The following is a 457,766-nucleotide window of genomic DNA, read 5'->3' as shown; positions in this document are numbered from 1 at the left end:
ATCGGGCCCGCGCTACCGGCCACCGCCTGGCTCGGCGAGCCCTCGCCGGGCGTGAGCTTCGGAGTCCAGGAGAACTTCTCCGCCGGGATGGTGCCGCCCGCGCCGTTGGTGAAGTCGGTCACCGCGCCGGTCAGCGTCCAACCGGTGGAGCCACCGCGGTAGTCCTTGACCGTCACCGTGTTCAGCGCGCCGGTCATGTTCTGTTCGGTGCCGTTCAGGGTCACGTCGGAAAGCTTGATCCCGGCGTTCTCCTGAGTGATCGTCAGGGCGCCGCCGGCGATCGTGCCGGTGACGTCCTGCTTGAGCGAGCCGGTCGGGGGGTTGACCCCGTCGACCGTGAACGGCGCACCGGCGGACAGCGTGCCGGTGGTGTCCTCGGATGCCGCGATCAGCGTGGTGTCCGCCTTGTTGACCTTGACCTTGGCGGTGAACTTGCCGTCGGCACCGGCCTTGGCCATCACCAGGCCGGGAACGTCCGGCTGCTGGGCGGCGTTGGTCGGGACCACGTACACGGAGGCGTCCGGCGTGTAGCCCTCGCCGTTCACCGTGACCTCGGTGCCGACCGGCCCGTGGGTCGGGTTCAGGGTGAGCTTGCGCGGGTTGCTCGGCACATCGGCCTTGACCGCCACGTTCGACGTCTTGGACTTGTCGCCGACGGTGACCTTGAGCTGGTACGAGCCGTCCGCGACGGTCGCGCCGATCGTCGCGGTGCCGGCGAGCGCACCATCGGTGACCGTGAGCGCCCCGGTGACCTTGGTCGCGTCGCAGGCGTTGCCGCTCGCGTCGCACAGTTCGACCGTGGGCGTTCCGGCCGGCCAGTTCGTCCCGGCGACGGTGAGGGCACCGCCGGGCTTGACCTGTCCGGGCGTGGTGGTCAGGGTCGGTTCCTGCGGCGTGCTGTCGGCGACCTTGTAGGACGCGATGACGCCGTTGCCGCCGGTGACTTCACATGTGGCCGTGGTCGTGGGGGCCGGCAGACCGGGCACGTTGACGTCCAGTGCGAACGTCTTGAGCGTGAGATCGATCTGCGTTCCGGGCGCGGCCTGCGGGATGGCCAGGTCGGCCGTGAACTCCGGCGGGTTGATGCCGGTGTTGGGGCCGATGTCCGCCGTGAACTCCGGCGCGACCACGGTCACTTCGCCACCGGTGCTCAGGGTGAAGGTGTACTTTCCGACGAATCCGATGCCGGGGAAATTGTCGTCGGGACGCAGCGGGTTCTCCCCCGCGTCGATCTTGATCTTCACCGTGCCGGGCGCACTGCCGGTGTCCGGCGTCAGGGTGGCGTCGAACGTCTGCTTACCGGTCTTGTTCCAGTTCAGAATCGGCTCGGTGCACACCAGGTCGGGGTTGACCGACCCGGCATATGCCGACGGCGCTCCCGCAACCAGTCCCGCGGTACCCGCGACCATCGCGACGCCGAACGACGCGACGACCTTCTTGCTGGGTTTGAACATTGTGGTGCTGCTCCCTTCAGGGGTTACCACCGGCCGCCGGGAGCGGGGTGGTCGAACACCACACCGGAGCGGGTGCCGAGGAGCGTCGCACTACCGTGGGCCCGGCGCTCCGGTGCCGTACCTGGGGCGGTCGCCTCGCTCGAGTTCCGTTGCACGCGAGCGAGGCGGCCGACTCACTGTCCGTGGATCCCTTGCGGGACACGGATCATGTGCTGAGAATTGAAACCTGTTACAGATTCTGGCGTGCCATTCACGCGCGATCGCGCCGCATAGTCAATAGCCGTCGGTAAGCGCCGCGGTCGGCCTCCCGAGCCGGAAGGCCGACCGTCCGCAGACCTGGGTCAGGCGTTTCGCGAGGACCGCACCCGACGGGTCGCGAGCAGCACCCCGCCGACGCCGAGCAGCCCGACGGTCCCACCGAGCAGGCCCATCGAGAGCGCGTCGTCCAGCGGACCGGTCTTGGGCAGCGTGCCCGAGCCGGTGGTCGAGCCCGCCGTCGTGTCCGAGGTGGTACCGCCCGTGGAGCCCGAGGTCGAGCCCGACGTGGAACCCGAGGTCGAGCCCGAGGTCGAGCCCGAGGTCGAGCCGCCGCTCGTCGAGGCAGCCGGGGTGGTGACCGAGTAGGCCACCGCCGTCGAGGTCATGGTGCAGGGCACCGTGAACTCCAGCGGCGGTTCGATGACCTCGATCTTCAGCTGGAACTTCTTGGGGCTCAGCTCGACCTTGCCCTTGGCATTGCTCGGCAACTGCACGTTGGCGTTGAACTTCGGGACGTCGATCCCGGCCTTCGCCTCCACCGTCATGGTGGTGGTCGCGCCCACCGCCGTCAGCGTCGCGGTCCCACCGTCGGACTTCGCGTCGAAGACGACCGTGGGAGTGATCTTGATGGGGGCCTTGAGCGGGGACGACGCGGGGCTGGGGCCCGGGTCGATGGCGAGTTGGATCGACTTGCCGGGCGTCGAGTCGGCCGGGCCGGTGATCGTGAACGGCTGCGCGCCGGAAACCGACGTCTTGTTGTCCATCGCCTGGATGACCAGGGCGTCGGTGAACTCGCACTTCACCTGCGTGGTGACCGGCGCGGCGGCGGCCTGCGGCGCGAACGCCAGCATGCCGCCCGCCATGACGGCGAACGCCGCCAAGCCGCCCGCGGTTCGCTTATAGGGCCTGACCATACGGTGGTTCTCCCTTCGGGGGGATCTCTTGCTCGTCGAGAAGTCCTGATCGAAACGGCCGGAGCGGCGCGCGCTCAGCAGGGCCGTTCCGGCGTGTCGGCCTGCACCGACCCGGCACGCGCCCCGACGCATCGGGTACACGCGGTCGCCACACCCGACTTCCCCCTTTCGAGGCGCGGACCGGGCGGGAAACCGGACCACGCAAGCACCGGTGGGACACGCCTCGCGTTCCCTGGAGGGGGCTTCCCTTGGCGCATCCGGGAGACATCGAGACTGTTCCAGTACTTGATGTCACGTCAGATCTTCGGGTGACGGTACGACAAGTGGCATGAGCGGACAACAGCGAAAAGCAGAAAATACGCATCCGCCGGACACGGTTCCATATCGCGCGGACCAGCGAAATCACTCTGTCGACAAGGCGGTTGCCAGGTCCCCACAAACTCGACACGTGTCGCGGGCAAGTGCCGCACGAAAAGCCTGCAAACAGTGAAACTCCGGGCGAACCCCAGGAGCCCCGGCGGATACTCCGCGCGGCTGGTCCTGGGGGCGGAACACCGGGGCCGACGAGCCCGGAAGCACCACGGCGGCCCCCCGCCCGGCCGCCGATGCACCGCCGCCCGTCACGGGCGAACCGAAACCCGGGCCCGCCCTCGCGGCGACGCACGACGGGTCCGTCGGAACGGCCGGGGATGCGGGCCCGGGCACACCCGATCACCACGACCGTGACGCTCGGCCGCGTCGACGACGACGCTCCGTACCGGTGCTTCCCGAACCCGTCACAGCCGGCTCGGACCTCTTGACACCACGTCAGGCGAGCGGAATCAATGGGCATTTGGCCCATTTATGGAACACGTTTCAGGCCACCCCGGAGCCGAAAGCGCCGGGGCCGGCCGAAGCCGAGGAACGAAGAACAGGGAAGGGAGCGTCCCACGCATGGTTCCACCCCGCAGGAGGCTGTTCGCGATGCTGGGGGCAGGCGTGCTCGCCGCCGGCGCGGCAGGTCTCACGGCGGTCGCCCCCGGGGCCCAGGCGGCGCCCGTGGAGCACGAGGTGAGTTGCCGACCGCCGCTCGCAGGCGGTCCCGACTTCACCTGGAAGCCCAGGATCGAGCTGTCCGTGTCGGCCCCCAAGCAGGGCACGTACAAGGTCGGCGAGGAGGTGACCGTCACCTGGCATTGGGCCACGCCACCACGCAACCCGTGGACCTGGACCGACGTATTCGCCGACGCCGAGACGCCGAACGCCACGGTCAAGCTCTCCAACGCGCAGGTCGGCGACATCGAGCTCACCGGTCCCGCGAAGCATCCGAGGGTCGGCGGCTCCCAACCGCTCCCGGTCGCGGACATGACCGGCCGGTTCACCATCGCCGCCGAGGGCCGGATCGACCTCGCGCCGGGCGCGTACGTACTCAAACAGACCCTCTTCCGGGACTCGCCCTGCACCCCGGTCCACCCGGACCGGCTGCCGGTGTCGGCGAGCCTCCAGGTCGGCACGACCCAGACCCCGGGCCAGAGCGCGGGCCAGAGCGCGGGCGGCAGCTCGGCCGGTGGTGGCTCGGCGGGCACCGGCAGTACTCCCGGCACGTCCACCACCCCACCTCCCGGCGGCGCCACGACCGATCCGACCGCCGGCTCGGTGGGCGCCGTCGGCGACCCCACACTCGGCGGTGCCGGCGCCACCCCGGGGCCGTCCACCGGGGCCGGCTCGCCCCCGCCGAGCGCCCCGCCCATTCCACCGCCGCCGCCCACCGGTCAGGTGCCGCAGACTCCCGTGGACACCGTGGCCGGACCGTTGTTCATGCGCCAGGACTCGGCCGGCGTGACCATGCCGCAGTTCCAACCCAGCGACGGCACCCAGCAGTTGGAGGGCCGGCTGAACCCGGTGTCCATCCTGGATCGGCGCGGCAGCACGCTCGGCTGGACGCTGACCGCGCAGGCCAGTGACTTCGTCGGCCAGGGCGGCGAGATCGTCCCCGCCCAGCGGCTCACCTGGATCCCCGCCTGCACGACCGTGGAGGGCCCGCCCGCCACCGTCGGCACCGGTGTGCCCGGCACGGTCGGCGGCAGCGCCGAGGTGCTGTGTCGGCAGAACCCGAGCACCGGCGCGGTCACCGGCGGGGCGTTCGAGGCGAACGCCCTGTTGAACCTGTCGCTCCCCGGCGGCTCGCGCTCCGACACCTACACCGGGAATCTGACGCTCAGTCTGAGCTGAGTCACCGTCGGAGACCGGGACGCCCTCCTCGCATCGTGCGAGGAGGGCGTCCTCTCGTTTCCACACCCGAATCCCTTGACTTTGTGATCGCCGTGAAGCGGAATGATCACGCACGATTTCTGCAACACGTTCCACAACACAGGTTCGCACCCGGCGCGGTGACCGCGACGCTGGACGGCGGGGCCGCCGGAATCGCCTCGTCCACGCTCGCCGTGGACGCGTCCGGCAATCCGACCGGCAAGGTCGAGCCGGCCGACACCGTGAGGTCGGCGTGAGCGCACAGGACCAGACGATGACCGGCAAGCTCGACACGGTCACCGCGACCGACCTGCGGGCGGCAACGCCGGGTGGACGCTGACGGGTTCGATCACCGACTTCGCCACGCAGGCCGGCGAGACGACTCCCGCCGACAACTTCCGAGGCATCGGTTCATCGGCACGGGGCGTCCGCCGCATACCCTCACTGTCCGGTGGGCGTCCCTTCGCCCATTCCCACCCGTCGAACGCCCGGCCGCTCCGCATACAAATCGTTGCCGCCGGATCGCGTTCCGCTGTTGACTTCGCAAACGCCCCCAGGCTCAATGGGAGGCGCTGTTTTCTGGAACAGGTTTCAGGAGTGGCATCAGCAGGAACGACCGGGTGACACCGGTGGGGTCGGGTGTCACCCCGCCGACGTCGAATCGGCGCACGGCACCGAATCGACCGTCCCGCGCCGTGCGGGTCACCGACGGCGGCGGACCGGTCCCGGTGTGGTGTTCGACTGCCCGCTCCCCCGGCGGGCCAGGCAGGCATCCCGAGGAGGGACAGCACCACATGCTCAGACCAAGAACCAGGGAAAGCACTGGGTCCAGATTCCGCAACAAGCGCGTGGCCGGCGTGCTCGGTACCGCCCTCGTGGCCGGTGCCCTGGGGGTGGGCGCGGGGGCACAGTCCGCGAGCGCGGCTCCTGTGACGTACAACGTGCACTGTGTGCCGCCGAGCATCGGTGGTGGTCCGTTCGACTTCGACGCCCAGGTCGACCTGACCGTGGATCCGGTCAAGCCGAAGTACAACGTGGGCGACGAGGTCACCGTCACCTGGACCTGGAAGGACGCGGCGAAGAACCCTTCCTCCGTGACCGTCAACGCGGATGCGGTCAAGCCTCGGGGCAAGGTCCTGGTCTCCGGCGCGCAGGGCGGCGAGATCGCCATGGAGGGTCCGCAGAAGAACGCGCAGACCCCCGGCGGCGAGAAGCTGTGGCTGTCGACCATGACGGGCAAGTTGAAGATCGCCAAGCCGGGCGAGCTCAAACTCTCTCCCGGCGGCTACACGAGCACCGCGAACATGTTCGGCAGCTGGGACACGCCGTGCACGCCGAACGGCACGCCGGGCGTGGGCGCGACGCTCGCGGTGGACGGCGCGGTCAAGCCGGCCACCGTGGCATTGAGCTGGAACGTGGTCCGGCCGGGCGCGACCATCGACGTGACCGGGGAGAACTGGCCGATCGGCCCAGGCGGCGTCAACGTCGAACTGTGCGACCTGAACGGCAACGCCTGTGCGGCGGAAGGGGCGTCGGGCTCCACCCTCACCGTCGACGCCTCCGGAAAGCTGCTCGGCCAGGTCAAGGTCGCCGCCGGTCTGTCGGACGGCGTACGCCAGGTCCGGATCACCTCGGGTTCCGCTTCGGTCCTCGTGCCGGTCTCCGTCGTCAAGGACGCGCTGCGGCACTCCGAGCCGGTCAAGTACGGCGTGCGCTACACGCCCGCCTGGGGCAACGGCCCGGACTTCGACTGGCAGCCCGAGGTCGCGCTGTCCGTGAGCCCGGTCAAGCCGTGGTACGAGATCGGCGACGAGGTCACCGTCGGCTGGAAGTGGATCGGCCACCCGCGCAACCCCTCCAGCTGGGTGGTCGCGCTCAAGGACACGGTGACGCCCAGCGGTACCGTGAAGCTCTCCGGCGCGCAGACCGGCGACGTGTCGGTCAGTGGGCCCAAGGGCAACCCGGCCACTCCGGGCGGCGAGGTGCTCAAGGTCGGCGACATGAAGGGCACCTTCAAGATCGCCAAGGCGGGCCGCATCGATCTGGCGCCCGCCGGATACGGCTTGAAGGTCATCACCATCTCGTCGAGCGGCGTACCCGTCGCAACTCCGGTGGTCTCGCACTCGATCTCGGTCGGCCAACCCGCCCAGGCAAATCTGATCGTGGATCAGAATCTGCTCAAGCCGGGTGACGTCATGAAGCTGTCCGGGGCGAACTGGCCGACCGGCCAGGGCAACCCGCAGGTCCAGCTGTGCGCGGAGGACGGTTCGGGCTGCACCGGCTCGGCGTTCGTCGCCGGGTCCGGCTCGGTGGCACAGGGCGGTGCGCTCACCGCGCAGGCCACCCTCGCCGGGCAGGTGAAGCCGGGCAATTACCTGGTCAAGGTCAGCGTCGGAGTCACCTCGCTCACCGCACCGATCACGGTCACCTCCGCGGTCGTCCTGCCGCGCGAGATCACCGCCACCCCGGACCGGGGCCCCTCGGGCACGAAGGCGCATGTGACGGGGAAGAACTTCACCCCCGGCGCGACCGTCGTGCTGGAGACCCTGGACGCCGGCCTCGGCGCGACCGGTGACACGGTGGAGGCCACCGCGGCTGCGGACGGCACGTTCGCCGTCGATCTGACCGTGAGCAAGCCCGGTACCACCCAGATCCGGGCGTCCGAGAAGAACGACCGCAACAAGATGGCACTCGCCGCGTTCACCTTCGAGGGTGGCGGCGGTCCCGGCGAGGAGCCGGGGACGCTGTCGATCGTCCAGGCCGGCAACGGCGTCGTGCTCGCGGACGTCCCGTTCGCGAACCACGACCAGTCGATGACGGGCTCGCTGAACGCGGTCACCGTCACCGACGCCCGCAAGGGCACGCTGGGCTGGCAACTCACCGGTTCCGTCTCGGACTTCAAGGCCGAGGGCGGCAACTCGCTGCCCGCGTCCGCGCTGTCCTGGACACCTCGGTGCGTGGCCGAGCCGAACTCGGCGAGCCAGGTCGTGACCGGCTCGGCGGGCACGGTCAACGGCGGGCTGCTGTGCAGCTCGGCGGCGTCCACGGACCCGGCACACAAGACCGGTGGCGTATTCACCGCGAACGCGGGCCTGTCGCTCGCGATCCCGGCGTACCAGGCGGCCGGCACCTACACGGGAACCCTGACGCTCACCGTCTCCTGACGGCGCATCAGCCCTGCCCCGGGGCGCCCACCGACACCTTCCGAGGTGCCGGTGGGCGCCCCGTTCGCATTTCCGCGACCGGCCCACCCGCGGGACAAGTGGAACTTGTTCCACCAGTTCGAGACGACACGTGTCAGTGCAGGTCAACGCCCCGGCGAAGACACACCCGCCGGTCACATGCGCCGTTCGCGCCTCTTGACTTCGCCGGATGAAAGCGCATCAATGTGACCCGCCCCACTTCTGTAACACGTTCCACTTACCACGCGCGTATCCGCCCCCATGCCGCCGACGCGACGCCAACGCCCGCCGCCGGCAAGGAACGCAGGACAGGGAGCAGCACCCCATGAAGCAACGCACCATGCGCCTGGCCGCCGGACTCGGCGTCGGCACGCTGGCGATCACCGGCTTCCTCGCCGCAGCCCCCGCCGCCCTCGCCGGCACCGCGACGCCGACCGTCACGTGTTCGCTGCCGCTGGGCCAGGGCGAGAAGACCGGTCCGATGTCGGTGACGGTGGACGGGCCGACCACCGCCAAGCCCGGCGAGACGGTCGACCTGAAGATCACCCTCGGCGCGAGCCCGGCCACCAGCCCCGCCGCGCTCAAGGGCATCAAGATGACGCCGTCGATCGACTTCGCCCTGTCCGGCGGAGCCACCGGCTCGGTCACCCTCGCCGGAGCCGAGACCACGATCGACATCCCGGCGAACACGCCGATCCAAAGCCCGCCGTTCACGGTCAAGCTGCAGATCCCGGCGACCGCGACCGGCACGGTCGACCTGACCCCGACCAAGACCACCACCGCCACGGTGACGCCCTACGGCAACTTCACCACGCCGTGCGCGGTCACCGGCGGCTCCGGCGTCGCGCAGAGCATCGCCGTGCAGAGCACGCCGGAGACGGCCACCCTGAGCGCGTCCCCCGGCACCGTGGAGGCCGGCAAGGAGACCGTGCTCGCCGGTACCAACTGGACCAAGGGCGGCACCGCCACGCCCTCCCTGTGCGCCGCGGACGGCACCGCGTGCAACCCGGCGGGCATCTCCGCCAACAGCCTGCGGATCGGCGCCGACGGCGTGCTCTCCGGCGGCGTGACGGTGGCCCCCGGCACCGCGGACGGCGCGTACAGCGTCCAGGTCACCGACGGCAGTCGCACCGCGTCCACGCCGCTGACGGTCAAGAAGGCCGACGTCCCGGTCGTGCAGCGCAAGGTGACGCTGAGCAAGAGCACGGTCCGTCCGTGGACGTTCGTGAAGGTGTCGGGCGAGAACTTCACCCCGAACACCCTGATCGCCCTCGCGGGCGTCGAGGGCGCCAACCCGACCTTCAACTTCGGCCTCGCCTGGACCGACCGCAACGGCAAGTTCAGCTCGTGGATCCTGGTGACCAGCAAGAAGACCACCGGCATCACGGCGGTCGAGATCGACACGAGCTTCAAGTTCGACAAGCTCGGCATGGCCGGCATCACGGTCAAGTAGCCGCTCTCGTCGCACCACACACGTCGGCCCCGGTACCCGGATTCGGGTAACCGGGGCCGACGCGCGTGCATCCCGGGCGCTCACCGGATCGGTAGCCGCTTGGACTGTCGGCGGAACCGGCATGTGGGAAGCGCCCGTTGCGGCGGCCCGAAGGCCGCCGCAACGGGCGCTTGGCCCACCCGATTCCGAGCGCTCCGGCTCCCTGGTCGAGAGCCGGGCGGATCAGAAGGTGAAGTTCGCCGTGCCGGCGTCCTGGCTCCCGGCGCAACGGATGTCGGCCGGCGTGCCCGCGAAGGTCGCCTGGATGCGCACCGAGTAGTTCGTCGCACTCGGCGCGGCGCTGCTGGTGTCGAGCAGACGGACCGAGGTGCCGCTGGGCAGTCGCGAAGCCGCTGGGACCGGGCCGAGCGTGATCGGGTCCATCGCGTTCATCGGCAGGTTGATGGTCCCGGAGAAGTTCCACGCCACCGACGCACTGGTGACCGTACGAATCGTGGTCGTCAGCGAGTTCGCCGGAATCTTGAGCGGAGCCTGGATCGACGAGGTGAGCTTCATCTTCTGCGGGTTCGGCGAACCCGGGTCACTGGAGGCCAGCGTGCCCGCCCCATTGGTGGAGTACGTGATGTTGGTGTTGATGTCGACACACGTCAGATGCACGCCGCGCGACTCCGGCGGAAGCGCGTTGGCGGTGCCCGACATGGCCATCACGGCCGCGAAGGCACCCGCCGTACAGGCGATGCCGACCGTTGCGACTTTGGAACGAGACATGAGGGGTGGTGCTCCTTTCACGGCTTTCCGAATGGTCACGTGCTCGCCCGACTACCTGAAGCAGGCAAGACGCTGGTACTGCCGGCCGGCAACTCGACATCGACGGGAACGCCGACGCAAGCCATACCGCGAAGGGCCCGCATTGCTTCGGCCTCGGGCCTTCCGGCACAGGGAGAGTGAAGCGGGAGCAAGAAAAGAAGTCAATGCCTAATGTCCGTGTATACGAACTCAAGTGATCTTCGAGAAGCTTCCAACCATATCGACCGAGAGCGCTTCTCCAATCCTCATGATCACCAAATACATATATTTGATCATGGTGACACGCGTCACTATACAGGCGCGATTACTTAACGTGAGTATCGAAGGAATTCCCGGAAAAACAAACGTCTCCCCGGGGAGTGGCGGCCTCGGGGAGACGTTTGGAAATCAATCCTCGACGGAAAGCGAAGTCGATGGTTCCGGTGTCCTTTTGATCCTGTGGATCAGAAGGTGAAGTCGTCCGTCCCAGGGGCCTGTGCGCCCGCACAGTAGACGAAGACCGTCACTCCGCCGAGGTGCGACTCGATCTGCACGGACCAGTTCGTGGCACTGGGTGCCGCGCCCGAGGTGTCCACGAGGCGCACCTTGGTGCCGGTGGGCAGTGTGGACGAGGTCGGCACCGGGCCCAACTGAACGGGGTTTCCCACATTCATCGGTACATGGTTCGTTCCCGAGAAGTTCCATGCCGTTCCTGCCGAGGCACCGCTCGTCTGCACCGTACGAATCGTGGTGGCCAGAGAATTGACCGGGATCGACACGGGCGTGCTGATCGGTGTCGACACCTTCATCCGTTGGGGCCCCGAGGTACCCGGAACAGGGGGCGCCGACATCAGTGTGCCTGCGCCGTTCGTCGCCCAGGTGGTTCCCCCGCTGTCCTGGCAGGTAAGGATCATTCCCCGGGACTCCGGGGGCGCCGCCTGGGCCGTGCCGGATAATGCCGCGGAGGCAGCGAACGCGGTGACCCCACACGCGATGCCGGCGGACGCGAACCTGGTTCGAGTCATGAGGAAACTCCTTCTCCATCGGGTTTCGAAGACCTGAACCCCGTACGCCGACTTCGGCCCGCGCGCAAAAAACGCGCCCACCATCACCGGGCGGACGGGTACCGATGACAGGGCCACTCCACCCCACGCTTCGGGGCCCCTCGGCAGGTCCGAGTCAAACCGTCGGGTGGGAAAAAGTCAACGCGGTTTCAATTCCCCGGGGCTCGGGAAGGAATCGAACAGGAAATGCAGGTGCGAGCTTATGGAATTCGATCCGGGTGACACGTGACACCGATATCGGATCGCATCTCGTCCATTGCTCGGATCACCGAAAGGTTTCCGGGCAGACCGAGAGCTCCGCTCGACGGGCCTCCCCGTTCCGCCCATACCGGCTCTCGTGACTCCGCCATCCGGACAGACGTACGCCTGCCCGGGCGGCACGAGGCCGCCCGGGCAGGCGCGAGACGTCATGACGTTCCGGCCCGGATCCCCCCAAGGCGGGGCCCGGCCCGGATCGATCAGAACGAGTAGTCGGCCGAGGCCGGGTCCTGCTTGCCGGCACACCAGATGCTGACCGGGCTGCCGGAGATGCTCGTGGTGATCAGGACCGACCAGTTCGACGCGCTGGGCGCGCCGGCCGAGGTGTCCTTCAGACGCACGGTGGTGCCCGCAGCCAGTCGCGAAGTACCGGCCACCGGACCCAGGTTGATCGGGTTGCCGGTGTTCATCGGCAGGTTGACCGTGCCGGTGAAGTCGCGAACCGTGCCCGCGCCCGCACCGGTCTGGATGGTGCGGATGGTGGTGGTCAGCGAGTTCGCCGGAATGTTCTGCGGCGCGGTCAGCGGCGAGATGAGCTTCATCTTCTGCGCCGCCGTGCCACCCGGGTCACTGGAAGTCAGCGTGCCGGTGCCGCCGGTGGTCCAGGTGGTACCGGTGCTGTCCTTGCAGGTGAGGGTCACACTGCGGGAATCGGGAACCGCGTTCGCGGTCCCGGACAGCGCCATGACGGCGGCGAAGGCCGCGGCCGAACACGCGATACCGGCGCCGGCCAGCTTGGAACGGGACATGGTGGAGCTCCTTTTCATCGCTTCCGAGTACCTGGTGGTGGCGCACGTTCTTCCCGGCCTGCACGCCGCAGGCGAAAACGGTGGAGCAACCGGTGGCATCCCGAACAAGCCGGTCGGCACTGCACAGAGCCGACCGACGCGACCTGGCTATCGGGATCCGGGGCGGGCCCGCTTCTTCCCCACGCTTGGGGCCCTCCGGCACAGCCAAGAGTGAAACTGTGCAAGCGGAAGAAGTCAATACGGTTTTGTAGATGAAGTCACTGGGCAGCGATCGTGAATCGAACAACGCTCCTATTGACTCGGTCAAGCTCAAAAACAGGAGGTCGGAGCAGGTTTATCAAAGTTGATCATGGTGACACGTGACACCAAGATCACCGCGTTTTACGCATTGCTTCCTGTGCCTTTATTCGCTAGATGTTCGGGCGGACCGGCAACGTTCGGAGTTCGCCATCCCGGCCATTTCACCCAGCACTCGGCCAACGCTCCAGACAACCGTCGTCGACGGGCAACGGGCGCAGTGGGCGACGAATGTCGTCCTCCGGGCGTACACGGGAGAAGCGGACTCTCTTGCACCACGAGCCACCAGGCACCTCCCACCCGGCTAGGAGAAACGTGTCCCGAATGCGAAGAATCGCTCCGCGCAGACTGATCGCGGTCGCAGCCGTCGGCGCCGTCGCAAGCACCGGCGCCCTCGTCCTCGCTCCCTCGGCCCAGGCCGCCACCGTCGACTACGCGACGCACTGCACCAACCCGTACTCGACGCCGCCGGACGGCAACGTCAAGATCGACCTGGTGGTCACCCCCGCCAAGAGCACCTACCAGGTGGGCGACGTCGTCTCGGTCGAATGGCAGTGGAAGCTCTACCCCAAGGCCCCGACCTCGATCCCGGTCGTCGGCAAGGTGCCGAAGGACTCGACCTACCCGGTCGGCACGGTGAAGTTGACGGGCGCGCAGACCGGCAACTTCGCCATCCAGGGACCGAAGATCAACCCCGAGGCGCTGCCCGGCCAGGACCTGATCCTGAGCAACCCGGTCGGCAATTTCACCCTGACCCAGGCCGGCCAGGTCAACCTGACCCCGGACATCTACTCGACCTGGACCACGGCGGTCGGGCAGACGGTCGAGACCAAGTGCTCGCCGATCAACCCCATCGCGGTCTCGCGCACCCTCACCGTGGACGGTCCCTCGCAGGGAGCGCCCACCCTCAGCGCGAACCCCGGTGAGTTCAACGCGGGTTCGCAGGTCGCGCTGACCGGCAGCAACTGGGCTGCGGGCACCCCGTCGGTCCAGTTGTGCGACGCCAACGGCGCCGCCTGCGACGCGACCAAGATCGCGGCGAACAGCCTGGTCGTGGCCAATGGCGCGCTGTCCGGCAACATCAACACCGTCGCGACCGTGCCGACCGGCAACTACAAGCTCAAGGTCAAGGTCGGCGCCGGCGAAGCCGTCACCCCGGTCAAGATCAACGCGGTCGCCCGGCAGGCCACGCTCAGCCCGAACCGCGGCCCCGTGGGCACCACGGTCACGGTGAGCGGCAAGAACTTCAACCCGAACCTCACGGTCATCGCCCGCGGTCAGACCGCGACCGGCTACGTGCTGGACGAGACCGCCGCGTACGCCGACTCGGCGGCCGACGGCACGGTCACCATCCCGGACTTCGTGGTGAGCGACCCGAGCATCACCGCGGTCTGGATCACCGAGGGCGTCGACGAGGCCACCGGCTTCGCGCTGCCGTTCACCATCGGCGCGGCCCTGCCGGCCACCCTGTCGGCGTCGCCCGCGGCCACGCACGCCGGTGGTTCCGTCGCGGTCTCCGGCAACAACTGGACCCCGAACGGCTCCGCCACCGCATCCCTGTGCGCGGCCGACGGCTCGGCGTGCAGCACGGCCCGGGTCACCTCCGGCCCGATCACCATCGCCGCCGACGGCACGCTCGCCGGCAACGTGACGATCGCGGGCAACGTGGGCGAGGGCACGTACAAGCTCAAGCTGAGCGACGGCAGCAACAGCGCGCTGGCCTCGGTCACCGTGCAGCGCCGCTGGCTGGAACTGAACAAGACCTCCGGCGCCCCGTGCACGTTCGTCCTGGTCACCGGGCACGGTTACGGGTCTCTCGCATGGGTCAACGTCAACGGTCTGGCGGGCAACTCCAAGACCAGTGACTGGGCCGGCGCCTGGGCGAACGCCAACGGCGACTTCAGCATCTGGATCCTGATCACGAAGTCGAACACCACCGGCATCATCGCCTCGGAGACCTTCCACTCCGACCGCAACGCGTCGACCCCGTTCACCGTGACGGGCTGACGTACCTCCGCACGGCTCGATCGAAGGCCGCCGTCCCCTGGGACGGCGGCCTTCGCCGTGCCCGGCGGCGGCCTTCCCGGTGCCCGGGGACGGCGGCCTCCCCCATGCCGGATGGGCGAACCACGAAACGGAGGGACTGATTCCGTTTCCCTTCCCTTTCTGCGCTTCTCCCCTTGCCGCGCAGCAAGTCGATCATGTTGACACGTGACACCTGGATCGCCGCGAAATAGTCATTGACTTCGTCAGCAATTAGCGGATGAATACGGTGTCGGACCATCTATTGCCGACTGCCATCGCATCCGTCGCATTCCGGCCGGCGGCCCGCCTCGCTCCGAGAGGGCGGAGGTCGCAATGCAATTCCCGGATCGCGCGGTGCCGCTCCACGGCGGTAGGCATATTCCCATCCCCGCGAGGAGAATAGTGTCCCGAATGCGAAGAATCGCTCCACGCAGGCTGCTCGCCTCGACAGCCGTCGTCGCCGTCGCGACCGCCGGCGGTCTCGTGGTCCTCGCACCGTCCGCCCAGGCGGCCCCGGTCGACTACACGACGCACTGTGTCAACAAGTACTCGCCGAACCTGCCCAACGGTCAGGTCCAGATGGACCTCCAGGTCACCCCGGACAAGCCGACCTACGCCGTGGGCGAAGAGGTCACCGTCAAGTGGCACTGGACGGTGTTCCCGAAGGCCCCGCCGACGATCCCGATCATCGGCAAGGTGCCCGCGAACTCGACCTATCTCGACGGCACGGTCAAGCTCTCCGGCGCGCAGAACGGCACCTTCAAGGTGATCGGGCCGCAGGACAACCCCGAGGCCCTGCCCGGGGAGGACCTCAAGGTCAGTGACGGCACGGGCAAGTTCACCCTGACCACGCCCGGCGACGTCAACCTGACTCCGGACATCTACTCGACCTTCACCACGGCCCTGGGCCTGAAGGTGCCGACCGATTGCTCGCCGGTCACCCCGGTCCCGGTCTCGCGCACCATCAAGGTCGAAGGCACCTCGCAGGAGCCGGCCACGCTGAACGCCCCGGCCGAGGCCAACGCCGGCGCGCCGATCGCGCTGACCGGTGCACACTGGCCGGCCGGCAGCCCCGCGGTCGAACTGTGCGACGCCTCCGGCGCGGCTTGCGACGCGGCCAAGATCGCCCCCGGCAACACCCTCGCGGTGGCCGACGGCGCACTCACCGGCAACGTCAGCACGATCGCCACGGTGCCCGCGGGCAACTACAAGATCAAGGTCAAGGTCGGCGCCGCCGAGGCACTCGCCCCGATCAAGATCAACGCCACGGCACGGCAGATCTCCATCGACCCGGCCAGTGGCCCCGTGGGCACCACGGTCAAGGTCACCGGAAAGAACTTCGGGCCGAACCTCACCATCATCGCGCGCGGCCAGACCGCGAACGGCACCGTGATCGACGAGACCGCCGCATACGCGGACTCGGCGGCGGACGGCACGTTCACCATTCCCGACTTCGTCGCGAGCGACCCGTCGATCACCGCGATCTACGTGACCGAGGGTGTTGACGAGACCACCGCCGTCACCATCCCGTTCCGCATCACCGTCCCCGGCAGCGGCCTGGACCAGACGGTGACCGGCAACGTGGTGGCCGGCGGACTGACCATCTCCCAGGAAGCCGGCGCGATCAAGCTGTCGGACATCACGATCAACGGCCAGGCGCAGAACATGACCGGCGCGCTGAACACCGTGACCGTGAAGGACTTCCGCAGCGGCAACACCGGGTGGACCCTCACCGGCTCGGTGACCGACTTCACCAACGGCACCGGCGGCAAGATCGGCGCCGACAAGTTCTCCTGGACGCCCAAGGTCGCCTCCGGCCCGGGTTCGCCCAGCGTCGCGGTGCCCGGTAGCGCAGGCCCGATCGGCACCGGCGCCACGCTGGCGTCCGCTCCGGCCGCCGCCACCACGGGCGGCACCTTCGCCGCCGACGCCGACATCTCACTCGCCGTTCCGGCATACCAAGCGGTCGGCACCTACAACGCCACGCTGACCCTCTCGATCAGCTGACGCAGCTTCACCCGCACTCCGGGCGGCCCTCGCGACGACAGTCGCGGGGGCCGCCCTCTTGGCGTGCCCATATCCGCGAACTCCGTCGATGCACCGCCGGCAACCCCGCCCCGCCCGCACATCGGCGTTCGAATCCGCGTGCGTCCAAGACCACGATCCGAGATCATTGATCCTGCCAAACATCGCGCCGGTGATCACCCGTCGGGTCGCTCACCCGACTGCCGCCGCGAGCTGTTTGTGGCTACCGACTACGAACCCCGGCAAGGAGATTCGTGCGCCGAATCAGGCACATCACTCGTCGCGTCACGGCGGGTTGCGCGACGGCGATCATCGTCGCGACCACCGGCCTCGTGGCCGCGTCCGCCCCGGCCGCGGCGGCGGAGGTGGCGTACTCGGAGCGTTGTCACCTCGTCGGTCATCCCGCCCCGGTGTGGGCAACCGACGAATTCAAGGTCGACCTGACCGTCTTTCCGGAGAAACCCGTCTACAGTGCGGGCGAAACGGTCACCGTCACGTGGCACTGGCGGACCCAGCCGGCGATCCCCGTCCCGCCCGGCATCGCCCGGCTGCGCGCCATCGCCGAAGTACGGGTCGGCGGCTCCCAGCCGACCACGTTCACCGCATACGGCCAACCCCGTCTCCAGCCCGATCGGCCGGAATCGACGGTCGATCTCTGGGATCTCCAGGGCGTACTCCGACTCCCCGCCGGTGGGCCGATCACCCTGACTCCCGGCGCCTACTCGCTGACCGAGGGCTTGTCCCCGGTGCCCCTCGTCACGTGCGCCCCCACCACACCACCGCCGGTCTCGCGCACCCTGGAAATCGGGCCCGGACCGACCTTGAGCATCGCCCCGACCCGGGTCCGCCCGGGCGATCGCATCGAGTTCACCGGCGAGGGCTGGCCGGATGGCGACGCAAGGGTCCAGGTGTGCGGAACACCGACCGACGTCTGCTTCCCGGAGTGGGTGAGTTCCCCCACCGGCACTGCCCGATCCGGGCATCTGACGGGCTCCGTGACGCTCTCCGAGAGGAGCCTCCCGCTGCCGCCACCGGGCCGTCCCCTGTTCCTGCTCGTCTCCGTGGGCAGGTCCGGCGCGAGTCGGGAATTCACGCTGGGCGGACCGGAGTCGCCGCAGACGGGCAGCACGCACATCACCGGCGCGGTCCTGCCCGGCGGCCTGACCCTCCGGCAACAAGCAAGCGCGATAAGGCTCTCCGACATCACCCTCGACGGCACCCCACAGTCGATGACCGGCGCCCTCAACCCGGTCACGGTCACCGACGTGCGCGGCGGCTCGCTCGGCTGGGCACTGACCGCGGACGTCTCCGACTTCACCTCGCCCGAGGGGGGCCGGATTCCGGCCGACCGATTCACCTGGAAGCCCTCGGTGCAGGCCGACCCCGCCTCCCCGAGCACCGCCGTCCCGGGCGCTCCCGGCCGAATCGCCGGCGGCTCGACGCTCGCCTCCGCCCCGCCCGCACCACACACGGGCGGCACCTTCACCACCGGCGCCGCAATCACGGTGGCGGTGCCCGCCTATCAAAAGCCCGGCACCTACAACGCCACGCTGACCCTCTCGATCAGCTGACGCAGTCGCACCAGGCGACACGGCGGGCCCGCACACCGGTAACCGGTGTGCGGGCCCGCCTCGTTCGTGCCGGTCGGCACCCGGTCGATTGCCGCGCCGACTACTCCGCCGCCGTCAGCCGCTTCAGTGCCGCGTCGATGCGGGCCAGCACCCGGTCGCGGCCGAGTACCTGGAGCGACTCGAAGAGCGGCAGGCCGATCGTGCGGCCGGTCACCGCGACCCGCACCGGGGCCTGCGACTTGGAGAGCTTGAGGCCGTGTGCGGCGCCCGCGGCCTCGACCGCGGCCTTGAGCGCGTCCACGTTCCACTCGGCCCCCGCGAGCTCGGTGCGCGCACTGGCCAGCACGTCCGCGGCGCCCGGCTTCATCGCCTTGGCCCAGGCCGCCTCGTCCTCGGCGGGTGCGTCCAGGAACAGGAAGTCCACATACATCGGGACCTCGTCGAGCACCGTGATCCGGGTCTGCACGAGCGGCGCGACCTCGGCGAACACGGCCGGGTCGTACGCCTCCTTCGCCCACGGCGCCTTCGCCCCGAGCACCCACGGCTCGCAGGCCCGCACGAACGCGTCCGCGTCGAGCGCGCGGATGTAGTCGGCGTTGAACGAGGACAGCTTCTTCACGTCGAAGAACGCCGACGACTTGTTCACGTCCCGCAGGTCGAAGAGCTGCTCCAGCTCCACGTAGGGCCGGATCTCGATGTCGTCCTTGGGGCCCCAGCCGAGCAGGAAAAGGTAGTTCACCAGCGCCTCGGGCAGATAGCCCTCGTCCAGGTAGGACTCCAGGGCCACCTTGTCCCGGCGCTTGGACAACTTCTGCCGCTTCTCGTTCACGATCACCGGCAGGTGCGCCCACTGCGGCGGGGTCGCGCCGAGCGCCTCCCACAACAGCTGCTGCTTGGCCGCGTTCGACAGGTGCTCCTCGCCGCGGATCACGATGGTGATCTTCTGGTCCACATCGTCGACCACGTTCGCCAGCAGGAACACCGCCGAGCCGTTGCCCCGGGCCACCACGAAGTCCTCCAGCGAGGAGTTCGGGAACTCGGTGTCGCCGCGGACCAGGTCGGCCACGACCGTGACACCCTCGTCCGGTGTGCGGAAGCGCAGTGCGCGACCCTCGCCCGCGGCCAGGCCGCGATCGCGGCAGAAACCGTCGTAGCCGAGGTGCTTGGAGCCGGTGCGGGCCTCCAGGTCCTCACGGGTGCAGTCGCAGTAGTAGGCCCGGCCTGCGTCGAACAGCCTGACCGCCGACTCGCGGTGCAGCGTCGTGTTCTCCGACTGGAAGTACGGGCCCTCGAAGGCCGGGTCGGACGCATTGATCCCGATCGCCGCGAGCGCGCTGAGGATGCCCTCGGTCCACTCCGGCCGGTTGCGCGCCTCGTCGGTGTCCTCGACCCGCAGCACGAACGTGCCGCCGGCCTTGTGCGCCACGGCCCAGTTGTACAGCGCGGAACGAGCACCACCGACGTGGAACATGCCGGTGGGAGAGGGAGCGAAGCGAACACGAACCGAAGAGGCAGACATGTGCTCCAGGGTATCCGCCGAGCGGGCCGGGTTCGGGCCGGCATCCGGCTCCGCGCACGACCGACCGAACACTCGGCTCGGCGCACGACCGCAGGGAGGCCCGGCTCACCGCACGACCCCCACGACACCCCGCACAACCCCCGCGACACCCGGCTCGGCGCACGGCCCCGAGGCGCCCCGCTCAGCGCATGGTCTCCGGGACGGGCATGTCCACCCACACCGTCTTGCCGTCGCCCTGGTGCACGACCACACCCCAGTCCAGCGTCAACCGCCGGATGATGTGCAGCCCGTGTCCGCCCGGTCGCGTTCCCGAGTGCGGCGCCCGCGCCTGTGGCGCCTCCTCGCTGCGGTCGTCCACCTCGATCCGGAGCAGATCGCTCGTCCGCACGACACGCAGCTCGACGGGACCGCCCGCATGCAGGCACGCGTTGGTGACCAGTTCGACCGCGACGAGCAGGACGTCATCGGACGTCAGCATCACCTGTTCGTCGTCGGAACCCGACCATCCATACGCGTGGAGCGTGTTGCGGATGAACGTCCTGGACCGCGCCACCGCCCCCGTCGCGCCCTCGAACGGCAATCTCCGCACCTGACGAAGCGGTGGGGTGGAGAAACAGGCACCCCCGTCGCCGGGCGCCTGCGATCGCATGGCGCACATCTACTGGCTCACCTCGCTCACGCTGCTACGCGGTGATAGTTGCCCGCATCCCGCTGGAGGACACCAGAAGTCACGGGCTACTCTCCGACCGCCTCTGCCAGGGTCTCGTGGAAAGTGAACCCCTGTACCGCACCGGTGATCTCGAATACCCGCGCAACGGCAGGTTGAACGCCCACGAGGTGGACCTCTCCTCCTGCGGCCTGCGCGCGCAGGCGGGCACCGAGGAACGCGTTCAGTCCGGTCGAATCGCAGAAATCGAGTTCCGAACAGTCGATCACCAGGCGGGTACTGCCCTGCTCGACACACTCGAACAGGCGGTCCCGCACCGCGTCGGCACTGTCCACGTCGATCTCACCGGCGACCGTAACGATCGCAGAGGTGCCATTGGTGCTGACCGACACCGTCAAGCCGCCCTGCATGCCAGCCTCCTGCTGCCCTTTGCCCACCGAGTAATCCGGCCCGGGCACACGATAGACGACCGCCCCTCGATGGTGGGGGTCGGCCGGCACACACAAACTTTTTCATGTGGATCGTGTTTGCCCTTCCCCATCCGGGTTAGGCGCAGGGGGGAGACCTCAAAACGCGTCACGAGGGGGAGGCATGGCAGTACAGCTCGAAGCCGAGATGCAGGTCCGGGGGTCGCAGCGGCCACCGGCAATGGACACCGGGGCAGAAGAGCTGGATCTGTGCGGGCTTCACCACGAGTTCGACGAGGGCGAGATCGGGTCGATGGGCGCCGCGGACGCGCGCTCGCTGTCCCGGACGCTGTTCCAACGGCTGAACCGGCTCGAAGAGGGCACGCACGAGTACCAGTACGTGCGCAACACCCTCATCGAACTCAACCTGCCTTTGGTGCGCTTCGCCGCGGGCCGGTTTCGCACCCGCAGCGAACCGCTGGAAGACATCGTCCAGGTCGGCACGATCGGGCTGATCAAGGCGATCGATCGTTTCGACACCGAGCGCGAGGTCGAGTTCCCCACCTTTGCGATGCCGACCATCCTCGGCGAGATCAAGCGCTTCTTCCGGGACACCACGTGGTCGGTCCGAGTGCCGCGCAGGCTCCAGGAATTGCGACTGCGGTTGGCCAAGGCGAGCGAGGAGTTGGGCGCACAGCTGGATCGGGCGCCCACCGTCGCCGAACTCTCGGCCTTCCTGGACGTCTCGCGCGAGGAGATCGTCGAGGGCATGATCGCCTCGAACGGCTACAGCGCGTCCTCGCTCGACGCGCCCGGCGGCGGTGCCGGCGGTGACGACGCGGCGGTCCCGATGGACCGGCTCGGCGCGGACGACGACGCGATCGAACTGGTGGACAATCGCGAGTCGCTCAAGCCGCTGATCGCCGCGCTCCCGCCGCGCGAGAAGCACATCCTGCTGCTGCGCTTCTTCGGCGGCAAGACCCAGGCCGAGATCGGCGAGCAACTGGGCATCTCCCAGATGCACGTCTCCCGGCTGCTCTCCCGCACGCTCGGCACCCTGCGCGCAGGGTTGCTCACGGAGAGCTGAGCCGGGCCCACATCCGTCCGTAGGACGCAGGCATGCGGAGAGGGGCGGGAGGCGATCGTCGATCGCCTCCCGCCCCTCTCCGCATGCCCGGCCTCGGCCGCGGACCGCACCCGGCGGACCAGTCCGGCTCCGGACCGGTCCGCCGGTGCGCCCTCAGCCCTTGGGGGCCTCGAACTTCTGCGTGCGCTGCATGCCCGCGGCACGGCCCTTGGCCGAGATCACCAGGGCCATCTTGCGCGACGCCTCGTCGATCATCTCGTCACCGAGCATCGCGGCGCCCTTCATCCCACCCTCGGCCGAGGTGCACCAGTCGTACGCGTCGAGGATCATCTCGGCGTGGTCGTAGTCGGCCTGGGTCGGCGAGTACAGCTCGTTCGCGGCGTCGATCTGGCCGGGGTGCAGCACCCACTTGCCGTCGAAGCCCAGCGCGGCCGAGCGGCCGGCCACCCGACGGAACCCGTCCACCTCCTTGATCTGGAGGTACGGGCCGTCGATCGCCTGGAGGTCGTTGGCCCGCGCGGCCATCAGGATGCGCATCAGGATGTAGTGGTACGCGTCGCCGGTGTCGTAGCCGGGCGGCTGCTCGCCGACCACGAGGGACTTCATGTTGATCGACGCCATGAAGTCGGCCGGGCCGAAGATGATCGTCTCCACGCGCGGCGAGGCGGCGGCGATCTCGTCCACGTTCACCAGGCCGCGGGCGTTCTCGATCTGCGCCTCGATGCCGATCCGGCCGACCTCCAGGCCGACCGTCTTCTCGATCTGGGTGAGCAGCAGGTCCAGTGCCTTGACCTGGCCCGCGTCCTGGACCTTCGGCAGCATGATGGCGTCGAGGTTGGCCCCCGCGCCCTCCACGACGGTGACCACGTCGCGGTAGGTCCAGTGCGTGGTCCAGTCGTTGACCCGCACGACGCGGATCCGATTGCCCCAGTCGCCGTTGTTCAGCGCGTCGACGATGGTGTGTCGCGCGCCCTCCTTCGCGAGCGGGGCGCAGGCGTCCTCGAGGTCGAGGAACACCTGGTCGACCGGGAGCCCCTGCGCCTTCTCGATGAAGCGCGGGTTGCTGCCGGGCACAGCCATACAGGAACGGCGGGAACGCAAGCTACGCGATGTGGCGGCCATGTGTCTGGTCCTCCCAGTGCTGCGGATCGTGCGGTCAGGTTACCGACGGGTCACCCCACCCGGGCTATGAGGTGGCGCACGTTCCGCGACCGCGCGTTGTGGGACGCTGTGGCCCATGACGGACACCGACCCACTCCCGGGAGCGAACACGCCGCGCGGGCAGGGCGCGTCGCCCGAAAAAGCGGCGCGGCTCGAAGAGGGTGCGCGACTCGAGGAAGGCGCGCTGCTCGAAGAAGGTGCGCTGCTCGAAGAAGGCGCGAAGAAGTCCGGCCTGCTCTGGCTCACCGTGGGCACCACCCCGCCCCGCCCGGTCTGGCACGTGTGGCTGGACGGTTCGTCGTGGCTGGTGAACGCCCGCGAGGACGGCGCCGTCGAGCAGTTCGTCCCCGGGCTGGCCGAGGCCGGCCGGGTGCTCGTGGACATGCGCAGCAAGGACAAGGGCGGCCGGCTGCCCGGGTGGACCGCCGAGGTCGCCGTGGTCACGCCGGACGACCCGGCGTACGAGCCGGCCGTCCTGGCCCTGCACGCGGCCCGGTTGAACGCGCCGGACGGCGAGGAGCAGCCGGCCCGCTGGGCGCGCGAGTGCGACCTGATCCGGCTCACCCCGACCGGCTCGGCGCGCTCCGTGCCCCAAGACGCGGGCCGCACGGTGCCGATCGGTTCGCCCGCGGTGACCCGCGGAGCCTCGCCGTTCAATCTGTCGATCGGCCGGCTGCGCCGCCGCGGCGGCTGAGCCCGGGAGGCCGCGAACCGGCGACCGCCCGGCCGAGTCCCGACAAGAGTCCTCAGGAGAACAGCAGCGGGTCGCTCCTGAGCCCGGTGGGCACCGGCGGCTTGCTCATCCGGCCGATGTCCGGACGGCGCGTGGTGGAGGTGGAGGGCGTGCCGTTCGGCGGGCGCGTCGAGGTGCCGCCGGGGCCGGACGAGGAACCGTTGCCGCCGGCGCCGCCGGTCGGGCGGCCCTGGGTGGTCAGGCCCTTGTCCACCACGTCCTTGGGATCCGGCGCGTGCACGGTGACCCGCTCGCCGTAGCCGAGGAAGTCGAACGCGCCGGCCTGCTTCGCATCCGGGGCCGACTCCATCCGCAGCAGGTACGGAGCGCCCTCGATGGCCACCCAGATGGTGCCGCCGGTGCCCGGCGTGCGGTTCTCCAGCGCGATCGCCTTGTGCCCGTTGACCTGTTTGACCGGGCCCTTCTCCAGCTTGCCGGGCTTGCCCATCAGCTTGTTGGTCAGCCGCTCGACGTAGGTGTTCTCCACGATGCCGTCGTATTTCTTGTCCCCGGAGGTGGGGACCTGTACGTACTTGTCATGGTTGGCCACCTCGGTGGCGGTGCCCTCGACCTTGGACCAGAACTTCGCGTCGCCCCGGAACCAGACCTGGTTCTGCACCCGGGTGACGTAGGCGGTCGTGGTGTCCTCGACGATCTGGCCCTCGCTGCCGGTGCTGGTGAAGCGCATGTCCACGCTGAACGGCTTGGCCGGCTTGCCGGCCGCGCCCGGGACCGCCAACTCCCCCTTGACGTGCACCGACTTCGCCCCGGCCGTCGCGGCCTGGGCGCGCTGCAGGATCGCCGCCGGATCCAGGTTGTCCACCTGGTTGCCGAGCGGCGCACCCGCCGTCGGTTCGTCCACCGGTGCCTGCCACGAGCGGTGTGCGGGTCGTCCCGCACTACACCCGGCGGCCAGCACCGTGACCGATACAGCCGTAGCCACCACGAAGCCGCGCCGCACGTGATCCACCGTTGGGTTCCCTCGTCGTTCGATGTCTCGTTGGTTCGCTGACCCGAGTCGACGCCCGGGCGCGTCGACGTCCTGCCGGAAACGGTATCCCGGAGCCGGAATCGCCCGCCTCAGTCGGTGCCCGGCACCGGCCCGTCGGGGTTGCCCGAGGGTCTGTCCGACGGCCTGCCCGAGGGTTTGTCGGACGGCTTGTCCGACGGCTTGACCGGGGACTTGTCCGACGGCTCCTTGCCGTCGGTCAGCGTGCCGTAGTCGACCGTATCCTCGGCCTTGGGTAGCACCAGCGGGAAGTCCTGGTCGAATTCGAAGAGTTCGAGCGCTCCGCCGCCGGGCGACGGGATGTACTTGAGCGGGAACGGCGCCCCGTGCAGGGCCACCCGCAGTTCGCCGCCGCGACCTCGGTCCGCGACGAGCTTGAGCGACTCGGCACCGCGCACCTTCTCCCGGCCGTCCTTCTTGAGCTTGCCGTTGAGCCGGATCAGGTCGGTGATCATGTCCTGCATCCGGGTGAATCCGGACAGTCGGGCATAACTGGGATCGGCGGGCGGAACCTTGACGAACTTGTCCCGCAGCGCCTGGGCCGACTGTTCCACATCGGCCCCGCCGCGACCGTCGCGCCCCTGGTAGAGCCGGGCGTCACCGCGCACGAACAGGTCCTCGTTGATCCGCAGCAGTTCGATGGTGCTGTCCGCGGTGACCACGGTGCCCACCCCGCCCTCGCGCTTGAGCCGCAGGTCGATCCGGAACTCCTGGCTCTGGATCTTCCACACGCCCTGCACGTGGACGGCGCCGACCCGCGCGGCCGCCGCCTTGGACTTGCCGGCGATGGAGTCCGCGGACTCCGTACCGAGCCCGGTCTCCTCCTTCGAACACGCCGTGCCGGTGAGGACACAGGCGGCCAGGAGGGCGATCGTGGTCTTCGTCTGAGGCAAGCGCACGGGCGGCACTGTACTGAGCCGGACACCGGGTGTCGTGATCATGCCCACCTTCACCGGTAGCCTGGGCCGTCCGGGGCACCCGCGGCGTGACCGCGCGGATCGGCCAACGCGGACGTACACATCGGCGACGGAGGGACCACGGCATGGGTGCGTCATCCGGGCGAGTGTTCATCTCGCACCTGGCCGGCGTGGCCGTGTTCGACCCCAACGGCGACCACGTCGGCCGGCTGCGCGACGTGGTGGTGATGCTGCGTACCGCCCAGCTCCCCCCGCGCGTGCTCGGCCTGGTGGTCGAGGTGGCCACCCGCCGGCGGATCTTCGTACCGATGACCCGGGTGACCAGCGTGGAGACCGGCGAGGTGATCACCACCGGGCTGGTCAACATGCGCCGCTTCGAGCAGCGGCCGAGCGAGACGCTGGTGCTCGCCGAGATGCTGGACCGCCGGGTGACCCTCGCCGAGAACGACGAGGCGGTGACCGTCCTGGACGTCGCGATGGCGCTCGGGCGCGGTCGCGACTGGTTGATCTCCAAGCTGTTCGTGCAAAAGGGCGGCACCTCCGGGCTGCGCCGGCGGCGCGGCGAGACGATCACCGTCGACTGGAACGCGGTGGTCGGCTTCGAGCGCCCGGAGGACCAGCAGGGCGCGGCCAACCTGCTCGCCACCTTCGAGCAGCTGCGGCCCGCCGACCTGGCGAACGTGCTGCACAACCTGTCCGCCAAGCGCCGCGCCGAGGTGGCCGCGGCGCTGGACGACGACCGCCTCGCGGACGTGCTGGAGGAACTGCCCGAGGACGACCAGGTCGAGATCCTGGGCCAGCTCCAGGAGGAACGCGCGGCCGACGTGCTGGAGGCGATGGACCCGGACGACGCGGCCGACCTGATCTCCGAACTGCCCGAGGACACCGCGGAACGCCTGCTCGGCCTGATGGAGCCCGAGGAGGCGGAGGACGTACGCCGCCTGCTGACCTACGTCGAGGACACCGCCGGCGGCATGATGACCACCGAGCCGATCGTGCTGGAACCGGGCGCCACGATCGCCGAGGCACTCGCGCACGTGCGCAACGCCGACCTGTCGCCGGCCCTGGCGAGCCAGGTCTACGTCTGCCGGCCGCCGACCGAGACGCCTACCGGCAAGTACCTGGGCACGGTGCACTTCCAGCGGCTGCTGCGCGATCCGCCGTTCACCCTGGTCGGCGCGGTCCTGGACACCGACCTGATGCCGCTGCGGCCGGACACCCCGCTCGCCGAGGTGACCAGCTTCCTGGCCGCGTACAACATGGTCGCCGCGCCCGTGGTGGACGAGGACGACCACCTGCTCGGCGCGGTCACCGTCGACGACGTGCTCGACCACCTGCTGCCCGAGGACTGGCGCGAGGGTGCCATACACGGAGACGGGGGTGTCCGCCGTGGCACGTGAGAGCACGAGCACCGACAAGCGCCGCCGCCCGCGCCTGGATCAACCGCGCGACCCGCGGCGGCGTCCGCTGCTGCCCGCGTACGACCCGGAGGCGTTCGGCCGGTTCTCCGAGCGGATCGCCCGGTTCCTGGGCACCGGTCGGTTCCTGGTCTACATGACCGCCACGGTGATCGTGTGGATCGCCTGGAACATCTTCGTGCCGCCGGCGCTGCGCTTCGACGAGTACCCGTTCATCTTCCTCACCCTGGCGCTGTCCCTCCAGGCGTCCTACGCGGCGCCGCTGATCCTGCTCGCACAGAACCGACAGGACGACCGGGACCGGGTCAACCTGGAGCAGGACCGGGCCCGCAACGAGCGCAACATCGCGGACACCGAATACCTGACCCGCGAGGTCGCCGCGCTGCGGATCGCCCTCGGCGAGGTCGCCACCCGGGACTTCCTGCGCTCGGAACTCCAGTCCATGCTCAAGGAGTTGGACGAGCGTCGGGAGACCGACGGGTGGCTGATGGGCCGCAACGTGACCGACGCGCACCTGACCCGGCAGCAGCCCCCGCCGGACCCCGAGCACTCCTGAGCCCACGGCCGGGTCCGATGGCGCCACCGGGTCCGGGGTGCCTTCCCGGCCTCGGGATCTTTTTATACAAGTGTATGAGTCATTTGTATAAGACATTTGTCTAGCGCGGGGTTACGATCACCTCATGGGACATCGCGAAGACCTGCTGGCCGGAGCCAAACGTTGTCTGTACGAGAAGGGCTACATGCGCACCACCGCGCGCGACATCGTCGCCGCGTCGGGAACCAACCTCGGATCGATCGGCTACCACTACGGGTCCAAGGACGCGCTGATGCAGCAGGCGCTGCTGGAGTCGATCGAGGGGTGGGGCGCGGAACTGGCCGACGCGCTGGCCGACGCCGTGGGCAGCCAGACCGCGCCGCTGGAGCGCTTCGAGGCGATCTGGACGCGCGTGATCGACCTGATGGAGACGCACCGGATGATGTGGGCGGCCAATTTCGAGATCCTGGCCCATCTCGACGAGCTGCCGGAGATCCACAAGGTGCTCGCCGCGGCGCAGAACGACGGGCGCTCCGGGCTGGCCTCGATCTTCCTGGGCGTGCCCGAGGAGGGCAACGAGCACCTCACCGGCACGGTCGGGGCGCTGTGTCAGGCGCTCCTGGTGGGCGTGGTCAGCCAGTGGATGTTCGCCCCGGAGAGCGCCCCCACCGGCCGGGATCTCGCCGAGGGCATGCGCGTGCTCATGACCGCGAACCCGGCCGGCTGAACCGGCCGCCGGACAGCACCAGGTGGGCCAGGACACCCGCGATCAGCCCCCAGAACGCGGACCCGATCCCGCCGATGGTGACCCCGGACGCGGTGGCCAGGAAGGTGATCAGCACCGCCTCGCGGTGCTCGTCGTCGGCCATCGCGCCGGTGAGGCCGCTCGCCAGCGCGCCGAACAGCGCCACGCCCGCGACCGCCGCGACCAGTTCCTTGGGCAGGCCCGCGAACAGGGCCACCAGGGTTGACCCGAACATGCCCACGACCAGGTAGAAGACGCCGCACGAGACCCCCGCGACGTAGCGCCTGCGAGGGTCGTGGTGCGCCTCGGGGCCGGTGCAGATCGCGGCGGTGATCGCGGCCAGGTTGATCGCGTGCGACCCGAACGGCGCGAGCAGCGTGGACACCGCCCCGGTCGAGCCGATCAGCACCCGGTCGTTCGGCGCATAGCCGGACGCGGCCAACACCCCCATCCCGGGCGCGTTCTGCGACGCGAGGGTGGCCACCAGGAGCGGCACCGCGATCCCGATCAGGGCCGGCACCGACAGGTGCGGCGTGGTCCACTCCGGACGCGCGATCTCGAACGTGTCGATGTGCACGTGCAGCCGCGAGGTCGCCGCCGCGCAGGCCACCCCGACCACCAACGCGACCAGTACCGCGTAGCGCGGGAGGAACCGCTTCCCGACCAGGTAGGCGAGCAGCACGCCGCCGCCGATCCAGGGCGCGGTCCGGACCGACGTGAACACCCCGGTACCGAACGAGAACAGGATCCCGGCCAGCATGGCGGACACCACCGCGGCCGGAACCCGCCGCATCAACCGGCCGAACACGCCGGTCACCCCGATCACGGTGATCAGCACACCGGTGACCACGAACGCGCCGATGGCCTCGGGATACGAGTACGAGCCCAGGCTGGTCACCAGCAGTGCGGCGCCCGGTGTGGACCACGCGGTGACGATCGGCATCCGGGTGTACAGGCTCAGGCCCAGGCAGGTCAGCCCGCTGCCGATGGACAGCGCCCAGACCCACGAGCCGGTCTGCTCGGCGGTCAGCCCGCCGGCCGACGCCGCGGTCAGCACGATCACCAGCGGCCCCGAGTAGGAGACCAGCACCGCGATCAGACCGGCGAGCACGGCCGAGAAGGACGCGTCCCGCCACAGATTCGGCGCGGTCGCGGACGGCGCCGGCTCGGTGTTCGTCGTGGTCCCCGTACTCACCCGGTGCCTCGCCTCGTGGTCAATCGTGGTCGTAGACGGTGACCTGGACACCGCACGCGCTCAACCGTTCGAGGACGAGCGGCTCCACCCTGCCCCAGTTGCCCCCCGCCAGACCACAGCCAATTCGCGGCATGTGGACCGAAGCCCCAAGCTCGAGCGCCCGCCGGCCGAGTTCGGTCAGCGCCCGATCGATCGCGTCGTAGCGCACCGGCGGCCCCTTGCTGCCGGTGCGCATGCCGTGCTGACCGATCATGTTGGCCACCCACAGGTAGGTGTCCACCCGGACCAGGCGCACCGCGCCGAGCCCGAAATCGTTGTGTGCCCGCTCGCGATGCCACCGTCGGTAGTCCCGCTCCGGCTCGGGCCATCGTCCGGACAGCGCGAGCACGAAGCCCTTGCCCCAGCCGCCCTGGTCGTTGCAGACGTGCGCGATCACCTTGACGCCCTTGCCCAGCGGCGTGGTGGCATCTCCTCAGACATATGCGACGGTCGCCATGCGCGGCACGCCAACCGCCCGCACCGACGCCGCGGCACCGGTTCACGGCCGGCTGAACAGGCGTGCCGCGTTGTCGTGGCAGACCGCGCGCAGCCAGTCGTCGCCCAGGTCGAGCCGGGTCAGCGCGTCGAGCGCGTGCGCGTAGCCGTAGGGGATGTTCGGGAAGTCGCTGCCCCACAGGATCCGGTCCGCCGCGTCCCGCAGTCGAACCCGATCGGCGGGCGGGAACGGGGTGAACTCCTCGACGAAGTCGGTGAAGGCCATCGTGGTGTCCAGGTGCACGCCCTCGTGGCGGTCCGCGAGATCCAGGAACTCGACGTACTCCGGCATCCCCATGTGCGCCACGATCAGCCGCAGCCGCGGGTGTCGGGCCAGCACCCGGGAGACGGGCCCCGGCCCGGTGTGCGCGCCCGGCACCGGCCCCGACCCGCAGTGCGCGACCACCGGCACCCCCGCGTCCGCGAGCGTGCCCCACACGTCCTCCAGGAGCGGATCGGTCGGGTCGTACCCACCGACCTGGACGTGCGCCTTGAACACGACCGCCCCCGACTCGATCGCCTCGCGCACGTACTTCCCCGCGCCCGGTTCCGCGAAGAAGGTCGCCGTGTGCAGGCAGTCCGGGGTACGCGCGGCGAACTCGCGCGCCCACCCGTTCAGCCACGCGGCCATCCCGGGTTTGTGCGGATACAGCATCGAGGTGAACGCCGACACGCCGAATGCGCGCAGCCTGGCGACCCGTTCGTCCTCGTCGAGCCGATAGGTGATCGGCCAGGGGCGGCCGATCAGCGGACCGGCCGCGTCGAAGTAGGCCCACACCTTGTCCAGCACCTGCTTGGGCATGAAGTGCGTGTGCACGTCGATCAGCGACACCAGGCCCAGCTCCCGGCGGAACCGGGCCACTCGCGTCTCCTCGGCCACCGTCGTCACGCGGCCACCACCCCATCCGGCTCGGAGGTCGATGCTCTCGAAGTCTTTTCCCGAGGGCGTCGTAAGCTCACGGTATGGCTTCTGCAACCCTGCCCTCGGCGGACGACGTCCAGGATGCGCTGGCGACCGTCCAGGACCCCGAGATCCACCGGCCCATCACCGAATTGGGCATGGTCAAATCCGTCGAGATCCACGCCGACGGGCGGGTCGAGGTCGGGGTGTTCCTGACCGTCAGCGGCTGCCCGATGCGCGAGACGATCATCAGCCGGGTCGAGACGGCGGTCGGCGCCCTGCCCGGCGTGACCGCGGTCCGGGTCGAGCTCGACGTGATGAGCGACGCACAACGCAAGGAACTCGCGAGCAACCTGCGCGGCGGCCAGGCCGAGCGCGAGGTGCCGTTCGCCCGGCCCGGCTCGCTCACCCGCGTGTACGCCGTGGCATCCGGCAAGGGCGGCGTCGGCAAGTCGTCGGTGACCGTGAACCTGGCCGCCTCGATGGTCGCCCAGGGCCTCAAGGTCGGCATCGTGGACGCGGACATCTACGGCCACTCGGTGCCGCGCATGCTCGGCGTGGAGGGCAAGCCCACCCAGGTCGAGAACATGATCATGCCGCCGTCGGCGCAGGGCGTGAAGGTGATCTCGATCGGCATGTTCACCCCGGGCAACACCCCGGTGGTGTGGCGCGGCCCGATGTTGCACCGCGCGCTCCAGCAGTTCCTCGCCGACGTCTACTGGGGCGACCTGGACGTGCTGCTGCTCGACCTCCCGCCGGGCACCGGCGACATCGCCATCTCGGTCGCGCAGTTGGTCCCCAACGCGGAGATCCTGGTGGTGACCACGCCGCAGCAGGCCGCCGCCGAGGTCGCCGAGCGGGCGGGCACCATCGCGGTGGAAACGCGCCAGACCATCGCCGGCGTGATCGAGAACATGGCCGGGCTGCCCTGCCCGCACTGCGGCGAGATGGTCGACGTGTTCGGCTCCGGCGGCGGTCAGCGAGTCGCCGACGGCCTGTCCGCGGCCACCGGCACCAAGGTCCCGCTGCTCGGTTCGATCCCGATCGACACCCGGCTGCGCGAGGGCGGCGACACCGGCAAGCCGGTCGTGCTGGACGCCCCGGAATCGCTCGCCGCCATCGCGCTGAGCGCGATCGCCGCCAGGCTCGGCGGACGCGAGCGCGGGCTCTCCGGCCTGCAACTCGGCCTGACCCCGCTGCGCAACTTCTAGGTCGGTCCGGGGCGGTTCGGGCCGCCCGGACACCGCCACCGCGCGACTGCGCGGACCGCGCCCGACCACGCCGGCTCCACCGCGATGATCCCGAGGGCACGCGCGCCCGTTCCACCGGTCGCGCCCGTGCCCCCGGGGTCATCGCCGCACGGTCACGAATCCGGCCTCGCGTACGTGCGCAGGTCCACCGCGCGGGACAGGCCCAGGCCGTACGCACTCGCGCCGCGGCCGTACACCCCCAGGTACACGCCCGCGCTCTCGCCCGCCAGCACCCAGCCGTAGGCCGACTCCCGATAGCGGAACCGTGCGGGCACCCCGTCCACCGGGATGGCCAGGTCCGTCCAGCCGGGGCCGGTCAGGTTGTCGGACAGGTCCCACGCGATGTTGGTCTGCTGATCCAGCCACTCCGCCCGGGTCGCCCGGTCCAGCTGCCACGGCCAACTGTCCGCGAGCAAGGCCACCCCTGCGAGTGACGCCGCACTCGCCCGGGAGGTGGCCTCCATCTGTCCCGTACCGTCCCCGGCCGGTCGCTTGGGCCGCCGCGGAACGGTCACCACGGACACGAACCGGCGTGGCGTGGGATCACCGGGGCGCCGGCTGGGCAGGTCGCCGTGGCCGAGGGTGCCGTACTCGATCGTGCGCCGGCCCTTGCACACCGACGCCAACCAACGCCGCCCGTTCCAGCCCTCGTCCAGGCCGTACCAGGGGAAGTCCGCGCCCAGGTATTCCGCCAACAGGTCGGGCTTGCCGGCCTCGTCGGCGGGCAACGCCTCGCCCGCGTGGCTGATTGTGTCCATACTCCGCCTCAGGTCCTCTCGCGCGGCGCGGCGGCGCCGTCGGCTGCCTCGGTCACGCCATGTCCGGAGCCCACCTCCCCCGGCGACTCCCGGTGGACCGACCGTCCGATACATGTATCCGCCGAGTCACCGACCACACACCGCCCGTGTACTCCGGCTCCATAGTGCCCGAATGCGCACGCGGCCCCGCACCGTGCGCGGCGGCCGGCGGGAGGGAATCGGCGGCGGCCCGGAGCGGTCCTCGAACCCGCGTCGGAAAGGACCCCGGACGCGGGAAGCGCCGACGTCAGGTCGCGTCGGCGTCGTACGGCGGGCGTTCGCCGGGCTCGACCCGGGGGGCGGTGGTCTTCTTCTGCAACGACGGCGGGCTGTACGCGGTGTCCGGCACGTCCGGGTCGAAGGGGCTGCCACCGGCCAGCCCCTTGATCTCCTCGAAGTCCTTGCCGAGCGAGTCACGCAGTTCCCGGATGCCCAGGTCGTCGTCGCCGTCACCCATCAGGTTCTTGCGCACGAACGTCTTGGGGTTGAGGTCCTCCAGGTGCATGTCCTGGAACTCCGGGCCCAGTTCCTTCTTCAGATCCGCACGGGCTCCGGAGGAGAACTCGCGAAACTTGCGAATGGTGCGGGCCACGTCGCCGATCATCTTCGGCAGCTTCTCCGGGCCGAAGATCACGATCGCGAGGATGACGAGCGCGACCATCTCGGGTGCACCGACGTCGAACACCTGGACTCCACGAGATTGCGCCGAAGGGGTTCGATCGGGCGACCGAACCCCCTCAGAGTAGTCGGCGACACCTGGAGCGGAAGGCCGCGGCCGGCATCGAACGTTCCGTTTGGTGCCTATCGTCGGAAGATGTGACCGTCCGGACATGTGTACGTCATGTCCGGGTCATCCGGCTTCGAGGGTCATGTCGACCGTGCGCTCGGTCCCGTCCCGTTCGACGGTCAGCTTGACCACCGCACCGGGGGCCTTGGCCCGGATCGCCACGATCAACTCGTTGGCGTCGTGCACCTTGCGGCCGTCGATCGCCTTGATCACATCGCCCGGCTTGAGGCCGGCCCGATCGGCCGGTCCCCCGGCCCGGACCGGCGGCGTGCCCTTGACGTCGGTCGGCGAGATCCGCGCGCCGTCGCCCTGGTAGGCCACGTCCAACGAAACGCCGATCACCGGGTGCGACGCCTTGCCGGTGTCGATCAACTGCTGCGCGACGCGACGCGCCTGGTTGATCGGGATCGCGAAGCCGAGACCGATGCTGCCCGCCTCCTGCTGCGCTCCGAACGGATTGCCCTGCCCACCGCCGGCCGAGCGGATCGCCGAGTTGATCCCGATCACCGAGCCCGCCGCATCGATCAGCGGACCGCCGGAGTTGCCCGGGTTGATCGGCGCGTCGGTCTGCAACGCGCTGATGTAGGACACGTCGCTGCCCGAGCTGCCCGCGCTCACGGCGCGGTCCTTGGCGCTGATGATGCCGGAGGTGACGGTGCCCTCCAGGTTGAACGGCGCACCGATGGCGATCACCGGATCGCCGACCTGGACACTGTCGGAGTTGCCCAGCGGCAGCGGGTGCAGCCCCTGCACGCCCGAGACCCGGATGACCGCGAGGTCGTAACCGGTGTCCCGGCCGACCAGGGTCGCCGGGGTCTGCTGGCCGTCGTTGAAGGTGACCGTGATCGTGCCGCCGGACGAGGCCGCCTCGACCACGTGGTTGTTGGTCAGGATGTCGCCGGCGGTGTCCAGGACGAAGCCGGTGCCGGTGGCCTCGCCGCGGCCGGTCTTGGTGTGGATGTACACGACGCCGGGCAGCGTGCTGCCCGCGAGCCCGGCGATGGTGTCCTTGCCCCGGGCCGGACCGCTGGGCGGCGGGTCGCCGAGCCGGACCTTGGTGTCCTGCCGATCGGCGACCCAGGCTCCGATGCCGCCGCCGAGCAGTCCGGCCACCAACGCGATGGCCGCGGCCCAGACCACCAACCGGCGCCCGTAGCGCCTGCCGAGGTCCTCCGTCGGCCCGCCGGCGCCGGTCATGTCCCCCGGTACCGGATAGCCGTACGGCACGGCCTGATACGGCGTGTAGGCCGCCTGCGGGGCATACGAGGGGTACGGCCCGTACGGCCCGTAGCCGGGCTGCCCCGCGCCGGGGTGCGCGCCGTAGGGGCCCGCCTGTCCGGGCCACGGCTGCGGCCGGGTCGGCGCGGCGGGCGGGGGCGGCTGCGGGGGTGGCGCGAAGGGGTCGTACGCCGGATCGTCCGCGCTCGGCAGCTCGGCGGTGCCGTGCACCACCGGCACCTCGGCGGTGACAGCTTCGCGCACATCCGGAACCGGGGGCCCGAACGCGGCCGGCTCGGTGGCGGGATCGACGGCGTGCTCGGGCGGCACGGGATCGGCGGCGTGCCCGAACCGGGTCGCCCCGTCCCGGGCGCCGGCCTCCTCGGCCACCGCGTCCTGTTCGGCCGCCGCGTCCTGCACCGGGCGGTCGGGCTCGGCCGACGACGGCCGGGCCGGGAACGCGTCGGGTTCGGCGTCGGGGCCGGGCTCGGCCGGGTGTTCGGGCGGGGTCTCGGTCGATGCTCCGACCGGTGTCTCGCGCCCGGCATCGACGGCCGGTGTCGGCTCGGCCGATTCGGCGGATCGACCCGGCTCGGGCTCGTCCTCCCGCCGGGCACCCGCCGCCGAGGGCGGTGCTCCGGGCGGGAAGGCCGCCGGCTCCGCGTCGTGATCGGGTCCCGGCCCGGCCGGCGCGTCGTCGCCTCGCGGCGGCTCCGCTCCCCCGCGGCCGTATGCGTCGCTCATCGTGTGCCTTCCTACCGCTCCCGGTGTGCCGAGCACCTGCTGCTTCCCCGACACGGCCACAGTCTTGCGCGTGCCGATCGGTGCCGTCCCGGCGGCAGTGGATACCCGCCCCACCACGCCGCACGCGCGGTCGGCCGAAAGTGCCCACACGGTCGGCCCGCACACCCGGGCCGACCCGCGACGAACCGTTTCCGCCGATTCCCGCGACGGCCGACACCGGGCGGCGCGAGCAGACCGGCGAAGCCGGACCCGGCCCAGTGCCGGACACGGCCTAGTGCCGGACACGGCCTAGTGCCGGGCGCCCTCCGGCTGGACCGGCACCGTGAGCGATGTCCCGGCCAGCACCTGCGCGGGGCGTCGAGGCGCCGAGCCCGCCGGCAGTGCGGTCGTGGTGGCGGCCTGCTCCACGAGATAGCGCTCCACGGCGGGCGCCGCGGGACGTCCCTCGGTGCCGCCGCTGGTCCCACCCGGCACGAACGCGCTGCTCAGCGCGACGGCCATCATCGAGAACGCGCCCGCGGCGGCGAACGTCAGCCGACGTCGGCTCACCGGCGGGCGCACCCGCTCGGGCATGTTTCCCGGCCGACCGGCCCGCGGACCGGTCGAGCGCGAGCGCGCGCGTGCCGAGGCCGCCGGTCGCCCGGCGGTCGGGAAGGTGAAACGATCCCCCGACGCGGGCGGCGGAGGCGGCTCCTGGGCGGATTCGCCGAGGGCCGACAGCCGTGCCATCAGGTCGTCCGACGGACCGGGCTGCCGCACCCTGCCGAGCAGTTGTTTCACCTGGCGCTGTTCCTCGGCCTCCACGCGACAGTCCGCGCATTCGGCGAGGTGCGCCAGCACCTTCTCCCGGGCCTCATGGCCCAGCTCGCCGTCCACATAGGCGGCGAGTTTGTCGTCGAGGTGGCTCATGTCCCCACCTCGCATGCCCCACGTCGGGTCGCGGCGCGCCCCACCCGTGTGGCACTCACTACCCCCCTGCCCAAGCGGTTGCCGGGCTCACTGGTCACGGTCCCTCATCTCCGCACCGTGGTCCGGACCTCCGCAGCCGTCTCCTGGCCTGCCTTGTTCCGGGGAGCACGATGCCGCAGCGCCGCACGGAGCTGGGACCGGCCGCGGTGAATGCGGCTGCGCACGGTCCCGAGTTTCACTCCGAGCGTGGTGGCGATCTCCTCGTACGACAGGCCCTCGATGTCACACAGCACGACCGCGGCGCGGAACTCCGGGGCGAGGGCATCCAGCGCCTGCTGGACGTCCGCGTCCAGGTGGGCGTCGTCGTATGCCTGCGCGGGTGAGAGCTCACGACCGGCGAGGCGTTCGCCCGCGTCGTCGCCCAGACCCTCGAAGCGGATGCGCTGACGGCGCCGAACCATGTCGAGGAAAAGGTTCGTGGTGATGCGGTGCAGCCAACCCTCGAACGTGCCGGGCGTGTAGCTCGACAACGATCGGAACACTCGGACGAACACCTCTTGGGTGATGTCGTCCGCGTCGTGCGGGTTGCCGCTGAGGCGGTAGGCGAGCCGATAGACCCGAGCGGAGTGGGTGCGGACGATGTCCTCCCACGACGGCGGGACCCATTCGGCCTGGGCTGGGCTGCTGATTGCGTTTGCGGCTTCGGCCACGTGATCCGGCATCGGCGACGCGTCGCGGGTACAGGATTGTTCCCCGCGGTGGTCGACCACTGCCACACCTCCTCTTCCGAGTAGCGCAACCACCATAAGCGCCCTGCCTGTTAAGCCCGGATAAGGGCGCCGAGCCCGGATCCGACCCACCTGCGGTGCCGCGAGACCACGAGCCTCGTGTTCACCTGTCTTCCGAGGGGGCCAACGAACCGCGCCCGGACGGGGTTCCCCGATTCCGGCCCGGTCGCCCGACGGCGGTTGCCGACGGCGCTCGGGCGCACTCGTGCGGCGCTCCCCGGCCGGGCGGATGACCCCTCGGTAATACGCTTGCGCTCAGGTGGCCGACCCGTCGAGACGCGTACGGGCGGCCGGGACAGAGGAGGAAGCCATTTCCGGCAATCGCCAGGCGAGCTGGGCGTTCGCGGAAGAGTACGTCGGCGAGGACGCCGTCCTCGCGGGCGCCCGCGCCCGCGCCCGGGAAGTCGGCGTGGTCCCGATAGGTCCGGGCGGCGGCGCCGCGCTGCGCTTCCTCGCGGCCGCGGTGGAGGCCAAGGCGGTCGCCGAGATCGGAACCGGGACCGGGGTCTCCGGCCTCTACCTGCTGCGCGGCATGCGCTCCGACGGCGTGCTCACCACGGTCGACGCCGACCCGGAGAACCAGCGGCTCGCGAAGGAGACCTTCACCGAGGCGGGCTTCCCCAGCGGTCGCGCCCGCTTCATCCCGGGTCGCGCCCTGGAGGTGCTGCCGCGGCTCGCCGACGGCGGCTACGACCTGGTGTTCTGCGACGGCGACAAACTGGAGTACCTGGACTACCTGGCCGAGGCGCTGCGCCTGCTGCGGCCCGGCGGCGTGGTGTGCTTCGACAACGCGTTCCTGCACGACCGGGTGGCCGATCCGGCGCACCGGGACGCGGAGACCGCGGCCGTGCGCGACGTGCTGCGGGTGATCCGCGAGCACGAGTCGCTCGTGCCGGCCCTGCTCCCGGTCGGCGACGGCCTGCTGTGCGCGGCCCGCCGGGGCTGATCGGCGTCGGTCGCGTGCCGGTCGCCGGGAGTCGCCCGGACATGCCGACGGCCCCGGTCCGGACATGAGTATCCATGTCCGGACCGGGGCCGTCGCATCACGACTTTCGTCGAGGGCGTCGCCCCTGGGGGTCAGCCCACGGCGTTCTTCAGCGCCTCGCTCAGGGCGCCGGCCTCATCGGCCGACAGCTCGACTACGAGCCGTCCACCGCCCTCAAGCGGAACGCGCATGACGATGCCCCGCCCTTCCTTGGTCACCTCGAGCGGGCCGTCGCCCGTCCGCGGCTTCATGGCCGCCATGCTCGTTCCCCTTCCTGCATATCGACGCACCGGTGCTCAAACCGGCCACCGGTCTTCGAGAGCATTGATCAGGGACCATTATCCCGCATCGAACGGTGGGGTGAGCAACATCGGGTCCCGTCGGCCTCTCGAACCTCGTCCGTACGACGACGGAATGAGATGGTCCGTCCCGGCTCGGTCCCGACTCGGGAATGAGCTGACGGTCCGTCAGGGCCGGGCGGGGGCACGGCAGGGCGGTCCGGCATGCTGTGCACATCCCACCTGCGGTGATGTACGTGATGCGGAGGCAGGCCATGGCCGACAAGACCGACAATGTGCGCTACGAAGTCGTCGACGGAGTCGCGACCGTCACGCTGAACCGTCCCGACGCGATGAACTCGCTGGACGAGCCGACCAAGATCGCGTTGCGCGACGCGGTGCTCCGCGCGGCCGAGGACCCCGACGTGCGGGCCGTCCTGCTGACCGGCAGTGGTCGGGCGTTTTGTGCCGGTCAGGATCTCAAGGCGCACATCCGACAGCTGGAGACCGGCCCGGAGGCCACCTTCGCGACCGTGCGTGAGCACTACAACCCGCTGGTGACCGCGCTCGCCACGATGGCCAAGCCGGTGATCGCCGCGGTCAACGGGGTCGCGGCGGGGGCCGGCGCGGCGATCGCGTGGGCCTGCGACTTCCGGATCATGGCCGACTCGGCCGGCTTCAACACCGCGTTCGCGGGAGTCGCGCTGACCGCCGACTCCGGCGCGTCCTGGACGCTGCCGCGCCTGGTCGGTCAGGCCCGGGCGATCGACCTGCTGATGTTGCCGCGCACGGTCAAGGCGGCCGAGGCGCTCGAACTGGGCCTGGCCAACCAGGTGGTGCCGGCCGATCGGGTCCTGGACACGGCCCGCGAACTGGCCCGCCGGCTGGCCGAGGGGCCGACCGTGGCGCTGGCCGCGCTCAAGGAGTCGGTGGCCTACGGCGCGTCCCACTCGCTGATCGAGACCCTGGCCAAGGAGGAGGAGCTGCAACTGCGCGCGGGCGGCTCCGAGGACCACCGGATCGCGGTCGCGGCGTTCGTCGCCAAGGAGAAGCCGGCCTTCGTCGGCCGCTGAGCCCCGGCCCGGGCCCGGGCCGGCGGGTCTCGGCAGCCCCGCCGAGACCCGCCGGACGGTCCCTGCGGGCACCCGGCGCGCGGGTTCCACGCGCCGGCGGTGCCCGATGCTCAGCGGGACACGCAGCCCTTCAGGTGGTCGTTGACCAACCCGCATGCCTGCATCAGCGCATAGGCCGTGGTCGGGCCGACGAACCGGAAACCCTTGCGCTTGAGTTCCTTGGCCAGCGCGGTGGACTCCTCGGTGACCGCCGGTACGTCCGACAGGGCCGCGGGAGCCTTCCGGCGCCCGGAGGGTGCGAACGACCACACGAGCGCGTCCAGACCGCCCTGGAGGGCCTGCGCCGCGTGTGCGTTGGCTATCGCGGCGTCGATCTTGGCCCGATTGCGGATGATGCCCTCGTCGGCGAGCAGCCGCGCCCGGTCCGCGTCGTCGAATTGCGTCACCCGGGCAATCGAGAAGTCCGCGAAGGCGGCCCGGAAGCCGGCCCGTCGGCGCAGGATGGTCAACCAGGACAATCCGGACTGGAACGCCTCCAGGCACAGCCGTTCGTACAGCGCGTCCTCGCCGTGCACGGGGAGGCCCCACTCGGTGTCGTGGTAGGTCCGGTAGTCCTCCGGGCCGGTCGCGCCCCACGGGCAGCGCAGCAGTCCGTCCGGTCCCGCGACCGGACCGCCGACGACGGTCACGGCTTCGAGTCACCCTTCGGCTCGGCGGTCGGCGTGGCGACGTCGGCGTCGGCCGGAGCGGTCGGGACGGTCGGGGCGGTCGGGGCGTCGGCAACGGCATCGGCGGAGGCGGTCGAGACGTCGGCCGAGGCGGTCTCGTCGGTGGAGGCACCCGCGTCGGTCGCGGCATCCGCCGCCTCGGCGGATGCCGGCTCGGCGGATGCCGGCTCGGCGGATGCCGGCTCGGCGGATGCCGGCTCGGCGTTCTGCTTGGCAGTCGACTCGGCGGTCGGCTCGCCCGGCGTCGGCTCACCGGTCGGCTCGGCGGCGGCCGGGGCATCCGTCCCACCCGCGACCGACTCACGCGTGTCGTCCGCACCCTCACCCGCACCCGCGGCCACGCTCACGGGCCGTGTCCCGTCCCGGTCCAACTCGGTCGACTCGGTCGACTCGGCCGGGCCCGGCTTCTCCAGGGACAGCGTGGTGCCGCCCGCGGCGCGCGGCGGCGGGGCGAGCCGGCCGGCGCCGAGCGCGCTCGCCCCGACGCCGGCGGCGCTCGGGACGGACACGGTGATGCCGGCGGGGGTGATGCCGCTGATCTTGTATTCGAGTTCCAGGATGCGCGCGTCGCGCGCCGCGAGTTCGCCGGTGAGGCGGTCCAGGACCACGTCGACCTCGCTCATCCGGTAGCCGCGGAAGACCACCGGGAACCGGATGTCGTCGACGTCCGCGCTCGTGAGCGGGCGGTCGCCGGGCATCCGCAGCTCGGGCTGTTCGCGGTGGGCGTCGGGAAGGGAGCCACCCGCCCCGAGCACGACCGCGGCGATCACGAGGATCACCCCGGTCACCACGACAAGCTGGATCCAGAACACGGACGGCTCCCCTTCGACGGTGGTGCAGGTGCTGGGACGGGTGTCCGCTCCGGCGGCTTCGGGAAGCCCCCGGGTCGTCGCACGGGACGATCGTGCCACGATCAGGGGGTCAGGTGGCACGTGCAGGGTGTGGTTAAGCGGAGGTCGACGGGGTGACGACGCTGAGGCTGGGGCGACGGGAGTTCGATGGCGACGAGTTGGTGATCATGGCGATCATCAACCGCACACCGGACTCGTTTTTCGACAAGGGCGCGACCTTCGACGATCGACCGGCCCTCGACGCGGTCGAACGCGCGGTGGCCGAGGGCGCGGGGATCGTGGACATCGGGGGGGTCAAGGCCGGGCCGGGGGCCGAGGTGGACGTCGCGGAGGAGATCCGCCGCACGGCGTCCTTCGTGGCCGAGGTCCGCCGCCGCCACCCCGACGTGGTGATCAGCGTCGACACCTGGCGGCACGAGGTGGCCGAGGCGGTCTGCGAGGCGGGCGCGGACCTGATGAACGACGCCTGGGGCGGCGTGGACCCCAAGCTCGCCGAGGTGGCCGCCAAGTACGACGTGGGCATCGTGTGCACACACGCCGGTCGCGCGCAGCCGCGCACCCGGCCGCACCGGATCGGCTACGTGGACGTGATGGCCGACATCCTGGACGTCACGGTCGGCCTGGCCGAGCGCGCCGCGCGGCTGGGGGTGCGCCGAGACGCGATCCTGATCGACCCCGGCCACGACTTCGGCAAGAACACCCGGCACTCGCTGGAGGCGACCCGCCGACTCGGCGAGATGGTCGACACCGGCTGGCCGGTCCTGGTGTCGTTGTCCAACAAGGACTTCGTCGGCGAGACGCTGGACAAGCCGGTGAACGAGCGCCTGCTCGGCACCCTCGCCACCACGGCGGTCAGCGCGTGGTTGGGTGCCCGGGTGTACCGCGCGCACCAGGTCGACGAGACCCGGCAGGTGCTGGACATGGTGTCCTCGATCCACGGCACCCGGCAGCCCGCGGTGGCCCGGCGCGCCCTGGCCTGACCGACCCGCGGGGGCCGCCGCGCGGCCCCCGCGGGGAAACGCGCTTCGGCGCCCGCGCCCACCGGGGAGGTGGGCGCGGGCGCCGAGCAGTGCACGCCGACCGCAGCCGGCGAATCAGCGGATCAGCAGCGCTTCCAGGGGCCCTGGATCGCGTACATCGTGCCCGGGGTCTGCATGTTCGCGAACAGCGTGCGGCCGTCCTCGGAGAAGACCGGGCCGGTCATCTCGCTGCCACCGGGCACGTCGTTGCGGGCGATCGGGTAGGTCTTGCCGTCCTCGGTCGCGCCGAGCAGGTGCTGCACACCCTCGCCGTCCTCGGCGATGATCACGCCGCCGTGCGGCGAGACGCTGATGTTGTCCGGGCCGTCGTACGGACCGTCCACGTCCGGCGTGGCGTTGACGCCGAAGCGCAGCTTCAGGGTCAGCCGGCCCCGACGCGGGTCGTAGAACCAGACCTGGCCGTCGTGCGGCGTACCCGGGCTCTCCTTGCGGGCGAAGCTGGTGACGACGTACGCGCCGCCGTCGCCCCACCAGATGCCCTCGATCTTGCGACCGCGGGTGATGTCGGTGTTCTGGAACTGCTTGCGGATGGACACCGTGCGCGCGTCGCGCTCCTGCACCGTCACCCAGTTCACCGCGTAGGTGGTGCCGATCTCGGTCGCCCGGGAGAGGTCGTCCACGTGCTTGCCGCTCGCGTCCACGCAGCGCATCGCCGCGAGGGTGCCCGCGTCGTCGGCGAGCTTGCGCAGCCGACCCCGGCCGCCGTCCCAGTGGCGCGGGGGCTCCCAGCGGTAGAACAGCCCGTTCGGGTTGCTCGCGTCCTCGGTCAGGTACATGTGGCCGCGGCGCGGGTCGACCGCGACGGCCTCGTGGGCGAACCGGCCGAGCGCCTTGATCGGCTTGGGGTCGCGGTTGGCGCGGCGGTCGTAGGGGTCGACCTCGAACACGTAGCCGTGGTCCTTGGTCGCGCTGCCCTGACCGGCCAGCTGCTCGGTCTCCTCACAGGTCAGCCAGGTGTCCCACGGGGTCACCCCGCCCGCGCAGTTGGTCGCGGTGCCGGCCACGCCGACGTACTCGCGGATGCGCCTGCCGTAACGGTTCACCTCGACCACGGTGCAGCCGCCGGCCAGACCCTCGTCGTAGACCAGGCCGGACAGGTGCGGGACCGGGAGCGGGGTGTCCTTGAGCGAACCGCCGAGCTCGTGGTTGTTGACCAGCACCGTGCCGCCGCCGCGCAGCTTGAAGGCGCCGGTGCCGTCGTGGTTGTTCGGGGTGAACTCGCCGGACTCCAGCTTGGTGACACCGGCCTCGGTGACTATCTGGTACGAGAAACCCTTGGGCAGCGCCAGGCGCCCGGCCGGATCGTCGATCAACGCACCGTAACCCGGCTGGGCCGGCGGTCGGCCGTGCCCGTTGTGCCGGGACGAGGCCGAGGCGTTCGGGGCCAGCAGCATGCCGGTGCTGCCGATGAGGGCGACACCGGCACCGGTGGTGGCGGTGCGACCGAGGAAGCCCCTGCGGGACAGCGACATCTGGTTTCTCCAGTGACAGGCAGGAAATATCGGGACGCCCCTACGCTTTCGCCCGCCGGTGTCCACCGAGTGAACGCGGCGGGGCGCCCGAATGCCCGTCAGGTGGCAATTGCTCCGCCACCGGCGCGGCGTTCCGCCTCGGCCTTGTCCGCGCGGGACTCGGCCTCGATCTTCGAGCACTCCAGGTCGGCGTCGCGAATGATCCGCACCGCCTCGTCCACGTCGTCGGTGATCCGGATCAGGTCCAGGTCGGCCGGCGACGCCTTGCCCTGGGCGATCACCACGTCGCGGACCCAGTCGATCAGGCCGGTCCAGTAGTGGTGGCCGATCAGCACCACCGGGAAGTGGGTGACCTTGCCGGTCTGGACCAGGGTCAGCGCCTCGAACAACTCGTCCAGCGTGCCGATCCCGCCGGGCAGCACGATGAACCCCTGCGCGTACTTGACGAACATCGTCTTGCGCGCGAAGAAGTACCGGAAGGTGATGCCCCGGTCCACGTACGGGTTGAGTCCGGACTCGAAGGGGAGCTTGATGCCCACGCCCACGGACTGCCCGCCCGCGTCCCGGGCGCCCTTGTTGGCCGCCTCCATCGCGCCCGGACCGCCGCCGGTGATCACCGCGTAGCCGGCCTCGGCCAGCGCCCGGCCGACCCGCTCGCCGATCCGGTACTCGGCCGACCCCGGTTTGGTCCGGGCGGACCCGAACACGCTCACCGCCCGGCCGAGGTCGGCGAGCATGCCGAACCCGTCCACGAACTCGGTCTGGATCCGCAGCACGCGCCACGCCTCGGTACCGAGGTGCCCCATGCCGGGATGCTGTTCCTCGACCTCACTGGGCGAGGCGAACTCGGGTGGCTCCTCCGGAGCGAATCGCGCATCCATCCGGCCACCCTGTCACGCCGCGGCAACGGTTGATCGCATTTACCCGGGAAGCACCGCGAACGGACCGCCGGCCGCTACCGAAGCCAGCGCAGCAGCCTGCTCTCGCTGTCCCCGATCAGCGCGATCTCCACGTGTTCGTCCCGCTTGTGCGCGAGGTTGGGGTCGCCGGGCCCGTAGTTGACCGCGGGGATGCCCAGCGCGGAGAACCGGGCCACGTCGGTCCAGCCGAACTTGGCCCGCGGCGGGGTCCCGATCGCCGCCACGAACGCCGCCGCCGCGGGTCGGTCCAGACCGGGCAGCGCACCGGCGGCCGCGTCGGTGAGCACCACGTCGAAACCGGCGAACACCTCCCGCACGTGCTCGAGCGCCTGCTCGACGCTGCGGTTGGGGGCGAAGCGGAAGTTGACCGTCACGGCGCAGACGTCGGGGATGACGTTGCCCGCGACACCGCCCTCGATCGCGACCGCGCTGAGCCCCTCGCGGTATTCGAGCCCGTCGATCACGACCCTGGCCGCCTCGTAGCCTTGCAACCGGGTCAGGATCGGCGCCGCCGCGTGGATCGCGTTGTCGCCCAGCCACGAGCGGGCCGAGTGCGCCCGGGTGCCCCGCGTGGTGATCCGCACCCGCAACGTGCCCTGGCAGCCGCCCTCGACCGCGCCGCCGGTCGGCTCCATCAGCACCGCGAAGTCGGCCACGAGCCACTCGGGGTGGGTGTTCGCCAGTCGCAGCAGACCGTTGCGGGACGCCTCGATCTCCTCGCAGTCGTAGAACACGTAGGTGACGTCGCGATTGGGCTCGGTCAGGTGCGCGGCGAGCCGCAGTTGGACCGCGACGCCGCTCTTCATGTCCGAGGTGCCGCACCCGTACATCAGCGGGCCCTCGATCCGCGACGGCAGGTTGTCCGCGATCGGGACGGTGTCCAGGTGACCCGCGATCAGGATCCGCTCGGACCGACCGAGGTCGGTGCGCGCGACCACCGAGTCGCCGTCCCGGTACACGGTCAGGTGCGGATGGGCGCGCAGCGCCTCCTCCACCGCGTCGGCGAGCACTCGCTCGTCGCCGCTGACGGACGGGATGTCGACGAGTTGCGCGGTGAGCGACGCCGCGTCCTGGGACAGATCAAGCCTCACGGTCATACCGGCAGCCTATCCCGGTCCCGGGACGCGTCATCTGACGGCCCGTCAGGTGAATCGGGCCTCGTCACTCGCCAATTCCCCTGCTCAACCGTTCTTGAGGCGCTCCACGCCCGCCGCCACCCGCTCGTCGGTCGCGGTGAACGCGATCCGCACGTGCCGGTTGCCCAGCGGGCCGTAGAAGTCGCCCGGCGCGACCAGGATGCCGCGCTCGGCGAACCAGGCCGCGGTCTCCCAGCAGTCCTCGTCGCGCGTGGTCCACAGGTACAGGCTCGCCTGGGAGTGCTCGATCCGGAAGCCGGCCGACTCCAGCGCGCCGCGCAGCGCGCCGCGTCGGGCCGCGTAGCGGGCCTTTTGCTCCGCGACGTGCTCGTCGTCGGCGAAGGCCACGGCCATCGCCGCCTGCACCGGGCCCGGCACGATGTGTCCCGAGTGCTTGCGCACCGCGAGCAGTTCGCGGATCACCGCGAGGTCGCCGGTGACGAACCCCGCACGGTAGCCGGCCAGGTTGCTGCGCTTGGACAACGAATGCAGGGCCAACAGCCCCTCGTGCGAGCCGCCGCACACGTCCGGATGCAGCACCGAGACCGCCTGGGTGTCCCAGCACAGCTCGATGTAGCACTCGTCGGAGACCACCAGGATGTCGTGCGCGCGGGCCCACTCGACCACCGTGCGCAACTCCTCGACCGAGCGCACCGCGCCGTGCGGGTTGCCCGGCGAGTTCAGCCAGATCATCCGCACGCCGGCGGGATCCGGCAGCGTGCCGTCCACCACCGCGAGCGGGGTGGCCCCGGCCAGCCGCGCACCCACGTCGTAGGTGGGGTAGGCCAGCGCCGGGTGCGCGACCGTGTCGCCGGGGCCGAGCCCGAGCTGGTTGGGCAGCGCCGCGACCAGTTCCTTGGTGCCGATCACCGGCAGCACGGCGTCCGGGTCCGCGCCGGTGATCCCGAGTCGGCGGACCAGCCACGCGGCGATCGACTCGCGCAGTTCGGGCCTGCCGTACACGGTCGGGTATCCGGGCGAGTCGGCGGCAGCGCTCAGCGCGTCCCGGATCAGCTCCGGGGTGGGGTCGACGGGCGTGCCGACCGACAGGTCGACCACGCCGCCCGGGTGGGCCCGCGCCCGTGCGCCGAACGGTTCGAGGCGGTCCCAGGGAAACACGGGGAGCAGATCGGTGACGCGACGCGCCCGCCGACCCCGCGCGGCTGCGGGGTCGGTAGGCGTATCCGCACCGTTGTGCGAAGCGGTCACGTCGCTCTACTCGCCGGTCGCCTGCGGCGGCAGCGCGGCGATGAGCGGGTGGTCCTTGGCGATCAGGCCCATCTTCGAGGCGCCACCCGGGGAGCCGAGGTCGTCGAAGAACTCCACATTCGCCTTGTAGTAGTCCTTCCACTGCTCCGGGGTGTCGTCCTCGTAGAAGATTGCCTCGACCGGGCAGACGGGCTCGCAGGCTCCACAGTCGACGCACTCGTCGGGGTGGATGTACAGCGCACGCTCACCCTCGTAGATGCAGTCGACGGGGCACTCCTCGATGCATGCCTTGTCCTTCAGGTCGACGCAGGGCTGCGCGATGACGTAGGTCACGTCGGGTTCCTCCTCATGCGGGCGGTACAGGGTGCGCGGGAGCGCGGCAACGTCGGTGCCCGCAACTAGTATCGCGGTGGGCCGGGGCCTACTCCTAGCAGGTGGCCCTTACCTGTGGGCCGGGAACATGTCAGCAGACGTGGGCGGACGAGGTCAGCACGGATCGGGGAAGCCGGACAGGTGAAGAGGATCACACCACGGGATGTGGGCAGACGCGTGTCGGTGCGCCGCGAGCTGCCGCCCGAGGACTCCGGAGCGACCTTTACGGACGTCGTGGGCGACCTCGTGGACTGGCGCGACGGTGTGCTGACAATCACCCGCAAGGACGGCAGTATCGCCCGAGTGGCCGAAGCGAGCATCGTGGCCGCCAAGGTGGTCCCGCCGCCCGTGCAACGGCTCACCCCGGCCCGATTGCAGGATGTGGCCAGCCGATCCTGGCCCGCGCCGGAGGTCGCCACGTTCGGCGAGTGGCTGTTGCGCGCGGCCGAGGGCTTCACTCGGCGGGCCAACTCGGTGCTGGTTCTGGGCGAGCCCGGCGTCCCGTTCCCGGAGGCACTCGATCGAGTGAACCGCTGGTACGAGAAGCGCCGGTTGCCGACCCTGTTCCAGGTCGCGCACGACGACCCGTTCGACCGCTTCCTCGACACGGCCGGGTGGCTCAGCGAGGGCAACGCCCTGATGCGCACCGGGCGGCTGGTGCGCGCGGCGGACGTGCTGCACGACGTGGACGCGAGCGCGGTCCGGGTGCAGGACACCCTCACCGACGCGTGGCTCTCCCTCTACCACCACGTCGCGGGCCGCCCGGGCGGCGGCGCCGAACGACACGTGCTCCAGGGCCCGCCGGGCACCCTGTTCGCGACCGTATGCGATCCGGGCTCGGGCGCACCGATCGCGATCGGGCGCGTGTGCGTGCTCGGTCGGTATGCGGGCTTCGCCGCCCTGGAGGTCGACCCGGCCCATCGTCGGCAGGGTCACGCCCGGGCGATCGTCCGGGCGCTGACCGATCGGGCGCTGGCGAACGGCGCGGTCACCGGGTGGCTCCAGGTGGAAGCGGACAACCGGCCGGCCCGCGAGCTCTACGACGCGCTCGGCTTCACCGACCACCACGGCTACCACTACCGCCGAGCACCGGTCACGGGCCCGTGAGCGTTCCCGGGAATCCGCGCGACCGGTTCGCCTCGGTGGTCCGGGCGGACGAGGTGGATCTGGCCGAGGCCGCTCTGCTGATGGGCGTCGAGGTCGATCCGGCCTTCGACCCGGCCACCGGCATCGCCGAGCTGGACCGGCTCGCGGCGGCCGTGCGGGCCGAGGCGGGGTCCGGGTACGACCCGGGGCGGGCCGCCGCGGCGCTCGCGCTCGTGCTCGGCGGCCGGGCCCGCTTCTTCGGACAGCAGTCGGACTACGCCGACCTGCGCTCGTCGCTGCTGCACGAGGTGCTGCGCCGCCGGCGCGGGTTGCCGATCCTGCTGTCGGTGGTGTGGATCGAGGTGGGCCGACGGGCCGGGCTGCCGGTGTACGGCGTCGCGTTGCCGGGACATTTCGTGGTCGGGATCGGCGATCCGGACGGCGCGTTCGAGCTGGCCGACCCGTTCCACGGCGGGGTGCCGCTGTCGGTGTCGCGGGCCCGCCGTCTGGCCGCGGAGGCGGGCGGGCAGGCCGGCGATCCGGCGCTCCTGCAGCCGGCCCGGCCGACCGCGATCCTGCTCCGGGTGCTCAACAACATCCGCGCGTGGGCCGCCCAGCCCGAACGCGGCATCGAGGGCGCCTGGACCCGGCTGTGGGCGGTCGAGCTGTCCCTGCTGCTGCCGCGCCATCCGGCGGCGCTGCGCCACGAGCGCGGTTCGCTGCTCGCCAGGACCGGCCAGTTCGTGGCCGGGGCCCGGCAACTGGAGGAGTACGCCGAACTGGTCGAGCGGATCGACCCGAAGGTCGCCGAGGGTGTGCTGGCCGAGGCCAAGGCGGCCCGGGCCCGGCTGAACTGAGCGCCGGCCGGCGAGGCCGTGCCGCGGTGGGCGACCGCCCTCCCGAGCGCCGAGGCTCAGCCGCCGAGGATGCGCAGGAACGCGTCGGCATCCTGGGCGATCCCGCTGCACGTGGGCTCGGCGCCCGCATCGGCGCCGCCGCCGGTCGGGCACGGCCGGTCCCGCGCGGCGGACCACCAGGCCACCCGGCCCAGGTGCACCGTCCGGGCGAACTCGGCGAACCTGCGCGCGTCGTCGAGGGTGAACACCTCGCCTGCGACGTCGTTGCGGCCGATCATCACCGTCACGGACACCCGCCGCCAGGCCTGCTCCTCGGACAGGTGCGGCCACACCTCGCGGATCTGGCCCTGCACGGCATGCGCGGCGTCGCTCGCGAACTGGCCCATCCGGCCCTGCGGTCGCGGGGCCACCGCCGCACCGTAGTTGAGCGCCTTGACGTTGACGTAGGAGACCTCGACCCGCTGCGCGACCGCGTCCCGCAGCAGCGCCTTGGCCTCGTCGCCCAAGCCCTGGAGCGGGTCCACCGGCAGCGAGTACCCGATGTCCACGACCCCGCCGGCCGCTCGGGCGCCCTCCTGGAGCAGGTGCAGCGCCGCGTTGCGCCGCTGGACCACGTCGGGACGCACCAGTGAGCGGCCCTCGATGTCCAGGTCCATGCCGGTCGCCCCGGTCGCGGTCAGGACCTGCCGGTAGACGGTCGCCAGTTCCTCGGGCGTGCCGCACGACGCGGCCAGGTCGGTGCCGCCCGCGCCGCCGAAGGCGACCCGGATCGTCCCGCCGGCATCGCGCAGCGCGGCGATCCGACCGGTGGTCACCGGGTCGTCGAGTCGGGTCACCCCGCCCCACATCGGCCGACACCCACCGCCGTCCACGACGTAGGCCAGCGTGCGCTCGCGCACCGTGCCGGGCGCGCCGGCCCGGATGGGGTCGAACGGACCGGCGAGCGTCATGTCCAGGTACGGCGCGATGTGTTCGATCGGGCCCGGGCGCGGCGCGGTGCCGCCAGCTCCGCTCGGGCTCGGGGGCGGCGACGTGGTCGTGGGGGCGGCGGCCCGGCCGGTGCCGGTGGCGACGGGCGTGCCGGTGTGCTGGTCGGCGCCGTCGGCCGGGTCGGTCCGCGGGATCGGCCCGGCCGTGGCCGAGCGGTCGCCGGACGCGGTCGGGGCGGGCACGTTGCACGGCTTGTCGTTGATCGTGCAGGCCATCGGGCCGTCGGAGCGGACCGGTTCGCTCGCGGTCGGCACCCCGGCGCCCTCCCGGCGCACCTCGAAGCCGACCACGATGCTCTCGCCCGGGCGCAGCGCCTTGTTCCAATTCTCGTTGCGCACCGTGTACTTGCCCTCGGCCGGTTCCAGCCGGCCGTTCCACACGTTCGCGATCCGGGTGCCCGCCGGCAGGTCGAAGCGCAGCGTCCAGCCCTTGACCGTGTCCGAGCCGAGGTTGCGCAGCACGTACTGGCCGCTGTACCCGGTGGGCCACGAACCGGTGCGGACGTAGTCGGCGCTGAGCACGTGGTCGTGCCCGGGCGAGTCCCCGGACAGGGCCACGACCAACGCGGCGGGCAACGCGGCGAGCGCGGCACTGGCGGCGGCCCAGCGGATCCGCTCCCGGCGGGGACGACCGGCGCCCGGCTCGGGACCGCTTGCCCGGTGCGACCCCATGCCCATTTCCTCCGACATCCTCTCCGGCGGCACTCGGGCCGCCGGGCAGGAGGACTCTACCGGCCTTCGGGCCCGGGTCCCATCGACCCGGTCCGGGCGATCGACGCAAAAGATCCTTCGTCTCGGACCCGGAGATACGGGTATCGAACTCCGGCTACGAGCCGTGAATTCCCGGGCATCGCGCGGCACTCCCCCGGACTCGGCACGAGCGCCGCGCCCGACCGCGCCCCGTCCCGGGCACGGCCTGATCCGGGTCGGGATCGTACCCCGCGCGGCCCGGTGCGAGCCGCCACGCACAACCGGTGGTTCCGCCGCTCACAACCAGCCGTTCTCGTGCGCGATGCGCACCGCGTCCGCCCGGTTGCGGGCGTGCGTCTTGCCGATGCACGAGGACAGGTGGTTGCGCACGGTGCCCTCGGACAGGTGCAGCCGGGAGGCGATCTCGGACACCGTCGAGCCGTCGGCCGCCGCGCGCAACACGTCGCGCTCGCGCTCGGTCAGCGGATCGGCGCCCACCGAGAGCGCGGTCGCCGCGAGCGTGGGATCGATCACCCGCTCCCCGCGCAACACCCGGCGGACCGCGTCGGCCAGCTGCGCCGCGGGCGCGTCCTTGACCAGGAACGCGTCCGCGCCCAGCTCCATCGCCCGGCGCAGATAGCCGGGTCGGCCGAACGTGGTCAGCATGACGATCCGGCACCCGGGTACGGCCCGGCGCAACTCGGCGGCGGCCGCGAGGCCGTCCTGACCGGGCATCTCGATGTCCAACAGCGCCACGTCGGCGTCGCTGGTGCGAACCGCGTCGAGCACCTCGTCCCCGCGTGCGACCTGGGCGACGACGCGAATGTCCTCCTCCAGGCCGAGCAACGCGGCCAGCGCCTCACGCACCATGGCCTGGTCCTCGGCGAGCAGCACATTGATCACGGGCCGAACGTTAGCGGTTCACCTCGTGGGCGATCCGCCCCACGTCGTCCGTACCGGGAAGCACCGGTACCGAAGCGGTCAATCGGAACCCGCGCCCCGCGTCGGGAACACCCACCCGAATGTCGCCGTCGGCCAACGCGAACCGCTCGCGCAGCCCGGTCAGCCCGTTCCCCTCGCACCGCGCCGCACCGCGCCCGTCGTCCGCGACGTCCAGGCTCCACACCGCCCCCGTGCCCAGCGTGACCGTGCAGCGCCGCGCGCCGCTGTGCCGCACCGTGTTGGTGACCGCCTCGCGCAGCGCCCACGCGAGCACCGCCTCCGCCTCCGGATCCGGGCACACCGGCCACTGTTCGGGCACCACGGCCAGTTCGATCCCCACCGCCTTGGCGGCGATCCGGGCGCCCGCCAATTCGACCGCGAAGGTCGGCCGCCGGTAGCCGCCGACCGCCTCGCGCACGTCCACGAGCGCCTGCCGGCTGACCCGCTCGATGTCCGCGACCTGTTCCGCCGCCCGCTCGACGTGCCCGGGCAGGAACCGGCCGGCGAGTTCGCTCTTGAGCGTGATCAGCGACAACGAGTGGCCGAGCACGTCGTGCAGGTCGCGGGCCATCCGCAGGCGCTCCTCGTTCGCGGAGAGCTGGGCCACGATCTCCCGGGCCTCGCGCAACTCGACCAGCGTCTCCAGGAGTCGGCGCATCCCGATCATCAGCCCGCCGGTGAGCACCGTGACGAACGCGAGCACCAGGATGTCGTCCCCGGCCGCGTCCAGCAGCGTGCCCAGGGCCAGCCCGGTCAGCACGCAGCCCAGGATCGCCCACATCGACTGCGGGAAGCGCAGCCCGGCCCCCAGCGACACCGACACGTAGACCATCAGGCCCAGCCACGCGTCGTCGAAGGCCAGGATCAGCCCGACCGAGGTCGCCCACAACACCAGGCAGGTCAGCTCCAGGATGCGATCGGTGTCCAGCACCCGGCGCACGGCGGTCTCCGCCCGCCCGAACAGACCGAACCAGCCGATCCCGCCGAACACCAGCGAGACGTAGCAGACCACCACCACCAGCAGCCCGAACGAACCCAGCGCCAACCGGATCGGGCCGTAGCCCCCGGTCGCCAGGTCGTGCACGATCGGGGTGAGGAAGAACAGCCACAACAACGACCACGACATCCGGATCGCCCGCCCTCGCGCGCTGTCCTGCCGCGTCGGGTCCGACCACTTCATGCCGTGTGCTCCTCCGTGCGAGAGATCCCGTGCCGAGCGATCCGGACTCAGGCCGCGACCTTTTGCTCGTCGCGACGGTAGCGCCACGCCGCCAACGCGGTGAACGCGACCAGATACAGCGCCAGGACCGCGATGTCCGACACCCGGGGATACCGGCCGCCCAGCACCTCCCAGCCGAGTTGGCCGAGCCGGTACGTGGGCATCACGTGCCCGATGTCCTGGAGGAGTTGCGGGAACCCGGTCAACGGGACCCACATCCCGCCGAGCACCGCCATGCCCAGATAGACCAGCATGAACACCGGCTGGGCGGAGTCGGGCGCGACCAGGTAGCCCAGCCCGATCCCCAGCACCGCGAACACGAACGAGCCGAACCACAGCGCGATCACGAGCACGCCCCACTGCCACGGGTCCAGCCGGACCCCGCGCAGGAAGCCGGTGAACAGCACCAGCACGATCGCGGGCAGGCCGACCACCGCCGCCGAGACGAGCTTGGAGATCACGTACTGCCGCCCGGTCAGCGTGGTCAGCCGCAGCTGGCGGGTCCAGCCGCTCTGCCGCTCCGCCGCGATCCGCTGCACACCCGCGCTGAGCGTCGCGCCGACCGCGCCGAACGAGGCCATCGACACCATGATGTAGGCGGCGACGTCGGTGCCCTCGACATCACCCGACTGGCTGCCGAAGATCAGGTACATCGCGACCGGGTAGGCGAGCGTGAAGATCAGGTACCGGCGGTTGCGCAGCATCCGCAGGATCTCCAGCCTCAACAGGGTCCTCATGACGCGATCTCCATGCCTTCCGCCTCGTCCGCCTGCTGGGTGATCGCCAGGAACGCCTGCTCCAGGCCGAGTCCGGCCACCTCCAGGCCGCGCGGCCGAAGGCCGGCGGCGTAGATCGCGGCGACCGTCTCGTCGGCGTCGTCGCTGCGCATGCGCACCGTGTTGCCGCCGAGTTCGAGCTGCACCACGCCGGGCAGCGCGCGCAGGGTGGGCTCGTACCGCTCGACCGTCTCGGCCAGGTCGAAGGCGATCCGGCGCAGTCCCGCGCGGGCCTTGATCTGCGCCGCGCTCGCGTCGGCGAGCAGTTTGCCGCGGTGCAGCACGAGCACCCGGTCGGCGACGTTGTCCGCCTCTTCCAGGTAGTGCGTCGCGAACAGCACGGTGCGGCCCAGCTCGGCCTGCTCGCGCATGCTCCCCCAGAACCGCTGCCGGCTGTCCACGTCCATGCCGGTGGTGGGCTCGTCCAGCACGATCAGGTCCACCTCGCCCGCGATGGCGACCGCGAAGCGCACCCGTTGGGCCTGACCGCCGGAGAGCTTGGCGACGTTCTTGCCGACCAGTTCCTCGATCCCGGCCCGGCGCAGCACCTCCGCCTGCGGCAACGGGCGCGGGTGCAGGTCCCGGGCCAGCTCGACCATCTCGCCGACGGTCACGTCCGGCATCAGGCCGCCGCTCTGCAACATCGCGCCGACCCGGCCCAACCGGATCGCGTCGCGCGGGTCGCCGCCGAACAGCGCGACGGTGCCCTCGGTGGGCCGGCTCAGGCCCAGCAGCAGGTCCAGCGTGGTGGACTTGCCGGCGCCGTTGGGGCCCAGGAGTGCCACCGTCTCGCCCTGGTGCAGTTCCAGATCGAGACCGTCCACGGCGCGCAGGTCGCCGAAGCTCTTGCGCACACCGCTGAGCGCGACGGCCGGCGCGGTCGTCTGTTTTCCAGCCGTGATCGTCATGGATCAACAGTGGCGGCGGGCGCCGACCCGGCGAAGTGGGAAACCTCCTGATCGCGCCATGACAGATGTCATGGGCGCCTACCGTGGGCGCATGGTGCGACTGACCGACTCCCAGACCGGCAAGTCCGAGCCCGTGACCAGCTCGATCGGCAGACGGGTGCGCGTCGCGTATCCGAGCCGCTCGTTGCGCGCGGCGATCCTCGCCGACACCTTCCGCCGCGTCGCCGGCCGGCACCGGCTGACCGTGACGATCCATCAGCTGCCGTACCGCGCCCAGGTGGCGGACGCGGCGGGCTACGGGCGGTACAACATGCCGGTGCCCACCGCCGGGCAGCCGGACGGCGCGATCGACCTGTACATCGGCGAGAGCGGCGATCAGGGCCCGAGGGCCCGGGTGCACGTGCTGCATCCGGCGGCGTTGATCGAGGCGGCGCCGCGCCGCCCGGTCCCGCATCCCGAGGACCCGCTCGCGCTGCGCCTGCTCCTGCTCTCGCTGGCCGCGGACGAGCCGCTGCGCGCGGACCCGAAGGGCTATCTCGGGGCCGCCGAGGCCGAGCGCACCCTCGCCGAGCTGCGCGCCCGGACGGCGCAGTGCGCCGAGTCCCCGTCCCGGGCCCTGCCGAGCGAGGCGGTGGAGCCGATCCACGCCGCGCTCGACGACGACCTGGACACCCGCACCGCGCTTCGGCTGGTGCTCGAACTGGCCCGCGACCAGGGGCTGGCGCCCGGCGCCCGGTTCGAGGCGCTGGCCCACCTGGACCGCTTCCTGGCCCTGGACCTGTCCCGCGACGTGGGCCGCCCCACCGACTGACCGGGCCAGGCCCCGAACGCACGACGCCGGACGGGCGTGGCGCCCGTCCGGCGTCGAGAGGATGCGTGGCGCTAGTCGTCCGAGGCGCGCGCCGGCATCCCGCCCGGCGGTGGTGAGTCCGCCGTGCGTCCCTGGCCCTCGCCCTCCGCGCCGCCGGTGCGATCACAGGTGATCTTGTCCGCCGGGTCGTACTTGGTGTGGAACTTCTCCCGCGCGGTTTCCTTGCCGCCCTGGATGAACACCCGCGTCACGTCGATCTTGAACCCGTCGGAGGCGGCCTGCTCCACGCAGCCGGCCGACTTGTCCACCACCGACTTGGGCTTGACCACGTCGTACTTGCTGCCCGGCTCGGCCTTGATGTCGTCGAACCGGCGCGTGCCGAGCAGGGTCACGGTCACCGTGGAATCCGTGTACGTGGACTCCAGGTAGACGTTCTTCCCGGAGTCGTTCTGGAACTTCAGGTCCAACGAGGGCCAGGCCACGGTGGCCTCGCGACCGGCCGGGTAGCGATCGATCCAGAAGCTGTGCGGACGGTGCATGACGTCCTTGAGCCCGGCGAAGAACACCGCGTTGAAGGTCGTCGTGGCCACCTGCGACACACCACCGCCGAAGTCGGTCTGGAAGCGCCCGTTGTTGATGATCGTGCCCTTGGCGAAGCCGTTCTCCGCGGTGCGCTCGCCGACCGTCTTGTTCAGACTCCAGGTGTCGCCGGGCTTGATCACCGAGCCGGTGATCAGGTCGGCGGCCCGGTGGATGTTGGTCAACCGGTATGGGGCGAACGGGTAGTTCGTCGTGTACGTCGACATCACCTCGGTGATGCCGAGCTTGTTCGCCGCCTCGGTGGTCAGTTCCGGCTCGATCGGGCCGAGGTTGACCTTCGCGGTGCGGGCCGTCCCGGTCTTGGCCAGCACCGTCAGCAGCGCGTCGGCCGCGGTCGCACCGGAGACGCCCTTGCCCGCCACGGACGGTACGACCGACACCTTGGCGCCGGCCGCCAATTTGCCCTCGACCTTGAACGTCGCGTTCTTCGGCTTGTCGCCGACCGAGGAGAAGGTCTGGCCCAGTTCGTCCTGCAGGCCGTTCGCGTCGATCTTGGGCTGGAGCCTGCCGTTGCCGTCCGGAACCATCGTGAGGTACTTCGCGAGCACGGCCGGAGTCAGCTTGATGCTCTTGGTGCCTGCCGTCAGGGTGACCGGTCCGGACATCGCGGGCACCGCGAACTCGCGCATCGCGCGGTCCACTTCGGCCTGGGTGACCTTCGGATCGGCGGTCTTGGTGGGCAGTTCGACCGGAGCGTCGCCGCGCAGGAAGGCGGCCTGGACCAGCTTGACCGCGGCGGCGGTGTCCAACACCTTGCCCTTGGTCGGCGCGACCGCGGTCGCCTGACCACCCGCGAACGTGATGCCACCGTCCAGCTGCGCGCCACCGGCCTCGGCGGCGAGCGCCTCCAGCTGAGCCCCCAGCTTGACCGGGTCCACGACCGTACGCGGCGCCGTCTCCCGGGTCTTGCCGAACATGGCCGGCACCGAGGTGAGCGGGTTCATCCCGCCCTTCGATGCCTCGCTGACCGTCGCACGCGCGTCGAGCAGCAGTCCGGCCACGGCCGGGTCGAGCTGGAGCTGCTTGCCCGCCAGGGTCAGTCGGATCGGCTTGGTGGTGCGGTCGCCGAGCTTTTGTTCGAGCGTACGAACCGCCTCGTCTCGGGACTGGCCGCCGATGTTGACGCCGAGCACGGAGGTGCCGCGCGGCACCCCGCCGCCGGCATAGGCCAGCGAGGCGCCGTACACCCCGCCCAGCACGGCGAGCCCGGCCGCACACGCGATCAGCGCCTTCGGCTTGCGCCGCCGCGGTCGGGCGGGCGCCGGTCGCGGATCGTCGGCGCCGTCCCCGGTGTCGTCGGGGTGCGCCGCACCGGTGTCCGCCGCGTGCGCGTCGGTCGTGCCGTACTGCGGGAACCCGTGGTCGGCGGCGTCCTGCTCCTGCCGCGCCTGGTACTCGTACGGCCCGTCCGCCTCGCCGTCGCGGGTCCAGCGCGGTGGGTCCTGCGAGGGCAGCGGTGCCTGGCCGCGCAGCACCACCGGCGGGATCGGCCGCGACCCGGGGATCTTGATGCTGACCCGGGTCGTCATGGTCTGGTCGCCCGACTCGGCATCCGATTCGGCGTCCGACTCCACAGCCGGCGGAGCCGGCGCCGCATTGGCCTCGGGCGTGCCGAAACCGGCGATCAGCCGGCGCCGACCCACCCGGGTCGGCAGCGCGCCGCTCTCCGGGGGCGCCTCGCCCGGCGCCGCGTCGGTCGGTCCGGTCGGGTGGGCGAACGGCTCGGACCCGGGCGGCGGGCCGTAGCCGGCGTCGTCCAGGCCCGCACCGGGCACACCCGCGCCGCGCTCGCCCGCGTGAGCGGCGGGCGCGCCGGAGTGCGGTTGCCCCTGCGGCGGTTTCCGGTGGAGCGGCGGCTGCCCGGACTGCCCCGGTACGAACGCCGGCGGCGGCGCGTCCGAGAACGGCACCGGACCGGGCGCGCCCGTACCGTCGGCCGTCAGACTCCTGGCTCCCGAGGCGCCGGGAACGCGCTGCGGCAGTCCGTTGGGCCCCAGCGGCGGGGCCTCCTGCCGAGGCGGTTCCGCGACGGGCGGCACATCGTCGTCCGCGCTGGGCCACGACGAGCCACCCGGCGGCCCCGCGACGGGCGCGGGCCGGGGCGGTTCGTCGTCGAACCACGACGCGAACTCGTCGTCGTCCCCGAACGGATCGGGGGATGGATGCGGAGACGACGCGGGCGCGGCGGATCGCTCACGGGCAGCGGGCGCAGCCGGCGACGGGCGGCCGACCCGTCCGAAGAACGGATGCGGATCACCGCCGAGATCGTCGCGGCGCGGCTGCGCGCCCGGGTCGTCGGGCGTGGGGGGCTGGTCGTTACTCACGAAGAACGAGCTCTCCGACAGCTGAAGGTTGCGTGGCGGCGCACGGCCGCCCCCGCCCGGGGTCGGACGGTATCCAGGAAAGTGCGACGGCGGTGCGTTGACACACGCCGTGTGCGGGTCGTGACACCGCCTCCGAGGGTTTTGCTGCTCCCCATCGAAAGCGAGTGGACGAACTCGGCCACCGAGGTTGCCCGGTACGACGGGCTAGAGGAGTCGGCCGCGACGGCCCCATGGACAGGGCATGACACGCACCGCACCTCGGCAACCACAATACTGCGCTCCTGCCACACCGTTACCCCGCACCGTCGCCTGCCTCGAAGCACGCGCCGTCGGCAAGCATGGCGGGGCAAGGAACTCACCTCGTATGCGTCTTCACCGATTCACCCGAAAGAAGGACGGGTTCGATGCCGCCCCAGGGGTAAGTGGCTGCGGCCACACCGAAGATCGTGCCACCGAGCAGGTAGATGTAGGACAGGACCCCGCTGACGAAGATCCAGTCGCCCTCGGGCTTGGTCCAGCTCGCCAACCACAGCGCGGTCAGCATCCAGCCGGCGACCGGTACCGCGGCGCCCGCCTTCGTCTTGAGCAGCGAACCGCCCGCGACGAACAGGCCGCCGCTGCCCGCGAGCGCGACGATCAGCCCGGCGGGTGGGTAGGCCGCCTGGGTGAACGCCCCGATGAAGGCGATCACCACGCCGAGCAGGAACAGCACGACGTATGCCGCGATGCGGCCGGCTTTCTCTGGCACGAGGGCTACCTTACGGGCGCAGTCCGGCGAACAGGTCGTCCTCGCGGCCGTCCGGGCCGGTGGGCCCGAGTTCGCCGCGGACCAGTCGATAGTGCTCGACCGACATGATGCTCTGGCCGATGTTGTTGGACAGCGCGAAGAAGCCCTCCTCCACCGAGACCTGGGTGGGATAGGCCCGCAGCGCATCGAACTTCGCGCCGACGTGGTCGCCCGCGTCCACGGCGGTGGTGACCTGGTCGTCGTCCACCGCGAACGGCAACTCGTCCACCTCGACCACGGTGAACGGCACGTCCTGGCCGGCCTCGATCATCCGCTCGATGCCGGCCTTGAGGATCGACCGGGGCATCACGTTGTAGTAGATCTTCGCGATCGTCCAGGACTCGCCCTCGCCCTCGGCGAAGGTCGGATCGGCGGCCAACTCGGCGGCGCGCAGCGCCACCCGGTGGGCCTGGATGTGGTCCGGGTGGCCGTAGCCGCCGCGCTCGTCGTAGGTGGCCAGCACCTGCGGGCGTACCTCGCGGATCACCGGCACCAGGTGCGTCGCGGCCTCGTCGACGTCGGCCTGCCAGAAGCAGTCGGGCCGGTCGTTGCTCGGCACGCCCATCATCCCGGAGTCGCGGTAACGGCCCGGGCCGCCCAGAAAGCGCTGGTCGGAGATGCCGAGCGCCTTCATCGAGTCGGCGATCTCGGTCATCCGATGCGGACCGAGCGCATCCTCGCGGTCGGCCGCCAGGTGGGCCAGCTCGGGCACCAGGATCTCGCCCTCCTCACCGAGCGTGCAGGTGACGAGCGTGACGTGCACACCCTCGGCCGCGTAGCGCGCCATCGACGCGCCGTTGTTGATCACTTCGTCGTCCGGGTGGGCGTGGACGAGCAACAGGCGCAGCGGGCTCTCGGCAGTGCGTTCGGTCATGCTCGACAGCCTACGCAGCCGAGCCGGGTGCCCGGCGGGCCGGGCCCACGGCCGCGGGCTCAGCCGGTCGGCCGCGCGTGCACGGCCACCACATAGTCGCCGCCGTCAATCCAGGGCTCGCGCGCCCAGCCGGCGTACCGGGTGCGGCGGGTCAGGCCGGCCGCCGCGCACGCGGCCTCGTACCGATCGACGTCGATGGTGGCCCCGACCCCGTCGGGACCGCCGGTGAGGCTGAACCCGGCGACCAGGATCCCGCCCGGCCGCAACATCGTGGCCAGCGTGCGCACGACCTCGGCCTCGCTGCCCGGGGTCAGGAAGATCATCACGTTGCCGGCGGCCACCACCAGGTCGAAGCTGCCGCGCCCGCCGAGCGGCAGCGGGTCCAGGTCGGCGAGGTCGTCGAGCACCCAGGTCAGTCCGGGCGCCGCCGCCTCGGCCTCGGCCAGCATCGAGGCGTCCAGGTCGACGCCGACCACCTCGTGGCCCTGCCGGGCCAGCTCGATCGCCACCCGACCCGTCCCGCACCCCGCGTCCAGCACGCGCGCGGGCTCGGCCAGCAGCGCGTCACAGAACCGCGCCTCGCCGTGCATGTCCCGCCCTTCGGCGGCGAGCCTGCGAAACCGCTCGGCGTACTCGGGCCCGCGGGTGCCACCGGTATTGGCCAGCCATCGATTGGTCATGGCAGACGAGCCTACAAAGCCCGACCCACCACCCGGCCCGGCGAGCCCGCGATCGCACCCGGATCCCGTTCACCGCGACGGCGGTGCATCAGCCCGGAAGCGACCCCCCGGACCCGCGTCGACGGCACCCGCTCGGAAACGAATCCCGGTCAGAAATGGATGCCGTTCACCACTCCCGCGAAGCTCATCCCCGCGTCTCGGATCGAGGGGGCCATCGAGGTCGTCGACAGATAGAAGCCGAGCAGCGTGCAGACGATCGCGTGGACGGGCCTGAGCGCGGACTTTCGGACGAAGAAGACGACGGTGACACCGAGCAGCAGCACGGCGGAAACGGACACCACCACAGTCACGCACCTCCTGTGCGCAGGGGGCTCGCGGCTTGCTCGGGGAAGCCGGCCGGCGGACCCAAAGGGACATGTCTACACACAGACTGTAAGCCGGCGATCACGAACAGCGTTCACTCGTTCAGCGGGCGCGAGGTGGTGTTCGTACGGACGTCCGCACTCTCCCTCGGTCTCCTCTTCCCTCGACGTCACCGCCCCGTACGCTGAGGCGCATGAGCTCGGAGATCACATTTCCCCGGCAATACGCCCGCACGCAGCGCTTCACCCAAGGCGCTCCGCGCAGCTTCGGCATCGCCGACGGCCGGATCACTTTCCTGCGGTCCAAGGCCGCCGACGACCCCACCACGTGCCTGTGGACGCTCGATCCCGAGACCGGCGTCGAGCGCCTGGTGGCCGATCCCGCGGTGCTCCTCGGCGGCGCGGCCGAGGACCTCTCCGCCGAGGAGCGGGCCCGGCGCGAACGCAGTCGCGAGGGGGCGGCCGGCATCGTCGGCTACGCGCTCGACAGCGCCGGCGATCTGGCGGCTTTCACCCTTTCGGGCCGGCTGTTCGCCGTCTCCCTCGCCACCGGGGAGGCCCCGCGCGAGCTGACCGTGCCCGGCCCGGTGATCGATCCGCGTCCCTCCCCGACCGGCACGCACATCGCCTATGCGGCGGGCGGCGCCCTGCGCGTCGTGGCCGTCGACGGCTCCGGGGACACCGCGCTCGCCGAGCCCGACGGCGACGACGTCGTCTGGGGCCTGGCCGAGTTCATCGCCGCCGAGGAGATGTCCCGCTTCCGGGGCTACTGGTGGGCCCCCGACGGCTCCGCGCTGATCGTCGCGCGGGTGGACGACGCGCCGGTAAACCGCTGGTGGATCAGCGACCCGGCCAACCCGGCCGGTGCGCCGACCCGGGTCGCCTATCCCGCGGCCGGCACCCCCAACGCCGATGTCACCGCGTGGCTGATCGGCCTCGACGGCAGCCGTACCGAGCTGACCTGGGATCGCGCGGCATACCCCTACCTGGCGAGCGTGCACTGGTCGGCCGGCGGCGATCCGCTGCTGAGCGTGCAGCCGCGCGACCAGAAACGCCTGCTCACCCTCGCCGTCGACGTCGCCGCCGGGACCACCCGCGAGCTGCACGCCGAGACCGACGACGTGTGGATCGACCTGGTCCCGGGCGTGCCCGCGTGGACGCCGGACGGCCGGCTGGTCCGGCTGGCGGACGCCGACGGCGCACGCCGCGTGGTGGTCGCGGACAAGGAGCTGACCGACCGGCGTCTGTTCGTGCGCTCGATCCTGGACATCGCCGACGAGGACGTGCTGATCACCGCATCGGCCGGCACCGACGCGAGCGATCCCGAGATCGGCGAGATCCACGTGTACCGGGTCGCCGCCGACGGGGTCACCCGGGTGAGCACCGAGCCCGGCGTGCACAACGCGGTGCGCTCCGGCGACACCACGGTGCTGCTGTCCTCCTCGCTCGACCGCTTCGGCGCCCGGGTCACCGTGCACCGCGCGGGCGCCGAGCTCGCCGAGATCACCTCGCACGCGGCCACCCCCGTGCTCACCGCGCGGGTCGAGCTGCTCCGCGCCGGTGCCCGCGACATCCCGTGCGCGCTGCTGCTGCCGACCGGGTTCGACCCCGCCTCCGGCGAGCGGCTGCCGATCCTGCTGGACCCGTACGGCGGCCCGCACGGCCCGCGGGTGCTCGCCGCGCGCAACCCGCACCTGACCTCGCAGTGGTTCGCCGACCAGGGCTTCGCGGTGCTGGTCGCGGACGGCCGGGGCACTCCCGGCCACTCCCCCGAGTGGGAGAAGTCGGTCCACCTCGACCTCGGCCCGGTCACCCTCCAGGACCAGGTGGACGCCCTGGCGGCGGTCGCCGCCGAGCGGCCCTGGCTGGACACCACGCGGGTGGGCATCCGTGGCTGGTCCTACGGCGGCTACCTGGCGGCGCTGGCCGTGCTGCGCCGTCCGGACGTCTTCCACGCGGCGGTCGCCGGCGCGCCGGTCACCGACTGGGAGCTCTACGACACGCACTACACCGAGCGCTACCTCGGCCTGCCGGCCGAACAGCCGGACGCCTACCGGCGGAACTCGTTGGTCACCGCCGGCCGGGCGGGCGAGCAGCCGACGACCCGTCGGCCGCTGATGCTGGTGCACGGTCTCGCCGACGACAACGTGGTCGCCGCGCACACGTTGCGGCTGAGCAGCAGCCTGCTCGCGTCGGGCTACCCGCACGAGGTGCTGCCGCTGTCCGGCGTCACCCACATGACGCCGCAGGAGCAGGTCGCGGAGAACCTCCTGCTCCTTCAGGTCGACTTCCTGCGCCGCGCGCTGGCGCGTCCCGCGATCGACTGATCCCACCGGCGGCCCGACACCCGGCCCGCCGGACGGCGAGTGACACGAGCCGCCACACGACACAGCGCCCGCCGTTCCCGATCGGGAACGGCGGGCGCTGTGGGGTCGGGACGCGGGTCAGGCCGCGCCGACGATGTCCTTCTCCTCGGCGAAGTGGCACGCGCTGTCGTGCGCGCCCAGTCCGGAGAGGCCCTTGCGGATCTCCAGCAACGGCTCCTGCTCGGCGCAGATGTCCTGCGCCTTCCAGCAGCGGGTGCGGAACCGGCAGCCCGAGGGCGGGTTCGCCGGCGACGGCACGTCACCGGTGAGGATGATCCGCTCGCGGTGCTCGCGGCCGTCCGGGTCCGGCACCGGCACCGCGGACAGCAGTGCCTGGGTGTACGGGTGCGTCGGGTGGTCGTAGATCTGCGCATCGGTGCCGATCTCGGCGATCCGCCCGAGGTACATCACCGCGACGCGGTCCGAGATGTGCCGCACCACGGAGAGGTCGTGCGCGATGAACAGGTACGACAGACCCAGTTCGTTCTGCAGCTTCTCCAGCAGGTTGACCACCTGCGCCTGCACCGACACGTCCAGTGCGGAGACCGGCTCGTCCGCGATGATGATCTCCGGGTTGAGCGCGAGGCCCCGGGCGATCCCGATGCGCTGGCGCTGACCGCCGGAGAACTGGTGCGGATACCGGTTGATGTGCTCCGGGTTCAGGCCCACCAGGTCGAGCAGTTCCTGTACCCGCCGCTTGCGGTCGCCCCTGGGCGCGACCTCGGGGTGGATGTCGTACGGCTCGCCGATGATGTCGGCGACCGTCATCCGCGGGTTCAGCGACGTGTACGGGTCCTGGAAGACCATCTGGATGTTGCGACGCACCGCCTTGAGCGCGCGACCGGACAACTTCGCCAGGTCGTCGCCCTTGTACAGCACGCTGCCCGCGGTGATCGACTCCAGGTTCATCAGCAGTCGGGCGACCGTGGACTTGCCACAACCCGACTCGCCGACGAGACCGAGGGTCTCGCCCTTCATCAGGTCGAAGGTGACGCCGTCGACGGCCTTGACGGCGCCGATCTTCTTCTGGAAGAGGATGCCCTGGGTGATCGGGAAGTGCTTGACCAGCCCCCGCACCTGAAGGATCGGCTCGCCCTGCGCCACCGGCTTGACGACCTTGCGCAGGTCGGCGGCGGTCGCGCCGCTCGGGGACTCAGTCACGGACTTCTCCCTCCATCACGGTCTCCCAGAAGTGGCATGCGCTGCCACGCCCGACCGAGATCTCGTGCAGCGGCGGAACCTCGCTGCGACACACGTCCTGCGCATACGGACAGCGCGGGTTGAACGCGCAGCCGGACGGGATGCGCATCAGGTTCGGCGGCAGACCCTTGATCGCGTACAACTCGCGACCCTTGTGGTCCAGCCGCGGGATCGACTCGAGCAGACCCTTGGTGTACGGGTGGGTCGGCTGCCGGTACAGCTCGCGTACCGGCGCCTGCTCGACGATCCGGCCCGCGTACATGACCGCGATCTTGTCCGCGACGTCGGCGACCACGCCGAGGTCGTGGGTGATCAGGATCAGACCCATGTTGCGCTCGCGCTGGAGTTCCGCGAGCAGGTCCATCACCTGCGCCTGCACGGTCACGTCGAGCGCGGTGGTCGGCTCGTCCGCGATGATCAGCTCGGGGTCCAGCGCGAGCGCCATCGCGATCATGATCCGCTGGCGCATACCGCCGGAGAACTGGTGCGGGTAGTCGTTCACCCGGTCCTTGGCGGCCGGGATGCGCACCTGGTCCATCAACTCGATGGACTTGAGCTTGGCGTCCTTCTTGGACATCCCGCGGTGCACGGTGAACATCTCGGCGAGCTGGAAGCCCACCGAATACACCGGGTTGAGCGCGGAGAGCGCGTCCTGGAAGATCATCGAGATCTTCTGGCCGCGGATCTTCCGGCGCTCCTCCTTGGACATCTTGAGCATGTCCTTGCCGTGGAAGCGGATCTCACCGCCGGTGATGTGCCCCGGCGGCATGTCCAGGATGCCCATGATCGTCTGCGCGGTCACCGACTTGCCGGACCCGGACTCGCCGAGCACCGCAAGCGTCTCGCCCGCGCTGACGTCGTACGAGACACCGTTGATCGCCTTGGCCACACCGTCGCGGGTGCGGAACTCGACGTGGAGGTTGTCCACTTCGAGCAGCGGCGCGGCGGCGGCCGAGCCCGAGCCCTCGGGCTTGTTCTTCGTGTCGATCGTCGTCACTTGTCTGTCCCCTCCCTCAGCGGAGCTTCGGGTCGAGGGCGTCGCGCACCGCGTCGCCGAGCAGGATGAAGCTGAACACCGTGACCGAGAGGAAGATCGACGGGAAGATCAGCTGGTACGGCGAGTCGCGCAGCGCGGTGGTCGCGGAGCTGATGTCCGCACCCCACGAGATCTCGGTGGCCGGCAGCCCGATGCCCAGGAAGGACAGCGTCGCCTCGGTGGCGATGAAGGTGCCGAGCGAGATGGTCGCGACCACGATCACCGGGGCGATCGCGTTCGGCAGCACGTGTCGACCCAGGATGCGCGGGGTGCCGGCGCCGAGCGCCCTGGCGGCCACCACGTAGTCGGACTTCTTCACCGTGATCACCGAACCGCGCATGATGCGCGCGATCTGCATCCAGCCGAAGACACCGAGCGCGGCCACCACGGTCCACACGGTGCGGTCCTTGACCGAGCTCATGAACACCAGCGCGGCCAGCAGCAGCGGGATGCCGAAGAAGATGTCCGTGACGCGGGCCAGGATGGTGTCCAGCCAGCCGCCGAAGTAGCCCGACAGCGCACCGATGAGACCGCCGATGACCACGATCAGCGCGGTCGTGGCGACGCCGACGATGATCGAGGCGCGGGCACCGTAGACGGTGCGCGCGTACACGTCGCAGCCCTGCACGTTGGTCCCGAACCAATGGTCGCCGGACGGGTCCTTGTTGGTGTCCAGGATCGGGCAGTGCCGCGGGTCGATGTCGGTGAACACACCCGGGAAGGCCGCCATGAACACCAGGAAGAGCAGCAGCACGCCCGACACGTAGAAGCTCGGGCTGTTGCGCAGCTCGCGCCACGCCTCGGCCCAGGCTCCGCGGGGCTTGTCCTGCGGCCCCTGCACGTCGGGTGCGGAGTACGCGCCGCGCTTCTCCAGCGTCGTGCCCTCTTCGTCCGCGAGCATCAGACCGGGATTCTCGATGGAGCCGAACTGAGGCTGCTCGTCGCTGCTGGTCGGCAGCTGTTCGCGCTGCTGCTTGTTCATGTCAGGCATACCGGATCCTCGGGTCCAGGACGGCGTACAGCAGGTCGACGATCAGGTTCATGACCAGATAGATCATCACCAATGCCGCCACCGCGCCGACCACTGTCGAGCTCTCGTGCTTGGTGACCGCGAGGTAGATCAGGCGGCCGACACCGTCGACGTTGAAGATGCCCTCGGTCACGATCGCGCCGGCCATCAGGGCACCGAGATCCGCACCGAGGAACGTCACCACGGGGATGAGCGAGTTGCGCAGGAGGTGGCGGGTGACCACCCGACGGCGCGGAAGACCCTTGGCGGTCGCCGTGCGGACGTAGTCGGCGCGCATGTTTTCCGCGACGCTGGTCCGGGTGAGTCGGGCGACGAAGGCCAAGGAAAGCGAGCCGAGCACGATGCCCGGCAGCAGGAGCTGACTCCAGGTCGCGTCGCCCACGGTGGCGGTGGCCTCGAAGATGCCCCACTCCGAACCCAGCCAGAACTGGGCGACGGTACCGAGCACGAAGACCGGGATCGAGATGACCACGAGCGTGCCGGCGAGAACGAGCGTGTCGACGAACTTGCCGCGGCGCAGGCCGGACAGCAGGCCCAGACCGACACCGACGACGACCTCGATCGCAAATGCGATCATCGCGAGCCGGATCGACACGGGGAAGGCCCGCTTGAGTTCGTCGGCGACGGGACGGCCGTTGAAGCTCGTCCCGAAATCACCGTGGAGCAGGTCGGTGATGTAGTACCAGTACTGCACGATCAGCGGGTCGTTCAGGTGGAACTCTTCCCGCATCTGGCGCACGAAGACAGGGTCGGCACCCTTGTCGCCGAACATGGCCGCGATGGGGTCGCCACCCAGCTGATACACCATGTAATAGATCAAGAACGTCGTCCCGATGAACACCGGGATCATCTGGAGCAGTCGCCGTACGACATATCGCCCCATTGCCAGCCTCCTGCTGTCGTCGTCGGCCCGAAGCGAGGGATCGGACCAGCGACCGGCGCCGTGGATCGCACGTCGCCGGCCCGGCCCGCCACCGGCAAGGTCCGGCCGCACCCAGGGTGCGGCCGGACCGATGTCAGTGCCGGGTCATGTCCGGATCACTACTTGACGGTGACCTCGGTGAAGACCGGGTTGCCGTACGGGTCGAACTGGACGTTGGAAACCTTGGTCGAGGAGCCGCCCTTGGTCACGTAGTACCACAGCGGGATGGACGGAACGTCCTTCGCCATCTGCTGCTCGGCCTGCTGCCAGAGCTTGACACCCTCGGTCTGGTCCGGGGCGGCCATCGCGCGCTTGGCCAGGTCGTCGAAGGCCGGGCTGGAGTAGCCCGAGTCGTTGGACGCGGCACCGGTCAGGTAGATGTCGGCGAGGAAGTTGTCCGGGAACGGGTAGTCCCCACGCCAGCCGGTGCGGTACGCGCCGGTCATCTTCTTCTCGGTGATGTCCTTGCGCGCCACGCTGAACTCGGGGTACAGCTTCGGCTCACAGGCGCCCGGCTGCTTCAGCGCCTCGTTGATGCTGTTGCAGACCGCGGTGACCCATTCCTTGTGCGGGCCGTCCGCGTTCGTGGCGATCGTGAGCTTGCCACCGGGGATGCCGCCGCCGGCCTGGACGAGCTCGCGAGCCTTCGCGGGGTCGTACTTGGTCAGGTCGCCGGTGATGTCCTTGCTGTAACCCGGGATGTTCGGGGCCAGCCAGTCGGTCGCCGGCTGCTCGGCACCCTTGTAGATCGCCTTGACGATGCTCGCCCGGTCGATCGCCATGGACAGGCCCTGGCGGACCTTCTCCTTGCCCGGCGCGCCCCAGCCGGCGTCGTACAGCGGGAAGCCGATCTTCTGGATCGAGTACTGCGGGGCCTCGATCGCGCGGTCGCCCAGGTCCTTCTTGAAGCTGCCCACGGCCGACGTCGGGATCTGGTCGATCACGTCGAGCTTGTTGTCGCGCAGCGCCGTGTAGGCGGCGTCGTACGTGGTGTACATGTCCAGACGCACACCGTTGGACTTCGGCTTGTCGTCACCGGCGTACTTGTCGTACTTCTTCACGGTGATCGACTTCTTGTGGTTCCAGCCGCCGTTGGCGGTGTCCAGCTGGAACGGACCGTTGCCGATCGGCGCCTCGCCGTACTTCTTGGGGTCCTTGAAGAACTCCTGCGGCAGCGGCGAGTAGACCACGTAACCCAGGCTCGCCTTGAAGGACGAGACGGCCTGCGTGAGCTTGATGGTGAACGTGTTGTCGTCCACCACCTTGAGGCCGGACATCTCCTTGGTCGTCGGCGCACCGTTCTCCGGGTGCACCGCGTCGTAGCCCTCGATCTTGGCGAACCAGCTCGAGTTGATCTGCTTGTTGTCGGAGTTGGCGCCCCAGTTCCACGCGTCGACGAAGGACTTCGCCGTGACCGGCTCGCCGTTGTGGAAGGTCCACCCCGGCTTGAGCTTCACGGTGTAGTTCGTCGAGTCCGGGCTCTCCACCGACTGCGCCATGGCCGGCACGGGCTGGCCGGTCTTGGAGTCGTAGGTGTACAGACCGCGGAACATCAGCTGCAGCGGGTAGAACCCACCGGTCTCGTTCGAGTTCGCCGGCTGAATCAGGTTCTGCGGCTCGGTGCTGCTGGCGGAGTAGTAGCCGGCCGGAAGCCCGCCGCCACTGCCCTTGCTGCCCTTGTCGTCATCGCTGCTGCCACACGCAGTCGCCGCCAGGCCGAGAACGGCCATGCCGACGACCCACTTCACGCGCGTTGTTCCGCGCATGGGTTGCCTCCTCGTGGAATCACTACCGAAGTGAAGTGCAACGGGGCGTCCCGTTCGGGAAGCTTCCGTCACAGCTGCTCGTAGAGTCGGCGCCCCCGAGCGCGTGACCAGGTTCCGAGCACAAGCGGATCTACTATCCGTCACCAAATGGCTTCGACCAATCCCCTACAGGTTTCAGTTTGATCACGTAAATCCGTGATCAATCTCGAAACCCGCACATATGAGACCAGTAATGAAGCCGTATCAAACGGACACCATGTACCGCTGCCCGGAGCATACAGTCCGATGAACGAACACCCATAGCACGCCCCCTACCTCGTCTCGACAGGCGAGAAACGCTACCGAGGGTGACGATGCTCGCCCGGGCCCGGCGGTGCGGACCCGCTGGTCGAACGGGTTCAACGCGCGTAGCTGACCTGCAGGAAAGCACGAAGAACGGGATGCCACCAAATCGGTGGCATCCCGTTCGGGACTGCGCTATAACAACCGGCCGTTACTCCGGGTCGGAACTGATCCCCGCTTCCAGTGCCGCTTCGATCCGCTCCTCGGGCATGGTCTCCTCCGCTTTCGCGGTGGCTTCCAGTGGTCCGGGGAAGTGGCACGCGACGCGATGGCCCGCCAGCAGCGTCTCGATTCCGATCAACGGCGGCTCCTCGTTCGCGCACACGTCCTGCGCCTTGGGGCAGCGGGTGCGGAACCGGCAACCCGACGGCGGGTTGATCGGACTGGGCATGTCCCCGTAGGCGTGCACACGTGTCCGGTTCGCGCTCTTGTCCGGGTCCGCCTCCGGCACCGCGGCGAGCAACGTGTGTGTGTACGGGTGGTGCGGGTTCGAGTACAGCGACGCGCGGTCGGCGATCTCCACGATCTTGCCGAGGTACATCACCGCGACCCGCTGGGAGAAGTGCCGGACCACCGCGAGGTCGTGCGCGATGAACACGAACGCGATGCCCATGTCCCGTTGCAGGCCCTGGAGCAGGTTGATCACCTGGGCCTGGATCGACACGTCGAGCGCGGAGACCGGTTCGTCGGCCACGATCAGCCTCGGTTGCAGTGCCAACGCGCGGGCGATGCCGATCCGCTGCCGCTGGCCGCCGGAGAACTCGTGCGGGAAGCGGTTGTAGTGCTCGGGGTTCAGCCCCACCCGCTCCAACAGCTCCTGCACCCGCTTTTTTCGGCCACCCTTCGGATCGATCCCGTTGACCTCCATCGGCGACGCGATGATCGCGCCCACCGTCTGTCGCGGGTTCAGCGACGAGTACGGGTCCTGGAAGATCATCTGGATCTCGGTGCGGATCGGCGCGATCTGCCGCCGGGTGGCGTGCGTGATGTCCTTGCCGTCGTAGCGGATCGTGCCGCCGGAGGGTTCGAGCAGCCGGCTGATCAGCCGGCCGGTCGTGGACTTGCCGCAGCCGGACTCGCCGACCAGGCCCACGCTCTCCCCCGCCGCGACCGACAGGTCGATCCCGTCCACCGCGCGCACGTGCAGCATCTTGCGGCGGACCAGACCGCCCCCCTTGACGGGGAAGTACTTGACCAGGCCCCGCACGTCGAGCAGCGGCTCGCCGGGCGACTCGGGCGCGGGGTCCGGGGTCGGCGCCGGGGACTCGCTGATCGTCTCGGTCATCGTCGTTACTCCTGCTTTCTACCGTCGTCGGCCGGGCTGGGGCGGTCAGCCGAGCAGCGGACGAACGTCGTCGATGAAGATCCGCTGCTTGTCCTCGGCGCTCAGGTGGCACGCGGCGCCGCGGCCGTCCACCAGGGCGAGCGGCGGGCGCTCGCTCGAACACCGATCGCCGCCCACCGCGTCGACGTAGTCGCACCGCGGGTGGAACGGGCAGCCCGAGGGCGGCGCCAGCAGGCTCGGCGGGGTGCCGCGCACCGGCCGCAGCGGAATGTCGACGTCGCCCGACAGGTTGGGCATCGAGGACAGCAGCCCCCACGTGTACGGATGCCGGGGGTTCTTCAGCACCTCGCGCACGGCGCCCTTCTCCACGCTGCGCCCCGCGTACATCACCAGCACGTCGTGCGCCATCGACGCGATCACGCCGAGGTCGTGCGTGATGAACAGGATCGCGGTGCCGAACTCGTCCTGGAGGTCCCGCAACAGATCCAGGATCTGCGCCTGGACCGTCACGTCGAGCGCGGTCGTCGGCTCGTCCGCGATCAGCAGGTCGGGGTCGCAGACGAGGGACATCGCGATCATCGCGCGCTGGCGCATACCGCCGGAGAAGTGGTGCGGATAGTCGTTCACGCGGGTCTTGGGGTTGGGGATGCCGACCCGGTCCAGCATCTCGATGGCCCGCGCGTGCGCGTCGTGCCGATTGGCGCCCGTGTGCCGGCGGTAGGACTCGGCGATCTGCTCGCCGACCGTGTAGAACGGCGACAGCGCGGTCAGCGGGTCCTGGAAGATCATCGAGATCCGTCGCCCGCGCAGGTCGCGCAGTTTGCGCTCGGGCATCCCGACCAACTCGTGACCGTCGAACCGGATCTCGCCCTCGATCCTGGTCCGCTCGCGGTTGTGCAGCCCCAGGATGGTCAGCGAGGAGACCGACTTGCCCGATCCGGACTCGCCGACGATGCCGAGCGTGCGGCCCTTCTCGACGTCGAAGGACAACCCGTCGACGGCCTTGACCACACCGTCATCGGTGGTGAAGTGGACCTGGAGATCGCGGACCGACAGGAACGCGTCGGGTCGGTCGCCGGATCCACTCGAATCTCGCTGCTCGACCGGAGTCGGGGTGCCGTCGGTGGTGTCGGTGCCGGCGGCCATGTCCTGCTCCCGGGCCTGTTCGTCGGAGACCGTGGCATCCCTGGATGCCGCGGCCGTGGTGGGCTTGGTGGACGCTTCGGAGGGCGCGGGGCTCGTGGCCGCGCTGCGGCGCAGTCTCATCGCGGGCCGCCCCTCATGACAGCCGCACCCGGGGGTCGATGGCCGCGTAGGCCATGTCCACGGCGAGGTTCGCGAGCATCGTGAAGGTGGCCGCGACCATCACCACGCCCATCATCATCGGCAGGTCCGAGTCGACCACCGAGGTCACCGCGAGCATGCCGATGCCGTGCAGGCTGAAGGTGGACTCGGTGATGATCGTGCCGCTCATCAGGACGCCGATGTCGACGCCCAGGACGGTGACGATCGGGCTGAGCGCGCCGCGGAACGCGTGTTTGAGGTAGACGCTGCGGCCGGACAGACCCTTGGCCTTGAGTGTTCGGACGTAGTCCTCGGACAACACGTCGACCATCGTGGATCTGGTCAGGCGGCAGTACATCGCCATATGGATCGTCATCAGACACACCCACGGCAGCAGCAACGCGGATACCCATCCTCCGGGATCACCGAAGAACGATGGGGGGTCCGTCGGTCGGTCGAGCCATCCGAGTTGCTGGACGAAGACGTAGATGAACAGCGGGCCCAGCACGTAGATCGGGGCGGAGCCACTGAGCAGCGCGACACCGGTGGTCACCTTGTCCGTGGCCTTGCCGCGCTTGAGCGCGGCCAACACGCCCATCCCGATGCCGATCCCGATGCTCAGCACGATCGCACCGATCGCGAGCGACAGGGTCACCGGGAAACGGTCGGCGAGCTTGTCGAAGACGTTCTCGTTGTTGGCGAACGAGTAGCCCAGGCACGGCGCGTCACACACCTTGTCGCCGATGGTGCGCCCCGTGAAGATCCCCGAGATGAAGATCCAGAACTGTTCGATGAGGGGTTTGTCCAGGCCGAGGTTCTGCCGGACGACTTCGCGCATCTCCGGGGTGCAGTTGCGACCGCACGAAAGTCGTACGACGTCGTCGGCGCCGGAGGCCGCGAAGAAGAGATAGAAGGTGATGCCGCTGACGACGAGCAGGATCGCCACTACGCCGATCAGCCGACGGACCAGGAATCGAAGCATGAGGCCGGGCTTCCTCCGCGATGTGCCCAGAGGGTGGATCCGTCCCGTCGCGTTCGGTCCGGGACCCCGACCTCGGGGTCCCGGACCGAACGCTTCACCGTCGGATCAACCGGAAGAGGGGCTGACGGCTACTACTTGACGAAGATGTTGTGCAGGTCGATCGCACCGTGGGTGTTCAGTCCGGCCCCACCGATCTGCGGGCCGTAGACGAGACGGTGCCGCTGGTACAGGTACGGGATCGTCGGCACGTCTTCCATGATCTTCTGGTCCAGCTTCATCCACTCGACGGCCTGCTGGTTCACGTCCGCGATCTTGAGGATCCGGTCGATCTCCGCGTTCACGCTCGGGTTGTTGTACTGCGAGTAGTTCTCACCGTCGTCGACGATCTTGCGGCCGTCGAAGACCGGGGTGTAGACGGTGGCGCCGGTCGGCCAGTCCGCGCCCCAGCCGGCCCAGTACAGGTCGCAGGGGGTGTCCAGCTTGCCGATGACGTCGTAGTACTCCTTGTCGGAGATCTCCTTGCGCTCCATCTGGAAGCCCGCCTTGTTCAGCGAGTCGATGATGGGCAGCGCGCGCTCCTGCTGGGTCTTCGAGGTGGTGAAGCAGAAGACGACCTTCTGGCCGACCTTGCCCGCCGCTTCCAGCATCTGCTTGGCCTTGGCCTGGTCACCGTCCGGCGGCAGACCGTCGAACAGGCTCTTGTACGGCGCGAAGCCGAGCTGCGTCACCGACGCGAGCGAGTTCGCGAAGTCGCCGGCGGTCGGGCCGCCCTCGGCCAGTCGGGCCGAGTTGCGCGGGAACGCGGTCAACATCGCCTTGCGGACGTTGACATCGGTGATCCGCTTGTTGTTGATGTCCCAGCGGTTCGTGTACGGACCCACGGCGTCGGTGACCCGGTTCTTCAGCGCCGGGTCGGTCGCGATCTGCTGCGCGAAGTTGGCGTCGGGGCGCTCGTTCAGGGTGAACGCGGCGGCGTCACTGCCGGCCGCGGCGGTCAGCCGCTGGAACTGCTGCGGAGCCGTGACCCCCAGCTCGAACTTGAACTGGTCCACGTACTGGTGCCGGATCGCGTCGGTGGCCGGATCCCAGTTCGTGTTCTTGTCCAGGACCAGAGCCTTGTCCGGCTCGTGCGTGGTGACCTTGTACGGACCGCTCGCGAACGGCTTGCGGTCGTTGTCGTCCTTGGTCTCCTTGGCCTTGGGCATCGGCGAAGAGGTACCCATCGCGACCGCGAACGGGAAGTCGGGGTGCGCCTCGGTCAACTTGAAGATGATCGTCTTGGCGTCCGGCACCTCGATCTTGTCCGGACCCAACTCCTTGCCGTTGAACGGGCCTTCGTAGACCTCGAAGTAGTTCTCACTGCCCGTCAGCCACTGCTGCACCCACTTGGGGCCCTGGTTGTAGGCCTTGTGGAAGGAGCGCTCCACGCCGTACTTGACGTCCGCCGCGACGATCGGCGAACCGTCCTCGTACTTGAGGTTGTCCTTCAGGGTGAACTTCCAGGTCTTGCCACCGTCGGTGGTGGTGCCCGGGTCGGTGGCCAGGTCACCCACGAGCGTGGTCTTGTCGCCCTCCTTCTTGTAGAAGGTCAGGCGCCGGGAGACCAGTTCGGAGATGGTCATCAGGTTGCTGACGTACGCGCGCTGCGGGTCGAGGTGGGAGAAGCCGCTGCGGTTGAGGACGCCGGCGACCCCGCCCTTCTTGGCCCCGGGGATCTCGGGAGCGGGCCCCTTCGAGTCCGCGGCCGTGCCCACGGAGACCGCCGCGGTCTTGGCCTGCGGCTTGCCCTGCTCTTCCTTCTCGTCCCCGCCACCGCTGCTGCACGCGGATGCCGAGGCCGCGAGGGCCCCCACTGCGAGCAACGCGGCGAACCGGTGCTTCCCCGACGTTTTCATGTAATCCCCTCATCAGAAAATCCGGGTTCACCCGGCTGTGCTTTACGACATGCAGGAAGTGCCAGAAGCAGACTTGAAGGCCGCGACGGGATGCGGTTTATGCGCGTCGACCCGGGAGGCGACCGTGCTCGGTCACCGGTTGGCCTTGGGGTCCAGTGCGTCGCGAACCGAGTCGCCGAAGAGGTTGAAGGCGAGCACGAAGATCACCATCGCGGCGGCCGGGAAGGCCATGTAGGTGACGTCGCTCTGCATGTTCTCGAAGCCCTTGTGGATCATCCGGCCCCAGTCGGGGGTCGGCTCCGTCATGCCGACGCCGAGGAAGGAGAGGGCGGCCTCGGTGGTGACGTAGGTCGGCACCTCGATCGTCGCGACGATCAGGATCGGGGTCCACAGGTTGGGCAGGAGTTCGCGGAAGATGATCCGCCTGGAACTCGCGCCGCTGATCTTGGCGGCTTCGATGAACTCGCGTTCACGCATCGACAACACCTGCCCGCGCAGGATGCGGGCGATCCGGGTCCAGCCGAAGAGCGACAGCACGATGATCAGCGCGGTGGCCCGCAGCCAGGTCGGCGTCGTCTCGCGGTCGCTCACGAACAGCGCGAGGGCGATCGGCGTGAAGGCGATGAAGAACAGCTGCGAGGGCATCGCCAGGAGGGTGTCGATGACCCGACTGATCACGTAGTCGGTCCGACCGCCGAGGTAGCCGGCGGTGATCCCCAGGATGGTGCCCGTGATCGTGACGATCAGGACCACGATGATCGCGAGCAGCAGGGACGTCCGGATGCCGTAGACGAGTTGGGTCAGCACGTCCCGACCCAGCGTCGGTTCGATGCCGAACCAGTAGTCCCCGGACATGCCACCGTTGGGCGCGATCGGGAAGCCGCGAGAGTTGAGCAGCCCGGGCTCGGTCTGGCCGTAACGCGTGTAAGGGTCCTTGCCGTACAGCTTGGAGATCAAGGGCGCGGCAAAAGCGATCACGAAAAAGAAAATCACTATGGCCGTCGAGACCATACCGATACGATCCTTGCGAAAGCGCCGCCAGGCCAGTTGGCTCGGCGAGCGCCCCACTATCTCTTTCGGTACGGCGCCGACGCCCGTTTTGTCGAGCATCGCGCCGGGTTCCCCTGAAGCCGGGGGTCCGCCCGCTTCCGGGACCAGCTGGGGTTGCATGGTCATTGCCGCAAATACCCCCGAGGTGAGGTCGGGTTCGACCGAGTGCCGTTTGGTTTGGTGGCCGCACGGACTCTCGCAACCCAATTACCCGGACGTCAAGAGGCAGTCAGAGTAAACCTTGAAACGAAAAGTAATTAACATTTACGTTTCTTTAAAACTTCGAAGTTGATCGATTGTTGATCGATTATTTCGCGCACATAGCCAACATAACGAATATAACCGGGCAAAGATATCGACTTGGTCTCAGCATGCGAAAAGCCGGTGACCTGCGGGTTCGACCGCAGGTCACCGGCTCGTTTCGGGTCGCTCGACGGCGACCGTCAACCGATCAGCGCTTGGCGCGCGAGGCCGAGCGGCCACGCTCCTTCTGATCGAGAACGACCTTGCGGATGCGCACGGTCTCCGGGGTCACCTCGATGCACTCGTCCTCGCGGCAGAACTCCAGCGCCTGCTCCAGCGAGAGCCTGCGCGGCGGGATCAGCTTCTCGGTCTCGTCGGAGGTCGACGAGCGCATGTTGGTGAGCTTCTTCTCCTTGGTGATGTTGACGTCCATGTCGTCGGCGCGCGAGTTCTCGCCCACGATCATGCCCTCGTACACCTCGGTCGTCGGCTCGACGAACATCTGGCCGCGCTCCTGCAGGTTCATCATCGCGAACGGCGTCGCGACACCCGCCCGGTCGGCGACCAGGGAGCCGTTGTTGCGGGTCCGGATCTCGCCGAACCACGGCTCGTAACCCTCGTGCACGCTGTGCGCGATGCCGGTGCCCCGGGTGTCCGTGAGGAACTCGGTGCGGAAACCGATCAGGCCGCGCGCGGGCACCACGAACTCCATCCGGATCCAGCCGGTGCCGTGGTTGGTCATGGTCTCCATGCGGCCCTTGCGGGACGCCAGGAGCTGGGTGATCCCGCCGAGGTACTCCTCGGGCGAGTCGATGGTCAGGCGCTCCACCGGCTCGTGGATCTTGCCGTTGACCTCGCGGGTGACCACCTGCGGCTTGCCGACGGTGAGCTCGAAGCCCTCCCGGCGCATGGTCTCCACCAGGATCGCCAGCGCGAGCTCGCCGCGGCCCTGGACCTCCCACGTGTCGGGACGCTCGGTGGGCAGCACGCGCAGCGACACGTTGCCGACCAGTTCGCGCTCCAAGCGGTCCTTCACCAGGCGGGCGGTGACCTTGTGGCCCTTGCCGCCCTTGCCGACCAGCGGCGAGGTGTTGGTGCCGATGGTCATCGAGATCGCGGGCTCGTCCACCGTGATCAGCGGCAGCGGACGCGGGTCCTCGGGGTCGGCGATGGTGTCGCCGATCATGATGTCCGGGATGCCGGCGATGGCGATGATGTCACCGGGGCCGGCCGACTCGGCGGGCTTGCGCTCGAGCTGGTCGGTCATCAGCAGCTCGGTGATCTTGACCCGCTCGATGGTGCCGTCGTGCCGGCACCACGAGGCCTGCTGGCCCTTGCGGATGGTGCCCTGGTGCACGCGGCACAGCGCGATCCGGCCGAGGAAGTTGGACGCGTCCAGGTTGGTCACGTGCGCCTGGAGCGGCGCGCCCTCCTCGTACTCCGGGGCGGGGATGGAGTCCAGGATGGCCTGGAAGAACGGCTCCAGGCTGTCGCTGTCGGTCGGCACGGAGCCGTCCGCGGGGCGCACGAGGGTGGCCACACCGTCCCGCGCGCACGCGTAGACGATGGGGAACTCGATCTGCTCCTCGGTCGCGTCCAGGTCCATGAACAGCTCGTAGGTCTCGTCGACGACCTCGGAGATGCGCGAGTCGGGACGGTCGACCTTGTTGATGCACAGGATGACCGGCATCTTCGCCGCGAGCGCCTTGCGGAGCACGAAACGGGTCTGCGGAAGCGGGCCTTCCGAAGCGTCGACGAGCAGCACGACACCGTCCACCATCGACAGACCGCGCTCCACCTCTCCGCCGAAGTCGGCGTGGCCGGGCGTGTCGATGATGTTGATGGTGACCGTGGGGCCACCGTCCTTGGGGTGATAGGCGACGGCGGTGTTCTTCGCGAGAATGGTGATGCCCTTCTCGCGCTCCAAGTCGTTGGAGTCCATCACCCGATCGTCCATCTGGTGGTGGGCACTGAACGTGCCCGCCTGCTTCAGCATGGCGTCGACGAGGGTGGTCTTGCCGTGGTCGACGTGGGCGACGATGGCGACGTTGCGGATGTCATGGCGCGTGGGCACGGCTGCGTGTCTCTCGGCTTCAGTCGGGGATGCTACGGACGGGCCGGCGACCGCGAGCCTCCTCAGCCGCGCGATGGGCATCGCGCGAACCGGCCTGCCTCCTCGGCGCCAAGGTCAATCGTACGGGGAGGAGCGTCCTTCGCTCGGTCCCGGAGCCAGCCGGCCGCCGTTCGAGGCCCCCACAGGGCAGAATCCGTAGGTGTGAGCGAGTCTGGCGAATCTTTCAACGAGCGCATCCGCAAACGGTGGTCCAGGCGGGCCGCGGAGCGGCCGGGCGGGACCTTTGGGCCTGTTCCGGCCGATATGGGGGCCGACGCAACGCCTCCACCGTCCGACCAGGGCACCCCGGCGGGGCGAGCCCGACTGCTCTACGAGCGGGCCACCGAGGCCTATCGCGACGGGGATGTCGCAATGGTCGAACAATTGGCCGATCTCATCCCCGAGGGCCCCGAAAGTGAGCCCTATCGCACTTTCGCGCGGGTCCAGGCGCTGGAGGCGCACGCGGACGACGCCGCCGCGGCGGCGGTCGCCCGGGCCTATCTGGACCGCATCGGTCCGAGCCATCCCGCCTGGGACACCGGTCGCGCATTGTTCGGCGAGGTGATGGTGCAGGCGCTGATCATGGGCACGGTGCCGCTCGCGGACAACCTGGCCGCCGCCGAGGAGGCCCTGCGCAAGCCCGACGACTCCTACCGGCACCCGTCGGGCGCGACCATCCGCTTCGAGTCCGAGGACGACGAGCCGCTGCTGATGGTGCTGCACGGAAATGCGACGAAGGCGGTACGAGCCGCCAAACGCCTCGTCGGGACGGAAAAGCGGTCGTCTCGCGCCGGCCACGCCGACGCATTGTGCACGTTCGCCCTGTGTGTCTGCGCCGCGGGCGACATCACCGCCGCCCGCGCGGCGCTCGACGAAGCGGAGGGGATTCTTCCGGGCCGTCCGCGCATCGCCGCGACCCGCGCCCGGGTGGAATCCAGCCCGGCCGCCACATTGCGCTCGGAAGATCGTTAAACCTCGACTTTCCCGAGCCTCGCCGAGACGTTCGAACCCCGTTCGACCTGATCACCGGAATTCGATCTTGTTTATCGAAGATCGAATTCCGGTGATCTTTGTTTCGGTGATCATGTTTTTCCGATCTGTGACCCATCAGATCCACGAAACACTTTCCTTCGATTGATCGTTCGCGCCAGACTGCCGACGTTCCCACCTCGGGAATCAATGGCAAGTCCGCAACACCATCCCCATCCGCCGGCCCCCGACGACGTGGCGCCGGAAAAGCAGGAGGTGAGCGCGATCTTGACGACTCGGGCGCACGAGGACCTGGCCCAGGCCAGGCGCAGGCTCGACGATCTGGCACGCGCGGCGCGCGCGCTGCGCCGCACGCTCGGCGACACATACGGCGTTCGCAGACTCTGCGACGACGTGGAACGGGCCCGAACCAGTCTCGCCTTCCTGGCCGAGACGGTCGCCGAGAGCGAACCGACGGTCGCTCCCGTCCCGACGCCGGCCGAAGTGATGTCCGACCTGCCTTACGACCCGATCCTCTTCGCGGACGCGGACGACGAAGGTGTGGGCGGCATGCGTCCGCCCCGCCGAACAGGAAGGTGACGTCTTGGCTACAGGGACGACGGGACCCGCCGGCAGCACCGGCACCAACGCGCCCGGCCGGGCCCGGATCCAGGCCCGGCATCTGCGCACGGACCGCTGGTGGCTCTCGCCGGCGGTGACGGTGGCCATCCTGTCCGCGTTCATCGTCTACTCGACCTGGCGCGCGTTCGCGAACGACGACTACTTCGCCGAGCCGTACGTGTCGCCGTTCTACTCGCCGTGTCTGGCATCCAAGTGCGACAGCATGCCGATGAGCGCCAACGCGCCGCTGTTCGGCGACTGGTGGGGGTTGTCCCCGGCACTGCTGATCCTGATCTTCCCGCTGGGCTTCCGGCTGACCTGCTACTACTACCGCAAGGCCTACTACCGAGGGTTCTGGGCGTCGCCGTCGGCGTGCGCGGTCCCCGAGCCGCGCGGCAGGTACTCGGGCGAGACCCGGTTCCCGCTGATCATGCAGAACATCCACCGCTACTTCTTCTACTTCGCCGGCGTGGTGGCGGTGATCCTGTCCTGGGACGTGCTGATCGCGTTCCGCGACGAGCACGGCGCCTGGGGGCACATGGGGCTCGGCACCCTGGTGCTGCTCGCGAACGTGCTGCTGATCTGGGCGTACACGCTCTCCTGCCACTCGTGCCGGCACATCGTCGGCGGCAAGCTCAAGCACTTCTCCAAGCACCCGGTGCGCTACCGCCTCTGGGGCTACGTCAGCAGGCTCAACGGCCGACACATGGAACTGGCCTGGGCCTCGCTGTTCAGCGTCGCGCTGGCCGACCTGTACGTGTACCTGGTCGCGAGCAACGTCTTCGACGACCCCCGCTTCTTCTGAGCAACCGGCTCGCCCCGGGCCGCGAACCCTCCGCGCCTGCCCGACCCCGTACACCTGCCCAGCCCAGTACAGGAGTTGCCCTCGTGTCCGAAGTGGAACGTCATTCGTACGACGTGGTCGTGATCGGCGCGGGCGGCGCCGGATTGCGGGCCGCAATCGAGGCCCGCATGCGCGGCATGCGTACCGCCGTCGTCTGCAAGTCGCTGTTCGGCAAGGCCCATACGGTGATGGCCGAGGGCGGCATCGCCGCCTCGATGGGCAACGTGAACTCGCAGGACAGCTGGAAGGTGCACTTCCGCGACACGATGCGTGGCGGCAAGTTCCTCAACCACTGGCGGATGGCCGAACTGCATGCCAAGGAAGCACCCGACCGGGTCTGGGAGTTGGAGTCCTGGGGCGCGCTGTTCGACCGCACCGCGGACGGCCGGATCAGCCAGCGCAACTTCGGCGGCCACGAGTACCCGCGGCTGGCGCACGTCGGCGACCGCACCGGGTTGGAACTGATCCGCACCCTGCAGCAGCAGATCGTCGCCCTGCAACAGCAGGACGAGCGCGAGTTCGGCGACCCCGAGGCGCGGCTGAAGGTCTTTCAGGAGTGCACGATCACCCGCCTGTTGACCGTCCCGGACGCCGGTTCCGACACCGGCAACCGGATCACCGGCGCATTCGGCTACTGGCGCGAGTCGGGCCGCTTCACCGTCTTCGACGCACCGGCCGTCGTGCTCGCCACCGGCGGGATCGGCAAGGGCTTCAAGGTGACCTCGAACTCGTGGGAGTACACCGGCGACGGGCAGGCCCTCGCACTGCTCGCGGGGGCGCCGCTGATCAACATGGAGTTCGTCCAGTTCCACCCGACCGGCATGGTCTGGCCGCCGTCGGTGAAGGGCATCCTGGTCACCGAGTCGGTGCGCGGCGACGGCGGGGTGCTGCTCAACTCCGAGGGCAAGCGGTTCATGTTCGACTACATCCCGGACGTGTTCAAGGAGAAGTACGCCAAGTCCGAGGCCGAGGGCGATCGTTGGTACACCGACCAGGAGAACAACAAGCGCCCGCCCGAGCTGCTGCCCCGGGACGAGGTGGCGCGCGCGATCAACTCCGAGGTCAAGGCGGGCCGCGGCTCGCCGCACGGCGGGGTGTTCCTGACCGTGGTGGGCCGGATGGCGGGCGGCACCGACGAGATCCGCCGCAAACTGCCGTCGATGTACCACCAGTTCAAGGAACTGGCCGACGTGGACATCACCGCCGAGGCGATGGAGGTCGGGCCCACCTGTCACTACGTGATGGGCGGGATCGCGGTGGACCCGGACACCGCGGCGACGCCGGGCGTGCTCGGCCTGTACGCGGCCGGTGAGGTCGCCGGCGGCATGCACGGCAGCAATCGGCTCGGCGGCAACTCGCTGTCCGACCTGCTGGTGTTCGGCCGGCGCGCGGGCGAGCACGCGGCGCGCTACGCCGAGGGGATCGGCGAGGAGCGGCGCGAGGCCGCCCAGGCGCAGATCGACGCGGCCGCCGCCGAGGCACTGGCCCCGTTCGCGGTGGAGAGCGCGGAGAACCCGTACACGGTCCACCAGGAGCTCCAGCAGACCATGAACGACCTGGTCGGCATCATCCGCCGGGAGGGCGAGATGACCGAGGCGCTGACCCGCCTGGAGGAGCTCAAGGCGCGCGCGGCCAAGGCCGGCGTGGAAGGCCATCGGCAGTACAACCCGGGCTGGCACCTGGCCCTGGACCTGCGGAACATGCTGCTGGTCTGCGAGTGCGTGGCGCGTTCGGCGCTGGAACGCCGGGAGAGCCGGGGCGGGCACACCCGCGACGACTTCCCGGCGATGTCGGCCGAGTGGCGTCGGGTGGTGCTCGCGTGCTCGATCGTCGACCCGGACGCGGAACACCTGTCCGTGGCCCTGACCCGGAGTGAGGCCGTGCCGATGCGCGCCGACCTGCTCGAACTCTTCGAGCGCGACGAGCTGAAGAAGTATCTGACCGACGCAGAACTTCCCGGGGAGGACGGCTGATGTCCTACAAGGCGGACTTTCGCATCTGGCGCGGCGACGTCGACGGCGGCGAGCTGCGCGACTTCAAGGTCGAGGTGAACGAGGGCGAGGTCGTCCTCGACATCATCCACCGCCTCCAGGCCACCCAGGCCCCGGATCTCGCGGTGCGCTGGAACTGCAAGGCGGGCAAGTGCGGTTCGTGCAGCGCGGAGATCAACGGCCGACCCCGGCTGCTGTGCATGACCCGGATGAGCACGTTCACGCCGGAGGAGGTGGTCACGGTCACCCCGATGCGCACGTTCCCGGTGATCCGCGACCTGGTCACCGACGTGTCGTTCAACTACGCCAAGGCCCGGCAGGTGCCCTCGTTCACCCCGCCGGCGGACCTGAAGCCGGGCGAGTACCGGATGCAGCAGGTCGACGTCGAACGTTCGCAGGAGTTCCGCAAGTGCATCGAGTGCTTCCTGTGCCAGAACACCTGCCACGTCATCCGTGACTTCGAGGACAACAAGGCGGCCTTCTCCGGCCCGCGCTTCCTGATGCGGATCGCCGAGTTGGACATGCACCCCCTGGACGTCGCGGATCGGCAGAAGGCCGCCCAGGAGGAGCACGGCCTGGGGCTGTGCAACATCACCAAGTGTTGTACGGACGTGTGTCCCGAGAACATCCACATCACCGACAACGCGCTGATTCCGATGAAGGAGCGGGTGGCGGACCGCAAGTACGACCCGCTGGTGTGGCTGGGCAACAAGATCCGGCGGCGGGGGTCGGGGGACTGACGCGCCCTCCGCTCCGGGCCGAGCGTCGTCACCCGGGCCGGCCGGAAACAGCCGGTCGGCCCGGGCCGACGCGCGGCACACGCTCGACACGTCATCGCTTCGCCGGCTCGCCTCGGTCGTGCGAAGGCTCCTCGCCGGCCGGCAACGGCTACTCCGGCAGCGGCAGTTCGAACCAGACCGTCTTGCCGTGGCCGGATTTTCGGCTGCCCCAGCGTTCCGCGAGTTGGTTGACCAGTTGGAGGCCGCGGCCGCCCTCGTCGGTGTCCTCCGCCTCGCGCATCCGTGGCAGCGTGGTGCCCGCGTCGGCGACCTCGCACAGGAGTGCCCGACCGCGCAGCAGGCGGAGTCGGATCGGGCCGGCGCCGTACCGGAGTGCGTTCGTGACCAGTTCGCTGACCAGCAGCTCGGTGATGTCGATCAGGGCGTCCAGGCCCCACTCGGAGAGGGTCTTGCGGCCGAGTTCACGGGCGCGGGAGACCACGGCGGGTTCGGCCGGCAGCCACCAGGACGCCACCGAGTCCTCGGCGAGCGCGTCCAGGCGGGCCACGAGCAGGGCCACGTCGTCGAAGCCGGGCTCCTCGTGCACGTCGGCCAGGATCTTGTCGGCGACCTGCTCCAGCGTGCCCGGCGGCCCCGCCATCGCATCGCACAGCAGGTTGATGCCCACGTCGAGGGAGCGGTCCCGGGTCTCCACCAGGCCGTCGGTGTACAGCACCAGCGTGCTGCCCGACTCGACCGCGAAATCGCCCTGCTCGAAGCCGATGCCGCCCACCCCCAGGACCGTGCCGGGCGGGTTGTCGATCACGCGCGGTCGCCCGCCCGCCGGCACCAGCACCGGCGGCATGTGGCCCGCGCTGGCGAACTCGCAGGTGCGCGCCACCGGGTCGTAGACCACGTAGACACACGTCGCGTAGTGCAACTCGCCGAGCCCCACCACGATGTCGTCCAGGTGCCCGAGCACCTCGGCCGGCGGCAGTTCCAGACCTGCGAGCGTGCGCACGGCGGTGCGCAGCTGGCCCATCACCGCCGCCGCGTGCACACCGTGCCCCATCACGTCGCCGACCACGAGCCCGATCCGCCCGCCCGACAGCGGGATCACGTCGTACCAGTCGCCGCCCACCTCGGTCACCGAGCTGCCCGGCAGGTAACGGTGCGCGACCGAGATGCCCGGCAACTCCGGCAGGTTCTGCGGCAACAGGCTCCGCTGGAGCATCACCGCGGTCTCCCGCTGATGGTGGTACAGCCGTGCGTTGTCCACCGACACGGCCGCTCGCGCGCCCAGTTCGGTGGCGAGCGTGAGGTCGTCCGGGTCGAACGCCGGCCGGCCCTCGCCGCGCCCGAGCAACATCGTGCCGAGCACCACCCCGCGGGCGCTGAGCGGGACCACGATCATCGTGTGCAGGCCCAGCGCGCGGGCGGCCTCGGCCCGGCCCGGGTCGTGGATCAGCTCGTCGTACATGTCGTCCTGCACGTTGCGCATCAGGTACGAGCCGCCCGTGCGCAGGCAGCGGCCGAACGTCGAGTCGGCCGCGTAGATCAGCGTGCTGCCCTGGCGGAGCAGTTCGTCGGTGTACCGCCCCGGGCGCGCGCCGCGCGAGGCGACCCGTTGCAGCCGGGCCTTCTCGGCGTGCGCACCGGGCGGGATCTCCTCGCCCCGGACGATCGCCTCCAGCAGGTCCACGGCGGCCAGATCGGCGAAGCCGGGCACCACCGACGCGGTCAGCTCCTCGGCGATCCGGGGGATGTCCAAGGTGGCGCCGAGCCGGGTGCCGGCCTCGTTCAGCAGCGCCAGGCGCTTGCGCGCGGCGTCCACCTTGACCATCGCGTAGTGCCGCTCGGTCACGTCGATCAGCGAGCAACTGATGCCCAGGATCCGGCCGCCGGGCGCCTCCAGGCGGTTGTACGACATCGACCACACGGTGCGCGGGCTGCCGTCGGTGGGGATCGGGCCGAAGATCCGCGAGTCGACCACGGGCTCGCCGGTCTCCAGGACGCGCTGTTGGATCGTGCGCACCCGCTCGGTGTCCATCCCCGGACGGACCTCTTCGAGCCGGCGCCCGATGTGTTCCTCGGCGGGGATCCGGTTGATCGCGGCGAGCGCGTCGTTGACCGCGACGTAGCGCAGGTCGGCGTCGAAGATGCCCACCCCGATCGGCGACTGGTCGAACAGCGCCTCGCGGATCGCCAGATCGGCCTCGACCTTGCGCACCACCGTCGAATCCATCGAGGTGATCAGGACGTAGCGGTTCCCGGCCAGGTCCTCGGCGAAGGCCGCGCGCGACTCGACCGTGCACAGCGTGCCGTCGCCGCGGCGCATCGTGTACAGGCCGGCGAAGACGTCCGCGCCCGCGACCGCCTGCTGGGTGGCCGCCTCCTGCGCGGCGGTGAACGGCGGATGCACCAGATCGACCGCGCGGGCGCCGAGGATGTCCTCGCGCCGGTAGCCGAACAGCTGCTCGGCGGCGGCACTCCACATCACGATCCGGCCGTCGGCGTCGAGCACCCACGTGGCCGACGGGACGAGGTCGAACAGGGATCCGGGCGCCGAGGATCGCCGGGCAGGGTCCCCCGGATTCCGGTCGGCTTGTCGGCGCTGCTCCATGGACGGCGGATCCCTTTGTCGCTGCTACTCCGGACCGTTTTCCCGGTTGATCACGTTCTCAAGCCCGGCCCCCGGGTGCGGCCGCACCGACCCCGACGGCGCGGTCGGCTCCCGTGCGTCCCGTGCGTCGTGGCCGCCCAACTCGACGGCGACCAGTTCCGCCGCCGGGCGATCCGGGGCCAGCCAGGCCAGGTCGCACACCTCGTCCGGGCCCAGCCAGCGCAGCGCCGAGTGATCCTGGAGCGCCCGGGGCTCGCCCGCGACCAGGTCGGCGAGCCACACGTGCAGTACATACCCCCGGGCGAGCGGCCACGCCCCGGGCAGTCGGCGAACCGGTCGCACGGTCGCGCCGAGTTCCTCGCGGCACTCGCGCACCAGCGCGGCGGACTCGCTCTCGCCCGGTTCGACCTTGCCGCCGGGGAACTCCCAACCACCCGCCAACTCGGCCGGCGCGCTGCGGCACGCGGCCAGTACGCGCCCTCGGTGGAGGATCGCGGCGCCGACGACGATGCGGGTCCCGGTCATGGCGGACAACTCTACGTGCCGAGCGGTCGTCGCATGCGGCAACCTTTGACGGTTCGCGAACGTCTGAGTTCGGGGACATGCTTGCGAATTACACGTGTTTTCCGAAATGCACGGTCCCCGAGAACGCGTGTTTCCCGAAACGAACCGGATCCGGACCCGGATCGCCGAACGAGGTGGGGTGGCTGTGGCGGGATCCCGGTGCGCGGTCCTGCGGGTGGCCCGGATGCTCGCGGTGTTCGCCGCGGTCGCCGCGGTGCTCGCGGTGTTCGCGTTGGCCCGACTGACCGCCCGCCAGGCCGACCCGGCCGGCGCCGGGTCGGCCGCCGCGGACACCGGGTGCGACGGCCGGGACCGACAGGGCTGGGTGAGCGTCCCGGTGTCCTTCTCCGGCGAGACCTACCGGGTCCAGGCGTACGTGCCGCAGAGCTACGACGGCGCGGATCCGCGACCGCTGGTGCTCAACCTGCACGGCAGCAACAGCACCGGCACGGCGCAGATGGCGATCACCGGCATGGGCGCGTCCGCCGAGCGCCACGGCTTCGTGGTCGCGGTCCCGGAGGGCGGCCTGGGCTATCCGGGCTCGACCGGCGGGCGGGCCTGGAACATCCCCGGCGTGCCGCTGTACGGCGGACACCCGGCCGCGGTCGGCGGCCGCGACGAGGTCGGCTTCGTCGGCGCCACGCTGGACGCGCTGGACCGCTCGTTGTGCCTGGACGATCGGCGTGTGTACGCGACCGGGTTCTCCGGCGGCGCCCGGATGACCTCGCTGCTGGGCTGCACGCTCAGTCGGCGGATAGCGGCCATCGCCCCGGTCGCGGGTCTGCGTGCGGACGGCACCGACGGCGCCCGGCCGGCGCCGTGCCGACCGATCCGACCGATCCCGGTGCTGACCCTGCACGGCCTGGCCGACCAGGCCAACCCCTACGAGGGCGGGATCGCATCGCGCTGGACCTACCCGGTGACCGACGCGGTGCGGCGCTGGGCCGCGATCGACGATTGCCCGAGCACGCCGGTGCGTACGCGCGTGTCCCGGCACGTCGAGCGCACCGCGTACACCGGCTGTGCGGGCGGCGCGGCGGTGGTCCTGTACACGCAGTCCGACGCGGGGCACACCTGGCCGGGCGCGGCGGGCACCGAGGTGCGCGGGTTCGGCCGGATCAACCAGGAGGTCTCGGCCAATGAACTGATGTGGGCGTTCTTCTCCAAGTACCGGCTCTGACCTTCGCGCCGACGCACGCACCGCCGCACGCACCGCCGCCGAGTGCGGGCCCGTCGCCGCTCAGGGGGTCGGCCGCAACCGGTCGAAGCCGCGCATGATCGCGCGATGCGCGGGGCGCTCCACCAGCACCGTGAGCAGCCAGCCGAGCAGCACCGCCAGTACACCCAGCGCGAGCAGCTGACCCGTCGCGCCCACGCCGTGGTCCTGGAGCCGGCGCATCACCACGTAGCCGATCGACTGGTGCACCAGATACATCGCGTACGTGATGCCCGCCGTCCACTGCGCGAGCCGGGCCACCCACGCGGGCAGGAACCGGTCCCAGTCCGGGCCCAGCGCCGCGACGCAGATCGCCCCGATGCCCAGCACCAGCCCGACCGTCCAGGACGGGTGCCGGGTCTGGCACAGGTGGACGAACGCGCACGCGCCGAGCAGGAACACCGCGTGCGGGCCGCGGATCCGGCGGCGCGACCACAACTGCACGGCGATGCCGGCCACGAACAGGTGCACGCGGTACAGCCCGAACCCGTCGTAGAGGGTGCGGAACGCCTCCGACTGCAGGTGCAACCGGACCGGTAGCAGGACCAGTTCGAGGCACACCACCAGCCACAGCGTGCGCACCGTCGCGTCGCCGTGCACCCGACGTGCGCGCCACAGCGCGAAGATCGCGGTGAACCACAACAGTTGCAGCGGAATCGTCCAATAGGCCGCGTCCACATAGGTGTACGACTGCGGTTTCCAGTTCCACAACATGGCCAGATTGGCGAGCACGTCGTGCAGGCTCGGCGCGTACCACCCCGGCGGTGCGCACAGCCGCAGGAACAGCGAGGTGCCCAGTACGCCGACGAAGAAGGCGGGCAACATGCGCGCCATCCGGCCCACCCACCAGCGGACCACGTCGCCCCTGCGCAGCGAGACCGCGGCGAAGTAGCCGGAGACCACCAGGAGCAGGCTCGCGCCCAATTGGTACGGAAAGACGAACGGGCGGGCGACCAGTTCGGGGTGCCACTGCCGGGCCAGGTAGGTGCCGTGGAACAGCAGCACCAGCGCCACGAACGCCACCCGCAGGAGGTCCCAGCTGACCCGGCGCCGCTTCGCGGGCTCCGATCGGGGGGAGGTGTCGTTTCCGGGCCGTTCCGCTGAGCTGAAGGGCATCCGACGTCTTCCCGTGGACGGCGTGGGCGGGCCGGGTCCGGTCCGGGACGTCTCGGTGGCCTTGACGGATCGGACCCGGGAGGCGCGACACTTCGCGGGCCGGCTCCGACAAAGGACCCTATTACGTGCGCTATGCCGCGCGATGCCGGGTGGATCACCCGGGAGCGCCCGTACGATGGATCCATGTCGTCAACCAGCCGCGTCCTGCTCGCCGCCCCCCGGGGGTACTGCGCGGGCGTCGACCGAGCCGTCGAGACCGTCGAGAAGGCCCTCGATCTGTACGGTGCGCCGGTGTACGTGCGCAAGCAGATCGTGCACAACAAATACGTCGTCGAGACGCTGGAGAAGCGCGGCGCGATCTTCGTGGACGAGACGGCGGAGGTGCCCGAGGGCGCCACGGTCGTCTTCTCCGCCCACGGTGTGGCTCCCGTGGTGCACGAGGAGGCGGCAGCCCGCTCGCTGCGCACGATCGACGCCACGTGCCCGCTCGTGACCAAGGTGCACAAGGAGGCCGTGCGCTTCGCCGAGGAGGGCTACGACATCCTCCTGATCGGCCACGAGGGCCACGAGGAGGTGATCGGCACCGCCGGTGAGGCGCCCGATCACATCCACCTGGTGGACGGCCCCGAGGGCGTCGCGAACGTCGAGGTGCGCGACCCGTCGAAGGTGGCCTGGCTCTCCCAGACCACGCTGTCCGTGGACGAGACCGTCGCCACGGTCAAGGAGCTGCGCAAGAAGCTCCCGCTGCTGATGGACCCGCCGAGCGACGACATCTGCTACGCGACGCAGAACCGCCAGGTCGCGGTGAAGCAGATCGCCGCCGAGTCCGACCTGGTGATCGTGGTCGGCTCGACCAACTCGTCCAACTCGGTGCGCCTGGTCGAGGTCGCGCTGGAGGCGGGCGCCCGGGCGTCGTACCTGGTCGACTACGCGGAAGAGCTGAAGGACGAGTGGCTGGAGGGGGTCGGCACGGTCGGCGTCACCTCCGGCGCGTCGGTGCCCGAGGTGCTCGTGGACGGCGTGCTCGCGTGGCTGGCCGAGCGCGGCTTCGCCGACGTGCACATCCACCGGTCGGTCGAGGAACGGCTGCAGTTCGCGCTGCCGCAGGAGCTGCGCCGGGATCTGCGCAACGCCTGAGCGGCGGGCGGCCCGGAGTCGGTTCGGCTCCGGAGCCGAAGCCGGAGTCGGGTGGGTCGTCGCGGGATCGTCGCGGGATCGAAGAACCGAAGAGTCGTGCCGCGGGGCCCGTCCGAGCGATCGGACGGGCCCCGCGGCGTCGTGGGCGGGGCGCGCCCGGATCAGAGGCGGTCGGCCGCTCGGCGCTTGACCAGGACGACGACGCCGGCCAGGGCCGTACCGCCCCACAGCAGGCCGGCCTTGAAGGACAGCGCGGTGATCAGGTCCAGGCCCACCCGGGAGAGATAGGTCTCCTGGGTGTCGGCGCCCAGGAACGTGCTCACGAGCACGACGGTCGCGGCGAACGCGATCGGGGGCGTGATGATCGCGGCGATCCAGTCCTGGGGGCGCACCTTCCAGGCCACGAACACCGAGCTGAGCAGGAAGGCGAACCCGAACACGAAGCCGAGTTCGTCGGTCGCCAGGTGATCGACGAGGCCGCCGAGCAGCGTGCCGCCGAAGCCGAACACGGCCGCGCCCGCGGCGGTGAGGCTGCCGCCGGACATCCGCGACCCGCCCGGGGCACCGTTCGCCCGGCGCGGTGGGGCGGGCCGACGCGGTCGGGCCTGTGCTCGGGCCGGGTGGCTCCCGTTCCGGCCCCGGGGCAACTCGCGGCCGGCCGCCGGCGTCGCGGGCGGCGGGGTGGACGGGTCGGGTCGACGGCGCACGGCCTCACCTCGTCCCGGTGCCGGCACGGGAGGCCGTTTCGGTGGGTTCCGGGTCGGTACGGGACGCGCTCCCGCTCGGCTGCGCTGTTCCATCCACACACGGTATTGCCGCATCACGGTCAAACCCGTCCAAGAACACGAAAAACCTCACCCCGCCTGTGTCGAACCGTCCGCCCGGTCGCCGCTCACCTCGTCCTCGACCGATCCGTTCCTGCCCCGATTCCTCGGGGTTCACCAGGGAGGACGCTTGTTCGGGCGGGATTGGTGGCGGTTTCGGGCGAGCAATTCCGGCCGACGGACGCGCGGGGTCACCGGGGTCGGGGCGGGCACGGCGGTCGTGGCGGTTCGGACGGGGCTGGTCCGGGCCGGCGTCCGAGGCCGAGGCCGGGTCGAGGGTCCGGTCCGGCCCTGCGGGCCGGAGGTCACACCTGGGCGCCGCTTTCCACCATCTCCACCGTGCGGACCACCTCGTCGGTGCTCTCGACTTGGACCGCAATGCCGCGGGACGCCGCGTACCAACGCAGGTCCACGGCCAGATAGGGCAACATCCCCTTGTCCAGGAAGTTGATCGTGTGCTGCTTCCGGCCACCGGCGCGCATCCCGCAGCGCACGACCGCGTAGCAGGGCGTGTCCCCGCCGTTGACCTTGAGCTTGACCTCGACCGCGGAGATCTCCTCCCACCGCAGGCCGCGGGTACGGAACAGGCCGTGGAAGACCAGTCCGTTGGGCCCGATCGACAACTTGCGGTACTGGTAGAGCGCGAAGCCGAGGAGGACGAAGAGGGCGAGCCCGCCGTAGAGCGCGAAGGCCACGACGATGGGCAGCCCGAGGCCGGCCACGTCGAACAGGCCGAGCGCGACCGGGACGAACGCGGTGAGCAACAGGATCCGCATCGGCTTGGACTCCCACAGGACGCCGTCCATCAGCTGCCTGCGGTTGTGGCTGGTGTTCGAGGTGCGGCTCATCGATGTCCCCGTCGTTGAGTGGCCGTCGTACGAAACCAGGGATGCTACTGGCCACAGGCCACCACCTACACTTTCCGCAGGCGCTTGTATGTCCGCAGCGCGCCACATCGATCGCCGAGAAGCCAGGGAATCCAGTTGTCGCTCACCATCGGAATCGTCGGCCTGCCCAACGTCGGCAAGTCGACGCTCTTCAACGCCCTGACCAAGAACGACGTGCTCGCGGCGAACTACCCGTTCGCGACCATCGAGCCGAACGTGGGCGTGGTGGGCGTGCCGGACCCGCGTCTGGACACGCTGGCCGAGATCTTCGGATCGGCCAAGAAGGTCCCGGCGACCGTCGACTTCGTGGACATCGCGGGCATCGTGCGTGGCGCCTCCGAGGGTGAGGGCCTGGGCAACAAGTTCCTCGCCAACATCCGCGAGTCGGACGCGATCTGCCAGGTCATCCGGGTCTTCACCGACCCGGACGTGGTGCACGTCGACGGCAAGATCTCGCCGGCCGACGACAAGGAGATCATCGAGACCGAGCTGATCCTGGCCGACCTGCAGACGATCGAGAAGGTCCTGCCGCGACTCCAGAAGGACTCGCGCCTGCAAAAGGACAAGGTCGCGGTGGCCGCCGCCGTGGAGAAGGCCAAGGAGGTGCTGGAGGCGGGCACCACGGTCTTCGCCGCCGGCCTCGACCCGGAGCCGCTGCGCGAGCTGCACCTGCTCACCGCCAAGCCGTTCCTGTACGTCTTCAACGTCGACGAGGACGAACTGGTCAACGAGGAGCTCAAGGACGAACTGCGCGAGCTGGTCGCACCGGCCGAGGCGATCTTCCTGGACGCCAAGATCGAGTCCGAGCTGATCGAGCTGGACGAGGCCGAGGCCCTGGAACTGCTCCAGAGCCTGGGCCAGGAGGAATCCGGCCTGTCGATCCTGGCCCGGGTCGGCTTCGACACCCTGGGCCTGCAGACCTACCTCACAGCCGGCCCCAAGGAGGCCCGCGCCTGGACGGTCGCCAAGGGCGCCACCGCCCCCGAGGCCGCCGGCGTGATCCACACCGACTTCCAGCGCGGCTTCATCAAGGCCGAGGTGATCGGCTTCGACGACCTGGTCGAAACCGGCAGCCGCGCCGAGGCCCGCACCAAGGGCAAGGCCCGCATGGAGGGCAAGGACTACATCATGCAGGACGGCGACGTGGTGGAGTTCCGCTTCAACGTGTGACCGATCTGCCACCAGGCGTTATGCAGGGTGTCAGGCGCGCGGATCGAAAGGGGTCGGGCTCGGACGAGCCCGACCCCTTTCGCGTCCCCGTGTCGAATGGGTGCCGGAATCCGGAGGCGGGGTCGGCGATGATCACGTCCCGTAGACGGTGGAGCGATGTCCGACGTGAACGACCCACACCACGAGTTCCCCGCTGTCGATCGTGTAGACGACGCGATAGTCGCCGACTCGCAGGCGACGACGCTCGGGTTGGGACACGAGTGCGGTGGTGTTGAAACCGAGAGGATCGGTCTCCAGTTCGGTCAGCTTGGTCAGGATGCGCAGTGCCATATCGCGGGGGATCTTCCGGAGTTCGGCCTGCGCCTCGGGTCGAAAGACGGTTCGGTACTCAGTCACCGCGCGCCAGCGTCTCCCTCATGACATCCTCGATCGGAATGCCGCGCACCGGGTTGGCCATGCGCTCGTCGATGATCCGGTTGATCTCCCGCTCTTCCAATTCCTGATACTTCCGCAGGACCTCGATGGACACGACGGCCGCCACCTGCTTGCCGCGGCGCGTGATGACGGTGGGAGTGTCGTCGCGATCCGCCCGCTCCACGACCTCGGCCAGGTGAGCACGCACGTCGCGGATGGACTCTATGGGCATCTGGCTCATGCGCCCGAGTGTACCGGGCGTGCCAGGTGTACACATCTTTTTTCGGGCAAGCTCCGCCCTCTACGGCAACACCTTCCGGCTCTCGCACGAGGGAAAGGTGCTTGCCGGGAGCAACAAGCTGATCGAGGACGCGCCGGCGCGACCCCTTTGAATCGACGGGTCCGCGGCGGGGCGGCCGCGTTGAGGCCGTGCGTGCTCCGGTCAGCGCGCCGGGTGCATGCCCGCTCCGCGGTCCCGGTCGAGCCGCCGCTACGCGCCCGGGATGCACGTCCGCTACGCGCCCGCCACCCCACACCACACGACTAACCGCCCCGCAGCACCCGGCCCCGACCCCGGCCGCGCAGCGGACGCGCGACCCGCCCCGTAGGGGCCACGCAACCCGGCTCGGAGAGACCGGCCCGACCCCGAACCCGTAGGGGACGCGCAACCGGCCCCGGAGGGGCCGAGCAACCCGGTCGGGCCCTGCCAGGGTGCATGCCCGCTCCGCGGTCACGGTCGAGCCGTCCGCTACGCGCCCGGGATGCACGTCCGCTACGCGCCCGCCACCCCACACCGCACGACCAACCGCCCCGCAACGCCCGACCCGACCCCAGCCCGGCCGCGCAGCGGACGCGCAACCGGCCCCGTAGGGGCCACGCAACCCGGCTCGGAGAGACCGGCCCGACCCCGAACCCGAAGGGGACGCGCAACCGCCCGCGCAGCGGACAAGCAACCCGCCCCGCAGAGGGCGGAGTACCCCGGCTCGGAGAGACCGGCCGATCCGTCCGGGGGCCGCGACGGTCGAGGCGCCGGTCCGGGAGCCGGGCCGGTTAGCCTCTGGGGATGGCTCTTACGACTTCTGCGGATGCGCCCCTGCCCGTGGCCGAGATTTCTCGGTTGATCGGGGGGTGGATCGACCGGCTCGGGGATGTGTGGGTCGAGGGTCAGATCACCCAGCTCAGTCGGCGGCCGGGGGCCGGGGTGGTGTTCATGACGCTGCGCGATGCCGAGCAGGACGTGTCGATCTCGGTGACCTGCTATCGGAAGGTGTTCGACGCGGTCGGGGACATCGTGACCGAGGGTTCGCGGGTGGTCGTGCACGCGAAGGCGGATTGGTACCGGGCGCGCGGGACGTTGTCGTTGCGGGCCGCGGAGATTCGGCCGGTGGGGATCGGCGAGTTGTTGGCGCGGTTGGAGCAGCTCAAGCGTGCGCTCACCGCCGAGGGGTTGTTCGATCCGCGGCACAAGCAGCCGCTGCCGTTTCTGCCGCACCGGGTCGGGCTGGTCTGCGGGCGTGCCTCGGCCGCCGAGCGGGACGTGTTGGAGAACGCCAAACGACGGTGGCCGGCCGTGCGGTTCGCGGTGCGCAACGTCGCGGTGCAGGGGGTCAGCGCGGTGTCCCAGGTGGTCGCGGCCATCCGCGAGTTGGACGCCGACCCGGACATCGACCTGATCGTGGTGGCCCGGGGCGGCGGCAGCGTGGAGGATCTGTTGCCCTTCTCCAGCGAGGAGTTGGTGCGGGTCGTCTTCGCGTGTACGACGCCGGTGGTGAGCGCGATCGGGCACGAGCCGGACGCGCCGCTGCTGGACCTGGTGGCCGACTATCGGGCGTCCACACCCACCGACGCCGCGAAGCGGATCGTGCCGGACATCCGCGAGGAGCTGCATCGGGTGCACCAGGTGCGCGATCGCGGACGGCTCGCGCTGGGGGCCCGGCTCGATCGGGAGTACCAGGGCCTGCGGGCCGCCCGTTCGCGGCCGGTACTGGCCGATCCGCAGCGCATGGTGGACCTGCGCGCGGAGGAGGTGGCCGGGCTCGTGGACCGATCCCGGCGCACCCTGCGGCACCTCCTGGACCGCGCCGCGAGCGACCTCGTGCACACTCGCGCGCGGGTCGTCGCGCTCTCCCCCGCGGCCACCCTGGAGCGCGGCTACGCGGTGTTGCAGCGGGCGGACGGACATGCGGTCCGCGACCCCGCGGAGGTGGCGGCCGGCGACCGGCTGACCGCCCGCGTGGCGGCCGGACGCTTCGACGTGGTCGTCCCGAAGGAATGAAGAAATGCAGGACCGCAGGACCGCAGGACCGCAGGACCGCAGCAATGAAGGACACCAGGACCGGCAGGACCGGCCGAAGGCCCGACCGAAGGACCGACCGAAGGATGCCTCCACGCACCGATCGAGGAAAGGATCGGCGCACCCGTCGAAGGATGGATTATTTGACCCGTTCGTATGACAAGCAGTGACGTCTCACCCGATCGGCGGCGAAAACGGCTTAGTTTGCGCGTGTGTTGCGTCATCTGCTCGCCGCGTCCGCGTTGTTGCTCACCGGCGTCGCCACGTCCTCCGTGGCCGCCGCCGACGACTCGCCCGCGCGGTGGAATCCGTCAGCCGCCGACTCCTACGTCAACTACGTCGCACCCCGGGACCCGTTGCCGCCCGACGGGCCGCCGGGCGTCTCGCCCGAGGTGCGTGAGCACGCGCTCGCGGCCGAGCGGCGGGCCCGGCACTACGATCGCAAGTTCGCCGCGGGCAACCCGGCCCCCGCCCGCCGGCTCGCCCGCGCCGAGGCGACCGCGGCCAGGACCGGCACGAGCCCGCGCGCGCAGGACGGCGCGGCGAAGCGGGACGCGCGCCTGCTGACCGTCCTGGTCGAGTTCGACGACAGGGCCGACGACGACTTCTCCGGCTTCCGGCGACCGACCAGTGTCGCCGACCCGACCTGTGTGACCGAGCCGCCCGGCACGGTCAAGAACGGCCCGCGGCACAACCTGCTGCCCGATCCGGCGATCGGCGGGCAGGACAACAACACGCTGTGGGTCAAGGACTTCGACTCGACCCACTACGAGCGCATGCTCTACTCCGAGGAGGGCCTCACCGAGCGGGTCCGGCCCGACCTGACCGGCCCGGACGGCAGGCCCGGCGTTGACCTCGCGGGTCTGACCATGCGCAACATGTACCGGGAGATGTCGCACGGCGCGTACACGATCGGCGGTGAGGCGGCCGGCTGGGTGAGCGTCCCGCACTCCGAGGCCTGGTACGCCGCCGGCCACTGCGGCGCGATCCGCCAGGACAACAGCGGCAGCCCGGACAACCCGCGCGGCGTACGGCAGTTCGTCACCGACGCGGTGGACGCGCTGGCCGCCACCCGACCGGACTTCCCGTGGTCCGACTACGACAAGGAAGACCCGGGCGACGCCGACCACGACGGCAACACCCAGGAGTCCGACGGCGTGGTGGACCACCTGGTCCTGGTGCACGCGGGCAAGGACAAGTCGGCCGGCGGCGGCGCCGAGGGCACCTATGCGATCTGGGCGCACGCGAGCACCGTGCTCTTCGGCCACCAGGTGCCCGGCAGCAACATCAAGATCGCGAACTACATCGTGCAGCCCGAGGACTCCGGAGTGGGCGTGTTCGCCCACGAGTTCGGCCACGACCTGGGCCTGCCCGACCTGTACGACAACTTCAGCGCCGGCGAGACGGACGTCGACTTCTGGGACCTGATGTCCTCCGGCTCGCACGCCGGGCCGCTGTTCCAGACCATGCCCACCCACATGGGCGCGTGGTCGAAGTACGTGCTGGGCTGGATCGATCCGCCGGTGATCCCGGTCGGCGGCAACGCGCGCACCGTACTGCTCGGCGCCGCCGCCGACCCGCGGGCCGGCACCCGGGACGCGGTCCGGGTGAACCTGCCGAACGAGCGGATCCGGATCGGCACCCCGCACAGCGGGACGAGCATGTGGTATTCGGAACGCGACCAGGAATGGTCCGACGGCCGGATCGTCCGGGACATCGCGGTGCCCGCCGGCGGACCCGCGACCTTCTCGATGTGGAACGACTACACCATCGAACAGGACTGGGACTTCGGCTTCGTCGAGGTGTCCACCGACGACGGTGCGACCTGGACCCAGCTCGCCGTGCACGACGACGCGGGCACCCTGGTCAGCACCCCGCCCGACTACCCCGACCCCAACCACAACCTCTCCGAACTGCGCAAGGTCAACGGCCTCACCGGTGGCACCGGAGGATGGCGGCACGACAACGTGGATCTGACCCCGTACGCGGGCCGGACGATCAAGCTGCGGCTGGACCTGAACACCGACGCCGCGTTGATGGAGAAGGGCTGGTTCGCCGACGACTTCACGCTCACCGGCGGCGCCGACGGCGGCACGGTGTGGTCGGACGACGTGGAGAGCGGCGACAACGGCTGGACCGCGGTCAAGGGCACGAGCACGGTGACCCGCGGGGCCGGTTGGGGCCGCACCTCCGGCGAGGTCGAGCGGGAGCAGTACTACCTGATGGAGTGGCGTGCACCGGTCGGCTTCGATCGGGGCCTGAACTTCGCGTACACCGCGGAGCACAGCGACCGGCGCGGCGTGCGGGTGCGCCGGTTGGGCTACGACGTGCCCGGCATGCTGGTGTGGCTGCGCGATGCCGAGTATCAGAACAACGGCGTGAACTTCAATCTGAGCGCGCCGCCCAGCTACGGCGCCAAGGGGCAGACGCTGCTCGTGGACGCGCATCCGGATCCGCGTCGGTGGACCGGCGAGGCCGGTGAGCACTATCGGGTCGAGAGCAACCCCCGGAAGAATTTGGACAGCCGGGCGCAGTCCGCGGACGCCGCGTTCGGCTTCCTGCCCACGCCGGCGTTCGGTGCGTGCCACAGCAATGGCGCGTGGTGCCAGGACTTCGCGGCCCGCGAACCGGTCCGCGCGTTCGGCGACGACCGCGGCTGGGCCCCGGGCGTCGAGTACGTCGACGGCGCACCGGTGGACCGCTTCACCGACGGGTCCACCGTGGTGCCCGCGCGCGGCCCGTACAGCACCAGGGTCGTCACGCCGGACGGGGCGCCCGATCCGGCGCACCACGGCGTGCCGTACAAGGGCTCCGTGCTCGGCACCGGCGATCCCGGCCCCGACCTCGCCTACGGCGCCTCGGCCACCCTGGTCGGGCCGCTGTCGCGGGAGAATCCGGAGCACGGGGCCGCCGTGCGGGTCACCGCGGCCCGGCCGTGATCCGTGCTCGGGTCCGGCCCGGCCCGGTCAGGTTCGGTTCGATTTGATCCGGTTCGGTCAGGTTCGTTTCACTTAGGTCCGGTCCGGTTCGGGGACCCCGGCCGCGCGGGATCCCGGCCACGGGGGACCTAAGCTGGCGGCATGAGCGAGCAGACCGCACCCGCGCCGGACGAGGCACCGGCCTACGAGCAGGCCCGCGACGAGCTGATCGAGGTCGTGCGTCGCCTGGAGACCGGTGGCATCACCCTGGAGGAGTCGTTGGCCCTGTGGGAGCGCGGCGAGCAGCTCGCCGTGGTGTGCGAGCAGTGGCTCGACGGCGCCCGGGCCAGGCTGGACGCGGCGGTCCGCGCCGAGCGGGCCGGTGCCGGGCCGGACGAGCCCGGCGAGGACGACTGATCCGAGCACCGGTTCGGCGAACGACGCGAGGGGCGCTCCCGAGTTCGGGAGCGCCCCTCGTGTTTCACCCGGCCCCCGACCACACCGTCACCGGGTGGTCGGGGGGTGGGGCATCTACTTCTGAGCCGGCAGGATCCAAACAACCGCACCGGAGTTGCCCGGCAGCGGGAGCACCGGCAGCACGGTCACGCCGTAGCCCTTGTCGAAGCCCGGGTTGCCCGTGCCCAGTTCGGAACCGTGGAACAACTTGCCGAAGTTGTCCCGGTCCAGCGAACCGTCCGCCTTGGTGATCTTGGTGGTGTACGGCCCCTTCGCCGGCACCACGGTCGAGCCGTAGCGGTCCTTCGGCAGGACCCGGCCCTTGTAGACCTCGGTACCCGGTGCCCAGCCGAGGGTGTCGGTGAACAGCGTCACCGGCGCCTGCGCCTGGAACGAGGTGCAGTAGGCCGTGCCGGGGATGCAGTCCGTGAACGGCGACGTCTTGACGAAGCCGAACGCCGCGTTCGCGGCCTGCGGCCGGGTCGGCAGGTTGGCGAAGACGTTCCGCTTCTCGATGTTCGACACGTTCGGGTCGGGCTGCGGGAACTGCGCCTTGGCATCGCCGGTGTAGCGCAGCGGGTCCGGGTGCGAGTCGACGATCAACAGCTCGCCCTTGGGGCCCCACGAGGGCCCGTTGTCGATGTTGAAGTTGACGCCGTTGTTCTGGTACTGGTTGTCGCGCAGCCAGACCAGCATGCCCGGGGCGTTGTACGGGACCCGGTTGGTCTTGCCGTTGGGACCGGAGGTGTACGCGTACTTCAGGCCCTCGTCGAAGCCGGACAGGTTGCGCCACTCCAGCAGGTAGTACTGCTCCCGCTCGAAGGTGCCGCTGGTCCGGCCCCAGCCCGCGCCGCTGGTGATCGCGTTGGTGCCCTTGATCGCGGTCCAGCCGTTGTCGCCGCTCTCCACGTCGTCCGACCACACCGTGGTGGTGCCGTTGGTGAGCGAGAAGTCGTCGGCGAACCAACCCTTCTCCATGAACGCGGCGTCGGTGTTCAGGTCCAGCCGCAGCTTGATGTTCTGGCCCGCGTACGGGGTGAGATCGACGTTGTCGTGCCGCCATCCACCGCTGTCACCGGTCAGACCGCTGGTCTTGCGGAACGTGGCCAGGTTCTTCGTCGGGTCCGGGTAGTCCGGCGGCGTGCTGACCAGCTTGCCGGACTCGTCCTTGACCGCGAGCTGCTTCCAGGTGGCACCGTTGTCGGTGGACACCTCGACGAAGCCGAAGTCCCAGTCCTGCTCGATGACGTAGTCGTTCCACATCCAGAACTTCACGTCCGAGCCGGCGGGCACCGCGATGTTGCGCTCGATCCGGATGTCGGACCAGGCCTGGTCCTGGCCGGAGTACCACATGTTCCGGCCGCCGTGCGGCGTACCGACCTGGACCTGCTTGTTCGGCAGGTTCACCCGGATGCCCCGCGAGGTGCCCTTGGGCGTCTTGGCGGCCTGGCCCAGGGTGGCGACCTTGGGTCGGTCACCGACGTTGACCACGTCCGGGGTCAGCCAACCGAGCGCGTACTTGTCCCAGATGCCCATGTGCGCGGGCTGCGACTGGAACAGCGGCCCGGCGTGCGAGCCGGAGGACATCAGGTCCCAGAAGTTCAGGTCCGTCTCGCCGGCGCTGAAGTTGTCGTACAGGTCGGGCAGGCCCAGGTCGTGGCCGAACTCGTGGGCGAACACGCCCACTCCGGAGTCCTCGGGCTGCACGATGTAGTTCGCGATCTTGATGTTGCTGCCGGGCACCTGGTGGCCGAAGAGCACGGTGCTCGCGTGCGCCCAGATCGCATAGGTGCCCTCGGCGCCGCCGCCGGCCGACTTGTCCTTGCCCGCGTGCACCAGGACCAGGTGGTCCACCACGCCGTCGGACTCCTGGGTGTTGCCGTCGTGGTCGGCGTCGCCCGGGTCTTCCTTGTCGTAGTCGGCCCACGGGAAGTTCGGCTGCTGCTTGGCCAGTTCGTCGACCGCGTCGATGGCCAGCTTCTGCGCGCCGAGCGGGTTGTCCGGGCTGCCGCTGTTGTCCTGCCGCGCGTTGCCGCAGGCGCCCGCGCCGTACCAGGCCTCGGAGTGCGGCGCCTTGACCCACGGCGTCGCCTCACCGGAAACCGAGTACTTCCCGGCCGACATCTCCTCGTACATGTTGCGCATGGTCTGGCCCGCGAGGCTGATGCCCGGCTTGCCGTCCGGCCCCGTGAGGTCGGTGCGCATGCGCTCGGTGATGCCCTCCTTGGAGTAGAGCATCTTGTTGAAGTGGGTCTGGTCGAAGTTCGGCACCCACTGCGAGTTGTTGTCGTTCGGGTTCAGCGCCGGGTTCGGGATCCGGTTGTGCAGCGGCCCGTTCTTGATGGTGCCGGGGGGCTCGGTGACACAGGTCGGGTCCGAAACGCTGGTCGGGCGCTTGAAGCCGGAGAAGTCGTCGTTGGCCTGGTCGTTGAACTCGACCAGGACGGTCAGCAACTTCGCGGTCTGCTTGGCGTCGACGGGCTTGCCGCTGCGCTCGGCCTTGATCTCGGCCGGGCTCTTGCCGGTACGTCCGGCCTCGGCCTCCAGTGCCTTGATCTGCGCGGCGGCGCGGGGGTTGCCGTCGGAGTTCTTGCGGTCGGCCGCGGCGTTCTGCGCCTTCAGCGACGCGGCCACGGCCGGGTCGCCGGGCAGCGCACTGGTGTCGATCGCCGCGTCGATGGAGTTGACGTAATGGTCCTCGGGGCCCGGATTCCACACCGCGCGGGTCGTGTCGACGCGCGTAGGCGCGGCCGAGGTCGAGGGGGCGGTCGTGGCGGCAAGTCCGGTGATCGCTAGCGCGGATACGGACAGCAGTGCCACACGGCGTTTCACCCGCCGGACGCCGTTCGCAGGCGTCGGGCCCCTCCCGGGTATCGCTGGACTCAACGTGCTCCCCTTTCCGACCGGGGAACGATCCCCGGACGCAAAGCGACGTCGCGTGGGATCTGATCAAGCGCACACGACGTCGGGCCGACTCGGAAAGCCCGACGGACACGTGGCGGCAACCATCGGGTCACGACGATGCCGACACACGTTCGACCGGGCTTCCGGACCCTAGGGGTGGGAGTAACGCGCGGGGCAGAGGAAGGCATGTGGTCTTTACGGAGTCTTTACGAGCCCCTGTACATCCTGTGCAGCCGGATGTCCGAATCACCCGGATAGGTCCGGCCGATCTGCCGGCTTTCGGCTCAGCCGGCGGCAGTTCGCAGGGATGCGGCGAGAACGGTCAAATCCTCGAAAGTCGCATTGCCGGTGACCATCGTGGTCACGCCGTCGCGGACCCGGACCAGCGAGCGGTACTTGGGGCCGTCGTACGCCTTCCACTGCTCGCCGGCCACGTCCCGGTTGCCGATCGGCTGCCCGCGCTTGCCCTTGTCCCGGACGAGTTCGTCGGTGAAGCCGTTGGTCTGCTCGACCGCGGCGTAGGTGTCGTTCGGGTTGATGAAGCCGATGTGCCACGTGGTCCGGTTGCGGTCGGTCCCCTCGAAGTTCACCGAGGTGGCCCGCCACCGCTCGCTCAGCCCCTGCGGGGCGAGCAGCGGATACGGCGAGACCCGGGCCGCCTGCCGGAAGGAGAGTTCGTAGGGCACCCGCTTCACCGGATCCGCGCCGCTGTGCGGTGCCACCAGAAACAGCGCGCCGACCACCAGGCCGCACGCTCCCAAGGAAAGAACCATGTCCCGAACGGTCTCTCGACCCGACTTCCTCGCCACCCGTACATGGTCGCATTGCGCGCTGTCTCGTTTTGCACGGGCTACCTGCACCGATACCACCGCTCACCGATAACATCGGGGCAATCCCGTTGGAACCAGTCCGGACTCGGGGCCGCGCAATCGCCGTGCCACCCGCAGCGATGACGCACGGCTCCGGGGGATCAGGGCACCCCTCGTGGTTACGGACCGGTTCCCCTACAGGAAGGCCCGCCCGAATGACGGACCAATCTGTACCTCCGCAGCTCGAAGTCGCACCGGAAGCCCCGGACCGCAACCTCGCACTCGAACTCGTCCGGGTCACCGAGGCCGCCGCGATGGCGGCCGGCCGCTGGGTCGGTCGAGGTGACAAGAACGGCGCGGACGGCGCCGCCGTGAAGGCGATGCGCAGCCTGATCCACACCGTGTCGATGAACGGTGTCGTCGTGATCGGCGAGGGCGAGAAGGACGACGCCCCGATGTTGTTCAACGGTGAACGGGTCGGCGACGGCTCCGGACCCGAGTGCGACGTCGCGGTCGACCCGGTGGACGGCACCACGCTGACCGCCAAGGGGATGAACAACGCGGTCGCGGTGATGGCCGTGTCCGAGCGCGGCAGCATGTACGACCCCTCGGCCGTGTTCTACATGGAGAAGCTGGTCACCGGCCCCGAGGCGGCCGACGTGGTGGACCTGACCGCGCCGATCGCGGAGAACATCCGCCGGGTGGCCAAGGCCAAGCACAGTGCCGTCGAGGACGTCACGGTCTGCATCCTGGACCGGCCCCGGCACGACTCGATGGTCAAGGAGATCCGCGAGGCCGGCGCCCGGATCAAGTTCATCACCGACGGCGACGTGGCCGGCGCGATCATGGCGGCCAAGGACGGCACCGGCGTCGACCTGCTGCTCGGCATCGGCGGCACACCTGAGGGCATCATCGCCGCCGCCGCGATCAAGTGCATGGGCGGCGTGATCCAGGGCCGGCTGTGGCCCAAGGACGAGGCCGAGCGGGCGAAGGCGATCGACGCCGGGCACGACCTGTCCCGGGTGCTGCTGACCGACGACCTGGTCCGCGGCGACAACGTCTTCTTCGTCGCGACCGGCATCACCGACGGCGAACTCCTGCGCGGGGTGCGGTATCGCTCCAGCACGGCGCTCACCTCGTCGCTGGTGATGCGTTCCAAGAGCGGCACGATCCGGCAGATCGACAGCCAGCACCGGCTCGCGAAGCTACGGGCGTACAGCGCGATCGACTTCGACCACGCTCGTTGACCAAGCACCTCGGCCGGGCAGGTCGGCCGTGCGGCCGGGGGTGAGCCGACCCGGCCTTCGGCCGAGCCGGCCGTGACCGCCGGCCGGGCCGATCTCGGCTCGGCCGGCGGTCGGTCCCCGGCCACGTGCGGTGCGTGTCCCACTAATAGGCGCGGATTTTGTACCTGTTTGTGGGGACCCTCCTTGAGCATCGATCGAGGAGGCCCACCGGATGACCGTGCGGCACGGCAGACCTGGCAGCAGCCCGGCGAAGACCGAGGCGGCGCCCCGGCTCGGGCTGATCCTGACCGGGCTGATGCTCGGGATGCTGGTGGCCGCGCTCGATCAGACCATCGTCTCCACCGCGCTGCCGACCATCGTCGGCGACCTCGGCGGGCTCAACCACCTGTCCTGGGTGGTCACCGCGTACCTTCTCGCGTCGACCGTGAGCACTCCGCTGTGGGGCAAGCTCGGCGACCTGTTCGGACGCAAGAAGCTCTACCAGGCGTCGATCGTGATCTTCCTGATCGGCTCGGTGCTGTGCGGCATCGCCCAGGGCATGTTCGAGCTGATCGCGTTCCGGGCGATCCAGGGGCTCGGCGGCGGCGGCCTGATGGTGTTGTCCCAGGCGATCATCGGCGACGTGGTGCCGCCGCGGGAGCGCGGGCGCTACCAGGGCCTGTTCGGCGCGGTGTTCGGGGTCACCTCGGTGGCCGGGCCGCTGCTCGGCGGGTTCTTCGTGGACCACCTCAGCTGGCGCTGGGTCTTCTACATCAACCTGCCGATCGGCGTGATCGCACTGGTGGTGATCGCCGCCGCGCTGCACACCAAGGAGATGCACACCCGGCCGAGCATCGACTATCTCGGCATCACGCTGCTGGCCGGCGGCACCACCTGCCTGGTCCTGCTCAGCACCTTCGGCGGCACCACCTACCCGTGGGCCTCCGCACAGATCGTCGGACTGGGCGTCGCCGCGGTGGTGTTGCTCGCCGGGTTCGTCGCGGTCGAGCGGCGCGCGCCGGAGCCGGTGCTGCCGCTGAAGCTGTTCGGCAACCGGATCTTCTCGGTGACCGCCGGCATCGGCTTCATCGTCGGCTTCGCGATGATGGGCGGGCTGAGCTTCCTGCCGCTGTTCATGCAAGTCGTCAACGGCAGCACACCCACCGAATCGGGCCTGCGTCTGCTGCCGATGATGGGCGGCCTGCTGATCACCTCGATCGTCAGCGGGCAACTGATCACCCGGACCGGCAGGTACAAGATCTACCCGATCCTGGGCACCGCCGTGATGGCCGTCGGCATGTTCCTGATGTCGCGGATGGACGAGTTCACCACCACGGCCGCGTCCTCGCTGTACATGCTGGTCTTCGGCATCGGCCTGGGTCTGGTCATGCAGGTGATCGTGCTCGCCGTGCAGAACTCGGTGCCCTACGCGGACCTGGGTGTGGCCACCGCCGGCGCGACCTTCTTCCGGTCCATCGGCGGCTCGTTCGGCGCGGCGATCTTCGGCACGATCTTCAACAACCGGCTCACGGTGCACCTGCGGGAGGCCGCGGCGCGCGGCGAGGGCATGCCGCCCGGCACGACTGCCGGGTCGTCGTCCGCGATCAACCCGGCCGACCTGAACAAGCTGCCGCCCGCGTCCAAGTCCGGCTTCATCCACGCCTACGCCCAGTCGTTGCAGACGGTGTTCCTGGCCGCCTCCTGCATCGTGCTGGTCGCGTTCGTGCTGTCCTTCCTGCTCAAGGAGGTCCCGCTGCGCGAGGCCACCCGCGAGACCGAGCGCACCCCGCTGATGTCGCCGACCGCGCGCAGTTCGGTGGACGAGATCGAGCGCGCGATGTCGCAGATGGTGCGCCGGGAGAACGGCTGGTCCCGCTACGAACGCATGATCCAGCGCTCCGGCGTGGACCTGTCGGTGCCGTGCGCGTACGGGCTCGTGCAGCTCGACCGGTTGAGCCCGATCTCGATCCCCGACCTCGCGGCCCGGCTCCACGAGTCCGAGGACCGGGTCCGCCGCTACGCCGACGAGCTGACCTTCGCCGGCTACATCGAGCGCCTCGGCGAGGGCACGATGCAGCTCACCGCCAAGGGCCACGTGGCGCTGGAGGCGCTGGTCGAGGCCCGTCGGCAGATCCTCACCGAGGTGATGGCGGACTGGTCACCGGAGCAATCCGAGGAACTGACCGCGCTGTTGCGCAAGCTGGCCCGGTTGACCACGGACACCCCGCGCGACCACATCGTCGGCGAGGCCGACCGGCACGCGAGTTGACGCCGGCTCGGTGACCGGCAGGCGATTCGACCCGACTCAGTGGTGGGCGCGGGGGCGACGCACGGCGCCGCGCTCGTTCGGGGTCAGGCCGCCGCGGACGCCGACCGGGGTGGTTTCGGCCAGCGCGCTCGCACGGCATTCGAGCAGGACGGAACAGCGCGCGCAGACGCGCTTGGCGTCCTCCTCACGCGCGAGACGGGCGACGACGGGTTCACCGGGATAACCGAGAAACAACTGCCGATCCGCGGTCGCACACGCGCCGGCCACCGGGGGCGTCCAGGTCGCGGTGCGGGTTCCGCGGACTATGTCGATCGGTTCCGTCACGCTGCTCTCCTCGGGTCGGGTGTGCCAGTCGCCTACCCGGGTCGAACCGACACATGCGCACATCACGACAAGGCGACGACAAGTAACCCCAAGGAAATGTGGTGGACATCCGGCGCACGCCAAGGTCGGCCGTCTGCTCTTCCCCGGCCCACCGGGCCCGTTCCGCGGACGCCCGGGCGTACCCGTTCCGCCGACGCTCGGCGTGCCCGCGTGACCGACACCCGGTCGCACCCGCCGCGCCGACGCTCGGTCGATTTCCGCTCGGGACCGGGATAATCGCCCAATGATCTTCGGCATCCTGGGACCGGTGGACGTTCGACTGCCCGACGGCAGCCAGGTTGCCGTCGGCGGGCCCGGAGCGCGGGCGTTGCTCGCGCTGTTGTCGCTGGACGCGGGCCACGTCGTGCCCACCGAGCGACTGATCGACGGGCTGTACGGCGAGGATCCGCCGGCAGGCGCGGCGAACGCGTTGCAGTCGCACGTGTCCCGGCTGCGCCGCGGACTCCGACCGCATACCGGCGATGTCGATTCGATCGAGTTCCACACGACCGGCTACCGGCTCGCGGTGGATCCGGAGGCGGTGGACGCGCATCGCTTCGAGCGACTGGTCCGGGCCGGTCGGCAGGCGCTCGCGGCGGGCGAACAGGCGGACGGCGCCGCGCTGCTCGGCGAGGCGCTCGCGTTGTGGCGCGGGCCGGCGCTGGCGGACGTGCCGTACGCGCGGGCGCGGGCCACCCGCCTGGAGGAGCTGCGGGTGACCGCGGCCGAGGACCGGATCGAGGCCGAGATCGCGCTCGGCGGACTGCGCGCGGCGATCCCGGAGCTGCGCGTCCTGGTCGACGCGCACCCGCTGCGCGAGCGTGCGCGCGGGCTGTTGATGCGGGCGCTGAGCGGCAGCGGCCGGCAGGCCGAGGCGCTGGAGGTGTACGAGGACCTGCGCCGGGTGCTCGCCGAGGAGCTCGGCGCCGACCCCTCCCCCGAACTGGCCGCCGTGCAGGTCGCGGTGCTGCGCGGCGAACTCGGCGGGCCGCCCGCGCCGGTGCTGCCGACCCCGCGTGCGCCGCTGGCCGAGGCGCCGCTGCCGGTCCCCGAATTCGCCGCGCCGCCCGGCCGGCTCACCGGCTTCGTCGGCCGCGAACACGAACTGGCCCGGCTGACCGCCTCGGCCGGCGCGCGGCTGGTCACGCTGACCGGGCCCGGCGGTACCGGAAAGACCCGGCTCGCCGTGGAGACCGCCGCGCGCACCGTCGAGCAGGTGTGCTTCGTCGACCTCACCCGGGCCGCCGACGACGCGGCGCTGCCGCACGTGGTGGCGGCGGCGCTGGGCATCCGCGAGGCGGGCGGCGTGAGTGCGCGGACCGCGGAGAGCGATCCCGGTGCGCGGATCGTCGCGGTGCTCGCCGAACAGCGACTGCTGCTGATCCTGGACAACTGTGAGCACGTGGTGGAGGGTGCGGCCGTGCTCGCGCACCGGGTCCTGGACGGCTGCCCGGGAGTGCGGATCCTGGCCACGAGCCGCGAACCGTTGGGCATCACCGGCGAGGTGCTGTGCCCGGTGCCGCAACTGGCGCTGCCCGCCGCCGACGCCGACCTGGACATGCTGCGTGCGGCGCCCGCGGTCGAGCTGTTCACCGCGCGTGCCTCGGCGGTGCGGCCCGACTTCGCGGTCACCGCCGACAACGCGCCGGACGTGGCGCGGATCTGCGCCGCGCTCGACGGATTGCCGCTGGCCATCGAACTCGCCGCCGCGCGGCTGCGCACGCTGCCGTTGGCCGAGGTCGCCGCGCGGCTGGACGACCGGTTCCGACTGCTCTCGCGCGGGAGCCGGACCGCGGCCCCTCGGCATCGCACACTGCACGCGGTCGTCGAGTGGAGCTGGGACCTGCTCGATCACGACGAACGCGCGCTCGCCCGCCGGCTCACCGTGTTCGCCGGCGGTGCGACGTTGGCCGCGATCGCCGCGGTGTGCGGTGTCTCCGCGGAGGAGGCCGACGACCTGCTCGCCGGGCTGGCCGAGAAGTCGCTGGTCACCGTGGCGGACGGAGACGGCGGCCGGTTCCGGATGCTGGAGACGATCCGCGCCTTCGGCGTGGCCCGGCTCGCCGAGGCCGGCGAGGAGGAGCGGCTACGGCGCGCGCACGCCGAATACTTCCTGGCCCTGGCCGGCGAGGCGGACGCGGGCCTGCGCGGGCCGAACCAGCTCACCCTGCTGCGCCGGCTCACCGCCGAACACGGCAACACCGACGCCGCGCTGCGCTGGGCCATCGGCGCGGATCCCGAACTCGCCCTGCGCCTGCACGCCGCCCTCACCTGGTCGTGGTGGCTCGGCGGCACCCGCGGCGCCAATTCGGCCCGCTCGGCCGAACTCTTCACGGCGGTGACAGGCGGCAGCGCGGCGGGCGGCGTCGGGGCGGGCGGCAGTGCGGCGGGCGGAGAGTTCGTGGCGGGCGCGGACTTCGCGGCGGCCAGCGAGCTTGCCGAGGAGTACGTGCTGTGCGTGGTGAACGCGGCGGCCGCCCCCGGGGCGGGTGGCCACGTGCCGGATGCGGCGCTGGATCGGGCCGCGGCGATCATGAGCGGCATCCGCCGACCGCTGCGGCATCCCGCGCTGATGGTGCAGTGGGCCCTGGTCGGCGGCCCCGACCGGACCGACGTGCAGACGCACGCCGCGCAGGCCGCCGACGACCCGTGGGCGCGTGCGGTCGGACTGCTCGGGACCGGCTATCTCGCCCTGTTCGCCGGCGACACCGAGGCGGCGGCCGGCCCGCTGTCCACGGCGGCCGACGGGTTCCGGGCACTGGGCGACCGCTGGGGGCTGGCCAACGTGCTCGAACCGCTCGCGCAACTCGCCGACTGGCGCGGCGACTCCGCCGGATCGGCCGAGCTGATCGACGAGGCGATCGCCCTGGCCTCGGAACTCGGCTCGATCGAGGACCTGGTCGACTTCCTCACCTGCCGCGCCGACCTGGACCTGCGGGCCGGTCGAACCGCGCCCGCCCGATTCGGATTCGCCCGGGCCGAGGAACTCGCCCGCCGCACCGGCGCGCCGATGAAGGTCCGCGTGGCGCTGCGCGGCCTGGGCGACGTGGCCCGGCTGACGGGTGACCCGGTGACGGCGAATCGGCTGTACCGCCAGGCGATCCACAGCGACCCGGGGACCGCGATGTGGTACCTGGAGACGCGCGCGCTCGCCTGGGCCGGCCTGGGCCGGATCGCCGCCGCCGAGGGCGACCGCACGACCGCACACGAGCACTACGGCGCGGCCCTGGACGCCGCGCTCACCCCGCCGGTCAGCGCGGTGGGCGCCGCGGCGGCCGTACTGGGCCTGGCCGAGTCGGCCGCACACGCCGGGGACGAACGGCGGGCGGCGCTGCTGCTCGGCGCCGCCGCCGTACTGCGCGGCGGCAACCGGATCGACGCGGACGTCACCGCGACCGAGTCCGCGATCCGGGCCGCGGTGGCCGGACCCGAGTTCACCGAGCACTACCACCGGGGCACGGCACTGACCCGCGACGAGGCAATCCGCGCGGCCCGCGCGAGCCGGTGACGCCCCCGGCGCCGGCCAGGCCGCCATTCGGGCCGCGCCGCGGTCACCGCCGCCGCTCCACCCGCCCTAGAGCAGGTCCACCGGCGGCATGACGAGCCGTGCGACAGCAGTGGCGGCCGCACGCTCGGCGTCGAAGTGCTCCAACCGCTCGGGAGCGACCTGTGCCAACGTCGCGCGCAGTGCCTCCGGGGTTGCGGTGGGCTGCGGTAGCGCTCCGGGATCCGGGCCATGAACCGGGTTCATCGACGTCTCCCTCGGGCTGTTGCATCCCGGACCAATCGGGCACTAGGGCTCACGTACCGGGATCTTGTTGATCTGGAACGTCGGCGTGGTCACGTCGGCGAAGAAGTCCTGGCCCTTGTCGTCGACCACGATGAAGGCCGGGAAGTCCTCGACCTCGATCTTCCAGACCGCCTCCATGCCCAGCTCCGGGTACTCCAGCACCTCGACCTTCTTGATGCAGTCCTGGGCCAGCCGCGCCGCCGGGCCGCCGATCGAGCCGAGGTAGAAGCCGCCGTGCGTCTTGCACGCGTCGGTGACCTGCTTGCTGCGGTTGCCCTTGGCCAGCATCACGAACGAGCCGCCCGCGGCTTGGAACTGCTCGACGTAGGAGTCCATCCTGCCTGCGGTGGTCGGGCCGAACGAGCCGGACGCGTAGCCCTCGGGGGTCTTGGCCGGGCCTGCGTAGTAGACCGCGTGGTCGCGCAGGTATTGCGGCATCGGCTGACCCGCGTCGAGCAGTTCCTTGATCTTCGCGTGCGCGATGTCGCGGGCGACGACGACCGGTCCGGTCAGCGACAGCCGGGTCTTCACCGGGTACTTGGACAGCTCGGCGCGGATCTCGCTCATCGGCCGGTTGAGGTCGATCTGCACGACGGTGTCGTCCAGGTCCTCGTGGGTGGTGTCCGGGAGGTACTTGGCCGGGTCGGTCTCCAGCTCCTCCAGGAACACGCCCTCGGCGGTGATCTTGGCCAGCGCCTGGCGGTCGGCCGAGCAGGACACCGCGATCGCCACCGGGCAGGACGCGCCGTGCCGAGGCAGTCGGATCACCCGCACGTCGTGGCAGAAGTACTTGCCGCCGAACTGCGCGCCGATGCCCATCTGCTGGGTCAGCGCCAGCACCTCGGCCTCGAACTCGACGTCGCGGAAGCCGTGGCCCAGCGGCGAGCCCTGACCGGGCAGCGTGTCGAGGTAACGGGTGGAGGCGTACTTCGCGGTCTTGAGCGCGTGCTCGGCGCTGGTGCCGCCGACCACGATGGCCAGGTGGTACGGCGGACAGGCCGCGGTGCCCAGCGAGCGGATCTTCTCGTCCAGGAAGCGCAGCATGCTCTGCGGGTTCAGGACGGCCTTGGTCTCCTGGTACAGGTACGACTTGTTGGCACTGCCGCCGCCCTTGGCCATGAACAGGAACTTGTACGCCTCGCCGGGGGTCGCGTACAGCTCGATCTGGGCGGGCAGGTTGTTGCCGGTGTTCTTCTCGTCCCACATGGTCAGCGGGGCCATCTGCGAGTAGCGCAGGTTCAGCTCGGTGTACGCGTTGGCGATGCCGCGGGACAGGTGCTCCTCGTCCCGCCCGTCGGTGAGCACGTGCTGGCCGCGCTTGCCCATCACGATCGCGGTGCCGGTGTCCTGGCACATCGGCAGCACGCCGCCGGCCGCGATGTTGGCGTTCTTGAGCAGGTCGAGCGCGACGAAGCGGTCGTTGGCCGAGGCCTCGGGGTCCTCCAGGATCCGCGCCACCTGGGCCAGGTGGCCGGGCCGCAGCAGGTGCGAGATGTCGCGCATCGCGGTCCGCGCGAGCAGCGTCATCGCCTCGGGTTCGACGTTGAGGAACCGGCGCCCGCCCGCCTCGAACGTGGACACGCCATCGGCGGTCAGCAGCCGGTACGGCGTGGTGTCCTCCCCCAGCGGCAGCAGATCCGTGTAGGCGCTGAAGGTGTTCTCAGGGGCGGGCATCGTGATCCTCACTCATGCGGTAACGGGGCCTGGTCCAGGGTAGAGCGGCCCGAACCGATCACCGCGCCGAGGTCGCCGACGGGGTCGGCGCGTAGCGGTTCGTGGGCTACGGGCCCACGGTTGTCGCGGGCTGCGCGGAGATGTCCTCGGCCGACCCCCGCAATCGGTCCGTTCCCGGTACCGCCGCTACCGCCGGGATCGCCGAGCCCGCGGATGCCGCCGGTGCCACCGGCTCCGCCGGGTCCTCCCGCTCGGCCCGCATGCCCAGGACCACGCCCACGCCGACCAGGAGCGCGCCGCCGAACTGCCCCACGGTCGGCGCGCCGGTGCCCAGGACCAGACCGGACAGCGCCGCGGTCACCGGCACCAGGCCCATGAACAGCCCGGCCCGCTCCGGCTCGATCCGGGCCAGCGCCGAGTACCACAGCAGGAACGCCCCGGCGGTGAGCGGCAGCGCCAGGTAGAGCAGCGCGGCGAGCTCCGTCCCGGACGGCATCCGGATCAGCTCGGTGCCGTCGGTGAACGCCCCGACCACCAACATCTGCGGAATCGCCATCGCGGTCGCATACGCGGCGATCCGCCAGGCCCCCAACCGCGGCAGCAGCGGCACCGCGATCAGCGTGAAGCCCATCTCGCACAGCGCCACCCCGCACGCGAAGAGCAATCCGAGCGCCGTACCGCCACCGAGCCCCTGCACCACCGCCGCCCCCGCGACCACCACGAGCGAGGCGAGCAGCACCGACCGGCTCGGCCGCCGCCCGCCCAGCACCGGCGCGGCCAGCACCAGCAGCAACGGCGTGGCACCCAGGATGCTGCCCACCGTGGCCGGATCCGCCCGGTCCAGCGCGGCGAACAGGAACAGGTTGAACAGGGTCTGGCCGCACAGCGCGAGCAACCCCAGCCGGAGCAGTTCCCGCCGGGTCGGCCGCAACAACGGGATCCGGCGCAGTCGCAGCACCCCGAACAGCACGAGCGCGGCCACCGCGTAGCGGAGCATCTGGCCGCCGGTCACCGGATAGTCCGACAACACCGCGGAGACCCCGGCGGCGGCACCGATCAGCCCCTGCGCGGACGCCGCACACACCAGGCCGATCGAGCGGGGAGACATCGAGGAGGACTTCATGTGACGTAACGTTAGGAAGCCGGTGGAGTCCCCGGCAGAGCCACTTCCGGGCCGAAAAACCGGACCAATACCGGATCGCCGACGGGCCACCGAAGGACCGCGGCCGAACCGCCGACGAATCGCCGACGACCCACCCGGCCCCGACGAACCCCGAAGGCAGGCCCCGAGTGCGCGAACTCCTCGTCCACCTCGACCGATCGGCGGGCCGGCTCGGCGCCCAGGTGCAGGCCGGCCTGCGTGCCGCGATCCGCTCCGGCCGACTCCCGGCCGGCTTCCGGATGCCGTCCACCCGGGCGCTCGCGGAAGACCTGGGCGTCTCCCGCGGCATGGTCGTCGAGGCGTACGAGCAACTGGTCGCCGAGGGCTATCTTTCCTCCCGGCACGGCTCCGGCACCCGGGTCACCGCGGCGTACACGGCGCCGCAGCCCGCCGACCCGGCCGGCTGCGATCCGACGATCCCGATCACCCACGACCTCAAGCCCGGCGTGCCCGACCTGTCCGCGTTCCCGCGCGCCGCGTGGTCGACCGCGACCCGGCACGTGCTGCGCACCGCCCCGCACGCCGCGTTCGACTACCCCGGCCCGTCCGGCACGAGCGAACTGCGCGTCGCCCTGACCGACTACCTGGGCCGGGTCCGCGCCGCGCAGGCCCACCCCGAACACATCGTGGTGGTCAACGGCGTGGCCCAGGGCCTGTCCCTGGTCTCCCAGGCGCTGCGCCGACTCGGCCTGGACGTACTCGCGGTGGAGGACCCCTCCAGCGATCGCCAACGCGGCATCTTCGCCACCCACGGCCTCACCGTCGCCTACGCCCCCACCGACGCCGAGGGCATCGACGTCGACGCACTCGCCCGCACCGGCGCCCGCGCCGTGCTGGTCACCCCGGCCCACCAGTACCCCACGGGCGTGGTCCTGTCGCCCCGCCGCCGCGCGGCCCTGGTCGACTGGGCCCGCGCGCACGACGGGCTGATCGTGGAGGACGACTACGACGCCGAGTTCCGCTACGACCGCGACCCGGTCGGCTGCCTCCAGGGCCTGGCCCCGGACCGGGTGGTGCACCTGGGTTCGACCAGCAAGGCGTTGGCACCGGGGATGCGGCTGGGCTGGGCCGTGCTGCCCGCCGAACTGATCGAGCGGATCCACGACCTCAAGACCAACGCCGACCTCGGCTCGGCCACCCTCCCCCAACTGACCCTGGTGCGGATGCTGGCCACCGGGGCGTACGAGCGCCACCTGCGCACGATGCGCGCGCACTACCGGACCCGCCGCGACGCGGTGGCCGAGGCCCTCGCCGAGCACCTGCCGGCGGCCCGCGTGCACGGCATCGCCGCGGGCATCCACCTCTACGTCGAACTCCCGCCCGGCTCCGACGAATCGGCCACCGTGCGACGAGCCCGCGAGCACGGCGTACGGGTCGAGCCGATGGCCGGGATGCGCGCGTTCGCGACCGGGCCGCCCGCGGTGATCATCGGTTACGCCGGACTCTCGCCCGACCGGCTGCGCGAAGCGGTCCGACTGCTCGCCCGGTCCGTACTCCCGGCCGTTGCACCCCCGGGCTAGATTTACCTCGTGGACAACAGCCCAGAGCGTCGAGCCCAGCCGCCCACCCCCGAGCTGCGCGCCTCCGACGCCGACCGCGACCGCTACGTGCACGTGCTGCGGGACGCGCTCGCGGAGGGCAGGCTGACCGCCGACGAACACGCGGAGCGGGTGGACGCGGCGCTGGCCGCGAAGACGCTCCGCCAACTCGAACCGCTGATCGCCGATCTCCCGGCGCCCGGCCCGATCGGCTACGAGCCCGCGGCGGCCAACGCGGTGCCGCCCCGCCCGGCCCGGTCGAACATGTTCGCGTTCTGGAGCAGTTCCGTCCGCAAGGGTCGCTGGCGTGCGGGTTCGAAGCTGAACGCGGTCGCGGTGATGGGCGGCGTGGAAATCGACCTCACCGACGCGGTGTTCGACGAACCCGAGTTGGTGATCAACGTGTTCACGCTCTGGGGCGGCATCGACATCCGGATCCCGGAGGGGGTCACCGTCCGCGATCACGGGTTCGGCTTCATGGGCGGCTTCGAGGTGCACGAGCAGTACACCGACGATCCGCGCGCACCCGTCGTGGTGGTCAAGGGTCTGGCGATCATGGGTGGCGTGCTGGTCAAGGCGAAGCGCCGCAAGGAGCAGCGCCGACGCGAGTTCGACGGCGATCCCCGCTTCCGCTCGGGTGCGGACCGACCGGAGGGTGACCGCTTCCGCAAGGGCCCGGAGCGGCCGGAGTACGACCGCTTCCGCAAGGACTCGGACTGACCCGTACGAGGCGGGTTCCGCACGCGTGCGGCCCGAACCGGCGTCCCGTGCCCGCCCGTTCGCGATGTGCGCCGCGATGACAGGGGCATCCCTGGACTGAACCCGGGACTGAACCCGCCGCACCGCGGCCCCCGCCCGTGCTCGGGGCGGGGGCCGGGTATGCGATCTGCGGATCAGTAGGCGTCGTACGGAATCACCGAGTACGGCAGCGGCACCGAGGCGCCCGCCGTCCACTGCTGCGTGGCCGAGGCGCCGGCCGGCTGCTGGGTGATCGCCCCGTTGCCCGCGGTCGGCGCGGTTGCGACCAGTCCGGAGACCCGGCTGATCAGTCGGCCGTCCGCGCCCACGTCGAAGCGCAGGTTGTTCAGGTACGCGCCGTGCGCGTCGTCACAGCGCCAGATGCCCATGGCGCTGCCCGCCGCCGTGGCCCCGCGGTTGTCGAGGCAGAACGCCGGGTCCTGGAGGCTGTGCACCTGGCCCGTGGCGGCGTTGCGCCACCACTTCTGGTTGTCGTTGCCGGTGCAGTCCCAGGCCAGCACGCCGCGCCCGGAGGTCATCGTGCCGCCGTCCACGTCCAGACACTTGGCGGTGCCCCCGGACTTCAGCTCGGCGAACCGCACCGCCTGCCCGGCCTCCTTCACCCAGCGCTGCGCCGCCGATCCGTCGCATCCGGCCAGCACGAGCCTGGCCCCCAGGGTCGAATCCACCGCCGCCGGCGCGACGCACAGGGACTGCGTGTCGGCCGGTCGCAGCGTGCCCGCGACCTCGACGAAGCGCTGGTTGCCGCCGCCGTTGCAGTTCCACAACACCAGCGGGGTGCCCGAACCGCGCCCGCCACCCTGCGGATCCACACATCGGTCCTGGCTCAGCTCGGTGTGCAGCGACTGGTTCGCGGCGTCGTACCAGAAGCCCTGGTTGCGTCCGCCGTGACAGGGCCACAGGTCCACCGGGGTGTTGTTGCGCGAGGAGAAGCCGTACGCGTCGGCGCACAACCCGGTGCCCTCGTTGCGCAGTTGCCTGAAGTCGGCACTGGGCACGCCGGGGTACAGCGTGACCGCTCCCGTGCTTGCCGAGTCCGCACAACCGGCTTGGTTCCAGCCGGAGTTGTACAGCTGGGTCAGGCAGGACGCGAAGGCCAGGTGACCCCGGGCGTTGGGGTGGAAGCTCTGCCGGGTGGTGTTCGGGTCGAGGATGTCCGGTCCGGCGAACCACAACCCGCGCGCCCAGGTGTGGTCGGTACAGACCTCGTGGCCGTGGAACAGCCGCGAGTTGTCCAGGTAGATCGCGCCGGTGTTCGCCGCGGCCTGCCGCTCGGCCCGCTCGAAGATCGGCACCGCCTCGTTGCGTCCCCACGCCGCGTCGCGCAGGTAGCCGAGACATCCGCCCGCGTACCAGCCGGGGAAGTCGGGGTTGTCCTCGACGTCCGGGGCGATCGGCGACGGGTAGCCCATCACCACGAGCTTGTAGTCACCGCTCCGGTAGCCCGCGTCCGCCATCGTGGTCTTCAGATCGCGAACGGTCTGCTCGACCTTGGGCCGCATCGCGTCCGCGCGCGCCTGCCAGCCGGGCTGGTAGGTGCCGTAACACTCGCCCTGGAAGAACACCCGCCTGGTCACGCAGTCGGTCATGGTCGGGCCGAACTGGATGTCGTCGTTGGCGCCCGCCACCAGCAGGATCAGTTGCACGCGCGTGTTGCGCGCCTTGATCGCCAGGTTGTCCGACTGCACGAGTTCGTCGGCGTACTGCTTGCTGCCGCCGATCCGGATGTTCACGGTGGACGCTCCGGAGCACGCGACGTTGTACGTCACGTCGGTCGGGATCCCGGTCCGGTGGATGGCCGCGTCGGGCGACCGGTGACACCAGTTGTCCGGGCCGTCCGTGCCGGGTTCGTACACGCCGACGCCCTCACCGGCGATCTCGCTGTCGCCGAGCGAGATCAGCGAGGTCTTGCGCTCGGCCAATGGCTTGACCCCGGTGCTCCCGTACAGCGCCTGGGCCTCGCTCTGCCGAATCGCCTCCAATTGCGGGGACAGCGCGGTGGCCGCGGGGCCGGCCGCGGTGGTGCCCGCCGCCCGGCCCGGCAGGCCGCCGGTGAGGCCGATCAGGGTCGCCATCAGCGCCACCGGTAGGACCTTGTTGCGCACACGCTCGAATGTGGACATGCACCCTCGCCTTCATGGCATGGAAGGAACACGCACGAGCCGCCCAAAGGGGACTTGGGCACTGTGAAGCGAAAGAAAGCTACCGGTGGGTAGACGGGAAATGAAGGCATTTACCTGACAACCCTGGCCGCATCGACAGGCCGCGAACGCGCATCCGAACCGATCGAACCGGTTGCCCTATCGTGGAAGAACGGTGGGATGCACCGTCCGCACGCATTCGACAGGTGATGTACATCAGCACTCGCACTCCGACGTTGTCGCAGCTCAGGGCCTTTTCCGCAGTCGCCGACCACCTGCACTTCCGGGACGCCGCCGCCGCGGTGGGCACCAGCCAGCCCGCACTCTCCGGAGCGATCGCCGCGCTGGAGGAGGCGCTGGGCACCCAGCTGGTGGAGCGCACCACACGCCGGGTCCTGCTCACCCCGGCCGGCGAGCGGGTCGCCCGGCACGCGCGCCGCGTGCTCGACGCGCTCGCCGATCTGGTCGACGAGGCGGAATCCGCCCGCCGCCCGTTCACCGGCCCGCTGCACCTGGGGGTGATCCCCACGGTCGCCCCGTACGTGCTGCCGGCGCTGTTGCGGCTGGTCCGCGAGGAGTATCCGGAGCTGCGGCTGTACGTGCACGAGGAGCAGACCGGTTCGCTGCTGGACGGCCTCACCAGCGGTCGGCTGGACCTGCTGCTGCTCGCGCTGCCCTCCGGCATCTCGGGCGTCGAGGAGATCCCGCTCTACGAGGAGGACTTCACCCTGGTCGTGCCCGAGGGACACGAGCTGGCGGACCGCTCCGACGTGCCGCGCTCCGCGCTGCGCGGCCTGGACGTGCTGCTCCTGGACGAGGGCCACTGCCTGCGCGACCAGGCCCTGGACGTGTGCCGCGAGGTGGGTGTGGGCGAGGCCGGGGCAACCCGCGCGGCGAGCCTGCCCACCCTGGTGCAACTGGTCGCGGGCGGCCTGGGCGTCACCCTGCTGCCGCAGACCGCGATCGACGTGGAGACCCGACCGGGCTCACAACTGGCGGTGTCGCGCTTCGCCGCACCCGCCCCGTACCGGCGCATCGGCCTGGTGATGCGCTCCAGCACGGGACGCAGCGAGGAGTTCGCCGACCTGGCGATAGCCCTGCGCCGCGCGGTCGACGCCCTGCCGGTGCGAGTGGTGCACTAGGCCGTATCCGGCGCGGGTCCGCGAACCGTGGAGGTGCGGCACATCCCCCACCCCGTAGCGCGGGATGAAGGGTTGCATCCGAGTTCGAGCGGAGCACAAAGACGCGTCGGGCCCGACCGGGGTCGGGCCCGCGTCCTGCGGAAGCGGCTACGCGATCCGGACGTTGTCCGCCCAGTCGTCCGGGAGTTGCGGCAGCGGCCAGGCCGGGTCCGGGCGCCAGTTCTCCCAGCCCTGGTCGAACGGCGCGCCCCAGGCCCGGATCGCCTCGACCGCGGCCCGCCCCTCGGCCTCGATCGCCGCGACCTGCTCGTCGGTGAGCCGGCCCGCCTCCCGGGAGGCGGCCAGTTCGTCCTGGTCCTTGTACTCCCAGCGCCGGTCCGGGGTGACCCACACGTCCAGCACGTGGTCCTCGGTGTCCACCCCGCCGGACCACCGGGTGCGCGGGCGTTCGAGGTTGACGTACCAACCGGAGAAGCGCCAGTCCGCCTGCCAGAACAGCCAGACCGACCACGGTTCGCCGGGTCGGGCCAGCATCAGCACCCCGGTCCCGGTCCACTCGACGATCGAGGGGATCCGACCGAGCCGGAATCTGCGTTCGATCGGCGCCGTACGGATGTCGGACCCGTCCGGCAACATCGGCTTGACCCGGGACGTGCCCCCGGCCAGCCAGACCGCGAGTTGGTCCGGGTCGTCGCGAACGACGGTCACCGGACGGCAGTCCAGGACCTGGTCGCCGCGCAGATAGCGCCACAACACCTGGTCGCCGGGAGACCAGGCGCCGGGCGCGGAGCGGGGATCCTCGAAGTGCTCGTGCATGCGCAGGATGTTAGACATGACCTTGATTTACCCAGCGCCCGTAACACCTGACCGTGAGTCATGTTACGGGTGGGTCATCATGCGAAGAACATCCCGGGTGTGTGCGTACGCACCCGTCACCATGCGTACGCGCCAACTGCCGTGCACCCGCCCCATTCCACCGCCGTGCACACGCCGCCGTGCGTCCGCCGCCCGCCGGGCAGCGCGCCGCGTCACGGACGGGTCATCCCGAGCACGTCCAGCGCCGCGTCGAGTTCGGCCTCGGTCAGCCGGCCCGCCGACACGTGTCCACGCTCGATCACCACCTGCCGAATCGTCTTGCGCTCGGCCAGCGACTGCTTGGCGATCTTCGCCGCCTCCTCGTAGCCCAGGAAACGGTTCAGCGGGGTGACCACCGAGGGGGACGATTCGGCGTACTCGCGCATGCGTTCCACATCCGCCTCGATGCCGGCCACCGTGCGGTCGGCCAGCACCCGCGTCACGTTGCCGAGCAGCCGGATCGATTCGAGCAGGTTGCGGGCGATCACCGGCAACATCACGTTGAGTTCGAAGTTGCCCGCCGCACCGCCGAAGGCCACCGCCGCGTCGTTGCCGATCACCTGCGCGACCACCTGGCCGACCGCCTCGGGGATCACCGGATTGACCTTGCCCGGCATGATCGAGCTACCCGGCTGCAGATCCGGCAGCCGGATCTCGGCCAGCCCGGTGCGCGGCCCCGATCCCATCCAGCGCAGGTCGTTGACGATCTTGTTCAGGCCGACCGCGATGGTGCGCAACTGGCCGGACAACTCGACCAGTCCGTCCCGCGCGCCCTGCGCCTCGAAGTGGTCGCGCGCCTCGGTGAAGCCCAGCCCGGTGGAGGCCGCGATCTCCGCGATCACCCGCGCCGAGAAGCCCGGCGGGGTATTGATGCCGGTGCCCACCGCGGTGCCGCCCAGCGGCAGTTCGACCACACGCGGCAGGCTCGCCTGCAACCGCTCGACGCCGTAACGCACCTGCGCCGCATAGCCGCCGAACTCCTGACCCAGGGTCACCGGCGTGGCGTCCATCAGGTGCGTGCGCCCGGACTTGACCACGTCGGCGAACTCGACCGCCTTCGATTCCAGGGTGGAGGCGAGGTGGTCGAGCGAGGGGATCAGCCGGTGGGTGACCGCGAGCGCCGCCGCGATGTGGATCGAGGAGGGGAACACGTCGTTGGACGACTGGGACGCGTTGACGTGGTCGTTGGGGTGCACGTCCCGACCCAGGCGCTCGGTGGCCAGGGTGGCGAGCACCTCGTTCATGTTCATGTTCGAGGAGGTGCCCGAGCCGGTCTGGAACACGTCCACCGGGAACTGGTCGGCCCATCGGCCGGTCACGACCTCCATCGCGGCCTGCTCGATCGCCTCCGCGGTGTCCTTGTCCAGCACGCCCAGTTCGGCGTTCACCCGCGCTGCCGCACCCTTGATCCGGGCCAGCGCCTCCACGTGCGCGGGCTCCAGGCGCTGCCCGGAGATCGGGAAGTTCTCGACGGCGCGCTGGGTCTGCGCCCGCCACTTGGCGGCGACGGGCACCCGCACCTCGCCCATCGAGTCGTGCTCGATGCGGAACTCGCCGGTCGAATCTGCGGACGGTGCTGCCTCGGACATCGCTGTCGCCTCCTGGATGAGCGTTCCAAGGCCACAACGGCCTGCCGGCCCGGCCTGTTCCTGGGGGATGCCCCGCACGCTCGGCTACCCGATCAGCAGGACGTGCAACGTGCGCGGCCCGTGTACGCCCTCCACCCGCGCCAATTCGATGTCGCTGGTCGCCGACGGGCCGGAGATCCAGGTCTGCGGGCGGCGCGGATCCAGCCGGGCGACCGCCTCCGGCACGGTGCCCACGATCTGGTCGGCGCGCACCACGCACAGGTGGTAGTCGGGCAGCAGGGTGAGCACCCGACGACCCTGGTCCGGGCCGGTGTCCAGGACGATCGTGCCGGTCTCGGCGATGGCCAGCGCACATCCGGTGGCCACCGCGTCGATCTCGCCGAGCGTGTCGTGGTCCAGCGCGGGCGAGTCCACCACCAGTTCGACGCCGAGCCGGGTCAGCCAGGCGAGCTTCTTCCCGGGCGGCACCACCATGCGGGTCACGCCGGCTTCGCGCAGCAGGTCGCTCGTGGCCGGCAGCAGATCCCGGGTGTCGTTCACCCGCAGCACGGTGGCCTCGTAGTCGGCGACCCGTTCGGCGAACCGGCCGGCCACGTCCAGGCCCGCCGGGCGTTCGCGCCGGTACGCCCGACGCACCGGCGGCGGCTTGGGCCGGTCGTCCAGGGCCGTGCGCAGCCGGTCCAGGATCACCGTACGAGCCTCGCGGTCCGCCTCGTATCGCTCCACCGTCATTCCTCCAGACCGCCGTCGGTGCGCTTGAACCAGGAGCGGAACGACTCGGCCGGCGGCGCGGGCGCGTCCCGGTCGGCGAACCACGCGCCGACCGGACCGGTGAACCGCTTGGGCAGCGGGACCCGGCCGATCACCCCGTGCCGGACGAACCGCGCGCCGACCCCGGCCACGTGCTGCGCGAAGCCGATCCGCCACGGCTTCTCGAAGGTCCACTGCACGGCCTTCATACCGGCTTCCTCGGCCCGGTCGTGCGGTCCCCGCCCGCCGTCCACAACCTGTGCACGAAGGTGGACGAGCACCTCGGGGATGTCGATCCGCACCGGGCACGCGTCGAAGCACGCGCCGCACAGCGAGGACGCGAACGGCAACGACGCGGTCTGCGCGTCCACCCGGTGTGCCGCGATACCGCGCAGCTGCGGGGTGAGGATCGCGCCGATCGGCCCGGGATACACCGACCCGTACGCGTGGCCGCCGGTGCGCTCGTACACCGGACACACGTTCAGGCAGGCCGAGCACCGGATGCAGCGCAGCGCCTGCCGGCCCACCGGGTCGGCCAGCACGTCGGAGCGGCCGTTGTCGAGCAGGATCAGGTGGAACTCCTGCGGGCCGTCGCCGGGGGTGACGCCGGTCCACATCGAGGTGTACGGATTCATCCGCTCGCCGGTCGCACTGCGCGGGAGCAGTTGCAGGAACACCTCCAGGTCCCCCCACGTGGGCAGCAGCTTCTCCACGCCGAGCACGGTGATCAGCGTCTCGGGCAGGGTCAGGCACATCCGCCCGTTGCCCTCGGACTCGACCACGCACACCGTGCCGGTGTCGGCGATCGCGAAGTTGCCGCCGGAGACCGCGACCCTGGCGCGCAGGAACTTCTCCCGCAGATGCCGGCGGGCGGCGGCGGCCAGCGCGGCCGGGTCGTCGCTCAGGTGCTCGGGCGCCGGTCGGCCGACCCGGCCCATCTCGCGGACGAAGATGTCCCGGATCTCGGCCCGGTTGCGGTGGATCGCCGGCACCAGGATGTGCGACGGCAGATCCTCGCCGAGCTGCACGATCAGCTGTGCCAGGTCGGTCTCCCACGCGTGGATGCCCGCCTCGGCCAGCGCGTTGTTCAGCTCGATCTCCTCGGTGACCATCGACTTGACCTTGACCACCTCGTCCACGCCCGCGGCCCGGGCGATCGCGACCACGAGCGCGTTCGCCTCGGCCGCGTCCCGGGCCCAGTGCACGACGCCGCCGGCCGCGCGCACCGCGACCTCCAGGCGCTCGAGGTAGTCGGGCAGTCGGGCCAGCACGTCGTCCTTGATCGCCTCGCCGGCGCGCCGCAGCAGCTCCCAGTCGGGCAGCTCGGCGACCACCTCGTCGCGCCTGGCCCGGATGGTGTGCGTGGCCGCGCGCAGGTTGGCCCGCTGTACGTCGTTCGCCAGCTCCGCGTGCGCGGCCTCCGGGAACGGCGGCATCCCGACGAAGGTGGGTTCCCTGCGTACGGACGCGGTCATCGCGTCACCTCCGGTCCCGGGGTCTGCTCGGCGAGGAACCCGGAGCCGGTGTCCAGGGCAGGCCCGTACGGCGGCACGTCCGGCAGCGCCTCGGTGCAGGCCAGGATGTCCGCGAGGTGCAGCACCCGGATACCCGCGTGTTGTCGCGAGATCAGTCCGCCGATGTGGGTCAGGCACGAGTTGTCGCCCGCGCACAACACCTGTGCGCCCGATTCCAGCGCGGCGCTCACCTTGTCGGTGCCCATCGCCACCGAGGTGTCCACGTTCTTGACCGCGAACGTGCCGCCGAATCCGCAACATTCGTCCGCGCGCGGCAGGTCCACCAGGGTGAGGCCGCGGACCGCGCGCAGCAGCCGGGTCGGCCGATCGCCCACCCGCAGCAGCCGCAGCGAGTGGCAGGTGGGGTGGTAGGCGACGCTGTGCGGGAAGTAGGCGCCCACGTCGGTCACGCCGAGCACGTCGACCAGGAACTCGCCGAACTCGAACACCTTCGGCGCGACCCGGGCGACGCCGGCCGGCAGCGTGCCGCCCGCCTGCCGGGCCACGCTCGCGTGGTACTCGCGCACCATCGCGGTGCACGACCCGGACGGCACGACGACCGCGTCGTAGTCCTCGAAGGCGTCGACGAAGGAGCGCACCAGCGGCACCGCGTCCTTGCGGTAACCGGAGTTGAAGTGCATCTGCCCGCAGCACACCTGGCCGTACGGGAACTCCACCTCGTGTCCGAGGCGCCGCAACACCCGAACCACGGACTTGCCCGTCTCCGGGAAGAGCGTGTCGTTGAAGCACGTGATGAAAAGGGCAAGGCGCACAATTGACCTCCTCGATCGACTGTACGGATGTCCTCCGGCGAGCGCCCGGCCAAACCTGCCGCACGCGCCCGGTCGTGTGACGCACGTCCGCTACGCGCCCGCCACACCACACGACCAACCCGCCCCGCAGCGCCCGGCCCAACCCCGACCCCGGCCCCGGCCCCGGCCGCGCAGCGGACGCGCAACCCGCCCCGTAGGGCCACGCAACCCGGCTCGGAGAGACCGGCCCGACCCCGAACCCGTAGGGGACGCGCAACCGGCCCCGGAGGGGCCGAGCAACCCGGTCGAGCCCTGCCAGGGTGCATGCCCGCTCCGCGGTCACGGTCGAGCCGTCCGCTACGCGCCCGGGATGCACGTCCGCTACGCGCCCGCCACCCCACACCGCACGACCAACCGCCCCGCGCGCCCGGCCCAACCCCGACCCGGCCGCGCAGCGGACGCGCAACCGGCCCCGTAGGGGCCACGCAACCCGGCTCGGAGAGACCGGCCCGACCCGAACCCGAAGGGGACGCGCAACCGGCCCCGGAGGGGCCGAGCAACCCGGTCGAGCCCTGCCAGGGTGCATGCCCGCTCCGCGGTCACGGTCGAGCCGTCCGCTACGCGCCCGGGATGCACGTCCGCTACGCGCCCGCCACCCCACACCACACGACCAACCGCCCCGCAACGCCCGACCCAACCCCGGCCCCGGCCGCGCAGCGGACACGCAACCGGCCCCGTAGGGGCCACGCAACCCGGCTCGGAGAGACCGGCCCGACCCCGAACCCGAAGGGGACGCGCAACCGGCCGCGCAGCGGACAAGCAACCCGCCCCGGAGGGGCCGAGCAACCCGGCTCCGAGAGACCGGCCCGACCGACGTGAGGCTGGCGAGGGGTCGGGCGGGACGGCCCGGCGGGGGCCTGGGCGTGTCTGCGGCTTTGCACCACGTAGGGTCGGCCCATGAGCCTCCGGACGGCACTCGGCCGCCCCTTTGCCGTTGCGCGTTCGCGGTTGACCACGCGTCGATCACGTGTCCTGGCCGGTGTCCTGGCCCTCGTGGTGGTGATCATCGCGGTGCTGGGGATCGGCGCTCTGGTTCGGGACGACCCGGCGGCGCCGGTATCGGCCACCGAGCAGCGCATCGACGTCGCCGCCGGGCCGGGCGATCCGGCCCGGATCGGCATCGACACCACGCTGTTCCTGCCGCCGGGAGTGCACCAGCGGGCGCCCGCCGTACTGCTCGCGCACGGATTCGGCGGCAGCAAGGCCGAGTTGCGTCGGGACGCGGAGGCGTTGGCCCGTTCGGGGTATGTGGTGCTGACCTACTCGGCACGCGGCTTCGGCGGTTCGGCCGGGCAGATCATGCTGGACCAGCCGGACTACGAGGTGGCCGACGCGCGGGCGCTGATCGACTGGCTGGCGACCCGACCCGAGGTGCGGCTGGACGGGCCGGGCGACCCGCGCGTGGGTGTCGCGGGCGCCTCCTACGGCGGTGCGCTCGCGCTGCTGACCGCGGCCTACGACCCGCGGGTGGACACGATCGCGCCGCAGATCACCTGGCACGACCTCGCCGGCGCGCTGCTGCCGAACGCGGCGGGCGGCGGGCCGGCCGACGGGGTGTTCAAGAAGATGTGGGCCGGGTTGTTCTTCTCCTCCGGCACCACTCCGCTGGGCGCGCTCGCCCCGATAGACGCGAACACCGGCTGCGGCCGGTTCGCCGAGCAGGTGTGCACGACCTACCGCGAGGTGGCCGTCGGGGGCAAGTCCACGCCACAGGCGATCGACCTGCTTCGGCGGGCCAGTCCGGCGTCGGTCGCGGACCGGATCGCGGTGCCCACGCTGCTGATCCAGGGCCAGAACGACTCGCTGTTCCCGCTCGACCAGGCCGACCGCAACGCCGCCGCGATCGCGCGAAACGGCGCGCCGGTGGAGGTGGTGTGGACGGCGGGCGGGCACGACGGCGGCCGGCCGCAGAGCGCGATGGTGCGCGATCGGGTCACCGGGTGGTTCGACCGGTGGCTGAAGCCGGTCGAGGCCGCGCCGAAGGCGGGAGCGCCGACCGCCGCCGGAGAGTTTCGGGTGACCCGCTCGGGCGGGGTGGACAGCGCCACGCGTGAGCAGCGGCTGCGGGTCGCCGACACCGCCCGCTATCCCGGCCTCGACGGCACCCGGCAGCGTGCGGTCGCGTTGGCCGGGCCGGAGCAGACGGTGGCCAATCCGCCGGGGGGTGCGCCGACCTCGGTGTCCGGGCTGCCCGGGCTGGGCCTGCTGTCCGGCGCCGGCAGCCTGGGCGCGCTCGCGTCGGGGGCGGGCGATCTGGGCGGGATCGCGTTCGACCTGCCGGGGCAGAGTGCGTTCTTCCAGAGCGAGCGCTTCGACCAGAGCACCTGGATCACCGGCTCGCCGACCGCACGGGTGCGGGTCTCCGGCGCCGACGACGTCGTGCTGTTCGCGAAGTTGTACGACGTCGCACCGGGCGGCGGCACCGTGTTGCCGCACCAGCTCGCGGCGCCGATCCGGGTGACCGGTGCGGCGGCCGGGCGGGATGTGGAGATCCGGTTGCCGGCGATCGACCATCAGGTCGACTCGGGCCACCGGCTGCGGCTCGTGCTCACCGCGACCGACCTGGGCTTCGCGTCGCCGAACGTGCCCGCGAGCTACCGGGTCGCGCTCGCCGGCCCGTTGACCGTGCCGTCGGTGCCGCAGTTGCACGTGGCCTCGACCGGCTACCCGTGGTGGACGTGGGGCCTGCCGTTGATCGCGGTGCTCGTCGCGCTCGCGCTGCTGCTCACCGGACGGCGCCGCGCGGCGGCGGCCGCACCGGATCCGGCCCTGGCCGAGGTGCCGCTGCAGATCCGGAACCTGACCAAGCGCTACAAGGGCGGCAAGCTCGCCGTCGACGACCTGTCCTTCCAGGTGGAGGCGGGCCAGGTGCTCGGCCTGCTCGGCCCCAACGGCGCGGGCAAGACCACGACGCTGCGGATGCTGATGGGGCTGATCCACCCGGACGGCGGCGGGATAAGGATCTTCGGCCGGATGGTCGGGCCCGGTGCGCCGGTGTTGTCCCGGCTCGGCTCGTTCGTCGAGGGTCCCGGCTTCCTGCCGCACCTGTCCGGGCGGGAGAACCTGTCGCTGTACTGGCGCGCCACCGGCCGCCCGCACGCCGACGCGCACTTCGACGAGGCGTTGGAGATCGCCGGGTTGGGCGAGGCGCTGGACCGCAACGTGCGCACCTACTCGCAGGGCATGCGGCAGCGGCTCGCCATCGCGCAGGCGATGCTCGGCCTGCCGGACCTGCTCGTGCTGGACGAGCCGACCAACGGGCTCGACCCGCCGCAGATCCGGGCGATGCGCGATGTGCTGATCCGCTACGCGGCCACCGGCCGCACCGTGGTGGTCTCCAGCCACCTGCTGGCCGAGGTCGAACAGACCTGTACGCACGTCGTGGTGATGCACCGCGGCCGGCTGATCGCCTCCGGCCCGGTCGCCGAGATCGTCGGCAACGGCAACACGCTGGTGATCGGAACTCCCGTGCCGGACCTGGCGATCGCAACCCTGAAGGATCTGCCGGGCGTGGGCTCGGTGGAGCCCGAGGAGGGCGGCGTACTCGTGCACCTCGCGGGTGCGCAAGCCTCCGCCCTGGTGGCCGAACTCGTCGGCGCGGGCGTCGCGGTGGACCGGGTGACCGCGCGCCGCCGCCTGGAAGACGCGTTCCTGACGCTCATCGGGGAGTCCTGATGACCCGCACGCCCATTGGGGAGTTCCGATGACCCGTACGCTCCCCGATCTGCCGACCGACGAGGGTGCGCACCCGATCCCGGGCGCGGCACACGCGCACGGCTATCGGCCCCGGCACACGCTGCCGATTTGGGTCGAGACCGTGCGCCAATTCCGGCGCCGGCGCACCCTGTTCATGATCGGTCTGCTGCTCGCGCTGCCGTGGATCCTGGTCGCCGCATTCAAGATCGGCGGCGATCCGTCGGCGGACGCGGTACCGACACTGGTGGACGTGGCGACCAAGAGCGCGCTGAACTTCACCGCATTCACCCTGTTCGTCTCGACCGGCTTCCTGCTGGTCGTGGCGGTGGCGCTGTTCTGCGGCGACACCGTTGCCAGCGAGGCGAGTTGGTCCTCGCTGCGCTACCTGCTGGCCGCGCCGGTGCCGCGGGCGCGGCTGCTCCGGGTCAAGCTCGTGGTCGCGCTCGGCTACAGCGTCCTGGCCCTGGTGCTGCTGCCGCTGATGGCGATAATCGCGGGCACCATCGCGTTCGGCTGGGGCCCGTTGGACCTGCCGGTGGGGGCGTCGCTGCCCACCGGCGAGGCGCTCGGGCGCATGTCGGTCGTGATCGTCTACGGCGTGGTGGCGCAACTGGTGGTGATGGGCATGGCGTTCTGGCTGTCCACGGTCACCGACGCACCGCTGGGCGCGGTGGGCGGCGCGGTCGGCCTGGTGGTGGTCTCCAACATCGTCGACGCGGTCACGGCGCTCGGTTCGTGGCGGGACTACCTGCCCACCCACTGGCAGTTCGCCTGGGTCGACGTACTCCAGACCGACCCTCAATGGGACGGCATGATCAAGGGCAGCGCAGTCTCGTTCGCCTACGCGGTCGTCTTCCTCGCCCTGGCCTTCCGCCACTTCGGCCGCAAGGACATCGTGTCCTGACGGCTGCTGGGGCACCGGTGATCACGGGCGGCGAACCGGGTCGTTCACACGGTCGGTGCTCGCCGAGCGGCATCCGGCGCTGATCCTGCGGGTCCGGGAGACGTTCCCGTGGCCGCCGGAGCGAGGGCGAGCGCTGCACACGTTGCTCGGCGAGATCACCGGCGGGGTGATCACTCCGCTCCCGGCGGACGCACACGACGCCGGCGGGCCCAGGGGAGCTTCCGGGCTCGAACGGGTGCCGGATGGGCGGTTGCGGTTGCCGATCCCGGAGGCGGGCCGGGGCGAGGGCGAGTCGGCCGGCGCGCCGGCTGTCCGGACGGCCGCCGGCACGTCGACCGCGCTGGTGCGTACGGTCCGCACCGATCGTCCCGCCACGGTTCCTCGGGCCATGAACTCGACCCAGCGGGTGGCGGGTTGGTCGACCGGTGCGGAGATCAACAAGGCCGCCGCGTTCGTCGAGCGCTACCGGAACGCCTGGTGCCGCGCCGGACGCGAGGGCACCCTCATGGCCGTCAACGGTCGCAGCGTCTACCTACGCGCCATGAACGGCGTCGAGTTCACCTGCCGCCTGCCCATGCTCGCCATCGTCCGGCTGCCACCCCCGGGCCTCTACCGCCGCGTCCGCTACGTCGGCAACGACAACACGGGCCGCCGCCCGCCAGGAGGCATCATGGAGCTGTGGGCCGTCTCCGACGGCACCCTCGCCATCGTGCAACCACCCACCGGCCCCGCCTGGTTCGCCCTCCTGGCCGACCTCGAACGCGACCTACCGACCGGGCCGGTCGCCGAGTGGGAAAACCCACCCTTCGACCCGGACCCGGACCAGGAGACGCAGACGCAAACACAGGCGCAGACACAGGCGGACCCAGTACCGGCGGAGTAACCGCGCCGCCGATCACTCCGAGCACCGCCGACTTCCCCCCGCCACCGCAACTTCGTCCACACCACAAAACCGGACGCGGCCGAACGCCCTCCCCGGGTCCTCGGTGCAACCCGCCTCGCGCCCGACACACCGGGGGTCGACCACGAGCCGTAACTGCCGCCGTCACCCACTCGGCTCCAGCACATCCCCGCACGCCACCTCGATCGCCACCGGGCAGGCCCGGTCGCAAGATCATCCCAATGTCCCGATTCGGTGTTCGACGCAACGGCGCGTAGGCTCCTCGTCCGCCTGCCGTTCGCCACACATTCCGCGATCGAACAGGTGAGCGTGGCGCTGAGCTGGGCACATTCCGCCCCCGCCCACTGATAGGTGATCACGATCAATGGTTGAGCCGTTGCTTATTTCATCTATCAATTCCACTGTGGCATCGTGATCAACGTACGTCCGACCGGGATGGTGAACCTGCCTTCCCGGACCCTTCGCGGAGGAGACCCAGTGCTTACTGTCGGTAACCAGTTCCCCGAGTACGACCTCACCGGCGTTGTGTCGCTGGAGGCGGACAAGGCGTTCGAGCAGATCACCAACAAGACCTACGACGGCAAGTGGCGCGTCGTGTTCTTCTGGCCGAAGGACTTCACCTTCGTCTGTCCGACCGAGATCGCCGCCTTCGGCCGGCTCAACGAGGACTTCCAGGACCGTGACGCGCAGCTGCTCGGTGTGTCCGTGGACTCCGAGTTCGTGCACCTGGCCTGGCGCAAGGACCACCCGGACCTGACCGACCTGCCCTTCCCGATGCTGTCCGACCTCAAGCGCGAGCTGTCCTCGGCCGCCGGCGTACTCAACGCCGACGGTGTCGCGGACCGCGCGGTCTTCATCATCGACCCGAACAACGAGATCCAGTTCGTCATGGTCACCGCCGGCTCGGTGGGCCGCAACCCCGACGAGGTCCTGCGGGTCCTCGACGCGCTGCAGACCGACGAACTGTGCCCGTGCAACTGGCAGAAGGGCGGCGAGACCCTCGACGCCGCCAAGCTGATGGACGCCTGATCCATGGGTCTCGACGTCCTGAAGGCCGCACTGCCCGAGTACGCCAAGGACCTCAAGCTCAACCTGGGCTCGGTCGTGGGCAACTCGAAGCTCGCCGAACAAACGCTCTGGGGCACGGTGCTCGCCTGCGCGATCGCCACGCGTAGCCCCAAGGTGCTCGCCGAACTCGAGCCGGAGGCCAAGAGCCGGCTGTCCGACGAGGCGTTCACCGCCGCCAAGGCCGCTGCCGCGATCATGGCGATGAACAACGTCTACTACCGCTCGATGCACCTCATCGGCGACCCGGAATACAGCAACCTCCGGGCCGGGCTGCGGATGAACGTGATGGCCAACCCGGGTGCCCCGAAGGCCGACTTCGAGCTGTGGTCGCTGGCGGTCTCGGCGATCAACGGTTGCGGCCGGTGCCTGGAGTCGCACGAGCAGGTCCTGCGCAAGGAGGGCGTGTCGCGCGAGACGATCCAGGAGGCGATCAAGATCGCCGCCGTGATCCACGCGGTCGGCGTGACGCTGGAGACCGACCAGGGCTGAGCACGCCCTGATCGCCCACCGGCGCACTCCCCGCGACACCCCGCTTCACCCCGCGACACCGCAACACCGCAAGAGCCCGTCCCCACCCCGGGGGCGGGCTCTCGTGCGTTCTCCGAACCGACCACAACCACCGCAACCGCCGTACCCGAAGCCGCAACCGCGTCCGTGACCGCGTCCGCGTCCGCGTCCGTGACCGCGACAGTCACCGTCGCCCGCGCGAGCGAACCACCGGGCGGGAGCGGATCGCCCACCGCGAGCGAGTCACCCACAACGCGCACGTCGCCCACCACAATCGGGTCAGCTCATGCAGCCGGGTCACCCGCCGCAGCCGAACCGACCCCACCCCCGACCCCGGCCGACGTCCGAACGCCGACCCACCCTGCCGCGGCCTCACCGCGCCGCCCCCATCCCGACCAGCGCGACCTCCCGGTACAGCCCCACCGCGTCCCGCACGCCCATCCCGCGATATATCCGACTCCCCGTCGAGATCGCCGTGCGCAACACCCGCTGGGTGAACACCGGGTCCAGGTCCGGGTGGAAGTCGCCGGAGCGGATGCCGCCGGCCAGCGCCCGGGTCCAGGTGTCGGAGACCTTGGCACGCTGCGCGGCCAGCCGGCTCGCCGGGAGTTCGTCGCCACGCACCTCGTTTATCGCCAGGACCGTGGACACCCCGTGGTAGGCGTGCGCCTCCACGGTCCGCCCGATCAAACCGGCCAGCCGTTCCACCGGGGTCGGTTGCGCGGCGGCGTCCTTGTCGAACGCGGTGCGCAGGTCACCGAGGAACTCGCCGAGCAGTTCGGCGAGCAACTGCTCCTTGGAGCCGATGTGATGGGCAAGGCTGCCGACCGGCACACCGGCCAGGTCGGCGATCCGACGCACCGTGGTGCCCGCGTACCCGTCCTGCTCGAAGAGCAGGTTGGAGGCGATCCGAATCCGGGTGCGCGCGTCGGCCTGGCGGGGCACCCGGGCCATCCGCCGCTCCACCTCGACCCTGGCGTCCTCGACCGGGCCGACCCTTCGCAGGGTGGGCATCGCATAGCGGGCGGGCCCGAGCAGGTTGCAGATTCGCTGCGAGGCGTAGCGCCCGGGCCGCACGATGCCGCGCACGAACACGTCCACCAGGCGCCCCGCGGCCGCGTCCGGGTCGTAGCGACCGCTCGGTCGATACCACTGGGCCATCCCCCACACCGCCGATTGCAACATCAGCGACAACAACACGGGGTGCAGGTCGCGGCGCAGGCTGCCGTCCTCGATCCCCCGGCGCAGCACCCGACCCCACAGGGTGGACGCCTCGGCGGTGCGGTCGGACAGCCAGACGAAGCCCTCGGTGCGGGAGAGCCGGCGCGATTCGCCGACCACCACGACCGCCGCGTCGGGGCTGTTGCCGATCACTTCGAGGCTGTCCCGCAACAGGCCGCGCAGCGTGGCGATCGGCTCCTCGCCGCGCTCGACCGTGGCCCGCTGCCGACTCATGATGTCCGCGAAGAAGGTGTCGAGCACTTCGAGCAACATCGCTTCCTTGGACGGGAAGTGGTGGTACAGGCTGCCCGAGAGCATGTCCGCGGATTCGGCGATCTGACGGACCGTCGTGGCGCCGTAGCCCCGCTTGGCGAACAGCGCACAGGCGTGTCTGATGATCTCCGCGCGTCGATCCGCCCGCGGCCTGATGTGACGCTCCGCACCCGCTCGATCGCTCAACACGTGCCCAGCGTAGTACGCCTGGGAATCCCATGCGGAATCTCACGTTCCGGTAGTCCCTACCCGTCACATCAACCCCACCCGAACCACCCGCGAGCGGACCCGGGTCGTAGTGCGAACGAGCACGGAGCACACATGGATGCGGACGACCGCAGAGCACGCGAGGCACGAGGCGAGGCGCCGACCGAAGCGGAACCCGGGACCCGAGACGGCAGACGCAATACGACCCGAGGCGACGACCGCGACAAGACCCCAGACGCCCCGGACCCGGGACGAGAGAGGTGCGACCCCATGACATCATATCCTTGACTTAGTCATACACCTGAGGCAGGGTGAGATCAGGCTGGATCAATGCGTCGCCATCCGTGGCCCGGCCCCGAGGACCGGCCACTCAGGACTCGCTAGGAGCGACCCCATGGGCAACCCCGTCATCGTCGAAGCCGTGCGCACTCCCATCGGCAAGCGCAACGGCCGGCTCGCCGGCCTGCACCCGGTGCAGCTGTTGTCGGCCGTCCAGCGCGGGCTGATCGAGCGGGCCGGGATCGACCCCGAACTGGTGGACCAGGTGATCGGCGGCTGTGTCACCCAGGCCGGCGAGCAGTCAGGCGACATCGTCAAGCACGCATGGTTGTACGCCGGCCTGCCGCATCGCACCGGCGGCACCACAATCGACTGCCAGTGCGGATCCGCCCAGCAATCGGTGCACCTGATCGCCGGACTGATCGCGACCGGGGCCATCGATGCGGGAGTTGCATGCGGCATCGAGTCGATGAGCCGCAACCCGCTCGGGCACACCGCCAAACCCGGCCAGAAGTCCAAGCCGGAGGACTGGGCGATCGACCTGCCCGACCAGTTCACCGCCGCCGAGCGGATCGCCCGCAACCGCGGCATCACCCGCGCCGACGTGGACGCCCTGGGCGTGCGCTCGCAGGCCAACGCCAAACGTGCGTGGGACGAGGGCCGGTTCACCTCGCAGGTGGTCCCGGTCGAGGCCCCCGTACTGGACGCCGAGGGCAAGCCCACCGGCGAGACCGTGCTGGTCGATCGCGACCAGGGCCTGCGCGACACCACGATCGAGAGCCTGACCCGGCTCAAGCCGGTCCTGCCCGACGGCATCCACACCGCCGGCAACTCGTCGCAGATCTCCGACGGTGCCGCGGCACTGCTGATCATGGACGAGGACAAGGCGCGTGCGCTCGGCCTGCGTCCGCGCGCGCGGATCGTCGCGCAGGCGATGGTCGGTGCCAACCCGCACTACCACCTGGACGGCCCGAACGACGCGACCGAGCGGCTGTTCGCCCGCTCCGGGATGTCGATGTCCGACATCGACCTGTTCGAGGTCAACGAGGCGTTCGCGTCCGTCGTGCTCTCCTGGGCCCAGGTGCAGAAGGCCGACCTGGACCGGGTCAACGTCAACGGCGGCGCGATCGCCCTCGGCCACCCGGTCGGCTCCACCGGCGGCCGGCTGCTGACCACCGCGCTCTACGAACTGGAGCGCACCGACAAGCAGTTCGCCCTCGTGACGATGTGCGCGGGTGGCGCCAACGCGTCCGGCACGATCATCGAGCGGATCTGAACCGGGGCGCGAAGCACCGAACACGAAGGCACCGAACACGATCGAGCCCCGTACGCCGGACGGCGTACGGGGCTCGATCGATCAGGTTCGCGGGCGAGTCGCGGAACTCGCCGGTCGACTCAGTACCAGTGGTGGCTCTGCCAGAACGTCCACGCCTGGCACGGGCTGCCGTAACGCTCGTTCATGTAGCTCAGGCCCCACTTGATCTGGGTCGCGGGGTTGGTCCGCCAGTCCGAGCCGGCCGAGGCCATCTTGCTCGCGGGCAGCGCCTGTACCAGACCGTATGCGCCGGAGGAGGCGTTGGTGGCGTTGACCCGCCAGCCGCTCTCCCGCTCGACGATGTTGCTGAAGCACGTGTACTGGGTCGAGCTCATCATCGACTTGGCGATCGCCTGGGCGTCGGCGGCGGACGCCGACACCTTCTCCACCGCGCCGCGGTTGTCGGAGCGCGCCGCGCGTTCCTGGGCCGCCTTGCGGTCGGCGGCCGCCTTCTCCTCGGCGGCCTTGTCCGCTGCGGCCTTGTCGGCCGCGGCCTTCTCCGCGGCGGCCTTCTCGGCCGCGTCGCGCTCGGCCTTGACCCGGGCGGCCTCTTCGGCCTGCACCCGCTGCGCCTCGTCGTAGGCGGCGGTCTGCGCGTCGGCCTGCTGGGTGATCCCGGTGCTCAGTTGCTGCACCTGGGGGGCGGCAGGAACCTCGAGAAGCTTCGTGGTGCTCGCTTCGTCTACCGTCTGGGCGTCGGCGGACGCGGAAACGCCCGTTCCACTGAATCCGACGACGGCGCCAACGGCCGTGACAGCGGTGGCGGATGCCACGGCTATCCCCCGAACCGAGATCCGGCTCACACACGTTCCTTCCGACAGGCGCGCACCGCGGTCGAAGCGGCGTACGAGTCCAACCCCCGGTCTCCCCACGCCCCCCGAGGGAGCGTTTCGGCCCGCGCACCGAACTGGTTCATCGGTGCGTGTGGTGGGCGGCGTACAGCAGGTCAAGTGTCGAGTTGTCGGGCAGCGCTGTACGCGAGGGTCTTACAAGTCCAGCAGCCTGCCTCAGCCAAACATTCGGAAGCAATTTTCGAAGGCGTGGCGAACATCACAACTCCCGGAAACGCAAAGCCTTTTCCCTTTCGGCCCAAGCCCGTTTCCACCCGGAATATGCGGACACGTGCACGGGACGCCACCGGCGCGGAAACGCGCGGGCGCGGGGGGCGGGGGGCGGGCGCGGGCGCCGGGGCAGGGGGGCGCGGTGGCGCCGGCGTGCGGGCGCGGAAGTGCGGGCCGGAAGCCCGAAGGATCGGAGCGCGAAGGCGCGAAGGCGCGAAGGCGCCGGGCCGAGGAGGTGCGGTGTCGCAGGCGCGGAGGCGCGAAGCGAAAACCCGAATGCGCTGGGACACGGAAGCGCCCACGGGAAGGCCCCGCCGGGAACGTCTCGAAGCAGTCGAGGCGTTCGACGGCGGGGCCGGATCGATCGATTTCCCGTAGGCCCCTCACCGGGCATCCGTCAGCCCGGCAGGTCCTCCAACATCTCGGTCACCAGGGCCGCGATCGGCGACCGTTCGGACCGGGTGAGCGTCACGTGCGCGAACAGCGGATGCCCCTTGAGCTTTTCCACCACCGCGACCACGCCGTCGTGTCGACCGACCCGCAGGTTGTCCCGCTGCGCGACGTCGTGGGTGAGCACCACCCGCGAGTTGCTGCCGATCCGCGACAGCACGGTCAGCAGCACATTGCGCTCCAGCGACTGTGCCTCGTCCACGATCACGAACGCGTCGTGCAACGACCGGCCGCGAATGTGGGTGAGCGGCAGGACCTCCAACATCCCGCGCGCGACGACCTCCTCGATCACGTCGGACGTGGTGACCGCGGACAGCGTGTCGAAGACCGCCTGGGCCCAGGGGCTCATCTTCTCGTTCTCGGTGCCGGGCAGGTAGCCGAGCTCCTGACCGCCGACCGCGTAGAGAGGACGGAAGACCATCACCTTGCGGTGCTGGTTGCGCTCCAACACCGCCTCCAGACCCGCGCACATCGCCAGCGCCGACTTGCCGGTGCCCGCCCGGCCGCCCATCGACACGATGCCGATGTCCGGGTCGAGCAGCAGATCCAGCGCTATCCGCTGCTCGGCACTGCGCCCGTGCAGGCCGAACACGTCCCGGTCGCCGCGCACCAGCCGGACCTGCTTGTCCGCGGTGACCCGACCGAGCGCCTTGCCGCGCTCGGAGACCAGTACCAGGCCGGTGTGGCAGGGCAGGTCGGCGGCCTGCTCGATGTGGGTGCGATCGTGCTCGAACAGGGCGTCGATGTCCGCCGAGTCGACGGTGAGTTCGGCCATCCCGGTCCAGCCCGAGCTGTTCACCAGTTCGGCGCGGTACTCCTCCGCGTTCAGCCCCACCGCGGAGGCCTTGACCCGCATCGGCACGTCCTTGGACACCAGCGTCACATCGTGTCCCTCGGCCATGAGGTGCCTGGCCACCGCCAGGATCCGCGAATCGTTGTCCCCCAGCCGGAATCCGGGCGGGAGCACGGTCGCGTCGATGTGATTGAGCTCCACCCGCAGGGTGCCGCCGGAGTCCCCGATCGGCACCGGGGCGTCCAGCCGCCCGTACTGCGTGCGAAGTTCGTCCAGCATCCGCAGCGCGTGTCGGGCGAAGTAGCCCAGTTCCGGGTGGTGCCGTTTGGCCTCCAACTCGGTGATCACGACGACGGGCAGAACCACCTCGTGCTCGTCGAACTTCAAGAGCGCCGACGGATCGGCAAGGAGCACGCTGGTGTCGAGGACATACGTCCGGTGCTGCGGAGCACGGCGTTGGATCGTGGCCACGGAGTGCCTCGCCCCCTCTCAGGGCACGCGCACCGTGCGCCCTGATCGCTCGGAGTCCGGGCCCCGGCCCGAAGGCCGGGTGCCCGGCCCTCCTGTCGCCGTGAACTGTGGAGCATGTAGTGCACGGAAGGGCCTCCCGGGCAGGTGACGGGGTGTCACCCACATATCGCACCGGCCCACATGGATGTGCGCCGGCCCGACGGGGTTATTCCCGTCCGGGGCACGGTCAACACAAAACGGATGATCACATGCCGATGGAAACCCGGCCGTGAGCAGGAGCGGTGACGAGGCGTCAGGCCCCGTAGCGGCGGTGTCGGGCGGAGTAGTCGCGCAGGGCCCGGAGAAAATCGACCTTGCGGAAGTCCGGCCAGAAGGCCTCGCAGAAGTAGAACTCCGAATGTGCGCTCTGCCACAACAGGAAACCGGACAGCCGCTGTTCACCCGACGTTCGGATGACCAGGTCCGGATCGGGCTGGCCGCGGGTGTACAGGTGCTCGGCGATGTGCTCGACGTCCAGCACCTCGGCCAGTTCCTCGATCGAGGTGCCCTTGCCGGCATGCTCCACGAGCAGCGAGCGGACCGCGTCGGCGATCTCGTGCCGGCCGCCATAGCCGACCGCGACGTTGACGAACACGCCGGTCAGGTCCGCGGTCTCGGTCTCGGAGCGCTTGAGCACTTCGCGCGTGTGTTCGGGCAACAGGTCCAGTGCGCCGACCGGGTGCACCCGCCAGCGGCGCGCGGCGGCCAGGTCGGTGACCGCATTCTCGATGATCACCATCAGATCGGCCAGTTCTTCCGGCGGCCGATTGAGGTTGTCGGTGGACAGCAGCCACAGCGTGACCACCTCGACACCGACCTCTTCACACCAGGTGAGCAGCTCGTGGATCTTGTCGGCACCCTTGCGGTGGCCCTCGGCGACCTGTTCGCCGTACGCCTTCGCCCAGCGGCGGTTGCCGTCCAGGATGACGCCGACGTGACGCGGTATCACCGTACGGTCGAGCGACGCCTCGATGCGCTTGCCGTATGCGCCGTATGCGAGGTCCCGCAGGCCCATGTCCACCTGCTCCTCCGTCCGTGATCACCCGCGCCGAAAACCCTACTCCCGTCCGACACCCGCTCGACGTCACGTGGCAAAGGGCAGGCGTGAAGATGCGGTGAAGGTCGGCTCGCGGACGGCGTGTCGCGCGCTCGTCCGAGGGTGGCTTTCCGAACGCCGAGGGCCCGGCGGGAGGGATCCCGCCGGGCCCGGAGCGTACCGGTATTTTGACGTCGAGTCAGCTTCAGCCGTCGAGTCGCGAGACCAGCTTGTTGTACTCGTCCCACAGGCCCTGCGGGGTGTGCGAACCGAACTTCTCCAGGTGCTCGGGGACCAGCGCGGCCTCCTGCTTCCAGATCTCCCGGTCCACGGTCAGGAGCAGATCCAGCTCCGCGTCGGTGAGGTCCAGGCCCTTGAGGTCCAGGGATTCACGCGTCGGCAGTACGCCGATCGGGGAGTCCACGCCGTCGGCGAGCCCTTCCAGGCGCTCGACGATCCACTTGAGCACCCGGCTGTTCTCGCCGAAGCCCGGCCAGACGAACTTGCCGTCCGCGTCCTTGCGGAACCAGTTCACGTAGTAGATCTTCGGCAGCTTGTCCGCCGAGGTGGCCTTGCCGATGTCCAGCCAGTGCGCCATGTAGTCGCCCATGTTGTAACCGCAGAACGGCAGCATGGCGAACGGGTCGCGACGCAGCTCGCCGACCGTGCCCTCGGCGGCGGCGGTCTTCTCCGAGGCGACGTTCGCACCCAGGAAGACACCGTGCTGCCAGTCGAAGGACTCGGTCACCAGCGGCACCGCACTGGCCCGCCGGCCACCGAAGAGGATGGCCGAGATCGGCACACCCTTCGGGTCCTCCCACTCGGGCGCGATCGTCGGGCACTGTGCGGCCGGGACGGTGAAGCGCGCGTTGGGGTGGGCGGCGGGGGTCTCCGACTCGGGAGTCCAGTCGTTGCCCTTCCAGTCGATCAGGTGCGCGGGCTTGTCCTCCGTCATGCCCTCCCACCAGACGTCGTTGTCGTCGGTGAGCGCGACGTTGGTGAAGACCGAGTTGCCCCACATGGTCTTCATCGCGTTGGCGTTGGTGTGCTCGCCGGTGCCCGGCGCGACACCGAAGAAGCCCGCCTCGGGGTTGATCGCGTACAGCCGGCCGTCCTCGCCGAACCGCATCCACGCGATGTCGTCGCCGACGGTCTCCACCTTCCAGCCCGGAATGGTCGGCTGGAGCATCGCGAGGTTGGTCTTGCCACACGCGGAGGGGAAGGCGGCGGCGATGAACTTCGGCTCGGCGCCCGAGGGAGGCGTGAGCTTCAGGATCAGCATGTGCTCGGCCATCCAGCCCTCGTCGCGCGCCATAACCGACGCGATCCGGAGCGCGTAGCACTTCTTGCCGAGCAGGGCGTTGCCGCCGTAGCCCGAACCGTAGGACCAGATCTCCCGGTCCTCGGGGAAGTGCGTGATGTACTTCTCGCTGTTGCACGGCCACGGCACGTCCGCCTCGCCCTCGGCGAGCGGGGCCCCGACGGTGTGCACGGCCTTGACGAACTCGCCGTCGGTGCCCAGGAAGTCCAGCACCGCTTGGCCCATTCGGGTCATCGTGCGCATCGAGACCGCGACGTAGGCGGAGTCGGTGATCTCGACCCCGTAGGCGGCCAGCGACGAGCCGATCGGCCCCATGCAGAACGGCACCACGTACATCGTGCGGCCACGCATCGAGCCGGCGAACAGGCCGCCGAGCTTGGTGCGCATCTCGGCCGGGGCTATCCAGTTGTTGGTCGGACCCGCGTCCTCCTCCTTCTCGGAGCAGATGAAGGTCCGGTCCTCGACGCGCGCGACATCCCGAGGGTCGGAGGTCGCGTAGTAGCTGTTGGGGCGCTTGTTCTCGTCGAGCTTGCGGAAGGTGCCCTTGTCGACGAGGAGGTCGGCGAGGCGCTGGTACTCCTCGTCCGAACCGTCACACCATTCGATCCGGTCGGGCTGAGTCAGCCGGGCGATCTCGCTCACCCAGTCGAGCAGCTGCCTGTGTTTCGTCGGGACCTCGTTGGCCACGATCGCTCCATTTCGCGCCTGGGACGGCGAGTCCCCGGCGTCGGGGTTGAGGGTTGCGGGGATTTTATCCGGTCGGCCGGGCGCGGAACCGCCCGGGACAGGGCCCCACCTGGAAGTTGTGCCCCGTACCGGACCGAAAACCCCAAAGACGTGCGGTTTCGCGCCCCTCCGGGACAAGATCTCCCGTGATGCGTCTCACTTCGTACCTACCAGTAACCTACGTGGGCGTAAGTACACTCGGCGACATGAGTGTGGACGCGCACGCCTTGACGGCGCCCTTGACGCCCATCAAACCGAAGCTGCGCGGATGGATCCACGCGGGGACATTTCCCCTCGCCGTGGCCTCCGGCATCGCCCTGGTCGCCCTGGCCGCGGATACCAAATCCCGCATCGCGTGCGGCGTGTTCGCGCTCACCGCGGCGATGCTCTTCGGCACGTCCGGGGTCTACCACCGAGGCAACTGGGGACCGCGCGGTGAGGCGGTGTTGCGCAGGCTGGATCACGCCAACATCTTCCTGATCATCGCGGGCACCTACACCCCGTTGACCATCCTATTGTTGGGCAAAAGCGACCAAATCCTGCTGTGGGTGGTATGGATCGGGGCACTCGCCGGGATCGGTTTCCGGGTCTTCTGGATCGGCGCACCGCGCTGGCTCTACACCCCGATCTACGTCGCGCTGGGCTGGGCCGCGGTGTTCTACCTGCCCGAGTTCATGCGCGAGGGCGGCGTCGCGGTGGTGGTCCTGGTGATCGTCGGCGGCGTGCTCTACAGCCTCGGCGCGGTGGTCTACGGGATCAAGCGGCCCAACCCCTCACCACAGTGGTTCGGCTTCCACGAGGTCTTCCACGCCTTCACGCTGCTCGCGTTCGCGAGCCACTTCATCGCCGTGGCCCTGGTTGCAGTGGACTGATCACCGCCTCACTCATCGGCCCGAAGGCCCGCCGCTCCGTTCGGAGTTGCGGGCCTTCGGGCTTTTCCGGGTTTTCCCCCGAGCTTGGGCTGCTCTTTGCCGAGTGTTTTGACAGTCGCTTGTTTTTGAGGGCTACTGTCATAAGGTAGAGACAACCAATGGATGGGGACTGTCATGGATGCGACGAAGCAGGAGCCGGACCGGGCGAACGAGGCGGACGGGCCGCCCGACCCGAGGCGGTGGTGGGCGCTGGGCGCGCTGGTGGTCGGGCTCCTGGTGGTCGGCCTGGACACCACGATCGTCAACGTGGCGATGCCGACGATGAGCGAACAACTCGGCGCGAGCACGGGCGATCTCCAGTGGATCGCCGACTCGTACATCGTGGTGTTCGCGGCGCTGATGCTCCCGGCCGGGCTGATCGGCGACCGCTACGGCCGGCGGCTCTTCCTGCTGGTGGGGCTCGCGATATTCGGCGTCGGCTCGGTGCTCGGCGCACTGGTCGGCTCGGTCGAGGGAGTGATCGCGGCGCGCGCGCTGATGGGCGTCGGCGGGGCGTTCATCATGCCGCTGTCGTTGTCCATCCTGCCCTCGCTCTTCCCCGCCGCCGAGCGCGGCAAGGCGATCTCGGTCTGGGCCGCGAGCACGGCCCTGGGCATCCCGCTCGGGCCGATCCTGGGCGGGCTGCTGCTGGAGCACTTCTGGTGGGGTTCGGTGTTCCTGATCAACGTCCCGATGGTCGGGCTGGCCCTGCTCGTGTGCGGGTTCCTGCTCCCGGTGTCGCGCTCGGCCGACGCCCCCAAGGTGGACGTCACGGTCACCGTCCTGGTCGTCGCGGGGCTGACCACGCTGATCTTCGCGCTGATCGAGGCGCCCGAATGGGGCTGGGCCGACGCGCGCGTGCTCGCCTTGTTCGGCGCCGCGGCACTGCTCATCGCGAGCGTGGCGGTGCGCGAGAGCAGGGCCCGGCACCCGATGATCGACTTCGGGCTGTTCCGCGACCGCAACTTCCTGTGGGGCACGGTCGCCGCCCTGGTGCCGTCCTTCGCCATGGCGGGCCTCCTGTTCGTGGTCCCGCAGCGGTTCCAGGGCGTGGACGGACACAACGCGTTCGGAACCGGTCTGCGGCTGCTGCCGCTGCTCGGCGGGTTGTTCGTGACCGCCCTGGCCAGTGACAAGCTCGTGCCCCGGTTGGGCTACAAGGTGGTCATCCCGACCGGCCTGTTCGTGCTCGGTGGCGGGCTGTCGATGGGAGCGAGCGGCTCGGTGCACGACGGGTACGCCTGGACAGCCGCCTGGCTGGCCGTGAGCGGCCTGGGGCTGGGGCTCTCCATGGTGCCCGCGATGGACGCGGTGATGGCCAACCTGACACCGGAGCGCGCCGGCATGGGGTCGGCCCTGGTGCAGACCCTGCGTCAGGTGGCGGGCGCGCTGGGAGTGGCGATCCTGGGCAGCGTGCTCGCGTCCGCGTACCTTGACCGGATCGACACGAGCGGCCGCCCGAACGAGGTCGCCGACACCGCGCGCGACTCGATCGGCGGCGCGGTCAAGGCGGCCGGCCGCAGCGGCGACCCGGCGCTGCTCGACTCGGCCCGGGACGCGTTCGTACACGGCATGGACCTGAGTCTGCTGATCTGCGGCGTCACGTCGTTGGCCGTCGCCGTCGCGGTGGCCGTCTTCCTGCCCCGCCGCACCGCCACCGACCCTCGGCCTGTGCCGCCCCCCACCGGACCGGGAGAATCGGGGCATGACCGCGAAGGAGCCCTCCATCCCTGACCTGCCCGGCTCGCCCGTGGGGCTGCGCGAGCGCAAGAAGATCAAGACCCGCCAGGCGATCCGCCGGGAGGCCTATCGACTCTTTCGCGAGCACGGCTACGACGCGACCACCGTCGACCAGATCGCCGAGGCCGCGGAGATCTCGCCCAGCACGTTCTTCCGCTACTTCCCCAGCAAGGAGGACGTCGTACTCACCGACGAGTACGACCCCATCCTGGTGGAGGTCATCCGGACGGCGCCCAAGGGCATGAGCCTGCTCCGGGTGTTGCGCACCGGTCTGCTGGAGGCGCTGCGCGAGATCATCCGGGTGGACGGCGAGGAGATGGCCACCCGGATGACGCTGGTGCTCAGGGTGCCGGCGCTGCGGCGCCGCACCTACGAGCAACAGATGCAGTCCTGGAGCCTGATCGCCGAGACGTTCGCCGCCCGAAACGGACGCTCGACGGACGACCTGGAACTGCGGGTGGCCGCCGCCGCGATCAACGCGGCGATGGCCGAGGCGATCATGGCCTGGGCGCGGCGCGACTGCACCGAGGACCTGGTCGAACTGGTCGACCGGGCCCTGGGACTGTTGGAGACGGGCCTACGGGACAGGCCGTGACCCGCGCCCGCCCGACCCGTCGCGCGCGCGTGGGGCGACCGGTCGGGCGGGAGCGCACCCTCAGGCTCGGGCCACCGCCTTGGCCAGGACCTGTTCGGCCAGGTCCTCCGGGTCGGTCACCGGCGCATCGCACGTGAAGTGCCGACACACGTACGCCGCCGGTCGGCCGCCCACCAGCGGCCGGTCGCGCAGCAGCGGCAGCGGCGACTCCTCGGCCGGGTCGCCCATCGCGACCACGGCGCCGGGGGCGGTGGACATCAGCGCGGTCAGGTAGAGCGCCCAGGTCGCGTCGTCGTCGCGCGGGCCGACCACGGCGATCTCGCGCGGGCCGTCCAACCACGCCTCGGCGACCGCCAGGCCCCAGCCGATCTGCCGCGGGGCCCGGTCCGCCAGCACCCGGACCAGGCCGAGCGCGCGGCCGGCGGCCTCGCGGTGGTCCTCCGAGCCCAGGTGCGCCGCGTAGCCGAGCAGGGCGCCGGCGGCACCGGTCCAGCCGGACGGGGTGACCCCGTCGGTGGGGTCCTGCGGCCGCCGGAACAGCTCCTCCGCGTCGTCCGCGGTGTCGTACAGCGCGCCGTCCTCGTCCACGAAGTGCCCCAGCACCACGTCCACGAGCACGCCGGCGAAGGTCAGCCACGCATCGTCCGAGGTCACCGCGTACAGCGCGAGGAAGCCCTCGGCCACGTCCGCGTAGTCCTCCAGGACGCCCGCGTTCGGCCCGGGTCGGCCGTCGCGCGAGGTGCGCACCAGCCGGTCGCCGAGTTCGTCGTCCTCGTCGCCGCCCAGGTGCACCGCGAGCAGCAGGTCGGCCGCCGCGAGCGCGGCGTCGAGCAGGTCGGGGCGGGAGAACAGGGTGCCGGCCTCGGCCAGCGCCGCGATGGCCAGCCCGTTCCAGGCGGCCACCACCTTGTCGTCCCGGCCCGGCCGGGCCCGCTCCGCGCGTGCGACCAGCAACTTCGCCCGTACGTCGGTCAGTCGCTCGATGTCCTCGGGGTCGTCGAGCAGTTGCAGTACGGACATGCCGTGCTCGAAGGTGCCCTCCTCGGTCACCGCGAACACGTCGGCCGCCCACGCGCCGTCCTGTTCGCCGAGCACCTCGATCAACTGCGCCCGGGTCCAGGCGTAGAACGCGCCCTCGACCGAGCGGCCCTGCGCGTCCAGGCTGTCCGCGTCCAGCGCGGAGGCGAACGCGCCCTCGGGGGTGCGCAGTTCGCGCACCACGAAGTCGGCCGTCTCCAGCGCGATCCGGCGGGCGAACTCGCTTCCGGTGGCCCGCCACAGGTGGGTGTACACCCGGATCAACTGGGCGTTGTCGTAGAGCATCTTCTCGAAGTGCGGCACCACCCACGCGGCATCCACCGAGTAGCGGGCGAAGCCGCCGCCGAGTTGGTCGTAGATGCCGCCCCGGGCCATCGCCTCGCAGGTCTCCTGGGCGATCTCCAACGCCGCCTCGGACTCGGTCCGGGCGTGGTGGCGCAGCAGGAACTCCAGCACCATCGACGGCGGGAACTTGGGCGCGTCGCCGAACCCCCCGTGCACGCCGTCGTACTCGCGCGCGAGCAGGGTCAACGCCGCGTCCAGATCCTCGGCGGTCGGCGTCTCGCCGCCGGTGTGCAGGTCGCGCGGGGCGGCCAGGGAGGCGGCGACCTGGAGGCCGGTGCGGCGCACCTCGTCGTTGCGGTCGACCCAGGCCTTGTTGATCTCGTACATCACCTGCCGGAACGAGGGCATCCCGCGGCGGGCCTCGCTCGGGTAGTAGGTGCCGCAGTAGAACGGCTCCCCGTCGGGCGTGGCGAACACGGTCATCGGCCAGCCGCCCTGGCCGTGGTTCATCGCGACCGTGGCCTCCATGTAGACCGCGTCCACGTCCGGGCGTTCCTCGCGGTCGACCTTGATCGCGACGAAGTTCGCATTGACGATCGCGGCGGTGGCCTCGTCCTCGAAGGACTCGTGGGCCATCACGTGGCACCAGTGGCACGCGCTGTACCCGACGCTGAGCAGGATCGGGACATCACGGCGGCGGGCCTCCGCGAACGCCTCCTCACCCCACGGCCACCAGTCGACCGGGTTGTCAACGTGTTGGAGGAGGTACGGCGATGTGGACCCAGCGAGACGATTCGGCATGGGGCCATCCTCGCGCGCCGGCTCCGGAAATCCCGGGAGGCCCCTCCCGGGGGTCGATCGGATGCGGCGGGCGGGACCGCCATCCGGCCGGCTCGGCCCAGCGGTGCCGGGCGCGAAGAGGCCAACTCTGGACTTGCCGGTCCAATTTTGGCGACCTACGGTGCCTGCATTCCCAACCAATGCGCCCACACCCAGAGAGGTGTCACCCATGCATGCGATCCGCATCGAGGAGCACGGCGGCCCCGAGGTCATGCGCTGGACCGAGTTGCCGGACCCGTCGCCCGGCCCCGGCGAGGTGCTGGTACGGCTTGGCGCCGCCGGGGTGAACTACATGGACATCGGTGCCCGCAGGGAGGGCGGCCCGGGCTGGGCCGCCCCGGTGATCCTCGGCGCCGAGGGGATGGGCTACGTCGCCGCGGGACGGCCACGGACGCCGCGCGGTCCGTGGCCGGCGAGCTGCTACAGGTATGGCAGCAGCGGCTGACCGCAGGCATCCGGCACATGCAGGACAGCGGCGAGATCGCCCCCGAACGGGATGCCGAGCGCGAGGCCGCGGCCCTGCTGGCCGGCATCCAGGGCGGCGTGCTGATCCTGCTGACCACGGGCCGCATCGCCCACCTGGAGGCCGCGCTCGACCTGGGCATCGCCCACTTGCGCAGCCCCGACCCCCGCAACCGGCGCCCTGAGCCGAGCGGTGACAGCGATCGCACGTCGCCGGCGCGGTGACGCCCGCAGCCCCGCACCCGGAGGTGGGTGGCTGGGCAGCGTTCCGCTCGGGCGACCGGGGCGCCGTCGCCCTCCCGGCGCTTGGCGGCGTCGGAGTCGGTGTCGGCAGTGGCCTTGAACCGTCGCGCCGGCGGGCCGGTCAGGTACCGGGGGTGTCCTCGGCGTCCTTGGGCGCCTCCCGGGCGGCGCGGGAGGGGCGGGGGGTGTCGGTCGGCCAGTTGCTCTGGTTGGCGTCCACCCGCTTGAGCTGCTTGTTCATCGACTTGATCAGGAACCAGGTGGCGACGGCGATCGCGGCGACGACCACGAACCCGAGCAGGCCGGGCGTGACCTTGCTCTCCTCGACCGCGAGCTGGAGCGCGAGCGGTGTCATGACGAACTACCTCCTGGATCGGAACCCTTGTGAACAAGAGTGACATCCGATCGGCGGGACGTACGCACCGAGGGCCCGGAGAGATGTCCTCCGGGCCCTCTTTCGCGTCGTCCCGGGTCGTCCCCGAGGCACCGGCTAGTGCCGCACGCCCACCCGGACGCCCGCGAACAGGTCGTCCTCCGGCAGGTCGGTGTCCACCAACGAGCGAACCAGTTCGTAGTCCTCGGTCGGCCACACCTCGCGCTGCACCGAGATCGGCACCCGGAACCAGAAGCCGTCCGGGTCCACCTGGGTGGCGTGCGCGATCAGCGCCCGGTCGCGGGTCTCGAACCAGTCGGCGCACGGGATGCGCGTGGTGATGTCCCGCTCGTCGCGGTCGCCCCAGCGCTCCAGCCACTCGCCGTACGGCGACTCCAGACCGCGGCTGAGCATGCCCTCGTGCAGAGCCTCGATCCGGGCCCGGGAGATGCCCTGGTTGTAGTACAGCTTCAGCGGCTGCCACGGCTCGCCGGAGTCCGGATACGCATCCGGATCGCCCGCCGCGTCGAAGGCCACCATGGTGATCTTGTGCGTCTGGATGTGATCGGGGTGCGGGTAGCCGCCGTTCTCGTCGTACGTGGTGATCACGTGCGGACGGAACTCGCGGATCAGCCGGACCAGCGGCTCGGCCGCCTTGTCCACGTCGAGCACCGCGAAGCAGCCGTCCGGGAGCGGCGGCAGCGGGTCCCCCTCGGGCAGCCCCGAGTCCTCCCAGCCCAGCCACGCCTGCTGCACGCCCAGGATCTCGCGCGCCGCGTCCATCTCTTTGCGGCGCACCTCGTGGATGTTCGCCTCGATCTCCGGGTCGCCCTGGAGAGCGGGGTTGAGCACCGAGCCGCGTTCGCCGCCGGTACAGGTCGCGACGAGGACCTCGGCCCCCTCGGCGACATAGCGCGCCATGGTGGCCGCGCCCTTGCTCGACTCGTCGTCGGGGTGCGCGTGCACCGCCATCAGCCTCAGCCGATCGTCACTCACCGGAACGTCGCTCCTCATCCGTGCCCCGTGTCCCAGCCGCCGGGTCGTACCGCCGGGACCTGTCGAGGGCCGCTCTTGCACCGGACATATAGTGGCCGATAGATCTCGCTCGGGCGCAAACCCGGGCCCGTCCCGCAGGAGACCCGGTGAGCGCAACGCCCGTCACCCGTTACGGCAAGGGCGCCACCCGAAACGACCGCAAGCTGCGGATCGCCTTCGCGGTCTTCATGGTCGTGCTCGTGGCCGGGACGGTGTGGATCGGCCTCGATGTGGCGAACCCCGGCGTGCGCGGGTCTATTCCGAGCTTCAAGGTCGTCTCGGATTCCTCGGTGGAGGTCCAGGTGGAGATCCGCAAGGACGCCGACAAGGAAGCCGTCTGCGTACTGCGCTCGCGCGACGAGGGCGGCGCCGAGGTGGGCCGCCGCCAACTGCGCTTCGCCAAGGGCGAAAAGCACATCGAGCGCACCGAGACGCTCCAGACGGCGGGTCGACCCAACACCGCCGAGCTGGAGGATTGTCACACCGTCGGCTGACCGACGGTCGGCGCCGATCGCGGATCGGCCTCCCGAGTCGCCCGGGTGTGCGTGACTGCCCGAGACGTCGGGAGATTGTTACTCTCGAAGCTTCGTCCCCTCACGACCCGAGGTGTTCACACCGCGGACGGTGAGGGGGCGCTGGTATATGTGACACCTCTCCGTGCCACCCGGGCCCGCCCGGACGGCCGGTCGGGTCGCGTGTACCTCTTTCGTACGCACCGTGTACGCAACCCCTGTCGCAGACCTACGAGGAGCACCCCGTGACCCAGACCAGCGAAAGCGTCACCTGGCTCACCCAGGAGGCGTACGACCGGCTCAAGGCCGAGCTGGAACACCTGTCGGGTCCCGCCCGTGCCGAAATCGCCGTGAAGATCGAAGAGGCCCGCCAGGAGGGCGACCTCAAGGAGAACGCGGGCTACCACGCGGCCAAGGAGGAGCAGGGCAAGCAGGAGCTGCGCATCCGCCAGCTCATCGGCCTGCTGCAGAACGCCAAGGTGGGCGAGGCCCCCGCGGACGACGGCGTGGTCGAGCCCGGCATGGTCGTCACCGTCATCTTCAACGGCGACCACGACGAGCCCACGACCTTCCTGCTCGGCTCGCGCGAGGACGCCGTGAGCGACGTGGACGTCTACTCGCCGCAGTCGCCGCTGGGCAAGGCGATCAACGGCAAGTCGGTCGGCCACAAGGCCACGTTCGCGCTGCCGAACGGCAAGAGCACCAGTGTCGAGGTCCTGGCGGCCAAGCCCTTCAAGGGCTGAGCAACGACCCGAAGCGGCCCGGGTCCCCCGTGACCGGGGGCCGGGCCGCTTGCGTTTGTTCGTCGCTCGCTCGACGAACCTTGATCAGCCGGTCGCCCGCAGGTACTTGCGGACCGCGAGCGCGCGGAAGATCACGATGATCAGAGCGGACCAGATCAGCGAGGCCCACACCGGGTGCTGCATGGGCCAGGCGTCGGACTGCACGACGCCCGGATTGCCGAACAACACTCGGGCCGCCTGCACCGTCGCGCTGAACGGGTTCCACTCGGCGATGTGCCGCACCCAGGGCGTCATCTGGCTGGAGTCCACGAAGGCGTTCGAAATGAACGTGACCGGGAACAGCCAGATGATCCCGCCCGAGGTGGCCGCCTCCGGGGTGCGTACGGACAGACCGATCAGTGCCCCGATCCAGGTGAACGCGTAACCCAGGAGAAGGAGCAGGCCGAAGCCGGCCATCACCCTTCCGGCAGTGGTCGAGTCGGCGGAACCGGTGCGCCAGCCCACGATCAGCGCGACGATCGCAAGGACGAGCATCGTGATGGCCGTCTGGACGAGGTCGGCAACCGTACGACCGGTCAGCACGGCACCGCGCGCCATGGGAAGCGAGCGGAACCGGTCGATGAGCCCCTTCTGCATGTCGTCCGCGATGCCGGCGGCCGATCCCGCGGTGGCGAACGTGACGGTCTGCGCGAAGATGCCCGCCATCAGGAAGTTCTTGTAGACGTCGGCATCGGTGCTGCCGCCGACCTTCATCGAGCCGCCGAAGACGTACGTGAACAGCACCACGAACATCACCGGCTGAATGACCCCGAAGAGGATCATCTCCGGGATCCTGGTCATCCGAATCAGGTTCCTGCGGGCGATGACCAGGGAATCGTGGATCGACCGCCCCACATCGCCGCGGGCTGTGGGCGTACCCACGGCAGTCTTGGTCAGCACGGCCATCACTGCTTCACCGCCTCGACACGGTCGCGCTGCGGACCGCCTTCGCTCGGGTTCTCGTCATCGTCGTCGCCGCTGTTGTCGCCGTTCCCGGACTCCGTGGCATGGCCGGTGAGCGCGATGAACACGTCGTCCAGGGTGGGCCGGCGCAGCCCGATGTCGTCTATCTCGATGCCCCGCGCGTCGAGTTCGCGGATGATCTCGGCGAGCAGCTTGGCGCCGCCGGTGACCGGGACGGTGATCCGCCGCTGGAGCTTGACCACGCCCAACTCGCCCTTGCCGAACGAGGTGAGCATCTCGCTCGCGTCGGCCAGTCGCGCCTGGTCGTGCACGACCACCTCGACCCGCTCGCCGCCGACCTTGGCCTTGAGCTCGTCGGCGGTGCCGCGCGCGATCACCTTGCCGTGGTCGACCACCGCGATGTCGTGCGCGAGGTGGTCGGCCTCCTCCAGGTATTGCGTGGTCAGCAGCAAGGTGGTGCCGCCCGCGACGAGTTCCTCGATCACCCGCCACAGCGCCATCCGGTTGCGCGGGTCGAGGCCGGTGGTCGGCTCGTCCATGAACATCACCGGGGGGCTCACCACGAGCGCCGCGGCCAGGTCGAGCCGGCGGCGCATGCCGCCCGAATAGGTCTTGGCAGGCCGGTCGCCCGCCTCGGACAGATCGAACTGGGAGAGCAGTTCGTCGGCCCGACGCTTGGCGTCGCGACCGCTGAGCTGGTACAGCTCGCCGACCATCCGCAGGTTCTCCCGGCCGGTCAGGTACTCGTCCACGGCTGCGAACTGGCCGGACAGGCCGATCGAGCGGCGGACCTCGTCGGGATTCTTGAGCACGTCGTGTCCGGCCACCACGGCTCGCCCGGAATCGGGTTTGAGCAGCGTGGTCAGCACACGTACGCATGTGGTCTTGCCTGCGCCGTTCGGTCCGAGCAGGCCCAGGACGGTGCCGGTGGGCACACTCACGTCCACGCCGTCGAGTGCTCGGACCGAGCCGAAGGTCTTGACCAGACCTTCGGCGACGATCGCTTCCTGCATGTCGGTGGATCACTCCTCGTGCGGATGGGGCATGGGGCGGGCCGATCGATTCAGACATCCACCATGCGCCCAACGCACCGAGCATGCGACCGCTTTTCTCCGGAAGCGCAACTCTTCGTGTCCGGTCGGCGGCGCTCCGGGAACCGCCCGTTCGTACGGCGACGGCCCCGGTTGCCTCTCGGCCGCGTCCTCCGTGGGACATGGCTTGGTCGGCCAGCCAAGCACACCGCACCGACAACCGCTCCGGCAGCCGCCCTGCCACCACCTCTCGGCGGCCTGGGCTGCGCTCGGACCGGCCCTAGCTCTTGCCGACCGTGTAACCCGCGTTGTAGAGCGCCTCGACCACCGCCGCGCAGTGGCTGCGGCCCTTGGTCTCCAATTGCAGGTCCACGTCCGCCTCGCCGACCCGCAGCGTCGCGTCGGTGCGCACGTGCGAGACCGCCGCGATGTTGGCGTCGGTCTCCGCCAACCGCACCAGCAGGGTGGCCAGCGCACCCGGGCTGTCGGGAATGCGCACGCGCAGCGACAGGTAGCGCCCGGCCGAGGCCAGACCGTGCCGGAGCACCCGGAGCATCAGCAGCGGGTCCACGTTGCCGCCGGACAGCACCGCCACCACCGGCCCCTCGATCGGCTCGCCGGTCTCCAGCAGCGCCGCCACCGACGCGGCACCGGCGGGCTCGACCACCAGCTTGGCCCGCTCCATGCACAGCAGCAGGGCCTGCGAGAGGGACTCCTCGCCGACCGTGCGGATGCCGTCGGCGTGCTCGCGGATCAGCGCGAACGGGACCTCGCCGGGGCGGCCGACCGCGATTCCGTCGGCCATCGTGCCGAACGAGGGCAGCGACACGGGGGCACCGGCGGCGAGCGAGGGCGGGTACGCGGCGGCGGACGCCGCCTGCACGCCGATCACCTTGACGTCGGGCCGAATCGCCTTGACCGCGACCGCGATTCCGGCCAGCAGGCCACCACCGCCGGTGCCCACCAGGATGGTCTTGACCTCGGGGCACTGCTCCAGGATCTCCAGGCCGACGGTGCCCTGGCCGGCCACCACGTCGCGGTGGTCGAACGGGTGGATGAACACCGCTCCGGTCTCGTCCGCGTACGCGCGCGCGGCGGCGAGCGCGTGCTCGACGTTCTCGCCGCCCAGGATCACCTCGGCGCCGTACGAGCGGGTCGCGGCCACCTTGGGCAGCGGCGCACCGGCCGGCATGAACACCGTGGACGCGACGCCCAGGGTGCGGGCCGCGAGCGCGACCCCCTGGGCGTGGTTGCCGGCGCTGGCCGCGACCACGCCCCGGGCGCGCTCGGCCTCGGACAGACCCGCGATCCGCACGTACGCGCCGCGAATCTTGAAGGACCCGGTGCGCTGGAGGTTCTCGCACTTGAGATGGACCGGCGTGCCGACGCGGTCGGTCAGCGCCCGACACGACCTGATCGGCGTCTCGCGAACGACGCTTTCCAGCATCTTTCGCGCGATCCGGATGTCGTGCAGGGTCACCGTGGCCGGGGCAGGGCTGCTCATACGCCGAGTGTCGCACCAACCGCCCGTGCGGATGTGCCGGGTCTCCTACCGCCCCGGGAATCCCCAGAGTTGCCCCGCCCGCCCCCGGGGGTTCAGGAACCGGCCGGGTTGCGGCTGTGTCGGCGCTCCATCGAAGCGTTGAACCGGGTGAGCAACTCGGTGAACCGCTCGCGGTCGTCCAGGCTCCACCCGGCACAGATCTCCGCCATCAGGCGCTGCCGGGCGTGCCGGACCTGGTGCAGCCGATCCCGGCCCTCGGCGGAGAGTTCGAGCAGCACGGCGCGGCCGTCGTCGGGATTGGGCACCCGATCCACCAGGCCCTGTTCGACCAACGGGGTGACCTGCCGGGTCACCGTGGACGAGTCGATCGTCATCGCCTGCGCGAGTGCCTTGACGCCCATCGGCCCGCCCGTTTCGAGCCGACCGAGCAGCAGGTAGGCCGCACGGTCCATGGAGTTGCGCAGTTCGCCGACGGCACCGAGCCGGGTCTGCTCGGCACGGCGCGCGAACAACGCCACCTCGTGCTGCAGGCGGTCGTAGAGCGGGTCGGCAGAGCCGGTGGGGTCGTCATGGGCCTGGTCCGGTGTCATCGCCGCTCGTTCGTCGATCGGATGTGGTGCTCCGAAGGATATTGCGCGGACCGGGATCGGCGGGCCCGACCGGTCGATTCCACCCCGCTTCGGGGGTCGCGCGTTTTACCGTGACGGCAACGGAGGGTGGTGCCGTGGTGGCCGGTCGGTGCGGGACGCCGGTGGTGACAAGTGGCAAGGGGCGACATGTCGCAATACGCGACTACCCGAACAGGTGTGGGGCAGCAACACAGAGAGCGGCGACGGCAACGGGCCGGCCCCAGGGCATCCGCTCGGCAGACCTGCGGGAGGGACCGTGCACAGGCGCGATGCTCGCGAGTTCGATCTCTTCGTCCACACCGTCGGCACTCAACTCCTGCAGGCCGCCGACCTGCTCACCGGCGACCGACAACGCGCCGAGCGCCGGGTCGAGCGGGCCTTGGCGCAGACGTGTGTGCGCTGGAGCAGGTCGCCCGGCCACGATCCGGTCCGCACCGCGTGGCGTGCGCTGATGACCGGATACCTGGACCCGTGGCGGCCGGGCCCACGCAGCCGGCGGGGCGAACTTCCGGGCGGGGACGAGCCGTTCGCCACCCTGGACCGACTCGGCCGGGTCGAGCGGGCCGCCGTGGTGCTGCGGCTGTACGCCCGCCTGGACGAGTACGACGCGGCCGAGGCGCTGGGGTTGCCGATCGAGACGGTGGCCGGTGCGTGGCGGCGCGGGATGGCCGAGGTGCTGGCCGGCGCCGCGTTGTCGCCCGCGGAGCCGCGGCCGGTCCCGAGCGCGGAACCGGTCCCGATCGCGGGATCGATCCGATGAGCGTGACGGCGCCGACGCCTGGGGCGGCGGAACCGGAGGAGATACCCGAGCCGCCGGAGTTCCCGTATCGGCCACTGCCCGCGAACCTGGCCCGGCGGGTACGCCGGCGGGCGTACCTGCACCGACTGCGGCACGTGCTCGGCTCGGGCCTGCTGGCGGGCACGGTGATCGGCGGGGTGTGGCTGGCCACGCCCGCAACCGGTGGCGGGGGCGGACTGCCACCGGCGCCCCCGGACCCGACACCGCTGTGGCCGATCGAGAACATCGAGCCGCCTCGGCCGCGCACCGACGTCGGGCTCGGCGGTTCGGTGTGGATCGGCTACGCGGGTCCCGAGCACTCCTCGTCGTGGTGTCTGGGCAGCGCGGCCGAGCCGAGCGAGTCGACCGAGCCGAGCGCACCGACCTGCCACTTCCTGCCGGCCCCCGGCCGGCTGGACACCGTGACCCTGGACCCGGGCGTGTACGCGCCGACCGGGCAGCGCCTGGTGGTCGCGATCCTGGTCGGCCAGAGCATGCCGGCCCCGGCGGTGCGCGGCGAACTGCGCGAGGCGACGGGCGCCCGACAGATGCGCCTGAACCGCCCGCCCGGCCTGCCCGGCGTCGCCTACCTGTGGGCCTTCAGCACCGAGACCCCGGTGTCGATCACCGTCTTCGACGAGGCGGGCAATTTGGTGACGGCGTGCTCGCCGTGCACGGGGACGACACGTTAGGTCCGGTCGGTGCCCGGCGGCGCGACCCCACCCGGATCGACCGGACGGGCCCGGGCGAGGCGCCCGCCCCGCTTCCGGCCGGCTCGCGTCGGGCGCCGGACCAGCCGCGCTCGGCCCGGCCGGCGTCCGCGGACACCGGCCGGGCCGGTCCGGCGCCGGCCGCGAGGACCTCAGGCCAGCGCCCGTTCCAGGTCCGCCAGCAGGTCGTCGGCGGACTCGATGCCCACGGACAGTCGGACCAGGTCGCCGGGCACCTCCAGCGGCGAGCCGGCCGCCGACGCGTGGGTCATCCGGCCCGGGTGCTCGATCAGCGACTCGACGCCGCCGAGCGACTCGCCCAGGATGAACAACTCGGTCCGGTTGCACACCTGTACGGCGGCCTCCTCGCCACCGTTCACCCGGAACGACACCATGCCGCCGAACGCCTTCATCTGCTTGACCGCGACGTCGTGCCCCGCGTGCCCGGGCAGCCCGGGATACAGCACCTCGCTCACCCGCGGGTGCCGGGACAGCAGTTCCACGACCCGCTCGGCGTTCGCGCAGTGCCGGTCCATCCGGACCCCGAGGGTCTTCAGACCGCGCAGCGTCAGCCACGCGTCGAACGGCGCGGGCACCGCGCCCATCGCGTTCTGGTGGAACACCAACTCGGCGGCCAGCGCGGCGTCGTCGACCACGAGCGCGCCGCCGATGACGTCGGAGTGCCCGCCCATGTACTTCGTCGTCGAGTGCACGACGATGTCGGCGCCCAGGGTGAGCGGCTGCTGGAGGTAGGGCGAGGCGAAGGTGTTGTCCACCACCAGGAGCGCCCCCGCGTCGTGCGCGACGCTCGCCAGTGCGGCGATGTCCGCGACGCCGAGCAGCGGGTTGCTCGGCGTCTCGCACCACACGAGCCGGGTCACGCCCGGCCGGATCGCGGCACGCACCGCGTCGAGGTCGCCGGCGTGCGCGGGGGTGTACTCGATGCCCCACCGGGAGGCGACCTTCGCGAACAGTCGGAAGGTGCCGCCGTAGGCGTCGTCCGGGATCACCGCGTGGTCGCCGGGTGCGCACAGGGACCGCAGCAGGCAGTCCTCGGCGGCCAGGCCGGACGCGAAGGTCAGTGCCCTGGTGCCGTCCTCCAGGGCCGCGATGCACTCCTCCAGCGCGGTACGGGTCGGGTTGCCGGAGCGGCTGTACTCGTAGCCGCCGCGCAGCCCGCCGACGCCGTCCTGCTTGTACGTGGACACCTGGTAGATCGGCGGAACCACGGCCCCGGTCAGCGGGTCGGGTTCCTGCCCGGCATGGATCGCCAGAGTCTCAAAGCCGTGCGATTGGGTCATGACCGAAACGTTAGTCGCCCGAGCGGGCGGGCGCGCACGCGTCGCCGGGCGGGACGCGCGACGGGGCCGGCCGACCCGCGGCCCGCCGGCCCCGAGCGGGCGGACGGGCCGGACACCACCTCGGACGCGGCTACTTCCGCACCAGCCGGTCCAGCATCAGGCGCGCCGCCTGGGTGGTGCGGTCGCGTACCTCGGACGGGCGAACGGCGTTGGGGGCGCTGAAGTAGGAGGACATCACGACGGTGTCCTTGCGCACCGTCACCACGACGTACGGGTACGGGTCGCCGCCGTCCTTGGGGTACATCAGGCCCTCTTCGGCGAACGCCTCGTCCGCCTCGGCGAAGGCGGGCTGCGCGGCGCCGGGGGTGTCCTTGGCCCGGGTGCCGTCCGGGTAGGTGCGGGTCGGGCAGCGGTCCTTGACCTGGAGCGCGTTCTTCACCTGCTCGTGCGCGCCGCGCACGTCCTTGTGCACGAGCACGGCGGTGCTGCCGCTGGGGAGCGCCGTGGCCTGCGCGGCGGCCGGCAGTTGCACCTGGCGCACCCACTGGCCGACGATGCTCGCCGGCAGCGGCACGGTCTGCTGCGTGCAGTCGGCGGCGTAGTCCGTGAAGGTCTCGCCCGCGAACTCGTACGTGCTCTGCCTGACGAAGCCGGTCCCCCAGTCCTCCGGGGTGAGGGCGAGCGACGCGGCCAGGGCCTGGGCCTGCTCCGGGGTCCGGCTCGGCGGCGCCGAACCGGCGGTCGGGCGGCCGGCCGTGGCGGTCGGGCCGGGGCCCTTGGCCACGGGGGCGGCGCCGGTGGGCGCCGCGTTCGGGTCGATCGCGAACGGATCGTCACCACCGTCGGCACAGCCCGCGAGCAGCAGGATGCCGAGCACCGGACCGATCGCGCGAACCGCCGTTCTGCCTCTGCCGTACATGCCGATGACCCCCCGTGAGCGTGAGGCCCCATGGTAATCAGCGTGGTTGCGCCGGGATCGATCCGGTTGCGCCGGGTCAGCGCAGTTGCGTCCGAGTGCGCACGACCATCTTGGCGAGCGCGTCGATGGCCTGGTCCTTGGCCGACTCGAAGGTCTTGTCGCCCCGGTCCACGACCGCGGCGGTGAGCACCATCTGGCCTTGCCGAGCCGTCACCCACACGTACTGGAACGGCGGCCCGCCGCCCCTGCCGAACCACTGGGCGCGCGCCACGTGCACCTCGTCGATGCCCGGCACGGTCAGGTCGAAGACCTGGATGTTGTTCAACTTCTCGTTTCCGGCGAGCACCTGGTTCGGGCAGCGCCGGCCGTCGGCGATGCCGATCCGCATGTCGGTCTGCGCCGCGGCGGTGCTGGAGTACACGGTCGCGGAGGACGTCGCGAGCGTCTTGCTGAGGTTGTCCGCGCTGGGTTGGCCGTCCGGGATGTACACGTAGCGCGCCAGGGTCGCGAGCGCGCCCGGCACAGTGCCCTGGACCACCTGCTTGCAGTCGGTGCCGGTGATCACCCGATCGAGGGCGCCGTACTCGTAGTTGCGCTCCTGGGGGACGTAGGTCGGGCCCCAGTCCTTGGGCACCAGCGCGACCGCCGAGACCAGCGTCTTTGCCTGCGCGGTGGTGAGCGGGACATCGGCGCGCGTGGTCGTGGTGGGTGGCGGCGCGGCGCTGGTCGCCGGCGGCTCGGGGGTGACCTGGTCCGGCGACGGCGGCGGAGGCGGCTCGGTGGACTGATCCCGGCTCGCGCTCGCGCTGGGCGACTCGGTCGTCCCCAGACCGAACGGGCCGCCCTTGGACGAGCCGCCCTGACACCCGACCACGAGCGTGCCGCTCACGATCAGGGCCGCCCCGGCCGCCACCACTCGCATCATGGAATGCCCCCGATTCCGCACACGTCGCCTCGACCACCATTGAAGCCGGTGCCGCACGCTCACGGGTGCGAACGCGCGTACTGCGGGGCTTGTTTCGGCCCCGGCCGCGCCCTCCGCCCGAGCCCGTTTCCGGCCCTGGCCGGTGTCTACGCGGGTTCCGTGTGAGTTTCATGGGAAGTCCGAACGGCGGGCGACACCTCGGGGTGCCGGCGGACCGCTTTGCGCGATCCGCGCTGTTTGCCATGGCGGTATCGGCAGGCGGTGATCCGAATGCGGCGGTCCGCGATCTTGTGGACGAGGCGGCGCGCGTCGGTCGAGCCCGTCCCCCCGCCGCCTCGATCCGCTTTCCGGAATGACATGATTTGGTCATCTTCGGGAGGTGGGATCTTGTTCGGCGGCTCCAGCGGCTCCAGCCGCTTCGGCGGCTCCGGTGACCCGAGCGCGCCCGGCCGGCGGGCCGAGCCCGTGCAGCGACTGTTGTTCGGCGGCGTATACGGGACGGTGCTGGCCAGTGCGATGGCCGCTGCCCTCGCGCAGGACGGCGAGGCGCCCAATCCCGGCTACGACGCGGTGTGGGTGCTGCTGGCGGCGCTGGCGTCGGCCGCGGCGCACGGCTACGCGCATGCCATCGCGCACCGCACCGCCCACCCGACCACGGTCGCCGCAAGCACCGCACGGTCCGTGCTGACCGAGTGGCCGCTGGTGGCCGCGGTGCTGCCGACGGTGGCGGCCCTGCTCGGCGCGCACGCGAGATGGTGGGGCGAGGAGTCCGCGATCGAGGTGGTGCTGCTCCTGAACACGGCCACCCTGTTCGGCTGGGGCCTGTCGGCGGCCCGAGTGGCCGGCCGAGGCTGGGCCGCGGCCTGCCGGGTCGGCGGCGCGGACATGCTGCTCGGCCTGTTCATCGTGGGCGCCAACACCCTGAGCAAGTAGCCCCGCAGCCCCCACGAGCGAAACCCGACCGAGTGAACCACTCGACTTCCCCCGACGAACGGAACCCGGTTCATGGCATCGGAGTCGGCCCCGGATGTGGGTCGTGATGGTTCCGAGTCTTGTCGTGGGGCGGGTGCTGTGCCATATATGTCTAGACCAATTGCTCTCGGTGGAGAGAGGCATTGTGGCGCGACGGATGGCTTGGATCGGCTTGTCGGGGTTGGCCGTTGCGCTTGTGCTGGCGGGGTGTTCCGAGGACGCGCGGGACACCACGGCACCGGCGGTGCCCGGTGAGGTCAGTGCGCTCGCGTCGAGTTCGGTGTCGGTGCACGTGATGTGGCGTGCCGACCCGGACGTCGCGGTGTTCGAGGTGTATCGCGGGGACGCGAAGGTGCTGGACGTGACCGGCGGGCGGCACATGGTCGACGTCGGCGGCCTGGTCCCGGGGACCGCGTACTCGTTCTCGGTGCGGGCGCGGGACCGGGCCGGGAACGTGTCGCCGGCGAGCGCACCGGTGCCGGCCACGACGTTGTCCGTGGCCCAGGGTGAGCGGGTGCCCCCGACCGCGCCGCGCAACGTGCGCGGGCAGGCCCGGGGGGCCGGCGGCGCGACGCTGGCCTGGGAGGCCGCCACGGACGACGTGGGGGTGAGCGCCTACGACATCTGGCAGGGCGGCGTGCGGGTGCACAGCGTCGCCGGCGGGCTGACCACGGCGGTGGTCGGCAGCCTGCGACCGGGCACCGAGTACAGCTTCACCGTCACCGCCCGCGACGCCGCGGACAACAAGTCGCCGGAGAGCAACGCCGTGACCGTGGTCACCGAGCAGGGCACCGGGGACGGCCGCGACACCGCGCCGACCGACCTGCGGGCGGTGCCACGGATCGCGGTGGACGGCACCTACGTCGACCTGACCTGGACGCCGCCGGACGTCGACGGGACCGTCGCGAGCTACGAGGTGTACCTGGACGGGAAGTTCCTGACCACGGTGATGTGGGGCGTGGCGCCACCGCCCGGGACGGCGCAGTACAGCCTTCCGCTGGGCGATCGGCCGGTGGCCGGGCATGTGCTGAAGATTCGCGGCCAGTTGCCGGACGGCAAATGGGGCGCCTTCTCCGCCGACCTGACCCTGACGGACGCACCCGCGGGTCCGGATCCGGCGACGCCGGCGCCGACCGGACCGGGCGGCCCCTGACGAGGGGGCCCGGGAGCCGGCCCGGCCGCGGGGAGGGCGTCAGCGCGAGCGGGCCGCGCGGGTCGCCCGCGTCGCGCGCGTGGACCTGGTGGAGCCCGTCGGGTTCTCCGGGACGGTCGGCATCGCCGAGCGCGGGGCGCGCGCCGCTCGACCGCTCGGCTTGGCGACCGGGCCGATCTCGCGGGTCAGCCACAGGCAGATGACGTTGACGACGTAGTTGAGCTCGGCCTTGTCCAGCGGCCGGCCCTTGGGGATGGCGTGCAACTCTTCGAGGCAGCCTCGGCAGCACGTGCCGGTGGCGTGCTGGGCGACGAACACCGGATGGCCGCGATACGGGGTCTGCCGGCCTTCCTTGCTGGGCTTCGCCGGGCCCAGGCGACGCGCGACCAGGTCGTAGGCGTACCAGCGCACGCCGGATTCGCCCAGCGTCAGGGCGACCGTGCGCTCCCGCCCGGGCAGGTGGAACTTCGCGCGGGACGGGAGCTTGCCGATCGCGTCCAGGCGGGCGTCGAGCGGCTCGGGCCTGGCGCCCTTGGAGGTCTTGGTTGTCATATCGCCTCCCACGGTAACCCGTCCGGCTCAGCCCAGGTACTTGTGGAAGATCGTGCTGGACCGAAGCACGCCCGACGGGTCCGCGGCATAGGACGGGATGGCGCCCGACTCGATCCAGCCGGCGCTCTTGTACAGATGCTCCGCGCCGCCGCCGGTCGGGGTGTCCAGGGTGAGCAGGCTGCGGCCCGCCGCTGCCGCGAACTGCTCCGCCGTGGACAGGAGTTCGCGGGCGAGTCCGTGTCCTCGGGCGCGCCGGTGGACCATCAGCCCGGACACCGAGGCACGATGCCGGCTGTCCGGCATGCCGGCGAATCGGAGCCGGATCGTCCCGGTGACGCCCTCGTGGTCCGAGGTCGCCCACATCACGGTGCGATTGCTCCGTACCTCGGTCCCCTGGGCCGCCCACCACTCGGCTGCCGCGTCGATCGGCAGCGGCGCGAGAAAGCCGACCCCGGCCCCGTCCTCGACCGCGTCCACGAGCAGCGCGGCCAGACCGGGGGTATACGTGACGAGGTCGATGGCGGAAAGCCGGACGGGCGTTGTCATACAACCATTCTCGCGCGCATCCCCCGATGCCCGAACCGGGTCGGCGGACACGGTCGTGCCTTTCGCGGTCGGCGAGAACCCCGGCGATCACGGCACGCACGGCAACCCCACGGCGATCTCGGTCGGGCCTCCGGGCAAGCAGTTGATCCGGGACGTCCCGTCACGGAGGGCGATCCGCCGACGCGGCCACGCCAGGTCCCCGCCCGCCGGGTGAATCCGAGCAGTTTTCTGTACAGTTCGAATATGGCCATCATGCACTCACCGCAGGAAATATCGGTCACCGATGCGGCTCGCCGAGGAGTGGCCGGACTGGTCGCGGACGCGGAGCAGGGGTCCGAGTTGGTCGTGACCAGGCATCATCGGCCGGTGGCAGCCGTGGTGAGCATCGACCGGCTGACCGAGTTGGAGGCGGCCGAGGCGGATCTTCGCGATCTGGCACTCGTATTGGCTCGCGCCGCAACCGACAGCGGCAAGCGAACCGGCCTCGACGAGGTCCTCGCCGCGTACGGGCACACTCGCGAATCCCTGGCCGCTCTTGCCGACGAGGACGAGTGATCGATGTCCGACATCGTCTTCACCGATGCGGCCATCGACGATCTGCGCCGTATCGGTCCGGAAGCCGCGCCCAAGGTGCTGCGCAAGGTGCTCCTGCTGCTCACCGACCCGAAGGCCGGGTATTCGCTCGGCGGCGAACTCACCGGCTATCGCAAGCTCGTGGTCGGCCGCAACACCTGGCGCATCGTGTACCGAATCACCGAAAGCGGAGCGCTGGAGATCTGCGAGATCTGGGCCATCGGGGCGCGCGCCGACGCCGAGGTCTACACGGAGGCCGCCGCGCGGGTCGCGGCGGCCGGGCCGGAGCGGCCGGAGATGGTGCGCCTGGGCGAGGTCGTGGAACGTCTCGGGCGCCTGGTCGGCGCGGTGTCGATCGACGAGTCGGCGCCGGCCCGTGACCCGGTGCCCGACTGGCTTGCCCAGCGGCTGGTGCACAACGCGGGGATGGCTCGTGAGGCCGTCGCGGCTCTCGACCTTCAGGAAGCGGTCGACCTCTGGACCGAGTTCCGTTCGCGGCCGCCTGCGGGCTGACTCCGCACCGTCGAAACGCCGAGCGGCGCGGCCCCGTGCAGGGGGCCGCGCCGCTCGGTGGTGGGCTCGGGGGTCAGGTCAGGGCCGGTTCGCGGGGGGTCGGGGTGGGGGCGGGCGCTGCGTCCGGCTGGGCGGGCATGTGCTCCCGGGCCCGCTTCGGCAGCAGGAAGCCCAGGGCGAAGGCCACCGCCGTCAACCCGAAGGCCAGCAGCGTCGTGCGCTTGACCGCGTCGACCGAGGAGCGGGTGTGCGTGTCGGCGCCCGCCCGGGCGACCGCCGCGGCGGAGGCCGGGGTGACCGGGATGCTCGCGCAGCTCGCCGGGAGCCGGTCCGGGTCGGTCGCGTTCTCCCGGGCGTCCACGCAGGCCCGCAGCCCGGCCACGATCGCGTCCTGCGTACTCACCGGAACACCCGCCGCGGTCAGCTCCGTGCGCAGCTTCGGTGCCGCGTTCGCGTCGAAGTTGTGCGTGGCCTGGGCGCCGATCACGCCGAAGAACACCGTCCCCAGGATCGCGATGCCCAGCGACGCGCCGAGCTGCTGGAGGGATTCGAGCGCCCCGGACGCCGAGCCGACCTCGTGGTCCTCGACCTCGCCCATGATGATGTCGAAGACCGGTACGAAGATCATCCCCATGCCGAGGCCGAACAGTGCCAGCGGCGCGAGCAGGTCACCGGTGCCGATGCCCACCCCGGCGTCCGCGAAGACCAGGTACATCCAGGCGATGCCCGCCGCCATCACGGTCAGCCCGATGTGCAGGATGCGCCGGCCCAGCTTGCCCATCACCGCGCCGCTGAGGCCGGACCCGACGAACGCGCCGAGCGCCCACGCCCCCATCGTCAGGCTCGCCCGGGTCGGGCTGTAGCCCAGGCCGAGCTGGAGGAACAGGCCGACCGCCATCGAGATCCCGACGATCGCGCCGAAGAACACCATCACGAACCCGACGCCCGAGGCGTACGACCGGCGCCGGAACACGCCGAGCCTGATCAGCGGCACCCGTCCCGCCGCCTCGCGCCGCAGCTGGTACACCGCGAACCCGGCCAGCACCGGCAGCGACGCCGCGCACTCGACCAACGACCAGGTGGGCCAACCCAGTTCGCGTCCCTGGACGAGCGGGTGCACGAGCATGAAGGTACCGACCCCGGCGAGCACCATGCCCAGCACGTCGAGCCGGCCGCCGGCCTCGCTCGGCGGCGCCTGCGGCAACATCCGGCCGCCGATCAGCAGCGCGAACGCGCCCAGCGGAACGTTGATCAGGAAGATCATCCGCCACCCGGTGCCGAAAACGTCACCGTCCACGAGCACACCCGCGACGATCGGCCCCAGCACCGTGGACAACCCGATCGCCGGGCCGAACACCGCGAACGCCTTGCCGATCTCGGCCGGCGGGAACAGGTCCCGGATCAGGCCGAACGTCTGCGGGATCATCAGCGCGCCCAACAACCCCTGGAGCACCCGCGCCACGATCAGCGTCTCCGGCGACCAGGCGACCGCACACGCCACCGAGAGCACCACGAAGCCGACCACGCCGACCATCAGCATGAACTTGCGGCCGTACATGTCGCCCAGCCGCGCGCCGGTGAGCAGGCCCACCGCGAGGGCGAGCGTGTAGCCGGCCGCGATCCACTGGAGACTGGCGTAACCGCCGCCCAGATCCCGACGGATCGCGGGCGCCGCGACGCCCACCACGCTGGAGTCGAGCAGGTTCATCAAGGTGGCGGCCAGCACCGCCAGAAGTCCGAGCCAGCGCTGCTTGGGGCCTACGGAGGACTGGGAGATCGGGGTTGCGAGGGTCTTCTCGCCGCTGTTTTCCACGTCTCCCAAGCTAGGGGTCAATCAGGCAGCATCCGTTCCTGTTTCAGTCGGGAGCCGGCAGACTTCGGCGCATGTTGGAAACCTCCGCGCGACTGTTGCGCATGCTCTCACTCATGCAGACGCGGCCCGACTGGACCGGCCCCGAACTCGCCGAACGACTCGGCGTGAGCGGGCGCACGGTCCGTTACGACATCGAGCGGTTGCGCAGCCTGGGCTATCCGGTGCACGCGCGGCGCGGCGTGGTCGGCGGCTATCGGCTCGGCGCCGGCAAGGCGCTGCCGCCGCTGCTGCTGGACGACGAGGAGGCGGTCAGCATCGTGGTCGGCCTGCGGATCGCCGCCGGCAGCGTGGTGGACGGCATGGACGAGGCGATGCTGCGCGCGCTCACCAAGCTCGACCAGGTGCTTCCGTCCCGACTGCACCGCCGGGTCAAGGCGTTGCAGAAGTACACCGTCCCGGTCCGCCAGACCGGTCCGGCCGTGGACATGGACGTGATGACCGTACTGGCCGGCGCCTGCCGCGACCACGAGCAACTGCGCTTTCGGTACAGCTCGCACGAGGGCAAGGAGACCTCGCGGGTGGTCGAGCCCTATCGGCTGGTGCACCGGATGGGCCGCTGGTACCTGGTCGCGTGGGACATCAAGCGGGAGGACTGGCGCACCTTCCGGATGGACCGGATCACCCCGCGCCCGCCGCACGGCCCCCGCTTCACGCCGCGCGAACTGCCCGCCGACGGGGACGTGGCGGCCTTCGTGAACCAGGGCGTGGAGAGCGCGCGTGGACAGGTCCGGGCCCGGGTGCTGGTGCGGGCGCCGATCGCCTCGGTGGCCGACCGGGTCCCGCCGGCCTTCGGCTCGTTCGCGGTGGTCGACGACGACACCTGCGTGTTCGAGACCGGTGCGTCCAGCATCGAGAACCTGGCCGTCTACATCAGCCTGCTGGACGCCGACTTCGAGGTCGAGGACCCGCCCGAACTGGTCGCCTACATCCGACGGTTGGCCCACCGCTACACCGGCGCGACGCCGAGCGCCGACGCGGTCGAGGCAGCCGACGCAGGGCCTCCCGGGCCCACCGCACCCACCGGGCCGGTCGGCCCCGCCGGGACCGCGGGCGCGGAAGCCGCGACGGCCGCCGCCCTCACGCCCTGACACACGACGGCGCCCCCGACCCCTTCGGCATGAGGGGATCGGGGGCGCCGGTCGAGCGGGAGCGTCAGACCGAGACCGGTTCGCGCTCCGCCGTCTTCTGGAGCGGGACGTGCGGCTTGGCCGGCTCGTCGGGGGCTTCCAGATCACGCGGGTTGTTGTACATCTCCAGGTCCAGCGTCTTCTCCCGAGCGGAGACCAGGATCGGCACCACGACCTGCCCGGCCACGTTCGATACTGGCCATGCAGCATCTATGTTGCTCTGAGTACATCGATCTGTTCGGGGAGCGATCATGGCGAAGCCCAGGCGCGTGGGCATATATGTACGGATCAGCAAGGACCGCAAGGGCCAGGAACTAGGCATCCAACGCCAAGAGAAGGCGTGCCGGGAACTGTGCGAGCGGCGCGGATGGCCTGTCGTGAAGGTGTACCCGGAGAACGACGTTTCCGCGTCGACCACCAGCAAGAGGCGTCGCCCGCAGTACACGCAGATGATGCGGGACGCCGCAGACGGCACGATCGACGCGATCGTCGTCTACTCGATCGACCGCCTCACTCGGCGCATCACCGAACTGACGACCTTCCTGGACCAGCAGAAGGAGCACGGTTTCCACTTCGCCACCACCGAAGGTGAGGACACGTCCAGCGCCAGCGGCCGGATGATCCTCACGATCAAGGGTGCAGTGGCACAGCAGGAAACCGAGCGCATGTCCGAACGGATCAACGATTCCTTGCTTCAACGCCGGGAGAAGGGCAAGCCACACGCCGGCGGACCGAGGGTGTTCGGCTTCGAGCCCGGCTCAGGGTTTCAGCGGTTGGTCCCTGAGGAGGTCGAGTTGATCCAGCAGGGATACGCCATGCTCATGAGTGGCAAGAAGACCCCGGGAGATGTATGCCGCGCGTGGAACGCAGCAGGCGCGCGAAGCTCTGGATCCGGCACGGAGTGGACCATCCAGAAGGTCAAGCGGGTCTATCGCTCGGAACGCGTGGGCGGGATCGTCACGTACAAGGGTGGGGACATCGGGGACAGCACCTACCCTCACCCGCTCACCCGTGAGGAGTGGGAGAACGTCCAGACGATCTTGGACGTCCGCAAGACGCCTATCTCCCACGATTCCGGGAGGCGGAAGCACCTTTACACCGGGTTTCTGCGGTGCGGCTACTGCCATTCGGTCATGCGCATCCAGTGGGTCACGGTGAAGGAGCGTTCATTCCGCAAGGTGTACTGCCATTCCGGACAGGTCAGCGGGACTACGGGCAAGTTGGGGTGCGGCAAGGTCAGCCGCCAATACGCCTGGGTGGCCGATCGCTTGGACGAACTCATGGAGGCCGCGCTACTGAAGCGCCGACCCAAGCACGTAGCGGAAGCCAAGGACGAGGATCTGACCGGAAAGATCTCCGTGCAGGAGCAGCGCATTCGCGTACTGCGCCAGCGCTGGAAGGACGGCGATATGGAGGACGATGACTACTTCGACTCGCTGTCCCATCTGCGGTCCGAGTTGCAGACCCTTCGTCAGCGCGAAGCGGCATCCGTCGTGGCGGAGTCTCGAAACGTCGTGGACGCCCTCACGGTGTGGCGCAACGACGAGCCCGACAACCTCGTTCGCCGCCGGACACTCATCGCCGGCGTCATCGACCACGCCGACCTCTTCTCACTCGGACGGGGACGGCGCAAGCCGCCCGAGTTGGACTCGATGAAGGTCACACCAGTCGGCGACAGCTGCTCGTTCGACCCGTCTCCCGGCGCATGATCGCTTATGTAGCTGTCGACTACCCCTGCTAGCCGCTCGTCGTAGTCAACCGGGGGCGTCCATCGTTCGAGCACTTCGGCGATCCACGCGGGAGTGTGAAGGTGCCGCTCGTCATTTACCAACGCGGCCCCGCAGCACGCTCGCCACGAACGAACGCCCTTTGCCTTGAAAGGTCTTCCGCGATACCGGCCGCTATCTCGGCCTCCCCGGGGGTGTGGCCGTGTCCGGCGAAGCGCCATGTTGCAAGCGTGAGTCGACCCAGGTCATCGGGGCCCGCGTCGCCATCAGAACGTCGGTGGTCGGCGCGGGCTGCCCGCAGTGCCCCGTAGGTGGTGGAGTAGGCGCGGGACTTGGTGAGGCAGTGGCCCCGGAACGCCAGCGTGTGAGTCCAGGCGCGCATGCGCAGGTGTGCCAGCTCCGGAAGTCCGCCCAGGTCCCAGCAGATCCCCAAGAGGGCCCGCACGTGGTCTGTGACGGGTAGTCGGTCGATGGTGGACCGGTGGGTTATCCGGGTGTCCGTGCCGCCGCCGGCGACCACGGACTTCGTGACGTACTTGGCGAGGTAGCCGGCGATCGCATCGTCGGTCAGCTCGCACCCGTTGTTGAAGGCCCGCAGCGGTCGCACGTCGAGTTGTCGGCCCCAGCGCAGGACGTAGGAGCCCAGCGCCTCAGACTCCGGGGCGGACACCCGTACCCCGGCGGCAGCTTCGGGAACAAGCGCGACCAGGACGTCATCCGAGGCCCAGGTCGGTGGACGCGAGTCGGGGCCGTCGGGGCCGTCCAGGCGCACGACCGCGTGCAGGTGGACCGCGCCGCGCGCTTGATACTCGGCCACCTTTGCAAGGGAGACCTTGAGGTGTTCGCGCAGGCGTGACCGGGGGATGCCGGCTACCGAGGCCAGGCGCCGCCGCAGGGCATGCGCAAAGCCGTCCCACAGTTCGCCGACGTGTGCATTCCACAGTACGTGGTGCGGGTAGTCGTAGCAGGCCCGGCACAGCGGCTGCCCAATGACACGATCATCGGGCGAATGTGTACGAGGGCAGCCGCGGTGCCTCCCGTGTTCGCAGCGGCTGCCGGCGCGCCTGGGTCGGCAGGGCCCGTCCGTGGTCCCACGGTGGACAGGCCCGAATGAAGGTGCCGTCAGGGTGACGAACAAGCGCGGGTGGTCGCGTACATCGGGCACGACGCCCTTGCCGCCGACCAAGCCCGAGCGGACGAGGTGGAAGGTGTCGCCCTGGTGCTCGTACGAGCAGGGTGCACAGCGCGAGGCCCGGCGGTTGCGACAGCGCACGGCCAGGCGTCCACCGGGTTCGTCTTCGGTGGAGTAGGCGTGGACCACCGCCCCGGAGGCGTCACGGGTGACAGTGGAGCCGCTCAGGTAGATCGGGTGTTCACACCCGCCCGTCGTGCGGATCTGTTCGACCCAGCGCGGGAATCCGGACAGGTTGGCTATCCGGATGAGGTCTTGTTCGGTGGGGGTGAGTCCGGCGAGCCGTGCCAAGCGGGAGTGCTCGGCACGGTCGCCGTATGCGTGGTGGTGGTGGGTGGGTGTGGTGGTGCTCGGCAAGGGTGGTGCCTCCAGGCAGCCGAAGGGGTCTGGCGGGTGCAAGGCGCCGTGCGGCGCGGAGGTGTGGTCACGGTGATCGGCCTTTCGGGTCGTGCGGGTGGGTCAGCGGATGGTGCCCTTGCCGCGACAGCAGCGGCACTTGCGGTGCCGTCCGGTGCGGGTGCGGGTGTTGCGGTCGCCGTGGCAGATCGGGCAGCGGACGGGGCGCATGGTCAAAAGGAGTGCTCCAGGTCTGTCAGAACAGTGCGAAGACGAGGGAGGCCACCAGGCTGGAGATCGCCGGGGCCAGCGCGGACTGTGCGAGGTAGAACCCGAATAGGCCGACGACGCAGACTTGCCATACGCGCAGTTCGCCGGCGCGGACGAGCATGAAGACGACCAGGCCGAAGACGAAGACCAGCGGGAACGTGGTCTGAGCGGAGTTCACCGCGCCCCCTCACCGCAGCCGGCCAAGGCCGCCGTCAGCGCGGGCAGGTCGGGAGTCATCCCGGCATGGGCTGCGGAAATACCTGCCGCGTCTTTGGGGGTCACCAGAACCGACCGAGCCCGCATCCAATCGCCGCCGACGCCCGTGAGGATGGCAACGCCGGGTTCATCAGGGGAGATGGCTTGTGCGGCATCGACCGCCTCGGGGTTGAGGTCACCGAGGGCCATTTCCGCCGTCCCGGGGTCGGAGACCCGATGGCAGACGCGCCCGGCGAGTTGCGCCCGCAGCGCCGTAGCCCCGGGCCCCAGATCCGAGCCGACACGTTGCCCGGCGACAACCAGGTGAATGCCCAGCGCCGCGCCGAGTTGCGCGAGCCGTACCAGCGCCGTGGCCGCCCGCGCCGCGTCGTCCTTTTCCGCACGCGAGGCAGCGAGGAACAGTTCCGCCACCTCATCCACCACGACGACGATCGGTACGGGCCGCTTGCCGTCCGGCATTTCCCAGACGGAGCGCACCCGGGCAAACCGGCAGGCGGTCATGCGGAGATGTGTCTCTTCCACCAGGGCATCGAGGAGCGCGCCGGCCTCCCGGCGGGACGTGGCCAGCGCCGACAGGCGCGGACCGAACAGGCCGAGTTCCATCCCGCCCTTGAGGTCGACGCCCACCAGGGCGACGGGTTGCGGTGCCAGCCGGGTCACCAGCGCGGCGAGAAGGGTGGACTTGCCCGTGCGCGTGGCCCCGATGATCAGCCAGTGCGGTAGGGCCCGGAAGTCGATCACCCACGGGATGCCGTCCTCACGCTGGCCGACCCGGGCACACATCAGCGGCTCAACCGGAGCCCGCTTGTCCAGCGCGGACGGGTTCCCCAGGGGATCGGTCGCCAAGGCCGTCAGGCGAACCCGCCCGCGCGAAGGCGAGACCACCCGCACGGCGTGGACGCGCCAGGCATGCGCGAGGGCATCCGCCGCAGCGACGAAGGCGTCCGGAGTCTGCCCCGGGTGCATGCGCACCGACACCGCCAAGCCACCCGGGCGCGGCCGGGGGACGCCGATCCGAGGCGGGACCGGTCGCAGCGGTTGCCCGCGCACGATCAGGCCCCCCAGCAGCACGCGGGAGGGACGACGGGTGATGGTCAGGCCCCGCTCGATCGCGACCGGGCGCCACGAGCGCAGCACCCGAACACCGGCCGGCAGGAACCCGACCGCGTACCACCAGCCGACGGGGAAGCGCCGCCGCAGCAGTGGGGCCGCGACGAGCAGCCCCACCACCGCGACGAACAGGACCCAGACCAGTAACTGACGCATCATCAGGCGTCACCCGCCTTGTCCTTGCCGCGCAGCGCGGACACCAGCGGGCCGCCGGCGTCGGCAGCCGCAGGGGTGATCGAGTCGGCCCGGAACGAGGTGCCGTGCCGGCCGTTCTGCTCCCAGGTGAAGGCGACCAGGCCGACGGCGGCCACGCGTACGCCTTCCGTGATGCCGACGGGTTCACCGGACACCGCGATTTCGATCACGGACGCCCGACGTGTGCCCTGTTGCCGCACGGAGACACCGACCGTCCACACGGTCACCCCGTCACGGTCGACCTTCATTTCGCCGGTTTCCCGGCTGACGAGCTTGGGTTCCGGCGCGACAACGCACAGCAGCGTCCCGAGCCGGGTGACGTCCACAGGTATGGACTGCATGAGGTGTGGCCTCCAGCCACTCACGGACGCCCGTCTGTTGTCGGACGTCACTTGTCATGACAAGTGTCAGCCAGAAAGCGCTGTGATGCAAGCGACTTGTCATGACAGGTGACATCAGCACGGGTGACGCCATACAGTCGGAACCAGACGAACCCGTACACGGTGAACAGCAGCCACCGACTAGGAGCCCCCATGGATTTGGTCCGACCCGACGCGTTGTACCGGCAGTTGGCCACCGCGATCCGAGGGGACATCCAGGCCGGCGAGTACCCGCCGGGGGCACTGCTGCCGTCCGAGAGCGCCCTGTCCGAGCGCTACGGGGTGTCCCGCCCCACCGTGCGCCAGGCACTCGCCGCACTGCGGACTGAAGGACTGGTGATCGTGCGGCGCGGGAAGGGGTCGTTCGTGCGCGACGCCGCAACAGGACCCACGGTGACCCTGGACCGGGCCATCGTCCGCAGCGCCGGCCACTACGCCGACCCTCACGGCGAGTGGTCGCAGGTCGAGGACCCCACCGCCTACCGCACCACCACCGACGCCACCACCGGGCCATTGCTCGGCATGGCCGAGGGCGAAGCCGCTTTCGGGTGCGACCGCCTCATCTCCCACGGGCCGACCGGCACACGGGCGATGGTGCGCACGGTGATCCCGTTCGCCACCGCCGACGCCGCCGGACTGGGCAACGACCCCGTCCGCCCGCAGGCCGAGCTCTACGCCGCCCTCGAAGCCGCCGGCCACCGCCTCACGTGGCACGAGAGCGTCACCGCGCGGATGCCCACCCCGGACGACACCACCGCTCTGCAACTACCGGAAGGCACACCCGTGCTGATCATCCGCCGCATCACCGGCGGGAATTCGGGACCACTCATGTTGGAGGAGACCCGGACCGGTGCCGAAGCCGCGCAGGCCGACTACGTGATCACCCCACAGGGCCGACCCGCCGGCCGCAAGCCCCGCGCAGCCGTCAAGAACTGACGAAGCATCAATCCCCGCCTCACCAGGACCGCCACCGAAGGACACACCGTGACCGACCCCATCGGTCCGGATGGGTGTCCGAGACTTTCTCTACTTACTCAAGCCCGGCGCCGCTACGCGCCGCCGGGGGCGGGCCCGCCCGGGGCGCCCGCCCCGGGCGTGCGGCGTGGCCGCCGGTCCCGGGTCGGCACCCCGACCGGGCCCGCCCCGGGCAAGGATCCGTGAGGGGTCCGGCACAGCGGCTGCCCCCGGACACCACCATCCGGCGAGAGCGCGATGTGGGCCGCCGCGGTGCCTCCCTCTCCCCCGGAAGGCACCGACGCGTCCAGGGCCACAACCCCGCTCGGTTGGGGGCCGGCGTCCGCAGTCTTGAGCCACCTCCCAGCACGGGGACCCCGCGTCGGGCAAGGCCGGGGGCCCTCAGTGGGGAATTCGGGTGGGGAGCGGTGCTCCCCACTGAGCCGGCCAGCGTACGGGCCCCCGACCATGCCCGACCCCCGCACAGGCAGGACACCGGCCCAACACTGCGACCACCACCCGCGCGCACCAGGCCGACACGCCGCCCCCGCCGGAGAACGACTACGCCGCACGCCCGGACACCCGCCGCAGCACACCGGACACCACCCGGGCCCCGGCCACCGACAGCCGGACATCCACCGTCGCCGAGCCGTCCGCCAACGACACCGCGACCGCCCGAGCATCCTCCGACGAGGCCAACCCGTGCGCGTCGAAAACGCAATTGAGCATGTCCGCCGCAGCAGCGGCAGCGCGCCATGCAGCCAGGTAGTCCACCCCCGGCAACCACAACGACGCCCCGGGGTCCCAGTCACCCAGGCCCCCGCCGCCGACCAGGTGACCCGCCTCCGCCGCACTCTCATCCAGACCCACCGCGACTCCTCCCTCAACCCCGGCCCACAACAAGGCCCCTGACGGACCGTCACACCAACACGCAGCGCAACGACCCCGGTACCATCGGCACCGGGGTTCCGTCAGGGGCCTCAACCGGACCACCCCTATCCCGCCAAGGTTCCGGGGTGGTCCGGGCTGAACTATGCGGTTGCTACCAGGAGTTTGAAGCGGCGCCCGGGACGGTCATTCCGGGCGCCGCACCCTGCCGGCGTGTTCGCAAGGGGACGTTGTCGACACGCCCTCCCCCACGGCAGAGACCCACGGAGGCAACCAGGGTGGGAGCCCCTCCGTGGCGTTCAAGCGGCACCCGGAGTGCTCGAAGCTCCGAGCGCCGCGCCCTGTCGCAGTTCCGAACGGCGTGGTCGTAGCACGCTTCCGCACGACAGGACTTCCGGAGGAGATCGAGTAACCCTCCGGGTCAATGACGGGGACCACCTCCCGTGTGGTGATCCCCGCCAGCTCAAGTTCGGGTGCTCCCAGCAGGACCTGGCGACCGGGTTCACAGCAGGAAGCGGCACCACACGGACTTGCCGTGGGAATGTCGATGCCACTCCAGCCGATCCGCGAGTGCCCCCACGGTCAGCAACCCGCGATGGCAGTCCAAGAGATCCCCCACGGCGAACGTCGATGCGTCGAGGACTTCTCGCCCCGGCATCTCGGGCAGCCGGGGGTCCTCGTCGATGACCTCGATCACCAACGCCTCGGGCCAGAACCAGAACCGCACCGTGACCCCCGGATCCGCGTCCCGCGACTCGGCGTGAACAACCGCGTTGGTCACCAACTCCGAGACACAGAAACATGCTTCGTCGACCAGCCACGTCAGATCCCAATCGCACAACACCCACCGCGTCCACGCCCGCGCCTCGGCCACCGCACCGGGATGGGACCCCCAGATCCGGTCCCGACCCCGCGCCGACCCCCCACCGGGCACGGGCCCCCGAAGCTGGGACAGCCAGAGCCACGACCCATCCGGGTTCGGGTGCAGCGCAGGCTGCTCCGTGAACGCCCTTGCCTGCTCGGCCGGACCCCGCTCGATCACGTCCCGCGTCGTTCCCTGTCCCGTCTGCGCTCTGCCCATGCAGGGATGTTGGCGACTCGGCGCGGACACCAAAACTGCGAGAAGGGACCACAGGAGGACGTCTTACGCGCTAGAAACGTCCCAAAGACGTCCGAGAGGTGCGCTATGGAGAACGAACGGCTACGGGCCACGATGGCATCACGTGGGATCACCGCGCAGACCCTTGCCACCCGGGCGGAGGTGGACGTCAAGACGGTAGAGCGATGGATCAGCACGGGGCGCGTGCCGTACGTGCGTGCTGCCGTCGCGGCTGCCGAAGCATTGGAGGAAGACCCAGTGTTTCTCTGGCCAAGCCTGCACCGAGGCCGCGCCGCACGAGCCGTATCCCCGGAGGTGGTCGCCGTATACGGCCAACGAGCCGAGGTGTCACCGGTGATGTGGCGATCGTTCTTCGAGCGGGCCACGACCAACATCGACATCCTGGTGTATGCCGCCAATCACCTGCACGAGTCCGTCCCGGGGTTCAACGATCTATTGATCGCGAAGGCCGTCAAGGGATGCGTGATTCGCATTGCCATCGGCGACCCTGATTCGGAGAACGTCGCCGCCAGGGGCAACGAGGAGAAGTACGGCCATGGCATCGAAAGCCGTTGCCGTTTGGCCCTCATGCACTACAAACCACTCGGCGACGTCAGCGGAGTCGAACTCCGGACTCACGGCACCACGCTCTACAACAGCGTGTACCGCGCCGACGACGAGTTGATGGTCAACACCCACATCTGGGGTGTCAACGCATTCGCCGCGCCTGTATGGCATCTCCGCCGCAGCCCTACGGGGGAGATGGTGACCGCCTATAGGCAGTCCTTCGATGCGGTCTGGGAGCAGAGCACGGCAGTAGCGTGAACGCATGGCGCGAACCGACTACTACGACGATCCCGAAGCCCCCACGCCCAACGCGCTCGTCGTCGCAGCATCCGTAGTGATCGCCGACGTGCACGGCCGAGTGCTTGTTCAGCGACGTTCCGACTCGGGCAACTGGGCGCTTCCAGGGGGAGGGATGAATCTCGGCGAATCTCTGACCGAATGCGCCGTCCGAGAGGTCCGAGAAGAGACCGGCCTCAGTGTCGAAGTGACCGGCCTTGTGGGCATCTTCACCGACCCTCGTCACGTCATCGCCTACTCCGACGGCGAGGTTCGCCAGCAGTTCAACGTCTGTTTCGTCGCCCGCGCCATCAGCGGCCAGTTGACGCCGTCCGACGAGTCCACGGCGCTTGGGTTCAAATCGCCCGCTGAATTGCAGGAGCTACCAATGCACCCCACACAGCGGCTACGTCTGCGCCACTACCTCTCAGGGAAGGATCAGCCTTACCTAGGTTGATTCATTGCCGGGTCCTGACCTCGTTGAGGAAGGCCCGCAACCGACAGCGCCCCCGACCCCTTCGGCATGAGGGGATCGGGGGCGCTGGTCGAGCGGGAGCGTCAGACCGAGACCGGTTCGCGCTCCGGCGACTTCTGGAGCGGGATGTGCGGCGCTGCCGGCTCGTCCGCCACGTCCAGGTCACGCGGGTTGTTGTACTTGTCCTTGTCGAGGATGCCCTCCCGAGCAGCCACGATGATAGGTGTTGCAATCTGCCCGGCCACGTTCGTGGCGGTCCTCATCATGTCCAGGATCGGGTCGATCGCCAGGAGCAGTGCGACGCCTGCCAGCGGGAGGTTCACCGTGCTGAGCGTGAGGGTCAGCATGATGATCGCGCCGGTGAGACCGGCGGTGGCCGCCGAACCGATCACCGAGACGAAGGCGATCAGCAGGTATTCCTTGATGCCCAGGTTCACGCCGTAGACCTCGGCCACGAAGATCGCGGCGATCGCCGGGTAGATCGCGGCGCAACCGTCCATCTTCGTGGTGGCGCCGAACGGCACCGCGAACGAGGCGTAGTCCTTCGGGACGCCGAGGCGCTCGGTGACCTTCTGGGTGACCGGCATCGTGCCGACCGAGGAGCGCGAGACGAAGGCAAGCTGGATGGCCGGCCACGCGCCCTTGAAGTAGTTCAGCGGGTTGACCTTGCCGACCAGCGCGAGCAGCAGCGGGTAGACCACGAACATCACCAGCGCGCAACCGATGTAGATGTCGGCGGTGAACGTGCCCAGCGGCTTGATCAGGTCCCAGCCGTAGGTGGCGACCGAGGTGCCGATCAGACCCAGCGTGCCCAGCGGGGACAGCTTGATCACCCACCACAGCGCCTTCTGGATGATCTCCAGGACCAGTTCGGCGCCCTTGACCAGCGGTTCGGCCTTGGCGCCGACCGACAGGATCGCGGAGCCGAGCACGACCGCCAGGAAGACGATCTGCAGGACCTTGACCTCGGAGAACGCGGTGACGATGTTGGTCGGGATGATGCCGGTGAGGAAGTCGAGCCAGTCACCGTTGGTCTTCGGCGCCTTGCCCGGGTCGGCCGGCAGCTTGAAACCGTCGCCCGGGTTGGTGACCAGGCCGATGGTGAGGCCGATCGCGACCGCGATCAGCGACGTGATCAGGAACCACATCAGCGTGCGTGCGGCCAGCCGGGCGGCGTTGTTGACGTTGCGCAGGTTGACGACGCTGACCAGGATCGCGGTGAACACCAGCGGCGGTACGGCCAGCTTGAGCAGCTGGACGAAGATCGTGCCGATCTGGTCGAGCGTCTCGGTCAGCCACGAGACGCTGTACTCCTTGGCGATGAAGCCGAGGACCACGCCGAGCACGAGGCCGGCGGCTATCTGGGCCCAGAAGGGGGTTTTCTTCAGGGACTTGAGTGAATCCACAGCAGACAAGGCAGGGCTCCTGAACGGGCACCGTGGGGACGGGGGTGGCGGTACGGAGCGGCCGCCGACCTGCGCATCAATAGGCACACGAGCGCCCGCAGGAAGGACTACGAGGAAGCGAAACTTCGCGCAGAACGGCCGCAGATGGCCGGCGTGCGGGCGGCCGGGGCGACGAACGTGAAGGCGTCAGCCCGGCAGGGGCACGGCGGCGGTCAGCCGCAACACAGCGCGGTGGCGCAACGGCCCAGGTCGACATGACGACGGGACACGAGCGGGAAACCCACCGCCGCGTGCGTCATCTGCGTGTCACCTGCACCAATCATGGGAGCGAGGATAGCCACACTAAACCGATAAACGCAAAGAATTACGGAACGGACACCGCCGGACACCCAAGGACACCGCCGGCCACACCTCGCTTAAGCGCTCAAGACGCTTCCCCGGCGCCCGACCGGCCGGGCGTTCCCGCGAGATCCGGGAGGTCTTGCGAAGCCCACGAGACGCACGCAGCCGACTCGGCCGACACGGCCGACGAGCCCCCGAAGCTCGAACGGCTCAGGAGGCTTCCTTGGCGATCCGGACCGGCGTCACGGCCTCGTCCTCGGCACGGTTGTCCTCGGCGATCCGCTGCTTCGCCCGCTGCATGCGCTCGTACAGCGCCTCGGACATCGCGTCCCGCTCCGCGTTCAGGAACCGGTAGCTGATCAACGCCGATCCGGCCGCCGCGATGGCGATCGCGATGAACACGTTCCCGCGGCCGTTCAGGTCGAAGAGCCCGAACACGACCATGACCACGGCGAACAAAGCGGCGAAGATGCCGAGCCGATAGAGCGAGTAACGCAGCGCGGGATTCGACATGGTCACCTTCGGTTCCCCTAGCCAGAGCGGTACGAGTGGCGGCGGACGCGAGTCGAGCCGTCCCCTCCAGTCAAGCATCCCGTATTCGGAACGCAGCGCCGGGCCCCGCCTCGCAGCCCGGCCGGCCCGATCCCGGTCGGGCCACCGGCCGCGCCACCGGCCGCGCCACCGGCCGGGTCACGGGCCGAGCCCGTTGATCCCGTCCAGGATCATGTTCTCCCAGTAGCTGCCCGGCTCGGCCCACGCGAGCGGATCCACCGAGGACAGCAGGTCGACCACGATCGACTCCCACACGTCGTGGATGCCGATGCCGAACCGCTCGCCCTGTCGGTGCATCCGTCCGATCACCCACATGGTGAAAGCGAGCGCGGACAGGTCGGTGTTGAGCGTGTCCATCTCCGGCTCGTCGGCACCGGTGTACCAGCGCCGGACCACACCGGTGCGGCCGTCCACGAGCAGGTCGCCGTCCTCGCTGACATAGCCGAGCACGACCAGGTGCTCCGCGTCCGCCGGCGGCTCCGGCTCGTCGTCCCAGTCCGCCCGGCGCTCGGCGATCAACTCGGCCAGGGTCGGCAGCGGCTTGTCGTCGCTGCGCATGTCCAGGTACGCCCACGCGTCGATCAGCCCGACGTCGAGCAGGAAGCGCCGGGTCGGCTCGTGCGTGATCGCGGCGGGCAATTGGCTTTCCTCGTAGCCGGAGAACTGGTTCTCGTAGACCAGATCGAGCATCGCGGGAGTGATCCGCACCGCCAGGCCCTCGCCCGGCACCGCCGCCCGGCGCAGTTGCCACAGCGCGAAGGACGTGTGCCAGAACGAGTTCCGGGGATCCAGTTCGGGTTCGGTCTCGCCGAGCAGATCGATCAGTTCCTCGCCGGTGCGCACCGGGCCGCGGCCGGTGCGGATCGCCTCGACCAGGCCGGCGTTGCGGACCAGGGTGGACACGTCCGTCGAGATCGGCGCGGGGTCGCCGAACGACTCCTCGCCGAAGACCCGACCGGTCGCGCCGTCCAGCAGCACCGCCCGGGCAGGGGTGCGCAGCGAGCCGTATGTGCCGAGCTCGATCAACCCGTCGCGGACGCCGCCCGGATCGAACCGGATCAGCGCGGCCTCGCGTGGCAGGCCCACCTCGGCCAGGAAGCGCCGGGTGGGCTCGTGCCCGATCCCGGGCAGGTCGTACCGGACCACCTCGCCGAACCACTCCTCGGCGTCCTGCGCGGTGATCGCGATCCGCAACGTGTCAGGCATACGGCAGCCCTCCCGCCTCGGCGCCGATCATGTTCGACCGGACCGGGTCGCAGCTTCATCGGCCGCGGCGTGGCGCGCCGGGCCGGACCGGGTCGGAGCTTCATCGGCCGCGGCGTGCGGACCGGGTCAGAGCTTCATCGGCTGCGGCGTGTCGCGCCGGGCCGGGTCCGGGCCCTCGTACTCGCGCAGCGTCTCGTAGCGGGTGTTGCGCTCGACCGGGCGGAAGCCCGCGTCCCGGATGAGGTCGAGCAGATCGTCGCGGGTCATCTTGTTCGGCGTGCCGAAGTCGTCCGCGTCGTGGGTGATCTTGTACTCGACGACCGAGCCGTCCAGGTCGTCCGCGCCGTGGTTGAGCGCGAGTTGCGCGGTGGCCAGGCCGTGCATGACCCAGAAACACTTCACGTGCGGGACGTTGTCGAACATCAGCCGGGAGACCGCGAACACCTTGAGCGCTTCGGCGCCGGTGGCCATGTTGGTCCGGGCCTGGAGCCGGTTGCGGACGATGCCGTCCTTGCTGTCGTGGAAGTCGTGCTGGTAGCGCAGCGGGATGAAGACCTGGAAACCGCCGGTCTCGTCCTGGAGTTCACGCAGTCGGATGACGTGGTCGACCCGGTGCCGGGGCTCCTCGATGTGGCCGTAGAGCATCGTGCACGGGGTCTTGAGGCCCTTGGAGTGCGCGAGCCGGTGGATCCGCGACCAGTCCTCCCAGTGCGTGTCGTGGTCGACGATGTGCTGCCGGACCTCCCAGTCGAAGATCTCCGCGCCGCCACCGGTGAGCGACTCCAGGCCCGCGTCCATCAGCTCGTCGAGGATGTCCGAGGCGGACAGGCCGGAGATCTTCTCGAACCAGTGGATCTCGGTCGCGGTGAACGCCTTGAGCGCGACGTTCGGCAGCACCTCCTTGAGCGCGCTGAGCGACCGGGGGTAGTAGCGCCACGGCAGGGTCGGGTGCAGGCCGTTGACGATGTGCAGTTCGGTGATCCCGTCCGGCTCCATCTCCTTGGCGAGCCGCACGGCCTCCTCGATCCGCATCGTGTACGCGTCCTTCTCGCCCGGCTTGCGCTGGAACGAGCAGTAGGCACAGGACGCGTTGCACACGTTCGTCATGTTGAGGTGGCGGTTGACGTTGAAGTGGACCTTGTCGCCGTTCTTCACCGTCCGCACGTGGTGCGCGAGTCCGCCGAGCCACGCCAGGTCGTCGCTCGCGTAGAGCGCGATGCCGTCTTCACGGCTCAGTCGCTCCCCGGCGAAAACCTTGTCCTCGATCTCCTTGCGCAGGCCCGCGTCCATGTCTCGGCACTCCCTCTAGGTCTTCACGATTGCCGCTGCACGGCTGCTACGAGGTTACGCCCGGGTCACCGGGCGCTCGCTCAGGCCATCACCTCGGCGTACAGCGCCGGGTCGACGTTGCCGCCGCTGACCACGGCGACGTGCTCGCGGCCGGCGGGCAGCGCGTCCTTGCGGAAGAGGTAGGCCGCGGTGGCCACCGCACCGGCGGGCTCGGCGACCAGGCGGGCGCGCCGGGCCAGAAAGCGCATCGCCTCGCGGATCTGTTCCTCGGTCACCGTGACGATGTCGTCCACGTACGCCTGGATGTGGGCGAACGGCAGCACCCCCACCGAGGTGGTGCGCAGGCCGTCGGCGATGGTGCGGTAGGTGTCGGCGGTGGACCAGGTGGTGCGCACGCCGGTACGGAAGGACTCGGCCGCGTCGGCGGCCAGTTCCGGCTCGACGCCGATCACCCTGGTGTGCGGGCTGCTCAGCTTGACCGCGGCGGCGATGCCGGAGATCAGGCCGCCTCCGCTGACCGGGACCAACACGGTGTCCACGGTGGGCAGGTCCTCGACGATCTCCAGGCCGGCGGTGCCCTGGCCGGCGATGATCCGCGCGTCGTCGTAGGGCGGCACGAGCGCGTAGCCGTGCTCGGCGGCCAGTTCGCCGGCCGCGGTGTCGCGCCGGTCCGGCGTGACGATGACCACCTCGGCGCCCAGCGCGCGGGTGGCCTCGATCTTGACCCGCGGGGTGGTGTCCGGCATCACGATCACCGCCTTGGCGCCGAACAGGCGGGCCGCGTAGGCCACCGCCTGCGCGTGGTTGCCACTGGAGTGTGCGGCGACCCCGCGCGAGCGCTCGGCGTCGGTCAGGGCCGCGATCGCGTTGTACGCGCCGCGGATCTTGAACGCGCCGATCGGCTGGAGACTCTCCGGCTTGAGCCACAGCGGGCGGTCGTCGTCACCGTGCAGGGACGGCAGCAGCGGGGTGCGTACCGCCGTGCCCGCGATCCGCTTCCGTGCGGCCTCCAGGTCTTGGAGCGTCACCAGGTTCGTCATGCCTGCCACCTTATGAGGGGCCGTCGGCGGACCGGCAACCCTTTCGGACCCGGCCGGTGCCTACTCGGTGGGCTCGGGCAGTTCGGCCGCGCGGTACTCCCACTTGGTGGAGAGCACCACGGTGGTGCGGGTGCGGGCCACGCCGCGGGTGCCGGACAGGCGCCGGACCACGTTCTCCAGGCCCTCCATGTCCGAGACCCGGACCTTGAGCATGAACGAGTCGTCGCCGGCGATGAACCAGCAGTCCTCGATCTCGTCGAGGTCGCGCAGCCGGCGGCTGACGTCGTCGTGATCGGCCGCGTCGGAGAGCTGGATCCCGATCAGCGCGGTCACCCCGAGGCCGAGCGAGACCGGGTCGACGGAGGCCCGGTAGCCGGTGATCACGCCGGCTTGTTCGAGCCGGTTGATGCGATCGGTGACGCTCGGGCCGGACAGGCCGACGAGTCGGCCCAGCTCGGCGTACGAGGCCCGCCCGTTGCCGCGCAGCGCCTGGATCAGCTTGCGGTCGACGGCATCCATGTCCGTTTCCTCCAGGTAATCGATGGTGTCCACCGGGGGGCCACCGGGGGTCTGTGACATGACGAAGGTGCAAACCCGCGTGGGGCCTGTAATTCATTGGACGATTTTGATTCTAACCCTTAGAATCAAAGGCATCGGGAGCTACAAGCCTCCGATGACGACTCGTGGGGAGACAACACCGTGTACACCCTGGAGATGGCCCGCGCACACATGCAGGAACTGCATGCCATTGCGGAACGCTCACGTGCCACCCAGCCGTCGAACACGCTCAAGCGTGTGAAGCGACTGGTCGGCCGCCGCAAGTCCGGGCGCTGATCGCCCGGCAGATCCGGCAAGACCGCCAAGGCTCCCGTCACCACGGGGGCCTTTTTGGTCTGTCCGAACGGGTGCGGCCGTCCGGGTGGGTGTGGGCGTCCGGGCGAGCGTGACCGTTGTCCGGGCGGTCCCGATCGTCCGGACGGGCGCGCCGACCGGCGGTCTTCGGCCGCGCCTCACCCGCCCGCCTCGCGTCGGGCGCCGCCCAGTTCGCCGTCCCAGCGTCGATACAGGGTGTGTGCGACGCCGAGCACGTCCAGCGCCTTGCCCGCGACGAAGTCGACCAGGCGCTGGACGTCCTGGGCGCCCGCGTAGAAGGCCGGGGACGCCGGCAGGATCACCGCGCCGGCGTCGTCGAGCCGGACCAGGTGGCGCAGCGTGGTGCCGGTCAGCGGGGTCTCGCGCGGCACCAGCACGAGCGGGCGGCGCTCCTTGAGCGTGACGTCCGCGGCGCGCTGGAGCAGATCCTTGGACAGCCCGATCGCGATGCCCGCGACCGACGCCGTGCTGGCCGGGACCACGACCATGCCCTTGGCCGGATACGAACCGCTCGCCGGCCCCGCGCCCAGGTCGCCGGCCGACCAGTAGCGGACCCGGTCCAGCGCGGCTTCGTCGAGCTTGGTCCACGCGGCGAGGTCGTCGCGCCAGTGCGCGTCCCGGAAGGCGATGCCGGTCTCGTCGAGCAGGGTCAACCGGGCGGCCCGGCTGACCACGAGGTCCACCTGCTCGCCCGCGTCCAGCAGCCCGCGCAGCACCGCCGCGGCGTACGGCGTGCCCGATGCCCCCGATACGCCGACTGTCCACGGGCGTCGTCCCGTACTGTCCCGCTCCTGGTCCATGCCTCCTATTGTGGCTTCGTAGCGGTACTGCCTACCGCAGGGGAGGGGTGTGCATGTCCCGCATATCCGTGTCGGGAGTCCGCGACGCGGCCCTGGTGACCGCAGTGCTGATCGGCGCGGTCTGGGCCGTCCAGCTGATCAATTACACGACCGACGACTCGCTGCTCGGCCACGGCGTGACACCTCGGCGGGCGGACGAACTGCCGGACATCCTCAGCGCGCCGTTCCTGCACTTCGGCACTGGACACATCGTCGCCAACACCTTCCCGCTGATGCTGCTCGGCTTCCTGGCCGCGCTGCGCGGGATCACCCGTTTCCTCGCCGTGTTGCTCACGATCACCGTGATCGGCGGTCTCGGCGTGTGGGTGACCGCGCCGGCCGGATCGAACACGGCGGGCGCGAGCATCCTGGTCTTCGGCCTGTTCGGCTACCTGATCGTGCGCGGGTTCGCCGACCGCCGGGTGCTGGACGTGCTGATCGGCTTCGCCGTATTGGGCCTGTACGGCAGCTCGTTCGCGATGGGGGTCATCCCGCTCGCGGAGGGAGTGTCCTGGCAGGGCCACCTGTTCGGGTTGATCGGCGGCGTGTCGGCGGCACTGGCCTTCCGTCGCCGACGCGATGTGTCACACCTCTCGCCCGCGGACCTTCCCATCGGGTAACCCGGTGGACATCGCTGCATACGATGCGGGTAGGTCTTCCTCGCATGCTTCTTCGTTCTTGTTCCTCGACCGGGAGTTTTCCTGTGCGTTCGCTCCGGATATCCGCCGCGGCTCTGACCGTACCGTTGGTTCTGCTCGCCGCCGGTTGCGGCGAGTCCTCTTCGGGAGATCCGTTCAAGCCCGCGGCCGCCGGTGGTGGCGACGCGCTCGACCCCAAGGGCCCTTCGAACGAGGCGCTGACCGTGGAGGCGCTGTCCAAGCAGGCCGAGACCGGCTTCAAGGAACTCTCGAACCTGCGCATCGAGGGCACCGGAAAGGTCTACGACCTCCCGCTCGGCGTGGACATCAAGATCGGCACCGGTGAGCAGGCCGAGGGCAAGATCACCCTCGACAACAAGGCCCTGGACCTGATCGCGGTCGACAAGACCACGTACGTCAAGATCGCGCCGGGCACCGTGCAGACCGTTCTGGACCTGGGCAAGCGGGCCGAGGCCGCGTCGGGCGAGCCGGAGTCGGCCGAGGACAAGGCGCTGGGCGAGCAGTTCACCAAGATGTTCGCCGAGGGCGCCAAGCTCGTCGAGGGCAAGTACATCAAGTTGGGCGGCGGGGAGACCGGCAAGCTCGGCCAGGACCTGCTCAAGGGCGGCACGCCGTCGCTGGACGGGCTGTTCGGCTCGGACTCCGACTCGGACGACTCCGCGGACCCGGACGACAAGCGGCCGATGACCAAGGGCCCGACCACGGAGATCAACGGGACCAAGGTGATCCCGCTGATCTCCAAGGACGAGGACGGCACGACCGTGACGATGTACGTCGCGGCCAACGGCAAGCCCTTCCCGATCCGGGTCACCGCCGACGACAAGAGCGACGGCACCAACGAGGTCACCCTCGACCTCAAGTACTCCAAGCTCACCGGCGGCGTCTCCCCCAAGGCCCCGGCGCCCGGCGACACGGTCGACCTCGAGGGCCTCCTGAAGTCCTTCGGCGGCGGCATGTTCGGCGAGGACAAGACGGCCTGATGTGAACGGGTCCGCCCGGTCCCGGCCCGGTCGTCGAGGCCGGGCCGGCGGGGGTGGAGGAACCGCGGCATGCGCAGCGGGAGTTCGGTCGCGTCCGCGCGAACCCGCCCGGGATGCCTACGGACGCAGCCCCCGCACGCCCAGGTCCAGCAGAGCGCACACGAACAGGGCGATGCCGATGAAGCCGTTCGTGGTGAAGAAGGCGCGGTTGAGTTTGGACAGGTCGTCCGGGGCCAGCAACGAGTGTTCGTAGACGAACGCCGCGGCGACGATCAGCAGGCCCAGCCACCAGAAGAAGCCCGCGCCGGTGAGCGCGCCGAACCAGACGAACAGCAGCGTGGTCACCACGTGGGTGATCTTCGAGGCGTTCAGCGCGGCGGCGATGCCCCACTTGGCCGGCACGCTCTTGACCCCGTGCGCGCGGTCGGCCGCGACGTCCTGGCAGCCGAAGATCAGGTCGAAGCCGCCGATCCAGGTGCCCACCGCCAGGCCCAGCACGACCGCCGGCCACGACCACGAGCCGGTGATCGCCAGCCAGGCGCCGATCGGCCCGATCGCCTGCGCGACCCCCAGGATCGCGTGCGGGATGTCGGTGAACCGCTTCCCGTACGGATAGACCACCATCGGGATCACCGCGACCGGCGCGAGCACCAGGCACAGCGGGTTGAGCAGCGCGGCGGCGACCAGGTAGAAGAACAGCGCGACCAGCGCGCCGATCCACGCGGTGCGCACCGACACCGCGCCGGTGACCAGTTCGCGCGTCGCGGTGCGCGGGTTGCGTGCGTCGATCTCGCGGTCGATGATCCGGTTGCAGGCCATCGCGAAGGTGCGCAGGCCCACCATCGCCACCGTGACCAGGAACAGCTCCCGGTAGTGCAGGCGTTCGTTGGTCTCGTACATCGCGGTGAAGGCCGCGATGTAGGCGAACGGCAACGCGAACACCGAGTGCTCGATCAGCACCAGGCGCAGGAACGCCTTGACCCGGCCCACCTCCGACGGTGCTCCGGGGGCGGGTAGCGCGGCGGACGTCACAGTCCGTATTCCTTCCATCGGCGGGTCACCTTGGCGGCGGTCTCGGGGTCCGACACGACCATCTCCGGCCAGCCGCCGTCGCGCGTGTAGCCCTCCTCGGGCAGCTTGCGGGTCGCGTCGATGCCCGCCTTGCCGCCCCAGAACTGCTGGTACGACGCGTGATCGAGGTGGTCCACGGGACCCTCGGTCAGCAGCAGGTCGCGCGCGTAGTCGGTGTTGCCGAACGCCCGCCACGCCACCTCGTGGTAATCGTGCACGTTGCAGTCGGCGTCCACCACCACGATCAGCTTGGTCAACGACATCATGTGCGCGCCCCAGATCGCGCTCATCACCTTCTGCGCGTGCTTGGGGTACTTCTTGTCGATCGAGACGATCGCGCAGTTGTGGAAGCCGCCCGCCTCGGGCAGGTCGTAGTCCACGATGTCCGGCACGATGATCTTGAGCAGCGGCAGGAAGAACCGCTCGGTCGCCTTGCCCAGCGGCCCGTCCTCGGTGGGCGGTCGGCCGACCACGATCGACTGGAGCAGCGGCTTCTCGCGCATCGTCACGCAGTCGATGGTCAGCGCCGGGAACGGCTCCTGCGGCGTGTAGAAGCCGGTGTGGTCGCCGAACGGGCCCTCGGGCAACATCTCGCCCGGGGTCAACCAGCCTTCGAGCACCACCTCGGCCTCGGCCGGGACCTGGAGCGGCACGCTCACGCAGTCGACCATCTCGATCCGCCGACCCCCGATGAAGCCGGCGAAGAGGTATTCGTCGATGTCCCCGGGCAGCGGCGCGGTGGACGCGTAGGTCACCGCCGGCGGACACCCGAACGCGATCGCCACCGGCAGCCGCTCACCCCGCTTGGCGGCCACCTGGTAGTGGTTGCGGCTGTCCTTGTGGATCTGCCAGTGCATCCCGATCGTGCGCTTGTCGTGCCGTTGGAGCCGGTACAGGCCCAGGTTGCGCACGCCCGTGTCGGGGTCCTTGGTGTGGGTCAGGCCCAGGTTGTAGAACGAGCCGCCGTCCTCGGGCCAGGTGAACAGCGCCGGGATGGTGTCCAGGTCGACGTCGTCGCCCTTGAGCACGACCTGCTGACAGGGCGCGTCCTTGATCTTCTTCGGCGGGACGTGCGCGACCGAACCGAGCTTGCCGAACGCCTCGCGGATCCCGGTGAAGCCCTGCGGCAGTTCCGGCTTGAGCAGGCCGCCGATCTTCTCCGACAACTCGTCGTAGCTGCTCAGCCCGAGCGCCATCAGCATGCGCTCGTCGGTGCCGTAGACGTTCATCGCCAGCGGCATCGAGCTGCCCTTGACGTTCTCGAACAGCAGCGCCGGGCCCTTGGCCTTGTTCACCCGATCGGTGATCTCGCCGACCTCCAGATGCGGATCGACCTCGGCGCGGACGCGCCGCAGTTCACCGCGCTTCTCCAGTGCCTTCAGGAAAGCGCGCAAGGTCCCGTATGCCATGCGTGCCAGTATCCGACACGGACTCGCCCGAGCCGCACGCGCACCCGGTCGGGCGGGCTACGTTGGACCCTCGTGCCGAGCAGGGAGGGGTACATGCTCACGGTCGCTTCGGAATTGCGTTCGGTGGTCGTTCATGCCGTGGGGGCGGTGTGTGTGCGGAATTGCGAGGTGGAACTGCCGGCGGGCTCCCCGGGTCCGGTGCGGGTGCGGGTGAGCGGATTCCCGTTGACCGCTTACGGCGACTGGCTGCGCGCCCGGGTCGTCACCGGCGGGACGGGTGTGCGGGTCACCGACGTCCGGCCCGTGGTCGACGTCGAGGTGGTCCAGGACGCCGACCTGCCGAGCGTGCTGCTCGACCTGGAGGCGGCCGAGTCCCGGGTGCGGGCCCTGCACGAGCGCAGCGCGCGCCTGGCCGCCGAACTGGAGGAGATCACCGGGTTGACGGCGATCATGCCCGGCGTGCGCCGCGGCGACCCGCCGCGCACCGCACCGGTGTCCGCGCTCCTGGATCTGGCCGCGTTCGCCGACGAGCGGGCCGAGGCGCTGTACGAGCGGATCGGCGCGTGCGACGACGAACTGCGCGAGGCGGTCCGGGACACCGAGTTGTACCGGGCCCGGCTCAACGCGGCGTCCGGCGCGGTTCGCACCGAGCGGGCCCAGGTGTCCGGCACCGTGGTGGTCACCCTGGAGCACACCGGCGACGCGGGCCCGATCGGGCTGGACGTGGAGTACCACGTGCCCGGCGCGCGCTGGGCACCGATGTACCAGCTGCGCCTGGACGAGGCGATGACCGGCGGCACGCTGGTCATGCGCGCCTGCGTCGCGCAGCGCACCGGCGAGGACTGGACCGGCGTGCGACTCGGCCTGTCCACCGCGGACCTGGCCCGCGGCACCGACCTGCCCGAGCTCAAGTCGTTGCGCCTGGGCCGCCGGCAGAGCGCGCCCGCGCACGCCGGCTGGCGGGAGCCACCGGCCGGGCTGGCCGAGTTGTTCGCGGGCTACGACGCGGGGGTGGCCAAGCGTCCGCTGTCACGGCCGGCGTACGCGGGGGCCGCGGCCGGCGCGGGCGGGCCCGACGAGCGGCGGGCGGCCTACTCGCCGGTGCCGCCCGCCGGCATGAACGACCCGATGGAGGCCGCTGAGCCGGCCTTCATGCAGGGGCCGGCCGCGCCGGTGACCGCCGCCGCCCCGCCGATGCAGGTCGCCGGCGGCTTCGGCGCACCGCCGCCCGCGCCGCGCCCGGCCGCGGCGATGATGCGCCGGGCCCGGAGCGCCCCGGCCGCCCCGGCCGGGCCCGGCGCCGCGATGGAATTCGCCGGCTACGGCGCGCCGGCCGACGAGGACGCGATCGCGCCCAGCGCGAAACCCGCGCCGCCGGAGCAGCCCGAGCCGGGCGCCGACCTGCTGGACTACGCGGCGCTGGAGCTGCGCGGCGCGGACGACGCCGAGGCCCGGGGCCGGTTGCGCCCGGCGTCGCACGGCCCGGGCGGCAATGCGCTGGAATACCGCCGGCGCGCCGACGAGGTGACCCGGCTCGCGCTGCCCGAGCACGCGCTCGCGCCGCGGGATGCGGCCGGGTCCTACGACTACCGCTTCGACACCGCGGCGCCGGCCGAGGTGGCCGCGGACGGCGTGTGGCACACCATCCCGGTGTGCGAGATCGAGGTCGGCCTCGACCCGGAGTTCGTCTGCGTACCGGCGCTGGACGACGCGGTGTTCGGCACGGTCGTGCTCGCCAACGCGTCGCCGCACGCCCTGCTCGCCGGTCCGGCGGACGTCTCGGTGGCCGGCGAGTTCCTGATGACCGTGCCGCTGCCGACGCTGGCGCCGGGCGCCCGCGAGCGGGTGGGCGTGGGCGTCGTGGAGAGCGTGCAGGTCTCGCGGAACGCGCACATGCGCGAGTCGACGGCGGGGTTGCGCGGCGGTACCGCGGTGCTCGACCACCGGATCGAGATCGAGGCGGTCAACCACCTCGCCCGGCCGATCCGCCTGGACATCCTGGAGCGCGTCCCGGTCACCGACGACAAGGACGTGAAGATCGAGGAGCACGCCGGCGCGCCGCGCTGGGTGGAGGACACCGAACTGCGCGACGGACGGCACGTCCCGGGCGCACGCGTGTGGCATGTCGAACTCGCCCCCGGCGAGCGCAGGAACCTGACCGGTGGCTACGAGATCCGGATCCCGGCAGCGAAGGCCGTGGTCGGCGGCAACAGGAGGATCTGACGGTGACTCAGCCGACGCTGGAACAGAGCACTCCGGCCGAACCCGAGCCGGAGCCGCTGCCGATCACGGCGGTGACGTGTCTGGAGGACCGGGCCCAGGTGACCCGGTCCGGCCGGATCGCATTGAGCCAGGGCGTACAGCGGGTGCTGGTCGGCCCGGTGACCCCGCTCGCGGTGGACCGGTCGTTGCGCGCCGAGGTGGTCGCCGACGACGGCACCGCAACCGCGATCGACGCGCGGGTGGTGCGGGTGTACACGCCCAGGCCCGCGACCGGGCCCGGGCCGGACGCGTCCGAGCTGCGCCGGCTCGTGCACGAGCTGGACGAGCGCGGCACCGCGCTGTCCCGGCGCGAGCGGCGTCTGCGCACCGGATTGGCCCTGGTCGATCAGGCCCGGGCCGAGTTGCGCCGCGACATCGCCGAGCAGACCGGCTTCGGCACGACCGAGCCCGAGCGCTGGGCCGCCGAGTCGGACCGACTCTCCGCCGAGGCCGAACAGCGCCACTCCGAGCTGCACACGCTCGCCGACGAGCAGGCCGCGCTTCGTACCCGGTTGCGCAGCGCACAGATCGCGCTCCAGGTGGCCGAGCAGGAGCCGACCGAGCTGACCGCCGCCGTCGAGGTGGTGATCGAGGCCGAGCGCACCGGTTCGGCCGAGCTGCGGGTGGTGCACCTGGTGCCGTGCGCGCTGTGGCGGCCCGCCTACCGGGCCGTGCTCGCCCCGGATCGCCGGTCGATCGAGCTCGAATGCGACGCGGTGGTGTGGCAGCGCACCGGCGAGGACTGGTCCGGCGTGGCGCTGTCGCTGTCCACCGCGCGCCCGACCCTGGCGGCGCGTCCGCCGAGCCTGGTCGAGGACCGGCTCACCCTGCGCGAGCGCACCCAGGTGGAGAAGAAGCAGGTCGAGGTGGATCTGCGCGAGGAGGACATCGCCACGGTCGGCCGGGTCGCGGGCGGCTCCGCCGAGTTGCCCGGCGTGGACGACGGCGGCGAGGTCCGGGTGCTGGCCGCGCCGACACCGGTCGAGGTGCCCTCCGACGGCCGGCCGCATCGGGTCCGGTTGACCACGTTCACCGCGAAGTGCGAGCCGGAGGCGGCCTGTTCGCCCGAGCTGTCGCAGTACGTGAGCCAGGTCGTGCGGTTCGCCAACGACGCCGGACACGCGTTGCTCGCAGGCCCGGTGGAACTGGTCCGCGGCAGCGGGTACGTCGGGCGCGGGCAGCTCGACTTCGCCGCGCCGGGCGAGGAGGTGCGGTTGCCGTTCGGCAGCGAGGACGACTTCCGGGTGGTGCGCGAGGTGACCGAGTCGCGCAGCACGGCCTCGCTCACCGGGCGCACGGTGGTCACCCGCACGGTGACCGTCTTCCTCTCGCACGTCGCCGCGCCGGGGGCCGAGCCGCCCGGGACGGTGGTGCTGCGCGAACGGGTGCCGGTGTCCGAGGTGTCGGCGGTCGAGGTCAAGGTCCGCCGCGACCTGTCGGAACCGGCGCCGGACGCGGTCGACGACCAGGGAATCGTGCGGTACGACCTGCGCCTGGCCGCGGGTGAACGGCGGCGGATCACGCTGGTGTACGAACTGCACGCATCGGGCAAGGTCACCGGACTGTGAGCGATCCGGTGTTCATGGAGGCGACCGTTTACGCTGGATGGGAGACGCGTCCGAGTACCGAGCGCCGAATAACCGTCTGGGAGACCGCCACATGATCAGGGCCCTGCTGTTCCTGCTGCCCCTGGCCGTCGGGATCTACGCGTTCATCGACTGCCTGACCACCGATGAGCAGAAGGTCCGCAGCCTGCCCAAGATCGCCTGGGTCTTCGTCATCCTGCTCTTCTTCCCCGTCTTCCTCGGTCCGATCGGCTGGTTCGTCGCCGGGCGTCCCAAGCGCGAGTACGCCTCCGGCGGGGCCGGCGGCTTCGGGTTCGGCGGGCGTTCCCAGGGCCGGCAGATGGCCCCGGACGACGACCCCGAGTTCCTCGCCTCGCTGAACAAGGACAACCGCAGGCCGAGCGAACCGAGCGCCGCCGAGGACCAGGCGGAGATGCTCAAGCGCTGGGAAGAGGACCTCAAGCACCGCGAGGACGACCTGCGCGGCCCCGACCGGGACAACCCGGACGGACGGGCGCAGGACAAGGACGCGAAGGACAAGGACTGAGCCGGGTTCTCCGGCCGGGCCTCGGCCGCGCAGCCGGCGGGTCGCGTCCGCGACCCGGCCGGCTGTCGTTGGTGCGGACCGGTGTGTTCGGCGGACCGGTTCCTTTGCTGGGTACCGGCCTTCGTCTGCTCGGCCTTCGTCTGGTCGGCATCCGATCGCTCGGCGTTCGCCGCTCAGGTCGCCGCGGCCACTTCCGCCGCGGCGTCGGCGAGCAGCCGGCCGGTCTTGTCCAGCGTCCGTCCGTCGGTGCGCGGGGCGAAGCCGCGCAGGCTCAGGATCAGCACCAGGTCGCCGTCGCGATCGTGCACGGGTGCGCTGATCGCGCCCACCCGATAGTCCCGGTCCGGTTCCAGCTCGTCGATCTGGCCGCCGTCGGAGCCGCCGATCTCGGCCGCGATCTCCTCCAGGAGCGTGCGCAACCGGGCCGCCGACGCGCCCGCGCCCAGTGTGTCCAACCCCTCCAGGTGCTCGTCCAACTCGCCGAGCGTCTCGCCCAGGCGGGTCTCCACGTCGGTGACCAGCTCGATCGCGAAGCCCCGGCGCCGCGCGTTGTCGATCGCGCGCGCCATCCGGCCGCGGGCGGCGGGATCGTGCGCCTCGTCGAGCCAGCGGCGCACCGTCTGCTCGTCCGCCCAGGGCACGTAGCCGATGCCCAGCGGCGGGGTGATCGGCGCCTGCGCGCCGACCCGTAGCCGGTGCAGCTCGGGCCCCGGCGCGCGGACCACCTCGGCGATCGCCACGTGATGCTCGCCGGGGGTCATCGCGAAGCAGGACAGCCCGGTGTCGTCGCGCAGCCGGGCCATGATCGGGCGCGCGACGTCGAGCACGCCGAGCCCGCGCGCGGCCGCTCGGCCGACCGCCACCAGCGCCGGGCCGAGCCGGTAGGTGCGCCGGGTGGGATGGCGGATCAACCAGCCCAGCGAGGTCAGGCTCGCCAACATCGGATGGCACGTGGCGGGCGTCACCGCGAGATGCCGGGCGATCTCGGACAGGGTCAGCCCCTCGGCCGGCCGTTCGGCGATCGCATCGATCAGGGAGACGAGTCGGTCGGTCTGCGGTGACGGTCGTGGGGCCATGGTCGGCCACCCTACTGGATCTTTTCGCATAGTGCGCATATTGACTCGCACAATGCGCAGCCGTACGGTCTGCCCACGTTACCGGGGAGGCTCATATGTACGACCTCAAGATCATCAACGCCACGATCGTGGACGGCACCGGCGCGGATCGTTTCGTCGGCGACATCGCGGTCCGGGACGGCCTGATCGTCGCGGTGCGCCGGCACGACGGCCCGGACCCGGAGTTGCCGGGCGACGCGGCCGAGACGATCGACGCGACCGGTCGCCTGGTCACGCCGGGCTTCGTGGACATCCACACCCACTACGACGGCCAGGCCACCTGGGACGAGGTGCTCGACCCGTCCACCTCGCACGGCGTGACCACGGTGGTCTCCGGGAACTGCGGGGTCGGCTTCGCGCCGGTCCGGCCCGGCCGCGAGGACTGGCTGATCCGGTTGATGGAGGGCGTCGAGGACATCCCCGGAACGGCCCTGGCCGAGGGCATGACCTGGGGCTGGGAGACCTTCCCGGAGTACCTGGACGTGCTGGAGCGACGCACCTTCGCCGCCGACATCGGCGTCCAGGTCGCACACGGCGCGGTCCGGGCCTACGCGATGGGCGACCGCGGCGCGCGCAACGAACCCGCCACGGCCGAGGACATCGAGGCGATGGCGGTGATCGTCAAGGAGGCGATCGAGGCCGGCGCGCTGGGCTTCTCCACGTCGCGCACCGTCGCGCACAAGGCGATGGGCGGCGAGCCGGTGCCCGGCACGTTCGCCACGGAGGACGAACTCTTCGGCCTGGGCCGGGCGATGGCCGCGGGCGGGCGGGCCGTGTTCGAACTGGCCCCGACCGGCTCGTCCGGCGAGGACATCGTCAAGCCCGCCTCCGAGGTGGCCTGGATGCGCCGACTGGCCGCCGAGATCGGCATGCCGGTGTCCTTCGCGCTGCTCCAGGTGAACGCGGCGCCGGAGTTGTGGCGCGAGCTGATGGCCGAGTCGCAGGCGGCGAACGAGGCGGGCGCGCGGCTGCATCCGCAGATCGCGGGGCGTCCGTTCGGCATGCTGACCGGCTTCGGCACCCGCAACGCGTTCAGCAAACGACCGACGTTCCGGGCGATCGACGACCGGCGCGTGGCGGGCGAGTTGGACGACGCGGCGTTCGCCGCCGAGTTGGCCCGGCCCGAGGTCAAGGCGGCGATCCTGGCCGAGGCGGACCTGCCCAGCGACCCGAACATCCCGGGCGACTCGGTCAACCTGGCGATGCAGTTCATGCTGGACCGGATGTACCCGATGGACCCGGTCCCGGACTACGAGCCGCTGCCGGACCGCACGGTGACCGCCATCGCCCGGGCGCGCGGCGAGGAGCCGCTGTCGACGCTGTACGACCTGCAACTGGCGGACGACGCGCGGACCACGCTGATGGTGCCGATGTTCAACTACTCGGACGGCGACCACGAGGCGATCCGGGAGATGCTCACCCACCCGGCGAGCGTGTTCGGCCTGGCCGACGGCGGCGCGCACTGCTCGATGATCTGCGACGCGTCGCAGCCGACGTTCCTGCTCACCCACTGGGCCCGGGACCGCACCCGCGGCGAGCGCCTGCCGCTGGAGTTCCTGATCCGCAAGCAGACGATGGACACCGCCGCGCTCTACGGCCTGTCCGATCGCGGCGTGGTGGCCGAGGGCAAGCGCGCCGACCTCAACGTGATCGACCTGGACGCCCTTACCCTGCACCGCCCGCGCATGGTCCACGACCTCCCGGCCGGCGGTGGCCGCATGCTCCAGGCGGCAACGGGCTACGTGGCCACGATCGTGGCAGGCCAGGTCACCCGACGGGACGGGATCGACACGGGCGCACGGCCGGGGCGGTTGGTGCGGGGGGCGCGCTGAGGGTTGGCGGGTCGGGACCTCTCGATCCGGGCGGGTCGAGGGGCCGGCATGTGGTGGTGGGCTCCTCGACCCGCCCGACCACGGCTCCCGGCCGCAGGGCGAAGCACCGCCGCATCGAACGAATCGGGTGACGGAGCCGGGTCGGCTCAGGGACCTTCGATCGCGCCGAGGAGTCCCGCCCGAGATCCGGTGCCGATGTGCGCCGGCCGAGGGTGGGCAGCGGATCGCCACATAGGATCTCGGCGGGCCGTGTTGACTCTGGGGGGTTGGTCATCGATGTCGCATGTCGTGTTGACGACGGGAGCGAACGCGCCGCTCGCCGACGACGTCGTCGAGATCGTCGTGTCGTGGGAGGGGCACGCGGGCGTCGATGTCTCGGCGTTGCTCCTCACCGCCGATCATCTGGTGCGCGGTGACGCGGACTTCGTCTTCTGGAACAACCCCGCGACCCCAGACGGTGCGGTTCGACTCGCCGACGGTGGGCGGATGACCGTGGTCACGAGCACGATTGCCGCCGACGTGGCGAGCCTGATCGTGGTGGCCGCGGCCGACGGCCGAACGGGCGCGGACACCCTCGCGGACGTCCGCGGGCTACAGGCCGTCGTGGGCGAAATGGTCTACCGGCCCGACGACTTGACGCGGGGCCAGACCGCCGCCGTGCTGGTCGAGGTGTACCGGCGCGCGGACGCGTGGAAGGTGCGTGCGGTCGGTCAGGGCTACGCGAGCGGTCTCGCGGGCATCGCCACGGACTTCGGGATCGAGGTCGCCGAGGAGCCCGACGACAGCCTGCCGGCACCGGAACCTGCGGTGGGCTTCGCGATCCCCGACGGGGCGGCAGCACCCTCGGGCTTCGCCGACCCCGCCGCACAGCCGGCGCCGATCGCCTTCGCTCCGCCCGCCGCACCACCGCAGCAGCAGGTTCCGGGGCCCGAGTTCGCCGCACCCCCGGCAGCCACCGCTCCGCAGCACACCACCGGCTTCCCGGCACCCGTGCCCGCACCGGCCCCCGTCGGGTTCACCCCGCCGCCGGCCATCGCACCGCCCGCGGCCCCGACACCCACCCCGAAACCCGCCTCCCCGGTGTCGCGGGCACTGGCTCGGCTGCGCCGCCGTCCGGACACCCCCACGCCGCCGGCCCCCGTGCCGACCACCATGCACGTACCCACCCCGTCGTATCCGGCGGCGACTCCGTACGCCCCCGCCCCGGACGTCGCCACTGTCGCCACGCCGTCGAACATGACCAAGTCGCCGCTCGGTGCGATCCGACTGACCAAGAGCCAGAGCGTGGCACTACCGTGGGACGGCGACCCCGGCACGGTGATCACGGCGACGCTCGAATGGAACGGGGGCACCGCGTACGACGACTTCGGGGAGGCGGACCTCGACCTGTATGCGCTGTTCGTGCCGCGCATCGAGGCGGTTCCGCCGAGCGCCCGGCGAATACCGACCAGGGGCGCGGTCTACTACCGCAACTTCGGCTCGACGACCGCCGAGCCGTACATCCACCTGGACGGCGACGCCCGCGGGCCGGGCCGCGAGGTCGTCCGGATCACCCGCCCCGACCTCCAGGGCCACGTGCTGATCTGCGCCTACAGCGCGGTCCTCAACGGCAGCGGCAGCTTCAAGTCCTACGGCGCCAAGGCCGTCGTCGACGACGGCCGGGGCTCGATCGTGACGGTTCCGCTCCTCGACGACAACGACAACGGCTACTGGGTCGCGATCACGCTGATCGACTTCACCCGGCCGGAGGGCCCGACGGTCCGGCACGTCGAGCAGTACTCCGAGGCCGGCGAGGAACGGCCGATGCTCTACGCCGACGGGCGCTTCGCGATGAGCATGGGACCCATGGAGTTCAAGGACGACGAACCCATCCGCGAGTTCGAATGGGAGACGGTCCTGGATCCGAACCACCACCTGAGCATCCGCGAGGGACACAACCTCCACCCCTGACCGGCGACCGGACAAGCACCCCCTCGCAGGGCGCGCCGACTCCCGTACGTCCCTACCGCGTCGCCGGCCCGGCCGCCGGGTGAGGGGCCGAACCGCGAACTCGTGGTCGGGCACGCGGTTGCGACCGACGAAACGGGTCTGCCCCGCCGCCCCGACGAGGGGCGACGGGGCAGACCCGGTCCGCAGCGACCGCGGCTCAGACGCCTGCGTACGAGTGCAGGCCGTTCACGAAGATGTTGACGCCGTAGTAGTTGAACAGGAAGCACGAGAAGGCGACCAGGGAGACCGCTGCGGCCTTGGTGCCCTTCCAGCCGGCCGTGGCGCGGGCGTGCAGGTAGGCCGCGTAGGCGACCCACGTGATGAAGGACCAGACCTCCTTGGGGTCCCAACCCCAGTAGCGGCCCCACGCGTTCTCGGCCCAGATCGCGCCGCACACGATGGCGAAGGTCCACAGCGGGAAGATGATCGCGTTGACCCGGTAGGCGGTCTTGTCCAGCGACGCCGAGCTGGGCAACCGGGCCAGCTTGTCGTCGAAGCGGCCCGGCTTGGTCCTGGTCGGGTCGGCCTGCCGGCGCTCGTAGCCCTGGCGGAACAGGAACAGGATCGAGGCGAGCGCGCCGATGTGGAACGCGCCGAAGGAAACGATCGCGGACGCGACGTGGATCCACAGCCAGTACGAGTCGAGCGCCGGGACCAGTTGCTCGGAGTCGGTGTACAGCACCGTGACCGCGACGCCGAGCGTGGTGAGCACCGGCAGCGTGACGAACAGGCCCAGCCAGCGCACCGGGTACTTCCACAGCAGCGCCAGGAAGGCCAGGACGACCATCAGCGCCACGGAGGTGGAGAACTCGTACATGTTGCCCCACGGCGCCCGCTCCACCGAGATGCCGCGGGTGAGCACGGAACCGGCGTGCAGCAGGAAGGCCAGCACGGTCAGCGAGACCGCGACCCGGCCGATCCGGTCGGCGCGTTCGTTGCCGCCCGCCACGTCGCCCCGGTCGTCCGCGCTGTCGCCGTCGTGTCCGCCCTCGCGCAGCACCACCACCGGCCGCTCGGCCAGGGCGACCCCGCCGGCCGCACCCGCGGCCGCCGGTTCCAGGACCTCGACCGACAGGTCGGCCGAGCGTTTGGCCACGGCACCACTGCTGCCGAAGGTCCATTCCATGCAGTAGGCGAAGAACGCCATCAGGTAGACGGCGATCGCCGAATACATCAGCACATTGCTGAATTGGGCGAGGTTCTCGTTGACGCCCACGCTCACTCCTTGACCTTGGTGCCGGATGAGTTCGCCGGCGCGGCCTCGCGCAACGCGTCCACGAACTCCTGTACCTCATCGCCGAGGCCCCCGCCCTCGGTGCGGGCGAGCCCGCCGACCTCGACGACCGTGTGACCGTCGGGTCCCTCCACCGCGCGCACCCACATGCGGCGGCGGCGAACGAACAGTGACAGCACGAGGCCGACGATGGCGGCCACCACGCTGAAGAGCGCGAGCCCCTTGCCGGGCTCGCTGGCGACCTGGAAGTTGGCCCAGGTCTTGACGCCGTCGAAGGTGATGCTGCCGGCGCCGTTGGGCAGTTCCCGGGTCTCCCCGACCTTGAGTGCCTCACGCCACACGTCGGAGCCGTTCATGAACTTCGACATCTTGTCGGCCTTGAGCGCGTAGATGTTCTGCGGGATGCCCGAGTCCATGCCCAGGTCGCCCTCGTAACCGCTGATCATCAGGCGGGGGTTGAGCAGCGAGGGGAACACCGAGATCGGACCGCGCTTGGGGTCCACCAGCAGGTTGCCCTCCTGGTCCATCGGCGCGCTCGGCAGGAACTGCGCGTCGAAGCCCAACTGCTTGAGCCCGGGGCTGACGTCGGGAACCTTGATCACGCCGGTCGAGGTCCGGTTGCCGTCCTGGGGCAGGAAGATGGTCGGACCCTTGTAGGCGATCTTGCCCTTGGCGTCGCGTACGGTCACCTCCGGCGCGTAGCCGGTGGCGATCATGAACACCTTGGTGTCACCGACCTCGAGCGGGTGGTTGACCTTGATCGTCCCCGACTTGTCCTTGCCGTCGTGCCCGTACCAGGACTCGATGTGCGCGGTGAACGACCTCGGCTCGCCGCGCTTGGCGCCGGTCGGCTGGAAGGTCTGCTCGACCGATTTCAGCCGGAACCCGAACGGCTCCAGGTTGTCCGCGTCCACGAGCGCGCCGAACTGGCGGTCGTCGTACTGGGTGAGCACGTTCGCGAAGCTGCCGCCCTCGACCACGATCTTGCCGCCCTTGACGCTGTACAGACTGCCCAGCGCGAAGGCCACCAGGATGCCGAACAGGGCTATGTGGAACAGCAGGTTGCCGGTCTCCCGGGCGTAGCCCTTCTCCGCCGCGATCGAGTCGGCGGTCGGGTTCAACCGGAAGCGGCGCTTCTTGAGCACGCCGCGCGCGGCTTCCAGCACCGCGTCCGGGTCCGCCGAGGTCTCCCAGCGCGCGTACGCGGGCAGCCGGGCGAAGTTGCGCGGCGCCTGCGGGGGCTTGGCCCGGAGCGTCTTGGCGTGTGCCCAGCAGCGCGGCACGATGCAGCCCGCGAGCGAGACGAACAGCAGGATGTAGATGGAGGCGAACCACCACGACGAGAACACGTCGAAGAGCTGGAACTTGTCCATGATCTTCGCGCGGTCGGGGTGGTCACGGAAGTATTGGCTGACCTTGATCGGGCTGACCGGACGCTGCGGGATCAGCGTCGGCGGCGTGGCCGCGACCGACAGCAGGAACAGCAGGATCAGCGCGACCCGCATCGAGGTCAGTTGCCGCCAGAGCCAGCGCAACCAGCCGAGCACGCCCAGTTGCGGCTGGCGGATCTCCTCGTCGCCGTCGTCGTCCTGCGCGGGAGCGGTGGACATCCCGGCATCGGCCCTGGCCTCGGACTTCGCGATCCGGCCGAGGTCGTCGTCCGGTGCGAGATCGTCGTCCCGTTCGAGGTCTTCGTCGCTTCGGGTCTCGAGACTCATCAGAATCCGATCGTGTATTGCCGGGTCCAGGACTGCATCTCGCGCATCAACTGGTCCCACGCCCCGGTGAGCATGAGCACCCCGAGCAGCACGAGCATGCCGCCGCCCAGGCGCATCACCCAGACGTAGTGCTTCTTGACCCACCCGAAAGCGCCCAGCGCCTTGCGAAACGCGACCGCGGTGAGCAGGAACGGAACGCCCAGCCCGACGCAGTACGCGACCGTGAGCAGCGCACCCCGGTTGGCGCTGGCCTCGCTGGTGGACAGGGTCAGTACGGCCGACAGGGTCGGGCCGATGCACGGCGTCCAGCCCAGGCCGAACACCATGCCCAGGAGCGGCGCCCCGACCAGCCCTATGGCCGGCCGCTTGTGCACCCGGAACTCGCGCTGCAAACCGGGCAGGACGCCCATGAAGGACAGCCCGAGCACGATGGTGATCGCGCCGAAGACCCTGGTGATCGTCGACTGGTGTTCGGCCAGGGTCTGGCCGAAGTAGCCGAACGCGGCGCCGGTGGACACGAAGACCACCGTGAAGCCGAGCACGAACAGCAGTGCGCCGAGGAAGAGCCGACCGCGCCGGGCGTCCTTGAGATCCGCGCCGGAGATGCCGGTGACGTAGCTGAGGTAGCCGGGTACCAGCGGCAGCACACACGGGGAGAAGAACGAGATCAGCCCGGCGAGCAGGGCGATCGGCAGGGCCGCGGCGAGCGACCCGCTGTAGACCGTGTTGTTGATGCCTGCGGCTGCGACCAGCACCTCGATCAGGCCTTCTCGTTCGGCACGGGCTCGTTCAACACGGGGTCGATCATCGAGCGCAGTTCCTCGATGGTGACCGCCCGCAGCACCCGCGCCGCGATCCGACCCTCGCGGTCGATGATCAGCGTGCTGGGGATGGCGTTCGGGTTCAGGCTGCCGGTGAACTTGAGGATCTCGCGCGCGTCCGGGTCCCACAGGCTCGGGTAGGTGATGCCCTTGCTGTCGGTGAACGCGAGCGCGTTGTCCTGGGTGGCGTCGCGGGTGTTGATGCCCAGGAACTGCACACCCTTGTCCGCGGTCTCGGTGTGTGCCTGCTGGAAGTCGGCGGCCTCGGCCCGACACGGCGGGCACCACGAGCCCCAGACGTTGAGGACCACGACCTTGCCCTTGAAGTCGGCGAGGCTGATGTCCTTGCCCTCCAGCGTCTTGCCGGAGACCTTCGGGGCGGCGGTCCGGTCGCCCGTCTTGGCGCGCACGATGCCGCTCTTGTCGCTGTCGACGTAGCCCTTGCCGTCGCCGTTGCTCTTGCCGCCGGCGCTCATCCCACCGCAGCCGGAGAGTACGAGCAGAGCCGCGGCGGTGAGCAGCGCGGCACGACGAGGCAGGCGGCGTGTGAGCATGTGAAAAGTTTCGCATGCCTTCACGACCACTCCACGCGGGGTCCGTCGTGCCGCTGACACTGCTTCAGTTCATCCCGATTCATCCCAAATAAATAGGGCATGATGCCCCGAATTCGTAGCTTTGCGTTCTGCCCCGAAATGCAAGCCGTGTCCGGCCCCGAGGCACCGGCCGGGCGTCACGCGCCGAAGCGGTCGCCCCGGGTCACGCCCCGAAGCTCTTGCCCTGCGCCTTGCCCGCGAGCTTCGCCGGCAGCAGGTCGCGAGCCGGTTCGCTGTAGCCGACGGAGACGATCTTGTCCCCCTCGTAGGTGAACGTGGTGAGCGACGCGAGCGAGCACTGCCGGTTGCGCGGGTCGTGCCACAGCCGCCGCCGCTCGACGAAGGAGCGGGTCACCCAGATCGGCAACTGGTGGCTCACGCACACCGCCTCGTGCCCGCGCGCGGCGTCCCGGGCGGCGCCCAGCGCGCCCATCATCCGCACCACCTGCTCGATGTACGGCTCGCCCCACGAGGGCTTGAACGGATTGGTGAGGTGCTTCCAGTGCGTCGGGTTCTTCAACGAACCGTCGCCGACCCCGAAGGTCTTGCCCTGGAAGATGTTCTCCGCCTCGATCAGCCGATCGTCGGTGGCGATCTCCAGCCCGTGCCGGTCCGCGATCGGCGCGGCGGTCTCCTGGGCACGCTCCAGCGGCGAGGACACCACATGCGTGATGTCGCGCCCGGCGAGGTGGTCGGCGACCCGCTCGGCCATCTTCAGGCCCAGGTCCGACAGGTGGTAGTCGGGCAGGCGGCCGTACAGGATGCCGTGCGGATTGTGCACCTCGCCGTGGCGCATCAGGTGCACGATCGTCACATCGCGATTGGTCTGCGGCTTCTGAGCCATCGTCAGTTCTCCTGGGCACTCGCTGCGGCGCGGGCTGCGGCCGGCAGCGCGTCGAGGATACGGTTCACGGCCGCGTCGTCGTGGGCCGCGGACAGGAACCACGCCTCGAACGCGCTCGGCGGCAGGTACACGCCCGCGTCCAGCATCGCGTGGAAGAACGCGGAGAAACGGAACGCCTCCTGCGTGCGTGCCTGGTCGTAGTCGTGCACCACACCGTCGGTGAAGAAGATCGAGAACATGTTCCCGGCGGTGGACACGGTGTGCGCCACGCCCTCCTTGGCCAGGGCGGCCGAGACCTCGGTACGCAGCGCGAGCGAGACCCGGTCCAGGTGCTTGTACACCGCCTCGGTGCAGTACCGCAGCGTGGTGACGCCGGCGGCGGTGGCGACCGGGTTCCCGGACAGCGTGCCGGCCTGGTAGACCGGGCCGACCGGGGCCAGCCGGGACATCACGTCCGAGCGCCCGCCGAAGGCCGCCGCGGGGAAACCGCCGCCCATCACCTTGCCGAAGGTCATCAGGTCGGGCACCACGCCCTCCAGGCCGAACCAGCCCGCCTTGGACACCCGGAAGCCGGTCATCACCTCGTCGGAGACGAACAACGCGCCGTGCCGCTCGCACAGCGCCTTGAGCCCCGCGTTGAAGCCCGGACGCGGGGTGACCACGCCCATGTTGCCGGGCGCGGCCTCGGTGATCACGCAGGCGATGTCGTCGCCGTTGACGGCGAACGCCGACTCGACGGCGGCCAGGTCGTTGTACGGGAGCACGATCGTGTCGGCGGCCGAGGCGCCGGTCACCCCGGGCGTGTCGGGCAGCGCGAAGGTGGCCAGGCCGGAGCCGGCCGAGGCCAGCAGCGCGTCCACGTGACCGTGGTAACACCCGGCGAACTTGATCACCTTGGCCCGGCCGGTGAAGCCGCGGGCGAGGCGGATCGCGGACATGGTGGCCTCGGTGCCGGAGCTGACCAGGCGGACCTGCTCGACCGGGGCGACCCGGGAGACGATCTCCTCGGCGAGTTCGACCTCGCCGGCGCCGGGCGTGCCGAAGGACGTGCCGCGGGCGACCGCCTCGCGGACGGCCTCCTGTACGGCGGGGTGCGCGTGGCCGAGGATCATCGGGCCCCACGAACACACCAGGTCCACGTATTCGCGGCCGTCCGCGTCGGTCAGGTACGGACCTCGGCCCGAGACCATGAAGCGGGGCGTGCCGCCGACCGCGCGAAAGGCGCGCACCGGCGAGTTGACGCCGCCGGGGGTGACGGCCTGCGCACGCGCGAACAGGGCGGCGGAGGCGGGTGCGGGGTTCTCGTTGACAGAGCTCACCCGGTCATGCTCTCAAACAAATCGGGCACGTTCGTCGTCGCCGGCGGCGCGGCGTCGAAGGCACCGGACGCCGGGTGCCGGGGCGCCCGAGTGGACCAACCACATGGGCGCCGGGGAGGGTGTGCACGGATTCGCGTTGGTTCCCGGGGATCCGGCAACCGAAACCGGGGGCCGGGAGCAGTATGATCGGGCCACCCGGACCCGTGCCCACGGGTGAGGCATGTCCGGCGGGGTGCAGCACGACGATCGGGGTGCGCGCGTGGCGGCGAGAACACGTCGGGGTGGGCGGTCCGGGCGACACCACCGGATAGCCGGCGGTCTCGGACCGGTGCTGGCGACGCTGCTGTTGCTGGCCGGGACGGCCGCATGCAGCGACGAAGACTCGGACGACGGCGGTACGACGGGGCTGCGCGGCGCCCTGGACGCGGTGCGGGACGACGCGTCCACCCGGAGCTGGTTCGAGTACGGCGACACGGCCGCGCTCACCAAGGCCAACGGCGGTACCACCCCCACCGGGCCCTACGGCACGCTGATCGGGACCGGTTCGCCCGATCTGGGCGGACTGCGCGAACAGGTGGCTCCGGCCCTGGGTTTCGACCCGACCAAGGCGCGCGAGGCCTGGTCGGCCGGCCGACCGCCGTTCCAGGGCGGGGTGTTCGTCGGCGGCTTCGACAAGAAGACCGTGCTCGACAAGCTGCAAGCCCTGGGCGCCAAGCCGGATCCGGCCGCGCCGAGTGCACAACGGCTGCGCGGCGACAACGAGTTGGCCCTGGACGACGCGTTGGCCCAGAAACTGCCGCTGGGCAGCAACCACTTCAACGTGATCCGGGTCGCCGACCGGCAGATCGGCTACGGCTCGACGCTCCAGGGCGCCGACCTCACCCGCGGCGGCGGCCGACTCGGCGCGGACCCGACCGTGCGCGCCCTGGCGGACTGCCTGGACAAGCCGCTGGTCGCGGTGCTCACCGATCGGGCCGCCGGCGGCGAGAGTGCGAACGGGCCCAGGATCGCGGTCGGGGTGACCGGCAAGTCCGGCGCGCCGGGAACCGACGTGCTGTGTGTGGCGACCGGGTCGGAACCGGCCGCCCGGGCCGAGGCCGATCGACTGCGCACCCTGTTCTCCGGCGGCGGCAGCACCGCGGCTGGTGTGCCGTGGAACGCGGTCCTGACCGACGTACGCTCGACGGTGGTCGGCACGAACGTGGTGAAGATCACCGCGCGTTCGGCCGGTTCGGTGCGAACGGGCGTATTCGTCAAGGCGTTGAACGACATGTCGCTCGGCCAAACCTTCTCGGGCGGGCCGCCTGGCCGGGAGTCCTGACGCATGCCGGGGCGGGACCGGTTCCGAGTGGTGCACACCTGTTACCCAACCGCGGTACGGAATGCCCGGATGACCTGCGACGATCTTCAACGAGTCCCCTCGATCACCGACCAGACCGAGACAAGCGAGCAGGGAGCGATGGCGTCGGGCGCCACGGGTGTGCGCACGTGTCACGGAGCCGACCTTGGTCGGGAGGTGCACACGTGGGCGTGACATATGAGTACTTCGGCGCACCCGATCGCGCGACCGCGGCGCGGGTGCCTCCGCTGATCGATCCGACCGACACGGTGGAACGTCCCAGCAATTCCTATGTGTCGTTCGTGAAACCGGAGACGGTCAGCGCCATGGTGCTGTCGCTGCTCGGGGACACCCCGCAGGACGCGACGCCGCCGCTGGAGTTGGTCGTGCTGCATCCCGCGCACGCGGTGATGCAGTTGCCGCCGATGTTGATGGACGTGCTGCGCAACGCGACCGAGGAGGAGCTGGGCGCGGCGGCCTTCATCTGGTCGACCTTCCCGGACCGGCGGGTGCCGCGCGACGCGTATCTGCTCTACCGGATGCTGCACGACTGGACCAAGTTCGCCCGCGAACTGCACCACGCCGGGCACCAGTTGTACTGCCTGATGCACTCGTGACGCGGTCGGCCCGGAGCGCCGGCGCCGACCCTTTCTCGATTAACCCACTTGAGTTATTAACCCACGCGGTTTAACGTGCGGTCCATGACAGGGACGCACGGCGCTCCGGCGTCGGACCGCGGTGCCGGCGCACGCCTTCTGATGATCGAGGCCGCGGAACGGCTGTTCGCCGAACGCGGCATCAACGGGGTGTCGCTGCGCGAGATCGGTGCCCAGGCCGGGCAGCGCAACACCGCCGCGGCGCGCTACCACTTCGGGTCCAAGGAGGCCCTGGTGGACGCGGTCTTCCGGCATCGCATGGAGCCGGTGAACGCTCGACGCCTGGCGATGCTGGACGAACTCGACCGGGCCGGGGGCGGAAACGACGCCCGGGGTCTGATCGAGGCGTTCCTCTACCCGCTCGCCGACACGCTGGGCGAGCCCGGCAAACCCGGTTGGTACCTGCGCTTTTGCCTGCACGCCGCCTTCCTGGAGGGCACCGTGGTGCGCGACCTGGCCCGCGAGGAGTGGACGCGCGGGATGTACACCGTGCGCGAGCGCATGCTCGGCCTGCTGGTCGAGTTGCCCGCCCGGATCCGGGACGAGCGCTGGGTGCTGCTGTCGTCCTACCTCACGCACGCACTCGCCGACCGCGAGATGGCGCTGCACCACCCCGGTCGGCGTACCCCGACCGATCGGGACGTCTTCCTGGCGGGCCTGACCGACACCGCCGTCGCCCTCTTCCTGGCCCCGGTCTCCGCTCGGACCGAGGCCGCGATCGAACAATCCCGTTAGGTTCCGCCCGGTGCGGGACCTCGCCTGGCTCTGGAGGTTCGGCAATGACGAGCACCATCGATCAGCCCACCTACGAGGACCCCACCCCCGCCTCGGCCGCCGCGCTGGGCCTGGAGGTCCGGCCGATGGCCGGGCACATCGGCGCGGAGATCTTCGGCGTCGACCTCACCCGACCGCTTCCCGACGACGTGGTCGCCGAGATCCGCGCGATCTGGCTGAAGTGGAAGGTGGTCTTCTTCCGCGACCAGCACCTGACCCAGGAGCAGCACAAGGCGTTCGGCCTGCGGTTCGGCGAACTCGCGCCGGGACACCCGACGTTGCCCGCCGCGTTCCCCGAACACCCGGAGATCCTGCTGCTCGACAACCAGCAGATGGGCACCAGCGGCGGCGGCAGCTTCGTGGAGAGCCGCTGGCACACCGACGTGACCTTCATTCCCGATCCGCCGACCGCGTCCATCCTGCGCGGAGTGATCGTGCCGCCCTACGGCGGCGACACCCAGTGGGCCAACCTGGCGCTGGCCTACGAGCGGCTGTCCGACCCGCTCAAGGACCTGCTCGACGGGCTGCACGCGGTGCACCACAACTCGCTGCCGATCAAGCGCGGCGAACTGCCGGGCAAGCTCGCCAAGCAGTTCCTCGGCGAGGGTCTGCGCGCGGTGCATCCGGTGGTGCGCGTGCACCCGGAGACCGACGAGAAGGTGCTGTTCGTCAACCCGAACTTCACCAGCCACATCCTCGAACTGACCCGGCAGGAGGGTGCGCACATATTGGAAATGCTCTACGCGCACATCGCCGACGCGGAGTTCAGCGTGCGGTTCCGCTGGCAGCCGGGCAGCATCGCGTTCTGGGACAACCGGGCGACGGTGCATCTGGTGCCCACGGACGTCCCGCCGGGCATGCGCCGTTCGATGCAGCGGGTGACCCTGCAGGGCGCCCGTTCGGTCGGCCCGGACGGCGCCGAGTCCTACGTCCTGGAGGCCTGACCACCCCCGGAATCCCCGATCGACCCGGTCCGCCCGGATCCGACGCTCCCGCACCGGAGGGGGCGTCGGATCCGCCGGTCGGACATCGGTGAGGGGGCTTGTCGGGTCGGCCGATTCGACGGGATGCTGTTCTCCGGGTGGCGATTGTGCACCACCCGTTCTGCGTCCTCGCTGGATGCGAGATCGCTGCCGACAGCCTTTGGGGGGCGGCCGATGGGTACACGGGACCCGATGTTCCAGGGGCGCAGGCTCCGGGCACTTCTGCGTCAGACGCGTGAAGCCTGCGGCTTCATCCAACGCGACGTCGCGCAGGAAATGGACTGGTCGCTCTCCAAGTTGATCCGCATCGAGACCGGTCAGGTCAACGTCTCCACCACCGACCTGAAGGCGCTGCTCCAGCACTACGGCGTCGTCGAGCCCAGCCGGGTCGCCGAGTTCATCGACATGGCGAAGGCGTCGAAGCAACGCAGCTGGTGGTACGCGTACCGAAACATGCTCGACACCGAGGCGAAGGTGTTCCTCGGCTACGAGTCCTCGGCCACCGTCATCCGCAACTTCGAACCGCTGCTGATCCCCGGCCTGTTACAGACGGAGGAGTACGCGCACGAGGTGCTTCGGATACTCAACCCTCCCGACTTCCCCGTCGACGAGATGCTCGCGCTGCGCATGGAGCGTCAGGAGCGGCTGATCCGCCCGGACGGACCCACACTGCACTTCATCGTCGACGAGAGCGTGATGCACCGCGCGGTCGCCGGCCCGGCCGTCATGCGCCACCAGATCCGCCGCATGCGCGAGTTGGTGGACTGGCCCACGATCACGCTGCGCGTGGTCCCGTTCTCGGCCGGCCTGTACTCCCGGGCCCGGATCGCCTATCAGCTCATGGAGTTCCCCGACCTGGAGGACGAGGCGGTCCTGTTCATCGAGAACCCCTCGGGCGACATCATCATTCGCGAGGGCAACCCGGAGGACCCGCCGACCGTCTCGCCGCTCTCCTACCTGGAGACGTTCTGGGGCCTGGAACAGCTCGCCTCACGAGACGCGGCGCCGGCCGCCCTGGACGCCGCGCTCGAACGCTTCGCACCCGGCTCGACACCATCGCTCACCACCGTCGTCGAGTGATGCGGAACGATGGGGACACCCGCATCCGTGCCGGCGGCAGGCCGGCCGACCGACTGCACGCGCGCTGCCAGGATGCGAGTTGAATACATCCCAAGAGCCACTTGGCTGATTGCCTCTCCCTGCGCATAATGGCAGTTGAGTACCCGTTGCTCGATGTCGATGAGCAGTACGGTTTCGCGGCGGCCACCGCGGGCCTTTGAGCGAGTTGTTCCGAAGTCGGATTTCACGACTTATCGGGGCAACTCGTTCTTTTTTGTATGTTCCCTCGCGCATGGCGGAGTCGGCCGACTCTGGCGGAAGCGGACATCTCCATGCACAATCACAGTTGAGGGCATTAACGCCGTCCACCCCGCCCCTGCACGGTACACACCGTCGGCATGAAAGGACGCTTGATCAGGGAAAGGAGGTGAACTCGTGCAGGACGACTTCGAGAGGATGCTTCGCGTGATCTTTCTGCTGGTAGCCGTGGCCGCGGTCACCGCAGGAGCGCTTTACTACACGCTTCGCGCCGCCGGACTGCTCACCCTCATCGGGTAACGGATACCGACTCACCCCGGGCCTTCGGCCCATTCCTCAGCGGCCTGCCATCCGGCAGGCCGCCTCGTCCGTCGAAGTGTCGTCGGGCCGGTGGCGGACCGATCCGCTCAATCCGGGATTCGGCCGGTGGCATGGAGGAACGATCCCCATGATCGGGCCCCGAAGGCCAGCCGCGGCGCAGGTGCCTTCGAGTCCCTGACCTGGACCTTGTCGTCCCGCCTGGCCTCGACACAGTTGGTGTTCGCGCTCGCGCTGCTCTTGCGCCACGCACGCCCCAGCGGATCGAACTCCGCCATGACTTGCCTCCGAATAGGGCCGATGGAAATAGGAAAGCCGCCGACCGGATGATTCCGTGCAGGGTCGACACCTCTGCGGGTTGACCGACTTCGAGGGCGTGCGCATATCTTAGCGCCCGATCTCGGCTGCACGTGAAATCCGCCCGCACCCATCCGTATGAAATCGAGAGGTGTCGCCTGGCGAATTGCCAGGTGGCGGATTGCCCTGTCGCTCACTCGTTCGCAGCATTCCCGACCCGCCCGGATATGACCGGCGAACGAGAGAGGCGAAAGCCGTGAATTCGGAACATCAGGGTCCGGATCCGTTCTTTCCCAGTCGATCCCGGAGGCTGTCGACCAATCGGAGGAACGGGTCCGTGGGCGGGGCCTTGGGCGGGTCGATCACCGTCTCCCGGACCACCGCCACCACCGGGCCGTTGCGCACGATGCCGAAGTCCACGTACTGGTCCAGGTCGCCGTTGATCACCCCCTGGGTGCGCCACGCGTCGCCGGACCGGTCCAGCGCCTCGATCCGGGGCCGACCGTCCGCCGCGGGGTTGGGCTGGTTGGTGGGACACGAGCCGGCCATGCCGCCGGTGAAGTCGGTGGCCGCCATCTCGGCCGTGCGCTCGTCCGGGTAGCGGACCAGGACGACCAGTCCGCCACCCTGCCCGGCGTGGTTGAACACACGCTCCTGCGCCTCCACCGCGCCGAGCCCGGAGATGGTCTGCGTCGCACACGGACCCAGGCTCTCGGTCAGCGCCTGCCGGGTCTCCGTCACGCGCCAGTTCTCGTACACCCCGGCCACCACCGGAAACTCCTGCACGCTCGGGTAGAGCGCATCGCTCAGCACCGGGGCGGGGGTGGTGGCCACCGGGCTCACCGGCGGCTGCGACGCGGCGGCCTCCCGGCGCGGCGGCGGACCGTCGTCGGACTCGATACCCACCAGGGTCGCCCCGCCGGCGATCAGCACGAGGGAGGCGGCGCCGATCAGGGCCCGGTTGCGCAGGCGCCGGCGGCGGACCGCCTTGTGGATGCCCGCGACGGGCGGCAGCGGGACTCGTGGGGCCAGATGCACGACGAGTTCACGAAAACGCTCGTCGAGTCGCTCCACGTCGTGGTCGTCGTCTGCGTGCTCAGGGCTGTGCCGCATGTCCGAACTCGCCGTTCCCCACTCGACCGGGCATCTGTGGCCCGGCAGGCCGTTCCGCATTCGACAGGTGTTCAGTTTGACGTATGGGCCGCGCGCGATGGTTCCCGGCCGGTCGGGCGCTCATCCCGTCTTGCGGGTGAGCGTGCCCCGCGACGTCGAGGTCAGCAGGCCGTCGCCCGGCGCGACGTAGGACATGGTGTTCGAGGTCAACGACTTGAGCTCGATGTCGCCGTCCGCGCAGCCCCCATTGCGGGTCAGGTGGCTGGTCAATCGCACGCCGGTGTCCGCCGAGACCGAGAGCAGTTCCAGGTCGGCCTCGCAGTCGGCCTTCTCGCCGAACTGCCCGGTGGAGGTGAGCAGGCTGATGCCGACCTTCTTGTCGCCCACCTTCCCACCCGTCAGCGTCACGGTGACCTGGGAGACACTGCCCAGATCGGAGTGCATGGTCCCGGACCAGGTGCCCCGGTATACCTGCGGCAGGGTGCCCGAGCCGCTCGGCGGCGCGGCGGTGCCCGAACCGCTGCTCGGCCCCTTGCTCGAACCGCTGCTCGGTCCCCCGGATGCCTGCGGGCCCCCATCGGCCGACGGCGACTGGTGGCCCTCGCCGGAAGCCACCCGATCCGGGTCGTGCTCGTCGCCCTCCCACGGCCGCAGCAGCGCGAGCACGACGGCGCCCGCGATCAGCACGGCGGCGAGCGGATACGGCCACCTGCGCCGCCACCACGGGCGGTGCGTCGGGGCCGGCGGCGACACGTACGTCTCGGGTGCAGCGCCCGCGGGCGCTGCGGCGACGGCCGCGGGGATCGGGGACTGCGCGGGCGCGGCGCCCGGCGCGACCTCCGAGGGGTGGGGCTGCGGGGTCGCGGGGCCGGGCGAAGCCTCCGTCGGGTGAGGCTGCGGGGTCGTGAGACCGGGCGGGGCCTCCGTCGGGTGGGGCGGGGCGGTCGTGGGGTCGGGCGGGGCCTCGGTCGGGTGGGGCGGGGCGGTCGCCTCGGGCGAGCGGTCGTCCCACGTGGGCGCGCCGGTGCCCGCGGACACGAACGAGCCCGCGTCCGGCGCGCCGTCGTCGTCGAGTTCGAGCAGTTCGATCGCGCGCCGCGACAGCGCGGTGGTCAGGTCCGGCGGCAGCCAGTTGCCCGCCACCAGGTCGCTCGTACCGTCCGGCGCCAGCGCGGCGAGCAGCTCGGCCGGGGTGGGCCGGGCGGCCGCGTGCTTGGTCATGCACGCGCCGACGATCTCGCGCAGGGCGGCCGGCAGCTCGTCCAGGCGCGGCTCCTGCGCGACGATCCGGTACATCAACGCCTGTCCGCTGCCCTCGCCGAACGGTCCCGTCCCGGTCGCGGCGAACACCAGTACCGAGCCGAGCGAGAACACGTCGCTGGGCGGCCCGATGTCGCGCCCGTCGACCTGCTCGGGTGACATGAACCCGGGCGAGCCGACGGTGTGCCCGGTCCGGGTGAGCACCGAGGCGTCCATCGCGCGCGAGATGCCGAAGTCGATCACGCGCGGCCCGTCCAGGGACAGAAGCACGTTCGACGGTTTGATGTCGCGGTGCACCAGGCCGGCCTCGTGCACCGCGATCAGCGCCTCGGCCAGGCCCGCGCCGAGGGTTCGCACGGTCTCCTGGGGCAGCGGTCCGCGCCCGGCCACCGCCTCGTAGACGCTGGGTCCGGCGACGTAACCGGTGACCACCCACGGCGTGCGGGCCTCGGTGTCGGCGTCCAGCACCGGCGCGGTCCAGGCACCGCCGACCCGCCGCGCGGCGTCCACCTCACGGCGGAACCGCTCGCGGAAGCCGGGGTCGTCGGCCCACTCGGCGCGGACCACCTTGATCGCGACGATCCGACCACCCCGGTTGCGCCCGAGGTAGACCCGACCCATGCCGCCCGCCCCCAGCACGCGGAGCACCCGGTAGCCGCCGATGTGCCGCGGGTCCTCGGGCTCCAGCGGTTTCACAGGACATCCCCCTCGTCATCCGGCAGTTGGCCAGAGAATACGCGGCTGTCCGCATTTGGGGGGTCCCGGACGGCCGGTCCGGACCGGATCCGAGGTGCTTCCCTCGGACCGGGTCCGGGCCGGCGGGCGGAGGGTGATCGGTCGGGGGGTCGCTAGCTCGGGTGGCGAGTCGAGCGGGCGGCCGGGCCGGCGGCTCAGAACTCGACGGGCAGCGCGATCAGGCCGCGGATGAAGGACGACGGGCCGTGTGCCAACTCGGCGTCGGGGGCCAGGCGCAGGTCGGGCAGCCGGCGCAGCAGTTCCTCGAAGGCGACCCGGATCTCCAGGCGGGCCAACGAGGAGCCGAGGCAGAAGTGCGGCCCGGTACCGAACGCGATGTGCGGGTTGGGGGTGCGGAAGGCGTCGAAGCGCTCCGGCTCGGCGAACACCTCGGCGTCGCGATTGGCCGCCCCGTAGAGCATCATCACGGTCGAGTCGGCCGGGATCACGGTGCCGTGCAGTTCCACGTCACGTGTCGTGTGCCGGGCCATGTTGACCACCGGCGACACCCACCGCAGCGATTCCTCGACGGCCGACGGGATCAGCGTCGGGTCCGCGCGCAGCCGGGCGAGTTGGTCCGGGGCGGCCAGGAGCGCGGCGATCCCGCCGGAGATCACGTTGCGCGTGGTCTCGTTGCCGCCCACGAGCAGCAGCAGGGATTCGCCGATCAGCTCGTCGAAGGACAACTTCTCGCCGTCGATCTCGGCGCCGACCAGGATTCCGATCAGGTCGTCGGAGGGGGTCTTGCGGCGGTCCTCGATCACCTGTGTGGTGTAGGCGACGTATGCGGCGAACGCCTCGCCCGCCTTGTGGCTGAGCTCGCCGCCGTCGGAGAGCATCACCATCACGTCGGCCCAGTGCTGGAGCTGGTCGCGGTGCTCGGCGCCGACCCCGAGCAGCTCGCCGATCAGCGTCATCGGCAGCGGCGCGGAGAACTGCCGGACCAGGTCGGCGCTGCGGCCGCCCGCGATCATCGCGTCGATCAGCGCGGTGACGATGTCCCGGACGTGCTCCTCCATCGCGGCGATCTGCCGGGGGGTGAAGCCCTTGGAGACCAGCTTGCGGCGGCGGTAGTGGGTCGGGTCGTCGGAGTCGATCATCGAGGGCTGCGGGTAGCCGATCGGACGCGAGCCCTTGGCCGAGGAGAACAGTTCGGGATTGCGCTCGGCCCAGGCCAGGTCGGCGTGCCGGCTCAGACCCCACACGCCGGCGCGCTCGCTGTAGTACACGGGTGCGTGCTCGCGCAGCCAGGCGTAGTCGGCGAAGGGGTCACCGGCGTACCAGTCCCGGTCGAGCAGGTGGATGTCGCGGGTCGTGGGAGCCGTCATGGCAAGCCTCCGGGATGATCAGGTGTCGAGCGGGACGAAGAGTCGGACGGCGGTACGCATCAGGTCCTGCACCTCGTCGAGCGCGCGGCCCCGCGCGGTGAGGCTGACCAGGCCGGAGAGCAGGACGTGGCCGAGCACCGTCTCGATGTCGCGCCGCCGGTCGGCCTCGGCGCCCTCCCCGCCATCGGGCGTTTCGCCGAAGGCCAGGCCGGTGATCCGGTGGATGCTCTGGTGGAACGTCTCCTGCGACTGGCCGGCGGACGGGTCCGGCGCGGTCGCGGCCTGCACCACGGCCTCGGTCAGCAGCCGGTTCTCCGCGCTGACCTCGACGATCCGGCACAGCAGCGCGGCCAGTCGCCCGGCCGGGTCCGCAGGCAGCGGCCGGGCGGCGAGCTCGTCGGCGAGTTCGCCGATCCACAGCGCGGACACCTCGCTCAGCAGGTGGTTCTTCGAGGTGAAGTATCGGTACACGGTGGCCCGGGCCACCCCCGCGCGGTCCGCGACGTCGTGCATCGTCACGGCCGCGTAGCCGCCCTCCAGGGCGAGGTCGCACGCGGCGCGCACCAGCCGCTCGCGCCGGGCCTGTTGGTCGCGGGTGAGCGATCTGGTGAGGGTGATCGTCGAACTCGTGCGGGGTTCGGCCACGGGAGAGAGCCTGTCCTCTGGGTCGCGCTTCGGGCTGGGTGCCGTGGGCTTGATGCGGGGCCGGTGCGGGGTCGGGTGCTCGGGACGCCGCGGTCCCGGGCGGTGCGCCGACTCGTTCCGCGGTGATCTTGCCTACGGATGAGACGGAAGTCTAGTCTGACGTCTCGTCAGATCTAGTGAGAACGTGTTTCAGTAATTTCGGGGCCCGATCGATCGCCGGAGACGCCGTGACCGCCAGAAAAGGACCCCTCGCAGGCATTCGCGTGGTGGAGTTCGTCGGCCTCGGGCCCGGCCCGTTCTGCGGGATGCTGCTCGCCGACCTGGGCGCGGAGGTGCTGCGCGTGGACCGCGCGGACGAGGCCCGCAAGGGCTTCGCGAAGCCGCCGCGCAACCCGATGAACCGGGGCAAGCACTCGATCGCGGTCGACCTCAAGCACCCGGACGGGGTCGAGCTCGCACTGCGCCTGCTCGCCGACGCCGACGCGCTCATCGAGCCGTTCCGGCCCGGCGTGATGGAACGCCTGGGCCTGGGTCCCGACGTGGTCGCCGAGCGCAACCCGCGACTGGTGTACGGCCGGCTCACCGGCTGGGGGCAGACCGGGCCGCTCGCGTCGGCCGCCGGACACGACATCGACTACATCGCGCTGGCCGGGATGCTGGAGCCGATCGGCCGGGCCGGCCAACCGCCGAGCATTCCGCTCAACCTGATCGGCGACTTCGGCGGCGGCGGCCTGCTGCTCGCCTTCGGCCTGGTCGCGGCGCTGCTGGAGGCGGGCCGCTCGGGGCAGGGCCAGGTGGTGGACGCGGCGATGATCGACGGCGCCGCCACGCTGGGCGCGACCTGGTTCACCATGGGCGCCGCCGGGATGCTCGGCCCGCGCGGGACCAACATGCTCGACGGCGGGGCGCCGTTCTACGACGTGTACGAGACCGAGGACGGCAAATACGTCGCGGTCGGCGCGATCGAGCCGAGGTTCTGGGCCGAGCTGATCCACCGGCTCGGGCTGGCCGGGGAGCCGGAGTTCGCCGACTTCGCCAAGCAGCACGACCCGGCGCACTGGCCCGCGATGAAGGCCCGGCTCGCCGAGGTGTTCGCGGGCCGCACCCGGGATGCGTGGTGTGCGCTCCTGGAAGGCACCGAGACCTGCTTCGCGCCGGTGCTCTCCCCCGGCGAGGCACCGGCCCATCCGCACCACGTCGAGCGGGGCACCTTCCTGCACGCCGACGGCCTGCCCGAACCGGCCCCCGCACCGCGCTTCTCCCGTACGCCCGCCCCCGTGCCGGCCCGGCCGGTGCACCCGGGCCCGGCCGCGAAGGGTGGCGACACCGACGCGGCGCTGGCCGGATGGGGCCTGGACGCGGCCGAGATCGAGGGCCTGCGGGACGCGGGCGCGATCGTCTGACCCCGCATCACCACCGGCACGAACGCCAGGCATCAGGCATCAGGCATCAGGCATCAGGCATCAGGCATCAGGCATCAGGCATCAGGCATCAGGCATCAGGCATCAGGCATCAGGCATCAGGCATCAGGCATCAGGCAGGGGATCGTATGGAACTTCACGAAGCGCTGTACACCACGCGCGCAATGCGCCGGGTGGGGCCGGATCCGATCCCGCACGACGTGCAGGCCCGGATCATGGACGCGGCGGTACGCGCGCCCAGCGGCGGCAACTTCCAGGGCTGGCGCTTCCTGCTGGTGGACGACCCGGGCATCAAGGGCCGACTCGGCCCGCTGTACCGGGACGCGATGGACAACCTGTGGAAGACCGTGTACGCGTCGCGCGTGGCCGCCGCCGAGGCGGATCCGGACAGTGCGGAGAGCCGGTCCTTCGTCCGGGTGCGGCGCTCGTCGCAGTGGCTCGCGGACAACTTCGAGCAGGTGCCGCTGTTCATGTTCGGCTTCACCCGACACGATCCGACCGGCGGCTCGATCTTCCCGGCGGTGTGGAGCGCGATGCTGGCCGCGCGCGCCGAGGGAGTGGGCACCGCGTTGACCGCCGTGCTGGGCATCTCGCATCGGGACGCGGTCCTGGAGGTACTCGGGGTGCCGGCCGGCGAAGGTTGGCACATGGCGTGCTGCGTGTCGTTCGGCTACCCGACCGGCACGTGGGGCGTGGCGCCCAGGACGCCGGTGCACGAGGTGGCGTATCGCAACACCTGGGGCGCGCCGCTCGGGTTCGAGGTGCCGGCGCCGTTGTGGCCTGCCGACGGTGCGGCGTACGTGCCCACCACGTTCGAAGGAGATGCCCGGTGACACGTGCCGACCTGCCGCTGCGGGACACGGTGGCCCTGGTGACCGGAGGAGGCAGCGGAATCGGGCTGGGTTGCGCCCGGCGATTCGCCGCGGACGGCGCGCACGTGCTGATCGCGGGGCGCAGTGCGGACCGACTGCGCGGCGCGGTGGCCGAGTTGGAGAAGGACGCGGCGAACGGCGTGCGCATCGCGTACGCGGTGACCGACGTGACCGACGAGGACCAGGTCCGGGCGGCGGTGGCGAGTGCGGCCGAACTCGGGCCGCTGCGTGCGGTGGTCGCCTCGGCGGGCGGCAACTCCACGATGGGACCGCTGACTTCGATCGACACCGCCAAGTGGCGCGAGACGGTCGAGCTGAACCTGACCGGCACGATGCTCGTGCTCAAGCACACGGCCCGGCTGATGGCGGCGGCCGGCGGCGGCTCGTTCGTGGCGATCTCCTCGATCGCCTCCTCGACGACGCATCGCTGGTTCGGCGCGTACGGCGTGAGCAAGGCCGGCATCGACCACCTGGTCCGACTCGCCGCCGACGAACTCGGCGCGAGCGGTGTCCGGGTGAACAGCATCCTGCCCGGCCTGGTGGCCACCGAGATGGTCGACGCGGTCACCCGAGGCGGCCCGGTCCTGGACGACTACCTGGAGTGCACGCCGCTCGGGCGGGTCGGCCGGGCCGACGACATCGCCGCGCTCGCGGCCTTCCTGGTCGGCCCCGAGTCGACCTGGATCACCGGCCAGAACATCAACGTGGACGGCGGACACCATCTGCGCCGGGGTCCGGACTTCCGGGCCTTTCTGGAGCCGGTCTTCGGCGCCGACGGCCTGCGCGGCATCGTCGCGGAAGGGAACTGACAATGACCCAGCGGGTATTCAACCTCGCGGACCTGTTCGAGGTCGTGGTGGACGCCTGTCCGGATCGGCTCGCGCTGGTCGCGGGCGAGGTGCGGCTGACCTACCGCGAGCTGGACGAACGGGCCAACCGGGTCGCGCACGCGTTCGTCTCGGCGGGGCTGGCGACCGGCGACCACGTGGGCATCTACTCGCGCAACCGGGCCGAGTGGCTGGAGGCGATGATCGGCGCGTTCAAGGCGCGGATGGTGCCGATCAACATCAACTACCGGTACGTCGAGGACGAGCTGCGCTACATCGTCGACAACGCGGACCTGGCCGGGCTGGTCGTCGAGAGCGGTTACCTGCCCAAGGTCGCGGCGGTGCGTCCCGGCGCGCCGGCGCTCGCGCACGTGTTCGTGCTCGCGGACGAGTTCGACGAGAAGCTCGACGGGAGCATCGACTACGAAGCGGCGCTCGCAGCCGAGAGCAGTGCTCGCGACTTCGAGCAGCGCTCTCCCGAGGACCGGTACATGGTCTACACCGGCGGGACCACCGGCTTCCCCAAGGGCGTCGAGTGGCGCTCGCACGACATCTTCTGCTCGGCGATGGGCGGCGGGAACTTCGGCGGCGAGCCGATCGCGGATCCCGAACTGCTCGCCGCCAAGGCCGAGGGCGCCCCGCTGGTCCAGATGTTGACCACGCCGCTGATGCACGGCAACGGCCAGTGGGTGACCTGGATCACCCTGTTCAGCGCGGGCACCGCGGTGATGTGGACCGGCCTGCGCTACGACCCGGCCGAGATCCTGCGCATCGTCGAACGTGAGGGCTGCGTGACGATGATGCTGGTCGGCGACGCGATGGCCCGTCCGATCGCGGACGCGTTGGAGAGCGGCGAGCACCGCGTGGAAACGCTCAAGGTGATCGGTTCCGGCGGCGCGCTGCTCTCCCCGTCGGTCAAGGCCCAGCTCACCCGGCTGATCCCCGGCCTGTACATCGCGGACAGCTTCGGCGCCTCGGAGTTCGGCGCGGGCAGCTCGCAGACCCCCGGCGGCCGTTTCCCGCTCAAGCCCAAGACCGCGGTGCTCGGCGAGGACCTGCGCCCGGTGGGCGTGGGCGAGAGCGGCCGGATCGCCCGGACCGGATACATCCCGATCGGCTACTACAAGGACCCGGTCAAGACCGCGGAGACCTTCCACATCGACCCGGACGGTGTGCGCTGGGTCATCCCCGGCGACTTCGCCCGGGTCGAGGACGACGGCGACGTGACCCTGCTCGGCCGCGGCTCGGTGTGCATCAACACCGGCGGCGAGAAGGTCTTCCCGGAAGAGGTCGAGGGCGTACTCAAGGCGCATCCGGCGGTGTACGACGCGGTCGTGGTCGGCATCCCGGACCCCCGCTTCGGCGAGCGGGTGGCCGCGGTCGTCTCGCTGCGCCCGGGCCACACGCTCACCACGGAGGACGTGGCCGAGCATGCCCGGGAGCAACTGGCCGGATACAAGATCCCGCGTGACCTGGTCACGGTCGCGGAGGTACCCCGAACACCGGCGGGGAAGCCCGATTACCGATGGGCGAAGGAGACGGCGGTGGGGGCGTCGGTCGCGGGCGGGAAGTGAGGGGTGGGGCCGCGGACGGGAAGTGAGGGGCGGGCCGGGTCGAGGGCGCCGACGCGGCGGGGGTGACTGCGGGGGTGGCGCCGGGTCGGGCGTGCCGACGCGCTCGGGGGCGGCGGGGTGCTCGGGCGTGCCGACGCGCTCGGGGGCGGCGGGGTGCTCGGGCGTGCCGACGCGCTCGGGGGCGGGCGGGGCGTGGGGGTGGGGTCGCTTATCGTGGGCGTATGACCGTGCCTCATCAGCGAATCGGGCTGCTTGCCACCGGGATCCGTTGGCATGAGGGGCGGCCGCATCTGGTGTCGATCGATGCGGCGGATGAGGAGTCGCTCCAGGTGCTCGCTCCCGGTACCACCGCGGGATGGCGGCTGTCCGGGCCGCGTACGTGTGTCGGGATTCGGCGCAAGGGCGGGCGGCGGGTGCCGTGTCCCGTGCTTGCGCCGCTGCCGGCGACGGCTCCGCGGGCACAGTGCGATGCGTGTGCGCTGGCCGATCCGGGGCGCAAGCTCGCACGTGATCAGGCGATGGACGATCCGCGACCGTTCTCGCTCTACCTCGCGTGGTTCGGGCCCGGGCTGGTCAAGGTCGGCCTCACCGCCACCGAGCGCCGCGCGGCCCGACTCGCCGATCAGGGTGCGCCGATGTTCACCTGGCTCGCGCACGGCCCACTGGTGCCCATCCGCAGCACCGAGCGCGCGTGCTCGGCCACCGGCACGGTCCGGGAGCGCATACCGCACAAGGCCAAGGCGGCGGCCTGGTGGCGAACCCGGGTACCCGGGCCGCCGGCCGAACTCGCCGACGCGCACGCGCGGTTGACCCCGCTCCTGCCCGACACGCTGACCCCGGCGCCGTGCGAAATCCAGGATCTGACCCGGTTCTACGGCCTGACCGACCCGCCGCCGCCGACCCGGGACCAGGTCGCCGGGCTCGCCCAGGACGCGCTGCTGCACGGCGAGTTCACGTGCGTCGCGGGGCACGACGCACTGATCACCACGGACACCGGGCCACTGTTCGTGGACCTGCGGCTGCTCACGGGTTGGCAGTTGACCCCGGCCCGGGGCAGCACCCGAGGCATCACCGTCAAGCCCTTGGAAACGGGCCGGGCGCCGGACGGATCGGTGCAGGAAGGGCTGTTCTGAGGCTGTCCGGCGGATGGAAGGTGCATCCCCGGCCTGTTCGAGGCGTCAGATGCGGGATACGACCGGGCAGGTGCCCGGCGCGGCTCCCTCGTCGATGGGCCTACTGCGGTTGTACGGGTCCACCGTTGCCGGGGCGCCGGTGGGCGCGGCGGTGGTGGGCGGACCGGTGGATATGCGGTCCGCCGGGAACTGTGGACGCACGAAGCCGTCCATCCGGGTGCACGAACTGTTCGAGATCGCGTAGTCGAACCTCGCCATGGCGATCCGACCACGCGCGGTCGACCGGTAGCGAGGCCCCCGGTAGACCTTGGTGTCCACTACCCGGCGAACCACCGAGCGGGTGACGCTCGCACCGGCTCCGCTGCCGGTCTTGGCCACCGGGTAGACGAACGAGTAGTCGGTGTGCACCGTCAGCATGCCCTCGCGGTCGGTGTCGTAGCTCGTGATCCCGTTGACCTTGACCACCGAGCCGACCGGCTCGACGTCCTTGGGGTCGAACCTGGTCATCCACGCCTTCGGGTTGTCCCCGTCCGCATCCCACCGGGTCGCGGTCACCGAATTCTCGATCCGGGCGACGAGCTCGTCGGACGGATCCAGCAGGGCGAGCACGCCGGCCGGGCGGGCACCGGTGAGCACGTCGCGGTCCAGGTTGCCCGCGATCAGCAACCGGCGGGTCAGGTCCAGGGCCTCGGCGACCTCGGCGACGGAATACCCGGGCACGGCCTTGGCCTCGGGCATGGACAGACCCGCTTCGTTGTCCGCGTAGTCGATCGCCGGCGACCCGGCGAACGGGTTCTCCCGGGTCGGCATCTCCGCGTCCACGCCCCGCCGTTCCGCCGCCACCGACGGCACGGAGGTGGCGACCCCGGCCACCGGCGGCTGCACCATCGGGTCGTCCGCGGTGGCCGTGTTCGATGCGGTGAACCAGCCGAACACCCGGTCCGGAGCGGCTGCGAAGGCCACCAGGGCGAGCACCGCAACGGTCACCACGGCCGCCTTGAGCCGAGGCCGGCGCCTGCGCACCCTGGGCCCATCGGACCGCCAAGGCTGCTGCTGCGGCGGCTCGTTCGCCCACTGGCGGGCCAACATCCGTGCTCGCGCGGAGCCTTCCGTCCGGGTCGCGCCCTTGACGAAATCCTCGTCGAACACGTACCCGGCGAACGGGTCGTTCGCATCGTCCCCACCCGACGGATCACCCGACGGACCACCCGACTGTTCATCCACCCGGTCGCGGCCATCGCCTGCGTCCCGGTCCCCCCGATTCTTGGACACGCGGGAAGGGTATCCACCCCAACCGACAGTCCGGTCGCCGCCGGCAACACATCACGTTCCCGGGCGCAACGCGTCGGCTCGACGGCACGATCCGTTTCCGTCTCATGGGATTGGTCGTCCCCCGGCGAAAGGCGGGTGTTGCCTGCGGGAGAGGCGCCGGCAACGGCGCGGAGGGGTGGGCGGCCCGGTGAGGTTCGCCGGGGACCTTCCCGAGTGGGCCGGGGTGTTTTTGGCATGCGGCGCGTCTCGGTCGGGTCGGGTCCGGGTGGCTCTGTGCTAACCGGTCGGCGTGGACCGGCGGAGGTCAGCCCGGTGCCAGGGTCACCGGCGGTCAGGAGCCCTGGGTCCCCCGGCGAGACACGGGCGTTGCTCGCCGGAAAGGCGCTGGCAACGGCGGAGCGGGAGAGCGGCCCGGTCAGGTCCGCCGGGGAACCTTCCCGAGTGGGTCGGGCCATTTCGGCGTGCGGTGCGCCTTGGCCGGGTCGGGCGCGGGTGGCTTTGTGCTCACCGGTCGGCGTGGACCGGCGGAGATCAGCCCGGTCCCACGGTCACCGGCGGTCAGGAGCCCTGGGCTCCCCGGCGACACACGGGTGTCGCCTGCGGAGAAAAGCGCTGGCAACGGCGGAGCGGGTGGGTGCTTTCGTCAGGTCCGCCGGGGGGCCTTCCCGGGTGGGTCGGGTGTTCTCGGCCGGCGGTCGCGCTTGGGTGGGCAGCGGGTGGCTTTGTGCTCACCGGTCGGCGTGGACCGGCGGAGGTCAGCCCGGTGCCAGGGTCACCGGCGGTCAGGAGCCCTGGGTTTCCCGGCGAGAGGCGGGTGTTGCCTGCGGGAAAGGCGCTGGCAACGGCGGAGCGGGTGGGTGCTTTCGTCAGGTCCGCCGGGGGGCCTTCCCGAGTGGGTCGGGCGTTCTCGGCCGGCGGTCGCGCTTGGGTGGGCAGCGGGTGGCTTTGTGCTCACCGGTCGGCGTGGACCGGCGGAGATCAGCCCGGTCCCACGGTCACCGGCGGTCAGGAGCCCTGGATCCCCCGGCGAGACACATGCCTCGCCTGCGGAGAAAAGCGCTGGCAACGGCGGAGCGGGAGGGCGGCCCGACAAGGCTCGCCGGGGGACCTTCCCGAGTGGGCCGGGTGTTCTCGGCCGGCGGTCGCGCTTGGGTGGGCAGCGGGTGGCTTTGTGCTCACCGGTCGGCGTGGACCGGCGGAGATCGGCCCGGTGCCAGGGTCACCGGCGGTCAGGAGCCCTGGGTTTCCCGGCGAGAGGCGGGTGTTGCCTGCGGAGAAAAGCGCTGGCAACGGCGCGGAGGGTGGGTGGCCCGGTCAGGTCCGCCGGGGGACCTTCCTGAGTGGGTTGGGTGTTTTCGGCGGGCGGAGGTGTTGTGTGGCGAAGGGACAAGCGGGGCCGCGCGCGTGGGCGGTTTTGGTCGCCGGAGTGCGAAACCCGGCCCGCGACAGGCGCTTTCGCCGTCCTGTCGCGCAAAACCGCAGGTCGGAGAGAATCGGTGCGCCAGGAGCGGTTCCGCGATCCGGATCGAGACCCTCCCGGTCCCCTGGGAGCGTCTCCACCCGGCGGATCTTCCGAAGGGTTCGCCGGGGGACGTTCCCGGGTGGGTCGGGCCGTTTCGGTGGGCGTTTCGGGTCGGGTCGGCCGGGAGGAAACCCCTCCGGGGGCTTCGCGGGTCTCCATCCGGATCCCGAGACGCATTCGAGCCCGCGACCTTTCGCCGACCTGCGGTTTTGTATCACCGGCCGGTGAAAGCGCATGCCGCGGGCGGGATTTCGCACTCCGGCGACCGAAACCGCCCACTCCCCGCCCCACTTCCCCACGCCCTCGCCACCGAACGCCCACCGCACGCCGAAAACACCCGGCCCACTCGGGAAGGCTCCCCGGCGGACCTGACGGCAGTGCCCTCCCGCTCCGCCGTTGCCAGCGCTTTTCTCCGCAGGCGAGGCATGTGTCTCGCCGGGGGATCCAGGGCTCCTGACCGCCGGTGACCGTGGGACCGGGCTGATCTCCGCCGGTCCACGCCGACCGGTGAGCACAAAGCCACCCGCGCCCGACCCGACCAAGACGCACCGCACGCCGAAACGGCCCGGCCCACTCGGGAAGGTTCCCCGGCGGACCTGACCGGGCCGCTCTCCCGCTCCGCCGTTGCCAGCGCCTTTCCGGCGAGCAACGCCCGTGTCTCGCCGGGGGACCCAGGGCTCCTGACCGCCGGTGACCCTGGCACCGGGCTGACCTCCGCCGGTCCACGCCGACCGGTGAGCACAAAGCCACCCGCTGCCCACCCAAGCGCGACCGCCGGCCGAGAACGCCCGACCCACTCGGGAAGGCCCCCCGGCGGACCTGACGAAAGCACCCACCCGCTCCGCCGTTGCCAGCGCTTTTCTCCGCAGGCAACACCCGCCTCTCGCCGGGAAACCCAGGGCTCCTGACCGCCGGTGACCCTGGCACCGGGCCGATCTCCGCCGGTCCACGCCGACCGGTGAGCACAAAGCCACCCGCTGCCCACCCAAGCGCGACCGCCGGCCGAGAACACCCGGCCCACTCGGGAAGGTCCCCCGGCGAACCTCACCGGGCCGCCCACCCCTCCTCGCCGTTGCCGGCGCCTTTCCGGCAAGCAACGCCCGCGTGTCGCCGGGGAGCCCAGGGCTCCTGACCGCCGGTGACCGTGGGACCGGGCTGATCTCCACCAGACCACGCCGACCGGTTAGCACAAAGCCACCCGCACCCAAGCCCACCAAACCCGCACGCAGCCGGAAACGCGAACGCACCCCGACTCGAGACGCACCGCACACCGCACACCGCGCACCGCGCATCGCACATCGCGCACCGCGCACCGCGCACCGCGCACCGCGGCCGTCGAGGTTGGCGTCCTTGACTTCGAGTTCACTCCAACTCGTAGGGTCCCGATCATGAACAACGCGCCCGACACCGCCACCATCGCCCAGGACAACCGCTACGAGCGCGGTCTCGCCGTGCTGCGGCAGGTCGCCGGCACCGATCGGCCCGCCGTGCTCGAAAGCCTCGCCGACATCGCTCCCGATCTGGCGCGGTACACCGTCGAGTTCGGCTATGGCGACATCTACTCGCGCCCCGGACTCACGCTTCGCCAGCGGCAGTTGGCCAACGTCGCGGCCCTGGCCGCGATCGGGCACGCAGCGCCGCAGCTGCGTTTCCACCTGGCCGGCGCGCTCAACGTCGGCTGTACTCGGCGCGAGATCGTGGAGACCCTGATCCACGTCTGCCTGTATGCCGGTTTCCCTGCCGCGCTCAACGGCCTGACTGTGGCGCGCGACGTCTTCGAGGCCCATCCGGCGGCGGCCGAGGCCACGCCGGACGAGGTTCCCGCGCCGGCACCGGCGGAGACCACTGCCGAGCGTTACCGCCGCGGCCTGGCCGCGCTCACCGAGATCGACGGCCACGCCGGCGAACAGGTCATCGCATCGCTTCGGGACATCGCCCCGGACCTGGGCCGCTACGTGCTCGAGTTCGCCTTCGGCGACGTGTACTCGCGCACCGGCCTGGACCTGAAGACCAGCGAACTCGCCACGGTCGCGCTGTGCACCGCGCTCGGCACGGTCGCGCCGCAGCTCGCGGTGCACATCCACGCCCTGCTCAACGTCGGCGGCACCGAGGAGGAGGTGGTCGAGACGATCACCCAGATGGTCGGCTACGCGGGCTTCCCCGCCGCGCTGAACGGCATCACCGTCGCCCGCGCGGTGTTCGCCGAGCGGGCGACGGCCGACTCGGCGGCCTAGTTCGTGTCCGCCGCGCCGTCCTGCGGCAGCATGTACACGTCGCGGCCCTCCCGGTCCACGAACGCGTCGCTTGCCCGGAAACCGACCCGGCGGGCCAGGGTCAGGGACGGCACGTTGGCCGCGTCGATCACCGCGACGATCGGCATCGTCGGGAGCGTCCGGCGGGCCAGGTCGAGGGTGGCGTCCACCGCCTCGCGGGCCAGGCCCCGGCCCCACGCGATCGGCGCGAAACGGTAGTAGAGGTTGAACACCGGTATGCCGTCCGGTCGCAGCCGCCGGGTCAGCTGCGTCCCGGCGAAGCCGAACACCCCGGCCGGATCCGCACGCGGTGCGACCGCGCAGTAGCCGATCCCGTCCCGTTCCCAGTCCTCGATCATCGAGTCGAGGAACGCGACCCCCTCCTCGGCCGACCGCATCGGTCCGTGCGGGTTGTACCGGTTGGTCTCCGGATCCCCGTGCACCGCGAACACCGCCGCCGCGTCCTCGGGGTGGGGCCTGGTCAGAACCAGTCGTGCGGTCTCGACGACCGTGATACGAGGTGCCACGCGCATACCGTTCGGATCGGTTGGGTTTGGTTGTGATTGGTTCGGGTTCGATCTGCTTCGTAGATGTCGATCACCGAGCTCGCCGAGCCTACTGAACGCCCGGACACGGCCGCCCCGGGGCGGCCGGCCGGTGGGCGGCCGGTGGCCGGCCGTGCCGCTACGCATGAAGCTCGACCCGCCAGTCGTTCCAGACGATGGGGTTGCCCGCCGGGTATTCGAAGTCGCAGCGCCCGAGCAGGGTGAATCCGGCCTTTCGGCAGACGGCATTCGAGGCCGGGTGATCGACTTTGGGGTATGCGTGCAGGCAGCGGTGCCGTCGCTCGGCCCGCGCCGCCTCGATCACCGCACGCGCGGCGGTGACCGCGAACCCGCGGCCCTGCTGTTCCAGCACGATGCCCCACCCGGTCTCGTACACCGTCTCGCCGTGCCACCGCGTCTCCCAGAAGCCGAGGCCGCCGACGGGCGACTCGCCGAGGGACGGCAACACGCGGTACATCCGCCCGGTACCGCGAGCATGATCAGCGTCGCGTGCGCGGCCAGGAAGGCCGGATACAGGCGGGCCACCAGGTAGGCGCCGGCGGCGACCATGGTGGCCGCGTGGATCGGCGCGGACACCGGCAGGGTCGGGCCAGCCATCACCCGACACCGACATGTGCCTCCCGCCCCGTTCAGACCTGGTAGCGGTTCGGGGCGAAGGAGTCGGGGTTGGCCTCGATCCAGGCGGAGGTGCGGCGCAGGCCCTCGGAGAGGTCGACGCGGGGCCTCCAGCCGGCGAGTTCGCGGGCCTTGGTGTTGTCGGAGAGCAGGCGTTCGACCTCGCTGCCGGTCGGGCGCAGGCGGGTGGGATCGACCACGATCTCCGCGTCCCGGCCGGAGGCCACGATCAGTGCCCGGGCCAGTTCGCCGATCGAGACCTCGGTGCCGGTGCCCAGGTTGATCACCTCGCCCAGCGTGGCGTCGGCGAGCGCGACCGCCAGGAAACCCTCGGCGGTGTCGGTCGCGTAGGTGAAGTCCCGGGTCGGGGTGAGCGAGCCGAGCCGGACTTCGCGAGCGCCCGCGTGCAACTGGGCCAGGATGGTCGGGATCACCGCGCGCGCCGACTGGCGCGGGCCGTAGGTGTTGAACGGCCGTACCACCGACACCGGCAGGTCGAACGCGTGCCGGTAGGAGAGCGCCATCATGTCCGCGCCGATCTTCGAGGCGGAGTAGGGCGATTGCGGCTGGAGCGGGTGGCTCTCGGTGATGGGTGCGGTGATCGCGGTGCCGTACACCTCGCTCGTGGAGGTGTGCACGAGCCGGGCGCCGTGCCGCACGCAGGCCGCGGCCACGTTCTGCGTGCCGACCACGTTGGTCTGCACGTACGCCTCCGGCGCCTGATAGCTGTACGGGATCCCGATCAGCGCGGCCAGGTGGAAGACCGTGTCGCAGCCCGCGACCGCGTCCAGCACCCGGTGTGCGTCGCGGACGTCGCCGGCGAGCATCTCGACCCGGTCGTCGGCGAGATGCTCGGCGAGATGGCCGCGTTCGGCGTACGGCTTGTAGTGCACCAGCGCGCGCACCCGGGCGCCGCGTTCGATCAGCAGGTCGACGAGCGTGCTGCCGATGAAGCCCTCCGCGCCGGTGACCAGCACGGTACGGCCGGTCCAGTCGGCCGGGGTACTGCCCGAGGTGTTCGGGGCGGGGGTGGTGGTCATGGTGGTCATGCGATCCTCCGGGATGCGTCGGTGGGTTCGGCGACCGCACGCGCGGTGCGGCCGATCGTGCGCAGCACCTTGGTGGCGAGCCGGTCCGCGGCGTGCGTGTGTGCGCCCGGCTCGCTCGCCCGGGCCATCGCGGCGAGCCGCAACGGGTCGGCGAGCAGCGGTTCGAGCAGGGTGGCCAGGTGGTCGCCGGTGCAGGCGGCATCCGGTACGAGCAGCCCCGCGCCGGTGTCGGAGAGCACCCGGGCGTTGTGCGTCTGGTGGTCGTGCGGGGCGTGCGGGTAGGGCACCAGTACTGCGGGCAGCCCGATCGTGGCCAGTTCCGCGACGGTGGCCGAACCCGCCCTGCAGACCACCAGGTCGGCGGCGGCGTAGGCGAGGTCCATCCGGTCCAGGTAGGCGACCGCCTCAGCCACCGGGCTGCCCGCCAGCTCGGCCCTGACGGCCTCGAACGCGGCCGGACCGGTCTTGATCAGCAGCCGGACGTCGTTGCGCCCGCGCCAGCGGCCGGCCAGCGCGACCGCGGCCTCGGTCAGCCGGGTCGCACCCAGGCTGCCGCCGTTGACCAGGACCAGCCGTGCCCCGCGCGGCACCCCGAGCCGGGCCCGCGCCTGCGGGCGCAGCGCGGTCCGGTCCAGCCCGGCCAACGCGCCGACCAGCGGCATGCCGACGGTCTCGGCCCGCACGCCGGCCGGCAGGTGCTCGCGGGTGCGGTCGAAGGCGAGGGCGACGTGCGGGGTCAGCCGGGCGGCGAACCGGTTGGCCCGCCCCGGCACCGCATTGGACTCGTGCACCACGCTCGGCAGACCGGCGAGACGGGCGCCGACGATCGCCGGCGCGCTGGGATAGCCGCCCATCCCGACCGCAATCTGCGCACCCTGTGCCCGCAGGATCTCCCGGCACCGCACCCCGGACCGCAGCAGCGCCGCCGGCAGCAGATAGCGGCGCGCACCCAGCGCGGCGTCGAAGGGGATCATGTCCACGGTGTGCAGCCGGTATCCCGCCGCCGGGATCAGCCGGGTCTCCAGACCGCGATCGGTGCCCACGAACGAGATCACCGCTCTCGGATCGGCGCGCCGCAACGCGTCCGCCAGGGCCAGCCCCGGATAGATGTGACCGCCGGTGCCGCCGGCCCCGATCAGCACCGAGAGCGGCCGGTCGCCGAGCACGTCGTCGAGGTGTTCCGCATGTCCTGAGCGCATGACACCGAAGCCTCGGGGCCCGGGATAAGAGAGTTCTAAGCGTCCCTTTTGAGAACCTTGGCCGCATGAGCAACGGGCCGAAGGTGCTGGTCGTGGACGACGACCCGGAAGTGCGTGCCGCCGTCGAGGACGGCCTCGCCGTCGAGGGGTACCGCGTGCGCGGCGCCGCCGACGGCCCGACGGCCCTGAGCGAGGTGGCCGGCTGGCAGCCCGACGCGATCGTGCTCGACATCCTGATGCCGGTCCTGGACGGCCTCGCGGTATGCCGTCGGTTGCGTGCGCTCGGCGACCGCACGCCGATCCTGGTGCTCACCGCGCGCGATTCGGTCAGCGACCGGGTGGACGGGCTGGACGCGGGCGCCGACGACTACCTGGTCAAGCCGTTCGCGCTGGACGAGCTGACCGCCCGGCTGCGTGCGCTGCTGCGCCGAGCCGCCCCCGAACCCGCCGAGGACCGCACCTACACCTATGGCGACCTGACCGTGGACCCGCTCACCCGCACCGGCCGCCGGGGCGGTCGTGCGCTGGAGTTCTCCCGTACCGAGTTCGCGCTTTTGGAACTGCTGCTCCGGCACCGGGGCCAAGTGCTCCCGCGCGAGGTGATCATGGACCGGGTGTGGGGTGCGGACTTCGGCCCCGACTCCAACTCGCTCGCGGTCTACATCGGTTACCTGCGCCGCAAGCTCGACGCGGGCGGCGAACCGCGGCTGGTGCACACCGTGCACGGTGTCGGCTACCGACTCGACCGCGATCCGGACCGGGCATGAGGGCGCACGCGCGGTGGCGCCGGCGCCGCCCGCTGCGCACCCGCCTCGCGCTCGCCTGCACCGGCGCGGTGGCCCTGGTCGCCCTCGGGGTGTGCGCGGCGGCGTACACGATCATCCGGTACGAACTGGTCCACCAGCTCGAACTGAACCTGACCCAGCAGGCCACCCAGGTGCAGCTCCGGAATCGAAGCGACCCGCCGGGGGTGCTCCAGGGCGAATGCGCCTACCTGTCCGCACCGCCGTGCACCCAGATCGTGCCGGCCGACCCCGGGGCGGACCCCGCGACGCCGTACCTGCTGCCGGTGGAGCCGGCCACGCGCGAGGTGGCGGCGCGCGAGCGCCGGGCGTTCTATACCAAGATCACCGTCGGCGGCCGACCGGCCCGGATGTTGACCACCCAGGGCGGCCCGGGCCGGGCGGTCCAGGTGGCGCTGCGCTCGGACGTCGTGGACAAGGGCGTCCGACAGGCGGGTGAGCTGATGGCGGCGGTCGCGGCGGCGGGCGTGCTGCTCGCGGCCGGGCTGGGCTACGCGGTGGCCCGGTCCGGCCTGGCCCCGGTCGCCCGGCTGACCACGACCGCGAAGCAGATCGCGGCGACCCGGGACGCGAGCCTGCGGATCGACGTGCCGCCGGGCCGCCGGGAGGACGAACTGACCAGTCTGGCCGGGAGTTTCAACGCGATGCTCGGCGAGCTGGAGGAGTCGGTGAGCGCCCGGCGCCGACTGGTCGCGGACGCCTCGCACGAGCTGCGCACCCCGCTGACCGCACTCCGCACCAATGCCGAACTGCTCGGCCGTGCCGACCGGTTGACCACGGAGCAGCGCGACCGCGCGAGCGCCGGACTGCAACGGCAGCTGCGCGAGGTGACCGGCCTGGTGAACGACCTGATCGAACTGGCCCGGGACGAGGAGCCGCAGCCGCTGGTCGAGCAGGTTCGCCCCGGCGCCCTGGTCGGGCACTGCGTCGCGGCGGCGCGGGGCCATTGGCCCGCGGTGGCCTTCGAGTTCGCCGACCTCGCGGGCGAACGGACCGTCCCGGGGGTGCCCGCCCGGCTGGCCCGCCTGGTGTCGAACCTGCTCGACAACGCGGCCAAGTTCAGCCCACCCGGCGGCCCGGTCGAGGTGCGGCTCGCCGCCGACCTCGAACTCACCGTGCGCGACCACGGCCCCGGCATCGCGGCCGAGGATCTGCCGTACGTCTTCGACCGCTTCTACCGTGCCTCCGCGGCGCGTTCGCTGCCCGGCTCCGGGCTCGGGCTGGCGATGGCCCGGCAGATCGCCAAGGCACACGGCGCCACGCTCACCGCGGAGCAGGCGCCCGGCGGCGGCGCCCTGTTCCGGCTGCGGTTCGCCGCCGCACCCTTGGGTGCGAGGTCGCCGAACTCCGGATAGCCGCCGCACGCCGCACGCGTGGGACCGGACCATGCGTGCGCGGCCCGGCTCACCGAGCGCGAGGCGGACGCCCGGCGGGGCCCACCCGAGCACTCAGACGCGGTCCGCGATCAGGTGCCGCGAGCCGTCGATGCCCACGCCCTCGCGCCGCAGCGCGCGGGCGCGGTGTTCGCGCGGGCTCATTCCCCGGACCCGCTTGAAGGCCGTGCTGAGCGCGAACGCGTCGCCGTAGCCCACCTTCTCCGCGACCTTGCCGACCGTGGCATTCGGGTCGCACAGCAGGTCCGCGGCCAGTGCGAGGCGCCAGCCGGTGAGGAAGGCCATCGGCGGTTCGCCGATCAACTCGGCGAACCGGCGGGCCAGCGAGGCCCGGGAGACCCCCGCCTCGGCGGCCAGCGACGCGACCGTCCACGGTTGTTCGGGGTTGTTGTAGATCAGGCTCAGCACGTGTCCGACCACGGGATCGCGGTAACCGCGGTACCAGCCCGGCGCATCCGTGCCCGATCGGGCGAACCACGTGCGCAGCATGGCGATCAGCAGCAGGTCCAACAGCCGGTCCAGGACCGCGTCCTGCCCGGGCCCGTCCTTGACGATCTCGTCGGCCAGCAGCGGGATCACCGGGAAGTCCCCCTCGCTGTGGCGCACCACCGCGAGCGTGGGCAGCGCCTCCAGCAGCGAGCGGCTGACCTCGCCGGCCATCTGGTACGTCCCGGTCAACATGATCGTCTCGGCGTTCGCGCTGTTGCCCCAGGTCCGCACGCCCAGCGCCATCTCCTTGGCCAGGTCCCGCCCGTCCGGGGTCGAGCAGCGCTGGCCCGGATGGATGATGATCTGCGGCTGTGAACCCGGGTCGTCGGAGATCCGGTAGTGGTCGGGACCGCGCACGATCGCCACGTCGCCGGCGGTCAGGCGTAGGGCCTCGCCCCGATCCAACGCGATCCACGCATGGCCGCGCACCATCGACACGATCGTCAGCGGCGCCTCGTCGTGGATGCGCATGGACCACGGCGGACTCAGCATCGAACGGAGCAGGAAGGCGCCTTGCGCCCGAGGTCCGTTGAGCAGACTCGCGAGAGCATCCATGCCGGAACCTTAGACGATCAAACATGTAATTGGGCGTTTGAGCGATGTTCAGTCTCACTGCGGGGACATTGAATAGAGCCATGACAACGAACGAGCAGAACCCCGCGAACACCACCGGCAACACCGACACCACCACGCTGGTCCTGGGCGGGAACGGGAAGACCGGCCGGCGGATCGCCGAGAAGCTCACCGGGCTGGGCCGTGCGGTTCGGCTCGGCTCCCGGTCGGCGTCCATCCCGTTCGACTGGGCGGACCGCACCACCTGGGCCCCGGCGCTGCGCGGCATCGACAGCGTGTACGTCTCCTTCCAGCCCGACATCGCCGCGCCCGGCGGTGCGGACACGGTCGGCGCGTTCGCCGACCTCGCCGTCGAGAGCGGGGTGCGACACCTGGTCCTGCTGTCCGGCCGCGGCGAGCCCGAGGCGCAGGACGCCGAGGCCCGGGTGCGCGCCTCCGGCGCCGAGTGGACGATCGTCCGGGCCTCCTTCTTCGCGCAGAACTTCGACGAGGGCGAGTTCCTCGGCCCGATCCTGGACGGCGAGGTCGCTCTTCCGGTCGGCGACGTGGGCGAACCCTTCATCGACGTGGACGACATCGCCGACGTCGCGGTCGCCGCGCTCACCGAGGACGGGCACTTCGGCCAGGTATACGAGGTGACCGGTCCGCGGCTGCTCACCTTCGCCGACGCGATCGCCGAGATCGCCCGTGCGTCGGGCCGGAAAATCACGTTCGTGCAGGTCCCGTTGGAGGCATACTCGGCGGTTCTGGCCGATCACGGGGTGCCCGCCGAGGTCATCGACCTGCTGGCCTTCCTGTTCGGCGAGGTCCTCGACGGGCGCAACGCACACGTCTGCGACGGTGTGCAGCGCGCGCTCGGCCGGGCACCCCGCGACTTCTCCGACTATGCACGCGACGCCGCCGCCCGCGGCGTCTGGAAGGTGTGACCATGAGCGGCCCCCTGTTCGTCCTGACGCTTGTTGCGGCCCTGGGCTGCGCATCCATGGGCGGAGTCTTCTTCGGCTTCTCCTCCTTCGTCATGGCAGGCCTCGGTCGGCTGCCGGCGGCTCAGGGGGCCGCGGCCATGCGTTCGATAAACGTCACGGCCGTGACCGCCCCCTTCATGGCCGGCCTGTTCGGTACCGCCCTGCTGTGCGTGGGCCTGGGCATCGCGGCGGTCGTCTCCTGGGGCGAGGCGTACGCGGTGTACCTGCTCGTCGGCGCCGTGCTCTACCTGGTCGGCACGATCATGCTCACCGGTGGCTACCACGTGCCCCGCAACAACGCGCTCGCCGCGGTCGAGCCGAATTCCGCCGCGGAGGAACGCCTCTGGGCCGGCTACCTCGCCGACTGGACCAGGGCGAACCACGTCCGCGCACTCTCCGGCATCGCGGCGGCGGCCTGCCTCGTCATGGCCCTGACCCGCTGACGACGCGCCACCACCGCCACCCGAGCACCCGACACTCCGCACCCGGCAACCGGCACCCAGTCACTCGAAAACGGGGATCCAGGCATGACCGAGCAGTCCACCATTTCGCACCCCACACCACGTCCCACCCGCACCGCCGCCGTACTGCTCGGCGCCACCCTGCTCACCACGGGCCTGGTCGCCGGGGTCTACTTCTGCTTCGCCGTCGCGATCATGCCCGGCCTGGCGGACGTCGACGACCGCACCTTCATCGACTTCCTCCAGCACGTCAACAAGCGGATCGAGAACCCGATCTTCTTCGCGTGCTTCTTCGGCGCCCCGATCCTCGGCGTGATCTCGATCGTCCGAACCCGCAAGCTCGGCCACACCGAGGCGAACCGCTGGATCATCGCCGGCGTGGCCCTCGCCTTCCTCGGCATGCTGATCACCATGGGCGGCAACATCCCGCTGAACAACAAGATCGAGGACGCCGGCAACCCCGCCGAGATCGCCGACCCCGCCAAGCTCCGCGACGACGTCGAAAACGCCTGGATCGCCTGGAACATCGCCCGCACCCTCGCCGCCACCGCCGCCCTGGCCACCCTCACCCGAGCCGTCCACATCCTCGCCCGCACCACACGCACCACCCGCACCTCCTGAAGAACCACTCCGGCGAACCCTCGGAAACACCGAAGTCCCGCCCTCCGACGAGCAGTTGCTCGCGGAGGGCGGGACTTCGACCGATCCGGCGCCGAACCTCAGCCCTTGACGCAGATCACCTGGCGCAGTTCGGCGACGACCTCGACCAGGTCCTGCTGCTGACGCATGACCTGCTCGATCTTCTTGTAGGCGCCCGGGATCTCGTCCACGACGCCCGAGTCCTTGCGGCACTCCACGCCCTCGGTCTGCTTGGCGAGATCCTCGACGGTGAACCGCTTCTTGGCGGCGTTCCGGCTCATCTTGCGGCCCGCACCGTGCGAGGCGGAGTTGAACGCGGCCTCGTTGCCCAGGCCCCGGACGATGTACGACCGCGTGCCCATCGAGCCCGGGATGATGCCGAGGTCGCCACGGCCCGCCCGAATCGCGCCCTTGCGGGTCACGAGCAGGTCCACATCGTCGTAGGTCTCCTCCGAGACGTAGTTGTGGTGACAGCTGATCGGCTCCTCGAAGCCCACCCGGGCCTTGCGGAACTCGCGCCGGATCACTTCCTGGAACAGGGCCATCATGATCGCCCGGTTCTTCGCCGCGTACTCCTGCGCCCAGTACAGGTCGGAGCGGTACGCGTCCATCTGCGGAGTGCCGCTGATGAAGACCGCGAGGTCCCGGTCGACGATGCCCCGGTTGTGCGGCAGCGACTGGGCCACCGACATGTGGTGGTCCGCCAGTTCCTTGCCGATGTTGCGCGAGCCCGAGTGCAGCATGAGCCACACCGAATCCGACGTATCTACGCAAAGTTCGACAAAATGATTCCCGGATCCGAGCGACCCCAGCTGCTTCATCGCCCGCTCGCGCCGGAACTTCACCGCGGCCGCGACGTCGTCGAAGCGCGACCAGAACTCCGCCCACCCGGCCGTCGAGAGCCCGTACAGCTTGCTCGGGTCGACCGCCTCGCCGTGCATGCCCATCCCGACCGGGATCGCCTGCTCGATCTTGGACCGCACCCGGGACAGGTCGTCGGGCAGGTCGGCCGCGGTGAGCGTGGTCTTGACCGCGCTCATCCCACAACCGATGTCCACGCCCACCGCCGCCGGGCAGACCGCGTCGCGCATGGCGATGACGGAGCCGACCGTGGCGCCGCGGCCGAAGTGCACGTCGGGCATCACGGCGAGGCCGTGCAGCCACGGGAGGGTGGTGATGTTGCGGAGCTGCTGCATGGCCTGACCCTCGACCGCGGCGGGGTCGGTCCACATGCGAATCGGGACCCGGGCGCCCGGGACCTCGGTGTACGACATATCTGGTCACTCTCCTGAGTGGGTACGACGAAACATGAGCACATCGGCTCGAAGTCTTGGTGGGCCGTCCCGGCGCACTCCGGGTGGTGAATCCGGGTGCGGCACGGGGCGGCCGGTGGCGGGCCGCAGGGTTTGGCGACTGCGGGTCCCGCGGAGCGGAAGCGAAGCAGGGGTTACACGCGGCGGGCCGAGGCACCCTTGACGGGGTATCGGCTGTTGTCACGGAACCGCACCGGCTCGCTCCTCTCCCTACAAGGACAGGTCACACGGAAGGACCCGTCTCGGCTCGGCCTCCATCAAGCCACGGCAACCGCCCACCCTGCAAAGGGTTTTCCGGGCGGCGCGGGCAAGGCCGGCGCACGCCCCGGCGTGCACCCCGCGCGCCGCGGTGACAGCCAACCGGGTCGGGCGTAATTTCCGAGGCATGTTCGTCGTCGGGGTAGCCGCCTGGATCACCGCCGTGGCCTGTGTCGTGTTCGGCCGCGATCGGCATCGCCCCCGGGTGCGACCCGTGGTCCGCGACTTCGACGGGGACGGTCCTCGGGAGCGCACCGAATTCCCGCGCGCCGCCCGGGCCGGCCGGCTCGCCGGGGCGGCCGCGGCCCTGGTCGGCGTGGCGGCGTTCGTGCTGAGCGTCCGGTGAAGTCTCCTCGGGCATGCCGGGCCGGCGCCGGTCGTGCGCTCGGCTGAAGCGGACGGTGCGGGTCCCGAGCAGCACGCGCCGGTCGTGCGCTCAGGTGAAGACGACCGTGCGGGTCCCGTTGAGCAGCACGCGCCGCTCGGAGTGCCACTTGACCGCGCGCGAGAGCGCCTGGCACTCGACGTCGCGCCCGACCGCGACCAGGCCCGCGGGGGTGACCGCGTGGTCCACCCGCTCGACCTCCTGCTCGATGATCGGGCCCTCGTCCAGGTCGCCCGTGACGTAGTGGGCGGTCGCACCGATCAGCTTGACCCCGCGCGCGTGCGCCTGGTGGTAGGGCTTGGCGCCCTTGAAGCTCGGCAGGAACGAGTGGTGGATGTTGATCGCGCGGCCTTCGAGCTGCTTGCACAGGTCGTTCGACAGGACCTGCATGTACCGGGCCAACACCACCAGTTCCACGTCGTTCTCGCGCACCAGGGCGAGCAGTCGCGCCTCGGCCTCCGGCTTGGTCTCCCGGGTGACCGGGATGTGGTGGAACGGCACGCCGTACGAGCGGGACAACTCCTCGAAGTCGCGGTGGTTGGACACCACACCCACGATCTCGATCGGCAGCGCGCCGATGCTGCTGCGAAAGAGCAGGTCGTTCAGGCAGTGGCCGAACTTGCTGACCATCACGAACACGCGCATCCGCGCGTCGCCGTCGTGGATCTGCCAGTCCATGTGGAAGGACGCACCGACCGCGGTGAAGCCGGCCCGCAGCGCGTCCAGCTCGACGCCCTGCTCGGCGGTGAAGTGCACGCGCATGAAGAACAGGCCGGTGTCGCGGTCGCCGAACTGCTGGCTGTCCACGATGTTGCAGCCGGTCATCATCAGGAAGCTGGCGACCGCGTGCACGATGCCGCGCTTGTCCGGGCAGGACAGCGTCAGGACGTACTGGCCGCCGGTCGCCCCGGCACCGGTGCCGTCGACAGGCTGGGTCTGCTCGGTCATGGACGCGCCCTTCTTCTCCAACTGCGGCATTCGTACGGCCTTCCGGATGTCCGGTCCGCCGGCTTGGCTGCGGGCCCGATCCGCCTGCCTGCCGAGCGGGCCCGCCCGCCGGTCGTACAGGATCCCACGTCCCGCGCGGGCTCAGCGCCCGCCGGTGCGGATGCGCAACACGTCGAGCGAGTCGGGCGGCGCGTCCGGGTCGTCCTCGTCCGTCTTCGCCAGCGCGACGTGTGCGGCGCGTGAGGTGGCGACGACCTGCGGCCAGCGCGGGTGGGTGAGGTAGGCGGGCGCGGGCGCGTCCTCGCCGATGTCGTGCAGGACGGCGAGGATCTCCAGCACCGCGGCGTCCACCAGTGCGGCCTCGTCCGCGTCCGCGACCAGGCAGCCGACGTAGGTGCTCGCGGACCAGCGGTCCAGCCACGAGTCGCCGACGAGGCGATAGACGGCATCGGTGATCGAGCCGTACTCCGGGCGGCCGGCCAGCCAGGACTCGCGCTGGAACGTCGGGTCGCCGAACATGTGCAGCGCGGAACGGACCTGGGCCCGCCAACGCCACCATGGAACGGTGCTCTGGCGCATACGTGCCATCGTGGCGCCTCCTCCCCTGTCTCCGCTTCCGTTTCGCCGATCCGATCCCGTCCCGTTCCCGATCGGTTTCGGGCGGGATGCTTTCGATCACCTCTGATTCCCACCGATCATGCCGCAGACCGGACCGATCCCGGCAACCGGGCGGTCCGCGGTGCGGGCGACGGTCGGCCGGCCGATCGGCCCGGTCCACTCGGTCGGCTGAGTCGGCTCGGTCGAGTCAGTCGAGTCGACTCAGTCGACCACCTTGATCGTGATCAGTCCGCGTTCGACGTCGTATACGCGCAGCGCGGCCACCTCGAAGCCCGGGTGGTCGCGGATCCAGTTCTGCGCCTCGCGCAGGACCCGGGCCGCGGTGTTGAACGCCTGCGCGGCCTCGGTCGTGTAGTCCCCCGGCAGGTGCGAGGACAGATCGGTGTCGATCGCCACCTCGTACTTGCCCTTGTGGTCCAGGGTGAGCCGCACCTGCTGCAGCCGGGTCCCCTCCGCGGTGGTGTGCAGCGCGGCCAGCATCGCGGCGCCGTAGTCGTCCGCGGCCGGCTTGCGGTCGTCCCGCTCGGCGCCGAGCCGGAAGTCGATCGCGTCGCGGTCCGAGTCGAGGATCTCGATCCCGCCGACCCACAGCGCCGGGTGGTCCTCGGCCCACTGCGCGGTCTCGGTGAGCAGCTTGCCCGCCCGGTCGCGGACGATCTCCTCGGCCCGCACGTTCGAGCCGTCGCCGCGCACCAGGTCGGTTTCGAGCGTGACCTTGTAGACCTTGTACGAGCTGACCACCCGCACCCTGGTCACGTGTCCCCCGTGCGGGGTGGTCCGCAGGTGGGTCAGCAACTCGCTGCCGTAGGCCCCCGATTCGGCGGTGTCACCGGCGGCGGCGGGCGGAACCACCGGCGGCACGCTGCCGCTCGGGCGGTCCGCCGGAGCCGGCTTGGAGCCGGTGGAGGACAGTCGCGCCGAACTCGGCCCGGCGCTGGCCACCGTCTCGGCGATCCGGCCGGTGTCGGAGGATCCGGAGCACGCGGCGGCACCGGCCATGGTCGTGGCGAACAGCACGACCGCCGACAGTCGTGTGCGTTTCCGTATGCGTATCAAGGTTCGTGTTCACCCCCTGTCACCCAGCCATGGTGCGGGTTGGCCCTCGGCTCCTACCAGGCGGGGGGTGGCGGGCGCTGGAAATATACCGCTTCGCTCGCGGCGCCGCGGCCGGCGGCTCACGGGTCCACGGCCAGCCGGTATCCGCGTTTGGTGACCGTGCGGACCAGGCCGGCGTACGGTCCCAGCGCCGTGCGCAGCCGGGCCACCGCCGCCTCCACGGCGTGTTCGTCGGTGCGCGTGTCGGCCCACACCCGACGCAGCAGTTCGGCTCGGCTCAGCACCCAGCCCGGCTTCTCGGCGAGCGCGCGCAACACCGCGCCCGGTACCGGCGGCAGCCAGATGGTCCGGCCGTCGACCAGCAGCGCGTTGCCCTGCAGGACCAGGCGCTCGGTATCGGTGTGCAGCTCGCGGCGGGCCCGGGCGGGCAGCGCCTCGGTGATCGTGCGCACCAGCGAGCCGAGCCGGCCGCGCTCGGGCCACACCGACTCGACGCCCTGCTCGGCCAGCGGCCGGGCGCACACCGGCCCGATGCACACCGGCAACACGTCGGCACGCAGCGCGGCCAACACGTCGGCCCGGCGGCCCTGTTCCTCGGCGGCCTCCAGGAACGCGCCGATCGCGGGCGCACTGGTGAAGGTGAGCGCGTGCAGCTCGCGGCGCACGGTCTGCTCCACCAGGCGGCGGACCGCACCCGGATCCTCCGGCGGACCCCAGCGGTAGACCGGGATCCGAAGCACGTCGGCGCCGCGTGCCCGCAGCGCGTCGACGAAGCCCTCCGGCGGTGCGCCGTGTTCCTGCACCGCGATCCGCCGCCCGCGCAGGTCGCGTGCGAGCAGCCAGGCCAGCACCTCGTCGCCGGCGTCGGAGCCGGCCGAGTACACCTCGCGCAGGCCGCACGCCCGCACCGCGGTGCCGGCCTTGGGCCCGCGGCAGACCAGTACGGCGGCCCGGCACGCCGCGGTCAATCGGGCGGCGCGCCCCCAACTCTCGGCGGCGGCGAACCAGCCGCGCCAGCCCACCCCGGTGGTGGCCACGACGTAGTCGAGTCGGTGGTCCAGGGCGCGGTCGGTGGCCCGACGCAGGATCGGGTCGTCGGCCGGCGACACGATCCGCACGGTGGGCGCGTCGACCACCTTGGCGCCCAGATCCCGGAGCTGCGTGACGAGTTCCTCGCGGCGCCGGGCCGCGGTGACGCCGATGGTGAACCCGATCAGCGGTTCGGCCCTCGTGCCTGTCTCCATGGGGTGAGACTCGCCGACGTGTGTTACGGCGCTGTTGCCGGACGGTCACGCGGGAGTTAGCGCATGGGTCGAAAAAGGCGTCCGCCCGGCGGCGGTCGGGCGGGGCACGCGGGTCAGAACTCGCCGGCGGTGCGCTTCTTGAGGTTGTAGGTCGTCGCGATCGGGTTCCACAGCCCGACGACCTTGTTCTTCGCGGTGGTGGCCCGGCCGCTCGCGCGGTCGGCGGCGCGCTTGTGGTCGGTGTTCTCCGCGTGGTGGCCCTTGCAGCCGCCGTGGGCCATCTCGGTTCCCCAGGCCGCGAGTTCGCGGTCCGACTCGGCGGAGGCGGCCCACGCGTCACGCAGGCCCGCGACCAGTTCGGCGCCGCCGCTGAGCTTGTCGGTGGTCAGCTTGCCCAGGCCGGCGATCTGCTGGTCGCGCTGTCGGGCGGCCTCGGTCAACGCTTGCGCGCCGGCCGCGGGGTCCTCGCACTTTTGGATCTGTTGCACGGCCCGGGACACGGTCTGCCGGGATCCGGCGCCGTCCTGGAGCAGTCGGTCGACGGCGGTCGCCTGCCCGGCGGCGCCGTCGTCGGCCTTGGCGGGCGGTGCGGTGGTCCCGGGCGTGGCGCCGCCCGAGGCGCTCGGCTTGGCGGGCGCGCCGGTCGTGGCGGCCGCGGCGCCCTTGTCCGCGGTGTCGCTCTTCTCATCGTCGCCGAACGCACCACTGGCGAACACGCCGATCGCGGCGACCACCACGAGCGCCCCGACACCGGCGGCGATCAGCGGGGTCCGCGAGCGGCCGGCCGGCCCCGGGCCGGCGTGGTCGCCGGGCCCGGGGCCGTGCGGCGGGCCGGTCGGCGGCGCGTAGTGCGGGGTGTGGGGCTGCGGCGCGGCATACCCGGCGGACGGCGACGCGTGACCGGGCGGCGCGTAGGGCGCGGGCGTCGGCTGCCCGGGTGCGTCCACCGCTCCCGTTCCGGCCGGCGGCCCGGCGGCCTCGTCCCGGAACAGGTTGGCCGGGAACACCTGGGTGGCGTCGGCCGGTCCGGCGGCGGGCGACGGGCTCGGCCGGAACAGGTCGGGCCCGGCCGGCGGGGCTCCCATCGGTGCGGCGGCGGGCGCCCCCGGCGGCGCGTGCTCCGGGCGCGGCGGCACCTGGCCCGGTCCGGCCGGCGGCGCGAACGCGGGCTGCGGGCCGAGCCGGGTCGCGCCGGGCTGCTCGGCCGGGGCGCCCGGCGGGCTCGGGTGGGCCGGGTTCGGCCGGTACGCACTGTCGGCGTCGTAGGGCGATTGCGGTGCGCCGTAGGGCTGTTGCTGCGCGGGGTACGGCTGCTGTCCGGGGTATTGCTGCGGCGCGCCGTAGCCCTGCGGGGGTCCCTGGTCCGCGTAGTCCTCGAACCTCGGCAGCACCTCGGTCTCGTCGCGCGGGAGTTCGAGCGGGCCGAAGGGCGAGGGCCCCGGCTGCTCGCCATTGGGGCCCCGTCCGCCCGATCCAGCCGATCCCATGCCATCCACCCGTTCGTCGCCCGAGGCCGTCGTGTCCGGCGGTCGTGCGACCGTCCGGGCCGCCCGGCGGCCGGTAATCCGTCCGCCCGACGGTAACTCAGACGTTCGAGTGACGAACAGCGGCGCACCTCGCTGCGGCGCCGTCCGGCCCTCGGCGGCGGGCCGCGGCGCCCGCCGCGCCGCAGGTCGGCGGCCCGGGGCGGGGCTCAGACCGGCACGGCGTGCACGGCTTCGGCGAATTCCCGGACCACGTGCTCGTCCCGGTACGGTTCGAGCCGGCGCTGGAAGTCCTTGAGGTATTCCAGGCCGCGCGCCGAGTGCAGCCGTCCCACCAGGTCCAGTGCCTCGGCGCCGACCGCGCACGCCTCGTCGAGCCGGTTCTGCTGCAGGTGTGCGGTGGCGAGCAGGAGGGTGTCGACCGCGCGCCGGCGCACCCGCGTGTCGGCGTGCCCGTCCAGGGCCGCCCGGGCCGCCGCCTCGGCCTGTCGGGGCCGGTCCAGGTCGCGGTAACAGTGCGCGAACTCGTCGGAGAGGTACGCCTGGGAGAAGTGCCCTATCCAGGACGGATCCTCGTCCGGTACGGCGACGTCCATCGCGGACTGGGCGCGCGCCAGCGAGGCCTCGCAGGCGCGCGCGTCGCCGAGCAGCGCGTGCCCGCGCGCCTCGGCGGCGTGGAACATCGCCTGGGTGGTCGGCGTGGCCTCCTGCTTGGCGCCCTCCTGTGCGGCGCGGGCGAGTTGGGTGATCTCGCGCGGGTTGCCCAGGCTGCCCGCGAGGTGGCTCATCCCGGCCGCCAGCACATAGCCGCCGTAGGCGCGGTCGCCCGCGGCCTGGGTCAGCCGCAGGGCCTGGATGTAGTAGCGCTGGGCGAGACCCGGCTGGCCGGTGTCCACGGCCATGTAACCGGCCAGCTCGGTGAGTCGGGCCACGGCGGCGAACAGCGCTCGGCCCGTCTCGTCGGAATAGGTCCCGTTGAGCAGCTGGGTGACCACGCTGCCCAGGTAGTGCACCACGACCGGACGGATGTGCCCGGCGCCGAACCGGTGGTCCAGCGCGGACAACATGTCCGTGGTCGCACACACCGCCTCGATGTCGGAGGCCCCCACCCGCGGCCCGCCGATCCTGGCCACCTGCGCGTCCGGCTCGGTGATCAGCCAGTCCCGACTGGGTGCGACCAGCGCGGCCACCGCCACCGAGGAGTTGAGCAGGAAGTCGCGCCGGTTCACGTCGCTGCGCCACAGCTCGGTGACCACCTCGACGGTGGCCGCGGGGGTGGCGGCGAACTGGAGGCCGACGTTGGTCGCCAGCGAGCGGCCGTCGGCCATGCCGATCTCCTCGACCGTGACCGGTCGGCCGAGCTTGCGGCCGATCGCCTCGGCGATCAGGTTCGGCACCGCGCCGCGCGGCTGCTGACCGCGCAGCCAACGGGCCACCGAGGTCTTGTCGTAGCGCAGATCCATGCCGTGCTCGGCCCCGCACATGTTGACCCGTCGAGCGAGCCCGGCATTCGAGCAGCCGGCCTCCTGGATCAGTGCCGTCAGCCTCTCGTTGGGCTGCCTCGTCGCCTGCGTTCGCGCGGCCATCGGCGTTCCCTCCCCGACCGTTGGTGCGGGATTGCGACATGCGGGATCGGCGCGACGGGGATCGTGCGGTCCCGTCGTGTCCGTGCCCTGATGCCTGATGAGTCCGTGATGCGTGTCCAGCGGATGTCATCCACATGCCGAGAGATCCGGATCGGCCGGAATTGCCGATGTCGCCCGGCAGTCGTATGAAATGTCATCCGCCGTATGAAATGTCATCCGCGTACGGAGCGTAGTGACCCGTATAGAGCAGCGGATAGGGCACCCTTCATTGCGCCCCCGGTTCTGCACCCATGCGCCCCCCTTGCGCCGGATGGCGACCGATGATCTCATCGCCCCTGATCATCCGGTTTCACCTGCCCGGAGTGCGACCGCGGGGCGCGCGACCCGGCGCCGTTCGGAGGGCACCGTACGGGTGGCCGCGAGCGGGGCGCCGCCCGGCCGTAACCATCGCGGGGCCGGGCAGTTGTGCAGCACGTGGAAGACACCCTGGGGGCCCGGCAACTCGCCCGTGAGACGCTTGTAGAGACCGCAGTCCGCTACGCCGAGAACCGGCACTGGGACGTGGTCCCCGGCGCCTCGGTGGTCGAGAACAGTGCGGGGCGTCGTTGCAGTTGCGGTCATCCCGCGTGTGCCACCCCCGGCGCGCACCCGATCCTGCGCGACTGGGCGGTCCAGGCGGCCAGCTCGCCGGCGCTGGTCCGGCGCTGGTGGAACGAGCATCCGGACGCGGCGATCCTGCTGCCCACCGGTCGCGGCTTCGACGTGATCGACGTCCCGGAGCAAGCAGGCTGCCTCGCGCTGGCCCGGCTCGAACGCATGGGCCTGCCGCTCGGCCCGGTGATCGCGACGCCGACCCGCCGGCTCCAGTTCCTCGTGCTGCCCGGCGCCCGGGACAAGATGGGCGAGATGTTGCGCCGCATCGGCTGGGGCACCAGCGCGATCGACCTGATCCCCAAGGGCGAGGGCGACTGGGTGGTCGCCCCGCCGTCCCGGATGGGCAGCTCCGGCAGCGCCTCGTGGGCCCGCGAACCCACCGAACTCAACCGCTGGCTCCCCGAGGCCCGCGAACTGGTCAGCCCGATCGCCTACGCCTGCGGCCGAGCCATGGCCGAGGCCAGGTAGCTCCCACCCCACCCCCAGCCGCCCCCGGCCCCGCAACCCACAGCACTCCCCATCCGCCCCACCCCCGGGCCCCGGCGCCGCAGCCCCCAGCCACCCCACCGCACGGCACGGCACGGCACGGCACCGCACCGCACCCACCACTGCTACAAGCCCCAGCCATCCCGCGCCCGACCACCGGCGCCGCAACCCCCACGCCCCACCGCACCCACCAGTGCCCCAGCCATCCCGTACGACCACCGGCGCCGCAACCCCCAGCCGCCCCACGCACCCACCACTGCCACAAGCCCCAGCCATCCCGCACCGGGCCGCCGGGCGCCATCGGCCCGCCCGTTGCCGGTGAAACCGCAGCCATCCCACCGGACGGCACGGGTGGGCCGGGTGGGAGCACCCCCCGAGCCACCCGGAACGCAACGGGCCCTCGAAGCCGACCAACCGGCGACGAGGGCCCGAAAATCCCGCGCGTATACCCGCAACTACCGCGCGGCCACGAACACGTGCGACGCGACCTCCGGCGACAGCTCCGCGGCTTCGCCGCCGCTGCCCGCCATCACGCCACCCGCGGACTCGTGCACACTCACGACCGCCCCGGGACGAATCCCGGCCCGGCGCAACGTGTACATCAGTTGGGCGTCGGTCTGCAGCGGCTCACCGAGCCGCCGCACCACGACGTTCTTGCCTTCCGGCCCCGCCGACTCGAGCAGCGTGACCAGCCCGCCTTCCTTGAAGGAGTCGGCGTGCAGTTCCTGGTCCAGCTCCTCCAGGCCCGGGATCGGGTTGCCGTACGGCGATTCCTTCGGGTAGCGCAGCAGTTCGAGCAGGCGACGTTCCACCTGCTCGCTGATCACGTGCTCCCAACGGCACGCCTCGGCGTGCACCTGTTCCCAGGGCAATCCGATGACGTCCACGAGCAGGCACTCGGCGAGTCGGTGCTTGCGCATGACCCGAGTCGCGATTCCCCGCCCTTCGGTCGTCAGTTCCAGATGACGGTCGCCCTCGACCGTCAACAACCCGTCCCGCTCCATACGTGCCACGGTCTGGCTCACGGTCGGCCCGCTCTGCTCGAGCCGTTCCGCGATCCGCGCCCGCAGCGGGACCACGCCCTCCTCCTCCAGCTCGAAAATCGTCCGGAGGTACATCTCCGTGGTGTCGATGAGTCCACTCACGACCAGCGGCTCCGTTCTTGGGTGGTCCTGCCGTGCAATTCTGACGCACCTGGACCCCCGATGCGGACGTCCGGCCGATCGGGTCCCCGCGGTTTGCCCCGTCCGCGCCGTCCGGCACGTGCCACCGCGTCATCCGTACGTGTGCCCTGCCCGTGTGGGCCCACGTTGTCGAGTGCGTACGGTCATAACGTTCCGGTATGCCATTGCCATCCCGGAAGGGCTCCGGCTCGTCCGGATCCCTCGATCGTGTACACGTGCTCTGGTTCCGGCGGGACCTGCGGCTGTTTGACCATCCGGCGCTGCACGCCGCGGCCGGCACCGGCTTCCCGGGCACCGGGGACGGCGAGCCCGCCCGGGTGCTGCCGCTGTTCGTGTTCGACCCGGTGTTGTGGGACGCCTCGGGGCCCGCGCGCCGCGCGCACCTGGTCGACTCGCTCCGCGCCCTGGACGCGGACCTGCGCGAACTCGGCGGGCACCTGGTGCTCCGCGCGGGTGACCCGGCCCGCGAGGTGCCCGCGCTCGTGCGCGAGGTCGGCGCCGCCGAGGTGCACGTCTCCGCCGACTTCGGGCCCTACGGGCGCACCCGCGACGCGGCCGTGGCGGCGGCGCTCGACGTGCCGTTCCGGGCCACCGGGTCGCCGTACGCGGTGGCTCCGGGGCGGGTGGTCAAGGCCGACGGGACGCCGTACCGGGTGTTCACGCCGTTCCTGCGCGCGTGGCTCGAACACGGCCGGCGCGACCCGCTGCCACTGCCCACCGACCTCGCGTGGGCGCACGCCGACGCGGTCGAGCCACCCGCCGCGCCCGCGCCCGCCGGGGTACGGCTGCCCGAGGCGGGCGAGCGCGTCGCCCGCGCCACCTGGGAGGCGTTCCGCGCGCACGGCCTGGATCGGTACCGCGAGTTGCGCGACCGGGCCGACCTGGCCGGCACCTCGCGGCTGTCGGTGCACTTGAAGTTCGGCGAGATCCACCCGCGCACGCTGCTCACCGGCCGCGTCGACGAGACCTTCCGCGCCGAACTGGCCTGGCGCGAGTTCTACGCCGACGTGTTGTGGCACCATCCGGAGACCGCGCGGGAGTACCTGAACCGGGACATGGCCGAGATGCGCTACGACAGCGGCCCGGACGCCGACGCGCTGTTCGACGCGTGGCGCGAGGGCCGGACCGGCTTCCCGTTCGTGGACGCCGGAATGCGGCAACTGCTCGCCGAGGGCTGGATGCACAACCGGGTACGGATGGTGGTCGCGTCCTTCCTGGTCAAGGACCTGCACCAGGAGTGGACCCGCGGCGCGGCACACTTCATGCGGCACCTGGTGGACGGCGACCCGGCCTCCAACAGCCACGGCTGGCAGTGGACGGCGGGCTGCGGCACCGACGCCTCGCCGTGGTTCCGGATCTTCAATCCGATCACCCAGGGCCGCCGGTTCGACCCCGACGGCGACTACGTTCGGCGCTACGTGCCCGAGCTGCGTGCGATCGCGGGCAAGGCGGTGCACGAGCCGTGGAGGATCGGCGTCCCGGGCTACCCCGATCCGATCGTCGAGCACGCCGAGGAAAGACGCGTCGCACTCGACCGCTACGAGGCGATCCGGCGGTAAGGTGCCGGATCCGCGTACGCACGGCGGATCCGAACACGAAGCTCCGAACGCACCGAAGAAACGGGAGGACCGGGCATGGTCGAGCTGGGTGCGCGCTACCTCGACGCGGCGATCGGACTGCTGGAACGGCTGCGGGACGAAGAACTGCCCACCATCGACCGGGCCGCGGACCGCATCGCCGAGTCGCTGGCCGCCGGTGGCCGGCTCTTCGTGTTCGGCGGCGGCCACTCCGCGCTCGCCGCGCAGGACGTGGTCTACCGCGCGGGCGGCCTGATCCTGGCCAACCCGCTGATCGCCCCCGGCAACGAACTCTCCGTGCGCCCGATCACCGTCAGCACCGCGGTGGAGAAGCTCGCCGAGCTGGCCGGCCCGGTGCTGGACGGCGCGGGCCTGCGCAAGGGCGACGTGCTCGTGGTGATCTCGCTGTCCGGACGCAACGGGCTGCCCGTGGAGATGGCCCGGCGGGCGCGCGAGCGCGGCGCGCTCGTGGTCGGCGTCACGTCGGTCGTGGCCAGCGAGGCCGAATCGCCCAGGCATCCGTCGGGTACCCGGGTCCTCGACAACTGCGACGTCGTGCTGGACACCGCCATCCCGCCGGGCGACGCCGCCCTCGAGGCGGATGGCGTACCGCAGCGGATCGGTCCGACCTCGGGTGTGGTGTGCTCGGCGGTGCTCCAGGCGCTCATGGTCGGCGTGATCGGCCACCTGGTCTCCCGGGGGATCGAACCCCCGGTGTTCATGTCCGCGAACGTCGAGGGCGGAGCCGCGTGGAACGAGCGGCTGCTGACCGAACACGCGGACCGGATCTTCTATCTGAGGTGAACCCGGCAGTGCATCCCAACGCACGGTCCCAATCTTCGGACCGGCAGGCCGCGGATCGGCGGACCCCGGACCGGCAGTCGCCGGCCGATGGGTCGTCCACGCCGACCGGGGCCGAGCAGGCGTCCGATCAGGCAGCCGACCCGGTGTCGGCCGAGTCGGTCGGCGTGCCCGACCCGCGCGCGGCCACGATCGTGGTCCCGGGCCGGTTCAACGGGCCGCCGGGCATCGGCAACGGCGGCTACCTGGCCGGTCTGCTGGCCGGCCGCGCGAGCGGCGGGACGGCCTCCGGGGTGACCGTGACGCTGCGCCGCGCGGTGCCGCTGGACCGGCCGCTGGCGCTCGCGCACGACGCCGGCACGGGTGTGCTGACGCTGCATCAGGACGACGGACCGATCGCCGAGGCGGTACCGGTCGACGCCGCGCTGCCGTTGCCCGCGCCGATCGACCCGGTGACCCCCGCCGAGGCGGTCGAGGCGAGCCGGTCCTTCCCCGGGTTCGCGCCGTGGAACCCCTACACCGAGTGCTTCGTGTGCGGCACCGGACGGGCCGAGGGCGACGGCCTGCGGTTGTTCCCGGGCATGCTCACGGACCGCCCGGACACCAACGCATGCGTGTGGACCCCGCACACCTCGCTGGTCGCGCCCGGCAGCGAGCAGGTCGGCCCCGAGTTCGTCTGGGCCGCGCTCGACTGCCCCGGCGGCTGGACCGGGATGGACCGGGACACCGCGCTGCTGCTCGGCCGGATGACCGCGCACGTGTACGCGCTGCCCTACCCGGACGAGCCGTGCGTCGTCCTCGGCCGCCGACTCGGCCGGGAGGGCCGCAAGGTGCGTACCGCGACGACGCTCTACGACGCCGACGGCCGGGTGGCCGCACACGCCGAACAGGTGTGGATCGCACCGCGCACCTGAGCCGCATGCCGCGCCGATCGACCGGGTGGAGCCGCGCCGACCGGGTCGGCGCGGCCCGCTCGGCGCGGCCGGGTCGGGCCGGCGCGGCCGGGTCGGGCCGGCCCGTTCCTCGACCCGAGCCGACTACGGCTGCGGGTGGCGGGCGTCGTAGCGCCAGAAGCCGCGCCGGCGCAGCGACAGCGCGATCACCAGGATCACGCAGGCCAGTCCACCGCTGACCACGGAGATCCGCTCGGTGCTCAGCGCGGCCACCGACCCGGCCTCGAAGTCGCCGAGCCGAGGCCCGCCGGCGACCACCACGATGAACACGCCGGCCAGCCGCCCCCGCATCTCGTCCGGGGTCGCCACCTGCATGATCGTGTTCCGGAAGACCATGCTGATGGTGTCCGCGCAGCCGGCGAGGGCCAGCAGGATCAGGCCCAGCCACAGCGGGCCGCCCAGCCCGAACACCGCGATGCACGTGCCCCACGCGATCACCGCGAGCACGACCGCGCGCCCCTGCCGCTGCACCCGGCCCAGCCAACCGGAGAACAACCCGCCCGCGAGCGAGCCCACCGCCGGCGCGGCGACCAGCAGGCCGACCGTGGTCGCCCCGCCGCCGTACAGCGTCGCGGCCATCGCCGGGAACAGCGCCCGCGGCATGCCGAACACCATCGCGACGATGTCGGTCAGGAACGTCATCCGAATGTTGGGCCTGCTCCGCAGAAAGCGCAGTCCCTCCAGCACCGAGGCCCGCCTGGGCCCGCCCTCGGTCCGGGTCGGCGGCATCGACGGCAGCCGCCACATCGCGTACAGCGCCGCGGAGAAGGCGATCGCGTCGATCAGATAGGCGACCTGGAAGCTCCACAGGCCGATCACCAGGCCGCCGAGCATCGGCCCGATCGTCATCGCGAGCGCCATGGCTATCGAGTTCAGCGCGTTCGCGGCGGGCAGCCGCTCCGCGGGCAGCAGCTTGGGGAGCATCGAGGTCCGCGCGGGGTTGTTCACCGCGAAGAACGCCGACTGCACCGCCACCGCCGCGTACAGCAGCCACACCTGGCCGAGATCGAGGAACGCCTGCGCGGCCAGCACGATCGACACCGCGGAGAGCCCGCTCGCGGTCACCAGGCCGACCAGTCGGCGATCCAGGCTGTCCGCGATCGCACCGCCGAGCAGCCCGAACACGATCAGCGGCACCACCGAGCACAGCCCCACCAGACCGACGGCGAAGTTGGAGCCGGTCAGCGCGTACACCTGGATCGCCACGGCGACCGCGGTCATCTGCTGACCCAGCGAGGAGACCGAGTGGCCGAACCACAGACGACGGAAGTCGGGGAACTCGCGGAGCGGGGTCACGTCCGCGAGGACGGCCCGGGCGAGGCGCTTCGAGGCAGGGGGCACCCGCGCTATCCAATCCCAATGTGCCCTGCATCTATTCCTGATTTCGATGTGGGATCGGGCACCCCGAAAATGCGTTGCACCCGCCCTCGGGCCGATCTAACCTCACTGGCACACGGGAGAGGAGGTGGTCTGAAGTTGCATAGCATTCGGACGCGTGAGGTGGCTGCCCGCTAGCCGCCACTCCGGTTTACCGGCTCGGCAGGCCCCGTCGTGAGTGCACCGCGACGGACGCAGGCAGGCGGCCGGCAACACCAGGCAGACACCCGACCCGCAGGTCGCCGGGATCGTCCCCCGGCCTTCGTTCCACCTCACCGAGGTGGACGGAGAAGCGACCTGCGGGTCGCTGCTTTGTTGGGCGCCTTCGGCGCCGGCTCGCGAGGGGCCGCCTTGTTGGGCGCCTTCGGCGCCGGCTCGCGAGGCACCACTTTTTTCTCTCCCCCGCTTCGCTCCTCCGAGAAAAAGCGGCCCCTCGCTCGTGACCTCGTGTCCCTCCGCTTCGCTCCGGGCCACGAGGTCTTGGTTTGCGGCTCCGCCGCTCTCCGCGCTTCGCGCGTCGATCGCGTGGGCGGCGCGGGTCGGGGGCGCTGACGCGCCGGGGGTGGGGCGAGGGAGCGGGCATCCGGCTCCGATCACGCTGCGCGCCCTACCCGCACGCCGAACCGGTCGCACGTGGACGCGGTGGGGGTGTGGCGAGGAGCGGGCATTGGCTCCGGCGCGCGCCGAGCACGCCGGCGTCCACCCGCACGCTGAACCGGTCGCAGGTGATCACGGACTCAGTCGTTCGAACCGCCACTTGGCGCCCTCGCGCAGGTAGCGGAGCCGGTCGTGCATCCGGTTCTCCCGCCCCTGCCAGAACTCCACCGCATCCGGGCGGACCCGATAGCCGCCCCAGAAGTCCGGCACCGGGATGTCGTCGATGTCCGCGAACCCCGCCGCGGCCTCCGCGTAGCGCTTCTCCAACTGGTCCCGCCCGGACACCACGCTGGACTGGCGACTGGCCCAGGCCCCGATCCGCGAGCCGCGCGGCCGGGAGCGGAAGTACTCGGCGGTGGTCTCGCGCGACACCCGTTCGGCGGATCCGCTCACGATCACCTGGCGGGCGAGCGCGTGCCACGGGAAGAGCAGGCTCACCGCCGGGTTCGCGGCCAGTTCGGTGCCCTTGCGCGAACCGTAGTTCGTATAGAAGACGAAGCCCTGCTCGTCGAACTCCTTGAGCAGCACCGTGCGCATGCTCGGCCGGCCGTCCGGCGTCGCGGTCGCGACCACCATCGCGTTCGGCTCGGGCAACTCGGCAGCGGCCACCTCGGCCAGCCACGCGGTGAACAACGGGAAGGGGGTCGGCGGCAGTGCGCAGACGTCGATGCCTTCGCCTCGGTACTGCCGGCGCATGGCGGCAAGCTCGGTGAACTCCACGGACAACGAGTACCACTCGGCGCCCGCCGCCGGCACGGTCACCCCCTACCGGATGATGCCGGGACGACCGAACCCGGCCGGTTTGTGCCGGACCTCACTCGCCCGAGCGTGTTCCGGCGTAGGTCGTCTCGATATCAAGAGATATCCTGACCGACGGACTTCGATCGGCCCATACCTTCAGGCGAGGCACCATCCCGGCCTCGCCCGGACCGAGCGGAACACCTCCCCGAACCACCGGCGGACCCCAGGTGCAGAGCATGATCGGCACCATGCGCCCCGGCCTCCTTCGGGGGAAGACACGGTGTGGTAGTGCGGGGTATGAAGGACCCGGCCACAAGTCAGTCGAGATCGCATGAGGAGCCGCCTGATGTCCGAGTTCGTACCCGGGCTCGAAGGAGTCATAGCGTTCGAGACGGAGATCGCCGAACCCGACAAGGAGGGTGGCGCGCTCCGGTACCGGGGTGTGGACATCGAGGACCTCGTCGGCCACGTCTCGTTCGGCAACGTCTGGGGCCTGCTGGTGGATGGGGCGTTCAACCCCGGCCTGCCACCGGCCGAACCGTTTCCGATCCCGATCCATTCGGGCGATGTCCGCGTGGACGTGCAGAGCGCGCTGGCCATGCTCGCTCCGGTGTGGGGTCTGAAACCGCTGCACGACATCGACGACGCCCAGGCGCGGGACGATCTCGCCCGGGCCGCCGTGATGGCGCTGTCGTACGTCGCCCAGTCGGCCCGCGGCCTGGAGAAGCCGATGGTGCCGCAGAGCGAGATCGACAAGGCGCAGACCATCGTCGAGCGCTTCATGATCCGCTGGCGCGGTGAGCCGGACCCGCAGCACGTCAAGGCGGTCGACGCCTACTGGACGTCGGCGGCCGAGCACGGCATGAACGCCTCGACGTTCACCGCGCGCGTGATCGCGGGCACCGGCGCCGACGTCGCGGCATGTCTGTCCGGCGCGGTCGGCGCGATGTCCGGCCCGCTGCACGGCGGTGCGCCCTCGCGCGTGCTGCACATGATCGAGGAGATCGAGCGCACCGGCGACGCCACGGCGTACGTCAAGGGCGTCCTCGACCGCGGCGAGCGCCTGATGGGCTTCGGCCACCGGGTCTACCGTGCCGAGGACCCCCGCGCGCGTGTGCTGCGGCGCACGGCCAAGGAGCTCGGGGCGCCGCGCTACGAGGTGGCCGCGGCGCTGGAGAAGGCGGCGTTGGAGGAGCTCCAGGCTCGGCGTCCCGACCGGATCCTGGCCACCAACGTGGAGTTCTGGGCCGCGGTGATGCTGGACTTCGCCGAGGTGCCGGCCCACATGTTCACCTCGATGTTCACCTGCGCCCGGACCGCCGGGTGGAGTGCGCACATCCTGGAGCACAAGCGCACCTCGCGCCTGGTGCGCCCGGCCGCCCTGTATGTCGGTCCGGGCACCCGCCCGATCACCGAGGTTCCGGGCTACGACGACACGGTCCGCAACCTGAAGCACTGAGTTCTCGACGCTCGTCCGGAGCCCCGTTCCCCACAAGGGTGCGGGGTTCCGTCATGCCCGGCGCACGGCCGTCGGGTCCCGCTGCCGCGGGGTTGCTCAGGCGCGGCCTTCCAGGATGGCCGCCTGCCGCTCGTCGTCGGCACGGGGGCAGGTGCCGCACAGGGCGTTCGGGTCGATGGTGTACCACAGGCAGCACACGCTCTGGGTGCGGTTGCGGTGGGTGCGGCCCTCGGTGCCGCGCAGGGTACGAAAGTCCGCTGCGCGCTTGAAGCGGCCGGTGTTTCCGGGGAGCAGTTCGCCCAGGTCGCGGACCGCGCGTTCGCCCTCGGCCGGGCCGAGCATGCGGCCGAGATACCAGACGGCGCTCACCAGCTCGTCCGCCACCATCCCCCACAACACCCGCTCGCCTCGGCGCACGTGTGACCGGAACGCGCCGAGCAGCGGCTCCAGGTGCTCGGACACCGCGCGCAGCAGTTCGGCCCGCAGGGCGGCCTCGTCGGCCACCACGCGCGCGCCGGTCGCGCCCGCGTCCGGGTCGTCGGGCAGGCAGGCGAAGGTGCCGGCGGTGACCGTGAAGGACCGGCCCGAGCGGTCGGACTCGACGTCGATCCACACGTCGGCCAGGCCCACCAACGGCACGCGGCGGTTCAGGAACCAGGGCCCGGCGAGCATCAGGCACGCGTACCAGGCATAGCCGTGCAGGGCCCACATCGCGATCGCGTCGGCGCGCGGTTCGACGTCGAGCGCCGCGGTGATCCGCCGGCGCTCGGCGGCCAGCAGGCCGGCGATCACGTCGGGGTCGCTCGCCAGCCGCGCGGCGTGCAGCCGGTCCGCTCCCGGGCGTCCGGGCTCGACCGCGATCAGCGGGCACGCGGCACCGAGCGCACGGAAGGTCTCCGCCAACGCGGGGCACGGTACCGGCTGCCGAAGATCGAGCAACGTCATGATCCGAAGGTAAGGCTTGCCTAACCCACTGTCCAGATGGCGCACCGGAGAAGGCGATCACACGCCCCGACCCCACTCCTGTGGGCGACGCGCGACGGGGCGCGCGGCGTGGCCGCGCGCCCCGTACGGACTCGGACTCGGGTTCGGGGATGTTGCGACATGCCCCGGGCGCGGCCCGGGAGCCGGTTCAGGACCGGACCGACACCGGGGCGTCGAGCACGTCGTCGTCGGGCCGTTCGCCGGCGTCCTCCAGGATGATGCGGCCCATCAGTTCGTAGCGTTCCGGGCTCCTGGCCTTCATGTACAGGGCCAGGGCGATGCCGCCGACGAAGACTCCGCCGACGATGTAGGGCGTGAGCTTGAAGAGCAGCGATCCGGACGCGGCGCCGGCGGCGGTCTCCATGTTCTGCAGCAGCAGGACCACCACCGCGATCATCGCGATGCCGCCCAGGAGCGGGGCCAGGAAGGTACGGAACCAGTGCGCCGTCTCCGGATGGTTCCTGCCCACGTGGAAGTAGCCGATGACGGCGAACGAGCACAGGGTCTGCACGATCAGGATCGCCATCGTGCCCAGGATCGCGAGCAGCGTGTAGAGGTGGATGTAGGGGTCCTGATCGGTGACCAGGAAGAGCAGCACGATGCCGGTGGCGATCACGCTCTGCACGAACGAGGCGAAGTACGGCGAGCCGTGCACCGGGTGGGTGTTGCCGAGCCTGCGCGAGATGAAGCCCTCGCGGCCGATCGCGTAGAGGTAGCGCGAGGCGCACTGGTGGAAGGCCATGCCGCACGCGAACGAGCCGGTGATCAGCAACCACTGGAACCAGTCGACCGCCCAGCCGCCGATGAACTCGCCGGTGGGGCCGAAGAAGACGTCCAGCGGGGTCGAACCGCTCGCGATCTCCTTCGACTTCTCCAGTCCGCTGCCGTCGATGGCCATCCAGGACACGAACACGTAGAACAGACCGACGCCGATCACCGAGATCAGCGTGGCGCGCGGGATGACCTTCTTCGGATTGCGCGACTCCTCGCCGTACATGGCGGTGGACTCGAAGCCGACCCAGGACCAGAAGGCGAAGAACAGGCCGAGACCGGCAGCCCCCTCGAAAGCGTTGGCCGGGTTGATCGGCGCGGTGGACAGCCCGTCCGGGCCGCCGCCCTGGACCAGGACCGCGATCGCCATCGCGGCCAGCACCGCGATCTCGGCGACCAGCAGCACGCCGAGCAGCCGTGAGGTGAGGTGGATGTCGAAGTACGACAGCAGCGCGGTCACCGCGAGCATGCCCAGCGCGTAGATCGCCCAGTTGAGGTCCACGCCGAATTGGGCGTTGACGGTGGTGTCCGCGAAGTAGGCGAAGATGCCGACGATGGAGGCCTCGAAGACCACGTACGCCAGCACCGCGAGCAGCCCGGAGGCCATCCCCACGACCCGGCCCAGGCCGTGCGAGATGTAACCGTAGAAGGCGCCGGCCGAGGTGATGTGCTTGGCCATCGCGACGTAGCCGATGGAGAACACGCTCAGTACCAGGGTGGCGAAGAGGTAGCCGGCGGGTGCGCCGATGCCGTTGCCGAAGCCGACCGCGATCGGCAGGTTGCCGGTCATCGCGGTGATCGGCGCGGCGGTCGCGATCGCCATGAAGACGACCCCGACGAGCCCGACCGAATTCGCCTTCAGGCGCTGTACTTGGGGCTGGGCCTGGGGTTGGGCCTGCGATGTGGCCGTGGGGGTCTGCCCGTCACCGGAGTGGCTGGACATCCCACCTCCCTACCGTTCGTCGGGAAAGAACTGATGGCGAGTCAGCTTCGACCCACGGGCGACGCCCCCACAATTGACAGGCTGTCATGGATCGGGCCGATTCGAGCCTTGCGCTGTCGGGACGGTGACGGGCGGTGCGGGACCATTCCCGCATCGCAACATGCACGGCCCGGGTGCGCCGCACGCGGGCCCGTGCCGAGCACGTCGTGCCGGGCCTCCCGCGCGCCGAACGCGCGGTCTGCGAGTGGCGGGCGGCGGACAACCCATAGGGTCGGGCGTCATGGATACCGCCACACCCGAGCTGACCTACGGCGACATCAGGAACGCCGCCGAACGCATCGTGGGCCAGACCCAGCCGGTCACCATGATGCCGATCCACCCGTCACCGCACGTGTGGCTCGCGTTGGAGTACATCCAGCACACCGGGTCGTTCAAGGCACGCGGTGCCGCGAACTTCACCACCGCGCACATCGAGGCCGGCACCATGCCCGAGGCCGGCGTGGTGATCGCCTCCGGCGGCAACGCGGGCCTCGCCTGCGCCTGGGCGGCGCGCAGCGCGGGGGTGCGCTCGACGGTGTTCCTGCCGGAGACCGCGCCGCGGATCAAGGTGGAGCGGCTGCGCACGTACGGCGCGGACGTGCTGCTCGTGGGCCGCGAGTACGCCGACGCCCTGGAGGCGTCGCAGCGCTTCGCCCGGGAGACCGGCGCGCTGCTGTCGCACGCGTACGACAACCCGCTGATCGCGGCGGGTGCGGGCACGCTGGTGCCGGAGCTGCTCGCGGGTGTGCCCGGGAAACTGGACACGATCATCGTCTCGGTCGGCGGCGGCGGCCTGTTCGCGGGCGTGGCGACCGCCGCCGAGGAGCACGGGATCCGCACGGTCGCGGTCGAACCGGAACACTGCCGGGCCCTGAACGCCGCGTTGGAGGCGGGCGAGGTCGTGGACGTACCGACCGACTCCGTCGCCGCCGATTCCCTGGGCGCGCGCCGGGTCTCCGCGACGGCCCTGGCCACGGCCCGACGCACCGGTGCCTTCTCGGTCCTGGTCTCCGACAAGGCCATCATCGAATCCCGCCAGGCGCTGTGGGACAACTTCCGCATCGTCGTCGAACACGCCGCCGCCACCGCCCTGGCCGCCCTCTCCACCGGCGCCTACACGCCCGAGGCCGGAGAAAAGGTCGCGGTCATACTGTGCGGCGCCAACACCGACCCGGGCGACCTGGTCTGACCGGGGAGGATCAAGCCAGGCGCCCCACGCCCCACCCGAGCCACCCATGACGGGGCGTCCGCCGCCGCCCCCGCCGGCCCCGATACGCCGATCCCGATTGTCAGGGGCTCGCGGTTCCTTTGCCGTTCTTGCGGTGGAGCCAACCCGAGATGTGCCAGCCGAGTTCGAGGAGGGCGGCGGCGACGAGCGCGATGCCGACCGCGGTGCCGTTGTTGCCCTGGTGTTGGGGGTACAGGGCGAAGAAGTCGGCTACCGGGGGGACGTAGAGGGCGATCAGGAAGGCTGCCGCCATCGCCGCGATCAGGGCGATCTTCCACCACGTGTGGGGGCGGGCGACGATCGCCAGGATCCAGATCGCGACCAGGAAGAGGGTGATCACGGCGGTGGTGCGGTCCTGGTCCAGGTTCGAGCCGTGGTTGAGGTGGGCCAACCAGTAGGACAGGAATGTGGCCAGTGCGGCGACCACGCCGCCGGGGATCGCGAAGCGCAGCACGCGCGGGACGAAGCCGGGCCGGGCGCGTTCGGCATTCGGGGCGAGGGCCAGGAAGAAGGCCGGCACACCGATGGTGAGCGAGCCGATCAGAGTGAGATGGCGGGGCAGGAACGGGAAGACCACGCCCGCGACGCCGGTGAGCAGCGACAGCAGCAGCGCGTACACGGTCTTGACCAGGAACAGGTTCGCGACCCGTTCGATGTTGCCGATCACCCTGCGACCCTCGGCCACCACCGAGGGCAGCGTCGCGAAGCTGTTGTCCAGGAGCACGATCTGCGCGACCGCACGGCTCGCGCCGCTGCCCGCGCCCATCGCGACGCCGATGTCGGCGTCCTTGAGCGCGAGCACGTCGTTGACGCCGTCGCCGGTCATCGCGACCGTGTGACCGCGGGCCTGGAGGGCCGCGACCATCGCGCGCTTCTGCTGCGGGGTGACCCGACCGAAGACGGTGTTGTCCTCCAGCGCCTGGCCGAGTCCGGCCCGGTCCTCGGGCAACCGACGTGCGTCCACCGCGTGTTCGGCACCCGCGAGGCCCAGCTTGGCGGCCACCGCGCCGACCGAGAGCGCGTTGTCGCCGGAGATCACCTTGGTCGCCACGTCCTGACTCGCGAAGTAGCGCAGCGTCGCCGCGGCGTCCGGACGCAGCCGCTGTTGCAGCACCACCAGCGCGGCGGGGTGGGCCCGGCCGCCCGCCTCGTCGGTCAGCCCGTCGGCGGTCGCCAGCAGGAGCACCCGCAGGCCCCGGCCGCCGAGTTCGTCCACTCGGGCGAGTACCGGGTGGCCCTCGGGCAGCAGCACGTCGGGCGCGCCGAGCAGCCACGTCCCGTGCCCGGCGAAGCTCGCGCCGCTCCACTTGCGGGCCGAGGAGAACGCGGCGACGTCGGTGACCGGCCAATCCGGCGGCGCGGGGTAGGCGTCCACGATCGCCTGGAGGCTCGCATTCGGCCGCGGGTCGGAGGTACCCAGTGCGCCCAGGGCCGCGTCGATCGGCAGGGTGTCGTCGAGCGGGCGCACCTCGGCCACGTCCATGCCGCCCTCGGTGAGTGTGCCGGTCTTGTCCAGGCAGACCACGTCGACCCGGGCCAGGCCCTCGATCGCGGGCAGTTCCTGGACCAGGCACTGCTTGCGGCCCAGCCGCACCACACCGACCGCGAACGCGACCGAGGTGAGCAACATCAGGCCCTCGGGCACCATGGTGACCAGGCCCGCGACCATGCCGCGCAGGGCGTTCGGCAGGCCGTCGTGGGTGCGGAGCTGACTGATGATCAGCAGGATTCCCACCGGGATCATCAACCAGGTCACGTAGGTGAGGATCCGGTCCAGGCCCCGGCGCAGTTCCGAGTCGACCAGGGTGAATCGACCGGCCTCCTCGGCGAGTCGGGCGGCGTACGCGTCGCGGCCGACCTTGCCCGCGCGGAAGGCGCCGTTGCCGGCGGCCACGAAGCTGCCGGACATCACCTGGTCGCCGACCTTCTTGTGGACCGGATCGGTCTCGCCGGTGAGCAGCGACTCGTCGAGTTCGAGTGCGTCCGCCTCCATCACCACGCCGTCCACCAGGACCTGTTCGCCCGCGCCGAGTTCGCACACGTCGTCCAGGACCAGGTCGCGCGCGGACAACTCGGCGGTGTGCCCGTCCCGGCGCACCCGCGGCTTGGCCTCGCCGACCACCGCCAGGGCGTCCAGGGTGCGCTTGGCGCGCAGTTCCTGGATGATGCCGATCGCCGTGTTGGCGACGATGACCAGGCCGAACAGGCCGTCCTGGATCGGGCCGACGATCAGGATCACCACGAACAGGGTGCCGATGATCGCGTTGAACCTGGTGAAGACGTTGCCCCGGACGATCGCCGAGGTGCTGCGGCTGGACCGGGCCGGCACGTCGTTGACGCGACCGTCCGCGACGCGTTCGGCGACCTCGGCGGTGGTCAGCCCGGGGATGGTGGCGGGGGCTTCGATCATGCCCTGAAGCTACGTCAGCGAATGTCGGATTTTGTGGCTATTTGCCATCAGTCGCGAGGATTGCTCGCACCGAGTGGCCGCCGCCCGGCTCAGTCCTCGTCGTCGCTTTGCAGTCGGCGGCAGTACCAGAGCCCGAACAGCCCGAGGCCCGACCCGGCCAGCGCACACCACGGCCACCAGCCCCGGTCGTCGTCCGCGAGCGTGTCGCGCATGAACCACGCGAGCACGAACAGCGCGAACCAGATCAGGCTGCCGACGGCGACGAGCCTGATGATGTTGCCCTCGTGCGGAGGCGGCGCGGGGCGCATGCCGGTGTCCGCGTCGCGGGTCTCGGCGGGTCGCCGCTCGGTGGATCGGCTCTCGGCGGACCGGCGCTCGGCGGGTCGATGCTCGGCGGGTCGATGCTCGGCGGCTTCGGCCGGCTCGTCGACGACGGCGGCGAATTCGGCGGTCCCACCCATGAGCGCCGGATCGGTGGCCGGGTCGTAGGCACTCGCGCCGTAGCCCGTCGCGGGAGGCGGCTCGGACGGGTATGACTCGACCCCGCCGGGCACCGGATGGGCCGCGTAGCCGCCGGACTCGAACTCGGCGGGCTCGTACCGGGCCGGCTCGTATGCCTCCTGCGAGTACTGCGTCGGCTCGTGGTCCGCCTGCGCGTAGTCGGTCTGCGCGTGGTCCCCCTGCGCATGGTCGGTCTGCGTGTAGTCGGTCTGCGGATACGGCTCCGCTCCGTACGCCGCGTATTCACCACTGCCGTACGGGCTCGCGTCGTACTCGCCGCTGCCCGGGGAGCCCGCGTCGTACGCGTCCTCGACGTGCCCCGACGCCGGGTCCGCGGCCGCGTCCGGGTGCGGTGCGCCCGTGTCGTCCGGATCCGGCGAGGTGCGCCGTCGTTTCCCGCTCCCGTGCCTGCTCACGAAACCTAGGCTACTTGGCCGTCCGCACCGGCCCCGCGTGCGCCCCGACGAACGAACACAGGGACCGGTTCCCGTTTTCGGTGTGGTGTCTGGCACCCTTTTCAGGGTCTCCCGGTACTTCGTCCCATCGTGCCGTGTGCGTGTCTCGACCACCCGTTCCCGCGCCTCGAGGATTCCGCATGTCCCCCCAGGCCGCCGCCGCGACCACCCCCGAGGTCCCCACCCCGGCGAGGAGCGGCCTCGACCGCTTCTTCAAGATCTCCGAGCGCGGTTCGTCGCCGCTGCGCGAGATACGCGGTGGACTCGCCACGTTTTTCGCGATGGCCTACATCATCGTGCTGAACCCGATCATCCTCGGGTCGGCGCACGACAAGTTCGGCAACCAGCTCTCCCAGCCGCAGCTGGTCACCGCCACCGTGCTGGTCGCCGCGGTGATGACCATCCTGATGGGCCTGATCGGCAACATGCCGCTCGCACTGGCCGCCGGACTGGGCATCAATGCGATGGTCGCGTTCCAGATCGCGCCGCAGACCACGTGGGACGAGGCGATGGGCCTGGTCGTGCTGGAGGGCGTCGGCCTGTTGATCCTGGCCGCCACCGGGCTGCGCGAGGCGATCATGAACGCCATCCCGCTGGTGCTCAAGCAGGCGATCGGGGTCGGCATCGGCCTGTTCGTGACCCTGGTCGGCCTGGTCAGCGCGGGTGTGGTGACCCGGGTGCCGGACAAGGTGAACTCCACCGTGCCGGTCGCGCTCGGCAGTGGCGGCACGCTCCAGGGCTGGCCGGCCGTGGTCTTCTGCTTCGGCCTGGTGCTCACGTTCGTCCTGGTCGTCCGCAAGGTGCCGGGCGCGATCCTGATCGGCATGGTCGCCTCGACCGTGCTCGCGGTGATCGTGCACCAGGCGGCCGGCCTGGACAAGGCGACCTGGGGCCTGACCGCGCCCGAGGCGAACGGTGTCGTGGACACACCCGACTTCGCACTGATCGGCAACGTGGACCTGTTCGGCGCGTTCGGCCGGGTCGGCTTCATCACCGCGTCGCTGCTGATCTTCACGCTGCTGCTGTCGAACTTCTTCGACGGCATGGGCACCATCATCGGGGTCAGCCGCGAGGCCGGACTGCTCGACGAGCAGGGCAAGGTGCCCAACCTGGGCCGCATCCTCACCGTCGAGTCGGTCGGCGCGATCGCCGGCGGCGGCGCCTCGGCGTCCTCCAACACGGTCTTCGTCGAATCCACGGCGGGCGTCGGCGAAGGCGCCCGGACCGGGCTCGCCAACCTGGTCACCGGCGGCCTGTTCGCACTCGCGCTGCTGTTCACGCCACTGGCGAAGCTGGTACCGGCGCAGGCCGCCACGCCCGCGCTGGTCGTGGTCGGCGCGTTGATGATGACGCAGGTCAAGCACATCGAGTGGGACGACATGACGGTCGCCGCGCCGGCGTTCGTGACGATCGCGCTGATGCCCTTCACGTACAGCATCACCACCGGGATCGGCGCGGGCTTCATCCTGTACGTGGTGCTGCGTACGGCGGTCGGCAAGGCTCGGGAGATCCCGGTGTTGTTGTGGATCGTGTCCGCGCTGTTCGTGGTGCACTTCGCGATCGACCCGATCGAGCAGCTGCTGGGCGTCAAGTAGCGCCGGGAGCGTCGGGCACCGGGTCGCGGTCGGGGGTGCGGAGCACCATCGGGCCCAGGATGCGGAAGTCGCCGGCCCGATGGTGGCCCAGCGGTGGGCCCGGGAATATCCCCCGCGGGCAAACCATTGGAAGTTAGCGAGAGTAAAGAGTTAAGCTAAACAACGTGTCCCCGTCCGAACCCGACCGTGCCACGGTGGCTGCCCTCCGTGCCTCGGTGCTGAAGCTCTCCCGTCGCCTGCGCAACCAGCGGGCCGACGAGACGCTGAGCCCCACCCAGCTCTCGGTGCTGACCGTGCTCGTCGTGCGCGGCGCCATGACTCCGGGCGAACTCGCCCGGCAGGAAAAGGTGCAGCCGCCGTCGATGACGCGCGTGATCGCCGGCCTGGAGGAGCGCGGCCTGGTGCGGCGCGAGCCGCACCCCGACGACCGCAGGCAGGTCGTGGTCTCCGCGACCGAGCCCGCCGCCGCCGTGGTGGAGGAGAACCGCAGGCTGGGCAACGCCTGGCTGGCGGAACACCTGTCCCGGCTCACGCCCGAGGAGAACGAGGCGTTGCGCGCGGCCCTGCCGGTGCTGGAGAAGCTGGCGCAGGCCTAGGCCGGCGCGAGAGCCCGCGTCGCGGTTCGGTTCGGGGACGGATGTTCATCCGGCCTCGGCCGACCGTACGACGAAAGGGGAGCCCGTGGCGGCGACAGCCGGCACCTTCTCATCACTACGAAACCGCAACTTTCGGCTGTTCGCCGCCGGGCAGACGGTGTCGAACACCGGCACCTGGATGCAACGCATCGCCCAGGACTGGCTCGTGCTCAAGCTCACCGGCAGCGCGACCGCGCTCGGGGTGACCACCGGTCTGCAATTTTTGCCCATGCTGCTGTTCGGCCTGTGGGGCGGCGTGATCGCCGACCGCTACCGCAAGCGCCTGCTGTTGATCGGTACGCAGACCGTGATGGGTCTGCTCGCCGCCGTGATGGCGGTCCTGGTGTTGAGCGACGCCGTCCAGGTGTGGCACGTATGGCTGCTGGCGTTCGGCCTGGGCATGGCCACCGCGGTGGACAACCCCGCACGGCAGGCCTTCGTGATCGAGATGGTCGGCCGCAAGGACCTGGCCAACGCGGTCAGCCTGAACTCGGCCAACTTCCAGCTCGCCCGGATCGTCGGCCCCGCGGTCGGCGGCCTGCTGATCACCGCGATCGGCACCGGGTGGGTGTTCGCGGTCAACGCGGTCTCCTACATCGCGGTGCTGCTCGGCCTGCTGGCCATGCGCGAGTCCGAACTGCGCACGATGCCGGTGGTGGCACGCGAGAAGGGCCAACTGCGCGAGGGGCTGCGCTATGTGCGCGGCCGTCCCGACCTGCTCGTGGCGATCGCCCTGGTCGGCTTCATCGGCACCTTCGGCTACAACTTCGCGGTCACCCTCGCGACCTTCTCCAACGACGTCTTCCACGCCGGACCCGGCTCGTTCGGGCTGCTCAACACGGTGTTCGCGGTCGGCTCGCTGGCGGGTGCCCTGTTCGCGGCCAAGCGCGGCCGGACCCGGCTGCGGGTGCTGGTCGGCGCCGCGATCGTGTTCGGGCTGCTGGAGACGATCGCCGCGCTGATGCCCGGCTACTGGAGCTTCGCGCTGCTGCTCGTGCCGATCGGGATCGCCGGGCTGACCTTCAACACCGCGGCCAACTCGACCGTGCAGCTCGGGAGCGACCCGGCGATGCGCGGTCGGGTGATGGGCATCTACATGCTCGTGTTCATGGGCGGCACCCCGCTGGGCGGCCCGCTGACGGGGTGGCTGGCGGAGAGCTTCGGGCCGCGTACCGGCCTGCTCGTGGGCGGCCTGATCTCGTTGGCAGCGGCGCTCGTGGTCGGTGTGCTGCTCGCCCGGCACGCCGGGATCCGGCTGCGGCCGGGTTCGGTGGTGCGCGCGATGCGGCCGGCGACGCCCGCCGTCTCGGCGACACGCTCGGAGTTCGGTAATCCCGTGGTCAAGATCTGACACAGCGTCAGTACAGGTGTGCGATGCACCCTTTCTTGACGCGGGATTCACGCCCTGGGGTGACGCAGACCATCGACACGTCACCCGAAACGCTGGAATCCTCGACGAATGGACTACGTGCGGTTCCAGCACCTGTTCCAGGCGGAGGGTCTCCGCTTGGGCCAGGCGGCCGTCACGGACATGGACGCGCCGGTACCGTCCTGTCCCGGTTGGACGGTCGCCGACGTCGTACGACATTCCGTGCTCATGTACACCGGCGCCGCCGGGCAACTGCGCCCCGAGCAGCGACCGGGCGCGCACAACGCGCGCCCGGTCGCAGGCAGTGCGCACCCGGTCACGAACAGCACAGCCAAGGGGGATCTGCTCGACACCTACAACCGGGCGCACGCGGCGCTCGTGACCGAAATGGCCCGGCGGGACCCGCTCGACCCGATCGAGGGCGAGGCCCTCGACCCCGGCGTCGCGGACGGCGTGGACGGCGACGGGCCCGACCCGGGCACCGCCGGCTTCCTGGTCCGTCGGATGGCGCGCGAGGCCGCGGTACACCGCGCCGACATCGAGATGGCCGTCGGCACCCCGGGACCGCTGGACGCCCAGCAGGCTCTGGACGGCATCGACGAGGTGCTGGGCGTACTGCTGCCCGCGCACTACGACGGTGGCGTGCGCGACGGCGCGAGCGGGCGCACCATCGGCGTGCACAGCAACCGGCACCACTGGCGGCTGACCATGCAGCGCTCCGGCGTGACGATGTCCCGCGACCGGGGGTTCGCCGACGCGGCGGTCAGCGGCGAGCCCGCCGACGTGCTGCTCTACCTGTGGGGCCGACGCCCCGGCACGGTCGTCTCGCAGACCGGCGACCGCAGCGTGCTCGCCGCCTTCCGCCGCCGCCTGGCGGCCTCGATGGTGTGACCCGCGAGGGCGGGCGCCCGGCCGGGATTCGGCCGCGCGCCCGCGCCGCGTAGGCTCTGGGGCGTGAATCCCCGCACCAGAACCCGCGTCGTCACGGCCACCCTGGCCCTCCTGCTCATCGCCGTGATCATCGGCGCCTTGATGCGTTAGGACCGGCGCGGCACCCGGACCGGCACGCACGATCGCGCACTCCCGGCACCCGGGATCGGCAGGGCGCGGATTCGCGCGCGGACGCCGTGGTGCGGTCAGTGCGGATTGCCCGCCGAGCGGGCCGCGAGAGCTCGGTCCTTGGCGATCCGCACCAGCGTCGCGTTGCCCGGGACCCGGCGGCCCTCCGGGTCCAGCAGGGTGTCCTCCAGGCCGATCCGGGTGTCCAGACCGGCCGCGATGGCCGCGTCCAGGACCGGCCACGCGGACTCGTTCGCGCCGTGCAGCAGGCGCGGCACCGCGATGTCGTGCCGGTCGAGCACGGCCAGGATGCGGCCCGCCTCGTCCAGCGCCTCCCCCACATCGGCGCGTTCGACCTCGATCAGGATCCGGGTGCACACCGCGGCCAGGTCCCGTTCGACCAGCAGTTCCGCGTCCGCCTCGGTCCACACCCCCGCCTCGACGCCCACACCCAGGTGCGCGAGCACGTACGCGAGGTCGACCGAGCCCTCCTCGGACAGGTTGACCGACGCCAGGTCGGGCAGCACCGTCCAGGCGCGCACCGCGGCCAGCCGGGCCGCGGCGTCGGGCTCGATCCAGGCGCCCGTGCTCACCCCGATCGGCACCCCCGGCGCCGCCCCGCGAATCGCCCGGACCACCGGCGCGATCACGTCCGGCGCCAGGCTCTCCCGGCCGCCGCGACCGCGCGGGTGCACGTGCACGATCGACGCCCCCGCGGCCACCGCGGCGCGGCTGTCCGCGGCGATCTGCGCCGGTGTCAGCGGGAGCGCCGGGTGCTCCTCGGGGCGCCGTGTGCCGTTCAGACATGCCTTGATCAGTGTCATGGAAGACTCCGAATGCCGACGCCCACGAACTCCCATCCCATCCCCGATGCACGGCAAACCGCAATGCATTCGGCCGACCTGTCGCAAAGTGGTCCCCGACTCGGCGGCGATCGGGGTCGGGCCGGCAGGGTGGACCCATGACAGGACGGGACGGGTGAAGCGGGTGGGACGGGGTCGGATGCGCGGCTTCGGCGCCCTGACGGCGGCAGTGGCCCTGGTGGTGGCGGTACCGGCGTCGGCGGTGGCCGATGCGGACGTGTTGTTCACCATCAAGGACGAGCGGATCACCGAGTCCAGCGGCCTGGTGGCCAGCGCGCTGCACCCGGACGTCTACTGGACGCACAACGACAGCTCGGACGCGCCCAAGGTCTACGCGATCGGCAAGGACGGCAGCACGAAGGCGACCATCACGCTGGCCGGCGTGGACGCCCGGGACTGGGAAGCGATCACGATCGGCAAGGACGACGCGGGCAAACCGGCGGTCTTCGTCGGCGACATCGGCGACAACCTGCACGGCAAGTGGCCCGAGGTGTGGATCTACCGCTTCGCCGAACCCGCGACGCTCGCCGACGCGACGGTCAAGGCGACCAAGTTCCGGGTGAAGTACGACAACGGTCCGCGCGACGCCGAGGCGCTGCTGATGGACCCGCGCACGAACAGGCTCTACATCGCGAGCAAGGAGGGCGAGGGCGGCCTGTACGAGCAGCCCGAACAGCTCTCCCCGACCGGGATCAACACGTTCAAGCGGATCGCCGCCGGCGGCCCGACGGTGACCGACGGCGCGTTCGCGCCGGACGGCTCCCGGTTCGTGCTGCGCGGCTACTTCTCCGCCACCGTGTTCGCCGCGCCCGGCAAGGAGTTGGCCGGGGTCGGCGTGCCGATCCAGCGCCAGGGCGAGTCGGTCGCGTGGAGCCGGGACGGCAAGGAGTTGTTGTTCGGCAGCGAGGGCAAGGGCAGCCAGGTCCGCCGGGTCGAACTCAACGGCGACAACCGCCCGGACCTGGTGCGCAACGCGCCCGGCGGCGGTACGTCCGGACCCGGGTCGGACGGCGGCGGTTCCACGGGCCCGACCACATCCGCCGGTGACGACGGCGACGGCAAGTCCACGACGGACAAGGCCAAGACCTACGGCCCGGGGCTGCTGGCCGTGGCCGGCCTGGTGGTGCTGTTCCTCGCGTATCGCCGGCTGGGCGGCCGAAACCGGAACTGACCGACGACGGGGCCGCGGACGACCCCGCAACGGGTGACGAAGGGCCGCCTTCCCCGCGCCGGTTCGCTGCACGCGTGCCGAAGGGCCGCCGTCCCGAGGCCACTTCGCTGCACCCTCCCCGAAGGGCCGCCGTCCCCAGACCGGTTCGGTCCGGAGCGGCGGCCCGTCAGGCGTTGCGGACGCGGGTCAGAGCTGCTCGATCACGTAGTCGACGCACGCGGTCAGCGCCTCGACGTCGGCCGGCTCGACGGCCGGGAACATCGCCACCCGGAGCTGGTTGCGGCCCAGCTTGCGGTAGGGCTCGGTGTCCACGACGCCGTTCGCGCGCAGCACCTTGGCCACCGCGGACGCGTCCACCGAGTCGGCGAAGTCGATCGTGCCGACCACCTGCGAGCGGGCCGCCGGGTCGGCCACGAACGGGCTCGCGTAGGCGGACTTCTCGGCCCAGCCATACAGCCGGCTCGACGAGTCGGCGGTGCGCGCGACGGCCCAGTCCAGGCCGCCCTGCCCGTTGATCCAGTCGAGCTGGTCGGCGAGCAGGAACAGCGTGCTCAGCGCCGGCGTGTTGTACGTCTGGTCCTTGACCGAGTTGTCGATCGCGGTGGCCAGGTCGAAGAACGGCGGGATGTAGCGGTCCGACGCGGCGATCCGCTGCGCCCGCTCCAACGCGGCGGGCGAGAACGCGGCGAGCCACAGACCGCCGTCGGCGGCGAAGTTCTTCTGCGGCGCGAAGTAGTACACGTCGGTCTCGGCCGCGTCCACCGGCAGCCCGCCCGCCGCGGAGGTCGCGTCGACCAGCACCAGCGAACCCGCGTCGCCGCCGGCCGGGCGGGCGATCGGCATCGCGACACCGGTCGAGGTCTCGTTGTGGGTCAGGGCGTACACGTCCACGCCCGCCTCGGCCTGCGGCAGCGGGTGCGTGCCGGGCTCCGACTTGATCACCGTCGGCTCGTCCAGCCACGGCGCGGCCTTGACCGACGTGGCGAACTTGGAGGAGAACTCGCCGAACGACAGGTGCTGGGACTTGCGCTCGACCAGGCCGAACGCGGCGATGTCCCAGAAGGCGGTGGCACCGCCGTTGCCCAGGACCACCTCGTAGCCCTCGGGCAGGGAGAACAGGCTGCCGACACCTTCGCGAACCCGGCGCACCAGGTTCTTCACCGGCGCCTGCCGGTGGGAGGTGCCCAGGAGAGAGGTACCGGTCGCCGCGAGGGCGGCGAGCGCCTCGGGACGTACCTTGGACGGACCCGAACCGAACCGGCCGTCGGCGGGCATGAGCGCTGCGGGAATCTGGATCTCGGCCACGCGGAGAGCGTAGTCGTGTCCGTTTCGTGGGTGATGTGTATTCCGCACAATGAGACGATCGTGGCCGGCATGTGGCGGAAGGCGTCTCGGCGGGTGGACGGAACGTGACCGGGCCGGTGCTTCGTGCTCGGCCCGGCGGACGGTACGGGGCGGGTCCGGAGCCCGGCGAGCGGGCGTGTTCGGTTCGGCCGGCGGGGCACGACGGTGAGGATGACGTGGTGACGGCACAGCTCGGGGACCTGGAAGGCGCGCTGCGGGCGCGGGTGCGCGGCGAGGTCCGGTTCGACCCACAGGCCCGCGCGCTGTACTCGATGGACGCCTCCAACCACCGTCGGGTGCCGCCCGGGGTGGTCGCGCCGCTGGACGCCGAGGACGTGCTCGCGGCGCTCGCGGTGTGCCACGAGCTGGGCGCGCCGGTGACCGTGCGCGGCGGCGGCACCAGCATCGCCGGGCAGGCCACCGGCAACGGCGTGGTGCTCGACCTGGCCCGGCACCTGAACCGGATCCACCACGTGGACCCGGCGACCCGGATCGCGCACGTCGAGCCCGGCGTGGTGCTCGACGACCTGCGCCGGGAGGCCGGCCGGCACGGACTCACCTTCGGCCCGGACCCGTCCACGCACAGCCGCTGCACACTCGGCGGCATGATCGGCAACGACGCGTGCGGGTCGCACTCGGTCGCGTGGGGACGGACGAGCGCCAACGTCGAATGGCTCGACATCGCGACCGTCGACGGCACCCGGATGCGGGTCGGCCGCGATCAGCCGGTGCCCACGACGGGCCGCGCCGCCGAGATCCACGCCGCGCTCGCCGACCTCGCGGACGCCAACCTGGCGCTGATCCGGCGGGGCTTTCCCGCCCTGCCGCGCCGGGTCTCCGGCTACGCCCTGGACCGGCTGCTGCCCGAGCACGGGCGCGACCTGGCCCGGGCCCTGGTCGGCAGCGAGGGCACGTGCGTCGTGGTGCTCGGGGCCGGCCTGCGCCTGGTCGAGGCGCCCAGGGCCCGCGTCCTGGCCGTGCTGGGCTTTTCGGACGACTTCGCCGCGGCGGATGCGGCGCCGGGTCTGCTGCCGCACGGTCCGCTGACCGTGGAGAGCCTGAGCGCGGGCCTGGTCGCGTTGGCCGCGTCCGCACGCGACGTCGAACTGCCGCCCGGCGCAGCCTGGTTGTTCGTCGAGGTCGGCGGGGACTCGGTCGCCGAGGCGGCGGCGCGGGCACACGCGCTGGCCGGCTCCGGACCGGCGCGGGTGGTCACCGACCCGGCGGGGCAGCGGGCGCTGTGGCGGATCCGCGAGGAGGCGTCCGGCACCGCGACCCGGATGGCGGACGGCTCGGAGGCGTGGCCGGGCTGGGAGGACACCGCCGTGCCGCCCGAGCGGCTCGGCGCGTACCTGCGCGCGTTGGCCGAGCTGATGGCGCGGCACGAGCTGCGCGGGCTGCCGTACGGCCACTTCGGCGAGGGCTGTGTACACATCCGGATCGACTTCGACCTGCTCACCGCCCGCGGCGTCGCGGCGTTTCGGGCCTTCTCGTCCGACCTGGCGGATCTGGTGGTCGCGCACGGCGGCTCGCTGTCCGGGGAACACGGCGACGGGCAGGCCCGGGCCGAGTTCCTGCCCCGGATGTACGGACCGGAGATCGTCGAACTGTTCGGCGCCTTCAAGGCGATCTGGGATCCGGCCGGGTTGCTGAACCCGGGCATCCTGGTTCGTCCACACCCTGTGGACGACAATCTGCGTTTCACCGGGATGCGCACGCCCGTGCCGGTGGAGTTCGGTTATCCGGCCGACGGCGGCGACTTCGCCGCCGCGGTGCGGCGCTGCGTGGGAGTGGGCAAGTGCCGCGAGTCCGCGGACACCTCCTCGGGCGGCGTGATGTGCCCGTCGTACCGGGTCACCGGCGAGGAGGCGCACTCGACGCGCGGACGGGCCCGGCTGTTGCACGAGATGCTGATCGGCGAGGTGATCACCGACGGCTGGCGCTCCACCGAGGTCCGCGACGCGCTCGACCTGTGCCTGTCCTGCAAGGGTTGCCGCAGCGACTGTCCGGTGGACGTGGACATGGCCACCTACAAGGCCGAGTTCCTGCACCACCACTATCGGGGTCGGCTGCGCCCCGCGGCGCACTACGCGCTGGGCAACCTGCCGCTGTGGGCCCGTGCGGTGGGCGCCGTGCCGGGCCTGGCGGGGCTGGCCAAGGCGGCGGCGGGGGTGCCGGCGCTGCGGCGTGCCGCGCTCGGCCTGGCCGGGCTCGATCGCACCCGGGAGATCCCGCCGTTCGCCGCCGAGCCGTTCACCCGCTGGTGGCGCGATCGGCCGCGTGTGGAGGGGGGTTCGCGCCGTCGGGTGGTGCTGTGGCCGGACACCTTCACCAACCGGTTCCGGCCCGAGGTCGGTCGGGCGGCGGTCGAGGTGCTGGAGGCCGCCGGGCTGGAGGTGGTGGTGCCGCCCGGGTCGGTGTGTTGCGGCCTGACCTGGGTCTCGACCGGGCAACTGGGCATCGCGCGCCGGGTGATGACCCGCACCGTGCGCACCCTGCGGCCGGCGATCGAGGCCGGGCTGCCGATCGTGGGCCTGGAACCGTCCTGCGCGGCGGCGCTGCGCACCGACGTGCCCGAGTTGCTCGGCCGGGCGGCGGACGGCCTCGCGGACTCGGTCAGGACGTTCGCCCAGGCCCTGGAGGAGTACGCGCCGCACTGGTCGCCGCCGGTGCTCGATCGTGAGGTGACCGGCCAACTGCACTGCCACCAGCATGCGGTCCTGGGCGACGCGGCCGACCGCCGGTTGCGCACCCGGGCCGGGCTGACCGGCGAACTCGCGGGCGGCTGCTGCGGGTTGGCCGGCAACTTCGGCTACGAGGCGGCGCACGGCGAGTTGTCGCGCGCGGTCGCCGCGGACCGGCTGCTGCCGGCGCTGGAGGCCGCCGGGCCGGACGCGGTGACGCTGGCCGACGGTTTCAGCTGCCGCACCCAGATCACCCACGTGAGCGATCACCGCCCGGTCCACCTGGCCGAACTCCTGGCCGCCGAATTGCCCGGGCGGCCCGGTCACCCGGGTGCGCGCGGCGGGGAATAGCGGGCGGGCGATCGGGGATTGGCTCCGGATATGACCGACACACCGTTCAACCCGCACACGCTGCTCGCGAAGAGCCGGCTCGGCGTCCTGGCCACGATCAAGTCGGACGGCCGCCCCCAGCTTTCCCCCGTGATGCCGTACTACGACCCCGAGGCGGGTGTCCTGTACGTCTCGATGACCCAGGGCCGCGCCAAGACGGCGAACCTGCGCCGCGACCCCCGCGCCGCGCTGGAGGTGACCGGCCCCGACGGCCGCTCCTGGGCCACCGCCGAGGGCACGGTGACCCTGACCGGTCCGGGCACCGACCCCGACGGCCCGGAGGTCGAGGCGTTGGTCGCCTACTACCGGCGCGCCGCCGGGGAGCACCCGGACTGGGCCGAATACCGCGCGGCGATGGTGAGCGATCGCCGGGTGCTGATGACGATGACGGTCGACCACGTGTACGGCGCCGACCTGCGCTGAGGACGCGACGGGCGGACCCGGTGCCGCGGCCCGCTCGTGCTCGTCGCACCTGCGCGTCCCCGGCGTGGGACCGGAGGCCGGCGAGCCGCCCGAGTCCGCCTCGGACCGGGCGGCTCGCCGGTCTCACACCCCGTCGAAGTCGCGTTCCGTCGCGAAGTGGTCCGCGTTCTCCGGGTGGGTGAGGAGTTGTTCCACCTCGAAGCGGCGGTGCCACTCGCCTGCCGCCCAGGCCAGGCCGCGGGCGACGCCCTCGAACGTGGTGGCGTGCACCTGGCCGTCGATGTAGCGCCAGTCCGCGTCGAGTTCGGTCCCGTTCGGACCGGAGACGATCAGCTCCTCGTGCTCGAAGTACTCCTTCGGCGCGTCCGGCATCGCGGCCAGCACGTCGGCCGGCACCTCGTGCGGCGTGCCCTCGGAGAGCACCTTGCCCGGGATCGTCTCGGACAGCAGCGGTACATCGAGCAGGTCGGCCAGCGCCTCCGCGCGGTCCGGGCGCACCGGCAACACCACGTGCGCCGCGTCGTCGGCGACCAGCGCCGCCAGGTCCGGCGCGTCGCCCACCAGCGCGTCCGCCACGTCGGCCACGGTCATCCGGCCGCCCGAAACGCCGCGCAGTTCGGTCGGCGCGGACAACCGCTCCGGTGCGACGTCGGCAAGCGCGGTGTACAGCGCCCGCAGCTGGTCGCGCGTCACGGGCCGCTCCGGGTCCGCCAGGCGCTCCAGGAGTTCGTCCGGGCCGTCCGGGTCGGCCAGCAGCGCCGGGAGCGTCGTACGCACGCCCAGGGCGGTCAGGAAGACCGGGTCCAGGCTCGCCCGCACCTCGTCGTAGAGCCCGTGCAGCAGCCGGTCCCCGTCGGCGGCGAGCAGACCCGCCGGCCGCCGGCCGTCCAGCACCGGGTGCCCGCGCAGCCACCAGGCCGTGTACGAGGGCACCCGGGCGGTGCCGCCGTCCGGGAGCAGGGCGTGCGCCGGCTCGATCACCGCGGTGCGCAGCGGCGGCGTGGCGATCACCTCCAGTGCCTCGTCCCACGCGTCGTCCGCGACCAGGTCCAGGTCGCGCACCGCGACGAAGGTCGCCAGCACCGGCGGCACGCCCTGGTCGGGCATGTGGTCGAGCACGTCGTCCAGCCAGTCGTCCTCGGCGTCCAGATCGTGGTCGCAGCCGTCGTGGTCCAGGACCACGTCGTCCTCCTGGACCAGGCCGAAGGTGCCGAGCACGCCGACCGCCTCCAGCACATCCTCGCCCCAGCGCTCGACCAGGTCCGGGTAGACGATGCCGAGCGCGTCCGGCTCGACCACCGCGGCGATCCGGCTGCCGGGCAGCATCAGTTCGCCGGCCGGGACCGCGTCGCCGTCCACGTCCGGCAGCAGCAGCGCGGACAGCCAGGGCTCGTCACCGGGGCCGATCCGGGCGGCCCGGACCAGTTCCAGGATCGCCTCGGCGATGTCGTCGCCGTCCTCGCTCTCGGCGACCGCCGCCCGCACCGCCGGGTCCGCGAGCACCGCGCGCGGGGTGGCCCGGACCGCGCCCAGCCGTTCCAGGAGCGGGTGGGTCGCCTCCGGGTGGGCCACCCGCAGCCGGAGCACGTCGAGCGCGGCCAGGTCGGGGCTGTCCGGACAGGGCAGCAGGATCCCGCGCGGCCCGCGCACGATCCGGCCGTCCGCCAGCGGCACCGGCAGGGCGCCCAGCGCGTCCCGGGCCGCCGGGTCGAACGCGTCGTACAGGGCCCGCCACCAGGCCGGGTCCCGGTCCATGCCGGCCAACTGGTCGACCACCTCGGCCAGCGGCAGCCGGCGCACCCCCAGCACCCGCAGCGCCGCACTGCGGTCCAGCCCGGCGGGCAGCAGGCCGGCCACCACCGGCGCGAGCGCGTCGACCAGGCCCGGGCTCGCGGTCTCGATCAGCACCGCGTCGCGCGGGCGCAGCAGGTCGCGGTCGCGCGCGGCGGTGCCGCGGTCGAGCAGCAGCGCGTCCGGGTCGTCCGGCTCGGCCTCGGACGCGGGCGCGGCGGCGGGCAGGAACGCGGTGTCGGCGAGCCGGCTCAGCACCCGGTGTCGCAACAGCCCGTCCAGTTCGCCCTCGGCGGTCGGTCCGGGCACCAGGCTCAGGATGCCGGTGGTCGTGGTCGGCCAGGTGCCCAGCAGCGTGGCGTAGGTCTCCGCGGCGCGCTCGATCAGGAAGTCGCGCAGCGGGCCGGGCGCGGTGTGCCGGCGGGTCGGGTCGAGCGGGAAGGAGGCGACGAGCAGCGCGGGCAGCCCGAGCGGCTCGTCCGTGGGTGTGGGGGCGTGCACCACGGCCCGTACGCTCGGCCGGTGCGGCTGGTCGGCGGCGTCCAGCGGGACCGCCCACAACACCGACCACGCGGCCCGGCGGCGCTCCTCGATGGGCCGGTCGGCGAGCAGCTCGGGCTCCAGCGCGCCGCCGTCCTCGCCGACCCGCCAGCGGGTCTCCACGCCGTTGTCGGCCACCACGAGGGCACCGCCGTCGGCCCGGCAGGTCAGCGTGCGCACGCCGTCCGGGGTCTCGATCACGATCTCGGCGATCCGGCGCAGGGTGAGCAGCAGCGCGTCGTCGATCTCGGCGAGCAGCCGGCCGGCCAGGTCCGCCGCGGCGCCGTCGCGCAGCGGCAGCACGACGCAGGTGTCGTAGTCCTCCGGCGGGGTGCCCTCGGCCGGCATCGGCAGCCGCAGCACCGGCACACCGCCGTCGCGCCGGGCCAGTTCGTCGGTCAGCCCGGCGTTGGCGTGGGCCGCGTCGGCGACCAGGTCGCGGGCCTCCTGGAGGGACCAGCGCACCCCGCCGGTGCGCGAGAGCACGCAGGGCTCGTCGGTGACCGCGAGCACCGCGGCGAAGCCGACCCCGAACCGGCCGACCGCCTCGGGCCCGTCGTCGCGCTTGGCGGAGGCCCGCAGCGTGGACAGCGCCTCGACGCCCTGCGCGTGCAGCGGGTCGCCGGTGTTCGCCGCGACCAGGACGCCGTCGCGCAGGGTCAGCCGCAGCCGGCCCGGCACGCCCGCCCGGGCCGCCGCGTCGGCGGCGTTCTGCGCGAGTTCGACCACCAGGCGGTCGCGGTAGCCGCCGAGGGCGAGTTCCTCCTCGGCGTTCGCGTCCTCCCGGAAACGCGCGGGCGACGCGGCCCACGCGTCCAGTACGGCTCGCCGAAGCGAAGCGGTGCCAAAGCGGTCCTCGATGCCCATGCCGTGCGCCGTCCCTCGTTCGCGGATGTGGCCGGAACCCTATTGCGTTTCCGGGCACACGGCTTCCCGGTGATCCCACCGTGTGGACGGCGGTGGATCAACTCACGCGAAACCCACACCAACAACTACCCCCGATTCCCTGGCGAGACCCGAGGACGCGGGAGCGGACACACGGCTGGGGAAACCCCGCCCGGCTACGGAAGGGGAGACGACGTGGCTACCTCTCGCACGCAGATCCGGTGGGGCGGCGCGGACGCCGCCTGGCACGACGACGCGGACCCGGCGATCGTCGTGCACAGTCGCAACGCCGTGATCGCGGACAAGGCGCGCCCGGCGACGGGCGCCCAGCGGCACGGCCCGCTGACGCGAACCCGAAACGACCCGAAGCCGCCACCGGATCGGTGGCGGCTTCGGCATGTCGGTCGGGTAGGGGTCGAGGACGTCGGGCGTGTCGCGCGAGGTCGCGCACACGTGCTCGGGATCGATCAGGAGTGGCCCAGTTGGTCCTCGCCGGGCTCCATGCCGTCCTCGTCCACCGGGCTCTCGACCGGGCGGATCCGCACGGTCTCGATCCGGTACTCGTCCAGGGACAGCTCGGCGGCGGGCGTCGCGGCGGGCATGACCGCCGCTTCCGAGTGGCCACCGCAGCCGTAGGCGAGCGAGACCATCCGGCCGTCGGCGGGCGAGTACTCGTTGGCGCACACTCCGAACGCCTGCCCGAGCGGGCCGCCGACCTTGACCAGGAATCCACAACTCGTGCAGTGCGCCGGGGCGGCCTGGGCCATGGGTGTGGCCCGGCCGAACTGCTCGTCCCAGCGATCTGCGGCCAGATCGCGGCCGACCGGCGACAGGACGCGCGCGCGCCCCTGCCCCAGTTCGTACGCGACCGCCTTGGGACCGAACGCGATCGGTTCGGTCAGTTCCTCCTCTGTCTCGTCCGCTCCGGTGTAACCGAATTCGAGACGGGGGTCGTCGGCGTCGGTGGGCAACAGGTCGCCCACGCCGAGGTCGCCGGGACGAAGGCGCTCGTTCCATGGCACCCAGGCAGGCGCGAGCAGCGCCTCGGGTCCCGGGACGAGGACGGTTTCGTCCACGGTCACCAGCTTGGCGCGGGGCGCGCGGGCAACGGTCACCGCCCACCGCCAGCCGTGGTAGGCGGACTCGCGGCACGCGAACAGGTGGGTGACCAGGCGATCACCATCCACCTGAACACCCAGATGCTCGCCGACGGAGTCCTGACCTGCGGCTTCCTCGGCGGCAGCGAAGGCAAGATCAACCGCCTCGGCGCAGAGGCGGTCCGGGGTTCGACTACGGGTCGCGGCACTCACGAGAGTGATTCTCTCTCACGCGTCGAAGGTCTCCACCGCCGATACCCTCAAAACGCGTCCGATTCCCGAACGGGCGCGCGGAGCGAGCCCTTCCTGGCGTGTCGCGACCGCATCAACCAAGGGAGCGAGGGCAGGATCCCGGCGTGGCAGCCTCCAAGACCACCACCGCATCACGGCGCACCATTCGTGCGCCGGGCTCGACCCGTGGGTCGTACGCCAAGAACCGGGGTCCGGCGCGTCGCGCGCTGGGCTGGTTCGGCGGACTGTTCACCGGCGGCTTCGGCAAACTACGCGGCGCGGCCCGGGCCAAGGGGGCCGGAGAAAGCGGCCTCGCCAAACTGATCGAGCTGCATCTGATCAACAACGCGGGCGACGCGCTGGTGACCATGGCCCTGGCCACGACCGTGTTCTTCTCGGTGCCCACCGGCGAGGCGCGCGACCGGGTCGCGATGTACCTGTTGATCACGCTCGCGCCGTTCGCACTGCTCGCCCCGGTGATGGGTCCGATCCTGGACCGGATGCGCCGCGGTCGCCGCTACGCGATGGCGGTGGCGATGCTGGTCCGGGTCGGGCTGTGTTGGCTGATGGCCGGCTCGGTGAACAACGGCGGGCTGGAGCTGTATCCGGCGGCCTTCGGCGTCCTGGTCTCCTCCAAGGTGTACGGGGTCAGCCGCAGCGCGGTGGTGCCCCGGCTCCAGCCGCGCTCGGTCTCGCTGGTCAAGGCGAACTCGCGGATCACCCTGTTCGGCCTGATCGGCACGATGGGCGCGGCACCGGTCGCGGGTGGTCTGAAGTACGCGTTCGGCACGCCCGGGATCCTGTACGGCGCGTGTGTCGTGTTCACCTTGGGCGCGATCCTGGCCCTCACGCTGCCCGCCAAGGTCGACTCGGCCGAGGGCGAGGACCTGGCCTCCTTCACCGCCGAGGCGCCCGGCGTCGAACACAAGCGCAAGGTGTCGCTGACCAAGCTGCGGCCCGGCCGGGACGGGGACACGACCGAGACACTGCCCGAGCCGAGGGCCGAGGAGACGGTCGCGGGCAGGGCCGGCGTGCCCGAGCCCGGTCGCAGGCCGCCCCGAGTCAAGACCTCGCGGCGGCTGCGCAGCGTGGGCCCGTCCGTGGTCCAGGCACTGTGGGCGAACGCGGCGATGCGCGGCTTCTCCGGCTTCCTGATCATGTTCCTCGGCTTCCTGATGCGACAACACCCGGTGGCCGACCTGTCCGCGACCCAGGCCACCATCGCGGTGGTGGTCGCCGCCGCGGTCGGCAACGCGGTCGGCACCGGGCTCGGGGCCTGGCTCAAGTCCCGTGCGCCGGAGGCGATCATCGTCGGCGTGCTGCTGGTGTCCGCGTCCTGCGCGGCCTGGGCGGCGGTGATGTACAGCCTGGTCACCGTGCTCGCGGTGGCCGCGGTCGCCGGTCTCGCCCAGGCGCTGGGCAAGTTGTCCCTGGACGCGATGATCCAGCGGGACATCCCCGAGGAGGTGCGCACCTCCGCGTTCGCCCGCACCGAGACCGCACTCCAGGTGGCATGGGTGATCGGCGGCGGCATCGGCATCGCCCTGCCGCTGAACGGCACGCTGGGGATGAGCGTGGCGGCCGGCGTGCTCACGCTGGCGCTGGTGGTCGTCGGTCGCAAGCTGACGACTCGCCGAGCGCGTCGCAAGCGGTCCCCCGGCATCCGGCTGCGGGCCGCCCGGTAATCTTCCGATCATGAAGACTCGCCGCCCTGCCGCGCTCGCCGGCGCCGCCGTCCTGGGCGCGCTCGCCCTGACGGGTTGCAACATCGACAAGCCCACCCCCTTGGTGACCCTGGTCACCGGGAGTACGTCGGTCCACTCCGAGGCCGAGTGCTACAAGGACGACGGCGCGATCGACGACGCGAAGGTGTCGGACTGCCTGAACAAGACGAAGCTCAAGACCATCTCGGTCGACGAGGGCGGCAGCTTCTCGGTCGGCGTGGACAAGAAGATCGCCGACGCCGGTTGGCTGCTCCTGTTCGACGGCAAGCCGCAGACCCAGTCCATGATCAAGACCACGTACTACTCCGACATTCGGCTGAAGTACGGGGCGGGGCAGAAGGACGACGAGCCGATCCTGGTCCAGGTCGTGCAGCCGACCGGCGAGCAGGGCTACCGGGGCATCTGGGCGTTCAAGGTCAAGAAGAAGTAGCTCTTGCCCATCCTGGTGATCACCGCCGTGGCCGCCGAACGCGATGCCGTGCTCGGCGGTGCGCGTTCGTGGCGGACTCCCGGCCCGGACGTGCTCGCGGTCGGCGCGGGGCCGGCCGCGGCCGCCGCCGGAACCGCTGCGGCGCTCGCCCGGAGTGCCTACGATTTGGTGATCAACGCCGGTATCGGCGGCGGCTTTCCGGGCTCGGCGCCGGTCGGCTCGACGGTGCTGGCCACCCGCGTGGTGGCCGCCGACCTGGGTGCGCAGACCGCCGACGGGTTCGTGCCGATCGAGGAACTGGGCTTCGGGACGAGCGCGTTCGACGCCGACCCGCAACTGGTCGCCCGGGTGGGTGACGCCCTGCGGGCGGCGGGCCTTGCACTCGCCACCGGTCCGGCGCTCACCGTCTCCACCGTGACCGGCACCGCCGCGCGCGCCGCCGAGTTGGCCGGGTGGCACCCGGGTGCCGCGGTCGAGGGCATGGAGGGCTTCGGAGTGGCCACCGCCGCCGCCGCGTTCGGCGTGCCGATGCTCGAACTGCGCACCATCTCCAACGCCGTGGGCCCGCGCGACCGCGCGGCGTGGCGCATCCCCGACGCGCTGCGAGCACTCGCCTCGGCCTTCGCCGCGCTCGAAGGGAGCCCGACCCGATGACCCTGTCGCTGGCCTACTCGCCGTGCCCGAACGACACGTTCGTCTTCCACGCGTGGACGCACGGCCTGCTCGCGGACGCGCCGCCCGTACAGGTGCGCTACGCCGACATCGACATCACCAACGGCCTGGCCGAGCGCGGCGAACTGGACCTGCTGAAGGTCTCCTACGCGGCGCTGCCGTGGGTTCTGGACGAGTACGCGCTGCTGCCCTGCGGCGGCGCGCTCGGCCGCGGCTGCGGCCCGCTCGTGCTGAGCCTGGGCGCGAGCACGCCCGCGGCGCTGGCCGGCAAGGTGGTCGCGGTGCCCGGCGAACGCTCCACCGCCTACCTGCTGTTCCGGCTGTGGGCGGCGCGCAACGTGCCCGGCGGCGTGGGCGAGATCCGGGTGTTGCCGTTCGACGAGATCATGCCCGCGGTGCGCGACGGCGTCGTGGACGCGGGCCTGGTGATCCACGAGGCCCGCTTCACCTACCAGCGCTACGGACTGACCTGCCTGGCCGACATGGGCGACTGGTGGGAGTCGGACACCGGCCTGCCGATCCCGCTCGGCGCGATCATCGCCAAACGATCGCTGGACCTGCCCGCCCTGGCCGCGGCGGCACGCGCGTCCGTCGAGCACGCCTGGGCGAACCCGGCCGCGTCGCGCGCCTACGTCCTCGAACACGCCCAGGAGATGGACCCGGCCGTCGCCGACCGGCACATCGCCCTGTACGTCAACGAGTTCACCCGCGACCTGGGCGAGGCAGGCCACGCGGCAGTGACCCACCTGCTCACCCGAGCCGCCACCGAGGGCCTGGTCCCGCCAATCCCCCCCGGCGCCCTGCAACTCCCCTAGCGCCGGACGGGTGAAGCACCAACATCGGAAGACCACCAAGGTCCACCGAAATCAGCCCGTCCGGCGCTTGAGAACAAACTCAGCCGTCCGGCGCCTGAGGACAAACTCAGCCCGTCCGGTACTTGAGGACAAACTCAGCCCGTCCGGCGCTTGAGGACAAAATCAGCCCGTCCGGCGTTTGAGGACACCGCGCAGGCCGCCAGGCCAAGCGCACCGACGCCACGCGAACGAGTGCGTCACGTGTCCAGTTCGTCGGCGACCGCGCGCAGGAGCTCGGCGACCTTCGTGGTCGCGCGCTTGTCGGGGTAGCGGCCGCGTTCGAGCGTCTTGTCGACGCCTTCGAGGACCTTGAGCAGGTCCTGGATGATCGAACTCATCTCGTCGGGCTTCTTGCGGCTCGCGGCGACGACGGAGGGACGCGGGTCCATGACCCGGAGCGAGAGGGCCTGTTCGCCCCGTCGCCCCTCGACGATGCCGAACTCGACCCGGGTGCCCGGCTTGAGCGTGTCCAGGCCCTGCGGCAGTGCCGACGCGTGTACGAACACGTCGCCTCCGTCGTCCCGGGACAAAAACCCGAAGCCCTTCTCGGTGTCGAACCACTTGACCTTGCCGGTGGGCACGGGAGACCTCGATCGTGTCGGGACGGCTTCGTCGGGACTTTTACGAGCATTTACCAGGCTGGGCGGGGCGCACACATCGAATCCGAACAGGAACGCGTAGTGACCCCGTTCACTCGTCCAGGCTAATGGTCGCGTTCTCGGCCGGACATGGGGATCCCGCCCCGGGCGCATCGGGGCCGGATCGGGGCATCTACCCTGGGCGTGTGTACAACGCATCCGCAGGCCCCGGCGATCGGCTCGTCCGCATCGGCGCGGTGCTCTTCGCCCTCGGAACCATCGCCACACTCGCCACCGTCACACCGCTGCTGATCGGCGCCGACGCGCTGCCGACGGCGGTCTATCTGGTCAGTGCGCTGATGCCGGTCGGCTTCGCGGTGGCCGCCGCCGGCCTGGTCAAATCGGCCCGCAGCAGGCGTCGCCCGGTGCCGAAGACCATCTGACGCCGCGTCCGCTCCCACGCCGAGCACCACGACGCGGGATCGAGGACAGGCCCCAGCCCTAGCGGTACGGCTCCGGGTCGGCCAGGAGTTCGTTCATCGCGCCCTCGCGGTAGCCGAGCGGGTCCACCTCGACGCTTTCGAAGCCGGCCTCGCGGACCGCCGCCAGGGCCGCCGCGTGGCCGTCCACCGCGGCGCTGAGCGCGGCGTCCACCTCGATGCGCGCGGACTGCCCCAGGTCGCGCACGCGCAGGTTGCGGACCGGGATCCCGTCCCGGGCCAGGACCGCACGCAACGCGGTCTCGGCCCGCTCCACCCGGGCCAGTCGGGCCGGCGTGATCGCCACCCCGAAGGCGACCCGGCTGGACAGGCACGCCGCGGCCGGCTTGTCCCAGGTCGGCAGCCCCCAGGTTCGGCTGATCGCCCGCACCTGAGCCTTGGTCAGACCCGCGTCCAACAGCGGGGTGACCGCCCCCGCCTCGGCCGCCGCGGCGATCCCCGGCCGAAAGCCCACCCGTGCGTCGTCCGCGTTGGTGCCGGTGGCCAGATGGGTCATCCCCGCCGCGCGCGCCACCGGCCCGAGCACGGCCATCAACTCCGTCTTGCAGAACCGGCACCGATCGCCGTTGTTCGCGCGATACCCCTCGCGAGCCATCTCGTCGCTGGGCACCAGTTCGTGACGCACGCCCAGGTCCGCCGCGAAGGCCCGCGCGGCGTCGCGTTCGGCGGCCGGCAGGCTCGGCGACTCGGTGGTCAGCGCGAGCACGTCGGCCGCACCCAGCGTGCGTACCGCCGCGGCCAGCAGGAAGGCCGAGTCCGCACCGCCGGAGAAGGCGACCGCGACGCTGCCCAGGCCGCGCAGCCGCTCGCGCAGGTCCGCCAGCCGCAGATCGGCGACGTGCGCGTCCAACCACGCGGGAAATTCGGTCAGATCGGCGAGTACGACGTCGGCGCCGGCCGCGCGCAGGTCCTCGGCCGAGATCGGACCGGTGGCCACCCCGACCGCGATCGCGCCCGCCGCGCGGGCCCCGATCAGGTCGCCGAGATGGTCGCCGACATACACGCTCGCCCCCGCCGCGCGCAGCGCCGCGCCCTTCTGCTCGCCCCACAGGTCGCCGACCAGGTGGTCCACGGCCAGGTCCAGATGGTCCAGGTGCAGGCGCGCGTTGGGCTCGTGCTTGCCGGTCACCACCATCGTGCGCCCACCGTGTCGATGCACCGCGGCGAGCGCCTCGCGGGCACCGGGCAGCACGTCCGTGCCGAGCACGGCATGCTCCGGATACAGCTCGCGATAGCGCGCCGCCACGGCGGTGATGTCGGTGGCCGGGAACCAGTTCGCGACCTCGGTCTCCAGCGGCGGCCCCAGTCGGGAGACGACCAGGGCGATGTCGATCGGGACGCCGGTCTCCTCGGCGAGCACGGCCCAGGCCGCCCCGATGCCGGGACGGGAATCGACAAGCGTCATATCCAGGTCGAAACCAACCATGAGGGCATTCACCCGTTCAGCCTACGACGCGGTGCGTTGCGGGCCGATGTCCGCATGCGGGCAATGCCGTGAACTGCGAACTCCTTGATCCTTTCGGCGTATTCGTGTCAAGGGCGCATCGGAAGCAGATCTCCCCGTCGAGAAACCCACGGCCCCGCGCGATGTCGATCCGGACCGGATCCGGACCGGACGGCTCCGCCGGCCCACCAACCGGGCGGACCGGACCGCCCCCGACCCACCGGGTCGGTCGCGCGGTCGACCCCCGAGGGGCGGTCATCCGCGAGAGGTACCGCAACGGGCGCCCTGGTGCTGACGCGCCCGTTATGTCGGTCCGCATAGCGTCGAGGACATGAGCACGATGACGCATCTCCCCGCCCCCCGATCGCTGCGGATGCCGACGCTGCGCGGCTCCTCCTCCGCCGCCGGGGTCCCCGCCGGGACCGCCCCCGGGATCCCCTTCACCGACCTGGTCCGCGCCCGGCTGCGCCGGCCCGCGCACATCACCGCGACGGTCGCGCGCGGCACATGGGTGTTCACCAGTACGGCCGTTCGGGTCACCCTGCTCGGTCGGCACGCCGTGCCGTGACCCCGCATGGTCCGGCCGCGCGCGGGCAGACGCCCGCCCAGGCAGCCGAACCGACAGTCGGGAGTGGACACGGTGGATGCGCTCGGCACCGGGGACGCGCGGCGCACGGCTGCCGCCGACCCCACGGAGCACCCCCGGCCCACCCGCTCGCGCGGTGCCCGCGTGTTGCGCGCCGTCGCGATCGGGCTCGGGGTACTGGCCCTGGTCGCCTTCGCCCTGGTGCTGGCCCGGGTGACGTTCACCCCACAGCCCGATTCGCAGGACCTGGTCACCGACAACACCGACCCGGGCGACTCGATCCGGTCCTACCTGGACCGCCCCGAAGTCCGGGACGCGGTCCGGCAGATCGGCGGCAACCTGGTGTTGTGCACACCGCTGGGCGTGTTGCTCCCGGTGGTCTCCGCCCGGCTGCGCGGCCCGCTCCGGATCCTGCTCACCGTCGGCGTGCTGATGCTCGTGGTCGAGGCCGTGCAGGGCCTGTTCGTCGTCGGCCGCGCGTTCGACATCGACGACGTGATCCTGAACGCGACCGGCGCGTTCCTGGCCTACATATTCCTCGGCCGACACCTGGCCGCCCGGGTCCACCCCCGCCGCACCCCGTGGTGGCGGCGGGAGCGGACCACGAAGACGGTCGAGCAGCGCCCGACCGAGTGACCGAACGCCCCGGTTCCGGGCTACCTCTGCTTGTCCAGGTCGTCGGAGTCGACGATCCGGTACGCGTATCCCTGCTCCGCGAGGAACCGTTGCCGATGTGCGGCGAAGTCCTGGTCGATGGTGTCGCGGGCGACCACCGAGTAGAAGCGCGCGCCCCGGCCGTCGGCCTTGGGCCGAAGCACCCGCCCGAGCCGCTGGGCCTCCTCCTGTCGCGAGCCGAACGAGCCGGACACCTGGATGGCCACCGTCGCGTCCGGCAGGTCGATCGAGAAGTTCGCCACCTTGCTGACCACGAGCGCCTGCACCGCGCCGGTACGGAACGCGTCGAACAGCCGCTCGCGCTCCTTGTTGGTGGTCTCGCCCTTGATCACCGGCGCGTTCAACACCTCGCCCAACTCGTCGAGTTGGTCGATGTACTGCCCGATGATCAGGGTCTGTTCGCCGCGGTGCTGCTCGACCAGCTCCTTGACCACGCGGGTCTTGCTCGCGGTGGTCGCGCAGAAGCGGTACCGCTCCTCGGGTTCGGCGGTCGCGTAGGCCAGCCGCTCGGTCTCGGTCAAGGTCACCCGCACCTCGACGCAGTCGGCCGGCGCGATGTATCCCTGGTTCTCGATCTCCTTCCACGGCGCGTCGTAGCGCTTGGGACCGATCAGCGAGAACACGTCCCCTTCGCGGCCGTCCTCGCGCACCAGCGTCGCGGTCAGGCCGAGCCGGCGCCTGGCCTGCAGGTCGGCGGTGAACCGGAAGATGGGGGCGGGCAGCAGGTGAACCTCGTCGTACACGATCAGGCCCCAGTCCCGGGAGTCGAACAGCTCCAGGTGCGGGTAGACGCCCTTCCGGCGCGTGGTCACCACCTGATAGGTGGCGATGGTGACCGGCCGGATCTCCTTGCGGGTACCGCTGTACTCGCCGATCTCGTCCTCGGTCAGGGAGGTGCGCTTGACCAGTTCGGACTTCCACTGCCGGGCCGAGACCGTGTTCGTGACCAGGATCAGCGTGGTCGCCTTCGCGGTGGCCATCGCCGCCGCGCCGACCAGCGTCTTGCCCGCGCCGCACGGGAGCACGACCACGCCCGAGCCGCCGTGCCAGAAGCCCTCGACCGCCTCCTGCTGGTACGGCCGCAGTCCCCAGCCGTCCTCGGCCAGCTCGATCGGGTGCGCCTCGCCGTCCACGTAGCCCGCGAAGTCCTCCGCGGGCCAGCCGAGCTTGAGCAGCACCTGCTTGATCTGGCCGCGCTCGGAGGGGTGCACCACCACGGTGTCCGGGTCCACCCGCGCGCCCACCAGCGGAATCATCTTCTTGCTGCGCAGCACCTCCTCCAACACCGCACGGTCGGTGCTGGTCAGCACCAGGCCGTGGGTGGGGTGCTTGGACAGCTGGAGCCGGCCGTAGCGGCCCATCGTCTCGGCGACGTCCACGAGCAGCGCGTTGGGCACCGGGTAGCGCGAGTAGCGCAGCAGTACGTCCACGACCTGCTCGGCGTCGTGGCCCGCGGCACGCGCGTTCCACAGGCCCAGCGGGGTCAGCCGGTAGGTGTGCACGTGCTCCGGGGCGCGTTCGAGCTCGGCGAACGGAGCGATCGCCCGACGGCAGTCGGCGGAGGTCTCGTGCCCCACCTCGAGGAGCAGGGTTTTGTCGGACTGGACGATCAGCGGGCCATCGGGCACGGGCCAACCTTTCCGCATGGTGGAGGGGACGGGACCAACAAGTCTCAACCATCCGCGCGGCGGCCGTGTTCCGAAAACCGTTTGTCATCGGCGGGAGCAGGCTTCAGGGGCAGTACTGCCCAGGGAGGAGCGCCAGACCCATCCTTACGGAGGAACACACAAACCGGCCCGTCTACCTACCCTGGATACTTGATGGCGCAACAAACGTCGTCGGCCTCCGACGATCGGGTTCCCCGTCCCGATCGCACCGCCGCCGAGACCCCCGAGCACGCCGGCGAACCGACTGGTCCCGCCGTGTCCACACGCGCCCTGACCCGGGACTACGGCGGTGGCACCGGGATCTTCGGCATCGACCTGACGGTGCCGCGCGGCTGCGTATACGGCCTGGTGGGACCGAACGGCGCGGGCAAGACCACGCTGTTGTCGATCATGGGCGGCACCCGCCGGGCGGATTCCGGCGAGGTGCTCTTCGGGGTCGAACGGCGTCGCGTCGCGGTGTCCACGGATGTGCCCGAATTCGAACCGTGGCTGACCGCGTCCGAGGTGGTCGAACTGGCCGGAAACCTCGTCGACGGACGGCTGCCCCGGGAGAAGATCAAGGTCGCGCTGCACCGCACCGGACTGTCCGGGTGCGCCGATCGCAAGGCCGGCTCGCTCTCCCGCGGCATGACGCTGCGCCTGGGCCTGGCCGCCGCCTTGGTGGCCGACCCCGAACTGCTCATCCTGGACGAACCCACCTCCGCGCTGGACCCGCGTGGTCGGGCCGACGTGCTCGACCTGGTGGCGAGCCTGCGCGAACACACCACGGTGGTCTTCTCCAGCCACATCCTGGCCGACGTACAGCGGGTCTGCGATCAGGTGGGCGTGATGCGCGCGGGCCGGCTGCTCTACCAGGGGTCGACCGCCGAATTGGTGGACACGCACATGCGGCCGAGCTGGCTGGTGCGGGTGCGCGGCGGCGGCACCGATCTGTTGCGCGCGTTCGCGGCGGAGAACTGGGTCGCGCGCGTATCGTCGCTGCGACCCGGCCTGTTCCGGGTCGAGGCCCGGTCGCTGGAGGCCGGCGAGCGGCACCTCGCCGAGGTGCTCAGCCGCAGCTCGGCCCGGGTGGTCTCGGTCGCGCCGGAGGAGTCGGACCTGGAGGCGGCATTCCTGTCCATCACCGGCGGTCCGCGATGACGCGATCCGGCGCGGTGCAGGCGCCCGCATCGACCCAACCGGCCGTGCCCGCGGTGGTGGCCGGCGTCGATCGGGTCCCGCGCGGGCCGCGTCGGCTGGGCCTGTGGCGCCTGGAGTGGCTGCGGCTGGTGCGTACCCGGCGGTGGCTGCTGCTCTTGGTGGCCTATCCGGGCGTGGGCCTGATCGGCCCGGTGTTCGCCAGGCACCGCGACCGGATCGTCGAGGCGCTGCACATCGACGCGGTGGCACCGACGGGCGGGTTGCGGGCGGACAGCGGGATGGCGGTGTACACCTACGCCGCCGGCCAGATCGGCGTCCTGGTCGGGCTCGCGCTGATGGCGAGTGCGCTGGCGGTCGACCATCGGCCCGGCCTGGCCGCGTTCCACCGCACCCGGATGCGCAGGCCGCGCGACCTCGTGTTGCCCCGGTACACGGTGACCACGGCGGCGGTCTCGCTGGCCTATCTGCTGGGCAGCCTGATCGCCTGGGCCCAGGTGCACTGGATGTTCGGCCCGCTGCCGGCCAGAGCCGTCTTCTACGGGTCGTTCTACGGGATCGTGGGCGTGGTGCTCGAACTCAGCGTGGTCGCCGCGATGGCCGCGTTCCTGCGCCGACCGGTGGCGATCTTCGGCGCGACTTTGGTCAGCTTCGTGCTGATGCCGCTCGCGGCGCTGTGGCGGCCGGTGCAGACCTGGCTGCCGTCCCAGTTGTTCAACTCCCAGGTCGACCTGCTGCGCGGGCACGACCCCGGGGAGTACGGCGACAACCTCGCACTGTCCCTGGTCCTGTCCGCCCTGTGCGTATGGCTCGCGGTGTGGCGGATCGGGCGTCGGGAGATGTAGAGGGGGCGCCGACGCGCCCGGGGTGGGGCCGGGCCGTGTCCGGCCTAGTTCGTTTCGGCGACGCCGGTGATGCGGTGCAGTGGGTAGGTGTGGATCTCGCCGGTGCCCTGTTCGTGGGCGGTGACGTAGCCGCCCTCCAGGCGCAGCGGGATCACGATGTGCTGGGTGGCCCGGCCCTCGCGGGTGACGTGTCCGATCCACACCGCCCGCCGGTCGGCGTGCGCGGCCTGGAGCGCGAGCAGCGTCTCGGCGGCCGAGGTGCGCGGCAGTTCGACCGGCTCGCCGTCGCGTTCCGCGCCGTCGTCGACCCGGCCGGTGGCGGCCGCGTCGCCCGCGCGGATCGCGGTGACGGCCGCGCCGAGCAGCGCCTCGCTCGGCGCCGGCGGTTCGCCGGCCACCCGAGGCGGTGCCGAGCGCGGCGGGGTGCGTCTGGTGTCCGGTCGGGTCAGCACCAGGTCGCCGGTGGCGGACTCGGCGACCGGCGCGAAGCCCAGCGCGCGCAGCTTCTCCAGCACCGTGTCCGGCGCGGATTCCGCCGCCAGCACGGTAGGGGCCAGCCGGCGCAGCCGCAGTCCGGCGGCGCGGCGGTCGGCGAGCAGTTCGCCCAGCAGCGCGTCGTCGTCGCAACGCAGGAAGGCCGCCGCGGTGCCGACCCGGATCCGGCCGTGTCGGCGGGCGACGTCGTCCACGAGATAGCCGAGCGGTTGCGGCACCGGCGTGCGCGAGTGGGTCGCGAGCAGGTGGTGCAGGTCGGCCGCGGTGCGGCCGGCGTCCAGTGCGCGGCGCACCGACGACTCGCTGAAGCGGTACACGGTGGCGCCGCCGGTGGACTCCACGTCGGCGGCCAAGTGCAGTTCGTGCGCGAGGTCCAGGACCAGCGGGCCCGGGGCCACGGCGGTGAGGTCGGCCTGGAGGAAGACGTGGTCCAGCGGCTCCGGGAGCAGCGGGGTCAGCGCGTCGCCCGCCTCGTAGACCCGGCCCTCGGCCAGCGTGCGGGCGTATCCGGCGAGCGCGCCCCGCCCGGTGATGCCGAGCAGTTCGGCCTCGACCAGCATCGCCCGGAACAACGCCTCGGGCAGCCGCGCGGCCCGGATCGGCTGATGCCAGGTCAGGTGCGCGAGCAGCGAGTCGGCGTCGGTGGCCGAGCCCGGCGGCAGTGCGGCCAGCGTGGCCAGGATCCGGCGGCGCACCTCGGGCGCGGCGGTGCGGTCCACCTGCAGGCCCAGTGCGCCGATCGGCCGGTCCTTGTCGTCGCGCGAGCCGACCAGCGCGGGCACCCGGGTGGTCTCCAGCCAGGTGCCGGCGAGCGCGGCCCAGCGGGTGCCCACCGGGGTGCGCCGCCAGGTGTCGTAGGCGGGGGTGGGCAACCACTGCTCGTCCGGTTCGCCGTCGCCCGCGACCAGGCCCATCGCGTAGGCCAACTCCAGCCACAGCGCGACCTCGGCCTCGGGCGCGTCCAACTGCACCGCGGCGCGCTTGAACTCGCGCATGCCCAGGCCGCCGGCCCGCAGCACGGCCGGCCCGCCCGCGCTCCACGCCTCCAGCAGGTCCTCGACCCGACGCACGGCGGTGAACGCGGAACCGGCCGCCAGGCTGTCCACAGCCTGTGGATCGTGTGCGCGCGTCGGCAGCTCGGGAGGCGCGGGCTCCAGGGTCCGGTGCACCCGGCCGCCGCGCAGGTGCAGCGCCACCTCGCGCGGCAACACCACCGCGTCCGGGCCGGCCGGCACCAGCAGCGCCCGGGCCAGCAGCCACTCCACCGGGGTCCGCGCCGCGTCGGCGCGCACCGGCCGGTCCGCGCCGCGCACGCTGCCCGTGGGCGGGCCCCAGACCAGCTTGTCCAGCACCTCGCACGCCGCCTGGGGAGCCTGTCCGAGCAGTGCGTCCAGGCGGGCCGGGTCGGTGAACAGTGCGGTGATCGCCGCGATCGCGGAGACCGCGTCGTGGGTGGAGCCCAGACCGAGATCGGCGAGCACCTCCTGGAGCCGGGACGGCGCGGTCGCGGCCGACGCGCCGGCCAGCGTCGGGCCGAGCCCGGCCGGACTCGCGCCGACCAGGTCGCGCACCGTGCGCACCACCCGCAGCGCGTCGTCCGGGCCCCACAGCAGGGCCTGCTCGCGCAAATTGGCCACGGCCCGGGCGAGCGCCTCGGGAGCCGCGCCGACCAGGGGGTGCAGCCGGGCCGCCGCGAATCCGTCGGGCAGCACCACCGCGGCGTCCACCACCTGGAGGGTGAACCGGTCCAGCCGCTCCAGGGCCCGGGCGATCGAGGCCCGCGTGGTGGCCCGGGTGGCCAGCTGGGTCAGGTCCACCGGGACCGGGGTGGTCAGGTCCGGCCGGGCCCGCAACAACGCGGCGAGGGCCGCGTCGGTGCGCCCGCGCAGATCCTCGGCGAGCGTCCGGGGGCCGGACTCGGCGGGCCGATCCGCCTCGGCACGGGTGGGCGACGCAGCTGTGGTCATCCCATCAACGTTAGACGGTCCGCCCGCCGACGATCACCGCTCCCGAGATCCCGGTGCCCTTCGGCGACCGAATATCGGCCGTCGACACCGCCTCGGGCGGTCCGTGCGATCACCATTTCGGTCAACCCCTCGCTCCGCTTCGCCCGGGCCCCTACGCTGAGTTGTCGCTTTACCGATGCAAGCGTCGTGCCGATGCGACGATCCTTCGGCGGGGGTGGGGTGGGGGCGTGAACTTCGAGAGCGATCATCTGGTTCTGCAGTACCTGGGCGAGGTCGGCGACGCCGCCCAGCGCAGACTGCGCCCCGCCGACCGGGCCCGACTGGTGGAGCGGTTGCGCAGCCAGATCAACAGCGAGCGCGAGCGGCTGAACGCACACACCCCCGGCACCGTGCAGGTCGTCCTGGATCGGCTCGGCAGCCCCGAGGCCGTGGTCGGCCACGAGTTGTACCGGCTCGGCGACCTGCGCACCGCCGGGGCCGACGACGGCGTCGGCGCGATGTCGATGCGCGGCTCGCGTTACGCCACGGTGGCGCGCCAGATGGGCTTTCGCGCGGACGCGACGCCGATTCCGGCCGTGCCGGATCCGTCCCGCCCGCAGCAGGCCGCGCCGCCGCCCCGGGTCTCCCCCGAGGCGGCCCCGGCGGCCGGTCCGCCCACGCTCGCCGAGACCGCGGCCGGCGGCGCCGCGCCCAAGCCGGTCCCGCTCGCGGATCCCGAGGAGGAGCCGCTGTGGTGGCGGACGCCGCCGGAGGGCGGGACGCCGGAGCGACCCGTCCTCGACGTGTACGGCGACGGCTCGCTGCACGCACCGGCATATCCGATCGGCGTGGTCTCGGACACGTCGGCGACCTGGGACGACGAGGAATCGCTGACCGAACCCACGCCGGCCCTGGGCATGTTCGGTCCGGGCGCGCTGCGCACGCAGGTACGCGAGGTGTTCGCGATCGCGATGATGGCGATCGGTGCGATCGTGGCGTCGACCGTGGTGGTGCTGCTCGGCTACCTGGTGGTCTTCACGGCGGGCGCGTGGTCGCTCAAGGAACGGCGGTTCGCCGCGTTCTACGTCCCCGGCGCGACCGCCCTGGCTTTCGCGATCGGCATGTGGATGCGCGCCACCGGGCACCTGGGCGCGGATCTGACCCGGGACGAGGCGTGGGACCGCTTCGGCGAGCTGCTGCCCGGGATGATCCGGATCGCCGCGATCGCCGCGTCCCTGTATCTGCTGTGGCGACTGAATCGTCGTCAGATCACCGCGTAGGCACGGGAACACCACCCGTACTCGGACTTGTCCGGGTGTGACGCACTCCGCTGCCGGGGCGCCGCATCCGCTCTTTACGATCCCATTAATTAGGTTAGCCTTACCTCCTCTGCATCGGACGGCGCCCGGACCTACCGCTAATAGGTCCGGGCGCCGCACTGTGCACACTGCCAGATGGAGGAGCCAAGGATGACGAACGGAGCGCGGCCCCGGCCCGCGAACCGCTTGATCCGCTTCGGGGCGATGGGCGCAACCGCCGCGCTGGCGCTGGCCGGCGTGAGCCTGGCCTCGCCCGCGCAGGCCGCCACGACCCCGTCCGTGAGTGTGTCGCCCGCCGTCGACGTCGACCCGGCCGGCGCCACGATCACCGTCACCGGCACGGGTTTCGACAAGGTGCGCAACTCGGGCAACGGGGTCTACGTCCTGTTCGGACCCAAGATCGACGACTACTACAGCAACGCGGGTGCCTACAGCGCCCAGGCGTGGGTCGCGGGCAGCAAGATGAGCGCCGACGGCGCCTTCACCACGACGCTCGACGTCAAGGCGAAGTACACCGACGGAAACGGCAAGGAGGTGGACTGCCTGAAGCAGGAGTGCCGGGTCGTCACCTTCGCCGCGCACGGCGCGAGCATGACCGACCGCAGCCAGGACACCTTCACACCGGTCGCGTTCAAGAACGGCACGCCGCCCGTGCAGACGCCCAGGCTCGCGGTGACCCCGGCCGCCGGCGCCGATCCGGCCGGCCAGACGTTCACCGTCACCGGCACCGGCTTCGACCCGGTCCGCGACGGCGGCAACGGCATCTACGTCGCGTTCGGCCCCAAGAACGCCGACTGGAACACCAACCCGGCGCCGTACCAGGCGACCAAGTGGGTGCGCACCAACCCGGCCGCCTCGCCGGGCCAGGCCAAGCTGAACGCCGACGGCAGCTTCACGCTGACCCTGGACGGCATGAAGGCCAAGTACAAGAACAAGGACGGCGTCGAGTTCGACTGCGCCGTGACGACGTGCCACGTGGTCACCTTCGCCGCGCACGGCTCGCCCGACCGCAGCCAGGACACCTTCCTGCCGGTCGCGTTCAAGGCCCCGACGGTCCCGCCGGGCCCCGGCACCGGCTACCAGGTGATCACCACCGACGTGCAGGGCGGCCCGCTGACACTGGGCGTCGGCGGCACCGACGTCGCGCTCCCGGGCGTCACCCTGAACGGCAAGGACGCCTTCACCGGCGGCGCGCTCAACCCGCTCACCGTCTCCGACGCGCGCGGCACCAACGCGGGCTGGACGCTGACCGGCCAGGCCAGCGACCTGACCGCGGCCGGCGGCCGGATCGTCGGCGACAACCTCGGCTGGACGCCCACCGCGAAGTCGGTCACCGGCACGCTGCCCACCGGCGGCGCCACCCCGCAGGTCACCGCGGGCGCCAAGGCCGAACCCGGCACCGGCCTGGGCCGACCGCGCACCCTGTGCTCGTCCGCCGCCGGCGCGAGCGCCGGTTCGTTCGAATGCGCGGGCGCCCTGAAACTCGGCGTCCCCGGCATCACCGTGCCCGGCACCTACACCGGCACATTGACCCTGACCCTCATCTGACCCCTCCCCCACCCACCCCATCCCCCGACCCGCCGCCGACGACCATCCCCGCCACCACCCCGTCGGGGGATCCCCCCACCGCACCACCCCACACCCTCCCCGCCCCCACCCCGAACGCCCACCCCCGGCGCCCACCCCCAGGCGCGTCAGCGCCCCCGACACGCGCCGCCCCCGGTGATCGACGCGCGAAGCGCGGAGAGCGGCGGAGCCGCAAAACCAAGACTTCGTGCCCCGGAGCGAAGCGGAGGGACACGAAGTCACGAGCGAGGGGCCACTTTTTTCTCGGAGGAGCGAAGCGGGGGAGAGAAAAAAGTGGTGCCTCGCGAGCCGGCGCCGAAGGCGCCCAACAAAGCGTGCCTCGCGAGCCGGCGCCGAAGGCGCCCAACAAAGCGTGCCTCGCGAGCCGGCGCCGAAGGCGCCCAACAAAGGAGCCACCCCCCCATGCGCACCGCCGCCCGCCTGTTGTGCGCCCTGTTCGCCACCGTCCTGCCCCTCACCGCACTCGTCGCACTCGTCGCACTCGCAGCGCCCGCCCGGGCCGCCGACGAGTTCACCTGGGGCGTGCAACCGGCGGGCGGGCGCGACCACTTCGTGTTGACCGCCGCGCCGGGACAGACCCTGGTCGACGTGGTCGGCGTGTCCAACTTCGGGGACAAGCCGCTGACGCTGCGCGTGTACGCCACCGACGCCGTGCTCGCCGCCGACGGCGGGATGACCCTGTTGACCGCCGCCGAGCAGCCGAAGGACGTCGCTGCGTGGATCGGCTTCGACGCCGAGTCGTACACGGTGGCGCCGGGCAAACGCGCGGACATCCCGTTCCGGTTGACCGTCCCGGCGGACGCGAGCCCCGGCGACCACACCGGCGCCGTCGTCGCCTCGATCAAGGCCGAGGCGACCGGCCCGGGACAACAACGATTCGACGTCGACCGGCGCGTCGGCGCCCGGATCTACCTGCGCGTGGACGGCCCCGCCGTACCGCGCCTGGCGATCGAGGAGCTGCGGCTGTCCTACGACAACCCGATCGCGATGTTCGGCGGCGCCGAGGCGGTCGTGCGCTACCGGGTGCGCAACACCGGCAACGTACGCACCACGGCGGGCGTCGAGACCACCGTCTCCGGGCCCGGCGGTTGGCGACTGGGCGGCCCCGCCCGAGCCGCCCTGCCCGAGCTGCTGCCGGGGGCGACGCACGAGGTGGTACAGCGCTTCGACGGCGTCTTCCCGGCCGGTCGACTCACCGCGAACGTCGAGGTCACCGGCAACCCGGCGACGGTGACCACGAAGTCGACGAGCGTGTGGGCGCTGCCGTGGCTGCTGCTGGGCGCGATCACGCTGCTGCTCGGCGCGCTGATCGCCTATGGCGTGGCGACGCTCCGCCGACGCCGCGCCGCTGCTGCTGCCTCCTCCGCAGCAGCAGCCGCCGCCGCGAAGGACACCGACACCGCGCCGGACGCCGCCGCCTCCCGCACCGAAGTCACCGCCGACCCGACCGGCTGAGCATCCGCCGTCGCGTCGCCGCCCCGACCCCACCAGGAGCCGACATGTACACCTCCCCCCGTGTCCGTCGCGCCGCAGGCTCGGCCGCCGCGCTCGGCCTGGCCGCCGCCGGCGTGCTGAGCGCCGCCGCGGTTGCCTCGGCCGCACCCGCCGACACCCGTGCCGAGAGCCCGGCCGGGCCCACCGCGACCGTGTCGCGCAGCACCGCGCTGGCCCCGGCCGGCGACGAGATCACCGTCGTGGGCCGCGGGTTCGCCCCCGGTGCCCGGGTCACCGTCGCGCTGTACGGCGGCGGCACCGCCGACCGGGCGGGCAGCCGCACGCTCGCCGCCGACGGGCAGGGCGTCGTCGCGACGCCGCTGCGGGTGGGCACCGGATTCGCTCCGGACGCGCCCGCGTTCGAGGTCCGGGTCGGCGTCGAGGGCGGACCGACCGCCGAGGTCGCGCTGACCTTCGCCGCGCCGGCGCCCGGCGGTGCCCCCCGATCGCTGCGCGCCGCCGCACCGGCGGCACCGGCGCAACTCGCTCAGGCCGCACCGCAGGCGGCGGCCGGCGGCGCGAGGCTGACCGTCACGCCGAGCACCGGCCTGGACCCGGCGGGCGCGTCGATCACGGTCGAGGGCTCCGGCTACGCGGCCGGCAGCGGCAACGGGATCTACGTGGTGTTCGGGCCCAAGGAGGCCGACTGGACCACCAACGCGGGCAACTACGGCGCCTCGAAGTGGCTCAAGGCGTACGGCCCGGACGGGATCAACCCGGACGGCACGTTCTCGGCCACCCTCACCGACGTCAAGGCGAGCTACAAGAACGGTGCGGGCAAGGACGTCGACTGCCTCCAGACCGAGTGTTACGTGCTCACCATGGCCGCCCACGGCTCGCCCGACCGCAGCCAGGACGCGTTCGTGAAGGTCTCCTTCAAGGGCGGCTCGGCCACGGCCGGATCCGGCACGACGGGCGGGGCCGGCACCACGACCGGCGGCGGCACCTCGGGCCCGAATGGCGCCACCACCACCGGCGGCGGCTCGACCGGCGGCACCGCCGCGGGCACGAGCGGCACGAGCGGCGGCGCGGGCAAGTCCGGCGGCGGCAGCCTGCCGCTGACCGGACCGGCCGGCCTGGTCGGCGCGGGTGTCACCGGCGTCGCCCTGATCGGCGCCGGCGCCGTGGCCGTGCTGACCACGCGCCGCCGCCGCGCCGGCCCGCCCACGGCGGCCTGAGCCCGACCGCCCGCGCCCGCCGGTCGAACCGGCGGGCGCGGGCGGGTGTCGGCAGGCGCGGGCGGCGGCCCGCAGTGCCTACTTGCCGAGCGCGTCCAACTGCTCCAGGAACCACTGCTGCGGGTTCAGCGCGACCGCGGCGGCGGCCAGCCGCTTGGTGCGCCGCAGCCGCTCGGTGGGGTCCATCGTGAGCGCCGCGTGCAGCGCCTCGGTGGTCTGCGAGACGTCGAACGGGTTGACCACGATCGAGTCCTCGCCGAGTTCCTCGCACGCTCCCGCCTCGCGCGAGAGCACCAGCGCACACCCTCCGTGCGCCTCGTCCAGGAGCGAGACGACCGGAACCTCCTTGGCGACCAGGTTCATCCCGTCCCGGATCGGGTTCACCAGCGCGACGTCGGCCAATCGGTACGCCGCGAGCGAGCGCGGGAAGTCGTCGTTGACGTGCAGGATCAGCGGCTGCCAGTCGCCGGTGCCGAACTCGTCGTCGATCTCCTTGGCCACCCGCTGCACCGCCGCGGTGTACTCGCGGTACTCCGGCAGGTCGTGCCGGGAGGGGTAGGCGAACGCGACGTGCACCACCCGACCGAGCCATTCCGGTCGGGTGCGCAGCAGCTCGCGATAGGCGAGCAGGCCCCGGACGATGTTCTTGGACAGTTCGGTGCGGTCCACCCGGACGATCACCCGGCGATCACCCACCGCCTCGCGCAGTCCGGCGAGCCGGGTGTCCACGTCGGCACGCGACGCCCGCTCGCGCAGGAACTCGCCGTCCGCGCCCAGGCCGTGCACGCCGATCTCGGTCACGTGGCCCGCATGCGTGACGGTCATCGCGTCCCGGTCCACCGTCGCGCCGAGCACGTCCGCGCAGCAGTCCAGGAAGGCGAGCGCCCAGCGCCGGGTCAAGAAGCCCGCGTGGTCGGCGCCGAGCACGCCCTCCAGGACGAACCGCGCGATGTCGTCGGGCAGCAGCCGGAAGTAGTCCGGCGGCGACCACGGGGTGTGCGAGAAGTGCCCGATCCGCAGATCCGGACGCAGCCGGCGCAGCAGCACCGGCACCAGGGTCAGGTGGTAGTCCTGCACGACCACCTTGGCGCCCTCGGCGGCCTCCTCGGCCAGCGCCTCCGCGAAGGCCTGGTTGTACGCCTCGTAGGAGGCCCACTCCTTGCGGAAGCGCGCGTCGAAGACCGGCTTGGACGGGGTGTCGTAGAGCAGGTGGTGGACGAACCACAGGGTCGAATTCGCTATGGCGTTGTACGCCCGGGCGAAGGTGCCGGGGTCGATGTCGAGCATCCGCACCGCCAGGCCGCCGGTGTCGTGACCGGCGAGATCCAGCCGGCCCGAGGGAGCGGCCCGGGTCGCGGTGCGATCGGCCTCGCCGAGCGCCGAGCAGACCCATACGGCGCCGGTTCCCTGCCCTGCTGTGGACAGTCCGGACACGAGTCCGCCGCCGCCGCGGCTCACCGAAAGCGTGCCGTCGTCCTCCAGGGAGAAGGACACGGGACCGCGATTGGACGCGACCAGGACACCGGCGGGAGGGGGAGCACTCATGCCCCGACCCTAGCCACGCATCCCGGTGCGCAAACCCGACCCGATCGCGCCCGCCGACTCGAACGGTGTGGCGAGAATCACGTATGCATGTCATTACCGGGAGTAGCGAAGGTGTGTTTTCTCTTGACTCGTCGGGCCGATCTCGCTCGGATGCGACCGGGTGACTCGGCCCGCCGACTCGATCGACGGATCGGACCCGGGCCCGGAAATCGGGCCTGCGGGCCACGGGGCAAGGGGGAATCGGGTATGCGCAGCAATCGTGGGCTCGGTGCGGGTGCGGTGGCCGCCGCGCTGGTCCTCGCGGCCGGTGCGGCACCGGCGGTCGCCGAGGGAGACGGCGCGTGCAACGACGGGGACGCGTGTCTGTACTACAACTCGAACACCAAGGGTGCGCGCTTCGATCACCGGTACAACGTGGCCAACTACGCCGGTTACACCTTCATGCGGTCCCCGGACGGCAGCAGCGGCACGGGGGTGCCGGTGAAGAACAACGCCGCGTCGGTGTGGAACAACGATCCGACGCACATCCTGCGGATCTACTACGGCAGCAACTACCAGGGTCCGGTCCAGGAGATCGGCCCGAAGTCGACGGCCAACCTCGACCCGGCGTTGAAGAACAACAACGCGTCCGGCAGTTGGACCGCGCAGTAGGGCGCCCGCGTCGCGGGTCGGCCGCGATCGCGGTGTTGTGCCTCGCATTGGCCGGGTGCACCGGAGCCGGCGACCGCGGCGACCGCCCGCCCGCGGCCGACCGCGCGTCCGGCGCCCCGCCGCCGGCGGCGACTCCGGTGAGCGGCGACGTGACCGGGCTCGACCTGCCGATCGCGGCCTACCTGCCGACCCGGGAACAGCGCGCCCGGCGGGCCTCGGCCGAGTCGGTGCTGATCCGGGACTGCCTGGCCCGGCTGGGCCTGACCTACCCGACGCCGCCCGTCGCGGACGGCGGGCCGGTGTTGAAGTCGCGCACCGAGCGCCGCTACGGCGTGGGCGACCCGGTCGAGGTGGCCACGTGGGGCTTTCGGCCGCCGGGCGCCGTCGCCGGCGGCACCGCCAAGCCGAGCGCGCCGGCGCCGAGCCGGGAGCTGGCGGTGGCGCTGTACGGCGCGGCCGGGGCGGACGGCGAGCCGCCGGCGCCGACCGAGGGCACCGATCGGCCGGGGCCGGGCTGCCTGGGCCAGGCGCGGTTCGCGTTGGGCGTGGATCCGGCGCTGGAGCGCGCGGCGCTGCCGAGTCGGCTGGACGTGGAGTCGTTCGAGCGGTCGCGGGCCGACCCTCGGGTGCTTCGGGTGCTGGCGCAGTGGTCGACCTGCATGCGCGCGAAGGGGTTCGACTACCCCGACCCGTTGGCGGCCGGCGGCGATCCGGCGTGGAACACGCCCGCGCCGAGCGCGCGCGAGATCGCCGCGGCGAGCGCGACGGTGGCCTGCAGGACGGAGCACAACGTGGCGGGCACCTGGTACGCGGTCGACGTGGCCTACCAGCGCCAGGCGATCGAACGCGAGGCGGCGGCGCTGGCACGGGTGCGGGCGAACGAGGACGAATCCGCCCGTCGGGTCGCCGCGGTCCTGGGCGGCTGAGCGGGCGCGCCCACACCGGGTGCGCGTCGCCCGCGGGATGGCGCGAAACAGCCGTCCGGCGCTCGACCGGGACGAGCGTTCAGCGCCCGACCAGGCGGGTCCGCGCGCGGTACTCGGGCACCGTCGCCATCGGCGGCCGTTCCCGGGCCGCGACGTCGTGCGTGCGCAGCCGGAAGCCGTCCACGTCCCGCTCGAACTGGGTCAGCGCGGTGCTGAGCTCGACCGGGTGCGCGCCCGTGGGGCCGCGGCGCAGTCGGCGCTCCACGGCCTGGAGTATCTCCGCCGCCATCCGGCCGAGGCCGGCCTCGTCCTGGTGGCTGTGCCGGCGCACGCCCACGTCCACCTGGGCCATCGCGTCCAGACCGGCCAGGCGCAGGGTGTCCACGAGCATCGCGGTCTCGACGCCGTAGCCGCACGGGAAGGGCAACTGTTCCAGGAGCGAGCGCCGGGCCGCGTACTCGCCGCCCAGCGGCTGGACGAAACCGGCCAGTTCCGGCCAGTGCAGGTTGAGCAGGGGGCGGGCGACCAACTCGGTGACCCGGCCGCCGCCCGCGGGCACGATCGTGTCGCCGATCTCCAGCGGCCGGTCGTACATGGCCTTGACCAGTCGGACCGTGGGGTCGGTCAGCAGCGGGCCCAGGATCCCGGTGACGAAATCCGCCGAGAAGTCCTTCAGGTCGGCGTCCACGAAGGCCACGATGTCGCCGTCGGTGACCAGGAGGGAGCGCCACAACACCTCGCCCTTGCCGCGCACGGCCGCCAGCGCGGGCAGGATGTCGTCGCGGTGCACGACCCGCGCGCCCGCGTCGGCGGCGACCCCGGCGGTGTCGTCGGTGGATCCGGAGTCGACCACCACGAGCTCGTCCACCAGCGGCACACGCTCGATCAGCTCGGTCCGGATCACCTTGACGATGTCCCCGACGGTCGCCGCCTCGTTCAACGCGGGCAGGACGACGCTGACCCGGGTGTCGCGTTTGGCGTCAAGAAGCTTGTCGACGGGCCAGTCCGCGGCGACGGAGGACCGTCGTCGAAGCCAGGCGCTCACCTCGGGCTGCACGTTCGAAATCCCCTGTCGTCGCCGCTGTTCCGGCCTCGGTCGCGGCCACCCTTTATCGTCTCGCGAGGTGGACCGGATGATCGACGCGGCACCGGTTCGGTTACAGTCGTCGTCACCGGTTACGACGATCGCACGTCGAGCCGGACAAACGCGGACCGGCCACCCGGCGACGGGTGTGTCCACCGCCATAGCAGCTCATCCAGAGGGGCAGAGGGAACGGCCCGTTGAAGCCCCGGCAACCATCCGATCGTCATTCCTCGTGACGCGCTTTCGGCGCGAGCGAGCACCGGCGGATCGGACAGGTGCCAAGTCCGGCCCGTGGGACCCCACGGGTAAAGATGAGGACAGAAAGGCCCTCGCCATGGCGACACCCACCGCCACCCGCTCCACCAGCGCCACCTCCACCTCCTTCGGTCCCGCCGTTGCGCTGTCGTGTCGCGAGTGCGGCGAACGCACCGAACTCGGCCCGAAGTACGCCTGCGAGTCCTGTTTCGGCCCGCTCGAGGTCGCCTACGACTTCGGCACCGTCACGCGGGAGCAGATCGAGGCCGGCCCGCAGAACATCTGGCGCTATGCACCGCTCCTGCCGGTCGCCGCGGACGTCGCGTCCCGGCCCAACCTGAACCCCGGTTTCACCAAGCTCGTCCGGGCCGAGAACCTGGGCCGCGAGCTGGGCATCGCGAACTTGCACGTCAAGGACGACTCCGGCAACCCGACGCACTCCTTCAAGGACCGCGTGGTCGCGATCGCCGTCGAGGCCGCACGCACCTTCGGCTTCACCACCCTCTCCTGCTCCTCCACCGGCAACCTGGCCGGCGCGGTGGGCGCCGCCGCCGCTCGGGCGGGCCTGCGCAGCTGCGTGTTCATCCCGGCCGACCTGGAGGCCGGCAAGGTCGTCACAGCGGCCGTCTACGGTGGCGAGCTGGTCGCCATCGAGGGCACCTACGACGAGGTCAACCGGTTCTGCTCGGAGCTGATCGGCGACCCGGCCGGCGAGGACTGGGGCTTCGTCAACGTGAACCTGCGGCCGTACTACGGCGAGGGTTCCAAGACGCTGGCCTACGAGATCGCCGAACAGCTCGGCTGGCGGCTGCCCGAGCAGATCGTCATCCCGATCGCGTCCGGTTCGCAGCTGACCAAGATCGACAAGGGCTTCCGCGAGCTGATCGCCCTCGGCCTGGTCGAGGACACGCCGTACAAGATCTTCGGCGCGCAGGCCACCGGGTGCTCCCCGGTGGCCGCGGCGTGGAAGGCCGGCCAGGATGTGATCCGCCCGGTGCGGCCGGACACGATCGCCAAGTCGCTCGCGATCGGCAACCCGGCCGACGGCCCGTACGTGCTGGACGTGTGCAAGCGCACCGGCGGCGCGGTGGAGGACGTGACCGACGCCGAGGTGGTCGAGGCGATGAAGCTGCTGGCCCGCACCGAGGGCATCTTCGGCGAGACCGCCGGCGGCGTGACCGTCGGCTGCCTGCGCAAACTGCTCGCGTCCGGCGCACTGGACCCGGACGCCGAGACGGTCGTGCTCAACACGGGTGACGGCCTCAAGACGTTGGACGCGGTCACGCCGACCACCGGCGCCACCGCGACCATTCGACCCACTCTGGATTCCTTCCGAAAGGCCGGCCTGGCATGAGCGTCTCCGTTCGCATCCCGACGATCCTGCGCACCTACACGGGCGGGGCGGCCGAGGTGTCCGTCGAGGGGACGACCCTCGCCGAGGTCCTGGATGCCTTGGAAAAGGATCACACCGGAATTCGCGCGCGCATCCTCGACGACGAGGGCAAGCTGCGTCGCTTTGTGAATCTGTACGTGGACGACGAGGACGTGCGCTTCGCGGACGGTCTCGCCACGGCCACCCCCGACAAGGGCACCGTTTCGATCATCCCGGCGGTCGCCGGCGGTTGCTGACGCGATAGGCCGACGGTCCCGATCTTCATCGACTCGGGCACGAAACGGAACCGAGAAATCCGCCGCCCGGAGCACCGGGCGGCGGATTTCTTCGTCACCCGGAGAGGGTGATCGTTACACGTGTTTAACCGGGTCCATTTCCCGGCTTTGGCGGCGACGCGTCGGTAAACCCGTGGTCGGGATCACACCCGTTATGTACGGAAGGTCGCTTTCCTGACGAATTGAAATACGGCTTTCCTGGCGACTCGCGAAGAATGCGGTCTTTATTCACTCGGGAATTCTCGTCCGATTGACCTGTTGCTCCGGGCATCCGTCCGGATACATTCAGCCGCGGTCGTAGCGGAAGGCCGGGTCCTTCTGGATACGAACCCGGAGCTGCGGCGTGCAGTATCCGTGAAAGGGCCAGTAACAGGGGAGTTAGGAATGGCTCAGGGCGCCGTCAAGTGGTTCAACGCGGAGAAGGGGTACGGCTTCATCGCGGTCGACGGTGGTGCGGACGTTTTCGTCCACTACAGCGCGATCCAGATGGACGGGTACCGGACGCTCGAGGAGGGGCAGCGAGTCGAGTTCGAGATCTCGCAGGGGCAGAAGGGGCCGCAGGCCGACATGGTCCGCGTCACCGCCTGAACCAGGGAGCAATCCGCTCCTCTGCTTGAAACGGTCCACACCACGGACTGCACGACACACCGCAGCACACATCTTGTCCGATCCTCCGATTCCCACCGATCCCTTGCCGGATCGTCGAATCGGGCCGATCGGTGACCGGGGCCCGGCCTTCCCGCCATGCGGGGGCCGGGCCCCGGTCGTTGTGCGCGCGGCCGCGGCGCGGGCGATCCCGCGAGGCCCGGCCGCGACGGCCCTCGCCTCGTGCGACACGCGCAGGTGCGCGCACGGACGGGTCGGGACCCGCCGTTGCGCTTGCACTCGGCATGGTCGAGTGCTAATCATTGGCGTTAGCACTCTGGATGTGAGAGTGACAGAAACGGACCGGGCCGGTGAGGCTCGGCACCCGTGAGGGAGGGATCCTCGCGGTGGTCGGGTCGTCCGTCGCGGGCGCCAGTGCGGTCCGGCACTCACCCCCGTTCTGGGAGGACTTCACCACATGGCCAAGATCATCGCGTTCAACGAGGAAGCGCGCCGCGGCCTCGAGCGCGGGATGAACCAGCTCGCCGACGCCGTCAAGGTCACGCTGGGCCCCAAGGGCCGCAACGTCGTGCTCGAGAAGAAGTGGGGTGCGCCCACCATCACCAACGATGGTGTGAGCATCGCCAAGGAGATCGAGCTCGAGGACCCGTACGAGAAGATCGGTGCCGAGCTGGTCAAGGAGGTCGCGAAGAAGACGGACGACGTCGCCGGTGACGGTACGACGACCGCGACCGTCCTCGCCCAGGCGCTCGTCCGCGAGGGCCTGCGCAACGTGGCCGCCGGCGCGAACCCGATGGCTCTCAAGCGTGGCATCGAGAAGGCCGTCGAGGCCGTCTCCGAGCAGCTGCTCGCGCTCGCCAAGGACGTCGAGACGAAGGAGCAGATCGCCTCCACCGCCTCGATCTCCGCTGCTGACCCCCTGATCGGCGAGATGATCGCCGAGGCCATGGACAAGGTCGGCAAGGAAGGCGTCATCACCGTCGAGGAGAGCAACACCTTCGGTCTCGAGCTCGAGCTCACCGAGGGCATGCGCTTCGACAAGGGCTACATCTCGCCGTACTTCGCGACCGACATGGAGCGCATGGAGGCCGTCCTCGAAGACGCCTACGTGCTCATCGTCAACTCGAAGATCACCTCGGTGAAGGACCTCCTCCCGCTGCTGGAGAAGGTCATGCAGTCGGGCAAGCCGCTCATGATCATCTCCGAGGACGTCGAGGGCGAGGCCCTGGCCACGCTCGTCGTCAACAAGATCCGCGGCACCTTCAAGTCCGTCGCCGTCAAGGCCCCGGGCTTCGGCGACCGTCGCAAGGCCATGCTCGGCGACATCGCCATCCTCACCGGTGGCCAGGTCATCTCCGAGGAGGTCGGCCTCAAGCTCGACACCGCGGGTCTCGAACTCCTCGGCCGCGCCCGCAAGGTCGTCGTCACCAAGGACGAGACCACCATCGTCGACGGCGCCGGTGACTCGGACCAGGTCGCGGGTCGGGTCAACCAGATCCGCGCCGAGATCGAGAACTCGGACTCGGACTACGACCGCGAGAAGCTCCAGGAGCGCCTCGCGAAGCTGGCCGGCGGCGTGGCCGTGATCAAGGCCGGTGCCGCGACCGAGGTCGAGCTCAAGGAGCGCAAGCACCGCATCGAGGACGCGGTGCGCAACGCGAAGGCCGCCGTCGAGGAGGGCATCGTCGCCGGTGGTGGCGTGGCCCTGCTCCAGGCGTCCACCATCGCGTTCGACAAGCTCGAGCTGGACGGCGACGAGGCCACCGGCGCGAACATCGTGCGCCTGGCCGTCGAGGCCCCGCTCAAGCAGATCGCGGTCAACGCCGGCCTCGAGGGCGGCGTGGTTGTGGAGAAGGTGCGCAACCTGACCCCGGGTCACGGCCTCAACGCCGCGACCGGCGAGTACGTGGACCTCATCGCCGAGGGCATCATCGACCCGGCGAAGGTCACCCGTTCCGCGCTGCAGAACGCCGCGTCGATCGCCGCGCTGTTCCTGACCACCGAGGCCGTCATCGCCGACAAGCCGGAGAAGAACGCCGCTCCGGCCGGCGGCGGCGCCCCGGACATGGGCGGCATGGACTTCTGATCCACTGAGGATCGGCAGACCCGCACGGTCTTGACGCGAGAGGCGGTCCCCTTCGGGGGCCGCCTCTTTCGCGTTTCCGCGTGTTCGAGCCTTGTTCGCTCGTTCGAGTGGCGATGGCGACTTACCCTGAAACGGTCTCCGGGCGGCCGTAGCGTCGTTCTCGTACGACATGGATCGAGGTGGGCGAGGTGGACGAGTTGACCGCACCCGTGATCGAAGTGAGCACCGCCTGGCGCGACATCGTGACCATGTGGAAGGAATTGGAGGCGCCCGAAGGCTGGCGCGCCGAGTTCGACGGAGAGAACATCACGATATCGCCGCCTCCGGGACACAGGCACGAATTGATCGCGGACGACCTCCATTGGCAGCTGGCCGGGCCGCCCCCGAAGGATGCGGTGCCTTTCAGCATCTCGGCGTGGAGATCATGTCGGTCGGCCGGCTGTGTATTCCCGACCTGGTGGTGGTGGCACGGGAAGACGTCGCCACGCCGACTCCGGCGGATCGGGTTCTTCTCGTCGCCGAGATCACCTCCCCGAGCAACGCGGGCACCGATCGTGTCGACAAGCTGCGGGCATACGCACACGGGCCGATTCCGCTCTACCTGCTCGTCGATCGCTGGGACAAGGACGGCCCGGCGGCGACGTTGTACTCCGAGCCGGACGGCAAGGTCTACCAGCGCATCCAGCGCGTCGATTTCGGCGGATCGGTCGCCATCCCCGGGCCCTTCGGTATCGAACTGGACACCTCGGACTTTCCCCCGAGGTAATAATCGCCGGCATCGGCGGCCGCTCGCTCGTAGGCTCGTGGTGCGACTTCGGGAACTACGTGTTCCTTCTGTCTTGGCGTACAAGCGCTTTTGGGTGCTTGGGGTTCGAATCCCTATCCGGGACCCGTGACCTGCCCGAAGTCGCGTGCCATTGCACCCGGGGAACTGCGCGTTCGTACAGAACCGTTTCCCAAAGGGTTGGAAGCGGTCCCGGCGGAGGGGTCTTCGGACCCCGGTGAAACTCGGACCACACCGGACCCGCGACCTGCCCCGGGTGCCCACGGGGGAGCCTTCCGATGACCGAGATCACCCGCGCCCTGAGCGCCGACAATCCGGCCCGCGCCGAGGCCGCCGCCACCGTCGTCCGCTTCCTGGACGTCGCCGTGGCCGCGACCGGACGGGCCTCCTTCTACAACACCCGCGCCGAGCAGCTCACCCTCGAAGAGGACGCGCACCGCGCGATGGCCGCGCTGGACCGACGGCTGTACGCAGGTCTCGTGTGCTCCCCCGGAGCCACCGACCGCAGCCGGCAGCTGGGCGTGCTGCACCTGCTGGACACACCCGCGCAGCAGGACGACGGCACCGCCGTGTACGACGCGGTCGCCGCGCTGACCGTGCCGCGTCGGCTCAAGCTGTTCGGCCTGCTGGCCGAGCGGCGGGTGAACAACGCGCGGGTGCGCCGGCTGATCCTGCGCTCCGTGCTCGGCTCCGCTTCGCTGGAGTTGTGGTCGGTGCGCTACCGGGACAAGCTCGCCGCCGCGCTGCGGCACGCGTGGGGTCTGCGGCTGAGCGGCATCCTGCGCTCGATCCTGACCAAGCGGCTCGCCGGTGCGGAGCTGAATCCGAAGGAACACCGCATCGTGGCCCGCGAGATCGACCGCTGGGCGGCCGATCCGGCCGTCGCGCGCGAGTGCGTCGCGTTCGTGCTCGGCGCCGACGGCCCGTACACGCTGCCGCTCCCGGCCGCGTATCGAGCCGCCCGCACCGACCTGGACGCGGGCGCGGCGCTGCCGCTGGAGACGCTCGAAGGGCTGCGCGGCCGATTCCACCCGGACGAGAAGCCCGCGCGCGTCCTGGAGCTGACCGCCGATCGGCTGACCGTCGGCCAGCGGCTCGCCGGGCAGCGGCAGGCCGAGCGCGCGGGCGTCGAGGTCGAGGTCGACCTCGACCGCTACGACGCGGTCCGGCTGTACCTCTACGCGTTCGCGACCGGGATGACCGACGAGGTCGCCGCGGCGCTGGATCGGCGGGCCGCGGCCGGTGCCGCCGGGCTCGACCTGGCCGGCCGCCGGATCGCCCTGGTGCTGGACGGGTCCGCCTCGATGCGCGGCGGCACCGATCAGCCGCTGCGGCCGATCGCGACCGTGCTCGCGCTGCGCGACGCGTTGCGGGCGGCGGCGGGCGAGTGCCACGACGTGTGGATCGGCGGCGTCCCGGACGGCCGACTGGTCCGGCCAGCCGGGGCCACCGCGGCAGCCGAGGCCCTGGTCGCCGCGCTGCGCACCGGCGCCGAGCTGATCGTGGTGATCGGCGACGGCTACGAGAACGCACCCGCCGGGCGCTTCGCGCAGGTGCTCGACGCGGCCCGCACGCTGGGCATCGCGGTGCCCGCGGTCCAGCTCTCGCCCGTGCTCGCGGCCGAGGCGGCCGGACTGCGCGGCTACGCGCCGGACCTGCCGCTCGCTCCCGTCCACCGTCCCGAGGCTCTCGAACTCGCCTGGTGCCGGCTGATGTTGACCATCGATCCGGCCACCGCCGTACCCGCCCTGCTGCGCCTGGCCCACCTGGAGGTGACCGGATGAACACCATCGCCCCTGCCCCGCTGCCGATCGGCGAGCTGCTGGCCGGCTGCACCCTCGGCCGGGTGCAGAGCGTCGGCCGGATGCAGGTGCTGCCGCTGCTCGGCGACGCGTGCGACGCACCCGCCGTCGCACTCCCGACCGACCTGTGGATCGGTACGAGCGGCTACGGCACACTCACCTTCGTCAACCACACGCCGCACGTCGCGCTGGTCCCGTGTCACCTCGCGGTGATCGTCGAGCACAGCGCGCAGGACCACGCGATGCCGCGGGCCGCCCTGGTCGAGCCCTCGGACCGGCTCGCCTTCGACGCGGCGATGTGCGTCCAGCAGACCCAGGCCGGGCTGATCGCCGAGGCCGCACAGCCGCTCGCCGTGTTGCCGCTCGCGCTGCGTGCCGCCGCCTCGGCGAGTGCGGACGCGGACGGGTACAGCCGGTTGTGGTCGGCCGTCCAGCGGTTCAACGCGTCCTCCGGCCTCGCCGAGACCGGCAACCTGGTGCTGTTCCTGAAGCATTTCGCCTTGGAGCTCGAACGTTTCGTCGCCGAGTTCGAGTGCGTCGAGGACCAGGTGGGCGCGGTGGTGCTGCTCGACGGCGAGATCGCCGGGATCGAGCGGGCGCCCTCGCGGGCGTACTGGTCGGCGATGTGGGAGCCGCTGATCAGGTTCTGCTACGGCGCGGAGGCGGTCCGCTACGGTCTGCACGACCCGGGCGATCCGCCGCCGAGCCGCACGGTGCTGAACCTGCCCGGCGGCGACGGCGCGGCGGCCGGCGATCCGTACGACGTGCTCGCCGCGGCGCTGCGGGCCGCCGACGCCGAGGAGCAGCGGCGCGCCGAGCGCACGCTGGACGACGCCGGCGCCCACCCGGTGGCGCTGGCCCCGGAGCACTCGCACGCCGGTGTCACGGTGGGTCGGGCCGAGAGCGAGCGGTTGGTCGGCGCCTATGCGACGGGTGGCGACCGGCCGATCTACGCGTCGTTGACCGCACGTTCGTTCGGCGGCTGAGTCGGGGCGAGGCCGCCGAGCGGGGCGATCACCTCGGCGTCGCGTTCGCAGACCCAGTGCGGGTCCTCGCCGAGTTCGGGTTCGAGGTAGAGCGGGTGGTCGTCGTGCCGCGGGCACGGCGGCCACACCGTGCCCTGTTCGGTCAGCGCCTCCTGGACGTCCTGCCCGATCAGTCCGGGGACGTACGCGGCGCCGTCGGGCCACTGCTCGACCCACCACTTGCGCTCGACCAGGGCGTGCTCGACCACGGTCACGGTCTCGGGGGTCTCGACGCCGTGCGTGCGCAGGTCGGCCAGGACCAGGGCGCGGGCGGTCAACAGGGCGGCGTCGGTCGGATCCTTGCTCATGGTCCACAAGTGTGCGTGATCGCGACGTATACGAGAATCGAGCGTGTGGCTCTCCTCATCGATCCCCCGGCCTGGCCCGGACGCGGGCGACTGTGGTCGCACCTCGTCAGCGACGTCTCGCATGCCGAGCTGCACGCGTTCGCCCGCGCGCTCGGCGCGCCGGAACGTGCGTTCGACCGGGATCACTACGACGTCCCGGCCGACCTGTACGCGCGGGCACTGGCCCAGGGGGCTGAGCCGGTCTCCAGCCGGGAACTGGTGGTCCGGCTGACCGCGGCGGGCCTGCGCCGGCGCAAGCGGTATCGACCGCGCTGACGGTCGGCGGCGGGTCGGTCAGGACTGCTGGCGCGGGATGGTGCCCTCCAGCCGCTCCAGCTCGGCGCGCATGTTGTAGCGGGCCGCCTCCTCGTACCGGGCCGCGCCCAGTCGGGTGTGGAACAGCCGGGGCAGCGACATCAGGTCGCGCAGCACCGCGGCGCGGGCGGCCCGGAACGCCTCGTCCGGGACGAACGCGTACTCCTCGCGGACCGCCGCCGTGTACGCCTCGTAGCGCTCGCGGTCGGCGGCCAGGATGGCCAGGTCCGCATCGCACAACACGTGCGCGTTGTGGTCGGACTCGCCGGGCGCGTGCTCGGCGGTCACCCGGACCAGGCGCACCGTCTCGGCGACCAGGGCCGGCGCCACGCCCGCCTCGCGCAGGCCGCGTTCGGCCAGCCGCGCGCTGCGCTCCTCGTTGTCGGCCCGGGCCGGGTCGTAGACCGCGTCGTGGAACCACGCGGCGAGCATGACCGCGTCGGCGTCGTCGGCCTCGTAGGCCAGCTCGCCGATCAGGTCGAGCACGGTGCGCAGATGGTCGGTGTCGTGATAGCGGCGGTGCGGCTCGGCATAGCGCGCCAGCAGGCTCTCGACGACGGCGCCGGCCTCGGCGTGCTCACCGACGAGCCGGGCCCACTGGTCCCGCAAAGTCACGGTCGCGGACTCCTGGATGCGTTCCACCCGGCCAGCATGGCAGAACGAGCGAGCGAAGCCGACCACCAACCGTTCCGACACACGCGGTTCACTCGTATTGGATGCCGATCGCTTGCCTGTTGGGCGACTTCGTCGCCGGCTCACGAGGACGCTTTTGGGCGACTTCGTCGCCGGCTCGCGAGGACGCTTTTGGGCGACTTCGTCGCCGGCTCGCGAGGACGCTTTTGGGCGACTTCGTCGCCGGCTCGCGAGGCACCACTTTTTTCTCTCCCCCGCTTCGCTCCTCCGAGAAAAAAGCGGCCCCTCGCTCGGGACGGTGTGTCCCTCCGCTTCGCTCCGGGCCACACCGTCCACACTTTGCGGCTCCGCCGCTCTCCGCGCTTCGCGCGTCGATCACTGGGGTGGGCCCGGGTCGGGGGCGCTGACGCGCCGGGTCGGGGGCAGGGGCAGGTCAGGGGGCCGTCAGCGGCTCCGGGAGCGGGCGGGCGTGCAGCACGACCAGCCCGGAGACCGCGCGGGTGAGCACCACATAGAGCCGACGCAGTCCCTGGGTCTCGGCGTCGACGATCTCGGCCGGTTCGGCGACCGCGACGTGGTCGAACTCCAGACCCTTGGCCAGCGACGCGGGCACCACGCTGATCCGGGCCTGTTCGCCGTCGCCGTCCGCGCCCAGGACCCGGTGCGCGACGGCGCCCGCGCGCAGTGCGGCGGCCACCTCGGCCACCCGCGCGTCGGCGCAGATCAGGCCGATCGAGCCCTCGTGGTCGAGCAGTTCGACGGCCGCCTCGGCGGATCGCGCGGCCAGTTCGTCGGCCGCGACCGGACGCAGTTCCAGCGCACCCGCCGCCTGGCGGACCGAGGACGCGGGCACCAGGCCCGGTGCGATCAGCGGCAACAACCGACTGGCGAACTCCAGGATCTGCCGCGGCACCCGGAAACCCCGGGTCAGCTCCTCGATCCTGGCCCCCTCGTGTCCCAGGTGCCGCAATGTTTGTTGCCAGCCGGGGGTGGCCCACGGCGTGGTGCCCTGCGCGATGTCGCCGAGCACCGTGGCCGAGCCGGTGGAGCAGCGCCGACCCACCGCACGCAACTGCATCGGGGACAGGTCCTGCGCCTCGTCGATCACCACGTGCCCGTAGCCGCCGGTGCGGTGGAGCAGGTCGGCGGTCTCGTCCACGAGCACCGCGTCGGCCACGGTCCAGCGGGCGGATCCCACCCCGCGCGGCGGCGTGGCCCAGCCGATCGCGGCCTGTTCCTCGGCGCTCAGCACGCCGTCCGCGCACGCGGCCCGGAAGTCGGCGTCGCCCAGCAGCCGGAACACCAGCTTGAGCGGGTCCACCGCCGGCCAGATCGCGTCCACCGCCGCCTTGACCGGCCGGCTGCGCGCGACCGCGTCCTGGACCCGGTCGTCCGGGGACTCGCCGCGCTCCTCCATCTTGGTCAGCAGCGCGTGTGCGATGCGCTGCCGGAGCATGTCGCGGGCCGCGCCGTAGCGCACGTCGCGCGTGCGCAGCGCGGCGACCAGTTCCTCGACCTCGTACACCGCGAGCCGCCAGGTGCGCGAGTCGCGGACCACGGCCACCGACTCGGTGGGCGCGCGCAGTCCCGACCACACCGCGCGGCGCAGCACCTCGGCCATCCGCGCGTCGCCCTTGATCGTGCCGGACACCGCCTCGTCCAGCGCCCGGACCTTGATCTTGGAGGTGCGGGTGACCAGGTCCTCGACGGTGGTCTGGCCGACCTCGATCTCGCCGAGCGCGGGCAGCACCTGCTGGATGTAGTCGAGGAAGGACCGGTTCGGGCCGACCACCAGGGTGCCGGTGCGGGCGAGGCGGTCGCGGTAGGCGTACAGCAGCCAGGCCACGCGGTGCAGGCCGACGGCGGTCTTGCCGGTGCCGGGCGCGCCCTGCACGCACAGCGTGTGGCCCAGGTCCGAGCGCACGATCTCGTCCTGCTCGGGCTGGATGGTCGCCACGATGTCGCGCATCGGGCCCACGCGCGGGCGTTCGATCTCCGCCGCGAGGATGCCGCCGACCGTGTCGGTCTCGTTCGGGTCGGTCAGGTGCTCGTCCTCGAACGCGGTCAGCTCGCCGGCCGTCCAGCCGAAGCGGCGGCGCAGTTCGACGCCGAGCGGCTCGTCCCGGTTGGCCCGGTAGAACGCGCGGGACAGCGGCGCGCGCCAGTCCACCACCATCGGGTCGCCGAGTTCGTCGTGCACGTGCCGGCGGCCGATCCAGAAGGATTCGACGGGCTTGCTCGGGTCGGCGCTCACCTCGACCGGTTCGGCGCCCTCGACGCCGTCGGCGAACCGGCCGTCGACCCGGCCGAAGAACAGCGGTGAGCCGGCGTGGTCGGCCAGTGCGGCGATGCGCTTGGCGATCAGGTGCTGGGCGGTCTCGTTGGCGACGGCGGTGGCACCGACGTCGCGCAGGTCGAGTGCCTCGGTCTCCTCGCGCATCCGGCGCAGGGCGGCGCGGGAGGCGTCCAGGTAGGCGCGTTCGACGGCGAGCGCGTCGGAAGCGGGCAGGGCGGGGCCGGTGGTGGCGGGCGCGGACATGTTTCTCCGGTTCGTGGCGGCGACAAATCGGAGCCCGGCCGTGTGCGATGCCACGTCCTGGTGCGCCCCTGCGGAGGGCACGGGCCGGTTGCCCGAAGGCGGCGGCCCGCGCGGCCCACCGGTGCCGGGCGCCGAAGACGGTTCCCGATCACTGCACTGGGTGGGACAGCGGAATCAGCGAGCCTAGGCGAGTCCGGCTCTGCCATCAACTCCCTTTGCCGGGCCATGCTCGGTTGCCGGCGGGCCGGCCGGACGGGCGCGAACGGCCCGACGGGTCGGCCATCGTGGTGCGGCGGTCACGGCCCACGATGCGGCGGTCGTGGCGAACAAGGGGACGGTGGTTCGAGGATGAGGGTGTGGGCGACGCGAACGGTGCTCGCGATGGCGCTGGTGGCCGGAGTCGCGCTCGCGCCGGCCCCGGCGGGTGGTGGGCGCGGCGGGCGGGTCTCGACCGGGTTCGAGCGGCGCGGCGGCACGGTCTGGACGACCGTGGCCGAGGAGCGGGACTACCTGCGCGACCTGGTCTCGGCGGCGCCGGGCCCGGAGCGGGCCGGGTGGGGAGCCGCGCGGGTCACCGTGACCCGGGTCGGCACGAGCGCGCGCGGCCGGGCCGTGGACCTGATCACCGTGGCCGGCGCGCGGTCGGTGCCCGAGCCGGTCCGGGTGTTGTTCGTCTGTGGCCAGCACGGCGACGAGCCGGCCGGTCGGGAGGCGTGCCTGAAGCTGGTCCGGGATCTGGCCGCGGACCGCTCGCCGGCGGGACGCCGACTGCTGGAGCGGGTCACCGTGCTGGTGCTGGCCACGCCGAACCCGGACGGATCGGCGGCGGGCACGCGCGCGACGGCCGAGGGAGTGGACCTCAACCGGGACCATGTGGCGGTGAGTTCGCCCGAGGCGCGGGCGATCCGCCGGGTGCTGCGCGAGGCGCGCCCGCACATCGTGCACGACCTGCACGAGTTCACCGTGCCGGCGGACACCGCTGCCCCGCCGGCCCTGTACCTGTGGCCGCGCAATCTCAATGTGGCTCCCGAACTGCGCTCCCTGGCCGTCGAGTTGGCGCGCGATCGGATCGGCGCGGCGCTGCCCGCGGCGGGCTGGGCGGCGGGCGTGTACGGGGAGGACACCACGGCTCGGCAACTCGGCGGCGACGGGGACGAACGGCTGCTGCGCAACGCGGCCGCACTGGATCACGCGGTGGCGGTGCTGGTCGAGGTCGGTACCCGACCCGTCTCGGCGCTCGAACGCGCGGACCCGGGTCTGCTGGGCCGGCGCCGGGTGGCCGCGCATCTGGTGGCCGCGCAGGCCACGCTGCGGATGGCCGCCGAGCGTGGGGACGCGATCACGGCGGCGGTGCGCACGTCCCGGGAGCGGGCCGCGAACGGTGGCGAAGTGGTGTACTTCGACGGGGCCGACAACGTCCCGGCGGGCCGCGGCGCGGTCGCGCCGATGCCGTGTGCCTATCGGCTGACGCCGGACCTGTACGCAAGCGCCCGGGCCGCGCTGGCCGAGCACGGTGTCCGGGTGGAGCCCGACCTGCGGGTGCCGACGGCGCAACCGGCGGGTGCGATGGCCGCGTTGCTGCTGGACCCGCGGGCACGCTTCGCGGTCGCGACGGCGACCACCGAGCCGTGTGCGGGCACTTCGGCGCCGCATGCCGACGCGTTGTGAGCGGGCGTACGGGCCCACCGATTCGAGTGCAGGGTGGCTGCCCGTCGGGACGAACGGGGGCTACCGGGCCGGTTCGACGTGGTCGGCGAGGGCGGTGAGCAGGTCGGCGATGCCGTCCGGGCCGGCGACGACCAGGTCGGCGCGTTCGGCGAGGGCGTGCACCTCGGCCGAACCGCTGCACACGGTGACGCCGGCGGTGCCCTGGTCGCGCAGTCCCTCGACGGCTTCGAACGCGGCGAGGTCGCCGAGGTCGTCGCCGGCGAACAGGACCGAGCCGGCCTGCTTCTCGGCCAGGAAGCCGGTCAGCGCACGGCCCTTGTCCATCCCGCGCGGGCGCAGTTCGAGCACGTAGCGGCCGGGCTCGACGGCCAGGTCGTGCCGCGCCGCGAGGTCGTCGAGCGGGTCGCGCAGCAGCGCGAAGGCGGCGTCCGGGTCCGGTGCGCGGCGGGTGTGCACGGCGAGCGCGCTGCCCTTGTCCTCGATCCAGGTGGTGTTCCACAGGTCGAGCTTTTGGAGCAGGCCGGGCAGGGCGAGGCGCACCTCGTGCACCCCGCGCGGCGGCTCGGGCGCGCTGATCCGGTCGGTCGCCGCGTCCCAGCGCTCCAGGCCGTAGTGGCCGAGCACGACGAGGTGTTCGAGCCCGGGCACGCCGCGAAAGCGGCCGTACTCGACGGCGACCGCCGCCGGGCGGCCGGTCACGATCACCACCGCCGCCAGGTGCGGGGTCAGTCGGGACAGTGCGGCCACCGCGCGCAGGTCCGCGCGCGCCTGGTCCGGGCGGTCGACGATGGGGGCGAGGGTGCCGTCGAAGTCGAGCGCGACGACGGCTCGGGCCGGCTCACCAAGCAACGCGGCGAGGCCCGTTCTGCCGGCCGGCGTGGTGGGTGCGGGCAGGGTGGACCGGTTCGTGGACATGCCGTCCAACCTACCCAGTGGTCAGCGAACCGAGCAGACGATCCGCCAGCGGGACCACCTGGTCGTCGACCACGATCACGGTGAGCCGGTGCCGCGGAATGCCGGCGAAGGTCGGCTTGATCCGGCCGATCCCGGGCAGCGCGGCGGCCAGCGCACGGGCCTGCTTCTCCTGCCCGACGGGGTGGTAGACGGTGGTGGCCGGAACCGAGCCGCGGAACACGTCGGTTCCGGTGACCTCCCAGCCCGCCGCCTCCAGCCGCCGGGCCATGCGCTCGGCGAGCGCGGGCACCTTGCTCTGATCGAGCAGCACCACCTTGCCGTGCGCTCCCCGAGGCACCGCGGGCGCCCGGGCGGGCGGCACCGGGCGGGCGGAGTCGGCCGGTGCCGCGGCCGGCGCCGGCCCGGACGGGTGCCGGGCCCGGTCCGCGGCCACCCGGGAAGCGGGCTCGTCCCGGCCGATGGCGAGCACGCCGGCCACGACGCAGATCGCCAGCAGCGCGGCCACCGGGATCAGGCCGCGCCGCGGGCGGGCCCGCGCGGGTGCCGCGTCGGCGCGCAGGCCGGCGATCAGGTCACGCTCGGGCGCCGCCGAGTCCGGCTCCGGGTCGGCCTCGTCGGCCCACGCATCCTCGTTGGTCCAGATCAGGCCGTACCGACCGAAGCCGGGGAACACGTCGTACTCGTCCCTGCGGCGCGAGAACACCGGGGCCGCCGCTCAGTGCCCGGAACGGCGCACGGTGGACCGGGCCTGCTGCCGGGCCTCGCGCAGCCGCCGCAGCCGCTGGACCAGCATCGGATCGTGCTCCAGGGCCTCCGGTCGGTCGAGCAGGGTGTTCAGCACCTGGAAGTAACGGGTCGCGGAGAAGCCGAAACGATCGCGCACGGCGCGTTCCTTCGCGCCGGCGTGCTTCCACCACTGGCGCTCGAATTCGAGGATGTCCCGATCCCGGTCGGAGAGCCCGCTCGCGGGCACCGCTTCCGGCGAGGTCGGCGCGCCGCCCTGCCCGGGAATCACGGGCGGCTCGGGCCGCGCGTCGTGTTGCTCGCCCATCGGTCACCCCTTCGGTACCTCGCCGGGCCCGTCGACCCGCTTTCGGCATTGTGCCCGCCCGTGCCGACGGACCACCGCACCGGCACGATGATTCGCCGGAAAAGCCCATGAATCACCCGAGGGAGGGGGTCGCCGAAGAGACCTATATGCTCCGCCGCATGTCTACTTTTGCCGTCCATATCCCCGCCGCCGAGCTCGAAGCCGACCCGCTCGACCCGGCGCAGATCGTCTCCGGCACGCCCGAGGTCTCGGGCAAGGTCCTGTGGGAGTCCGAGGACGGCAAGCAGATCCGCGGCATCTGGCAGATCACCCCGGGCGTGGTGACCGACACCGAGGCCAACGAGCTGTTCGTGGTCGTCTCCGGCCGGGCCACGATCGAGATCCGCGGCGGCGCGACGATCGAGGTCGGCCCGGGTGACGCGTGCGTGCTCCAGGAGGGCGACGAGACGGTGTGGACGGTGCACGAGACGCTGCGCAAGGCGTACCACATCACCCTGCCGTAGCACCGCGCCCGGCGACGAGGCAGGCTCGCCCGGCGCCGCACCGGCCGCCGGATCCGGACGCGGCGAAGCCCACAGGCCCCGAGACCTGTGGGCTTCGTGCTTCCCGGAGTCGGTCGGACCTACTTGACCGATCCGGCGGTCAGGCCCGACACGACGTGCTTCTCGATGTAGGCGAACAGGATCACCACGGGCACGATCGCCACCACGGATCCCGCGAACAGGTACTGCCATTCGACCCGGTAGGCGCCGAGGAAGCTGTTGATGCCGACCGTGAGCGGTTGCTTGTCCGGTGTGGTCACCAGCACCAGCGCGACGGTGAACTCGTTCCACGCGGCGATGAAGGTGAAGATCACCGCCGTGACGATGCCGGGCATCGCCAGCGGCAGGGTGACCCGACGCAGTGCCCCGAGACGGGAGGCACCGTCGATCATCGCGGCCTCCTCCAGCTCGACCGGGATCGCGCTGAAGTAGGCGGTCAGGATCCACACCGAGAAGGCCAGGTTGAACGCGCCGTTGACGAGCACGAGCGCCCAGTACGAGTCGAGCAGGTCCAGGATGTAGAACTCCCGGTACAGCCCGACCAGCAGCGACGTCGGCTGGAACATCTGGGTGACCAGCACGAGCAGCAGGAACACGCCCCGGCCGCGGAAGCGTTTGCGGGCGGTGTAGTAGGCCGCGGGCAGCGAGACCACCAGCACGAGCAGCGTGGACATGCCGGCGACCAGCAGCGAGACCTTGAGGTTGTCGCCGAGCGTGGACTTGTCCCACACGTCGACGAAGTTGGCCCACTCGAACTTCGACGGCACATAGCCGTCGCTGGTCAGTTCGTCCTTGGGGCGCAGGGCGGTGATCGCCATCTCGATGTACGGCAGGACGAAGACGATCGCGATCACCCAGGCGAGGGCGCCGAACCACAGCTGCTTCTGGCTGTACTTCGAGCCCCCGAGCACGGACTTCCCGCGTCCGGGACGATTCCCGCCGCCCGGGGCGCCCGCGGGCTGCTTCGCGGCGCCGGTGCCCGGCTTGCGGCCGGCGGCGGTGCTCGTGCTCATCGGTCGGTCTCCTTGTTACGGCTGACAACGAGGAAGAACGCGACCAGGATGATGATCATCGCGAAGTTGGCCACCGACATCGCGGCGCTCTCCCCGATGTCGGACGCCTTGAGCTGGTACATGAACACCGTGGTCGTCGCGGTCTCGTAGCCCGGGCCGCCGTTGGTCATCGCCCAGATGATCGGGAACGAGTTGAAGACGTTGATCAGGTTGATCACCACCGCGACCAGGATCGCGGGCTTGAGCAGCGGCAGCGTGATCGACAGGTAGGTGCGCCATGTGGACGCGCCGTCGATCTTGGCCGCCTCGTACACCTCGCCGGGAACCGTCTGGAGTCCGGCGAGCAGCGTGTACGTGGTGAACGGGAGCGAGACGAAGACCGCGACCGCCATCATCCACGGCATCGCCGTGGAGGGCCTGCCGAGCCAGTCCTTGCCCGCGTCCATCAGGTGCAGGTCGACCATGAGCGTGTTGATCGCACCGTGGGTCTCGTGCAGCATCCACTTGAAGACGACGGCGGTCATGAAGACCGAGGCCGCCCACGGCACGATCATCGCCCAGCGGGCGAACCGCCGGCCGGGGAAGTGCTGGTTGAACAGTTGCGCCAGGAACAGCGACAACACGAGCGTGATGGCGACGACCACCAGCACCCACACCACGGTGTTCCACAGCACGGCCACGAAGTCCGGCTCGTCGAACAGCTTTTTGTAGTTGTCGGTGCCGTTGGATCCCACCACGATGCCGGTGCGGCGGATGCGCTGGAACGAACTCCAGACCATCACGACCACGGGCCACAGGACCACGACACCGATGAGGAGGACGGCCGGGCCGATCCACGGCAGCGGGGCCAGCGCCTTCTTGACTCTGGTGACGACGGTAGGCGCTCTGCGTACGGCGGTTTCGGCCACGGGGCCGTCCTCCTCCTTCGGTGCTCGGACGTATCTGTGGTGCGTCAGCTCTTCTGCTGCGCGACCGCCGCTTCGGCTTCCTTCTGGAGCTGGTCCAGCACGTCCTTGGGCGACTTGCCGGAGACCGCGCTGCCGAGTTGCTCCTTGATCTTGGGCGAGAGCACGTCCCACGCGACGTCGTTCAGCGGGTAGAACTTCGCCTTGGGCAGCAGGTCGATGTACGGCTTGAGACCGGCGTTGGCCGGGTTGGCCGTCATCTTGGCCATCACCGACTTGGTCACCGGCGGGAAGCTGTACTGCTCCTGGAACTTGATCTGCTGGTCGGTGCTGAACGCGTGGTCCAGGAACGCCCTGATCTGGTCCTTCTTGCCGTTCTTCTTGAACGCCATCATCCAGTCGCAGACCCCCAGGGTCTCGTTCAGCGGACCCGCCTTGCCCGGGATCGGCGCGGTCGCGTACTTGAGGTTCGGGTAGTCCTTCTTCAGCGTGGCGATCATGGTGGGGTTGCTGTTCACCATGCCCACGCTGCCGCCGTAGAAGTCCGTGTAGACGTCCTTGCGGTTCTTCGTGCCGGGGTTCGACTCGGTCAGACCGGCCTTGACCAGGTTGTCGTTGACCCAGTTCAGCGCCTCGACGTTCTGCGGGCTGTTGACCGTGTACTTGCCGTTGGTCTGGTACCCGCCGCCGTTGCCCAGCGCCCAGTTCATGAACTCGCCCTGGGCCTCCTCCTTGCCCAGCGGCAGGCCGAAGGGCGTGGGCACGCCCGCGGCCTTGAGCTTGGTCGCGGCGGCCTTGAGTTCGTCCCAGGTCTTTGGCGGGTCGGTGATCCCGGCCTTGGCGAACAGATCGGTGTTGTAGATCAATTGCCGGGTGCTGGAGGTGAAGGGAATGCCGTACTGCTTCCCCTTGACCGTCGCGGCGGGCGTGAAGGAATCCACGAAATCGGCCTTGGTGGCGGGCGACATGACCTCGTCGACCGGGTACAGCAGGTCGTCGACGACCTTGTCGGCATAACCGCCGGTCTGCAGAAGATCGGGCATGTCGTTGTTCTGGATCATGGTCGCGACCTGCTTGTCGATGTCGTCCCAGTTGACGACCTGCAGGTTGACCTTGATGCCGGGGTTCTTCTCGTTGAAGCTCGAGATCACCCCGTTCCAGTACTTCTGCATGCTGCCGTCGCCACTGCCGTAGTCGGCCACGACCAGCTTGATCGTGCCGTCCTTGGGCGCACCCGCCGCGCCCGAGGCGCCCGGGACCGCCTTGTCGTCGTCCTTCTTGTCGTCCGAGCCACCACACGCCGACAGAAGCAGTGCGGCCGACAGTCCTGTCGCCGCCAATGCCATCTGGTGCCGCTTCATCGCAGTACCGCCTTCATGCCTTCGGGAAAACAGGACCGTTGGTGAGGGTTTGGTCGCACTAAACCCATGCACGTGCTTGCGCAAAACTGTTCGCAACGCGGATTTGAAGAAAACTCTTGAGCAGCATCGAGCATTTTGCGGACTCGCCGTGTCGGCAGTCAACACCTCGCCGGAACAAAGGTCTACACCAATCTCGAGATTCGGAGGAGGGGTCGAGGAAGTTTGCAGAGCAATTCGTTACCCATGTGGGCGCGCATGCAGAAGAACCGGCACAGAGGGTGCCGGTTCGATCCCGCGAATGGTCCATCGGGTTGGTCGATCAACGGGCGCGGGACCGACCCGGACGCGCGAACGCGCCCGCCGGGAGGGCGGGCGCGCGGGGGTCCGGGCGGGTCGGGCGGAACGACCGGGTTCAGACCCGGATGACCCGTACGCCCGCGTCGACGAAGGCCGCCGCGGCCTCCTCCGTCGCCGAGGTGTCGGTGACCAGGACGCCGATCCGGTCCAACGGGCAGATCCGGGCGAACGCGCGGCGGCCGAGCTTGGAGGAGTCCGCGGCCACCACCACCCGGCCCGCGCCGGCGGCCATCAACTGGTTGATGCTCGCCTCGCCCTCGTGGTGGGCGCTCGCGCCGTGCTCGACGTCGATCGCGTCGACGCCCAGGATCGCCACGTCCAGGGCCACCTCGCGCAGGATGCCGGTGGCCAACGGACCGATCAGTTCGTAGGACTGGGTGCGGGCCACGCCGCCGGTGACGACGATCTTCACGTGCCGGCGCACGGCGAGCTCGCCCGCGATGTTGAGCGCGTTGGTGACGATCGTGAACGCCTGGGCGTTCGAGTCGCCCTCGGTGTGCAGGTCGGCCCGGGCGACCAGGGCACGGGCCACCTCGGTCATCGTGGTGCCGCCGTTGAGCCCGATCGTCTCGCCCGGCTTGACCAGTGCCGCGGCGGCCTGTGCGATGCGCTGCTTCTCGGACGCGTGCCGGGCGGTCTTGTAGCGCAGCGGCAGGTCGTAGGAGACCGCGTGCGCGACCGCGCCGCCCCGGGTGCGGGTCAACATCTGCTGCTGGGCCAACTGATCCAGGTCGCGGCGGATCGTCGCGGGCGAGACGTCCAGCTCCGAGGCCACGTCCTCGACCTCCAGGCGACCGTGCTTGGCCAGCAGCTCCAGGAGCGCACCCCACCGCTCGTAACGGCTCACCCGTGACCTCCCGCCCTGTCCGACAGCCCTGGCCGACTTGCGTCGGATCGTGTGGGACATCCTGGCGGGCGTCCCACACGTGTCGAGCATCGGGGTTTCCGTGAACCTCCGCTCACTCAACGATGCTGTTGCATGTTCATGTTTTCAACTGCTATCCAGTGAGCACAAACGCGCATTCTCGGATCCACCCGCCCTCGGGCTCACAATCCGCCCCGCCTACCAGACTTGAGACGCCGATGCCGCACGTGAACACCCCGCCGTCCGATCTGTCCGGCGCGGACTGCGTCGTTGCCCTCGATGTCGGCGGCACCGACATCAAGGGCGGTGTGGTCGACGCGGGCGGCAACCTCGTCTACAGCGAGCGCCGGCCCACCGGCCGGACCGCGGGCCCCAACGCGGTGGTGTCGGGCATCGTCGACTTCGCCGCCGCGCTGCGCGAGCGGGCGGTCGAGCTGGGTGGCGTGCCGCGGGCGGCGGGCGTCGTGGTGCCGGGGATCGTGGACGATCCGGCGGGGGTCGCGGTGTGGTCGGCCAGCATCCAGTGGCGCGAGGTGCCGCTGCGCTCGCTGATCGCGGATCGGCTCGGCCTACCGGCGGCTTTGAGCCACGACGTACGCACCGGTGCGCTGGCCGAGGGCCGGCTCGGCGCGGGACGCGACTGCGACAACTTCCTGTTCGTGGCGATCGGCACCGGGCTCGCCTCGGTGCTCGTGCTGAACGGCCGCCCCTACCCGGGCGCACACGGACAGGCGGGCGAGATCGGCCACATCACGGTGCGGCCGGGCAGCGGCAGATGTACGTGCGGGGCGGTCGGCTGCCTGGAGGCGCACTTCTCCGGACCCGCCATCGCGCACGCGTTCGCGGAGGCCGCACCGGGCGACGACCCGCCGTTGAGCGCGGCCCAGGTGGTCGCCCGGGTGGCGGCCGGCGACACGGTCGCGGCGGCCGTGTGGGGCCAGGGTCTGTCCGCGTTCGCGGACGGCCTGCTCACCGGTCTCGCGCTGTACGACCCGAAGTTGCTGGTGATCGGCGGTGGGCTCTCGCTCGCCGGGGAACAACTGTTCAACCCCTTGCGGACGTTGCTCGCCGAGCGCGCCGTGGTTCAACACGTGCCGCCGCTGGTGACCGCGGCGCTCGGGGACGAGGCCGGCTGCCGAGGCGCCGGCCTGATCGCGTGGGACACCTTGGAGGTGCGCGGGTGACGGTGCTCGGCAATGCGCGAGTGGTGCTGCCCTCCGGGGTGGTCGAGGGCGCCTCGGTGGGCGTGGTCGGTGATCGGATCGCCTTCGCCGGCCCGGGTCTGCCGGCGGGTCCCGAACCGGTGGTCGATGTCGCCGGCGGCTGGATCGTGCCCGGTTTCGTGGACATGCACGTACATGGCGGCGGCGGCGGTTCGTACACCTCCGGCGATCCCGACGAGGCGCTGCGGGTGGCCGAATTCCATCGCTCGCACGGCACCACGACCACGGTCGCGAGTCTGGTCACCGCCTCCCCGGCGGACCTGCTCGCCATCGTGTCCGCGCTCTCCCCGCTCGTGCACGACGGCCGGCTGGCCGGACTGCACCTGGAGGGCCCGTACCTGAGCGCGGCCCGCTGTGGCGCGCACGATCCGACCCAGTTGCGCGCACCCGACCGGGACGAGGTCGGCACGCTGTTGAAGGCGGCCGGCGGCGCGATCCGGATGGTCACGCTGGCCCCCGAACTGCCCGGCGGCGTCGAGTTGGTGCGCCGACTGGCCGACGAGGGGGTGATCGCCGCGGTGGGGCACACCGACGGCACCCACCGCGAGACGCGCGCGGCGCTGGCCGCGGGCGCGAGCGTGGCCACCCACCTGTTCAACGCGATGCGCAGCGTGCACCACCGCGAGCCGGGACCGGTCACCGCACTGCTCCAGGACAGCGACGCGGTGGTCGAGTTGATCAACGACGGCGTGCACCTGCACTCCAGCGTGGTCAACCTGGCGTACGCGAGCGCGGGTCCGGACCGGGTCGCGTTCATCACCGATGCGATGGGCGCGGCGGGCATGCCGGACGGCGTGTATCCGCTGGGCGTGATGACCGTGGACGTGGTCGACGGCGTGGCCCGGCTGGCCGACGGCGACTCGATCGCGGGCAGCACGCTGACGCTGGACCGGGCGCTGCGCAACGGCGTCGCGGGCGGCCTGCCGATCGCCGACGTGGTCCGCTCGTTGTCCGCGACACCCGCGCGGGCGTTGGGCATCGCCGATCGGGTCGGCACCCTGGAACCGGGCAAGCAGGCCGACCTGGTGGTGCTCGACGACGCACTGCGGGTGCGCGCGGTGATGGCGGCGGGTCGCTGGGTGGACGACCGCAGGCCGTAGCGGGTGTGCTCGCCCCCGTCGGGACGCGGGCCGGTGTACTCGCCCTCGTCGTGACCCGGGCTGGTGTACTCGCCCCCGTCTTGATGCGAGGCCGGAGTCGCAGACACCGGCCCGAGACCCCTCGCGGACACGGGCGCGCACGCAGGCACGGAGACGGCCCGGGGGCGAAGGGGCGACATCCCCCGCCCCGGCCCCGAGCCCGTTCCCGTTTGCGCCTCGACGTCAGGTCGGTGGGTAGCGCTTGGCCCAGGAGGTCTCGCCGGCCTCGGGGCCGTGCAGCGTGGTGCCCTGCGTCATCTCCATCGCGAAGTCGTCGGCCAACTCCAGGATGGCGCCGCGGCCCTCCAGCTCGGCGACCAGGTCGGCGGGCAGCACGGTGTCGCCGTGCATCGCGCCCAGCAGGTTGCCGCAGATCGACCCGGTCGAGTCGCTGTCGCCGCCGTGATTGACCGCGAGCAGCAGCCCGGTGCGCATGTCCGGCGCCACCAGCGCGCAGTACAGCCCGATCGACAGCGCCTCCTCGGCCGTCCAGCCCTGGCCCAGGGCCTCCACCCGCTCGGCCGACGGCACGCCGGCGCGCACCGCGGCCAGCGCCGCCTCGATGGCGGTCGCCGTCTCGGTGTGCTCGGGGCGGGCCTTGACCAGATCCAGCGCCACCCGCACGCCCTCCTCCAGCGGCGCGCCCTGCATGACCGCGTGCACGATCACCGCGAACGCGCCCGCCGAGAGATAGCCGGTGGGGTGACCGTGCGTCAACACCGCGCATTCCACCGCGAGTTGGAAGACCAGCTCGGGGCGCCAGCCGACCAGCAGGCCGAACGGCGCCGAGCGCATCACCGCCCCGCAGCCCTTGGAATCGGGGTTCTTGGGCCGCTCCAGCGTGCCCATCACACTCTCGTCCTCCAGGCCGCGCAGACACGCGGATCCGGGCGCACGCGAGCTGTACAGCCACTCCTCGCGGACCAGCCAGCCCTCGTCCTTGCGCTCGTCCGGCCCCCACTCGCTCTGCGTCGCCTTCCAGCGCAGATACGCGCCGTGCAGATCGGTCGGCGGATGCCAGGCGCCGGTGTCGCGCCGTACGTGCGCGCGGATCAGGCCCTCCACCGTGAACAACGTCATCTGCGTGTCGTCGGTGATCGCGCCGTGCCGGTGATACGCCGTCACGTACCCGACGACGCCGTCGGGTCCGTGCTGTTCGCGGATCTCCGCGAGACTGAGGAACTCGATGCCCGCGCCGAGCGCGTCACCGATCGCGCCGCCGACGAGGCACCCTCGTACCCGTGCCCGAAAGTCCTGCAGCCGGTCTCTGGACCAGAGTGCGGCCATGTGTGTACTCCCCTCCCCCGACACCCCCACCGCAGCGTACCGGCGGCGGGTCACCGAGGGGTCGTACACGCGTCCGACATCGCCGGGTCGGGACAGCTGCCGAGCAGGCGCAGCGCGGCCTCCGACCCGGAGCGGCGACGTGCAGCGCGAGCCGCTGATCCGGTCTGCGGTAAGCCCGGTGACCTCCTGTCGGAGCGTCAGCGGACCGACCAGCGGATGATGGTAGTCACGCACCCCGCTGTGGCAGTCGGCCACCGGGTGGCCCGCCCAGCAGGAGGCGAACTCCGGAAGAGGTCTGATCCGGCCGTCCCGGCAGGAGTGATCCGCTCCTGCCAAAACGATCGCAGGGCGGGATAGGCTGCCGTCCCGAGGTGCAGGGACCTCGACGAACGCGGCGACCGCTTCCCGGTCCGGTTGGTCTCGGCGGCCCGGCTTGCCTCGCGCTCGAGCCAGCCGCTCCGGGAATCGACACACGCTCCCGGGCTCATCGACGGGACCGCTTGGTGGACGTAATGTCGGATCATTCGGCGCGCGACGCGGCGCATCCGCCGGTGCCTGCAGGTGGATCCGTCCCCACGATGGCCGGCCGGTCCGGTCGCCGGGCACGGTCGATCATCGCCGAACTGTGCTGCGCGGCGGTGGTGGCGATCGCGACCAGTCTCCCGATCCAGTTCCTGGTCACCCATGCCGGGCTGCCCAGGCCGCGGATCATGGTCGCGCCGGACAAGTCGGAGACCCTCGCCAAGTCGCTGATCCCGCTGGAGTTCGCCAGCCTCGGCGCCGCCGTGCTGCTGGGTCTGATCGCGTTCCTGGTGCTGCGCGGCGGGAACCGGCGTTTCCTGCGCACCGTGCTGACCTGGGTCCTGCTCACCGCGCTGCCCACGCTCGTGCTCGCGCTGCCGCTGTACGCAACGAAGTGGTACTACGGCGGGCTCGTGGGCGACAACTCGTTCCGCAGCCAGTACCTGACCCGGATGACCGACTCCCCTCGGCTGTCCGACATGAACTACGAGAACACGCCGCCGATGTACCCCACCGGCTGGTTCTGGCTCGGCGGTCGCTTCGCGAACCTCTTCGGTCTGGCCGGCTGGGAAGCGTACAAACCCTTCACCATCCTGACCGCGGGCGTCACGGTTGCGCTCGCGTTCACGCTGTGGAGCGCGATCGTGTCACGCCCGATGGCCGCGGCGCTGAGCACCGCGACCACGCTGGTAGGACTCTCCGGGATGTCGCCGGCGGTCAACGAGGGCTACGCCTGGGCCGTCACGGGACTAGCCCCGCCGATCGTGGTCGCCATCGCACACGTGCTGGCCCGAGGCCGCCGGGACCTCGGTCGCCGGCCGAAGAACCTCGGCGTGCTGCTCGGGATCGGGGTCTTTCTCGGGATCTCCGCGCTGTTCTACACCCTGATCACCGGCTTCCTCACGCTGGTGATCGTCGGGTCGGCCGTCGTGGGGCTGCTCATCGCCCGGAACCGCGCGACCCGGGTCCCGAACCCGCGCGGCGCGCCCCCGTCCGGCTACACCCTCGGCACGGTGCTCGGCCGGTTGCTCCTGATCGCGGGGGCGGCGGCGGTGCTCATCCTCCCGGTGTGGCTGCCATACCTGCTCAAGTCGTTCGAACTGGGGATGCCCAAGAACGCGGCACAGCACTTCCTCTTCCCCGAGGGCGCGACCTTCGCCATGCCGATGCTGGAGTTCACCCCGCTCGGCGCGCTGTGCCTGCTCGGCCTGGTCTGGCTGCTGTGGGCGGTCGGGTCGGGGGACATCATCGCGCGCGGGCTGGCGATCGGCGTCGTCGGTTGCTACGTGTGGTCGATCCTCTCGTTCGCGGCGGGCGTCGCCGACACCACGCTGCTGACCTTCCGGGTGACCCCGATCCTCGAACTGTGCCTCGCGAGCGGAGGTGTGTTCGGGCTCGCGGCCGGCCTGCGCGCGATCCGCGCCCGGACGACCGAACCGAGGATCGCGCGTACCGTGCTCGCCGTCGTCACCGTGCTCGCCGTGGCGTCGGGCGTGGTGGTGGCCCAGCAGTTCGCCCGCGCCGATGGGGGCTCGTTGGACCGGGCCCTCAGCGAGCCCTACCCGGACGGCAACGAGCCCCGGATCCGGGACGAACCGCCCACCGGTGCCACGCTCGCAGCCCTGGAACTGGACCGGATGCTGTACCGCGCCATCTCCGCGGGCACCAAGAACAAGGCACCGAACAAGACGATCCTGCTCACCGACAACTACCGGCTGCTCGCGCTCAAGCCCTACTGGGGCTTCCTGGCCTACGTCCCGCAGTACTCGAACCCGATAGGCGAGATGACCGCGCGCCAGCAGGAGGTCGCCCGCTGGGCTGCCGCCGACTCGGCGCAGGATCTGGTCAAGCGGATGAAGGCCAGTCCGTGGCGGGCCCCGGACGCGATGCTGCTGCATCCCGAGGCCGACGGATACCACGCGCGGACGATAGTCGACGCGTTCCCGATGTCGCCGGAGCATCAACAGCGCGACGTGGTCTTCCGCAAGGAGCTCCTGGACCCTGCGGTGTTCACCCTTAAGAGCGTCGGTCCGTTCGTCGTCGTGACGCTGCGCTGACCGCTCGCCCGCACACGACCGCGCCCGCCGAGCCCTCCCGAGGGGTTCGGCGGGCGCGGTCGTTCATGCGGTCAGCCCAGGATCGGAAGCATGATCTTCTCGACCTCTTCGTCGTGCCGGCGGGCAACCGCCTGGCGCTCCGCACTGACCTCGCCGTACGTGGTGGTGCGTTGCCGGGCGCGCCGGCCGAGCGAGGCGGCCATCGCCTCCAGTTCGGCGATCGACTTCTTGGAGCCGTTGTCGGCGCCCGCCATCCGGGAGATGGTCTCCTCCATGAGCGTGCCGCCCATGTCGTTCGCGCCGCCCTGGAGCATCAGGTTGGTGCCCTCGACGCCGAGTTTGACCCAGCTGGTCTGGATGTTGTCGATCTTGCCGTGCAGCAGGATCCGGGCCATCGCGTGCACGGCCCGGTTGTCCCGCAGGGTCGGGCCCGGGCGGGCGATGCCGGCCAGGTAGACCGGCGCGTTGGTGTGCACGAACGGGAGCGTGACGAACTCGGTGAAGCCACCCGTCTCGTCCTGGATCCGGCCGAGCAGCCGCAGGTGGCCCAGCCAGTGCGAGGGCGTGTCCACGTGGCCGTACATCATCGTCGAGGAGCTGCGGATGCCCAGCTCGTGCGCGGTGGTGACCACCTCGACCCAGGTCGCGGCGGGCAGTTTGCCCTTGGTCAGGATCCAGCGCACGTCGTCGTCGAGGATCTCGGCGGCCGTCCCGGGGATGGTGTCCAGGCCCGCCTCCTTGGCGGCGATCAGCCAGTCGCGAATGGACATCCCGGTCCGGGTCGCGCCGTTGGCCACCTCCATCGGCGAGAACGCGTGCACATGCATGTCCGGCACGCGCTTCTTGACCTCGCGCGCGATGTCGAAGTACGCGCTGCCGGGCAGGTCCGGGTGGATGCCGCCCTGCATGCACACCTCGGTCGCGCCGACCGCCCAGGCCTGTTCGGCCCGCTCGCCCACCTGGTCCAGGGAGAGCGTGTACGCATCCGCGTCGGTGCGCCGCTGGGCGAACGCGCAGAAGCGGCAGCCGGTGTAGCAGACGTTGGTGAAGTTGATGTTGCGGTTGACGATGTAGGTGATCTCGTCGCCGTTCACCGTGCGGCGCAAGTCGTCGGCGATCCGGGCGAGTTCGTCCATCGCGACGCCGTCACAGTGGAACAGCGCGAGGGCTTGGTCGTCGGTCAGCCGGGTCGGGTCGGCAGCCGCCTGCCCGAGCGCCGCCTTGACCTCCGAGTCGAGTCGGACCACCGATCCCGTGGCGCTGTCGGCGACCTGCTCGCGCAACGACTCCCAGTCGCCGTACACGTTGTCGAAGTCGTCCCGGCGGTCGGTGGTGCGGCCGGTGGTGTCGATGCTCACGTGCAGGTCGGTGCGGCCGGTCGCGGCGGCGAAGATGTCCTCGGGCTCCTGCCAGGGCAGTCCTTCCGGGCACTTGCCCTCGATCGCGAGCCCGGTCTCCGGGTCGGACAGCGCACGCACGTGCGGCAACACCCGCGGGTCCACCCACGGCTCGCCGCGCTGGATCACCTCGGGGTAGACGTTGAGCCGCTCGCGCAGCGTGAAGCCCGCCTCGGCGGTCCGTTCGGCGAGGAACTCGATCTGCGGCCAGGCGAGTTCGGGGTTGACGTGATCGGGAGTGAGCGGCGAGACGCCGCCCCAGTCGTCGATGCCGGCCGCGATCATCAGCGCGTACTCCTCGCCGATCAGGTTCGGCGGGGCCTGCACCCGGATCTTCGGGCCGAGCACGATCCGCGAGACGGCGATCGCGGCGGCCAACTCGACCAGGTCGGCGTCCGGCGTCGAACGCATCGCGGTGTCCGGCTTGGCCCGGAAGTTCTGCAGGATGACTTCCTGGATCGAGCCGTACTGCCGGGCGACCTTGCGCATCGCGAAGATCGACTCGGCCCGCTCGGTCATGTTCTCGCCGATGCCGATCAACAGGCCCGTGGTGAACGGGACGTTCGAGCGCCCGGCGTCCTCCAACACCCGCAGCCGCACGGCCGGTTCCTTGTCCGGCGAGCCGTGGTGCGGGCCGCCGGGCTCGGACCACAGCCGGGTCGCGGTGGTCTCCAGCATCATCCCCATCGACGCGCTGACCGGCTTGAGCCGCTGGAAGTCGGTCCAGGAGAGCACGCCGGGGTTGAGGTGCGGCAGCAGACCGGTCTCCTCCAGGACCCGGATCGACATCGCCCGCACGTAGGCGAGCGTGTCGTCGTACCCGTGCGCGTCCAGCCACTCGCGCGCCTCGGGCCAGCGGTCCTCGGGCCGGTCACCGAGCGTGAACAGGGCTTCCTTGCAGCCGAGCGCGGCGCCGTCGCGGGCGATCTTCAGCACCTCGTCCGGGCTGAGGAACATCCCGTGGCCCTCGCGCCTGAGCTTGCCGGGGACGGTGACGAAGGTGCAGTAGTTGCAGCGGTCCCGACACAGTCTGGTCAGCGGGATGAACACTTTTCGGCTGTAGGTGATCACCCCGGCGCGACCGACCGCTTCCAACCCGGCATCGCGTACGCGCGCGGCCGACCGGCTCAGGTCCACCAGGTCCGCGTCGCGCGCGTGCAGGAGCACGGCCGCTTCCGAGACGTCGAGCATGACCCCGTCTCGGGCTCGTCGCAGCGCACGCCGCATCGAACTCTCGGTGGGACGTCCCTCGTTGGGGGTCGGGGTCATGCGACACCTCGCTGTCGTCGCTGTTGCTCGGGTTGGATCGGCGGGCCGACCGCACCTCGTACGCTCCGCCCAACCGACGAACGGGAGCCGACACGACGTCGCCCCCCGAACAGACCAAGGGTAGGCGCGCTCGATCGAGGCCATTGCGACTCGTGTCGCACGTCACGTGGGTCGTGAGGGCCGCGACGAAAACCGTCGTCGATCTCGACGCTGTGCCATTCGGGTGACCTCCGACCGACTCGGTCGTTGGAATGTTCGGACCAGACAAGGACCGTGCCGGTGGTCGTGGAGAGTGTCACAATCGGGGCAGGTCGGGGCGACACGAAGGCGGTGCTACGAATGGCGGCTCTCCCCGCGCAGTCGCACGTCCAGCCCTGGACTGTGGACGAATGGATCGCTCTCAACGAGGCATCACCGGACGGCAGCCGATACGAGCTCGTCGACGGGAGCGTGCTGATGAGCCCGCCGCCATCCATGCAGCACCAGTTCGCGGGTGACCAACTCCGGATGTTCCTGCACGCAGCGGCACCACCCGACTTCATCGCGGTCACCGCGTCCGGCATCCCGATGGGGAACCAGACCGGCCTGATCCCGGACGTGCTCGTCGTCGATCGTTCCGCTCTCGCCGGCGGGGTCAAGATGCCCGATCCATCGCAGGTCCACCTGGTCGTCGAAATCGTCTCGCCGTCGACAACCACGACCGACCGCACCCTCAAGCCCGCCAAGTACGCCGCTGCCGGCATCTTGCACTTCTGGCGCTTGGAGACGGCACGGTTTCGCGGACTCGGACTCGATCGACTGCCGGTGCTGTTCACCTACACGCTCGATGCCGAGGGCGAGTATCAACTGACCCGCCGCCTTGCGGCGGGCACCACCACTCGGATCGAGGAACCCTTCTCCGTCGAACTCGATCCCGCCGACCTCGTCGCGTAGACCGCCCTCGCACGATCCGCCTGCATCGGACATGGAGCGGCGGCGTACGGGAGGACCCCCGCACGCCGCCGAGTTTCCGGTGGGCGGTCAGACCGAGACGGTGACCGTGTCCTTGCCGGAGCGCAGCAGCGTGCCGTTGGCGGCGCCGGTGGTCTCGCCGTCGCGGACCGTCTCCACGCCGTTGACCCGGACGCTGACCACGCCGGTGGACTCGCTGGTCAGGCGGGGGCTGTCGCCGGGCAGGTCGTGCATCAGGCGGGCCGGGCCGGAGCCGACGGTGGCCGGGTCGAACAGCACCAGGTCGGCGTGGAAGCCCTCGGCGATCCGGCCGCGGTCCTTGAGGCCGAACAGTTCGGCCGGCTCGGTGGTGAGCATCTGCACCGCGCGCTCCAGCGAGACCAGCTTGCGGCCGCGCAGCATGTCGCCCAGGAAGCGGGTGGTGTAGGTGGCCCCGCACATCCGGTCCAGGTGCGCGCCGGCGTCCGATCCGCCCAGGATCACGTGCTCGTTGTCCCACACCTGCTGCCGCAGGTCCCACGACGCCTGGTCGTTGTCGGTGGGCATCGGCCACAACACCGTGCGCAGGTCGTCGTTGATGCAGATCTCCACGAGCGTCCGGAAGTCGTCCTGGCCGCGCTCCTTGGCGATGTCCGCGACCACCCGGCCGGACAGGCCCTCGTTCGCCGCGGAGTAGGTGTCGCCGATCACGTAGCGGCCGAAGTCGGCGAGCCGGCGGAAGACGCCCGCCTCGGGGCTGTCCGCGTTGCGCAGCATCTCCGCGCGCACCTCGGGATCGCGCAGCTTGGCGATCCGCTCGGGCACCGGCAGGGACAGGATCGGGCCCCAGCCCGGGATCAGGTTGAGCGCGCAGTAGGTCAGGAAGGACATGTTCATCGGGACCAGGACCGGCATGGTCAGGATGACAATCCGCCCGCCGGTCTCCTTGGCCTTCTCCGACGCGTAGATCTGGCGTGGCGCGCGGTCGGGCGCGGCGGCGTCGACGGTGAGCACGTTCCAGTTCATCGGCCGGCCTGCCGTGGTGGTCATCTTGACCAGCAGGTCGATTTCCTCGTCGGAGAACTTGTCCAGACAGCCGGCAACGATGACCTCCAGCTGGGTGCCCTCGTGCTTGCCGACCTCCTCGCACAGCGCCAGGATCTCGGCCGGCGTCGCGGCCCGCGACGGCACCGGGTTGCCGTCCCCGTCGGTGTGGTTGGACTGGCCGGTGGAGAAGCCGAGCGCGCCGGCCTCCATGGCCTTGCCCAGCTCGGCCACCATCGCCGCGACCTGTTCGGGCGTGGCCTCCTTGCCGACCGAGTCGGCGCCCATCACGTAGCGACGGATCGCGCAGTGTCCGGCCATGAAGCCGGCGTTCACCGCGATCCGGCCCTCCAGCTTGTCCAGGTACTGGGCGAAGGTCTCCCAGCTCCAGTCCACGCCGTTCTCCAGCGCGGGCAGCGCCATGCCCTCGACCTTGGCCATCATCCGTCGGGTGTAGTCGGCGTCCTCGGCCCGGAGCGGCGCGAGCGTGAAGCCGCAGTTGCCGCCGATGATCGTGGTCACGCCGTGGTTGACCGAGGGCGTGGCGTACGGGTCCCAGTGCAGCTGGGCGTCGTAGTGGGTGTGCGGGTCGACGAACCCGGGAGCCAGGATCAGGCCCTCGGCGTTCTCGGTGCTCGCGGCCTCTTCGGTTATGCCGCCGGCGGGGGTGACCGCGACGATCCGTCCGTCCTTGATGCCCACGTCACCCAGGAAGGACGGCGCGCCCGTCCCGTCGACGACGGTGGCTCCGGTGATGACGTGGTCCAGCATGGCGAAGCTCCTTCTGCCCTCGGTGTTGCCCGCGAACGCGGCCGACCGCACGCCTGCGCATGCCCGGCCCCGCCCACCCACGAAACTGATGGTACGTCAGATGCGCGGGCCCGCCAGGGGTCCGCGCGGGATGAGACGGGGCTCACCCGAGTCATGCCACAGCGGCATATCTCGACCGCGGATCGAAACTCAGAAAAGCTTCACGCCCGCCATCCAGCCACCGTCCACGACGATGTGGGTGCCCGTCATGTACGAACTGTCGGCACTCGTCAGGAACAGCGCCGCGGTGGCGATCTCGTCCGGCTCGCCGATCCGGGCCAGAGGTATGCCGCCGAACACCTCACTCACCGGGTCCGGCTCACCCGGGGCCGGGGTCGGTGTGGTCAGGCCGTCGATGTCACCCGGGTTGGTCATCGGCGTGCGGACGCCGCCCGGACAGATCGCGTTGACCCGGATCCCCGGTCCGGCCTCCAGCGCGGCCACCCGGGTCATCGCGAGCACCGCGCCCTTGGTGGACGCGTACGCCACCAGGCCCTCCATGCCGGCCAGGCCCGCGTAGGACGCGATGTTCACGATCGTGCCCGGGCCGCCCGCCGCGCGGATCGCGGGCAGTGCGGTCTTCATGCCCAGGAACGTGCCGAGCTGGTTGACCTCGACGATCCGCAGGTATGCCGCCCGGGACATCTCCTCGATCGGGTCGAAGGCCAGGATCCCGGCATTGTTGACCAGCCCGTCGAGCCTGCCGAAGGCGTCGACGGCGGTGCGCACCGCCTGCTGCCAGTCGTCCTCGTCCGACACGTCCAGGTGTACGTAGCGGGCCGCGTCGCCGATCTCCTTCGCCGCCGCCTCGCCCGCCTCGTCGAGGATGTCGGCGAGTACGACCCTCGCCCCCTCGGCCGCGAACAGGCGGGCCTCCACGACCCCCTGGCCACGTGCCGCGCCGGTGATCAGGACCACCCTGCCGTCCAGCTTGCCCATGCGAACTTCCCTTCCGAGAACGGAGACTGATGGAGCATCAGAGCATCGTGCGGGGTGTGCGCGTTGCGCGCATGGCGCGCATCGTGCGCGTGGTGCGCGTGGTGCGCGTGGTGCCGTGGTGCGCCGCGTGGTGCTGCGGTCCCTGGTGCGCCGCGTGGTGCCGTGGTGCGCGTGGTGCGTTGGGCGGGAGGGGTACGAGGCGAGAGGAGTACGAGGAGGCGGCTCCGAGTGCCCGGAACGCCGCGATCAGGACAGGTTCGGCGCGACCTCGGCGGCGAACAGCGCGATCTGGTCGAGCAGTTCGGCCAGGTCGCGGCTACGGAAGCGGACCTGGATCTGGTTCGCGCCCTGCTCTCCGTACCAGCGCAGCGACTCGGCGAGCTTGTCCGGGCTGCCGGTGAGGGTGTTCGCGCCGACGTCCCAACCGGCCTCGCCGACGTAGAGGATCTCGGTGATCGCACCGATGTCCAGGCGTTCGTCGGCGCGGCCGACCTGCTCCTGGTAGCGCTTCAGTTCGGCCAGCTGATCGGGGTAGGTCGCCCGCGGGCTGCCCTGCGGCAACCAGCCGTCGCCGTACTTTGCCACCCGCTTCAGCGCCGCGCCCGCCGAGCCGCCGATCCAGATCGGCGGACGGGGGGTCTGCACCGGACGCGGCCGCGCGCCCATGTCGCCGACCTGCCAGCGCTCGCCGGCGAAGGTCACGTACTCGTCCCGCAGCGCGAGATCGAGCAGTTCCAATGCCTCGTTGAGCGCCTTGCCCCGGGTCTTGAAGTCCACCCCGAGCATCTCGAACTCGGCCTCGACGTGTCCCGCACCCGCACCGACGATCGCCCGGCCCTTGGAGATCCGGTCCAGCGTCGCGAACGCCTTGGCCGACATCATCGGGTGCCGGTAGGCGAGCACCGACACGTGACTGATCAGCCGGATCCGCTCGGTGACGGCCGCGAGCCAGCCGAGCGTGGTCATCGTGTCCCACCACTCGGTACCCATCGCGCCGGCGTGGCTGCGCGGGATCGCGGTGTGGTCGCAGACCGCGATGTACGCGAAGCCGGCCCGGTCGCAGGCCTGCGCGATCGCCGCCAGCTCGTCCGGTCCCGAGGTCTCCTCCCATGCCTCCGCGTACAGCTTGCTCTGCGACTGGATGGGCAGCTGCATGCCGACGTGCAGGGTGCCCGGGGGCAGGATCGCGGCCATGGAAGTGCCTCCGAGGGATCAAGGGAGATCGTTGGACTGTGGCGAACGCGTGTCACATACTCCGATCTAACGGGTCGTCAGACAAGGCCGAAGCACCGCTCCTGGAGGAACCGGACCGTGATCAACACCACCGACCCAAGCATCGACGAGGCCGAGGTGCGGATGCGGCTGGAGGTCGAGGAGGCCACCGGCATCGCGGTGCTGACGCTGTGTCGACCGGACAAGCTGAACGCGTGGAGCTGGGAGGCCACCCGGCAGTTGGGGATCATGGCCGACCGGATCCGGTTCGACGAGCGGGTCCGGGTGGTGCTGCTGCGGGCCGAGGGGCGGGCGTTCTGCGCGGGCATCGACGTCACCGCACCCGGCGGCGCGATCACCGGCCGCTCCGGCGCCGAGCGCACCCGCAACTACTACGAGGGCCTGCGCTGGGTGCACGAGCGCTTTCGCACCTTCGCCCGGCTGCCGCAGCCCGTGGTCGCCGCCGTCCAGGGCTACTGCCTGGGGTTCGGCTTCGAACTCGCGCTGATGGCGGACATCCGGATCGCGGCCGACGATGCCAGGTTCGCGCTGCCCGAGGCGCAGATCGGCGTCGCGGTGGACGCGGGCGGCGACATCCGGATCGCCCGGGAGGCGGGCGCGGGCTGGGCCAAGCTGCTGTCCCTGACCGGCCGCCGGATCGACGCGGCCCTGGCCGAGCGCCTGAACCTGGTCCAGGAGGTGGTGCCCGTGGCCGACCTGGACCGCACCGCCCGCACCCTGGCCGAGGAAATCGCCGCCAACGCCCCCCTGGCCGTCCAGGGCATCAAACGCAGCATCGACACCTTCGCCGACGCCAACCTCGACACGGCCCTGGGCCTGACCGCAATGTCCGCAGCCCTGACCCTGGTCTCCGAAGACTCGGCAACAGGCTACGCAGCCAAAGCAGCCCGCAAATCAGCAAAATTCGAGGGCAAGTAACCCCCGCCCGACCCCGACAACCTCAAACGCCGGCCAGAACCCACACCTCGACCGGCGCTTGAGGCCACTCAGCGGGGCTGGCGCATGAGGCCAAGCAGCCCCGCCGGCGCATGAGGCGAACCCAGCCGGGCCGGCGCTTGAGGCCAAGTAGCCCGGCCGGCGTTTGAGGCCACTCAGCCCCGCCGGCGCTTGAGGCGAACCAGCCCGGCCGGCGCTTGAGGCCAAGTAGCCCGGCCGGCGCATGAGGCCACTCAGCGCCGCCGGCGCTTGAGGCGGACCAGCCCGCCCCGGGTCACCGCCGCGCCGCTTCCTCCGCAGCCCGCGCCCGGAGCTCGAACTTGAGCACCTTCCCGCCCGGGTTCCGCGGCAACTCGGTGACGAACTCGACCGCCCGCGGCACCTTGTAGTTCGCCATCTCCTGCCGGCAGAACGCGATGACCTCCTCGGCCGTCACCTCCGCCCCGGGCCGCAGCAGCAGGTACGCCTTGCCCACCTCGCCCATCCGCGCGTCCGGAACACCGACCACCGCGGCCTCCGAGATCGCCGGGTGCCCCGCCAACACGGACTCGATCTCCGCCGGGTAGGCGTTGAAGCCGCCGACGATGAACATGTCCTTGATCCGGTCGGTGATCCGCAGGTTGCCCTGCTCGTCCAGCACACCCACGTCGCCCGTGTGCAGCCAGCCGTCGGCGTCGATCGACCCGGCGGTCTCCTCCGGGTCCTCGAAGTAGCCCTTCATCACGTTGTAACCACGCACCCACACCTCGCCGGACTCGCCGACCGGGGTCGGCTTGCCGTCCGCGTCCACGGTGACCACCTCCACGCCGGGAATGGCCCGCCCCGAGGTGGACGAGATGACCTCGGCCGAGTCGCCCTGCCGGCACATGGTGGCCGTACCGCACGACTCGGTCAGCCCGTACGCGGTGAGCACCGAGTCGAAGCCCAGTTCCTCCGCCATCCGGGTCACCAGGGACAACGGCACCGCCGCCGCGCCGGTGACCGCGAGCCGCAGCGAGGACAGGTCGTACTTGCCCGCCCCCTCGCGCGCCACCGCGTCCAGGAGCGAGGTGTAGATCGTCGGCGCGCCCGGCAGCACGGTGACCCGCTCCTGCTGGATCACCGCCATCGTGGCGTCCAGGTCGAAGACCGCCTGCGGAATCATCGTGGCGCCCTTGATCAGGCTCGCGACGATCCCCGCCTTGTACCCGAAGGTGTGGAAGAACGGGCTGACGATCAGATACCTGTCGCCCTCGACGAGGCCGACCAGCGATGCCCACGTGTCGAACACGCGCAACGTCTGCGCCTGGGTGGTCATCACGCCCTTGGGCCGGCCGGTGGTGCCGGAGGTGAAGATGACGTCGCCGATGTCGTCCGCGCTGACGCTCGCCTTGCGGGCGTCCACCTCGGCGGCGGTGATCCGGTCGCCGGCGGCCAGGAAGTCCGACCACGCGACGCAGTCGTCCGGCGCGGTGTCGGCCAGCACGACCACCCGTTCCAACTCGGGCAGGTCCGCGAACGCCCGGCCCTCCGCCGCCCCGCCGGCCGCCTGGCGGAGCATGCCGACGTAGGACGAGCCGAGGAACGTGCCCGAGACGAACAGCAGCTTGGCGTGTGTCTTGGCCAGCACGTACTTGGCCTCCGCGCCCTTGTACCGGGTGTTCATCGGCACCACGACCGCGCCCGCGGTCAACGCGCCGAGCGCGGACACGATCCAGTCCAGCGAGTTCGGCGCCCAGATGCCGACCCGGTCGCCCTTGTGCACGCCCGCCGCGATGGCGGCGCCGGCGGCACGCCGGACACGGTCCCGCAGTTCGGCGTAGCCGACCCGTACATTGCCGTCCACCACGGCCTCACGGTCACCGAAGCGGTCCGCCGCGCTGTCGACGAGGGCAGGGATGCTCCCCCACTCAAGGTCCCCTTGCATGATCGCTCCCGGAGAGGCCAGAGGTTGATAGAACCTGACGGTACGTCAGATCATGGTGGCGTGGGAAGCGGCATCACGGCGATCGAGACGCAGACCACCGAGACGTGGTGGTCACCGAAGATTGAGGGCTGAGGCATGCGCAAGTTCGAGACGCTGGGCTACGAGCAGGAGAACGGCGTCGCGTGGGTGACGCTGAACCGCCCGAACCGGCACAACGCGTTCGACATCACCATGATCGACGAGCTGCACTCGCTGTGGCGTGAGCTGCGGCACGACGACGACGTGCGGTGCGTGGTGCTCACCGGCGCGGGCGACAAGGCGTTCTGTACCGGCATCGACCGGGGTGTGGACATCCCCCAGCCGTCGTCGCCGTACATGATGGACGACCCGATGCTCAAGGTGGGACCGAAGTTCTCCGACCTGTGGAAGCCGGTCATCGTCGCGGTGAACGGCATGGCCTGCGGCGGCGCGTTCTACCTGCTCGGCGAATGCGAGTTCGTGATCGCGGCGGAGGAGGCGACCTTCTTCGACCCGCACACCACGTACGGCATGGTGTCCGGCTTCGAGTCGATGCACCTCGCGCAGCGCATGCCGCTCGGCGAGGTCATGCGGCTCACCCTGCTGGGCAACGCCGAGCGGATGAGCGCCAAGCGCGCCTACGAGACGGGACTGGTGTCCCAGGTGGTGCCGGCGGCCGAGTTGCTCGACACCGCCCGGTGGGCCGCCGAAACCATCGCCTCGTACCCGCCGCACGGCGTCCAGGGGTCCGTGCGCTCGATCTGGGCGGCCCGTGACCTCACCCGCGCCCAGGCCCTGAGCATGGCCCCTCACATGATCGAACTGGGCAACCTCGACTGGTCCGAGCAGGCGAGCCTGTTCCAGGGCCGCGGCAAGGACTTCCGGGTGCGCTGACACGCGCCGAGGGCCCCGACCCACCGAGGTGGGTCGGGGCTCGGTCGGACGACGGCCGCCTCTTGCGTCGCCCGGGCTTCGGGTGTCAGTACGAGGGCGTGGTGGGCGCCGGTGCGGCGCCGAGCAGGTCGGTGGCGATCCGGTCGCGGTGTTCACCCGGGTCGCCCCACGCGGCGCCCAGTGCCCAGGCGCGCTTCATGAACAGTTGCAGGTCGTGCTCCTCGGTGTAGCCGATCGCGCCGTGCACTTGGAGGCAGTTGCGGGCGGCCAGGTCGGCCGCCTCGCCCGCGTAGATCTTCGCCATCGACACGTCGCGGTCCGCCGAGGGCAGGTCGCGGGCGAGCGAGTAGGCCGCACGCAGCACCACCGGGCGGGCGAACTCCAGCTTGATCAGCACGTTGGCCAGGTGGTGCTGGACCGACTGGTGGGTGCCGATCCGCACGCCGCGCTGGACCCGCTGCTTGGCGTAGTCCACCGTCATGTCGAGCATCCGCCGGGTCAGGCCCAGAAGCTGTGCCGCCGCGCCGAGCGCGCCGCGGTTCGCCGCCCGGGCCAGCGCCCGCTGTGCGCCGGAGGCCACCAGGGTCTCCGGGGTCGGTTGGAAGCCGACCGTGTAGAGCTTGCGACTGCGGTCGACGGAACGTCGTGCGGTGAGTTCGCAGTCGCCCGGGTCGGTCACGTGCAGGTCGCCGTTGGCCAGCCCGATCACCAGCACGTCGGCGGCGGCGGCCTCGACGGCGAGTCGCCGACCGGGCAGCAGTACCGAGGCGGTGGCCCGACCGGCCGCGATCTCGGCAAGCCATCCGGCGTCGGCGGCGAACTCGGCGAGCAGGCCGGCCGCGACCGCCGATTCGAGCAGCGGTTCGGGCAGCGCGGCGTAGCCGGCCTCCACCAGCACGGCGGCCAGTTCCTCGTCGCCCATGCCCAGGCCGTCGTGCTCCTCGGGGACCACGATGCCGGTCACGCCGACCTTGGCGAGTTCGGCCCAGCGTGCGGAGATCGCGCTGTCGGCGGCCCAGGCGGCGCGTACGTCCGTGCCGGTGCACCGGTCGGCGAGGAAGTCGCGGACGGTGTCGCGGAACAGTTCCTGGTCTTCGGTGTATGCGAGGCGCATCGTCGGAATCCTTCTACTTCGCTCGGGGCAGGCCGAGGATGCGTTCGGCGATCGTGTTCCGCTGGATCTCGTTGGTACCGGCGTAGATCGGCCCGCCGAGCGCGAACAGGAACCCGTCCAGCCAGCCGCCGTCGCCGTCGTCCAGCTCGCCCGCCTCGCCGAGCAGGCGCAGCGCGGTCGCTTGCAGCTCGACGTCCATCTCGGACCAGAAGACCTTGTTGATCGAGGAGTCCGCGCCGATCGCACCGCCCGCCTGGAGCTTGGTGACGGTGCCGAAGGTGAACAGCCGGTACGCCTCGGCGTCCATCCACGCGCGCACCACCGCGTCCCGCTCGGCCGGGCGCGGGTCCTGCTTGTACAGCTCGATCAGCCTGTTCGCGGGTGCCACGAAGCGGCCGGGGCTGCGCAGGTTGAGCCCGCGCTCGCTGCCGGTGGTGGCGATCATGATCTTCCAGCCCTCGTTCACCCCGCCGAGCACGTCGGCGTCCGGTACGAAGACGTCGTCCAGGAAAACCTCGGCAAAGCCCGGCTCGCCGTCCAGCTGCGGGATCGGCCGTACGGTCACGCCTGGGGCGGCGAGGTCGACCATGAAATAGGTCAGCCCGCGGTGCCGCTGTGCCTCAGGGTCGGTGCGGAACAGGCCGAACAGGCGGTGTCCGTACGTGCCGCGCGAGCTCCAGATCTTCTGCCCGTTCAGCAGCCACCCGCCGCGCTCGTCGTCGCGGTCGGCCCGCGAGCGCACGTTGGCCAGGTCGGAGCCGGCCTCCGGCTCGGACCAGCCCTGGACCCAGATCTCCTCGCCGGAGGCCATTTTCGGCAGGTAGCGGTCCTGCTGCTCCTTGCTGCCGAATTCGAAGACGGTCGGCGCGAACAGGAAGATGCCGTTCTGGCTGACCCGGCCCGGGGCGCCCGCGCGGTAGTACTCCTCCTCGAAGATCAGCCATTCGGTGAGGCCGGCCTCGCGCCCGCCATACTCCCGCGGCCAGGACACCACCGCCCAGCGCGCGTCGAAGAGCTTGCGCTCCCACGCCTGGTGGGCCAGGAAGCCCTCCCGCGTGTCCATCGACGGCAGTGGCTCGGCGGGCACGTTGGCGGCCAGCCAAGCGCGCACCTCCCGGCGGAACTCCTGCTCCTGCTCGGTGAATTCGAGATCCACTGGGCGACTCCCTCGACGGGTGTGAGACCGAGGACACACAGGTCGAAACCCGGTCGGACACGGGTAGCATAACTGACGGGTCGTCAGGTTAACCGTTCCGTGCGGTGTGGCGACACCGTGGACGGCGTGCGATCGGACACGCGGGCGAGCGAAATCGTCGGTCGAACGTCGCCGGTCGTACGTCATCGGTCGTACGTCACCGGTCGAGCAATCGTCGGTCGAACACTCGTGAGTCGAACACTCGAGGATCAAAGGGGGCCCCAGTGGCCGAGGCATACATCGTCGACGCGGTTCGCACACCGGTCGGCCGCAAGAAGGGCAGCCTGGCCGGGGTGCACCCGGCCGACCTGGGCGCCCACGCGATCAAGGCCCTGGTCGAGCGCAGCGGGATCGACCCGGACGTGGTCGAGGACGTGGTGTTCGGCTGCGTGGACACGATCGGCCCGCAGGCCGGCGACATCGCCCGCACCGCGTGGCTCGCCGCGGGCTACAGCGAGGCGGTGCCCGGGGTCACCATCGACCGGCAGTGCGGCTCCTCACAGCAGGCGATCCACTTCGCGGCGCAGGGCGTGATGTCCGGCACCCAGGACGTGGTCGTGGCCGGCGGCGTGCAGAACATGAACCAGATCCCGATCGGGTCGGCGATGACCTCGGCCGTGCCGCTCGGCTTCAGCGACCCGTTCTCCGGCTCCAAGGGCTGGGTGGCGCGCTACGGCGACGAGCCGGTCGACCAGTTCCACGGCGCCGAGCTGATCGCCAAGCGCTGGGACATCTCCCGCGAGGAGATGGAGCGCTTCGCGCTCGCGTCGCACGAGCGCGCCCTGCACGCGATCGACAACGGGTGGTTCGAGAAGGAGATCGCACCGATCGACGTGGACGGCACCGTGGTCTCGGTCGACGAGCCGCCGCGCCGGGGCACCACGTTGGAGAAAATGGCGGAGTTGAAGGTGCTGATGGAGGGCGGCCGGATGACCGCCGCCGTCGCATCGCAGATCTCCGACGGGGCGGCGGCGCTGCTGATCGTCTCCGAGCGTGCCCTGAAGCAGTACGGCCTCACCCCGCGCGCCCGGATCCACCACATGAGCGTGCGCGGCGCGTCCCCGATCGAGATGCTCTCCGCGCCGATCCCGGCGACGGAGTACGCCTTCGCCAAGTCCGGCCTGGGCATCGACGACATCGACGCGGTCGAGATCAACGAGGCGTTCGCGCCGGTGGTGCTGTCCTGGATGAAGGACATCAAGGCCCCGCACGAGAAGGTCAACCCCAACGGCGGCGCGATCGCCCTGGGCCACCCGCTCGGCGCCACCGGCGCCCGCCTGATGACCACGCTGCTCCACCACCTGGAGCGCACGGGAGGCCGCTACGGCCTCCAGACCATGTGCGAGGGCGGCGGCCAGGCCAACGCCATCATCATCGAACGCCTGGGCTGACCCGGCGTCGGATCTCGCGACACGACCCCGAAGGGCGCGGCCACCGGCTCCGGTGGTCGCGCCCTTCGGGCTCGCGGGTGGAAGTGGGTCCCGAGGGTCAGAGTTGGCGCTGGTAGATGTGCGGCTCGTAGTCGGTCGTGGGGTGCTGCGGGGCCGCGTGTTGCGGGGCGTGGATGCGGGGGATGCGGCTGGGCCACCAGTTGGCCCTGCCCAGGAGCGTCATCAGCGAGGGCAGGATCACGATGCGGACCACGATCGCGTCGATCAGGACCGCGGCGGCCAAGCCGATGCCCATCTGCTTCATGTCCAGCATGCTCAGCGTGCCGAAGACCACGAACACCGAGACCATCACGAGGGCCGCGCTGGTGATCACGCCGGCCGAGCCGGTGATGCCCTTCTCGACCGCGGCCTTGGTGGACATCCCCTGCATGGCCGCCTCGCGGATCCGGCTGACCACGAAGACGTGGTAGTCCATCGAGAGGCCGAACAGGACCACGAACAGGAACAGCGGCAGCCAGGAGATGATCGCGCCGCTGGAGTGGAAGTCCAGGATCCCCTCGGCCCAGGTGTGCTGGAAGACCACGACCAGGAAGCCGAAGGAGGCCAGCGCGGAGAGCAGGTTGATCGCGATCGCGGTGAGCGCGACGACCACCGAGCGGAAGGTCACCGACATCATCACGAAGGTCAGCAGCAGGACGAAGGCGATCACCAGGGGCAGCTTGTCCTGCACGTGGTCGGCGAAGTCCTTGTTCTCGGCCGTCTCACCGGAGACCGCGAACTCCGCGCCCGCCACCTTGCCGACGGTGTTCGGCAGCACGCTCTCGCGCAGTTGCTTCAGCGCCGCCTTGGCCTCGGTCGAGCTGGAGATGTGCGGCGTGATGACGTCGGCCTTGAACGCACGCCCATCCTTCGAGACCAGCACCTCGACCGGGTCCTGGGCGAACAGCGGGTTGTTCCGGGTCTGCGCGACGGCCTTGTCCAGAGCGGCACGGGTCTCCTTCTCCTTGCCGACCGGGGCCAGCGCGACCAGGTTGTACGGGCTGTGCTTGCTCGGGTAGGCGGCGGTCATCCGGTCGTAGGTCTGCATCGTGGCCATCGAGCGCGGGAAGTCGTCGCTGGAGGTGTTCTGCAGCTTCATTCCGAAGGCCGGCAGAGCCAGCGCGACCAGGGCGGCCACCGACACCGCGAGGGTGATCCCGGGGTGGTTCAACGCGGGGCGCAGCAGCGCCTTCCACACGCGCGGCTCGCGGTCCTCGCGGGCGGTCAGCCGCCACAGGAGCGGGATCCGCGGCCGGTCGATCCGGTTGCCCAGCTTGGCCAGCAGCGCCGGCAGCACGGTGAGCGAGCCGATCATGGCGACCGCGACCACGATGATGCCGCCGGTGGCCAGGCTGGAGAAGACCGCGTCGTCGGCGATGTACATACCGGCCATCGAGACGGCCACCGCGATCGCGGAGACCACCACGGCGTGCCCGGAGGTGGCGGCGGCGATCTCGATCGCGTCGATCCGGCCGCGGCCCTTGGCCCGCTCCTCCCGCTCGCGCTTGACGTAGAAGAGCGAGTAGTCGACGCCGACCGCCATGCCCATCATGGTGATCACGCTGGAGACGGTGCCCGAGTCCGGGAAGACGGCGGAGGCGAGTCCGTACAGACCGATCGAGGCACCGACGGCGGAGATGGCCAGCAGCACGGGCACGGCGGCGGCGATCATCGCGCCGAACGCGACCATCAGGATGATCAACGTGACCGGCAGGCTGAACAGTTCGGCCTGGCCCAGGTCCTTGCCGATCTGGTCCTGGATGCCCTTGCCGATCGATGCGTCACCGATCTCGTCGACCCGCAGGTCGGGGTGCGCCTTCTGGACGCTCGCCGTCGCCTTCAGCAACGGGTCGATGTGGTCCTGGGCCTTGTCGGCCGATCCCTTCATGGTGAGCGGGACCAGCAGCGCCCGGCCGTTCGTGGCCGGGATCGGCGCGGCGACGTCGGCCACCTCGGGCAGCGCCCGCAGCTTCGCGGTGACCTCGGCGGCGACCCGGTCCGCCGCGGCCCGGTCCAGCGTGCCGTTCTTCGCGGTGATCAGCACGTTCTCGCTCGCCGCGCCGTCGAGACCGTACTGCCTGGAGATCTCGTCGGCCCGGCCGGACTGGCCGTTGCCCATGTCCGCTGCGGTGGTCTTCTCGGTGCCCGCCATTCCCCCGACGACCAGGCAGATGGCGACGAAGGCGATCCACATGACGATCGCCCGCCACGGGTGGGTGGCACTCCATCGTGCGACGCGAACGGTCGCCGGCTGCTTGGCCATTGTCAGGTCCCCTCGTGTTCCGCTGTGTCCCGCTGACAGTTCGAGTCTGTCGGCGCGGCGGTCGCGGAACACTGCGTCGAACCCCCGATCCGGGGTGGGTCCAGACCCACCCCCCCGGGTGGGCGCGGACGCCGCGCAGCGGCAGCGCGGAAGCAGCGCGGACCCCATGCGAAGGCGGCCCAGCGGCAGTGCGGACGCAACGCCGGCACCGCCCGCAAGGGGCGATGCCGGCGTTCGCATGCGGTGCGGAGCGGTCAGACCCGGGCGGACTCCAGGTCGTGGAGGATCGCGCTCGCCTGCTCGGTGATCCGGGTGATCAGCTCGGCGCACGAGGGCAGGTCCTCGATCACGCCGACCACCTGGCCCGAGGCCATCACGCCCAGGTCCGGACGCCCGTCCACCATCGCGGCCTTGAGCAACATCGGGGTGTTCGCCGCCATCAGCACCTGCGGCCAGCTCAGTCCCTGTGACTTCTTCATCGCCAGGCCCTCGCGCACCATGTCGGTGAGCCTGGTACCGCTGAGCTTTTGGAACTTCACCGCGTTGGCGATCGAGCGCGGATAGCGGGCGAGCACCGAGCGCTGTTCGAGCCGCTTGACGAAATCGGTGGCCAGCACCCGGTGCGGGACGCCGTCGACCTCTTTGGACACGATCGTGCCGTTGACGTCGGCGGCCAGGTAGACGTCCTTGACCGCCTGACCCACCGGGCTGTCCGAGGTGAGCAGGAAGCGGGTGCCCATCGCGATCGCGTCCGCGCCGTACGCCAGCGCGGCGACCAGGCCGCGCCCGTCGAAGAAGCCGCCGGCCGCGATCACCGTGACGTCGCTGCCCCGCAGGACGTCGGTCACCTGCGGCAGCAGCAGCGTGGTCGGGATCGAGCCGGTGTGCCCGCCGCCCTCGCCGCCCTGCACGATGACACCGTCGACGCCCCACTCGGCGACCTTCTGCGCGTGCCGCTTGGCGCCGATCGAGGGCACCACCAGCATGCCCAGGTCGTGCGCGCGCTTGATCAGGTCCTTCTTCGGTGCCTGCGCGAACGAGGCGACCCTGATGCCCTCGCGGCCCATCAGGTCGATCCGCTCGGCCGCGTCCGGCGCGTCCGCGCGCAGGTTGACCGCGAACGCCTTGGTGGTGCTCTTCTTCACCGCCGCGATCGCCGCGACCAGTTCGTCGTAGGTCATCGTCGCCGAGGCCAGGATGCCCAGACCGCCGGCTTCGGCGGTGGCCGCGACCAGCCGGGGGTAGGACACGTAGCCCATCCCGGTCTGCACGATCGGGTACCGCACGCCGAACTTCTCGGTGAACCCGTTGCGCAGCGCCGGGTGCAGCCCGCCCGCGCTCACGCCGGCACCTCGCGCAACCGCATGCCGCGCGGGTCGAGCACGTCCCGCACGATCCGCAGTTCCTCGTCCGAGGGCACCCGCGACGTGGGTACCTCGGCCGGGATCACCAGCTCGAAGCCGGTCGCCTCGACGACCTCCTCGACGGTGACGCCCGGGTGCACCGAGCGCAGCCGCATGACCTTCGCCTCGGTCTCGAAGTCGAGCACGCACAGGTTGGTGACGACCCGTCGGACCTCGTGGAAGCGCCCGGCCGAGCCCACCGCGGCGGCCCGGTCGTAGCCGACGCAGGAGACCATGTCCACCTTCGGCGTGAGCACGCGCGCCGAGTGCTTGGGGATCCAGTAGCTGGTGGTGTGGTTGATCGTGTTGCCCGGACCGCCGCGCGAGCCGAGCACCTGGCGCTTGGGCCTGGCCCAGTCGCCGATCGCGGAGATGTTGGCGTTGCCGTGCGCGTCGATCTGCACCGGGCCCATCATCACGTGCCGCCGCCCCGAGGCGAGCACGTCCAGCACCTGGCGGTAGGGAATCCAGCCGACCACGGCGAACTCGTCGGGCTTGGCGCCCAGTCGGGCGTCGCCCTCGAAGAAGTACGACTCGCCGTTGGAGAGCATCAGGTCCGGCTCGAACGTCGCGCGGGCCAGCCGGGCGCCGATCGTGGGCACGGCGCCCATCGGGCTGCCGATGATCTCGCCGTCGCCGCGGAAGCAGTCCGCGACGGCGGCGACGCACACGTCGGCGCGGGTGGCCTCGGTCAGGGTCTCGGTGCTCACTTGGCCGTCTCCTTCTTGAACTCCTCGACGGCGGCCTGGTACGCCGCCTCGCTCTCGACCGCGAGGAAGCGCTGCTCGAACGCGGCCCACGCCTCGGGGTCGGCGGCGGCGGTGACGTACGCCTTCTGGAACGCCTCGTCCCGGCCGTACTCCGGCGGGCACTCGGTGAAGTGCGCGCCGTTCGGGGCCTCGACCACGCCGTGCGTCATGTAGCGGTGCACGGTCAGCGTGTGCACGCAGCCGGCCGCCTTGAGCAGTTCCTCGCTCGGCACGATGCGCTCGGCCGAGACGTACGCCTTCTCGGCCGCGAGGCAGAACAGGTCGTCCATGAACTGGTCCGGGCCGGTCAGTGCGGCGTTGCCGCGCTCGTCGGCGACGTTCGCGTGGATCAGCGCGACGTCCAGGTTCAGCGCCGGCATCGCGACCAACGTCTCGTCGCCGTACGGGGATTCGATCGTCTTCAGGTGCGGCGAGACCTTGAGGATGTCCGAGCCCAGACCCGCGCGGGTGGGCAGGAACGGCAGTCGCTGGGCGGCGGCGCGCAGGCCGGTGAGGAACATGCCCTCGTCGTACTCGACCGCCTCGACCAGGCCGTTCTCCCGCACGTACCGGAAGTTGGGCTCCAGCGGGATCGAGTCGAGCGAGACGAACGCGTAGACGAGCTTGCTCGCCTTGCCGGCCCGGGCCAGCAGCCCGACGTCGGGGCCGCCGTAGGACACGACGGTCAGATCCTTGAGGTCGGATCGCAGGATGGCCCGGACCAGGGCCATCGGCTTGCGCCGCGAACCCCACCCGCCGATGCCGACGGTCATCCCGTCGGAGAGCTGTGCGACGACCTGATCGGCCGTCATGCGCTTGTCAGCCATGGATGGTTGCTCCGTCTCTACTTCGAGGTGTCCGCTTCGCGACCCTCGGTACTGTGCCCGCCCGGGGGACAACCCCCGGACCCCCGGCAAGGGGCGGTGCCGCTCACTTGGAGGTGTCCGCTTCGCGTCCCTCAGTAAAGGCGTCGCGCAGTTCGTCCGAGACGCCGGTCAGGTTCAGTTCGAACGTGAAGCCCTGCTCGTAGCGGTACGAGCGCTTGACGTCGACCGGGTCGATGCCGTTCAGCGACGCCTTCGCGGCGCGGATGACGGTCGGGCTCTTCGCGGCGATGGCGCGAGCCACCTCGAACGCGGTCTCGACCAGCTTGTCCCGGTCCACCAGCTTGTAGATCGAGCCGTACGCGTGGAGTTCCGCCGCGGGGGCGTTCTCCGACGTGTAGACCATCTGTCGCATCCGGTGCTGCGGGACCAGTCGGGCCAGGTGGGTGGCCGCGCCGAGGGCGCCGCGGTCGACCTCGGGCAGGCCGAAGAACGCGTCGTGCGACGCGACGATGATGTCCGCGTTGCCGACCAGCCCGATCCCGCCGCCGACGCAGAAGCCGTGCACCGCCGCGATGACCGGCACCTCGCAGTCGTACACCGCGGCGAACGCGTCGAAGCAGCCCTTGTTGGCCGCGACCAGTGCGTCGAAGCCCTCGGTGTTCGACATTTCCTTGATGTCCACGCCGGCGTTGAAGCCGCGGCCCTCGGCCCGGAGCACCACGGCCCGGACCTGCGGGTCACGGCTCGCGTCGCGGAGTCGGTCCGCGAGCTCGAACCAGCCGGCGACGGTGAGCGCGTTGACGGGGGGTGCGTCCAGCACCACCTCGGCGATGCCCTCACGCACCTCGTAACGGATAGCCATGGCAACCAGATCCATTCGGCCGCGTGCGTCGGATCGGTCGGTGACGTCCCATGTACCGGCGGGTGCGGCCGACGCGGCCGTCCGGTCGTGAGAGGCACATCACCACCCGATCTGACTGATCGTCAGATTTCTGCCACCATAGTTGACCCCGAGCGACCCACGCCAGACGAAGCGAGCGTGGCGCCCACGACACCGCAGCCCGTCAGGAGCAGGCCATGACGTCCTCCCCCAACCCGCTCGACATGAGTGGACGCGTCGTTCTCGTCACCGGTGGCGGCAAGGGGATCGGACGGGGCATCAGCGAGCGCTTCCTGGCGGCCGGCGCCGACGTCGTGGTGTGTTCGCGCCGCGAGCCCGAGACGCTGCCCGCCGCAGGCGGGCGCACCGCGGTGTACACCCCCGCGGACGTGCGCGACCCCGACACCGCCTTCACCGCCGTGGAGTTCGTCGAGGAACGCTTCGGTCGACTGGACGTGCTGGTCAACAACGCGGGCGGCGCGCCGCAGACCGACGCGGCCACCGCGTCACCCCGGTTCTCCAAGGCGATCATCGAGCTGAACCTGCTCGGCCCGCTGTATTTCGCGCAGGCCGCCCACCGCTTGATGCACCGTCAGGAAACCGGTGGGGTGATCGTGAACATCTCCAGCGTGAGCGGCGTGCGTCCCTCGCCGGGCACCGCGGCCTATGGCGCGGCCAAGGCCGGGATGAACTCGCTCACGCGCTCGCTGGCCGTCGAGTGGGCACCGAAGATCCGACTCAACTCCGTGATCGTGGGCCTGGTCCGGACCGAACAGGCGCACCTGCACTACGGGGACGAGGCGGGCGTGCAGCGTGTGGCGGACACGATTCCGCTCGGCCGGCTCGCGGACCCCTCCGACGTCGCGGACGTGTGCCTGTTCCTCGCCTCGCCGATGTCACGGTACGTCAGCGGAGCGGAACTACTCATGCACGGCGGCGGGGAAATGCCCGCTTTCCTCCGTGCGGCGGACAGCGAGACCGATCATGCGCCCGTAAACTGACGGCATGACAGGACAAGTTCGCACCGTCGACGGCCGCGTCGCCGGGCGACGCGGACAGGCGACGCGGCAAAAGCTGCTCGACTGCCTCCGCGAGATGCTCGACACGTCTCCGTACCGGGACGTCAAGGTCATCGACGTCGCCCGTATGGCAGGCACCTCTCCCGCCACCTTCTACCAGTACTTTCAGGACGTCGAGAGTGCGATCCTCGAGATCGCGAACGACATGGCCAAGGACGGCCAGCGTCTGAAGACTCTCGCCGAGGACCAGAACTGGGCCGGCAAGGGCGGCTTCGCCGCCGCCGAGGCCCTGGCCGACGGCTTCCTCGAATTCTGGCGGGACTACGAGCCGATCCTGCGCGTCGTCGATCTGGCCTCGGCCGAGGGCGACAAGCGCTTCTACAAGGTGCGCCAGAAGATCCTGACGGCGGTCACCGGTTCGCTCACCGAGGCCATCGAGAACATGCAGGCCAAGGGCAAGGTCGGCGACGACGTGCAGCCGAACGCGATGGCGGGCACCCTCGTCGCGATGCTGGCGGCGGTGGCCGGGCACCAGAAGGGCTTCGAATCCTGGAACATCAAGATGAAGGACGTCCGCCCGGCGCTGTCCACGCTGGTCTTCATGGGCGTCACGGGGAAGAAGCCCCCGACGCGTTAGCCCTGTCGGCGAGTCGGAAGCGCCGAACCGGCGGCCCCGTGCCGTGCGCCGTCCTCGAACGCCGGACGAGTTGATGTCAGCCCGTCCGGCGTTCGAGGTCGAGCCTTGCTAGATCCCGGCCAGCTCCGCGATGCGCTCGCGCTGTGCGCCCCGGTCACCGAACAGGTGCGCGGACGTGATGGCCCGCTTCAGGTACAGGTGGCAGTCGTACTCCCAGGTGAAGCCGACTCCGCCGTGCAGTTGGATCATCTCCTCGGCGACATGCCGGTACGCGGCGGTCGCCGTCGTCATCGCCAGCGGTGCCATCACCGCCAGTTCGCCGGGCGTCGCGAGTCCCGCCGCCTCCGCCTCGGTGGCCGCCCACGCCGCGTAGTACAGCGCCGAACGGGCCGTCTCGACCTCGACGTACAGGTCCGCGCAGCGGTGCTTGATCGCCTGGAACGAGCCGATCGGCCGGCCGAACTGCACCCGCCCCCTGGTGTACTCCACGGTCGCCTCCAGGCAGCGCGCCGCCCCGCCGACCGCCTCCGCGGCCACCGCGATCTCGGCGAGCGCCAGGACCCGTTCCAGCGCCGCGTCCGCGCCGGGAGCGCCCAGCAGCCTGGCGGGGGTGTCCGCGAAGGTCAGCCGGGCCTGCTTGCGGGTCTGGTCCAGGGTCGGCAGCGCCGTGCGGGTCAGCCCGGCGGCGTCCTTGTCCACGGTGAACAGCGCGAGGTCGCCGCCCACCCGTCGCCCACCACCGCCCTTGTGCGGAGTCGCTTCGCTCCCGCCCTCGACTCGCGCCACCACCACGATCAGATCCGCGATCAGGCCGTCGATCACGTGCGTCTTGACGCCGTCCAGGCGCCACCCGTCGCCGTCGGCGCGCGCGGTCGTCTCCACCACGCGCACATCCCGGCGGCCCGGCTCGGCCAGCGCGAGCGCACCGAGCGTCTCACCCGCCGCGATGCCCGGCAGGTACTCGGCCCGCGCGCCCTCGTCGCCCGCGTGCACCAGCGCATACGCCGTCAGCACCGACGACGCCAGGAACGGTGAGGGGAAGAGCGACCGGCCCATCTCCTCTAGGGCCACGACCAACTCGGTGAAGCCGAAACCGACCCCGCCGTACTCCTCCGGAATCGCGAGACCGGGCAGCCCGGTCTGTTCGCACACGCGTCGCCACACCTTGGCGTCGTAGCCCGTCTCGGTGGCCATCACGGCCCGGACGGCGGGCGAGTCGCTGTGCTTGTCGAACACGTCCCGGAGTGCTCTGCGGATCTCCTGCTGCTCATCGCTGAACTCGACGTCCACGTACCGCAACTCCTTGGCACTCATGTCGTGCGGGTCGGGACGGTTGCCCGGCCCGAGTTCCGGTCGGCTCCATTGACGATCCGGCAGCCCGCGAGCACCAGTATCTGACACACCGTCATACCCTTGGAACATTGCTTTCGTCACACCTCCGAAACGTCGCGTTACCCCGGGCGTGTCGTGTTGTGTGGCATACACCACCCCCACGCCGATACTTCGCGCGCAGGCCGAAGGGACCCGTTGTGACCGTTCTCGCCCAGGTGCTTCGTGAGGCCGCCCGACGCTTTCCCGAGCGTCGGGCCCTCGTGCACGGCGGAAGCGGGTTCACCTACGGCGGGCTGGACGCGGTGACCGACCAGGTCGCCGCCGGGCTGGCCGGGCGCGGTGTCCGGCCTGGTCATCTGGTCGCACTCGTGCTCCCGTCCGGGCTCGAGTACGTGGTCGCCTACACCGCCCTGGCCCGACTCGGCGCGATCACCACCGGCGTGGGACCGCGCTACACCCCCGCCGAGCGGGCCGCGATCCTGGACCGGGCCGCGCCGGATCTGGTGCTGGCCACCGAGGAACTGGCCGAGGGCATCCCGGCCGGCCCCGAACACATCCGCTGCGTACCGGCCGCCGGCGCGCACGAGGTCTGGGCCGAACTGCGGCGCGACGAGATCCCGCCCGCGCCACCGGTCACCGGCGAGCAGGATCCGAGCCTGCCCGAGACGGTCGTGTTCACCTCGGGCACCACGGGCACCCCCAAGGGCGCCCTGTTCACGTCCCGGCAGATCGCCGCGATCACCGCGATGGACACCGGCGACCGCTGGGGCGAGGGCGGTCCGCAACTGATCGCCACCGGCCTGCCGCACGTCGGTTTCATGACCAAATTGGCCGGCTACCTCAAGATGGGCGCGACCCTGCACGTGCTCGGCCGCTGGCGGGCCCAGGACGCACTTCGCCTGGTCGCCCGCGAGAAGATCCCCTACCTCGGCGGCGTGGCCGCGCAGGTCTCCCTCCTGCTCGGCCGACCCGAGTTCGACCGCTACGACCTCACCCACGTACGCGGACTGATCGTCGGCGGCGGGCCGTCCCCCGCCCCGCTCGTGCACGAGGCCCGGACCCGATTCGGGGCGGGCTACTCGATTCGCTACTCGTCCACCGAGTCCGGGGGGCTGGGCACGCTCACCGCCTTCGACGCCCCCGACTCGGAGGCGCTGCACACGGTCGGCCGGCCCCGGCCGGGCACCGAACTGGAGATCCGCGACCCGCGGACCGGCGCCGTCCTGCCGGTCGGCGAGGAGGGGCAGATCTGCCTGCGCTCGCCCGCCGTGATGGCGGGCTACTGGCGCGACCCCGAAGCCGGCGCCGCCGCCCTCGACGGCGACGGCCGGCTGCACACCGGCGACCTCGGTCGGATCGACGAGGCCGGCTGCCTGCGGATCACCGGGCGGATGACGGAGATGTACATCCGCGGCGGATACAACGTGTATCCGCAGGAGGTGGAAGCGGTGCTGCTCGACCATCCCGACGTGGCCTCGGTGGCGGTGGTCCCGCGACCCAGCCGGGTGATGGGCGAGATCGGCGTCGCGGTCGTGGTGTCACGTGCAGCATCCGAGCCGTCACTCGCCGCATTGCGCGAATTCGCGGCGTCGCGGCTGTCCGCACACAAGCTCCCCGAGGCGATCCGGATCGTGCCGGAGTTGCCGCTCACCGGGATGGACAAAGTGGACCGCAGATCCTTGACCGAACGTGAGAAGTCCTTCGGGGACGTTTAGTAACCGCGCGATGACCAGCAGATATCGACAATATGTTTGACCAAGTCAGCAAATGTCCAGGTGATCGGACAGATGCGTCGGGACCGGGCCGGTGAGACAGTGGACAGCCCTGACGTCCCATCAGCAAGCTAACTGACTAACCGTCAGCTCGATTCCAGTGTCGATCGGATCTGGCGGCGACGAAAGATCGAAAAAGGGACGGGCGCGATGATGCTTCACGACAGCAGAGGACACCACTTCCCGGGGCACACTCGAACCAGCGTCACCGTGAACGCGGATCCGTCGGCCGAACTCGACGTGACCGGCCGACCACTCGCGCTCCGCCCCGCCGACCTGGACCGCTTCTTCCGACCTCGCACGGTCGCCGTGATCGGCGCCTCGGACACCGAGGGCCGACCCGGCGCCCGAATCACCGCGCAACTGATCGCGTGGGCCGATCGGGTGGGCGCGCGGTTGTTCCCGGTCAACCCCAAGCACGAGCGCATCGCCGGCCGGCCATGCCACGCGGACATCTCGGCGGTCCCCGAGCCGGTCGACCTCGCCGTCGTCCTGGTCGGCGATCCGGCCGAGGTACTGGAGCAACTCGCGGGCGCCGGCGTGGGTTTCGCGGTCGTGTTCGCGTCCGGCTTCGCCGAGGCGGGCGCCGCCGGGGCCGAGGCGCAGGCCCGGCTCGCCCAGCTCACCTCGGGCGGCTCGCTGCGCCTGCTCGGGCCGAACACCAACCTCAACGCCTTCGAGGAGTTCCGCACCGACCTCGAAGGCCCCGCGATCGCGTTGATCACCCAGAGCGGACACCAGGGCCGCCCGGTCTTCGCCGCCCAGGAGATCGGCATCCGGGTGTCCCACTGGGCCCCGGTCGGCAACGAGGCGGACCTGGAAATCGCGGACTTCGTCCGGCACTTCTCCGATCAGGAGGAGGTCGGCGTGATCGCCGCGTACGTCGAGGGGTTCAAGGACGGCCGCACCTTCGCCCTGGCGGCCGACCACGCGGCCCGGCAGGGCGTACCGGTGGTCGTGGTCAAGGTCGGGCGGACCGAGACCGGGGCGCGGATGGCCCAGTCGCACACCGGCAAGCTGACCGGCGGCGACCGCACCGCGTCGGCGGTGTTCCGCCAGTACGGGGTCACCCGGGTCGACGGCCTCGACGAACTGATCGACACGTCCCAGCTGTTCGCGCGCACCCGGACCCCGCTCGCCCAGGGGGTCTGCGTGTACTCGATCTCCGGCGGCACCGGCGCGCACATGGCCGACCTCGCCGCCGCCGAGGGCCTGTCGGTGCCTCGGCTGGACCGGGCCACGCAGGAGAAGCTGCACGCGTGGATACCGCCCTACCTGACCGTGTCCAACCCCGTGGACAACGGCGGCCACCCGGCCGGCGACGAGCGTGGCCGCAAGATCATCGACACGATCCTGGCCGACCCCGAGATCGGCGTGCTGGTGTGTCCGATCACCGGCGCGTTCCCGCCGATGAGCGACCGGCTCGCGCAGGACCTGGTGGACGCGGCGGAGGCGACCGACAAGGTGGTCTGCGTGGTCTGGGGTTCGCCGGTGGGCGACGAGAGCGCCTACCGCGAGATCCTGCTCAAGTCGAACCGGGTGGTGGTCTTCCGCACGTTCGGGAACTGTGTGCGGGCGCTGCGGGCGTACTTCGACTACCACCGCTTCCGCACCCAGTACTCGTCGCCGTTCGAGGACGTCCCGCGCACCGCGTCGCCGGCCGCGGCCAAGGCCAAGCGGCTGTTGTCCTCGGGCAAGCCGCTGTCCGAGCACTCGGCGAAGCAACTGCTGCGCACGTACGGGATCCGGGTGCCGCGCGAGCAACTGGTCACCTCGGCCGCCGCCGCGGTGCGCGCGGCCGGGCTGATCGGCTATCCCGTGGTGATGAAGGCGTGCGGTCCGCAACTGCCGCACAAGAGCGACCTGGGTCTGGTCAAGCTGGGCCTGCGCTCGGCGAGCCAGGTACGGGACGCGTACCGCGAGATCACCGACGCGGCCAAGGAGGCGGGCGCGGGTCGGCTCGAAGGCGTCCTGGTGTGCCAGCAGGTCGATCGCGGCGTCGAGATGGTGGTCGGGATCTCGCACGACGACCTGTTCGGGCCGACCGTCTCGGTCGGCCTGGGCGGCATCTTCGTCGAGGTCTTCGACGACATCGCGATCGGGGTGCCGCCGTTCGGCGCCTACGAGGTCAAGCGCATGCTCGGCGAACTCCGCGGCCTCAAGTGTCTCCAGGGCATGCGCGGCCAGCCGCCCGCCGACCTGGACGCGCTCGTCGACGTGGTCATGCGGGTGCAGCGCATGGCGCTCGAACTGGGCGACGAACTCGCCGAGTTGGACATCAACCCACTGATGGTGATGCCCCGCGGCGGCGGCACGGTAGCCCTGGACGCCCTCGCGGTGGCCCGCTAGGACCTGCGGCCGGGCACGCGGGTTCGACCCCGGCCGCCCGGCACAGGCGTCCTCGAACGCCGGACGGGCTGCAAAGCCTGTCCGGCGTTCGAGGCCACCCTTCAGCCCGGCCAAGCAACCCCACAGCCCGGCCGGCGACCGAAGCCACCCTTCAGCCCGACCAAGCAACCCACAGCCGGGCCGGCGCTCGAGGCCACCTTTCAGCCCGGCCGGCGTTTGAGGCCAACCCAACCTGACCAACGCTCAACGCCGGACGAAAACCATCCAGCCCGGCCGGCGTTTGAGGCCATCCTTCAGCCCGGCCGCCGGCGCTTGAGGCCAAAAAAAGCCCGTCCGTGCCTGAGGACGGCCAACCACATCAAGGAGCCAAAGCTCACATGACCGCCAACACCGACCAGGACCTCCTCCACAACGTGAGCAACGGTGTGCTCTGGCTCACCCTGAACCGCCCCGCCGCCAGCAACTCCCTCACTTGGGCCCAACGCGAACTGCTGATCGACCTGCTCGCCGAGGCATCCGCAACCGAGTCGGTCCGCGCCGTCGTCCTCACCGCCGCAGGCCAAAAGCACTTCTGTACCGGCATGGACCTCCGCAGCTCCCCCGGCACCAAGTCGCTGCTGGCCGCAGCCGCCGAAGAAGCCACCGACGACGACGCAGCACCCAAGCCCCCGGCCCGACCCACCGGCTACGCCACCCGGATGATGAAGACCGGCGTACAGCGCCTGACCAACGCCGTCCTGGACTGCGAGAAGCCGGTGATCGCGGCGATCAACGGCACCACCGCCGGCTACGGAATGAGCCTCGCGCTCGCGTGCGACCTGGTGATCGCCGCCGACAGCGCCCGGTTCATCCAGATCTTCACCCGTCGCGGCCTGGTGCCGGACGGCGGCAGCGCGTACCTGCTGCCGCGCCTGGTCGGCCCGCAGAAGGCCAAGGAGCTGATGTTCTTCGGCGACGACCTGCCCGCCGCCGAGGCGCTGCGGATCGGCGTCGTGAACAAGGTGGTCGCCGCCGACGAGCTGGAGGCGGTGACCAGGGAGTGGGCCGAGCGCCTGGCGAGCGGGCCGACCCGGGCGTACGCGTTCACCAAGCAGCTGGTCAACCGCTCGCTGGAGAGCGACCGGGTGGCGGCCTTCGACGAGGAGGCCCAGATCGTCGAGCTGAACATGACCTCGCGGGACGCGAACGAGGGTGTCGCGTCGCTGATGGAGCGCCGCAAGCCGGAGTACTACGGCTGGTAGCCGCACCGGGCCGGGCGGTGCGGCGCAACGACCCGCCGCTCGGTCCTTGTTCGCGCGTTGTGCCTTACGCCACAAGGCAACTGACGAGTCGTCAGGTGTGACGAAGGACCCCCTCCCCTTTGATTGACGCAAGGAAAACGGGTGACGTAGCGTCACAGACCCGACGCCCCAAGACACCTGCGAGGAAGTCCATCATGGGCCAGATCGACGCAGCGAGCACGAAGCCCGCGGATCCCGCGGCCATCGCCCTGCCGGAGGGTGAAGGCATCGTCGAGGCAGACACGTTCCGGCACGTCCTCGGCCACTTCGCCAGCGGCGTCACGGTGATCACCGCGCTCGACGGCGACACCCCGGTGGGCTTCGCCTGCCAGTCGTTCGCGTCGCTCTCGCTGGACCCGCCGCTGGTGACCTTCTTCGTGGCCAAGACGTCCACCACGTGGCCGCGAATCCGCCCGGGCGGCCGGTTCTGCGTCAACGTGCTCGCCGAGGACCAGGAACTGCTCTGCCGCGGCTTCGCGGTCAGCGGCGCGGACAAGTTCGCCGGCGTCGCCCACAGCCCGGCACCGACCGGTTCGCCGAAGCTGGAGAATGTCCTCGCGTGGATCGACTGCACGCTGGAGAGCGTCGTCGACGGCGGCGACCACGAGATCGTGATCGGCCGGGTCCAGGCTCTGGACGCACCGCGGATGGAATGTGCCCCGCTGCTGTTCTACAAGGGCCGGTTCGGCCACCCCAGCAACAACGCGTGACGCCGATTCGGACCCGGGCCGAGGCCGCGGGTCCGAATCGGTGCCTGCCGCGCCCGCTCAGTGCGCGCCGGCTCCGGTCAGTGCCCTGACCTCCAACTCGGCGAACTTGCGGTCGTCGTCGTCGGTCCGGCGACGCCGGGCGGACATCGCGCCGATCGCGGCACACGCGAAGCCGACCGGGATCGAGATGATCCCCGGGTTCTCCAGCGGAATGGGGGCCGGCGTCGTACAGCTGAACAGCGCCGTCGCGTTGCCCACGTCCTTGCGGTCCTTCGACACGTTGCAGTCGTCCGCCTGTTTGGCGTTGAGCTGCTTGATCGCCGGTTTGGTGTCGGTGGCCCCGCCCCAGCAGATCGGGGACAGCGCGACCACCAGGACCGAGGTGACCAGGCCGCCGTAGATGCCGAACACCGCACCGCGTGTGTTGAAGTTCTTCCAGAACAGCGAGAACACGATGGCCGGCAGGTTGGCCGAGGCCGCGATGGCGAACGCGAGCGCGACCAGGAACGCCACGTTCAACTCGCGGGCGAACACGGACAGGACGATCGCCGCCGTGCCGATCACCAGCGCCGCGATCCGCGCGACCTTGACCTCCTCGGCGTCCGTGGTGCGGCCCTTGCGGAACACGTTCGCGTACAGGTCGTGCGCGAACGACGAGGACGAGGCCAACGTCAGGCCGGCCACCACGGCCAGGATGGTCGCGAAGGCCACGGCGGCGATGAAGGCGAGCATCAGCGCGCCGCCGGTGGTGCCCGCCCCGCCGCCCAGGTGTTCGGCGAGCCGGGTCGCGGCCGTGTTGCCGGTCGGGTCGGCCTTCTTGATCTCCTTGCTGCCGATCAGCGCCGCCGCGCCGAAGCCGAGGATCAGCGTCATCAGGTAGAACACGCCGATGATGCCGATCGCCCAGGTCACCGACCTGCGCGCGACGCGGGCGTTGGGCACGGTGTAGAAGCGCACCAGGATGTGCGGGAGGCCCGCCGTACCCAGCACCAGCGCGAGCCCCAGCGAGATCAGGTCGATCTTCGACCAGCCGTCCGTGGCCCCGTACTTGAGGCCCGGCTGGAGGAACGACTCGCCCGAACCGGACTTGCTCGCCGCGGTGCCGAGCAGGTCGGCGACGTTGAAGTCGAACTTCGCCAACACCCACACGCACATCACGAACGCGCCGACCATCAACAGCCCGGCCTTGACGATCTGCACCCAGGAGGTGCCCTTCATGCCGCCGACGGTGACGTACACGATCATCAGCGCGCCCACCGCGGCAATGACCGAGATCTGCGCGGTGTCGCTCTTGACGTCGAGCAGGAGCGAGACGACCGAGGCTGCGCCGACCATCTGGGCCAGCAGATAGAAGATCGACACGACGATCGTGGACACGCTCGCGGCCATCCGTACCGGGCGTTCCCGCATCCGGTTCGCGAGTACGTCGGCCATCGTGTACCGGCCGGAGTTGCGCATCGGCTCGGCGATCAGCAGCAGGGCCACCAGCCAGGCGACCAGGAAGCCGATGGAGTACAGGAATCCGTCGTAACCGGACAGCGCCAGGATGCCCGCGATGCCCAGGAAGGACGCGGCCGACATGTAGTCGCCGCCGATCGCCATGCCGTTCTGGAGGGCGGAGAACGAACGGCCACCGGCGTAGAAGTCCGACGCCGTCCGGTTCTTGCGACTGGCCCAGAAGGTGATGCCGAGGGTCACCACGACCAGCACGGCGAACATCGCGAAGGTCCAGCCTCGGTTGCTGGACTTCGCGGCGAGTTCGAGAGAAAGGTTCACGCTTCGAGTTCCTCTCGCAGTTCGGTGGCGACGGCGTCGAGTCGGGTGCGTGCGAATCGCGAATAGGCCCAGGCGATCACGAACGTCGAGACGAACTGGAGAAGGCCGAACACCAGCGCGACGTTGATGTGGTTCATCAGCTCCTTCGCCATGAAGTCACGCGCGTAGGCGGACATCACCACGTACAGCAGGAACCACGCGAGGAATGCGGCGGTGACCGGGAAGATGAAGGACCGCTGGCGCTTCTTGAGCCCTCCGAATCTCGGGTCCTGTTCCATTTCCAGGTAGCCGGTGCGGTCGTCGACGTACGGGGCGCGCTGCGCCGGGACGGAGGGATTCTCGCTTGCCGACGTGGGGCGGAGTTCGGATTCGGACGCGGACTCGGGTTCGGGCTCGGGAGGACGATCGTGCGGGTCAACGTGCGGAGTCGGCATGGGGCGGTAGGGCTCCTCTCCAGCGGACACCCCGCGCGTGGCCCGAGGCGCCGATCGGGTACCTGACCGCGGTCCGTGGGACCTGGGGCCGCAGCGGAGCGAGTTTAGAGGTGCCGCCAGGACGCGCGGAACCTATCCGATCAACTGAAAGCGGGACTGACGGGTTACGCGGATAACTCACGATTTCCCATGGCTCACGGAATTGATCAAAACTGCCCATGAGTTCAACGAACCCGACCGAACCACCGTCGAAATAGCCCGTACACGTCCGCTACGACCAATTCTCACCACACTCGAAACAACTCGATCAGCAACGCTTCGGGCCGGGCTTGCGCCTGATGTCGAACCCGCGCTCAAGATCGAAATGCCGTCGTTTCACGCTCGAACACGGCGAGTTCGGCTGACACCGCTCCGATCGACCTACACCCGCTCCGTGGCCCTTCCATGCCCCGACTCACCAACTCCCCCAGCATCGACCGGCCTTCGGTGCACAGCAGCCGACCCGCCCGGCTCGCCGCCGAAGTGCCCATCAGCCGGCGAGCCTCAATCCCACCACCACGGACTTGCCGTACTCGTGGCGAGGCACCACCGCCCAGGTGGCGGTCAGCGCGCTCACCAGGAGAAGTCCTCGCCCTCCGCATGCCTGCGGACCGGGCGAGGCAAGTGCGGGGAGCGCGGCGCCGGGGTCGGAAACGGCGAGCCAGCAGTAGCCGTCGGCGGGCCAGAGTACGAGTTCGATCGGGCAGCCGTCGGCCGGGCAAGTGCCGTACAGCAGCGCGTTGGTGACGAGCTCGGAGGTCACCAACACGAGCTCGTCGGCGAGTTCGGGTCGGCAGCCGCGCGGAAGGGCACTCGCCACGGCACACCGAGCGCGCCCCACGGAGGCGGGCTCAGCGGGAAAGCCCCAGTGGGACGGGATGACAGGGATCGTGGGAACGGTAGGCATGGCCGGTGTCGGCTCGCCGGCAGGACAGAGGAATCCGGGCATGGGCAACTCCTGGGCAGCGCGGGCTCGATGAGGGTGGACGCGGTGAACGCGTCGCGCGACGGAGCCGGTGGCCTACCTCCCCGAGCGCGGGCACACCCGTCCCGAAACAGGCGGGCATGCTCGCGCGGTGCACTTCCGGCATCGCTTTACGTAGCTTGTGCGGTACCTAGCGTAGAACATCGCGGGGTAAATTTGCCACGCAATCGAGACTATTGAGCCGCCTCTTGGTGTGCGTGCGCCTTCGGGCGGCAGACTGATCCCGACGACATGTGAAAGGAGCCATATGGCCCCGAGGACGGTGCTTACCGAACGGCAGAAGCGCCTGGGAAGCGAGTTGCGGCGGATCCGAACCTCGGCCGGCCTGTCCGCCGAGTACGCGGCAGGGCTGCTGGGCGTGGATCGGGGCAAGATCTCCAACATGGAGTCGGGTTCGCGTTCGATCAGTGCCGACCGACTGCGCACATTGGCCTGTAACTGCGACTGCACCGACGAGCGATACGTCGAGGCCTTGATCGAGATGGCGCAGCAAGACGTCAAGGGCTGGTGGGACCGCTACCGGGGGACACTGCCCCAAGGGCTCCTGGACATCGCCGAGTTGGAGGCCTCCGCGCTGGGGATGCGAGTGGCGAACACCGTGCACATTCCCGGGCTGCTCCAGACGCCCGACCACGCGCTCGCGGTCTTCCGAGTAGCCGTACCCACGCTCCCGGACCACGAAGTCGGGCTCCGACTCGCCCACCGCGCGGAACGGCAACAGGTCCTCGTCCAAGGTAATCCACCCACGTATCGAGCCATCATCCACGAAGCGGCGCTTCGGATGCGGTTCGGCGGCACCACGATCGCGCGGGCCCAACTGGAACACCTGATCAGCATGTCCGAACGACCGAACGTCACGCTGCTGGTCGTCCCCTTCGAAGTCGGAGCATTCCCCGGTGCGGGCCAAAGCGTCCTCTACGCCGAGGGCCCGGTGCCCCTACTCGACACCGTCCAGGTCGACAGCTCGCATGGACCCGCTTTCATGTGGGCCGAGAACCAGCTGGCGAAGTACCGAGCACAACTGAACTGGCTGGAGAACCTGGCCCTGTCCACCGACCAGTCCCGCGATTTCATCCACGAGATCGCACATCACTTGTGAGGAGAACTCCTGTGCCTGCCATCGTTTGGGAAGACCCCTTCTGCGCCGAAGGCAACTCGTGCTTCCGCTTCGGCACCGACACGGACGGCAACGGTTACGTCGCCGTCGTCGGGCACGAAGACGAGTACGTCACCGACACCATTGACGCCCTCCGCACCCTCATCCGCGACATCAAGGCCGGCCGGGCCGACCATCTGCTCTAGGCCGTGATTCGGCAGTGGGTCCCCTGTCTCGCCTCGTGACGTGATGATCTCGGTGTGCGGTGAGGGGATCCTTCGGCTGGCCGGTGGATTGGCTTGTGGCCGGTTGTTGTCGGTCGTGGTGCCGGGTCGGCCGTCGTTGTGTCGGCGGAAGCCGGTCGACCGAAGCCATCGGCGGGCACGAACCGGCGCCCCGTGGCCGGGACTTCCCCCGGAAGGACGGCCCGTGGGCTCTTCCGGCGCGAGCGCCGGCGACGTGTCGGCGCGTGGAAGGCCGCATCGACGGGCCCACGGGCACGGGCCCCACCGCTCGTGCGGTGGGGCCCGTGCCCGTGGCCTTGCCCAAGGTCTTCCAACGCGTGTGGGTCAGCCGCCCTGGCCGGCGCTGCCGATCGGGCCGACCTTGACCGGGGAGCCGGCGCCGTCCGTGACGGGCAGCGTGGCGGCGCCCGGCCAGCGCACGGTGATCGACTTGGTCTCTCCGGGCGGCGTCACCAGCAGGCCGGTGATCCGGACGCCGGAGCCGCCGGTGTCGTTGCTCGGGTAGGTAATGCCGAAGGACACCGACGTGTCGCTCTTGAGCGTGAACGGGTCCGCCGGCCCGCCGGTGCGCTTCGCGGACAACGGCCCCTGATTGGTCTCCAGGTCAACGCCGGCGAATCCGGACATCGTGCAGTTGTGGCCGATGTTCTTCAACGTCACCGCGACGGTGCGTTCGTTGTCACCGCTGATGGTGGCGTCCTGCGCGGTGGCCCTGAGGTCGTCGGTGCGGCACTTGCCGATCGAGCCGTTGTCGCCGGCGCCTGTTCCGCCGCTCGTGCCCTGCCCGCCGGAACTCTTCCCGGCGGGAGGCTGCGCGGCGGGAGGCTGTGCGACGGGAGGCTGTGCGACGGGAGGCTGTGCGACGGGGGCCGTCCCGCCACCCTGATTACCGCCCGCGGTCGCGGACCCGGGCGCGGCGGGGGCGTTGGCGGCCGGAGCGGCGGGCGAAGTGCCCTGACCTGCCTTCGAGTTCGAGTCCGACTCCTGGCACGCCGTCGTCAGCATGGCGCCGCCGACGATGGCTGCGGAGACGAGGAGGGCGGTGCGACGGTTGCCGAACATGAAGGACCCCTTGGTATCAGGTGATTGGAGCCGAAGTGGTCCCGGCTCGTCGGTGCCTGCCTGATCACTATGAAGGGGCTGCCGGCCGAGGCGATACGGGAGTCGATGCTCCACGACGCCGCTGTCGCAGTTCGGTGACATGGTCACGAGAAGGAACGCGGGTGAGTCATGCACGCCCCGTTCGACGCCCGGCAACGCCACGTTTGCCCTGGTCACAGCCTCCACGGCCGCGCTCGGCGGACAGTGTTACAGGAGTCTCGCCGTCCCACGGTGCAGCCGCCATAACCACCCCACCGTCGGCACGGTGTCACGCAGCCCCCATCGCCCGCGTTTCCCCGCAACCGCCGGTCCGACCACCACCAAGCTGCCGTACGGGACCAACACCTCGACGCATAACAGCCATTCACTGATCGGACGATCCGAAGGAAGCCACCCGCGGCACTTATCGGACGGGCTGCCGGAAGCCTGAGCCATGTGCGCGAAGATCGGCGCAACTCGGTGGCGTTCGGCGTGGAGATCGGGAAGGCTCACGCGCATGGTCTCGGTATTGCAGAACGTGGCGATCGACTGTGCGGATGCCTACGAGTTGGCTCGGTTCTGGAGCGGTGTGACGGGTCGTCCGCTGCATCCGGAGGACGGACCGGGTGACCGGGAAACGCAGGTGATGCTTGCGGAGGGCCCGGTGCTGTACTTCAACCAGGTGCCCGAGCCCAAGACGATCAAGAACCGGATCCACCTGTGTTTGCGCCCCGAGACATCGCGCGATCAGGAGGTGGACCGCCTGCTGGGGCTCGGCGCCACCTTTGTCGCCGATCACCGCAACCCCGACGGTTCGGGCTGGGCAATCCTTGCCGATCCCGAAGGCAACGAATTCTGCGTTCTGCGCAGCGAGTCCGACCGAGCGACCATGGACTCCTGACGCCCCCACCGGCCCGGTCGGTATCGCATGGCAGCTTGTCACGGCCCGCCTCCGCGGGCGTAAATACCCGGCCTAGTCGCCGTCCGGCCACATCCGCGGGGGTGCGACCTTGGCCAGGTACGCCTGGGTCTCGGCGCGGTCCAGGAGCGCTTCGAGGGTGAGGTCGCCGGTGATGTGCGGGTAGAAGCGGCCCGCGTTCCAGGTCCGTTCGTACGTCGGCGGGTCCAGCACGAGCGCTCGCCGTCCACGATCGGAATGTCCGCGGGGGTTCGGCCTGGGTGGCGTGCTCTTCGACGGTGTGGTCGACGATCGAGCAGAAACCGCGATCGGCCTTTGCCGCAGCCCGGAAGTGGCTTGTGGGCGGCCTGAGTTGAAGGCTTCGACACCCCGCGCCAGAGCGCGCCCCTCGGCGTGAGGGGCGCGCTTCGACCGGAAGGTGGTCCTATGAACGATGCCGCGTCAGAAGACGAAGACGCCTCGCGCGATCTTGCCCGCCTCCGCGTCCTCGACCGCGTGCTGGAAGTCGTCCAACGCGTAGGTCCGGGTGACCAGTTCGTCGAGCTTGAGGCCGCCGGTCCGGTACAGGTCGGCGTAGCGCGCGATGTCGTACTGCGGGCGGGAGGAGCCGTAGCGGCAGCCCATGATCGACTTGTCCAGGAACATCGAGGACACGTGGAAGGACGCCTCGGCGTCCGACGGCGCGACACCCAGGATGATCGCCTGCCCGGCCCGCCCCAGCATGTCGATCGCGTTGCGGATCACCGCGACGTGCCCGACGCACTCGAACGCGTGGTCCACGCCGCCCGGCACCAGGGCCTGAACCGCCTTGACCGAGTCCTCGACCGCCCGCGCGTCGACGAAGTCGGTCGCGCCGAACTCGCGCGCCACCTCCTCCTTCGCCGGGTTCGCGTCCACGGCCACGATTCGCACCGCACCCGCGAGCTTCGCGCCCTGGATCACGTTGAGGCCGATGCCCCCGGTGCCGATCACCGCGACGGTGTCGCCGGGCTGTACCTTCGCCCGGTTCAGCACCGCACCCACGCCGGTCAGCACCCCGCACCCGATCAGCGCGGCGGACGCGAGCGGGATGTCCTTGGGGATCTTGACCGCCTGGACGCCCTTGACCACGATCTTCTCCGCGAACACCGACAGGCCCGCGAAGTTGTAGACCGGCTTGCCGCCACGCGTGAACGGCTGGTTGAGCTGGCCGAAGCTCTTGGCACACATGGTCGGCCGGCCACGGTCGCACTCGCGGCACGCACCGCACGAGGCCAGCGTGGACAGGGCCACGTGGTCGCCGGGCTTGACGTGCGACACCAGCTCGCCGACGGCCTCCACGACGCCCGCGCCCTCGTGTCCGAGCACGACCGGAGGCGGGAAGGGGATGGTGCCGTTGATCACCGAGATGTCGCTGTGGCACAGGCCGGCCGCGCCGATCTTCACCAGGACCTCGTTGGCCCCGGGTGCACGCACCTCGAGGTCATCGACGATCGAGGCTTCCTTGCCGTCGAAAAGAACGCCCTTCACCGGTTCCTCCTCCATCGGAAATGGGCTGACGAGCCGGGGCGCTCGACGGCTTACCGGCCGGACCGGCTCCGGAGCTCAAGCGCGCACGCGTACCCGCGCGGCACTCTAGCCCGGAACTGATGAGCAGTCAGCCGGTTGTGACAGTCCTCTCGTCACCCCCCGAAACCGCCTCTGAGCAGCCCGTCGATCACACACGTGTCGCATCGACGCACGGTTCACCACCCGTGCCGGCGGGGCCACTTCACACCCCACGCGGCACGCCGGCGACATCCAGGATCCAGTGCATCACCTCGACCGGCAGCGCCGGATTGCGCGCGGCGTACGGCCCGAGTTCGGGATCGTCCAGCAACACAAGCAACCGATCCACCGGCACACCCACCGCCGGATGCCGCGCGAGCGCCGTCCGCACGCATCGCTCCGGATCCCCAAGCAGTCCGAGCACCACCTCCGCCGACGCATCCGGGTCACGCAGCACGAGCTCCCGCATGCCGGGATCGGGATCACCCGCGAATCGCGCGAGCCCGTGCGTCGGGAAGCCGGGGCGATACGTCAGCCGATTCCGGTGGCGACCGTGAAAGTCCCGATACGCCCGCAGCAGCAACTCCGGTGCGACACCCACCTGGTGACGACAGGTCAGCACCCGCACCCCGAGGTCCGAATCCACCGCCAGGGCATCGCGCAGCTCGTCGGCAAGTGCACCCGAGTCCGTCCGGGCACGCCCTTGCCCACCCGAGCACGCCGCGGCGACGCTCTCGGCCGACCTACCACCTCGGCTCCGAACAGTTCAGGCAGCGTGCGGTGTGAAGACGACGGCAGATGCGTCCCCGTCCAAGGCGATGTTCAAGGAGGCATCGAGCGCCTTCGCCAGCCTGGCCAACAGGGGAAGGGTGGGCACGGTTCCGCCGAGTTCGAGCTTGGAGATTTGCGGCTGCGTCATACTCGCTCGCTTGGCAAGCTCGGTTTGCGAGATACCCAGCTCGGTACGCCGGTCGTATACCGCCTGCCCAAGATCGAAGGCCATCCGGATCTCCATGCGCATGGCCTCGACCTCGGGCGATTCGGCATCGCCGGCCACGAGCTTCCGCTCGCGGGCAAGCTTCCATCGCGCGTGGCTCATGGCGATGCTCCCTTCGTGATGTCCCGAGTGAACTCCTCATGCGCGGCCTCATGCTCGGCCTCACATGTCTTCCGCGCCATTCTCGCCCGATCAACCTCGCCCTCTTCGCGCATCCGTGTCTTGCGAAAGACGGTCAACAGGACCATGCGGCGGTCGGGCGCAAGCCAATACGTCGCACGGAACCCGGAGCCCGACGGAGCCGATCGACCGTCGGTGACGCACCGTCAGGACTCGGTGGGACGAAAGTCGCATTCGCGACGCCGCGGCGAATGCACAGACGAATCGTGATCCGGGCAACGAAATCGATGTCCGCAGGATATTGACGCCTCGTCCGACACTGATCACCCTGAGTGTGGCGGTCGTTCGCGAGGGGACGACGAGGCGCCCGGGAAGTGCCCCGGGTTTCCTCGACGAAGTGGGACCGTCATCGTTCCGGGCCTCGTCGCGGTGCCCGGAGCGCACGCGGGCCCCGGGACAGGACGATCCTGTCCGGGGCCCGCATGCCGTGCGGTCTACGCGTGTTCGAGGGCCGCGCCCGGCCAGGGCCGGATGCCGACCCGCCGCACGCCGCCTCTTCCCGGGGCTACTTGATCGCCACCGGGTTCACCGGGGTGCCGACGCCGCCGACGAAGGGCTCCGGCGAGGCCTCCAGGAAGAACTCGTACACGCCGTCCGCGGCGCAGTCCTCGGACAGCTCCTCCAGGTTCCAGTTCTGCCCCTGGAGCATGCCCATCTCCACCAGGTGCAGCGCGTGCACGGCCATGAAGCAGTCCTCGATCTCCGGCGGGAAGACCTCGAACGTCACGGTGTCGTTGGCCACCGCCGCGACATCGCGCGCGTGGAACCACTCGGGCGTGCGCACCGACAGGCCCGGGCCGTAGAAGTACATGTCCTTCTCGCCCGCGAAGTACTGCCGGATCTGCCCGGTACGCACCAGCACGATGTCGCCCGCGCGCACCTTCACGTTGCCGAACTCCTCGGCCGCCTCCAGGTCCGCGGGGGTCACCGCGTACTCCGGCGGCAGGATGTCCACGCCCTTGGCCCGGGCCACGTCCAGCAGCACACCGCGCGAGACCAGCGTCTTCACGTTGTGGATGCCGAGCCGGCGCGCACCCTCCTCCGCGGTGACCGTCTCCTTCGCCGAGTGGCCGTTGTACAGCCGGTCGTCGTAGGTCGCGTGGGTCAGCCCGTCCCAGTGCGTGCCCGCCTGGATGCCCATCACCACCGAGTCGTCGCTGGTGGCCACCGTGCCGGGGCCGAACACCTCGTGGTTGACCAGGAACGTGGTGCGCTTGGGGTTGTCCCGGCCCGGGATCATCCCGTTCTGGATGCCGTCCTCGCGCAGCTCCACGGCCAGCGAGAAGCGCTTGCCGGTACGCACGCAGCCCGCCGCGGCCTTGACCACGTCGGCCGTGATCAGGTTCACCGTCCCGATCTCGTCCTCCTGGCCCCACCGGCCCCAGTTGTTCACGCGTGCGGCCAGTTCATGGAACTCGGGGGGCAACGACATTGGGGAGCCTCCTCCAGGCGGTGGTGACACGTGCCGATGAGCACGAATACCGACAGGCGCACTCTCGGAATCCGACGACCGCGCTGTCAAGTGTTGTCAAGAACTGTGCATGGTGCTGTGTGCTGCGGCACTCTACCCAGGAAAACTAACGGATCGTCAGATAATGTCGAGAGGGCGTTCTCACAGGCCGCGCACCTTGCGTCCGCAAGGCGGCAAGGCCGCGACGCTGCACACGCCTGCCCGGGTACCGCCCGCGCAGGCGCGCGAAGCAGGCGGTCGAAGCGGCCCGGGTCGCACCGACCGCTGAGCGCGCCACGACCGACCCGACCTGGGCCTCGGCCCTCGATTTCCGGGGCCTACCGACGAGGCCACCGACAAGGAGCGGACAACACATGGGTGACTTCCTCACGGGCAAGGTAATCGCGGTCACCGGCGCCGGCCGGGGCATCGGCCGCGCCGTCGCCCTCGCCGCCGCCGCGCACGGCGCCAAGGTGGTCGTGAACGACTACGGCGTCGCGATGGACGGCAGCGCGCCGACCAGCGAGGTCGCCGACGCCGTGGTGAAGGAGATCGAGGCGCTCGGCGGCGAGGCCGTCGCCGTCGCCGACTCCGTGGCCACGATGGAGGGCGGCGCCCGCATCGTGCAGGCCGGCGTCGAGAAGTGGGGCCGGATCGACGGTGTCGTCACCGTCGCGGGCAACCTGCGCGAGCGCATGCTCTTCAACATGACCGAGGACGAGTGGGACAGCGTCATCGCGACCCACCTCAAGGGCACCTTCACCGTCGTGCAGGCCGCGTCCAAGGTGATGAAGACCCAGGGCTTCGGCTCGATCGTCGGCTTCACCTCCGGCGTGTACGCACTCGGCTCGGTCGCCCAGGCCAACTACGCCGCGGCCAAGGGCGGCATCGTCTCGTTCGTGCGCTCCGCGGCGCTGGGCCTGAACAAGTACGGCGTGAACGCCAACTGCGTCGCGCCGGTGGCCCGGACCCGGATGTCCGAGGGCGTCCCGCAGACGCTCAAGGAGATCGGCGACCCCGAGGACGTCGCCGAGCTGGTGGTCTTCCTGCTCTCCGACCACGCCAAGAACATCACCGGTCAGGTGTACACGACCGCGGGCCCCAAGATCGCGCTGTGGGACCAGCCGCACGAGATCAAGACGATGTACGCGGCCGACCGCTGGACGGCCGAGGAGATCGCCGAGAAGCTGCCCACCCAGATCGGCCAGGACCCGATGCCGGTGCTCGCCCAGCTCAAGGAGTACGCGGCCGCCGCGGCGAAGAAGAAGGCCGCCGAGGCCGCTGCCGCCGCCGGCAACTGACCCAGCCCTCGGCAGGCGGCACCCGCGCGGGGTCCGGTGTCCCCGGACCCCGCGCGTGGCCGCCGACCCTCGGACGACGAGATTGGACACGCTGTGGATTTCCGGTACAGCGCCGAGGACGAGGAGTTCCGGGCCGAGGTCCGCGAGTGGCTCCGGGAGAACCTCTCCGGTGAGTTCGCCGCGGCCGTCGGTACCGGCGGTCCCGGCAGCGAGCACGAGCACTTCGAGATCCGTCGGGCCTGGGAACTGCGCCTGGGCGAGGGCGGCTGGATCGGCCTGGACTGGCCCAGGCAGTACGGGGGCCGCGAGGCGTCCCTGATGCAGCAGGTGATCTTCGGCGAGGAGTACGCCCGCGCCCAGGCGCCCGGCCGGGTCAACCACATGGGCGAGAACCTGCTCGGCCCGACCGTGCTCGCGTTCGGCACCGACGAGCAGAAGGCCCGCTTCCTGCCCGCCATCGCGCGCGGCGAGGAACTGTGGTGCCAGGGCTACTCGGAGCCGGGCGCCGGCTCCGACCTGGCCAACCTGCGCACCACCGCGACCGTCGACCCGGAGACCGGCGACTGGCTGATCACCGGCCAGAAGGTGTGGACCTCGCTCGCGCACGAGGCGAACTGGTGCTTCGTGCTGGCCCGCACCGATCCCGCCTCGCAGCGGGACAAGGGCATCACCTTCCTGCTCGCGCCGATGGACCAGCCCGGCATCGAGATCCGCCCGATCGTCCAGCTCACCGGCACCAGCGAGTTCAACGAGGTGTTCTTCGACAACGCCCGGGCCCACGCCGAGCACGTGGTCGGCGAGGTCGGTGCGGGCTGGGGCGTGGCGATGGGCCTGCTCGCGTTCGAGCGCGGGGTGTCCACGCTGGCCCAGCAGATCGGCTTCGAGATCGAGTTGGACCGGGTGGTCGCCGAGGCCAAGGCCAACGGCGCGATCGAGGACCCGGTACTGCGCGATCGGCTGTTGCAGAGCTGGATCGACCTGAAGGTGCTGCGCTGCAACGCGCTGCGCACGCTCGGCTCGCCCGACCCCGGCGCCGCGTCGGTGGCCAAGCTGGTGTGGGCCGGCTGGCATCAGCGCCTGGGCACGCTCGCGATGGACGTGGCCGGCGTCGAGGCCACCCTGGCCGCCGAGGCCCCGTACGAACTGTCCGCCGCACAGCGCCTGTTCCTGTTCACCAAGTCCGACACCATCTACGGCGGGTCGAACGAGGTGCAGCGCAACATCATCGCCGAGCGCGTCCTCGGCATGCCCCGTGAACCGCGAGGAGACGCCAAGTGAGCCCCACCCCCGCCCCCGCCTACGTCGAGGGCCACGGCCTGCTGGCCGGCAAGACCGTGCTGATCACCGCCGCAGCGGGCACCGGGATCGGCTTCGCGGCGGCCAAGCGCGCCGCCGAGGAGGGCGCCGTGATCGCGATCAGCGACAAGCACGAGCGCCGACTCGGCGAGGCCGCCGACGAACTCGCCAAGCTGATCGGGTCCCGGCCGCTCGCCGTCCCGTGCGACGTCACGGTCGAGGAGGACGTGCAGAACCTGATCGACACGGCCGCGCGCGAACTCGGCGGCATCGACGTGCTGATCAACAACGCCGGGCTCGGCGGCGAGGCCAACCTCGTCGACATGACCGACGCGCAGTGGGACCTGGTCATGAACGTGACCCTGAACGGCACGTTCCGCTGCACCCGGGCGGCGCTGCGGCACATGCAGCCGCGCGGCAAGGGTGTGATCGTCAACAACGCCTCCGTGCTGGGTTGGCGGGCGCAGAAGGGCCAGGCGCACTACGCCGCGGCCAAGGCCGGCGTGATGGCGCTGACCCGCTGCTCCGCTGTGGAGGCGGCCGAGTTCGGGGTACGGGTCAACGCGGTCGCGCCGAGCATCGCGATGCACGCGTTCCTGGCCAGGGCTTCGTCCGAGGAGTTGCTCGAAGAGCTGTCCTCGCGCGAGGCGTTCGGCCGCGCGGCCGAGCCGTGGGAGGTCGCGAACGTGATGGTCTTCCTCGCCTCCGACTACTCCTCGTACATGACCGGCGAGGTCGTCTCGGTCAGCTCACAACGCGCCTGACGGCCCGACGGGCCCGACCATCGCACGCGCTCGCCTGACGGCCCGTCACCTCACCGACACCGAACGCCACAACGCATCCTGACGACACGTCACCTCGCGCAGCGACCCATCGCACCGCGCGCGGCCTCGCTGACGCATCGTCAATAGCGGCGCCTGGGCCCGGGTATCAGTCCCCGCAGGGACCGGCCCGGGCTTTCGCGTGCGCCGGCCCGATCCGGCCCGCGGCTGCCGCGGGCAAGGAAATCGAGGATGTCGGGCAGCAGTTCGCCGACCCGATACGGCGGCCCCCCGGCCTCGCCGTCGACCGACTCCGGGCGGTCCGCGTCATCCGGCCCGTAGGCCGACCACTCGACCTCGCACCATGGATGTTCCCGACCACATTGCGGGCAAGCATTTCCGCTCATGTCCACCCACGATAGGTGGTCGATCGCGGACGCGCCGTAACTTTTCCGGACTTGTCCAGAACCGGTCCGTCGGTCGCGCCCGGATCACGCCCGGCGCGCACGCGGGAGCGGGCCGCGAGCGAGACGGGGCCCACACATCTATTGCCGACCGCCACTCGAAATGAACCCTGGCCGGTGTTACTTTGATCTGACTATCCGTCAGGTTCTGTGCCGGCTGCCTCACCTGCACGTACACAGGTGAGGCTGCCGGCATGGGCGCGCCCCGAAAGGCGACCCGTGGACTTCGACTTCTCCCCCGACCAGACCGCGTTCAGCGAGACGGTCGAGCGGTTTCTCGACGCCAATCCCGACCCTGAAGTGTTCGATGTCACCCGGGAGAACATGGCCCAGGTCGTCGACACCCCCGCCCGCCGCGCCTACATGCGCAAGATGGCCGACCAAGGCTGGCTCGGCATCACCTGGCCCGAGGAGTGGGGCGGCCAGGACGGCGACGGGGTCTACGAATACCTGCTCAACGAAGCCCTCGCCGGACGCGGTGGACCGCAGATCGGCAAGGGCGTCGGCATCATCGGCAAGACCCTGCTCGCGCACGGCAGCGACAAGCTCAAGGCCGAGTTCCTGCCCAAGATCCTCAAAAACGAGGTCGAGTTCGCGGTCGGCTACAGCGAGCCGGAAGCCGGTTCCGACGCCGCCTCGATGAAGCTGCGCGCGGTCCGCGACGGCGAGGGCTGGCGGCTCAACGGCCAGAAGACCTGGACCACCTCCGCGCACTTCGCCGAGTGGTACTGGGTCGGCGCGCGCACCGACCCCGACGCGCCCAAGCACCACGGCATCACGCTGTTCCTGGTGCCGATGGACCACCCGGGCATCACCGTCCGGGGCATCTGGACGATGGGCGACGAGCGCACCAACGACGTCTTCTTCGACGACGTGTGGGTCTCCGACGAATACGTGGTCGGCGAGCTGAACAAGGGCTTCCAGTACATCTCCCAGGCACTGGACCTGGAACGCTTCACGATGTTCTCGTTCGCCCCGATCCAGCAGCGGCTGAACGTGCTCACCGAGTACGTCAAGGAGGCCACCCGCGACGACGAGCCGCTGCGCGAGGACCCGATCGTGCGCAAGCAGCTCGCCACGCTGGTCACCGAGGCCGCCGTCGCCCGCCTGCTCGGCCTGCGCGTGGTGGCCGCCGCGGCCGGTGGCGGAAAACCGCCCACGGTCGAGGCGTCCGGCTACAAGCTGTACGCCACCGAGCTGTCCAAGCGGCTCGCGAACGCGTCGATGGACATCGCCTCGCCGGGCACCCAACTGCGGGTGGGCACCGAGGACGCGCCGATGACCGGTCGCGCCGACTCGACCTACCGCTACACCGTGCTCGACACCATCGGCGGCGGCACCTCCGAGGTGCAGAAGAACATCATCGCCCGCCGCGGTCTCGGCCTTCCCAAGAACTTCTGACGGGGCCGCGGTCATGTCCGGAGAGTTCCTGGAAGGCGTCACGGTGTTGGACCTCGCGAGCGTGGGCCCCGCCGCCCGCGCCTCGCGCTGGTTGGCGGACTACGGGGCCGAGGTGATCAAGGTCGGCCCGGTCCCGGCCAAGAGCGGCGTGCAGATCGCGCCGCCCTACTACTCGTACAGCGCGCATCGGCGGATGAAGCGCGTGCTGGTCGACATGAAGGCGCCCGAGGGCCGCGAGGCGTTCCTGACCCTGGTCGAGGGCGCCGACGTGGTGATCGAGAGCTTCCGCCCGGGTGTGGTGGACCGGCTGGGCATCGGTCCGGAGGCGGTCGCGGCGCGCAATCCGTCCATCGTCTACTGCTCGACGTCCGGCTTCGGTCAGGACGGCCCGCACGCCCAGCAGGCCGGGCACGACCTGAACTACCTGGGCGTGGGCGGCTTCCTGCACATGTCCGGCCCCGGTGCGGACGGCGGTCCGCCGATCCCGGGCGCGACCGTGGCGGACAGCGCGGGCGGCGGGATGCACGCGGTGATCGCGATCATGGGCGCGCTGTTCCGCCGGCAGCGCACCGGCGAGGGCGCCCGCCTGGACGTCTCGGTGGCCGACGGCATGCTCGCGCTGATGGCGCTGGGCGTGGACGAATACCTGGCCACCGGCGTCGAACCGGAGCCCCGGCACGGCATCCTGACCGGCCGCTACGCGTGCTACGACACCTACCGCGCACGGGACGGCAAGTGGCTGGCGGTGGCCGCGATCGAGGGCCGCTTCTGGGCGAACCTGTGCCGGTTGACCGGGTTGGACAAGTGGGCCCCGCGCCAGCTCGACGACGACGCCCAGGACGCGATCCGGGCCGATCTGGCGGCGGCCTTCGCCACCCGCGACCGGGACGACTGGGTGGCCGAGCTGGCCCCCGCCGACACCTGCGTGTCGGCGGTGCTGTCCGTACCGGAACTGCTGGCGGACCCGCAGTACCTGGCCCGCGGCGCGTTCGCCACCGCCGAGCACCCGGTCCAGGGCGAGTTCCGCCAGGTCGGGCCGGTGCTGGCCGGTCAGCAGGCGCCCACGGACCCGTACCCGGTGCGGGATTCCGGGATCACCGACACCGACGAGCTGCTCGCCGCGGCCGGGCTGGGCCCGCACCGCATCGCCGAGCTTCGCGCTTCAGGAGTGGTCGCATGACGGCACAAGACACCGCGCTGCCCGAGGACGTGGCGGCGCTCATCGGCAAGGTCCAGTACGAGAAGCGGGGTGACTTCCCCGCCGAGCGCGGCTACATCTGGACCTCGTGCGCATCGGTGCAGAACGGCAACCCGCTGTTCTGGGACGAGGCGGTCGCCGAGGAACTGACCGGCGGCCCGATCGCCCCGCTGAGCCTGCTGTCCGCATGGGCCCGGCCGCACTACTGGGCGCCCGGCGCGGAGGGCGAGCAACTCTCCCTCCAGGTGCACTTCGACCTCAAGATCCGCTTCGATCTGCCCGAGGCGATCATGACCGACAACACCAACGTGTTCTACGAACCGGTGCGCCTGGGCGACATCGTGACGTCGCGTCAGGTACTCCGGTCGGTGAGTCCGGAAAAGCGCACCAAGCTCGGGATCGGCCGCTTCTGGGTGATCGACGTCGAGTACCACAACCAGGACGGCGCCCTGTTGGGCACCGAGTCCTACACGGGCTACGGCTACCGGCGGGAGGCCACCGGATGAGCGACCTGACCCTCGATCAGCTGGCCAAGGGCGACGCGCTGCCCACGTTCGGCGTGGACGTCACCGCGACCACGGTCATCCTGGGCGCACTGGCCAGCCGCGACTGGCGGCCGATGCACCACGACCACAAGTTCGCGGTCGAGCGCCAGGGCGTGCAGGACATCTTCCTGAACACCCCGAACCAGGCCGCCTGGTTCGAGCGCTACCTCAACGACTGGACCGGCCCGAAGGGCCGGATCGGCCGAATGGTGTTCCGGATGACCAAGCCGGTCTTCCCGGGCGACCACATGCTGCTCACCGGCACGGTGGACGACGTCTCGGTGGACGAGGCCGGTTGCGGCTGGGTCCGCGCCGAGATCTCGCTGACCGTGGACGGCGCGGCCCGCACCACGGCCACCGCGCGAATCGCGTTGCCCACCACCCCCGACGACAACCCGTGGGACCGGCGCGGCGAGCGCTGGAAGCCCTAGAGGAGACGCGCGATGGACCTCGATTTCACCCAGGAACAGGACATCCTCCGGGAGACCGTGCGCGGCCTGACGGCCCGACACGCCGACCTCGGTGTCGTTCGCGAGTTGGAGAACGACCCGGTCGGGTACCCCGCGGACTTCTGGAAGAAGCTCGGCGAGTCCGGCCTGACCGGCCTGACGCTGCCCGAGAAGTGGGGCGGGTCGGAGATGACCACGCTCGACGCGGCCGTCGTCTACCAGGAGTTCGGGCGCTCGCTCGCGCCGACTCCACACTTCGTCAGCTCGGTCCTGGTCGGCGGCGTCCTCGCCGCGGCCGGATCCGACGACCAACGGCAGAAGTACCTGCCCGGCATCGCGGCCGGCACCACCATCGCGAGCGTGGCGTGGCTGGAGCCGGACCGCGGCTACGGCGGCAAGGGCGTCGCCCTGGCCGCCCGCCCGGACGGTGACGCATACCTGCTGTCCGGCACCAAGCGGCACGTCGCATACGCGTCCGCGGCCGACGTGCTGCTCGTACTCGCCCGTACCGGCACCGCGGGCACCCCGGGCGACCCGGCCCAGGGCATCTCGCTGTTCCTGGTCGACCCGAAGGCGCCGGGGGTGACCCTCACCCAGCAGCAGACAATCGCCTCGGACACCCAGTACCGAGTCGACCTGGCGGACGTACCCGGCGAGTTGGTCGGCTCGGCCGGAGCCGGCTGGCCGACCTGGTCGGACGTGCTGCACGACGGCCTGATCCTGCTCGCGGCCCAGGCCGTGGGCGGCGCCAAGCGCGCCCTGGAGATCACCGTCGAATACGCCAAACACCGCAAGCAGTTCGACAAGCCGCTCGGCGCCTTCCAGGCGATCGCACACAACCTGGCCGACGCCTCGACCGCCGTGGACGGCGCCGAAACCCTGGTCTGGGAGGCCGCCTGGTCCCGGGACAAGGGCCGCGACACCGCGCGCCTGGCCCCGATGGCCAAGCTCTTCGCCGCCCGCACCTACCGCGAGGTCACCGACCTGGCGGTGCACGTACACGGCGGCATGGGCTTCACCCTGGAGTGCGACGTACAGCTGTACTTCCGCCGGGCAAAGTCACTCCAGCTCAACTGGTGGGACGACCGCTACCTGGAGGAACTGATCGCAGCCGACGTCCTCGACAAGGGCTGAACCCCGACGCCGGGGCCACCGCAACGCCACGACACCCCGGCAACACAGCACCACCCGAAGGCGGCCCCCGACCCGAACCGGAGGCCGCCTTCGGGTGGGGACGCTGCGACACACCCCCGCGCGCAAGCAACAAACCGCCGCCCCAAGTCGGAACACCCCTGCCGAGCCGTGCACGGCACCACCACCCCGGCCCCCATCCCCCGCCGCACACCCACCCCGCCTCGCCCCGGCCGCGTAGCGGCCGAGCACCCCGACGCGCAGCAAACGGACCCACCCCGGCCACGAAGTGGACGAGCAGCCCAGACACCACCCACCCCCACGCAACACCCCGCCCCACCCCACCGGCCGCGTAGCGGCCGAGCACCCCGGCGCGCAGCGAACGGACCCACCCCGGCCGCGGAGCGGCCGAGCAGCCCAGAAACCACCCACCCCCACGCAACACCCCGCCCCACCCCACCGGCCGCGTAGCGGCCGAGCACCCCGGCGCGCAGCGAACGGACCCACCCCGGCCGCGGAGCGGACGAGCAGCCCAAACACGACCCACCCCCACGCAACCCCGCCCCACCCCACCGGCCGCGTAGCGGCCGAGCACCCCCGCGCGCAGCGAACGGACCCACCCCGGCCGCGGAGCGGACGAGCAGCCCAGACCACGGATCACTCAAAAGTGGGGTTTCAAAGCATTCGCCCGAGCGTGTCGCCCGCCATCGTCACCCTGATGCCATGGGCAACCCTCGGCGTTCGGCTCAACATGCGGCTCGACATGCAGCTCGGTGTCTACTGGTGGCGTGTGTCGGCCTGCCAACCCTGACCGGCTGCGCCGAAGCCTTCGCCGACGAACGCATCACGGTAACCGTGGAAACCGGCCCCGGACCCAGCCCCGGCCCCAACCCCGACCCCGGCCCCGGCCCCGGCCCCGCCAAACCCGCAGGCCCACGTACAGAGGTGCACACCGGCCGGGTGCACGTGGTGTACCACCCCGGGGTGGTGACCTCCGTCCGGCTCGGCAACGACGTCGCGGTAACCGTGCGTCCCGGCTGCCGATGCCCGACCGAACCGCCACCGCCCACCGCCACCCGACCGCCCCCACCGCCCCCGCCACCACCACGCCCCCGGCCGTCCGCCCCCACACCGGCGGTAACCAAGGCAACAGAACGAGCCCCCATCGCCCCGCCCCCCACCCGGCCGCCGCCGGCCGCGCCTGCCCGCCCGCACATCCCCGTCGTCCCGGTCGTCCCCGTAGTCCCCGTCGTCCCGCTCCCCCAGCCATCGAGTCCCCCCGCATCGAGTCCCCCCGCATCCGTCGCCGAACGGCCGCCCACGCCAAGGCCGGTGCGCATCGCCGCCGCCCCGCCGGACGACGATCCGTCACCCCCCGGCTTCGCGGACGGGATCGGACCGGCCCTGATCGTGTCGATCCTCCCCGCCGCACTCGCGGCACTGCTGCCCCATTCCGGCAGACGAGGAGTGCGCTCGTGATCACCTGGATTCTCGGCGCCCTGCTCGGCGCCGGCATCGCAGCGGGAGCCCTCGTGCTCCTGAGCCGCAGCGAGCACGCCAAGGCGGGCGGGTTCGACGGTCAACTGCTGTCCTTCTGCGGCGGAGCCGTGCTGTCCTCCTTCGTATTGCTGACGAGCTTTCAGATCGTCGGGGCGTGGGAACTCCAGTCCACGGTCCGCCAACACGCGAGCGACGAGGCCCGCGTACTGACCAAGACCTACGCGGCGGCGGGCAGACTTCCGGCGCCGGACCGCGATGCGGTGCGCACCGGGCTGCGCGACTACACCCGCACGGTGATCGACAAGGAATGGCCGGCGATGGCCGACAAGCACGACAGCCCACTCGCGTGGCGACAACTCGACGTGATCGCGGCCCGCGTCGCCGCCGCCTCCGCCACGGCGCACGACACGGCCGCCGACACCGAGGCGGCCGTGGCCGACCTGTACGTCAAACGCCATGTACGGCTCGCCGATCCGGCCGCCGTCACACCGATCGTGCTACCGGTCGCCATGATCGTCGCCGGCGTGTTCGCGATCGTCTTCCCGGCCCTGGTCGGCCCGACCACGGATCGCCGCCACGTCGTCGCACTCGCCTTCGTCGGCGCGATCGTCGCCTTCGGCATCCTGTTCGTCCTACAACTGCGCAGCCCGTACACCGACCCACTCGCCGTACACCCGAGCGCCTTCCGCGCCGCCCTGACCCGCTACACCCAACTGGGCTGACCCACGACGCACACCGGGCCCGCCGCCGCCCACCCCGGACCGGACCGGACCGCCCCCCGCCGGGCCTATCGCCGCGCCACGTAGTGCAAAAGCACGACCCCGTTACCGAAGCCCCGGGTCTGCGCGAGCCGCAGATCGGTCGTCCCATCCATCGGCCGGAACATCGGCATACCGCGTCCGATCAACACCGGATGCACGTAGACCCGGTACTCGTCGATCAGGTCGAGCCTCCTGAAGGTGGCGGCCAGGTCGGCGCCGCCGAGCACCAGATCCCCGCCCGGCTCGGCCTGCAAAGCCCTGATCTCCTCGACCACCACGTCCCGCTTGATCGTGGTGTTCCAGTCCGCGCGCTCCAGGGTCCGCGAGAACACGATCTTCGGCATGTCCCGCCAGATCCCGGCGAACTCGACCATGGCCGCCGTACTCGCCGGATCGGCGTCCGCCGTCGGCCAGAAGTCCGCCATGAGCTGATGGGTGACCCGCCCACTGAGAAACGCACCCATCGTGCCGAGCCACTCGTTGAAGTGCAGATGCAGCTCCTCGTCGACGCGATGCCAGCCGATGTCGTGGTTCGGCCCCTCCATGAAGCCGTCCAGGGACACCGACATGGAGTAGACGATCTTCCGCATCACACGCACCTCATCGAACTCGTCCGAGACCGGGCGGCCTCCCCCGAGCGACTCCCCACGGCCCGCACCGCTTATGCCGACCGCGGTCGCAGTTGACCCGCAGTCGCACGCGACCTGCGGTGGCGCCCATCCACCCGACCGAACCGGGCACAGAATGTCGGGTCCGACGGGCGTGCCCCTTCCTAACGTGGTGCTCGCAAGCGAAGGAAGGAGTCCGTGGTGCTGGAACAGCTGAACCGGGCACTGGATCACCTCGAGGCGCACCTCCACGAACAGCTCGACATCGGCGAGGCGGCCCGGATCGCGGCGACGTCGGAGTACCACTTCCGCCGACTGTTCTCCGCCCTGGCCGGAATGCCACTGTCGGAGTACGTGCGACGCAGGCGGCTCACGCTGGCGGGCGCCGAGGTACTCGCCGACGAGCGGACCCTGCTGGAGATCGCGGTGCGCTACGGCTACACCTCGGGCGAGGCGTTCGCCCGGGCGTTCCGCACGGTGCACGGCGTGGGTCCCGGCGAGGCCCGGCAGACCGGTGCGGCGCTGTACTCCCAGCCACGGATGTCCTTCCGCCTCATCGTGGAAGGAAGCAGCAGCATGCAATATCGGATCGTACGCAAGGACGCGTTCCACGTGGTCGGCAAGAAGGCCCGTGTCCCGCTCGTCCACGAGGGCGTGAACCCAGCGATCGCCGAGTTTGTCCAGGGCATCGCCCGTGAGACGACCGACCGCATCAAGTCCCTGTCCGACCAGGACCCGGACGGGATCGTGGCGGTCACCGACGACATCGACCCCAGCCGCGCCGAGGGCACCGAACTCGACTACTACCACGGGGTTGTGACGAGCACTCAGGTCCCCGTACCCGACGACCTCGACACACTGACCGTCCCGGCCGGCACCTGGGCGGTGTTCGAGAACTCCGGACCCTATCCGCAGGCACTCCAATACCTGTGGCGCGACATCTACACCCAGTGGTTCCCGTCCAACCCGTACCAGAGCCGCCCGGGCCCGGAGATCCTCCGGGTCCGCCCGTCGGCTGACGGCAGCACGGCGGACGCGGCGCTGTGGGTCCCGGTGGAACCGACCGCGCCCTGACCCGAGTTCGGGAATCCAAACCCAAGGGCGATGCCAAGGTCCGGACCGCGGCACTCCCCACACTCGATGTCACCTGCCTCGGACACCGCATCCCCGGGATACCGGTCGCCGCCACGCTCCGGCCGGCCCGAGTCCCTCCACGTCGATCACACCGTCGACGTGGAGGGGCTCGTCGTGATGCGTGACCGTCTCGGGCATGTCGAAAGCCGAGCCTCGAGGCGGCCGATGATGCGCCGGATGTCGGTCGGGGTCCAGGGCCGGGGCAACCGCTCGTCGCGACGTTCGCCAACGCGTATGCCATGCACTTCCGATCACCCGTCGCCGCGCGGAAAACGTGTGGCCGACGCGGCGTGTTACCGGACCGTAGGTGGGACGGCGACTGCGCCGCAGGACCGCGAGGCGGTTGTAACACCGTCCCTCGGGTCGCGTCGTCGCGGCTGTGACCAGGGCAAACGTGCTGTTGCCGGGGCGCCGGGCGGGGTTGGCCCGGGTGGTTCTCGTTCCTTCTCGTGACCATGTCACCGGTCTGCGACAGCGGTGTCGTGGTGCGACGACTCGGGTACCGCCGGGGCCGGCGGCTCGGCCAAGGTGGTCGAGCAGGCACCGAGGGGCCGAGAGGGTTTCGGCTCCAACCACCGGATACCAAGGGGTCGTTCATGTTCCGCAACCGTCGCACCGCCCTCCTCGTCTCCGCGGCCGTTCTCGGCGGCGCGATGTTGACGACGGCGTGCCAGGACACGGACTCGAACGCGAACTCGGGGGCCGCGCAGGGCTCCTCGCCCGTCGCCCCGCCGGCCGCCCCGCCCGGGGCGTCGACCACCGGCGGCAACGGAGGCGGCAACCCGGGAGGCAGCGGGGGCGGTGGCGGGACCGAACCCGCCGGGAAGGTCTCCTCCGGGAAGGACTCCGCCGGGAAGAGTTCCGGCGGACAGGGCACGACCACCGGCGGCGGGGGCGGCGGCGACAACAGCTCGATCGGCAAGTGCCGCACCGACGACCTCAGGGCCACCGCGCAGGACGCCACCATCGGCGGCGACAACGAACTCACCGTCGCCGTGACATTCAAGAACATCGGCCACAACTGCACGATGTCCGGATTCGCGGGCGTCGACCTCCAGACCGCCAAGGGACCCCTGTCCGCGAAGCGCGTCGGCGCCCCGGCCGACCCGTTCGTCCTCAAGAGCGACACGTCGGTGTCCTTCGGCATCACCTACCCCAGCGGCGCCACCGGCGACTACGGGGTCAAGATCACGGGCCTGGAGGTCACCCCGCCCGGAGAGACCAAGACCATCACCCTGCGCTGGCCCGGCACCCCCACCCTGCCGGTCATCGACGGCGCCGGCTCCCCGGTCAACGTCGGCCCCATCGGCAGCGCCGGCCAGGGCGGCTGACCCTCACGACTCGACGGACCGATGAAGACCTCGGGCGCGGCCCCACCACGTAAGCGGTGGGGCCGCGCCCGCACGCCTCCGGTGTGGTTACCCTGCCCTGATGAAGCCGGATCGGGTCGCCTGGAGCAACGCGCTGACCGCAGCCGGGGCCGTGTTCGCCGCGACTGCGGCGTGGGCGACGTTGAGGACTCTGCGATATCAGCGGCAACAGCTCGACGAGCAGCGGTCGTTCGTCGCCGAGCAAACCCGCGTCCTACAGCTCCGACAAAACCAACTGCCGGCGGATGCCAGAGACCGAACCGATCAGGCCCGCAGCATCACGGTCGACAGCAAGTTCGCCGACGTGCCCGGTGATCCCGCTGCCGACGGCAAGGGGTCCCGCACCGTCACGGTCACCAACCCGACCGACTATCCGATACGCAGCGTTCGCGTGGACTTCGGTGGCACTGGCAGTCCGGAGTGGGCGACCATTCAGCTCGAAGGACAGTACGGAGCCACGCGATCGACATATCCGATCGACGTCCTGGCCCCGAGAAGTGTGGCCGTCTTCTACAGCGGCGTATGGCCCGCCAACGACATCTTCCACAACCCGCCTCAGGTTACGTTCACCGATTCCCTGGGGCAGCAGTGGAAGGTGAACGAAAACGGGCAGCGGTGGCTCGTCACGAGTTGACGCCGCAGCGCAGCACGTGGCCATGGCCCCGAGCGATGCCGGACGTTCTACGCATGCGCTTTCTACACGACAGGACGATGCATCACCGCTTCAGCGCCTCCGGCAGCGACGTCCAAGCCGGAGCATCGAAGAGGCACATCGGACCGCTGCGCGCATTCGAGTCTCGACCGAAGGCGTAGCCCCCTGGCTCGGAGGCAGAGCCGACGACGTGACGTGATCCCACGTCGTCGGCGCCTCCGACCTGGCATTCACAGCGCAAGACGACTGGTCGGCCGCCGGCAGGGCGTCACGCTACTTCCACGCACCCAAGAAGGCTTCCCACGCGCTTCCGATGAATGTGAAGACGGGACCGTCAACGACCTTCGAGTCGCGGGCGGCAATGTGGCATCCTGCCGGAGCGACCTCTACGCAGGCATGGTCGGCGTTGGAGTAGGAAGCTTTCCGGAAAGCGCCTATAAATTCCGCTTCTTGCTCGGCGTTCATTTGTTCTCCAGCTCCCCGGCATACTTTTCAACGAACGTCAAGGTGTCTCGAGTTGAGAGAGCGGCTCGCTTCAGACGTTTGACATGGCGGTCGATTTCACGGAGATCGCGCGGCTCTTCACTGATGGATCGCCGGCCGACAACCCCATCCTGCACCAAGATCTTCGGAGCATTGATGGTGTTGAACTGGTATCTGGCTTGTTACTCGCAGCGAGTCTTCGGACTCCCATGGTGATCATTTCCGCACCGCAGTTCGGCAGCCCCGCACCTTGCCGCCGGCAGCGATGAACCAGCGACCAGTGCTCCTGTCCGCCGGGTTGAGGCGCCGACGGTCGACTCACGCCCTGCGAGAAACCTGCATCCCACGATCCCGGCGTCACATGGGAGTCGCCATGCAACAGGCCACCCTCAAACAGGGCTTTCCGCTGACCGAGACCTCCGTGAGGCTCACACGCGACTGCGCGCGGCGGTTCTGCGTGGATCGACAGATCCCCGCTCCTGCCGCCGACTCGGCCGCGCCGATAACCACCGAGCCGGCGACCAACGCCGTCCGGCACACGCAACGAGGGGCCATGCGTGCCGAGTTCACCCTCGTTCTGACCCTCTGCGGCTGGAAGCTCGACATCGCGGTGTGGGACTACCCGCCCTCGCCGTGCCCCCGACTCCAGGCCCTCGCGAATATTCCGCTCGACGCCCGAAGCGGCCGTGGACTCGCCTTGGTCCAGAGCAACGCGGCCGGATTCACCTGGTCGCGCAGGCCGAGCGGCAAGCTCGTCTCCGCGTGGATCGAGGTCGAGACCGACCAGCCGGCACATGCCCCGGCCGGTGCACAGGCCCCGCTCTTCTGACCGCACACCTCTGACCGCACAACATCCGACCACCGGGTACCACGCCACCCGCGCTCGCGGCGGGACCGAGCTCACTCCCACCGACCACGGGAGAAGAGCAGTCCCATCACAGCAACCCCCGGCACTGCGGCGGGAGTTCAGCCACGCACCACCTGCTGAAGCCCACCCGGGTGGAAGCCGACGGACCGACGACCCGCAACCCTTACGCGCCTACCTCGTCGCCGCCGGCGAGACCTTCGACGTCATCGAGGTCGACGAGCCCCTCGGCCGCGCCACCCTCGCCGTCCTACGAGCACACGGCCTCGATCCCGGTCCGGTCATCTTCGGCCGCCGCCATCGCCGAATCGGATTCCTCGTCCCACCCGACGCCACCCACACCCTGCCCACCCGCGAACGACGAACCGGCCCCCGCCACCACGGTCGCGGCTCCTGGATCACCATCCCCCGCCCCAACGCCCTTCCCGGCGACCCCATCGTCTGGCTCGTGGAACCACCCGACGACGACACCCGCACCCCCTGCACCCTTCGCTGCGTCCGCCGAGCAATCCAACAAGCAGCCCAAACCCTCTGACCCGACCTCGACTCCCCGACCGCCGACCGCCGACCGGAGCCCCGGATGAAGTGGCCGCGGGCGGACCGTCAGACTTCGCCGCGGGCCGTCCGCAGGTCCGCGCCGCGCAAGCCGACGCAGTCGAACTCCCAAAAGGTCTCGGAGTAGACGAACGTGCCCGTCATCCACGGCTCGTACGCGGACAGCCGGACAACCTGGAAAGCCCCGTCCGGATAGCGCAACGACGGTGCCCGGAAGCCCGCCGCTTCGGCGGCCCGGAAGCCGCGCTTCCCGTAGTAGCTCGGCGCTCCCTCCAGAAAGACCAGGGGAACACCCAGACCGTCGGCTTCCGCAAGGGCATGTCGGATGAGCCGGGTGCCGATGCCATGGTCCTGGAACGCCGGAAGTACGCCCAGCGGCGACAGGGACAGCACGTCCACGATCCGGCGCGGAGCATCCAGCCGACCCGCGCTCAGCATGACGTGCCCGACGACCCGGTCGTCGAGAGTGGCGACGTAGGACATCGGCACCAACGCGGCCTTGGCAACGCGAAGTGCCGCCACGAGCCCGGGAGCCCGCTCGCCGTCCCCGAAGGCGCGCGCGTGGACCTTGTACACATCCGCGTGATCGCCCTCCGTCTCCTGCCGAATCGTCAACTCGGCACCATCGAGGCTGATTCGAGGGCCCTCCGGCCCCGGGGCGGGAGATGTCATGACCGCGACGGTAGCCCGTGCAACGGCACGCTCGCGAGGCGATTGCGCACCACGTCGTAGGAGGTCGTCCCGTGTGACTCCGAAGGAACCGGAGCCAGGACCCGTGGGTCGGAAATTCAGGGACCGGGCGTGCCGTCGACGGGCGGGGCGGGGCGGTACAGCCGCCAGATCACGTCGATCCCGCGGCCCGAGGGGGCTGTGGGCGGCGTCCCCTGTTCACGTCGGACTTCGGTGAAGCCCAACCGGCGCGGTATCGCGGCGCTGGAGGTGTTGGCCAGGTCGTGCGAGATTTCCAGGTACTCCACATCCGGCAGGGTGAACATCTCGGCGACCAACGCCGCCGTCGCCCTCGTGGCGAGGCCCCGGCCGGTCGCGGCAGGGTGCAGCCAGTAGCCGATGCGCCGGCCCTGAGGCTCGGCCCCGCGGGAGGACTGGCACATGCCGACGGGAGTGCCGTCCTTGGTGATGGCGTAGTTGTACACCTCGCCGGTGTCCCAGCGCGCCTCGAACTTCGCGAGCAGGCCCAGGGTGTTCTCCTCGCTGTGACCGGCAACCCACAGCTCCCAAGGGCGCAGGTGGTCCACGGACTCCTCGATCAACGCGAATGCCGGAGCGAAGTCTTGCTGCCCCTCCCAGCGTCGCAGGACGAAGTCTCCGCATTCGATGAGCCGCCTCGGTTGCGCCATGACGGCCATGATCGTTCGCAGCACGGCTCTCCGCAACGGGCCTCGCAACCTCGGGGACACACGGCTCGATTCAGGCGGTCCCCACCCCGCCATCCGCGCGGCACCGACACCGGCAGGACACGTCCGCTCCCTCAGGGCAGATACGTCCGGAAGATCTCGCCGAGTGCACCGTCCTGGTGGTCCGGGACGCGGTAGAACGTGCGAATGACGACCGAGCCGTCCTCCTCGAAGCGGTAGGTCTCGATACTGGGGACCATGCCGGCCACGCCGTTCTCGGTGAAGTGGTTCTCCATCAGCCACGCGACCTCGTTGCCGCATACGAACAGCGTGCCCGGCCGGATGCGGAACTTCACCGTCGGCTGAAACAGGTCCCACGAGTCCAGACAGCAGTGTTCGAAGCCGAACTTCTCCGGCGTCCCCACCGGGTCCAGCATCCGGAAGTCGCCCGGCCCGACGGCGCGCCAGTTCGCGGTCCAGGCCTCCTTGTCGCCGGCGTTCCACAGGGCCACATACTGCTCGGCCCAGTGCAGCAGTTGCCTGGTGTCGGGGATTGCCATGGGGCTCCTCGGTATGTTGTCGGGCTGTCGGGTGTGGTCCGGCCGGGCGAAGGCGGGTCGTCAGACGCCGTAGCCGCCGTCCACATCCAGCTTCTGGCCGCTGATGAAGCCCGCCCGGTCGGAGGCCAGGAAGCAGACCGCCTCGGCGATGTCCGCCGCCCGGCCGAATCGCCGGAGCGGGATGTTGCGCCGCGCGACGTCCAGCGCGCGCTCGTCCAGGTCGCCGCTGTCGATCAGCCGTGCCGCCATGCCGTCGGTGAGCATGCCCGGCCCGACACTGTTCGCACGGACCCCGAATCGGCCCTCCTCGGCCGCGATGCCGCGCACGATCGCCTCGACCGCGCCCTTCGTACAGGACGACAGGCCGTCCCGGACCGGAAACCGGCTCGTCGCGGCCGTTGTGACCGCGACCAGACTGCCGTTGCCCGCCGCCCGCAGGTGCGGCAGCGACGGGTGCACCAGGTTGAAGAACGCGGCGGCGTCGCCGTCGAGTTGCTCGCGGTACTGGGCCGGCGTGACCCGACTCAGGTGCAACATCGGTACGTGCGGCCCGGACGCGTAGACAACCGTGTGCACGCCGCCGAACTCCGCCGCCGCCGCATCCACGAAGGTCGCCACGGCGTCCGCGTCGGTGAGATCGACCTGCCATGCGCGGGCCCGCCGGCCGTGCTCGGACCGGGCCTGCTCGGCAACCGCCTCGGTCGCGGCGGCTCCCTTGCGATAGGTGACCGCCAGGTCCGCACCGCGCTCGGCGAACATCCGACAGATCGCGGCACCGATCCCGCCCCCGGCCCCGACGACCACGACCGCCCCGGCCCGACTCTCGAAGTCGCGCTCCATGACTGGCTCCCTGCTGCTGCCGAGCTGATCTGACGACCAGTCAGGAATATCCCCAGTCCGGAGAACTGTCAATGGACAACCACCCTGATCAGCATAAACACCAAAACTGGTTGACCTACATCACGCAACTCGCCGCCCCGCGAAGCCGGCACGCCCACAACCCACCCGAGGAGACGATCGGGCCTGACCGAACCGAGACATGAACCGACTGGGATGCTGAACCGCCGCCCGTCACCTGCGGCCGGTCACCCCATTCCGGGCCCGTGCCCGTGCCCGTCCCGCCCCGTCCCGCTCCCGTTGCCGCTCCCAGCAGAGGTCCCCGCCTTGGCACGTCCCCGCATCCGCCCCTCGCTCGGCCTGCTCGCGGCCGCATTGCTCGCCGCCACAACCGCATGCTCGGAGGCCGCCGAGGTGAGCACGGCCGGCCCCGCACCGGCCCCGCCCACCACAACCACCACCACCGCCGACTCCGCAACGAAGCCCACCCCCACCGCACCGGCGTCGCCCCGCACCGCGCCCTACCTGTCGAGCGACGAACTGAAACGGGCACTGCTCCCGAGGATGGACATGCCCGAGAGCTGGACCACGTACGTGGACACGGATCCGGTACCGGAGGGCAAAGACGCCGCCGGCGACTGTGCGCGGCTCACGGCCATGCTGAATCCCTCCTCCGGCGTGTTCCCGGTCAAGGGCGCGGCGTCGATCACGGCCAGGGATCCGGCGCCCGGTGGCAAGTCATACGCGATCTTCGGCGTGACGTTGACCTCCCTCACCCCCGGCGACGCGGAGGGCCTCATCCCCAAGGCCCGGGAACTCGTGCCCCGTTGCCCGACCGAGCGATTCAACCAAGAGGGACTCACGGGCCGACTGACCACCCGCGAGATCGCAGACCCCAAGCTCGGCGACGCGAGCATGACCGCCGAGGTCGTGACGCGGTTGGACAACGGCCAGGGATGGGCGCACTCCATCGTCCTGATCCGCGTGGGCACCACCCTCATCCGGGTAACCCACGTCAACCTCACCGAGCCGACACCCCACCACCCCGACGAGAGCCTGGTACGCAAGCAACTCGACCAGGTCACGGCGGCAATGCGCGGCGGCGGCACCGGCTGACACGCGGCCCACAGCCCACATCCCACGCCGCGGCGGCCTCGGCCCCGGACCGAATCCGGACCGAGGCCGAGGCCGCCACAACACGACATGACACGAACACACGAGACGTCGAGACCCGGATACGTCAAGCGTCGAAACGCCGGAGACTCCACGCCCGCCCGCGGTCCGTCCGTCGAGGCCATGCAGACAAGAGGCCCCAGCCGGGCGCCGACCCGTCACTCCTCCGGCGCGCGACCCAACGCCTCGCCGAACTCGGCGAGCAGGTCGGCGAGTCGGTCGACCTTCTCGGCCGGCCAGTCGGCGAGGACCTCACTCATCAGGCCGGCCCATTGGGCACGGATCCCGTCGGCCAGACGCCGTCCACGCCGAGTCGCCCGAAGCAGGTGCGCGCGACCGTCCGTCGGGTCTACCGATCGCTCGACGAATCCGCCCCGGACGAGTACGTCCACCTGACGGCTCGTCGTGGACCGGTCGCTGTCCAGGAGTTCGGCCAGAGCCGAGGCCCGCACCGGGCCGAACTTCACCACCCGCGTAAGCGTCTGGGCCTCGCCGCGAGTGAGTTCCCCGCCCGCCCGGCGAGCAAGCTCGCGATGCCGACGCCCGCTCCGCGCCCCGGCCATGACCACTTCGAGGCCGGCCTGCAACCGCCCGAATGCCTGCCCCCGCGCGACCGCGTCATCCTCATCCCGAGTCACGCCCCGCGCCACCTTCCCCCACCCCAGCCGGCACCCACAGCGTGCGTCCGCCCAGCGTACTGAGCCGCCCGCCCACCCCCTGGCACGAACCGCCCCCGATGCCCGCCCGTCCGCGGGCATCCGGCCCACCTCCGTCGAAGCCCGAGCGGGACTGATTCGCATCGGCGACGCCGGGAACGACCCGACCCGGCGCGATGCCTCGGGACACGATCCCGCACCCGCGCGGCCAAGCCGGGCCGAGTCCGCTCCTCAGCGGACAAGCTTCCCGACACGGGCCGCCGGGTCTTCCGAGCCGGTCGTCCCACCCCACGGCACCGTCCCGACCGCCCGCCGCTCGATCAGACCCCGCCTGGGTCGCGGCATGGCCCGTCGCCCACGCCTGGTCCGGGTCCGCACACTCCTCGCCCTCGGCGTCCTGATCGACACCTTCCCGGACCGCTCGACCCTCGTCCCAGCCACGGCCCTCGACACCGGCAAAGCCTTCTGGCGGCCCACCCAGCCTCGCGCTTGAGCCACCCAGCCCGGCCTGCGTTCGAGGCCAACCCAAGGCAACCAAGGCAACCCAAGCCCAACGTCGGACCAAACCCCCCAGCCCGGCCCGCGCTTGAGACCAACCTCGGAAGCCATTGCGGCCAGAGCGCCCGGCCAGAGCGCCCCGCTAGAGCGTCCCCGCCAACGCCTCTTCGTTCTCCTCCGCCCCGCCGAACTGCGTCGAGTGCACCCAAGCCCGCTTCAGATACAGATGCACATCCACCTCCCAGGTGAACCCCATCCCCCCGTGCACCTGCGTGGCGTCCTTGCCGTTGCGCGTCGCCGCGTCGTCGCCCATGACCTTCGCCGTGAGCACCGCGACCTCCGGATCGCCCACCGCCGGGTCGTCCAGCGTCACGGCCGCCGCGTACACCGCCGCCCGCGCCAGCTCGGTCCGCACCAGCATGTCCGCGCACAGGTGCTTGACCGCCTGGAAGCCGCCGATCACCCGCCCGAACTGCTCCCGCTCCTTGGCGTACTGCGTGGCCAACTCGGTGAGCCGACCCGCGATGCCCAGCTGAAGCGCCCCCGTGAGCACCGCTCCGATTCGGCGCCACTGCTCCGCAACGAGAGCATCGGCCACCAACTCACCCACCGGCAGCTCGTCCACCGACGTCACCGGCGTGAACGGATCCACCGGATGCGCCACCCGCACCCCCCGCACGGCGGCCGGGTCCACCCGCCGAATGCCCTCACCCGTCAGCACCAACAAACAATCCAACGCGTCCAGGTGCTCCACGAGCAGCGGCCACGAGTCGCCCTCGATCAGCCCCACCACCGCGTCACCCGCAGCCGCCTTTGCCCCCAGCTCCCCGGGCAGCGACGCCGCCAGGTGCGTGGCCACCAGCGGCCCGGGCAGCAGCACCCGACCCGCCTCCTCGTACACCAGCGCCGCCTCGGCCACCCCGAGCCCGACGCCGCCCGCCTCCTCGGCGATCCGCAGCGAGAAGAAGCCGGTGTCGGCCAGTTCGCGCCACAACCCGCGGTCCACCATCCCGGGCACCGGCGCGGTGTCCACCAGGGCTCGCATGCGATCCCGACCGAACCGCCCCTCGCAGAACTCCCGTACCCCGGACCGCAGATCGCGCTGGTCCTCGCTCAGCTGGAAATCCATGCCCGATCACCGTTCCTTCGGCAGGCCGAGAATGCGCTCGCCCACGATGTTGCGCTGGATCTGCGACGTGCCCGCCGCGATCGTGTACGACAGCGACGACAGCCGTTCGTCCATCAACGAGCCACTGGGCAGCCCCGCGACGTCGTCCACGGCCAGGGCGGCCCGACCGAGCAGCCGATGTGCCAGGTCGTACACCTTCTGCTTCGTCTCGGAGAACCGCAGCTTGAACACCGAACCGCCCACGCCCGGCACCCCGGAGCGCTGCGCCTCGGACACGTTCCACTTGGTCAACGCCCACAACGCCTCGAACTCGGCGGTCAGGTGCCCGAGTTCGCGCCGCAGCGCCAAGTCGTCCCAGGCACTCGCCTGACGTCGCGTCACCTTCTTGGCCAGCGCGGCGAGTTCGCGCAGCAGTCGCTGGCAGGCGACCACTTCGCTGACGAACGCCGTACCGCGCTCGAACGACAGCGTGACCATGGTGACCCGCCAGCCGTCGTTCTCCTCGCCGACCCGGTTGGTCACCGGCACCCGCACGTCGTCGAAGAACACCTCGGCGAACTCCGAGGTGCCCATCACCGTCTCCAGCGGACGAATGGTGATGCCCGGCGTGTCCATCGGCACGATCAGCCAGGTGATCCCCTTGTGCTTCGGGGCGTCCGGGTCGGTGCGTACCAACATCTCGCAGTAGTCCGCGACTTCCGCGTGCGAGGTCCAGATCTTCGAGCCGTTGACGACATAGTCGTCACCGTCCCGGACCGCCCGGGTCCGCAGCGAGGCGAGGTCGCTGCCGGCACCCGGCTCGGAGAAGCCCTGGCACCACACGTCGTCGCCGCGCAGGATGCCCGGCAGGTACCGGCGCCGCTGCTCGTCGGTACCTGCCGCGTCGATGGTCGGTCCAGCGTGCAGCAGGCCGACGAAGTTCGCACCCACGTACGGCGCGCCGGCCCGCTCGGTCTCCTCCAGGAAGATCAGATGCTCGGTCGGCGTGGCCCCCTTGCCGCCCGCCTCGACCGACCAGTGCAGGCCCGCATAGCCGGCCTCGAACAACAACCGCTGCCAGGCCGTGTCATAGGCCCGCCGACCCGGCCAGTCGTTGCGGTCGGGCTTGGCCGGCAACAACGGAATGGCCCGGTCGAGCCACGCGCGCAGTTCCGCGCGAAAGCTCTCCTCGGCCTCGGTATACCGGAGGTCCATGGTTCTCGACTCCCTGTCGAACGAAAGGTCGAATGCTCGGGCAACCGAACGGCCTACCGACCGGAAGGCCCCCGGACCGGACGACCCGTGGCAACCCACCGAGCCGAAGCCCGAAGAACAAGCGCAAATCACGCAACCCGAAGGACGAAGCACGAAGGGCCAAGCACGGAGCCCAGCGCCCAGCGCCCCGCGCCCAAAGGACCGAGCCCAGAGCACGAAGCACGAGGCACCAAACACCCAGCACCCAGCACCCAGCACCCAGCACCAGGCACCAGGCCGAAGTGCTCCGCCCGAAGAACGAAGACCGAACTCAGGCCCCGTACACCGGCGTCGGCGCAGGCGCCTCGTCCAGCAGCTTCGCCACCACCGGACCGAGCTCGGCCGGCTCCCAGCGACGACCCGCGCGCGCCTCCGGACCGTGCTGCCAGCCCGTCGCCACCGAGACCTTGTCGCCCTCGACCTCGAACACCCGCCCGGTGACGTCGCGCGACTCGGCCGAGCCGAGCCAGACCACCAGCGGCGAGATGTTCGCCGGGTCGTAGAAGTCGAAGCTGCCGTCCTCGGGCTTGCGCACCATGTCGGGCATCGCCTCCTCGGTCATCCGGGTCCGCGCGGCGGGCGCGATCGCGTTGGCGGTCACGCCGTACCGACCCATCTCCACCGCGGCGATCTGGGTCAGGCACGTGATGCCGGCCTTGGCCGCGGCGTAGTTGCCCTGCCCGACCGAGCCCATCAGCCCCGCGCCGGACGTGGTGTTGATCAGCCGCGCGTCGATCGGGTTGCCCGCCTTGGCCTGCGCGCGCCAGTACACACCGGCGTGGCGCATCACCGCGAAGTGCCCCTTGAGGTGCACCCGGATCACCGCGTCGAACTCGTCCTCGCCGAGCGAGACCAACATCCGGTCGCGCAGGAAGCCCGCGTTGTTGACCACCACGTCCAACCGGCCGAACGCGTCGATGGCGGTCTGTACCAGCCGCTCCGCGCCCGCCCAGTCGGCCACGTCGTCCGCGTTGACGACGGCCTTGCCGCCCAGCGCCTCGATGTCGGCCACGACCTGCTGGGCCGGCCCGAGCGAACGCCCGTCGCCCTGGCGCGAGGCGCCGATGTCGTTGACCACCACGTGCGCGCCCTCACGCGCGAACGCCAGCGCGTGCTCGCGCCCGATGCCGCCGCCGGCACCGGTGACGATGACGACGCGCCCCTCGCAGATCCCACTCATTCCAGGCCCCTCCGGTGTGCTGACGACGTGTGCCGACGCGAGTCGGAATACCTCGGAAGCGGCCCGCCGGGAACCCGACGAGCCGCCCCTTGCCGCTGAACCAATGAACCGAAGCCCCGCAACCTCGGAGCCCCACAACCCGAACCCCGAAACCCCCGGCCCCGACCACGCCGAACCCGACGAGCCAACGAACCCGCCGACCCCGCCGACCCCGCCGACCCCGGCGACCCCGCCGCCGAGAATCCGACGAGGCCGCCGGGTCAGACCGCGACCGCGGCCACCCGGTCCTTGTCGAAGTCGAGGTCGAGCATCCGGATCGCATTGCCCCGGATGATCTTGTAGACCGTCTCCTCACCCAGTCCGGCGAGGTGCTCCTCGGCGATCTTCTTGGTGTGCGGCCACGTGGAGTCGACGTGCGGGTAGTCGGTCTCGAACGTGACGTTGTCCTCGCCGATCACGTCGAGCGAGTTCACCCCGTGCCGGTCCCGGAAGAAGCAGGCGAACATGTTCCGCCGGAAGTAGTACGACGGCGCCTCGGGCAGCACCTCGCCGGTGACCGCCCAGGCGCGGTGCTCCAGCCAGACGTCGTCCATGCGCTCCAGGGCGTACGGGATCCAGCCCATCTGACCCTCGGAGTAGGCCAGCTTGATCTTCGGGAACCTCGCCGGGACGCCCGCGAAGATGAAGTCGGCCATCGAGGCCATCGCGTTGTTGAAGCTGAGCGACGCCTGGACCGCCGCGGGGGCGTCCGGCGAGGCGGCCGGCATCGTCGAGGACGAGCCGATGTGCATGTTGATCGTCACACCGAGGTCCGCACAGACCTCGAAGAACGGGTCCCAGTAGCCGGTGTGGATGCTGGGCAGACCCAGAAACGCGGGAATCTCGCTGAAGCACACGGCGGTGACGCCCCGCGCGCGATTGCGCTTGATCTCCTCGACCGCGAGCTGCACGTCCCACAGCGGGATGATGATCAGCGGGATCAGCCGACCCCCGGAGTCGCCGCACCACTCCTCGACCATCCAGTCGTTGTAGGCGCGCACGCACGCGAGCGCGACCTCCTTGTCCGCGGCCTCCGAGAAGGTCTGACCGCAGAACCGCGGGAAGGTCGGGAAGCACAGCGAGGCCTCGACATGGTTGACGTCCATGTCCTTGAGCCGCTCCACCGGGTCGTACAGCCCGGGGCGCATCTCGCCGCGTGTGATGCCCTCGAGGGTCATCTCGTCGCGACTGAAGCCGACGGCGGCGATGTTGCGCTTGTACGGGAAGCGCAGGTCCTCGTAGAACCACCAGTCGGCGGGCGGACCGTCCGGGTCGGTGGTGATCTTGTAGCTCGCGCCGGTGTACTCGAGCGTGCCGATGCCGGTGGTCACCGGCTTGGGTCCACGCTCGTGGTACTTCTTCGGCAACCAGCGCTCGAACAGGTGTGCCGGCTCGATGACATGGTCATCGACGCTGATGATCTTCGGCAGTTCACCGAAGGAGTTTCCGGACTGCGTGGCAGCCTGTCCGGGCTGGTTGGTGCTCATCGGCCCCTCCCGCTCACTGAAATCTGATGGACCGTCAGATTTAGCGTAATCTCTGGGCCGAGGGAACCACAAGCTGACTCAACGTCAGGAGAATCACGGATGGCCCTGCGTCTCGAAGAACTGATCGCCCCCGCACACACCGCGTTGGTCACCCAGGAATGCCAGAACGGGGTGATCGGCACCCAGGCGGTATTCCCCGCACTGACCGAGCACACCCGAGAGCTGATTCCGGCCGTCGACCGACTCGCCAAGGCCGCCCGCCGGGCCCAACTACCGGTCGTGCACTGCCTCGCGGTGCGCCGGCCGGACGGTCTGGGCGCGAACGCCAACGCCCGGATGTTCGGCGCCGCGGCCAAGTCGCCGATCCTCCTGGAGCCGGACTCACCCGCCGCGGCGGTGGCCGACGGAATCACCGTCGAGCCCTCCGACCTGGTGCTTTCCCGCTATCACGGGCTCGGCCCGATGGCCGACACCGGACTGGCCGCCATCCTGCGGAACCTGGGCGTGCGCACCGTCGTGGGCGTCGGCGTCTCCCTCAACGTCGGCATGCTCAACTTCGCGATGGACGCGGTCAACGCCGGATTCCAGTTCGTCGTTCCCCGCGAGGCGGTGGCCGGATTCCCGCCCGAATACGCCGAGGCGGTGCTCGCGAACACCTTCAACGCGATCGCCACAATCACCACGGTGGACGCCGTACTGGCCGCCTGGAGCTGAAACCTGATGCCCCGTCACGGCATAGCTGACGGGGCATCAACGCAGCTTCGACCGGGCTCCGGCCGCAGCCGAATTCCCGCGATCCCGCGATCCCGCGAACCGGCGAACCCGCGAACCCAGAACCCGCGAACCCCGAATCGGCGACCCGGCGGACCGTTGGACCGGCAAACAGGTGACCCCGCGGACCGGCCGGCGGCGCAGCGGAAATCGCCACGGGCTCCGTCGACCGACCGTCAGTCAGCGAGCGGGCGTCCAGGGCTTCTTGTCGTATTCCTCGCGCAGCTTGAACTTCAGCACCTTGCGCAGCGTCTCGTTCCGAGGCAGCGCGTCGACCAGTTCCAACTGCTCCGGAATCTTCTGCGTCATCAGACCGGACTCGCGCAGATACCCGACCATCTCGGCGAATTCCAGGTCGGCCTCACCGGGTTGCCGCTCGACCACGGCGCAGACCCGCTCGCCGCGCTCGCGGTCGATCAGGCCGATCACCGCCGCGTCGGCGACCTTCGGGTGGGCGAAGAGCAGGTCCTCGATCTCGCGCGCCGAGATGTTTTCACCCTTTCGGATGATCACGTCCTTGAGCCGACCGGTGAGCGAGAGGTGCCCGTCGGTCCGCAGCCGGCCCAGGTCACCCGTACGGAAGAAGCCGTCCTCGTCGAACGCGTCGGCGGTGAGCGCCGGGTCGGTGTACCCCTTGAACACCATCGGCCCGCGCAGCCGGACCTCACCCTCCTCGCCGGCGTCCGCGACCGTCCCGTCGGCCCGGACGATGCGCACCTCGATGCCGCTGACCGGCTTGCCCTCGGTGTACGAGCGCTGGTCCTCGGAATCGTGCGGGCCGCCCTGGGCGATCATCGGGACCTCGGTCATCCCGTACCCGTGGCACAGGATCGCCTGCATCTCGTCGCGCACCTCGGCGACCAACTCGGGCGGCTTGGGCGCTCCGCCGCCGGAGACGATCCGCAGGGTCGGAATGATCTTCTCGCCCGGCTGCTTGCGCTGCTCGTTCAGGAACGCCACATAGAACGCGGTCGAGCCGCCGACCATGGTCACGCCGAGCCGCTTGTACACGGGCACCACGCCCGCCGGGTCGAAGTTCTCCACGATCACGGCCGGGAAGCCGGAGGCGAGCACCGTGACGATGTAGTCCGGGCCCGCGATGTGCGCGTACGGGAAGGCGATCGAGCCGACGTCGGTCTGCGACATGTCGAGCGCGACGGCCAGGCCCTTGCCGCCCGCGAGCAGCGTCGAGTCGCTGTGCTGGACGCCCTTGGGGTCGGACGTGGTCCCGGACGTGTAGTAGAGCCAGCGCACCTCGTCGCCGTCGGTCGGCGCGGGCGGCAGGTCCGCCGGGTCGCCCTCGGGCAGTTCGTCGTACGCCACGAGCACCAGCGGCGGCTTCGCCAGGTCCTTCGCGAGCGCCTCGCCCATCGCGAGGAACTCGAAGCCCTTCCAGCTGTGCGGGCACAGGAAGAACTCGGCATCGGTCTGCCGCAGACAGAAGCCGACCTCCTTCTCCCGGTAGAACGGGATGATCGGATTCTGCACCGCGCCGAGCCGGGCCAGCGCGAACGAGACCACGATGGACTCGATCCGCGTGGTCAACTGCCACGTCACACGGGTGCCGGCGGAGACGCCGAGCGCGTGATAGCCCGCGGCCACGCGCTCCGCCCACGCCTTGAACTCACCGAAGGTGACCGTACGGTCCTCCGGGTCGAGCAACATGGGCACATCGGGAGTCGCCGCCGCGCGGCGCTCCACCAGCTCCCAGAGAGTGGTGGCGTCGTAGATCGGGTCAGACACGTGTCCTCCGCGCGGGAAGCCGGGGCCGGGGGTGCGGCGCCGGGGCATGGCGAAGCCAGAGCCCAGGCGCTGACCTGACGGTACGTCAGAAGCTTTGCGGGAAGAAAGACTTCGCGTGGTCACGCGCATCACAAACGGGTCGTTCGCGACCTCGAACGGCGCTGGCCAAGCAAGGCAGGACTGCCTAACCTGGGTCGGTACCACCAACCCCGGGGGCCACATGTCGCCATTTCGCCGGGAGCGCCCACCGGTGTGCCTGGGCCCGCTCGCGAGCTTCCCCGAGGACGTCCCGAAGCGGATCGGCAACAGCCCGCCGCTCGCAATCCTGCGCCACGGCGACACGGTCCACGTCTTCGAGGACCGCTGCCCACACGCCGGCGCCATCCTCTCCCGAGGCACCCTGACCGGCGAACACCTGACCTGCCCGGCGCACGCAGCCACCTTCGAGATCGCCACGGGCCGCTCCCTCGGCCCCCTCGACTGCCGCCCGCTGCGCACCTACACCGCCTGGCTCGAAGACGGCCTCCTCTACCGCTCCCCCACCCCCCGCCCCACCCGCAAGGCCCACCGCACCCCCTGCCCGACCCCCCAGCAAACCCCGGACCCCGGCTAGGCCGCACCACCGGAGCCCCTCGTCGATCGGCTCTTGGTGACGCACGAGACCGAATCGGCCCGACCTGCATTCGAGGCCCACTCGGTCCGGCCCGGCGTATGAGGCCACGTAGCCCGGCCGGCGCACGAGGCCGCCCCAGCCGACCCACCCGCTAGACGTCCGCGGAACGCACGCCGGCCCGCCAGCGCCGTGTGCGGCCAATCGACGGCTCAACCCGAAGCCCGCTCCGCCGAAAAGGCCGCGCAGCCCTGGGCCCATGCCCCCGACAGATCCGCCTCCGGCGGAAACCGCCCGGCCAACTCCAGCGTGACCATGCCGTGCGCAAACCCCCAGACGGCCCGCGCAGCGTCCGTATCCCCACCCACAGCCCGCACGAGCGGCCCCGCAGCCCGGTCCTCCAGACCCGCCGGCAGCGCCGCGCGATCCAACGGCTGCCCACTCATCAGCCGGTACAGATGCGGATGCGCCAGCGCGTAGGCCCGATACGCCCCCGCCAAGGCCACAATCGCCCCCTCTCCCCGCACCACATCGGCCACGCCGCCCACGCCCGGCGCAACCCTCGCGCTCGGCGCAACGCCTGCCTCGACCGCCTCCAGCGCCTCGGCCAGTTCGGCCATCCCCTGCGCGATCAGCGCGTTCTCCACCGCGGACTTGTCCGGAAAGTGCTTGTACAGCGACGGCGCCTTGATGCCGATCCGCTCCGCGATCCTCCGCATCGACACCGCTTCCGGACCCTCCGCCTCCAGCAGATCCCGCGCGGCACCGACGATTTCACGGGCCCTGGCGCTGATCGGAGGTGACGACACGTCAGTCATGCTTGCGGAATCCTTCCGGAGTGCGCAGTCCGTACCCGGCGGCACGGTCCATCGCGATGTGGGTGAGCCAGCCGAGGCCGGCGGTGAACAGGGGCGGCCACACGATCGGCGTGACGGTGTACCCGACCAGGAGGATCAGCGGGACCCAGGCCCGGTGCAGTGCGTTGTAGAACGGCACCGCCCGCGGCTGAAGCCGACCCGGCTCGTGCGTACCGTCCCGCGCCGCGTCCTTGGCCCCGATGAACATGGTCAGGTCGGGCAGCACGAAGAAGAGCAACGCCGCCGCCGAGGTCGCGAATCCGTACTTGACGCTCTCGAACACCGCGAAAGCCGCCAGGAACAACGTCAGTACGATCCACGCCCCGCGTCGCATCGACCGAACCACGGCCGAGCCGCCGATTCCCGTGTACTCGATGGTGCTCATGCCGCCGCCTCCGCCCGCCTGTGGCTAACAATGTTAGCCGCTTCGAGCTCCATCATTCGGCTAACACCGTTAGCCGTCAAGCCCGACAACGCACCCGAACCCACGGACACCGCCCACCGCCCACCGCCCGTCGAAGCGCCCACCCGGCACCGACTCCCGCTCAGACCCGCCACATCCTGCCCAGCACGGCCGATCCGGCACCACCGAACACCCGGTCGTCAACATCGGCTCGACCGCAAAGGGTCGCTTCCAGCGCCTCGTAGTTCTCCCATGAGCGGGCCGAATAGAGGATTTCCGTCTTCGTCGGCGAGCACAGCCAGATCCGACCCGCGTCCGTCAGTCGATCCCATTCGTGCTCGACCGCGGGCAACGCCGAACGAAGGCACTCTTGTCGGCCAGGAAGTTCAATCCCATACTCGCTTCTCGAACTCGGGATCCAGCATCTCCGCGAAGGCGCCTGCCTGCGACATCTCCTTGAGACGTCGCCGCGCGGCCTTGGCTCCCATCTGCCGCAACGCCTCGTTGACCGTGTCCTTCTTGCTCGTCGTACCGAGTTCCTCCGCAGCAAGCCGAAGCAGGCGCTCGTCGATATCGACTACGGTCCGTGTCACGCAGTCAAAGCCTCTCCCATGCGGCGTCCCGCCTCCCCGAACCGTCACCCGATCCCACCACCCAGCACCTCGCGAAGTCGCCTCGCGAACGCGCGCGGGTGGGTCAGGTTGCCGTTGTGGCCGCCGGGGAATTCCGCCGCGTCGACCCCTACGAGCGCCTCCAGCGCCACGGCGCAGCGGCGGGTGAACACGCGATGCAACGTGGTGGCACCTCGGCCGGGGACGATGCGGGTCGTCGTGGAGCGCAGCGCCGTGAGCGGCAGTGTGTCGTCGACCACCGCGGGGAACTCCCGGCCGATGAAGAAGTCGAAGTTGGCCATCCGCCGCTCGTTCATCGGCTGCGGGGTCAGGTCCGGCTCGCGCTCCTCGATCCCCGGCTCGATGCCCAGGTGAGCCGTGATCGCGGGAAACGCGGCGCCCAACCCGTCCCGCTCGTGAATCTCCCGAATCGCCGTCAACTCGCCGCGGTGCGCGTCGCGTTCGGAAGCGGAGAGCAGCCAGGGCGCGACCGGTTCGTGCGCGATCAACGTATGCAGCGCGTCCGAGTGGGTCGCGGCCACGCGCAGCCCGATCAACGCGCCCATGCTCAGCCCCAGCATCATCGCGGGCCGATCGGTGAGTTCGGCCAGCAGCCGTGCCGCGTCGTCGGCGTGGTCCTCGACGGTCACCGGCGCTGCCGGATCGACCAACGTGCTGCGGGAGAGCCCGCGCCGGTCGTACGTCACCACGGTGTAGTCCGCGACCAACCGATCGACCATGTCCACGCTGCGCCCGGCATCGCCCTCGCCGCTCTCCCCGATCAGCAACAGCGGCCCGGAGCCGCGCACTTCGTAGTACAACTCGGCGCCCGGCACGGACAGCGTGGCACCGACAGTGAGTTTCGCGGCCATGAGATTTCCCCCGAGAGGTCGTGCGGAGTCGTTCCGAGCCATTCCGACGCGTTCGAGCCATGCCGACTCTTCGAGTCGCCCCGAATCACCCCGAGCCTGCCAAGCCGGTGCGGCGCGGACCCGGGTCGGGCCGACGACCACCATAATCCATCGAATTCGATACATCAATAGCGATGTATCTATCTCGATGTATCATCAGGCATGACCTCACCCACGCCGCCCGCGACCACCCCCATGACCCCCGTCGAGCTCTTCCTCCTCGGCCGCACCCTCATGAAGATCGGCGAGGACGCGCTCCCCACCCCCCAGGCCCGCGCAGACGGCACCGACCGCCACCCCGGGGGCGTGCGCTCCGTGCTGATCACCCTGAGCGACATCGTCGCCCACCCCGACAGCGCCATCGGCGAGATCGCCCGCCGTACCGGCCTGCCGCAGAGTCAGGTCTCCACCGCCGTCGCCCGCCTCAAGGAGGCCGGCTCGGTCGAAACCGCCCAGGACCCCACCGACCGCCGCCGCCTCCTGGTCCGCGCGGCCGACACCCCGTCCCCCAGGGTCACCGAGGCCCGAGCCGCGGGTATCGAGGAAGCATTGGCACGCGCGCTGGCCACAACCGACGAGCAAGTGGTCACCCAAGTCACCGAAGCGCTGGCTTTGCTCGCCCGATACCTACCGCCCACAGTCGTAGTCCGGCCAGGGTCCTGACGCCCGATCAGCGAGCAGTGATCTCCGGTTCGATCGTGAAACCCTTGAGCGGCCCCACGTGAATGGAAACGGGCGTTCCCTGTGCAACCCGCATCTCGGACGTGTAGTCGCCCCTGTCGGGCTCGGGATCCGCGAGCACGGTCACCGTCCCCGAGCCGTCGAAGTCGTCAACGATGACGTACACCGCGATTCCGGCACTCGCGTATGCGCGGCGCTTGCGTCGACGATCACGGTCACCGGCCTCACTTCCCGGCGAAACGACTTCGGCAACCAGCACCACACCGGCAATATCCACGCCCAGACCGTCCGCGTCGGGCGCCTCGTCCGGATCGTCGGGAGCAACGAAGACGTCCGGGATGTAGACCTTGCGACCGTCCACGACGTTCCCGTCTTGGAAGGCCGACATCTCGTCGGCTTCAAGGTATCGATCCAAGGCTCGTCGTAGTCGGTTCGCGACCACAGCGTGTCGACGGGAGCCCGTGGGAGACACCTCGATGGCTCCTTCGATGATCTCGGCACGGAACCCGTCGGGCGGAGTCATCGCCTTCCAGGTCTGCCACAGATACTCATCGAGATCGCCGGGCGGTGAAGTAGTCACCATCGGCTCATGCGTCGCAATCGTCATCGGGAAACCCCCCCACCCCAGTGTGGGTCACGGTCGCCGGTAACGGACAGGTTCCCGACGACGGTATGCGGCGCCTCGGTCGACGAGCTCCGACTTTGCCGGCCACCACCCGAACGAGTGATCCACTACCGCAACTTCCGCGCCACCTCGGTCGCCCAGTACGTCAGAATCGACGACGCCCCCGCGCGCTTGATCGAGGTGAGCGTCTCCAGCATCACCCGGTCCCGGTCGATCCAGCCGTTCGCCGCCGCCGCCTCGACCATCGCGTACTCGCCGCTGACCTGGTAGGCCGCCACCGGCACGTGCACCTCGTCGGCGATCCGCCGGACGATGTCCAGGTACGACATCGCGGGCTTGACCATCACCAGGTCCGCGCCCTCGGCCACGTCCAACAGGACCTCACGCACGGACTCCTCGGCGTTGGCCGGGTCCTGCTGATAGGTCATCCGGTCGCCCTGGAGCGAGGATTCGACCGCCTCGCGGAACGGACCGAAGAAGCCCGACGCGTACTTCGCGCTGTACGCCAGGATCGACACGTCCAGGTACCCCGCGTCGTCCAACGCCCTCCGGATCACCCCGACCTGACCGTCCATCATGCCGCTGGGCCCGACCATGTGCACGCCCGCGTCGGCCTGTACGACGGCCATCCGCGCATACGCGTCCAACGTCGCGTCGTTGTCGACCGAGCCGTCCGCGGCCAGCACGCCGCAGTGCCCGTGGTCGGTGAACTCGTCCAGGCACAGGTCGGACATCACCACCGCGTCGGCGCCCACCTCGGCCACCACGTCGCGGATGGCGACCTGGAGCACACCCTCGGGGTCGAAGCCCGCCGAGCCGAGTGCGTCCTTGACCGTCGGGATGCCGAACAGCATCAGCCCGCCGACCCCCGCCGCGACCGCGTCGTGCGCGGCCTTGCGCAGCGAGTCGCGGGTGTGCTGGACGACGCCCGGCATCGAGGAGATCGGCACCGGCTCACGCGCGCCCTCGCGCACGAACAGCGGCAGGATCAGGTCGGCGGGATGCAGTCGGGTCTCCGCGACCAGGCGGCGCACCGCCGGGGACGTGCGCAACCGCCGGGGGCGGTGCGCGGGAAACCCTGACGATGCGTCAGCCTGGTACGACATCGGAACTCCACGGCCCTTCTCGCCGGAAACATCCCGCGTCCCGGAACAACCGAGACCCGGAGCCATCCCGAGCCTCGACTACTTCCCGGGGCCCGGAGCCATCCCGAGCCTCGACTACTTCCCGGGGCCCGGAGCCATCCCGAGCCTCGACAACTCCCGGGGCCCGAAGACATCCCGAGCCCGGAAACTCCCGAGCCCGAAGACATCCCGAGCCCGGAAACTCCCGGAACCCGGCAACACCTGAGACCTACTTGGCCTTCCTTCGCGACCCCGGCCGCCGCTCGCTCGGGCGGGTGACCGGGTCACCTGCCTCGACCATAGCCGCGCGCCGCGCCGTACCGAACTCCGCGAGCGCCTCGGCCAGCGCCGACACCGACGGCTCGGGAGCCATCACGTCCACGCGTAGACCGTGTTCCTCGGCGGTCTTCGCGGTCGCCGAGCCGATACACGCGATCACCGTCACCGCGTGCGGCTTGCCCGCGATGCCGACCAGGTTGCGCACCGTCGAGGACGACGTGAACAGGACCGCGTCGAAGCCGCCGCCCTTGATCGCCTCGCGGGTGTCCGCCGGCGGCGGCGCCGCGCGCACCGTGCGGTACGCGGTGACGTCGTCCACCTCCCAGCCCAGCTCGACCAGCCCGGCCACCAGCGTCTCGGTGGCGATGTCCGCGCGCGGCAGGAACACCCGGTCGATCGGGTCGAAGACCGGGTCGTAGGGCGGCCAGTCCTCCAGCAACCCGGCGGCGGACTGCTCGCCCGACGGCACCAGGTCCGGCTTGACGCCGAACTCGACCAGTGCCCGCGCGGTCGCCTCGCCGACGGCCGCGACCTTGATGCCCGCGAAGGCCCGCGCGTCCAGGCCGTAGTCCTCGAACCGCTCGCGCACCGCACGCACGGCGTTGACCGACGTGAACGCGATCCACTCGTAGCGGCCGGTGACCAGGCCCTTGATCGCCCGCTCCATCTGCTGCGGCGTGCGCGGGGGCTCGACCGCGATGGTCGGCACCTCGTGCGGCACCGCGCCGTACGAACGCAGCTGCTCGGAGAGCGTGACCGCCTGCTCCTTGGTGCGCGGAACCAACACCTTCCAGCCGAACAGCGGCTTGGTCTCGAACCACGACAGGGTGTCGCGCTGGGCGACCACCTCGCCGACGACCACCACGGCCGGCAGCGTGATCTTCGCGGACCGCACGTCGGAGGCCACCTGGGCGAGCGTGCTCACCAGGGTGCGCTGCTCGGTGGTGGTGCCGTTGACGGTGACCGCGACCGGCGTGGCCGGCTTGCGACCCCCGGCGACCAGTTCCTGGGCGATCTCGGCGATCGAGTCGAGCGCACCGCGCAGCACGAGCGTGCCGTCGACGGAGCCGACCGTGGCCCAGTCGATCGAGGCCTCGGCCATGTCGAGGACGCGCACGCCACCACTGCCCTTGGCCGCGTGCAGCGGGATGCCCGCGTACGTGGGAACGGCCGTGCTGACCGGGACGCCCGGGACGACCTCGAAGACGATCTTCGCCTTCGCCACGGCCGTGACCTCGTCCGTGACCGACTGGTCCACGCACGGGTCACCCGCCACGGCCCGGACGACCTGCTTGCCCGATCGCGCGGCGGCCACGACGACCTTGGCCCGGGCAACGGCCGACAGGAGTTCCCCGTCGTCACCGGTCACCGGGTCGAGGACCTCGACGCCGCTCTTGCAGTGGAACAGGACCTGGCGCAGCGTCGCCTCGTCGGCGACCACCACATCGGCCTCGGCCAGCACCTCGATGGCCCGCAGTGTGAGCAGTCGTGGATCGCCGGGACCGGCACCCACAAAGGTCACGATGCCGCTGGGCTTCTTCTTCGCTCTGGGGCTCAAGGGACGCGCTCCCCCATCAAACCGGAGGCCCCTCGGGCGAGCAGTTCGGTCGCGAGTTCGCGACCGATCTTCTGCGCCTCGTCGAGGGTTCCGGTGGCGGACAACCGTACGCTGTCGGTGCCGTCGACATTTGCGACTACGGCCCGCAGGTACAGCTCGGTGACCTGCTCGCCCTCGGCGACCTCACAGAGGGCGCCGACCGGAGCCGAACATCCGGCTTCCAACACGGCGAGCAGCGTGCGCTCGGCCAGTACGGCGGCTCGGGTGTCCGAGTCGTCCAAACCGGTGAGCAGTTCGACGAGGGCGGCATCGTGTGCCGCACACTCGACGGCCAATGCCCCTTGACCGGGGGCAGGCAACATGTGGAGCGGATCGAAGGTCTCGGTGACCTCCTCCGCACGGCCCAGGCGGCCGAGGCCGGCCTTGGCCAGGACGACGGCGTCGAGTTCGCCGGACGTCACGAAGCCGATCCGGGTGTCGACGTTGCCGCGGATCGGCACGATCTCGTGGCCGAGCCCGAGCAGCAACAACTGCGCGGCGCGGCGCGGCGAGCCGGTCCCGATCCGGGATCCGGCCGGCAACTCGGCGAGCGCGAGCCCGTCCCGGGCCACCAGCGCGTCGCGCGGATCGTGCCGCGGCGGGATCGCCACCAGGGTGATCCCCTCGGGCTCGCCGGTCGGCAGGTCCTTGAGCGAATGCACGACGAAGTCGACCTCGCCGGCCAGCAGCGCGTCGCGCAGGGCGTTGACGAAGACGCCGGTGCCGCCGATCTGCGTGAGCTGCTCGCGCGAGGTGTCGCCCTGCGTGGTGATCTCCACGAGTTCGACGGCCCGGCCGGTCAGCTGTGTGACGGCCTCGGCGACGTGCCCCGACTGGGCCATCGCCAGCTTGCTGCGCCGGGTGCCCAGTCGCAACGGTGCTTCGGTCACGCCACACCTTCCACTGCGTCGGGGGCGTCCGCCCGGCGGACCACCTCGGGGGTGCCGGGGTCGAGATCGAACAACATCCGCAGCGCGTCGGCGTACGACGAGCCGCCGGGCTCGCCGGCCAACTGCTTGACCCGCACCGTCGGCGCGTGCAGCAGCTTGTCCACCACGCGCCGGACGGTCTGCTCGACCTCGGCGCGCACCCGGTCGTCCATCTCCGGAACCCGACCGCTGAGCCGGTCCAGCTCGGCCCGGACCACGTCCGAACCCATGCTGCGCAGCGCCACCACGGTCGGCGCGACCTGCTGGGCCTGCTGGGCGGTCGCGAACGCCGCGACCTCCTCGCAGACGATCTTGCGCACCAGGTCCACGTCGGCCTCGCCGGCCGAACCGGCGGAGACCTCGGCGAGCCGTTCCAGGTCGATCAGCACGACGCCGTCGAGGTCGCGCACGCGCGGGTCGATGTCGCGCGGCAGCGCCAGGTCGATCAGCACGAGCGGCTGTTCGACCCCGCGCTCGCGGCGAGCCGCGAGCACCGCCTCGATCTCGTCCCGGCCGATCACCAGACCGGCCGCACCCGTGCAGGAGACCACCAGGTCGACCGAGGCCAGCGCGTCCGGCAGGGCGGACATCGGCACGGCCCGACCGGCCACCGACTCGGCCAGGTGTTCGGCCCGCTCGTAGGTGCGGTTCGCCACCACGATGTGCCCGACGCCCTCGCGGTGCAGCGTCTTGGCGGCCAGCGCGCTCATCGAACCCGCGCCCACCACGAGCGCCCGGCACCCCTCGACCGGGCCCATCGACTGCTCCGCCTGGGCCAGCCCCACCGTCATCAGCGAGCGGCCGGCCTGGTCGATGCCGGTCTCGGTGTGCGCCCGCTTGCCCACCCGCAGCGCCTGCTGGGTGAGTTCGTTGAGCACCCGACCGGCGGTGCCGTGGGTCTGCGCGAGCGCCAGCGCGGCCTTTATCTGGCCGAGGATCTGTCCTTCGCCGACGACCATCGAGTCGAGTCCGCAGGCGACCGAGAACAGGTGCTGGACGGCGCGGTCCTCGTAGTGCACGTACAGGCACGGGGTCAGCTCGGACACCGGCACGCCGGTGTGCCGCGACAGCAGGTTGCCCAGCTCGGTGACCCCGCCGTGGAAGCGGTCCACGTCCGCGTAGACCTCGACCCGGTTGCAGGTCGACAGCAGCACGGCCTCGCCCACCGGTTCGGCCGCGATCAGGTCGTGCAGCAGCGCCTCCTGGGCCGTCCCGGTGATCGAGACCCGCTCCAGGAGAGCGACCTCGGCCGTGCGGTGACTCAGACCGACCGCCAGGACACTCATGGTGTCTTCCTACCGTTGTTCGCCGTGTTCGCAGGCGCGACACCCACGCGACAGCCGGTCACGCGGGCATCACCTCGGGAAGGTCGCCGCGTTCCCCCGGCTTCGAGGGTCGCGCCGGAACCGGTCCCGCGACGGGATCGAGACCGGATTTGCGCTGTTCGTGGAAGGCCAGGATCTGCAGTTCGATGGACAGATCCACCTTGCGCACGTCCACGCCCTCGGGAACCGAGAGCACGGTCGGCGCGAAGTTCAGGATGCTGGTGATCCCGGCGGCGACCAGCCGGTCGCACACCTCCTGCGCGGCCGGCGCGGGCGTGGTGATCACGCCGATCGACACGTGGTCCTCGCGCACGATCTGCTCGAGGTCGTCCATGTGCCGCACCGCCATGCCCGCGATCCGCTGACCGGTGACCGCCCGATCGGCGTCCAGGAGCGCCGCGACGCGGAACCCGCGCGAGGCGAACCCGCCGTAGTTGGCCAGGGCGTGACCCAGATTTCCTATGCCGATGATGGCGACCGGCCAGTCTTGGGTGAGCCCGAGTTCACGCGAGATTTGGTACACGAGATACTCGACGTCGTAACCGACACCACGGGTGCCGTAGGAGCCGAGATACGACAGGTCCTTGCGCAGCTTCGCCGAATTCACCCCGGCGGCAGCGGCGAGTTCCTCGGACGAGACCGTGGGAACACCCCGCTCCGACAGCGCGCTGAGCGCCCGGAGGTACAGCGGAAGCCGCGCCACCGTCGCCTCGGGGATGCCACGTCCCCGCTGCGCCGGTCGCTCGGTACGCCCTGTAGCCACGCTGCTCCTGTGGGTGGGACCTGGGATTTCGATTGCCAGGTTAGGCTTTTGTGAACGTACGCACAAAGTAGGTGTCCGATTTGAGCGCCTGTCGTGATGCTCATCACGCCTTGGTTCCGATTCGGAGCGTGAACTCGGTCACACGAGGTGACGTTCGGGTGGTCCATGCGTAGTCGTGATGTCCGACCGCGCACGACCCCTTACCGTACGTGTCGCCGAGATTCCCTCCGCCGGCCCCCCGCCCCGCGCTCGGCCGCGGCCGAGGAGCGCGACCCGTTCAGCCGCCCAGGGCTCGGCGCAGCCGCCGCTCGTCCACCCGCCAGAAATCGTGTTGTTTCCCGTCCACCAGGGTCACCGGGATCTGTTCCCAGTATTTGTGCTGGAGCTCGGTGTCCTGGGTGATGTCGACCTCCGTCCAGGTCGCGCCCAGTTCGCCGGTCACCCGTTCGATGACGACACGGGCGTCGTCACACAGGTGACAACCGGGCTTGCTGAGCAGCGTCACGGTGCGGGTCGCGGCGTCGGGGCGGCGGCGGAAGAGATTCACGTCCTCGATTGTCACCCGTCGGGGCGCCGGCCAGAAGGCCGCTTCCGGTCCGGGTCGATCCGGCCGCGGCACCGCGCCGAGCGCATCGCGCTTCACCGACACGGCGCGGCACCGCAAGACAGCCGCCACACACCTGCAATACGCGCCGACTACGCTCGGCCACATGGTTCTCTTGCGCCGGCGATCGACGACCAAGAACACCAACGACCGTGCCGTGCGGGCGGGCGAGGCCGCGGCCGCGGCCGCCCACGCGAGCGCCCCGCCACGCGCCCCCGGCGAGGACGGCCTGCCCCCGCGGATCGGCGCCGCGTTCTTCGACCTGGACAACACCGTGATGCGCGGCGCGTCGATCTTCCACCTGGCCCGCGGCCTGTACGCCCGCCGGTTCTTCGGCGCCCGCGACATCGCCCGGTTCGGCTGGCAGCAGGCCCGGTTCCGGCTCGGCGGCGAGCACATGGGGCACGTGGGCGACGCCCAGGAGGCCGCGCTGTCGTTCGCGCGGGGCCACACGGTCGAGGAGATCCGGGTGATCGGCGAGGAGATCTTCGACGAGTGCATGTCGGACAAGATCTGGCCGGGCACCCGAGGATTGGCCCAGATGCACCTCGACGCGGGCCGTCAGGTGTGGCTGGTCACCGCCGCACCGATCGAGATCGCCACCACGATCGCCGGCCGACTGGGCCTGACCGGCGCACTGGGCACCGTCTCGGAGACCCGGGACGGGGTGTACACCGGCCGCCTGGTCGGCGAACTGCTGCACGGCGAGGCCAAGGCGGAGGCCGTGCGCGCCCTCGCGGAGCGTGAGGGCCTGGATCTGACCGCCTGTTCGGCCTACAGCGACTCGGCCAACGACATCCCGATGTTGACCCTGGTGGGCGATCCGTGCGCGGTCAATCCGGACGCCCGGCTGCGCCGCCACGCCCGGGCGTACGGGTGGCGCGTGAAGGACTACCGCACCGGTCGCAAGGCCGCCCGGATCGGTCTGCCGGCCGCCGCCGGGGTGGGTGCGGTCGCGGGTGCGCTGGTGGCCGGCACCGCGGTGCGCCGCCGGGTGCCCGGCCGGATCTGAGCGGACCGGCAAAATCCCCGCACACCCCCTGCGACCTGCGACGAGGGGGTCGTTTCGGGCTGCCCGGGGCGCCCGGACGACGGCAAGTTGTCCGCATATAGCACACCTGACCCGGGACAACCCGGCAAACACGCAAAGAGCACACAACAGCGGTCCATCCCGGTAGCTTCACAACGCCGATGGGCACACTTGGTATCCCTTCCTTTACTAAGCGTTACTCTCGATCGGCGCACAGCGGTATCCAAGTTCCCTACTATGGGTGATCGATTCCGCACCGAACGTAATTACCGCTGAAGCAACAGGGAGTCCCGTGCACCGAATCGTCCGGGTTGACGTGTCCGGGCTGGCGACACTGCGTGCGGCGGTGTGCGCGAGCTTTGCCCCCCCGTCCGTAGGCTTCGCCGCCACCGCCGGTTACGGAGCCGGGGTCTGTTACGCGACCCCGGCCCAGCCCGTGGGCTTCGCCCTCGCGTCGCGCGCCGGCACCACCGAACCGACCCGTCCGACCCGAGGCTCCGGATACACCCGGGGACCGGGTCCGGACGGCGAGGCCCGCCGCATCATGGCCCTCGTCGAACTCGCCCAGGACGGCGACGGCGACGCGTTCGCCCAGCTGTACGACAACTACTTCGACACCGTCTACCGGTACATCTACTACCGGGTCGGCGGCCGTGCCGTCGCCGAGGACCTGACCAGCGAGACCTTCCTGCGCGCGCTGCGCCGGATCGGCACCTTCACCTGGCAGGGCCGCGACTTCGGCGCGTGGCTGGTGACCATCGCCCGCAATCTGGTCGCCGACCACTTCAAGTCCAGCCGGTTCCGCCTCGAAGTCACCACCGGGGAGATGCTCGACGCCAACGAGGTCGAGTCCAGCCCGGAGGACTGCGTGCTGGAATCGCTGTCCAACGCGGCCCTCCTGGACGCCGTGCACAAGCTCAACCCCCAGCAGCAGGAGTGCGTGACCCTGCGCTTCCTACAGGGACTCTCGGTCGCGGAGACCGCACAGATCATGGGTAAGAACGAGGGGGCGATCAAGACGTTGCAATACCGCGCCGTACGGACGCTCGCAAGGCTCCTGCCCGAGGACGTGCGGTGAATCACACTTCCGTAACCTTCGGGGTCTGCGGCTCGTTCTCCCGGATAGCGACCCCCTTCGGGGATCGTTGCGGCGGGGAGCCGCCCTGTGGCCCCCGACCCGGAGACTTCCCTGGACGGACATCCGGGGAGAGGAGGTGCGGCCTGTGAGCATTGCGGCCCTGGATCGGCGACCCGCGAACGCCTTCGCGCGAGCCCTCGACGAGAACGACCGCAACAACCGATCGGCAGAGCCTCTGCCCGCGCTGGTCCCGCTGTTGCGGACCGCCGAGCTGCTGCGCGATCGGTCCGAGTCGGCACCGGTACCGAGCACGGACTTTCGAGCCGCGCTACGGCAACGACTGCTGGACGAGGCCGCGGCGCTGCCCGCGACCGAGGGTGCGGCCACCGTGCCCGCTCCCCGGGGCGCGCATCGCCGCAAGGAGCTCGCCGCCCCGCCGCGCACGGTGCGCTGGCGTCGGCGCGCGGCCATCGCGGGCGCGTTCGTGGTGGCCGGCGGCGGCGGCCTCGGCGGGGTGGCCTATGCCAGCTCCGACGCGTTGCCCGGCGACATGACGTACGGCGTCAAGCGCACGGTCGAAGACTTCAAGATCTCGCTCGCGGACAACGACCACGAGCGCGGCGAACGCTATCTACAGCAGGCCGAGACCCGGATGGGCGAGGCCGAACAACTGCTCCGGCGCGCCGGACGCACGCCCACCGACAAGGCGACGGTGCGGCACCTGCGGCAGGTGCTCGACGACTGGCGCGACGAGGCCGACAAGGGTCGTGAGCTGCTCACCGACCACTTCCGCAAGAGCGGCAGCGACGGCTCGATGCGCAATCTGGCCGACTTCGCCCGCGCCGGCCACGAGCGCATGGACCGGATCGGCGACCGGCTGCCGCCGGAGCTCTCCTCCGAACGCGACCGGGTCCGCACCCTGCTCACCGCGATCAACGAGCAGGTCGCCCCGATCGCGGGCACCGCCCCCGGCAAAACCTCGTCCGTGCCCGCCGACGGTGGACGCACCGGCGGCTCGCCGGCCGCTCCCGGCACCCACCCGGGCGGCGACGCACCCGGCGCCGAATCGCAACCGGTCGCCCCGCAACCCCCGGCGGGCCCGGGCGGCACCGCGGCGAACGGCGCACCGCAGCCGAACGGCTCGGCGGCGCCGGGGGGTTCCGCACCGCGGCAACAACCGCAACAAAACGGCGGCCTGCTCCCGGGGCTGAACATCCCACTCCTCGGCGGCACACCCGCGGAGAGTCCCGCCGCCCGATCCGGCGGCGCGGACACCACCCCGACCCCGGCGAAGACGCCCAAGGGTCAGATCCTCCCGCCGCTGCTGCCCGGTCTGCCGGGCATCGGGCTCAACCTGCTCGGCCCCGCCGAGGAGGATCCGCCCGGCTGAGCCGGCACCCCGGCTCGACCACCGGCGACGACGCGAGCGGCTCGTGGACACCCGTCCACGAGCCGCTCGCGTCGTCCTGCGCCGGAAGCGTCGCTCCCGGCCCGCAACGCCCCAGGTCCTAGAAGAAGACCGACCGACGCTGCATCAACAGCCGGTAGATGGTGTGCTGGATGGTCTCGCGCACCTCGTCGGTGAGGTTGAAGACCACCATCGGGTCGTCCGCCGCCTCCTGCGCGTACGTGTCGGTGCGGATCGGCGCGCCGAACTCGATCCGCCACCGGGTCGGCAGCGGCACCAGGCCGAGCGGGCCCAGCAGCGGGAAGGTCGGGGTGATCGGGAAGTAGGGCAGGTTCAGCAACCGGGCGAGCGTTCGCACGTTGCCCACCATCGGGAAGATCTCCTCGGCGCCCACGATCGAGCACGGCACGATCGGCACCCCGGTGCGCAGCGCCGCCGAGACGAAACCGCCCCGCCCGAAGCGCTGCAACTTGTACCGCTCGCTGAACGGCTTGCCCAGGCCCTTGTAGCCCTCGGGCCATACGCCGACCAATTCGCCCTTCGCGAGCAGGCGTTCGGCATCGGCGTGGCAGGCCAGGGTGTGCCCGCTCTTGCGCGCCACCGACCCCACCAGGGGCAGCTGGAAGACCAGGTCGGCGGCGAGCAGCCGCAGATTGCGCCGGCCGGGGTGGTGGTCGTGCACCGCGACCTGGGTCATCAGCGCGTCCACGGGCAGCGTGCCGGAGTGGTTCGCGACGATCAGCGCGCCGCCCTCGGCCGGGATGTTCTCCAGGCCGCTGACCTCGATCCGGAAGTACTGCTCGTAGACCACCCGCAGCGCGGCCATCAGCTTGTCGTTGAGCTCGGGGTCGAAGCCGAACTCGTCCACCTCGTAGTCGCCGGCGATCCGCCGGCGAAGGAAGGCGAGCCCGTCCGCGGCCTTGTCCTCCCAGCCCGGTCCGGCCACGCCGTCCAGCAGCCCGGCGGCGGCACCGCCCACGACCCCGCCGACCGCACCCGCGAGCGACCCGAGCAGCGAACGACCGCTCCCCGGCGCCCGCCTGGGCCCCGGGCCCGCGCCTTCCGCACGCTCGCGGACCGGCCGCTCCCCGGTCGGGTGCTCGTCGGCCGCACGCTCCCCGGTCGGGCGCCCCTCGATCGAGCGCACCGGCACCTCGCCCTCGACCGGCTCGGGCACCCGGACCGCCCGCGCGGGTCGGGTGGGCCGTCGCCCCGACCGGGGCGCGGGCGTCCGCGCCCCGGAAGCGGCACCGTCGAAGGGAATGATCCGGGCGTCACCCATCGGGGCTCCTCCTGGTGAGCAGCAACGTGGCGAGTCGATCGGGCACCTGGGCCAGGCGCCTCGGGTCGAACAAGCCGGCCGAATGTCGACCCCAGGCATAGTCGGCGAGCGTCTCGGCCGTGTTCCTGGCCGCGACGAAGCCCAGTTTCTCCCGGGCACGCGTGGGGTCGACCACACGCCCGTGGGTGAGCAGCCGCACCTGCTCGGCGGACAGGTGCACCGAACCCGCGCGGCGCAAACCCTGATTGACCAGTCCGATCGCGGCGGCAGGGAAGGGCATCACCGGTCGGCCCAGCCGACGGGCGGCCTGGGACAGGAACAGCACGCCCTCGGCGGCGATGTTGTAGGTGCCCGGCCGATCGGCCAGCACGGCGATCCGCAGCGCCTCCAGCAGGTCGTCCTCGTGCACGAACTGCAGGCGCGGGTCGTAGCCGAGCACGGTCGGCAACACCGGGAGACCGAAGTAGGAGCCCATCGGCGAATCGGTGCGCGGCCCGAGCTGCGGCGCGAACCGCAGCACCGTGACCGCGACATCCGGCCGACGCCGGGCGAAGCCGCGCACGTAGCCCTCGATCTCGACGGCGTCCTTGGCCCAGCCCGCGGAGGGCTGCACGCGCGGTTCGGTGTCCTCCGCGAACAGTGCGGGGTCGCGCGGCGAACCGCCGTAGACGGCGGTGGTCGAGCGCACCACGAGGCGGCGGATCGACGGCGCCTTCTGGCAGGCGGCGAGCAGCTGCATGGTGCCGATGACGTTGGTCTCCTTGACCGAGACCGCGCCGCCCTGGGTCGGCGGCGCCTCGCTGGGGCTCAGGTGCACCACGGTGTCCACCGCCGCCGACGCGACCACCTTGGCGATCATCGGGTTGCGGATGTCGGCGAGCACGAAGTCCACGCCGTCGGGTTTGCTCGCGGGCTCGACCATGTCGACCCCGATCACCCGATCGACGCCCGGCTCGTCGCGGATCATCCGCACGAAATCGGCCCCCGGGTCGCCGGCTACACCGGTGACCATGACGACACGTCCCATGCTGTGCCTGCCCCCGCCCATGTTTGCTCGCAGGTGATCGCCATGCAGCCGAGTGGTTACGGAACGCATACGCGAGATGACAAGTTCCAACGTATCCGTCCCGACTACCCACCGGGCGCGCGTTTACGAGGCGTTCACACCGACTCCGTCCATCCGGGTGCCGGGACATCCGCTCGCCACGCCCCGAAACGCACGACGACCGCCCGACGCGTCCCCCGAAGGGAAACACGACGGGCGGTCGCCCAAGGCTTCAGCGGCATACGCCGGTGGGATGCCTACTTCTTGTTGCGACGCTGCACACGCGTCTTCTTGAGAAGCTTGCGGTGCTTCTTCTTCGCCATGCGCTTGCGACGCTTCTTGATGACAGAGCCCACCGACAACCCTCGCTCACGTGACGTTCCTACCGCGCGGAGCCGGATCAGCCCGCACAACTGGGGGCCAGCCTACTCGCCGCCCCGGCCCACCTCTAAACGAGGCGGTCCGTAATGCCCCTCCTACGCTGTTTCCACGTAGGAGTCTCGCAGGTAGTCGTGGACGGCCTGCTCCGGAACTCGGAAGGACCGACCAACCCTGATGGCCGGCATCTCGCCACTGTGGACCAGGCGATACACCGTCATCTTGGACACCCGCATCACCGCGGCCACCTCGGCCACGGTCAAGAAGTTGACCTCGTTGAGAGGCCTCTCTCCAGAAGCCATGACGCACCGAACCATTCAGCACGCGTCGGGCGCCGGCTTCCCCTCCGGCGACTGCCACACGCACGTGCGTCCCTCCAGAGTAGTGGCGTGTGGTACCAGTGGGGAAGAGGAGTAGTTATCCCACCTGAATCGCCCATCAGGCCGTTTTATGGATTGATTCCGGACAGTCCGGACCGGTCGAGCAGGTAGGCCATCAGCGGTTCGTACAGGTGCGGCGCGACGTTGTCGTCGAGCGGGACGACCACCTCGACCCGACCCTCCTCCGCCGCCACGAACAACGCGGGATCGTTGCAATCCGCCAACCCGATCGTGGAAACACCCGCCTGACCTGCGCCTCCGGCCCAACCGTGGTCACCGATCAGCAGATCCGGGAGCGGCTCGCGCGCAGCCGCCAACTCGGCCAGCATCGCCCGGATGCCGCGCGCGGAGTGGGTGTGCCGGAAGTCTCCCTCGTCGTCGACGACCATCGCCACATCACCCCGGTAGCGGATCGTGCGCCCCTGCCCGCCCTCGGCGGTGGGCGTGCGATAGGCCCACCCGGCGGCGGGGCGCAGGAGCGTACACCCGGCGCCGCGCAGTACCCGCGCCAGTGTGCGGTACCACTCCTGTAGCCCTTTCGGGTGACCCGTGGCCACGATCACCCGCTCGCGGCGCTCGGCGGCCAGCGCCACCCGGTCCGCATACGCGTCCAGGGCGGCGATGGTCAGATCCGGGTCGATGGTGTCCTGGCCGTTGCGGTGCGCCGGGTCGGCGACCACTCCGCAACGACGCGCCATCAGGGCCAGCACGTCGTCCGCGTTCCACCGACCGTCCGGTTCGAGGCCGAACAGGTGCCCGGGGTGCCGCTCGCTCATCAGTCGGTAGTGCCGGAGGTTGTTCTCCCTCGTGGTCGCCACGTCGCCGGCGATCCGGCCGCGCACGAGGTGGGAGCGAAGCTCCGCGGGGGTGGGAACCGCAACGGTCACGCACAGCTCCTTGGGTCACGGGTCGAGGTCACGGCAGGTGTCGGGGGCACCGGATCACAGGTCGAACATCGGGTCGAGACCGTGCGCCGGGAAGACCGCCCGCCGAGTGGCCAGAATTGATTGGTCGGTCCGGTCCGCCGGGTCGTAGCCCGTAGAAAACGGCCGAAAATCGCCGGTCCCGCCGTCGGTCATCCGCTGTGGTCCCGACTCGCGGGTCAACATCCGGACCTCCTCGCGCCAGTCGAGCGGCACGTCCCGGGCGGGATCGATGGGGTGTCCGGCCGCCTCGGCCACCAGGTGGGTCCAGGTGCGCGGGACCACGTCCACCGCCGCGTAGCCCCCGCCGCCGGTGGCGATCCAGCGCCCGCCGGCGTGTGCGTGCGCGAGTGCGTGCAGCGCGGCGTGCGCCGTGCGCTGCGCGTCCACGCTCAGCGCGAGGTGGGCGAGCGGGTCCTCCACGTGGGTGTCCGCGCCGTGCTGGCTGACCAACACGTCCGGGCGAAAGGCGGCGAGCAGCGGCGGCACCACGGCGTCGAACGTGCGCAGCCAGGCCGCGTCGGCGATCCCGGGCGGGAGCGCGACGTTGACCGCGAAGCCCTCGGCGTCCGGCCCGCCGATCTCGTCCGGGAAGCCGGTGCCCGGGAACAGGAAGCGCGGGCTCTCGTGCAGGCTGATGGTGAGCACGCGCGGGTCGTCCCAGAACGCCCGCTGCACGCCGTCGCCGTGGTGCACGTCGATGTCCACGTAGGCGACCCGTTCGGCGCCGAGTTCGAGCAGGCGTGCGATCGCCAGCGCGGGGTCGTTGTAGACACAGAATCCGGCCGCGGCGGCGGGCATCGCGTGGTGCAGACCGCCCGCGAAGTTGATCGCGTGGTCGGCGCCGTCCGGGTGCTCGGGTCCCAGCCACACCGCGTCGGCCGCGGCGATCGAGGCGCCGGCGATCAGCGCGGACACGTCGTGCATGTCCGCGAACGCGGGGGTGTCCTCGGTGCCGATCCCGAACGCCGGGTCGGCGTTTCGGGGGTCGAGCGAGGCGGCGCGCACGGCGGCGACGTAGGCGTCGGTGTGCACCATGGTCAGTTGCTCGTCGGTGGCGATGTGTGGCGTGCGCACCCGCAGTTCCGGCAGGTTGTGCAGGCCGAACGCGCGGATCAGGTCGATGGTCAGGCGCAGGCGTACCGGCTTCATCGGGTGCCACGAGCCGAAGTCGTAACCGGTCATCCGGTCGTCCCACATCACCTGCACGGCTCGACTCATGCGGTCACGCTACCGCCCGGGCCGGCCCGCGATCATCGGTCGTGAGCGGGTTCACCGTGCGGGGCGAAGGCGCGGGCCAGCGGCACCACGGCGAGCACCAGGAACAGCGGCACCAGCATCGCGACGCGGAACGAGGCGAGGTCGGCGATCCCGCCCACGAGCGGGGTGCCGACCAGGAAGCCGACGTAGTTGAAGATGTTGAGTCGGGCCACCGCCTCGTCCGCGTCCTGCGGCGACTGTCGCCCGCCCGCGGCGAACGTCTGCGGGACCAGGACGCACAGGCCCACGCCCAGGATCACGAAGCCGAGCAGACCCACCGCGGCGTGCGGGGCGGCCAGGACCACCGCGAAGCCGGCGGCGGCGACCACGGCTCCGCCGCGGACCACGTTGACCATGCCCCAGCGACGTACACCCAGGTCGCCCACGCTGCGGCCGATCAGTGTGGTGATCATGTACGCGATGTAGGGGACCACCGCGAACGCCTCGGAGCTGTCCAGCACCTTCTCCAGGTAGACCGCGCTCCAGTTGGCCACCGTCGAGTCGCCGATGTAGGCGAACGTCATCACCAGGCACAGCGGGATCAGCGGGCGCCAGGGCAGCCTGCGGGCGGAGCGATCCGGGTCGGCGACCGGCGTCGCGGTGTCGGTGCCCAGGTAGCCGGGGCCGACCACGAGCAGGGCCGGCACGGTGACCACGACGGCTCCCGCGTACATCCACACCAGCGGGACGTCACCCCACGCACACAGCCCGGCGGCGCCGGCGCCGGCCAGGCCGCCGAGGCTGTACGAGGCGTGGAAGCCGAGCATGATGCTGCGCCCGGCCCGGGCCTGGATCGCCACGCCCTGCATGTTCATCGTGGCGTCCACCGCACCGAGGGAGAGCCCGAACACGAAGAGCACGATGGCCAGTTGCCACAGCCGATCGCCCGCACCGACGCCGATCAGGACCGCGCAGACGATCGGCTGGGACACCCTGAGCACCATCCGACTGCCGAAGCGCTTGGCCAGCGCGCCGGCGATCACGCTGCCCACGCCCGCGACGATCGGCACCACCGACAGGACCGCGGTCAGCGTGCCGTCGCCCATGTCGTAGCGGCGCTGGATCGCCGGGATCCGGGTCACCAGGAGGGCGAAGGACGCGCCCTGGATCAGGAAGCACGCGAGCAGACTGAACCGCGCGCGGCGCAACATCTCGTCCTTGGACGGCCCGGCCGTCGGTTCGGTCACCTGCATGGGCGTGCACGCTACCGACGGGTCACTTCGACGGACAGGGGCCGGGAAGATCTTTTGATGAATCGTCAGATTCCGCGGCCCGGCGAACCGGGTGAAATCGGCCCGATTCCCAGCAGCTCCGGCAGGTCGGCCATGTCCTTGAACAACGCGTCGGCGTCCGCCAGCCGCTCCGGCGGGGTCATCGCGGCATAGCCGTGGACGGTCATCCCCGCCGCCCGCGCGGCCTCGACCCCCAGCGGGCTGTCCTCGATCACCACGCAGCGCGCCGGATCGACGCCCATCGTGGCCGCCGCATGCAGGAACAGATCGGGCGCGGGCTTGCCCTGCGCGACGTCCTGGCTGCTGAACCGCACCGCATCGGGAAAGTGCCCGATCAAGTCGGTCCGGGTCAGCGCGAGCCGGATCCGCTCGTGCGTGCCGGACGAGGCCAGGCAGTACGGGACACCCGCGAGGTCGAGTGCGGCGAGCACGTCGGCGACCCCGGCCACGGCCCGCAGTTCGGCCCGAAACCCGGCGAACACCCGCTCGTGGTAGACGTGATCGAAGTCGTCGGGCAGCGTGACGCCGTCCCGCTCGCGCACGATGGTGTGCACGCGGGCCATGGTGCCGCCGAGGTAGTCGCGCAGCGAGTCCTCGTAGCTGGTGGGCACGCCCAGCTCGGTGAGCAGGTCGGCAAGCGCGCGATTGGCGATGGGCTCGCTGTCCACCAGCACCCCGTCGTTGTCGAAGAGCACCAGCTCGGGCTTCACTTGAGGCCCTCGGCGATCTCCTGCGACCGGTTGCTCGCGGCCTCCAGCGCGGCCAGCAGCGCGGCCCGCACGCCGTGGTTCTCCAACTCGCGGATCGCGGCGATCGTGGTGCCGGCCGGGGAGGTCACCGCCTCGCGCAGCAGCGTGGGGTGCTCGCCCGAGTCGCGCAGCATCACCGACGCGCCGATCGCGGCCTGCACGATCAGGTCGTGTGCGGCGGCACGCGGCAGCCCGAGCAGGATGCCGGCGTCGGTCATCGCCTCGACCAGGAAGTAGAAGTAGGCCGGGCCGGAGCCGGACAGCGCGGTGACCGCGTCCTGCTGCTTCTCCGGGACGCGGATGGTCTTGCCGACCGAACCGAAGATCTCCTCGACCCGCGCCAGGTGCTCCTCGGTGGCGTGCGCACCGCCGGAGATCGCGCTCATCCCCTCGTCCACCAGTACGGGGGTGTTCGACATGACCCGCACCACCGGGGTGCCGGCGGCCAGGCGTGCCTCCAGGAAGGAGGTGGTGATGCCCGCCGCGCCGCTGACGACCAGCCGGTCGGCGGGCACGTGCGGGGCCAGCTCGTCCATCAGCGCGGCCATGTCCTGCGGCTTGACCGTCAGGATCAGGATGTCAGCCGCCTTGGCGGCCTCGGCGTTGCCGACCGCCTCCACGCCGTAGCGGCGGCGCAGATCCTCGGCACGCTCGGCCCGGCGGGTGGTGACCAGGAGGTCGCCCGGGCTCTTGCCCGCCCGGATCATCCCGGACAACAGCGCTTCACCGATTTTCCCGGTGCCGACGACGGCGACCCGCTGAGCCATGGCCCCACACTTTCTCGCGTCCGTTGCTCCACCGGAGGCACGCCGGGTGCCTCCAGTGGCCACCGTACGGTACGTACACGTGTCCTATGGGGTGCGCCGGCGCAGGGTCAGCGCACCGAGCCCGAGAGCCGCGAGCGCGCAGCCGGCGACCACCGCGACATCGCGAAGCAGCAGGCCGGAGACCTCGTTCTCGGTGGTCAGCCGGAGCATCGCGTCCACCGCGTAGGACAGCGGGAGTACGTCGGAGACGGCTTCGAGCGCCGGCTGCATCTGCTCCCGCGGCACGAACAGCCCGCACAGCAGGAACTGCGGCAGGATCACCGCGGGCAGGAACTGCACGGCCTGGAACTCGGTGTGGGCGAAGGCGCTCACCAGCAGCCCGAGGGCGAGTCCGAGCAGTGCGTCCAGCACCGCGACGCACAGGATCAGCCAGGTCGGCCCGGCCACGTCCAAGCCCAGCAGCCCGATCGCGAGACCGGTGGCCACGGCCGCCTGGACCACCGCGACCAGACCGAAGGCGAGCGCGTAGCCGCCGATCAGTTGCAGCTTGCCGATCGGCATGGTGAGCAGCCGCTCCAGCGTGCCGGTGGACCGCTCGCGCAGCGTGGCCACCGAGGTGACCAGGAACATCACCACGAACGGGAAGATCCCCAGCAGCGGTCCGCCGATGTGGTCGAACTTTCGCGGGTCGGCGTCGTAGAGCCAGTACAGCAGCGTGAGCAGCACGCAGGGCACGAGCAGCATGAGCGCGATGGTGCGCGGATCGTGCCGCAACTGGGCGAGCACGCGGCGCGCGGTGGCGGTGGTGGCGGTGCCGGTCATGACGCGCTCCCGGAGGCCGAGGCGGAGGACTCTGCCGAGGACTCGGGCGAGGACGAAGGCGAGGGGGTGGTGGAGGTCGAGCCCGGCCCGGCGGCCGCGTCGACCAGTGCGAGGAAGGCCGACTCCGCGTCCCGCGTCCCGGTGCGCGTCAGCAGCGCGGCCGGGGTGTCGTCGGCGAGCAGCGCACCGTCGCGCAGCAGCAACAGCCGCTCGCAGCGCTCGGCCTCGTCCATCACGTGGCTGGACACCAGCAGCGTGACGCCGGTGTCGGCGAGCCGGTGGAACAGGCCCCACAGGTCGCGCCGCAGCACCGGGTCGAGGCCGACCGTGGGCTCGTCCAGGACCAGTAGCTCCGGTGCCCCCAGCAGCGCGGCGGCCAGCGAGACCCGGGCCCGTTGCCCGCCGGACAGCCGGGCCACCGCCGCGTCCTGGCGGTCGACCAGGTCCACCTCGCCGAGCACCCGGTCCACCTCGCTCGCCGCGGCGCCCAGGATCGAGCCGAAGTAGCGCAGGTTCTCCCGCACGGTCAGGTCCGCGTAGACCGACGGCGCCTGGGTCACATAGCCGATCGCGCTGCGCAGCCTGCGGTGTCCGGCGGGCCGGCCCAACACCTCCAGCCGCCCGCTCACCTGCGCCTGCACGCCGACGATCGCGCGCATGAGCGTGCTCTTGCCGCAACCGCTCGGCCCGAGCAGCCCGGTGACGCTCCCGCGCGGCACCACGAACGAGACGTCGTCGAGCACCACGCGCCCACCACGTACGACCCGCAGCCCCTCGGCCCGGATCGCGTCGCCTCCGGCATAATTCATCATGTGTTGAATATGAGCCTGTCGCCGCACGCCGTCAAGCGATCGGGGAATTCCCGTGCACCGGGTCGGCCCGATGAGCCCGAACGCCGAAAGGGGCGTCCCGGCCGCAGCCGGGACGCCCCTTCCGAAAGCGTCGTGGGTCAGTCGAACATCGACACGTCGCGCACCGCACCCCGGTCCGCGCTGGTGGCCATCGCCGCGTACGCCTTCAACGCGGTGCTGACCACCCGGTCGCGGTCGACCGGGCGGTACTTGCCCAGGTCGTGCAGCAGCCGCTCGCGACGCTCGGCCAGCTCCTCGAAGGAGACCTCCAGCTCGATCCGCCGGTTCGGGATGTCGATGGTGATGATGTCGCCGTCCTTGACCAGCGCGATCGTGCCGCCGGCCGCCGCCTCCGGCGAGACGTGCCCGATGGACAGACCCGAGGTGCCGCCGGAGAAGCGCCCGTCGGTGATCAGCGCACACTTCGCGCCGAGCCCGCGACCCTTGAGGAAGGACGTCGGGTAGAGCATCTCCTGCATGCCCGGACCGCCCTTGGGGCCCTCGTAGCGCACGACCACGACGTCGCCCTCCTTGACCCGCTTGGTCAGGATCGCGTCGACGGCCGCCTCCTGCGACTCGACCACCACGGCCGGCCCGGAGAAGGTCCAGATCGACTCGTCCACACCCGCGGTCTTGACCACGCAGCCCGCCTCGGCGAGGTTGCCGTACAGGATGCCCAGGCCGCCGTCCTTGCTGTACGCGTGCTCGACGTCGCGGATGCAGCCCGCGGCCACGTCCAGGTCGAGCGAGTCCCAGCGCTCGGACTGGCTGAACGCGGTGGCCGAACGCACGCAGCCGGGCGCCGCGTGGAACAGCTCGACCGCCTCGGCGGAGGGCGAGCCGCCGCGCACGTCCCAGGTCTTGAGCCACTCGGCGAGCGAATCGGTGTGCACCGAACGCACGTCCTCGTGCAGCAGCCCGGCGCGGTACAGCTCGCCGAGCAGCGCGGGCACGCCGCCCGCGCGGTGCACGTCCTCCACGTGGTACGGCGCGTTGTTCGGCGCCACCTTGGCCAGACACGGCACGCGCCGCGAGAGCGCGTCGATGTCGGCCATGGTGAAGTCCATCTCGGCCTCCTGCGCGGCCGCGAGCAGGTGCAGGATGGTGTTGGTCGAGCCGCCCATGGCGATGTCCATCGCCATCGCGTTCTCGAACGCCTGCCGGGTCGCCACGTTGCGCGGCAGCACGCTCTCGTCGTCCTGCTCGTAGTAGCGCTTGGTGATCTCCACCACCGTGCTGCCCGCGTTCTCGTACAGCGCCCTGCGCGCGGTGTGCGTCGCGAGCACCGAGCCGTTGCCCGGCAGCGCCAAGCCCATCGCCTCGACCAGGAAGTTCATCGAGTTGGCGGTGAACATGCCCGCACACGAACCGCACGTGGGACACGCGGCGTCCTCGATCCGCTCCAGGTCCTCGTCGGAGACCCGGTCGGACGCGGAGTCGGAGATCGCGGTGATCAGGTCCAGGTGCGGACGCACCCGGCCGTCCACCATGACCGCCGTACCGGCCTCCATCGGACCGCCGGAGACGAACACGGCCGGGATGTTCAGCCGCAGCGCGGCCATCAGCATGCCGGGGGTGATCTTGTCGCAGTTCGACACGCACACCATGGCGTCGGCCTGGTGCGCGTTGACCATGTACTCCACGGCGTCGGCGATCAGCTCGCGCGAGGGCAGCGAATAGAGCATGCCCGAGTGGCCCATCGCGATGCCGTCGTCGACGGCGATCGTGTTGAACTCGCGCGGGATGCCACCCGCGGCGGAGATCGCCTCGGACACGATCCGGCCGACCGGCTGGAGGTGGGTGTGCCCCGGTACGAACTCGGTGAAGCTGTTGGCGACCGCGATGATCGGCTTGCCGAAGTCTTCACGCTTGACGCCCGCGGCCATGAGGAGCGCACGGGCGCCCGCCATTTCGCGACCGTGGGTGACCGTCCGAGACCTGAGTTGCGGCACTGCACACACCCTCTCAGCAATTGGTCCGGTGGATCCGGGGTGCTTTCGAGCTTACGTCCGCGAACGGGAACAACGGGGCGGACGTCCACCATGCGACCCGCCGCGGGCCGGTCCCGGGTGGGCGTTCGCCCCACCCGGTCGGCGCTCAGCCGGTCAGATGGCGCTGCAGGATCGGCGCGAGCCGGTCGGCGACGTGTGCCGCCGGCGTCGAGGCGATCGGCTCCAGCCGCAGCACGTAGCGGGTGAGCGCGACCCCCAGGAGCTGGCTCACGCACAGGTTCGCCCGCAGCGCCCCGTCCTCGCCGCCGATCCCCTCGGCCAGGCGCGCGATCAGTTCGGCGCCGACGAACTCGCGAAACGCCGGGTTGCCGTCGTCGGACACCGCCGTGCGCAGGATGGCCAGCAACCGGGGTCCGGTGTCCGGGTGCTCCCACAACGTCACGAACGCCTCGGCCAGGCGCTCGCCGGCGTGCTCGACGCCCGCCGCGAACACCCGGGCGACCAGCGCCTCGGGCTGCAGCGGCAGGTCCATCGCGGCGATGAACACCCGGTCCTTGGGGCCGAAGTAGTGGTGTACGAGCGCCGGATCCACCCCCGCACCGCGGGCGATCGCGCGCACCGAGGCACCGGCGTAGCCGCGCGCGGCGAACTCGGCGCGGGCCGCCTCCAGGATGCCTTCGCGCGTCGCCGAGGCGTCGCCGCGCCGGCCGGGCGGTCGGCCCGGACCGCGCCGCGCGCCGGCCGCGGTTCGCGCCTCAGCCATAGCGCCGCTCCGCCTCCGCCTCGGCCTCGGCCGCCAGGTGCAGCCGGGTGTACGCCAGCGCCTCGGCCAGATCCCCCTCGCGTTCGGCGCGCGAGCCGGCTCGGCGGGTGTTGACCTCCAGCACGATCGCCCCGGCGAACGAGGTGCGGGCGAGGTGTTCGAGCAGTTCCGCGCACGGTTGGGTGCCGCGCCCGGGCACCAGGTGCTCGTCCTTGAGCGAGCCGCTCCCGTCGGCCAGGTGCACATGCCCCAGCCGGTCGCCCATCCGGGCCAACATGTCCAGCGCGTCCGAGCGCGAGGTCGCGGTGTGCGACAGGTCGAGCGTGAAGTGCCGGTAGTCCTCGTCGGAGGGGTCCCAGTCCGGCGCGTACGCGGCGACCTCCTTGTCCCGGTAGCGCAGCGGGAACATGTTCTCCACCGCGAACAGCACGTCGGTCTCGCCCGCCATGCGGTCGATGCCGCGCACGAAGTCGCGGGCATAGCTGCGCTGCCAGCGAAACGGCGGATGCACCACGACGGTCTTCGCGCCCAGTCGCTCGGCCGCGTCCCGCGCGCGCACCAGCTTGGTCCACGGGTCCGTCCCCCACACCCGCTGGGTGATCAGTAGGCAGGGCGCGTGCACGGACACGATCGGCACGCCGTGGTGGTCGGACAACCGGCGCAGCGCCTCGACGTCCTGGCTGACCGGGTCGGTCGAGACCATGACCTCGACCCCGTCGTAGCCCAGCCGGGCCGCGATCTCGAAACCGTCGGCGGTGGACTCGGGATAGACGGAGGCGGTGGACAGGGCGATCTTCGCGTCGGGGACGCGCAGAACCGCGTCCGGCACCCGCGCCTCGGACGTGTCGGCCCCCGTACCGTGGAGTATGTCGTGGTCGGCCACGTCGCCCAGAGTAGAACCATCCGCCGCCGACCCGGCCATATCCCACACATCGGTACGGGCGATCCGCGCGGCGGCCACGCCATCCGGGTGACCGGCCGGCCTCAGTCCATCCAGTCCAACCGCCGCAGGATTATCCCCTCGCGCAGCGCCCACGGACACACCTCCACGGCGTTCACGTCGAACAGGTCCAACGCCGCGTCGGCCACTATCGCGCCGGCGACCAGTTGCGGGGCCCGGCCCACGGACACCCCCGGTAGGGCGGCCCGCTCGCCGGCGGCCATCGCCGCGAGCCGGGGCAACCATTCGGCCAGGCCGGCCCGGCTGAGCGAGCGCTTGACGTAGGGGCCCTCACCCGACGACGCCGCGCCGGCTATCCGGGCCAGTTGCTTGAACGTCTTGGACGTGGCCACCACGTGGTCGGGCCGGCCGAGCCGGCTGAACTCGGCGACCGTGCGGGCGATCTCCGCGCGTACGTGCTTGCGCAGTACCCGCATCTCGTCCGGCGAGGGCGGGTCGGTGTGCAGCCAGGCCCGGGTGAGCCGGCCCGCGCCCAGCGGCAACGAGGCCGCCGCGTCCGGCTCCTCGTCCACGCCGGCCGCGATCTCCAGCGACCCGCCGCCGATGTCGAGCACGAGCAACCGCCCGGAGGACCAGCCGAACCAGCGGCGCACCGCCAGGAACGTCAGCCGGGCCTCGTCGGCGCCGGTGAGCACCTGGAGGTCCACGCCGGTCTCGCGGCGCACCCGATCGAGCACCGCCTCGGAGTTGGCCGCCTCGCGCACCGCGGACGTGGCGAACGGCAGCAGGTCCTCGACGCCCTTGTCCTCGGCGATCTCCAGGGCGGCGGCCATCGTCCGGACCAGCAGATCGACCCCATGCGGGGCGATGCTCCCGTCCGGCTCCAGGAGCTCCGCCAGGCGCAGTTCGCGCTTGTGCGAGTAGGCGGGAAGGGGTCGAGCACCCTGATGGGCGTCGACCACGAGCAGGTGGACCGTATTGGAGCCCACGTCGAGAACACCGAGTCGCATGGTCATGAAGGTAATCCGTCGCCCCCCGCGCGCGAGCGGGGGCGTTCCCTCGGTTGCCACACCTTTGCCCGACGGAGCACCCGGGCGCGAACCGTAGGCTTGTCCCGTGCCTGAGGTAGACCTGGATTTTCCGCGCGCTTGGTTCGAATTCCCCGACCCCGAGGACGCCGATCAGCTCTTTCGCTGCGACCTGACCTGGCTGACCTCGCGTTGGCAGTGCATCTTCGGCTCCGGCTGCCACGGGGTGGTGGCCGGGCGGGCGCCCGACGGGTGCTGCTCGCTGGGCGCGCACTGGTCGGACGAGGACGACGAGACACGGGTGCTGACGTGGGCCGAACGGCTCACGCCGCAGACCTGGCAGTTCCACGACCTGGCCATGGAGCAGGGCGTCAGCGAGTTCGAGGACGGCGACAAGCGCACGCGCCTGGTCGACGGGGCGTGCGTCTTCCTGAACCGGCCCGGGTTCGCCGGCGGCACGGGCTGCTCGCTGCACGCCCTCGCGCTGCGGGAGGGCGTGCACCCGCTGGAGACCAAGCCGGATGTCTGCTGGCAGCTGCCGGTGCGCCGGACCTACGACTGGATCGACCGGCCGGACGAGACCCGCGTGCTGATGGTGACCATCGGCGAGTACGACCGCCGGGGCTGGGGACCGGGCGGCCACGACCTGCACTGGTGGTGCACCGGAAGCACCGAGGCGCACGGCGCGGGCGAGCCGGTGTACGAGTCGTACGGCCCGGAGCTGCGCGAGTTGATGGGCGAGGCGGCATACGCGGTGCTGGTCGCGGCATGTGAGGCCAGGCTGGCGGCCGGCCGGCCGTTCGCCCCGCACCCGGCGGATCCGATCGACTGAGCACGGCCGGGTCGGGCTCGGCTCAGCCGGTCGGCGCGGGGCTGCGTGGTGGCGGCGTGCTCGCGGGGGGTGTGCTCGGCGGCGGGGTGGAGGGGGTCGGCTCACCGGTGCTGCCCTCGATGGTGATCACGGTGCCGCCCGGATCCACCACCATCCTGGCCGTCCACGCGCCCCGCGGGGCCCGCTTGGGATCGACCGAGACGGTGACGGTGTCCTGCTGCCCCGGGGCGAGCGTGCCGTTTGCGGGGCTCGGGCGCAGCCAGGTCGCCGTCGTGCGGGCCTGCCAGTCGACCGGGACCGAGCCGGTGTTGCGCAGCGTGACGACCGTGCGATCACCGGTGTGGGTGGCGCTGACCAGTGGCGGCACGGGAGCGGGCGGCGCGGGCGGCGGGAGGACGGCGACACCGGGCGCGACCACCTCGGCGGCGGGCGAGGCGGGCGCCGGCGCGGAGGAGGTCGGGGCGAAGCCGGGTCCGCGCGGCGCACTCGGGGCGGCGGGGCTCCCCGTCGTCGCCGGCGATCTCGCCGGCCCGATCGGCGGCGAGGCCGTGCCGGGGCCGCCCGGGCTCTCCACCCGTGCGGAGGCGATGGTGACCGCCTTGGCGCCGGACTCGCCGGCGGACCCGCCGGACGCCTGCCACAGGGCCAGCGCGGGCGCGGCGACCACCGCGGCCACCACGACCGCCGCGATCACCGTGGCCCGGCGGCGGTTGCCGCGCTCGACCACGCCGGCCCGAAAGACCGGGAAGCCGGCCCGGTCGAACTCGGCGACCCGCCTGGCGATCTCCGGCGGCCGCTGGGCCGAGCGCCCCTTGCCGACCTCGCCCAGCACCTCGATCCGCAGCGCCGCCGGCGGGGCGATCAGAGCGAGTGCCACCGGCGCCGCCGCCGCACCCGTGGTCGGCGCCAGGTGGGTCGCGGCGCGGCGCACGTGCGGTCCGCACCGCCGACACGTCTCGACGTGCGCGATCAGCCGCTCGCGCAGCGCGCAGGTGAGCCGCCCGGTGGCCAGCTCCCGGCCCTCGGGGCACCCGGATGAGGCTTCGACGCCGGCGATCGCCGCCCGGGTCCGGTCCACCTCCCGACCGGCCGCCAACAGCAGGCTGCGGGCGTGCTGTTCGTCGCAGCCGAGCACGGCGGCCAGACCGCGCGGGTCGAGCCCGTGTCGCACGGACAGTTCGAGCGCCTCGCGCTGCTCCGGCACCAGGCCCACCGCGTCCGGCCAGGCCAGTTCGTCCAGGTCGCCGCGCCGGGCGCAGGGGCGGCCCGCCTCGGTGCCGGGGAACAGATCGGCGGGCTCGTCGGCGCCTGCGGCCAGCGGCGGCAGGCTGCGCTCGTGTGCCCACACCACCCGCACGTCCTCGGGGCGCGCGGTCCCGGTGCCCACCCGCACGTGGGCGTCCAGGCGGACCAGGCACTCGTACCGGGCGAGCGCGTACAACCACGGTTTGAGCAGGTCCAGGTCGGGGAGCCGGCCGATGTGACGATCGGCCAGCACGAACGTGCTGCGCAGCGACTCCGCCGCCGCGTGGTGATCTCGGAGCACCGAGAGGCAGTAGGTGTAGAGCCCTTCGGCGTAGGCGTCGTAGGCGGCGCGTCCCCACGAGAGCACCGCGGCGGGGGGAGCGGAGCAGGCAGCTCCGCCAGGAGCGGCTCCCGGGCCGGTTACCGAATCCGTCACGCTCGTGAACGTAGGTGTCCGAGAGCCGTCGACTCAGGCGATTTGCACTTTCATACGCCTTTCGAGGTCGACAATCATACTTTCGAGTGAATATTCGTCACCTTTGGCCGAATTCTCTCATCGAACATCCACGCGACGAACCCCACCGGTGACCTCCAGCGAAGCGCCCGTCGGAATCGCCGAAAGGATCACCTTCCACCCGGCGGCCGGAGCCCTGTCCGAATTCGCCGAGATCGTGATCGATATCGACTGACCATTGGCCAGCGTCCCGGAATTCGGACTCACCGTGAGCCAATCATTTTCCGCCATGGCCACCGACCAGGTGACCGGCCCGCCGGTCGCGGTGAGCCGGACGGTCTGCGCGGCGCCGTCCGCGCCGAGGTCCACCGCCGTGCGCGACCACGCGAGCGTGCCCCGCGGCGCCGGGTTGCCCGTCGTCTCCAGCGCTCGCGGCCGATTCACCGGCACCCCGCCCACCGACGCGGGGCCGGCCGTCGAAGGCTTGGCGCTCCTGCTGGTGCGGGCGGTCGGCTTCGCGCTGTCGGCGCGCGTACTCGGCACCGCGGTCGGCGCACTCGACCCGGGCGACCTCGACGGGGCGACACTCGACGCGGGCGCGGGCGCGGACACCGTGGGCGGCCGGCCGACCACCGGCTGATCCGGCGCCTCGGACGAACCCAGTGCGACCGGCGAGCCCGCGTCCCCGTCGCCCGGCCGCACCAGCACGGCCAGGCCGAGCACCAGCGCCACGGCCACCGCCCCCGTCACCACGACCGGAACTCGCGAGCGGGGCCTGCCCATCCCCTTCGGGAAACCGCTCCGGTCGACCGGCCCGCCGCCGTCCCACCCGCCCGCGCCCGTCGCCCCGGCCGCGAGCAGCCCGGTCCGGATCGAATACGGCGCCGCGGGCGGTACGGCGGCGGCCAACACCGCCCGCGCGTCCACCTTCCCCGGCCGCAACACCACACAGTCGGGGCACGAGTCGACGTGCAGGTAGAGCGGTTGGCGCAGCGACGCCTCCACCGCCGCGCCCGCGTCCGGCAGCAGCAGCGCGAGTTCGGGGCAGTCCCGCCGCGCGTGCGTGGCCACCGCGTACACCGCGAGCGCGTGCTCGAACTGCTCCCGGGCGCGGATCGACGCCCGCTCCACCCGCCGCTCGGAGAGCGCCAGCACATCGGCCAGTTCCCGCTCGTGCAGGCCATGCCGTACGGACAGGTCCAGCACGATCCGCTCGACCTCGTCCACCGCCCACAACGCGTACGGGACCAGGGGCACCAGGCGCTGTCGATCGGGCACGCTCCAGGCCGCCCCGCCCGCGGCCAACACCTGCTCGACCACCCCGGGCCCACGTCGGTCGGCCGCCGTCAGGGCACACTCGGCCCGGGCCAGCCCGTACAGCAGCGCCCGGGCCCGGCCCGGCTCGCGCAGCGCGCGGATCCGCTCGGGCGCCGCCGCCAGCGTCGCGCGCACCGCCTGTACCGCGACCCCCGGCTCGTATCCCAGCGCCACGCAGAACCCGAACAGGGCGTCGCCATGGGCGTCGTACAGCGCGACGGCATCGGGCGCCGCGCCGCTCACGTCCGTCGTACCCGATCCCTGCCCCGCAACGTCCCCACCCGCCATGCCGCCTCACGGTAGGGAGAACGTCCCATGGTCACCATCGCTTTGCCGGCTCGGTGACAGGATCAAGACATTCCGACCATGATCGATCGGCGGCCGGCGATCGATGTCGGCGCGGGCCGTTAACGTTCCTGGCATGGCCAGGACCACCACGAAGGATCGCCCGTCGTACCGCTGCACCGAATGCGGCTGGACCGGGCCGAAATGGCTGGGCCGCTGCAACGAGTGCCACGCCTGGGGCACGGTCGAGGAGTTCGGCGCGCCCAAGGCCCGTTCGATCGTCGCCGGACCCGTCACCACCGCCGCGCTGCCGATCGGCCGGATCGACGTCCAGGCGGCCAAGTTCCGCTCGACCGGCGTGGAGGAGCTGGACCGCGTGCTGGGCGGCGGCCTGGTCCCGGGCGCGGTCGTGCTGCTCGCGGGCGAGCCCGGCGTCGGCAAATCCACCCTGCTGCTGGACGTGGCCAGCAAATCCGCCTCGCCGGCCGCGCGCACGCTCTACATCACCGGCGAGGAGTCCGCCGCCCAGGTCCGGCTGCGCGCGGGCCGGATCGGCGCGCTGAACGAGGAGCTCTACCTCGCCGCCGAGACCGACCTCGCCGCGCTGATCAGCCACGTGGACGCGGTCAAGCCCGCGCTGCTCGTGGTCGACTCGGTGCAGACCATCGCCTCGCCCGCGATCGACGGCGCGCCCGGCGGCGTGTCCCAGATCCGCGAGGTCACCGGCGCGCTGATCCGCATCGCCAAGGAACGCAACATCGCCACCGTCCTGGTCGGCCACGTCACCAAGGACGGCTCGATCGCCGGCCCCCGCGTGCTGGAGCACCTGGTCGACGTGGTGTTGCACTTCGAGGGCGACCGGCATGCCCGGCTGCGCCTGGTCCGCGCGATCAAGAACCGCTACGGCACGGCGGACGAGGTCGGCTGCTTCGAGCTGCACGACGAGGGCATCACCGGCCTGACCGACCCCAGCGGCCTGTTCCTGACCCAGCGCCAGGAGCCGGTCTCCGGCACGTGCGTCACGGTCACCCTGGAGGGCAAGCGCCCGCTCGTGGTCGAGGTGCAGGCGTTGGTGGCGCCGTCCCAGATCCCCACCCCGCGCCGGGCCACCTCGGGGCTCGACTCGGCCCGGATGGGCATGGTGCTCGCGGTCCTGGAGCGACGCGGCGGGGTGCGGCTGGAGAAGACCGAGATCTACACCGCCACCGTCGGCGGCGTGAAGCTCACCGAACCGGCCGCCGACCTGGCCGCGGCCCTCGCGCTCGCGGGCGCCGCCGCCGACCACCCGCTGCCGTCCAAGCTGGTCGCGGTCGGCGAGGTCGGCCTCGCCGGCGAGATCCGCCGGGCCACCGGCGTGCAGCGCCGGCTCGCCGAGGCATTCCGGCTCGGCTTCACCCACGCGCTGGTGCCGCCCGACCCGGGCAAGATCCCCAAGGGCATGAAGGTGATCGAGGTGGCCGACATCCGCGAGGCGCTGCGCGCGTTCAACCTGGTCTCGCATCGCGAGCGCAAGGCCGACCGCGAGTGAGCGGGCCCCCGCGGGCCGGCCCGGACACGACACGGGCGGTACCGCGCCAGGCCGGCTGGCAACTTTCCGGTGCCCCGAGGAGTGACCACGTGTCGCCTCGGAGATACTCGACAAGCGGAACGGCATGCGCGACCTGTGCCGAAACACGGCTTCGGGCCGGATAAGGCGACCGGTCGGCGGCCGGGAGGCACTAGACTTTTCCACCGATCTTCCGACGTAGCGGCCGACCTGTGTCGACCGCAGGTCCTGAGGCGCTCCCGGCCGTGCATACCGGAGCAAATGCCCGGGTGACGGCCGATGGCCGGCCGAGGATGGCAACGACCACGGGGAGTTCTGTGGCTACGAATGACCGGACCGACAAGGGCACGAGCGCCGATGCGGCCCTCGTGAGGGCCGCGCTGCAGTCCGTGGCCCCGGGCACCGCCCTGCGCGACGGCCTGGAGCGCATTCTCCGGGGCAACACGGGCGGCCTGATCGTGCTTGGTTTCGACAAGACGGTGGAGGCGCTGTCCACGGGCGGCTTCGTGCTCGACGTCGAGTTCTCCGCGACCCGGCTGCGCGAGCTGTGCAAGCTCGACGGCGGGGTCGTGGTCGACCGCGAGTGCACGAAGATCGTCCGGGCGGGCGTCCAGCTCGTCCCGGACCCGGCGATTCCGACGGAGGAGACCGGCACCCGACACCGCACCGCCGAGCGGGTCAACAAGCAGACCGGCTACCCGGTGGTCTCGGTGAGCCAGTCCATGCGGCTGATCGCGCTCTACGTCAACGGCAAGCGGCACGTGTTGGAGGACTCGGCGGCGATCCTGTCCCGGGCCAACCAGGCGCTGGCCACCCTGGAGCGGTACAAGCTCCGGCTCGACGAGGTGTCCGGCACGTTGTCCGCGCTGGAGATCGAGGACCTGGTCACCGTGCGGGACGTGTGCGCGGTGTCCCAGCGGCTGGAGATGGTGCGCCTGATCGCCCGCGAGATCGACGGCTACGTCACCGAGTTGGGCGTCGACGGGCGACTGCTCTCGCTGCAACTCGAAGAGCTGATCGCGGGGGTCGAGGACGACCGCAAGCTGGTCGCCCGCGACTACGTGCCCGAGCGGGCGATCAAGCGCGGCCGGACCGAGGCCGACGTGCTCGCCGAACTCGACGGTCTCGCCCATGCGGATCTGCTCGATCTGCAGACGGTGGCCCGGGCGCTCGGCTTCACGTCGGGCCACGAGGTGCTCGACTCCGCGGTCAGCCCGCGCGGCTACCGACTCCTCGCCAAGGTCCCCCGGCTCCCACCCGTGGTGATCGAGCGGCTCGTGGAGCACTTCGGCGGCCTGCAGAAGCTGCTCGCGGCCAGCGTCGACGACCTCCAGGCCGTGGACGGCGTCGGCGAGGCCAGGGCGCGCAGCGTGCGCGAGGGCCTGTCCCGACTCGCCGAGTCCTCGATCCTGGAGCGCTACGTGTAGCCGCGGTCGTACGCGGGACACAAGAAGGGCCCCGGCGCGTGCGCCGGGGCCCTTCTCGTGCTCGAATGCGGCCGTCCCGCTACTTGCCCACCGTCGCGGTGAACACGAACTCGCCGGACGGCTCCAGGCCCGCCAGCGTGCCCTTGGCCCGGTAGGCGGCCTTGTCCGCGGGAGCCGCCTTGGTCTGGCCGCCGTTGGTGGCGCACTGTCCGGCGTTGGAACGGGTCCAGGCCCAGTCCCGGGTGATCGACACGGCCTGGGCGGCGCCCTGCTGCAACTGCCGCACGTCGGTGGGGGCACCGGCGGCACAGTCGGCCGAGCTCCACAGCCGCTCGTTGCCCGAGAGCACTTCGATGTAGGCGCGGCTCGGCGCGAGATCGACGTAGCAGGTCGGGCCGGACTCGTTGGTGACGATCAGCTTGAGCGCCACGTTCTGCGAGGCGTTGTACGCGCTCTTGCCCGACTCCACCGGCTGGATCTGCACCCGGATCATGCTCGGCGTGCACCAGTTGCCGCCGGCGGGGGGCGCCGCCTTGCCACCGCCGGGCGCGCCGCCACCGGGTGTGGTGCCGCCGCTGCCGGCGCTGCCCGCGGACTGCCCGGCGCTCTGGCCCGATTGCCCTGCGGACTGGCCCGCCGTACCCGCCGACGCGCCGGCGCTGCCCGCACCGGGCGTGCCGGTACCGCCGCCCGGGATCGGGGGATTGGCACCATTGGTCGGGTTGGGCCCCGGCGTGATGGCGCTCGGACCGGGCGAGCCCGATCCGGACGCCATCGGCTTCTTGTCCGAGGCGTTCTTCTTGTCGTCGGAGTCCCCACCGGCAGTACATGCCCAGGCCACCAGCGCGATCAACAGCGCGAGGGCGAGCAGCACGACGACCCGCCGTCGCCAATACACGGTTGACGGCAGGTGACCCACGGGACGGCGCATCGAGTCCACGCGCAAACTCTAGGGGAGATCGTTACGCCGTCCGGTGTAGCCACACCGTCGAAAGCGTTGGAATTTCGCGTCGTGTCGCGGCCGAAGAAGCCCTGGTCGCAGGCCTATTCCGGCATTTGCGGGCAGAAGCCACCGTCACCCGCCCGAGTGACCTCGCGTAACGTGCGAGGATCGGGGAGAGATGTCACACGCACTGCACGAGCCGATCCTCGACTGGTATTCGGCCAATCAACGCGATCTGCCCTGGCGCACCCCCGACGCATCCGCGTGGGCGGTCGTGGTCAGCGAGTTCATGCTGCAACAGACCCCCGTGTCACGGGTGTTGCCGGTCTACGACGCCTGGCTGACCCGCTGGCCCACGCCGGCCGCGCTGGCCGCCGACGAGCCGGGCGAGGCGGTACGGATGTGGGGCCGACTCGGCTACCCGCGCCGCGCGTTGCGGCTGCACGGCGCGGCCGTCGCGATGGTCGAGCGCCACGACGGCGAAGTCCCCTCCGCACACGCGGATCTGCTGGCGCTGCCGGGCGTCGGCGAATACACCGCCGCGGCGATCGCCTCGTTCGCGTTCCGGCAGCGGCACATCGTGCTGGACACCAACGTGCGCCGGGTGATCGGCCGGGCGATCGACGGCGTGGAGTACCCACCGCAGGCCACCACGCCGGCCGAGCGGCGCACCGCGACCACACTGTTGCCCGCCGCCGCGGAACGTGCCGCGACCTGGGCGGTGGCGATCATGGAACTGGGCGCGTTGGTGTGCACCGCGAAGTCGCCCAAGTGCGTGGGCTGCCCGATCGCCGCCCTGTGCGCATGGCGACTGGCGGGCAAACCCGCGTACGAGGGCCCGCCCCGGCGCGGCCAGACCTACGCGGGCACCGACCGCCAGGTTCGCGGTCGGCTGCTCGCGGTGCTGCGGGAGAGCGCCGGACCGGTCTCCCAGGCCGCGCTGGACGCGGTGTGGGACGAGCCCGTCCAACGCGCACGGGCGCTGGACGGGCTGGTCGCGGACGGACTGGTCGAGCCGCTCGCGGCGGGCGTGTACCGGCTGCCCGCCGGTCCGCTCAGTGGCAGTACCGCTTCTCCGCATCGATCGGATTCGTCGGAATCCGCATCGAGTTCCGTTTCGGCGACCCGATGAGGTTCTTCCAGAATCGCGATACCGACATGGGTTCCCGGGTCGCTTCCCGGAGTTCGCGAATACCGCCGCAGTTCAATGCCCGCCGAGCCGCCTCGACCTTGGCCGGATCGACATTGCGCAGGTCCAGTCCGGTACCCGGCTCGGTGAAGTCGGCCAGAATCCATTCGATGTAGGTCAGCTTGTCGTGCCCGGACCGGGTGCGATAGTCGAGGTCCAGGTGCGCGCCGAGCGGATTCGCCAGGCCGAAGATGTCGATCGCCAGTCCCGAGGTGGGCACCAGCACTGCGGGCTGCCCGAGCGCGCCGTAGACCACCGAGTCGGTGACCGGGACGTGGTACTTGAGCGGCGCCGAGCGGAAGTCGAAGTTCAACATCCAGAACTTGTCGGGCTCGTGGTAGTAGGTCAGGTAGACGAACTGCGCGCCGGGCGTCGCGGTGTCCTTGCGCCACTCGGTGCCGACGCCTTCGAGCCGCTTCACGAAGGCGTCGCGGTAGGCCTTCGAGGTGACCGGGTTCCGCTCGCCGGTCCAGGTCACGTACCACGAGCGGGTGTCCTCGATGTTCTTCGGACCGAAGCCCTGGTACGGCACCCGCATCGAGGCCGCGCAGATCACCGACCACACGGCCAGCCCCGCCGCGGTGCTCGCGTACAGCCGCTGCAACGGCAGCACCAGGACCGGCAGCAGGAACGCGAACGTGCCGGGCAACAGCAGTCGGGCGTGCATGAAGTCGCCGCCCACCACGATCACGTAGCCGAGCAGCACCGCGCCCACCACCAGCGCGGTCGCGGTCAGCACCCGGATCCGGTAGCGCTCGAAGTCGCCGATCGAGCGGCCCACACCGACCAGCAGACCGACCGCCACCACGGTCAGCAGCAGCGGCGCCCAGATGTTGTACGGGCTCGCGTAGTCCTCGAAGTAGGTCCAGCCGCGACCGACATCGGTCTTGGTTCCCTCCTTGGCTATCGCCGTGTTGGGCAGCAGGACGCCGTAGTAGCCCATCCGGAAGATCTGGTAGAGCACCGGGAGCAGGCCGCCGCACAGCGCGAGCAGGGCCAACCGCTTGCGGGAGGGCCGCAGCAGCAACCACGCGGCCACCGCGAAGACGATCGTGCCCAGCGCGAGGTCGGGCCGCACCAGCACACCCATCCCCAGCGCGAACGAGGTCCACGCCTGGCGCGCGAGGGAGCTGTCCCGGTCCAGCCGGCCCAGCAGCAACCAACTCGTGCCCAGCCAGACGAAGATCAGCCCCATCTCCAGGCCGGACGTGGCGAAGTCCCAGAACGGCGGCAGCGCGGCGATCACCAGCGCCCCGGCAGGCAGCGGCCATCCACCACCCGGAAGGTCGCGGTACAGCCGCCGCGTGCCCATCGTGGCGATCGCCAGACCGGCGACCGCGCACACCAGTGAGCCGTACACAGCGACGGCGACCAGGTCGATCCCGGTCACCCCGCCGACCAGCGCCAGCAGCCACGGCCACAGCGTGGACGTGGCCGCCTCGGCGCGCTCGCCCACGTTGAAGTTGGGCCCGTTCCCGTCCAGGATCTGCTGCGAGACGCGGACGAAGATCAGCCCGTCGTCGCCGATCCAGCGTCGCCGGAAGGCGGCCAGTCCGAGCAGCAGGGCCGGGACCAGCACGACGGCCAGGGCCCATCCGGTCCGCGCGTCCGGCCGATACCACGGCCTTTTTCGCGACATTTCCGGATCGGCATTCTCCGTGCCCTCGGTCGCATTCTTTTCGACCAAGGCGTTTTCTACGCCCATCGCCTTGCTCCCGAGCTCTTGTCGTCCCGCACACCGATCGGCGGCATAATATCATCGTGGAAATAGCCGGCGGAAATTGACCCTCATCGATGTTCGGCAATTCGATCGAAAACTGTATCGACGATCCGAGCGGCGCGCGCCATTTCGGCGATCATTATTTTCCAACGCAACGGAACAACCGGGCAAACGGATTGCAATGCGCATGCCGACGGACCGGCCCGGGTGCCGCAGCCCCCGCGCCGCGGCCGAGCCCCGCCGGCCCGCCGACCCGACCCGCCGGCCCACCGCACTCCGGCCGCGACCGACCCGGAAACCTTTGTGTCCCGAATCCCGGCGCCCGGTGCGGGGCCCGCGAATACTGGGTGTGCACACGCCCATCACGGAACGCGATACGGCTCGATCGTGGGCGCACACCGATGGAAGGGGGACGCGGTGACGGAGGAAGCCGGACGCGACGAGTCCGCGGCGGGCGACGCGATCCGCTGCATGGGGTGCCAGGGCACCGGCCTGGACACCTCCGGCCGGGTGTACCGCAGCCGGCATCGCGAGGTCTCTACGATCTGGGCCGGCACCCGCTGTCCGCACTGCCGAGGCACCGGCTGGCTGCGCAACGGCCCCACAGACCCCCCTGAGGGCTCCCTCGGCGGCCCCTGGCGCACCGGCAGGTGACGGCCCACCCGGACGCCGGACCGTGGCCGCCGGACACGGCCTAATCGGGCACGGCGGACCGCAGGTATCGGCGGAAGCCCTGAGCCGTGGTCCCGAAGCCACAGGCCCGGTAGAACTCGTGCGCCTCGGGGGTGTCCGCGGCCAGGAGTTGCAGCTTGTAACACCCCGCATCGGCGGCGAGCGTGCCGGCGGCGGCCAACAACCGGCGCCCGGTCCCCTGTCTGCGGCACGTAGCCGCCACCACGACGTTCTCCACGAACATGATCGAGTGCCCGCCCCGGGTGAGGTTGGGCAACACCACGCAGTCGGCGGTGCCGACGATGTCCCCGTCCCGATCCGCGACCAGCACCGTACGACCGCGCTGCGTGGCGATGTCCGCCCAGATCAGATGGGCGTCCTCGATCGGCAGCGGCACGTCGTCGGGATGGAATTCGGCGTACAGCGCGAGCAACCCGGGCAGATCCCGAGCCGTCGCAGGGCGGATGGTCATGGTCATACCGAAAGCCTACAAATCTCGACCCGCTCACCCCGGGTGCGCGCCGACCCGGCCGTCGCGCAGCCGGCCATCGGCCATCGGACATCCGTCATCGGTCGTCGGTCATCGGGAACCGACACGCCCGCCCGGCTCTCGCCCCACTCCCTCCCAAAGCGTCCCGAGCAGCGCGGATCCTCCTCTCGGTAACCGCTCCAGCCCGACTGGTCACTCACCCATTCGGGTGAACCCCGCCGGGCCCGCTTGTCGGCCGGCACGGGTTGCATTCCCGCTGATGACAGCGCCGCGACGGGCACTCGGCCGGCACCGCCCCGACCGCCTCCGGTTGTCGCTTCGGCCGAATCGCCGTCTGCTGGTGATCGGAGCTCCCACACGACGACCGCCATGTCGCGACACCCCTGCCGCGACGCCGGGAACAGGAGCGTTGGCTCGTGAAGACGAATGTCACCCCGCAGGAACTCATCGGCCGCAAGGTCGTCGATTCCGAAGGCAACAAGATCGGGACCATCGGTCAGGTGTACCTGGACGACCGCACCGGCGAGCCGGAATGGGTCACCGTCAAGACCGGCATGTTCGGCGGACGCGAGAGCTTCGTGCCGCTGGGCCCGGCCGACATGCAGGGCGACGACCTGCGTGTGCCGTTCGACAAGGAACTCGTCAAGGAGGCGCCGAGCCTGGGCACCGACGAGCACCTCTCGCCGGAGGAAGAGGCCCGCCTCTATCGCCATTACAGCGTCACGCCGTCCAGCGGCATGACCCGCACCGAGACCTCCCAGGGCACCGGCACCGGCACCGCCGGTACGGCCGCCGGAACCGCCGGAGCGGCCGGTGCGGCCGGCACCCAACGGCGGGCGGACATGTCCAAGTCCCAGCTCGCGGGTTCGGACGACGGTTACGAGGAGCTGACCGGCAAGCACGATCCGTCGGTGCGCACCAACGACCCGCCGACCGGCCGCGACCGGACCGCGTCCACCACGGCCACCGGGCTCACCGGCACCACGACCGGCCGGCACGCCCGGTCGGGGATGGACCCGGATGCCAAGGCAGGCATGGCGTCCTCGACCACGGCCCGCCCGACCGGGTCCGGCACGGGCACCGCCCGGGCCGCGTCGATGTCCGGCAAGGCCGGAGCCGACGACGCGATGACCCGCTCCGAGGAGCGGCTGGACGTGCACGTCGAGATGGTCGAGACCGGGCGCGTTGCACTGCGCAAGGTGATCGAGACCCAGCAGGTGGAAAAGGTCGTGCCGGTGATGCACGAGGAGTGGGAGATCGTCCACGAGCCGATCGACAGCTCCAACCGCGGCGCCGCGCTCGACGGCCCGGACATGCGCGAGAGCACGCGCGAGATCGTGCTGCACGCCGAGCGGGTCGTCGTCCGCAAGGAGGTCGTCCCGATGGAGCGCATCCGGCTGGTCGCCAAGCAGGTGCAGGGCGAGCAGCGGGTGACCGAGGAGGTCCGGCGCGAACGCATCGAGTTGCACGACGGGGACAAGGTGCAGGTCCTCGACGGCAAGGGCGAGCGACTGGACAAGAACGAGCGCATGGACAAGAACAAGAACATGTAGGCCCGTTCCGCTCCGCCTCCCGCGAAGCCCCCGATCGCCCCGCCCCCGGCACGTCCGCGACGGCGGCCGGGGGCTTCGGCCGTGTCCGGGGGCGACTGGCACGACCGGGGGAAATCAGCGGGAAATCACCTCTTCCACCCGGCGTTACTCGCCAGTAGGGTCCGAGACATGGACCTCACGGTGTTCGCCATTCCGGCTTTCACCCTCCTCCTGGTCGTCGAGTGGGTGTCGTATCGCTTCGCCCCCGACGACGACGAGCGCGGGTACGCGGTGAAGGACACCGCGACGAGCCTGACCATGGGCCTCGGCAGCATCGCGGCCGGGCTCGGCTGGGGGTTGTTGACCGTCCTGACCTGGGACGGGCTGCACGAGCTCACCCCGCTGCGGCTGGGGCACACGTGGTGGGCGTGGGTGCTCGTGATCGTCGGCGTGGACTTCTTCTACTACTGGGAACATCGCGCCGGACACGAGATCCGGCTGCTGTGGGCCAGCCACGTCGTGCACCACTCCAGCCGGCACTACAACCTCTCCACCGCGTTGCGACAGACCTGGACCGGGGCGCACCACATCGTGTTCATCGGGCCGATGTTGCTGCTCGGGTTCCCGTTGGCGATGGTGGTCACGTCCTTCTCGATCAACCTGCTCTACCAGTTCTGGATCCACACCGAGCGGATCGACAAGCTCTGGAAGCCGATCGAGTACGTCTTCAACACCCCCTCCCACCACCGCGTGCACCACGGTTCGAACCGGCAGTACCTGGACCGCAACTACGGCGGCATCCTGATCCTGTGGGACCGGCTGTTCCGCAGCTTCGAGCCCGAGGGCGAGCCGGTGAACTACGGGCTCACCAAGAACATCGAGACGTACAACCCACTGCGGGTGGCCTTCCACGAGTACGCGGCCATCGCGCGCGACGTCCGGGCCGCGGGCACCTGGCGGGTGCGGTTCGGCCGGGTGCTGCGCGGACCCGGCTGGCAGCCCGCGACCGAGGCGGTCGAGGCGTCGGCCGTCGCCCGGGCCGGCGCGTGAGGGCGCGTGCGCTGCTCGCCACGTACCTGACTCTGGGCGTCGCCGACACGGTGCTCGCCGCGAGCGGTGTGGACGGGCCCCGCTGGGTGACCAAGACGTTGCTGATGCCGGTGCTGATCGCCTTCGTGTGGGTGGCCGCACGCCCCGGTGCGCGGCCCGACCTGCGGCTGCCGATCGGCGCCCTGGCGGGTGGGTTCGTCGGCGACGTCGGGCTGCTCGTGGACCACGACGCGACCTTCATGATCGGAATGGCCGGGTTCGCGGTCGGCCACGTCTGCTACCTCCTGGCCTTTCGGCGCATGGGCGGCACGCTCTCCCCACGCCGGGCCGTCGGGTACCTGCTCGCATGGGGCGCGACGATGGCGCTGGTGTGGCGCAGCCTGGACGACCTCCTGGTGCCGGTGCTCGGCTACAGCCTGCTGCTCACCGCGATGGCGGCGTACGCGGCGGGGGTCGGCCGGCGCACCGGTCTCGGCGGCGCGTTGTTCCTGCTCTCGGATGCGGTGATCGCACTGGGCATCGCCGACGTGGACCTGGTGCCCGGTCAGGACGCGGTGGTGATGCCCACCTACGTGGCGGCCCAGTTGCTCCTCGCCCTCACGTGGGCGACGTGGCCGTTCGCCCGCCCACACGCCGACGAGGCGGTGGACCGTCGGTCCACCGCCTCGTCGGGCTGATTCGGCCTCAGTCGGCGTACTTCGCCGCTGCCGCCGTGTACTGCGGCTCCGGGTTCATCGCCGCGGCGAGCCGCAGGAACGGTGCGGCCTCCGCACCGCGGCCGGCCCGCTCCAGGGTCCGGCCCAGTGCGTGCGTGGCCCACGCGTCACACGGGTCCAGCTCGACCACCCGCCGCAGCGTCGCCTCGGCCCGGCGCAGTTGGAGCGAGAGGAAGTACGCCCGGCCGGCCAGTTGCTGCACGGCCACGTTGTCGCGCTCGTCCTCCAGCACCGGCTCCAGGATGCGCAGCGCGCCCAGCGGGTCGCGTCGCTCGACCAGTTCCTCGGCAACTCGGTAGTTCTCCAGGGTCAGCGTCACGGTGGCTCCCTTCGCAATGCTCGTGACGGCGTCGGACACCAGGCAGAACCGAGTACCCCGGCCGGGTATTCCGCGGGTGACCGGGCACCCGGGTCAGGCCCCCGGGACGAGCACGGCGCGGCCGTTGATCCGGCCGTGGTGCAGCCGGTCGTACACGTCCGGAGCCTGGTCGAGCGGGAACTTCTCCACATGCGCGCTCACCGCACCGTGCCGGGCCAGCTCGATCAGTTCGATCAGTTCGGCGCGGGTACCCCAGTAGGGCGTGCTGACCGAGCACTCGAACGGGATCAGGCCGAAGCCGACCGGGAGGGTGCCGCCGCCGATGCCGACGATGGTCAGGTCGCTCTCCGTGCCGGCGCACTTCGCGGCCAGGTCGACGGTGGGCTGGACACCCGCGAAGTCCAGCACGAGCTGCGCACCGACGCCGTCGGTGGCCTCGCGGACGATGTCGGCGGCCTTGTCGTCGGACCTGATCGCCAGATGTGCGCCCGAGGCACGGGCCAGTTCCAACTTGTCCTCGCTCACGTCCAGGGCGATCACCCGGGTGGCGGACAACGCGCGCAGCAGCTGCACACCGATGTGGCCGAGGCCGCCGACGCCCAGGACCACGGCGGTGCTGCCCGGGTAAAGCTTGTCCAGCGAGCGCTTGATCGCGTGGTACGGGGTCAGCCCGGCGTCGGTGAGCGGAACGGTCTGCACCGGGTCCAGGTCACCGATCGGAACCAGGTGCCGGACGTCGTCGATCAGCACGTAGTCGGCGAGCGCACCGGGAGCACCCAGCCCGGGCGGCCGGATGCCCAGCTCGGCGGCGCGCGTGCAGTAGTTCTCCTTGCCCTGTGCGCAGGCGTGGCAGGCACCGCAGCCCCAGGGTCCGTAGACCACGACCGCGTCGCCGACGGCGAAGCCGGTGACCCCCTCGCCCAGGGCGGCCACGGTGCCGGCGCCTTCGTGGCCGAGGGTGAGCGGGGCGTTCGGGCCGAAGGTCCCCGGCGGTTGACTCATCACGAAGATGTCGGAGTGGCAGACACCGCCGGCGGTGACCTCGAGCAGCACCTGCCCGGGACCCGGTTCCGGCGCGGGGATCTCCCGCACCTCGACCGGCTTGCCGAACTCGACGTATTGGACGGCCTTCATGGGTTTCTCCCTTTCCGGCGTACCGGCCCCCACGTGGGTACCCGGGTGGTGCTCGGGTGGCACGGTGGGCCGGCGACGTCAATGGTCGGGCTATTGCTCGCCAACCGAATGGATTACCGAGGCGGGGTATCCGCACGCCCGCCCTTACGGCGCGGTGTAGCCGCCGTCCACCAGGTGATAGCTGCCGGTGACGAAGGAGGCCCGATCGGAGAGCAGGAAGGCGACCGGTTCGGTCACCTCGTCGGCCGTGCCGAGCCGGCCCATCGGATGCAGCCTGGCCAGTGCGGCGTGCGCCTCGGCGTCGGATTCCTTCAGCAGCGGGGTCTCGATGAAGCCCGGGCCGATCGCGTTGACCCGGATCCCGCGCTGCGCGTACTCGATCGCGGCGGTCTTGGTCAGGCCCAGCACGCCGTGCTTGGCCGCCACGTAGCCGACCGCGTTCGGGAAACCGACCGAGGACAGGATCGACGCCATGTTGACGATCGCGCCGCCCCCGGAATCCAGCATCGCCGGGATCTGGTGGCGCATCCCGTAGAAGACGCCGCTCAGATTGATGTCGATCACCTTGCGCCACCCGTCCGTCGGGTACTCGCCGGTGTGCGCGTGCGGGCCGGTGATGCCCGCGTTGTTCACCGCGAGGTGCAGTCCGCCGAACGCCTCCACCGCCGCCCGCACGAGCGCCGCGCAGGACTCCGGCTCGGCCACGTCCACCCGCATCCCCCGGGCGGTTCCGCCGGCCTCGGTGATCTCGGCGGCGACCCGGGCCGCGCCGGCGTCGTCGAGATCGGCGACCACGACGTTTGCGCCGTCGGCGGCGAGCCGGCGGGCGATCGCGGCACCGATGCCCGAGGCGGCACCGGTGACGATGGCGGTCTTGGTTGCGAAGTCTGCGCTCATGCCTTCGATCCTGCGATCGGGCGACCGCCGGCGCCCGTCGGACGGGACCTAATGGGGGACGGCGGCAACCGGCCTCACAGGCCGTTCAGGGCCACGTCGATGCCGCGCCGGACGATGTCCGCCTTGGTCTCGTCCGGAAGATGGGCCAGCTCCGTGTCCAGCAGCAGCACGCTCAGGCCGTGCACGGCGGACCACATCACCACGTCCGAGTACTTGCGCCGCTCGGCGGGGAGACGTCCGAGCGCGACCAGTTCGTCCAGCGCCTGGGACATCAGCGAGTAGGACTCCTCCGACTCGTCCGGCGTACCCCGCAGATGGCCCTCGTCGTCGCCCGCGGCCCGAGCCGCCTGCCGGCGCCCGATCATCGGCTCGCCCTCGGTGACCCCGTGGAAGATGGTCCGGAACAGGCCCGGCTCGGCGAACGCGAAGCGCACGTAGCCCAGCCCCGCCGCACGCAGCCGACGCAGCGCCTCGTCCCCCGGATCCGGACACGGCTCACCCTCGGCCAACTCGGCCCGCATCGTCGCCGCGAGCATCGCCAGACCGCGATCCTTGACCGCCACGACCAACTCGTGATGGTTGGCGAAGTGCCGGTAGGCGGCGGTGGAGGACACGCCCGTCGCGCGCGCGGCCTCGCGCAGCACGATCGCCTGCGGACCACCCGCCCGGGCCCGTTCCACCGCGGCCTCGGTGAGTGCGTTCCGCAGGTCGCCGTGGTGATATCCGCGACGACCCGAGGTGCCGGCCACGTGTTCGCTTGCCATGGTTCTCCGTTCGATCCAGCCCCATGTTGACACTGCGCACATTCGGTGCCAAGTTATCGATGCAAACATTGTTATCGGCGTCAACATTGCTGCTCCGGCTCTGGCACGCCGTCCCCACGGACCGCATGGAAGGTCGATGATCATGCTCGAACGACTGGGGGATCTCGTATTCCGCCGGGCCCGCGCGGTGCTCGTGGTCGGCGCGTTGTTGTTGCTCGTCTCGGCCGGGGTGGGCTTCGGCGCCTTCGGCAAGCTCCAGGCGGGCGGATTCGACGCGCCGAACTCGGCCTCCACCCGAGCCCAGGACGAGATCAAGCACACCTTCGGCGGCCGGCCCAACCTGGTGGTCGAGGTCCGGGCCAAGGACGGCTCGAACGTCGACGCACCGGCCGTCGCGGAGGCCGGCCGCCGCCTCACCGCGTCCCTCGCCGCCGTACCGGGCTTCGACCAGGTGGCCTCCTATTGGACCACCAACGCGCCCGGGCTCAAGGCCGACGGGGGCCGCGGCGCGCTGCTCGTCGCCCACTCGGTCGAGGACGACGTCAGCGAGTTGCCCAAGGCCGCCCAGCTGCCCCCGGACAGCCCGCTCAAGGTCCGGGTCGGCGGCGACGCCTCGATCGGGCCGGCCGTCAACGGCCAGGTCGGCAAGAGCCTGGCGATCGCCGAGTCGATCGCGATACCGCTGACCCTGCTGCTGCTCGTGCTCGCCTTCGGCAGCCTGATCGCGGCCCTGGTCCCGCTCGTGATCGGCTTCATCGCGATCATGGGTACCTTCGCCGAGTTGTTCGTCCTCGGCAGCCTGACCGACGTGTCGATCTTCTCGATCAACCTCACCACGGCCCTGGGCCTGGGTCTGGCGATCGACTACGCGCTGTTGATCGTGGCGCGACACCGCGAACTGCTGCACGCGGGGCACGACCTGCACGACGCGGTGGTGGGCACGCTGCGCACCGCCGGGCGGACCATCGTGTTCTCCGCCGCGACGGTGGCCGCCGCGCTCGCCGTGCTGCTGGTCTTCCCGCAGTACTTCCTGCGCTCGTTCGCGTACGCGGGCATCGGCGTGGTGATCGTCTCCGCGCTCGCCGCGCTGATCGTCGCCCCGGCCCTGCTGACCGTGCTCGGCCCGCGCGTGGAGTCGATGCGGATCAAGGGCGTCCGAGGCGTCCAGGGGGCGGAGGCGCCGATGTGGTCGCGGCTCGCCGGCTTCGTCACCCGCCGACCCGCGCTCACCGCGCTGCCGGTGCTGGCGGTGCTGCTGCTGGCCGCGTCGCCGCTGCTCGGAGTCACGTTCGGCACGCCCGACGAACGGGTCCTGCCGACCGACACCCAGGCGCGCCAGGTCGGCGACACGCTGCGCGCGGACTACAGCCTCGACGACACCCGCACGCTGGACGTGGTGCTGCTCGGCTCCGGCGCGCAGGCCCCGGTGGACGCCTACGCGGCCCGGCTCGCCACGCTGCCGGGAGTGACCCGGGTGGACAGCGCGGGCCCGGACCGGATCCGGCCGAACGCGCGCCTGCTGTCGGTGGTCACCACGCTGCCCGCCAAATCGGACGCCGCCCAGGACCTGGTCCACGACGTCCGGACGATCCCCGCACCGGACCGCACCGAGGCCCTGGTCGGCGGCACGGACGCCCGCCTGGTCGACACCAAGACCTCGATCGGCGACCGGCTGCCGCTCGCCTTCGGGTTGATCGTGCTCAGCACGTTCGTGCTGCTGTTCCTGTTCACCGGGAGCATCCTGCAACCGCTGCGGGCGTTGCTCCTGAACGGGATCAGCATCACGGCCGCGGTCGGCATCACCGTCTGGGTCTTCCAGGACGGACATCTCTCCGGCCTGCTCGGCTTCACCCCGCTGCCCATGGACACCTCGATGACGGTGCTGCTGTTCTGCATCGCGTTCGCGCTGTCGATGGACTACGAGGTGTTCGTGACCAGCCGGATCAAGGAATTGCACGACGCCGGCGCGTCCGACGAGGACGCGGTCCGGCAGGGTCTGGGCCGCACCGGACGGATCGTCACCACCGCCGCGGCGCTGCTCGCGGTGACCTTCGTGGCGTTCCTGACCAGCAGCGTGAGCTTCCTCCAGCTGTTCGGCTTCGGTGCGGCGCTGGCGATCCTGCTGGACGCGACCCTGGTCCGGGGCATCCTGGTGCCGGCCGCGATGCGCTTGCTGGGCCGGCACGCGTGGTACGCCCCGCGGTTCCTGCGCCGGGTGCACGACCGGGTGGGCCTGCACGAGTCGGCCGAGCCGGCGGTGCCGCCGGCCCGATCGGCTGCCGCGAGCGAGACCGGCGAACGCGTACCCGACGCCATGCACTGACCCGGCGCGGCCGATCGGCCCTGCCCGGTTCGCCGCCGGCTCGGTCGGCTAAAAAGGGGCCGCCTCCGGGAAGTGATTCCCGGAGGCGGCCCCTCCGTCGTTGCCGTGCGCGGTTTCCCGCGGGCCCGACTACTCCTTGGTCAGGTTCGGACCCGAGCCGGTCGCCTCGATGGGCGGTGCGTCCGGCAGCGGGGCCTTGTCCATGCCCTCGAAGGTGAACTTCTCGTCCTTGCCCTCACCCTCGGTGTCGACCACGATGATCGACCCCGAGCGCAGCTCGCCGTAGAGGATCTTCTCGGAGAGGTTGTCCTCGATCTGGCGCTGGATCGTCCGCCGGAGCGGACGGGCACCCAGCAGCGGGTCGTAGCCCCGCTTGGCGAGCAGTGCCTTGGCGGCGGGACGGAGCTCGATGCCCATGTCCCGGTCGCGCAGCCGCTCGTCCACCTTGGCGATCATCAGGTCGACGATCTGGATGATGTCTTCCTCGGAAAGCTGGTGGAAGACGATCGTGTCGTCGACACGGTTGAGGAACTCGGGACGGAAGTGCTGCTTCAGCTCTTCGTTGACCTTCGCCTTCATCCGGTCGTAACCGGTCTTGACGTCGGACGATCCGGAGAAACCGAGGCCGAAGCCCTTCGAGATGTCCCGCGTACCGAGGTTGGTCGTCATGATGATGACGGTGTTCTTGAAGTCGACCACCCGACCCTGGGAATCGGTCAGTCGACCGTCCTCCAGAATCTGCAGCAGCGAGTTGAAGATGTCCGGGTGGGCCTTCTCGACCTCGTCGAACAGAACCACCGAGAAAGGCTTGCGACGGACCTTCTCGGTGAGCTGGCCACCCTCTTCGTAACCCACATATCCGGGCGGCGAACCGAACAGCCGGGAGACCGTGTGCTTCTCGGAGAACTCGCTCATGTCCAGCTGGATGAGCGCGTCCTCGTCGCCGAAGAGGAACTCGGCGAGCGTCTTGGACAGCTCGGTCTTACCGACGCCGGACGGGCCGGCGAAGATGAACGAACCACCGGGACGCTTCGGGTCCTTGAGCCCGGCACGGGTGCGCCGGATGGCCTGGGAGAGCGCCTTGATGGCGTCCTTCTGGCCGATGACCCGCTTGTGCAGCTCGTCCTCCATGCGGAGCAGACGGGCCGACTCCTCCTCGGTCAGCTTGAAGACCGGGATGCCGGTGGCGGTCGAGAGGACCTCTGCGATCAGTTCCTCGTCGACCTCGGCCACGACGTCCATGTCGCCGGCCTTCCACTCCTTCTCCCGCTTCGCCTTGTCGGCGAGCAACTTCTTCTCGCTGTCGCGCAGGGACGCGGCCTTCTCGAAGTCCTGCGCGTCGATCGCGGACTCCTTGTCCCGACGCACGTTGGCGATCTTCTCGTCGAACTCGCGCAGGTCCGGCGGCGCGGTCATGCGCCGGATGCGCATCCGCGAGCCGGCCTCGTCGATCAGGTCGATCGCCTTGTCCGGCAGGAACCGGTCGGAGATGTACCGGTCCGCGAGCGTCGCCGCGGCCACCAGGGCCTGGTCGGTGATCGACACGCGGTGGTGCGCCTCGTAGCGGTCGCGCAGACCCTTGAGGATCTCGATCGTGTGCGGCAGAGACGGTTCCGCGACCTGGATCGGCTGGAACCGGCGCTCCAGCGCCGCGTCCTTCTCCAGGTGCTTGCGGTACTCGTCGAGCGTGGTCGCACCGATCGTCTGCAGCTCGCCGCGCGCCAGCATCGGCTTGAGGATGCTCGCCGCGTCGATCGCGCCCTCGGCGGCGCCCGCACCGACGAGCGTGTGCAGCTCGTCGATGAACAGGATGATGTCGCCTCGGGTGCGGATCTCCTTGAGCACCTTCTTCAGCCGCTCCTCGAAGTCACCACGGTAGCGGGAGCCCGCCACCAGCGCGCCGAGGTCCAGCGTGTAGAGCTGCTTGTCCTTGAGCGTCTCGGGCACCTCGCCCTTGACGATCGCCTGGGCCAGGCCCTCGACGACGGCGGTCTTGCCGACGCCGGGCTCGCCGATCAGGACGGGGTTGTTCTTGGTGCGGCGGGACAGCACCTGCATGACCCGCTCGATTTCCTTCTCGCGCCCGATGACCGGGTCGAGCTTGCCTTCGCGCGCCGCCTGGGTCAGGTTGCGCCCGAACTGGTCGAGCACGAGGGACGTCGAAGGCGTCCCCTCCTGGCCGCTTCCGCCCGGCGCGGTGGATTCCTTGCCGGTGGAGTAGCCGGAGAGCAGCTGGATGACCTGCTGGCGGACCCGGTTCAGGTCGGCGCCGAGCTTCACGAGGACCTGGGCGGCGACGCCCTCGCCCTCGCGGATCAGGCCCAGCAGGATGTGCTCCGTGCCGATGTAGTTGTGGCCGAGCTGGAGCGCCTCGCGAAGCGACAGCTCGAGGACCTTCTTCGCACGGGGCGTGAAGGGGATGTGACCGGACGGGGCCTGCTGACCCTGACCGATGATCTCCTCAACCTGCTGACGCACTGCCTCAAGCGAGATGCCGAGGCTCTCCAGGGCCTTCGCAGCGACGCCCTCACCCTCGTGGATGAGGCCGAGGAGGATGTGCTCAGTACCGATGTAGTTGTGGTTGAGCATCCGGGCCTCCTCCTGAGCCAGGACGACAACCCGCCGCGCGCGGTCGGTGAACCTCTCGAACATCGTTATCGCTCCTCAGAGCGGTCGTGCAGATCGGGGACGGTCCCCTCCCTGTCCTTCCGCATGCTAGTCCTGCACGCAGGACCGCTCGATTCGTCCGTGAAGACGTGCGACCCACGTGTTGCGGACCGCGTTGGACAACTAGTCAAACCCGATGGTGCGTGTCGGTGTTCCCGCCGGCCACGTCCTGAGGCCGATTCCGAGTACGCCAGAAGCGAACGCGGCTTTTTCCGGCACTCACTCGCCCCGGCACCGACGCCGATTCCGCCTCCCCGACTCCCCACCATGTCCGGGTCATACCCAGGACGACACCCGCTGTATACCGGCAGGTCACGACCGCCGTGCAGGCAATCGTGCGGGCGCTCGGCGAGATTCGGCGCGGCCGTGCCGCGCGTCGTATCACTCATCGCGGTTGCCATATCACCTTTCGTAACCTCGCTGTCGTCCCGGAGTTGAACACGTTATGGCAGCCACCCTTGTTTTCGCGTCCCGTTCGGCGCCCGTCGTGCCCGGTCCGTTGGACGAGGCCCTCTGGTACGCGCGGGCCCTCGGCTGGCCGGCGGCCCCGGGATCGCCCGACGCGGCGGGCGGGCTCGCGGTGGCGACCACCGATCCGCAGGCGCTCTCCCGGTACTGGGCGGCCGCCCCGGCGGCCTCGGTCCGACTGGCCGCCGGGGTGCGCTTCGACGTCCTGGATGTTCCCGGGGCGGCCGGCGTCCGGGCCCTGGACCGGGCCGAGCGGCTCGGGCTCCCGGTCGGGCCGGTCGCCGCGACCGGCACGGGTCGGATCCAGTTCTTCGTGGCCCCCGGGGTCGCGGGCGACCTGCCCGCCCTGCTGGACTGGCTGGATTGGGCCGACCTGGACCTGGACCTGCGCGCGTACGGCGAGGGCGACACGGTGGCCGCGCCGTCGCCGTGGCCGGCCACGTGGCGGGCGCCGTGGCCGCGCTCGTGGGAGCACGCGCGCTGGTTGCGCCCGCCGGTCGATCCGGGCCCCGTGCGCCCCGTCGGGGACCTCGGGGCCCGCGGCGCGGTGCTGCACGTGGACGTGCGCTTCCCGGACGTCACCCGGCTGCTGAGCACGTTGGCGCACGCGTGCCAGCACGTGCGGCTGTTCCCGCGACCGCGGGCCACCGAGCCGAGGCCGCTGACCCACCACCGTCCGGTACCGGCCTGAGGCACGACCGGCCACCGGCCCCGGCGCCGACCCGGCCCCGGGAAAAACGACATGAGCGGTGCCCTCCCCCGGTTCGTTCGGGGGAGGGCACCGCTCGATGATGGCGTCGACGATCAGGCGTGGGCCTTCTCGTAGGCGTCGCGAATGTTGCCCGGCACGCGACCGCGCTCGCTCACGTCGTAGCCGTTCTCCTTGGCCCAGGCGCGAATCTTGGCGGTGTCGCCGGAGGCGGCACCACCCTTGGCCACCTGGCGAACGCCGCGGCGAGCCGCGACCCGGCCACCGGTCTTACGGCCGGCCTCGACGTAGGTCGTCAGGGCCGCGCGGAGCTGCTCTGCGTGCGTGGCGCTCAGGTCGATCTCGTAGGAGACACCGTCGAGCGCGAACGTCACCGTCTCATCGGCCTTGCCGCCGTCGAGGTCGTCAACGAGAAGAATCTGGACCTTCTGTGCCACCAGGATTCCCTTTCATCGGGAGGGTTCAACCAACTCAAGAAAAGGAAACCGCTTTCTGCGGGAAAATACAAACCCACCCGCGCGGAACCCGTCGAGTCGGCAATACGTTACCGGGTTTGTGGTTGCGACTTCACCGCACACCACACCGTCATGGGCAAGAAGCGTCAAGGGGTTCGCCGCCGTGGGGCACGCGATCTCCACCACACTCGCGCGGTCTACGCGGATCGAGATCACTGCCAGAGATGGAGCAGCATCCGCGTGTTGCCAAGGGTGTTGGGTTTGACGCGTTCCAGATCCAAAAACTCGGCGACGCCCTCGTCGTACGAACGCATCAGTTCACTGTAGACATCGCCGTCGATCGGGGTCTCCTCGATCTCGACGAAGCCGTGCTTCGCGAAGAAGTCGACCTCGAAGGTCAAGCAGAATATCCGTCGAACACCGAGCCAACGCGCGGTCTCCAGGAGTTTGCTGAGCAAGAGATGGCCCAGTCCGTGCCCGCGACACGCCGGATCCACCGCGAGCGTGCGCACCTCGGCGAGGTCTTCCCACATCACGTGCAGCGCACCGCACGCGACCACCTCACTGTCCGCGTCCCGCTCGGCAACCCAAAACTCCTGCACGTCTTCGAAGAGGGTGACCGTGGGTTTGTCCAGAAGGATACGCAGCCCCACGTACCCATCCACAAGGCGTCGAATGGCCCGCACATCGGACGTTCTGGCACGTCGGATCGTCACTTCCATGGGCTGACGCTATCGCGATCACGATAGCCGTCGCCGCTCCGCCCTGTTTACCACCGATCTGCCCCGGTGGAAGCGGAAACACCCGGACCGACGACGGAGGTCCGGGCGGGGTTTCGCACCGCCCGGACCTCGCGTTCTTCATACATCCGGCACCGATACCCACAGCCCGCCGCCACCGTCGTGGAGTGATCGGGTCGGATATGGACCGATTCCCCCGGTGATTACCGGGTCTTGGAATCGGCCACCCGCGTGCTCGCGCAAGCCGCCTCGGTGTCGTCGCTACACGCGTTGCGGATGACCGGCTTGGCACCCGGCGCGCTGACGAAACTCGATCGCGCGGTCATCTCGGATCCGGCCACGCCTTGCGGCACCTTGAACACGAGAATCAGGGTGACCTCCGAGCCGCCCTTGATCCCGCCGGTCTTCCACACTCCGGTCGCCGCGTCGAATTCCCCCTGCGAGACCTTGGATTTCGTCGGTTTCACACCCGCCGGCAACGCGTTGCGCACGACCGCGGACTTCGCCTCGTCGCCGCCGGAGTTTCGTACGGTCACCGTGTGGGTGACGGTATCGCCCGGCCTGGCCTGCACGGGGTCGGCCGTGCGGCGCAATTCCAGCTTCGCCGTCGAGGCCGGGTCCACCGTCCGGGCGGGCGGCTGGCCCGGCAGCGTCACCGAGGTCGTGTCCACGCCGAGGTCGGCCGCGTTCGGCACATCCGGCAGCGTCACGCCCGGCGGCAGCGACGTGCCCAGCGTGCTCATCAGGCCCCCGAGCGTGTCCTGGAGCCGCTGCCCGAGCGTCGCCCGCAGCTGATCGAGTTGACCGCGCAGGTCGGCCATCGCGTCGTCCAGCGCGGTCATGTCGGATTGCGCGGGCGATGGCACGCGCGAGGTGGACCACCGGGACCACCCGTGCGACGTGGTCCACCCGTTCGCCGTGGTCCATTCGTACGACGTCGTGACGGGGTCCGGCTGCTGCCGGGGTGCCGCTGCCGCCTGGCTGACCGTCGCCGGAAGGGCGCCCAGCACCGCGCTCACCGCGACGCCGGCCACCACGAGGGCGCGTCCCGTCCGGGTTTTCACTCGCATCATGTCGGTCCACTTTCCGTTCCGCCGTGCAGAAGTCGCATTTCTTACGTAGATCATTAATACGATTACGCAGAGTTGCACTCCGAAGCGGCACGAGCTGCGCCGAACGAATTGGCAACGCCCCCGAACAGCCCAGGGCCGCACCGAACGGGCCGTCGATTCGGCTCAGGGCAGGGCGACCCGCAAGGCGTCGCGCAACGCCTGGATCTGTTCCGGCGTCATGCCCTCGACGAAGTGCACGAGAGCGCCGGCGCGACTGTCGCCCGCCGCCCAGTCCGCGCGCATCAACTCGGCCGTATACGCGTCCCGCGAGCGCACGGCTTCGTAGCGAAAGGCCCGCCCGTGCAGCCGGCGGCGCAGCAGACCCTTGCGAAAGAGTTTGTCGAGCACGGTCATCACCGTCGTATAGGCGAGCTCGCGTTCCGGCAGCAGTGCCTCCTGCACCTCGCGCACCGACGACGGGCGATTGAGCCGCCAGATGCAAAGCATCACCCGGGCCTCGAGTTCGCCGAGACGCTGCATGCCGACCCCTTCCCGAAACCTCGTCGCATCGTGAGCTGCATCACGCATCTCACGCGATCTCCTACGCGGCATCGTAGACACGGCTTTGTCATGAATTGTCGCATTCGGCGCGCATGCGGCTCTGGTGCGGCGGTTCGAGGCGCAGGCCATGCCTGGAGCACGGAACGGACTACTACGCAGCCGCGTAGTGTCCGCTCCGTCACGACTTGGTCGATGTGCGGTGGATTGTTACCACTGATCCCGGCCCAGTCGTCGATCTCCCGAGGTGTTCGTGCCGCACTCCCCCGAAGCTCCGCCCACGTCCGTGTCCACGCCCACGTCCACGTCCACGCCCACCGATCGGCTTTCGCGGCTGAAGGCGCTGCGTCCGAGTCGTCCGGTCACCGTGGTCGCCGGCCTCGCGCTGCTGGCCATGGCCGTCACCACCGGGGTGCAGGTGTCGGGGTCGGACGCGGGCGCGAAGCCGACGGCCGGCTCGCCGAGCGCCGATCCGGAAATCGCACAGCGGCTCGCCGGCCGCGGCGCGGACGTCGCGGCCCGCTCCCAGGAGCGCCCGGCGTTGGACGCCGCGCAGGAGGCCGAGCGACAGGCCGCCGCGGACGCGTCCGCGCGGGCGGAGGCGGAGCAGGCTCGGGAGGCCGAGCGAGCCGAGCAGGCGGAAGCCGAGCAGGCCGAGGCCGAGCGGGTTCGAGAGGCCGAGCGGCAGGCCGAGGCCGAGCGGGCCGCCGAGGCCGAGCGGGTCGCGGCCGAGCGGGCCGCCTCGGGATGGGTCGTGCCGACGTCCGGCTACACGCTGACCGGCCGCTTCGGCAACAGCGGCGCGCGGTGGGCACACACGCACACCGGCCTGGACTTCGCGGCGCGCTCGGGCACGCCGATCAAGGCCGCCGCCGCCGGGAAGATCGCCTCCGCGGGCACCGCCGGCGCGTTCGGCAACCGGATCGTGATCACCCACCCCGACGGCACCCAGACCTGGTACTGCCACCAGTCGCGGTTCGCCAAGACCTCCGGCTCGGTGGCGGCGGGCGAGGTGATCGGCTACGTCGGTACGACCGGCAACTCCACCGGTCCGCACCTGCACTTCGAGGTGCATCCCAAGGGCGGCGCGGCCGTGGACCCGAACAAGTGGCTGACCGGCAAGGGCGTCGCGCCCTGATCCCCTGCCCTGATCGCTGTGCCCCCGGCGCCCGCATCGAGCGGGCGCCGTGCGCGCTTCGGCCGACCCGTCAGCTCCCGACCGCGAGCGAGTCCAGCCAGTCCCACCAGCCGCCCACGGCGATCAGCGCGGCGAGCTTGGCGTAGCCGGCCGAGTCGCAGTGCGCCCCGTCGCCGTACGCCTCGATGCTCGCCCACCACTCGGGATCCTCGCGCAGGGTGCGCTGGAGGGGCACGAAGGTGATGCCGCGCGCGGCGCACGTCTTCGCGTACGCGTCCTCCAGAGCCAGCGCGTCCTCGCCGCCGTTCACCTCGCCGGGGACCGGCGGCGCGCCGACGACCAGGCAGGTCCAGCGGGCGCCGGTGGCGGTGTCCAGTATCGCGTCGAGATTGGCGACGCTGTCCTCGTGCCCGACCCGGCGCCGGCCGCGCTCGATCCTGACGTCGTTGACGCCGAACGCGAAGACCATGCCGGTGCCGTCGGCGTGCCGCATCCGCGGGACCGCCTCGCCGTACCAGCGCTCCGCGACGTCGGCCGAGGTCTCCAGCCGCACGCCGAGGTTGTACGCGGTCAACTGCCGGCCCCGGCGACGGGACTCGGCCGCGAGGCGGCCGACCCATCCGCCGCCGGCGAGATCGCCGACGCCTTGGACGAACGAATCGCCGGCGACGCAGATCCGGAGATCGGGGGCTGCTTCCATGCGGCCGACCTTATGCGTACGAACGGGTGACGCGCCCGGAAATACGACAGGAGCCCCCTCGGGGGCGACGATCCGTCACCGAAGGGGCTCTCCTGCGCCGGGGGGCGGACCCGACCCGGGATGGATCAGTCGGTGGTCGGCTTCACCAGCGGGAACAGGATCGTCTCGCGGATGCCGCGGCCGGTGAAGGCCATGATCATCCGGTCGATGCCCAGGCCCAGACCGCCGCTCGGCGGCATCGCGTATTCGAGCGCGCGCAGGAAGTCCTCGTCGATCCGCATGGCCTCGACGTCGCCACCCGCGGCGAGCAGCGACTGCTCGGTGAGCCGGCGACGCTGCTCGACCGGGTCGACCAACTCGGAGTAGGCGGTGCCCAGTTCCATGCCGAAGCCGATCAGGTCCCACTTCTCCGCGACGCCCGGCGTACTGCGGTGCTGGCGGGTCAGCGGCGACGTCTCGATCGGGAAGTCGCGAACGAAGGTCGGCTCGGCGAGGGTGTGTTCGACCAGCGCCTCGTAGATCTCCTGAACCAGCTTGCCCTGGCCCCACGCCTTGTCGTACTCGATCTCGCGCGCGTCGGCGAGCTTGCGCACCGTCTCGATCGGTGTCTCGGGGGTGACCTCCTCGCCGACCGCCTCGGAGACCGAGCCGTAGACGGTGATCTCGCGCCACTCGCCGGAGATGTCCACCTCGCGGTCGCCGTAGCGGAAGGTGTGGGTCCCGAACACGGCCTGGGCGACGTGCTGGTACACCTCACGGGTGAGCGTGGCCATCGTGTTGTAGTCGCCGTACGCCTCGTACGCCTCGAGCATGGTGAACTCGGGGTTGTGCGTCGAGTCCGCGCCCTCGTTGCGGAAGTTGCGGTTGATCTCGAAGACCTTCTCGGCGCCGCCGACCACCAGGCGCTTGAGGTACAACTCCGGCGCGATGCGCAGGTAGAGGTCCATGTCGTACGCGTTGATGTGGGTGACGAACGGGCGCGCGGTGGCGCCGCCGTGCACCGGCTGCAACATCGGGGTCTCGACCTCCAGGAAGTCCCTGGTGTCGAACCACTCGCGGATCGAGCGCACGATCCGGCTGCGGGTGCGCAGCATCGCGCGCGACTCGTCGTTGACGATCAGGTCTACGTAGCGTTGGCGAACCCGGGCCTCGGGGTCGGTCAGGCCCTTGTGCTTGTCCGGCAGCGGGCGCAGGCACTTGGACGTGATCGCCCAGGTGTCGACCATGATCGACAGCTCGCCGCGGCGGGAGGTGATGACCTGGCCCTCGACGCCGACGTGGTCGCCCAGGTCGACATCGCTCTTCCAGGCCGCCAGCGACTCGGCGCCGACGCCGTCGAGCGAGACCATCACCTGGATGTCGCCGTCACCGTCGCGCAGGGTCGCGAAGCACAGCTTGCCGCCGGTGCGGTACAGCACGACCCGGCCGGTGAGGCCGACCCGGCGTCCGGTCTCCACGTCGGCTTCGAGACCGTCGAACTCCGCGCGCAGGGCGGCCACCGTCGTGCTGCGGGGGAATCCGACCGGGTACGGGTCGGTCCCCTCGGCCCGAAGTCGATCGAGCTTGTCGCGGCGGACCCGCATCTGCTCGGGAAGGTCGTCGATCTGCGGCTGCGCTGCGCTCTGCTCGGTCACGGGACAAGGCTACCCATGGCCAACCGGCTCCCCGAACCGATATCCGCCGGACCGGACAGGGCCCAGCCGTGGAACAGCCCCGGCGGCGGGCTCCCGGGGCGGGGGCGGCGACGGAGGATCGCGTGGAGGGCGGCGCCGACTCGGACGGTCGGGGTCGGCGATGAAGCCGTCCCGGCTTTCGTACGGCGGATCCGGGTGGGAGGGATCGCCGAACGGGGGCTTCGGCTCGACGCCGCGCCCGGAATTCGGTGTCGCAGCGTCAACCGGTGCCGGTGTGCAGGATTTCCGGCGACGGGAGCTGGCCGAGGGGGCGGCCCTGACGGCGGTGCGGGATGACCGGGGAGAGGGTTTCCCGGGTGGGGGCGGGTTCGGTGGGGGGCGGGGTGGCATCGGGTTCGGGTTCGGCCGCGTGGGGTTCGGCCGTCTGGGCTTCGGCGGGGTCGGGTTCGGGCTCGGCACACTCGGCTTCTGCGCGCTCGGGCTCGGCACACTCGGCTTCTGCGCGCTCGGGGTCGGCGCGCTCGGCTTCGGCAGGCTCGGGGGCGAGAGTCGCGCGCTCCGGGGCGCCGTCGTCCGGGGTCTCCTGGGCTGCCGATTCGGGTCCGCAGGCTTCGCGTTCGGCCGGCTCGGGTGGGCAGGATCCGGCTTCGGCGGGCTCGGGTTCGGGGGCTTGGGGTTCGACCTCCTGAGGTTCGACCCCTTCGAGTTCGACCCCTCGGGGTTCGCTCGCTGCCGATTCGGCTGCCTCGGGTTCGGCCGGTTCGCAATATTCGGCCGTCTCGGATTCGGCCGTCCGAGATGCGGCCGTCTCGGGTGCCGCCGTCGCCGATCGGGCCGGTTCGACGGCCGGGTCGCCGTGGGTGGTCGGTGTGGGGGCGGCCTCCCGGGGTGGGGGTGCCGCGAAGGGGGTTGCCGGCGGCGGGGTGGCCTCGGCGGAGGGGGCCCGGAGTCGGGGTTGCGCCGTCGGGCGGGGGCGGGTGGGGATCAGGATGTCCAACGGGTCGGTGCGGGTGGCCCGGTCGGCCTCGGCGGCGGCGCGGCGGTGGGCCCGGGCGGCGAGGCGCTGTTCGAGGTCGGCCTCGGCCAACCGGGTGCAGCGGCGCAACAG

Annotated in this window: 403 protein-coding genes, 4 pseudogenes and 1 riboswitch (2 of these 408 running past the window's edge); of the genes and pseudogenes, 173 read left to right on the top strand and 234 right to left on the bottom strand. The window is 70.9% G+C overall.

The annotated features are described in order from the left end of the window. Positions 1 to 1,454, bottom strand: partial view of a hypothetical protein gene (locus ACZOOI_RS18215; protein WP_465276865.1) — the 5' portion only. The gene continues 148 nt to the left of window position 1, outside the view; the window shows 1,454 of its 1,602 coding nt (coding positions 1–1,454); it begins with the start codon at positions 1,452 to 1,454; the stop codon falls past the left edge of the window. Between the two features lie 341 nt (positions 1,455 to 1,795). Further along, complete coding sequence (locus tag ACZOOI_RS18210) at positions 1,796 to 2,626, bottom strand: hypothetical protein (protein WP_465276864.1); 831 nt, start codon at positions 2,624 to 2,626, stop codon at positions 1,796 to 1,798. Between the two features lie 933 nt (positions 2,627 to 3,559). On the opposite strand from ACZOOI_RS18210, the gene ACZOOI_RS18205 reads away from it, so the two are divergent. The 3 genes from ACZOOI_RS18205 to ACZOOI_RS18195 all read left to right on the top strand — a co-directional run bounded on the left by ACZOOI_RS18205 (position 3,560) and on the right by ACZOOI_RS18195 (position 9,490). After that, positions 3,560 to 4,837, top strand: a complete 1,278-nt coding sequence (locus ACZOOI_RS18205) for a WxL domain-containing protein (RefSeq protein ID WP_465276863.1) — start codon at positions 3,560 to 3,562, stop codon at positions 4,835 to 4,837. A gap of 812 nt (positions 4,838 to 5,649) precedes the next feature. Then, positions 5,650 to 8,019: a hypothetical protein gene (locus ACZOOI_RS18200; protein ID WP_465276862.1), complete on the top strand. Its 2,370-nt coding sequence runs from the start codon at positions 5,650 to 5,652 to the stop codon at positions 8,017 to 8,019. Between the two features lie 343 nt (positions 8,020 to 8,362). After that, positions 8,363 to 9,490, top strand: coding sequence for a hypothetical protein (locus ACZOOI_RS18195; RefSeq protein ID WP_465276861.1), 1,128 nt, complete (start codon positions 8,363 to 8,365; stop codon positions 9,488 to 9,490). Between the two features lie 222 nt (positions 9,491 to 9,712). Here ACZOOI_RS18195 and ACZOOI_RS18190 read toward each other — a convergent pair whose 3' ends face one another. Beyond that, entirely contained in the window at positions 9,713 to 10,258 is a 546-nt protein-coding gene (locus ACZOOI_RS18190) for a hypothetical protein (RefSeq protein ID WP_465276860.1), read from the bottom strand. Positions 10,259 to 10,740: 482 nt separating this feature from the next. Next, positions 10,741 to 10,950 carry a hypothetical protein gene (locus ACZOOI_RS18185; protein WP_465276859.1) on the bottom strand — a complete coding sequence of 70 codons (210 nt, stop codon included), beginning with the start codon at positions 10,948 to 10,950 and terminating at the stop codon, positions 10,741 to 10,743. An 88-nt stretch (positions 10,951 to 11,038) separates the two neighbouring features. Here ACZOOI_RS18185 and ACZOOI_RS18180 point away from each other — a divergent pair, with 88 nt between their 5' ends. After that, positions 11,039 to 11,338, top strand: coding sequence for a hypothetical protein (locus tag ACZOOI_RS18180; protein WP_465276858.1), 300 nt, complete (start codon positions 11,039 to 11,041; stop codon positions 11,336 to 11,338). A gap of 460 nt (positions 11,339 to 11,798) precedes the next feature. On the opposite strand, the gene ACZOOI_RS18175 is transcribed toward ACZOOI_RS18180, so the two are convergent. Beyond that, complete coding sequence (locus ACZOOI_RS18175; protein ID WP_465276857.1) at positions 11,799 to 12,347, bottom strand: hypothetical protein; 549 nt, start codon at positions 12,345 to 12,347, stop codon at positions 11,799 to 11,801. Between the two features lie 621 nt (positions 12,348 to 12,968). Between ACZOOI_RS18175 and ACZOOI_RS18170 the strand changes: the two genes are divergently transcribed. The 3 genes from ACZOOI_RS18170 to ACZOOI_RS18160 all read left to right on the top strand — a co-directional run bounded on the left by ACZOOI_RS18170 (position 12,969) and on the right by ACZOOI_RS18160 (position 18,265). Then, positions 12,969 to 14,651: a hypothetical protein gene (locus ACZOOI_RS18170; RefSeq protein ID WP_465276856.1), complete on the top strand. Its 1,683-nt coding sequence runs from the start codon at positions 12,969 to 12,971 to the stop codon at positions 14,649 to 14,651. 429 nt (positions 14,652 to 15,080) lie between these two features. Beyond that, positions 15,081 to 16,676 (top strand): WxL domain-containing protein, encoded by a 1,596-nt coding sequence (locus tag ACZOOI_RS18165; RefSeq protein WP_465276855.1) that lies wholly within the window; start codon positions 15,081 to 15,083, stop codon positions 16,674 to 16,676. Between the two features lie 272 nt (positions 16,677 to 16,948). Next, a complete protein-coding gene (locus ACZOOI_RS18160) occupies positions 16,949 to 18,265 on the top strand; it encodes a hypothetical protein (RefSeq protein WP_465276854.1) in 1,317 nt (438 codons plus the stop codon). A gap of 100 nt (positions 18,266 to 18,365) precedes the next feature. Here the strand turns inward: ACZOOI_RS18160 and gltX are convergent, their stop codons facing one another. From gltX to ACZOOI_RS18145, 3 genes are all read right to left on the bottom strand, one after another. Beyond that, positions 18,366 to 19,736, bottom strand: a complete 1,371-nt coding sequence (gltX, locus tag ACZOOI_RS18155) for a glutamate--tRNA ligase (RefSeq protein WP_465281230.1) — start codon at positions 19,734 to 19,736, stop codon at positions 18,366 to 18,368. A gap of 229 nt (positions 19,737 to 19,965) precedes the next feature. Next, positions 19,966 to 20,433, bottom strand: coding sequence for an ATP-binding protein (locus ACZOOI_RS18150; protein ID WP_465276853.1), 468 nt, complete (start codon positions 20,431 to 20,433; stop codon positions 19,966 to 19,968). A gap of 86 nt (positions 20,434 to 20,519) precedes the next feature. Beyond that, a complete protein-coding gene (locus tag ACZOOI_RS18145; protein WP_391586796.1) occupies positions 20,520 to 20,888 on the bottom strand; it encodes an STAS domain-containing protein in 369 nt (122 codons plus the stop codon). Between the two features lie 154 nt (positions 20,889 to 21,042). Here ACZOOI_RS18145 and ACZOOI_RS18140 point away from each other — a divergent pair, with 154 nt between their 5' ends. Then, a complete protein-coding gene (locus ACZOOI_RS18140; protein ID WP_465276852.1) occupies positions 21,043 to 21,945 on the top strand; it encodes an RNA polymerase sigma factor SigF in 903 nt (300 codons plus the stop codon). Between the two features lie 153 nt (positions 21,946 to 22,098). Here the strand turns inward: ACZOOI_RS18140 and ACZOOI_RS18135 are convergent, their stop codons facing one another. Next, positions 22,099 to 23,067 carry an HpcH/HpaI aldolase/citrate lyase family protein gene (locus ACZOOI_RS18135; RefSeq protein ID WP_391586794.1) on the bottom strand — a complete coding sequence of 323 codons (969 nt, stop codon included), beginning with the start codon at positions 23,065 to 23,067 and terminating at the stop codon, positions 22,099 to 22,101. Between the two features lie 115 nt (positions 23,068 to 23,182). On the opposite strand from ACZOOI_RS18135, the gene ACZOOI_RS18130 reads away from it, so the two are divergent. Continuing rightward, on the top strand, positions 23,183 to 23,800 hold the full coding sequence (locus tag ACZOOI_RS18130) for a hypothetical protein (protein ID WP_465276851.1): 618 nt from the start codon (positions 23,183 to 23,185) through the stop codon (positions 23,798 to 23,800). Between the two features lie 52 nt (positions 23,801 to 23,852). Here ACZOOI_RS18130 and ACZOOI_RS18125 read toward each other — a convergent pair whose 3' ends face one another. Together ACZOOI_RS18125 and ACZOOI_RS18120 are read right to left on the bottom strand one after the other, a co-directional pair. Beyond that, positions 23,853 to 24,809 carry a hypothetical protein gene (locus ACZOOI_RS18125; RefSeq protein ID WP_465276850.1) on the bottom strand — a complete coding sequence of 319 codons (957 nt, stop codon included), beginning with the start codon at positions 24,807 to 24,809 and terminating at the stop codon, positions 23,853 to 23,855. Between the two features lie 110 nt (positions 24,810 to 24,919). Further along, positions 24,920 to 25,747, bottom strand: a complete 828-nt coding sequence (locus tag ACZOOI_RS18120) for a hypothetical protein (RefSeq protein ID WP_465276849.1) — start codon at positions 25,745 to 25,747, stop codon at positions 24,920 to 24,922. A gap of 143 nt (positions 25,748 to 25,890) precedes the next feature. On the opposite strand from ACZOOI_RS18120, the gene ACZOOI_RS18115 reads away from it, so the two are divergent. The 3 genes from ACZOOI_RS18115 (at position 25,891) to ACZOOI_RS18105 (ending at position 28,445) form a co-directional block, all read left to right on the top strand. Next, entirely contained in the window at positions 25,891 to 27,165 is a 1,275-nt protein-coding gene (locus ACZOOI_RS18115; protein WP_465276848.1) for a magnesium transporter MgtE N-terminal domain-containing protein, read from the top strand. Beyond that, complete coding sequence (locus tag ACZOOI_RS18110) at positions 27,155 to 27,739, top strand: DUF1003 domain-containing protein (RefSeq protein ID WP_396010886.1); 585 nt, start codon at positions 27,155 to 27,157, stop codon at positions 27,737 to 27,739. The genes ACZOOI_RS18115 and ACZOOI_RS18110 overlap by 11 nt, the downstream gene beginning before the upstream one ends. A gap of 124 nt (positions 27,740 to 27,863) precedes the next feature. Then, positions 27,864 to 28,445: a TetR/AcrR family transcriptional regulator gene (locus tag ACZOOI_RS18105; protein WP_465276847.1), complete on the top strand. Its 582-nt coding sequence runs from the start codon at positions 27,864 to 27,866 to the stop codon at positions 28,443 to 28,445. On the opposite strand, the gene ACZOOI_RS18100 is transcribed toward ACZOOI_RS18105, so the two are convergent. The 3 genes from ACZOOI_RS18100 to ACZOOI_RS18090 form a co-directional block, all read right to left on the bottom strand. Continuing rightward, positions 28,420 to 29,658, bottom strand: a complete 1,239-nt coding sequence (locus tag ACZOOI_RS18100; RefSeq protein WP_465276846.1) for a benzoate/H(+) symporter BenE family transporter — start codon at positions 29,656 to 29,658, stop codon at positions 28,420 to 28,422. The two genes, ACZOOI_RS18105 and ACZOOI_RS18100, sit on opposite strands and share 26 nt — an antisense overlap. 19 nt (positions 29,659 to 29,677) lie before the next feature. Then, positions 29,678 to 30,112 (bottom strand): macro domain-containing protein, encoded by a 435-nt coding sequence (locus tag ACZOOI_RS18095; RefSeq protein WP_465281229.1) that lies wholly within the window; start codon positions 30,110 to 30,112, stop codon positions 29,678 to 29,680. Between the two features lie 84 nt (positions 30,113 to 30,196). Further along, a complete protein-coding gene (locus tag ACZOOI_RS18090; RefSeq protein ID WP_465276845.1) occupies positions 30,197 to 31,081 on the bottom strand; it encodes an amidohydrolase family protein in 885 nt (294 codons plus the stop codon). A gap of 74 nt (positions 31,082 to 31,155) precedes the next feature. Between ACZOOI_RS18090 and ACZOOI_RS18085 the strand changes: the two genes are divergently transcribed. Beyond that, complete coding sequence (locus tag ACZOOI_RS18085) at positions 31,156 to 32,304, top strand: Mrp/NBP35 family ATP-binding protein (protein WP_396010893.1); 1,149 nt, start codon at positions 31,156 to 31,158, stop codon at positions 32,302 to 32,304. 152 nt (positions 32,305 to 32,456) lie between these two features. Here ACZOOI_RS18085 and ACZOOI_RS18080 read toward each other — a convergent pair whose 3' ends face one another. From ACZOOI_RS18080 to sigE, 5 genes are all read right to left on the bottom strand, one after another. Further along, complete coding sequence (locus ACZOOI_RS18080; RefSeq protein WP_465276844.1) at positions 32,457 to 33,101, bottom strand: hypothetical protein; 645 nt, start codon at positions 33,099 to 33,101, stop codon at positions 32,457 to 32,459. 286 nt (positions 33,102 to 33,387) lie between these two features. Then, on the bottom strand, positions 33,388 to 33,825 hold the full coding sequence (locus ACZOOI_RS18075) for a sec-independent translocase (RefSeq protein ID WP_465276843.1): 438 nt from the start codon (positions 33,823 to 33,825) through the stop codon (positions 33,388 to 33,390). Positions 33,826 to 33,990: 165 nt separating this feature from the next. Beyond that, a complete protein-coding gene (locus tag ACZOOI_RS18070) occupies positions 33,991 to 35,889 on the bottom strand; it encodes a S1C family serine protease (RefSeq protein ID WP_465276842.1) in 1,899 nt (632 codons plus the stop codon). A gap of 288 nt (positions 35,890 to 36,177) precedes the next feature. After that, positions 36,178 to 36,798, bottom strand: a complete 621-nt coding sequence (locus ACZOOI_RS18065) for an anti-sigma factor family protein (RefSeq protein WP_465276841.1) — start codon at positions 36,796 to 36,798, stop codon at positions 36,178 to 36,180. Positions 36,799 to 36,902: 104 nt separating this feature from the next. Then, positions 36,903 to 37,520 carry an RNA polymerase sigma factor SigE gene (gene sigE, locus ACZOOI_RS18060; RefSeq protein ID WP_052174094.1) on the bottom strand — a complete coding sequence of 206 codons (618 nt, stop codon included), beginning with the start codon at positions 37,518 to 37,520 and terminating at the stop codon, positions 36,903 to 36,905. A 325-nt stretch (positions 37,521 to 37,845) separates the two neighbouring features. Here sigE and ACZOOI_RS18055 point away from each other — a divergent pair, with 325 nt between their 5' ends. Continuing rightward, positions 37,846 to 38,532 (top strand): O-methyltransferase, encoded by a 687-nt coding sequence (locus ACZOOI_RS18055; RefSeq protein ID WP_391586779.1) that lies wholly within the window; start codon positions 37,846 to 37,848, stop codon positions 38,530 to 38,532. 131 nt (positions 38,533 to 38,663) lie between these two features. Here ACZOOI_RS18055 and ACZOOI_RS18050 read toward each other — a convergent pair whose 3' ends face one another. Then, positions 38,664 to 38,831 carry a DUF3117 domain-containing protein gene (locus ACZOOI_RS18050; protein ID WP_078976897.1) on the bottom strand — a complete coding sequence of 56 codons (168 nt, stop codon included), beginning with the start codon at positions 38,829 to 38,831 and terminating at the stop codon, positions 38,664 to 38,666. 293 nt (positions 38,832 to 39,124) lie between these two features. Between ACZOOI_RS18050 and ACZOOI_RS18045 the strand changes: the two genes are divergently transcribed. After that, on the top strand, positions 39,125 to 39,922 hold the full coding sequence (locus ACZOOI_RS18045; RefSeq protein WP_465276840.1) for an enoyl-CoA hydratase/isomerase family protein: 798 nt from the start codon (positions 39,125 to 39,127) through the stop codon (positions 39,920 to 39,922). A gap of 110 nt (positions 39,923 to 40,032) precedes the next feature. Here the strand turns inward: ACZOOI_RS18045 and ACZOOI_RS18040 are convergent, their stop codons facing one another. Together ACZOOI_RS18040 and ACZOOI_RS18035 are read right to left on the bottom strand one after the other, a co-directional pair. After that, positions 40,033 to 40,611, bottom strand: a complete 579-nt coding sequence (locus tag ACZOOI_RS18040; RefSeq protein WP_465276839.1) for a DNA-3-methyladenine glycosylase I — start codon at positions 40,609 to 40,611, stop codon at positions 40,033 to 40,035. Continuing rightward, positions 40,608 to 41,462, bottom strand: a complete 855-nt coding sequence (locus tag ACZOOI_RS18035; RefSeq protein WP_465276838.1) for a DivIVA domain-containing protein — start codon at positions 41,460 to 41,462, stop codon at positions 40,608 to 40,610. Before ACZOOI_RS18035 ends, ACZOOI_RS18040 begins: the two co-directional genes overlap by 4 nt. A gap of 206 nt (positions 41,463 to 41,668) precedes the next feature. On the opposite strand from ACZOOI_RS18035, the gene folP reads away from it, so the two are divergent. Next, positions 41,669 to 42,481: a dihydropteroate synthase gene (gene folP, locus ACZOOI_RS18030; protein ID WP_465281228.1), complete on the top strand. Its 813-nt coding sequence runs from the start codon at positions 41,669 to 41,671 to the stop codon at positions 42,479 to 42,481. Positions 42,482 to 42,603: 122 nt separating this feature from the next. On the opposite strand, the gene ACZOOI_RS18025 is transcribed toward folP, so the two are convergent. The 5 genes from ACZOOI_RS18025 to fdxA all read right to left on the bottom strand — a co-directional run bounded on the left by ACZOOI_RS18025 (position 42,604) and on the right by fdxA (position 47,611). Further along, a complete protein-coding gene (locus ACZOOI_RS18025) occupies positions 42,604 to 44,013 on the bottom strand; it encodes an alkaline phosphatase PhoX (protein WP_465276837.1) in 1,410 nt (469 codons plus the stop codon). Positions 44,014 to 44,111: 98 nt separating this feature from the next. After that, a complete protein-coding gene (locus ACZOOI_RS18020) occupies positions 44,112 to 44,894 on the bottom strand; it encodes an LOG family protein (protein ID WP_465276836.1) in 783 nt (260 codons plus the stop codon). 74 nt (positions 44,895 to 44,968) lie between these two features. After that, positions 44,969 to 46,030 carry a succinyl-diaminopimelate desuccinylase gene (gene dapE, locus ACZOOI_RS18015; protein WP_465276835.1) on the bottom strand — a complete coding sequence of 354 codons (1,062 nt, stop codon included), beginning with the start codon at positions 46,028 to 46,030 and terminating at the stop codon, positions 44,969 to 44,971. Between the two features lie 84 nt (positions 46,031 to 46,114). Next, positions 46,115 to 47,197: a succinyldiaminopimelate transaminase gene (gene dapC / locus ACZOOI_RS18010; protein ID WP_465281227.1), complete on the bottom strand. Its 1,083-nt coding sequence runs from the start codon at positions 47,195 to 47,197 to the stop codon at positions 46,115 to 46,117. A gap of 87 nt (positions 47,198 to 47,284) precedes the next feature. Continuing rightward, positions 47,285 to 47,611 (bottom strand): ferredoxin, encoded by a 327-nt coding sequence (gene fdxA, locus ACZOOI_RS18005; protein WP_020556628.1) that lies wholly within the window; start codon positions 47,609 to 47,611, stop codon positions 47,285 to 47,287. 204 nt (positions 47,612 to 47,815) lie between these two features. Here fdxA and ACZOOI_RS18000 point away from each other — a divergent pair, with 204 nt between their 5' ends. Both ACZOOI_RS18000 and ACZOOI_RS17995 read left to right on the top strand, forming a co-directional pair. Continuing rightward, positions 47,816 to 48,757 (top strand): GNAT family N-acetyltransferase, encoded by a 942-nt coding sequence (locus tag ACZOOI_RS18000; protein ID WP_465276834.1) that lies wholly within the window; start codon positions 47,816 to 47,818, stop codon positions 48,755 to 48,757. Then, complete coding sequence (locus tag ACZOOI_RS17995) at positions 48,754 to 49,593, top strand: SirB1 family protein (protein ID WP_465276833.1); 840 nt, start codon at positions 48,754 to 48,756, stop codon at positions 49,591 to 49,593. Before ACZOOI_RS18000 ends, ACZOOI_RS17995 begins: the two co-directional genes overlap by 4 nt. A 56-nt stretch (positions 49,594 to 49,649) precedes the next feature. On the opposite strand, the gene ACZOOI_RS17990 is transcribed toward ACZOOI_RS17995, so the two are convergent. From ACZOOI_RS17990 to ACZOOI_RS17970, 5 genes are all read right to left on the bottom strand, one after another. After that, positions 49,650 to 51,254, bottom strand: a complete 1,605-nt coding sequence (locus ACZOOI_RS17990; RefSeq protein WP_465276832.1) for a glycoside hydrolase family 18 protein — start codon at positions 51,252 to 51,254, stop codon at positions 49,650 to 49,652. A 315-nt stretch (positions 51,255 to 51,569) separates the two neighbouring features. Then, positions 51,570 to 52,175, bottom strand: a complete 606-nt coding sequence (locus tag ACZOOI_RS17985; RefSeq protein ID WP_465276831.1) for a response regulator transcription factor — start codon at positions 52,173 to 52,175, stop codon at positions 51,570 to 51,572. Between the two features lie 10 nt (positions 52,176 to 52,185). Beyond that, on the bottom strand, positions 52,186 to 53,394 hold the full coding sequence (locus ACZOOI_RS17980) for a sensor histidine kinase (RefSeq protein ID WP_465276830.1): 1,209 nt from the start codon (positions 53,392 to 53,394) through the stop codon (positions 52,186 to 52,188). A gap of 47 nt (positions 53,395 to 53,441) precedes the next feature. After that, positions 53,442 to 54,170: an ABC transporter permease gene (locus ACZOOI_RS17975; RefSeq protein ID WP_465276829.1), complete on the bottom strand. Its 729-nt coding sequence runs from the start codon at positions 54,168 to 54,170 to the stop codon at positions 53,442 to 53,444. Beyond that, on the bottom strand, positions 54,167 to 55,117 hold the full coding sequence (locus ACZOOI_RS17970; RefSeq protein ID WP_465276828.1) for an ABC transporter ATP-binding protein: 951 nt from the start codon (positions 55,115 to 55,117) through the stop codon (positions 54,167 to 54,169). Before ACZOOI_RS17970 ends, ACZOOI_RS17975 begins: the two co-directional genes overlap by 4 nt. Before the next feature lie 91 nt (positions 55,118 to 55,208). Here ACZOOI_RS17970 and ACZOOI_RS17965 point away from each other — a divergent pair, with 91 nt between their 5' ends. Further along, a complete protein-coding gene (locus ACZOOI_RS17965; protein WP_465276827.1) occupies positions 55,209 to 55,928 on the top strand; it encodes a hypothetical protein in 720 nt (239 codons plus the stop codon). A gap of 71 nt (positions 55,929 to 55,999) precedes the next feature. On the opposite strand, the gene ACZOOI_RS17960 is transcribed toward ACZOOI_RS17965, so the two are convergent. The 5 genes from ACZOOI_RS17960 to ACZOOI_RS17940 form a co-directional block, all read right to left on the bottom strand. Further along, entirely contained in the window at positions 56,000 to 58,852 is a 2,853-nt protein-coding gene (locus ACZOOI_RS17960; RefSeq protein WP_465276826.1) for a VanW family protein, read from the bottom strand. Positions 58,853 to 59,207: 355 nt separating this feature from the next. Further along, positions 59,208 to 59,600 carry a DUF6113 family protein gene (locus tag ACZOOI_RS17955; RefSeq protein ID WP_465276825.1) on the bottom strand — a complete coding sequence of 131 codons (393 nt, stop codon included), beginning with the start codon at positions 59,598 to 59,600 and terminating at the stop codon, positions 59,208 to 59,210. Positions 59,601 to 59,610: 10 nt separating this feature from the next. Continuing rightward, complete coding sequence (gene mshB, locus ACZOOI_RS17950; RefSeq protein WP_465276824.1) at positions 59,611 to 60,513, bottom strand: N-acetyl-1-D-myo-inositol-2-amino-2-deoxy-alpha-D-glucopyranoside deacetylase; 903 nt, start codon at positions 60,511 to 60,513, stop codon at positions 59,611 to 59,613. Positions 60,514 to 60,572: 59 nt separating this feature from the next. After that, entirely contained in the window at positions 60,573 to 61,193 is a 621-nt protein-coding gene (locus tag ACZOOI_RS17945; RefSeq protein WP_391586760.1) for a class I SAM-dependent methyltransferase, read from the bottom strand. Between the two features lie 149 nt (positions 61,194 to 61,342). After that, entirely contained in the window at positions 61,343 to 61,543 is a 201-nt protein-coding gene (locus ACZOOI_RS17940) for a DUF2304 domain-containing protein (protein WP_465276823.1), read from the bottom strand. A 206-nt stretch (positions 61,544 to 61,749) separates the two neighbouring features. Between ACZOOI_RS17940 and ACZOOI_RS17935 the strand changes: the two genes are divergently transcribed. Then, positions 61,750 to 63,882, top strand: a complete 2,133-nt coding sequence (locus ACZOOI_RS17935; protein ID WP_465276822.1) for a prolyl oligopeptidase family serine peptidase — start codon at positions 61,750 to 61,752, stop codon at positions 63,880 to 63,882. A gap of 117 nt (positions 63,883 to 63,999) precedes the next feature. Here the strand turns inward: ACZOOI_RS17935 and ACZOOI_RS17930 are convergent, their stop codons facing one another. From ACZOOI_RS17930 to typA, 11 genes are all read right to left on the bottom strand, one after another. Further along, a complete protein-coding gene (locus ACZOOI_RS17930) occupies positions 64,000 to 65,082 on the bottom strand; it encodes an ABC transporter ATP-binding protein (RefSeq protein WP_465276821.1) in 1,083 nt (360 codons plus the stop codon). Then, positions 65,075 to 66,118, bottom strand: a complete 1,044-nt coding sequence (locus ACZOOI_RS17925; RefSeq protein WP_465276820.1) for an ABC transporter ATP-binding protein — start codon at positions 66,116 to 66,118, stop codon at positions 65,075 to 65,077. The genes ACZOOI_RS17930 and ACZOOI_RS17925 overlap by 8 nt, the downstream gene beginning before the upstream one ends. A gap of 16 nt (positions 66,119 to 66,134) precedes the next feature. Continuing rightward, a complete protein-coding gene (locus tag ACZOOI_RS17920; RefSeq protein WP_465276819.1) occupies positions 66,135 to 67,148 on the bottom strand; it encodes an ABC transporter permease in 1,014 nt (337 codons plus the stop codon). Continuing rightward, positions 67,141 to 68,070, bottom strand: a complete 930-nt coding sequence (locus ACZOOI_RS17915) for an ABC transporter permease (RefSeq protein ID WP_391586754.1) — start codon at positions 68,068 to 68,070, stop codon at positions 67,141 to 67,143. Before ACZOOI_RS17915 ends, ACZOOI_RS17920 begins: the two co-directional genes overlap by 8 nt. A 158-nt stretch (positions 68,071 to 68,228) precedes the next feature. Then, complete coding sequence (locus ACZOOI_RS17910; RefSeq protein ID WP_465276818.1) at positions 68,229 to 69,875, bottom strand: peptide ABC transporter substrate-binding protein; 1,647 nt, start codon at positions 69,873 to 69,875, stop codon at positions 68,229 to 68,231. A gap of 493 nt (positions 69,876 to 70,368) precedes the next feature. Beyond that, a complete protein-coding gene (locus ACZOOI_RS17905; protein WP_465276817.1) occupies positions 70,369 to 71,502 on the bottom strand; it encodes an ABC transporter ATP-binding protein in 1,134 nt (377 codons plus the stop codon). 45 nt (positions 71,503 to 71,547) lie between these two features. Next, a complete protein-coding gene (locus ACZOOI_RS17900; RefSeq protein ID WP_465281226.1) occupies positions 71,548 to 72,648 on the bottom strand; it encodes an ABC transporter ATP-binding protein in 1,101 nt (366 codons plus the stop codon). A gap of 133 nt (positions 72,649 to 72,781) precedes the next feature. Next, on the bottom strand, positions 72,782 to 73,768 hold the full coding sequence (locus ACZOOI_RS17895) for an ABC transporter permease (protein WP_391586750.1): 987 nt from the start codon (positions 73,766 to 73,768) through the stop codon (positions 72,782 to 72,784). Between the two features lie 131 nt (positions 73,769 to 73,899). Beyond that, positions 73,900 to 75,663: an ABC transporter substrate-binding protein gene (locus tag ACZOOI_RS17890; protein ID WP_465276816.1), complete on the bottom strand. Its 1,764-nt coding sequence runs from the start codon at positions 75,661 to 75,663 to the stop codon at positions 73,900 to 73,902. 132 nt (positions 75,664 to 75,795) lie between these two features. Further along, positions 75,796 to 76,839, bottom strand: a complete 1,044-nt coding sequence (locus ACZOOI_RS17885; RefSeq protein WP_391586748.1) for an ABC transporter permease — start codon at positions 76,837 to 76,839, stop codon at positions 75,796 to 75,798. A 325-nt stretch (positions 76,840 to 77,164) separates the two neighbouring features. Then, positions 77,165 to 79,030 carry a translational GTPase TypA gene (gene typA / locus ACZOOI_RS17880; protein ID WP_465276815.1) on the bottom strand — a complete coding sequence of 622 codons (1,866 nt, stop codon included), beginning with the start codon at positions 79,028 to 79,030 and terminating at the stop codon, positions 77,165 to 77,167. Between the two features lie 201 nt (positions 79,031 to 79,231). Here typA and ACZOOI_RS17875 point away from each other — a divergent pair, with 201 nt between their 5' ends. From ACZOOI_RS17875 to ACZOOI_RS17855, 5 genes are all read left to right on the top strand, one after another. After that, the gene (locus tag ACZOOI_RS17875) at positions 79,232 to 80,041 is read left to right on the top strand and encodes a hypothetical protein (protein WP_465276814.1); all 810 of its coding nucleotides are present in this window, start codon (positions 79,232 to 79,234) and stop codon (positions 80,039 to 80,041) included. Positions 80,042 to 80,314: 273 nt separating this feature from the next. Beyond that, a complete protein-coding gene (locus ACZOOI_RS17870; protein WP_465276813.1) occupies positions 80,315 to 80,638 on the top strand; it encodes a hypothetical protein in 324 nt (107 codons plus the stop codon). A gap of 4 nt (positions 80,639 to 80,642) precedes the next feature. Continuing rightward, positions 80,643 to 81,464, top strand: coding sequence for a hypothetical protein (locus tag ACZOOI_RS17865; RefSeq protein ID WP_465276812.1), 822 nt, complete (start codon positions 80,643 to 80,645; stop codon positions 81,462 to 81,464). A gap of 83 nt (positions 81,465 to 81,547) precedes the next feature. Further along, positions 81,548 to 83,476: a fumarate reductase/succinate dehydrogenase flavoprotein subunit gene (locus tag ACZOOI_RS17860; RefSeq protein ID WP_465276811.1), complete on the top strand. Its 1,929-nt coding sequence runs from the start codon at positions 81,548 to 81,550 to the stop codon at positions 83,474 to 83,476. Further along, positions 83,476 to 84,234, top strand: a complete 759-nt coding sequence (locus tag ACZOOI_RS17855) for a succinate dehydrogenase/fumarate reductase iron-sulfur subunit (RefSeq protein ID WP_391586742.1) — start codon at positions 83,476 to 83,478, stop codon at positions 84,232 to 84,234. Before ACZOOI_RS17860 ends, ACZOOI_RS17855 begins: the two co-directional genes overlap by 1 nt. A 148-nt stretch (positions 84,235 to 84,382) precedes the next feature. On the opposite strand, the gene ACZOOI_RS17850 is transcribed toward ACZOOI_RS17855, so the two are convergent. Both ACZOOI_RS17850 and ACZOOI_RS17845 read right to left on the bottom strand, forming a co-directional pair. Then, positions 84,383 to 86,836 (bottom strand): SpoIIE family protein phosphatase, encoded by a 2,454-nt coding sequence (locus ACZOOI_RS17850; RefSeq protein ID WP_465276810.1) that lies wholly within the window; start codon positions 86,834 to 86,836, stop codon positions 84,383 to 84,385. A 24-nt stretch (positions 86,837 to 86,860) separates the two neighbouring features. Further along, positions 86,861 to 87,361, bottom strand: coding sequence for a (deoxy)nucleoside triphosphate pyrophosphohydrolase (locus ACZOOI_RS17845; protein ID WP_465276809.1), 501 nt, complete (start codon positions 87,359 to 87,361; stop codon positions 86,861 to 86,863). Between the two features lie 184 nt (positions 87,362 to 87,545). Between ACZOOI_RS17845 and ACZOOI_RS17840 the strand changes: the two genes are divergently transcribed. Then, the gene (locus ACZOOI_RS17840; RefSeq protein WP_465276808.1) at positions 87,546 to 88,580 is read left to right on the top strand and encodes a CE1 family esterase; all 1,035 of its coding nucleotides are present in this window, start codon (positions 87,546 to 87,548) and stop codon (positions 88,578 to 88,580) included. Positions 88,581 to 88,640: 60 nt separating this feature from the next. On the opposite strand, the gene ACZOOI_RS17835 is transcribed toward ACZOOI_RS17840, so the two are convergent. Further along, a complete protein-coding gene (locus tag ACZOOI_RS17835) occupies positions 88,641 to 89,732 on the bottom strand; it encodes an acyltransferase family protein (RefSeq protein ID WP_465276807.1) in 1,092 nt (363 codons plus the stop codon). Between the two features lie 183 nt (positions 89,733 to 89,915). On the opposite strand from ACZOOI_RS17835, the gene ACZOOI_RS17830 reads away from it, so the two are divergent. Next, positions 89,916 to 90,869: a 4-hydroxy-3-methylbut-2-enyl diphosphate reductase gene (locus ACZOOI_RS17830; RefSeq protein ID WP_465276806.1), complete on the top strand. Its 954-nt coding sequence runs from the start codon at positions 89,916 to 89,918 to the stop codon at positions 90,867 to 90,869. A 161-nt stretch (positions 90,870 to 91,030) separates the two neighbouring features. Here ACZOOI_RS17830 and ACZOOI_RS17825 read toward each other — a convergent pair whose 3' ends face one another. Further along, a complete protein-coding gene (locus ACZOOI_RS17825) occupies positions 91,031 to 91,414 on the bottom strand; it encodes a DUF6542 domain-containing protein (RefSeq protein ID WP_465276805.1) in 384 nt (127 codons plus the stop codon). A 584-nt stretch (positions 91,415 to 91,998) separates the two neighbouring features. Continuing rightward, complete coding sequence (locus ACZOOI_RS17820) at positions 91,999 to 92,541, bottom strand: hypothetical protein (protein ID WP_465276804.1); 543 nt, start codon at positions 92,539 to 92,541, stop codon at positions 91,999 to 92,001. A 135-nt stretch (positions 92,542 to 92,676) separates the two neighbouring features. Between ACZOOI_RS17820 and ychF the strand changes: the two genes are divergently transcribed. Then, positions 92,677 to 93,750: a redox-regulated ATPase YchF gene (gene ychF / locus ACZOOI_RS17815; RefSeq protein WP_465276803.1), complete on the top strand. Its 1,074-nt coding sequence runs from the start codon at positions 92,677 to 92,679 to the stop codon at positions 93,748 to 93,750. 132 nt (positions 93,751 to 93,882) lie between these two features. Here the strand turns inward: ychF and ACZOOI_RS17810 are convergent, their stop codons facing one another. Together ACZOOI_RS17810 and ACZOOI_RS17805 are read right to left on the bottom strand one after the other, a co-directional pair. After that, complete coding sequence (locus ACZOOI_RS17810; RefSeq protein WP_396010943.1) at positions 93,883 to 94,146, bottom strand: type II toxin-antitoxin system RelE/ParE family toxin; 264 nt, start codon at positions 94,144 to 94,146, stop codon at positions 93,883 to 93,885. After that, positions 94,139 to 94,405: a type II toxin-antitoxin system Phd/YefM family antitoxin gene (locus tag ACZOOI_RS17805; RefSeq protein ID WP_465276802.1), complete on the bottom strand. Its 267-nt coding sequence runs from the start codon at positions 94,403 to 94,405 to the stop codon at positions 94,139 to 94,141. The genes ACZOOI_RS17810 and ACZOOI_RS17805 overlap by 8 nt, the downstream gene beginning before the upstream one ends. An 822-nt stretch (positions 94,406 to 95,227) precedes the next feature. On the opposite strand from ACZOOI_RS17805, the gene xseA reads away from it, so the two are divergent. From xseA to ACZOOI_RS17790, 3 genes are all read left to right on the top strand, one after another. Then, positions 95,228 to 96,439: an exodeoxyribonuclease VII large subunit gene (xseA, locus tag ACZOOI_RS17800; RefSeq protein ID WP_465276801.1), complete on the top strand. Its 1,212-nt coding sequence runs from the start codon at positions 95,228 to 95,230 to the stop codon at positions 96,437 to 96,439. Positions 96,440 to 96,669: 230 nt separating this feature from the next. Next, positions 96,670 to 99,396: an immune inhibitor A domain-containing protein gene (locus ACZOOI_RS17795; protein ID WP_465276800.1), complete on the top strand. Its 2,727-nt coding sequence runs from the start codon at positions 96,670 to 96,672 to the stop codon at positions 99,394 to 99,396. A 141-nt stretch (positions 99,397 to 99,537) separates the two neighbouring features. Further along, positions 99,538 to 99,792 (top strand): exodeoxyribonuclease VII small subunit, encoded by a 255-nt coding sequence (locus tag ACZOOI_RS17790; protein ID WP_465276799.1) that lies wholly within the window; start codon positions 99,538 to 99,540, stop codon positions 99,790 to 99,792. A 114-nt stretch (positions 99,793 to 99,906) separates the two neighbouring features. On the opposite strand, the gene ACZOOI_RS17785 is transcribed toward ACZOOI_RS17790, so the two are convergent. Beyond that, the gene (locus ACZOOI_RS17785) at positions 99,907 to 102,663 is read right to left on the bottom strand and encodes an immune inhibitor A domain-containing protein (protein WP_465276798.1); all 2,757 of its coding nucleotides are present in this window, start codon (positions 102,661 to 102,663) and stop codon (positions 99,907 to 99,909) included. A 356-nt stretch (positions 102,664 to 103,019) separates the two neighbouring features. Then, entirely contained in the window at positions 103,020 to 103,544 is a 525-nt protein-coding gene (locus tag ACZOOI_RS17780) for a DUF4245 domain-containing protein (RefSeq protein WP_465276797.1), read from the bottom strand. Positions 103,545 to 103,759: 215 nt separating this feature from the next. Between ACZOOI_RS17780 and glpX the strand changes: the two genes are divergently transcribed. Beyond that, on the top strand, positions 103,760 to 104,791 hold the full coding sequence (gene glpX, locus ACZOOI_RS17775; protein ID WP_020556582.1) for a class II fructose-bisphosphatase: 1,032 nt from the start codon (positions 103,760 to 103,762) through the stop codon (positions 104,789 to 104,791). 211 nt (positions 104,792 to 105,002) lie between these two features. Continuing rightward, the gene (locus tag ACZOOI_RS17770; protein ID WP_465276796.1) at positions 105,003 to 107,039 is read left to right on the top strand and encodes an MFS transporter; all 2,037 of its coding nucleotides are present in this window, start codon (positions 105,003 to 105,005) and stop codon (positions 107,037 to 107,039) included. A 36-nt stretch (positions 107,040 to 107,075) separates the two neighbouring features. Here the strand turns inward: ACZOOI_RS17770 and ACZOOI_RS17765 are convergent, their stop codons facing one another. Continuing rightward, a complete protein-coding gene (locus tag ACZOOI_RS17765; RefSeq protein ID WP_465276795.1) occupies positions 107,076 to 107,363 on the bottom strand; it encodes a WhiB family transcriptional regulator in 288 nt (95 codons plus the stop codon). Positions 107,364 to 107,646: 283 nt separating this feature from the next. Between ACZOOI_RS17765 and ACZOOI_RS17760 the strand changes: the two genes are divergently transcribed. Then, positions 107,647 to 110,910, top strand: coding sequence for an AfsR/SARP family transcriptional regulator (locus tag ACZOOI_RS17760; protein ID WP_465276794.1), 3,264 nt, complete (start codon positions 107,647 to 107,649; stop codon positions 110,908 to 110,910). A gap of 66 nt (positions 110,911 to 110,976) precedes the next feature. Here the strand turns inward: ACZOOI_RS17760 and ACZOOI_RS17755 are convergent, their stop codons facing one another. The 3 genes from ACZOOI_RS17755 to ACZOOI_RS17745 all read right to left on the bottom strand — a co-directional run bounded on the left by ACZOOI_RS17755 (position 110,977) and on the right by ACZOOI_RS17745 (position 113,989). Beyond that, positions 110,977 to 111,153 (bottom strand): hypothetical protein, encoded by a 177-nt coding sequence (locus tag ACZOOI_RS17755; RefSeq protein ID WP_465276793.1) that lies wholly within the window; start codon positions 111,151 to 111,153, stop codon positions 110,977 to 110,979. A 42-nt stretch (positions 111,154 to 111,195) separates the two neighbouring features. Then, positions 111,196 to 112,866: a fumarate hydratase gene (locus ACZOOI_RS17750; protein WP_465276792.1), complete on the bottom strand. Its 1,671-nt coding sequence runs from the start codon at positions 112,864 to 112,866 to the stop codon at positions 111,196 to 111,198. A 106-nt stretch (positions 112,867 to 112,972) separates the two neighbouring features. Then, complete coding sequence (locus ACZOOI_RS17745; RefSeq protein ID WP_465276791.1) at positions 112,973 to 113,989, bottom strand: EamA family transporter; 1,017 nt, start codon at positions 113,987 to 113,989, stop codon at positions 112,973 to 112,975. Between the two features lie 167 nt (positions 113,990 to 114,156). Here ACZOOI_RS17745 and pdxR point away from each other — a divergent pair, with 167 nt between their 5' ends. Both pdxR and ACZOOI_RS17735 read left to right on the top strand, forming a co-directional pair. Then, positions 114,157 to 115,548: a MocR-like pyridoxine biosynthesis transcription factor PdxR gene (pdxR, locus tag ACZOOI_RS17740; protein WP_465276790.1), complete on the top strand. Its 1,392-nt coding sequence runs from the start codon at positions 114,157 to 114,159 to the stop codon at positions 115,546 to 115,548. A gap of 9 nt (positions 115,549 to 115,557) precedes the next feature. After that, a complete protein-coding gene (locus ACZOOI_RS17735) occupies positions 115,558 to 116,286 on the top strand; it encodes a DUF1707 SHOCT-like domain-containing protein (protein ID WP_465276789.1) in 729 nt (242 codons plus the stop codon). A gap of 173 nt (positions 116,287 to 116,459) precedes the next feature. On the opposite strand, the gene ACZOOI_RS17730 is transcribed toward ACZOOI_RS17735, so the two are convergent. After that, complete coding sequence (locus ACZOOI_RS17730) at positions 116,460 to 118,448, bottom strand: ricin-type beta-trefoil lectin domain protein (protein WP_465276788.1); 1,989 nt, start codon at positions 118,446 to 118,448, stop codon at positions 116,460 to 116,462. Between the two features lie 227 nt (positions 118,449 to 118,675). Between ACZOOI_RS17730 and ACZOOI_RS17725 the strand changes: the two genes are divergently transcribed. After that, positions 118,676 to 119,608: a hydrogen peroxide-inducible genes activator gene (locus ACZOOI_RS17725; RefSeq protein WP_465276787.1), complete on the top strand. Its 933-nt coding sequence runs from the start codon at positions 118,676 to 118,678 to the stop codon at positions 119,606 to 119,608. A gap of 147 nt (positions 119,609 to 119,755) precedes the next feature. Here the strand turns inward: ACZOOI_RS17725 and ACZOOI_RS17720 are convergent, their stop codons facing one another. The 5 genes from ACZOOI_RS17720 to ACZOOI_RS17700 all read right to left on the bottom strand — a co-directional run bounded on the left by ACZOOI_RS17720 (position 119,756) and on the right by ACZOOI_RS17700 (position 125,089). Then, positions 119,756 to 120,442, bottom strand: a complete 687-nt coding sequence (locus ACZOOI_RS17720; RefSeq protein ID WP_465276786.1) for a ribonuclease FAU-1 family protein — start codon at positions 120,440 to 120,442, stop codon at positions 119,756 to 119,758. Between the two features lie 194 nt (positions 120,443 to 120,636). Beyond that, complete coding sequence (locus ACZOOI_RS17715; protein WP_465276785.1) at positions 120,637 to 122,052, bottom strand: class II fumarate hydratase; 1,416 nt, start codon at positions 122,050 to 122,052, stop codon at positions 120,637 to 120,639. Between the two features lie 84 nt (positions 122,053 to 122,136). After that, the gene (locus tag ACZOOI_RS17710; protein WP_465276784.1) at positions 122,137 to 122,784 is read right to left on the bottom strand and encodes a LutC/YkgG family protein; all 648 of its coding nucleotides are present in this window, start codon (positions 122,782 to 122,784) and stop codon (positions 122,137 to 122,139) included. Further along, complete coding sequence (locus tag ACZOOI_RS17705) at positions 122,781 to 124,277, bottom strand: lactate utilization protein B (RefSeq protein ID WP_465276783.1); 1,497 nt, start codon at positions 124,275 to 124,277, stop codon at positions 122,781 to 122,783. The genes ACZOOI_RS17710 and ACZOOI_RS17705 overlap by 4 nt, the downstream gene beginning before the upstream one ends. Beyond that, positions 124,274 to 125,089, bottom strand: coding sequence for a (Fe-S)-binding protein (locus tag ACZOOI_RS17700; protein WP_465276782.1), 816 nt, complete (start codon positions 125,087 to 125,089; stop codon positions 124,274 to 124,276). Before ACZOOI_RS17700 ends, ACZOOI_RS17705 begins: the two co-directional genes overlap by 4 nt. Positions 125,090 to 126,025: 936 nt before the next feature. On the opposite strand from ACZOOI_RS17700, the gene ACZOOI_RS17695 reads away from it, so the two are divergent. The 5 genes from ACZOOI_RS17695 to ahpD all read left to right on the top strand — a co-directional run bounded on the left by ACZOOI_RS17695 (position 126,026) and on the right by ahpD (position 132,186). Next, complete coding sequence (locus ACZOOI_RS17695; RefSeq protein WP_465276781.1) at positions 126,026 to 128,803, top strand: alpha/beta fold hydrolase; 2,778 nt, start codon at positions 126,026 to 126,028, stop codon at positions 128,801 to 128,803. A gap of 28 nt (positions 128,804 to 128,831) precedes the next feature. Beyond that, positions 128,832 to 129,728 (top strand): ABC transporter permease, encoded by an 897-nt coding sequence (locus tag ACZOOI_RS17690; protein ID WP_465276780.1) that lies wholly within the window; start codon positions 128,832 to 128,834, stop codon positions 129,726 to 129,728. Positions 129,729 to 129,783: 55 nt separating this feature from the next. Further along, positions 129,784 to 130,611, top strand: coding sequence for a hypothetical protein (locus tag ACZOOI_RS17685; RefSeq protein ID WP_465276779.1), 828 nt, complete (start codon positions 129,784 to 129,786; stop codon positions 130,609 to 130,611). Between the two features lie 495 nt (positions 130,612 to 131,106). Beyond that, positions 131,107 to 131,658, top strand: coding sequence for a peroxiredoxin (locus ACZOOI_RS17680; protein WP_465276778.1), 552 nt, complete (start codon positions 131,107 to 131,109; stop codon positions 131,656 to 131,658). A gap of 3 nt (positions 131,659 to 131,661) precedes the next feature. Further along, a complete protein-coding gene (ahpD, locus tag ACZOOI_RS17675) occupies positions 131,662 to 132,186 on the top strand; it encodes an alkylhydroperoxidase, AhpD family (RefSeq protein ID WP_391586709.1) in 525 nt (174 codons plus the stop codon). 390 nt (positions 132,187 to 132,576) lie between these two features. On the opposite strand, the gene ACZOOI_RS17670 is transcribed toward ahpD, so the two are convergent. Then, the gene (locus ACZOOI_RS17670; protein WP_465276777.1) at positions 132,577 to 133,887 is read right to left on the bottom strand and encodes a TetR/AcrR family transcriptional regulator; all 1,311 of its coding nucleotides are present in this window, start codon (positions 133,885 to 133,887) and stop codon (positions 132,577 to 132,579) included. A gap of 412 nt (positions 133,888 to 134,299) precedes the next feature. Between ACZOOI_RS17670 and ACZOOI_RS17665 the strand changes: the two genes are divergently transcribed. After that, positions 134,300 to 135,460, top strand: coding sequence for a steroid 3-ketoacyl-CoA thiolase (locus tag ACZOOI_RS17665; RefSeq protein ID WP_465276776.1), 1,161 nt, complete (start codon positions 134,300 to 134,302; stop codon positions 135,458 to 135,460). Between the two features lie 119 nt (positions 135,461 to 135,579). On the opposite strand, the gene ACZOOI_RS17660 is transcribed toward ACZOOI_RS17665, so the two are convergent. The 4 genes from ACZOOI_RS17660 to ACZOOI_RS17645 form a co-directional block, all read right to left on the bottom strand. After that, a complete protein-coding gene (locus ACZOOI_RS17660; protein ID WP_465276775.1) occupies positions 135,580 to 136,134 on the bottom strand; it encodes an aggregation-promoting factor C-terminal-like domain-containing protein in 555 nt (184 codons plus the stop codon). Positions 136,135 to 136,957: 823 nt separating this feature from the next. Further along, positions 136,958 to 138,274 carry a PhoH family protein gene (locus tag ACZOOI_RS17655; RefSeq protein ID WP_465276774.1) on the bottom strand — a complete coding sequence of 439 codons (1,317 nt, stop codon included), beginning with the start codon at positions 138,272 to 138,274 and terminating at the stop codon, positions 136,958 to 136,960. Between the two features lie 292 nt (positions 138,275 to 138,566). Next, positions 138,567 to 139,328: an isoprenyl transferase gene (locus ACZOOI_RS17650; RefSeq protein ID WP_360311901.1), complete on the bottom strand. Its 762-nt coding sequence runs from the start codon at positions 139,326 to 139,328 to the stop codon at positions 138,567 to 138,569. 226 nt (positions 139,329 to 139,554) lie between these two features. After that, entirely contained in the window at positions 139,555 to 141,357 is a 1,803-nt protein-coding gene (locus ACZOOI_RS17645; protein ID WP_465276773.1) for a phosphoenolpyruvate carboxykinase (GTP), read from the bottom strand. 245 nt (positions 141,358 to 141,602) lie between these two features. On the opposite strand from ACZOOI_RS17645, the gene trhA reads away from it, so the two are divergent. From trhA to ACZOOI_RS17630, 3 genes are all read left to right on the top strand, one after another. Beyond that, positions 141,603 to 142,268: a PAQR family membrane homeostasis protein TrhA gene (gene trhA / locus ACZOOI_RS17640; RefSeq protein WP_465276772.1), complete on the top strand. Its 666-nt coding sequence runs from the start codon at positions 141,603 to 141,605 to the stop codon at positions 142,266 to 142,268. 174 nt (positions 142,269 to 142,442) lie between these two features. Next, positions 142,443 to 144,041, top strand: a complete 1,599-nt coding sequence (locus ACZOOI_RS17635; RefSeq protein ID WP_465276771.1) for an MFS transporter — start codon at positions 142,443 to 142,445, stop codon at positions 144,039 to 144,041. Further along, positions 144,013 to 144,642, top strand: coding sequence for an acyl-CoA-like ligand-binding transcription factor (locus tag ACZOOI_RS17630; protein ID WP_465276770.1), 630 nt, complete (start codon positions 144,013 to 144,015; stop codon positions 144,640 to 144,642). Before ACZOOI_RS17635 ends, ACZOOI_RS17630 begins: the two co-directional genes overlap by 29 nt. Before the next feature lie 60 nt (positions 144,643 to 144,702). Here the strand turns inward: ACZOOI_RS17630 and ACZOOI_RS17625 are convergent, their stop codons facing one another. Beyond that, entirely contained in the window at positions 144,703 to 146,766 is a 2,064-nt protein-coding gene (locus ACZOOI_RS17625; RefSeq protein WP_465276769.1) for a thioredoxin domain-containing protein, read from the bottom strand. A 208-nt stretch (positions 146,767 to 146,974) separates the two neighbouring features. Between ACZOOI_RS17625 and ACZOOI_RS17620 the strand changes: the two genes are divergently transcribed. Both ACZOOI_RS17620 and ACZOOI_RS17615 read left to right on the top strand, forming a co-directional pair. Then, positions 146,975 to 147,250 carry an alcohol dehydrogenase catalytic domain-containing protein gene (locus ACZOOI_RS17620; protein ID WP_465276768.1) on the top strand — a complete coding sequence of 92 codons (276 nt, stop codon included), beginning with the start codon at positions 146,975 to 146,977 and terminating at the stop codon, positions 147,248 to 147,250. Continuing rightward, a complete protein-coding gene (locus ACZOOI_RS17615) occupies positions 147,211 to 147,492 on the top strand; it encodes a TetR family transcriptional regulator C-terminal domain-containing protein (RefSeq protein WP_465276767.1) in 282 nt (93 codons plus the stop codon). Before ACZOOI_RS17620 ends, ACZOOI_RS17615 begins: the two co-directional genes overlap by 40 nt. A gap of 139 nt (positions 147,493 to 147,631) precedes the next feature. On the opposite strand, the gene ACZOOI_RS17610 is transcribed toward ACZOOI_RS17615, so the two are convergent. Both ACZOOI_RS17610 and mca read right to left on the bottom strand, forming a co-directional pair. After that, complete coding sequence (locus tag ACZOOI_RS17610; protein ID WP_465276766.1) at positions 147,632 to 147,865, bottom strand: hypothetical protein; 234 nt, start codon at positions 147,863 to 147,865, stop codon at positions 147,632 to 147,634. A 135-nt stretch (positions 147,866 to 148,000) separates the two neighbouring features. Continuing rightward, positions 148,001 to 148,855 (bottom strand): mycothiol conjugate amidase Mca, encoded by an 855-nt coding sequence (gene mca, locus ACZOOI_RS17605; protein WP_465281225.1) that lies wholly within the window; start codon positions 148,853 to 148,855, stop codon positions 148,001 to 148,003. Between the two features lie 170 nt (positions 148,856 to 149,025). Between mca and ACZOOI_RS17600 the strand changes: the two genes are divergently transcribed. Both ACZOOI_RS17600 and greA read left to right on the top strand, forming a co-directional pair. Further along, the gene (locus ACZOOI_RS17600) at positions 149,026 to 149,412 is read left to right on the top strand and encodes a DUF4307 domain-containing protein (protein ID WP_465276765.1); all 387 of its coding nucleotides are present in this window, start codon (positions 149,026 to 149,028) and stop codon (positions 149,410 to 149,412) included. Between the two features lie 263 nt (positions 149,413 to 149,675). Then, the gene (gene greA, locus ACZOOI_RS17595) at positions 149,676 to 150,173 is read left to right on the top strand and encodes a transcription elongation factor GreA (RefSeq protein WP_465276764.1); all 498 of its coding nucleotides are present in this window, start codon (positions 149,676 to 149,678) and stop codon (positions 150,171 to 150,173) included. 84 nt (positions 150,174 to 150,257) lie between these two features. Here the strand turns inward: greA and ACZOOI_RS17590 are convergent, their stop codons facing one another. The 4 genes from ACZOOI_RS17590 to ACZOOI_RS17575 form a co-directional block, all read right to left on the bottom strand. Then, positions 150,258 to 151,118: an ABC transporter permease gene (locus tag ACZOOI_RS17590; RefSeq protein ID WP_465276763.1), complete on the bottom strand. Its 861-nt coding sequence runs from the start codon at positions 151,116 to 151,118 to the stop codon at positions 150,258 to 150,260. Next, complete coding sequence (locus ACZOOI_RS17585) at positions 151,118 to 152,149, bottom strand: ATP-binding cassette domain-containing protein (protein ID WP_465276762.1); 1,032 nt, start codon at positions 152,147 to 152,149, stop codon at positions 151,118 to 151,120. The genes ACZOOI_RS17590 and ACZOOI_RS17585 overlap by 1 nt, the downstream gene beginning before the upstream one ends. Positions 152,150 to 152,447: 298 nt before the next feature. Then, complete coding sequence (ilvA, locus tag ACZOOI_RS17580; RefSeq protein WP_465276761.1) at positions 152,448 to 153,671, bottom strand: threonine ammonia-lyase; 1,224 nt, start codon at positions 153,669 to 153,671, stop codon at positions 152,448 to 152,450. 92 nt (positions 153,672 to 153,763) lie between these two features. Then, entirely contained in the window at positions 153,764 to 154,261 is a 498-nt protein-coding gene (locus ACZOOI_RS17575) for a MarR family winged helix-turn-helix transcriptional regulator (RefSeq protein WP_465276760.1), read from the bottom strand. A 295-nt stretch (positions 154,262 to 154,556) separates the two neighbouring features. Here ACZOOI_RS17575 and ACZOOI_RS17570 point away from each other — a divergent pair, with 295 nt between their 5' ends. Next, complete coding sequence (locus ACZOOI_RS17570) at positions 154,557 to 155,060, top strand: SigE family RNA polymerase sigma factor (RefSeq protein ID WP_465276759.1); 504 nt, start codon at positions 154,557 to 154,559, stop codon at positions 155,058 to 155,060. Then, complete coding sequence (locus tag ACZOOI_RS17565) at positions 155,057 to 155,770, top strand: hypothetical protein (protein ID WP_465276758.1); 714 nt, start codon at positions 155,057 to 155,059, stop codon at positions 155,768 to 155,770. Before ACZOOI_RS17570 ends, ACZOOI_RS17565 begins: the two co-directional genes overlap by 4 nt. A 170-nt stretch (positions 155,771 to 155,940) precedes the next feature. Here the strand turns inward: ACZOOI_RS17565 and ACZOOI_RS17560 are convergent, their stop codons facing one another. The 3 genes from ACZOOI_RS17560 to ACZOOI_RS17550 all read right to left on the bottom strand — a co-directional run bounded on the left by ACZOOI_RS17560 (position 155,941) and on the right by ACZOOI_RS17550 (position 158,933). Further along, complete coding sequence (locus tag ACZOOI_RS17560) at positions 155,941 to 157,089, bottom strand: cystathionine gamma-synthase (protein ID WP_465276757.1); 1,149 nt, start codon at positions 157,087 to 157,089, stop codon at positions 155,941 to 155,943. 130 nt (positions 157,090 to 157,219) lie between these two features. Next, positions 157,220 to 158,008, bottom strand: coding sequence for a hypothetical protein (locus ACZOOI_RS17555; protein WP_465276756.1), 789 nt, complete (start codon positions 158,006 to 158,008; stop codon positions 157,220 to 157,222). Positions 158,009 to 158,084: 76 nt separating this feature from the next. Next, positions 158,085 to 158,933: a hypothetical protein gene (locus tag ACZOOI_RS17550; RefSeq protein WP_465276755.1), complete on the bottom strand. Its 849-nt coding sequence runs from the start codon at positions 158,931 to 158,933 to the stop codon at positions 158,085 to 158,087. 465 nt (positions 158,934 to 159,398) lie between these two features. Between ACZOOI_RS17550 and ACZOOI_RS17545 the strand changes: the two genes are divergently transcribed. Continuing rightward, positions 159,399 to 159,866: a hypothetical protein gene (locus tag ACZOOI_RS17545; protein ID WP_465281224.1), complete on the top strand. Its 468-nt coding sequence runs from the start codon at positions 159,399 to 159,401 to the stop codon at positions 159,864 to 159,866. A 196-nt stretch (positions 159,867 to 160,062) separates the two neighbouring features. Beyond that, the gene (locus ACZOOI_RS17540) at positions 160,063 to 161,058 is read left to right on the top strand and encodes a fibronectin type III domain-containing protein (protein ID WP_465276754.1); all 996 of its coding nucleotides are present in this window, start codon (positions 160,063 to 160,065) and stop codon (positions 161,056 to 161,058) included. A gap of 39 nt (positions 161,059 to 161,097) precedes the next feature. Here ACZOOI_RS17540 and ACZOOI_RS17535 read toward each other — a convergent pair whose 3' ends face one another. After that, positions 161,098 to 161,610 (bottom strand): DUF4186 domain-containing protein, encoded by a 513-nt coding sequence (locus tag ACZOOI_RS17535; protein ID WP_391586684.1) that lies wholly within the window; start codon positions 161,608 to 161,610, stop codon positions 161,098 to 161,100. Between the two features lie 27 nt (positions 161,611 to 161,637). Continuing rightward, positions 161,638 to 162,156 carry a GNAT family N-acetyltransferase gene (locus ACZOOI_RS17530; RefSeq protein WP_465276753.1) on the bottom strand — a complete coding sequence of 173 codons (519 nt, stop codon included), beginning with the start codon at positions 162,154 to 162,156 and terminating at the stop codon, positions 161,638 to 161,640. Between the two features lie 243 nt (positions 162,157 to 162,399). On the opposite strand from ACZOOI_RS17530, the gene ACZOOI_RS17525 reads away from it, so the two are divergent. Both ACZOOI_RS17525 and ACZOOI_RS17520 read left to right on the top strand, forming a co-directional pair. Further along, entirely contained in the window at positions 162,400 to 162,711 is a 312-nt protein-coding gene (locus ACZOOI_RS17525; protein WP_465276752.1) for a type II toxin-antitoxin system Phd/YefM family antitoxin, read from the top strand. A 3-nt stretch (positions 162,712 to 162,714) separates the two neighbouring features. Continuing rightward, positions 162,715 to 163,242 carry a type II toxin-antitoxin system RelE family toxin gene (locus ACZOOI_RS17520; protein ID WP_465276751.1) on the top strand — a complete coding sequence of 176 codons (528 nt, stop codon included), beginning with the start codon at positions 162,715 to 162,717 and terminating at the stop codon, positions 163,240 to 163,242. Between the two features lie 73 nt (positions 163,243 to 163,315). On the opposite strand, the gene ACZOOI_RS17515 is transcribed toward ACZOOI_RS17520, so the two are convergent. Next, positions 163,316 to 165,055 carry an MFS transporter gene (locus tag ACZOOI_RS17515; RefSeq protein WP_465276750.1) on the bottom strand — a complete coding sequence of 580 codons (1,740 nt, stop codon included), beginning with the start codon at positions 165,053 to 165,055 and terminating at the stop codon, positions 163,316 to 163,318. A 71-nt stretch (positions 165,056 to 165,126) separates the two neighbouring features. On the opposite strand from ACZOOI_RS17515, the gene ACZOOI_RS17510 reads away from it, so the two are divergent. After that, positions 165,127 to 166,203, top strand: a complete 1,077-nt coding sequence (locus ACZOOI_RS17510; RefSeq protein WP_465276749.1) for a helix-turn-helix transcriptional regulator — start codon at positions 165,127 to 165,129, stop codon at positions 166,201 to 166,203. 64 nt (positions 166,204 to 166,267) lie between these two features. On the opposite strand, the gene ACZOOI_RS17505 is transcribed toward ACZOOI_RS17510, so the two are convergent. Continuing rightward, positions 166,268 to 166,429, bottom strand: a complete 162-nt coding sequence (locus tag ACZOOI_RS17505; RefSeq protein WP_465276748.1) for a hypothetical protein — start codon at positions 166,427 to 166,429, stop codon at positions 166,268 to 166,270. Positions 166,430 to 166,493: 64 nt separating this feature from the next. Between ACZOOI_RS17505 and ACZOOI_RS17500 the strand changes: the two genes are divergently transcribed. Beyond that, positions 166,494 to 167,951, top strand: coding sequence for a recombinase family protein (locus tag ACZOOI_RS17500; RefSeq protein ID WP_465276747.1), 1,458 nt, complete (start codon positions 166,494 to 166,496; stop codon positions 167,949 to 167,951). A gap of 115 nt (positions 167,952 to 168,066) precedes the next feature. On the opposite strand, the gene ACZOOI_RS17495 is transcribed toward ACZOOI_RS17500, so the two are convergent. From ACZOOI_RS17495 to ACZOOI_RS17480, 4 genes are all read right to left on the bottom strand, one after another. Beyond that, positions 168,067 to 169,518: a replication initiator gene (locus ACZOOI_RS17495; protein ID WP_465276746.1), complete on the bottom strand. Its 1,452-nt coding sequence runs from the start codon at positions 169,516 to 169,518 to the stop codon at positions 168,067 to 168,069. A gap of 235 nt (positions 169,519 to 169,753) precedes the next feature. Further along, positions 169,754 to 169,945 (bottom strand): hypothetical protein, encoded by a 192-nt coding sequence (locus ACZOOI_RS17490; protein ID WP_465276745.1) that lies wholly within the window; start codon positions 169,943 to 169,945, stop codon positions 169,754 to 169,756. Next, the gene (locus ACZOOI_RS17485) at positions 169,942 to 171,249 is read right to left on the bottom strand and encodes an FtsK/SpoIIIE domain-containing protein (RefSeq protein WP_465276744.1); all 1,308 of its coding nucleotides are present in this window, start codon (positions 171,247 to 171,249) and stop codon (positions 169,942 to 169,944) included. Before ACZOOI_RS17485 ends, ACZOOI_RS17490 begins: the two co-directional genes overlap by 4 nt. A 2-nt stretch (positions 171,250 to 171,251) precedes the next feature. Continuing rightward, the gene (locus ACZOOI_RS17480; RefSeq protein WP_465276743.1) at positions 171,252 to 171,629 is read right to left on the bottom strand and encodes an SCO3933 family regulatory protein; all 378 of its coding nucleotides are present in this window, start codon (positions 171,627 to 171,629) and stop codon (positions 171,252 to 171,254) included. Between the two features lie 192 nt (positions 171,630 to 171,821). On the opposite strand from ACZOOI_RS17480, the gene ACZOOI_RS17475 reads away from it, so the two are divergent. Continuing rightward, entirely contained in the window at positions 171,822 to 172,604 is a 783-nt protein-coding gene (locus ACZOOI_RS17475; protein WP_465276742.1) for a GntR family transcriptional regulator, read from the top strand. Between the two features lie 579 nt (positions 172,605 to 173,183). On the opposite strand, the gene ACZOOI_RS17470 is transcribed toward ACZOOI_RS17475, so the two are convergent. After that, positions 173,184 to 173,492 (bottom strand): hypothetical protein, encoded by a 309-nt coding sequence (locus ACZOOI_RS17470; RefSeq protein WP_465276741.1) that lies wholly within the window; start codon positions 173,490 to 173,492, stop codon positions 173,184 to 173,186. A 520-nt stretch (positions 173,493 to 174,012) separates the two neighbouring features. After that, positions 174,013 to 174,591, bottom strand: coding sequence for an ATP-binding protein (locus tag ACZOOI_RS17465; protein WP_465276740.1), 579 nt, complete (start codon positions 174,589 to 174,591; stop codon positions 174,013 to 174,015). Positions 174,592 to 174,696: 105 nt separating this feature from the next. Here ACZOOI_RS17465 and ACZOOI_RS17460 point away from each other — a divergent pair, with 105 nt between their 5' ends. Together ACZOOI_RS17460 and ACZOOI_RS17455 are read left to right on the top strand one after the other, a co-directional pair. Then, positions 174,697 to 175,434: an XRE family transcriptional regulator gene (locus ACZOOI_RS17460; RefSeq protein ID WP_465276739.1), complete on the top strand. Its 738-nt coding sequence runs from the start codon at positions 174,697 to 174,699 to the stop codon at positions 175,432 to 175,434. Positions 175,435 to 175,438: 4 nt separating this feature from the next. Next, positions 175,439 to 175,909, top strand: coding sequence for an NUDIX domain-containing protein (locus tag ACZOOI_RS17455; protein ID WP_465276738.1), 471 nt, complete (start codon positions 175,439 to 175,441; stop codon positions 175,907 to 175,909). A gap of 101 nt (positions 175,910 to 176,010) precedes the next feature. On the opposite strand, the gene ACZOOI_RS17450 is transcribed toward ACZOOI_RS17455, so the two are convergent. The 6 genes from ACZOOI_RS17450 to ACZOOI_RS17425 all read right to left on the bottom strand — a co-directional run bounded on the left by ACZOOI_RS17450 (position 176,011) and on the right by ACZOOI_RS17425 (position 182,282). Then, the gene (locus tag ACZOOI_RS17450) at positions 176,011 to 177,333 is read right to left on the bottom strand and encodes a dicarboxylate/amino acid:cation symporter (RefSeq protein WP_465281223.1); all 1,323 of its coding nucleotides are present in this window, start codon (positions 177,331 to 177,333) and stop codon (positions 176,011 to 176,013) included. 552 nt (positions 177,334 to 177,885) lie between these two features. Next, positions 177,886 to 178,188, bottom strand: a complete 303-nt coding sequence (locus ACZOOI_RS17445) for a DUF4229 domain-containing protein (protein ID WP_396011006.1) — start codon at positions 178,186 to 178,188, stop codon at positions 177,886 to 177,888. Positions 178,189 to 178,365: 177 nt separating this feature from the next. Further along, entirely contained in the window at positions 178,366 to 179,433 is a 1,068-nt protein-coding gene (locus ACZOOI_RS17440) for an SUKH-4 family immunity protein (protein WP_465276737.1), read from the bottom strand. A 126-nt stretch (positions 179,434 to 179,559) separates the two neighbouring features. After that, the gene (mqnE, locus tag ACZOOI_RS17435; protein ID WP_465276736.1) at positions 179,560 to 180,723 is read right to left on the bottom strand and encodes an aminofutalosine synthase MqnE; all 1,164 of its coding nucleotides are present in this window, start codon (positions 180,721 to 180,723) and stop codon (positions 179,560 to 179,562) included. Positions 180,724 to 180,803: 80 nt separating this feature from the next. Continuing rightward, a complete protein-coding gene (locus ACZOOI_RS17430; RefSeq protein ID WP_465276735.1) occupies positions 180,804 to 181,763 on the bottom strand; it encodes a threonine ammonia-lyase in 960 nt (319 codons plus the stop codon). Between the two features lie 60 nt (positions 181,764 to 181,823). Further along, on the bottom strand, positions 181,824 to 182,282 hold the full coding sequence (locus ACZOOI_RS17425; RefSeq protein ID WP_026219445.1) for an Lrp/AsnC family transcriptional regulator: 459 nt from the start codon (positions 182,280 to 182,282) through the stop codon (positions 181,824 to 181,826). 180 nt (positions 182,283 to 182,462) lie between these two features. On the opposite strand from ACZOOI_RS17425, the gene ACZOOI_RS17420 reads away from it, so the two are divergent. Further along, entirely contained in the window at positions 182,463 to 182,597 is a 135-nt protein-coding gene (locus ACZOOI_RS17420; RefSeq protein ID WP_020556503.1) for a hypothetical protein, read from the top strand. 176 nt (positions 182,598 to 182,773) lie between these two features. Here the strand turns inward: ACZOOI_RS17420 and ACZOOI_RS17415 are convergent, their stop codons facing one another. Next, complete coding sequence (locus ACZOOI_RS17415) at positions 182,774 to 183,436, bottom strand: UbiX family flavin prenyltransferase (protein ID WP_465276734.1); 663 nt, start codon at positions 183,434 to 183,436, stop codon at positions 182,774 to 182,776. A gap of 53 nt (positions 183,437 to 183,489) precedes the next feature. Between ACZOOI_RS17415 and ACZOOI_RS17410 the strand changes: the two genes are divergently transcribed. Both ACZOOI_RS17410 and ACZOOI_RS17405 read left to right on the top strand, forming a co-directional pair. After that, positions 183,490 to 184,095, top strand: a complete 606-nt coding sequence (locus tag ACZOOI_RS17410; protein WP_465276733.1) for a rhomboid family intramembrane serine protease — start codon at positions 183,490 to 183,492, stop codon at positions 184,093 to 184,095. An 83-nt stretch (positions 184,096 to 184,178) separates the two neighbouring features. Further along, on the top strand, positions 184,179 to 185,114 hold the full coding sequence (locus ACZOOI_RS17405) for a hypothetical protein (protein ID WP_465276732.1): 936 nt from the start codon (positions 184,179 to 184,181) through the stop codon (positions 185,112 to 185,114). 117 nt (positions 185,115 to 185,231) lie between these two features. Here the strand turns inward: ACZOOI_RS17405 and mqnP are convergent, their stop codons facing one another. Continuing rightward, positions 185,232 to 186,164 (bottom strand): menaquinone biosynthesis prenyltransferase MqnP, encoded by a 933-nt coding sequence (gene mqnP / locus ACZOOI_RS17400; protein ID WP_465276731.1) that lies wholly within the window; start codon positions 186,162 to 186,164, stop codon positions 185,232 to 185,234. Beyond that, complete coding sequence (locus ACZOOI_RS17395) at positions 186,143 to 187,594, bottom strand: menaquinone biosynthesis decarboxylase (protein ID WP_465276730.1); 1,452 nt, start codon at positions 187,592 to 187,594, stop codon at positions 186,143 to 186,145. The genes mqnP and ACZOOI_RS17395 overlap by 22 nt, the downstream gene beginning before the upstream one ends. A gap of 93 nt (positions 187,595 to 187,687) precedes the next feature. Between ACZOOI_RS17395 and ACZOOI_RS17390 the strand changes: the two genes are divergently transcribed. The 3 genes from ACZOOI_RS17390 (at position 187,688) to ACZOOI_RS17380 (ending at position 191,968) form a co-directional block, all read left to right on the top strand. Beyond that, positions 187,688 to 189,817 (top strand): DUF4139 domain-containing protein, encoded by a 2,130-nt coding sequence (locus ACZOOI_RS17390; RefSeq protein WP_465276729.1) that lies wholly within the window; start codon positions 187,688 to 187,690, stop codon positions 189,815 to 189,817. A 2-nt stretch (positions 189,818 to 189,819) separates the two neighbouring features. Then, the gene (locus ACZOOI_RS17385; protein ID WP_465276728.1) at positions 189,820 to 191,424 is read left to right on the top strand and encodes a DUF4139 domain-containing protein; all 1,605 of its coding nucleotides are present in this window, start codon (positions 189,820 to 189,822) and stop codon (positions 191,422 to 191,424) included. A 91-nt stretch (positions 191,425 to 191,515) separates the two neighbouring features. After that, positions 191,516 to 191,968, top strand: coding sequence for a PLD nuclease N-terminal domain-containing protein (locus ACZOOI_RS17380; protein ID WP_465276727.1), 453 nt, complete (start codon positions 191,516 to 191,518; stop codon positions 191,966 to 191,968). Positions 191,969 to 192,141: 173 nt separating this feature from the next. Here the strand turns inward: ACZOOI_RS17380 and ACZOOI_RS17375 are convergent, their stop codons facing one another. Further along, complete coding sequence (locus ACZOOI_RS17375) at positions 192,142 to 193,044, bottom strand: IclR family transcriptional regulator (RefSeq protein ID WP_465276726.1); 903 nt, start codon at positions 193,042 to 193,044, stop codon at positions 192,142 to 192,144. A gap of 95 nt (positions 193,045 to 193,139) precedes the next feature. Here ACZOOI_RS17375 and ACZOOI_RS17370 point away from each other — a divergent pair, with 95 nt between their 5' ends. Then, positions 193,140 to 194,915, top strand: coding sequence for an N-acyl-D-amino-acid deacylase family protein (locus ACZOOI_RS17370; RefSeq protein ID WP_465276725.1), 1,776 nt, complete (start codon positions 193,140 to 193,142; stop codon positions 194,913 to 194,915). A 276-nt stretch (positions 194,916 to 195,191) separates the two neighbouring features. Continuing rightward, positions 195,192 to 196,865: a TerD family protein gene (locus ACZOOI_RS17365; RefSeq protein ID WP_465276724.1), complete on the top strand. Its 1,674-nt coding sequence runs from the start codon at positions 195,192 to 195,194 to the stop codon at positions 196,863 to 196,865. A gap of 196 nt (positions 196,866 to 197,061) precedes the next feature. On the opposite strand, the gene ccsB is transcribed toward ACZOOI_RS17365, so the two are convergent. The 6 genes from ccsB to hemL all read right to left on the bottom strand — a co-directional run bounded on the left by ccsB (position 197,062) and on the right by hemL (position 203,433). Beyond that, positions 197,062 to 198,078, bottom strand: coding sequence for a c-type cytochrome biogenesis protein CcsB (ccsB, locus tag ACZOOI_RS17360; protein ID WP_465281222.1), 1,017 nt, complete (start codon positions 198,076 to 198,078; stop codon positions 197,062 to 197,064). 44 nt (positions 198,079 to 198,122) lie between these two features. Then, entirely contained in the window at positions 198,123 to 199,856 is a 1,734-nt protein-coding gene (gene resB / locus ACZOOI_RS17355) for a cytochrome c biogenesis protein ResB (protein ID WP_465276723.1), read from the bottom strand. Beyond that, positions 199,856 to 200,611 (bottom strand): cytochrome c biogenesis CcdA family protein, encoded by a 756-nt coding sequence (locus tag ACZOOI_RS17350; RefSeq protein WP_465276722.1) that lies wholly within the window; start codon positions 200,609 to 200,611, stop codon positions 199,856 to 199,858. Before ACZOOI_RS17350 ends, resB begins: the two co-directional genes overlap by 1 nt. A 5-nt stretch (positions 200,612 to 200,616) precedes the next feature. Then, a complete protein-coding gene (locus ACZOOI_RS17345; RefSeq protein ID WP_465276721.1) occupies positions 200,617 to 201,231 on the bottom strand; it encodes a TlpA family protein disulfide reductase in 615 nt (204 codons plus the stop codon). A 202-nt stretch (positions 201,232 to 201,433) separates the two neighbouring features. Beyond that, a complete protein-coding gene (locus ACZOOI_RS17340; protein WP_391586663.1) occupies positions 201,434 to 202,114 on the bottom strand; it encodes a histidine phosphatase family protein in 681 nt (226 codons plus the stop codon). A 2-nt stretch (positions 202,115 to 202,116) separates the two neighbouring features. Continuing rightward, entirely contained in the window at positions 202,117 to 203,433 is a 1,317-nt protein-coding gene (gene hemL, locus ACZOOI_RS17335; RefSeq protein WP_465276720.1) for a glutamate-1-semialdehyde 2,1-aminomutase, read from the bottom strand. 328 nt (positions 203,434 to 203,761) lie between these two features. On the opposite strand from hemL, the gene ACZOOI_RS17330 reads away from it, so the two are divergent. The 5 genes from ACZOOI_RS17330 (at position 203,762) to ACZOOI_RS17310 (ending at position 208,265) form a co-directional block, all read left to right on the top strand. Next, the gene (locus ACZOOI_RS17330) at positions 203,762 to 204,754 is read left to right on the top strand and encodes a hypothetical protein (RefSeq protein ID WP_465276719.1); all 993 of its coding nucleotides are present in this window, start codon (positions 203,762 to 203,764) and stop codon (positions 204,752 to 204,754) included. A 203-nt stretch (positions 204,755 to 204,957) separates the two neighbouring features. Then, on the top strand, positions 204,958 to 205,389 hold the full coding sequence (locus ACZOOI_RS17325) for a hypothetical protein (protein ID WP_020556484.1): 432 nt from the start codon (positions 204,958 to 204,960) through the stop codon (positions 205,387 to 205,389). Between the two features lie 84 nt (positions 205,390 to 205,473). Continuing rightward, a complete protein-coding gene (locus ACZOOI_RS17320; RefSeq protein ID WP_465276718.1) occupies positions 205,474 to 206,163 on the top strand; it encodes a TetR/AcrR family transcriptional regulator in 690 nt (229 codons plus the stop codon). A 44-nt stretch (positions 206,164 to 206,207) separates the two neighbouring features. Continuing rightward, positions 206,208 to 207,146: a TauD/TfdA dioxygenase family protein gene (locus ACZOOI_RS17315; protein WP_465276717.1), complete on the top strand. Its 939-nt coding sequence runs from the start codon at positions 206,208 to 206,210 to the stop codon at positions 207,144 to 207,146. Positions 207,147 to 207,359: 213 nt separating this feature from the next. Then, a complete protein-coding gene (locus ACZOOI_RS17310; RefSeq protein ID WP_465276716.1) occupies positions 207,360 to 208,265 on the top strand; it encodes a helix-turn-helix domain-containing protein in 906 nt (301 codons plus the stop codon). A 644-nt stretch (positions 208,266 to 208,909) separates the two neighbouring features. On the opposite strand, the gene ACZOOI_RS17305 is transcribed toward ACZOOI_RS17310, so the two are convergent. From ACZOOI_RS17305 to ACZOOI_RS17285, 5 genes are all read right to left on the bottom strand, one after another. After that, the gene (locus tag ACZOOI_RS17305) at positions 208,910 to 209,098 is read right to left on the bottom strand and encodes a DUF397 domain-containing protein (protein WP_391586657.1); all 189 of its coding nucleotides are present in this window, start codon (positions 209,096 to 209,098) and stop codon (positions 208,910 to 208,912) included. 289 nt (positions 209,099 to 209,387) lie between these two features. After that, positions 209,388 to 210,230, bottom strand: coding sequence for a hypothetical protein (locus ACZOOI_RS17300; RefSeq protein ID WP_465276715.1), 843 nt, complete (start codon positions 210,228 to 210,230; stop codon positions 209,388 to 209,390). Positions 210,231 to 210,350: 120 nt separating this feature from the next. Then, positions 210,351 to 212,186, bottom strand: a complete 1,836-nt coding sequence (locus ACZOOI_RS17295) for a serine/threonine protein kinase (protein WP_465276714.1) — start codon at positions 212,184 to 212,186, stop codon at positions 210,351 to 210,353. A gap of 194 nt (positions 212,187 to 212,380) precedes the next feature. Then, complete coding sequence (locus ACZOOI_RS17290; RefSeq protein ID WP_465276713.1) at positions 212,381 to 213,553, bottom strand: cytochrome P450; 1,173 nt, start codon at positions 213,551 to 213,553, stop codon at positions 212,381 to 212,383. Positions 213,554 to 213,571: 18 nt separating this feature from the next. Next, positions 213,572 to 214,198, bottom strand: a complete 627-nt coding sequence (locus ACZOOI_RS17285) for a TetR/AcrR family transcriptional regulator (protein ID WP_391586653.1) — start codon at positions 214,196 to 214,198, stop codon at positions 213,572 to 213,574. A gap of 227 nt (positions 214,199 to 214,425) precedes the next feature. Between ACZOOI_RS17285 and ACZOOI_RS17280 the strand changes: the two genes are divergently transcribed. The 5 genes from ACZOOI_RS17280 (at position 214,426) to ACZOOI_RS17260 (ending at position 220,025) form a co-directional block, all read left to right on the top strand. Further along, a complete protein-coding gene (locus tag ACZOOI_RS17280) occupies positions 214,426 to 215,601 on the top strand; it encodes a CaiB/BaiF CoA transferase family protein (RefSeq protein ID WP_465276712.1) in 1,176 nt (391 codons plus the stop codon). A gap of 146 nt (positions 215,602 to 215,747) precedes the next feature. Continuing rightward, complete coding sequence (locus tag ACZOOI_RS17275; RefSeq protein WP_465276711.1) at positions 215,748 to 216,452, top strand: nitroreductase family protein; 705 nt, start codon at positions 215,748 to 215,750, stop codon at positions 216,450 to 216,452. Further along, on the top strand, positions 216,449 to 217,300 hold the full coding sequence (locus tag ACZOOI_RS17270; RefSeq protein WP_465276710.1) for an SDR family oxidoreductase: 852 nt from the start codon (positions 216,449 to 216,451) through the stop codon (positions 217,298 to 217,300). The genes ACZOOI_RS17275 and ACZOOI_RS17270 overlap by 4 nt, the downstream gene beginning before the upstream one ends. Before the next feature lie 2 nt (positions 217,301 to 217,302). Then, entirely contained in the window at positions 217,303 to 218,892 is a 1,590-nt protein-coding gene (locus ACZOOI_RS17265) for an acyl-CoA synthetase (protein WP_465276709.1), read from the top strand. 221 nt (positions 218,893 to 219,113) lie between these two features. Continuing rightward, on the top strand, positions 219,114 to 220,025 hold the full coding sequence (locus ACZOOI_RS17260; RefSeq protein ID WP_465276708.1) for a DUF2797 domain-containing protein: 912 nt from the start codon (positions 219,114 to 219,116) through the stop codon (positions 220,023 to 220,025). 45 nt (positions 220,026 to 220,070) lie between these two features. On the opposite strand, the gene ACZOOI_RS17255 is transcribed toward ACZOOI_RS17260, so the two are convergent. Further along, a complete protein-coding gene (locus ACZOOI_RS17255) occupies positions 220,071 to 221,297 on the bottom strand; it encodes an SCO2583/SCO2584 N-terminal domain-containing protein (RefSeq protein WP_465276707.1) in 1,227 nt (408 codons plus the stop codon). A gap of 2,910 nt (positions 221,298 to 224,207) precedes the next feature. Between ACZOOI_RS17255 and ACZOOI_RS17250 the strand changes: the two genes are divergently transcribed. Continuing rightward, positions 224,208 to 225,053 (top strand): carboxymuconolactone decarboxylase family protein, encoded by an 846-nt coding sequence (locus ACZOOI_RS17250; RefSeq protein WP_465276706.1) that lies wholly within the window; start codon positions 224,208 to 224,210, stop codon positions 225,051 to 225,053. Here ACZOOI_RS17250 and ACZOOI_RS17245 read toward each other — a convergent pair. From ACZOOI_RS17245 to ACZOOI_RS17230, 4 genes are all read right to left on the bottom strand, one after another. Next, positions 225,050 to 225,598 (bottom strand): GNAT family N-acetyltransferase, encoded by a 549-nt coding sequence (locus ACZOOI_RS17245; protein ID WP_465276705.1) that lies wholly within the window; start codon positions 225,596 to 225,598, stop codon positions 225,050 to 225,052. The genes ACZOOI_RS17250 and ACZOOI_RS17245 overlap by 4 nt on opposite strands. A 157-nt stretch (positions 225,599 to 225,755) precedes the next feature. Further along, positions 225,756 to 226,085 (bottom strand): GNAT family N-acetyltransferase, encoded by a 330-nt coding sequence (locus ACZOOI_RS17240; RefSeq protein WP_465276704.1) that lies wholly within the window; start codon positions 226,083 to 226,085, stop codon positions 225,756 to 225,758. Between the two features lie 181 nt (positions 226,086 to 226,266). Further along, the gene (locus tag ACZOOI_RS17235; protein ID WP_465281221.1) at positions 226,267 to 227,292 is read right to left on the bottom strand and encodes an SDR family NAD(P)-dependent oxidoreductase; all 1,026 of its coding nucleotides are present in this window, start codon (positions 227,290 to 227,292) and stop codon (positions 226,267 to 226,269) included. A gap of 5 nt (positions 227,293 to 227,297) precedes the next feature. Further along, on the bottom strand, positions 227,298 to 228,500 hold the full coding sequence (locus ACZOOI_RS17230; RefSeq protein ID WP_465276703.1) for a UDP-N-acetylglucosamine--N-acetylmuramyl-(pentapeptide) pyrophosphoryl-undecaprenol N-acetylglucosamine transferase: 1,203 nt from the start codon (positions 228,498 to 228,500) through the stop codon (positions 227,298 to 227,300). Positions 228,501 to 228,565: 65 nt separating this feature from the next. Here ACZOOI_RS17230 and ACZOOI_RS17225 point away from each other — a divergent pair, with 65 nt between their 5' ends. Both ACZOOI_RS17225 and ACZOOI_RS17220 read left to right on the top strand, forming a co-directional pair. Then, complete coding sequence (locus tag ACZOOI_RS17225; protein WP_465276702.1) at positions 228,566 to 229,267, top strand: response regulator transcription factor; 702 nt, start codon at positions 228,566 to 228,568, stop codon at positions 229,265 to 229,267. After that, positions 229,264 to 230,658 carry a HAMP domain-containing sensor histidine kinase gene (locus tag ACZOOI_RS17220; RefSeq protein WP_465276701.1) on the top strand — a complete coding sequence of 465 codons (1,395 nt, stop codon included), beginning with the start codon at positions 229,264 to 229,266 and terminating at the stop codon, positions 230,656 to 230,658. The genes ACZOOI_RS17225 and ACZOOI_RS17220 overlap by 4 nt, the downstream gene beginning before the upstream one ends. Before the next feature lie 93 nt (positions 230,659 to 230,751). On the opposite strand, the gene ACZOOI_RS17215 is transcribed toward ACZOOI_RS17220, so the two are convergent. Continuing rightward, complete coding sequence (locus ACZOOI_RS17215; protein WP_465276700.1) at positions 230,752 to 231,741, bottom strand: AraC family transcriptional regulator; 990 nt, start codon at positions 231,739 to 231,741, stop codon at positions 230,752 to 230,754. 80 nt (positions 231,742 to 231,821) lie between these two features. Between ACZOOI_RS17215 and ACZOOI_RS17210 the strand changes: the two genes are divergently transcribed. The 3 genes from ACZOOI_RS17210 to ACZOOI_RS17200 all read left to right on the top strand — a co-directional run bounded on the left by ACZOOI_RS17210 (position 231,822) and on the right by ACZOOI_RS17200 (position 233,806). Beyond that, positions 231,822 to 232,685 carry an NAD(P)H-binding protein gene (locus ACZOOI_RS17210; protein WP_465276699.1) on the top strand — a complete coding sequence of 288 codons (864 nt, stop codon included), beginning with the start codon at positions 231,822 to 231,824 and terminating at the stop codon, positions 232,683 to 232,685. A 2-nt stretch (positions 232,686 to 232,687) separates the two neighbouring features. After that, on the top strand, positions 232,688 to 233,167 hold the full coding sequence (locus ACZOOI_RS17205) for an anthrone oxygenase family protein (RefSeq protein WP_465276698.1): 480 nt from the start codon (positions 232,688 to 232,690) through the stop codon (positions 233,165 to 233,167). An 84-nt stretch (positions 233,168 to 233,251) separates the two neighbouring features. Next, positions 233,252 to 233,806, top strand: coding sequence for an anthrone oxygenase family protein (locus ACZOOI_RS17200; protein WP_465276697.1), 555 nt, complete (start codon positions 233,252 to 233,254; stop codon positions 233,804 to 233,806). Between the two features lie 98 nt (positions 233,807 to 233,904). On the opposite strand, the gene ACZOOI_RS17195 is transcribed toward ACZOOI_RS17200, so the two are convergent. Further along, a complete protein-coding gene (locus ACZOOI_RS17195; protein ID WP_465276696.1) occupies positions 233,905 to 235,098 on the bottom strand; it encodes an RtcB family protein in 1,194 nt (397 codons plus the stop codon). A gap of 424 nt (positions 235,099 to 235,522) precedes the next feature. Here ACZOOI_RS17195 and ACZOOI_RS17190 point away from each other — a divergent pair, with 424 nt between their 5' ends. Next, positions 235,523 to 235,741, top strand: coding sequence for a hypothetical protein (locus ACZOOI_RS17190; protein ID WP_465276695.1), 219 nt, complete (start codon positions 235,523 to 235,525; stop codon positions 235,739 to 235,741). A gap of 90 nt (positions 235,742 to 235,831) precedes the next feature. On the opposite strand, the gene purU is transcribed toward ACZOOI_RS17190, so the two are convergent. From purU to ACZOOI_RS17160, 6 genes are all read right to left on the bottom strand, one after another. Continuing rightward, positions 235,832 to 236,728, bottom strand: a complete 897-nt coding sequence (gene purU / locus ACZOOI_RS17185) for a formyltetrahydrofolate deformylase (RefSeq protein ID WP_396011874.1) — start codon at positions 236,726 to 236,728, stop codon at positions 235,832 to 235,834. A 141-nt stretch (positions 236,729 to 236,869) separates the two neighbouring features. Further along, positions 236,870 to 237,307, bottom strand: coding sequence for an SCO4402 family protein (locus ACZOOI_RS17180; RefSeq protein ID WP_391586868.1), 438 nt, complete (start codon positions 237,305 to 237,307; stop codon positions 236,870 to 236,872). 240 nt (positions 237,308 to 237,547) lie between these two features. After that, positions 237,548 to 238,363 carry a hypothetical protein gene (locus ACZOOI_RS17175; RefSeq protein ID WP_465276694.1) on the bottom strand — a complete coding sequence of 272 codons (816 nt, stop codon included), beginning with the start codon at positions 238,361 to 238,363 and terminating at the stop codon, positions 237,548 to 237,550. Between the two features lie 158 nt (positions 238,364 to 238,521). After that, positions 238,522 to 239,646 carry a uroporphyrinogen-III synthase gene (locus tag ACZOOI_RS17170; RefSeq protein WP_465276693.1) on the bottom strand — a complete coding sequence of 375 codons (1,125 nt, stop codon included), beginning with the start codon at positions 239,644 to 239,646 and terminating at the stop codon, positions 238,522 to 238,524. A 113-nt stretch (positions 239,647 to 239,759) separates the two neighbouring features. Further along, positions 239,760 to 241,133 (bottom strand): hypothetical protein, encoded by a 1,374-nt coding sequence (locus tag ACZOOI_RS17165; protein WP_465276692.1) that lies wholly within the window; start codon positions 241,131 to 241,133, stop codon positions 239,760 to 239,762. Between the two features lie 206 nt (positions 241,134 to 241,339). Then, positions 241,340 to 242,716, bottom strand: a complete 1,377-nt coding sequence (locus tag ACZOOI_RS17160) for a transcriptional regulator (RefSeq protein ID WP_465276691.1) — start codon at positions 242,714 to 242,716, stop codon at positions 241,340 to 241,342. A 465-nt stretch (positions 242,717 to 243,181) separates the two neighbouring features. Between ACZOOI_RS17160 and ACZOOI_RS17155 the strand changes: the two genes are divergently transcribed. Then, complete coding sequence (locus ACZOOI_RS17155) at positions 243,182 to 243,838, top strand: bifunctional DNA primase/polymerase (RefSeq protein WP_465276690.1); 657 nt, start codon at positions 243,182 to 243,184, stop codon at positions 243,836 to 243,838. Positions 243,839 to 244,311: 473 nt separating this feature from the next. On the opposite strand, the gene ACZOOI_RS17150 is transcribed toward ACZOOI_RS17155, so the two are convergent. Then, complete coding sequence (locus tag ACZOOI_RS17150) at positions 244,312 to 245,001, bottom strand: metal-dependent transcriptional regulator (RefSeq protein WP_391586629.1); 690 nt, start codon at positions 244,999 to 245,001, stop codon at positions 244,312 to 244,314. Positions 245,002 to 245,255: 254 nt separating this feature from the next. On the opposite strand from ACZOOI_RS17150, the gene ACZOOI_RS17145 reads away from it, so the two are divergent. The 3 genes from ACZOOI_RS17145 to ACZOOI_RS17135 all read left to right on the top strand — a co-directional run bounded on the left by ACZOOI_RS17145 (position 245,256) and on the right by ACZOOI_RS17135 (position 248,332). Continuing rightward, a complete protein-coding gene (locus ACZOOI_RS17145; protein WP_465276689.1) occupies positions 245,256 to 246,599 on the top strand; it encodes a cryptochrome/photolyase family protein in 1,344 nt (447 codons plus the stop codon). A 75-nt stretch (positions 246,600 to 246,674) separates the two neighbouring features. Further along, positions 246,675 to 247,421, top strand: coding sequence for a sugar isomerase domain-containing protein (locus tag ACZOOI_RS17140; protein ID WP_391586627.1), 747 nt, complete (start codon positions 246,675 to 246,677; stop codon positions 247,419 to 247,421). Positions 247,422 to 247,429: 8 nt separating this feature from the next. Next, positions 247,430 to 248,332, top strand: coding sequence for a hypothetical protein (locus ACZOOI_RS17135; protein ID WP_465276688.1), 903 nt, complete (start codon positions 247,430 to 247,432; stop codon positions 248,330 to 248,332). A gap of 123 nt (positions 248,333 to 248,455) precedes the next feature. Here ACZOOI_RS17135 and ACZOOI_RS17130 read toward each other — a convergent pair whose 3' ends face one another. Beyond that, positions 248,456 to 249,712 (bottom strand): MFS transporter, encoded by a 1,257-nt coding sequence (locus ACZOOI_RS17130; protein WP_465276687.1) that lies wholly within the window; start codon positions 249,710 to 249,712, stop codon positions 248,456 to 248,458. 765 nt (positions 249,713 to 250,477) lie between these two features. Continuing rightward, entirely contained in the window at positions 250,478 to 251,161 is a 684-nt protein-coding gene (gene pdxH / locus ACZOOI_RS17125; RefSeq protein ID WP_465281220.1) for a pyridoxamine 5'-phosphate oxidase, read from the bottom strand. 331 nt (positions 251,162 to 251,492) lie between these two features. Here pdxH and ACZOOI_RS17120 point away from each other — a divergent pair, with 331 nt between their 5' ends. Next, complete coding sequence (locus tag ACZOOI_RS17120) at positions 251,493 to 252,605, top strand: citrate synthase 2 (RefSeq protein ID WP_391586624.1); 1,113 nt, start codon at positions 251,493 to 251,495, stop codon at positions 252,603 to 252,605. Between the two features lie 96 nt (positions 252,606 to 252,701). Here ACZOOI_RS17120 and ACZOOI_RS17115 read toward each other — a convergent pair whose 3' ends face one another. Further along, entirely contained in the window at positions 252,702 to 253,550 is an 849-nt protein-coding gene (locus ACZOOI_RS17115) for a (2Fe-2S)-binding protein (protein WP_465276686.1), read from the bottom strand. A 187-nt stretch (positions 253,551 to 253,737) separates the two neighbouring features. Next, the gene (locus ACZOOI_RS17110) at positions 253,738 to 255,303 is read right to left on the bottom strand and encodes an APC family permease (RefSeq protein WP_465276685.1); all 1,566 of its coding nucleotides are present in this window, start codon (positions 255,301 to 255,303) and stop codon (positions 253,738 to 253,740) included. A gap of 280 nt (positions 255,304 to 255,583) precedes the next feature. On the opposite strand from ACZOOI_RS17110, the gene ACZOOI_RS17105 reads away from it, so the two are divergent. Beyond that, positions 255,584 to 256,531 (top strand): threonine/serine dehydratase, encoded by a 948-nt coding sequence (locus ACZOOI_RS17105; protein WP_465276684.1) that lies wholly within the window; start codon positions 255,584 to 255,586, stop codon positions 256,529 to 256,531. Positions 256,532 to 256,631: 100 nt separating this feature from the next. On the opposite strand, the gene ACZOOI_RS17100 is transcribed toward ACZOOI_RS17105, so the two are convergent. Both ACZOOI_RS17100 and ACZOOI_RS17095 read right to left on the bottom strand, forming a co-directional pair. Beyond that, positions 256,632 to 258,980 carry an HAD-IC family P-type ATPase gene (locus tag ACZOOI_RS17100; protein ID WP_465276683.1) on the bottom strand — a complete coding sequence of 783 codons (2,349 nt, stop codon included), beginning with the start codon at positions 258,978 to 258,980 and terminating at the stop codon, positions 256,632 to 256,634. Positions 258,981 to 259,069: 89 nt separating this feature from the next. Further along, positions 259,070 to 259,897 carry a hypothetical protein gene (locus ACZOOI_RS17095; protein ID WP_465276682.1) on the bottom strand — a complete coding sequence of 276 codons (828 nt, stop codon included), beginning with the start codon at positions 259,895 to 259,897 and terminating at the stop codon, positions 259,070 to 259,072. Positions 259,898 to 260,076: 179 nt separating this feature from the next. Between ACZOOI_RS17095 and ACZOOI_RS17090 the strand changes: the two genes are divergently transcribed. From ACZOOI_RS17090 to ACZOOI_RS17075, 4 genes are all read left to right on the top strand, one after another. Continuing rightward, positions 260,077 to 261,531, top strand: a complete 1,455-nt coding sequence (locus ACZOOI_RS17090) for an NCS2 family permease (RefSeq protein WP_465276681.1) — start codon at positions 260,077 to 260,079, stop codon at positions 261,529 to 261,531. Between the two features lie 194 nt (positions 261,532 to 261,725). Further along, entirely contained in the window at positions 261,726 to 262,127 is a 402-nt protein-coding gene (locus tag ACZOOI_RS17085; protein ID WP_465276680.1) for a MarR family winged helix-turn-helix transcriptional regulator, read from the top strand. Positions 262,128 to 262,212: 85 nt separating this feature from the next. After that, positions 262,213 to 263,517, top strand: a complete 1,305-nt coding sequence (locus ACZOOI_RS17080) for an MFS transporter (RefSeq protein WP_465276679.1) — start codon at positions 262,213 to 262,215, stop codon at positions 263,515 to 263,517. Between the two features lie 108 nt (positions 263,518 to 263,625). Beyond that, complete coding sequence (locus ACZOOI_RS17075; protein ID WP_465276678.1) at positions 263,626 to 264,426, top strand: maleylpyruvate isomerase family mycothiol-dependent enzyme; 801 nt, start codon at positions 263,626 to 263,628, stop codon at positions 264,424 to 264,426. Between the two features lie 245 nt (positions 264,427 to 264,671). On the opposite strand, the gene ACZOOI_RS17070 is transcribed toward ACZOOI_RS17075, so the two are convergent. Continuing rightward, positions 264,672 to 265,418 (bottom strand): 3-keto-5-aminohexanoate cleavage protein, encoded by a 747-nt coding sequence (locus ACZOOI_RS17070; RefSeq protein ID WP_465276677.1) that lies wholly within the window; start codon positions 265,416 to 265,418, stop codon positions 264,672 to 264,674. A gap of 154 nt (positions 265,419 to 265,572) precedes the next feature. Between ACZOOI_RS17070 and ACZOOI_RS17065 the strand changes: the two genes are divergently transcribed. Continuing rightward, positions 265,573 to 266,628 (top strand): hypothetical protein, encoded by a 1,056-nt coding sequence (locus ACZOOI_RS17065; protein WP_465276676.1) that lies wholly within the window; start codon positions 265,573 to 265,575, stop codon positions 266,626 to 266,628. 186 nt (positions 266,629 to 266,814) lie between these two features. On the opposite strand, the gene serC is transcribed toward ACZOOI_RS17065, so the two are convergent. Further along, positions 266,815 to 267,933: a phosphoserine transaminase gene (gene serC / locus ACZOOI_RS17060; protein ID WP_465276675.1), complete on the bottom strand. Its 1,119-nt coding sequence runs from the start codon at positions 267,931 to 267,933 to the stop codon at positions 266,815 to 266,817. A gap of 215 nt (positions 267,934 to 268,148) precedes the next feature. Between serC and ACZOOI_RS17055 the strand changes: the two genes are divergently transcribed. Both ACZOOI_RS17055 and ACZOOI_RS17050 read left to right on the top strand, forming a co-directional pair. Next, positions 268,149 to 271,007, top strand: coding sequence for an FAD-binding and (Fe-S)-binding domain-containing protein (locus ACZOOI_RS17055; protein WP_465276674.1), 2,859 nt, complete (start codon positions 268,149 to 268,151; stop codon positions 271,005 to 271,007). A gap of 30 nt (positions 271,008 to 271,037) precedes the next feature. Next, a complete protein-coding gene (locus ACZOOI_RS17050) occupies positions 271,038 to 271,469 on the top strand; it encodes a PPOX class F420-dependent oxidoreductase (protein WP_465276673.1) in 432 nt (143 codons plus the stop codon). 123 nt (positions 271,470 to 271,592) lie between these two features. Here ACZOOI_RS17050 and ACZOOI_RS17045 read toward each other — a convergent pair whose 3' ends face one another. Continuing rightward, positions 271,593 to 274,667: a sacsin N-terminal ATP-binding-like domain-containing protein gene (locus ACZOOI_RS17045; RefSeq protein ID WP_465276672.1), complete on the bottom strand. Its 3,075-nt coding sequence runs from the start codon at positions 274,665 to 274,667 to the stop codon at positions 271,593 to 271,595. A gap of 3 nt (positions 274,668 to 274,670) precedes the next feature. On the opposite strand from ACZOOI_RS17045, the pseudogene ACZOOI_RS17040 reads away from it, so the two are divergent. Continuing rightward, positions 274,671 to 274,979, top strand: a pseudogene (locus ACZOOI_RS17040) (hypothetical protein); the annotation flags it as partial. Between the two features lie 173 nt (positions 274,980 to 275,152). Here ACZOOI_RS17040 and ACZOOI_RS17035 read toward each other — a convergent pair. Continuing rightward, positions 275,153 to 276,004, bottom strand: a complete 852-nt coding sequence (locus ACZOOI_RS17035; RefSeq protein ID WP_465281219.1) for a DUF3027 domain-containing protein — start codon at positions 276,002 to 276,004, stop codon at positions 275,153 to 275,155. A 134-nt stretch (positions 276,005 to 276,138) separates the two neighbouring features. On the opposite strand from ACZOOI_RS17035, the gene ACZOOI_RS17030 reads away from it, so the two are divergent. Genes ACZOOI_RS17030 through ACZOOI_RS17015 form a run of 4 tightly spaced genes read left to right on the top strand, consistent with a single transcriptional unit; the run spans position 276,139 to position 279,654 of the window. Next, positions 276,139 to 277,698 (top strand): MFS transporter, encoded by a 1,560-nt coding sequence (locus ACZOOI_RS17030; protein WP_465276671.1) that lies wholly within the window; start codon positions 276,139 to 276,141, stop codon positions 277,696 to 277,698. A gap of 10 nt (positions 277,699 to 277,708) precedes the next feature. Beyond that, positions 277,709 to 278,167, top strand: coding sequence for a DUF2771 domain-containing protein (locus ACZOOI_RS17025; RefSeq protein ID WP_465276670.1), 459 nt, complete (start codon positions 277,709 to 277,711; stop codon positions 278,165 to 278,167). Positions 278,168 to 278,170: 3 nt separating this feature from the next. Then, positions 278,171 to 278,821 carry a futalosine hydrolase gene (locus ACZOOI_RS17020; RefSeq protein WP_465276669.1) on the top strand — a complete coding sequence of 217 codons (651 nt, stop codon included), beginning with the start codon at positions 278,171 to 278,173 and terminating at the stop codon, positions 278,819 to 278,821. Continuing rightward, positions 278,818 to 279,654 carry a 1,4-dihydroxy-6-naphthoate synthase gene (locus ACZOOI_RS17015; protein WP_465276668.1) on the top strand — a complete coding sequence of 279 codons (837 nt, stop codon included), beginning with the start codon at positions 278,818 to 278,820 and terminating at the stop codon, positions 279,652 to 279,654. Before ACZOOI_RS17020 ends, ACZOOI_RS17015 begins: the two co-directional genes overlap by 4 nt. A gap of 236 nt (positions 279,655 to 279,890) precedes the next feature. Here the strand turns inward: ACZOOI_RS17015 and ACZOOI_RS17010 are convergent, their stop codons facing one another. After that, complete coding sequence (locus ACZOOI_RS17010; RefSeq protein ID WP_391586603.1) at positions 279,891 to 280,274, bottom strand: cold-shock protein; 384 nt, start codon at positions 280,272 to 280,274, stop codon at positions 279,891 to 279,893. Positions 280,275 to 280,477: 203 nt separating this feature from the next. On the opposite strand from ACZOOI_RS17010, the gene ACZOOI_RS17005 reads away from it, so the two are divergent. Next, positions 280,478 to 280,714 carry a hypothetical protein gene (locus tag ACZOOI_RS17005; RefSeq protein WP_465276667.1) on the top strand — a complete coding sequence of 79 codons (237 nt, stop codon included), beginning with the start codon at positions 280,478 to 280,480 and terminating at the stop codon, positions 280,712 to 280,714. A 58-nt stretch (positions 280,715 to 280,772) separates the two neighbouring features. Here the strand turns inward: ACZOOI_RS17005 and larE are convergent. Further along, a pseudogene (gene larE, locus ACZOOI_RS17000) lies at positions 280,773 to 281,549 on the bottom strand (ATP-dependent sacrificial sulfur transferase LarE); the annotation flags it as partial. 60 nt (positions 281,550 to 281,609) lie between these two features. After that, a pseudogene (locus ACZOOI_RS16995) lies at positions 281,610 to 282,197 on the bottom strand (HAD family hydrolase); the annotation flags it as partial. 349 nt (positions 282,198 to 282,546) lie between these two features. Between ACZOOI_RS16995 and ACZOOI_RS16990 the strand changes: the two are divergent. Further along, positions 282,547 to 282,783, top strand: coding sequence for a hypothetical protein (locus ACZOOI_RS16990; RefSeq protein ID WP_465276666.1), 237 nt, complete (start codon positions 282,547 to 282,549; stop codon positions 282,781 to 282,783). Positions 282,784 to 282,846: 63 nt separating this feature from the next. Beyond that, positions 282,847 to 283,437 (top strand): VanZ family protein, encoded by a 591-nt coding sequence (locus ACZOOI_RS16985; protein WP_465276665.1) that lies wholly within the window; start codon positions 282,847 to 282,849, stop codon positions 283,435 to 283,437. A 20-nt stretch (positions 283,438 to 283,457) separates the two neighbouring features. Here ACZOOI_RS16985 and ACZOOI_RS16980 read toward each other — a convergent pair whose 3' ends face one another. Then, entirely contained in the window at positions 283,458 to 285,122 is a 1,665-nt protein-coding gene (locus tag ACZOOI_RS16980) for a DNA repair helicase XPB (protein ID WP_465276664.1), read from the bottom strand. 276 nt (positions 285,123 to 285,398) lie between these two features. Between ACZOOI_RS16980 and ACZOOI_RS16975 the strand changes: the two genes are divergently transcribed. Next, entirely contained in the window at positions 285,399 to 286,283 is an 885-nt protein-coding gene (locus tag ACZOOI_RS16975) for an ABC transporter ATP-binding protein (protein WP_465276663.1), read from the top strand. Then, entirely contained in the window at positions 286,280 to 287,125 is an 846-nt protein-coding gene (locus ACZOOI_RS16970) for a hypothetical protein (RefSeq protein ID WP_465276662.1), read from the top strand. The genes ACZOOI_RS16975 and ACZOOI_RS16970 overlap by 4 nt, the downstream gene beginning before the upstream one ends. Before the next feature lie 44 nt (positions 287,126 to 287,169). Here the strand turns inward: ACZOOI_RS16970 and ACZOOI_RS16965 are convergent, their stop codons facing one another. Further along, positions 287,170 to 289,587, bottom strand: coding sequence for a helicase-associated domain-containing protein (locus ACZOOI_RS16965; protein WP_465276661.1), 2,418 nt, complete (start codon positions 289,585 to 289,587; stop codon positions 287,170 to 287,172). Positions 289,588 to 289,814: 227 nt separating this feature from the next. Here ACZOOI_RS16965 and ACZOOI_RS16960 point away from each other — a divergent pair, with 227 nt between their 5' ends. From ACZOOI_RS16960 to ACZOOI_RS16945, 4 genes are all read left to right on the top strand, one after another. Beyond that, on the top strand, positions 289,815 to 290,846 hold the full coding sequence (locus ACZOOI_RS16960) for a hypothetical protein (protein ID WP_465276660.1): 1,032 nt from the start codon (positions 289,815 to 289,817) through the stop codon (positions 290,844 to 290,846). A gap of 189 nt (positions 290,847 to 291,035) precedes the next feature. Beyond that, positions 291,036 to 292,433 carry a WxL domain-containing protein gene (locus ACZOOI_RS16955; protein ID WP_465276659.1) on the top strand — a complete coding sequence of 466 codons (1,398 nt, stop codon included), beginning with the start codon at positions 291,036 to 291,038 and terminating at the stop codon, positions 292,431 to 292,433. A gap of 441 nt (positions 292,434 to 292,874) precedes the next feature. Next, positions 292,875 to 293,927, top strand: coding sequence for a DUF916 domain-containing protein (locus ACZOOI_RS16950; RefSeq protein WP_465276658.1), 1,053 nt, complete (start codon positions 292,875 to 292,877; stop codon positions 293,925 to 293,927). Between the two features lie 44 nt (positions 293,928 to 293,971). Next, the gene (locus tag ACZOOI_RS16945; RefSeq protein ID WP_465276657.1) at positions 293,972 to 295,144 is read left to right on the top strand and encodes a hypothetical protein; all 1,173 of its coding nucleotides are present in this window, start codon (positions 293,972 to 293,974) and stop codon (positions 295,142 to 295,144) included. 78 nt (positions 295,145 to 295,222) lie between these two features. Here ACZOOI_RS16945 and ACZOOI_RS16940 read toward each other — a convergent pair whose 3' ends face one another. Further along, the gene (locus ACZOOI_RS16940; protein WP_465276656.1) at positions 295,223 to 296,689 is read right to left on the bottom strand and encodes an alpha,alpha-trehalose-phosphate synthase (UDP-forming); all 1,467 of its coding nucleotides are present in this window, start codon (positions 296,687 to 296,689) and stop codon (positions 295,223 to 295,225) included. Positions 296,690 to 296,935: 246 nt separating this feature from the next. Between ACZOOI_RS16940 and ACZOOI_RS16935 the strand changes: the two genes are divergently transcribed. Beyond that, entirely contained in the window at positions 296,936 to 297,340 is a 405-nt protein-coding gene (locus tag ACZOOI_RS16935) for a peptidase inhibitor family I36 protein (RefSeq protein WP_465276655.1), read from the top strand. Positions 297,341 to 297,477: 137 nt separating this feature from the next. Beyond that, complete coding sequence (locus tag ACZOOI_RS16930; protein ID WP_465276654.1) at positions 297,478 to 298,266, top strand: hypothetical protein; 789 nt, start codon at positions 297,478 to 297,480, stop codon at positions 298,264 to 298,266. Between the two features lie 79 nt (positions 298,267 to 298,345). Here ACZOOI_RS16930 and ACZOOI_RS16925 read toward each other — a convergent pair whose 3' ends face one another. Then, the gene (locus tag ACZOOI_RS16925; protein WP_465276653.1) at positions 298,346 to 299,323 is read right to left on the bottom strand and encodes a glucosyl-3-phosphoglycerate synthase; all 978 of its coding nucleotides are present in this window, start codon (positions 299,321 to 299,323) and stop codon (positions 298,346 to 298,348) included. Positions 299,324 to 299,515: 192 nt separating this feature from the next. Beyond that, positions 299,516 to 299,668, top strand: a riboswitch (SAM riboswitch). 16 nt (positions 299,669 to 299,684) lie between these two features. Between ACZOOI_RS16925 and thrC the strand changes: the two genes are divergently transcribed. From thrC to ACZOOI_RS16890, 7 genes are all read left to right on the top strand, one after another. Further along, positions 299,685 to 300,959 carry a threonine synthase gene (thrC, locus tag ACZOOI_RS16920; protein ID WP_465276652.1) on the top strand — a complete coding sequence of 425 codons (1,275 nt, stop codon included), beginning with the start codon at positions 299,685 to 299,687 and terminating at the stop codon, positions 300,957 to 300,959. After that, positions 300,956 to 301,234 (top strand): MoaD/ThiS family protein, encoded by a 279-nt coding sequence (locus ACZOOI_RS16915; protein ID WP_391586586.1) that lies wholly within the window; start codon positions 300,956 to 300,958, stop codon positions 301,232 to 301,234. Before thrC ends, ACZOOI_RS16915 begins: the two co-directional genes overlap by 4 nt. Positions 301,235 to 301,657: 423 nt before the next feature. Next, positions 301,658 to 301,861, top strand: coding sequence for a cold-shock protein (locus ACZOOI_RS16910; protein WP_020557826.1), 204 nt, complete (start codon positions 301,658 to 301,660; stop codon positions 301,859 to 301,861). Between the two features lie 475 nt (positions 301,862 to 302,336). After that, positions 302,337 to 303,965 carry a chaperonin GroEL gene (gene groL / locus ACZOOI_RS16905; RefSeq protein WP_391586585.1) on the top strand — a complete coding sequence of 543 codons (1,629 nt, stop codon included), beginning with the start codon at positions 302,337 to 302,339 and terminating at the stop codon, positions 303,963 to 303,965. A gap of 169 nt (positions 303,966 to 304,134) precedes the next feature. Then, on the top strand, positions 304,135 to 304,731 hold the full coding sequence (locus ACZOOI_RS16900; protein WP_465276651.1) for a Uma2 family endonuclease: 597 nt from the start codon (positions 304,135 to 304,137) through the stop codon (positions 304,729 to 304,731). A 296-nt stretch (positions 304,732 to 305,027) separates the two neighbouring features. Beyond that, positions 305,028 to 306,533, top strand: coding sequence for a hypothetical protein (locus tag ACZOOI_RS16895; protein WP_465276650.1), 1,506 nt, complete (start codon positions 305,028 to 305,030; stop codon positions 306,531 to 306,533). Continuing rightward, positions 306,530 to 307,537, top strand: coding sequence for an ARPP-1 family domain-containing protein (locus ACZOOI_RS16890; protein WP_465276649.1), 1,008 nt, complete (start codon positions 306,530 to 306,532; stop codon positions 307,535 to 307,537). Before ACZOOI_RS16895 ends, ACZOOI_RS16890 begins: the two co-directional genes overlap by 4 nt. Here ACZOOI_RS16890 and ACZOOI_RS16885 read toward each other — a convergent pair. Further along, positions 307,501 to 307,884, bottom strand: a complete 384-nt coding sequence (locus ACZOOI_RS16885) for a hypothetical protein (RefSeq protein ID WP_391586583.1) — start codon at positions 307,882 to 307,884, stop codon at positions 307,501 to 307,503. The genes ACZOOI_RS16890 and ACZOOI_RS16885 overlap by 37 nt on opposite strands. Before the next feature lie 45 nt (positions 307,885 to 307,929). Between ACZOOI_RS16885 and ACZOOI_RS16880 the strand changes: the two genes are divergently transcribed. Then, entirely contained in the window at positions 307,930 to 308,199 is a 270-nt protein-coding gene (locus tag ACZOOI_RS16880; RefSeq protein ID WP_465276648.1) for a DUF4031 domain-containing protein, read from the top strand. 18 nt (positions 308,200 to 308,217) lie between these two features. On the opposite strand, the gene ACZOOI_RS16875 is transcribed toward ACZOOI_RS16880, so the two are convergent. Together ACZOOI_RS16875 and ACZOOI_RS16870 are read right to left on the bottom strand one after the other, a co-directional pair. Further along, positions 308,218 to 308,847, bottom strand: coding sequence for an HD domain-containing protein (locus ACZOOI_RS16875; RefSeq protein WP_465281218.1), 630 nt, complete (start codon positions 308,845 to 308,847; stop codon positions 308,218 to 308,220). Positions 308,848 to 309,304: 457 nt separating this feature from the next. Beyond that, a complete protein-coding gene (locus ACZOOI_RS16870; protein ID WP_465276647.1) occupies positions 309,305 to 311,410 on the bottom strand; it encodes a HelD family protein in 2,106 nt (701 codons plus the stop codon). A gap of 354 nt (positions 311,411 to 311,764) precedes the next feature. On the opposite strand from ACZOOI_RS16870, the gene ACZOOI_RS16865 reads away from it, so the two are divergent. Then, positions 311,765 to 313,078, top strand: a complete 1,314-nt coding sequence (locus ACZOOI_RS16865) for a M14 family zinc carboxypeptidase (protein ID WP_465276646.1) — start codon at positions 311,765 to 311,767, stop codon at positions 313,076 to 313,078. 60 nt (positions 313,079 to 313,138) lie between these two features. On the opposite strand, the gene otsB is transcribed toward ACZOOI_RS16865, so the two are convergent. The 3 genes from otsB to ACZOOI_RS16850 are packed head-to-tail and all read right to left on the bottom strand — an operon-like array spanning position 313,139 to position 315,044. Continuing rightward, positions 313,139 to 313,993 carry a trehalose-phosphatase gene (gene otsB / locus ACZOOI_RS16860; RefSeq protein ID WP_465276645.1) on the bottom strand — a complete coding sequence of 285 codons (855 nt, stop codon included), beginning with the start codon at positions 313,991 to 313,993 and terminating at the stop codon, positions 313,139 to 313,141. Positions 313,994 to 314,003: 10 nt separating this feature from the next. Next, positions 314,004 to 314,696, bottom strand: coding sequence for a LytR C-terminal domain-containing protein (locus ACZOOI_RS16855; RefSeq protein WP_465276644.1), 693 nt, complete (start codon positions 314,694 to 314,696; stop codon positions 314,004 to 314,006). A 12-nt stretch (positions 314,697 to 314,708) separates the two neighbouring features. Then, complete coding sequence (locus tag ACZOOI_RS16850; protein WP_465276643.1) at positions 314,709 to 315,044, bottom strand: DUF3263 domain-containing protein; 336 nt, start codon at positions 315,042 to 315,044, stop codon at positions 314,709 to 314,711. Positions 315,045 to 315,202: 158 nt separating this feature from the next. On the opposite strand from ACZOOI_RS16850, the gene ACZOOI_RS16845 reads away from it, so the two are divergent. Continuing rightward, positions 315,203 to 315,547, top strand: coding sequence for a cupin domain-containing protein (locus ACZOOI_RS16845; RefSeq protein WP_391586575.1), 345 nt, complete (start codon positions 315,203 to 315,205; stop codon positions 315,545 to 315,547). A gap of 119 nt (positions 315,548 to 315,666) precedes the next feature. Here ACZOOI_RS16845 and ACZOOI_RS16840 read toward each other — a convergent pair whose 3' ends face one another. The 4 genes from ACZOOI_RS16840 to ACZOOI_RS16825 all read right to left on the bottom strand — a co-directional run bounded on the left by ACZOOI_RS16840 (position 315,667) and on the right by ACZOOI_RS16825 (position 320,069). Beyond that, positions 315,667 to 316,599, bottom strand: a complete 933-nt coding sequence (locus tag ACZOOI_RS16840) for a carbohydrate ABC transporter permease (protein WP_465276642.1) — start codon at positions 316,597 to 316,599, stop codon at positions 315,667 to 315,669. Next, the gene (locus ACZOOI_RS16835) at positions 316,596 to 317,507 is read right to left on the bottom strand and encodes a carbohydrate ABC transporter permease (protein WP_020557696.1); all 912 of its coding nucleotides are present in this window, start codon (positions 317,505 to 317,507) and stop codon (positions 316,596 to 316,598) included. Before ACZOOI_RS16835 ends, ACZOOI_RS16840 begins: the two co-directional genes overlap by 4 nt. 44 nt (positions 317,508 to 317,551) lie before the next feature. Beyond that, positions 317,552 to 318,865, bottom strand: a complete 1,314-nt coding sequence (locus tag ACZOOI_RS16830) for an extracellular solute-binding protein (RefSeq protein WP_465276641.1) — start codon at positions 318,863 to 318,865, stop codon at positions 317,552 to 317,554. Positions 318,866 to 319,277: 412 nt separating this feature from the next. Next, positions 319,278 to 320,069 (bottom strand): DeoR/GlpR family DNA-binding transcription regulator, encoded by a 792-nt coding sequence (locus ACZOOI_RS16825; protein ID WP_391586559.1) that lies wholly within the window; start codon positions 320,067 to 320,069, stop codon positions 319,278 to 319,280. A 245-nt stretch (positions 320,070 to 320,314) separates the two neighbouring features. Here ACZOOI_RS16825 and ACZOOI_RS16820 point away from each other — a divergent pair, with 245 nt between their 5' ends. Both ACZOOI_RS16820 and nagA read left to right on the top strand, forming a co-directional pair. Then, entirely contained in the window at positions 320,315 to 321,271 is a 957-nt protein-coding gene (locus ACZOOI_RS16820; RefSeq protein WP_465276640.1) for an ROK family protein, read from the top strand. Then, a complete protein-coding gene (gene nagA / locus ACZOOI_RS16815) occupies positions 321,268 to 322,410 on the top strand; it encodes an N-acetylglucosamine-6-phosphate deacetylase (protein WP_465276639.1) in 1,143 nt (380 codons plus the stop codon). Before ACZOOI_RS16820 ends, nagA begins: the two co-directional genes overlap by 4 nt. A gap of 222 nt (positions 322,411 to 322,632) precedes the next feature. On the opposite strand, the gene ACZOOI_RS16810 is transcribed toward nagA, so the two are convergent. Together ACZOOI_RS16810 and ACZOOI_RS16805 are read right to left on the bottom strand one after the other, a co-directional pair. After that, entirely contained in the window at positions 322,633 to 323,736 is a 1,104-nt protein-coding gene (locus tag ACZOOI_RS16810; RefSeq protein WP_465281217.1) for an ADP-ribosylglycohydrolase family protein, read from the bottom strand. A 174-nt stretch (positions 323,737 to 323,910) separates the two neighbouring features. Next, a pseudogene (locus ACZOOI_RS16805) lies at positions 323,911 to 324,210 on the bottom strand (MmyB family transcriptional regulator); the annotation flags it as partial. A gap of 104 nt (positions 324,211 to 324,314) precedes the next feature. Between ACZOOI_RS16805 and ACZOOI_RS16800 the strand changes: the two are divergent. Continuing rightward, complete coding sequence (locus ACZOOI_RS16800) at positions 324,315 to 326,315, top strand: arabinofuranosyltransferase (RefSeq protein WP_465276638.1); 2,001 nt, start codon at positions 324,315 to 324,317, stop codon at positions 326,313 to 326,315. Positions 326,316 to 326,386: 71 nt separating this feature from the next. Here the strand turns inward: ACZOOI_RS16800 and ACZOOI_RS16795 are convergent, their stop codons facing one another. Further along, entirely contained in the window at positions 326,387 to 328,981 is a 2,595-nt protein-coding gene (locus tag ACZOOI_RS16795) for a bifunctional FO biosynthesis protein CofGH (protein WP_465276637.1), read from the bottom strand. A 339-nt stretch (positions 328,982 to 329,320) separates the two neighbouring features. Between ACZOOI_RS16795 and ACZOOI_RS16790 the strand changes: the two genes are divergently transcribed. Beyond that, on the top strand, positions 329,321 to 329,914 hold the full coding sequence (locus ACZOOI_RS16790; protein ID WP_465276636.1) for a Uma2 family endonuclease: 594 nt from the start codon (positions 329,321 to 329,323) through the stop codon (positions 329,912 to 329,914). An 87-nt stretch (positions 329,915 to 330,001) separates the two neighbouring features. On the opposite strand, the gene ACZOOI_RS16785 is transcribed toward ACZOOI_RS16790, so the two are convergent. The 3 genes from ACZOOI_RS16785 to ACZOOI_RS16775 form a co-directional block, all read right to left on the bottom strand. Continuing rightward, complete coding sequence (locus ACZOOI_RS16785; RefSeq protein WP_465281216.1) at positions 330,002 to 331,777, bottom strand: N-acyl-D-amino-acid deacylase family protein; 1,776 nt, start codon at positions 331,775 to 331,777, stop codon at positions 330,002 to 330,004. Between the two features lie 138 nt (positions 331,778 to 331,915). After that, positions 331,916 to 332,704: a glucose 1-dehydrogenase gene (locus ACZOOI_RS16780; protein WP_465276635.1), complete on the bottom strand. Its 789-nt coding sequence runs from the start codon at positions 332,702 to 332,704 to the stop codon at positions 331,916 to 331,918. Between the two features lie 246 nt (positions 332,705 to 332,950). Continuing rightward, complete coding sequence (locus tag ACZOOI_RS16775; RefSeq protein ID WP_465276634.1) at positions 332,951 to 333,898, bottom strand: TIGR03619 family F420-dependent LLM class oxidoreductase; 948 nt, start codon at positions 333,896 to 333,898, stop codon at positions 332,951 to 332,953. Positions 333,899 to 334,015: 117 nt separating this feature from the next. Between ACZOOI_RS16775 and ACZOOI_RS16770 the strand changes: the two genes are divergently transcribed. Beyond that, positions 334,016 to 334,855, top strand: a complete 840-nt coding sequence (locus ACZOOI_RS16770) for an enoyl-CoA hydratase/isomerase family protein (protein ID WP_465276633.1) — start codon at positions 334,016 to 334,018, stop codon at positions 334,853 to 334,855. 292 nt (positions 334,856 to 335,147) lie between these two features. Here ACZOOI_RS16770 and ACZOOI_RS16765 read toward each other — a convergent pair whose 3' ends face one another. Further along, positions 335,148 to 336,779 carry a FadD3 family acyl-CoA ligase gene (locus ACZOOI_RS16765; RefSeq protein WP_465276632.1) on the bottom strand — a complete coding sequence of 544 codons (1,632 nt, stop codon included), beginning with the start codon at positions 336,777 to 336,779 and terminating at the stop codon, positions 335,148 to 335,150. A 135-nt stretch (positions 336,780 to 336,914) separates the two neighbouring features. On the opposite strand from ACZOOI_RS16765, the gene ACZOOI_RS16760 reads away from it, so the two are divergent. After that, a complete protein-coding gene (locus ACZOOI_RS16760) occupies positions 336,915 to 337,691 on the top strand; it encodes an enoyl-CoA hydratase/isomerase family protein (protein WP_465276631.1) in 777 nt (258 codons plus the stop codon). An 85-nt stretch (positions 337,692 to 337,776) separates the two neighbouring features. Here the strand turns inward: ACZOOI_RS16760 and ACZOOI_RS16755 are convergent, their stop codons facing one another. Next, entirely contained in the window at positions 337,777 to 338,805 is a 1,029-nt protein-coding gene (locus tag ACZOOI_RS16755; RefSeq protein ID WP_465276630.1) for an acyl-CoA dehydrogenase family protein, read from the bottom strand. 13 nt (positions 338,806 to 338,818) lie between these two features. Next, on the bottom strand, positions 338,819 to 339,961 hold the full coding sequence (locus tag ACZOOI_RS16750; protein ID WP_465276629.1) for an acyl-CoA dehydrogenase family protein: 1,143 nt from the start codon (positions 339,959 to 339,961) through the stop codon (positions 338,819 to 338,821). Positions 339,962 to 340,224: 263 nt separating this feature from the next. Between ACZOOI_RS16750 and ACZOOI_RS16745 the strand changes: the two genes are divergently transcribed. After that, a complete protein-coding gene (locus tag ACZOOI_RS16745) occupies positions 340,225 to 341,391 on the top strand; it encodes an acetyl-CoA C-acetyltransferase (protein ID WP_465276628.1) in 1,167 nt (388 codons plus the stop codon). A 97-nt stretch (positions 341,392 to 341,488) separates the two neighbouring features. On the opposite strand, the gene ACZOOI_RS16740 is transcribed toward ACZOOI_RS16745, so the two are convergent. The 5 genes from ACZOOI_RS16740 to ACZOOI_RS16720 all read right to left on the bottom strand — a co-directional run bounded on the left by ACZOOI_RS16740 (position 341,489) and on the right by ACZOOI_RS16720 (position 347,534). Next, the gene (locus ACZOOI_RS16740; RefSeq protein ID WP_465276627.1) at positions 341,489 to 343,693 is read right to left on the bottom strand and encodes an MMPL family transporter; all 2,205 of its coding nucleotides are present in this window, start codon (positions 343,691 to 343,693) and stop codon (positions 341,489 to 341,491) included. A gap of 254 nt (positions 343,694 to 343,947) precedes the next feature. Beyond that, positions 343,948 to 345,036, bottom strand: a complete 1,089-nt coding sequence (locus ACZOOI_RS16735; RefSeq protein ID WP_465276626.1) for an NAD(P)H-dependent flavin oxidoreductase — start codon at positions 345,034 to 345,036, stop codon at positions 343,948 to 343,950. Next, complete coding sequence (locus ACZOOI_RS16730; protein ID WP_465276625.1) at positions 345,033 to 345,806, bottom strand: CoA-transferase subunit beta; 774 nt, start codon at positions 345,804 to 345,806, stop codon at positions 345,033 to 345,035. Before ACZOOI_RS16730 ends, ACZOOI_RS16735 begins: the two co-directional genes overlap by 4 nt. After that, the gene (locus ACZOOI_RS16725) at positions 345,803 to 346,672 is read right to left on the bottom strand and encodes a CoA transferase subunit A (protein ID WP_465276624.1); all 870 of its coding nucleotides are present in this window, start codon (positions 346,670 to 346,672) and stop codon (positions 345,803 to 345,805) included. Before ACZOOI_RS16725 ends, ACZOOI_RS16730 begins: the two co-directional genes overlap by 4 nt. A 103-nt stretch (positions 346,673 to 346,775) precedes the next feature. After that, positions 346,776 to 347,534 carry an enoyl-CoA hydratase family protein gene (locus tag ACZOOI_RS16720; RefSeq protein ID WP_355533169.1) on the bottom strand — a complete coding sequence of 253 codons (759 nt, stop codon included), beginning with the start codon at positions 347,532 to 347,534 and terminating at the stop codon, positions 346,776 to 346,778. 215 nt (positions 347,535 to 347,749) lie between these two features. Here ACZOOI_RS16720 and ACZOOI_RS16715 point away from each other — a divergent pair, with 215 nt between their 5' ends. Together ACZOOI_RS16715 and ACZOOI_RS16710 are read left to right on the top strand one after the other, a co-directional pair. Next, entirely contained in the window at positions 347,750 to 348,553 is an 804-nt protein-coding gene (locus ACZOOI_RS16715) for an SDR family oxidoreductase (RefSeq protein ID WP_465276623.1), read from the top strand. 4 nt (positions 348,554 to 348,557) lie between these two features. Continuing rightward, on the top strand, positions 348,558 to 349,208 hold the full coding sequence (locus ACZOOI_RS16710) for a TetR/AcrR family transcriptional regulator (RefSeq protein WP_391586536.1): 651 nt from the start codon (positions 348,558 to 348,560) through the stop codon (positions 349,206 to 349,208). A gap of 108 nt (positions 349,209 to 349,316) precedes the next feature. Here ACZOOI_RS16710 and ACZOOI_RS16705 read toward each other — a convergent pair whose 3' ends face one another. Then, positions 349,317 to 350,522 (bottom strand): acyl-CoA dehydrogenase family protein, encoded by a 1,206-nt coding sequence (locus ACZOOI_RS16705; protein ID WP_465276622.1) that lies wholly within the window; start codon positions 350,520 to 350,522, stop codon positions 349,317 to 349,319. A 215-nt stretch (positions 350,523 to 350,737) separates the two neighbouring features. Between ACZOOI_RS16705 and ACZOOI_RS16700 the strand changes: the two genes are divergently transcribed. The 4 genes from ACZOOI_RS16700 to ACZOOI_RS16685 all read left to right on the top strand — a co-directional run bounded on the left by ACZOOI_RS16700 (position 350,738) and on the right by ACZOOI_RS16685 (position 356,651). Beyond that, positions 350,738 to 352,255 (top strand): class I adenylate-forming enzyme family protein, encoded by a 1,518-nt coding sequence (locus ACZOOI_RS16700; RefSeq protein WP_465276621.1) that lies wholly within the window; start codon positions 350,738 to 350,740, stop codon positions 352,253 to 352,255. Positions 352,256 to 352,465: 210 nt separating this feature from the next. Continuing rightward, positions 352,466 to 354,661, top strand: coding sequence for an acetate--CoA ligase family protein (locus ACZOOI_RS16695; protein WP_465281215.1), 2,196 nt, complete (start codon positions 352,466 to 352,468; stop codon positions 354,659 to 354,661). Between the two features lie 377 nt (positions 354,662 to 355,038). Then, on the top strand, positions 355,039 to 355,902 hold the full coding sequence (locus ACZOOI_RS16690) for an enoyl-CoA hydratase/isomerase family protein (RefSeq protein WP_465276620.1): 864 nt from the start codon (positions 355,039 to 355,041) through the stop codon (positions 355,900 to 355,902). 194 nt (positions 355,903 to 356,096) lie between these two features. After that, positions 356,097 to 356,651 carry a flavin reductase family protein gene (locus ACZOOI_RS16685; protein WP_465276619.1) on the top strand — a complete coding sequence of 185 codons (555 nt, stop codon included), beginning with the start codon at positions 356,097 to 356,099 and terminating at the stop codon, positions 356,649 to 356,651. A gap of 57 nt (positions 356,652 to 356,708) precedes the next feature. Here ACZOOI_RS16685 and ACZOOI_RS16680 read toward each other — a convergent pair whose 3' ends face one another. The 3 genes from ACZOOI_RS16680 to ACZOOI_RS16670 all read right to left on the bottom strand — a co-directional run bounded on the left by ACZOOI_RS16680 (position 356,709) and on the right by ACZOOI_RS16670 (position 359,807). Then, complete coding sequence (locus tag ACZOOI_RS16680; RefSeq protein ID WP_465281214.1) at positions 356,709 to 358,370, bottom strand: solute symporter family protein; 1,662 nt, start codon at positions 358,368 to 358,370, stop codon at positions 356,709 to 356,711. A gap of 53 nt (positions 358,371 to 358,423) precedes the next feature. Continuing rightward, a complete protein-coding gene (locus ACZOOI_RS16675) occupies positions 358,424 to 358,861 on the bottom strand; it encodes a DUF485 domain-containing protein (RefSeq protein ID WP_465276618.1) in 438 nt (145 codons plus the stop codon). A gap of 529 nt (positions 358,862 to 359,390) precedes the next feature. After that, positions 359,391 to 359,807: an ATP-binding protein gene (locus ACZOOI_RS16670; RefSeq protein WP_465276617.1), complete on the bottom strand. Its 417-nt coding sequence runs from the start codon at positions 359,805 to 359,807 to the stop codon at positions 359,391 to 359,393. A 325-nt stretch (positions 359,808 to 360,132) separates the two neighbouring features. Here ACZOOI_RS16670 and ACZOOI_RS16665 point away from each other — a divergent pair, with 325 nt between their 5' ends. Together ACZOOI_RS16665 and ACZOOI_RS16660 are read left to right on the top strand one after the other, a co-directional pair. Further along, on the top strand, positions 360,133 to 360,984 hold the full coding sequence (locus tag ACZOOI_RS16665; protein ID WP_465276616.1) for a helix-turn-helix domain-containing protein: 852 nt from the start codon (positions 360,133 to 360,135) through the stop codon (positions 360,982 to 360,984). An 11-nt stretch (positions 360,985 to 360,995) separates the two neighbouring features. Beyond that, entirely contained in the window at positions 360,996 to 361,187 is a 192-nt protein-coding gene (locus ACZOOI_RS16660; protein WP_465276615.1) for a hypothetical protein, read from the top strand. A 363-nt stretch (positions 361,188 to 361,550) separates the two neighbouring features. Here the strand turns inward: ACZOOI_RS16660 and ACZOOI_RS16655 are convergent, their stop codons facing one another. Beyond that, positions 361,551 to 362,288 (bottom strand): DUF4232 domain-containing protein, encoded by a 738-nt coding sequence (locus ACZOOI_RS16655; RefSeq protein WP_465276614.1) that lies wholly within the window; start codon positions 362,286 to 362,288, stop codon positions 361,551 to 361,553. Positions 362,289 to 362,823: 535 nt separating this feature from the next. Between ACZOOI_RS16655 and ACZOOI_RS16650 the strand changes: the two genes are divergently transcribed. Beyond that, on the top strand, positions 362,824 to 363,207 hold the full coding sequence (locus ACZOOI_RS16650; protein ID WP_465276613.1) for a VOC family protein: 384 nt from the start codon (positions 362,824 to 362,826) through the stop codon (positions 363,205 to 363,207). A gap of 72 nt (positions 363,208 to 363,279) precedes the next feature. Here the strand turns inward: ACZOOI_RS16650 and ACZOOI_RS16645 are convergent, their stop codons facing one another. From ACZOOI_RS16645 to ACZOOI_RS16625, 5 genes are all read right to left on the bottom strand, one after another. Continuing rightward, positions 363,280 to 363,438, bottom strand: a complete 159-nt coding sequence (locus ACZOOI_RS16645) for a hypothetical protein (RefSeq protein ID WP_465276612.1) — start codon at positions 363,436 to 363,438, stop codon at positions 363,280 to 363,282. Between the two features lie 228 nt (positions 363,439 to 363,666). Further along, on the bottom strand, positions 363,667 to 364,734 hold the full coding sequence (locus tag ACZOOI_RS16640) for a Zn-dependent alcohol dehydrogenase (RefSeq protein WP_465276611.1): 1,068 nt from the start codon (positions 364,732 to 364,734) through the stop codon (positions 363,667 to 363,669). A gap of 241 nt (positions 364,735 to 364,975) precedes the next feature. Then, positions 364,976 to 365,353: a hypothetical protein gene (locus ACZOOI_RS16635; RefSeq protein WP_465276610.1), complete on the bottom strand. Its 378-nt coding sequence runs from the start codon at positions 365,351 to 365,353 to the stop codon at positions 364,976 to 364,978. A gap of 165 nt (positions 365,354 to 365,518) precedes the next feature. After that, a complete protein-coding gene (locus tag ACZOOI_RS16630) occupies positions 365,519 to 365,851 on the bottom strand; it encodes a helix-turn-helix transcriptional regulator (protein WP_465276609.1) in 333 nt (110 codons plus the stop codon). Between the two features lie 583 nt (positions 365,852 to 366,434). Continuing rightward, positions 366,435 to 367,361: a cyclase family protein gene (locus ACZOOI_RS16625; RefSeq protein WP_465276608.1), complete on the bottom strand. Its 927-nt coding sequence runs from the start codon at positions 367,359 to 367,361 to the stop codon at positions 366,435 to 366,437. 392 nt (positions 367,362 to 367,753) lie between these two features. Here ACZOOI_RS16625 and ACZOOI_RS16620 point away from each other — a divergent pair, with 392 nt between their 5' ends. The 9 genes from ACZOOI_RS16620 (at position 367,754) to ACZOOI_RS16580 (ending at position 378,147) form a co-directional block, all read left to right on the top strand. Next, entirely contained in the window at positions 367,754 to 368,680 is a 927-nt protein-coding gene (locus ACZOOI_RS16620) for an SDR family oxidoreductase (protein ID WP_078976656.1), read from the top strand. Between the two features lie 93 nt (positions 368,681 to 368,773). Then, a complete protein-coding gene (locus tag ACZOOI_RS16615; RefSeq protein ID WP_465276607.1) occupies positions 368,774 to 369,958 on the top strand; it encodes an acyl-CoA dehydrogenase family protein in 1,185 nt (394 codons plus the stop codon). Beyond that, on the top strand, positions 369,955 to 370,740 hold the full coding sequence (locus ACZOOI_RS16610; RefSeq protein ID WP_020549690.1) for an SDR family oxidoreductase: 786 nt from the start codon (positions 369,955 to 369,957) through the stop codon (positions 370,738 to 370,740). The genes ACZOOI_RS16615 and ACZOOI_RS16610 overlap by 4 nt, the downstream gene beginning before the upstream one ends. Positions 370,741 to 371,420: 680 nt before the next feature. Beyond that, positions 371,421 to 372,602 (top strand): acyl-CoA dehydrogenase family protein, encoded by a 1,182-nt coding sequence (locus tag ACZOOI_RS16605; RefSeq protein WP_391586510.1) that lies wholly within the window; start codon positions 371,421 to 371,423, stop codon positions 372,600 to 372,602. 13 nt (positions 372,603 to 372,615) lie between these two features. Then, positions 372,616 to 373,782, top strand: a complete 1,167-nt coding sequence (locus tag ACZOOI_RS16600) for a CaiB/BaiF CoA transferase family protein (RefSeq protein ID WP_465276606.1) — start codon at positions 372,616 to 372,618, stop codon at positions 373,780 to 373,782. Next, positions 373,779 to 374,306: an FAS1-like dehydratase domain-containing protein gene (locus ACZOOI_RS16595; protein WP_465276605.1), complete on the top strand. Its 528-nt coding sequence runs from the start codon at positions 373,779 to 373,781 to the stop codon at positions 374,304 to 374,306. Before ACZOOI_RS16600 ends, ACZOOI_RS16595 begins: the two co-directional genes overlap by 4 nt. Continuing rightward, positions 374,303 to 374,776 carry a hotdog family protein gene (locus tag ACZOOI_RS16590; protein ID WP_465276604.1) on the top strand — a complete coding sequence of 158 codons (474 nt, stop codon included), beginning with the start codon at positions 374,303 to 374,305 and terminating at the stop codon, positions 374,774 to 374,776. The genes ACZOOI_RS16595 and ACZOOI_RS16590 overlap by 4 nt, the downstream gene beginning before the upstream one ends. Before the next feature lie 12 nt (positions 374,777 to 374,788). Continuing rightward, positions 374,789 to 375,928 (top strand): acyl-CoA dehydrogenase family protein, encoded by a 1,140-nt coding sequence (locus ACZOOI_RS16585; protein WP_465276603.1) that lies wholly within the window; start codon positions 374,789 to 374,791, stop codon positions 375,926 to 375,928. Between the two features lie 1,472 nt (positions 375,929 to 377,400). Continuing rightward, positions 377,401 to 378,147 carry a bestrophin-like domain gene (locus ACZOOI_RS16580; RefSeq protein WP_465276602.1) on the top strand — a complete coding sequence of 249 codons (747 nt, stop codon included), beginning with the start codon at positions 377,401 to 377,403 and terminating at the stop codon, positions 378,145 to 378,147. 65 nt (positions 378,148 to 378,212) lie between these two features. Here the strand turns inward: ACZOOI_RS16580 and ACZOOI_RS16575 are convergent, their stop codons facing one another. Continuing rightward, a complete protein-coding gene (locus tag ACZOOI_RS16575; RefSeq protein WP_465276601.1) occupies positions 378,213 to 378,776 on the bottom strand; it encodes a dihydrofolate reductase family protein in 564 nt (187 codons plus the stop codon). Between the two features lie 219 nt (positions 378,777 to 378,995). On the opposite strand from ACZOOI_RS16575, the gene ACZOOI_RS16570 reads away from it, so the two are divergent. The 3 genes from ACZOOI_RS16570 (at position 378,996) to ACZOOI_RS16560 (ending at position 381,932) form a co-directional block, all read left to right on the top strand. Next, complete coding sequence (locus tag ACZOOI_RS16570; RefSeq protein ID WP_465276600.1) at positions 378,996 to 379,868, top strand: AraC family transcriptional regulator; 873 nt, start codon at positions 378,996 to 378,998, stop codon at positions 379,866 to 379,868. Between the two features lie 656 nt (positions 379,869 to 380,524). Next, complete coding sequence (locus ACZOOI_RS16565) at positions 380,525 to 381,259, top strand: DUF4232 domain-containing protein (RefSeq protein ID WP_465276599.1); 735 nt, start codon at positions 380,525 to 380,527, stop codon at positions 381,257 to 381,259. 100 nt (positions 381,260 to 381,359) lie between these two features. Then, on the top strand, positions 381,360 to 381,932 hold the full coding sequence (locus tag ACZOOI_RS16560) for a hypothetical protein (protein ID WP_465276598.1): 573 nt from the start codon (positions 381,360 to 381,362) through the stop codon (positions 381,930 to 381,932). Positions 381,933 to 382,223: 291 nt separating this feature from the next. On the opposite strand, the gene ACZOOI_RS16555 is transcribed toward ACZOOI_RS16560, so the two are convergent. Further along, positions 382,224 to 382,415, bottom strand: a complete 192-nt coding sequence (locus ACZOOI_RS16555) for a DUF397 domain-containing protein (RefSeq protein ID WP_465276597.1) — start codon at positions 382,413 to 382,415, stop codon at positions 382,224 to 382,226. Positions 382,416 to 382,806: 391 nt separating this feature from the next. On the opposite strand from ACZOOI_RS16555, the gene ACZOOI_RS16550 reads away from it, so the two are divergent. Further along, positions 382,807 to 383,262, top strand: coding sequence for an ATP-binding protein (locus ACZOOI_RS16550; RefSeq protein ID WP_465276596.1), 456 nt, complete (start codon positions 382,807 to 382,809; stop codon positions 383,260 to 383,262). Positions 383,263 to 383,901: 639 nt separating this feature from the next. On the opposite strand, the gene ACZOOI_RS16545 is transcribed toward ACZOOI_RS16550, so the two are convergent. The 4 genes from ACZOOI_RS16545 to ACZOOI_RS16530 all read right to left on the bottom strand — a co-directional run bounded on the left by ACZOOI_RS16545 (position 383,902) and on the right by ACZOOI_RS16530 (position 386,608). Then, positions 383,902 to 384,525: a GNAT family N-acetyltransferase gene (locus ACZOOI_RS16545; protein ID WP_465276595.1), complete on the bottom strand. Its 624-nt coding sequence runs from the start codon at positions 384,523 to 384,525 to the stop codon at positions 383,902 to 383,904. A gap of 116 nt (positions 384,526 to 384,641) precedes the next feature. Beyond that, positions 384,642 to 385,211, bottom strand: coding sequence for a GNAT family N-acetyltransferase (locus tag ACZOOI_RS16540; RefSeq protein WP_465276594.1), 570 nt, complete (start codon positions 385,209 to 385,211; stop codon positions 384,642 to 384,644). Positions 385,212 to 385,342: 131 nt separating this feature from the next. Next, entirely contained in the window at positions 385,343 to 385,768 is a 426-nt protein-coding gene (locus ACZOOI_RS16535) for a nuclear transport factor 2 family protein (protein ID WP_465276593.1), read from the bottom strand. Between the two features lie 60 nt (positions 385,769 to 385,828). After that, positions 385,829 to 386,608, bottom strand: a complete 780-nt coding sequence (locus tag ACZOOI_RS16530) for an SDR family NAD(P)-dependent oxidoreductase (protein WP_020549670.1) — start codon at positions 386,606 to 386,608, stop codon at positions 385,829 to 385,831. A gap of 324 nt (positions 386,609 to 386,932) precedes the next feature. On the opposite strand from ACZOOI_RS16530, the gene ACZOOI_RS16525 reads away from it, so the two are divergent. Next, positions 386,933 to 387,721 carry a hypothetical protein gene (locus tag ACZOOI_RS16525; protein ID WP_465276592.1) on the top strand — a complete coding sequence of 263 codons (789 nt, stop codon included), beginning with the start codon at positions 386,933 to 386,935 and terminating at the stop codon, positions 387,719 to 387,721. A 215-nt stretch (positions 387,722 to 387,936) separates the two neighbouring features. On the opposite strand, the gene ACZOOI_RS16520 is transcribed toward ACZOOI_RS16525, so the two are convergent. Then, a complete protein-coding gene (locus ACZOOI_RS16520) occupies positions 387,937 to 388,416 on the bottom strand; it encodes a MarR family winged helix-turn-helix transcriptional regulator (RefSeq protein WP_465276591.1) in 480 nt (159 codons plus the stop codon). A gap of 361 nt (positions 388,417 to 388,777) precedes the next feature. Between ACZOOI_RS16520 and ACZOOI_RS16515 the strand changes: the two genes are divergently transcribed. After that, positions 388,778 to 388,927, top strand: a complete 150-nt coding sequence (locus ACZOOI_RS16515) for a hypothetical protein (RefSeq protein ID WP_465276590.1) — start codon at positions 388,778 to 388,780, stop codon at positions 388,925 to 388,927. 147 nt (positions 388,928 to 389,074) lie between these two features. Here ACZOOI_RS16515 and ACZOOI_RS16510 read toward each other — a convergent pair whose 3' ends face one another. The 4 genes from ACZOOI_RS16510 to ACZOOI_RS16495 form a co-directional block, all read right to left on the bottom strand. Then, the gene (locus tag ACZOOI_RS16510; RefSeq protein ID WP_465276589.1) at positions 389,075 to 390,061 is read right to left on the bottom strand and encodes an acyl-CoA dehydrogenase family protein; all 987 of its coding nucleotides are present in this window, start codon (positions 390,059 to 390,061) and stop codon (positions 389,075 to 389,077) included. Between the two features lie 6 nt (positions 390,062 to 390,067). Next, positions 390,068 to 391,255: an acyl-CoA dehydrogenase gene (locus tag ACZOOI_RS16505; RefSeq protein WP_465276588.1), complete on the bottom strand. Its 1,188-nt coding sequence runs from the start codon at positions 391,253 to 391,255 to the stop codon at positions 390,068 to 390,070. A gap of 310 nt (positions 391,256 to 391,565) precedes the next feature. Then, a complete protein-coding gene (locus ACZOOI_RS16500; RefSeq protein WP_465276587.1) occupies positions 391,566 to 392,474 on the bottom strand; it encodes an SDR family oxidoreductase in 909 nt (302 codons plus the stop codon). 260 nt (positions 392,475 to 392,734) lie between these two features. Further along, the gene (locus ACZOOI_RS16495; RefSeq protein WP_465276586.1) at positions 392,735 to 394,000 is read right to left on the bottom strand and encodes an amidohydrolase family protein; all 1,266 of its coding nucleotides are present in this window, start codon (positions 393,998 to 394,000) and stop codon (positions 392,735 to 392,737) included. Between the two features lie 99 nt (positions 394,001 to 394,099). On the opposite strand from ACZOOI_RS16495, the gene ACZOOI_RS16490 reads away from it, so the two are divergent. Next, positions 394,100 to 394,714: an isochorismatase family protein gene (locus ACZOOI_RS16490; protein ID WP_465276585.1), complete on the top strand. Its 615-nt coding sequence runs from the start codon at positions 394,100 to 394,102 to the stop codon at positions 394,712 to 394,714. Between the two features lie 237 nt (positions 394,715 to 394,951). Here the strand turns inward: ACZOOI_RS16490 and ACZOOI_RS16485 are convergent, their stop codons facing one another. Further along, a complete protein-coding gene (locus ACZOOI_RS16485; RefSeq protein ID WP_465276584.1) occupies positions 394,952 to 396,514 on the bottom strand; it encodes a class I adenylate-forming enzyme family protein in 1,563 nt (520 codons plus the stop codon). Positions 396,515 to 396,734: 220 nt separating this feature from the next. Here ACZOOI_RS16485 and ACZOOI_RS16480 point away from each other — a divergent pair, with 220 nt between their 5' ends. Further along, the gene (locus ACZOOI_RS16480; protein WP_465276583.1) at positions 396,735 to 397,127 is read left to right on the top strand and encodes a Rieske (2Fe-2S) protein; all 393 of its coding nucleotides are present in this window, start codon (positions 396,735 to 396,737) and stop codon (positions 397,125 to 397,127) included. Between the two features lie 209 nt (positions 397,128 to 397,336). Here the strand turns inward: ACZOOI_RS16480 and ACZOOI_RS16475 are convergent, their stop codons facing one another. From ACZOOI_RS16475 to ACZOOI_RS16455, 5 genes are all read right to left on the bottom strand, one after another. After that, positions 397,337 to 397,942, bottom strand: a complete 606-nt coding sequence (locus ACZOOI_RS16475; protein WP_465276582.1) for a TetR/AcrR family transcriptional regulator — start codon at positions 397,940 to 397,942, stop codon at positions 397,337 to 397,339. Then, positions 397,935 to 398,366, bottom strand: a complete 432-nt coding sequence (locus ACZOOI_RS16470) for a DUF4260 family protein (protein WP_465276581.1) — start codon at positions 398,364 to 398,366, stop codon at positions 397,935 to 397,937. Before ACZOOI_RS16470 ends, ACZOOI_RS16475 begins: the two co-directional genes overlap by 8 nt. A 160-nt stretch (positions 398,367 to 398,526) precedes the next feature. Continuing rightward, on the bottom strand, positions 398,527 to 398,736 hold the full coding sequence (locus ACZOOI_RS16465) for a PIN domain-containing protein (RefSeq protein WP_465276580.1): 210 nt from the start codon (positions 398,734 to 398,736) through the stop codon (positions 398,527 to 398,529). 34 nt (positions 398,737 to 398,770) lie between these two features. After that, on the bottom strand, positions 398,771 to 398,977 hold the full coding sequence (locus tag ACZOOI_RS16460) for a type II toxin-antitoxin system VapB family antitoxin (protein WP_465276579.1): 207 nt from the start codon (positions 398,975 to 398,977) through the stop codon (positions 398,771 to 398,773). A 44-nt stretch (positions 398,978 to 399,021) separates the two neighbouring features. Then, positions 399,022 to 399,867 carry an alpha/beta fold hydrolase gene (locus ACZOOI_RS16455; RefSeq protein WP_465276578.1) on the bottom strand — a complete coding sequence of 282 codons (846 nt, stop codon included), beginning with the start codon at positions 399,865 to 399,867 and terminating at the stop codon, positions 399,022 to 399,024. 201 nt (positions 399,868 to 400,068) lie between these two features. Between ACZOOI_RS16455 and ACZOOI_RS16450 the strand changes: the two genes are divergently transcribed. Continuing rightward, on the top strand, positions 400,069 to 400,569 hold the full coding sequence (locus tag ACZOOI_RS16450; RefSeq protein ID WP_465276577.1) for a MarR family transcriptional regulator: 501 nt from the start codon (positions 400,069 to 400,071) through the stop codon (positions 400,567 to 400,569). Positions 400,570 to 400,576: 7 nt separating this feature from the next. Here the strand turns inward: ACZOOI_RS16450 and ACZOOI_RS16445 are convergent, their stop codons facing one another. From ACZOOI_RS16445 to ACZOOI_RS16415, 7 genes are all read right to left on the bottom strand, one after another. Continuing rightward, a complete protein-coding gene (locus ACZOOI_RS16445; protein WP_465276576.1) occupies positions 400,577 to 401,194 on the bottom strand; it encodes a Uma2 family endonuclease in 618 nt (205 codons plus the stop codon). A 125-nt stretch (positions 401,195 to 401,319) separates the two neighbouring features. Beyond that, positions 401,320 to 402,318, bottom strand: a complete 999-nt coding sequence (gene hemB, locus ACZOOI_RS16440) for a porphobilinogen synthase (protein ID WP_391586485.1) — start codon at positions 402,316 to 402,318, stop codon at positions 401,320 to 401,322. A gap of 247 nt (positions 402,319 to 402,565) precedes the next feature. Then, positions 402,566 to 404,173: a bifunctional uroporphyrinogen-III C-methyltransferase/uroporphyrinogen-III synthase gene (locus ACZOOI_RS16435; RefSeq protein ID WP_465276575.1), complete on the bottom strand. Its 1,608-nt coding sequence runs from the start codon at positions 404,171 to 404,173 to the stop codon at positions 402,566 to 402,568. After that, positions 404,170 to 405,102 (bottom strand): hydroxymethylbilane synthase, encoded by a 933-nt coding sequence (gene hemC, locus ACZOOI_RS16430; protein WP_465276574.1) that lies wholly within the window; start codon positions 405,100 to 405,102, stop codon positions 404,170 to 404,172. The genes ACZOOI_RS16435 and hemC overlap by 4 nt, the downstream gene beginning before the upstream one ends. Then, positions 405,099 to 406,427: a glutamyl-tRNA reductase gene (locus tag ACZOOI_RS16425; protein WP_465276573.1), complete on the bottom strand. Its 1,329-nt coding sequence runs from the start codon at positions 406,425 to 406,427 to the stop codon at positions 405,099 to 405,101. The genes hemC and ACZOOI_RS16425 overlap by 4 nt, the downstream gene beginning before the upstream one ends. Before the next feature lie 58 nt (positions 406,428 to 406,485). Further along, positions 406,486 to 407,229, bottom strand: coding sequence for a redox-sensing transcriptional repressor Rex (locus tag ACZOOI_RS16420; RefSeq protein WP_355534206.1), 744 nt, complete (start codon positions 407,227 to 407,229; stop codon positions 406,486 to 406,488). A 277-nt stretch (positions 407,230 to 407,506) separates the two neighbouring features. Next, on the bottom strand, positions 407,507 to 407,776 hold the full coding sequence (locus tag ACZOOI_RS16415) for a glutaredoxin family protein (protein WP_465276572.1): 270 nt from the start codon (positions 407,774 to 407,776) through the stop codon (positions 407,507 to 407,509). 163 nt (positions 407,777 to 407,939) lie between these two features. On the opposite strand from ACZOOI_RS16415, the gene ACZOOI_RS16410 reads away from it, so the two are divergent. The 3 genes from ACZOOI_RS16410 (at position 407,940) to ACZOOI_RS16400 (ending at position 411,331) form a co-directional block, all read left to right on the top strand. Beyond that, complete coding sequence (locus ACZOOI_RS16410) at positions 407,940 to 408,845, top strand: HAD family hydrolase (protein ID WP_465276571.1); 906 nt, start codon at positions 407,940 to 407,942, stop codon at positions 408,843 to 408,845. A gap of 310 nt (positions 408,846 to 409,155) precedes the next feature. Next, positions 409,156 to 409,941: an ECF subfamily RNA polymerase sigma factor, BldN family gene (locus ACZOOI_RS16405; RefSeq protein ID WP_391586478.1), complete on the top strand. Its 786-nt coding sequence runs from the start codon at positions 409,156 to 409,158 to the stop codon at positions 409,939 to 409,941. Positions 409,942 to 410,086: 145 nt separating this feature from the next. After that, on the top strand, positions 410,087 to 411,331 hold the full coding sequence (locus ACZOOI_RS16400) for a DUF5667 domain-containing protein (protein ID WP_465276570.1): 1,245 nt from the start codon (positions 410,087 to 410,089) through the stop codon (positions 411,329 to 411,331). 118 nt (positions 411,332 to 411,449) lie between these two features. Here the strand turns inward: ACZOOI_RS16400 and ACZOOI_RS16395 are convergent, their stop codons facing one another. From ACZOOI_RS16395 to ACZOOI_RS16325, 15 genes are all read right to left on the bottom strand, one after another. After that, a complete protein-coding gene (locus tag ACZOOI_RS16395; protein ID WP_465276569.1) occupies positions 411,450 to 412,631 on the bottom strand; it encodes a lysophospholipid acyltransferase family protein in 1,182 nt (393 codons plus the stop codon). Continuing rightward, positions 412,624 to 413,658, bottom strand: a complete 1,035-nt coding sequence (locus ACZOOI_RS16390; RefSeq protein ID WP_465276568.1) for an NAD-dependent epimerase/dehydratase family protein — start codon at positions 413,656 to 413,658, stop codon at positions 412,624 to 412,626. Before ACZOOI_RS16390 ends, ACZOOI_RS16395 begins: the two co-directional genes overlap by 8 nt. A gap of 275 nt (positions 413,659 to 413,933) precedes the next feature. Then, entirely contained in the window at positions 413,934 to 414,032 is a 99-nt protein-coding gene (locus ACZOOI_RS16385) for a 30S ribosomal protein bS22 (RefSeq protein WP_012854759.1), read from the bottom strand. Positions 414,033 to 414,152: 120 nt separating this feature from the next. Then, entirely contained in the window at positions 414,153 to 414,356 is a 204-nt protein-coding gene (locus ACZOOI_RS16380; RefSeq protein WP_020549639.1) for a helix-turn-helix domain-containing protein, read from the bottom strand. A 146-nt stretch (positions 414,357 to 414,502) separates the two neighbouring features. After that, positions 414,503 to 415,321, bottom strand: coding sequence for a phosphatase (locus ACZOOI_RS16375; protein WP_465276567.1), 819 nt, complete (start codon positions 415,319 to 415,321; stop codon positions 414,503 to 414,505). Positions 415,322 to 415,375: 54 nt separating this feature from the next. Beyond that, on the bottom strand, positions 415,376 to 416,578 hold the full coding sequence (locus ACZOOI_RS16370) for an acetoin utilization protein AcuC (protein ID WP_465276566.1): 1,203 nt from the start codon (positions 416,576 to 416,578) through the stop codon (positions 415,376 to 415,378). A gap of 32 nt (positions 416,579 to 416,610) precedes the next feature. Further along, on the bottom strand, positions 416,611 to 417,810 hold the full coding sequence (locus ACZOOI_RS16365; RefSeq protein WP_465276565.1) for an MFS transporter: 1,200 nt from the start codon (positions 417,808 to 417,810) through the stop codon (positions 416,611 to 416,613). Positions 417,811 to 417,875: 65 nt separating this feature from the next. Then, positions 417,876 to 418,559: an HAD family hydrolase gene (locus tag ACZOOI_RS16360; protein WP_465276564.1), complete on the bottom strand. Its 684-nt coding sequence runs from the start codon at positions 418,557 to 418,559 to the stop codon at positions 417,876 to 417,878. After that, a complete protein-coding gene (gene proC / locus ACZOOI_RS16355; protein WP_391586470.1) occupies positions 418,556 to 419,365 on the bottom strand; it encodes a pyrroline-5-carboxylate reductase in 810 nt (269 codons plus the stop codon). Before proC ends, ACZOOI_RS16360 begins: the two co-directional genes overlap by 4 nt. An 84-nt stretch (positions 419,366 to 419,449) precedes the next feature. After that, positions 419,450 to 420,187, bottom strand: a complete 738-nt coding sequence (locus tag ACZOOI_RS16350; protein WP_465276563.1) for an ABC transporter permease — start codon at positions 420,185 to 420,187, stop codon at positions 419,450 to 419,452. After that, complete coding sequence (locus ACZOOI_RS16345; protein WP_465276562.1) at positions 420,184 to 420,999, bottom strand: ABC transporter ATP-binding protein; 816 nt, start codon at positions 420,997 to 420,999, stop codon at positions 420,184 to 420,186. Before ACZOOI_RS16345 ends, ACZOOI_RS16350 begins: the two co-directional genes overlap by 4 nt. Positions 421,000 to 421,136: 137 nt before the next feature. Continuing rightward, positions 421,137 to 422,990, bottom strand: a complete 1,854-nt coding sequence (ilvD, locus tag ACZOOI_RS16340) for a dihydroxy-acid dehydratase (RefSeq protein WP_391586467.1) — start codon at positions 422,988 to 422,990, stop codon at positions 421,137 to 421,139. 145 nt (positions 422,991 to 423,135) lie between these two features. Further along, entirely contained in the window at positions 423,136 to 423,753 is a 618-nt protein-coding gene (locus ACZOOI_RS16335) for a TetR/AcrR family transcriptional regulator (protein WP_465276561.1), read from the bottom strand. Then, positions 423,746 to 424,714, bottom strand: coding sequence for a sugar phosphate isomerase/epimerase family protein (locus ACZOOI_RS16330; RefSeq protein ID WP_465276560.1), 969 nt, complete (start codon positions 424,712 to 424,714; stop codon positions 423,746 to 423,748). Before ACZOOI_RS16330 ends, ACZOOI_RS16335 begins: the two co-directional genes overlap by 8 nt. Before the next feature lie 23 nt (positions 424,715 to 424,737). After that, on the bottom strand, positions 424,738 to 425,664 hold the full coding sequence (locus tag ACZOOI_RS16325) for a Ppx/GppA family phosphatase (RefSeq protein ID WP_465281213.1): 927 nt from the start codon (positions 425,662 to 425,664) through the stop codon (positions 424,738 to 424,740). A gap of 106 nt (positions 425,665 to 425,770) precedes the next feature. On the opposite strand from ACZOOI_RS16325, the gene ACZOOI_RS16320 reads away from it, so the two are divergent. Beyond that, positions 425,771 to 426,514 (top strand): DUF3109 family protein, encoded by a 744-nt coding sequence (locus tag ACZOOI_RS16320; protein ID WP_465276559.1) that lies wholly within the window; start codon positions 425,771 to 425,773, stop codon positions 426,512 to 426,514. A 22-nt stretch (positions 426,515 to 426,536) separates the two neighbouring features. Here ACZOOI_RS16320 and ACZOOI_RS16315 read toward each other — a convergent pair whose 3' ends face one another. Together ACZOOI_RS16315 and ACZOOI_RS16310 are read right to left on the bottom strand one after the other, a co-directional pair. After that, positions 426,537 to 428,195 carry a BACON domain-containing protein gene (locus tag ACZOOI_RS16315; RefSeq protein ID WP_465276558.1) on the bottom strand — a complete coding sequence of 553 codons (1,659 nt, stop codon included), beginning with the start codon at positions 428,193 to 428,195 and terminating at the stop codon, positions 426,537 to 426,539. A gap of 117 nt (positions 428,196 to 428,312) precedes the next feature. Then, a complete protein-coding gene (locus ACZOOI_RS16310) occupies positions 428,313 to 429,818 on the bottom strand; it encodes a BACON domain-containing protein (RefSeq protein WP_465276557.1) in 1,506 nt (501 codons plus the stop codon). A 133-nt stretch (positions 429,819 to 429,951) separates the two neighbouring features. On the opposite strand from ACZOOI_RS16310, the gene radA reads away from it, so the two are divergent. Together radA and disA are read left to right on the top strand one after the other, a co-directional pair. Beyond that, complete coding sequence (radA, locus tag ACZOOI_RS16305) at positions 429,952 to 431,343, top strand: DNA repair protein RadA (protein WP_391586462.1); 1,392 nt, start codon at positions 429,952 to 429,954, stop codon at positions 431,341 to 431,343. Between the two features lie 335 nt (positions 431,344 to 431,678). Beyond that, the gene (disA, locus tag ACZOOI_RS16300) at positions 431,679 to 432,788 is read left to right on the top strand and encodes a DNA integrity scanning diadenylate cyclase DisA (protein ID WP_465276556.1); all 1,110 of its coding nucleotides are present in this window, start codon (positions 431,679 to 431,681) and stop codon (positions 432,786 to 432,788) included. 79 nt (positions 432,789 to 432,867) lie between these two features. Here the strand turns inward: disA and ACZOOI_RS16295 are convergent, their stop codons facing one another. Then, entirely contained in the window at positions 432,868 to 433,728 is an 861-nt protein-coding gene (locus tag ACZOOI_RS16295) for a hypothetical protein (RefSeq protein WP_465276555.1), read from the bottom strand. A gap of 181 nt (positions 433,729 to 433,909) precedes the next feature. Here ACZOOI_RS16295 and ACZOOI_RS16290 point away from each other — a divergent pair, with 181 nt between their 5' ends. After that, positions 433,910 to 434,863: an HhH-GPD family protein gene (locus ACZOOI_RS16290; RefSeq protein ID WP_465276554.1), complete on the top strand. Its 954-nt coding sequence runs from the start codon at positions 433,910 to 433,912 to the stop codon at positions 434,861 to 434,863. On the opposite strand, the gene ACZOOI_RS16285 is transcribed toward ACZOOI_RS16290, so the two are convergent. Further along, a complete protein-coding gene (locus ACZOOI_RS16285) occupies positions 434,787 to 436,559 on the bottom strand; it encodes an arabinofuranosyltransferase AftB family protein (protein WP_465276553.1) in 1,773 nt (590 codons plus the stop codon). The genes ACZOOI_RS16290 and ACZOOI_RS16285 overlap by 77 nt on opposite strands. Before the next feature lie 498 nt (positions 436,560 to 437,057). On the opposite strand from ACZOOI_RS16285, the gene ACZOOI_RS16280 reads away from it, so the two are divergent. Further along, a complete protein-coding gene (locus tag ACZOOI_RS16280) occupies positions 437,058 to 437,294 on the top strand; it encodes a hypothetical protein (protein WP_465276552.1) in 237 nt (78 codons plus the stop codon). 40 nt (positions 437,295 to 437,334) lie between these two features. Here ACZOOI_RS16280 and ACZOOI_RS16275 read toward each other — a convergent pair whose 3' ends face one another. Next, a complete protein-coding gene (locus tag ACZOOI_RS16275) occupies positions 437,335 to 437,790 on the bottom strand; it encodes a GNAT family N-acetyltransferase (protein ID WP_465276551.1) in 456 nt (151 codons plus the stop codon). A 428-nt stretch (positions 437,791 to 438,218) separates the two neighbouring features. Here ACZOOI_RS16275 and ACZOOI_RS16270 point away from each other — a divergent pair, with 428 nt between their 5' ends. From ACZOOI_RS16270 to ACZOOI_RS16260, 3 genes are all read left to right on the top strand, one after another. Beyond that, positions 438,219 to 439,355, top strand: coding sequence for a DUF2382 domain-containing protein (locus ACZOOI_RS16270; protein ID WP_465276550.1), 1,137 nt, complete (start codon positions 438,219 to 438,221; stop codon positions 439,353 to 439,355). Positions 439,356 to 439,523: 168 nt separating this feature from the next. Then, positions 439,524 to 440,384, top strand: coding sequence for a sterol desaturase family protein (locus tag ACZOOI_RS16265; RefSeq protein ID WP_465276549.1), 861 nt, complete (start codon positions 439,524 to 439,526; stop codon positions 440,382 to 440,384). Further along, positions 440,381 to 441,061: a lysoplasmalogenase gene (locus tag ACZOOI_RS16260; protein ID WP_465276548.1), complete on the top strand. Its 681-nt coding sequence runs from the start codon at positions 440,381 to 440,383 to the stop codon at positions 441,059 to 441,061. The genes ACZOOI_RS16265 and ACZOOI_RS16260 overlap by 4 nt, the downstream gene beginning before the upstream one ends. A 7-nt stretch (positions 441,062 to 441,068) precedes the next feature. Here ACZOOI_RS16260 and ACZOOI_RS16255 read toward each other — a convergent pair whose 3' ends face one another. From ACZOOI_RS16255 to ACZOOI_RS16240, 4 genes are all read right to left on the bottom strand, one after another. After that, positions 441,069 to 441,419: a tetratricopeptide repeat protein gene (locus ACZOOI_RS16255; protein WP_391586449.1), complete on the bottom strand. Its 351-nt coding sequence runs from the start codon at positions 441,417 to 441,419 to the stop codon at positions 441,069 to 441,071. 93 nt (positions 441,420 to 441,512) lie between these two features. After that, positions 441,513 to 442,553, bottom strand: a complete 1,041-nt coding sequence (locus ACZOOI_RS16250; RefSeq protein ID WP_465276547.1) for an NAD(P)-dependent alcohol dehydrogenase — start codon at positions 442,551 to 442,553, stop codon at positions 441,513 to 441,515. Between the two features lie 144 nt (positions 442,554 to 442,697). Further along, positions 442,698 to 443,450 carry an SDR family NAD(P)-dependent oxidoreductase gene (locus tag ACZOOI_RS16245; RefSeq protein ID WP_465276546.1) on the bottom strand — a complete coding sequence of 251 codons (753 nt, stop codon included), beginning with the start codon at positions 443,448 to 443,450 and terminating at the stop codon, positions 442,698 to 442,700. 74 nt (positions 443,451 to 443,524) lie between these two features. Further along, positions 443,525 to 444,214: a TetR/AcrR family transcriptional regulator gene (locus tag ACZOOI_RS16240; RefSeq protein WP_465276545.1), complete on the bottom strand. Its 690-nt coding sequence runs from the start codon at positions 444,212 to 444,214 to the stop codon at positions 443,525 to 443,527. Between the two features lie 136 nt (positions 444,215 to 444,350). On the opposite strand from ACZOOI_RS16240, the gene ACZOOI_RS16235 reads away from it, so the two are divergent. Beyond that, positions 444,351 to 446,537, top strand: coding sequence for an MMPL family transporter (locus ACZOOI_RS16235; RefSeq protein ID WP_465276544.1), 2,187 nt, complete (start codon positions 444,351 to 444,353; stop codon positions 446,535 to 446,537). A 129-nt stretch (positions 446,538 to 446,666) separates the two neighbouring features. On the opposite strand, the gene ACZOOI_RS16230 is transcribed toward ACZOOI_RS16235, so the two are convergent. Further along, a complete protein-coding gene (locus tag ACZOOI_RS16230) occupies positions 446,667 to 449,189 on the bottom strand; it encodes an ATP-dependent Clp protease ATP-binding subunit (protein ID WP_465276543.1) in 2,523 nt (840 codons plus the stop codon). Between the two features lie 460 nt (positions 449,190 to 449,649). Here ACZOOI_RS16230 and ACZOOI_RS16225 point away from each other — a divergent pair, with 460 nt between their 5' ends. After that, positions 449,650 to 450,363 carry an SCO3374 family protein gene (locus ACZOOI_RS16225; protein ID WP_465276542.1) on the top strand — a complete coding sequence of 238 codons (714 nt, stop codon included), beginning with the start codon at positions 449,650 to 449,652 and terminating at the stop codon, positions 450,361 to 450,363. A gap of 113 nt (positions 450,364 to 450,476) precedes the next feature. Here ACZOOI_RS16225 and ACZOOI_RS16220 read toward each other — a convergent pair whose 3' ends face one another. The 4 genes from ACZOOI_RS16220 to ACZOOI_RS16205 form a co-directional block, all read right to left on the bottom strand. Then, positions 450,477 to 450,818: a histone-like nucleoid-structuring protein Lsr2 gene (locus ACZOOI_RS16220; RefSeq protein WP_391586443.1), complete on the bottom strand. Its 342-nt coding sequence runs from the start codon at positions 450,816 to 450,818 to the stop codon at positions 450,477 to 450,479. Positions 450,819 to 451,048: 230 nt separating this feature from the next. Beyond that, complete coding sequence (locus ACZOOI_RS16215) at positions 451,049 to 451,558, bottom strand: amino-acid N-acetyltransferase (protein ID WP_465276541.1); 510 nt, start codon at positions 451,556 to 451,558, stop codon at positions 451,049 to 451,051. A 221-nt stretch (positions 451,559 to 451,779) separates the two neighbouring features. Continuing rightward, positions 451,780 to 452,727: a DUF11 domain-containing protein gene (locus ACZOOI_RS16210; RefSeq protein WP_465276540.1), complete on the bottom strand. Its 948-nt coding sequence runs from the start codon at positions 452,725 to 452,727 to the stop codon at positions 451,780 to 451,782. An 84-nt stretch (positions 452,728 to 452,811) separates the two neighbouring features. Then, positions 452,812 to 453,168, bottom strand: a complete 357-nt coding sequence (locus tag ACZOOI_RS16205; RefSeq protein WP_465276539.1) for a BlaI/MecI/CopY family transcriptional regulator — start codon at positions 453,166 to 453,168, stop codon at positions 452,812 to 452,814. Between the two features lie 304 nt (positions 453,169 to 453,472). Between ACZOOI_RS16205 and ACZOOI_RS16200 the strand changes: the two genes are divergently transcribed. Further along, the gene (locus ACZOOI_RS16200; protein ID WP_465276538.1) at positions 453,473 to 454,324 is read left to right on the top strand and encodes a M23 family metallopeptidase; all 852 of its coding nucleotides are present in this window, start codon (positions 453,473 to 453,475) and stop codon (positions 454,322 to 454,324) included. Between the two features lie 70 nt (positions 454,325 to 454,394). Here the strand turns inward: ACZOOI_RS16200 and ACZOOI_RS16195 are convergent, their stop codons facing one another. The 3 genes from ACZOOI_RS16195 to ACZOOI_RS16185 all read right to left on the bottom strand — a co-directional run. Beyond that, positions 454,395 to 455,024 carry a GDSL-type esterase/lipase family protein gene (locus ACZOOI_RS16195; RefSeq protein WP_465276537.1) on the bottom strand — a complete coding sequence of 210 codons (630 nt, stop codon included), beginning with the start codon at positions 455,022 to 455,024 and terminating at the stop codon, positions 454,395 to 454,397. Between the two features lie 125 nt (positions 455,025 to 455,149). After that, positions 455,150 to 456,658: a bifunctional lysylphosphatidylglycerol synthetase/lysine--tRNA ligase LysX gene (gene lysX, locus ACZOOI_RS16190; protein ID WP_391586437.1), complete on the bottom strand. Its 1,509-nt coding sequence runs from the start codon at positions 456,656 to 456,658 to the stop codon at positions 455,150 to 455,152. Between the two features lie 259 nt (positions 456,659 to 456,917). Next, a protein-coding gene (locus ACZOOI_RS16185) for a hypothetical protein (RefSeq protein ID WP_465276536.1) crosses the window boundary here: on the bottom strand, positions 456,918 to 457,766 show its 3' portion. Its footprint extends 351 nt past the window's final position; only the last 849 of its 1,200 coding nucleotides appear in the window; its start codon lies beyond the right edge, outside the window; it ends in the stop codon at positions 456,918 to 456,920.

The sequence above is a fragment of the Embleya sp. L77 genome, assembly GCF_055557415.1.
This window is presented reverse-complemented; position numbering and strand designations above follow the sequence as displayed.

What these genes read in the sequence shown, in the direction of transcription:
- ACZOOI_RS16965 (WP_465276661.1), bottom strand. Translation starts at nt 289,587, where the DNA reads ATGACCACAGCTGCGTCGCCCACCCGTGCCGAGGCGGATCGGCCCGCC.
- ACZOOI_RS17525 (WP_465276752.1), top strand. Translation starts at nt 162,400, where the DNA reads ATGGCCATCATGCACTCACCGCAGGAAATATCGGTCACCGATGCGGCT.
- otsB (WP_465276645.1), bottom strand. Translation starts at nt 313,993, where the DNA reads ATGTCCACGAACCGGTCCACCCTGCCCGCACCCACCACGCCGGCCGGC.
- ACZOOI_RS16885 (WP_391586583.1), bottom strand. Translation starts at nt 307,884, where the DNA reads ATGAGCAAGGATCCGACCGACGCCGCCCTGTTGACCGCCCGCGCCCTG.
- ACZOOI_RS16715 (WP_465276623.1), top strand. Translation starts at nt 347,750, where the DNA reads ATGACGTCCTCCCCCAACCCGCTCGACATGAGTGGACGCGTCGTTCTC.
- ACZOOI_RS17905 (WP_465276817.1), bottom strand. Translation starts at nt 71,502, where the DNA reads ATGACCGAGACGATCAGCGAGTCCCCGGCGCCGACCCCGGACCCCGCG.
- ACZOOI_RS16370 (WP_465276566.1), bottom strand. Translation starts at nt 416,578, where the DNA reads ATGAGTCGAGCCGTGCAGGTGATGTGGGACGACCGGATGACCGGTTAC.
- ACZOOI_RS16755 (WP_465276630.1), bottom strand. Translation starts at nt 338,805, where the DNA reads ATGCGCCTCGCATACACCGAAGACCAGGAACTGTTCCGCGACACCGTC.
- ACZOOI_RS17025 (WP_465276670.1), top strand. Translation starts at nt 277,709, where the DNA reads ATGAAGACTCGCCGCCCTGCCGCGCTCGCCGGCGCCGCCGTCCTGGGC.
- ACZOOI_RS17235 (WP_465281221.1), bottom strand. Translation starts at nt 227,292, where the DNA reads ATGACCACCACCCCCGCCCCGAACACCTCGGGCAGTACCCCGGCCGAC.
- ACZOOI_RS16335 (WP_465276561.1), bottom strand. Translation starts at nt 423,753, where the DNA reads ATGGCTGAGGCGCGAACCGCGGCCGGCGCGCGGCGCGGTCCGGGCCGA.
- ACZOOI_RS16535 (WP_465276593.1), bottom strand. Translation starts at nt 385,768, where the DNA reads ATGGCAATCCCCGACACCAGGCAACTGCTGCACTGGGCCGAGCAGTAT.
- ACZOOI_RS18140 (WP_465276852.1), top strand. Translation starts at nt 21,043, where the DNA reads ATGGCAGTACAGCTCGAAGCCGAGATGCAGGTCCGGGGGTCGCAGCGG.
- ACZOOI_RS16765 (WP_465276632.1), bottom strand. Translation starts at nt 336,779, where the DNA reads ATGCAAGGGGACCTTGAGTGGGGGAGCATCCCTGCCCTCGTCGACAGC.
- ACZOOI_RS16275 (WP_465276551.1), bottom strand. Translation starts at nt 437,790, where the DNA reads ATGACCATGACCATCCGCCCTGCGACGGCTCGGGATCTGCCCGGGTTG.
- ACZOOI_RS16725 (WP_465276624.1), bottom strand. Translation starts at nt 346,672, where the DNA reads ATGGCTGACAAGCGCATGACGGCCGATCAGGTCGTCGCACAGCTCTCC.
- ACZOOI_RS16790 (WP_465276636.1), top strand. Translation starts at nt 329,321, where the DNA reads ATGGCGGCTCTCCCCGCGCAGTCGCACGTCCAGCCCTGGACTGTGGAC.
- ACZOOI_RS16510 (WP_465276589.1), bottom strand. Translation starts at nt 390,061, where the DNA reads ATGGATTTCCAGCTGAGCGAGGACCAGCGCGATCTGCGGTCCGGGGTA.
- ACZOOI_RS16665 (WP_465276616.1), top strand. Translation starts at nt 360,133, where the DNA reads ATGGCCCCGAGGACGGTGCTTACCGAACGGCAGAAGCGCCTGGGAAGC.
- ACZOOI_RS17770 (WP_465276796.1), top strand. Translation starts at nt 105,003, where the DNA reads ATGACCGTGCGGCACGGCAGACCTGGCAGCAGCCCGGCGAAGACCGAG.
- ACZOOI_RS17305 (WP_391586657.1), bottom strand. Translation starts at nt 209,098, where the DNA reads ATGGCGGAGTTCGATCCGCTGGGGCGTGCGTGGCGCAAGAGCAGCGCG.
- mqnP (WP_465276731.1), bottom strand. Translation starts at nt 186,164, where the DNA reads ATGGAAGGAATACGGACTGTGACGTCCGCCGCGCTACCCGCCCCCGGA.
- ACZOOI_RS16225 (WP_465276542.1), top strand. Translation starts at nt 449,650, where the DNA reads ATGGCAGCCACCCTTGTTTTCGCGTCCCGTTCGGCGCCCGTCGTGCCC.
- ACZOOI_RS17755 (WP_465276793.1), bottom strand. Translation starts at nt 111,153, where the DNA reads ATGAACCCGGTTCATGGCCCGGATCCCGGAGCGCTACCGCAGCCCACC.
- ACZOOI_RS16955 (WP_465276659.1), top strand. Translation starts at nt 291,036, where the DNA reads ATGACGAACGGAGCGCGGCCCCGGCCCGCGAACCGCTTGATCCGCTTC.
- ACZOOI_RS16870 (WP_465276647.1), bottom strand. Translation starts at nt 311,410, where the DNA reads ATGTCCGCGCCCGCCACCACCGGCCCCGCCCTGCCCGCTTCCGACGCG.
- trhA (WP_465276772.1), top strand. Translation starts at nt 141,603, where the DNA reads ATGAGTGTGGACGCGCACGCCTTGACGGCGCCCTTGACGCCCATCAAA.
- ACZOOI_RS17900 (WP_465281226.1), bottom strand. Translation starts at nt 72,648, where the DNA reads ATGGCCGCCGGCACCGACACCACCGACGGCACCCCGACTCCGGTCGAG.
- ACZOOI_RS16515 (WP_465276590.1), top strand. Translation starts at nt 388,778, where the DNA reads ATGGCCCGTCGCCCACGCCTGGTCCGGGTCCGCACACTCCTCGCCCTC.
- ACZOOI_RS18205 (WP_465276863.1), top strand. Translation starts at nt 3,560, where the DNA reads ATGGTTCCACCCCGCAGGAGGCTGTTCGCGATGCTGGGGGCAGGCGTG.
- ilvA (WP_465276761.1), bottom strand. Translation starts at nt 153,671, where the DNA reads ATGAGCAGCCCTGCCCCGGCCACGGTGACCCTGCACGACATCCGGATC.
- ACZOOI_RS17215 (WP_465276700.1), bottom strand. Translation starts at nt 231,741, where the DNA reads ATGGATGCTCTCGCGAGTCTGCTCAACGGACCTCGGGCGCAAGGCGCC.
- ACZOOI_RS17725 (WP_465276787.1), top strand. Translation starts at nt 118,676, where the DNA reads ATGTACATCAGCACTCGCACTCCGACGTTGTCGCAGCTCAGGGCCTTT.
- ACZOOI_RS16565 (WP_465276599.1), top strand. Translation starts at nt 380,525, where the DNA reads ATGTTCCGCAACCGTCGCACCGCCCTCCTCGTCTCCGCGGCCGTTCTC.
- ACZOOI_RS17750 (WP_465276792.1), bottom strand. Translation starts at nt 112,866, where the DNA reads ATGCCCGCCCCTGAGAACACCTTCAGCGCCTACACGGATCTGCTGCCG.
- ACZOOI_RS17585 (WP_465276762.1), bottom strand. Translation starts at nt 152,149, where the DNA reads ATGCAGGAAGCGATCGTCGCCGAAGGTCTGGTCAAGACCTTCGGCTCG.
- ACZOOI_RS17745 (WP_465276791.1), bottom strand. Translation starts at nt 113,989, where the DNA reads ATGAAGTCCTCCTCGATGTCTCCCCGCTCGATCGGCCTGGTGTGTGCG.
- ACZOOI_RS16325 (WP_465281213.1), bottom strand. Translation starts at nt 425,664, where the DNA reads ATGCGACTCGGTGTTCTCGACGTGGGCTCCAATACGGTCCACCTGCTC.
- ACZOOI_RS16240 (WP_465276545.1), bottom strand. Translation starts at nt 444,214, where the DNA reads ATGGCAAGCGAACACGTGGCCGGCACCTCGGGTCGTCGCGGATATCAC.
- ACZOOI_RS16550 (WP_465276596.1), top strand. Translation starts at nt 382,807, where the DNA reads ATGCAACAGGCCACCCTCAAACAGGGCTTTCCGCTGACCGAGACCTCC.
- ACZOOI_RS18190 (WP_465276860.1), bottom strand. Translation starts at nt 10,258, where the DNA reads ATGTCTCGTTCCAAAGTCGCAACGGTCGGCATCGCCTGTACGGCGGGT.
- ACZOOI_RS17760 (WP_465276794.1), top strand. Translation starts at nt 107,647, where the DNA reads ATGATCTTCGGCATCCTGGGACCGGTGGACGTTCGACTGCCCGACGGC.
- ACZOOI_RS16740 (WP_465276627.1), bottom strand. Translation starts at nt 343,693, where the DNA reads ATGGCCAAGCAGCCGGCGACCGTTCGCGTCGCACGATGGAGTGCCACC.
- ACZOOI_RS16285 (WP_465276553.1), bottom strand. Translation starts at nt 436,559, where the DNA reads ATGTCGCGAAAAAGGCCGTGGTATCGGCCGGACGCGCGGACCGGATGG.
- ACZOOI_RS17500 (WP_465276747.1), top strand. Translation starts at nt 166,494, where the DNA reads ATGGCGAAGCCCAGGCGCGTGGGCATATATGTACGGATCAGCAAGGAC.
- resB (WP_465276723.1), bottom strand. Translation starts at nt 199,856, where the DNA reads ATGAGTCTCGAGACCCGAAGCGACGAAGACCTCGAACGGGACGACGAT.
- dapE (WP_465276835.1), bottom strand. Translation starts at nt 46,030, where the DNA reads ATGACCGTGAGGCTTGATCTGTCCCAGGACGCGGCGTCGCTCACCGCG.
- ACZOOI_RS17250 (WP_465276706.1), top strand. Translation starts at nt 224,208, where the DNA reads ATGAACAACGCGCCCGACACCGCCACCATCGCCCAGGACAACCGCTAC.
- ACZOOI_RS17485 (WP_465276744.1), bottom strand. Translation starts at nt 171,249, where the DNA reads ATGCGTCAGTTACTGGTCTGGGTCCTGTTCGTCGCGGTGGTGGGGCTG.
- ACZOOI_RS18200 (WP_465276862.1), top strand. Translation starts at nt 5,650, where the DNA reads ATGCTCAGACCAAGAACCAGGGAAAGCACTGGGTCCAGATTCCGCAAC.
- ACZOOI_RS17990 (WP_465276832.1), bottom strand. Translation starts at nt 51,254, where the DNA reads ATGGGGTCGCACCGGGCAAGCGGTCCCGAGCCGGGCGCCGGTCGTCCC.
- ACZOOI_RS17120 (WP_391586624.1), top strand. Translation starts at nt 251,493, where the DNA reads ATGTCCGAGTTCGTACCCGGGCTCGAAGGAGTCATAGCGTTCGAGACG.
- proC (WP_391586470.1), bottom strand. Translation starts at nt 419,365, where the DNA reads ATGGCTCAGCGGGTCGCCGTCGTCGGCACCGGGAAAATCGGTGAAGCG.
- ACZOOI_RS17465 (WP_465276740.1), bottom strand. Translation starts at nt 174,591, where the DNA reads ATGGGCAGAGCGCAGACGGGACAGGGAACGACGCGGGACGTGATCGAG.
- mshB (WP_465276824.1), bottom strand. Translation starts at nt 60,513, where the DNA reads ATGACCGAACGCACTGCCGAGAGCCCGCTGCGCCTGTTGCTCGTCCAC.
- ACZOOI_RS18195 (WP_465276861.1), top strand. Translation starts at nt 8,363, where the DNA reads ATGAAGCAACGCACCATGCGCCTGGCCGCCGGACTCGGCGTCGGCACG.
- ACZOOI_RS17090 (WP_465276681.1), top strand. Translation starts at nt 260,077, where the DNA reads ATGTCCCCCCAGGCCGCCGCCGCGACCACCCCCGAGGTCCCCACCCCG.
- ACZOOI_RS17220 (WP_465276701.1), top strand. Translation starts at nt 229,264, where the DNA reads ATGAGGGCGCACGCGCGGTGGCGCCGGCGCCGCCCGCTGCGCACCCGC.
- ACZOOI_RS16345 (WP_465276562.1), bottom strand. Translation starts at nt 420,999, where the DNA reads ATGATGAATTATGCCGGAGGCGACGCGATCCGGGCCGAGGGGCTGCGG.
- ACZOOI_RS17555 (WP_465276756.1), bottom strand. Translation starts at nt 158,008, where the DNA reads ATGTACGGCAGAGGCAGAACGGCGGTTCGCGCGATCGGTCCGGTGCTC.
- ACZOOI_RS17590 (WP_465276763.1), bottom strand. Translation starts at nt 151,118, where the DNA reads ATGGCCGTGCTGACCAAGACTGCCGTGGGTACGCCCACAGCCCGCGGC.
- ACZOOI_RS16505 (WP_465276588.1), bottom strand. Translation starts at nt 391,255, where the DNA reads ATGGACCTCCGGTATACCGAGGCCGAGGAGAGCTTTCGCGCGGAACTG.
- ACZOOI_RS17340 (WP_391586663.1), bottom strand. Translation starts at nt 202,114, where the DNA reads ATGGCTCAGAAGCCGCAGACCAATCGCGATGTGACGATCGTGCACCTG.
- ACZOOI_RS17100 (WP_465276683.1), bottom strand. Translation starts at nt 258,980, where the DNA reads ATGATCGAAGCCCCCGCCACCATCCCCGGGCTGACCACCGCCGAGGTC.
- ACZOOI_RS17715 (WP_465276785.1), bottom strand. Translation starts at nt 122,052, where the DNA reads ATGTCCGAGGCAGCACCGTCCGCAGATTCGACCGGCGAGTTCCGCATC.
- ACZOOI_RS16470 (WP_465276581.1), bottom strand. Translation starts at nt 398,366, where the DNA reads ATGAGCACCATCGAGTACACGGGAATCGGCGGCTCGGCCGTGGTTCGG.
- ACZOOI_RS18165 (WP_465276855.1), top strand. Translation starts at nt 15,081, where the DNA reads ATGCGAAGAATCGCTCCACGCAGGCTGCTCGCCTCGACAGCCGTCGTC.
- mqnE (WP_465276736.1), bottom strand. Translation starts at nt 180,723, where the DNA reads ATGGACGCGGGCCTGCGCAAGGAGATCGAGGACAAGGTTTTCGCCGGG.
- ACZOOI_RS16695 (WP_465281215.1), top strand. Translation starts at nt 352,466, where the DNA reads ATGCTTCACGACAGCAGAGGACACCACTTCCCGGGGCACACTCGAACC.
- ACZOOI_RS16410 (WP_465276571.1), top strand. Translation starts at nt 407,940, where the DNA reads ATGGTTCTCTTGCGCCGGCGATCGACGACCAAGAACACCAACGACCGT.
- ACZOOI_RS17665 (WP_465276776.1), top strand. Translation starts at nt 134,300, where the DNA reads ATGGGCAACCCCGTCATCGTCGAAGCCGTGCGCACTCCCATCGGCAAG.
- ACZOOI_RS16775 (WP_465276634.1), bottom strand. Translation starts at nt 333,898, where the DNA reads ATGGCCGCGATCCTGCCCCCGGGCACCCTGCACGTCGGCATGCAGCTG.
- ACZOOI_RS16890 (WP_465276649.1), top strand. Translation starts at nt 306,530, where the DNA reads ATGAACACCATCGCCCCTGCCCCGCTGCCGATCGGCGAGCTGCTGGCC.
- ACZOOI_RS17410 (WP_465276733.1), top strand. Translation starts at nt 183,490, where the DNA reads ATGTCCCGCATATCCGTGTCGGGAGTCCGCGACGCGGCCCTGGTGACC.
- ACZOOI_RS16450 (WP_465276577.1), top strand. Translation starts at nt 400,069, where the DNA reads ATGACCTCACCCACGCCGCCCGCGACCACCCCCATGACCCCCGTCGAG.
- ACZOOI_RS16380 (WP_020549639.1), bottom strand. Translation starts at nt 414,356, where the DNA reads ATGGCTTCTGGAGAGAGGCCTCTCAACGAGGTCAACTTCTTGACCGTG.
- glpX (WP_020556582.1), top strand. Translation starts at nt 103,760, where the DNA reads ATGACGGACCAATCTGTACCTCCGCAGCTCGAAGTCGCACCGGAAGCC.
- ACZOOI_RS18025 (WP_465276837.1), bottom strand. Translation starts at nt 44,013, where the DNA reads ATGTCGCTGTCCCGCAGGGGCTTCCTCGGTCGCACCGCCACCACCGGT.
- ACZOOI_RS16780 (WP_465276635.1), bottom strand. Translation starts at nt 332,704, where the DNA reads ATGGGCAAGCTGGACGGCAGGGTGGTCCTGATCACCGGCGCGGCACGT.
- ACZOOI_RS17225 (WP_465276702.1), top strand. Translation starts at nt 228,566, where the DNA reads ATGAGCAACGGGCCGAAGGTGCTGGTCGTGGACGACGACCCGGAAGTG.
- ACZOOI_RS16500 (WP_465276587.1), bottom strand. Translation starts at nt 392,474, where the DNA reads ATGAGTGGGATCTGCGAGGGGCGCGTCGTCATCGTCACCGGTGCCGGC.
- ACZOOI_RS16935 (WP_465276655.1), top strand. Translation starts at nt 296,936, where the DNA reads ATGCGCAGCAATCGTGGGCTCGGTGCGGGTGCGGTGGCCGCCGCGCTG.
- ACZOOI_RS17195 (WP_465276696.1), bottom strand. Translation starts at nt 235,098, where the DNA reads ATGTCGTACACCGAGGTCCCGGGCGCCCGGGTCCCGATTCGCATGTGG.
- ACZOOI_RS17315 (WP_465276717.1), top strand. Translation starts at nt 206,208, where the DNA reads ATGACGAGCACCATCGATCAGCCCACCTACGAGGACCCCACCCCCGCC.
- ACZOOI_RS16600 (WP_465276606.1), top strand. Translation starts at nt 372,616, where the DNA reads ATGTCCGGAGAGTTCCTGGAAGGCGTCACGGTGTTGGACCTCGCGAGC.
- ACZOOI_RS17375 (WP_465276726.1), bottom strand. Translation starts at nt 193,044, where the DNA reads ATGGCCCCACGACCGTCACCGCAGACCGACCGACTCGTCTCCCTGATC.
- ACZOOI_RS18080 (WP_465276844.1), bottom strand. Translation starts at nt 33,101, where the DNA reads ATGGACACAATCAGCCACGCGGGCGAGGCGTTGCCCGCCGACGAGGCC.
- ACZOOI_RS16625 (WP_465276608.1), bottom strand. Translation starts at nt 367,361, where the DNA reads ATGTCGTTGCCCCCCGAGTTCCATGAACTGGCCGCACGCGTGAACAAC.
- ACZOOI_RS16365 (WP_465276565.1), bottom strand. Translation starts at nt 417,810, where the DNA reads ATGCAGGTGACCGAACCGACGGCCGGGCCGTCCAAGGACGAGATGTTG.
- ACZOOI_RS17265 (WP_465276709.1), top strand. Translation starts at nt 217,303, where the DNA reads ATGACCCAGCGGGTATTCAACCTCGCGGACCTGTTCGAGGTCGTGGTG.
- ACZOOI_RS16630 (WP_465276609.1), bottom strand. Translation starts at nt 365,851, where the DNA reads ATGAGCCACGCGCGATGGAAGCTTGCCCGCGAGCGGAAGCTCGTGGCC.
- ACZOOI_RS16795 (WP_465276637.1), bottom strand. Translation starts at nt 328,981, where the DNA reads ATGACCCCGACCCCCAACGAGGGACGTCCCACCGAGAGTTCGATGCGG.
- ACZOOI_RS17170 (WP_465276693.1), bottom strand. Translation starts at nt 239,646, where the DNA reads ATGGAGACAGGCACGAGGGCCGAACCGCTGATCGGGTTCACCATCGGC.
- groL (WP_391586585.1), top strand. Translation starts at nt 302,337, where the DNA reads ATGGCCAAGATCATCGCGTTCAACGAGGAAGCGCGCCGCGGCCTCGAG.
- ACZOOI_RS16195 (WP_465276537.1), bottom strand. Translation starts at nt 455,024, where the DNA reads ATGGAAGCAGCCCCCGATCTCCGGATCTGCGTCGCCGGCGATTCGTTC.
- ACZOOI_RS16950 (WP_465276658.1), top strand. Translation starts at nt 292,875, where the DNA reads ATGCGCACCGCCGCCCGCCTGTTGTGCGCCCTGTTCGCCACCGTCCTG.
- ACZOOI_RS17300 (WP_465276715.1), bottom strand. Translation starts at nt 210,230, where the DNA reads ATGCGGCACAGCCCTGAGCACGCAGACGACGACCACGACGTGGAGCGA.
- ACZOOI_RS16560 (WP_465276598.1), top strand. Translation starts at nt 381,360, where the DNA reads ATGAAGCCGGATCGGGTCGCCTGGAGCAACGCGCTGACCGCAGCCGGG.
- ACZOOI_RS17915 (WP_391586754.1), bottom strand. Translation starts at nt 68,070, where the DNA reads ATGGGGCGATATGTCGTACGGCGACTGCTCCAGATGATCCCGGTGTTC.
- ACZOOI_RS17560 (WP_465276757.1), bottom strand. Translation starts at nt 157,089, where the DNA reads ATGACCCAATCGCACGGCTTTGAGACTCTGGCGATCCATGCCGGGCAG.
- ACZOOI_RS16495 (WP_465276586.1), bottom strand. Translation starts at nt 394,000, where the DNA reads ATGAGCACCAACCAGCCCGGACAGGCTGCCACGCAGTCCGGAAACTCC.
- ACZOOI_RS17610 (WP_465276766.1), bottom strand. Translation starts at nt 147,865, where the DNA reads ATGACACCGCTCGCGCTCCAGCTCGCGGTCGAGGAGAGCAAGGTCACG.
- ACZOOI_RS16490 (WP_465276585.1), top strand. Translation starts at nt 394,100, where the DNA reads ATGGCCCTGCGTCTCGAAGAACTGATCGCCCCCGCACACACCGCGTTG.
- ACZOOI_RS17575 (WP_465276760.1), bottom strand. Translation starts at nt 154,261, where the DNA reads ATGACACCGGACCAGGCCCATGACGACCCCACCGGCTCTGCCGACCCG.
- ACZOOI_RS16425 (WP_465276573.1), bottom strand. Translation starts at nt 406,427, where the DNA reads ATGAGTGTCCTGGCGGTCGGTCTGAGTCACCGCACGGCCGAGGTCGCT.
- ACZOOI_RS16445 (WP_465276576.1), bottom strand. Translation starts at nt 401,194, where the DNA reads ATGACGATTGCGACGCATGAGCCGATGGTGACTACTTCACCGCCCGGC.
- ACZOOI_RS17635 (WP_465276771.1), top strand. Translation starts at nt 142,443, where the DNA reads ATGGATGCGACGAAGCAGGAGCCGGACCGGGCGAACGAGGCGGACGGG.
- ACZOOI_RS17380 (WP_465276727.1), top strand. Translation starts at nt 191,516, where the DNA reads ATGATCAGGGCCCTGCTGTTCCTGCTGCCCCTGGCCGTCGGGATCTAC.
- ACZOOI_RS16575 (WP_465276601.1), bottom strand. Translation starts at nt 378,776, where the DNA reads ATGCGGAAGATCGTCTACTCCATGTCGGTGTCCCTGGACGGCTTCATG.
- ACZOOI_RS16990 (WP_465276666.1), top strand. Translation starts at nt 282,547, where the DNA reads ATGAGCACGATGACGCATCTCCCCGCCCCCCGATCGCTGCGGATGCCG.
- ACZOOI_RS18045 (WP_465276840.1), top strand. Translation starts at nt 39,125, where the DNA reads ATGGCCGACAAGACCGACAATGTGCGCTACGAAGTCGTCGACGGAGTC.
- ACZOOI_RS17910 (WP_465276818.1), bottom strand. Translation starts at nt 69,875, where the DNA reads ATGCGCGGAACAACGCGCGTGAAGTGGGTCGTCGGCATGGCCGTTCTC.
- mca (WP_465281225.1), bottom strand. Translation starts at nt 148,855, where the DNA reads ATGGCGGTGCACGCGCACCCCGACGACGAGTCGAGCAAGGGCGCGGCC.
- ACZOOI_RS18085 (WP_396010893.1), top strand. Translation starts at nt 31,156, where the DNA reads ATGGCTTCTGCAACCCTGCCCTCGGCGGACGACGTCCAGGATGCGCTG.
- ACZOOI_RS18050 (WP_078976897.1), bottom strand. Translation starts at nt 38,831, where the DNA reads ATGGCGGCCATGAAGCCGCGGACGGGCGACGGCCCGCTCGAGGTGACC.
- ACZOOI_RS17690 (WP_465276780.1), top strand. Translation starts at nt 128,832, where the DNA reads ATGACCCGTACGCTCCCCGATCTGCCGACCGACGAGGGTGCGCACCCG.
- ACZOOI_RS18170 (WP_465276856.1), top strand. Translation starts at nt 12,969, where the DNA reads ATGCGAAGAATCGCTCCGCGCAGACTGATCGCGGTCGCAGCCGTCGGC.
- ACZOOI_RS17975 (WP_465276829.1), bottom strand. Translation starts at nt 54,170, where the DNA reads ATGAGGACCCTGTTGAGGCTGGAGATCCTGCGGATGCTGCGCAACCGC.
- ACZOOI_RS16215 (WP_465276541.1), bottom strand. Translation starts at nt 451,558, where the DNA reads ATGGAAGTGACGATCCGACGTGCCAGAACGTCCGATGTGCGGGCCATT.
- ACZOOI_RS17455 (WP_465276738.1), top strand. Translation starts at nt 175,439, where the DNA reads ATGGCGCGAACCGACTACTACGACGATCCCGAAGCCCCCACGCCCAAC.
- ACZOOI_RS17845 (WP_465276809.1), bottom strand. Translation starts at nt 87,361, where the DNA reads ATGACCGGGACCCGCATCGTCGTCGGCGCCGCGATCCTCCACCGAGGG.
- ACZOOI_RS17935 (WP_465276822.1), top strand. Translation starts at nt 61,750, where the DNA reads ATGAGCTCGGAGATCACATTTCCCCGGCAATACGCCCGCACGCAGCGC.
- ACZOOI_RS16685 (WP_465276619.1), top strand. Translation starts at nt 356,097, where the DNA reads ATGGGCCAGATCGACGCAGCGAGCACGAAGCCCGCGGATCCCGCGGCC.
- ACZOOI_RS17520 (WP_465276751.1), top strand. Translation starts at nt 162,715, where the DNA reads ATGTCCGACATCGTCTTCACCGATGCGGCCATCGACGATCTGCGCCGT.
- ACZOOI_RS16455 (WP_465276578.1), bottom strand. Translation starts at nt 399,867, where the DNA reads ATGGCCGCGAAACTCACTGTCGGTGCCACGCTGTCCGTGCCGGGCGCC.
- ACZOOI_RS18020 (WP_465276836.1), bottom strand. Translation starts at nt 44,894, where the DNA reads ATGGATGCGCGATTCGCTCCGGAGGAGCCACCCGAGTTCGCCTCGCCC.
- ACZOOI_RS17850 (WP_465276810.1), bottom strand. Translation starts at nt 86,836, where the DNA reads ATGGAGCAGCGCCGACAAGCCGACCGGAATCCGGGGGACCCTGCCCGG.
- ACZOOI_RS17805 (WP_465276802.1), bottom strand. Translation starts at nt 94,405, where the DNA reads ATGAGCCAGATGCCCATAGAGTCCATCCGCGACGTGCGTGCTCACCTG.
- ACZOOI_RS17695 (WP_465276781.1), top strand. Translation starts at nt 126,026, where the DNA reads ATGAGCCTCCGGACGGCACTCGGCCGCCCCTTTGCCGTTGCGCGTTCG.
- ACZOOI_RS17965 (WP_465276827.1), top strand. Translation starts at nt 55,209, where the DNA reads ATGGTGCGACTGACCGACTCCCAGACCGGCAAGTCCGAGCCCGTGACC.
- ACZOOI_RS17535 (WP_391586684.1), bottom strand. Translation starts at nt 161,610, where the DNA reads ATGACAACCAAGACCTCCAAGGGCGCCAGGCCCGAGCCGCTCGACGCC.
- ACZOOI_RS17475 (WP_465276742.1), top strand. Translation starts at nt 171,822, where the DNA reads ATGGATTTGGTCCGACCCGACGCGTTGTACCGGCAGTTGGCCACCGCG.
- ACZOOI_RS17205 (WP_465276698.1), top strand. Translation starts at nt 232,688, where the DNA reads ATGAGCGGCCCCCTGTTCGTCCTGACGCTTGTTGCGGCCCTGGGCTGC.
- ACZOOI_RS16205 (WP_465276539.1), bottom strand. Translation starts at nt 453,168, where the DNA reads ATGCAGCGTCTCGGCGAACTCGAGGCCCGGGTGATGCTTTGCATCTGG.
- ACZOOI_RS16760 (WP_465276631.1), top strand. Translation starts at nt 336,915, where the DNA reads ATGCGCAAGTTCGAGACGCTGGGCTACGAGCAGGAGAACGGCGTCGCG.
- ACZOOI_RS16810 (WP_465281217.1), bottom strand. Translation starts at nt 323,736, where the DNA reads ATGGCCGCACTCTGGTCCAGAGACCGGCTGCAGGACTTTCGGGCACGG.
- ACZOOI_RS17705 (WP_465276783.1), bottom strand. Translation starts at nt 124,277, where the DNA reads ATGACCGCGTCCGTACGCAGGGAACCCACCTTCGTCGGGATGCCGCCG.
- ACZOOI_RS16545 (WP_465276595.1), bottom strand. Translation starts at nt 384,525, where the DNA reads ATGACATCTCCCGCCCCGGGGCCGGAGGGCCCTCGAATCAGCCTCGAT.
- ACZOOI_RS16900 (WP_465276651.1), top strand. Translation starts at nt 304,135, where the DNA reads ATGGATCGAGGTGGGCGAGGTGGACGAGTTGACCGCACCCGTGATCGA.
- ACZOOI_RS16655 (WP_465276614.1), bottom strand. Translation starts at nt 362,288, where the DNA reads ATGTTCGGCAACCGTCGCACCGCCCTCCTCGTCTCCGCAGCCATCGTC.
- ACZOOI_RS17790 (WP_465276799.1), top strand. Translation starts at nt 99,538, where the DNA reads ATGAGCGAGCAGACCGCACCCGCGCCGGACGAGGCACCGGCCTACGAG.
- ACZOOI_RS17390 (WP_465276729.1), top strand. Translation starts at nt 187,688, where the DNA reads ATGCTCACGGTCGCTTCGGAATTGCGTTCGGTGGTCGTTCATGCCGTG.
- ACZOOI_RS17180 (WP_391586868.1), bottom strand. Translation starts at nt 237,307, where the DNA reads ATGCGCCAGAGCACCGTTCCATGGTGGCGTTGGCGGGCCCAGGTCCGT.
- ACZOOI_RS17210 (WP_465276699.1), top strand. Translation starts at nt 231,822, where the DNA reads ATGACAACGAACGAGCAGAACCCCGCGAACACCACCGGCAACACCGAC.
- ACZOOI_RS17290 (WP_465276713.1), bottom strand. Translation starts at nt 213,553, where the DNA reads ATGACGGCTCCCACGACCCGCGACATCCACCTGCTCGACCGGGACTGG.
- ACZOOI_RS16230 (WP_465276543.1), bottom strand. Translation starts at nt 449,189, where the DNA reads ATGTTCGAGAGGTTCACCGACCGCGCGCGGCGGGTTGTCGTCCTGGCT.
- ACZOOI_RS18135 (WP_391586794.1), bottom strand. Translation starts at nt 23,067, where the DNA reads ATGGCCGCCACATCGCGTAGCTTGCGTTCCCGCCGTTCCTGTATGGCT.
- ccsB (WP_465281222.1), bottom strand. Translation starts at nt 198,078, where the DNA reads ATGTATTCGGCGATCGCCGTCTACCTGATGGCGTTCTTCGCCTACTGC.
- ACZOOI_RS16555 (WP_465276597.1), bottom strand. Translation starts at nt 382,415, where the DNA reads ATGAACGCCGAGCAAGAAGCGGAATTTATAGGCGCTTTCCGGAAAGCT.
- ACZOOI_RS17415 (WP_465276734.1), bottom strand. Translation starts at nt 183,436, where the DNA reads ATGGACCAGGAGCGGGACAGTACGGGACGACGCCCGTGGACAGTCGGC.
- ACZOOI_RS16475 (WP_465276582.1), bottom strand. Translation starts at nt 397,942, where the DNA reads ATGACTGACGTGTCGTCACCTCCGATCAGCGCCAGGGCCCGTGAAATC.
- ACZOOI_RS17050 (WP_465276673.1), top strand. Translation starts at nt 271,038, where the DNA reads ATGACCGACACACCGTTCAACCCGCACACGCTGCTCGCGAAGAGCCGG.
- ACZOOI_RS16940 (WP_465276656.1), bottom strand. Translation starts at nt 296,689, where the DNA reads ATGAGTGCTCCCCCTCCCGCCGGTGTCCTGGTCGCGTCCAATCGCGGT.
- ACZOOI_RS16840 (WP_465276642.1), bottom strand. Translation starts at nt 316,599, where the DNA reads ATGAGCACGAGCACCGCCGCCGGCCGCAAGCCGGGCACCGGCGCCGCG.
- ACZOOI_RS17345 (WP_465276721.1), bottom strand. Translation starts at nt 201,231, where the DNA reads ATGCTCACACGCCGCCTGCCTCGTCGTGCCGCGCTGCTCACCGCCGCG.
- ACZOOI_RS17430 (WP_465276735.1), bottom strand. Translation starts at nt 181,763, where the DNA reads ATGACGAACCTGGTGACGCTCCAAGACCTGGAGGCCGCACGGAAGCGG.
- purU (WP_396011874.1), bottom strand. Translation starts at nt 236,728, where the DNA reads ATGACCGAGCAGACCCAGCCTGTCGACGGCACCGGTGCCGGGGCGACC.
- ACZOOI_RS18115 (WP_465276848.1), top strand. Translation starts at nt 25,891, where the DNA reads ATGGGTGCGTCATCCGGGCGAGTGTTCATCTCGCACCTGGCCGGCGTG.
- gltX (WP_465281230.1), bottom strand. Translation starts at nt 19,736, where the DNA reads ATGTTCCACGTCGGTGGTGCTCGTTCCGCGCTGTACAACTGGGCCGTG.
- ACZOOI_RS17075 (WP_465276678.1), top strand. Translation starts at nt 263,626, where the DNA reads ATGGACTACGTGCGGTTCCAGCACCTGTTCCAGGCGGAGGGTCTCCGC.
- ACZOOI_RS18150 (WP_465276853.1), bottom strand. Translation starts at nt 20,433, where the DNA reads ATGCGATCGCAGGCGCCCGGCGACGGGGGTGCCTGTTTCTCCACCCCA.
- ACZOOI_RS17630 (WP_465276770.1), top strand. Translation starts at nt 144,013, where the DNA reads ATGACCGCGAAGGAGCCCTCCATCCCTGACCTGCCCGGCTCGCCCGTG.
- ACZOOI_RS16910 (WP_020557826.1), top strand. Translation starts at nt 301,658, where the DNA reads ATGGCTCAGGGCGCCGTCAAGTGGTTCAACGCGGAGAAGGGGTACGGC.
- ACZOOI_RS16800 (WP_465276638.1), top strand. Translation starts at nt 324,315, where the DNA reads ATGGCCGGCCGGTCCGGTCGCCGGGCACGGTCGATCATCGCCGAACTG.
- ACZOOI_RS16245 (WP_465276546.1), bottom strand. Translation starts at nt 443,450, where the DNA reads ATGAGCGCAGACTTCGCAACCAAGACCGCCATCGTCACCGGTGCCGCC.
- ACZOOI_RS16290 (WP_465276554.1), top strand. Translation starts at nt 433,910, where the DNA reads ATGTCACACGCACTGCACGAGCCGATCCTCGACTGGTATTCGGCCAAT.
- ACZOOI_RS18185 (WP_465276859.1), bottom strand. Translation starts at nt 10,950, where the DNA reads ATGAATGTGGGAAACCCCGTTCAGTTGGGCCCGGTGCCGACCTCGTCC.
- ACZOOI_RS17190 (WP_465276695.1), top strand. Translation starts at nt 235,523, where the DNA reads ATGTTCGTCGTCGGGGTAGCCGCCTGGATCACCGCCGTGGCCTGTGTC.
- ACZOOI_RS18130 (WP_465276851.1), top strand. Translation starts at nt 23,183, where the DNA reads ATGACGGACACCGACCCACTCCCGGGAGCGAACACGCCGCGCGGGCAG.
- ACZOOI_RS16650 (WP_465276613.1), top strand. Translation starts at nt 362,824, where the DNA reads ATGGTCTCGGTATTGCAGAACGTGGCGATCGACTGTGCGGATGCCTAC.
- hemB (WP_391586485.1), bottom strand. Translation starts at nt 402,318, where the DNA reads ATGTCGTACCAGGCTGACGCATCGTCAGGGTTTCCCGCGCACCGCCCC.
- ACZOOI_RS17460 (WP_465276739.1), top strand. Translation starts at nt 174,697, where the DNA reads ATGGAGAACGAACGGCTACGGGCCACGATGGCATCACGTGGGATCACC.
- ACZOOI_RS17230 (WP_465276703.1), bottom strand. Translation starts at nt 228,500, where the DNA reads ATGCGCTCAGGACATGCGGAACACCTCGACGACGTGCTCGGCGACCGG.
- ACZOOI_RS18210 (WP_465276864.1), bottom strand. Translation starts at nt 2,626, where the DNA reads ATGGTCAGGCCCTATAAGCGAACCGCGGGCGGCTTGGCGGCGTTCGCC.
- ACZOOI_RS17440 (WP_465276737.1), bottom strand. Translation starts at nt 179,433, where the DNA reads ATGCCTGACACGTTGCGGATCGCGATCACCGCGCAGGACGCCGAGGAG.
- ACZOOI_RS17825 (WP_465276805.1), bottom strand. Translation starts at nt 91,414, where the DNA reads ATGTCCGGCGGCAGCCTCACCGCCGCGGGCGCGGCCGTGTTCGGCTTC.
- ACZOOI_RS17730 (WP_465276788.1), bottom strand. Translation starts at nt 118,448, where the DNA reads ATGTCCACATTCGAGCGTGTGCGCAACAAGGTCCTACCGGTGGCGCTG.
- ACZOOI_RS18175 (WP_465276857.1), bottom strand. Translation starts at nt 12,347, where the DNA reads ATGTCCCGTTCCAAGCTGGCCGGCGCCGGTATCGCGTGTTCGGCCGCG.
- ACZOOI_RS17140 (WP_391586627.1), top strand. Translation starts at nt 246,675, where the DNA reads ATGGTCGAGCTGGGTGCGCGCTACCTCGACGCGGCGATCGGACTGCTG.
- ACZOOI_RS16980 (WP_465276664.1), bottom strand. Translation starts at nt 285,122, where the DNA reads ATGCGGAAAGGTTGGCCCGTGCCCGATGGCCCGCTGATCGTCCAGTCC.
- ACZOOI_RS17070 (WP_465276677.1), bottom strand. Translation starts at nt 265,418, where the DNA reads ATGACACTGATCAAGGCATGTCTGAACGGCACACGGCGCCCCGAGGAG.
- ACZOOI_RS16970 (WP_465276662.1), top strand. Translation starts at nt 286,280, where the DNA reads ATGACGCGATCCGGCGCGGTGCAGGCGCCCGCATCGACCCAACCGGCC.
- ACZOOI_RS17650 (WP_360311901.1), bottom strand. Translation starts at nt 139,328, where the DNA reads ATGGGCCTGCGGGACCTCGCATACGGCGCATACGGCAAGCGCATCGAG.
- ahpD (WP_391586709.1), top strand. Translation starts at nt 131,662, where the DNA reads ATGGGTCTCGACGTCCTGAAGGCCGCACTGCCCGAGTACGCCAAGGAC.
- ACZOOI_RS16690 (WP_465276620.1), top strand. Translation starts at nt 355,039, where the DNA reads ATGACCGCCAACACCGACCAGGACCTCCTCCACAACGTGAGCAACGGT.
- ACZOOI_RS17820 (WP_465276804.1), bottom strand. Translation starts at nt 92,541, where the DNA reads ATGAGCCGCACCTCGAACACCAGCCACAACCGCAGGCAGCTGATGGAC.
- ACZOOI_RS16720 (WP_355533169.1), bottom strand. Translation starts at nt 347,534, where the DNA reads ATGGCTATCCGTTACGAGGTGCGTGAGGGCATCGCCGAGGTGGTGCTG.
- ACZOOI_RS18070 (WP_465276842.1), bottom strand. Translation starts at nt 35,889, where the DNA reads ATGAGCGACGCATACGGCCGCGGGGGAGCGGAGCCGCCGCGAGGCGAC.
- ACZOOI_RS16895 (WP_465276650.1), top strand. Translation starts at nt 305,028, where the DNA reads ATGACCGAGATCACCCGCGCCCTGAGCGCCGACAATCCGGCCCGCGCC.
- ACZOOI_RS17320 (WP_465276718.1), top strand. Translation starts at nt 205,474, where the DNA reads ATGACAGGGACGCACGGCGCTCCGGCGTCGGACCGCGGTGCCGGCGCA.
- ACZOOI_RS17115 (WP_465276686.1), bottom strand. Translation starts at nt 253,550, where the DNA reads ATGACGTTGCTCGATCTTCGGCAGCCGGTACCGTGCCCCGCGTTGGCG.
- xseA (WP_465276801.1), top strand. Translation starts at nt 95,228, where the DNA reads ATGGCTCTTACGACTTCTGCGGATGCGCCCCTGCCCGTGGCCGAGATT.
- ACZOOI_RS17510 (WP_465276749.1), top strand. Translation starts at nt 165,127, where the DNA reads ATGTTGGAAACCTCCGCGCGACTGTTGCGCATGCTCTCACTCATGCAG.
- ACZOOI_RS17550 (WP_465276755.1), bottom strand. Translation starts at nt 158,933, where the DNA reads ATGATGCGAGTGGTGGCGGCCGGGGCGGCCCTGATCGTGAGCGGCACG.
- ACZOOI_RS16620 (WP_078976656.1), top strand. Translation starts at nt 367,754, where the DNA reads ATGGGTGACTTCCTCACGGGCAAGGTAATCGCGGTCACCGGCGCCGGC.
- ACZOOI_RS16830 (WP_465276641.1), bottom strand. Translation starts at nt 318,865, where the DNA reads ATGAAGCGGCACCAGATGGCATTGGCGGCGACAGGACTGTCGGCCGCA.
- ACZOOI_RS16710 (WP_391586536.1), top strand. Translation starts at nt 348,558, where the DNA reads ATGACAGGACAAGTTCGCACCGTCGACGGCCGCGTCGCCGGGCGACGC.
- ACZOOI_RS17015 (WP_465276668.1), top strand. Translation starts at nt 278,818, where the DNA reads ATGACCCTGTCGCTGGCCTACTCGCCGTGCCCGAACGACACGTTCGTC.
- ACZOOI_RS17920 (WP_465276819.1), bottom strand. Translation starts at nt 67,148, where the DNA reads ATGCCTGACATGAACAAGCAGCAGCGCGAACAGCTGCCGACCAGCAGC.
- ACZOOI_RS16595 (WP_465276605.1), top strand. Translation starts at nt 373,779, where the DNA reads ATGACGGCACAAGACACCGCGCTGCCCGAGGACGTGGCGGCGCTCATC.
- ACZOOI_RS16590 (WP_465276604.1), top strand. Translation starts at nt 374,303, where the DNA reads ATGAGCGACCTGACCCTCGATCAGCTGGCCAAGGGCGACGCGCTGCCC.
- ACZOOI_RS17835 (WP_465276807.1), bottom strand. Translation starts at nt 89,732, where the DNA reads ATGCCCTTCAGCTCAGCGGAACGGCCCGGAAACGACACCTCCCCCCGA.
- ACZOOI_RS16675 (WP_465276618.1), bottom strand. Translation starts at nt 358,861, where the DNA reads ATGCCGACTCCGCACGTTGACCCGCACGATCGTCCTCCCGAGCCCGAA.
- ACZOOI_RS16395 (WP_465276569.1), bottom strand. Translation starts at nt 412,631, where the DNA reads ATGGGTGACGCCCGGATCATTCCCTTCGACGGTGCCGCTTCCGGGGCG.
- ACZOOI_RS17540 (WP_465276754.1), top strand. Translation starts at nt 160,063, where the DNA reads ATGGCTTGGATCGGCTTGTCGGGGTTGGCCGTTGCGCTTGTGCTGGCG.
- ACZOOI_RS17970 (WP_465276828.1), bottom strand. Translation starts at nt 55,117, where the DNA reads ATGACGATCACGGCTGGAAAACAGACGACCGCGCCGGCCGTCGCGCTC.
- ACZOOI_RS17370 (WP_465276725.1), top strand. Translation starts at nt 193,140, where the DNA reads ATGTACGACCTCAAGATCATCAACGCCACGATCGTGGACGGCACCGGC.
- ACZOOI_RS16265 (WP_465276549.1), top strand. Translation starts at nt 439,524, where the DNA reads ATGGACCTCACGGTGTTCGCCATTCCGGCTTTCACCCTCCTCCTGGTC.
- folP (WP_465281228.1), top strand. Translation starts at nt 41,669, where the DNA reads ATGGCGATCATCAACCGCACACCGGACTCGTTTTTCGACAAGGGCGCG.
- ACZOOI_RS17200 (WP_465276697.1), top strand. Translation starts at nt 233,252, where the DNA reads ATGACCGAGCAGTCCACCATTTCGCACCCCACACCACGTCCCACCCGC.
- ACZOOI_RS17480 (WP_465276743.1), bottom strand. Translation starts at nt 171,629, where the DNA reads ATGCAGTCCATACCTGTGGACGTCACCCGGCTCGGGACGCTGCTGTGC.
- ACZOOI_RS16680 (WP_465281214.1), bottom strand. Translation starts at nt 358,370, where the DNA reads ATGTTCGCCGTGCTGGTCGTGGTGACCCTCGGCATCACCTTCTGGGCC.
- ACZOOI_RS17565 (WP_465276758.1), top strand. Translation starts at nt 155,057, where the DNA reads ATGAGCGTGACGGCGCCGACGCCTGGGGCGGCGGAACCGGAGGAGATA.
- ACZOOI_RS16390 (WP_465276568.1), bottom strand. Translation starts at nt 413,658, where the DNA reads ATGGGACGTGTCGTCATGGTCACCGGTGTAGCCGGCGACCCGGGGGCC.
- ACZOOI_RS18065 (WP_465276841.1), bottom strand. Translation starts at nt 36,798, where the DNA reads ATGAGCCACCTCGACGACAAACTCGCCGCCTATGTGGACGGCGAGCTG.
- ACZOOI_RS17620 (WP_465276768.1), top strand. Translation starts at nt 146,975, where the DNA reads ATGCATGCGATCCGCATCGAGGAGCACGGCGGCCCCGAGGTCATGCGC.
- ACZOOI_RS16850 (WP_465276643.1), bottom strand. Translation starts at nt 315,044, where the DNA reads ATGGGCGAGCAACACGACGCGCGGCCCGAGCCGCCCGTGATTCCCGGG.
- ACZOOI_RS17395 (WP_465276730.1), bottom strand. Translation starts at nt 187,594, where the DNA reads ATGGCATACGGGACCTTGCGCGCTTTCCTGAAGGCACTGGAGAAGCGC.
- ACZOOI_RS17160 (WP_465276691.1), bottom strand. Translation starts at nt 242,716, where the DNA reads ATGGCCGCGCGAACGCAGGCGACGAGGCAGCCCAACGAGAGGCTGACG.
- ACZOOI_RS16540 (WP_465276594.1), bottom strand. Translation starts at nt 385,211, where the DNA reads ATGGCGCAACCGAGGCGGCTCATCGAATGCGGAGACTTCGTCCTGCGA.
- ACZOOI_RS17045 (WP_465276672.1), bottom strand. Translation starts at nt 274,667, where the DNA reads ATGGGCATCGAGGACCGCTTTGGCACCGCTTCGCTTCGGCGAGCCGTA.
- ACZOOI_RS17720 (WP_465276786.1), bottom strand. Translation starts at nt 120,442, where the DNA reads ATGTCTAACATCCTGCGCATGCACGAGCACTTCGAGGATCCCCGCTCC.
- ACZOOI_RS17890 (WP_465276816.1), bottom strand. Translation starts at nt 75,663, where the DNA reads ATGAAAACGTCGGGGAAGCACCGGTTCGCCGCGTTGCTCGCAGTGGGG.
- ACZOOI_RS17310 (WP_465276716.1), top strand. Translation starts at nt 207,360, where the DNA reads ATGGGTACACGGGACCCGATGTTCCAGGGGCGCAGGCTCCGGGCACTT.
- ACZOOI_RS17855 (WP_391586742.1), top strand. Translation starts at nt 83,476, where the DNA reads ATGTCCTACAAGGCGGACTTTCGCATCTGGCGCGGCGACGTCGACGGC.
- ACZOOI_RS16310 (WP_465276557.1), bottom strand. Translation starts at nt 429,818, where the DNA reads ATGGCGGGTGGGGACGTTGCGGGGCAGGGATCGGGTACGACGGACGTG.
- ACZOOI_RS17530 (WP_465276753.1), bottom strand. Translation starts at nt 162,156, where the DNA reads ATGACAACGCCCGTCCGGCTTTCCGCCATCGACCTCGTCACGTATACC.
- ACZOOI_RS17625 (WP_465276769.1), bottom strand. Translation starts at nt 146,766, where the DNA reads ATGCCGAATCGTCTCGCTGGGTCCACATCGCCGTACCTCCTCCAACAC.
- ACZOOI_RS17425 (WP_026219445.1), bottom strand. Translation starts at nt 182,282, where the DNA reads ATGGATGCCGTCGACCGCAAGCTGATCCAGGCGCTGCGCGGCAACGGG.
- ACZOOI_RS16845 (WP_391586575.1), top strand. Translation starts at nt 315,203, where the DNA reads ATGTCTACTTTTGCCGTCCATATCCCCGCCGCCGAGCTCGAAGCCGAC.
- ACZOOI_RS17830 (WP_465276806.1), top strand. Translation starts at nt 89,916, where the DNA reads ATGTCGTCAACCAGCCGCGTCCTGCTCGCCGCCCCCCGGGGGTACTGC.
- ACZOOI_RS16945 (WP_465276657.1), top strand. Translation starts at nt 293,972, where the DNA reads ATGTACACCTCCCCCCGTGTCCGTCGCGCCGCAGGCTCGGCCGCCGCG.
- radA (WP_391586462.1), top strand. Translation starts at nt 429,952, where the DNA reads ATGGCCAGGACCACCACGAAGGATCGCCCGTCGTACCGCTGCACCGAA.
- ACZOOI_RS17980 (WP_465276830.1), bottom strand. Translation starts at nt 53,394, where the DNA reads ATGAAGTGGTCGGACCCGACGCGGCAGGACAGCGCGCGAGGGCGGGCG.
- ACZOOI_RS17945 (WP_391586760.1), bottom strand. Translation starts at nt 61,193, where the DNA reads ATGACCAATCGATGGCTGGCCAATACCGGTGGCACCCGCGGGCCCGAG.
- sigE (WP_052174094.1), bottom strand. Translation starts at nt 37,520, where the DNA reads ATGCCGGATCACGTGGCCGAAGCCGCAAACGCAATCAGCAGCCCAGCC.
- ACZOOI_RS17110 (WP_465276685.1), bottom strand. Translation starts at nt 255,303, where the DNA reads ATGTCCAGCCACTCCGGTGACGGGCAGACCCCCACGGCCACATCGCAG.
- ACZOOI_RS17885 (WP_391586748.1), bottom strand. Translation starts at nt 76,839, where the DNA reads ATGACCATGCAACCCCAGCTGGTCCCGGAAGCGGGCGGACCCCCGGCT.
- ACZOOI_RS17275 (WP_465276711.1), top strand. Translation starts at nt 215,748, where the DNA reads ATGGAACTTCACGAAGCGCTGTACACCACGCGCGCAATGCGCCGGGTG.
- ACZOOI_RS16530 (WP_020549670.1), bottom strand. Translation starts at nt 386,608, where the DNA reads ATGGAGCGCGACTTCGAGAGTCGGGCCGGGGCGGTCGTGGTCGTCGGG.
- ACZOOI_RS17260 (WP_465276708.1), top strand. Translation starts at nt 219,114, where the DNA reads ATGACCGTGCCTCATCAGCGAATCGGGCTGCTTGCCACCGGGATCCGT.
- ACZOOI_RS17895 (WP_391586750.1), bottom strand. Translation starts at nt 73,768, where the DNA reads ATGCTTCGATTCCTGGTCCGTCGGCTGATCGGCGTAGTGGCGATCCTG.
- ACZOOI_RS17710 (WP_465276784.1), bottom strand. Translation starts at nt 122,784, where the DNA reads ATGACGGTGGAGCGATACGAGGCGGACCGCGAGGCTCGTACGGTGATC.
- ACZOOI_RS17445 (WP_396011006.1), bottom strand. Translation starts at nt 178,188, where the DNA reads ATGTCGAATCCCGCGCTGCGTTACTCGCTCTATCGGCTCGGCATCTTC.
- ACZOOI_RS16585 (WP_465276603.1), top strand. Translation starts at nt 374,789, where the DNA reads ATGGACCTCGATTTCACCCAGGAACAGGACATCCTCCGGGAGACCGTG.
- ACZOOI_RS16480 (WP_465276583.1), top strand. Translation starts at nt 396,735, where the DNA reads ATGTCGCCATTTCGCCGGGAGCGCCCACCGGTGTGCCTGGGCCCGCTC.
- thrC (WP_465276652.1), top strand. Translation starts at nt 299,685, where the DNA reads ATGGCGACACCCACCGCCACCCGCTCCACCAGCGCCACCTCCACCTCC.
- ACZOOI_RS17105 (WP_465276684.1), top strand. Translation starts at nt 255,584, where the DNA reads ATGGATACCGCCACACCCGAGCTGACCTACGGCGACATCAGGAACGCC.
- ACZOOI_RS16915 (WP_391586586.1), top strand. Translation starts at nt 300,956, where the DNA reads ATGAGCGTCTCCGTTCGCATCCCGACGATCCTGCGCACCTACACGGGC.
- ACZOOI_RS18105 (WP_465276847.1), top strand. Translation starts at nt 27,864, where the DNA reads ATGGGACATCGCGAAGACCTGCTGGCCGGAGCCAAACGTTGTCTGTAC.
- ACZOOI_RS16670 (WP_465276617.1), bottom strand. Translation starts at nt 359,807, where the DNA reads ATGCCTACCGTTCCCACGATCCCTGTCATCCCGTCCCACTGGGGCTTT.
- ACZOOI_RS17165 (WP_465276692.1), bottom strand. Translation starts at nt 241,133, where the DNA reads ATGGGATCGGCTGGATCGGGCGGACGGGGCCCCAATGGCGAGCAGCCG.
- ACZOOI_RS17365 (WP_465276724.1), top strand. Translation starts at nt 195,192, where the DNA reads ATGTCGCATGTCGTGTTGACGACGGGAGCGAACGCGCCGCTCGCCGAC.
- ACZOOI_RS16235 (WP_465276544.1), top strand. Translation starts at nt 444,351, where the DNA reads ATGATCATGCTCGAACGACTGGGGGATCTCGTATTCCGCCGGGCCCGC.
- ACZOOI_RS16705 (WP_465276622.1), bottom strand. Translation starts at nt 350,522, where the DNA reads ATGAGTGCCAAGGAGTTGCGGTACGTGGACGTCGAGTTCAGCGATGAG.
- ACZOOI_RS16250 (WP_465276547.1), bottom strand. Translation starts at nt 442,553, where the DNA reads ATGAAGGCCGTCCAATACGTCGAGTTCGGCAAGCCGGTCGAGGTGCGG.
- ACZOOI_RS16350 (WP_465276563.1), bottom strand. Translation starts at nt 420,187, where the DNA reads ATGACCGGCACCGCCACCACCGCCACCGCGCGCCGCGTGCTCGCCCAG.